General features: G+C 62.5%; 413 protein-coding genes, 3 tRNA genes, 10 pseudogenes, 1 riboswitch and 1 other annotated feature (2 of these 428 cut by a window edge). Of the genes and pseudogenes, 170 read left to right on the top strand and 256 right to left on the bottom strand.

Annotated features, from left to right (window positions below):
- Positions 1–325, top strand: partial view of a P-II family nitrogen regulator gene (locus K3725_RS03080; RefSeq protein WP_029204925.1) — the 3' portion only. It extends 14 nt beyond the left edge of the window; the window shows 325 of its 339 coding nt (coding positions 15–339); its start codon lies beyond the left edge, outside the window; its stop codon occupies positions 323–325.
- A 26-nt stretch (positions 326–351) separates the two neighbouring features.
- Positions 352–1,686: an ammonium transporter gene (locus K3725_RS03075; RefSeq protein ID WP_260017396.1), complete on the top strand. Its 1,335-nt coding sequence runs from the start codon at positions 352–354 to the stop codon at positions 1,684–1,686.
- Positions 1,687–1,762: 76 nt separating this feature from the next.
- Here K3725_RS03075 and K3725_RS03070 read toward each other — a convergent pair whose 3' ends face one another.
- Positions 1,763–2,947 carry an amino acid aminotransferase gene (locus tag K3725_RS03070; protein WP_260017395.1) on the bottom strand — a complete coding sequence of 395 codons (1,185 nt, stop codon included), beginning with the start codon at positions 2,945–2,947 and terminating at the stop codon, positions 1,763–1,765.
- Positions 2,948–2,950: 3 nt separating this feature from the next.
- Positions 2,951–3,805, bottom strand: a complete 855-nt coding sequence (gene sseA, locus K3725_RS03065; protein WP_260017394.1) for a 3-mercaptopyruvate sulfurtransferase — start codon at positions 3,803–3,805, stop codon at positions 2,951–2,953.
- Between the two features lie 281 nt (positions 3,806–4,086).
- Between sseA and K3725_RS03060 the strand changes: the two genes are divergently transcribed.
- Positions 4,087–5,187: a leucine-rich repeat domain-containing protein gene (locus K3725_RS03060; protein WP_260017393.1), complete on the top strand. Its 1,101-nt coding sequence runs from the start codon at positions 4,087–4,089 to the stop codon at positions 5,185–5,187.
- Positions 5,188–5,199: 12 nt separating this feature from the next.
- Here the strand turns inward: K3725_RS03060 and smpB are convergent, their stop codons facing one another.
- The 3 genes from smpB to K3725_RS03045 all read right to left on the bottom strand — a co-directional run bounded on the left by smpB (position 5,200) and on the right by K3725_RS03045 (position 7,220).
- Positions 5,200–5,682, bottom strand: coding sequence for an SsrA-binding protein SmpB (gene smpB / locus K3725_RS03055; protein ID WP_019297314.1), 483 nt, complete (start codon positions 5,680–5,682; stop codon positions 5,200–5,202).
- A 45-nt stretch (positions 5,683–5,727) separates the two neighbouring features.
- Positions 5,728–6,582: a DMT family transporter gene (locus K3725_RS03050; protein WP_260017392.1), complete on the bottom strand. Its 855-nt coding sequence runs from the start codon at positions 6,580–6,582 to the stop codon at positions 5,728–5,730.
- A 77-nt stretch (positions 6,583–6,659) separates the two neighbouring features.
- Entirely contained in the window at positions 6,660–7,220 is a 561-nt protein-coding gene (locus K3725_RS03045) for a helix-turn-helix domain-containing protein (protein WP_260017391.1), read from the bottom strand.
- A 104-nt stretch (positions 7,221–7,324) separates the two neighbouring features.
- On the opposite strand from K3725_RS03045, the gene K3725_RS03040 reads away from it, so the two are divergent.
- Both K3725_RS03040 and ilvD read left to right on the top strand, forming a co-directional pair.
- Positions 7,325–8,503 (top strand): benzoate/H(+) symporter BenE family transporter, encoded by a 1,179-nt coding sequence (locus K3725_RS03040; RefSeq protein WP_260017390.1) that lies wholly within the window; start codon positions 7,325–7,327, stop codon positions 8,501–8,503.
- A 133-nt stretch (positions 8,504–8,636) separates the two neighbouring features.
- Entirely contained in the window at positions 8,637–10,481 is a 1,845-nt protein-coding gene (gene ilvD / locus K3725_RS03035; protein WP_260017389.1) for a dihydroxy-acid dehydratase, read from the top strand.
- Positions 10,482–10,922: 441 nt separating this feature from the next.
- On the opposite strand, the gene K3725_RS03030 is transcribed toward ilvD, so the two are convergent.
- Complete coding sequence (locus K3725_RS03030; protein ID WP_260017388.1) at positions 10,923–11,741, bottom strand: sulfotransferase family protein; 819 nt, start codon at positions 11,739–11,741, stop codon at positions 10,923–10,925.
- A 142-nt stretch (positions 11,742–11,883) separates the two neighbouring features.
- On the opposite strand from K3725_RS03030, the gene K3725_RS03025 reads away from it, so the two are divergent.
- On the top strand, positions 11,884–13,461 hold the full coding sequence (locus tag K3725_RS03025) for a beta-1,6-N-acetylglucosaminyltransferase (protein WP_260017387.1): 1,578 nt from the start codon (positions 11,884–11,886) through the stop codon (positions 13,459–13,461).
- A 42-nt stretch (positions 13,462–13,503) separates the two neighbouring features.
- Here K3725_RS03025 and rpiB read toward each other — a convergent pair whose 3' ends face one another.
- The 3 genes from rpiB to K3725_RS03010 all read right to left on the bottom strand — a co-directional run bounded on the left by rpiB (position 13,504) and on the right by K3725_RS03010 (position 16,419).
- Positions 13,504–13,953 carry a ribose 5-phosphate isomerase B gene (rpiB, locus tag K3725_RS03020; RefSeq protein ID WP_039181207.1) on the bottom strand — a complete coding sequence of 150 codons (450 nt, stop codon included), beginning with the start codon at positions 13,951–13,953 and terminating at the stop codon, positions 13,504–13,506.
- Positions 13,954–14,093: 140 nt separating this feature from the next.
- On the bottom strand, positions 14,094–15,179 hold the full coding sequence (locus K3725_RS03015; RefSeq protein ID WP_260017386.1) for a hybrid-cluster NAD(P)-dependent oxidoreductase: 1,086 nt from the start codon (positions 15,177–15,179) through the stop codon (positions 14,094–14,096).
- 4 nt (positions 15,180–15,183) lie between these two features.
- Positions 15,184–16,419, bottom strand: a complete 1,236-nt coding sequence (locus K3725_RS03010) for an aromatic ring-hydroxylating dioxygenase subunit alpha (RefSeq protein ID WP_260017385.1) — start codon at positions 16,417–16,419, stop codon at positions 15,184–15,186.
- Positions 16,420–16,525: 106 nt separating this feature from the next.
- Positions 16,526–16,725, bottom strand: a riboswitch (cobalamin riboswitch).
- A gap of 271 nt (positions 16,726–16,996) precedes the next feature.
- Here K3725_RS03010 and K3725_RS03005 point away from each other — a divergent pair.
- Both K3725_RS03005 and K3725_RS03000 read left to right on the top strand, forming a co-directional pair.
- Positions 16,997–17,533, top strand: coding sequence for a dihydrofolate reductase family protein (locus tag K3725_RS03005; protein WP_260017384.1), 537 nt, complete (start codon positions 16,997–16,999; stop codon positions 17,531–17,533).
- 3 nt (positions 17,534–17,536) lie between these two features.
- Positions 17,537–18,088, top strand: a complete 552-nt coding sequence (locus K3725_RS03000) for a TetR/AcrR family transcriptional regulator (protein WP_260017383.1) — start codon at positions 17,537–17,539, stop codon at positions 18,086–18,088.
- A gap of 71 nt (positions 18,089–18,159) precedes the next feature.
- On the opposite strand, the gene K3725_RS02995 is transcribed toward K3725_RS03000, so the two are convergent.
- The 9 genes from K3725_RS02995 to K3725_RS02955 form a co-directional block, all read right to left on the bottom strand.
- Positions 18,160–18,804 carry a DUF1523 family protein gene (locus tag K3725_RS02995; protein ID WP_260017382.1) on the bottom strand — a complete coding sequence of 215 codons (645 nt, stop codon included), beginning with the start codon at positions 18,802–18,804 and terminating at the stop codon, positions 18,160–18,162.
- A gap of 11 nt (positions 18,805–18,815) precedes the next feature.
- The gene (locus tag K3725_RS02990) at positions 18,816–19,082 is read right to left on the bottom strand and encodes a hypothetical protein (RefSeq protein ID WP_260017381.1); all 267 of its coding nucleotides are present in this window, start codon (positions 19,080–19,082) and stop codon (positions 18,816–18,818) included.
- Between the two features lie 2 nt (positions 19,083–19,084).
- Positions 19,085–20,446 (bottom strand): DUF6638 family protein, encoded by a 1,362-nt coding sequence (locus tag K3725_RS02985; RefSeq protein WP_260017380.1) that lies wholly within the window; start codon positions 20,444–20,446, stop codon positions 19,085–19,087.
- A gap of 511 nt (positions 20,447–20,957) precedes the next feature.
- Positions 20,958–22,892 carry an ATP-binding protein gene (locus K3725_RS02980; protein WP_260017379.1) on the bottom strand — a complete coding sequence of 645 codons (1,935 nt, stop codon included), beginning with the start codon at positions 22,890–22,892 and terminating at the stop codon, positions 20,958–20,960.
- Between the two features lie 104 nt (positions 22,893–22,996).
- Positions 22,997–24,118 (bottom strand): hypothetical protein, encoded by a 1,122-nt coding sequence (locus tag K3725_RS02975; RefSeq protein ID WP_260017378.1) that lies wholly within the window; start codon positions 24,116–24,118, stop codon positions 22,997–22,999.
- Positions 24,119–24,534: 416 nt separating this feature from the next.
- Entirely contained in the window at positions 24,535–25,617 is a 1,083-nt protein-coding gene (locus K3725_RS02970; protein ID WP_260017377.1) for a hypothetical protein, read from the bottom strand.
- 173 nt (positions 25,618–25,790) lie between these two features.
- The gene (locus tag K3725_RS02965) at positions 25,791–26,414 is read right to left on the bottom strand and encodes a class I SAM-dependent methyltransferase (protein WP_260017376.1); all 624 of its coding nucleotides are present in this window, start codon (positions 26,412–26,414) and stop codon (positions 25,791–25,793) included.
- A 25-nt stretch (positions 26,415–26,439) separates the two neighbouring features.
- Positions 26,440–27,186 (bottom strand): CDP-diacylglycerol--serine O-phosphatidyltransferase, encoded by a 747-nt coding sequence (gene pssA / locus K3725_RS02960; RefSeq protein WP_260017375.1) that lies wholly within the window; start codon positions 27,184–27,186, stop codon positions 26,440–26,442.
- A 238-nt stretch (positions 27,187–27,424) separates the two neighbouring features.
- Positions 27,425–28,060 carry a Crp/Fnr family transcriptional regulator gene (locus tag K3725_RS02955; RefSeq protein ID WP_260017374.1) on the bottom strand — a complete coding sequence of 212 codons (636 nt, stop codon included), beginning with the start codon at positions 28,058–28,060 and terminating at the stop codon, positions 27,425–27,427.
- 80 nt (positions 28,061–28,140) lie between these two features.
- Between K3725_RS02955 and K3725_RS02950 the strand changes: the two genes are divergently transcribed.
- The gene (locus K3725_RS02950) at positions 28,141–28,635 is read left to right on the top strand and encodes a heme-binding protein (RefSeq protein ID WP_260017373.1); all 495 of its coding nucleotides are present in this window, start codon (positions 28,141–28,143) and stop codon (positions 28,633–28,635) included.
- 121 nt (positions 28,636–28,756) lie between these two features.
- On the opposite strand, the gene K3725_RS02945 is transcribed toward K3725_RS02950, so the two are convergent.
- On the bottom strand, positions 28,757–29,965 hold the full coding sequence (locus K3725_RS02945; RefSeq protein WP_260017372.1) for an aminopeptidase P family protein: 1,209 nt from the start codon (positions 29,963–29,965) through the stop codon (positions 28,757–28,759).
- A gap of 199 nt (positions 29,966–30,164) precedes the next feature.
- A complete protein-coding gene (locus K3725_RS02940; protein WP_260017371.1) occupies positions 30,165–30,950 on the bottom strand; it encodes an alpha/beta hydrolase in 786 nt (261 codons plus the stop codon).
- Between the two features lie 181 nt (positions 30,951–31,131).
- Between K3725_RS02940 and K3725_RS02935 the strand changes: the two genes are divergently transcribed.
- Positions 31,132–32,604 carry an NAD-dependent succinate-semialdehyde dehydrogenase gene (locus tag K3725_RS02935; RefSeq protein ID WP_260017370.1) on the top strand — a complete coding sequence of 491 codons (1,473 nt, stop codon included), beginning with the start codon at positions 31,132–31,134 and terminating at the stop codon, positions 32,602–32,604.
- Positions 32,605–32,634: 30 nt separating this feature from the next.
- On the opposite strand, the gene K3725_RS02930 is transcribed toward K3725_RS02935, so the two are convergent.
- The 7 genes from K3725_RS02930 to K3725_RS02900 all read right to left on the bottom strand — a co-directional run bounded on the left by K3725_RS02930 (position 32,635) and on the right by K3725_RS02900 (position 39,486).
- The gene (locus K3725_RS02930) at positions 32,635–33,033 is read right to left on the bottom strand and encodes a globin domain-containing protein (protein WP_260017369.1); all 399 of its coding nucleotides are present in this window, start codon (positions 33,031–33,033) and stop codon (positions 32,635–32,637) included.
- Between the two features lie 208 nt (positions 33,034–33,241).
- Positions 33,242–33,706, bottom strand: a complete 465-nt coding sequence (locus tag K3725_RS02925) for an Hsp20 family protein (RefSeq protein WP_065265735.1) — start codon at positions 33,704–33,706, stop codon at positions 33,242–33,244.
- Positions 33,707–33,840: 134 nt separating this feature from the next.
- Positions 33,841–34,656, bottom strand: coding sequence for a serine protease (locus K3725_RS02920; RefSeq protein WP_260017368.1), 816 nt, complete (start codon positions 34,654–34,656; stop codon positions 33,841–33,843).
- The gene (locus K3725_RS02915; RefSeq protein ID WP_260017367.1) at positions 34,653–35,411 is read right to left on the bottom strand and encodes a serine protease; all 759 of its coding nucleotides are present in this window, start codon (positions 35,409–35,411) and stop codon (positions 34,653–34,655) included. The genes K3725_RS02920 and K3725_RS02915 overlap by 4 nt, the downstream gene beginning before the upstream one ends.
- Positions 35,412–35,564: 153 nt before the next feature.
- On the bottom strand, positions 35,565–36,887 hold the full coding sequence (glcF, locus tag K3725_RS02910; protein WP_260017366.1) for a glycolate oxidase subunit GlcF: 1,323 nt from the start codon (positions 36,885–36,887) through the stop codon (positions 35,565–35,567).
- Positions 36,888–36,890: 3 nt separating this feature from the next.
- A complete protein-coding gene (locus K3725_RS02905) occupies positions 36,891–37,988 on the bottom strand; it encodes an FAD-binding protein (protein ID WP_260018558.1) in 1,098 nt (365 codons plus the stop codon).
- A 49-nt stretch (positions 37,989–38,037) separates the two neighbouring features.
- Positions 38,038–39,486 carry an FAD-linked oxidase C-terminal domain-containing protein gene (locus tag K3725_RS02900; RefSeq protein ID WP_260017365.1) on the bottom strand — a complete coding sequence of 483 codons (1,449 nt, stop codon included), beginning with the start codon at positions 39,484–39,486 and terminating at the stop codon, positions 38,038–38,040.
- An 80-nt stretch (positions 39,487–39,566) separates the two neighbouring features.
- Between K3725_RS02900 and K3725_RS02895 the strand changes: the two genes are divergently transcribed.
- Both K3725_RS02895 and K3725_RS02890 read left to right on the top strand, forming a co-directional pair.
- Positions 39,567–40,289: a DUF599 domain-containing protein gene (locus K3725_RS02895; RefSeq protein WP_260017364.1), complete on the top strand. Its 723-nt coding sequence runs from the start codon at positions 39,567–39,569 to the stop codon at positions 40,287–40,289.
- A 35-nt stretch (positions 40,290–40,324) separates the two neighbouring features.
- A complete protein-coding gene (locus K3725_RS02890; RefSeq protein ID WP_260018557.1) occupies positions 40,325–40,681 on the top strand; it encodes a hypothetical protein in 357 nt (118 codons plus the stop codon).
- Positions 40,682–40,733: 52 nt separating this feature from the next.
- On the opposite strand, the gene rlmH is transcribed toward K3725_RS02890, so the two are convergent.
- From rlmH to K3725_RS02875, 3 genes are all read right to left on the bottom strand, one after another.
- Positions 40,734–41,204 (bottom strand): 23S rRNA (pseudouridine(1915)-N(3))-methyltransferase RlmH, encoded by a 471-nt coding sequence (gene rlmH / locus K3725_RS02885; protein WP_260017363.1) that lies wholly within the window; start codon positions 41,202–41,204, stop codon positions 40,734–40,736.
- Between the two features lie 87 nt (positions 41,205–41,291).
- Positions 41,292–41,663, bottom strand: coding sequence for a ribosome silencing factor (rsfS, locus tag K3725_RS02880; RefSeq protein ID WP_260017362.1), 372 nt, complete (start codon positions 41,661–41,663; stop codon positions 41,292–41,294).
- Between the two features lie 166 nt (positions 41,664–41,829).
- Complete coding sequence (locus tag K3725_RS02875; RefSeq protein ID WP_260017361.1) at positions 41,830–43,206, bottom strand: mechanosensitive ion channel family protein; 1,377 nt, start codon at positions 43,204–43,206, stop codon at positions 41,830–41,832.
- A 224-nt stretch (positions 43,207–43,430) separates the two neighbouring features.
- Here K3725_RS02875 and K3725_RS02870 point away from each other — a divergent pair, with 224 nt between their 5' ends.
- The 7 genes from K3725_RS02870 (at position 43,431) to K3725_RS02840 (ending at position 49,336) form a co-directional block, all read left to right on the top strand.
- A complete protein-coding gene (locus tag K3725_RS02870) occupies positions 43,431–43,529 on the top strand; it encodes an isopropylmalate isomerase (protein ID WP_226429013.1) in 99 nt (32 codons plus the stop codon).
- Between the two features lie 53 nt (positions 43,530–43,582).
- Positions 43,583–44,986 carry a 3-isopropylmalate dehydratase large subunit gene (leuC, locus tag K3725_RS02865; protein ID WP_260017360.1) on the top strand — a complete coding sequence of 468 codons (1,404 nt, stop codon included), beginning with the start codon at positions 43,583–43,585 and terminating at the stop codon, positions 44,984–44,986.
- A gap of 12 nt (positions 44,987–44,998) precedes the next feature.
- On the top strand, positions 44,999–45,604 hold the full coding sequence (gene leuD, locus K3725_RS02860; RefSeq protein ID WP_260017359.1) for a 3-isopropylmalate dehydratase small subunit: 606 nt from the start codon (positions 44,999–45,001) through the stop codon (positions 45,602–45,604).
- Positions 45,605–45,979: 375 nt separating this feature from the next.
- Positions 45,980–46,816, top strand: a complete 837-nt coding sequence (locus K3725_RS02855) for a hypothetical protein (RefSeq protein WP_260017358.1) — start codon at positions 45,980–45,982, stop codon at positions 46,814–46,816.
- Positions 46,813–47,856 carry an endonuclease/exonuclease/phosphatase family protein gene (locus tag K3725_RS02850; RefSeq protein WP_260017357.1) on the top strand — a complete coding sequence of 348 codons (1,044 nt, stop codon included), beginning with the start codon at positions 46,813–46,815 and terminating at the stop codon, positions 47,854–47,856. Before K3725_RS02855 ends, K3725_RS02850 begins: the two co-directional genes overlap by 4 nt.
- Positions 47,857–47,981: 125 nt before the next feature.
- Entirely contained in the window at positions 47,982–49,085 is a 1,104-nt protein-coding gene (gene leuB / locus K3725_RS02845) for a 3-isopropylmalate dehydrogenase (RefSeq protein ID WP_260017356.1), read from the top strand.
- A 174-nt stretch (positions 49,086–49,259) separates the two neighbouring features.
- Positions 49,260–49,336 (top strand) — tRNA-Pro (locus K3725_RS02840).
- Positions 49,337–49,431: 95 nt separating this feature from the next.
- Here K3725_RS02840 and K3725_RS02835 read toward each other — a convergent pair.
- From K3725_RS02835 to K3725_RS02785, 11 genes are all read right to left on the bottom strand, one after another.
- Entirely contained in the window at positions 49,432–50,643 is a 1,212-nt protein-coding gene (locus tag K3725_RS02835) for a PAS domain-containing hybrid sensor histidine kinase/response regulator (RefSeq protein WP_260017355.1), read from the bottom strand.
- Positions 50,644–50,778: 135 nt separating this feature from the next.
- Positions 50,779–51,699 (bottom strand): LysR family transcriptional regulator, encoded by a 921-nt coding sequence (locus K3725_RS02830; protein ID WP_260017354.1) that lies wholly within the window; start codon positions 51,697–51,699, stop codon positions 50,779–50,781.
- Positions 51,700–51,713: 14 nt separating this feature from the next.
- The gene (locus K3725_RS02825) at positions 51,714–52,757 is read right to left on the bottom strand and encodes an ABC transporter ATP-binding protein (RefSeq protein ID WP_260017353.1); all 1,044 of its coding nucleotides are present in this window, start codon (positions 52,755–52,757) and stop codon (positions 51,714–51,716) included.
- Positions 52,754–53,749 (bottom strand): ABC transporter ATP-binding protein, encoded by a 996-nt coding sequence (locus tag K3725_RS02820; protein WP_260017352.1) that lies wholly within the window; start codon positions 53,747–53,749, stop codon positions 52,754–52,756. The genes K3725_RS02825 and K3725_RS02820 overlap by 4 nt, the downstream gene beginning before the upstream one ends.
- Positions 53,750–53,753: 4 nt before the next feature.
- A complete protein-coding gene (locus K3725_RS02815; RefSeq protein WP_260017351.1) occupies positions 53,754–54,704 on the bottom strand; it encodes an ABC transporter permease in 951 nt (316 codons plus the stop codon).
- Positions 54,701–55,681, bottom strand: a complete 981-nt coding sequence (locus K3725_RS02810) for an ABC transporter permease (protein ID WP_260017350.1) — start codon at positions 55,679–55,681, stop codon at positions 54,701–54,703. Before K3725_RS02810 ends, K3725_RS02815 begins: the two co-directional genes overlap by 4 nt.
- Before the next feature lie 145 nt (positions 55,682–55,826).
- Positions 55,827–57,389 (bottom strand): ABC transporter substrate-binding protein, encoded by a 1,563-nt coding sequence (locus tag K3725_RS02805; protein WP_260017349.1) that lies wholly within the window; start codon positions 57,387–57,389, stop codon positions 55,827–55,829.
- A gap of 384 nt (positions 57,390–57,773) precedes the next feature.
- On the bottom strand, positions 57,774–60,011 hold the full coding sequence (locus K3725_RS02800) for an adenylate/guanylate cyclase domain-containing protein (RefSeq protein WP_260017348.1): 2,238 nt from the start codon (positions 60,009–60,011) through the stop codon (positions 57,774–57,776).
- A gap of 54 nt (positions 60,012–60,065) precedes the next feature.
- Positions 60,066–60,722, bottom strand: coding sequence for a GntR family transcriptional regulator (locus K3725_RS02795; protein ID WP_260017347.1), 657 nt, complete (start codon positions 60,720–60,722; stop codon positions 60,066–60,068).
- Between the two features lie 54 nt (positions 60,723–60,776).
- Positions 60,777–62,639: an adenylate/guanylate cyclase domain-containing protein gene (locus tag K3725_RS02790; RefSeq protein ID WP_260017346.1), complete on the bottom strand. Its 1,863-nt coding sequence runs from the start codon at positions 62,637–62,639 to the stop codon at positions 60,777–60,779.
- Between the two features lie 83 nt (positions 62,640–62,722).
- A complete protein-coding gene (locus tag K3725_RS02785) occupies positions 62,723–63,409 on the bottom strand; it encodes a M48 family metallopeptidase (protein WP_260017345.1) in 687 nt (228 codons plus the stop codon).
- 100 nt (positions 63,410–63,509) lie between these two features.
- On the opposite strand from K3725_RS02785, the gene K3725_RS02780 reads away from it, so the two are divergent.
- The 3 genes from K3725_RS02780 to K3725_RS02770 all read left to right on the top strand — a co-directional run bounded on the left by K3725_RS02780 (position 63,510) and on the right by K3725_RS02770 (position 64,423).
- On the top strand, positions 63,510–63,836 hold the full coding sequence (locus K3725_RS02780) for a TIGR02300 family protein (RefSeq protein WP_065265710.1): 327 nt from the start codon (positions 63,510–63,512) through the stop codon (positions 63,834–63,836).
- Positions 63,837–64,020: 184 nt separating this feature from the next.
- Positions 64,021–64,096, top strand: a tRNA-Ala gene (locus K3725_RS02775).
- Positions 64,097–64,267: 171 nt separating this feature from the next.
- Positions 64,268–64,423 (top strand): ATP-binding protein, encoded by a 156-nt coding sequence (locus K3725_RS02770; protein WP_260017344.1) that lies wholly within the window; start codon positions 64,268–64,270, stop codon positions 64,421–64,423.
- 447 nt (positions 64,424–64,870) lie between these two features.
- Here K3725_RS02770 and K3725_RS02765 read toward each other — a convergent pair.
- A pseudogene (locus tag K3725_RS02765) lies at positions 64,871–66,159 on the bottom strand (IS110 family transposase).
- Positions 66,160–66,296: 137 nt separating this feature from the next.
- Here K3725_RS02765 and K3725_RS02760 point away from each other — a divergent pair.
- Positions 66,297–66,587: pseudogene (locus K3725_RS02760) on the top strand (transposase); the annotation flags it as partial.
- A 104-nt stretch (positions 66,588–66,691) separates the two neighbouring features.
- On the opposite strand, the gene K3725_RS02755 reads toward K3725_RS02760, so the two are convergent.
- The 3 genes from K3725_RS02755 to pcaQ form a co-directional block, all read right to left on the bottom strand.
- Entirely contained in the window at positions 66,692–69,346 is a 2,655-nt protein-coding gene (locus K3725_RS02755) for a methyl-accepting chemotaxis protein (protein ID WP_260017342.1), read from the bottom strand.
- 252 nt (positions 69,347–69,598) lie between these two features.
- Positions 69,599–71,257 carry a transcriptional regulator gene (locus tag K3725_RS02750; protein ID WP_260017341.1) on the bottom strand — a complete coding sequence of 553 codons (1,659 nt, stop codon included), beginning with the start codon at positions 71,255–71,257 and terminating at the stop codon, positions 69,599–69,601.
- Positions 71,258–71,556: 299 nt separating this feature from the next.
- On the bottom strand, positions 71,557–72,483 hold the full coding sequence (pcaQ, locus tag K3725_RS02745) for a pca operon transcription factor PcaQ (RefSeq protein WP_260017340.1): 927 nt from the start codon (positions 72,481–72,483) through the stop codon (positions 71,557–71,559).
- Between the two features lie 86 nt (positions 72,484–72,569).
- On the opposite strand from pcaQ, the gene pcaC reads away from it, so the two are divergent.
- The 4 genes from pcaC (at position 72,570) to K3725_RS02725 (ending at position 75,224) form a co-directional block, all read left to right on the top strand.
- Positions 72,570–72,965: a 4-carboxymuconolactone decarboxylase gene (pcaC, locus tag K3725_RS02740; RefSeq protein ID WP_260017339.1), complete on the top strand. Its 396-nt coding sequence runs from the start codon at positions 72,570–72,572 to the stop codon at positions 72,963–72,965.
- Entirely contained in the window at positions 72,962–73,699 is a 738-nt protein-coding gene (gene pcaH, locus K3725_RS02735; RefSeq protein ID WP_260017338.1) for a protocatechuate 3,4-dioxygenase subunit beta, read from the top strand. Before pcaC ends, pcaH begins: the two co-directional genes overlap by 4 nt.
- Positions 73,700–73,760: 61 nt before the next feature.
- Complete coding sequence (gene pcaG / locus K3725_RS02730) at positions 73,761–74,381, top strand: protocatechuate 3,4-dioxygenase subunit alpha (protein ID WP_260017337.1); 621 nt, start codon at positions 73,761–73,763, stop codon at positions 74,379–74,381.
- A gap of 12 nt (positions 74,382–74,393) precedes the next feature.
- On the top strand, positions 74,394–75,224 hold the full coding sequence (locus K3725_RS02725; protein WP_260017336.1) for a 3-keto-5-aminohexanoate cleavage protein: 831 nt from the start codon (positions 74,394–74,396) through the stop codon (positions 75,222–75,224).
- Positions 75,225–75,323: 99 nt separating this feature from the next.
- On the opposite strand, the gene cueR is transcribed toward K3725_RS02725, so the two are convergent.
- The gene (cueR, locus tag K3725_RS02720) at positions 75,324–75,713 is read right to left on the bottom strand and encodes a Cu(I)-responsive transcriptional regulator (protein ID WP_260017335.1); all 390 of its coding nucleotides are present in this window, start codon (positions 75,711–75,713) and stop codon (positions 75,324–75,326) included.
- A complete protein-coding gene (locus K3725_RS02715) occupies positions 75,710–78,217 on the bottom strand; it encodes a heavy metal translocating P-type ATPase (RefSeq protein ID WP_260017334.1) in 2,508 nt (835 codons plus the stop codon). Before K3725_RS02715 ends, cueR begins: the two co-directional genes overlap by 4 nt.
- A gap of 356 nt (positions 78,218–78,573) precedes the next feature.
- On the opposite strand from K3725_RS02715, the gene K3725_RS02710 reads away from it, so the two are divergent.
- Positions 78,574–79,686 (top strand): S-(hydroxymethyl)glutathione dehydrogenase/class III alcohol dehydrogenase, encoded by a 1,113-nt coding sequence (locus K3725_RS02710; protein ID WP_065266044.1) that lies wholly within the window; start codon positions 78,574–78,576, stop codon positions 79,684–79,686.
- Between the two features lie 80 nt (positions 79,687–79,766).
- Here K3725_RS02710 and K3725_RS02705 read toward each other — a convergent pair whose 3' ends face one another.
- Genes K3725_RS02705 through K3725_RS02695 form a run of 3 tightly spaced genes read right to left on the bottom strand, consistent with a single transcriptional unit; the run spans position 79,767 to position 84,558 of the window.
- Complete coding sequence (locus K3725_RS02705) at positions 79,767–81,281, bottom strand: SpoVR family protein (RefSeq protein WP_260017333.1); 1,515 nt, start codon at positions 81,279–81,281, stop codon at positions 79,767–79,769.
- Complete coding sequence (locus tag K3725_RS02700) at positions 81,268–82,605, bottom strand: YeaH/YhbH family protein (protein ID WP_260017332.1); 1,338 nt, start codon at positions 82,603–82,605, stop codon at positions 81,268–81,270. Before K3725_RS02700 ends, K3725_RS02705 begins: the two co-directional genes overlap by 14 nt.
- An 18-nt stretch (positions 82,606–82,623) precedes the next feature.
- A complete protein-coding gene (locus K3725_RS02695) occupies positions 82,624–84,558 on the bottom strand; it encodes a PrkA family serine protein kinase (protein WP_260017331.1) in 1,935 nt (644 codons plus the stop codon).
- A 732-nt stretch (positions 84,559–85,290) separates the two neighbouring features.
- Between K3725_RS02695 and K3725_RS02690 the strand changes: the two genes are divergently transcribed.
- The 4 genes from K3725_RS02690 (at position 85,291) to K3725_RS02675 (ending at position 92,725) form a co-directional block, all read left to right on the top strand.
- Positions 85,291–87,861 (top strand): Ig-like domain-containing protein, encoded by a 2,571-nt coding sequence (locus K3725_RS02690; RefSeq protein ID WP_260017330.1) that lies wholly within the window; start codon positions 85,291–85,293, stop codon positions 87,859–87,861.
- Between the two features lie 75 nt (positions 87,862–87,936).
- The gene (locus K3725_RS02685) at positions 87,937–89,217 is read left to right on the top strand and encodes a TolC family protein (RefSeq protein WP_260017329.1); all 1,281 of its coding nucleotides are present in this window, start codon (positions 87,937–87,939) and stop codon (positions 89,215–89,217) included.
- Complete coding sequence (locus K3725_RS02680) at positions 89,214–91,550, top strand: type I secretion system permease/ATPase (RefSeq protein ID WP_260017328.1); 2,337 nt, start codon at positions 89,214–89,216, stop codon at positions 91,548–91,550. The genes K3725_RS02685 and K3725_RS02680 overlap by 4 nt, the downstream gene beginning before the upstream one ends.
- Entirely contained in the window at positions 91,547–92,725 is a 1,179-nt protein-coding gene (locus K3725_RS02675; protein ID WP_260017327.1) for an HlyD family type I secretion periplasmic adaptor subunit, read from the top strand. The genes K3725_RS02680 and K3725_RS02675 overlap by 4 nt, the downstream gene beginning before the upstream one ends.
- A 45-nt stretch (positions 92,726–92,770) precedes the next feature.
- Here the strand turns inward: K3725_RS02675 and K3725_RS02670 are convergent, their stop codons facing one another.
- Positions 92,771–93,484, bottom strand: coding sequence for a serine protease (locus K3725_RS02670; protein WP_260017326.1), 714 nt, complete (start codon positions 93,482–93,484; stop codon positions 92,771–92,773).
- A gap of 544 nt (positions 93,485–94,028) precedes the next feature.
- Here K3725_RS02670 and K3725_RS02665 point away from each other — a divergent pair.
- The 4 genes from K3725_RS02665 to K3725_RS02650 all read left to right on the top strand — a co-directional run bounded on the left by K3725_RS02665 (position 94,029) and on the right by K3725_RS02650 (position 99,204).
- Positions 94,029–96,419, top strand: a complete 2,391-nt coding sequence (locus K3725_RS02665) for a methyl-accepting chemotaxis protein (protein WP_409201583.1) — start codon at positions 94,029–94,031, stop codon at positions 96,417–96,419.
- A 406-nt stretch (positions 96,420–96,825) separates the two neighbouring features.
- Positions 96,826–97,557, top strand: coding sequence for a response regulator (locus tag K3725_RS02660; RefSeq protein ID WP_260017324.1), 732 nt, complete (start codon positions 96,826–96,828; stop codon positions 97,555–97,557).
- 41 nt (positions 97,558–97,598) lie between these two features.
- Positions 97,599–98,141 (top strand): response regulator, encoded by a 543-nt coding sequence (locus K3725_RS02655; protein ID WP_311202214.1) that lies wholly within the window; start codon positions 97,599–97,601, stop codon positions 98,139–98,141.
- Positions 98,113–99,204 carry an ATP-binding protein gene (locus K3725_RS02650; protein ID WP_260017323.1) on the top strand — a complete coding sequence of 364 codons (1,092 nt, stop codon included), beginning with the start codon at positions 98,113–98,115 and terminating at the stop codon, positions 99,202–99,204. The genes K3725_RS02655 and K3725_RS02650 overlap by 29 nt, the downstream gene beginning before the upstream one ends.
- 193 nt (positions 99,205–99,397) lie before the next feature.
- Here the strand turns inward: K3725_RS02650 and K3725_RS02645 are convergent, their stop codons facing one another.
- Entirely contained in the window at positions 99,398–100,012 is a 615-nt protein-coding gene (locus tag K3725_RS02645) for a helix-turn-helix domain-containing protein (protein ID WP_260017322.1), read from the bottom strand.
- Between the two features lie 173 nt (positions 100,013–100,185).
- On the opposite strand from K3725_RS02645, the gene lpdA reads away from it, so the two are divergent.
- The 7 genes from lpdA (at position 100,186) to K3725_RS02610 (ending at position 109,501) form a co-directional block, all read left to right on the top strand.
- Positions 100,186–101,568 (top strand): dihydrolipoyl dehydrogenase, encoded by a 1,383-nt coding sequence (gene lpdA / locus K3725_RS02640; protein WP_260017321.1) that lies wholly within the window; start codon positions 100,186–100,188, stop codon positions 101,566–101,568.
- 16 nt (positions 101,569–101,584) lie between these two features.
- Entirely contained in the window at positions 101,585–102,529 is a 945-nt protein-coding gene (lipA, locus tag K3725_RS02635; RefSeq protein WP_260017320.1) for a lipoyl synthase, read from the top strand.
- A 25-nt stretch (positions 102,530–102,554) separates the two neighbouring features.
- A complete protein-coding gene (locus K3725_RS02630; protein ID WP_260017319.1) occupies positions 102,555–103,925 on the top strand; it encodes a sodium:alanine symporter family protein in 1,371 nt (456 codons plus the stop codon).
- 68 nt (positions 103,926–103,993) lie between these two features.
- Entirely contained in the window at positions 103,994–105,091 is a 1,098-nt protein-coding gene (gene gcvT / locus K3725_RS02625; RefSeq protein ID WP_260017318.1) for a glycine cleavage system aminomethyltransferase GcvT, read from the top strand.
- 21 nt (positions 105,092–105,112) lie between these two features.
- The gene (gcvH, locus tag K3725_RS02620) at positions 105,113–105,478 is read left to right on the top strand and encodes a glycine cleavage system protein GcvH (protein ID WP_260017317.1); all 366 of its coding nucleotides are present in this window, start codon (positions 105,113–105,115) and stop codon (positions 105,476–105,478) included.
- A 61-nt stretch (positions 105,479–105,539) separates the two neighbouring features.
- A complete protein-coding gene (gcvP, locus tag K3725_RS02615) occupies positions 105,540–108,392 on the top strand; it encodes an aminomethyl-transferring glycine dehydrogenase (RefSeq protein ID WP_260017316.1) in 2,853 nt (950 codons plus the stop codon).
- Between the two features lie 104 nt (positions 108,393–108,496).
- The gene (locus K3725_RS02610; RefSeq protein WP_260017315.1) at positions 108,497–109,501 is read left to right on the top strand and encodes a helix-turn-helix domain-containing protein; all 1,005 of its coding nucleotides are present in this window, start codon (positions 108,497–108,499) and stop codon (positions 109,499–109,501) included.
- 68 nt (positions 109,502–109,569) lie between these two features.
- Here K3725_RS02610 and K3725_RS02605 read toward each other — a convergent pair whose 3' ends face one another.
- The 4 genes from K3725_RS02605 to K3725_RS02590 all read right to left on the bottom strand — a co-directional run bounded on the left by K3725_RS02605 (position 109,570) and on the right by K3725_RS02590 (position 114,184).
- Positions 109,570–110,862: an ABC transporter permease gene (locus tag K3725_RS02605; protein WP_260017314.1), complete on the bottom strand. Its 1,293-nt coding sequence runs from the start codon at positions 110,860–110,862 to the stop codon at positions 109,570–109,572.
- Positions 110,859–111,779, bottom strand: coding sequence for an ABC transporter permease (locus K3725_RS02600; protein ID WP_260017313.1), 921 nt, complete (start codon positions 111,777–111,779; stop codon positions 110,859–110,861). Before K3725_RS02600 ends, K3725_RS02605 begins: the two co-directional genes overlap by 4 nt.
- A gap of 13 nt (positions 111,780–111,792) precedes the next feature.
- The gene (locus K3725_RS02595; protein WP_260017312.1) at positions 111,793–112,905 is read right to left on the bottom strand and encodes an ABC transporter ATP-binding protein; all 1,113 of its coding nucleotides are present in this window, start codon (positions 112,903–112,905) and stop codon (positions 111,793–111,795) included.
- Positions 112,906–113,059: 154 nt separating this feature from the next.
- A complete protein-coding gene (locus K3725_RS02590; protein ID WP_260017311.1) occupies positions 113,060–114,184 on the bottom strand; it encodes an extracellular solute-binding protein in 1,125 nt (374 codons plus the stop codon).
- Positions 114,185–114,688: 504 nt separating this feature from the next.
- On the opposite strand from K3725_RS02590, the gene K3725_RS02585 reads away from it, so the two are divergent.
- Complete coding sequence (locus K3725_RS02585; RefSeq protein WP_260017310.1) at positions 114,689–117,124, top strand: FAD-dependent oxidoreductase; 2,436 nt, start codon at positions 114,689–114,691, stop codon at positions 117,122–117,124.
- Between the two features lie 68 nt (positions 117,125–117,192).
- Here K3725_RS02585 and K3725_RS02580 read toward each other — a convergent pair whose 3' ends face one another.
- The 3 genes from K3725_RS02580 to K3725_RS02570 form a co-directional block, all read right to left on the bottom strand.
- The gene (locus K3725_RS02580; protein ID WP_260017309.1) at positions 117,193–118,458 is read right to left on the bottom strand and encodes an ABC transporter permease; all 1,266 of its coding nucleotides are present in this window, start codon (positions 118,456–118,458) and stop codon (positions 117,193–117,195) included.
- The gene (locus K3725_RS02575; protein ID WP_260017308.1) at positions 118,455–119,261 is read right to left on the bottom strand and encodes a taurine ABC transporter ATP-binding protein; all 807 of its coding nucleotides are present in this window, start codon (positions 119,259–119,261) and stop codon (positions 118,455–118,457) included. The genes K3725_RS02580 and K3725_RS02575 overlap by 4 nt, the downstream gene beginning before the upstream one ends.
- A 99-nt stretch (positions 119,262–119,360) precedes the next feature.
- Positions 119,361–120,356, bottom strand: coding sequence for an ABC transporter substrate-binding protein (locus K3725_RS02570; protein WP_260017307.1), 996 nt, complete (start codon positions 120,354–120,356; stop codon positions 119,361–119,363).
- Between the two features lie 207 nt (positions 120,357–120,563).
- Between K3725_RS02570 and K3725_RS02565 the strand changes: the two genes are divergently transcribed.
- Both K3725_RS02565 and hisD read left to right on the top strand, forming a co-directional pair.
- A complete protein-coding gene (locus tag K3725_RS02565; RefSeq protein WP_260017306.1) occupies positions 120,564–121,535 on the top strand; it encodes a LysR family transcriptional regulator in 972 nt (323 codons plus the stop codon).
- Between the two features lie 145 nt (positions 121,536–121,680).
- Complete coding sequence (gene hisD, locus K3725_RS02560; RefSeq protein ID WP_260017305.1) at positions 121,681–122,958, top strand: histidinol dehydrogenase; 1,278 nt, start codon at positions 121,681–121,683, stop codon at positions 122,956–122,958.
- A gap of 21 nt (positions 122,959–122,979) precedes the next feature.
- Here the strand turns inward: hisD and K3725_RS02555 are convergent, their stop codons facing one another.
- From K3725_RS02555 to K3725_RS02530, 6 genes are read right to left on the bottom strand one after another with little or no spacing between them, the layout of a single operon-like run.
- Positions 122,980–123,498, bottom strand: a complete 519-nt coding sequence (locus K3725_RS02555; protein ID WP_260017304.1) for a nitrous oxide reductase accessory protein NosL — start codon at positions 123,496–123,498, stop codon at positions 122,980–122,982.
- Complete coding sequence (locus K3725_RS02550) at positions 123,495–124,316, bottom strand: ABC transporter permease (protein WP_260017303.1); 822 nt, start codon at positions 124,314–124,316, stop codon at positions 123,495–123,497. Before K3725_RS02550 ends, K3725_RS02555 begins: the two co-directional genes overlap by 4 nt.
- A complete protein-coding gene (locus K3725_RS02545; protein WP_260017302.1) occupies positions 124,313–125,209 on the bottom strand; it encodes an ABC transporter ATP-binding protein in 897 nt (298 codons plus the stop codon). Before K3725_RS02545 ends, K3725_RS02550 begins: the two co-directional genes overlap by 4 nt.
- Complete coding sequence (locus tag K3725_RS02540) at positions 125,202–126,485, bottom strand: nitrous oxide reductase family maturation protein NosD (protein ID WP_409201582.1); 1,284 nt, start codon at positions 126,483–126,485, stop codon at positions 125,202–125,204. Before K3725_RS02540 ends, K3725_RS02545 begins: the two co-directional genes overlap by 8 nt.
- Before the next feature lie 2 nt (positions 126,486–126,487).
- Positions 126,488–128,395 (bottom strand): TAT-dependent nitrous-oxide reductase, encoded by a 1,908-nt coding sequence (nosZ, locus tag K3725_RS02535; RefSeq protein ID WP_260017301.1) that lies wholly within the window; start codon positions 128,393–128,395, stop codon positions 126,488–126,490.
- Positions 128,396–128,406: 11 nt separating this feature from the next.
- A complete protein-coding gene (locus K3725_RS02530; RefSeq protein WP_260017300.1) occupies positions 128,407–130,596 on the bottom strand; it encodes a NosR/NirI family protein in 2,190 nt (729 codons plus the stop codon).
- A 92-nt stretch (positions 130,597–130,688) separates the two neighbouring features.
- Between K3725_RS02530 and K3725_RS02525 the strand changes: the two genes are divergently transcribed.
- Positions 130,689–131,117: a hypothetical protein gene (locus K3725_RS02525; protein ID WP_260017299.1), complete on the top strand. Its 429-nt coding sequence runs from the start codon at positions 130,689–130,691 to the stop codon at positions 131,115–131,117.
- A gap of 72 nt (positions 131,118–131,189) precedes the next feature.
- Here K3725_RS02525 and K3725_RS02520 read toward each other — a convergent pair whose 3' ends face one another.
- The 4 genes from K3725_RS02520 to K3725_RS02505 are packed head-to-tail and all read right to left on the bottom strand — an operon-like array spanning position 131,190 to position 134,314.
- The gene (locus tag K3725_RS02520; RefSeq protein ID WP_260017298.1) at positions 131,190–131,951 is read right to left on the bottom strand and encodes an ABC transporter permease; all 762 of its coding nucleotides are present in this window, start codon (positions 131,949–131,951) and stop codon (positions 131,190–131,192) included.
- Entirely contained in the window at positions 131,948–132,694 is a 747-nt protein-coding gene (locus K3725_RS02515; RefSeq protein WP_260017297.1) for an ABC transporter permease, read from the bottom strand. The genes K3725_RS02520 and K3725_RS02515 overlap by 4 nt, the downstream gene beginning before the upstream one ends.
- Before the next feature lie 9 nt (positions 132,695–132,703).
- Complete coding sequence (locus tag K3725_RS02510) at positions 132,704–133,468, bottom strand: transporter substrate-binding domain-containing protein (protein ID WP_260017296.1); 765 nt, start codon at positions 133,466–133,468, stop codon at positions 132,704–132,706.
- A gap of 39 nt (positions 133,469–133,507) precedes the next feature.
- Complete coding sequence (locus K3725_RS02505; protein ID WP_260017295.1) at positions 133,508–134,314, bottom strand: ABC transporter ATP-binding protein; 807 nt, start codon at positions 134,312–134,314, stop codon at positions 133,508–133,510.
- 97 nt (positions 134,315–134,411) lie between these two features.
- Between K3725_RS02505 and K3725_RS02500 the strand changes: the two genes are divergently transcribed.
- The 4 genes from K3725_RS02500 to K3725_RS02485 are packed head-to-tail and all read left to right on the top strand — an operon-like array spanning position 134,412 to position 138,625.
- The gene (locus tag K3725_RS02500; RefSeq protein WP_260017294.1) at positions 134,412–135,053 is read left to right on the top strand and encodes a TetR/AcrR family transcriptional regulator; all 642 of its coding nucleotides are present in this window, start codon (positions 134,412–134,414) and stop codon (positions 135,051–135,053) included.
- Complete coding sequence (locus K3725_RS02495; protein WP_260017293.1) at positions 135,053–136,237, top strand: pyridoxal phosphate-dependent aminotransferase; 1,185 nt, start codon at positions 135,053–135,055, stop codon at positions 136,235–136,237. The genes K3725_RS02500 and K3725_RS02495 overlap by 1 nt, the downstream gene beginning before the upstream one ends.
- Entirely contained in the window at positions 136,234–137,838 is a 1,605-nt protein-coding gene (locus K3725_RS02490; protein ID WP_260017292.1) for a 5-guanidino-2-oxopentanoate decarboxylase, read from the top strand. The genes K3725_RS02495 and K3725_RS02490 overlap by 4 nt, the downstream gene beginning before the upstream one ends.
- Before the next feature lie 4 nt (positions 137,839–137,842).
- Entirely contained in the window at positions 137,843–138,625 is a 783-nt protein-coding gene (locus K3725_RS02485) for an arginine deiminase family protein (protein ID WP_260017291.1), read from the top strand.
- 232 nt (positions 138,626–138,857) lie between these two features.
- Here the strand turns inward: K3725_RS02485 and K3725_RS02480 are convergent, their stop codons facing one another.
- The 6 genes from K3725_RS02480 to K3725_RS02455 are packed head-to-tail and all read right to left on the bottom strand — an operon-like array spanning position 138,858 to position 145,126.
- On the bottom strand, positions 138,858–140,408 hold the full coding sequence (locus K3725_RS02480) for a cryptochrome/photolyase family protein (protein WP_260018554.1): 1,551 nt from the start codon (positions 140,406–140,408) through the stop codon (positions 138,858–138,860).
- 14 nt (positions 140,409–140,422) lie between these two features.
- Positions 140,423–140,971 carry a DUF3833 domain-containing protein gene (locus tag K3725_RS02475; protein ID WP_260017290.1) on the bottom strand — a complete coding sequence of 183 codons (549 nt, stop codon included), beginning with the start codon at positions 140,969–140,971 and terminating at the stop codon, positions 140,423–140,425.
- A complete protein-coding gene (locus K3725_RS02470; RefSeq protein WP_260018553.1) occupies positions 140,968–142,194 on the bottom strand; it encodes an MFS transporter in 1,227 nt (408 codons plus the stop codon). Before K3725_RS02470 ends, K3725_RS02475 begins: the two co-directional genes overlap by 4 nt.
- 2 nt (positions 142,195–142,196) lie before the next feature.
- Positions 142,197–142,688 (bottom strand): hypothetical protein, encoded by a 492-nt coding sequence (locus tag K3725_RS02465; protein ID WP_260017289.1) that lies wholly within the window; start codon positions 142,686–142,688, stop codon positions 142,197–142,199.
- The gene (locus tag K3725_RS02460) at positions 142,681–143,838 is read right to left on the bottom strand and encodes a cyclopropane-fatty-acyl-phospholipid synthase family protein (RefSeq protein WP_260017288.1); all 1,158 of its coding nucleotides are present in this window, start codon (positions 143,836–143,838) and stop codon (positions 142,681–142,683) included. The genes K3725_RS02465 and K3725_RS02460 overlap by 8 nt, the downstream gene beginning before the upstream one ends.
- On the bottom strand, positions 143,777–145,126 hold the full coding sequence (locus tag K3725_RS02455; protein WP_260017287.1) for an NAD(P)/FAD-dependent oxidoreductase: 1,350 nt from the start codon (positions 145,124–145,126) through the stop codon (positions 143,777–143,779). The genes K3725_RS02460 and K3725_RS02455 overlap by 62 nt, the downstream gene beginning before the upstream one ends.
- 122 nt (positions 145,127–145,248) lie before the next feature.
- Between K3725_RS02455 and K3725_RS02450 the strand changes: the two genes are divergently transcribed.
- Complete coding sequence (locus K3725_RS02450) at positions 145,249–146,019, top strand: DUF1365 domain-containing protein (protein ID WP_260017286.1); 771 nt, start codon at positions 145,249–145,251, stop codon at positions 146,017–146,019.
- The gene (locus K3725_RS02445) at positions 146,016–146,741 is read left to right on the top strand and encodes an SDR family oxidoreductase (RefSeq protein ID WP_260017285.1); all 726 of its coding nucleotides are present in this window, start codon (positions 146,016–146,018) and stop codon (positions 146,739–146,741) included. Before K3725_RS02450 ends, K3725_RS02445 begins: the two co-directional genes overlap by 4 nt.
- A gap of 35 nt (positions 146,742–146,776) precedes the next feature.
- Here the strand turns inward: K3725_RS02445 and K3725_RS02440 are convergent, their stop codons facing one another.
- Together K3725_RS02440 and K3725_RS02435 are read right to left on the bottom strand one after the other, a co-directional pair.
- Positions 146,777–147,412: a ChrR family anti-sigma-E factor gene (locus tag K3725_RS02440; RefSeq protein WP_260017284.1), complete on the bottom strand. Its 636-nt coding sequence runs from the start codon at positions 147,410–147,412 to the stop codon at positions 146,777–146,779.
- Positions 147,413–148,042 carry a sigma-70 family RNA polymerase sigma factor gene (locus K3725_RS02435; RefSeq protein WP_260018552.1) on the bottom strand — a complete coding sequence of 210 codons (630 nt, stop codon included), beginning with the start codon at positions 148,040–148,042 and terminating at the stop codon, positions 147,413–147,415.
- Between the two features lie 268 nt (positions 148,043–148,310).
- Here K3725_RS02435 and K3725_RS02430 point away from each other — a divergent pair, with 268 nt between their 5' ends.
- The 9 genes from K3725_RS02430 to K3725_RS02390 all read left to right on the top strand — a co-directional run bounded on the left by K3725_RS02430 (position 148,311) and on the right by K3725_RS02390 (position 159,827).
- Positions 148,311–149,090, top strand: coding sequence for an IclR family transcriptional regulator (locus K3725_RS02430; protein WP_260017283.1), 780 nt, complete (start codon positions 148,311–148,313; stop codon positions 149,088–149,090).
- Between the two features lie 152 nt (positions 149,091–149,242).
- Positions 149,243–151,705, top strand: coding sequence for an FAD-dependent oxidoreductase (locus K3725_RS02425; RefSeq protein WP_260017282.1), 2,463 nt, complete (start codon positions 149,243–149,245; stop codon positions 151,703–151,705).
- Positions 151,706–151,730: 25 nt separating this feature from the next.
- Positions 151,731–152,972 (top strand): Tm-1-like ATP-binding domain-containing protein, encoded by a 1,242-nt coding sequence (locus K3725_RS02420; protein ID WP_260017281.1) that lies wholly within the window; start codon positions 151,731–151,733, stop codon positions 152,970–152,972.
- Positions 152,973–153,005: 33 nt separating this feature from the next.
- Positions 153,006–153,935, top strand: a complete 930-nt coding sequence (locus K3725_RS02415; RefSeq protein WP_260017280.1) for a tripartite tricarboxylate transporter substrate-binding protein — start codon at positions 153,006–153,008, stop codon at positions 153,933–153,935.
- Between the two features lie 60 nt (positions 153,936–153,995).
- Complete coding sequence (locus K3725_RS02410) at positions 153,996–154,535, top strand: tripartite tricarboxylate transporter TctB family protein (RefSeq protein WP_260017279.1); 540 nt, start codon at positions 153,996–153,998, stop codon at positions 154,533–154,535.
- A 7-nt stretch (positions 154,536–154,542) separates the two neighbouring features.
- Positions 154,543–156,069 (top strand): tripartite tricarboxylate transporter permease, encoded by a 1,527-nt coding sequence (locus tag K3725_RS02405; protein WP_260017278.1) that lies wholly within the window; start codon positions 154,543–154,545, stop codon positions 156,067–156,069.
- Positions 156,070–156,073: 4 nt separating this feature from the next.
- Positions 156,074–157,561 carry an aldehyde dehydrogenase family protein gene (locus K3725_RS02400; protein WP_260017277.1) on the top strand — a complete coding sequence of 496 codons (1,488 nt, stop codon included), beginning with the start codon at positions 156,074–156,076 and terminating at the stop codon, positions 157,559–157,561.
- Positions 157,562–157,581: 20 nt separating this feature from the next.
- Positions 157,582–158,871: an aspartate aminotransferase family protein gene (locus K3725_RS02395; protein ID WP_260017276.1), complete on the top strand. Its 1,290-nt coding sequence runs from the start codon at positions 157,582–157,584 to the stop codon at positions 158,869–158,871.
- A complete protein-coding gene (locus tag K3725_RS02390) occupies positions 158,868–159,827 on the top strand; it encodes a phosphotransferase enzyme family protein (RefSeq protein ID WP_260017275.1) in 960 nt (319 codons plus the stop codon). The genes K3725_RS02395 and K3725_RS02390 overlap by 4 nt, the downstream gene beginning before the upstream one ends.
- 108 nt (positions 159,828–159,935) lie before the next feature.
- Here K3725_RS02390 and K3725_RS02385 read toward each other — a convergent pair whose 3' ends face one another.
- Positions 159,936–160,721, bottom strand: a complete 786-nt coding sequence (locus K3725_RS02385) for a DeoR/GlpR family DNA-binding transcription regulator (RefSeq protein ID WP_260017274.1) — start codon at positions 160,719–160,721, stop codon at positions 159,936–159,938.
- A 216-nt stretch (positions 160,722–160,937) separates the two neighbouring features.
- Here K3725_RS02385 and K3725_RS02380 point away from each other — a divergent pair, with 216 nt between their 5' ends.
- The 5 genes from K3725_RS02380 (at position 160,938) to K3725_RS02360 (ending at position 168,342) form a co-directional block, all read left to right on the top strand.
- On the top strand, positions 160,938–161,885 hold the full coding sequence (locus K3725_RS02380) for an ABC transporter substrate-binding protein (RefSeq protein WP_260017273.1): 948 nt from the start codon (positions 160,938–160,940) through the stop codon (positions 161,883–161,885).
- Between the two features lie 106 nt (positions 161,886–161,991).
- Positions 161,992–163,011: a glycine betaine/L-proline ABC transporter ATP-binding protein gene (locus K3725_RS02375; protein ID WP_260017272.1), complete on the top strand. Its 1,020-nt coding sequence runs from the start codon at positions 161,992–161,994 to the stop codon at positions 163,009–163,011.
- Positions 163,008–165,008, top strand: a complete 2,001-nt coding sequence (locus K3725_RS02370; protein WP_260017271.1) for a proline/glycine betaine ABC transporter permease — start codon at positions 163,008–163,010, stop codon at positions 165,006–165,008. The genes K3725_RS02375 and K3725_RS02370 overlap by 4 nt, the downstream gene beginning before the upstream one ends.
- Complete coding sequence (locus K3725_RS02365) at positions 165,005–165,886, top strand: phosphotransferase family protein (RefSeq protein WP_260017270.1); 882 nt, start codon at positions 165,005–165,007, stop codon at positions 165,884–165,886. Before K3725_RS02370 ends, K3725_RS02365 begins: the two co-directional genes overlap by 4 nt.
- An 8-nt stretch (positions 165,887–165,894) precedes the next feature.
- Positions 165,895–168,342: an FAD-dependent oxidoreductase gene (locus tag K3725_RS02360; RefSeq protein ID WP_260017269.1), complete on the top strand. Its 2,448-nt coding sequence runs from the start codon at positions 165,895–165,897 to the stop codon at positions 168,340–168,342.
- Positions 168,343–168,659: 317 nt separating this feature from the next.
- On the opposite strand, the gene K3725_RS02355 is transcribed toward K3725_RS02360, so the two are convergent.
- The 6 genes from K3725_RS02355 to K3725_RS02330 form a co-directional block, all read right to left on the bottom strand.
- Positions 168,660–168,953 (bottom strand): hypothetical protein, encoded by a 294-nt coding sequence (locus tag K3725_RS02355; protein ID WP_260017268.1) that lies wholly within the window; start codon positions 168,951–168,953, stop codon positions 168,660–168,662.
- 85 nt (positions 168,954–169,038) lie between these two features.
- A complete protein-coding gene (locus tag K3725_RS02350) occupies positions 169,039–170,466 on the bottom strand; it encodes an amidase (protein WP_260017267.1) in 1,428 nt (475 codons plus the stop codon).
- A gap of 10 nt (positions 170,467–170,476) precedes the next feature.
- Positions 170,477–172,186 carry an ABC transporter ATP-binding protein gene (locus K3725_RS02345; protein WP_260017266.1) on the bottom strand — a complete coding sequence of 570 codons (1,710 nt, stop codon included), beginning with the start codon at positions 172,184–172,186 and terminating at the stop codon, positions 170,477–170,479.
- 3 nt (positions 172,187–172,189) lie between these two features.
- A complete protein-coding gene (locus K3725_RS02340) occupies positions 172,190–173,065 on the bottom strand; it encodes an ABC transporter permease (RefSeq protein ID WP_260017265.1) in 876 nt (291 codons plus the stop codon).
- Positions 173,062–174,006, bottom strand: a complete 945-nt coding sequence (locus tag K3725_RS02335; RefSeq protein ID WP_260017264.1) for an ABC transporter permease — start codon at positions 174,004–174,006, stop codon at positions 173,062–173,064. The genes K3725_RS02340 and K3725_RS02335 overlap by 4 nt, the downstream gene beginning before the upstream one ends.
- Positions 174,007–174,070: 64 nt before the next feature.
- The gene (locus tag K3725_RS02330) at positions 174,071–175,606 is read right to left on the bottom strand and encodes an ABC transporter substrate-binding protein (RefSeq protein WP_260017263.1); all 1,536 of its coding nucleotides are present in this window, start codon (positions 175,604–175,606) and stop codon (positions 174,071–174,073) included.
- A gap of 123 nt (positions 175,607–175,729) precedes the next feature.
- Here K3725_RS02330 and K3725_RS02325 point away from each other — a divergent pair, with 123 nt between their 5' ends.
- A complete protein-coding gene (locus K3725_RS02325; RefSeq protein WP_260017262.1) occupies positions 175,730–176,548 on the top strand; it encodes a helix-turn-helix transcriptional regulator in 819 nt (272 codons plus the stop codon).
- 94 nt (positions 176,549–176,642) lie between these two features.
- On the opposite strand, the gene K3725_RS02320 is transcribed toward K3725_RS02325, so the two are convergent.
- The 3 genes from K3725_RS02320 to K3725_RS02310 form a co-directional block, all read right to left on the bottom strand.
- Positions 176,643–177,941 (bottom strand): dicarboxylate/amino acid:cation symporter, encoded by a 1,299-nt coding sequence (locus tag K3725_RS02320; protein WP_260017261.1) that lies wholly within the window; start codon positions 177,939–177,941, stop codon positions 176,643–176,645.
- A 156-nt stretch (positions 177,942–178,097) separates the two neighbouring features.
- Positions 178,098–179,489 (bottom strand): amino acid racemase, encoded by a 1,392-nt coding sequence (locus tag K3725_RS02315; protein WP_260017260.1) that lies wholly within the window; start codon positions 179,487–179,489, stop codon positions 178,098–178,100.
- A 41-nt stretch (positions 179,490–179,530) separates the two neighbouring features.
- The gene (locus K3725_RS02310; RefSeq protein ID WP_260017259.1) at positions 179,531–180,925 is read right to left on the bottom strand and encodes an aspartate ammonia-lyase; all 1,395 of its coding nucleotides are present in this window, start codon (positions 180,923–180,925) and stop codon (positions 179,531–179,533) included.
- 184 nt (positions 180,926–181,109) lie between these two features.
- Between K3725_RS02310 and K3725_RS02305 the strand changes: the two genes are divergently transcribed.
- Positions 181,110–182,003: a LysR family transcriptional regulator gene (locus K3725_RS02305; protein WP_260017258.1), complete on the top strand. Its 894-nt coding sequence runs from the start codon at positions 181,110–181,112 to the stop codon at positions 182,001–182,003.
- A 15-nt stretch (positions 182,004–182,018) separates the two neighbouring features.
- On the opposite strand, the gene K3725_RS02300 is transcribed toward K3725_RS02305, so the two are convergent.
- Positions 182,019–182,927, bottom strand: coding sequence for a LysR substrate-binding domain-containing protein (locus K3725_RS02300; RefSeq protein ID WP_260017257.1), 909 nt, complete (start codon positions 182,925–182,927; stop codon positions 182,019–182,021).
- Positions 182,928–183,206: 279 nt separating this feature from the next.
- Here K3725_RS02300 and K3725_RS02295 point away from each other — a divergent pair, with 279 nt between their 5' ends.
- The 4 genes from K3725_RS02295 to K3725_RS02280 are packed head-to-tail and all read left to right on the top strand — an operon-like array spanning position 183,207 to position 187,062.
- Positions 183,207–183,824, top strand: a complete 618-nt coding sequence (locus K3725_RS02295) for a paraquat-inducible protein A (protein WP_260017256.1) — start codon at positions 183,207–183,209, stop codon at positions 183,822–183,824.
- On the top strand, positions 183,791–184,435 hold the full coding sequence (locus K3725_RS02290; RefSeq protein WP_260017255.1) for a paraquat-inducible protein A: 645 nt from the start codon (positions 183,791–183,793) through the stop codon (positions 184,433–184,435). Before K3725_RS02295 ends, K3725_RS02290 begins: the two co-directional genes overlap by 34 nt.
- Positions 184,422–186,503 (top strand): MlaD family protein, encoded by a 2,082-nt coding sequence (locus K3725_RS02285; protein ID WP_260017254.1) that lies wholly within the window; start codon positions 184,422–184,424, stop codon positions 186,501–186,503. Before K3725_RS02290 ends, K3725_RS02285 begins: the two co-directional genes overlap by 14 nt.
- Position 186,504: 1 nt before the next feature.
- Positions 186,505–187,062 carry a membrane integrity-associated transporter subunit PqiC gene (locus K3725_RS02280; protein WP_260017253.1) on the top strand — a complete coding sequence of 186 codons (558 nt, stop codon included), beginning with the start codon at positions 186,505–186,507 and terminating at the stop codon, positions 187,060–187,062.
- Positions 187,063–187,093: 31 nt separating this feature from the next.
- Here K3725_RS02280 and K3725_RS02275 read toward each other — a convergent pair whose 3' ends face one another.
- The 7 genes from K3725_RS02275 to K3725_RS02245 all read right to left on the bottom strand — a co-directional run bounded on the left by K3725_RS02275 (position 187,094) and on the right by K3725_RS02245 (position 193,082).
- Positions 187,094–187,432, bottom strand: coding sequence for a RidA family protein (locus K3725_RS02275; RefSeq protein WP_260017252.1), 339 nt, complete (start codon positions 187,430–187,432; stop codon positions 187,094–187,096).
- Positions 187,433–187,441: 9 nt separating this feature from the next.
- On the bottom strand, positions 187,442–188,836 hold the full coding sequence (locus K3725_RS02270) for an NAD(P)/FAD-dependent oxidoreductase (RefSeq protein ID WP_260017251.1): 1,395 nt from the start codon (positions 188,834–188,836) through the stop codon (positions 187,442–187,444).
- Positions 188,823–189,134 carry a (2Fe-2S)-binding protein gene (locus K3725_RS02265; protein WP_260017250.1) on the bottom strand — a complete coding sequence of 104 codons (312 nt, stop codon included), beginning with the start codon at positions 189,132–189,134 and terminating at the stop codon, positions 188,823–188,825. The genes K3725_RS02270 and K3725_RS02265 overlap by 14 nt, the downstream gene beginning before the upstream one ends.
- Positions 189,109–190,209 carry an FAD-binding oxidoreductase gene (locus K3725_RS02260; RefSeq protein WP_260017249.1) on the bottom strand — a complete coding sequence of 367 codons (1,101 nt, stop codon included), beginning with the start codon at positions 190,207–190,209 and terminating at the stop codon, positions 189,109–189,111. The genes K3725_RS02265 and K3725_RS02260 overlap by 26 nt, the downstream gene beginning before the upstream one ends.
- Before the next feature lie 69 nt (positions 190,210–190,278).
- Positions 190,279–191,271 (bottom strand): TRAP transporter substrate-binding protein DctP, encoded by a 993-nt coding sequence (gene dctP, locus K3725_RS02255; RefSeq protein ID WP_260017248.1) that lies wholly within the window; start codon positions 191,269–191,271, stop codon positions 190,279–190,281.
- A gap of 45 nt (positions 191,272–191,316) precedes the next feature.
- A complete protein-coding gene (locus tag K3725_RS02250; protein WP_260017247.1) occupies positions 191,317–192,615 on the bottom strand; it encodes a TRAP transporter large permease in 1,299 nt (432 codons plus the stop codon).
- A complete protein-coding gene (locus K3725_RS02245) occupies positions 192,612–193,082 on the bottom strand; it encodes a TRAP transporter small permease (protein ID WP_260017246.1) in 471 nt (156 codons plus the stop codon). Before K3725_RS02245 ends, K3725_RS02250 begins: the two co-directional genes overlap by 4 nt.
- A gap of 112 nt (positions 193,083–193,194) precedes the next feature.
- On the opposite strand from K3725_RS02245, the gene K3725_RS02240 reads away from it, so the two are divergent.
- Positions 193,195–194,157 carry a LysR family transcriptional regulator gene (locus K3725_RS02240; RefSeq protein WP_260017245.1) on the top strand — a complete coding sequence of 321 codons (963 nt, stop codon included), beginning with the start codon at positions 193,195–193,197 and terminating at the stop codon, positions 194,155–194,157.
- An 81-nt stretch (positions 194,158–194,238) separates the two neighbouring features.
- Here the strand turns inward: K3725_RS02240 and K3725_RS02235 are convergent, their stop codons facing one another.
- From K3725_RS02235 to K3725_RS02225, 3 genes are read right to left on the bottom strand one after another with little or no spacing between them, the layout of a single operon-like run.
- Complete coding sequence (locus tag K3725_RS02235; protein ID WP_260017244.1) at positions 194,239–195,789, bottom strand: TRAP transporter large permease subunit; 1,551 nt, start codon at positions 195,787–195,789, stop codon at positions 194,239–194,241.
- A complete protein-coding gene (locus K3725_RS02230; RefSeq protein ID WP_260017243.1) occupies positions 195,789–196,283 on the bottom strand; it encodes a TRAP transporter small permease subunit in 495 nt (164 codons plus the stop codon). Before K3725_RS02230 ends, K3725_RS02235 begins: the two co-directional genes overlap by 1 nt.
- 60 nt (positions 196,284–196,343) lie before the next feature.
- Positions 196,344–197,429 carry a TRAP transporter substrate-binding protein gene (locus K3725_RS02225; protein ID WP_260017242.1) on the bottom strand — a complete coding sequence of 362 codons (1,086 nt, stop codon included), beginning with the start codon at positions 197,427–197,429 and terminating at the stop codon, positions 196,344–196,346.
- Positions 197,430–197,629: 200 nt separating this feature from the next.
- Here K3725_RS02225 and K3725_RS02220 point away from each other — a divergent pair, with 200 nt between their 5' ends.
- Both K3725_RS02220 and K3725_RS02215 read left to right on the top strand, forming a co-directional pair.
- Positions 197,630–198,331 carry a GntR family transcriptional regulator gene (locus K3725_RS02220; protein ID WP_260017241.1) on the top strand — a complete coding sequence of 234 codons (702 nt, stop codon included), beginning with the start codon at positions 197,630–197,632 and terminating at the stop codon, positions 198,329–198,331.
- Between the two features lie 127 nt (positions 198,332–198,458).
- The gene (locus K3725_RS02215) at positions 198,459–199,007 is read left to right on the top strand and encodes a PAS domain-containing protein (RefSeq protein WP_260017240.1); all 549 of its coding nucleotides are present in this window, start codon (positions 198,459–198,461) and stop codon (positions 199,005–199,007) included.
- Positions 199,008–199,041: 34 nt separating this feature from the next.
- Here K3725_RS02215 and K3725_RS02210 read toward each other — a convergent pair whose 3' ends face one another.
- Complete coding sequence (locus K3725_RS02210) at positions 199,042–200,460, bottom strand: PLP-dependent aminotransferase family protein (protein WP_260017239.1); 1,419 nt, start codon at positions 200,458–200,460, stop codon at positions 199,042–199,044.
- Between the two features lie 118 nt (positions 200,461–200,578).
- On the opposite strand from K3725_RS02210, the gene K3725_RS02205 reads away from it, so the two are divergent.
- Positions 200,579–201,439 carry a DMT family transporter gene (locus K3725_RS02205; RefSeq protein ID WP_260017238.1) on the top strand — a complete coding sequence of 287 codons (861 nt, stop codon included), beginning with the start codon at positions 200,579–200,581 and terminating at the stop codon, positions 201,437–201,439.
- A 23-nt stretch (positions 201,440–201,462) separates the two neighbouring features.
- On the opposite strand, the gene K3725_RS02200 is transcribed toward K3725_RS02205, so the two are convergent.
- From K3725_RS02200 to K3725_RS02165, 8 genes are all read right to left on the bottom strand, one after another.
- On the bottom strand, positions 201,463–202,383 hold the full coding sequence (locus K3725_RS02200) for a nucleoside hydrolase (protein ID WP_260017237.1): 921 nt from the start codon (positions 202,381–202,383) through the stop codon (positions 201,463–201,465).
- Between the two features lie 31 nt (positions 202,384–202,414).
- The gene (pth, locus tag K3725_RS02195) at positions 202,415–203,092 is read right to left on the bottom strand and encodes an aminoacyl-tRNA hydrolase (protein WP_260017236.1); all 678 of its coding nucleotides are present in this window, start codon (positions 203,090–203,092) and stop codon (positions 202,415–202,417) included.
- A gap of 78 nt (positions 203,093–203,170) precedes the next feature.
- Complete coding sequence (locus tag K3725_RS02190) at positions 203,171–204,412, bottom strand: FAD-binding oxidoreductase (RefSeq protein ID WP_260017235.1); 1,242 nt, start codon at positions 204,410–204,412, stop codon at positions 203,171–203,173.
- A 138-nt stretch (positions 204,413–204,550) separates the two neighbouring features.
- Positions 204,551–205,180, bottom strand: a complete 630-nt coding sequence (locus tag K3725_RS02185; protein ID WP_260017234.1) for a 50S ribosomal protein L25/general stress protein Ctc — start codon at positions 205,178–205,180, stop codon at positions 204,551–204,553.
- 146 nt (positions 205,181–205,326) lie between these two features.
- The gene (locus K3725_RS02180; RefSeq protein WP_260017233.1) at positions 205,327–207,072 is read right to left on the bottom strand and encodes a di-heme-cytochrome C peroxidase; all 1,746 of its coding nucleotides are present in this window, start codon (positions 207,070–207,072) and stop codon (positions 205,327–205,329) included.
- Between the two features lie 98 nt (positions 207,073–207,170).
- Positions 207,171–208,337, bottom strand: a complete 1,167-nt coding sequence (locus K3725_RS02175) for an alpha-hydroxy acid oxidase (protein ID WP_260017232.1) — start codon at positions 208,335–208,337, stop codon at positions 207,171–207,173.
- Positions 208,338–208,477: 140 nt separating this feature from the next.
- On the bottom strand, positions 208,478–209,269 hold the full coding sequence (trpA, locus tag K3725_RS02170) for a tryptophan synthase subunit alpha (protein ID WP_260017231.1): 792 nt from the start codon (positions 209,267–209,269) through the stop codon (positions 208,478–208,480).
- Positions 209,270–209,353: 84 nt separating this feature from the next.
- Positions 209,354–209,851, bottom strand: a complete 498-nt coding sequence (locus K3725_RS02165) for an acyloxyacyl hydrolase (protein WP_260017230.1) — start codon at positions 209,849–209,851, stop codon at positions 209,354–209,356.
- Positions 209,852–210,071: 220 nt separating this feature from the next.
- Between K3725_RS02165 and ychF the strand changes: the two genes are divergently transcribed.
- The 3 genes from ychF to K3725_RS02150 all read left to right on the top strand — a co-directional run bounded on the left by ychF (position 210,072) and on the right by K3725_RS02150 (position 212,072).
- Positions 210,072–211,169 carry a redox-regulated ATPase YchF gene (ychF, locus tag K3725_RS02160; RefSeq protein ID WP_260017229.1) on the top strand — a complete coding sequence of 366 codons (1,098 nt, stop codon included), beginning with the start codon at positions 210,072–210,074 and terminating at the stop codon, positions 211,167–211,169.
- Positions 211,170–211,319: 150 nt separating this feature from the next.
- The gene (locus K3725_RS02155; RefSeq protein WP_260017228.1) at positions 211,320–211,697 is read left to right on the top strand and encodes a DUF2237 family protein; all 378 of its coding nucleotides are present in this window, start codon (positions 211,320–211,322) and stop codon (positions 211,695–211,697) included.
- Positions 211,698–211,727: 30 nt separating this feature from the next.
- Complete coding sequence (locus K3725_RS02150) at positions 211,728–212,072, top strand: lysozyme inhibitor LprI family protein (protein WP_260017227.1); 345 nt, start codon at positions 211,728–211,730, stop codon at positions 212,070–212,072.
- A gap of 70 nt (positions 212,073–212,142) precedes the next feature.
- Here K3725_RS02150 and trpB read toward each other — a convergent pair whose 3' ends face one another.
- The 4 genes from trpB to ihfB form a co-directional block, all read right to left on the bottom strand.
- Positions 212,143–213,402 (bottom strand): tryptophan synthase subunit beta, encoded by a 1,260-nt coding sequence (gene trpB / locus K3725_RS02145; protein WP_260017226.1) that lies wholly within the window; start codon positions 213,400–213,402, stop codon positions 212,143–212,145.
- Between the two features lie 506 nt (positions 213,403–213,908).
- A complete protein-coding gene (locus K3725_RS02140; protein WP_260017225.1) occupies positions 213,909–214,562 on the bottom strand; it encodes a phosphoribosylanthranilate isomerase in 654 nt (217 codons plus the stop codon).
- Positions 214,563–214,569: 7 nt separating this feature from the next.
- Complete coding sequence (locus tag K3725_RS02135; RefSeq protein ID WP_260017224.1) at positions 214,570–214,920, bottom strand: lipopolysaccharide assembly protein LapA domain-containing protein; 351 nt, start codon at positions 214,918–214,920, stop codon at positions 214,570–214,572.
- Positions 214,920–215,204 carry an integration host factor subunit beta gene (ihfB, locus tag K3725_RS02130; protein ID WP_019298084.1) on the bottom strand — a complete coding sequence of 95 codons (285 nt, stop codon included), beginning with the start codon at positions 215,202–215,204 and terminating at the stop codon, positions 214,920–214,922. Before ihfB ends, K3725_RS02135 begins: the two co-directional genes overlap by 1 nt.
- 530 nt (positions 215,205–215,734) lie before the next feature.
- On the opposite strand from ihfB, the gene K3725_RS02125 reads away from it, so the two are divergent.
- Entirely contained in the window at positions 215,735–217,096 is a 1,362-nt protein-coding gene (locus K3725_RS02125) for an ammonium transporter (RefSeq protein WP_260017223.1), read from the top strand.
- A gap of 114 nt (positions 217,097–217,210) precedes the next feature.
- Positions 217,211–217,408, top strand: coding sequence for a hypothetical protein (locus tag K3725_RS02120; RefSeq protein ID WP_260017222.1), 198 nt, complete (start codon positions 217,211–217,213; stop codon positions 217,406–217,408).
- 24 nt (positions 217,409–217,432) lie between these two features.
- On the opposite strand, the gene K3725_RS02115 is transcribed toward K3725_RS02120, so the two are convergent.
- The 5 genes from K3725_RS02115 to K3725_RS02095 all read right to left on the bottom strand — a co-directional run bounded on the left by K3725_RS02115 (position 217,433) and on the right by K3725_RS02095 (position 222,716).
- Positions 217,433–218,329, bottom strand: coding sequence for a DMT family transporter (locus K3725_RS02115; protein WP_260017221.1), 897 nt, complete (start codon positions 218,327–218,329; stop codon positions 217,433–217,435).
- A gap of 76 nt (positions 218,330–218,405) precedes the next feature.
- A complete protein-coding gene (locus K3725_RS02110; protein ID WP_260017220.1) occupies positions 218,406–219,239 on the bottom strand; it encodes an AraC family transcriptional regulator in 834 nt (277 codons plus the stop codon).
- A gap of 146 nt (positions 219,240–219,385) precedes the next feature.
- Positions 219,386–221,065 carry a 30S ribosomal protein S1 gene (gene rpsA / locus K3725_RS02105; RefSeq protein WP_260017219.1) on the bottom strand — a complete coding sequence of 560 codons (1,680 nt, stop codon included), beginning with the start codon at positions 221,063–221,065 and terminating at the stop codon, positions 219,386–219,388.
- A 313-nt stretch (positions 221,066–221,378) separates the two neighbouring features.
- Positions 221,379–221,867 (bottom strand): hypothetical protein, encoded by a 489-nt coding sequence (locus K3725_RS02100; protein ID WP_260017218.1) that lies wholly within the window; start codon positions 221,865–221,867, stop codon positions 221,379–221,381.
- Positions 221,868–222,074: 207 nt separating this feature from the next.
- Positions 222,075–222,716, bottom strand: coding sequence for an NAD(P)H-dependent oxidoreductase (locus K3725_RS02095; RefSeq protein ID WP_260017217.1), 642 nt, complete (start codon positions 222,714–222,716; stop codon positions 222,075–222,077).
- Positions 222,717–222,830: 114 nt separating this feature from the next.
- Between K3725_RS02095 and K3725_RS02090 the strand changes: the two genes are divergently transcribed.
- Positions 222,831–223,208, top strand: coding sequence for a helix-turn-helix domain-containing protein (locus K3725_RS02090; protein ID WP_260017216.1), 378 nt, complete (start codon positions 222,831–222,833; stop codon positions 223,206–223,208).
- A gap of 17 nt (positions 223,209–223,225) precedes the next feature.
- On the opposite strand, the gene K3725_RS02085 is transcribed toward K3725_RS02090, so the two are convergent.
- From K3725_RS02085 to K3725_RS02075, 3 genes are all read right to left on the bottom strand, one after another.
- A complete protein-coding gene (locus K3725_RS02085) occupies positions 223,226–223,426 on the bottom strand; it encodes a DUF6525 family protein (protein ID WP_260017215.1) in 201 nt (66 codons plus the stop codon).
- A gap of 61 nt (positions 223,427–223,487) precedes the next feature.
- The gene (gene zigA, locus K3725_RS02080; protein WP_260017214.1) at positions 223,488–224,690 is read right to left on the bottom strand and encodes a zinc metallochaperone GTPase ZigA; all 1,203 of its coding nucleotides are present in this window, start codon (positions 224,688–224,690) and stop codon (positions 223,488–223,490) included.
- A gap of 205 nt (positions 224,691–224,895) precedes the next feature.
- Positions 224,896–225,741 (bottom strand): LysR family transcriptional regulator, encoded by an 846-nt coding sequence (locus K3725_RS02075; RefSeq protein WP_260017213.1) that lies wholly within the window; start codon positions 225,739–225,741, stop codon positions 224,896–224,898.
- A 126-nt stretch (positions 225,742–225,867) separates the two neighbouring features.
- Between K3725_RS02075 and K3725_RS02070 the strand changes: the two genes are divergently transcribed.
- Together K3725_RS02070 and K3725_RS02065 are read left to right on the top strand one after the other, a co-directional pair.
- Positions 225,868–227,334, top strand: a complete 1,467-nt coding sequence (locus tag K3725_RS02070; protein ID WP_260017212.1) for a sulfatase-like hydrolase/transferase — start codon at positions 225,868–225,870, stop codon at positions 227,332–227,334.
- Positions 227,335–227,387: 53 nt separating this feature from the next.
- Entirely contained in the window at positions 227,388–227,780 is a 393-nt protein-coding gene (locus K3725_RS02065) for a hypothetical protein (protein WP_260017211.1), read from the top strand.
- Between the two features lie 91 nt (positions 227,781–227,871).
- On the opposite strand, the gene K3725_RS02060 is transcribed toward K3725_RS02065, so the two are convergent.
- Positions 227,872–231,069 carry a 2Fe-2S iron-sulfur cluster-binding protein gene (locus K3725_RS02060; protein WP_260017210.1) on the bottom strand — a complete coding sequence of 1,066 codons (3,198 nt, stop codon included), beginning with the start codon at positions 231,067–231,069 and terminating at the stop codon, positions 227,872–227,874.
- A 16-nt stretch (positions 231,070–231,085) separates the two neighbouring features.
- Positions 231,086–231,538, bottom strand: a complete 453-nt coding sequence (locus K3725_RS02055; protein WP_260017209.1) for a MarR family winged helix-turn-helix transcriptional regulator — start codon at positions 231,536–231,538, stop codon at positions 231,086–231,088.
- Positions 231,539–231,712: 174 nt separating this feature from the next.
- On the opposite strand from K3725_RS02055, the gene K3725_RS02050 reads away from it, so the two are divergent.
- A complete protein-coding gene (locus K3725_RS02050; RefSeq protein WP_260017208.1) occupies positions 231,713–234,001 on the top strand; it encodes an arginine/lysine/ornithine decarboxylase in 2,289 nt (762 codons plus the stop codon).
- A gap of 72 nt (positions 234,002–234,073) precedes the next feature.
- On the opposite strand, the gene K3725_RS02045 is transcribed toward K3725_RS02050, so the two are convergent.
- Complete coding sequence (locus K3725_RS02045; RefSeq protein WP_260017207.1) at positions 234,074–236,458, bottom strand: transketolase; 2,385 nt, start codon at positions 236,456–236,458, stop codon at positions 234,074–234,076.
- A gap of 10 nt (positions 236,459–236,468) precedes the next feature.
- Positions 236,469–237,671 (bottom strand): methionine gamma-lyase, encoded by a 1,203-nt coding sequence (locus K3725_RS02040; RefSeq protein WP_260017206.1) that lies wholly within the window; start codon positions 237,669–237,671, stop codon positions 236,469–236,471.
- 115 nt (positions 237,672–237,786) lie between these two features.
- On the opposite strand from K3725_RS02040, the gene K3725_RS02035 reads away from it, so the two are divergent.
- Positions 237,787–238,245 carry an Lrp/AsnC family transcriptional regulator gene (locus K3725_RS02035; RefSeq protein ID WP_260017205.1) on the top strand — a complete coding sequence of 153 codons (459 nt, stop codon included), beginning with the start codon at positions 237,787–237,789 and terminating at the stop codon, positions 238,243–238,245.
- Positions 238,246–238,266: 21 nt separating this feature from the next.
- Here the strand turns inward: K3725_RS02035 and K3725_RS02030 are convergent, their stop codons facing one another.
- The 15 genes from K3725_RS02030 to K3725_RS01960 all read right to left on the bottom strand — a co-directional run bounded on the left by K3725_RS02030 (position 238,267) and on the right by K3725_RS01960 (position 253,944).
- On the bottom strand, positions 238,267–238,749 hold the full coding sequence (locus K3725_RS02030) for a prepilin peptidase (RefSeq protein WP_260017204.1): 483 nt from the start codon (positions 238,747–238,749) through the stop codon (positions 238,267–238,269).
- Positions 238,746–239,318: a helix-turn-helix transcriptional regulator gene (locus tag K3725_RS02025; protein WP_260017203.1), complete on the bottom strand. Its 573-nt coding sequence runs from the start codon at positions 239,316–239,318 to the stop codon at positions 238,746–238,748. Before K3725_RS02025 ends, K3725_RS02030 begins: the two co-directional genes overlap by 4 nt.
- Positions 239,319–239,836: 518 nt before the next feature.
- A complete protein-coding gene (locus K3725_RS02020; RefSeq protein WP_260017202.1) occupies positions 239,837–240,838 on the bottom strand; it encodes a type II secretion system F family protein in 1,002 nt (333 codons plus the stop codon).
- A 15-nt stretch (positions 240,839–240,853) separates the two neighbouring features.
- The gene (locus tag K3725_RS02015) at positions 240,854–241,846 is read right to left on the bottom strand and encodes a type II secretion system F family protein (protein WP_260017201.1); all 993 of its coding nucleotides are present in this window, start codon (positions 241,844–241,846) and stop codon (positions 240,854–240,856) included.
- Positions 241,846–243,237, bottom strand: coding sequence for a CpaF family protein (locus K3725_RS02010; RefSeq protein WP_260017200.1), 1,392 nt, complete (start codon positions 243,235–243,237; stop codon positions 241,846–241,848). Before K3725_RS02010 ends, K3725_RS02015 begins: the two co-directional genes overlap by 1 nt.
- 1 nt (position 243,238) lies before the next feature.
- The gene (locus K3725_RS02005) at positions 243,239–244,471 is read right to left on the bottom strand and encodes an AAA family ATPase (RefSeq protein WP_260017199.1); all 1,233 of its coding nucleotides are present in this window, start codon (positions 244,469–244,471) and stop codon (positions 243,239–243,241) included.
- Positions 244,472–244,494: 23 nt separating this feature from the next.
- Positions 244,495–245,139 (bottom strand): TadE/TadG family type IV pilus assembly protein, encoded by a 645-nt coding sequence (locus tag K3725_RS02000; RefSeq protein ID WP_260017198.1) that lies wholly within the window; start codon positions 245,137–245,139, stop codon positions 244,495–244,497.
- Positions 245,136–245,639: a TadE/TadG family type IV pilus assembly protein gene (locus K3725_RS01995; RefSeq protein WP_260017197.1), complete on the bottom strand. Its 504-nt coding sequence runs from the start codon at positions 245,637–245,639 to the stop codon at positions 245,136–245,138. The genes K3725_RS02000 and K3725_RS01995 overlap by 4 nt, the downstream gene beginning before the upstream one ends.
- 5 nt (positions 245,640–245,644) lie before the next feature.
- Positions 245,645–247,051 carry a Tad domain-containing protein gene (locus K3725_RS01990; protein WP_260017196.1) on the bottom strand — a complete coding sequence of 469 codons (1,407 nt, stop codon included), beginning with the start codon at positions 247,049–247,051 and terminating at the stop codon, positions 245,645–245,647.
- Between the two features lie 81 nt (positions 247,052–247,132).
- The gene (cpaB, locus tag K3725_RS01985; protein ID WP_260017195.1) at positions 247,133–247,948 is read right to left on the bottom strand and encodes a Flp pilus assembly protein CpaB; all 816 of its coding nucleotides are present in this window, start codon (positions 247,946–247,948) and stop codon (positions 247,133–247,135) included.
- A 205-nt stretch (positions 247,949–248,153) separates the two neighbouring features.
- The gene (locus K3725_RS01980) at positions 248,154–248,357 is read right to left on the bottom strand and encodes a Flp family type IVb pilin (protein ID WP_260017194.1); all 204 of its coding nucleotides are present in this window, start codon (positions 248,355–248,357) and stop codon (positions 248,154–248,156) included.
- 242 nt (positions 248,358–248,599) lie between these two features.
- Positions 248,600–249,946, bottom strand: a complete 1,347-nt coding sequence (locus K3725_RS01975) for an aspartate aminotransferase family protein (protein WP_260017193.1) — start codon at positions 249,944–249,946, stop codon at positions 248,600–248,602.
- A gap of 79 nt (positions 249,947–250,025) precedes the next feature.
- Positions 250,026–251,474 (bottom strand): phosphonoacetaldehyde dehydrogenase, encoded by a 1,449-nt coding sequence (gene phnY, locus K3725_RS01970; RefSeq protein ID WP_260017192.1) that lies wholly within the window; start codon positions 251,472–251,474, stop codon positions 250,026–250,028.
- A 17-nt stretch (positions 251,475–251,491) separates the two neighbouring features.
- Positions 251,492–252,736: a phosphonoacetate hydrolase gene (gene phnA, locus K3725_RS01965; RefSeq protein WP_260017191.1), complete on the bottom strand. Its 1,245-nt coding sequence runs from the start codon at positions 252,734–252,736 to the stop codon at positions 251,492–251,494.
- A 20-nt stretch (positions 252,737–252,756) separates the two neighbouring features.
- Positions 252,757–253,944 (bottom strand): 2-aminoethylphosphonate--pyruvate transaminase, encoded by a 1,188-nt coding sequence (locus tag K3725_RS01960; protein ID WP_260017190.1) that lies wholly within the window; start codon positions 253,942–253,944, stop codon positions 252,757–252,759.
- 117 nt (positions 253,945–254,061) lie between these two features.
- Between K3725_RS01960 and K3725_RS01955 the strand changes: the two genes are divergently transcribed.
- A complete protein-coding gene (locus K3725_RS01955; RefSeq protein ID WP_260017189.1) occupies positions 254,062–254,931 on the top strand; it encodes a LysR substrate-binding domain-containing protein in 870 nt (289 codons plus the stop codon).
- A gap of 188 nt (positions 254,932–255,119) precedes the next feature.
- A pseudogene (locus tag K3725_RS01950) lies at positions 255,120–255,320 on the top strand (transposase); the annotation flags it as partial.
- A gap of 174 nt (positions 255,321–255,494) precedes the next feature.
- Here the strand turns inward: K3725_RS01950 and K3725_RS01945 are convergent.
- Together K3725_RS01945 and K3725_RS01940 are read right to left on the bottom strand one after the other, a co-directional pair.
- Positions 255,495–256,468, bottom strand: a pseudogene (locus tag K3725_RS01945) (IS5 family transposase).
- 317 nt (positions 256,469–256,785) lie between these two features.
- The gene (locus tag K3725_RS01940) at positions 256,786–258,459 is read right to left on the bottom strand and encodes a methyl-accepting chemotaxis protein (protein ID WP_409201581.1); all 1,674 of its coding nucleotides are present in this window, start codon (positions 258,457–258,459) and stop codon (positions 256,786–256,788) included.
- Positions 258,460–258,634: 175 nt separating this feature from the next.
- On the opposite strand from K3725_RS01940, the gene K3725_RS01935 reads away from it, so the two are divergent.
- On the top strand, positions 258,635–259,567 hold the full coding sequence (locus K3725_RS01935) for an IS5 family transposase (RefSeq protein ID WP_260016682.1): 933 nt from the start codon (positions 258,635–258,637) through the stop codon (positions 259,565–259,567).
- Positions 259,568–260,039: 472 nt separating this feature from the next.
- Here K3725_RS01935 and K3725_RS01930 read toward each other — a convergent pair.
- The 4 genes from K3725_RS01930 to K3725_RS01915 form a co-directional block, all read right to left on the bottom strand.
- Positions 260,040–260,116, bottom strand: a tRNA-Arg gene (locus tag K3725_RS01930).
- A gap of 98 nt (positions 260,117–260,214) precedes the next feature.
- Positions 260,215–261,600: a HAMP domain-containing sensor histidine kinase gene (locus K3725_RS01925; protein WP_260017188.1), complete on the bottom strand. Its 1,386-nt coding sequence runs from the start codon at positions 261,598–261,600 to the stop codon at positions 260,215–260,217.
- 15 nt (positions 261,601–261,615) lie between these two features.
- Positions 261,616–263,034: an NAD(P)/FAD-dependent oxidoreductase gene (locus K3725_RS01920; RefSeq protein ID WP_260017187.1), complete on the bottom strand. Its 1,419-nt coding sequence runs from the start codon at positions 263,032–263,034 to the stop codon at positions 261,616–261,618.
- 2 nt (positions 263,035–263,036) lie between these two features.
- Entirely contained in the window at positions 263,037–263,798 is a 762-nt protein-coding gene (locus K3725_RS01915) for a TVP38/TMEM64 family protein (protein WP_260017186.1), read from the bottom strand.
- Between the two features lie 331 nt (positions 263,799–264,129).
- On the opposite strand from K3725_RS01915, the gene rpmH reads away from it, so the two are divergent.
- The 11 genes from rpmH (at position 264,130) to K3725_RS01860 (ending at position 273,360) form a co-directional block, all read left to right on the top strand.
- The gene (gene rpmH / locus K3725_RS01910; RefSeq protein WP_008554144.1) at positions 264,130–264,264 is read left to right on the top strand and encodes a 50S ribosomal protein L34; all 135 of its coding nucleotides are present in this window, start codon (positions 264,130–264,132) and stop codon (positions 264,262–264,264) included.
- A gap of 23 nt (positions 264,265–264,287) precedes the next feature.
- The gene (rnpA, locus tag K3725_RS01905; protein ID WP_260017185.1) at positions 264,288–264,713 is read left to right on the top strand and encodes a ribonuclease P protein component; all 426 of its coding nucleotides are present in this window, start codon (positions 264,288–264,290) and stop codon (positions 264,711–264,713) included.
- A 56-nt stretch (positions 264,714–264,769) separates the two neighbouring features.
- Entirely contained in the window at positions 264,770–265,015 is a 246-nt protein-coding gene (gene yidD, locus K3725_RS01900) for a membrane protein insertion efficiency factor YidD (protein WP_260018551.1), read from the top strand.
- Positions 265,016–265,356: 341 nt separating this feature from the next.
- Positions 265,357–265,590, top strand: a complete 234-nt coding sequence (locus K3725_RS01895) for a hypothetical protein (RefSeq protein WP_260017184.1) — start codon at positions 265,357–265,359, stop codon at positions 265,588–265,590.
- A gap of 92 nt (positions 265,591–265,682) precedes the next feature.
- Positions 265,683–266,570: a tRNA 2-thiocytidine(32) synthetase TtcA gene (gene ttcA / locus K3725_RS01890; protein ID WP_260017183.1), complete on the top strand. Its 888-nt coding sequence runs from the start codon at positions 265,683–265,685 to the stop codon at positions 266,568–266,570.
- A gap of 66 nt (positions 266,571–266,636) precedes the next feature.
- Positions 266,637–268,181 (top strand): bifunctional diguanylate cyclase/phosphodiesterase, encoded by a 1,545-nt coding sequence (locus K3725_RS01885; RefSeq protein ID WP_260017182.1) that lies wholly within the window; start codon positions 266,637–266,639, stop codon positions 268,179–268,181.
- 133 nt (positions 268,182–268,314) lie between these two features.
- The gene (yidC, locus tag K3725_RS01880) at positions 268,315–270,123 is read left to right on the top strand and encodes a membrane protein insertase YidC (protein ID WP_260017181.1); all 1,809 of its coding nucleotides are present in this window, start codon (positions 268,315–268,317) and stop codon (positions 270,121–270,123) included.
- The gene (locus tag K3725_RS01875; protein WP_260017180.1) at positions 270,120–270,872 is read left to right on the top strand and encodes an MOSC domain-containing protein; all 753 of its coding nucleotides are present in this window, start codon (positions 270,120–270,122) and stop codon (positions 270,870–270,872) included. Before yidC ends, K3725_RS01875 begins: the two co-directional genes overlap by 4 nt.
- On the top strand, positions 270,872–271,519 hold the full coding sequence (gene yihA / locus K3725_RS01870) for a ribosome biogenesis GTP-binding protein YihA/YsxC (RefSeq protein ID WP_260017179.1): 648 nt from the start codon (positions 270,872–270,874) through the stop codon (positions 271,517–271,519). The genes K3725_RS01875 and yihA overlap by 1 nt, the downstream gene beginning before the upstream one ends.
- 6 nt (positions 271,520–271,525) lie before the next feature.
- A complete protein-coding gene (locus K3725_RS01865; RefSeq protein WP_260017178.1) occupies positions 271,526–271,891 on the top strand; it encodes a DUF2946 family protein in 366 nt (121 codons plus the stop codon).
- A 71-nt stretch (positions 271,892–271,962) separates the two neighbouring features.
- Positions 271,963–273,360 (top strand): PepSY domain-containing protein, encoded by a 1,398-nt coding sequence (locus tag K3725_RS01860; RefSeq protein ID WP_260017177.1) that lies wholly within the window; start codon positions 271,963–271,965, stop codon positions 273,358–273,360.
- A gap of 143 nt (positions 273,361–273,503) precedes the next feature.
- Here the strand turns inward: K3725_RS01860 and K3725_RS01855 are convergent, their stop codons facing one another.
- Positions 273,504–274,232, bottom strand: coding sequence for an SDR family NAD(P)-dependent oxidoreductase (locus tag K3725_RS01855; protein WP_260017176.1), 729 nt, complete (start codon positions 274,230–274,232; stop codon positions 273,504–273,506).
- A gap of 134 nt (positions 274,233–274,366) precedes the next feature.
- Here K3725_RS01855 and argB point away from each other — a divergent pair, with 134 nt between their 5' ends.
- The gene (gene argB, locus K3725_RS01850; protein WP_260017175.1) at positions 274,367–275,227 is read left to right on the top strand and encodes an acetylglutamate kinase; all 861 of its coding nucleotides are present in this window, start codon (positions 274,367–274,369) and stop codon (positions 275,225–275,227) included.
- 102 nt (positions 275,228–275,329) lie between these two features.
- Here argB and K3725_RS01845 read toward each other — a convergent pair whose 3' ends face one another.
- The gene (locus tag K3725_RS01845) at positions 275,330–275,662 is read right to left on the bottom strand and encodes a GYD domain-containing protein (protein ID WP_260017174.1); all 333 of its coding nucleotides are present in this window, start codon (positions 275,660–275,662) and stop codon (positions 275,330–275,332) included.
- Positions 275,663–275,898: 236 nt separating this feature from the next.
- Between K3725_RS01845 and K3725_RS01840 the strand changes: the two genes are divergently transcribed.
- From K3725_RS01840 to K3725_RS01830, 3 genes are all read left to right on the top strand, one after another.
- A complete protein-coding gene (locus K3725_RS01840; protein WP_260017173.1) occupies positions 275,899–276,600 on the top strand; it encodes a ferredoxin in 702 nt (233 codons plus the stop codon).
- Positions 276,597–277,094, top strand: a complete 498-nt coding sequence (locus K3725_RS01835) for a histidine phosphatase family protein (RefSeq protein ID WP_260017172.1) — start codon at positions 276,597–276,599, stop codon at positions 277,092–277,094. The genes K3725_RS01840 and K3725_RS01835 overlap by 4 nt, the downstream gene beginning before the upstream one ends.
- A gap of 104 nt (positions 277,095–277,198) precedes the next feature.
- Entirely contained in the window at positions 277,199–277,651 is a 453-nt protein-coding gene (locus K3725_RS01830; protein WP_260017171.1) for a DUF411 domain-containing protein, read from the top strand.
- 82 nt (positions 277,652–277,733) lie between these two features.
- Here the strand turns inward: K3725_RS01830 and K3725_RS01825 are convergent, their stop codons facing one another.
- From K3725_RS01825 to rpsM, 17 genes are all read right to left on the bottom strand, one after another.
- Positions 277,734–278,525: an amino acid ABC transporter ATP-binding protein gene (locus tag K3725_RS01825; RefSeq protein WP_311202212.1), complete on the bottom strand. Its 792-nt coding sequence runs from the start codon at positions 278,523–278,525 to the stop codon at positions 277,734–277,736.
- 12 nt (positions 278,526–278,537) lie between these two features.
- Positions 278,538–279,836: an amino acid ABC transporter permease gene (locus K3725_RS01820; protein WP_260017170.1), complete on the bottom strand. Its 1,299-nt coding sequence runs from the start codon at positions 279,834–279,836 to the stop codon at positions 278,538–278,540.
- A 3-nt stretch (positions 279,837–279,839) separates the two neighbouring features.
- Positions 279,840–281,072 carry an amino acid ABC transporter permease gene (locus K3725_RS01815; RefSeq protein ID WP_260017169.1) on the bottom strand — a complete coding sequence of 411 codons (1,233 nt, stop codon included), beginning with the start codon at positions 281,070–281,072 and terminating at the stop codon, positions 279,840–279,842.
- Between the two features lie 126 nt (positions 281,073–281,198).
- Positions 281,199–282,215 (bottom strand): amino acid ABC transporter substrate-binding protein, encoded by a 1,017-nt coding sequence (locus K3725_RS01810; RefSeq protein WP_260017168.1) that lies wholly within the window; start codon positions 282,213–282,215, stop codon positions 281,199–281,201.
- A 231-nt stretch (positions 282,216–282,446) separates the two neighbouring features.
- On the bottom strand, positions 282,447–283,151 hold the full coding sequence (locus tag K3725_RS01805) for an ATP12 family chaperone protein (RefSeq protein WP_260017167.1): 705 nt from the start codon (positions 283,149–283,151) through the stop codon (positions 282,447–282,449).
- Between the two features lie 3 nt (positions 283,152–283,154).
- Positions 283,155–283,823 (bottom strand): HAD family hydrolase, encoded by a 669-nt coding sequence (locus tag K3725_RS01800; RefSeq protein ID WP_260017166.1) that lies wholly within the window; start codon positions 283,821–283,823, stop codon positions 283,155–283,157.
- Complete coding sequence (locus K3725_RS01795) at positions 283,820–284,866, bottom strand: RluA family pseudouridine synthase (protein WP_260017165.1); 1,047 nt, start codon at positions 284,864–284,866, stop codon at positions 283,820–283,822. The genes K3725_RS01800 and K3725_RS01795 overlap by 4 nt, the downstream gene beginning before the upstream one ends.
- Positions 284,863–285,243, bottom strand: a complete 381-nt coding sequence (gene crcB / locus K3725_RS01790; protein ID WP_260017164.1) for a fluoride efflux transporter CrcB — start codon at positions 285,241–285,243, stop codon at positions 284,863–284,865. The genes K3725_RS01795 and crcB overlap by 4 nt, the downstream gene beginning before the upstream one ends.
- Before the next feature lie 145 nt (positions 285,244–285,388).
- On the bottom strand, positions 285,389–286,711 hold the full coding sequence (locus K3725_RS01785; RefSeq protein WP_260017163.1) for a replication-associated recombination protein A: 1,323 nt from the start codon (positions 286,709–286,711) through the stop codon (positions 285,389–285,391).
- Positions 286,711–288,117: a trypsin-like peptidase domain-containing protein gene (locus K3725_RS01780; protein WP_260017162.1), complete on the bottom strand. Its 1,407-nt coding sequence runs from the start codon at positions 288,115–288,117 to the stop codon at positions 286,711–286,713. Before K3725_RS01780 ends, K3725_RS01785 begins: the two co-directional genes overlap by 1 nt.
- Before the next feature lie 90 nt (positions 288,118–288,207).
- Positions 288,208–288,621, bottom strand: a complete 414-nt coding sequence (locus K3725_RS01775) for a hypothetical protein (protein ID WP_260017161.1) — start codon at positions 288,619–288,621, stop codon at positions 288,208–288,210.
- Between the two features lie 115 nt (positions 288,622–288,736).
- Positions 288,737–289,816, bottom strand: coding sequence for a 3-deoxy-7-phosphoheptulonate synthase (locus K3725_RS01770; RefSeq protein ID WP_260017160.1), 1,080 nt, complete (start codon positions 289,814–289,816; stop codon positions 288,737–288,739).
- Between the two features lie 302 nt (positions 289,817–290,118).
- Complete coding sequence (locus K3725_RS01765) at positions 290,119–292,539, bottom strand: CHASE3 domain-containing protein (RefSeq protein WP_260017159.1); 2,421 nt, start codon at positions 292,537–292,539, stop codon at positions 290,119–290,121.
- A gap of 169 nt (positions 292,540–292,708) precedes the next feature.
- A complete protein-coding gene (gene rplQ, locus K3725_RS01760) occupies positions 292,709–293,137 on the bottom strand; it encodes a 50S ribosomal protein L17 (protein ID WP_019298015.1) in 429 nt (142 codons plus the stop codon).
- A gap of 136 nt (positions 293,138–293,273) precedes the next feature.
- Entirely contained in the window at positions 293,274–294,290 is a 1,017-nt protein-coding gene (locus tag K3725_RS01755; RefSeq protein ID WP_260017158.1) for a DNA-directed RNA polymerase subunit alpha, read from the bottom strand.
- A gap of 113 nt (positions 294,291–294,403) precedes the next feature.
- A complete protein-coding gene (gene rpsK, locus K3725_RS01750; RefSeq protein ID WP_260017156.1) occupies positions 294,404–294,793 on the bottom strand; it encodes a 30S ribosomal protein S11 in 390 nt (129 codons plus the stop codon).
- A gap of 14 nt (positions 294,794–294,807) precedes the next feature.
- Positions 294,808–295,176, bottom strand: a complete 369-nt coding sequence (gene rpsM / locus K3725_RS01745; RefSeq protein ID WP_019298012.1) for a 30S ribosomal protein S13 — start codon at positions 295,174–295,176, stop codon at positions 294,808–294,810.
- 195 nt (positions 295,177–295,371) lie between these two features.
- On the opposite strand from rpsM, the gene K3725_RS01740 reads away from it, so the two are divergent.
- Entirely contained in the window at positions 295,372–295,884 is a 513-nt protein-coding gene (locus tag K3725_RS01740; RefSeq protein WP_260017155.1) for a BLUF domain-containing protein, read from the top strand.
- A gap of 36 nt (positions 295,885–295,920) precedes the next feature.
- On the opposite strand, the gene K3725_RS01735 is transcribed toward K3725_RS01740, so the two are convergent.
- The 19 genes from K3725_RS01735 to K3725_RS01645 form a co-directional block, all read right to left on the bottom strand.
- Positions 295,921–296,568 (bottom strand): adenylate kinase, encoded by a 648-nt coding sequence (locus tag K3725_RS01735; protein ID WP_260017154.1) that lies wholly within the window; start codon positions 296,566–296,568, stop codon positions 295,921–295,923.
- A complete protein-coding gene (gene secY / locus K3725_RS01730) occupies positions 296,565–297,929 on the bottom strand; it encodes a preprotein translocase subunit SecY (RefSeq protein ID WP_260017153.1) in 1,365 nt (454 codons plus the stop codon). Before secY ends, K3725_RS01735 begins: the two co-directional genes overlap by 4 nt.
- Positions 297,930–298,040: 111 nt before the next feature.
- Positions 298,041–298,511, bottom strand: coding sequence for a 50S ribosomal protein L15 (gene rplO / locus K3725_RS01725; protein ID WP_019298008.1), 471 nt, complete (start codon positions 298,509–298,511; stop codon positions 298,041–298,043).
- Between the two features lie 582 nt (positions 298,512–299,093).
- Positions 299,094–299,309 carry a DUF1127 domain-containing protein gene (locus K3725_RS01720; protein WP_260017152.1) on the bottom strand — a complete coding sequence of 72 codons (216 nt, stop codon included), beginning with the start codon at positions 299,307–299,309 and terminating at the stop codon, positions 299,094–299,096.
- A gap of 264 nt (positions 299,310–299,573) precedes the next feature.
- On the bottom strand, positions 299,574–299,786 hold the full coding sequence (locus tag K3725_RS01715) for a DUF1127 domain-containing protein (RefSeq protein WP_019298005.1): 213 nt from the start codon (positions 299,784–299,786) through the stop codon (positions 299,574–299,576).
- A gap of 249 nt (positions 299,787–300,035) precedes the next feature.
- Positions 300,036–300,224 carry a 50S ribosomal protein L30 gene (rpmD, locus tag K3725_RS01710; RefSeq protein ID WP_019298002.1) on the bottom strand — a complete coding sequence of 63 codons (189 nt, stop codon included), beginning with the start codon at positions 300,222–300,224 and terminating at the stop codon, positions 300,036–300,038.
- Between the two features lie 13 nt (positions 300,225–300,237).
- Complete coding sequence (gene rpsE / locus K3725_RS01705; RefSeq protein WP_039174353.1) at positions 300,238–300,807, bottom strand: 30S ribosomal protein S5; 570 nt, start codon at positions 300,805–300,807, stop codon at positions 300,238–300,240.
- 118 nt (positions 300,808–300,925) lie between these two features.
- Complete coding sequence (gene rplR, locus K3725_RS01700) at positions 300,926–301,285, bottom strand: 50S ribosomal protein L18 (RefSeq protein WP_039183852.1); 360 nt, start codon at positions 301,283–301,285, stop codon at positions 300,926–300,928.
- 11 nt (positions 301,286–301,296) lie between these two features.
- Positions 301,297–301,830 carry a 50S ribosomal protein L6 gene (gene rplF, locus K3725_RS01695; protein ID WP_039183854.1) on the bottom strand — a complete coding sequence of 178 codons (534 nt, stop codon included), beginning with the start codon at positions 301,828–301,830 and terminating at the stop codon, positions 301,297–301,299.
- A gap of 12 nt (positions 301,831–301,842) precedes the next feature.
- Positions 301,843–302,235, bottom strand: coding sequence for a 30S ribosomal protein S8 (gene rpsH, locus K3725_RS01690; RefSeq protein ID WP_019297998.1), 393 nt, complete (start codon positions 302,233–302,235; stop codon positions 301,843–301,845).
- 13 nt (positions 302,236–302,248) lie between these two features.
- Positions 302,249–302,554, bottom strand: coding sequence for a 30S ribosomal protein S14 (gene rpsN / locus K3725_RS01685; protein ID WP_019297997.1), 306 nt, complete (start codon positions 302,552–302,554; stop codon positions 302,249–302,251).
- Positions 302,555–302,574: 20 nt separating this feature from the next.
- Positions 302,575–303,138 carry a 50S ribosomal protein L5 gene (gene rplE / locus K3725_RS01680; RefSeq protein WP_039152141.1) on the bottom strand — a complete coding sequence of 188 codons (564 nt, stop codon included), beginning with the start codon at positions 303,136–303,138 and terminating at the stop codon, positions 302,575–302,577.
- On the bottom strand, positions 303,138–303,443 hold the full coding sequence (gene rplX, locus K3725_RS01675) for a 50S ribosomal protein L24 (RefSeq protein ID WP_260017151.1): 306 nt from the start codon (positions 303,441–303,443) through the stop codon (positions 303,138–303,140). The genes rplE and rplX overlap by 1 nt, the downstream gene beginning before the upstream one ends.
- 2 nt (positions 303,444–303,445) lie before the next feature.
- Entirely contained in the window at positions 303,446–303,814 is a 369-nt protein-coding gene (gene rplN / locus K3725_RS01670) for a 50S ribosomal protein L14 (RefSeq protein WP_005621870.1), read from the bottom strand.
- Positions 303,815–303,913: 99 nt separating this feature from the next.
- Positions 303,914–304,144, bottom strand: a complete 231-nt coding sequence (gene rpsQ / locus K3725_RS01665) for a 30S ribosomal protein S17 (RefSeq protein WP_005621877.1) — start codon at positions 304,142–304,144, stop codon at positions 303,914–303,916.
- A gap of 11 nt (positions 304,145–304,155) precedes the next feature.
- Positions 304,156–304,356 carry a 50S ribosomal protein L29 gene (gene rpmC / locus K3725_RS01660; RefSeq protein ID WP_019297994.1) on the bottom strand — a complete coding sequence of 67 codons (201 nt, stop codon included), beginning with the start codon at positions 304,354–304,356 and terminating at the stop codon, positions 304,156–304,158.
- A 199-nt stretch (positions 304,357–304,555) separates the two neighbouring features.
- Positions 304,556–305,599: a succinylglutamate desuccinylase/aspartoacylase family protein gene (locus K3725_RS01655; RefSeq protein ID WP_260018549.1), complete on the bottom strand. Its 1,044-nt coding sequence runs from the start codon at positions 305,597–305,599 to the stop codon at positions 304,556–304,558.
- A 50-nt stretch (positions 305,600–305,649) separates the two neighbouring features.
- Positions 305,650–306,012 (bottom strand): hypothetical protein, encoded by a 363-nt coding sequence (locus K3725_RS01650; protein WP_260017150.1) that lies wholly within the window; start codon positions 306,010–306,012, stop codon positions 305,650–305,652.
- A 42-nt stretch (positions 306,013–306,054) separates the two neighbouring features.
- Entirely contained in the window at positions 306,055–306,675 is a 621-nt protein-coding gene (locus tag K3725_RS01645; RefSeq protein ID WP_260017149.1) for a 2OG-Fe(II) oxygenase family protein, read from the bottom strand.
- Between the two features lie 191 nt (positions 306,676–306,866).
- Between K3725_RS01645 and K3725_RS01640 the strand changes: the two genes are divergently transcribed.
- The 4 genes from K3725_RS01640 to K3725_RS01625 all read left to right on the top strand — a co-directional run bounded on the left by K3725_RS01640 (position 306,867) and on the right by K3725_RS01625 (position 309,667).
- A complete protein-coding gene (locus K3725_RS01640; RefSeq protein WP_260017148.1) occupies positions 306,867–307,484 on the top strand; it encodes a hypothetical protein in 618 nt (205 codons plus the stop codon).
- A gap of 196 nt (positions 307,485–307,680) precedes the next feature.
- Positions 307,681–308,454 (top strand): hypothetical protein, encoded by a 774-nt coding sequence (locus K3725_RS01635; protein WP_260017147.1) that lies wholly within the window; start codon positions 307,681–307,683, stop codon positions 308,452–308,454.
- A gap of 116 nt (positions 308,455–308,570) precedes the next feature.
- The gene (locus K3725_RS01630) at positions 308,571–308,870 is read left to right on the top strand and encodes a hypothetical protein (protein ID WP_260017146.1); all 300 of its coding nucleotides are present in this window, start codon (positions 308,571–308,573) and stop codon (positions 308,868–308,870) included.
- Complete coding sequence (locus K3725_RS01625) at positions 308,867–309,667, top strand: DUF2145 domain-containing protein (RefSeq protein ID WP_260017145.1); 801 nt, start codon at positions 308,867–308,869, stop codon at positions 309,665–309,667. Before K3725_RS01630 ends, K3725_RS01625 begins: the two co-directional genes overlap by 4 nt.
- A gap of 79 nt (positions 309,668–309,746) precedes the next feature.
- On the opposite strand, the gene rplP is transcribed toward K3725_RS01625, so the two are convergent.
- From rplP to K3725_RS01595, 6 genes are all read right to left on the bottom strand, one after another.
- On the bottom strand, positions 309,747–310,160 hold the full coding sequence (rplP, locus tag K3725_RS01620) for a 50S ribosomal protein L16 (RefSeq protein WP_019297988.1): 414 nt from the start codon (positions 310,158–310,160) through the stop codon (positions 309,747–309,749).
- Positions 310,161–310,172: 12 nt separating this feature from the next.
- Entirely contained in the window at positions 310,173–310,883 is a 711-nt protein-coding gene (gene rpsC / locus K3725_RS01615) for a 30S ribosomal protein S3 (protein WP_019297987.1), read from the bottom strand.
- Positions 310,883–311,263, bottom strand: a complete 381-nt coding sequence (gene rplV, locus K3725_RS01610) for a 50S ribosomal protein L22 (protein ID WP_008557868.1) — start codon at positions 311,261–311,263, stop codon at positions 310,883–310,885. Before rplV ends, rpsC begins: the two co-directional genes overlap by 1 nt.
- Positions 311,264–311,266: 3 nt before the next feature.
- Positions 311,267–311,545 (bottom strand): 30S ribosomal protein S19, encoded by a 279-nt coding sequence (gene rpsS / locus K3725_RS01605; RefSeq protein ID WP_008554066.1) that lies wholly within the window; start codon positions 311,543–311,545, stop codon positions 311,267–311,269.
- A 3-nt stretch (positions 311,546–311,548) separates the two neighbouring features.
- The gene (rplB, locus tag K3725_RS01600; RefSeq protein ID WP_024088538.1) at positions 311,549–312,391 is read right to left on the bottom strand and encodes a 50S ribosomal protein L2; all 843 of its coding nucleotides are present in this window, start codon (positions 312,389–312,391) and stop codon (positions 311,549–311,551) included.
- Between the two features lie 320 nt (positions 312,392–312,711).
- Positions 312,712–313,602 carry a LysR family transcriptional regulator gene (locus tag K3725_RS01595; protein WP_260017144.1) on the bottom strand — a complete coding sequence of 297 codons (891 nt, stop codon included), beginning with the start codon at positions 313,600–313,602 and terminating at the stop codon, positions 312,712–312,714.
- Positions 313,603–313,713: 111 nt separating this feature from the next.
- On the opposite strand from K3725_RS01595, the gene K3725_RS01590 reads away from it, so the two are divergent.
- Together K3725_RS01590 and K3725_RS01585 are read left to right on the top strand one after the other, a co-directional pair.
- A complete protein-coding gene (locus tag K3725_RS01590) occupies positions 313,714–315,264 on the top strand; it encodes a proton-conducting transporter membrane subunit (RefSeq protein ID WP_260017143.1) in 1,551 nt (516 codons plus the stop codon).
- Positions 315,265–315,278: 14 nt separating this feature from the next.
- The gene (locus tag K3725_RS01585; RefSeq protein WP_260017142.1) at positions 315,279–317,687 is read left to right on the top strand and encodes a YbcC family protein; all 2,409 of its coding nucleotides are present in this window, start codon (positions 315,279–315,281) and stop codon (positions 317,685–317,687) included.
- Between the two features lie 23 nt (positions 317,688–317,710).
- Here K3725_RS01585 and K3725_RS01580 read toward each other — a convergent pair.
- The 7 genes and pseudogenes from K3725_RS01580 to K3725_RS01550 form a co-directional block, all read right to left on the bottom strand.
- Positions 317,711–318,421 (bottom strand): annotated as a pseudogene (locus tag K3725_RS01580) (AMP-binding protein); the annotation flags it as partial.
- Between the two features lie 37 nt (positions 318,422–318,458).
- Positions 318,459–319,361 (bottom strand): IS5 family transposase, encoded by a 903-nt coding sequence (locus K3725_RS01575; protein WP_260018548.1) that lies wholly within the window; start codon positions 319,359–319,361, stop codon positions 318,459–318,461.
- A 219-nt stretch (positions 319,362–319,580) separates the two neighbouring features.
- On the bottom strand, positions 319,581–320,945 hold the full coding sequence (locus tag K3725_RS01570) for a TniQ family protein (RefSeq protein ID WP_260017141.1): 1,365 nt from the start codon (positions 320,943–320,945) through the stop codon (positions 319,581–319,583).
- An 89-nt stretch (positions 320,946–321,034) separates the two neighbouring features.
- On the bottom strand, positions 321,035–322,009 hold the full coding sequence (locus K3725_RS01565) for a TniB family NTP-binding protein (protein WP_260017140.1): 975 nt from the start codon (positions 322,007–322,009) through the stop codon (positions 321,035–321,037).
- 6 nt (positions 322,010–322,015) lie between these two features.
- Entirely contained in the window at positions 322,016–324,208 is a 2,193-nt protein-coding gene (locus tag K3725_RS01560) for a hypothetical protein (RefSeq protein ID WP_260017139.1), read from the bottom strand.
- Positions 324,208–324,876 carry a hypothetical protein gene (locus K3725_RS01555; protein WP_260017138.1) on the bottom strand — a complete coding sequence of 223 codons (669 nt, stop codon included), beginning with the start codon at positions 324,874–324,876 and terminating at the stop codon, positions 324,208–324,210. The genes K3725_RS01560 and K3725_RS01555 overlap by 1 nt, the downstream gene beginning before the upstream one ends.
- 654 nt (positions 324,877–325,530) lie before the next feature.
- The gene (locus K3725_RS01550) at positions 325,531–326,637 is read right to left on the bottom strand and encodes an AAA family ATPase (protein ID WP_260017137.1); all 1,107 of its coding nucleotides are present in this window, start codon (positions 326,635–326,637) and stop codon (positions 325,531–325,533) included.
- Between the two features lie 1,859 nt (positions 326,638–328,496).
- Between K3725_RS01550 and K3725_RS01545 the strand changes: the two genes are divergently transcribed.
- Complete coding sequence (locus tag K3725_RS01545) at positions 328,497–329,627, top strand: RNA ligase RtcB family protein (RefSeq protein ID WP_260017136.1); 1,131 nt, start codon at positions 328,497–328,499, stop codon at positions 329,625–329,627.
- Complete coding sequence (locus tag K3725_RS01540; RefSeq protein WP_260017135.1) at positions 329,624–330,259, top strand: peptide chain release factor-like protein; 636 nt, start codon at positions 329,624–329,626, stop codon at positions 330,257–330,259. Before K3725_RS01545 ends, K3725_RS01540 begins: the two co-directional genes overlap by 4 nt.
- Before the next feature lie 390 nt (positions 330,260–330,649).
- Here the strand turns inward: K3725_RS01540 and K3725_RS01535 are convergent, their stop codons facing one another.
- Positions 330,650–331,573: a LysR family transcriptional regulator gene (locus K3725_RS01535; RefSeq protein ID WP_260017134.1), complete on the bottom strand. Its 924-nt coding sequence runs from the start codon at positions 331,571–331,573 to the stop codon at positions 330,650–330,652.
- A gap of 88 nt (positions 331,574–331,661) precedes the next feature.
- On the opposite strand from K3725_RS01535, the gene K3725_RS01530 reads away from it, so the two are divergent.
- Positions 331,662–332,444 carry an aspartate/glutamate racemase family protein gene (locus K3725_RS01530; protein WP_260017133.1) on the top strand — a complete coding sequence of 261 codons (783 nt, stop codon included), beginning with the start codon at positions 331,662–331,664 and terminating at the stop codon, positions 332,442–332,444.
- A gap of 164 nt (positions 332,445–332,608) precedes the next feature.
- A complete protein-coding gene (locus tag K3725_RS01525) occupies positions 332,609–332,896 on the top strand; it encodes a hypothetical protein (protein ID WP_260017132.1) in 288 nt (95 codons plus the stop codon).
- 190 nt (positions 332,897–333,086) lie between these two features.
- On the opposite strand, the gene K3725_RS01520 is transcribed toward K3725_RS01525, so the two are convergent.
- The 6 genes from K3725_RS01520 to dctP (K3725_RS01495) all read right to left on the bottom strand — a co-directional run bounded on the left by K3725_RS01520 (position 333,087) and on the right by dctP (K3725_RS01495) (position 338,575).
- Complete coding sequence (locus K3725_RS01520; RefSeq protein WP_260017131.1) at positions 333,087–333,410, bottom strand: RidA family protein; 324 nt, start codon at positions 333,408–333,410, stop codon at positions 333,087–333,089.
- A gap of 70 nt (positions 333,411–333,480) precedes the next feature.
- Complete coding sequence (locus K3725_RS01515) at positions 333,481–334,824, bottom strand: FAD-binding oxidoreductase (RefSeq protein WP_260017130.1); 1,344 nt, start codon at positions 334,822–334,824, stop codon at positions 333,481–333,483.
- A gap of 20 nt (positions 334,825–334,844) precedes the next feature.
- A complete protein-coding gene (locus K3725_RS01510) occupies positions 334,845–335,663 on the bottom strand; it encodes a nitrilase-related carbon-nitrogen hydrolase (protein ID WP_260017129.1) in 819 nt (272 codons plus the stop codon).
- 20 nt (positions 335,664–335,683) lie between these two features.
- A complete protein-coding gene (locus tag K3725_RS01505; protein ID WP_260017128.1) occupies positions 335,684–336,988 on the bottom strand; it encodes a TRAP transporter large permease in 1,305 nt (434 codons plus the stop codon).
- A gap of 3 nt (positions 336,989–336,991) precedes the next feature.
- Positions 336,992–337,510 (bottom strand): TRAP transporter small permease, encoded by a 519-nt coding sequence (locus K3725_RS01500; RefSeq protein WP_260017127.1) that lies wholly within the window; start codon positions 337,508–337,510, stop codon positions 336,992–336,994.
- A gap of 72 nt (positions 337,511–337,582) precedes the next feature.
- Positions 337,583–338,575 carry a TRAP transporter substrate-binding protein DctP gene (gene dctP / locus K3725_RS01495; protein WP_260017126.1) on the bottom strand — a complete coding sequence of 331 codons (993 nt, stop codon included), beginning with the start codon at positions 338,573–338,575 and terminating at the stop codon, positions 337,583–337,585.
- A 137-nt stretch (positions 338,576–338,712) separates the two neighbouring features.
- Between dctP (K3725_RS01495) and K3725_RS01490 the strand changes: the two genes are divergently transcribed.
- The 3 genes from K3725_RS01490 to K3725_RS01480 all read left to right on the top strand — a co-directional run bounded on the left by K3725_RS01490 (position 338,713) and on the right by K3725_RS01480 (position 341,791).
- Positions 338,713–339,354 carry a TetR/AcrR family transcriptional regulator gene (locus K3725_RS01490; protein WP_260017125.1) on the top strand — a complete coding sequence of 214 codons (642 nt, stop codon included), beginning with the start codon at positions 338,713–338,715 and terminating at the stop codon, positions 339,352–339,354.
- Positions 339,355–340,040: 686 nt separating this feature from the next.
- Positions 340,041–341,300: an XRE family transcriptional regulator gene (locus K3725_RS01485; protein ID WP_260017124.1), complete on the top strand. Its 1,260-nt coding sequence runs from the start codon at positions 340,041–340,043 to the stop codon at positions 341,298–341,300.
- Entirely contained in the window at positions 341,300–341,791 is a 492-nt protein-coding gene (locus K3725_RS01480; RefSeq protein ID WP_260017123.1) for a DUF4411 family protein, read from the top strand. The genes K3725_RS01485 and K3725_RS01480 overlap by 1 nt, the downstream gene beginning before the upstream one ends.
- A 738-nt stretch (positions 341,792–342,529) precedes the next feature.
- Here the strand turns inward: K3725_RS01480 and K3725_RS01475 are convergent.
- Positions 342,530–343,075: a TetR/AcrR family transcriptional regulator gene (locus K3725_RS01475; RefSeq protein ID WP_260017122.1), complete on the bottom strand. Its 546-nt coding sequence runs from the start codon at positions 343,073–343,075 to the stop codon at positions 342,530–342,532.
- Positions 343,076–343,221: 146 nt separating this feature from the next.
- Here K3725_RS01475 and K3725_RS01470 point away from each other — a divergent pair, with 146 nt between their 5' ends.
- From K3725_RS01470 to K3725_RS01450, 5 genes are read left to right on the top strand one after another with little or no spacing between them, the layout of a single operon-like run.
- Complete coding sequence (locus tag K3725_RS01470; RefSeq protein WP_260017121.1) at positions 343,222–343,884, top strand: type 1 glutamine amidotransferase domain-containing protein; 663 nt, start codon at positions 343,222–343,224, stop codon at positions 343,882–343,884.
- Between the two features lie 57 nt (positions 343,885–343,941).
- A complete protein-coding gene (locus tag K3725_RS01465) occupies positions 343,942–344,922 on the top strand; it encodes an MBL fold metallo-hydrolase (protein ID WP_260017120.1) in 981 nt (326 codons plus the stop codon).
- A 14-nt stretch (positions 344,923–344,936) separates the two neighbouring features.
- A complete protein-coding gene (locus K3725_RS01460) occupies positions 344,937–345,614 on the top strand; it encodes a cupin domain-containing protein (RefSeq protein ID WP_260017119.1) in 678 nt (225 codons plus the stop codon).
- 4 nt (positions 345,615–345,618) lie between these two features.
- On the top strand, positions 345,619–346,293 hold the full coding sequence (locus K3725_RS01455) for an SDR family NAD(P)-dependent oxidoreductase (RefSeq protein WP_260006251.1): 675 nt from the start codon (positions 345,619–345,621) through the stop codon (positions 346,291–346,293).
- Positions 346,293–347,378 (top strand): FAD-dependent oxidoreductase, encoded by a 1,086-nt coding sequence (locus K3725_RS01450; RefSeq protein ID WP_260006253.1) that lies wholly within the window; start codon positions 346,293–346,295, stop codon positions 347,376–347,378. The genes K3725_RS01455 and K3725_RS01450 overlap by 1 nt, the downstream gene beginning before the upstream one ends.
- 708 nt (positions 347,379–348,086) lie before the next feature.
- Here K3725_RS01450 and K3725_RS01445 read toward each other — a convergent pair.
- Complete coding sequence (locus K3725_RS01445; RefSeq protein ID WP_260006255.1) at positions 348,087–348,911, bottom strand: type 1 glutamine amidotransferase domain-containing protein; 825 nt, start codon at positions 348,909–348,911, stop codon at positions 348,087–348,089.
- Positions 348,912–349,296: 385 nt separating this feature from the next.
- Here K3725_RS01445 and K3725_RS01440 point away from each other — a divergent pair, with 385 nt between their 5' ends.
- Positions 349,297–349,665: a group 1 truncated hemoglobin gene (locus K3725_RS01440; protein ID WP_260006256.1), complete on the top strand. Its 369-nt coding sequence runs from the start codon at positions 349,297–349,299 to the stop codon at positions 349,663–349,665.
- A 326-nt stretch (positions 349,666–349,991) separates the two neighbouring features.
- Here K3725_RS01440 and K3725_RS01430 read toward each other — a convergent pair.
- Positions 349,992–350,965, bottom strand: a pseudogene (locus tag K3725_RS01430) (IS5 family transposase).
- A gap of 156 nt (positions 350,966–351,121) precedes the next feature.
- Between K3725_RS01430 and K3725_RS01425 the strand changes: the two are divergent.
- Complete coding sequence (locus K3725_RS01425) at positions 351,122–351,337, top strand: hypothetical protein (RefSeq protein ID WP_260017118.1); 216 nt, start codon at positions 351,122–351,124, stop codon at positions 351,335–351,337.
- A gap of 525 nt (positions 351,338–351,862) precedes the next feature.
- On the opposite strand, the gene K3725_RS01420 is transcribed toward K3725_RS01425, so the two are convergent.
- Both K3725_RS01420 and K3725_RS01415 read right to left on the bottom strand, forming a co-directional pair.
- The gene (locus tag K3725_RS01420; RefSeq protein ID WP_260017117.1) at positions 351,863–352,174 is read right to left on the bottom strand and encodes an ETC complex I subunit; all 312 of its coding nucleotides are present in this window, start codon (positions 352,172–352,174) and stop codon (positions 351,863–351,865) included.
- An 85-nt stretch (positions 352,175–352,259) separates the two neighbouring features.
- A complete protein-coding gene (locus K3725_RS01415) occupies positions 352,260–352,946 on the bottom strand; it encodes a glutathione S-transferase family protein (RefSeq protein ID WP_260017116.1) in 687 nt (228 codons plus the stop codon).
- Between the two features lie 86 nt (positions 352,947–353,032).
- Between K3725_RS01415 and K3725_RS01410 the strand changes: the two genes are divergently transcribed.
- The 6 genes and pseudogenes from K3725_RS01410 to K3725_RS01385 form a co-directional block, all read left to right on the top strand.
- The gene (locus K3725_RS01410) at positions 353,033–353,482 is read left to right on the top strand and encodes a MarR family winged helix-turn-helix transcriptional regulator (RefSeq protein WP_260017115.1); all 450 of its coding nucleotides are present in this window, start codon (positions 353,033–353,035) and stop codon (positions 353,480–353,482) included.
- A gap of 87 nt (positions 353,483–353,569) precedes the next feature.
- Positions 353,570–355,768: an excinuclease ABC subunit UvrB gene (uvrB, locus tag K3725_RS01405; protein ID WP_260017114.1), complete on the top strand. Its 2,199-nt coding sequence runs from the start codon at positions 353,570–353,572 to the stop codon at positions 355,766–355,768.
- A 291-nt stretch (positions 355,769–356,059) separates the two neighbouring features.
- Positions 356,060–357,000, top strand: a pseudogene (locus K3725_RS01400) (IS481 family transposase).
- Positions 357,001–357,177: 177 nt separating this feature from the next.
- A complete protein-coding gene (locus tag K3725_RS01395) occupies positions 357,178–359,226 on the top strand; it encodes a type VI secretion system Vgr family protein (protein WP_260017113.1) in 2,049 nt (682 codons plus the stop codon).
- Between the two features lie 46 nt (positions 359,227–359,272).
- Positions 359,273–359,530 carry a PAAR domain-containing protein gene (locus K3725_RS01390; protein ID WP_260017112.1) on the top strand — a complete coding sequence of 86 codons (258 nt, stop codon included), beginning with the start codon at positions 359,273–359,275 and terminating at the stop codon, positions 359,528–359,530.
- Between the two features lie 215 nt (positions 359,531–359,745).
- Positions 359,746–360,023, top strand: a pseudogene (locus K3725_RS01385) (transposase); the annotation flags it as partial.
- 42 nt (positions 360,024–360,065) lie between these two features.
- Here the strand turns inward: K3725_RS01385 and K3725_RS01380 are convergent.
- From K3725_RS01380 to K3725_RS01360, 4 genes and pseudogenes are all read right to left on the bottom strand, one after another.
- Positions 360,066–361,441, bottom strand: a pseudogene (locus K3725_RS01380) (IS3 family transposase).
- Positions 360,953–361,107 (bottom strand) — a sequence feature (AL1L pseudoknot). (Overlaps the previous pseudogene by 155 nt.)
- 62 nt (positions 361,442–361,503) lie before the next feature.
- A pseudogene (locus tag K3725_RS01370) lies at positions 361,504–362,271 on the bottom strand (transposase); the annotation flags it as partial.
- Between the two features lie 72 nt (positions 362,272–362,343).
- Positions 362,344–362,643 (bottom strand): hypothetical protein, encoded by a 300-nt coding sequence (locus K3725_RS01365; RefSeq protein WP_260017111.1) that lies wholly within the window; start codon positions 362,641–362,643, stop codon positions 362,344–362,346.
- Positions 362,644–363,470: 827 nt separating this feature from the next.
- Positions 363,471–363,998 carry an EamA family transporter gene (locus tag K3725_RS01360; protein ID WP_260017110.1) on the bottom strand — a complete coding sequence of 176 codons (528 nt, stop codon included), beginning with the start codon at positions 363,996–363,998 and terminating at the stop codon, positions 363,471–363,473.
- 30 nt (positions 363,999–364,028) lie between these two features.
- Between K3725_RS01360 and K3725_RS01355 the strand changes: the two genes are divergently transcribed.
- Positions 364,029–364,961 (top strand): IS5 family transposase, encoded by a 933-nt coding sequence (locus tag K3725_RS01355; RefSeq protein ID WP_260016545.1) that lies wholly within the window; start codon positions 364,029–364,031, stop codon positions 364,959–364,961.
- 522 nt (positions 364,962–365,483) lie between these two features.
- Here the strand turns inward: K3725_RS01355 and K3725_RS01350 are convergent.
- The gene (locus tag K3725_RS01350; RefSeq protein ID WP_260017109.1) at positions 365,484–366,581 is read right to left on the bottom strand and encodes an AAA family ATPase; all 1,098 of its coding nucleotides are present in this window, start codon (positions 366,579–366,581) and stop codon (positions 365,484–365,486) included.
- A 323-nt stretch (positions 366,582–366,904) separates the two neighbouring features.
- Positions 366,905–369,202 (bottom strand): adenosylcobalamin-dependent ribonucleoside-diphosphate reductase, encoded by a 2,298-nt coding sequence (locus tag K3725_RS01345; RefSeq protein ID WP_260017108.1) that lies wholly within the window; start codon positions 369,200–369,202, stop codon positions 366,905–366,907.
- A gap of 194 nt (positions 369,203–369,396) precedes the next feature.
- Here K3725_RS01345 and K3725_RS01340 point away from each other — a divergent pair, with 194 nt between their 5' ends.
- Positions 369,397–369,828 (top strand): DUF1489 family protein, encoded by a 432-nt coding sequence (locus K3725_RS01340; RefSeq protein ID WP_260017107.1) that lies wholly within the window; start codon positions 369,397–369,399, stop codon positions 369,826–369,828.
- 225 nt (positions 369,829–370,053) lie between these two features.
- Here the strand turns inward: K3725_RS01340 and hisG are convergent, their stop codons facing one another.
- From hisG to hisS, 3 genes are read right to left on the bottom strand one after another with little or no spacing between them, the layout of a single operon-like run.
- Positions 370,054–370,752 (bottom strand): ATP phosphoribosyltransferase, encoded by a 699-nt coding sequence (hisG, locus tag K3725_RS01335; protein ID WP_260017106.1) that lies wholly within the window; start codon positions 370,750–370,752, stop codon positions 370,054–370,056.
- Complete coding sequence (locus K3725_RS01330; protein ID WP_260017105.1) at positions 370,749–371,837, bottom strand: ATP phosphoribosyltransferase regulatory subunit; 1,089 nt, start codon at positions 371,835–371,837, stop codon at positions 370,749–370,751. Before K3725_RS01330 ends, hisG begins: the two co-directional genes overlap by 4 nt.
- 2 nt (positions 371,838–371,839) lie before the next feature.
- Positions 371,840–373,327: a histidine--tRNA ligase gene (hisS, locus tag K3725_RS01325; RefSeq protein ID WP_260017104.1), complete on the bottom strand. Its 1,488-nt coding sequence runs from the start codon at positions 373,325–373,327 to the stop codon at positions 371,840–371,842.
- Between the two features lie 269 nt (positions 373,328–373,596).
- Between hisS and K3725_RS01320 the strand changes: the two genes are divergently transcribed.
- Together K3725_RS01320 and K3725_RS01315 are read left to right on the top strand one after the other, a co-directional pair.
- Complete coding sequence (locus K3725_RS01320) at positions 373,597–373,791, top strand: SlyX family protein (RefSeq protein WP_260017103.1); 195 nt, start codon at positions 373,597–373,599, stop codon at positions 373,789–373,791.
- Between the two features lie 97 nt (positions 373,792–373,888).
- Complete coding sequence (locus tag K3725_RS01315) at positions 373,889–374,512, top strand: hypothetical protein (RefSeq protein WP_260017102.1); 624 nt, start codon at positions 373,889–373,891, stop codon at positions 374,510–374,512.
- An 84-nt stretch (positions 374,513–374,596) separates the two neighbouring features.
- Here K3725_RS01315 and K3725_RS01310 read toward each other — a convergent pair whose 3' ends face one another.
- Together K3725_RS01310 and dnaE are read right to left on the bottom strand one after the other, a co-directional pair.
- Positions 374,597–375,175 (bottom strand): 2OG-Fe(II) oxygenase, encoded by a 579-nt coding sequence (locus K3725_RS01310; protein ID WP_260017101.1) that lies wholly within the window; start codon positions 375,173–375,175, stop codon positions 374,597–374,599.
- 167 nt (positions 375,176–375,342) lie between these two features.
- A complete protein-coding gene (dnaE, locus tag K3725_RS01305; RefSeq protein WP_260017100.1) occupies positions 375,343–378,855 on the bottom strand; it encodes a DNA polymerase III subunit alpha in 3,513 nt (1,170 codons plus the stop codon).
- 632 nt (positions 378,856–379,487) lie between these two features.
- Between dnaE and K3725_RS01300 the strand changes: the two genes are divergently transcribed.
- The 5 genes from K3725_RS01300 to K3725_RS01280 all read left to right on the top strand — a co-directional run bounded on the left by K3725_RS01300 (position 379,488) and on the right by K3725_RS01280 (position 384,732).
- On the top strand, positions 379,488–381,005 hold the full coding sequence (locus K3725_RS01300; protein WP_260017099.1) for an ABC transporter ATP-binding protein: 1,518 nt from the start codon (positions 379,488–379,490) through the stop codon (positions 381,003–381,005).
- 57 nt (positions 381,006–381,062) lie between these two features.
- Positions 381,063–382,145 (top strand): ABC transporter permease, encoded by a 1,083-nt coding sequence (locus K3725_RS01295; RefSeq protein WP_260017098.1) that lies wholly within the window; start codon positions 381,063–381,065, stop codon positions 382,143–382,145.
- A 1-nt stretch (position 382,146) separates the two neighbouring features.
- Positions 382,147–383,067: an ABC transporter permease gene (locus K3725_RS01290; RefSeq protein WP_260017097.1), complete on the top strand. Its 921-nt coding sequence runs from the start codon at positions 382,147–382,149 to the stop codon at positions 383,065–383,067.
- A 60-nt stretch (positions 383,068–383,127) separates the two neighbouring features.
- Entirely contained in the window at positions 383,128–384,201 is a 1,074-nt protein-coding gene (locus tag K3725_RS01285; protein ID WP_260017096.1) for a BMP family ABC transporter substrate-binding protein, read from the top strand.
- A gap of 174 nt (positions 384,202–384,375) precedes the next feature.
- Positions 384,376–384,732 carry a VOC family protein gene (locus K3725_RS01280; protein WP_260017095.1) on the top strand — a complete coding sequence of 119 codons (357 nt, stop codon included), beginning with the start codon at positions 384,376–384,378 and terminating at the stop codon, positions 384,730–384,732.
- 67 nt (positions 384,733–384,799) lie between these two features.
- On the opposite strand, the gene K3725_RS01275 is transcribed toward K3725_RS01280, so the two are convergent.
- Complete coding sequence (locus K3725_RS01275) at positions 384,800–386,035, bottom strand: HlyD family secretion protein (RefSeq protein ID WP_260017094.1); 1,236 nt, start codon at positions 386,033–386,035, stop codon at positions 384,800–384,802.
- A gap of 3 nt (positions 386,036–386,038) precedes the next feature.
- A complete protein-coding gene (locus tag K3725_RS01270) occupies positions 386,039–386,482 on the bottom strand; it encodes a hypothetical protein (protein WP_260017093.1) in 444 nt (147 codons plus the stop codon).
- Positions 386,483–386,619: 137 nt separating this feature from the next.
- Between K3725_RS01270 and K3725_RS01265 the strand changes: the two genes are divergently transcribed.
- From K3725_RS01265 to K3725_RS01255, 3 genes are read left to right on the top strand one after another with little or no spacing between them, the layout of a single operon-like run.
- The gene (locus tag K3725_RS01265; protein ID WP_260017092.1) at positions 386,620–387,576 is read left to right on the top strand and encodes an aldo/keto reductase; all 957 of its coding nucleotides are present in this window, start codon (positions 386,620–386,622) and stop codon (positions 387,574–387,576) included.
- A 4-nt stretch (positions 387,577–387,580) separates the two neighbouring features.
- Complete coding sequence (locus tag K3725_RS01260) at positions 387,581–388,651, top strand: FAD-binding oxidoreductase (protein WP_260017091.1); 1,071 nt, start codon at positions 387,581–387,583, stop codon at positions 388,649–388,651.
- The gene (locus tag K3725_RS01255; RefSeq protein ID WP_260017090.1) at positions 388,651–389,307 is read left to right on the top strand and encodes a class I SAM-dependent methyltransferase; all 657 of its coding nucleotides are present in this window, start codon (positions 388,651–388,653) and stop codon (positions 389,305–389,307) included. Before K3725_RS01260 ends, K3725_RS01255 begins: the two co-directional genes overlap by 1 nt.
- 70 nt (positions 389,308–389,377) lie before the next feature.
- Here the strand turns inward: K3725_RS01255 and K3725_RS01250 are convergent, their stop codons facing one another.
- Positions 389,378–390,229, bottom strand: coding sequence for a LysR family transcriptional regulator (locus K3725_RS01250; protein WP_260017089.1), 852 nt, complete (start codon positions 390,227–390,229; stop codon positions 389,378–389,380).
- Between the two features lie 100 nt (positions 390,230–390,329).
- Here K3725_RS01250 and K3725_RS01245 point away from each other — a divergent pair, with 100 nt between their 5' ends.
- Positions 390,330–390,932, top strand: coding sequence for an HD domain-containing protein (locus K3725_RS01245; RefSeq protein ID WP_260017088.1), 603 nt, complete (start codon positions 390,330–390,332; stop codon positions 390,930–390,932).
- A gap of 64 nt (positions 390,933–390,996) precedes the next feature.
- On the opposite strand, the gene K3725_RS01240 is transcribed toward K3725_RS01245, so the two are convergent.
- The 3 genes from K3725_RS01240 to K3725_RS01230 form a co-directional block, all read right to left on the bottom strand.
- Positions 390,997–391,377 (bottom strand): LytTR family DNA-binding domain-containing protein, encoded by a 381-nt coding sequence (locus K3725_RS01240; RefSeq protein ID WP_260017087.1) that lies wholly within the window; start codon positions 391,375–391,377, stop codon positions 390,997–390,999.
- Complete coding sequence (locus K3725_RS01235) at positions 391,350–391,694, bottom strand: hypothetical protein (RefSeq protein WP_260017086.1); 345 nt, start codon at positions 391,692–391,694, stop codon at positions 391,350–391,352. Before K3725_RS01235 ends, K3725_RS01240 begins: the two co-directional genes overlap by 28 nt.
- A gap of 710 nt (positions 391,695–392,404) precedes the next feature.
- The gene (locus K3725_RS01230) at positions 392,405–393,298 is read right to left on the bottom strand and encodes a LysR family transcriptional regulator (protein WP_260017085.1); all 894 of its coding nucleotides are present in this window, start codon (positions 393,296–393,298) and stop codon (positions 392,405–392,407) included.
- Between the two features lie 111 nt (positions 393,299–393,409).
- On the opposite strand from K3725_RS01230, the gene K3725_RS01225 reads away from it, so the two are divergent.
- Positions 393,410–394,033, top strand: a complete 624-nt coding sequence (locus K3725_RS01225) for an FMN-dependent NADH-azoreductase (RefSeq protein WP_260017084.1) — start codon at positions 393,410–393,412, stop codon at positions 394,031–394,033.
- A gap of 167 nt (positions 394,034–394,200) precedes the next feature.
- On the opposite strand, the gene K3725_RS01220 is transcribed toward K3725_RS01225, so the two are convergent.
- The 7 genes from K3725_RS01220 to tdm all read right to left on the bottom strand — a co-directional run bounded on the left by K3725_RS01220 (position 394,201) and on the right by tdm (position 403,770).
- On the bottom strand, positions 394,201–394,671 hold the full coding sequence (locus K3725_RS01220) for a hypothetical protein (protein ID WP_260017083.1): 471 nt from the start codon (positions 394,669–394,671) through the stop codon (positions 394,201–394,203).
- A 16-nt stretch (positions 394,672–394,687) separates the two neighbouring features.
- Positions 394,688–395,740, bottom strand: coding sequence for a DoxX family protein (locus K3725_RS01215; RefSeq protein ID WP_260017082.1), 1,053 nt, complete (start codon positions 395,738–395,740; stop codon positions 394,688–394,690).
- A gap of 249 nt (positions 395,741–395,989) precedes the next feature.
- Positions 395,990–398,497 (bottom strand): FAD-dependent oxidoreductase, encoded by a 2,508-nt coding sequence (locus tag K3725_RS01210; RefSeq protein ID WP_260017081.1) that lies wholly within the window; start codon positions 398,495–398,497, stop codon positions 395,990–395,992.
- A 216-nt stretch (positions 398,498–398,713) separates the two neighbouring features.
- A complete protein-coding gene (locus K3725_RS01205) occupies positions 398,714–399,055 on the bottom strand; it encodes a hypothetical protein (RefSeq protein WP_260017080.1) in 342 nt (113 codons plus the stop codon).
- Positions 399,056–399,177: 122 nt separating this feature from the next.
- On the bottom strand, positions 399,178–400,452 hold the full coding sequence (locus K3725_RS01200) for a hypothetical protein (protein WP_260017079.1): 1,275 nt from the start codon (positions 400,450–400,452) through the stop codon (positions 399,178–399,180).
- A gap of 501 nt (positions 400,453–400,953) precedes the next feature.
- Positions 400,954–401,370: a group II truncated hemoglobin gene (locus K3725_RS01195; RefSeq protein WP_260017078.1), complete on the bottom strand. Its 417-nt coding sequence runs from the start codon at positions 401,368–401,370 to the stop codon at positions 400,954–400,956.
- Between the two features lie 30 nt (positions 401,371–401,400).
- Entirely contained in the window at positions 401,401–403,770 is a 2,370-nt protein-coding gene (tdm, locus tag K3725_RS01190) for a trimethylamine-oxide aldolase Tdm (protein WP_260017077.1), read from the bottom strand.
- Positions 403,771–403,951: 181 nt separating this feature from the next.
- Here tdm and K3725_RS01185 point away from each other — a divergent pair, with 181 nt between their 5' ends.
- Positions 403,952–404,794, top strand: a complete 843-nt coding sequence (locus K3725_RS01185; RefSeq protein ID WP_260017076.1) for a DMT family transporter — start codon at positions 403,952–403,954, stop codon at positions 404,792–404,794.
- Between the two features lie 88 nt (positions 404,795–404,882).
- On the opposite strand, the gene folD is transcribed toward K3725_RS01185, so the two are convergent.
- The 9 genes from folD to K3725_RS01140 all read right to left on the bottom strand — a co-directional run bounded on the left by folD (position 404,883) and on the right by K3725_RS01140 (position 414,378).
- Positions 404,883–405,773 (bottom strand): bifunctional methylenetetrahydrofolate dehydrogenase/methenyltetrahydrofolate cyclohydrolase FolD, encoded by an 891-nt coding sequence (folD, locus tag K3725_RS01180; protein WP_260017075.1) that lies wholly within the window; start codon positions 405,771–405,773, stop codon positions 404,883–404,885.
- Between the two features lie 90 nt (positions 405,774–405,863).
- A complete protein-coding gene (locus K3725_RS01175) occupies positions 405,864–406,169 on the bottom strand; it encodes a chorismate mutase (protein ID WP_260017074.1) in 306 nt (101 codons plus the stop codon).
- Between the two features lie 163 nt (positions 406,170–406,332).
- A complete protein-coding gene (locus K3725_RS01170; RefSeq protein WP_260017073.1) occupies positions 406,333–408,009 on the bottom strand; it encodes a formate--tetrahydrofolate ligase in 1,677 nt (558 codons plus the stop codon).
- 295 nt (positions 408,010–408,304) lie between these two features.
- Positions 408,305–409,636, bottom strand: a complete 1,332-nt coding sequence (gene glnT / locus K3725_RS01165) for a type III glutamate--ammonia ligase (RefSeq protein ID WP_260017072.1) — start codon at positions 409,634–409,636, stop codon at positions 408,305–408,307.
- A 76-nt stretch (positions 409,637–409,712) separates the two neighbouring features.
- Positions 409,713–411,044, bottom strand: a complete 1,332-nt coding sequence (locus K3725_RS01160; protein ID WP_260017071.1) for an FMN-binding glutamate synthase family protein — start codon at positions 411,042–411,044, stop codon at positions 409,713–409,715.
- A gap of 18 nt (positions 411,045–411,062) precedes the next feature.
- Complete coding sequence (locus K3725_RS01155) at positions 411,063–411,746, bottom strand: GXGXG domain-containing protein (protein ID WP_019294522.1); 684 nt, start codon at positions 411,744–411,746, stop codon at positions 411,063–411,065.
- A gap of 1 nt (position 411,747) precedes the next feature.
- The gene (locus K3725_RS01150) at positions 411,748–412,644 is read right to left on the bottom strand and encodes a glutamine amidotransferase family protein (RefSeq protein ID WP_039185422.1); all 897 of its coding nucleotides are present in this window, start codon (positions 412,642–412,644) and stop codon (positions 411,748–411,750) included.
- Positions 412,645–412,777: 133 nt separating this feature from the next.
- Entirely contained in the window at positions 412,778–412,993 is a 216-nt protein-coding gene (locus K3725_RS01145; protein WP_019294524.1) for a hypothetical protein, read from the bottom strand.
- 11 nt (positions 412,994–413,004) lie between these two features.
- Entirely contained in the window at positions 413,005–414,378 is a 1,374-nt protein-coding gene (locus K3725_RS01140) for an ammonium transporter (RefSeq protein WP_029204636.1), read from the bottom strand.
- A gap of 550 nt (positions 414,379–414,928) precedes the next feature.
- Between K3725_RS01140 and K3725_RS01135 the strand changes: the two genes are divergently transcribed.
- The 4 genes from K3725_RS01135 to K3725_RS01120 all read left to right on the top strand — a co-directional run bounded on the left by K3725_RS01135 (position 414,929) and on the right by K3725_RS01120 (position 418,777).
- The gene (locus tag K3725_RS01135; RefSeq protein ID WP_260017070.1) at positions 414,929–416,074 is read left to right on the top strand and encodes an aminomethyltransferase family protein; all 1,146 of its coding nucleotides are present in this window, start codon (positions 414,929–414,931) and stop codon (positions 416,072–416,074) included.
- 71 nt (positions 416,075–416,145) lie between these two features.
- A complete protein-coding gene (locus tag K3725_RS01130) occupies positions 416,146–416,757 on the top strand; it encodes a dimethylamine monooxygenase subunit DmmA family protein (protein WP_260017069.1) in 612 nt (203 codons plus the stop codon).
- Positions 416,754–417,719 (top strand): PDR/VanB family oxidoreductase, encoded by a 966-nt coding sequence (locus K3725_RS01125; protein WP_260017068.1) that lies wholly within the window; start codon positions 416,754–416,756, stop codon positions 417,717–417,719. The genes K3725_RS01130 and K3725_RS01125 overlap by 4 nt, the downstream gene beginning before the upstream one ends.
- An 11-nt stretch (positions 417,720–417,730) precedes the next feature.
- Positions 417,731–418,777, top strand: coding sequence for a DUF3445 domain-containing protein (locus K3725_RS01120; protein WP_260017067.1), 1,047 nt, complete (start codon positions 417,731–417,733; stop codon positions 418,775–418,777).
- A 312-nt stretch (positions 418,778–419,089) separates the two neighbouring features.
- On the opposite strand, the gene K3725_RS01115 is transcribed toward K3725_RS01120, so the two are convergent.
- Positions 419,090–419,746, bottom strand: coding sequence for an XRE family transcriptional regulator (locus K3725_RS01115; RefSeq protein ID WP_260017066.1), 657 nt, complete (start codon positions 419,744–419,746; stop codon positions 419,090–419,092).
- Positions 419,747–420,319: 573 nt separating this feature from the next.
- On the opposite strand from K3725_RS01115, the gene K3725_RS01110 reads away from it, so the two are divergent.
- Entirely contained in the window at positions 420,320–421,048 is a 729-nt protein-coding gene (locus tag K3725_RS01110) for a FadR/GntR family transcriptional regulator (RefSeq protein ID WP_260017065.1), read from the top strand.
- A gap of 6 nt (positions 421,049–421,054) precedes the next feature.
- Here the strand turns inward: K3725_RS01110 and K3725_RS01105 are convergent, their stop codons facing one another.
- Positions 421,055–422,356 (bottom strand): ABC transporter substrate-binding protein, encoded by a 1,302-nt coding sequence (locus K3725_RS01105; protein ID WP_260017064.1) that lies wholly within the window; start codon positions 422,354–422,356, stop codon positions 421,055–421,057.
- 162 nt (positions 422,357–422,518) lie between these two features.
- On the opposite strand from K3725_RS01105, the gene K3725_RS01100 reads away from it, so the two are divergent.
- From K3725_RS01100 to K3725_RS01090, 3 genes are all read left to right on the top strand, one after another.
- A complete protein-coding gene (locus K3725_RS01100; RefSeq protein ID WP_260017063.1) occupies positions 422,519–423,865 on the top strand; it encodes an NAD(P)-binding domain-containing protein in 1,347 nt (448 codons plus the stop codon).
- A 93-nt stretch (positions 423,866–423,958) separates the two neighbouring features.
- The gene (locus K3725_RS01095; protein WP_260017062.1) at positions 423,959–424,963 is read left to right on the top strand and encodes a GlxA family transcriptional regulator; all 1,005 of its coding nucleotides are present in this window, start codon (positions 423,959–423,961) and stop codon (positions 424,961–424,963) included.
- Positions 424,964–425,061: 98 nt separating this feature from the next.
- Positions 425,062–425,592, top strand: a complete 531-nt coding sequence (locus K3725_RS01090) for a hypothetical protein (RefSeq protein ID WP_260017061.1) — start codon at positions 425,062–425,064, stop codon at positions 425,590–425,592.
- Positions 425,593–425,637: 45 nt separating this feature from the next.
- Here K3725_RS01090 and K3725_RS01085 read toward each other — a convergent pair whose 3' ends face one another.
- The 5 genes from K3725_RS01085 to hpaR all read right to left on the bottom strand — a co-directional run bounded on the left by K3725_RS01085 (position 425,638) and on the right by hpaR (position 431,511).
- Positions 425,638–426,219: a sarcosine oxidase subunit gamma gene (locus K3725_RS01085; protein WP_260017060.1), complete on the bottom strand. Its 582-nt coding sequence runs from the start codon at positions 426,217–426,219 to the stop codon at positions 425,638–425,640.
- Positions 426,212–429,238: a sarcosine oxidase subunit alpha family protein gene (locus K3725_RS01080; RefSeq protein WP_260017059.1), complete on the bottom strand. Its 3,027-nt coding sequence runs from the start codon at positions 429,236–429,238 to the stop codon at positions 426,212–426,214. Before K3725_RS01080 ends, K3725_RS01085 begins: the two co-directional genes overlap by 8 nt.
- Positions 429,235–429,522, bottom strand: coding sequence for a sarcosine oxidase subunit delta (locus tag K3725_RS01075; protein ID WP_260017058.1), 288 nt, complete (start codon positions 429,520–429,522; stop codon positions 429,235–429,237). The genes K3725_RS01080 and K3725_RS01075 overlap by 4 nt, the downstream gene beginning before the upstream one ends.
- A 13-nt stretch (positions 429,523–429,535) precedes the next feature.
- Positions 429,536–430,786: a sarcosine oxidase subunit beta family protein gene (locus K3725_RS01070; RefSeq protein WP_260018547.1), complete on the bottom strand. Its 1,251-nt coding sequence runs from the start codon at positions 430,784–430,786 to the stop codon at positions 429,536–429,538.
- A gap of 284 nt (positions 430,787–431,070) precedes the next feature.
- Entirely contained in the window at positions 431,071–431,511 is a 441-nt protein-coding gene (gene hpaR / locus K3725_RS01065) for a homoprotocatechuate degradation operon regulator HpaR (protein WP_260017057.1), read from the bottom strand.
- Positions 431,512–431,626: 115 nt separating this feature from the next.
- On the opposite strand from hpaR, the gene K3725_RS01060 reads away from it, so the two are divergent.
- From K3725_RS01060 to K3725_RS01030, 7 genes are read left to right on the top strand one after another with little or no spacing between them, the layout of a single operon-like run.
- Positions 431,627–432,019, top strand: coding sequence for a 5-carboxymethyl-2-hydroxymuconate Delta-isomerase (locus K3725_RS01060; protein ID WP_260017056.1), 393 nt, complete (start codon positions 431,627–431,629; stop codon positions 432,017–432,019).
- Positions 432,019–433,530 carry a 5-carboxymethyl-2-hydroxymuconate semialdehyde dehydrogenase gene (hpaE, locus tag K3725_RS01055; RefSeq protein WP_260017055.1) on the top strand — a complete coding sequence of 504 codons (1,512 nt, stop codon included), beginning with the start codon at positions 432,019–432,021 and terminating at the stop codon, positions 433,528–433,530. Before K3725_RS01060 ends, hpaE begins: the two co-directional genes overlap by 1 nt.
- Positions 433,531–433,575: 45 nt before the next feature.
- Positions 433,576–434,556 (top strand): 3,4-dihydroxyphenylacetate 2,3-dioxygenase, encoded by a 981-nt coding sequence (gene hpaD, locus K3725_RS01050; RefSeq protein ID WP_260017054.1) that lies wholly within the window; start codon positions 433,576–433,578, stop codon positions 434,554–434,556.
- 60 nt (positions 434,557–434,616) lie between these two features.
- Positions 434,617–436,029: a pyridoxal-dependent decarboxylase gene (locus K3725_RS01045; RefSeq protein WP_260017053.1), complete on the top strand. Its 1,413-nt coding sequence runs from the start codon at positions 434,617–434,619 to the stop codon at positions 436,027–436,029.
- The gene (locus tag K3725_RS01040; RefSeq protein ID WP_260017052.1) at positions 436,029–436,880 is read left to right on the top strand and encodes a fumarylacetoacetate hydrolase family protein; all 852 of its coding nucleotides are present in this window, start codon (positions 436,029–436,031) and stop codon (positions 436,878–436,880) included. The genes K3725_RS01045 and K3725_RS01040 overlap by 1 nt, the downstream gene beginning before the upstream one ends.
- Positions 436,877–437,677, top strand: a complete 801-nt coding sequence (gene hpaH, locus K3725_RS01035) for a 2-oxo-hept-4-ene-1,7-dioate hydratase (protein WP_260017051.1) — start codon at positions 436,877–436,879, stop codon at positions 437,675–437,677. Before K3725_RS01040 ends, hpaH begins: the two co-directional genes overlap by 4 nt.
- Before the next feature lie 15 nt (positions 437,678–437,692).
- On the top strand, positions 437,693–438,463 hold the full coding sequence (locus tag K3725_RS01030) for an HpcH/HpaI aldolase/citrate lyase family protein (RefSeq protein WP_260017050.1): 771 nt from the start codon (positions 437,693–437,695) through the stop codon (positions 438,461–438,463).
- Positions 438,464–438,659: 196 nt separating this feature from the next.
- Here K3725_RS01030 and K3725_RS01025 read toward each other — a convergent pair whose 3' ends face one another.
- The 3 genes from K3725_RS01025 to K3725_RS01015 all read right to left on the bottom strand — a co-directional run bounded on the left by K3725_RS01025 (position 438,660) and on the right by K3725_RS01015 (position 442,729).
- Entirely contained in the window at positions 438,660–440,297 is a 1,638-nt protein-coding gene (locus K3725_RS01025) for a DUF4139 domain-containing protein (protein WP_260017049.1), read from the bottom strand.
- 154 nt (positions 440,298–440,451) lie between these two features.
- Positions 440,452–441,474: an aspartate-semialdehyde dehydrogenase gene (locus K3725_RS01020; RefSeq protein ID WP_260017048.1), complete on the bottom strand. Its 1,023-nt coding sequence runs from the start codon at positions 441,472–441,474 to the stop codon at positions 440,452–440,454.
- An 82-nt stretch (positions 441,475–441,556) separates the two neighbouring features.
- Positions 441,557–442,729 carry an MFS transporter gene (locus K3725_RS01015; RefSeq protein WP_260017047.1) on the bottom strand — a complete coding sequence of 391 codons (1,173 nt, stop codon included), beginning with the start codon at positions 442,727–442,729 and terminating at the stop codon, positions 441,557–441,559.
- Between the two features lie 114 nt (positions 442,730–442,843).
- Between K3725_RS01015 and K3725_RS01010 the strand changes: the two genes are divergently transcribed.
- Positions 442,844–444,007, top strand: coding sequence for a DUF3095 domain-containing protein (locus K3725_RS01010; protein ID WP_260017046.1), 1,164 nt, complete (start codon positions 442,844–442,846; stop codon positions 444,005–444,007).
- 2 nt (positions 444,008–444,009) lie between these two features.
- Here K3725_RS01010 and K3725_RS01005 read toward each other — a convergent pair whose 3' ends face one another.
- A complete protein-coding gene (locus tag K3725_RS01005; RefSeq protein WP_260017045.1) occupies positions 444,010–444,660 on the bottom strand; it encodes a carbonic anhydrase in 651 nt (216 codons plus the stop codon).
- 176 nt (positions 444,661–444,836) lie between these two features.
- Here K3725_RS01005 and K3725_RS01000 point away from each other — a divergent pair, with 176 nt between their 5' ends.
- The 3 genes from K3725_RS01000 (at position 444,837) to K3725_RS00990 (ending at position 447,493) form a co-directional block, all read left to right on the top strand.
- Positions 444,837–445,196, top strand: coding sequence for a hypothetical protein (locus K3725_RS01000; RefSeq protein WP_260018546.1), 360 nt, complete (start codon positions 444,837–444,839; stop codon positions 445,194–445,196).
- An 85-nt stretch (positions 445,197–445,281) separates the two neighbouring features.
- Positions 445,282–446,664 carry a M17 family metallopeptidase gene (locus K3725_RS00995; RefSeq protein ID WP_260017044.1) on the top strand — a complete coding sequence of 461 codons (1,383 nt, stop codon included), beginning with the start codon at positions 445,282–445,284 and terminating at the stop codon, positions 446,662–446,664.
- Positions 446,665–446,668: 4 nt separating this feature from the next.
- The gene (locus tag K3725_RS00990) at positions 446,669–447,493 is read left to right on the top strand and encodes a C40 family peptidase (RefSeq protein ID WP_260017043.1); all 825 of its coding nucleotides are present in this window, start codon (positions 446,669–446,671) and stop codon (positions 447,491–447,493) included.
- A 97-nt stretch (positions 447,494–447,590) separates the two neighbouring features.
- Here the strand turns inward: K3725_RS00990 and K3725_RS00985 are convergent, their stop codons facing one another.
- From K3725_RS00985 to K3725_RS00975, 3 genes are all read right to left on the bottom strand, one after another.
- Entirely contained in the window at positions 447,591–447,935 is a 345-nt protein-coding gene (locus K3725_RS00985) for a DUF2794 domain-containing protein (RefSeq protein ID WP_039185371.1), read from the bottom strand.
- Positions 447,936–448,050: 115 nt separating this feature from the next.
- Complete coding sequence (locus tag K3725_RS00980; protein WP_260017042.1) at positions 448,051–448,740, bottom strand: helix-turn-helix transcriptional regulator; 690 nt, start codon at positions 448,738–448,740, stop codon at positions 448,051–448,053.
- Positions 448,741–448,827: 87 nt separating this feature from the next.
- On the bottom strand, positions 448,828–450,501 hold the full coding sequence (locus tag K3725_RS00975) for a DNA polymerase Y family protein (protein ID WP_260017041.1): 1,674 nt from the start codon (positions 450,499–450,501) through the stop codon (positions 448,828–448,830).
- A 125-nt stretch (positions 450,502–450,626) separates the two neighbouring features.
- On the opposite strand from K3725_RS00975, the gene K3725_RS00970 reads away from it, so the two are divergent.
- Complete coding sequence (locus K3725_RS00970; RefSeq protein WP_260017040.1) at positions 450,627–451,103, top strand: cytochrome c; 477 nt, start codon at positions 450,627–450,629, stop codon at positions 451,101–451,103.
- A 15-nt stretch (positions 451,104–451,118) separates the two neighbouring features.
- Here K3725_RS00970 and K3725_RS00965 read toward each other — a convergent pair whose 3' ends face one another.
- Complete coding sequence (locus tag K3725_RS00965; RefSeq protein WP_260017039.1) at positions 451,119–451,736, bottom strand: TetR/AcrR family transcriptional regulator; 618 nt, start codon at positions 451,734–451,736, stop codon at positions 451,119–451,121.
- 134 nt (positions 451,737–451,870) lie between these two features.
- Between K3725_RS00965 and mbfA the strand changes: the two genes are divergently transcribed.
- Positions 451,871–452,845 (top strand): iron exporter MbfA, encoded by a 975-nt coding sequence (gene mbfA / locus K3725_RS00960; RefSeq protein ID WP_260017038.1) that lies wholly within the window; start codon positions 451,871–451,873, stop codon positions 452,843–452,845.
- A gap of 388 nt (positions 452,846–453,233) precedes the next feature.
- The gene (locus tag K3725_RS00955; RefSeq protein ID WP_260017037.1) at positions 453,234–454,163 is read left to right on the top strand and encodes an AEC family transporter; all 930 of its coding nucleotides are present in this window, start codon (positions 453,234–453,236) and stop codon (positions 454,161–454,163) included.
- Here K3725_RS00955 and K3725_RS00950 read toward each other — a convergent pair.
- Positions 454,160–454,501: a cupin domain-containing protein gene (locus K3725_RS00950; protein WP_260017036.1), complete on the bottom strand. Its 342-nt coding sequence runs from the start codon at positions 454,499–454,501 to the stop codon at positions 454,160–454,162. The genes K3725_RS00955 and K3725_RS00950 overlap by 4 nt on opposite strands.
- Before the next feature lie 228 nt (positions 454,502–454,729).
- Here K3725_RS00950 and fghA point away from each other — a divergent pair, with 228 nt between their 5' ends.
- Positions 454,730–454,957, top strand: partial view of an S-formylglutathione hydrolase gene (fghA, locus tag K3725_RS00945; RefSeq protein ID WP_260017035.1) — the beginning only. Its footprint extends 606 nt past the window's final position; the window shows 228 of its 834 coding nt (coding positions 1–228); its start codon is at positions 454,730–454,732; its stop codon lies beyond the right edge, outside the window.

Below are 454,957 nucleotides of genomic sequence, written 5' to 3'. Positions count from 1 at the left end.
TGCCGCCATCAAGCCCTTCAAGCTGGACGAGGTCCGCGAGGCGCTGACCGGTCTTGGCGTGAGCGGGCTGATGGTCACCGAAATAAAGGGCTTTGGCGCCCAGGCGGGCCACACCGAGATTTACCGCGGCGCCGAGTACGAAGTGAACTTCGTGCCGAAGCTGAAACTGGAACTGGTGGTGCCCGCCGATCAGGCCGAACAGGCCGTCAGCGCGATATCCGAGACCGCCCGCACCGGCAAGATCGGCGACGGCAAGATCTTCGTTCTGGACGTGGAACAGGCCCTGCGGGTGCGCACCGGCGAAACCAATCTCGAGGCGCTGTAAGCGCGCCCGGCATGGAGGAAAGACCAATGAAGACCCTGAAACTCCCGCTTGCGGCCCTGGCGCTGAGCGCGCTGCCGGGCCTTGCGCTGGCCCAGGACGGTCCGGCCCCGGGCGTGAACCCCGCAACCGACACCGTGTTCATCCTGAACTCGCTGCTGTTCCTGATCGGCGGCTGCCTGGTGTTCTGGATGGCGGCAGGCTTTGCCATGCTCGAGGCCGGTCTGGTGCGCTCCAAGAATGTCACAATGCAGCTGACCAAGAACATGGCGCTGTTCTCGTTGGCTGCCGTGTTCTACTGGCTGATCGGCTACAACCTGATGTATCCGCTGGGCAACTGGGCCGTTGACGGTGTGCTGTCCGGCGTCTTTGGCCCCGGCGTGCTGGAGGCGGTGGGGATCACCGCGGAAGGCGCGGATGATTACTCCTATGCCGCCACCGGCTCGGACTTCTTCTTCCAGCTGATGTTCTGCGCCGCCACCGCCTCGATCGTGTCGGGCACCCTGGCGGAACGCATCAAACTGTGGCCGTTTCTGATCTTCACCATCGTGCTGACCGCAGTAATCTACCCGTTCCAGGCCAGCTGGAAATGGGGCGGCGGCTTCCTGGAGGAGATGGGCTTCCTGGACTTTGCAGGCTCGACCGTGGTGCATTCGGTGGGCGGCTGGGCCGCACTGACCGGCGCGCTGATCCTTGGCCCGCGTATCGGTAAGTATAAGGACGGCAAGACCATCCCGATGCCCGGCTCCAACCTGGCGCTGGCAACCCTCGGCACCTTCATCCTGTGGATGGGCTGGTTCGGCTTCAACGGCGGCTCGCAGCTGGCGATGGGCTCGATCGGTGACGTGGCGGACATCAGCCGCATTTTCTCCAACACCAATGCTGCCGCGGCAGGCGGCGCGGTGGCTGCGCTGATCCTGACCCAGCTTCTGTTCAAGAAACCGGACCTGACCATGATCCTGAACGGCGCGCTGGCCGGCCTGGTGGCCATCACTGCCGAGCCGCTGACCCCGGGCCTGGGCCTGGCCACCTTGATCGGTGCCATCGGCGGTGTGATCGTGGTGTTTGCGGTGCCGCTGCTGGACAAGCTGCAGATCGACGACGTGGTCGGCGCCATACCGGTGCATCTGCTCTGCGGCATCTGGGGCACAGTGGCCGTGGTCCTGTCGAACCCCGAAGCCAGCCTGCTGACCCAGCTGACCGGCATTGCCGTGGTCGGCGTGTTCACCGTCGCTGCCTCTGCCGTGGTCTGGATCATCCTGCGCGCCACCACAGGTATCCGGGTTGATGAAGAGGATGAGGTCAACGGGCTCGACATGGCGGAACTGGGCATGGAGGCCTACCCCGAGTTCTCGCCGAGCTGAGCCCGGGCAAACCTGAAACAGTAAACGCGGCCCTATAGCAGGGCCGCGTTTCTTTTTGGCTGTTATGCAGCAGGTCTCAGACGCCGGCGTCGACAATCGCCTTGGCCAGAACCGGAACGGTATTTGCGTTGAGACCGGCGATGTTCAGGCGGCTGTCGCCGACCATGTAAATGCCGTTGTCGACCCGCATCTTCTCGACCAGCTCCGGCGAGGTTCCGAGGAGCGAGAACATGCCGCGGTGCTGGGCGATGAAGCTGAACCGGTCGGAGCCGGTCAGCCGCTGCAGCTCATCCGCAAGGCTTTGGCGCAGGCCCAGCATGCCGAGCCGCACCTCTTCCAGCTCTGCTGCCCAGTCGGCGCGCAGGGCGTCGTCGTTCAGGATCATGGTCACCAGCCGGGCGCCGTGATCCGGCGGAAAAGAGTAATTCTGCCGGTTCAGGAAGGCCAGCGTGCCCTGGTTCAGCGCCTGTGCCGAGGCATCGTTGGACACCGCCATCAACAGGCCGGTGCGCTCGCGGTAGATGCCGAAGTTCTTGGAGCAGCTGGCCGCAATCAGCACCTCGGGGCAGTTGGAAGCCACCAGGCGCACGCCCAGCGCGTCTTCTTCCAGACCGTCGCCAAAGCCCTGGTAGGCAATGTCGATCATCGGAATCAGGCCGCGCTCGTTCAACAGCGCGATGACCTCATTCCACTGCACCTCGTTGAGGTTGGCACCGGTCGGGTTGTGGCAGCAGCCGTGCAGCAGCACCACGTCGCCCTTCTGCGCGCCCTTCAGGTCTTCCATCATCCCGTCGAAGTTCACGCCGCGGGTGTCGCGGTCGAAGTAACGGTAGACGACGGTCTCGATGCCGACATAGTTCAGGATCGACACATGGTTCGGCCAGGTCGGATCCGACACAAAGACACGTGCCTTGGGGTTGGCCATCTTGATCAGCTCGAACGCCTGGCGCACCGCACCGGTACCGCCTGGGGTTGCCGCGGCCGCGATGTTTTCACGCGCAACCGCATCACCCAGGATGAGCTTGATCATCGCATCCGAGTAAGCCGGATCACCGGCCAGCCCGACATAGGACTTGCTGGTCTGCTCTTCCCACAGCTTGTGCTCAGCAGCCTTGATCGCGCGCATCACCGGGGTGACGCCCTCGGCGTTCTTGTAGACGCCGACGCCAAGGTCGATCTTGTCCGCGCGCGGATCGTCGCGGTACATCTGCATCAGCGCCAGGATCTTGTCGGCGGGCTGGGGTTTCAGGGTCTCGAACATTGCTCAGTTCTCTCCGGTAGCAACGGGAAGGGTCGGGAAGGCACCCCACTCCGACCACGAGCCGTCATAAAGCGAATGATCGGTTTTTCCGATACGCTCCAATGCAAGGCTGAGGACGGCAGCGGTGACACCCGAACCGCAGGTGGTAATCACAGGTTTCTTCAGATCGGCGCCGGCGGCGGCAAATTCGGCACGCAGGCCTTCTGCATCCTTCATGGTGCCGTCCGCATTCAGCAGGCGGCCAAAGGGAACATTTTTCGACCCGGGGATGTGACCAGCCCGCAGGCCCTCGCGCGGCTCCGGAACGCCGCCACGGAACCGTTCGGCGGCGCGGGCATCGATGATTTCATGATCGCCCAGCTTGGCGGCGGCAGAAACCTGGGTCACATCGCGCACCAAATGGTTCTGCACCCGCACGGTCATGTGGCGGTCGCGGATCACCGGCGGCAGGTCCTCGACCGGCCGGCCTTCGGCCTGCCATTTCGGAAAACCGCCATCCAGCACTGCAATGTTTTGCTGCCCCATCAGACGGAACAGCCACCAAACGCGGGCCGCGGATTTCAGCCCCGCTGTATCATAAACCACCACCTGGTGGCCGTCTCCCACGCCCATCGCCCGCAGGCGGGACATGAATTTTTCAACCGGCGGCACCATATGCGGCAAGTCCGAACGGTGGTCCGAGATATCATCAATATCAAAGAAGCGCGCGCCAGGGATATGAGCTTCGTCATATTCCGCCTTGGGGTCGCGATTCTCTTGCGGCAGATACCAGGACGCGTCCAGAACCCGAAGATCGGGGTCCTTCAGATGGGCGGCAAGCCAGTCCGTGGAAACCAGCGTCTTCGGATCGTCCTGCATCAAAGCGTCTCCCTATCAGCATTTAGCGCCATGGGTACATCCCGTGGCTGGGCGGTGCAAGCTATCCTGTCCCCTCATCAGCCAATCCAGGCATCATGAACCTGTTTTACGGTGCAGCAACAAGTTGCCTGCATACTGGCCGCACATTGTGAAAAGGTAATCGAATGCCCCGTCTGCGCAATTTACTCGCATTTGTCTTGACGTCCGCTTGTTTTGCCGCCTCGTCCCCTGCGCAGGCCGGATGCATCGATTTTGGAAATACATGCATATTCGGCAATGACTTGAAGGCAAGCATCCGGATAGGCGCCGCAACCTCAGGCTTGCAGGAGCTGACACAGTTTCAGCATTTAACCGATCTGTCGCTGATCGCGGAACCGGGATTTGAAGACCTGCTGGACCTGTCGCCGCTGGCTCAACTTCCCAGCCTGGAGAAGCTGGCATTGGTTGGGCTTGCCGTATCCGGCCTGAAGCCACTGACCAGATTGCCGGAGCTGCGGCGGTTGAGCCTTGATTCTGTTCAGGCACCCGATTTCACGCCGCTGGCGCAGATGACCGGGCTTGAGCACCTGTCCGTCTGGGGTATCAGGGAGTTGACCGATCTTTCTTTTCTGCGCGGCTACACCCGCCTGCAAAGCCTCAATATTGCCGGCACCGGCGTCACCGATCTGACCCCATTGGAAGAGATTTCTACGCTGGAGAACCTGCTGGCATTCAACACCGGTGTATCCGACCTGTCACCGCTTGCAGCCGCGAACCTGCGCGTTCTCTGGATCTCCGGCTGCCCGGTCCAAAGCCTGGCGCCGCTGGCGGCCTCCAGCAGGCTGGAAATGCTGCGCGCGGATGGCACCCGCGTGCAAAGCCTCGAAGGGCTGCAGGATAAACCCGCCCTTCATACCGTAGTCCTGACAGGCAGCCGCGTTGCCGACCTGTCGCCCTTGGCAGGCGCCGGCAGGCTGGCGGAATTGGACCTGGCACATACGCAAGTCCAAGATCTTACGCCCCTGTCAAACCTGTCCGCCCTTCACGCAGTGGTATTGGACGGCACCCCTGTCAGCAGCCTTGAGCCGCTTGCAGGGCCAAGCCTTCGCGAGCTTTCAGCAATTGGCACTGCGGTGATCAGCCTGGCGCCTGTCCGGCAGATGCCAGGCCTGAAGGAACTTGGTATTTCCGGAACTGCCGTCCGGGACCTGCAACCGCTCGAAGACCTGAAGAACTTGTCAATCCTGCGGGCCATCGGCTTGCCTCAGGACACTCTTCTGCCGCTGCTCAGGACCGAAAACCTCAGGATCCTCTACGCCGGACCGGAAGGCGGACCGCACAGGCGGCTGCTGGGGCGCAAGCAGATTGCCAGATACGTCACCGGCGCTGATCAGCAAGACTGATAGAACTGATGCCTACCGCGCATCCTTAAGCAGCCGCTGCTTCTGGCGGCCCCAGTCGCGCTTGGCCTGGGTTTCACGCTTGTCGTGCAGCTTCTTGCCTTTGGCGATGCCCAGTTTGATCTTGGCGCGGCCCTTGTGGTTGAAGTAGATCACCAGCGGCACCAGGGTCATGCCCTTGCGCTGGGTCAGGTTCCACAGGTCCGACAATTCCTTGCGCGACACCAAGAGCTTGCGGCGGCGGCGTTCCTCATGCTTGAACACCTTGGCTTGCGCATAGGGCGGGATGTATGAGTTGACCAGCCACAGCTCGCCTTCCTCCACCGCGGCGTAGCTGTCCGCGATATTGGTGCCATTGCCGCGCAGCGCCTTGACCTCGGACCCCTCCAGCACGATGCCGCATTCGATATCGTCCTCGATCGCGTAATCGAAACGCGCCCGCCGGTTCTCGGCGATCACCTTGTAGTTCGGATCTGATGTCTGCTTCTTCTTGGCCATGGGCGGCAGATGTAAGGCCGCGCCGCGGCGGGCGCAAGATGGCGCTTACGCCTTGCGGCTGCGCAGCAGCGTGAAAACACCACTGCCGACGATCACCGCGCTGCCAATGAGGGTCAGCGTGTCGGGGCGCTCGCCGAATACCAGCACCCCCAGCACCATTGCAAAGACCAGCCTTGTGTAGCGGAACGGAGCAATGACAGAGATCTCCCCTGCCCGCATCGCGCCCGACAAAGCATTATAGGCAATGACCCCGATCACCGTGGCGGCGGCAATGTCCAGCCAGTTGCGCGGCGCAGGCCAGACCGCACCGCCGGTCCAGCCCAGTGCAATGATCCCGGCAACCACCAGCATGGCAAAGCCCAGAAACCCCAACTGGTTATTGCTCATATCCTTGGGCGCCGCGCGGGTGGCCAGATCGCGGCCCGCAAACCCCAGCGTGCCGGCAACGGCAAAAAGCGAGGCTGGTTCAAACCCGCTGAGGCCCGGCCGCAGGATCAGAAGAACCCCGGCAAAGCCCAGCCCGATTGCCAGCCAGCGCCGCCAGCCGACGGTCTCGCCAAAGAACACCACCGCGCCGGCCGCCACCACCAGCGGTGTTGCCTGCAAAATGGCCGAAGCCGAGGACAAAGGCGTCAGTGCAATCGCCAGGGTGAAGCACAGCCGCCCGACCACCTCCGCCAAGGAGCGCCACAGCATCGGGCGCGTGCCAAAGCCCGGGTGCCAGGGGGCGTGACCTTGCGCACGCGCCATCGCGGCAAAGACCGCCATGCCGCCAAGCCCGAACAGGATCAGGATCTGCCCCACCGGCAGCGCAAGGGCCGCGGATTTGATGAACATGTCCTCCAGCGCAAAGGCCGCCATGGCCAGCACCATCAGAAGGCTTCCGCGCAGCGTGTCCATTCCCGGCTCCAAATCCCGCAAACTCAATCACTTGCGCAAGTGGTAGGGGCGTAGCGGATCATGCACAAGAGCGGGGGTCACTCCCGCTGCGTCAGAACCGCCTGCCGGTAATGATGCATGTTGAGAAACGCCGCGCCGGTCTCAAGACTGCGGTAGCCATGCGGCTGGTCGGCAGCAAAGCGCAGCCCCTGCCCCGGCTCCAGCGCCACCCATTCGCCATCCCGCAGCACCTCCATGGACCCGTGCAGCACATAGACCTCCTCGGTCACGCCGGTGTCATGCGGCAGTGACTGGTGGCTTTGCCCCGGCCTCAACGTCACCTGAAAGGTCTCCGCCCCCAGCAGCGGATCAAAGGGAAAGACGATTTTCACCCCGATGCTGCCGGGAAACTGCACCGTTTCATAAACCCCGGTGGCGGCGCTCACAGGCCTCGCGGCCTCACCCAGCAGGGCCGTAAGCGGCAGGTGGAATCCTTTGGCGATCTTCCACAGAGTGGCAATTGTCGGGCTTGATTCGCCGCGCTCGATCTGCCCCAGCATCGCCTTGCTGACCCCGGTGGCCTCTGCGGCCTTGCTGAGGCTAAGCCCTGCTGCCGTGCGGATTTCCCGCAGGTTCAGGGTGATGCCGTCATCGCTCATTGTGTCTGCCCGTCAAAAAAGCCTTGTGCGCTATAACGCACGGATTGTATTGTGCGCTATAACGCACGCCACCCTACCCTGCCCAGCCGCCAAGGAAAAGCCGCATGCTCAAGGACTTGAAGCTTTCGCACATCGTTTCCGGCGCTGTTGCCGTTCTGGTCGGCTACACCGGTTCGGTCGCCATCATCTTTCAGGCGATCGAGGCCGTCGGCGCCACCCAGGCCCAGGCCAACAGCTGGATGCTGGTGCTGGGGCTCGGCATGGGCGTAACCTGCCTGATCCTGTCGCTGATCTACCGGATGCCCATCCTGACCGCCTGGTCGACGCCGGGCGCAGCGCTGCTGGCGGTCAGCCTCAATGGCGTGCCGCTGGCCGAGGCGGTGGGCGCCTTTCTTCTCTGCGCGGCTTTGCTCACTCTTACCGGAATAACAGGCTGGTTCGCGGCCCTCTCCCGCCTGATCCCGGACAGTCTGGCCAGCGCCATGCTGGCGGGCATCCTGTTCCAGTTCGGCCTCTCCGCCTTTACCTCGCTGCAGACCGACACCGCACTGGTGGCGGTCATGGGCCTCATCTTTCTGGCCGGGCGCAAGCTGTTCCCCCGCTACTGTATCCCCGCGGTACTGGCGGCGGGTGTCGCCTGGTGCGCAGGCACCGGCGCATTCGGCAGCCTGGAGGCGCTGGACCTGACGCTCGCCCGCCCTGAATTCGTGATGCCCGCCTTCTCGCTGCCGGTGCTGATCGGCATCGGCCTGCCGCTCTATTTCGTCACCATGTCCTCGCAGAACATGCCCGGCGTGGTGGCGCTGCGGGCCTGCGGCTACAATCCGCCGGTCTCTGCCAGCCTGACGGTTACTGGCCTCACCTCGCTGGTCCTCGCGCCCTTCGGCGGCTTCGCCTTCAACCTCGCCGCCATCACCGCCGCCATCTGCGCCGGCCCGGAGGCGGACGAGAACCCGGATACCCGATATCTGGCAGGCGTGATGACGGGCCTTGTCTACATCCTTGTGGGGCTGGGAGGCGCCACCGTGATCAGCCTGTTCCTGATCGCACCCAAGGCGCTGGTTGCCACCGTCGCAGGCCTGGCGCTGCTGGCAACCAGCGGCAACAGCCTCTCCGCCGCGCTGGCCCAGCCGCACGGGCGCGAGGCCGCGCTCATCACCTTCATGACCACGGTTTCCGGCATCAGTTTCTATGGAATCGGCGCACCGTTCTGGGCGCTGGTGCTGGGGCTTGCGGTGAATCACTGGCTGAAAAGCCCCGAACCGGCCCCCGCCCGCGCCTGAGAAACAGCCCCAGAGACATTTCGCCACTGAAATCCGGCGCAAACTGCGCCAAAATTACCGAACAGCCCCCCGGCCGGTTGCCTTTGTTGCGCAAATCGTGTCCCTGAGGGCAAAGACTAAGGGAACCAGCCTGATGCCAAAGTACCGATCCAGAACCTCCACCCATGGCCGCAACATGGCGGGCGCGCGCGGATTGTGGCGCGCAACCGGCATGAAGGACGATGATTTCGGCAAGCCGATCATCGCCATCGTCAACTCCTTCACCCAATTCGTGCCCGGCCACGTCCACCTCAAGGACCTGGGCCAGATGGTCGCCCGCGAGGTCGAGGCGGCCGGCGGCGTCGCCAAGGAGTTCAACACCATCGCGGTGGATGACGGCATCGCCATGGGCCATGACGGCATGCTCTACTCGCTGCCCTCGCGCGAGGTGATCGCCGACAGCGTCGAATACATGGTCAACGCCCATTGCGCCGACGCCATGGTCTGCATCTCCAACTGCGACAAGATCACGCCAGGCATGCTGATGGCCGCCATGCGCCTCAACATCCCGGCGATCTTCGTTTCCGGCGGTCCGATGGAGGCAGGCAAGATCGACATCGCCGATCTGGACATGAAAAAGATCGACCTGGTGGACGCCATGGTGGCCGCGGCGGATGACAAATTCACCGACGAGCAGGTGAAGCACATCGAGGAAAACGCCTGCCCGACCTGCGGCTCCTGCTCGGGCATGTTCACCGCCAACTCAATGAACTGCCTGGCAGAGGCCCTGGGCCTGGCGCTGCCGGGCAACGGCTCGACGCTCGCCACCCACGCCGACCGCAAGGGTCTGTTCCTGGAAGCAGGACGCAAGATCGTCGAGATCACCAAGCGCCACTACCAGGACGAGGAAAAAGGCCTGCTGCCGCGTGAGATCGCCACGTTTGAGGCCTTCGAAAACGCGATGAGCCTCGACATCGCCATGGGTGGCTCCACCAACACCGTGCTGCACCTGCTGGCCATCGCCAACGAGGGCGAGGTGGATTTCAACATGTCCCATATGGACCAGCTCAGCCGCAAAGTACCTTGCCTGTGCAAGGTCGCGCCGAACATTCACAACGTCCACATGGAAGACGTGCACCGGGCCGGCGGCATCTTCTCGATCCTCGGCGAACTCAGCCGTGCCGGTCTTTTGCACAATGACTGTCACACCGTGCACTCCTCATCCATGGGTGAAGCGATTGCCAAATGGGACATCAAGGTCGCCAACAACCCCGAGGCCGAGGAGCTGTTCAAAGCCGCCCCCGGCGGCGTCCGCACAACCCAGGCTTTCTCCCAGGCCAACCGCTACAAGGAACTGGACACCGACCGTGAAAACGGCGTGATCCGCGCCAAGGAGCACGCCTTCAGCCAGGACGGCGGCCTTGCGGTGCTGTTCGGCAACATCGCTCTGGACGGCTGCATCGTGAAGACCGCGGGCGTGGATGAAAACATCCTGAAGTTCACCGGTTCGGCCTATGTCTGCGAAAGCCAGGACGCGGCGGTGAACGACATCCTGACCGGCAAGGTCAAGGAAGGCGACGTAGTGGTGATCCGCTATGAGGGCCCGCGCGGCGGTCCGGGGATGCAGGAAATGCTCTACCCGACCTCCTACCTGAAGTCGAAGGGCCTGGGCAAAGCCTGCGCGCTGCTTACTGACGGGCGCTTCTCCGGCGGCACCTCCGGCCTGTCGATCGGCCATGTCTCGCCCGAGGCGGCCGAGGGCGGCACCATCGGCCTGGTGCGCCAGGGCGACACCATCGAGATCGACATCCCCAACCGCTCGATCCATCTGGCGGTCTCCGAAGAGGAGCTGGCGGCACGCCGCGAGGAGCAGGACGCCAAAGGCTGGAAACCCGCAGAGCCGCGCAAGCGCAAGGTTTCCAAGGCGCTGAAGGCCTATGCGCTGCTGGCCACCTCCGCCGCCAAGGGCGCCGTGCGTGCACTGCCCGACGAGGACTGAGGCAAGACAAAAGAAAGACAGACCAAACCCGCCGCCTCAAAGCGGCGGGTTTTCTTTTGCTTTCCGCGCCAGAGGCCGGATCGAGGGCCGCGCAAGGCGCGGCGGCGCAGCCGCTTGCCCTTGAGGCGGTCCAAGTCGCTTTCCGATGGACAAGGCGCGTTCAGGGCGAACCTGCCCCTGAACCGCTTCTCAGCAAATCTTCTTCAGCAAGATGCTCCCGCCCCTGCTGCGGCCCTCTGGCTGGCGCCAGACTGCCACGCGGCGTTGGGCTTGGCGCCGTGCTGACGCACGGCGCGCCTCCGGCGGGAGTATTTGGACAAAGGTGAAGCTGAAGGGCCGCTTGCCGAACCCGTCTGCGCCGCGCCAGCGGCGCCCGGCCCAAGGCTTGTGCCACCGCATCTTTGATGCGGCGGCAAGGCGCGGGAGATTTCCGCCGCCCCGTTACTCCCCCAGCTTGGCGTGCACCTCATCGAGGTCGATCTCCCCCACCGGCATCTTGTTGCCCGGGTTCTCGAAATCGTATTTGAACAGCTCGAAATCGCGCTTGTAGATCTCGTAGACCAGATGCATCGACAGGTCGTCGAAGTAGTCCTCCACAGGATGCGCACGCTTGGGGCCGTGGCCTTCGCTCTCGTTGAAACGCGGGATCGCGGCCAGGTCCACGGGATGCGGCGTCTCGATTGCGTCCAGCACCCCCTGCATCCCATCATTGAACGCCTCGGTCCAGAAGATCCGGTTGTAGCGCCCGCCGTTCTGGATGAAGGTCGACACATGCCCCGACATCGCCGACCAGTGGATATCCGGATCCATCGGGCGGCGCCAGCGGATGGTGTCGCGCGCAAACAGCAGAAACCGGCGGAAGCTGGCGATCTGGTCAAACTCCTGCTTGCCATCCTCGCCGCCGACCTCGATCCCGTATTCATAAGCCAGCTTGGGCACCAGGTTGCCGCGGTAGCGCTTGCCGTTGCGCTGAATGCCGCAAATCTTGTCGAAGAACGACGACAGGATGCGGGTGTAAGGATTGCGCACGCAGGTAAAAGCATAGGACTGCTGACCCTGCACATTACGGGTGATCGGATCCTGGCTGTGCTCCAGCGCCCATTTGTGCAGGCCGTCCTTGGCGTCATGGATGTCGCCGTCAAAGAACCGCCCGTGGTCCGAGTAGTAGAGGATCTGCCCGATGGTCGAGCAGGCGCATTTCGGCACCACGCGGTAGACCACACTTTCACTTTCCGTCATCCAGGTGCCGGGAAAACCCATTTGCCGCCCTCTTGTCCGTCTTTGCCTGTTCCCAGCAGTAATCGCATATGTTTACCGAAACGGGAACTATCTGGTTTATTCGTGTGCCGAGGCCGCTTATCAAGGTAAACAATCAGGCAGAACAAGGCAGTCCGTCCTCCCCATGGCAAAAATCGCATATATTCTGCTGTGCCATAAAGACCCTGACGCGATCATCCAGCAGGCTGAGCGGCTGACCGCAGCTGGCGACTGCATGGCGATTCACTTCGACGGGCGGGCGGCGCCCGAGGATTACCAGCGGATCCGGTCGGAGCTTGCGGACAACCCCAACGTCACCTTTGCCAGGAAGCGGATCAAATGCGGCTGGGGGGAATGGTCGCTGGTCGAAGCGACGCTGCACGCGCTGCGCAGCGCCGTGGAGGAGTTTCCGCGCGCCACCCATTTCTACATGCTGTCGGGCGATTGCATGGCGGTGAAAACGGCGGAATACGCGCACCAGTTTCTGGACGAGCACGACAAGGATTTCATCGAAAGCTTCGACTTCTTCGAAAGCGACTGGATCAAGACGGGCATGAAGGAGGACCGGCTGATCTACCGGCACTTCTTCAATGAGCGCAAGCACAAACAACTGTTCTACTGGAGCCACGGCCTGCAAAAACGCATGGGGCTGCAGAGGGAAATACCGGCCGATATTCAGGTGCAGATCGGCAGCCAGTGGTGGTGCCTGCGCCGCCGCACTGTCGAGTGGATCCTGGGGTTCATCCGCAAACGCCGCGACGTTGTGCGCTTCTTCCGGACCACCTGGATTCCGGATGAAACCTTCTTTCAGACCCTGGTGCGCCACCTCATCCCGGAGGCGGAGATCGAGGCCCGCACCCTGACCTTTCTGATGTTCACCGACTACGGGATGCCAGTGAACTTCTACAACGACCACTATGACCTTCTGCTCAGCCAGGACTTTCTGTTCGCCCGCAAGATCAGCTCTGACGCCAAGGAGCTGAAGTCACGGCTCGGACGGCTTTATGCAGCACAGGGGGTGGAGTTCCAGATCTCCAACGAGGGGCGCAGCCTCTACAAGTTCCTCGCCCAGCGCGGCCGTGACGGACGCCGCTTTGCGCCGCGGTTCTGGGAGACGGAAAGCACCCTTGGCCGGGAACGAGAACTGCTGATCGTGGTCTGCAAGAAATGGCATGTCGCCAAGCGGCTGCTGGAACAGATCCGCCAGGTCACCAATATTCCGGCGATCGAATACCTGTTCAACGAGGAGGACACCCCCCTGCCCGACCTCGGCGGGATTCAGGCGGCACTGATGAAACGCACCCGCCACCGCCGGGCGCTGATGCGGATGCTGTTCGAATATTACGAGTCCGACCAGCTGATCATCTGCCTGGATCCCGGGGCCATTGAGCTGATGAATGATTTTCATTCAGACCGGTCCTCGACGCGCTTCCTGCATATCGAATGCGACTTCAGCGACGATTATCTGATCGGTCATGCCCACCGCGTTGGCCTGGCGGGCGAACGCACGCCGCAGCAAACGCTGGAACGGCTGCTGCCGACAATCCGCAATGACATCCTGCATGAAAGCGACCGCATCCGCGATGCAGGCTTCAGCTATCTCTACAAGATCCGCGAAGGCAGCACTCCCGAGGCAAACGCGGGCGAACTCAGCAGTTTCCTGAACCTGACCGAAGAGAAGGCCCGGCAGATTGCCGGGACCGGCTACCTTTTTGCCGACTGACACGGGGCTCTTCCGCCCCGCATCAAAAGCTGAAGACGGTCCTTAGTCTTCCAGCGCCTTGATCATGTCGACGCGGGTGCCGTGGCGGCCGCCCTCGAACTCGGTGCCCAGGAAGGCATCGACGATCTCCAGCGCCAGCCCTTCGCCGACCACACGGGCGCCGATCGACAGCATGTTGGCGTCGTTGTGGGCGCGGATCATCTTGGCAGAAAACGTGTCGGAGCAGACACCGCAGCGGATGCCCTTCACCTTGTTGGCTGCCATCATGATGCCCTGGCCGGTGCCGCACAGGACAATGCCCAGCGCGCAGTCGCCCGAGGCGACCAGCTCTGCCGCGGCGGCGCCATGCTTGGGGTAATGGGTGCTTTCCGGGGTCTGCGGGCCGATGTCCTCGACCTCCCAGCCCTGGGCTTCGATATGGGCCGCAACGGCCTTGCGCAGCTCGATGGCGGCGTGGTCGCTGGAAAGGGCAATGCGTTTGCTGGCAGTCATGGTCTGATGGTCCTGTGTCGCAACGGGGGTATGAGGCTTGGCCCCGTGTTGACCAAGGGACGGGCGCGGCGTCAATCCCTTTATCGCCGCAGGCCCGGACCAGAAGGGAGCGGAGGGCCCGCGAAAGGCCCTCCTTCAGATCAGATGTCCACTTCGACCCGCCCGATCGGGTTGGAGCAGCAGGCCAGGATATACCCCGCCTCGATGTCCTCTTCCGAGATGCCGCCGTTGTGGACCATATGCACGTCGCCCGCGGTCTTCTTGACCTTGCAGGTGCCGCAGATGCCGAAGGTACAGCCTGACGGGATGTTGAGGCCCGAGGCCTTGGCGACTGCCAGCACCGTGTCGGTCTCGGTGCAGGCGGAAGTGACGCCCGACGCGGCAAAGCTGATCTCGGCGGCCGCGGTCTCCTCTGGAACCACATCGTCCAGCTCCGGCGCATCAGCCTCGGTCTCCACCGGCGCGCCAAAGCTTTCCTGGTTGTAATTCTCCATGTCAAAGCCCAGGCCGTTCAGCATGTCGCGCACCGCCTGCATGAACGGCTCCGGCCCGCAGCAGTAGACCTCGCGCTCCAGGTAGTCCCCCGCAATGATACCCAGCATGATCTGGTTCAGCTGCCCGCGGTAGCCGGTCCAGACCTGATAGGGGTCGTCCTCTTCCACCACGAAATGCAGCTTGATCCCCGGCACCCGCGCCGCCATGCCTTCCAGCTGGCGCCGCGCGATGATCTCGCTGGGCCGCTTGGCGCAGTTGATGAAGCAGACGTCAGGCGACTGGCCGCGGTCAAACAGATACTGCGTCATCGACAGGCTCGGCGTGATACCGGAGCCAGCGGAGATGAACAGGAACTTGCCGTTCGGGCGTTTCGGCAGGGTGAACACGCCCGCCGGGCCAGAGGCCTTGAGGAACATGCCCGGGCGCAGGTTGTCCAGCATCCAGCGGGTACCGATGCTGTCTCCCTGCGCCTTCACCGTCACCGAGATCGACAGCGGCCGCGACGGCGAGGAGCTGATGGTGTAGGTCCGCCAGACGGTTTCACCCGGCACCGGCAGCTCCAGCGTCAGGAACTGGCCCGGCTGATACTTGAACCACGCGCCGGAAGGCGCACGGAAGCTGAAGGTGGCGGTGTTCGGCGCTTCCGGCACGACTGAGACGCATTCCAGCATCTCGTCGTCCTTCCACGCCAGGGTTTCATCCAGCGTCTCGAAATTGGCCTGCAGTCCCATCTGCTTACTCCGCCGCGATCAGGTGGCGGCCGGTCAGCGCGCGGGTCAGGTGTTCAGCGTACCAGTTGGAGAACTGGATGACGCCGCTTTCCTGCACTTCCGAATAGGGGCCGGGTTCATAAGCAGGTGAGTTGATGCCGCGCTGGTTGTCCTCCACCACGATGCGGTCCTCGTCGTTGGTGGCAACCCAGACCTCGGTCAGCCGATTCAGGTCGTAGTCCTGGCCCTCGACCGCATCCTTGTGCACCAGCCATTTGGTGGTGACCTCAGTCTCGGTCGGGCTGATCGGGGTCACCCGGAACACGATGGAATGATCCGGCAGGAAGTGGTTCCAGGTGGTCGGGTAGTGGAATTTCAGCAGCGTGCCTGCATCAGCAAACGGCACCCGGCCCAGCTTCTTGGCGACAGCCGCCTTGCCGTCCATGGTATAGCTCTCGGCGCCTTCATTCAGCGGCATCCGCGCCACCCGGTACTGTCCGCGCGCGTCTATCTGGAACTGGGCCGGCACACCTGCCGCCTCGATCCGGTCGAAATGCTTTTGCAGGTGCGGCGGGGTCTCGCCGCCCTCGACACCAGTGACGGACGGATCTTCCGGGAAGGTCCGGCACAGCGACGGGTGGTTGCCGCCGCAGTGATAGCACTCGCGGTTGTTCTCCCAAACCAGCTTCCAGTTGCCATTCTCGATGATCGAGCTTTCATAGGCGACTTTGGCATTGCCCAGGTCATGCGGCTCCAGATAGGGGCGGGCCACTGCGGCAAAAGCATCGAAGTCCGGCGCCTCATCCGCCAGGCAGATATAGATCAGCCCGGCCAGATCGCGGCAATGCACCGGCTTCAGCCCGTGTTTGGAGGCGTCGAACTCCGGCCCCATGTCGCGCGCCCACAGCAGCGAGCCGTCCAGCTCATAGGTCCACTGGTGGTAGGGGCAGACCAGCTTGGGCGAATTTCCCTTCTTGGCCTTGCACACAACCGACCCGCGGTGGCGGCAGGCATTGTGGAACGCACGCACCTCACCATCGGTGCCGCGCACGATGATGACATTGTAGGACCCCACCTGATGGGTCACATAATTGCCGGCCTTCGGAATTTCGCAGGCCGGAATGGCAAACAGCCACTCGCGGTAGAAGATCTGGCGCATGTCCAGATCCAGCACCCCCGGATCAGTGTAAAACGCCTGCTCCAGGGAATAGTTTTTCTGACGGGCGACCAGTTTGGCCAGAATTTCGCTGTCGTGAAGCATCTGCTTCTCTCCTTTGCCGCATCCCCGCGGCAGGTTGGCTTGGCTGCGGGCATGGGGAGAGAGATTGCAGGCCACGCGCCTGCAACCGCCCCGCCGCCGCCCGCGGTTGACGTTTTCGGGGCAAGGCTGGTTTCCGGACTGTCCCGGGGCCTTTTGGCGGCGGGGCCTGGCACCTTCCCGAAGCTGCGGCTTCAGTGGTTTTTGCCATGCCTTGCCCGGGGTCACCGTTGCGGGGGCAGTGCCGGAGTTTCACCAGCTTCCCAATTCTCCGCCCCTAGGGGCGGCACCTTGCTGAGGCGCAAACTGCCCTAATCCCGCCCCCCAAGCGGAGACAAATCCGACCCGCCGAAACCGGAAAAAGACATGCATGATTGCCGTGCCCGGAGGGACAGGGATGTCCAGAATCTCAAACCGGCATCCGCCGGTTCGTTTGCGGCAGGCGCTTATCTTTCATGCGGTTAGGCGCTGCTAGGCACACCGAATCGATTCGCACGCAGTGAGTCTTGCGCCGGCCCCTTGGATGGTGAAATGCATTTAACTATATGCTATATAGTTAAATGATGCACAGGAGAATCCGATGACCACCGGCCATGTCTTCATCGCCACCAGCCTCGACGGTTTTGTGGCCCGCCAGGACCATTCGCTGGACTGGCTGTCCAAGCAGCCCGTTGCCGAGGATGACGATGGCGGTTTTGCCGCCTTCATGGACAGCGTAGACGGGCTGATTATGGGAACAGGATCATTCCGCACCGTGCTGGGGTTCGGCCAATGGCCCTACAGCAAGCCGGTTGTGGTCCTCAGCAACAGCCTGACAGAACAGGACATTCCCGAAGAGCTGAAGGATAAGGTGCGTCTCAGCACCACCGCGCCCGCAGACCTCATGCAGGAGCTGCAAGAGCAGGGCTGGACCCGCGCCTATATCGACGGCGGGCGGATGGTGCAGTCCTTCCTGCGCCAGGGGCTGATCGCAGATCTGACCATCACAACGGTCCCGGTCCTGATCGGCAGCGGCATCCCGCTTTTCGGCAGCCTGGACCGGGACATCGACCTCCAGGTAGCAAGCTCCCGCATCCTGCCCACCGGCATGGTCCAGACCACGTTCCGGGTGGCCTGACCAATGCCCCCGCGCATAGGCCGCCCGCCCAGGGGCAGCCGCACCCTCAGCAAGGATGATGTGCTGAAAAAGGCCCTGCAGCTGCTCGATGAGGGCGGCAGCAAGGCTCTCACCTTCAAGGCACTGGCAGCGGCGCTTGGCGTCACCCCGATGGCCGTCGCCCACCACGCCGGCACCAGGGACGAGATGATTGCCAGCCTCGTCGCCATTGCCTTTGAAGGTGCAGATGCGCCATCAGAAGCGTCAACGCCCAAACTGCGCCTGCGCGATCTGATGACCCGCTATTGCACTCAGGTGACCCGGCACCCGGAACTTGCGAAATACATCCTGGAGAACCCGTCTCTGATCGGTCCTGCCCTGACCGGGCTGACCCGGCTGATCGAGGCGGAAATCACCGCCGCAGGCGTAACCGGTGCAGAGGCCCGTACCCTTCTCTGCCTGCTGGTGGATTACACACACGGCTTCGCCTTTGCCGCCGCTGCGGCACCACGCGGAGCACTTTCACCTGACGACTTCTCCCCCGCGCTGGACTGGGTGCTGGACCGGATCGAATAAAGAAACGCGGGCCTTTTCAGGCCCGCGCATCCGCTTGCGTCTTGCAGAGCCGCCCAACGGGCGGCCCCTCCTCAATTCGATTTCCAGGTATCCAGCCAGCGGCGGAACCGGCCCTTGCGCTCGGCAATGGCATCGCCTGCCGCATAAAGACTGTCCTCGGCGCTTTCGATCATCGGGTCGATCCGCGCCTGCCGGAACCGGCGCCAGCGCACATAGATGGCCCACAGAAGCGCCGCCAGCAGCACCAGGAAAATGATGGAGAACCAGTTGGTTGGCTTGTCCTCCGGCCCCGCCACCGGCTTGATTGTCACCGCATTGGGGAAGATCGACAGGAACTCGTTGCGCCAGCCGTAATGCATCACCGCCACCCATTCCGGGTTCGCCTTGGTCGAGATGCTGTCATTGGCGTCCGTATAGAGGTTCGCGGTGTCGAACTTGAAATAGGGCGGCCAGTTCCAGCCGGTATCCTCGTTGCGGTAGACCATGTTGCGGCCGTTTGCGCGCACCGCCTGGATGAACTGCACATCCCGGTTGATCAGCTGCGCCGATTGGTCGTCAGGCTTGGACCAGAAAACCCGCGTCCAGTCGTTCAGCTCCTGCCGTTCCTCGTAGGTGTTGACGATCCGCACCACGTCATACTGCGGCAGCGTGTAATGCAGGAAGGCGCCGAACAGCACCCAGAAGGTAATCAGGAAAGCCCATTTGATGAAACGCATGGGGGTAGACCTCACATGAAGTTAATGACGTAGATCAGGAGCGCCAGCGCCCCCAGCGGGATGATATAGACCAACAGGATCAGCTTGCGCCGGAACGAAGTGTCGTACTGCTTCAGCCCCCGCTGGATGAAGGCCGCGCGGTCGCCGGTCAACCCCTTCTCTTTCCAGCGCCGCTTCAGCTTCAGCCGCCGCATCTCGCGCGAGTACAGCGACACCGCAGCGTAGACCACGGTCAAGACCACCAAGAGGACCAGGATCAGGCGGATGAAACCGAACATCTCTAACGCCCCCTCACCCGGTCCACAGCCCCCCAGGGGCCGACCCGGTCAACCACCGCTTTGCGCCGGTTCCGTGGCAGCTTGGGCATCCGCCCCTCCATATCCGGCTCATGCCCGAACAGCGCTTCGCGCGCGCCGGCCTTGTCCACCGCATACTCCCGCGCCAGGAACTCCGCTGCATAGGCCTTCTTGGTCTCTGGCCAGCTCCGGTACTGGCGGTAAAACTCTTCCTTGTGGCAGATGAACATCTGGCGGAAATCATGCGGGCACAGCTCCGCCAGCAGCATGTTGACCAGATCGCGGCAGGGCGTGTCCGACGCCCGCAAGGAATAGAAATAGGCCGGATGATCCGAGGTGATCTTCGGCCACTTGCCGCCCCCCTCGGCCCAGCGCACCAGCGCTGCCAGCCCCTCGAACTCCTCTGGCAGCTCATCCGCGTGGCGCGCCGCCAGCCGCCGCAGGTCCGACCGCGACAGGCCCGACAGGTCCCTGCCTCGCTCCGTCAGAACCGAAACCGCCAGGAACCCCATCTTCTGCCGCAGGATCGCCGCGCCATCGACGCCGCGCGCGCGGATCACCGGCTCTGCCAGCCCGTTCAGCTCCAGGAACTTGGCAATCGCATTGCGCTGGCTCAGGTCAAAGACGCGGTCCAAGGGCACGCCCTCCGGCTTTGCCCCGCTGGCAATCACCGCCGGGTGCTCCACGTCCTGAAACAGGTACAGTCCGCCGAAATGCGCGGTCCAGAAATTGCCCTGCTCAAAGACCTCATGCTCCAGATGCACCGGATTGCGGGTCACATCGCCGGTCTGCTCCGCCGTTGCGATCATCTCCCCGATCAGTTCATCGTCAAACCAGGCATCCTCCCCGGTTTTGAACCGCTCCACCAGCGCTGCCAGCTGGTCCGCATGGCGCAGCGTGCCGCGGGTGGTATCCGCCTCGATCCGCACCTGCCGGATGTCGAACAGGCGCGCGGGCGAGGACACCTCAAACACCGAATTCACCAGCTCGCCCGCCACCGCGTCGGTCGCGGTCAGTGCAAACAGCTGGCGTTCATTGACCTCGATAAACCGGCGCAGGATGTCCCGGCTGGTGGAGAATTTCACGTGAAGCAGCGGGCAGCGTTTCTGCTCGGTGCTGAGGAGAATGAATTGCCGGTTCACGCCCGCATGGTTCAGATAGTGATCATCCCCCAGCTCATCGCCGATTTCGGGCGAAAAGCCCGAAATATCGACGTGGAAATCTGTCAGAGCCGTGGTCTTGCCAGTCAGATGCTTCAGCGCGCGGTTATACCGCTCCACCAGCGCGGGCGAGGCCACATGGAAGAGATTGCCGAACATCAGGCCATGCTGGATGAGGCGTTTCATATGTTCCTCCTGTCCGCATCACGTAAGCGATGCACTCCCTTCCAGAGCAGTTGCGAATATCCCTCGCCCGGGGCGCTTGCGGCTCGGGCAGCGCCCGTCCGCGGGCGGACGGGCGCTGCCCTGCTGTTTTGCCACTCAGTCATCAGGTTTCCTCCTGCACCCGTGCACGGGTGAATGATCGTCTGCCCATGAACCAAGCCGCAGCAAAAACAAGCGCTGACAGTGGAACCAGCACAACGCCAGAGGCAGCCAGGCCAGCCACTGCGAATTGAGCAAACTCAAAGACACTAACTGGATCAGGGGACCAATCAGGTAAAATTACGGCTCCGGCCACTCCATAGGCGCCAAGGCAGATGATCACGGTCGGCAAGAGCGTCAGGCCTGCTGCCCGCCACCAAACTGTCTCCATATTCCCCACTCTGTCGCCGTTGATCCACGCGGCTGGAAGGGTAAAGAGAGCTGCCAAGAAGGTCACCCCAATTGCAATGTATAAAAGCGCGACCCCCACAGATCACTTCCCCTCCAGATACCGCCGCTTGGCCTCTTCCTGCCGTCCGAAATCGCGCACCAGGTTTTCAATCGCCACCTCATCCGACTTGTCGGCATAGCGGAACTCAGAGTCGGCGTAGCGGTTGATCTCCTGCACCACCATGTCGATGGTGATCGGCACCCGCAGCTCCGCAATCATCGAGGATTTGGTCTCGTAATCCTTGAACAGGAACAGCTCCGGGTTCTCCATCCATTCATCCGGCAGCTCAAAATCCATCGCCCGGACCTTGACCGCATCGGTGATGTTCTTGATGGCACGGCCGGTAAACCGTTCATCCGCGGCTTGGATCGCCTTCAGATAGGTCCCAAGCTTGGCCAGATCATCCAGCTCACCGATCTGGTCACGCACCCGGCCAAAAACCTCCATCAGTCCCGGCTCCTGCGGGCGGTTGTGCGCCTCGAACGACCGCGCCACGGCCTTCTTGATCTCCTGTGCTCCGTACAGGTCGTGCTCACCCAGCGGGATCGCATGGTTCTTGCCCATCAGCAGCGTCAGGATGTCGATGTAATCCTCCCGCGTCTGCGGCCCGTCCACCAGGAACCGCGCGCCGGCGCGCTGGCGCAGCGCGTCGTCCACATTCTCCGGGTAGTTGGAGAACATGCCAAAGGTGCAGTTGCCGCGCACCACGGTGTTGGCGCCGGCAAAGGCCTCCATGAACACCGCCGTCACCTCCTGCTGGCCCGCGCTGGACTGCCGGTCGCCGCGCTTGCCTGCGATCTGGTCGATGTCGTCGATGGTGCCAAAGCCGATGACATGCGGGTCAATCACATTCTGGATGAAGGACTTAGCGTTCTGGCCGGACTTGCCCTGATAGCTGTCGATATTGTCGATGCCGAAATTCTGGTAGCGGAAGGCATAACCCGCATTCTGGCAATAATCATGGATGAGGCCGGCCATCATCTGAATGAGCGTCGTCTTGCCCGTCCCGGGCTTGCCATCCCCCATGAAGGTGAAGATGAAGCCGCCCATCTCAGCAAACGGGTTCAAACGGCGGTCGAAATCATAGGCCATCAGCATCTTGGAGAGTCTTAAGGCCTGGTACTTGGCGATATGGTTGCCGACCACCTCATGCGGTTTCTTGAACGCCATGGTGAGCGTGGTGGACTTTGCCTTGGCCGCCGGTTCAAAGCCGCTGATGGTCAGGTCATCCGCCTCCACCCGCCAGGCGGCAGCAGTGAACGCCTCCAGCCGCGGCGCGTTCTGCGCGCGCAAGGCCGCCTTTTCCATCAGCTGCTCGGCATAGGCCGCCGTGGCCGCGATCAGATGCGCATCATCGGGGGCATGCAGCGCCAGCTTCTGGTCCAGCTCCCACAGCGCCCCGTGCAGGGCCAGCGGCGCGTTATCCGTCAGCAGCTCCTCCGCCTCGCCCACCTCGGCCTGCGCCTCGGACCCGTGCGGCGCCAGCAGATAGGCCGCGGCATTGGCAAACACATGCGCCGCAATCAGCGCCTCGGCGGCCAGCAGTTCGGTGAACTCCCCCTTGCGCGCCGCGTCCAAAGAACCGGCCAGATTGGCCCGCTTCAGATCCGCCAGGCCGGACACATCCGCATAAGCCTCCCCCATCGCCAGGGAGACCGCAAGCGCCCGGCGCAAGGCATGCTGCAAGGTCGCCTGAAGGGGCGAGGTCAGCGGATCATCCTCATCCGCCGCCTCGATGCGGGCAATCAGATGCACGCCCTCGGGGCGCGCGGTGGAGCGCGTCACCAGCCCCGGCGTGGTGGAGCGGAAACGCCGCCGCGTGCCAATCCCCGCCGAGCGCTCCGGCGCCTTGCCCTCCGCCTGCGGTTTGGCAATGCGCGGGGTGTGGTCAAACCCCTCCAGCATCGCCGCCGCAGCCGCGTAATGCTTGCGGATATCCTCTTCCCGCAGCTCCATCTGATTGCCTGAAATGCTCATCTCACCCTCTCAATCCGCAGCGCGCCGCCCAAAACCCGGTTCGCTTTCATCTTTCTAAAAATACTCCCGCCGGAGGCTCCGCAACCGGCAGCACGCGCAGCCGCTCAATACCGCAGCACCTGCCCCGCATCGCTCACCACGAATTTCTGCACATCGCCGAACCCCGGCGGATCCAGCTCTGCCAGCACCTGGAATGGGCGCTGCGGCAGGATGATGGCGCGTTGGGTCCGGGTTGCCCCGGTATCCGCGCCGCGGCCGCCAAAGGGGTCGAGCGCAAAGATCTCCCGCTCCACCGTGCCGAACCAGCCTGCGCGCTCCTCGCGCACGTCCTCGCTTTCCAGCTCCTCCAGCGTCCAGGCCAAGGCCCAGTCCTGGCCCGCGGGCGCCTCCGCCTCCTCCAGCACCCGGTGCAGCGGCCCGGACTGCTCGGTATAGGCAGAGGAATACATCGGCCCGACGTGGTAACGGCGCAGATGCTTGGGGTGGAGGTTGTCGAAATCCTCGTCAAACCCTTTGGCGATGGTCACCAGCTTCAGCCCCGCCAGCGCCTGCGCCATCAGATGCGCCTGCACCTCCGGCCAGCGGCGCTCATCCTTGGGCAAGGCCACCCTGCCGCTGTCCTCCAGTTCCATCAGGTAGATCACCGGCAGGTTCACCTGGCTGTCATAGGCGGCCCAGTGCAGCAGGAAGCGCCGCCGCCGCTCGCCGATGTTTTCCAGCCATTCGCAGACCGGATCGTTCTGGACCCAGAACAGCTGCCCCTTCAAGAGCTCCTGATAATAAAGCCGCTGCGACAGCGCGAACTGCAGTTTGGCAGGCACCGTGCGGTCCGAGATGATGGTGCGTACCATATCATCCTTCAGCTGCGCCTCGCTGGCCATATTGGCCAGATGCCGCTCCGCCTGCTGGGCGTCATTGGCCATAGTCATCAGCTCCGCCGCCACCGGAAAGCCGCTGTCGCGCTTGTCCATCGCCAGGCTGCCGAAGAAACGGCCCGTATCGCGCCCCGCCATCAGGTATTTCATCGACAGCGCGCGGAAGGTGAAGTTCAGCCGCATCAGATAGGCAGTCAGAACTTTCACATCGGACTTGCTGAGCCGCCCCTCCGCCTGCATCGCTGCCGCCACCCGGGTGAGATGCCGGATGATGGTCTCGAACTTCTTGAAATACCGGCGCGAGGCGAAGGTATCGCTGAGGCCTGCGTGGTCGTGTGCGGGGTCGGTCATGCCGGCCCCCTTTCCGGACGTGCCGCTTGCGGCGCGGACAGCGCCCGGCCGCCCCCGTCAAACCGCAGGTTTGCCTCCGGCAAAACGGTGGGCGCTACGCGCCCACCCGCGGCCGGGAGCCGTCCTCTGTTGGTCTTCAAATTCAGTGGCGACATATTGCTCCGGCTTTCCCAGTTATTTCTCGGCGCGGAAAACTCAGCCAGCCCCCTCAACGGGTTTCTCACTTTGAGCTTTCTTCAAACGCGATCGCAAATGAAGTGCCGTGCCGATCATGCTACCCGCCGCGGCAGAGAATAATATGGCTTTTGAAAGCTCGGTATAAACCGCAAGCAACAACACGCATAATCCGGCGCTGCAGAGATCTAACCACCAATCACGCCAGTTTTTGGGGTTTTGAAGTAATGGAATCCGCACCTTCACCCCCCATACAGGTTCTTGTCGTGCTTCTCGACAATCGCCGCAAACCGGCGGGCAAAGCGTTCATCCGCCTTGGCCTTCTTCTCCAGCACGTCGCGGGCGAACACCATGTTGTCCTCGTGGCTTTCCAGCATGTCGGCCATCTTCTGGTTGGTCGCGGTGCCGATCGCCGCCATTGCGGTCTGGGCTTCCTTGTCGGTCTGCACGCCGATCTCGTTGATCCGGTGCGCCACATCCTGCTGCTGCGCGGTCTTCAGCGATTTGGTCAGCGCATCATAGAGCACCACCCGCTGCTGGGTGTCCGTCTGCAGCTTGTTGATCAGCACCATCTGAGTCGCCGCCTGGTTCTGCAAACTGTCGACCCAGGTCTTGCCCTTTTCGATATAGCGCTCCAGCGTCTGGGATTTCGCAAGCTTCACCTGCTCCTCCTGGACCAGCGCGTTGTATTTGGCGTTGATCTCCGCCAGCTCTGTCTCCAGCTTGGTGCGCGCGGCAGCGTCCTGCTCGACAGCGATCTTGTTCTCCAGCTCGATGATCTGCGGGTCCAGCGCGGTGATTTCCGCCTTCACGCCTTCCAGCTCCTGCACCGTGAACTCGCGGTCGTCCAGGGTCGCAGACAGGTTCACCTGCACCTTCTCGCGCTGTTCTTCCAGGGTGGCCAGCTGGCCTTCCAGCAGCTTCACGATCACATCGGACTTGGCGATCAGATCCTGCAGCTTGTCGTCGATACTGGCGGTGCGCATCCGCTCCTGGCGCATCGAGTCCGACTTGCCCTTGGAGAAAAACCCGACAAAGCTCTCCCAGCCGGTTTTCGAGCGCATCTCATCGAAGTCCTTGGAGAACGCCGCAGTCACATCATCCAGCCCCATGATCAGCTCGGCGATGTTGGCGTTCATCACCTCGGTATGCGCGTGCACATCTTCCAGCGTGGCGTTTTCGATATCGACGCTGGCGTCCTCGCCCGCTTCGATCTTGCTGCGCGCGGCCTCGATGCGCGAGGTCAGCGCCTCGATCCTGGACTGCGACTCGCGCACCTTTTCCTGGCTGTCCGCCACCATTTTCTCAAATTGGGACACACTCATCGCATCCGTTCCTTCCCTGTCAAATATCTGATCCCGATATGGGTATGTAAAAAGAATTTACATCCCCCGGAGCGGTGCAATTCCGCCCGTTTCAAATGCACTGTTGCAGAGGTGCCGCATAAAGAAAAGCCCCGGGGAACACCCCCGGGGCTGCATCGCGGAAACAGGGTGTTTCACATCGTCTGCTGCTTGCCCAGCACCAGAAAAGTCATCATCCCGAAGGGCGGAATGCTTTCCTGCTGCTCGACCTGCAGCCGGTCCTCCTGCAGCACCGTTTTTAACTCGAAGTCCGAATGCCAGCCGATCACATTGGCCAGGGGCGCCGAGAGCTTCTCAAGCGAGGCCCGGACCCCCTTGCCGCTTTTGAAGTGGTTGGTGATCACCACCTTGCCGCCGGGCTTCAGCACCCGCGCGATCTCATGCATCACCTTGTCCGGGTCCGGCACCACCGACAGCACATGCATCGCCGCCACCGTGTCGAACGAGTTGTCCGGGAAATCCAGCTGCCGGGCATCCATCTGCCGCAGCGCCTCAACCTGGCTCAACCCCAGCTCCTGCACCTTGCCTTGGGCCTTCTTCAGCATGTCGTGGCTGAAATCGATCCCCGTCACCTGCAGATGCGGCGCGTAATGCTGCAGGGACAAGCCGGTGCCGACCCCAACCTCCAGCACCTTGCCCTCGCGGGAATTGATATAGCGGGTCGCCCTGCGGCGGCCGGTGCGCGTCACCGCGCCGAAAGTCTTGTCATACACCGGCGCCCAGCGCGCGTATGATTCTTCAACTGCCTTGATATCCAATTCGTCCCTCCCCGGACGTCATGGGCTAGCCCTTTGGCTTGGAAACCAGCCCCCAAATCACCATAGCAACGTAAGCAAGGCATAGCACAACCAGCACCGTCCATGCATAGGTCAGCAATGCCGCAGCCATGAAGGCAAAGCCCACAAGCAGGTACTTAACATTCTCTCGAGAAATTTTAACCGCTTTCGGCGACCAGGTCGGAATATGGCTGATCATTGCCAGCCCGACCAGCACCATGGTGAGACAGATCAGCAGCTCATGCAGCACCGGTTCGCGGCCGCCATAGGCAAAGGAAGCGAACATCGGCAGCAGCGCCAGCAGCGCCCCGGCGGGCGACGGGATGCCCTCGAAATAGCCCTTGCGCAGCTTTGGCGCGTCTTCCTCCGACTTGGCAGAAACATTGAACCGCGCCAGCCGCACCACGCAGCAGACCGAGAACACCAGCACCGAAATCCAGCCGATCCCGCGCATGTCCTGCAGCGCCCACAGGTAGATCACCATCGGGGTCGCCACACCGAAGTTCAGGAAATCAGCCAGCGAGTCCAGCTCCGCCCCCATCTTGCTGACGCTGCGCAGCGCCCGCGCCAGCCGCCCGTCCAGCCCGTCCAGCACCGCGGCCAGCAGGATCAGCATCACCGCCAGCTTGAAGTTGCCGGAGATGGCAAAGCGGATCGCCGACAGCCCGGCGCAGATGGCGCCGATGGTCATCAGGTTCGGCATCAGCTGGATCAGCGCAAATTCCGATTTCTTCTTTTCCGGGGCGTCATACATGGCGGTGGCTCTTTCTTCCTCGCGGGGCGCGCGCGGACATGCGGGCGTCCTCAGCAAGAGGGTAACAACGGGGCAGGCTATGCCGTGGCGCACATATGCCCCAAGACCCGCCCCGGCGCAACGGCCCTGCCAGAAGACCAATTGCTAGGCGTCCAGGCTGAAAGCTCCCTGCACGCTGGCGCCCGGCACCTGCCGGCCTCACCTCATGTCAGCGTTCGCCTGGCGCTCTGCCATCCGGCTAAGGTCCGGCCTTCTCCAGCAAATGGATGCTCCTGTATCCCAGCTGCACCTGGCCTTTAGCCTTTAAGGCATTCAAATGAAGACCCACTGCTTCCTTGGTCACACCTAAAATAGCAGCCAGTTCCTCCTGGCTGACTCGTAGCTTTCGTGTGTTCTGCCACTTGGAAATCTGCTGCAATGCGGTTTTCAATCTTTGTTCCAGAGAGAGAAAAACCGTGTTCTCAAAATTCTTATAAAAATGGTCGGCAAGCCCTGCCAGGACAGCTGCAATCGCCTGCCAAAGACGCGGGTCTGTTTGGCCTATTTCCTCGACGTCTTTCCAGTTCACCACCCGCAGCCTGGTTTCTGACCTTGCATAGGCCGCATTCGGCCTCAACCCGGGCCCGAGGCAGCCGATAAAACCGAACCAGTCACCCGCACCAAGATCGCGGACGATCAGCTCCTTGCCGCCCTCATGCGTTGCCCCGAATCGAATTGTACCGGACTCAATGAAGTACAACTCCTGCGCTGGATCTGCGATTTCGTGGATCAGCCCTCCTTTGGGTATGCAGCTTGCCTGTGCCTTGCCATGCACCGCCCGCCTGGTTTCGTGAGAGCAATGATCAAGCCAGTTCCGGAAGTTCACATTTTTCATCAGGAAAACAATCCAGATTGTCTTTTGTTTCCAGCCTTACACCTAGTGTGCACAGCATCAGCTACAAGGGAGACAAAGAGATGAAAATGGTAATCTTCGGCGCGGCTGCGGCCGGATTGCTCGCGGCCGCGGCTGCCTCGGCAGTCGAAATACCGAACCGCCCGGCTCTGACAACCGAAATTGCCGAAGCAATCGCCAAAGAAGCGCTTGCAGATTGCCGTGCACAAGAGGCGGCAGTATCGGTCTCTGTCGTGAATGACCAAGGCCGGCTGCTCTATTTCTTCCGGGGAGAAGGCACTGGTGCGAACACCATTCATACCAGCTTCAGGAAGGCCTATACGGCCGCGTCCCTGAAGGTATCAACATCTGTTCTCAATATGGCACCCCAGGCGGACGGATACAGCCAGCTGGGAAAAATGGAAGACGACATCCTGTTGCTAACCGGAGGCCTGCCGCTGTTCCACGAGGGCACGTTGATCGGCGCAATCGGACTTTCGGCTGCGCCAGACCCGAACATTGAAGAGGCCTGCGGTGAATCCGCAATCGCGAAGGTTCTGAACAGCAAGGACGGCTGACGGCCCGCTTCCAGACCTGCAACCAGTCTGGCTCAGCCCCGCAGGCGCCTGCCCGGTGCATAGGGGGTGTACAGGGGGATGCACGCATGGCACCCCCTGCTTTTTCGTTTTCAGCCCGCCTTCAGCCGACGACGTTGAATTCCGGCCCATAGGGGTACTTGGTGATGTTCTCGTTGCCGTCCTCGTGGATGATCAGGATGTCATGCTCGCGGTAGCCGCCGGCGCCCGGCTGGCCGTCAGCGATGGTCAGCATCGGCTCCATCGAGATCACCATGCCCGGCTCCAGCACCGTGTCGATGTCCTCACGCAGCTCCAGCCCCGCCTCGCGGCCATAGTAATGGGACAAGACGCCGAAGGAATGGCCATAGCCAAAAGTGCGGTACTGCAGCAGATCCTGCTCTTCAAAGAAGGCGTTGATCTTGTGGGTGATTTCCGCACAGCTTGCTCCCGGCTTCAGCAGCGAGATGCCCAGCTCATGGGCAGCAACATTGGCCTCCCAGATGCGCAGGCTCTCGGCATCCACTTCCTTCACAAACATGGTCCGTTCCAGAGCAGTGTAATACCCTGAAATCATGGGGAAAGTGTTCAGGGACAGGATGTCGCCGCGCTGCAGGGTGCGGCCGGTGACCGGGTTATGGGCGCCATCGGTATTGATGCCGGACTGGAACCACACCCAGGTGTCGCGGTACTCCGCATCCGGGAAGCGCTTGGCAATCTCCAGCTCCATCGCATCACGTCCGGCCATCGCCACATCGATCTCGCGCGCGCCTTCCTTGACCGCATCGCGGATTGCAAAGCCGCCGACGTCGGCCACAGCCGCACCGGCGCGGATCATGTCGAGTTCAGCCGCAGATTTGCCCATCCGCTGACGCATCGTCGGCTCGTAAAGATCGACCAGCTGCGACGGTTTCAGGAACCCTTCCAGCTTGACCTTCTGCAGCAGCGTCAGGTGGTCGCTCTCATAGCCAACCACCACGCCCTCGCCGCTTACCGACTTGATTGCACGCCAGAAATTGTCGCGCTGCCAGTCGGTATAGGTGATGTTGTCGCAGAATGAGCGGCGCCAGGGCTGGCCCGCATCGATACCGGCCGAGATGGTCACGGCTTCGCTCGCGGTCACCACAAGGCCGTAAGGGCGGCCAAAGGCGCAGTAGGTGAAGCCAGAGTAGTAGGAGATATTGTGCATCGAGGTGAAGACCGCGGCGCTCACCCCTTTGCCTGCCATGATCTTGCGCAGGCCGGCAATCCGCGCCTCGTATTCCGAGACGGCAAATTGCAGCGGCGCCTTCTCACCATTGTGAAAACGGTACATTTCAGGACGTGCAGTCATATCAGACCCTTCCTTCTTACAAGAAAGGTCCCGGCGTTCAGGACAGTTTTGGAATGTGGGGGCGGGCATGTATTCCATGCGGCGACGCCATCGCCTGGCCCTTGCGCCGGAAGATGCGGCGGATTTGGGATTCTGGCAAGAAGAATTTACAATCTGTGGTCCCGCATGGCGGGCGTTTCCGCCCGCCGCCGTGCCGCGCTCAATTCACGATCAGCGCCACCAGATCGCTTTCCGGGTCGGCCAGCGGGTCGATCACGTTGAAATGATGCTTGCCAAAGGCAATCACATGATCCGCGCCCCAGGCCTCCACCAGCCAGACCGCCTGATCCAGGAACGCCGGACGCTCCTCGCCGCCGACCCAGACCGTGACATCTGCCTCATAGCGGTCCTGCATCTCTACCGGGCTTTCGGCCACAGCTGCAGCCGAATCCATCTTGAACTTCTGGTTCATAGAGGTGCGCAGCAAGGGCAGCAGGTCCGACAGCGGCGAGATCGGGATCACCGTCTTGATCCGCTCTCCCACCTCCGCGGGCAACAGCGCCTTGTCCAGCATCCGCGCCACCAGGTGACCGCCAGCCGAATGGCCCGCCAGCGCGATCGGGCCCTCCACTTCCTCCGCAACCCGCGTCACCGCAGCCGCGATCTGCCGGGTGATATCGGCAATCCGCACCTCCGGGCACAGGTCATAAGACGGCATCGCCACCGCCCAGCCATGCGCCAGCGCCCCGCGCGCCAGATGCGACCACGAGCTTTTGTCGAAGGCCATCCAATAGCCGCCGTGGACAAACACAAACACCCCCTTGGCCGCGCCCTCCGGCAGGAACAGGTCAAAGGCCTGCCGCTGCCCCTCGCCATAGGGATTGTTCAGCCGGGCGCGCTCATGCAGGCTGTTGCGGAAATCCTCCGCCGAGGCCGCCCAGCGCGGCGGATACCTGTCTGCATTCCCGATATAGGCCCCGTTGGCATAGGCATCATCCAATTCCATGCCCAGTCTCCCCTGTTCTTATTGTTGGCCGCTACCAGACAGTCTGGCACAGCGCATGTCAAATTGCTTGGCTCAAAATCTTCGCCCATAATTTGATCAAATTCTGGACTCATTGATCCTTCTGGACATATCAAGGCACAACTGCTTTGCATTCCGCAACAGAACACCCGGGAGGCCCGCCATGCTTGACGCAACCACTGACTTGAAATCCCTGCTCAAAGACCCCAGCCTGCTGGAAACCCGCGCCTATATCGGCGGCCAGTTTGCCGATGGCGAAGGCACCTTTGACGTGACCAACCCGGCCCGCGGCGACGTGATCGCCCAAGTCGCCGACACCAGCCGCGCGCAGGTTGCGGGCGCCATTGCCCAGGCCGACGCCGCGCAAAAGGAGTGGGCCAAGTGGACCGGCAAGGAACGCGCCGCGGCAATGCGCAAGTGGTTCGACCTGATGATGGAAAACCAGGAGGACCTGGCGGTGATCCTGACCGCCGAAATGGGCAAGCCGCTGGCGGAATCCCGCGGCGAGATTGCCTATGGCGCGTCCTTCATCGAGTTCTTCGCGGAAGAGGCCAAGCGGATCTACGGCGAGACCATCCCCGGCCACCAGCGCGACAAGCGCATCACCGTGCTGAAACAGCCGATCGGCGTTGCCGCCTCGATCACGCCCTGGAACTTCCCCAACGCGATGATCACCCGCAAGGCCGGCCCGGCGCTGGCCGCCGGCTGCGCCTTTGTTGCCCGCCCTGCCGCGGAAACCCCGCTGTCGGCCATCGTGCTGGCCGTGCTGGCCGACCGGGCCGGCATTCCGGCGGGCGTGTTCAGCGTGGTGCCGTCCTCGCGCGCTTCCGACATCGGCAAGGAGTTCTGCGAGAATGACGCGGTGCGCAAGCTGACCTTCACCGGCTCCACCGAGGTCGGCCGCATCCTGCTGCGCCAGGCCGCGGACACCGTCATGAAATGCTCGATGGAACTGGGCGGCAACGCGCCCTTCATCGTGTTTGACGATGCCGATCTGGATGCCGCCGTCGAAGGCGCCATCATGTGCAAGTTCCGCAACAACGGCCAGACCTGTGTCTGTGCCAACCGGATCTATGTGCAGGCAGGCGTTTACGATGCCTTTGCGGAGAAGCTGAAAGCCGCCGTTGAAAAGATGAACGTCGGCGACGGCCTCAAGGACGGCATCCACTTCGGCCCGCTGATCAACATGGAAGCGGTCGAGAAGGTGCAGGAGCATATCGCCGATGCCACCTCGAAGGGCGGCGAAGTGATCCTGGGCGGCAACCCCTCGGAACTGGGCGGCAGCTTCTTCCAGCCGACCATCGTCAAGGGCGCAACCCAGGACATGGCTTTTGCCACCGACGAGACCTTCGGCCCCCTTGCCCCCCTCTTCAAGTTCGAGGATGAGGACGAGGTGATCGCCATGGCCAATGACACCATCTTCGGCCTGGCCTCCTATTTCTACGCCAAGGACCTCAGCCGCGTGTACAAGGTTGCCGAAGCGCTGGAATACGGGATCGTCGGGGTCAACACCGGTATCATCTCCACCGAGGTGGCCCCGTTCGGCGGAGTCAAGCAGTCCGGCCTGGGCCGCGAAGGCAGCCACCACGGCATCGAGGATTACCTGGAGATGAAATACATCTGCATGGCGGTCTGATCCGCCCCGCGGATCACGGCAGCCGGATGATCAGTGCCGGGTCATCGTCCCAGCCACCCGGCTGATGGCACTGGCCCAGGCGCGCTCTGTCTCCGGGTCCAGTTCCGCCCCCAGAACATCGCGCAAAGCGGCGATCAGCGCCCGCTTTGCCGCCTCTGTTTCGCGCGGGCCAACGCCCAAATGCGCATGCACTGCAACCAGCTGCGCGCCGATCTCGTCCAGCGTCCGCCGATCGTCCAGATTGCGCACACAGGACGCAATCATCGCGGTCAGCATCGCTTTCTGCTTCACAAAATTGCCGCGGAACAACCCCCGTGCTTCCGGCAGGCGGGTGAACAGATGCACATAGAACCGCTCCGCCAGATCGGCCTTGCGGGCAAATATGCCTGCGAAGCTTTGTTGAACATGCTGTATCTGCTGCGGTTCCATGCGGCTCACCCGGACCGCCCAGTGACAGCGCCGGCGGGCGGTCAAACACCGGCGCAAAACCCCTTTACCGCCCCAGTGTGCCGCCAATTCCCTAACATCCTGTTGCCGGCACAGCCCTGAATTGTCCCCGCGGGGACAACCCGGCAAAACAAAAAAGCCCCCTGGCAGAACCAGGGGGCATCGTGCGCACGAACCGTTGTCCAGAGGATCAGTTGACCGCTTTGGCCTCGATCTCCGGGCGGCTCGGGCGGGAGGAGGAGATTTCGATCCGGCGCGGTTTCAGCGCCTCCGGCACCTCGCGGTGCAGATCGATATGCAGCATGCCGTTTTCATGGCTGGCCCCGGTCACATGCACGTGGTCGGCCAGGGTGAAACGGCGTTCGAAGGCCCGGGTGGCGATACCGCGGTGCAGGAAGGTGCGGCCGTCGCCGTCTTCCGCTTTCTTGGCAGACACGACCAGCGCGTTTTCCTTCACTTCGACGTTCAGGTCCTCGTCAGAGAAACCGGCCACAGCGATTGAGATGCGGTAGCTGTCGGCGTCGGTCTTCTCGATGTTGTAGGGCGGGTAGCTGGACTGCGCCGCGTCGGCGCTCAGGGCGCGGTCCATCAGGCTGGCGATCTGGTCAAAGCCGATAGTGGCACGGTGCAGCGGTGCAAAGTCAAAAGTACGCATTTTCCATCCTCATTCATGAGCGATTTCAGAGTGCCTTCCCCGCGGGGACAGGCTGGTTTTGCGCCGGGCCCCAATCAGCGGCTGCCCGGACAATCCTGAGATAGGAAACGCAATTTACGGCTTCAAGAGGCCGGTCAGTCGCCAACGCTGACAAATTTTGCGCCGCCTGCGGAAGCACCGCCGCCGACCCGTATCCGCTTGATCCGACGGTCCGGCGAGGCCACCGGATTGCGGCGCAGCTGCGCCTTCAGCTCCGCCACCCGCTGCGGCAGTTTCATGCCAAAGGCCACTTGCTTGCCCCGGAAACGGCCGCCGCCGGACACCAGCGACAAAATCCGCCCGCGGCCGCCCACCTGCGAAAACACCGGCGCCCCGGAGGAGCCGAAGGTGACATTGCAGTCAATCATCAGCACGTCCCTGTGCTCCCCCATCAGGTTGCACTGGCGCTGACGCGACAGCGCTTCGTCCCGCCCCTGGCCATAGGAGGTCACGGAAATACCGCTGCCATAGTCCTCGCCCGAATGCAGCGCAAACGCATTTGCCTGACTGCTGAGAATGGGCTCTGCCAGACGGATCAGCGCCACGTCATGGCGGATGTTATCCATATTCAGGCGGCGGCGCGGATCATAGCCGAGGTGGGCCGCGATCTGCAGCGCCTGCCGCTCGGCAACCGCAACGCCGTCGCGCAGCCCGGCGCGGAACCTGATCTGCTCTGCCGGGCGCAGCTTATCGTCCTTGCCGTAAACACAATGCGCCGCCGTCAGCACCAGCTCCGGCGCAATCAGCGTGCCGGTGCAATAGCCCTGCCCGTTCAGCTCCAGCCGTCCGACGGCTTCCCAGCCGAACAGGTCATCCCGGTCGGTCAGGCGGCGCAGGCCGGTCCCCTGACCCAGCGCGGTCCCGGCATAGGCCAGCATGGCGGCACCCAGTATCAGCGCCCGCCAGCTCATTGCCTGACAAACTTCGCGCCAAAGGAACCGGCCCGCTCCCCGGCTTTCACCCGGCCGACGCCAGGCGGCAGCTGCCCGCCGGTGTTCACGCCGGTCAGCTGCGCCTGCAGCAGCGTCAGCTCCTCCGCCAGGGCCGACCCCAGCGACACCTGCTCACCGCTGACTTCCGCCTTGGCAGAGATCACCGACACAATCCGCGGGGTGCCGTTCTCAAAGGAAAACACCGGCGCCCCGGAAGAGCCGAAGTCCACGTCGCAGGACATCACCAGCACCCCCTGCTGGCGGGCCATCACTGCACAGACCTCCTGCAAGGACGGCGCCTCCGAGCGGTCATGGGCGTATGAGACCACACCGATCTTGGCGCCCTTGCGCGGGCGCTGTTCGGTCTCAAAAGGGGTCACGGTGGTATTGCGGATCGGGCGCTGCAGCTGCAGCAGGGCAATGTCATTGCGCACCCGGTCCGTCGACAGTTCACCGTCATAGACATAGGAGGGATGCTGCACCGCCCGGCGCACGGAGCGGTAGGCCGAGGCGCGCCCGTTGCGCCAGCCGGCCAGGAATTCGATCCTGGTGGGGTCGATCGGCGCCTTGGTGCGGCTGTCATAAAGGCAATGCGCGGCGGTCAGCACCAGATCGGGCGCAATCAGCGCGCCGGTGCAAAACCCCTCGCCGTTCACATCGAGCCGCCCGACGGCCTCCCACTTGCGGCCCGCATCCAGCGTGTCCATCCGCTGCAGCCGGCTGTCCTGCGCCATCGCTGCGGCTGGCAGCAACAATGCTGCAACCGCAAGAATCCACTGCCTCACATGCGTCTCCTCTTATCCACCGGCTGGGAGATTATTTGTCTGTTCAGGCAAAATTACGGCAAGCCTGCGGTGAATGCAGCCCGATTCTTTCTGCCGCCGGTCTCAGCGCAGCACCGGCACCTCCGGTGCCCGCTTGCCCGGTGCGGTCAGCGCAGGCGGCTGCGGGCCGCCGGTGGCCCAGTCCAGCAGCTCCACCGTATGCACGATGGGCAATCCGGTGCCCCCGCCGATCTGCATCATGCAGCCAATATTGCCCGCCGCAATCAGATCAGGCTGTTTCGCCTCCAGTGTCTTTACTTTGCGTGCCTTCAGCTGGGCGGAGATTTCCGGCTGCATCAGGTTGTAGGTGCCGGCAGAGCCGCAGCACAGATGGCTGTCGGCAGGCTCAACCACCTTGAAGCCCGCACGCTTCAGCAGCGTTTTGGGGTGGGTCTTGATCTGCTGGCCGTGCTGCAGCGAGCAGGCCGCGTGATAGGCCACCGTCAACCCCTTGTCCGCGCCTTCGGGCAGCTCCAGCTGCATCAGCAGTTCCGAGACATCCATCGCCATCCCCGCGATCCGCGCCGCATCTTCGGCCAGGGGATCGTTCCGGAACATATACCCGTAATCCTTGACAGTGGTGCCGCAGCCGGAGGTGTTGATGACAATTGCATCCAGCCCCTGCCCGTCCATCTCCGCCGCCCAGGCGCGGATATTTCTGGCCGCGGCGGCATGGCTCTCCTGTTCGCGCCCCATGTGGTGGGTCAGCGCCCCGCAGCAGCCCGCCCCCTTGGCGACCACAACTTCGCAGCCCAGCCGGGTCAGCAGACGGATGGTGGCGTCGTTGATATCGGTGTTCAGCGCTTTCTGGGCGCAGCCGGTCATCAAGGCCACCCGTTTCCTGCGCGGCACCTCCGGCGTAAAGCTTTGCGGATCATCATTGCGGCTGACTGGCGGAATGGTCCTCGGCGCCATCTCCAGCATTGCCCGCAGCCGCGCATCGGGGATCAGCCCTCTGAAGGGCCGCGCCGCTTTCGCCCCAAGGAGCGCCAGCCGGAACCGGGTTGGATAGGGCAGGATCCGCGCCAGGAGCCAGCGCAGCGCGCGGTCGCTCCAGGGACGGTCATAGTGTTTCTCGATATAAGCGCGGGCGTGGTCCACCAGATGCATGTAATGCACGCCCGATGGGCAAGTGGTCATGCACGCCAGGCACGACAGGCAGCGGTCGATGTGCTTGACGGTCTTTTCGTCCGGCACCCGCTCGTTTTCCAGCATGTCCTTGATCAGGTAGATCCGCCCGCGTGGTGAATCCAGCTCATCCCCCAGCACCTGATAGGTCGGGCATGTGGCGGTGCAAAAGCCGCAATGCACGCAGGAGCGCAGGATCTCGTTGGCCCGTTTGGTGCCGGGGTCCTGAAGCTGTTCTTCGGTGAATGTGGTCTGCATGTCTTATCCCATCAGCCCCGGATTAAGAATACCGCGCGGGTCGAATTGCCGCCGCAGCCCTTCGGAAACGGCCGCCAGGGGGCCGGGCTGCGGCTGAAACACGCCGAGCCGCGCCCGGGTTTCCTGCGCGGCGCGCACGAGCGTGGCATGGCCCGGGACATTGATCCGGTTTCGCAGCTCCGTCCCCGCGGGGACAAGCGCCCAGATCAGCCCGCCGCCCCAGTCGAACTGCAATGCGTCTGCCTCCAGATGCGGCACCAGCTCCACCGCATCGGACGGCTTCACCGAAATCCGCCAGACATCGCCGTCCCGTCCCTGGAAAGCCGCAACATCCCGGATGCCCCGCCACAAGTTGTCTGCATCCTCCTGCACCTCTGCCGTGGCCAAGGGCGACAGCAGCTTGACCAGTTCCGCGCTGCGGTAGGCGGCAGAGTCCCGGAACCCCTCCACCCGGATATGCGCCTGATAGGTCTCTGCATCATAGGCCGCACCGGTCACGTCATAAGGGGAGCCCAGCGCCGCGGACATTGCCCGCACCGCCCCTGGCAGATCGACCCCGGTCAGGGTCACGGTGGCGGCGGCTTCAGCCCGCGGCAGCACCTTCAGCGCAACTTCTGTCAGCACCCCAAGGGTGCCATGCGCGCCGCACATCAGCTTGACCAGGTCATAGCCGGTGACATTCTTCATCACCCGGCCGCCGTTCTTGACCACCTGGCCGGACCCGTCCACGAACCGCACCCCCAGAAGATGATCCCGCGCCGCGCCAGCCTGGATGCGCCTTGGACCCGAGACATTGGCCGCGATCACCCCGCCGATGGTTGGCGCGCCGCCACTCCCCAGCAGCCCGCGGTGGTCCATCGGCTCAAACGCCAACCGCTGGTTTTCCGCCGCCAGCAGCGCCTCCACCTCGGCTACCGGGGTGCCCGCCTTGACCACCAGTGTCAGCGCGCCGGGTTCATACAGCTCCACACCGGACAGACTGCGTGTACTCAGAACTTCACCTTCCACAGCCAGCCCGCGGGTGCCGCCGCCCTGGATACACAGCGGCCCGCTTGCGCCTGCAATGGCCTCGGCCAGCTCTGCCTCGCTCCCTGGTGTCATCATCTTCATCTTTCCGGAAATACTCTGGGGGTTTGGGGGCTAGCCCCCATCACTCGGCAGCCAGCGCCACCGCGCGGCGGCTTTCGGTTACGGACAGCGGGAACACCTTGGCCGGGTTCAGAAGCCACTTGGGGTCAAACACGTCCTTGACCTTCAGCTGCGCTTCCAGATCCGCCGCGCTGTACTGATGCAGCATCAGGTCGCGTTTCTCGATCCCGACCCCATGCTCGCCGGTCAGGCAGCCGCCTGCTTCAACGCAAAGCTTCAGGATCTCGGCGCCAAAGGCCTCGCAGGTTTCCAGGTCGCCCGGTTTATTGGCATCAAACAGGATCAAGGGGTGCATGTTGCCGTCGCCTGCGTGGAAGACATTGGCCACATCCAGCCCGAATTCCTTGCTCATCTCGCCAATCCGGCGCAGCACGAAGGGCAGAGAGGACACCGGGATCGTCCCGTCCAGGCACATGTAATCGTTGATCTGCCCCATGGCGCCAAAGGCCGACTTGCGGCCCAGCCAGATGCGGGCCGCCTCATCGGCATCCCCTGCCTCGCGCAGCTCCACCGGGTTGTGGGAGCGGGCGATCTCCGTGATCAGCCCCAGCTGATGCTCGATCTCGGCCGCGCTGCCTTCGACCTCGACAATCAGCAGCGCCTCGCACATCGGATAGCCCGCCTTGGCAAAGGCCTCGCAGGCCTCGATGCAGGGGCGGTCCATGAATTCTATCGCTACCGGCAGCACACCCGCCTTGATGATGCCGCTGACACAGGCGCCGGCCACTTCGTTGCTATCAAAACCGATCAGCACCGGGCGGGCGCCTTCCGGCTTGCGCAAGATGCGCAGAGTGGCCTCGGTCACCACCCCAAGCTGCCCCTCGCTGCCGCAGATCACACCCAAGAGGTCCAAGCCCCCAGCATCCAGATGCGCGCCGCCGATTTCCGCCACGGTGCCATCCATCATCACCAGGGTAACGCCCAGCAGGTTGTTGGTGGTGACACCGTATTTCAGGCAATGCGCCCCGCCGGAGTTCATCGCGATATTGCCGGCAATGGCGCAGGCCAGCTGCGAGGACGGGTCAGGCGCATAGAAGAAATCCTCGTCCTCCACCGCGCCCGAAACGCTCAGGTTTGTGCGCCCGGTCTGCACCCGGATGATGCGGTTTTCAAAATCGGTCTCCAGCACCTCGTTCATCCGCGCCACGCCCAGGATCACGCAATCCGCGGTCGGCAGCGCCCCGCCCGCCAGCGAGGTGCCCGCGCCGCGCGGCACCACCGGCACGCCTTCCTCGTGGCAGATCCGCAAAACGGCTGAGACCTCCTGCGTGCTCCGCGGCAGCACCGCCAGCAGCGGCGGGCATCTGTAGGCGGTCAGCGCATCGCATTCATAGGCGCGGGTCTCCGCCTCGTCCTGGATCACCGCATCCGCGGGCAGCACGGCCAGCAGGCGCTCGGCAAGCCGCGCCTTGCGGGCCAGAATGGCGGGGTTCGGGGATGGCATCTCCATCGGGCTCTCCTCTTTGGTAAGATAATATTACCAATTTACCCGCTCTGGCAAGTCCCGGATCGCCGCGGTAGGGTCAGGCCATGATCTGGACCGCCCGCTTAGCACAGTTTTCCTATTTCGACCTCGCCGCTGTGGCCCTGCTGACCGCAGGCTGGCTGTGGATCGGCTGGCGGATCGAGAACCCGCCTTCAGGGCGGCCTTCGGTGTCCTTGCTGATGGAGGACTTCCGGCGCGACTGGATGAAGCGGATGGTGGAGCGCGACCCGCGGATCTTTGATGCCCAGCTGGCAGGCAACCTGCGCCAGGCCACCGCCTTCTTTGCCTCTGCCACGATGATCGCCATCGGCGGCGGGCTGGCGCTGATCGGCAATACGGACCAGCTGGCGGGCGTCGCAGAGGACCTGATCCAGGACAGCGCCCCCGCCTTTGTCTGGGAAGTGAAAATCCTGGTGGTTCTGCTTCTGCTGTCCAATGCCTTCCTGAAATTTGTCTGGGCACACCGGCTGTTCGGCTATTGCGCGGTGCTGATGGCAGCAGTGCCGAATGATCCCGCCCACGATCTCGCCTACCCCCGCGCTGCGCAGGCGGCGGAAATCAGCATCACCGCCGCGCGCAGCTTCAACCGCGGCATGCGGTCGACCTATTTTGCGCTGGCCGCCGTGGCCTGGCTGGCGGGCGCCCTGCCTTTGGGCGCGGCGGCACTGATCACCATTGCCGTGCTGTACCGGCGCGAGTTTGCGTCCAACTCCCGCCGGATCCTGCAGCGCATCCCGGCTGAGAGCAAAGGGGACACGGTTTCGTGACCGCACAGCAGCCGCTGCAAAGCTATGGTGCAGGCATGAAACACCTGCTTCTAAGCTGCGCACTCAGCGCCGCCGCCTTGCCCGCCCTTGCGGATGAACCGGTGATCGGGAACGCAACCGCCCGCCAGTCCGGCGGCAGCTGGAGCTTCAGCGTCACCCTGTCCCACCCTGATACCGGATGGGAGCATTACGCCGACGGCTGGCGGGTGCTGGATATGGACGGGAATGAATTGGGCTTGCGGGTGCTGGCCCATCCGCACGAGCAGGAACAGCCCTTCACCCGGTCGCTCAGCGGCGTGCAAATCCCGGAGGGCGTTACCCAAGTGCAGATCCAGGCCCGCTGCCTGGTGGACGGCTGGGGCCAGGACAGCTACGTCCTCACCCTGCCCTGACCTTCTTCTTTGAAAAAATACTCCCGCCGGAGGCATGCGCCATAAGGCGCATTCAGACCCGGTGGTACGGGCTGCCCGCCAGGATGGTTGCGGCGCGGTAAATCTGCTCCGCCAGCATCACCCGCACCAGCATATGCGGCCAGACCATCCTGCCGAAGGAAATGGAGAAATCGGCCTCGGCCCGCAAGGAAGGGTCGATCCCGTCCGCGCCGCCGATGATCAGCGCCAGGTCCTGACGGCCGCTGTCACGCCAGCCGGCCAGCTTGTCCGCAAAATCCGGCGAGGAGATCACCTTGCCGCGCTCATCCAGGGTGCAGATCACCGCGCCCTTGGGCAGCGCCTTGCGCAGCAAAACGGCCTCCGCCGCCATGCCTGCATTTTTTTTGTCCTCGATCTCCACCACCCGCGCAGGCCCCAGGCCCAGCGCCCTGCCGGTCCGGTCGAACCGGCTGAGGTAGTCGTCGATGAGGGATTTTTCCGGGCCTGAGCGCAGACGCCCGGCCGCACAGATATGCAGACGCATGTCAGTCCTGACTTTAGCGGGCCTGAGGCACTCCGGCCCGCACCCCTGCGCGGGCCTGCATCAAATCAGCCTTGGATCAGCCTTGGATCAGCCTTCAGCAGCCGGAGCTGCCGCGGTGCCTGCGGGCATCCACATCTTCTCGAGCTGATAGAACTCGCGCACTTCCGGGCGGAAGATATGAACGATCACATCACCGGAGTCGATCAGCACCCAGTCGCCGGCATCCTTGCCTTCGATCTTGCAGGTGATCCGGTACTCCTGCTTGAGCCGGTCCGTCAGCTTTTCCGCCATTGCAGCGACCTGACGGGTGGAGCGGCCGGACGCCAGCACCATGTAGTCGCCGATCGAAGTCTTGCCGCGCAGGTCGATCTGCACAACATCTTCGGCTTTGTCATCGCTGAGTGAGGAGAGAATCCGCTCCAGCAGCTGTTCGCTGGTGGGCTGGGACTGGGCGGCCATCACGGCTGCCCCATTAACAGCGGCATCTGCCGCTTGAGGTACGGGTGACAGGACATAGTCCTCCTTGCAACGCGCCGCCTAGCCCCGGCGCCGGGCCTGTTAATAATGTAGCAACCGGGTGGTAAATTTTCAATGAAACCTGCCCCGGCGATGCAAGCCCTGTGCTTTATCCGTCATCGCCGCCGGGTGCAACCCTCACCGGCAGCGGGTCGTTCAGCATGCGCACCTCGCGCTGCGGGAACGGGATAGAGATACCCTGTTCCTGGAAGGCATCCCACAGCGCCAGATAGACATTGCCGCGGATGTTGGTCAGGCCGCCGGTGGGATCGTCGATCCAGAACCGCAGCACGTAATCGACGCTGCTGTCGCCAAAGCCGGTGATGTGGCAGACCGGCTTCTTGCTGCCGTACTGCAGCACCCGTTTGACACTGGACGCGGCCTCAATCGCGATTTTGCGGACCAAATGCGGGTCATCGCAATAACCGGTCCCGAAGGTCAGGTCCAACCGGACGTATTTGTCGGAGTGGGACCAGTTCACCACCTGGGTTGTGATCAGGTCCTCGTTCGGGATCAGATATTCCCGCCCGTCACGGGTCACCACGGAGACATAGCGCGCACCCAGCGCATTGATCCAGCCGAAGGTGTCGCCAAGACTGATCACGTCGCCCGGCTTGATCGACTTGTCCAAGAGGATGATCAGCCCCGACACCAGGTTCGACACCACCTTCTGCAGGCCAAAGCCCAGACCCACGCCGATGGCGCCGGACAGCACCGCCAGGCCGGTCAGGTCGATGCCGATGGCCTTGAGCCCGATGAAGAAGGCACCGCCGAACAGCAGGATCTGTGCCAGCTTGGCCGCCAGCACCTGCATCGACGGGGAGATGTCCGAATTGGCGCGGATACGGTTCGCCGCCACCGAGGAAATGACCCGTGCCAGGGTCAGCATAACACCCAGGATCACCACCGCCTGCACCACCAGGAACAACGAGATCCTGAGGTCGCCGAAACTGATTGCCACCCCGTCCAGCAAATGCACCGCATCTTCGGTGATGCCGAGAATGCGCAGTGTGATCCAGATCCAGGCGCCGTATTTCACCAGGTTGCGCAGCAGCGGATTGCCCACCAGCCGGGTGGCAAAGGCGACGATCAGCCAGGCCAGCGACAGGTTGGCAACCAGCTCCAGCAGCCGCGACCGGCTGGGCCATGTGGCTTCCTGCATGATCAGCACAACCATCCAGATCAGCAGCACAAACAGAATGCCGCGGATCCGCTTGTGCAGTACCAGCCCCGCCCGCATGCGCCAGCGCGGCCAGCCTTCCCGCGCCCGCAGCCAGTTATGGAAGGCGTTCTTCAGCGGCCGCGCGATCAGGGTGGCAAGCACAAAGACCGCCAGCACGATCCCCGCCTGATAAGCGTTCCAGGGCCTCAGCAGCAGCTCGACGCCCTCCGCCGCCAGCGCCCACAATTGCTGGCCAAGCTCCAGCGCTTCGGCGGTGCTTTCGGCAATCGCGTCCCTGGGTGGTGTCTGCTCTTCCGGCTCCATCGCGCGCCCCCTTTTTTCTGCCAGTGTGCCGCCGCGATGCCCCCGGATCAAGGCAAGAGCCGTCCTGCCCGGCTCTCCAACCGGCTGAAAACGGCGCCGGCCGGTGCACAGGGGGTGCACAGGCGGTGCACGCCTTGTGCCACGCGGCCCGAAAGGGGAACGCTTTCTTCCCCGCTCTTAGAACGAATCTTGATTGCCGGCCCGCCGGGATGTATCTGACAGCCATGACCCTCGTATTGGCGCAAAAGATCGAACTGCAAGACCGCGCACGGCTGCGCGAACGGTTCTTTGGCGCCGCCCGCACGGTCCTGGCGCGCCTATAAGGCCGTTGCCCAGCCCAAAGCCAGCATACCCAATACATCACGGGAGAGGACCCATGTCCCCCAAGACACTCTATGACAAGATCTGGGATGCGCATGTTGCGCATGAAGCAGAGGACGGCACCAGCCTGCTCTACATCGACCGCCACCTGGTCCACGAAGTGACCAGCCCGCAGGCGTTCGAAGGCCTGCGCATGGCCGGCCGCAAGGTGCACGCACCCGAAAAGACCATCGCGGTGCCGGACCACAACGTGCCGACCACGCTCGACCGCGCCAAAGGCATCGAGAACGAGGAAAGCCGCATCCAGGTCGAGGCGCTCGACAAGAACGCCAAGGAATTCGGCGTGCACTACTATCCGGTGGATGACGTCCGCCAGGGCATCGTGCACATCGTCGGCCCGGAACAGGGCTGGACCCTGCCCGGCATGACCGTGGTCTGCGGCGACAGCCACACCGCCACCCACGGCGCCTTTGGCGCGCTGGCGCATGGCATCGGCACATCTGAGGTGGAGCACGTGCTGGCCACCCAGACGCTGATCCAGAAGAAGTCCAAGAACATGAAGGTGGAGATCACCGGCAAGCTGAAGCCGGGCGTCACCGCCAAGGACATCACGCTGGCCGTCATCGGCGAAACCGGCACCGCCGGCGGCACCGGCTATGTCATCGAGTATTGCGGCGAAGCGATCCGTGATCTGTCGATGGAAGGCCGCATGACCGTCTGCAACATGGCGATCGAAGGCGGCGCCCGCGCCGGCCTGATCGCGCCGGACGAAACCACCTTTGAATACGTCAAAGGCCGCCCGCACGCGCCGAAGGGCGCCCAGTGGGAAGCCGCGCTGAACTGGTGGAAGACGCTCTACACCGACGAAGGCGCGCATTTCGACAAGGTCGTCACCCTGAAGGGCGAGGAGATTGAGCCGGTCGTGACCTGGGGCACCAGCCCCGAGGACGTGCTGCCGATCACCGGAGTGGTGCCGTCGCCTGAGGACTTCACCGGTGGCAAGGTTGAAGCTGCGCGCCGCTCGATTGAGTACATGGGGCTCACCCCCGGCCAGAAGCTGACCGATATCGAGATCGACACCGTGTTCATCGGCTCCTGCACCAATGGCCGCATCGAAGACCTGCGCGCCGTGGCCGAGGTCGTGAAAGGCAAGAAGATCAAGGACGGCATGCGCGCCATGATCGTTCCGGGCTCCGGCCTGGTCCGCGCTCAGGCCGAGGAAGAAGGCCTGGCCGAGATCTTTGAAGCCGCCGGTTTCGAGTGGCGCCTTGCGGGCTGCTCCATGTGCCTGGCGATGAACCCCGACCAGCTGGCCCCGGAAGAGCGTTGCGCCGCAACCTCCAACCGGAACTTCGAAGGCCGCCAGGGCTACAAGGGCCGTACCCACCTGGTGTCCCCTGCCATGGCTGCCGCCGCTGCCCTGACCGGCAAGCTGACCGACGTGCGCGAGCTGATGTAAGGAGCCAGAAGCATGGAAAAGTTTACCAAGATCCAAGGCATCGCGGCCCCCATGCCGCTGGTCAACATCGACACCGACATGATCATCCCCAAGGTGTTCCTGAAGTCGATCCAGCGCACCGGGTTCGGCAAGAACCTGTTCGACGAGATGCGCTATAACCGCGACGGCACCGAGATCGAGGATTTCGTGCTGAACAAGCCGCAGTACCGCAGCGCCGAGATCCTGATCGCGGGCGACAACTTCGGCTGCGGCTCCTCGCGCGAGCACGCGCCCTGGGCGATTGCCGATTTCGGCATCAAGTGCATCGTGTCGACCTCCTTTGCCGACATCTTCTTCAACAACAGCTTCAAGAACGGCATCCTGCCGATCGTGCTGCCGCAGGAGCAGGTCGATGTGCTGATGAAGGACGCGGAGAAGGGTGCCAACGCCCGCATGACCGTGGACCTGGAAGCGCAGGAAATCACCACTTCCGACGGTGAAGTGATCAGCTTCGAAGTGGATGCTTTCAAGAAGCACTGCCTGCTGAACGGTCTGGATGACATTGGCCTGACCATGGAAAAGGCCGACTCGATCAAATCGTTCGAGGAAAGAGCCGCGCAGGAGCGCCCCTGGGTCTGATCCCCGGCTGATTGCTGAAAAACCGAAAACCGCCCCGGTTTGGGGCGGTTTTCTTTTTTTTGCGCGCCAGATTCGCGCCGCATTTCCGCCGCAATCTCCTGATGCCATCCTGCTTGTGGGCTGGATGGACAGACACACAGCATCTGGTGGCAAGACCGCCAACTCCCTCAAATAGAACTGAAAGCCTGATGCAAACCCGCACCAGTGCGGCAGGGAAAGTGCCCCTGCATCTGCCAGCCCCTCTTGAGCGGAAAGCCGCCAGCCGGGCACAATGGGGCAAAAATGAGGCAGAGCGCCCCGGACCACTTCGCGGGGGGCTTCAAATCCGGACGCAAGAGGCCAAACGCCCGCGCTGGTTTGAAGGGAATGAAAGACGTGTTTGCACGTATCACAGGCGCGGCGTTCCGCGGCATACTGGTGGCCATGCTGTTTGCGATGCCGACGCTGATTCTGCCGGCGTCGGCCACCCAGTCGCCGGAAATCATCCTGTTCATCGCCCTCTTGGGCTGCGCACTGGCGTTCAGTGAATACGCCTCTCATTTCCCGAGCTTTGTTGAGTTCCGCAACGCCCCGCCCATCAACCGGATGCGGTTTGCCGCGGCTGCCGCGACTGTTGGCGCGCTGAGCCTGCTGTCAGCACACCCGGTGGCGCCAACAGGGCTGACCGCTTTGGTGCAGCAGCTGGGCAGCTGGCTGGGCGGCCGTCTCGACTTTGCCTATTCACCGGTGCAGATGACGGTTCTGATGATGCCGCCGCAGGTGCCGGAACCGGTTGTGCTGATGGTGCGTGACGCGGCCGGGCTGGCCAGTGCAATCGCGGCAGCCGCCATCGCCCTCTTTGCGCTGGTTATCCGCGTCGGCCACTGGCCGGTCGGCAACGGCGCCTTCAATGTCTGGGTCAACCTGCCCCTGTTCGATCCCACCACTGGCGGTGATGTGGTGCAGCGCCTGCAACGGGACGGCCGCGTCAATATTGCCGGCGGCGCGCTTTTGCCCTTTGCATTGCCCGCCGCGGTCAAGCTTGGCTCCGGCCTTGTGGACCCGGGCATCCTGGCATCACCGCATATGATGATCTGGGTGATCAGCGCCTGGGCGCTGGTGCCCGCCTCGATGATCATGCGGGGTATGGCAATGCTGCGCATCGCGGGGCTGATTGCCCTGAAACGGCGCGCGGCCAGCCTCGGCGCGGATGAGGCCTTGCAAACCGCATGAGGCAACTGGCGGCGGGTCTTCTCCTGATCCTTGCTGCCGGAACGGGCTGGGCAGAGACGCTGCGGATCGCCACGTTTAACACAGAATTATCGCGGAACGGGCCGGGCCTGCTGCTGCGCGGCATCACCGGCGGCAGCGATCCGCAGGCCGCCGCGGTGGTGGAGGTAATCACCACCGCGCAGCCGGATGTGCTGGCGCTGCAGGGGATCGACTGGGACTACCAAGGCCGGGCGCTGGCGGCTCTCGCCGCGCGGCTGGCGGACGAGGGGCTGAATTACCCCTACCGGGTTGCGCTGCAACCCAATTCCGGCCTGCCGCCGCCTGCCCCGCTGGACATGGACGGAAATGGTAAAACCGGCCAACCACGCGACAATCAAGGGTACGGGCGGTTCCGCGGCCAGGGCGGCATCGCGCTGCTGTCCCGGCTGCCGGTAGAGCATGGCGGCATCCGGGACTTCTCTTCTCTGCTGTGGAAGGACCTGCCGGGCGCCCTGCTGCCGCAGCATACCGATGGCAGCCCCTTTCCTTCGGCCGCCGCGCAAGCGGTGCAACGCCTGTCCGCTACGGGCCACTGGCTGGTGCCGCTGCGGCTGCCGGATGGCTCCCGCTTCAATGTGATGACCTTCCACGCCGCACCGCCGCTGTTTGACGGGCCGGAAGACCGCAATGGGAAACGCAACCACGATGAAATCCGGCTGTGGCAGCTGCTGCTGGACGGCGCGCTTGGTCCCGCGCCCGCAGCTCCCTTTGTGATTGCCGGCGACGCCAATCTCGACCCGGAACACGGTGAGGGACGCAAGGGCGCCATCCGCGGCCTTCTGGCCGACCCGCGCCTGCAGGATACCCGTCCCCAGAGCCCCCAAGGCGGCACCGCCACTGTGGAGTGGCAGAGCGCCGGCCGTATGCGGGTGGACTATTTGCTGCCTTCTGCCGGGCTGACCGTGACTGCCAGCGGCGTGGTGTGGCCGGACGGTCCGGATGCCCCCGCAGCAACCGCCAGCCGCCATCGGCTGGTCTGGGTGGATTTACTGCTGGACTGACCCGCCTGCCACAACTTCCTTGCGCAGGCAAATCCCCATCTTTCCCCTTTATTTCCAAGGGCCGTTATTGACCCTGCCCCGCTGTCCCGCTACGCCCTTGCCAGCTGTTTTTTTGGAGGATCCCCATGCCCAACCCATCGATTCTGATTCTGCCCGGCGACGGCATCGGCCCCGAGGTCATGGCCGAGGTGCGCAAGATCATCTCCTGGTTCGGCGGCAAGCGCGGCCTGCAGTTCGATGTGAGCGAGGATCTGGTCGGCGGCGCGGCCTATGACAAGCATGGCAAGCCGCTGGCGGATGAGACCATGGCCAAGGCGCAGGAAGTCGACGCGGTTCTTCTGGGTGCCGTTGGCGGCCCGGCCTATGACGACCTGGACTTCTCGGTGAAACCCGAACGCGGCCTCTTGCGCCTGCGCAAGGAGATGGACCTCTACTCCAACCTGCGCCCGGCGCAGTGCTTTGACGCGCTGGCGGATTTCTCTTCGCTGAAGAAGGACATCGTCGCGGGCCTCGACATCATGATCGTGCGCGAGCTGACCTCCGGTGTCTATTTCGGCGAGCCGCGCGGCATCTTCGAAGAGGGCAACGAGCGCGTCGGCATCAACACCCAGCGCTACACCGAGAGCGAGATCGAGCGTGCCGCCCGTTCCGCGTTTGAGCTGGCGATGCGCCGGGGCAAGAAGGTCTGCTCGATGGAGAAGGCCAACGTGATGGAGAGCGGCATCCTGTGGCGCGAGGTTGTGACCCGCGTTGCCGCCGATTACCCCGAGGTCGAGCTGTCGCACATGTATGCCGACAACGGCGCCATGCAGCTGGTGCGCGCGCCCAAGCAGTTCGACGTGATCCTGACCGACAACCTGTTCGGCGACATCCTGTCCGACTGCGCGGCGATGCTGACCGGCTCGCTTGGCATGCTGCCCTCCGCCTCGCTTGGCGCACCGATGGAAAACGGCCGCCCCAAGGCGCTGTATGAACCCGTGCACGGCTCTGCACCGGACATTGCGGGCCAGGGCAAGGCCAACCCGATCGCCTGCATCCTGAGCTTTGCCATGGCGCTGCGCTACAGCTTCGATCAGGGCGCCGAGGCCGACCGGCTGGAAGCCGCTGTCGAGAAAGTCCTGGCCGACGGCGTGCGCACCGCGGACCTGCTGGCAAGCGAAGGCGTGGAGCCTGTCTCCACCAGCCAAATGGGCGACGCCGTGATTGCTGCCCTGGACGCAAGCCTCTGATTTTCAGCCGCTAATCGGAAACGAACACAAGCCCCGCCCGGCCTCCGGCGCGGGGCTTTTCCGTGGCAGTTCCGCCCCGGCCGACTGTGCAGAAAAGATTTTCCGGATTCCGCATCTTTCTGTGAAATCGCCCTTGTCAAACCCTGCGCCCTGAGCTATTTCGCCCTCCACGGTCGGAGTGTAGCTCAGCCTGGTAGAGCACTGTCTTCGGGAGGCAGGGGTCGGAGGTTCGAATCCTCTCACTCCGACCAATAAAACAAGGCGCCCTAGGGCGCCTTTTTTATTGCCTGAACCGGAGTAGCAACCGGCAGCCCGGCCGCTCAGCCCGGGATGCTGGGCGCAGCAATTACCCCGCTGCAGGAGCGCTGTCACCCTCAGGAAGCTGCAGACGGACGCCCAGACTGAACCCTTCAGGCGGATGGTCCAGAATGCTGATCCTGCCCCCCATCAATGCCGCCAATTCGTGGCAGATCGACAGGCCCAATCCCGCCCCGCCCTTGTGCAAGGATACGGCGTTGTCGAGCTGGGTGAACCGTTGGAAAACCCTGTCGCGGTCCTGTTCTTCAATGCCCGGCCCGGTGTCCAGAACGGTGATGCTGACGGGGTATGCAGCCGCAGCGTCATGTTCCAGCGTGATGCACACACTGCCATCAGCCTCGCGCGCGGATGTGAATTTCATCGCATTGTCGATCAGGTTGTTGACCACCTGTGTCACTTTCGGGAGATCAATCACGATCTGCTCCGGTAGATCATCCGCTGCGGTAACCCAAGTGCGCATCGGCTTGCCATACCGAATGGCACTGCCCTCCAGCGCCTCGCGCCACGACACGGCCAAAGCAGCGGTTTCTTCTGCCCTGGGGGTATACTCCGCGGCATCGGAATCAATCCGCGCGGCCTCCAGAACATTGACCAGCTGGGTCATCAGCATCTCCGCGGCCCGGTAACCGACATCCGCCCGTTCCCGCGTCTTGTCCGAAGCGGTTTCGTCGCTCTTGATGAGGTCAAGCAAACCAAGGATCACATTCAGAGGCGTACGGATTTCGTGGCTCATCGTGGCCAGAAAGGCGGTTCGAGCCTCCACAGCAGAGTTGGCCCGAGTCACTTCCGCCGCCAAACCGGTTATAGCTGCGGCCAGTTCGGCCTCCCGCGTTTTCAGCTCCGTCAGGTCGTTGTGGGCGCCCAGCATCCTCACTGGTTCGCCTTCTTCATTCCGGATTGCCAAGCCGCGGCAGCGCACCGTGACCATATGGCCGTCTGCATGGCGGTAGCGGACGATCTGATCATAGGGGTGCGCAGGATCTTCCAGGTGCTTTTGGAAATTTTCCAGCGCCAGAGCCAGGTCGTCCGGATGAATCAGGTCCTGCCATTCGGATGCAAAGTGCCCCTTGGCTTCAGGATCGACACCGAATAAGCGCCAAAGTTCAGGGCTCATCCATTCATGTTCGGGGTGTTCCAAGTCCCAGTACCAAATACCGTCCAGCGAGCCGATCTGAAGAAAGTCAAATATGGCGTCGTCGCTTTTGACCAGATCGTACAGCTCGCGTTTGAGGTAATGCATTTCCGCCTGTCCTTCCGGTCATGAAGCATTGCCGCGCCGTGACGCGCCCGCCCCTAAGCAATGGCAGATATGCGGGTTGCACACCAGTTCAATCAGCGGGCGACTGCTCGCCGGCCCATCTGCCTTTCACGTCCTTCAGGCCGCCTTCATCGCCGAACGCTTGAGCTGTTTCCAGAGCACATCCAGCGTCTGCTTGGTGCTGCGCGGGTCACGGTAGAGGCGGATCTCGAGATCGGTGCCCAGCCGTTCATCCACCATGGCGAACCGGCCGGATGCGATCTCCTCGCGGCACAGGCTGAGCGGCAGCCAGCCCATGCCGAAGCCTTCCTGGATCATCGCCTTGACGCTGTTGGCCAGCGCGTTCTGGTTGACCACAAATACCTTTTGATCCGGCAGCAATTGGGTCAGGGCAAATTCCTGCACCGAGCGCAGAGCAGAGACAGCGCCATAGGACAGCAAAGGCACCGCGTCCTTGCTGCCGGGTTTGAAAACAAACTCCGCCGCGCCGTCCGGGGTTGTGCGCGACACCGGCACATAACGGTCGGTGGACAGCGTCAGATACTCGAAATTGGCGACCTCCAAAGGCCCCAGAAAATCCATCGACGGGTGCCAGTAGGTCAGGATCACATCGCAGTAGCCCTGCTGCAGCGCGCTGACGAACTGATCAGCGGCCCAGGACGTGGAATTAAGGTCGGTGTCAACGCCGCCCTCGCTGGCCAAGGGCGCAATCAGCGTCTTGTAGTGAGTCATGTAAAGCGATTGCGAGGCTGCGAAGCGGATCACGTTTTCGCTGGCTGCGTCGATGGTCTGGCAGCGCTCGATGGTTTCCTCGTAGGTGCGCAGCATGATGCGGGATTGCGACAGAAACACCTCCCCGGCCGGGGTCAGGGTCAGCGGCAGCGTCTCGCGGTTGATGAGCCGCACGCCGATCTCATTCTCCAGCGCACGGATCCGGCGCGAGAAGGCCGGCTGGCTGACATTACGCTCTTCGGCCGCGCGCGAGAAGTTCTTGCACGCGACCAAAGCCTCGAAGTCCTTGAGCCAGATGATGTCCAACTGGGCGTCCTGTCTTAACCGGCAGCCACCGCGTCCAGCCTGTCTTCTTCGACGGCATGGCACGCAACCATGCTGCCGTCGGGCTGGTGAATGGCCTTGGGCTTTTCACTTTTGCATCGTGCGTCCGCAAAGGCGCAGCGGCTTTGGAACGGGCAGCCTGTCGGCAGGTTGATCGGCGTCGGAATCTCACCCTTGAGGCGGATGTGGTTCGGCCGGTCGTCCTTCAGCTGCGGCACCGCGGACAGCAAGGCCCGAGTATAGGGGTGTTTGGGGCTGGAGAACAATGTCCGGGTATCGGCAACCTCGCAAACCGACCCAAGGTAAAGGACCGCAACGCGGGTGCCGAAATGTTCCACCACGCTCAGATCGTGAGTGATGAACAGATAGGTGAGGCCGCGGCTTTCCTTGGCTTCCAGCATCAGGTTCAGCACCTGCGCCTGGATCGACACGTCCAGCGCACTGATCGGCTCATCGGCGATGATAAACTCCGGGTCCACCGTCAGGGCGCGGGCAATGGCGATCCGCTGGCGCTGGCCGCCGGAGAATTCGTGCGGATAGCGTTTGGCCCAGCTGGGGTCGACGCCGACCGACAGCATCACCTCGGTCACCTTGTCGCGCACCTCCGCCGCCGAGGCATTCGGGTAATGATGGCGCACCGGTTCCTCCAGCGCCTGCCGGATTGTCATGCGCGGGTTCAGCGAGGCATAGGGGTTCTGGAAGATCATCTGGATCTTCTTGCGCAACGGCTGCATTGCGGCGCGCGACAGGTTGTCGATGCGCTGGCCGCCATAGTGGATCTCACCTGCGGATGGGGTCAGCAGGCCCGCCACCAGCCGCGCTACGGTGGACTTACCGCAGCCCGATTCACCCACCACACACAGCGCCTCGCCCTTGCGGGCCTCCAGCGAGATGTTGTTCACCGCATGGACAGAGCGGCTCTCGCGCACGATCTTGCCTTGCTTGAACTTTAAGGTTTCCAGAAGGCCCTGATCGAGATCGAACCGTTTTTCCAGGTTCTTTATCTCCAAGAGCGGGCGGTCTGTATTCACGTTACTCATGCCCGTGCCTCCTGACGGTCTTCATCGCTGTTCAGGCGCTGCACCTCGTGGCAAGCCACCTCCACGCCGCCGTAATGCACCGCTTCCGGCACCCGGCTGCGGCAGAGGTCGGTGGCGTATTTGCAGCGCGGGTTGAAGGCGCAGCCTGCGGGAATGCTGGCCAGGCCAGGCATGTTGCCCGGGATCTGCTTCAGCCGCTGGCCTGGCAGTGTCTGCTGCGGCAGCGCGTTGATCAGACCCTGGGTATAAGGGTGCTGCGGGTCGTTGATGATCTCGCGGGTGCGCCCGCTCTCGATGATCCGGCCGGCATACATCACCAGCGTGCGCTCGGTCATCTGGCTGACCACGCCCAGGTCGTGGGTGATCAGGATCAGCCCCACTTGGTTGGATTGGCACAGCTCCAGCATCAGCTCCATGATGTCGGCCTGAATGGTCACGTCCAGCGCGGTGGTCGGTTCATCCGCGATGATCAGCTGCGGATCAAGCAGCAGCGCAATTGCAATAATGATCCGCTGCCGCATGCCGCCGGACAATTCGTGCGGATATTGCTCCAACCGTTCCTCCGGCGACGGGATGTAGACCTCACGCAGCTTAACGATGGCGATCTGGCGCGCTTCCTCATGGCTCAGCTTGCGGTGCGCCATCAGGGTTTCGATCATCTGCTGACCAATGGTCAGCACCGGGTTCAGCGTCACCATCGGATCCTGAAAGATCATCGCCATCCGGTTGCCGCGCAGATTGCGCAGGCGCTTGTCGTTCATCTGAACGACGTCCTCGCCTTCGAACAGGATCTTGCCGGTGTCGATATAGCCCGGGCGGCTGAGCAGGTTCATCAGCGAGAACCCGGTGATCGACTTGCCGGCGCCGCTTTCGCCGACGATGCCCAGGCGTTCGCCCTTGGCCAGGTCAAAAGAGATGCCGTTGAGGGCAGTAACCGTCTGGTCGCGCATGGCGAATTTGACGGTGAGGTCGCGAACGGAAAGAAGGCTCATCGCGTTACCCCTTGTAGAGTTTCGGGTTCAGGACGTCGCGCATCCAGTCGCCCAGCAGGTTAATGACAAGAACCAGCACCACCAGCACCACGCCGGGAATGGCGGTGATCCACCAGCTGCCGGAGAAGATGTAGTCGAAGCCAGAGGAGATCAGCGAACCCAGCGACGGCTGGCTCGGCGGCATGCCGAGGCCCAGGAAGCTGAGCGAGGCCTCGGAAATAATCGCATTGGCAACCTGCACGGTGGAGATCACAAAGATCGGCGACAGCGAGTTCGGCAGGATGTGCCGCACCATGATCCGCATCGGGCCAAAGCCCAGGACGCGGGCGCTATCGACATATTCCTTTTTCTTCTCGGCCAGCACGGTGGCACGCACGGTGCGGGCGTATTGCGGCCATTCCGCCACCCCGATCACCGCAATCAGAAAGATCACGGCGTACTGATTGAAGGTGTCAGAACCGAACATCGCCTGCGTGACCGCCAGGAAGATGATCGCCACCATCAGAGTGGAGAACGACAGCTGGATGTCTGCAAGCCGCATCAGGAGGCTGTCGAGACGGCCGCCGACATAGCCCGCGATCAGGCCGATGGAGATGCCCAGGAAGGCCTGCAGCGCCACGGCGCAGATGCCGATCAGCAGCGACAGGCGGGTGCCGTAGAGGATAGTGGACCACAGGTCGCGGCCCTGATCGTCAGTGCCCAGCACAAATTCGGGCAGCGCCCCGTCGACCCAGGCAGGCGGGTATTCCGAATTCATGATGTCGATCTGTGCCGGATCATACGGGTCATAGGGCGCGATCAGCGGCGCGAGGAACGACGCGAGTGCGATCAGAAGGAACACGATCATGCTCACCACCGCCACCGGATTGCGGCGGAAGCTGTAGCCCATGTTGGAGTTCCACACTTTGGACCAGCGCGAGGGTTCGGATTTCGGGTTCAGCGTTTCGGTGCTCATGCGCCCATCCTCGCAATATTCACGGTCGGGTTCACCAGCCCGTAGATCAGGTCGACGATGGTGTTGGTGACCACGAAGATGAAGCCGACAACAATCAGGTAAGCCACGATCAGCGGGGTATCGACGCGGTTCACAGCCTCAAGGAACATGAAGCCCATACCCGGCCACTGGAACACTGTCTCGGTCAGGATGGTGTAGGCGACCATGGTGCCGATCTGCACACCGCCCACGGTGATCACCGGCAACAGCGTGTTCTTCAGCGCGTGCACAAAGTAGATGCGCCACGGGTTGATGCCCTTGGCCTTGGCATATTTGACGTATTCGGACTGCAGCACTTCCATCATTTCTGCCCGGATCAGGCGAACGAACAGCGGCAGCATGATGGAGGCCAGAGCAATCGAGGGCAGGATGATGTGCAGCCAGCCATCGGCAGTGGCAAAGTTGGTCTCCCAATAGCCCCAGACATGCACGGTGTCGCCGCGCCCGTAGGACGGGAGCCAGCCGTATTCCACCGAGAACACGAAGATCATCAGAATGGCAGTCAGGAACACCGGGATCGAGATGCCGACAATCGACAGGCCCATGATGACGCGGCTCAGGATGCTGTCGGGCTTGATCGCGGTATAGACGCCCAGCGGGACCGAGAAGCCGACAATGATCAGGGTCGCCCCGAACACCAGCTCGAGCGTTGCGGGCAGCTTTTTCAGGATCACGTCCAGCGCCGGCTCCTTGAAGAAATATGAGGTGCCCAGATCGCCCTGCAGAGCATTGCCTGCAAAACGCAAGTACTGCGTCACGAAGCTGTCATTCAGCCCCATTTCGTCGCGCAGTTGCTGGCGCACTTCTTCGGAAACCGACTGCCCGACCAGCTCGCGCAGCGGATCGCCCAGGTTGCCCTGGATGGCAAAGGCAATCAGCGAGATGACAAACATCACCGCCACCGCCTGAATCACTCGCTTGGCGAGATAGGCAAACATTGTCCTGACCTTTGTAGAGTTTGGTTACAGCGCAGGCCGCAGTGTCCGATGGAAGCGCGGGTCCTGCAAGCGCAGCCTTGACAGCCGCTTGTTGTTTAAAAGGTCCGGGCCGGCCGGGGGAGACCGGCCCGGAAGTATTCAGTGATCAGCTGCCGGTTTCGACAACCAGGTCACCGAAGTAGGGGAAGTTCAGCGCGTTCACGATGTCCGCAGAGTTCATGCCGGACTTGGAACCCCATGCCAGGTTCTGCCAATGCAGCGGGATAAAGGCCGCTTCATTATACAGGATGCCTTCCAGCTTCTGCAGCATTTCCGCACGTTTGGCAGGATCGGTTTCCGCGTTCGCTGCATTCATCAGCGCGTCGGCTTCCTCGTTGCAGTAGTTGCCCGAGTTGTACTGGCCGTTGCCGTTCTCCGGGTTCGGGCAGGCAGTCAGGAACTGGTGGAAGTTGGCAGAATCCTCAGTGTCCGAATGCCAGCCGATCATCATCATGTCCGCTGCGCGCTCGTCAAAGGTCGGCCAGTACTGCGCCTTGGGCATGGTCTGCAGGTCAACTTTGATGTTGATCTGTGCCAGCATCGAAGCCACCGCCTGAGCGATCTTGTCGTCGTTCACATAGCGGTTGTTCGGCGCCATCATGGTGATCGAGAAGCCGTCGGCATAGCCTGCCTCAGCCATCAGCGCCTTGGCTTTTTCCAGGTCGAAGCGCGGGGCCAAGCCTTCGTTGTAGCCCAGGTAGCCGGCCGGGCTGGCCTGTGCGCCAACGGTGCCGAAGCCGCGCATGATGCGGTCAACGATGCCTGCGTTGTTGACTGCATAGTCGATCGCCTGGCGGACACGTGCGTCCTTGAAGGCTTCGACCCGGTTCTGGTTCATCTGGAAAGTGATGATACGGGTGCCGGGCATGGTGATCAGGTCAACGCCCTCGGCCTCTTCGACACGCTTCAGGTCGGTCGGGGGAACTGGCGCGATGAAGTCCACGTCGCCGGACAGAAGGGCCGCCACGCGGGTCGGGTCTTCCTTGATCGGGGTCAGAACGATCTTGTCGACGTTGCCATTGCTGGCGGTATCCCAGTAGCCGTCAAAGCGGTCGAACACGACGCGCACGCCCTGCTCGCGCTCGGTGACGATGAAGGGTCCGGTGCCGGAAACGTTGCGCGAAGCAAAGCTGTCGCCATGCTTGACGATCTCCGACTTGTCTTTGCCGTCATCTGTGGTGCCGGTGTAGAACGCGCTGTCCATCGGGAAGATGTAGGTCGCGGTGTGCAGGACCAGCGGATAAGGCTCCGAGGTCTTGAGGTCGAAGGTCATGTCGTCGATGACTTCGACATCGGTGAACTGCGCGAAGATCGCCTTGAAATCGTCGCTTTCCTTCAAGCGGTCAAAGGTCCAGTCGACGTCATTGGCCGTCAGCGCGTTGCCGCTGTGGAAGGTCACGCCGCTGCGCAGCTTGAAGCGCATGGTGGTCGCGTCGATCTGTTCCCAGCTTTCGGCAAGGCGCGGTTCGAACTGCAGGTCCTTGGTCCAGCGCACCAGCGGATCAAAGACCATGTGCGACAGCTGCAGCGTGCCGCCGGACAGCTGTTCATGCGGATCCAGCGAGACCGGGTCGGCGTCGTAGGCAACCCGCACGGTGGTTTCGGCATAGGCAACCGGTGCCATCGCCACCACCGCAGCAGCCGCCAGGCTTCTGACAAATTTCGTCATTAGGCATACTCCCCTGTGATTATGCCGCAAACGCTATCCTGCGCTGCACAAACTGTGAAATGCCGATATCGCATAGGGTATGCAGGATGCACATCGGTGCTATGCACCCTTGGAATACCCCTTTTAGATTAAGCTCTTAACCGAGCCTGGCTTCATGCAGCAGCCGAGAGTGCCTGCGCTTTCCTGCACCAGCGAGAGCAGTGCAATCGGCCACCTGCCGCTATGCACACTTGTCTTCCAAGGGGCTTCTTCGGTGCCATTCCGAAGCGAAAATTGACAAATGCCTCCCTGTGAAATGGAGGATTCGCGCCTGTGTTCCGGCAAAACACATGAACCAGCAACGGTCACAAACGGTGAAGGTTCAGGCGGCGAAAAAACCCTCTGTCAGAGATCCTTTGCAGCCAAGCTGCTGCGGATCCGCTCCGCGGCAAGGGCCGCGCGTTTGCCGGCGAGGCCCATCCCCGCCAGTGCATCCAGCGCCGCAAGCGCTGGTGCCGCGGCAGTGCCGATGTTTCCCAGGGTGTTGGCGGCCTCTTTGCGAACAAAGGCGGAAGGACTTTGCAAAAGCATGGTCAGCTCAGGCACCGCTGGAGCGGCTGCAGGTCCGAACAGGCTCAGCGACCGGGCTGCCTGCCGCTGGCTGCTGGCATCCGCCAGCGACAGTTCCGCCCTGAGGCTGGCCACTGTTGTGCCAGGCGGCAGCGCCGCCAGCCGCAGCCCGTCCTTCAGCCGCCGGTTCAGGTGCCGACTGGCGCCTGTCCAGCGGAGAATAAAGAAATAGTCCTGCACCGCGGCCGGCAGTGAGGCGGAGCTGTTGCTGCCGTGCCAGCGCTCAACCATGGCACGCGCAGCCCGCAGTTCCCCCTGCATCGCCAGCGCCGAGGCCGCAACAGGCATCAGTTCCCGCGCTTGGGGATTGCGGTCCACCTCAGCCTGCAACACTGCGGCTGCCTGTGCGTAGTCCCCCATCGCAAACAAGGCCGCCGCCTCGAACAGCGCATAGTAACTCGGATGCCTGGGATCGAGCCGCATGGCAGCACGGACAAAAGCCAGACCTTCCTGCGGCTCGCCTGCGGCGATCAGTGCCCAGCCCATTGTCAAATGCGCCTCTGGGTCGCTGGGCTGCAGAGCAATTGCCTTTGCCGCTTCCTGCCGCGCCTCGCTGGTGCCGCGGCTGCCGCCGTAAACCCCCTCCCAGTCCGGCAGGTTCAGCAGCACCATCGCCCGAATCACATGCGTAAGCGGCGTGCCGTGCCTGACAGCTTCGCGCAGGTATTTGTAGAACTCGCCGATATGCGTCTGGCCGGTGGCCGGACTGTAGCCCTCCCAATGGTGCAATATATGCGGGCGCAGATGCGCCATCGCCAGAAGGGCCCAGGCCCGGCCATAGTCCGGATCCAGCGACACCGCCTGTTTGAAATGCGGGATTGCAGCCAGATTATCCGCCTCATTGAACCGCGCAAAAAGCGCCCAGCCCTGCTGAAACGCCTCGCGCGCCGCTATGGTCGCGGTATCCACTTGTTCGATCCCAGTGCGCTCTTCGTCATCCAGCGGCAGATCCAGCGCCTTGGCGATATCCAGCGCAATGCGGTTCTGAACCGAGAAGATGTTCTCCAGCGGTCCATCGAAACGTTCCGCCCAGACCAGCTGGCCGCTGGATGTGTCGGTCAGCCGGATATTGGCCCGGAAGGCAGCCCCGGTGCGGCGCAGGCTGCCGTCGACCACATAGCGCACGCCCAGTTCCTCAGCGAATTGCGCGGTGCTGATCTGCCGCTCCTGGTAAGCAAAAGAGCTGTTGCCGGAGATCACGAACAGGCCGGAGATCCGCGACAGGTCGGTGATCAGATCCTCGGAAAATCCGTCTGCTAGCATCGCGTTGCCGGTTTCGCCAGTGGCATCGGCCAGCGGCAGCACCGCGACAGAAGGAAGATCCGGCAGCGGAAAGGCCATGCGCGCCACGACAGCCTGATCCGGATTCGGCTGGCTGGGGGCCATCCACAAGAGCGTGCCCGCCGCTGCCGCGGCCAAAATGCCCGCCCCCACGGCCAGCCGGGCGCGCGGAGCCTTGGCGCGCGCTGTCTTCTGTGGCGTCTGTCCGCTTGCCCGAACCCGGTAGGCCTCCACCGGTTCCGGGATATTCTTGACCCTTTGCGGGCCCATTGGAATGAAGTCCGCGGCTATGCTCTTGCGGGCGTAGCCGGCGACGGCCTCCGAGGCAGTGATGCCGCCCGGCTCTGCCAGCGCCTCCAGCCGGGCGGCCACGTTGACGCCATCACCCAGAATGTCTGCGCCGTTGGAGATCACATCTCCCACATTAAGGCCGATGCGCAGCAGGATGGCATCATCCTCAGGAACCCCCGCATTTCTTTCCCGCAGCCGGTCCTGAATGCTGAGGGCCGCGCGCAGCGCATCAACGGCGCTGCGGAATTCGATCAGGAAACTGTCGCCTGCAGTATTGGCGATGCGGCCGCCATACTGTTCTGTAAGCGGCTCTATCACCTCGCTGCGGATGGCGCGCAGTGCGGCTACCGTGCCCTCTTCGTCCGCGGCGGTCAGCCGGGAATAGCCCGCCACATCAGCGGCCAGGATCGCAGCCAGGCGGCGATTTGAAGGGCTTTTCATAGAGTTGGAGTGTACCAGTTCGGCCAGCGCCTGGGAACCGGTTTCGCAACCGCCCTAGCCTGCCAGCAGCCGTAGGCCCTGGGTCACGTCCGAGCGCACTGCCAGCCGCAGGCCGGGCTCGTCGCCCGCCTTCAGTGCGGCGATGATCAGGCGGTGGTTCTGCGGCGGATCGGTGCGGCGCAGCCGCCCGTAAAGCGCCCGCATGGTAGGACCGAGCTGCAGCCAGACAGTTTCCGCCATGGCCAGCATGGCCGGCGCCTGGGCACGCAGATAGAGGGTGCGGTGGAATTCCAGGTTGGTGCGGATATAGCCAACGGCATCGCGTTTGGAGACCATCTCTGCCACGTTGGAATTTATTGTCTGCAGCCGGTCGATCAGCGCCATGTGCGCGCGCGGCAGAGCACGGCTGGCCAGCTCCACCTCCAGGAGCGCACGCAATGCGGCCAGCTCCTCAATCCGCTCGTTTGTCAGCTCCGGCGTCGTCACCCGGCCCGACGAAGACAGAAACAGCGCACCTTCGGCGGCCAGCCTCCGCACTGCCTCGCGCGCTGGAGTCATCGAGACCCCGAACTCGCCGCCGATCCCGCGCAGGGTCAAGGCAACTCCCGGGGTTATCTCACCGTGCATAATGCGCGTCCGGAGTGTCCGGTAGACGCGATCATGAGCCGGGGCGGAAGCGGGTTCCTGGGCGGGGCGGGCAGTCTGGTTCATCCGGCCATGTGATCACAAAATCTGGCGCGGTCAACCGGGCAATTGCGCGCAACTTCAGGGGCGGCCCGTCAGCCCCGCCAGGCTGAGACCGGTGCGCAGAGCCCGCTGAGGTGCCGCGGCGGAATAGGGAAAGGCCGCCGCAGCCTGATCCACCGTCAGCGGTGCGCCCTTGAGACGGCCGCAGGCAGCAGCGGCCTCTTCAAAATTGCCAAGCGCAGCCAGGCTGGCGCACTGCAGTACCAAGGCCAGCTGCGCCGCCGGTTCAATCCTCAGCGCCTCCGCCGCCGCGGCCGCGGCTTCGGTTTCCCGGCCGGCGGCGAGATGGAGAGCGGCTTCGACGGTCAGAACCATCGGCTGAGGCAGCGGTTCGAGGCGGCGGACATTGTCCAGCACTTTCCGGGCGCTGCTGTCCTGCCCGACGAGATGCAAAAGCCACGCCCGCAAAAGCTGTCCCGGCGCATCGTTCGGAAAACCCTCCGCCAGGATCCCGGCTGTTTGCAGCGCTTCGCCGTTACGGCCAGAAAACTGTGCTGCCAGCGCCCTCAGCTGCAGCACCGTAGCCTCCGGCGGCAGCCCCTGAACCAGCTTTGCGGCCTCTGACGCGCGCTCCGGCAGACCCGCTGCCTGGCCAGTGAGCATGTCCAAATGCCAATGCGCCGCCAACGCCTGCGCTTCCGGCCAGTCCGGTTCCATCTGCTGCGCCCGTTGCAGCGCCTGCCGCGCGCCGTTGCGGTCCCCCTGCTGCATCAAGCTGCGGGCGGTGAACAATTGCAGCATAGCGCCATCAGCAATATCAGCGCGGCCGCTGTGCGGCAGGGGCTTGCCGAAGTAGCCGATGATGCTGGCCGCAATTTCCGGCGCAAGGGCGGCCACAGAGCTTTGCGGCTGAGGCGGCAGAATACTGAGCGGTTCCGCCCCTGCCTTACCACCACCGCTGCTGCTTTTTGCCTGAAGAATTTTCAGACCGGCTCCCTCCTGCAAGGTTCCGGGAAAATGACCTGCCACGACGAAATCGGCGCCCAGAAGCTGCGCCGCCTCCCCCGGCAGCAAACCTTCAGCGGCCCGGGCGCTGGAGGGCGCAATGATGCGGACGGCGCTGGCGGCGGCAAGGCTGCGGATCACGTCCTGCGCCAGCATCCGCGCTGTTTCCGGCTGAAGCGCGTCCGACGTGAATGGAAGGACAGCGATCACAGGACTGCCTTCAAAAGCGGACGCCGCAGGAGACCCGGGCACAGGTGCCGCGGCAGTGTTCAGACGGTCGGCCGAGTGCCAGCCCCAGAGGCCGGCCACGGCGGTGACGGCACCGATACAGCCGGCCGCAAGCAATACCGCGGGCCGGACTCCCCTGCGCGCTACAATGCCCCGCGGTTCCGGTGGCGGCGCGCTGCGGCGCAAGGACGGCAGCGACGTAAGCTCCTCTCCCAGGAAATAAACCTGCACCGGATCGGGGATGTTCTTTACCTCATGCCGGCCGAAATCTTCGAAGTCATAGGGGATGCGGTTGCGGACCTGGTCATAAGCAGAAGCTGAAAGCGCTACTCCGCCCGGCTGGGCCAGGCTTTCCAGCCGCGCGGCGATGTTCACCTCGTCGCCGAAAACGTCGCCCTGCGCAATCAGCACTTCACCCAGATTGATGCCGATGCGCAGCTGAAGGCGGCGGGTGCGGGCCGCATCCGCCTGGATTTGCGCTGCAGCCTCCACTGCTGAGATAACGCTGGGAAACAGTGCCAGGACCCCGTCGCCCATTAGCTTGATAATTCGGCCGCCGTGGCGGCGGATCGCAGGCGCGATCAAAGTCTGCTGCTGGGCCAACACCTGGTTCAGGGTTCCGGCCTCATCCTCGGCCATCATCCGGCTGAAGCCGGAGACATCCAGCATGAAGATGGCGGCAAGGCGTCTGTGCGGCTTGTCTGACACGGGTACGGGCCTCTGGACCGGGAACTGGCAACTGCAACTGACGCCAGCTTAGCCCGCACGCCCGTCGGCTCAAAGTCCTGATTTCATTCGCCGAAACGGTAGCGGTGCAGGCGCGCCCCGTTTTCGCGCAGCCAGGTTCGCTGGTCCTGCCAGCGGCCATGAATACGCTCAACCGTGTCCCAGAAAGCCTGCGAGTGGTTCATCTCCTGCAGATGCGCCACCTCGTGGGCAGCGACATAGCGCAGCACAGCGGGCGGCGCCAGGATCAGCCGCCAGGAATACATCAGCCCGCCGTCCGCAGTGCAGGAGCCCCAGCGGGAGCGGGTGTCGCGCAGGGTGAGGCGGCTGTATTTTTTGCCCAGCCGGGCCGCATAAAAATCCGATGCTTCGGCCAGCCGGTTGCGCGCAAGTTCCTTCAGATAGCGCTGCAAGGGCTGCCCGGGATTGGGGCCCGGCACCGCAACACAGCCTGCCTCCAGGCGGATCCGCCGCCCTGGCGCAGGCTCAATCACCCGGTCCTGGCCGTCAATGGGCAGCACCGCGCCAAAGACTGCATCCACGGCATCGGGGTGCTTCTCCAGATTGGCGCGGATCCAGTCAGCCTTTTCCTCGGCAAAGGCCAGGGCGGTGCGTTCCGGCAGCCCCTTGGGCAGTGTCAGCGTCACCCGCCCGTCCAGCGAAGAGATCCGCAGGCTGATCCGCCGCGCCCGCGCTGAGCGGCGCAGGGTCAGCGGCACGGGCGGGGTCCCAGACAAATGATATTCGGCCATGCACGCGCCCTTTCCAGGCTTTGGCTTTGACAGTGCCCCCCTCATATGGCAAGGCACCGGAATCGTCGATACGACTCACCAGTAAATCAAGGGGATCCACATGCCCAAGGAAGAATGGGGTGTAAAGCGCGTCTGCCCCACCACTGGCAAGCGCTTTTATGACCTGAACAAGGACCCGATCGTCAGCCCCTACACGGGCGAGGTCGTCGAGCTGGATACCGGCAAGACCCGGATGATCGAAGCCGATGCCGAAGACGCGGCCACCCTGAAGGCCAAAGAGAACATGGATGCGGATGACGTGGTCCTGGACGATGACGACGACGTCGATGTCGATCTGGGCGATGATGTCCTGGACGATGACGATGATGATGACAACGTCTCTCTGGACGACATCGCAGACATGTCCTCGCCTGACGACGATTCGTAAGGCGTTTCAAGCGGTTCGGGGGTGTTTTGAGCGGCTCCCGGACCGGCCGTCCTGAAGGCCGGCAAAAAATTTTGGACCCGGCGCATTTTCCGCTTGCAGCCCGCGCCGCCGTCCCGTAAACGACGCTCACACCGCAAGACGGACCGCACTGGAAACGGAACGGACACTGAAAGCGGACAGGTTTGGGGCCTTAGCTCAGCTGGGAGAGCGCCTGCATGGCATGCAGGAGGTCAGCGGTTCGATCCCGCTAGGCTCCACCAAATCTTCAATGAAAAGCACCAGATAGTTCTGCCTTTCTCGTCAGAGGATTTGCCTCTGCCGCGCAGACCGGTGCTGTTCTCCCTACGAAAATCCATGCTGCTTTGATCCGCGCCTTTTCGGCGTGCTGATCGCTTCGCAGCCCTCCCCTCTGTCAAAACCGAGGATGGCCCATGAGCGACCATTTCTTCGTCGTGACGGGCGGCCACGGTGCGGGCAAGACCAGCCTCATCACCGAGCTTGTACTGCGAAGAGGGTCTGTCGATCCGGACCCGCAGCCCGAAGCGGCGCCGGGCCTGCCGGTATCGATCCGGCCGATCCGAGGCTGACGGCATGAATGAGATCTGGGCAATCCCTGCCCGGCAGGCGATGCCGTGCATCGCCGGGAGGGGACTTCATGTCGGACCGGCCGTTCGACGAAAAACCGCTTCGTATTGCGACCATTGCCGACTGCTTTACGAGAGAGGCTCTCGCGACTGCTGCGAGGACGAACTTCCGAGCCTGCCAGGTCAGTGATGAATTGGATCGGTTAGCCCGGATCCGAGGCAAGCCACGAAGCATTCGAGCCGACAACGTCCTATGTCGGGAATTTCCGGCTGCTTAGGTCAGCAGGTCATGGAGCATCCGGAGCCCCGGACGCCCTGACAGGTTTGCCCAGACGGGCTCTGCCGTCAAGAAATGATCTCTTCCATAGCAAACACAGGGTACGCGCTCCGGCGGCCCTCACCGTCCTTAATACGAGATCCCAAATCCCAAGCAGAAAGCCCGAACATTATCTACGAGGTCAGCGAACTGCCTCCACGGCCATTACAGAGAGAGGTCCTTCCGCCTGGGCTCACCCCTCGAAGAAGGGGCGATAAGGTTCACCGTGTTTGACCACGGCGTGAACGGTGCGCGCCATCTTGGCAGCAATCGCGGTATAGGCCTTGCGGCGCAGGTGAGCATTGTGCCGGTCCTTCGAAATGTAACGCTCGAACTTGTCGCGGAAGCTGTTTGTCTTCTTCAACGCGGCCGTCTGGCCCGCCATCCAGAGCGTGCGCCGGAGCCGGGCATTGCCATATTTGGAGATCTTGCTTTGTCCGCGGAACATCCCGGATTGCACGGTGGCGAGATCCATGCCGCAGAACTTAAGGAACTGGCGGTGATGCCGGAAGCGGCGCAGATCACCCGCCTCAGCCAGGATGGTCATTGCGTTGATCGGTCCGATGCCGGGGATGGTCGTCAGCAGCTGATAGTCAGGCAGGCCGGACAGGAGTTCGACGGATCTGGCCTCAATCTCATTGCGCTGTCGGATCAGGCTGCGGCCTTCGGCGAGAACGAGGCGGAACATACGCACGGCGTCGGAATCCGGGCCGACAGGAAGCCCGACTGAACCCGCAGCAGTCGTGTAAATGTCTGAAAGCAGGCGTTCTTTGGCAACCTTGCGGCCGACGACTTGCCAGGCATCGGCGATGAATGCCTGCCGGCTCATGGCCGAGATCATGTGAGGGGAGGGGTACTTCTCGAGAAACGCCAGGAACCAATCCGTCCGGGAGCTTCTGTGAAACCGCTCGGCTTCGGGAAAATACAGAGGCAGGTAATGGGTCAGGATGCGATGCCAGAGTTCGGTCTTCGACCGCGAAACGATCTCATGGGTCTTTGACAGTTCCTGAATGTCAGCGGTTCCGGTGGCCAGCGGATCATGGAAGAACTGCACGGCCCCGATCTCCAGCATGTGAAGGATGACCTGGGCGTCCTTCGGATCGTTCTTGTCCCAGCTGTTATGCAGGGCCTCGCGTGTCCGGGCCAAACCCACGGAGGACACGAGCTTCAGTTCGAACCCCGCTTGGCCGAGATAATGCGCCAGTGCCCGGTGATAGTTGCCGGTTGCTTCGAACCCAATACGAACCGGCAGGCCGTAACCGGAAAGAGCCGCCACCAAACGTTGAAAATCGCCCAGGGTGTTGGTGATGGTCATGCGGCGGCGGCGTTTCTTGCCGGGAACGCCAATCAGCACTTCATGGCGGTGTTTGGAAATGTCGATGGCGACCAATAAGGTCGAGACAATAAAATCAAAAGCGGTCATAGCCGGTCTCCTCAGCGGTGTGGTCTACGCAAAACCACTGTTGAGACCTGAGACCCGGTTATGGCCACCCGCTGCGCGGTTTGAGGGCTGCGCGCGTGGCCATAACCTCTCAGCGGCCAATCTTCCCGACGTGCTATGGGCCTGAGTTCGCCGGCCGGTTACTTGACCAGCGGGCCTACCTGAACAAGGTCGAGTTGGACTTCTCGAGGCCCGGAAAACCGAAAGATAACGCATACATCGAAGCGTTCAACAGCCGCCTTAGACAGGAATGCTTGAACGCCTCATGGTTCCTGTCGATAGACGACGCCCGAAAGCGGATCAGCGAATGGAGAGCCGATTACAATGAAGCCAGGCCGCATTCCTCGCTGGGGAACTTGACGCCGAGCGAATTTGCGGCCCAACTGAACGAAACCCGAAAGGTCGCATGAAGCCCGGGCCAAAAATGGGGTGAGCTCCAGACCCACGATGCACTAACAATTAAACCGGACCACCCGATGGGGGCACGCCACTGGCGGCTGGCCTTGTGTTCGGGTCAGGCCTGCAACCGCCAATCGTCTTCTTCGGGCCGCACTGCGTCATCCCATGCCCGCTCAGACGCGGCAGCATTTGTGCGGAATGCACCCAGCGCGCCCGCCATGGCCTGAGCCTCCTTGGACAGCCCGTGGCTGGAGGAAGTCACCTCCTCGAACAGGCCCGCATTGCGGGTGGTGGCGTCGTCCAGATTCGCCATGGCCGAGTTGATTTCCTGCAGGCTGCCGGATTGCTCAGAGGATGCCTGGGAAATGGTCTTCATCAGGTCGGCGGCACTGGCGACGGATTCGGAGATTTCACCAATGGCTGCCCGAGTCTGCTCGACAAGGTCGGCCCCCAGTTCAACATTCTGACCTGCCTCGTCTACAAGTGCGGCTATCTCGGTTGCTGCTTCCTTGGAACGATGCGCCAAGGTGCGAACTTCGGACGCCACCACCGCAAAGCCCTTACCAACGGTTCCCGCCCGGGCGGCTTCAACCCCGGCATTCAATGCCAAAAGGTTGGTTTGCTGTGCGATTGCCTCAATCATGCCGATGATACGCGAGATTTTCTCGGAGCTTTCCTTGATCGCTTCCATGGCGCCATATGTGCGCTTCACGACATCGATGCTATCGGTTGCGTTGCGGCGTGCAGCTTCGACCGAGGCAGAAGCTTCACCTGACGCCTGAGCAGTGCCGGTAATCGAAACCGAAAGCTGGTTCACCGCAGCTGCGGTGCCTGCCAGGGTCTGTGCCGTGCGCTCAGAACGCTCAGACAGATCACGAGAGGCAGCAGAGATTTCACTGCTGACGCCGGCAATGGACTGACCATTGGCACTGAGACCGCGCACAGAGATTTCGAGTTTTTCAAGCGCAGCATTGAAATCGTCGCGCAGCTTGGCATACCCCTCCCCCATCTCCTCCCGGATCCGGAAGGTCAAATCGCCCTGCGACAGCCGTTCGAGCCCATCACCGATGGCAGTCACCGCGGCGGTCTGCTCTGCCAGCCGGGCATTGCGCTCCTCATTTGCGGCGGCTTCAACCTCAGCCTTCTCCACCAGACCATCGCGGAACACTGCAAGGGCCGTCGCAATTCGGCGGATTTCATCACTGGAGCGCTCGTAACCCTTTACCGGGCGCAGATTGCCCGCGGCCAGACGTTCGGTTGTGCCGCTGATGTCGGCCAGCGGGCGCAGAATCAGGAGCCTGGTGAGGAGCAGGGCCACCACAAACACACCAGCTGAAACCGCTGCCAGAATTTGAAGCTGCCGCTGCGCCCCTTTCACATCGGCCGCCAGCCCAGTTGCAATTGAGGCGATTTCCAACTGGCTTCCGTTGCCAAGTGCTGTTGCACGGCGGGCAAATTGCAGAACCGCCTCCACCGTGGCTTCAGACGCTCTGGCAGCTTCGGTTGCCGCCTCAAGCGAAGCGACCTTGAATGCCGGCAGACCCTGAACGGGATCGGCCAGCGCGACCATCCCCTCCAGCTCTTTCGCAAAAACCCCTTCGCCAAACCCGGTGTAACCCTGCAGGGCGGTTGCCGCGTCCTGCAAAGGTGCTGCTGCAGCATTGGCAGCCTCGATACTCTGCGCCGCCGCCATATCCAGCGCAGCGACCTGGAAAGCACTGGTCCAGCCATTGATTTCAAGGAGCCGCAAGAGCACATCAACCTGATTGTCCAGCAGGCCCTGAATGGCGGTCCTGTTGTCGGCACTGGCCTGCGTGGCAGCCACCGACAAAGTGAACACCATACGCTCCATCGCTTGTGTCAGCGGGCGGACACTGGCGTTGCGGGCGCTCAGCACCTGCTTGCGGCTTTCTTTCAGCTCTTTGCGGCTGGCCGTAAGGGTATATCGGAACAGTTCAACGCCCTCGCTCACCTTCTTGGCGCGGAATGCGTCCAGTCCCAGTTCCTCAAGTCGGCCAAGCACCGGCTCCAGACGTTTCAGAGCGTCCGTGGCCATTTTCTTGAGCGCGCGCTTGGTCGGCACATCGCGCACATGCCCCAAGGCCAGCGCCGCACCGGACAGAATACTGATATCGGCGCGCGCTTCCAGCAGCGTCTGCAGGCTGCCAAACTGCTGATCCACCAGGTTATTCAGAACCTCGTCCACTTGTATGATAGTCTCTTCACCGCCGTCCATCAGGCTGTCACGCGCCTCTGCCGCCACCTGCACGAGCCTTTCCTGAACAGCCTGGCTGAGGGTTTGCAAGTCGGCGGTCTGAGTGTCGATCCACGCCTGGTTCCGGAAGGCTGCCTGGCGGGAGGCTATCAGATTGCTCAACCGGTCCGATGCTTCAGCCGCTTCAGGGGCAAATTGCGCCCGCTCCGCGGACGGAAGCTCCGAGACACTTCCTTCAAGCGCGGACACCGCCGCAGCCGCGGCCTCCTCCGCCTTGGACAGCTCCTCAACCGAACCCGCCTGCAGCACGCCAATCATTGCGTTCTTGGTCTGGCTCGCGGCATCAACCATATGGCTGCTAAGTTCCAGTTGCGGCACCTTCTCGCCTGTCAGAACCTCCATCTGGCGGCCTGTCTGGGCAAAAACCAATGTGACAAGGATGCCTCCGGCCGCAGCAGTCCCGCCCATCGCCATCAGGATTAGCGTGATCTTGGCACCAATGCTTGAAAACGGCCGAAATCCGCGTTTCGCCAAGAGGTCTTTCTTAGAACTCATCCTATCACCCAAGTCTTCTGCCCGTATTCCGCGCCCCGGGCATTTTTGCGGCAAGGCCCCCCTTGGCAGGCAGGAGAGCCGCGTCTCCCTTACAGAAGCGCCGCAAGACGTAAAAAAAGGATGAGAGTGCTGCAGAAACTGCCTCAGATTTTAGTGATCTCCTTGCCCGTAAAAGAAGCCCCCACGCGATGCATGGGGGCGAAGTGGCATCCAGTTCCAGAGAACATTGCTAGCAAACAGCTTGTAGAGGGCTTAGTCCGGCACTCCGGCCTGCCGCAGCGCATAGACCCACTCCCGGCCGGCTGGACTCATCGCAGCCGGATTGTCCCGCTGGAACTGCGACAGGCAGAATTCCGGAGCGGCCTCCAGCAGTTTCTGGACGGTGTTTCGCGCCTCTTGGCCCTGTCCCGACAACTGCAGCGCAATCGCCTTGGAGCGCAGCGGCACGGGAAAAGCTCCCTTGGCCTGCAGCGAACGGTCCGCCAGCTCAATCGCTCGGCCATACCTGCGCGCTGACAAATTTGCCAGGGCCGACAATGCGTCAAAATAATAGCATTGCGGCCCTAACGGCGTCAGCCTCCGGGCAGCATCGGTCATCTGCACGGCCTCATCAGCCATATCCTGATAAGCCATTGTAGCCCCCTTAAGGAGCAGCGCCAGAGCCTCGTTTGGATTGTCGCGCAGGGCCAGATCATAGGCATCCAGAGCCTGATCGAACCTGAAAGTGAGATGACTGCAGATCAGCCCTTTCAGCGTATGAGCCAAGGAAAAACCCGGTGCCGCTTCGATCGCAGCTTCAGCCAGCTGGCTCGCCAAACGGCTGTCCTCCAGGCGATCCTGCGACAAGCCCCGTTCAACCCTCATTACATGCCAGAACCCCATCCAGGTCAGCGGCAACGCGTGGCCGGGTTCACGCTCCTGCAAGTGCGACAGGATGCTGTACGCCTGCTGAAACTTCTGCACATCCATTTCCTGCATCAAGGAAATCGATGCCATCAGCAAAGTGTGGCTTTCCAGTTCCTGCAGCGGCTTGAAGTCCGCCAGCCGCACAGCCTCTCCAGCAGCAGTTTGACCGATCTGCAAGGTGGCATTGCGCAGAACCGAACTGCGGCCTTGCATCAGATTGTCCAGCGAGCCTTCGAAACTGCGTGACCAAATCACCTTTTCCCGCAAGGCATCGTGCAGATCTATCTCGGCGTGAAACCGGCCGCCGCCGCAAGTGACAGCCCCCGACACCAAATAGTCGGCGCCCGCCACAGATGAAACTTCAGCCGGACGCACGGTTTCAGGATCAAACTGGCGCGACGCCAGATACGACGTAACTGAAAACGCCCAGCTGCGCGACAGACAGCGTGAAAGCTCTTCTGACACAAGCGAACCCAGCGGCGCAGAAGACTCGCCCGGAAACCGGTGTGCAAAAGGCAGCACCGCAATTGACGGCAAAAGCCCGTCCAGGATAATCCGCCCCGGCGGCGCTCCTGTCCGCGCAGAAGGCCCTGCTGGCCTGCGGGCCAGATCCGCCCGCGCCTCTTGCAGCCAAGCATTGAACGCGGCCTCATGCGGCAACTCGAAGCCTTCCATGAATTCCGCGCCGCCTGTGCAATTGTCCAGCTCCAGACGCGTCAGATCTAAGACGACCCTCTCACGGTTGGCATATAGCAGCTTGGCCGCTTCCGGCCCCAAGTGCCGCCGCAGCGTGGACAGGGCGGTGCGCAGGCTGGCCTTGGCCTGTTCCGGCTGCGCGAGGCACCACAATGTCTTTTCGAGAAAAGCCCGCGTCCGGATCCCGCCCTCGGCGGTGGACAGTAAGGCCACAAGAGCTTGGTGTTTGGCGCCGAGCTGCACGCCCGCACCATCCGCATGGAACACTCCAAATGCTCCGAACCGGCGGATCTTCAGAAGGACAGTCATTCGCACCCCCACTCAACGCATGATACATTCATTGTTAAAGTACCGTTATGGTGCACACCTTTAGGTTGTTTTGCAATTGCTGATTGTTCTCAAGAGGTAATTTCGCCAGGCCGCATCTGAGCGCAATACCTTTTGTTCAAAATTTTTCATTTATTATCAATGTGATATAAAAACCACCCTCTCAAATCCGATTCCAGGAGAGGAAACTGCCTGACCGCCTTCCCAGATCAATTTTGCTGCGGAAAACACTCAAAAGGTGTATTCCTGGATCATGATGGCCGCTGCGGCACCGCCTTAAATCAGGCCAGCCCCAGCTTTGCACACATGCTGCGCAAGGCCCCGCTGAACCGGGCAGCAGCCGGCGACAACTGGTGCTCCAGCCGGACACAAATACCAACCGGCCCTAGGGTGCCACCAGTGTCCATCGGCAATGCTGCCATCGTGCCAGCAGCAAGATCCGGCCGCACAACGCCCTGACTGATGATCCAGATCGCCTGATGCTCCAGCACAAAGCGCCGGCCCAAGGCAGATGAAACCGTTTCTACCGGATAGCGCGGCAGCGCCAGTCCCTGCTCCAGAAACATCCGCTCCACAAGCGGACGGATGACAGAGCCCTCCGATGGCATCAGCACAGGGTAATCCTCGAAGGCGGAAAGCGGCAGGCGGCCGGCCCCAGCCAGCGGGTGATCCTGTGCTGCAACTGCAACCACACGCTCGCGGTAAAGCGGGTCAAACCCGATCCCGGCCATTGTTTCAGGAGCTGGCATCCGGCCCACCACCAAATCCAGAGTCCCCCGGCGCAGCTGGTCGATCAAGTACTGGTTATCGCCCGACAGCACCAAGAAACGCCCCGGAGCGCCGCTGCCGCGCAGCTCTGCCAGCGTGTCCGGCACCAGATCCGCCGCCACCGTCGGCAGGGCGCCAACAGCAACCAGCGGCCCCTCCGCCTCGTCCAGCCCTTGCAAGAGGGCCACCCCGTCTCGGGCCAGTGCAAGACTGCGGCCTGCATGATCACGGAACAGTTCGCCATAACTGCTGAGCCGGATGCCGCGGCCGTGTTTCTCCACCAAAGGCTTGCCGCAGACCGCCTCCAGTTCCCGCAGTGCCCGGGTGACTGCGGGCTGGGTCATGCCCAAAGCCTCGGCTGCCTGGGTGACACTCATCTTGCGGGCGACTTCGACGAAGACCTCCAGATGGCGCAGTTTCAAGGATGACGATAAACGCATATCATTCCGGTTATTTTTTTATGCCCAATCAAAGATTATACAGCTCACTTGCGGTATGCGATACTCCCCGGCAAAGGGAGGCTGGAATGACGCAAAACCGTTTCGATCGCGGTATGCAGGTGCGGCGCAGGGTGCTGGGCGACGCCCATGTGGACCGGGCGGAGGCCGCAAAGACCGCGCTGGACCAGCCGTTCCAGGAGCTGATCACCGAAGCCGCCTGGGGCACGGTCTGGGCCTCGGACCGGATCAGCCTGCGGGAACGCTCGATGCTGACGCTGGCGCTGCTGGCGGCCACCGGCAATTTTGACGAGATCCCGATGCATATCCGCGCCACCGCCCGCACCGGCGCCAGCCGGGAGGACGTGCTGGAGGCCTTTCAGCATGTAGCGATCTATGCCGGGGTCCCGCGGGCCAACCGCGCGCTGAAACTGGCCAAAGAGACCTATGCCGAAATGGACAGCGAGGGAGGGGAAACTCCATGACCAAGCCACTGCCGCCCGGGGAGTTCTACCAGAGGGACCGCCGCTGGCACCCCCCAGCCCTGTCGCAGGATTACAAGACCTCGGTCACCCGCTCGCCGCAGTTTCCGCTGATCAGCCTGGAGAACACTGCCAGCGAGATCACCGGGCCGGTGTTCGGCCACAACGACATCAATGCCAGCGACAATGACCTGCTGTCGAATTTCGCCCAGCCCGGCCAGAGCCCGATCGGCGAGCGCATCATCGTGCATGGCCGGGTGCTGGATGAAAACGCGCGGCCGGTGCCGAATACGCTGGTGGAGATCTGGCAGGCCAATGCCTCCGGCCGGTACCGGCACAAGAAGGACACTTACCTGGGGGCGCTGGACCCGAATTTCGGCGGCTGCGGCCGGACGCTGACGGATGAGAACGGCTGCTACCACTTCCGCACCGTGAAGCCCGGCGCCTATCCCTGGCGCAACTGGGTGAACGACTGGCGGCCCGCGCATATCCATGTCTCGGTCTTCGGCAGCGGATTTGCCCAGCGGCTGATCACCCAGCTCTATTTCGAGGGCGATCCGCTGATTGCGCGCTGCCCGATCGTGAACACCATCCCGGACCCGGAGGCAGTGGAGATGCTGGTGGCCCGTCTCGACATGAACGCCACCATTCCGCTGGACACCATCGCCTACCGCTTTGACATCGTGCTGCGCGGGCGGCGGTCCACCATGTTCGAGAACCGTTTGGAGGGGAATTGAAGCATTTCCAGGAAAAGTGGGAACCGGTTTTCCGGTTGGGCAATGCGGCAAGGAGAATGCTATGCGCCAGAAGCTGGAGTACCTGAAGGAAACCCCGTCGCAGACCGCTGGACCTTACGTCCATATCGGCCTGGCCCCCGGCGCCGCAGGGTTTGAGATCTACGATCAGGAACTTGGCTGGGACATTGCCGGGCCCAAAGCCAGGGGCGAGCGCATCCGGGTGGAGGGCGTGGTGACCGACGGCACCGGCTCTCCGGTCAAGGACGTGCTGCTGGAGGCCTGGCAGGCCAATGCAGACGGCATCTATGCCCATCCGGAGCACACAGGCGAGGTGGAGGACGGATTTCGCGGCTGGGGCCGGGTGATCACCGATTTCGAGACCGGCGAATGGGGATTTGACACCGTGAAGCCCGGGCCGGTGATGGGCCGTGGCGGCCAGATAATGGCGCCGCACATCAACCTGTGGATCGTGGCGCGCGGCATCAACGTGGGGCTGAACACGCGGATCTACTTTGAGGATGAGGCTGCGTCCAACGCTGCCGACCCGGTGCTGAATGTGATAGAGTGGGAGCGCCGCCGCGCCACCCTGATCGCCAGGCGCAGTGAGCGCGATAGCAAGGCCGTCTACCGTTTTGACATCCGCCTGCAAGGCGAGGATGAAACCGTGTTTTTCGATATCTGAGGGGGGAATTCCATGAGCAAACCCTGCATCATCTGCGTCGCCATCACCGGCTCGGTCCCGACCAAGGAAAACAACCCTGCGGTGCCGGTCACCGTCGAAGAACAGATCGAAAGCACGCATGAGGCGTTTGAGGCCGGCGCGTCGATTGCCCATTGCCACGTGCGCAATGACGACCAGACGCCGACCTCAGACCCGGAGAAATTCGCCCGCTTGATGGAGGGTTTGCAGAAGCATTGCCCCGGCATGATCATCCAGCTCTCGACCGGCGGCCGTTCCGGCGCGGGCCGCGAACGCGGCGGCATGCTGCCCCTGCGCCCCGACATGGCGTCTCTGTCGGTGGGCTCCAACAACTTCCCCACCAGGGTCTATGAAAACTCCCCCGATCTGGTGGACTGGCTGGCCTCGGAAATGCGCGCTCATGAAGTGAAGCCGGAGATCGAGGCCTTTGACCTGTCGCATATCCACCAGGCGGTGAAAATGAACCGTGAAGGCCGAATTCCTGGCACGCTCTACGTGCAATTCGTGATGGGGGTGAAAAACGCGATGCCGGTCGACAAGGACGTGTTCGACTACTACGTCAAGACCATGCAGCGGCTGGCGCCCGAGGCCCAGTGGTGCGGCGCCGGCGTCGGGCCGGGGCAGATCCTGGTCAACGAATGGTCTATCGCCGCGGGCGGCCATACCCGCACCGGGCTGGAGGACAACATGCGGCTGGACCGCGCAACCCTGGCGCCCTCCAACGCCGCGCTGGTGCAGCGCGCGGCCAGCCTCTGCGAGAAATACGAACGCCCCGTCGCCAGCTGGCAGCAGGCCCGCGAGATCCTGGAGCTGCGCCCTGGCTGAGACTGACCGCTTCGGGCCGCAAGACCCGAAGCCGAACCCAAGGCCGCTAGGCGGCCCGTCAGGGCAGCCGCGGGCGCGGGAGGCCCTGCCCTCCGCGGATCACCGCTCGCCGGACAGGTCCTTGAGGATCGGGCAGTCAGGGCGGCTGTCGCCTGCGCAGCCTTTGACCAATTCGCCCAGCGTGTCGCGCATCGCTTGCAAATCCGCGATCTTCTCGTCGATCTTGGCCAAATGTTCCAGCGCCAGTTGTTTCACATCGGCACTCGCGCGGCTTTCGTCCTCATAAAGTGCCATCAGGGTGCGGCAGTCCTCAATGGTGAAGCCCAGCGCCCGGGCGCGGCCCAGAAACGCCAGCTTGTGCAGGTCGGTCTCGGCAAAGCAGCGGTAGCCGTTGGCGCTGCGGTGCGGTTTGATCAGGCCGATGTCCTCGTAATAGCGGATCGTCTTGGCCGGAAGCCCTGAGCGGCTGGATACGTCCCCGATATTCATGCGCGTGCCTCCTGCTTGGTTTCCGCCTTGGGTGCCGGTGCGGCCTGATCCTCATCTATGTCCGGTTTCAGCCCGCGCAAGCGCAGCGCGTTTGACAGCACAAAGACGCTCGACAACGCCATGGCGCCTGCCGCCAGCGCAGGCGACAACAGCGGCCCGCCAAAGGGGTAGAGCACGCCCGCCGCCACCGGGATCAGCAGCACGTTATAGCCAAACGCCCAGCCCAGGTTCTGGCGGATGTTGCGCATGGTGGCGCGGCTGACCGTCAGCGCGTTGACCACCCCGCGCAAATCGCCGGAGACCAGTACCACATCGGCGGCCTCGATCGCCACGTCGGTACCGGTGCCGATGGCGATACCCGCATCCGCCGCCGCCAGCGCCGGGGCGTCATTGATGCCATCGCCGACAAACGCCAGGGTGCCGTGTTCCGCCTGCAGTTCCTGCAGCGCCTTGACCTTATCCGCGGGCAGGCATTCGGCCTTCACCGCGTCAATGCCCAGCCGCCTGGCAATCGCCTGTGCCGTCGCAGCCGCATCGCCGGTGATCATGGCCACCTTCAGCCCCTGCTCGTGAAACGCCTTGATCGCCGACGGGGTGCCCGGCTTGATCGGGTCCGCCACCGCAATCACTGCCGCAAGCCGGCCGTCGACTGCAGCATAGAGCGGGGTATCGCCACGCTCCGCCAGCCGCGCGCCTTCCGCCTCCAGCGCGCCAAGGGCAATGCCTTCGCGCGCCATCAGACGGGCAGCACCGGCCAGCACCACGCGGCCTTCGACCTCTGCCCTCAGGCCGTAGCCCGGGATCGCCTCAAAGGCTTCAGCCTTGGGCAGCCCCTTGCCTGCCGCTGCCGTGATGGCCCGTGCAATCGGGTGTTCGGACTGCGCCTCGGCGGCGCCGGCAAGGCGCAGCACCTCTTCGCGGGTGAAGCCATCGGCGCAGATCAATTCGGTCAGCGCCGGGCGCCCCTCGGTCAATGTGCCGGTCTTGTCGAGCGCCACCACCTTGACCTCCTGCAGCCGTTGCAACGCATCGCCCTTGCGGAACAGCACCCCCATCTGGGCGGCACGGCCAATACCCACCATGATCGAGGTCGGCGTTGCCAGCCCCATTGCGCAGGGGCAGGCGATGATCAGCACCGAGACGCCGGCCACGAGGGCCAGCGGCAGCGATGGCGCCGGGCCGAACAGCGACCAGGCCAGCACCGTCAGTGCCGCAACCGCAATAACCGCGGGTACGAACCACAGGGTGATCCGGTCGACCAGCCCCTGCACCGGCAGCTTGGCGCCCTGCGCCTGCTCCACCATGCGGATGATCTGCGCCAGCACGGTGTCGCGCCCCACACGGGTTGCGCGGAATTCCAGCGCGGCGTTGCCGTTGATGGTGCCCGCCGTCACCTCATCGCCGCGGGACTTGGCGACCGGCACCGGCTCGCCTGAAATCATGCTTTCGTCAACATAGGAGCTGCCTGAGGTGATCTCACCGTCCACCGCGATCCGCTCGCCCGGACGGACCCGGACCAGGTCGCCGGTGCCGATCTCCTCCACCGGGGTTTCGATCGCCTCACCGCCGGAGACCACCATCGCGGTCTTAGGCTGCAAACCCGCCAGCTTGCGGATCGCCGCGCCGGTGCGGCCTTTGGCCCGGGCCTCCAGGAAGCGGCCCGTGAGGATCAGCACCACGATGACCGCTGCGGCCTCATAATAGACATTGGCCGTGCCTGCAGGCAGCAGCCAAGGAGCGAAGGTGGAAATCACCGAGAAGCCAAAGGCCGCGGCAGTGCCCAGTGCCACAAGCGCGTTCATGTCGGGTGCGCCCCGGAACAGCGCCGGGAAGCCTTTGGCATAGAACTGCCGGCCCGGCCCCGCCAGCACCGCGGCGGTCAGGGCAAACTGCAGCAAGTAGCTGTTCTGCATGCCGATATTCGCCGCCACCCAGTGGTGCAGTGCCGGAACCATGTGGCCGCCCATCTCGATCAGGAACACCGGCAGGGTCAGCAGTGCGGCGATCAGAACTTGACGGCCCAGTGCGGAAATCTCATCCGCCTTGCGCTGGCTGGCCTGTTCCGCCTCATCCTCCGCCGCGCCGCTGAGACGGGCCGGATAGCCGGCCTCCGTCACCGTGCGCGCCAGATCCGCAGCGCGGGCGGCACCGGTCAGATAGCGGATCTGCGCAGTCTCGTTTGCCAGATTGACGCTGGCCGACAGCACCCCCGGCAGCGCCAGCAGCGCCTTTTCCACCCGGCCCACGCAGGAAGCGCAGCTCATGCCGCTGATCACCAGTGCAGCCTGCGATTCCGCGGCCGGATAGCCGGCAGCGGCCAGGGCGCCGGTCAGGTCGGTCAGCGCCACATCCCGGGCGGCCTCCACCTGACCGGCGGCGTTGGCCAGATTGACTGAGGCCGACTGGACGCCCTCCACTGCCGCCAGCGCGCGTTCTGCCCGGCCTGCGCAGCCTGCACAGCTGAGGCCGGTTATTTGCAAGGAAATTTGGGTCGTGTCTGACATCGGAATTCCGCCGGAATCTGTTCCTTTGACAGTGGATATGAGGGTTCCAGCGAGGGGAAGGTCAAGGGGTGGCGCTGAGATTCCCTCCCAAAACTGGAAGCCTGCAGGCAAGCTGCTGGAAACCGTGGGTTTTTCATTGTGCCGGGATGGCGCGGACCGCGGCTCAGCTGTCGCTTTCGGGGCAAAGCCCGGGGTGCCTCCCCTGCTAGGGTGCCGAGGCAATGCTTGCGCGTGCCGGTGTGCAAATGTAACGCTGGGTCATTCCGGCCGCGGCGCAGCCGCTGGCACCGCATTCACCCCGGACCCGCCAGGCGGCGGCCCGGTCCCGCAGATAAGAACGAAGGACCAGTCACATGATCAAGACCCGCGCTGCCGTTGCGGTTGCCCCCGGCAAACCGCTGGAAATCATGGAAGTGAACCTCGAAGGCCCGAAGGCGGGCGAGGTTCTGGTGGAAATCAAGGCAACCGGCCTGTGCCACACCGACGAATTCACCCGCTCCGGCGACGACCCGGAAGGCATCTTCCCGGCGATCCTGGGGCATGAGGGTGCAGGCGTCGTGATCGAGGTCGGCGAAGGCGTGACCAGCCTGAAGCCGGGCGACCACGTCATCCCGCTTTACACGCCTGAATGCCGCGAGTGCGAGTACTGCCTCAACCCCAAGACCAACCTGTGCCAGGCGATCCGTTCGACCCAGGGCCAGGGCCTGCTGCCGGACGGCAGCACCCGTTTCTCGATGCTGGATGGCACCCCGATCCATCACTACATGGGCTGCTCGACCTTTGCGAACCACACCGTGGTGCCGGAAATCGCATTGGCGAAAATTCGTGAGGACGCGCCGTTCGACAAGGTCTGCTACATCGGCTGCGGCGTCACCACCGGCATCGGTGCGGTGATCAACACTGCCAAGGTGGAAATCGGCTCCCGCGCAGTGGTCTTCGGCCTCGGCGGCATCGGCCTCAACGTGATCCAGGGCCTGCGGCTGGCCGGTGCCGACCAGATCGTCGGCGTCGACCTGAACCCCGGCAAAGTGGAGATGGCGAAACACTTCGGCATGACCGATTTCGTCAACCCGGCCGAGGTCGAGGGTGACCTGGTGGCGCATCTGGTTGAACTCACCGGCGGTGGCGCGGACTATACTTTTGACGCCACCGGCAATGTGAACGTCATGCGCACCGCGCTGGAATGCGCCCACAAGGGCTGGGGTGAATCGATCATCATCGGCGTGGCGCCTGCAGGCGCGGAGATTTCGACCCGCCCGTTCCAGCTGGTTACAGGCCGCTCCTGGCGCGGCACCGCCTTTGGCGGCGCCTCCGGCCGCACCGACGTGCCGAAAATCGTCGACTGGTACATGGACGGCAAGATCGAGATCGATCCGATGATCACCCACAAGCTGACACTGGATCAGATCAACGAAGGCTTCGAGCTGATGCACGAAGGTAAGTCGATCCGCGCTGTGGTCGAATTCTGATCCCGGGATTCATGTGAAACAGAGGAAGCGCAGGTCCTGGAGCCTGCGCTTCTTTTCGCGCATAAGTTGTCAGCTGACAATCAGCTTTCAGTGGTCGCCTCCACCGCGTCCAGCCGGACGTCATAGCCCCAGAGCCGGCGCAAGTGCTTCAGCACCTCTTCCTGGTCGTCATCGTCCAGATGGATGCCATCGCGCACGGTGTGGGTCAGCTTCAGCTCCCGGTCGCCGCGCAGGTCGGCATCTGTGACCTGGATATCCGGCTCCAGATAGGCGAGGTCGTACTGTTTCGCCAGATCGCGGCGGATCGCCTTGTAACCGGCCCGGTTGTGGATCTGGCTCACTACCAGATTGGGCAACTCCGCGTCATTGGTCAGGGTGAACAGCTTGAACTTGCGGATCAGGTGCGGCGACAGGAACTGCTGGATGAAGCTTTCGTCGCGGTAGTTCGCCCAGGCATCCCGCAGCACCCCGCGCCAGTCCGGATTGCCGGCGAAATCCGGGAACCACTCCCGGTCCTCATCGGTCGGATTCTGGCAGATGCGGCGGATATCCTGCATCATCGCAAAGCCCAGCGCATAGGGGTTTATGCCCGAATAACGCGGATCGTCGTATTCCGGCTGCATCACCACATTGGTGTGGCTGTGCAGCATTTCCATGTAGGCGCCCTGGGTGATCTGCCCCTGCTCATACAGCTTGTTGATGATGTAATAGTGCACGAAGGTGGCGCAGCCCTCGTTCATCACCTTGGTCTGTTTCTGCGGGTACAGATACTGCGCCAGCATCCGCACGATACGCAGGATCTCGCATTGCCAGGGGTCCAGCACAGGACTGTGCTTCTCCAGGAAATAAAGGATGTTCTCCTGCGGCAGGTTCATCAGCTTGCGGCGCGCGCTGTAGTCGGCGTCTTCGACAAGATCCAGCTTGTTCCTGCCCATGGTGGAATCTGTCCAGATATCCAGCACGCTCTGGCCGCTCTCGTAGCCTTCGCGCACTTTTTGCATCGCCACCAGTTCCTCATTGGTAGGCTTGGGCGGACGGCCATAGCGGAAGACCCCCTGGGACTGCATCGCATGGGCGGCATCCAGCACCTCTTCCACAGCCAGCGGGCCATAGCGCTCCTCGCAGGCCGCGATGTAGTTTTTGGCAAAGGCCAGGTAGTCATGGATGCCCGCAGCATCAGTCCATTGCTGGAACAAGTAGTTGTTCTTGAAGAAATGATTGTGCCCAAAGGCCGCATGCGCCATCACCAGCGTCTGCATCGCCATGGTGTTTTCTTCCATGTTGTAGCTGATGCAGGGGTTGGAGTTGATGACAATCTCATAGGCCAGCCCCTGGCGGCCGGTCCGGTAGAGCGCCTCGTCGCGGGCGAAATGCTTGCCGAAGGACCAGTGCTGATACATCAGCGGTAGACCGACGCAAGAATAAGCGTCCAGCATCTGCTCGGCAGAGATGATCTCAATCTGGTTGGGATAGACGTCCAGCCCAAGGTCGTGAAGCGCGATCTCTTCAATCGCGTCGCGCGCCTTCTCCATCAGTTCGAAGGTCCATTCCGGCCCGTCAAACAGCGGCTCGCGCGCCGTTTCAGCTGCCTGCATGCTGCATCCCTTTCACCTTGGGGAGGAAGAATTCCCGGAAAATCGGATAGATATGGCCCGGCTGCGAGACCCGCTGCATCTCGAAATGCTGCGCCTGCGCCTTCACTTCACGGTAGTTCTGCCACAGGTCTTCGCCTGCTTCGGGATTGTTCAGCAGCATCTCCGCCGCTTCATCGACGATCTCCACATAGGCGTAGAACTGGCTGACCGGCAGCAGATCTTTCAGCAGCAGGTTCTTGCAGCGCACCGAGTCATTGCCGAAGTTTTCGCCGTCTGACGCCTGCGCGCCGTAGATGTTCCACTCGTCCGGCGGGTAGCGCTCCTCGATGATCTCTTTCATCTTTTCCAGCGCCGTCGAGACGATGGTGCCACCGGTTTCGCGGGCATAGAAGAAGGTTTCCTCATCCACTTCCTGCGCGTGGTGGGTATGGCGCACGAACACCAGCTCGGTATGCTCATAGCAGCGTTCCAGGAACAGGTGCAGCAAGAGGAAGAAGCGCTTGGCCAGATCCTTCTCGCGCTCCTGCATGGATCCGGATACATCCATCAGGCAGAACACCACAGCGCGGGAATTGCGGATCTTTTCCGGCACGAAGGTGTCGTAGCGCAAGTCCAGCGGGTCGATGTAGCCGACCACCTTGCGCTTGCGGATGATGCCCTCCAGCTTCTTGCGCAGCGTCTCCAGGAATTCCTCCTGCGCCGGGGTGCGTTCCTCCAGCGCCTCCAGTTCTGCGATCTGCTCCTCCAGCTCGCGCTGGGATTTGGTGGTGGGGCGCTGCAAGGCGATGCGGCGGCCCAATGAGTTGCGCATGGTGCGCACGAGGTTGAGGTTATTGGGGGTGCCCGCAGTGGTCAAACCGGCCCGGCGGGTGCCGATGGTTTCGGTTTCCACTGTGGCCTTTTCCACCAGATCCGGCAGTTCCAGCCCCTCGAAAAGAATTTCCAGGTATTCCTCCTGGGTCAGGGTGAAGGAAAACTCGTCCTCGCCATCCCCGTCTTCCGATGCCTGGCGGCCGCCCTGCCCGGCGCCGCCCTGCGGCCGCTTGATGGTGTCGCCGACAACAAAATCCTTGTTGCCGGGCAGCACATGGCGGCGCATGCCGCCCTTTGAAGAATGGAAGAACCGCGGCTCCTTCAACCCCCGAGTGGGGATGGTGACCTTTTCGCCTTCGTCCGGAACACCGCTGCCGCTTTGGATCGACTTCCCCCGGACCGACTGGTCGACGCGCTCCTTAATATTCTCCCGGGCCCGCCGCAGGAACCGCTGGCGGTTCCCGAGGCTCTTGCCCTTTGGATTGGCGCGCCTGTCGATGAAATGATGCATGTTGCACAGCGCTCCTCTTTAGCCCGCCTTGTTGACCCGCATGTACCATTCGACCAGACGCCGCACCTGGCGGTCGGTATAGCCGTGGCCGCGCATCCGCTCGACGAACTCCTGGTGCTTGCCCTCGGTCTTGCTGTCTTTCTTGGACCCGAAAGAGATCACCGGCAGCAGTTCCTCAACCTGGCTGAACATGTGCTTCTCAATCACATCGCGCAGCTTCTCATAGGAGTTCCAAGCCGGGTTTTTGCCGGTATTTGCACGATGGCGCAGAGCAAACTTGACCACCTCGTTGCGGAAGTCCTTGGGATTGGCGATGCCGACCGGCTTCTCGATCTTCGAAAGCTCCGCATCCAGTACTTCGCGGTTGTAAAGCTGGCCGGTATCCGGATCCTTGTAATCCTGCTCCTCGATCCAAGCGTCGGCATAGGAGATATAGCGGTCAAAGACGTTCTGGCCGTATTCGGTATAACTTTCGAGGTACGCCTTCTGGATTTCGTTGCCGATGAACTCCTCATAGCGCGGCGCCAGCTCGGTCTTGATGAACTCCAGATACTTCTGCTCGGTCTCCTGCGGGAACTGCTCGCGTTTGATCATCTGCTCCAGCACATACATCAGATGCACCGGATCCGCCGCGACCTCGTTGGTGTCGAAGTTGAAGGTGGTGGACAGCACCTTGAAGGCAAAGCGGGTGGAGATGCCGTTCATGCCCTCATCAACGCCGGCACGGTCCTGGTATTCCTGCACCGTCTTGGCTTTGGGGTCAGTGTCCTTCAGGCTTTCACCGTCGTAAACGCGCATCTTGGAGTAGAGGTTGGAATTTTCATGCGGCTTCAGTCGGGTCAGCACCGAGAAGCGGCTGAGGATCTTCAGCGTCTCCGGTGCGCAGGGTGCGCTTCGCAGCTCGCTGTTTTCAATCAGCTTTTCGTAGATCGAGGTTTCGTCCGACACCCGCAGGCAATAGGGCACCTTGACGATCGACACCCGGTCGATGAAGGCCTCGTTGTTCTTGTTGTTCTTGAAGCTCTGCCATTCACTCTCGTTAGAATGAGCCAGGATCAGGCCATTGAAAGGGATCGCGCCAAAGCTTTCGGTTCCCATGTAGTTGCCTTCCTGGGTCGCCGTGAGCAGCGGGTGCAGCATTTTGATCGGTGCCTTGAACATCTCGACAAATTCCAGAATGCCCTGGGTCGCCCGGTTCAGACCGCCGGAGAAACTATAGGCGTCGGGATTGTCCTGGCTGAAATGTTCCAGCTGGCGAATGTCGACCTTGCCCACAAGCGTCGAGATATCCTGGTTGTTCTCATCGCCCGGCTCCACCTTGGCCACGCAGATCCGGCGCAGCCGCGACGGATACAGGCGGACAACCGTGAACTTGTTGATATCACCGTCGAATTCATCCAGACGCTGCACAGCCCAAGGCGACATCAGACCCGGCAGGCGATGCTGCGCGATGCCGTACTCCTCCTCCAGCACCTTGCCCATGCGGACCGGATCAAACAGGCCCAGCGGGCTTTCGAAGATCGGCGATATCTGATCACCGGCCTTGAGCACGTAGATCGGCTGATCCTCGACCAGGCGCTTGAGACGTTCCGCCAGCGAGGACTTACCGCCGCCAACCGGGCCGAGCAGATAGAGGATCTGCTTGCGCTCCTCCAGGCCTTGCGCGGCGTGGCGGAAGTAACCGACGATCCGTTCGATGGTGTCTTCCATGCCAAAGAAGTCGTGGAAGGCGCTGTAGCGCTTGATTGTCCGGTTCTGAAAGATCGGCCCGAGCCGCGCGTCCTTAGACGTGTCCACCAGCTCCTCTTCGCCAATTGCCTTCAGCATTCTCTCGGCGACGTTCGCGTACAGGCTGGGATCATCCCGGCAGGCGTTCAAATACTCCTGCAGCGGCATCTCCTGCTCGCGCGCTTCGCCGTACTGCTCTGCAAAAAGTTCGGCAATGTCTTTCATCTTGGATCAAGCCTCCTGGTTAACTCGCGCCGTTCCTCCTGGCGTTTCAGATCGCGCACGGACAGACAGTGCCCAGCACGTGGGCATGGATGTCCGCGTTAGTGTTGAGTTCTGATTTCTGCTCGGCGCCGCTTCTGGCGGTGTTACGTCCGGCTGGCCGCTCTTGGCGGCGGCCTGCGCCCGGAAACCAGGGCTATCGGCGTCGTCTTACTTACTCTCGAGCTTACACCAATTACGAACTTCTTACTATCTGAAAGTGGTGTACTTTTAATTAATTGCCAGAAAGTTTTGCGGGAAATTATCTTCACATCACAGCGATCACCGTTGGCACACAACTTTTTTGCAGCGCGGCATTTTGCAGATTTCTGCACCAATCTCTCTTCCCGGAATATGCTTTATTGAGAAGGCAGCCCGGCCCGCGCGGCCCACTCCTTGAACTGTTTTGACTGGCCATCCACGCCTCGCTACAGCACGGTTTCCGCACTCGGAAACGGCCGGTGAGGCATCACACAAGCGTGAAAAACCTTAGAAAATCTGCGGCAGCCAGGACACGGTCGGTGATCAAATCTCCTCAGATGCACAGCACATCTACTGGACAGACCTGAAAAAATTGTCACATTGTGGCCTCAAAATAGCCGCAAAAGACGGCAGCTGGGCAAAAATACAGGCAACGAAACCACACGCTGACGGCCGCATTCCGGGCCGCGGCGCTTATAGATGGGCGGTAAGTTTATGAGCACGGTCGCATATATCACCCGCGACATGGCGGGCACTACGCAGCATGGAAATTTTTCCGAAGGGATGCCGGCAAGCCTTGATGCGTCTCATTCCAAGGACATCTCGCTGAACCTCAGGCCCGCCGATGTTGAGAGTTACTCGCGTCAGGGAAACAACCTTCATATCATGCTGGCAAACGGCCAGGAGCTGGTGCTGGAGAACTACTATGCCTTCGGCGCGGCGGGCGGCAAAAACCTGTTCCTTAGCCAGGAAGGCGAATTCATAGAGGTCGTGCTGGAGGACAAATCCGGCGGCATGCTGTTTGCCACCTACGAGCCGCTCGATCTGGCCGGCAAGTGGAGCGCCTATGACGACATGGTCTTTCTGGACGTTGACCGGATTGAGCCAGTGGTTGCACCGCTGGCTGCTCCGCTGTTCGGTGGTCTTGGCGCGGCCGGCGCTGCAGCGGGTGTTGTTGGTGCCGCGGCCCTCGCCGGCGGTGGTGGTGACGGCGGCGGTGGAGGCGGCGGCGGTGGAGGCGGCGGTGGAGGCGGCGGCGGCTCCAACGGCAACACCTTTGTCACCATCGACAGCGGCCAGGCTGGCGGCGATGATACAATCAGCGGTGCCGAGGCTGCATCCGGGGTGACCTTGACAGGCACCGCCGAAGCCGGTTCAACCGTGCAAGTGACCTTCCAGGGCGTTACCCGCACGGTGACCGCCACCGATGATGGGATCTGGAGTGCAGACTTCGCTGCTTCCGAGATCACCGGCGGCGAGTACGATGCGCCGATCAGCGTCACATCGACAAACGCCTCCGGCGACACCGCGTCGGCCAGTTCGACCATCCGCATCGATACAGAAACCACCGTTGCAATTGACGATGGCCAGGCCGGCGGCGATGACATGATCAATGGCGCAGAGGCCGCGAACGGGGTGACCCTGACAGGCACCGCAGAAGCAGGCGCGACCGTTGACGTCACCTTCCAGGGGGTGACACGCACGGTGACAGCCGCGAACGATGGCACCTGGAGCGCCGATTTCGCAGCATCTGAGATTCTGTCGGGTGAATACGACGCTGACGTGACTGCCACGGCAACCGATGCGTACGGCAACACCGAAACGGTCACCGGAACAGTCCGGGTGGACACCATCACATCAGTGGCAATAGATGCGAACCAGGCCGGCGGTGACGACATTGTGAACAATGCAGAGGCCGCCGCCGGGGTGACCCTGACCGGAACTGCCGAAGCAGGCGCCACGGTCAGCGTGACAGTCGAAGGCGTGACCCGCACAACCACCGCGGACTCCAGCGGCAACTGGGCTGCAGAGTTCGAAGCTGGCTCCCTGCCCTCTGGTGAATATGACACCACGGTCAGCGTCACCTCCACCGATGCAGCAGGCAACACAGCAACGGCCACTGCTGATCTGCGCGTGGACACTCTGGTTGATCCGCTCACCGTGGACACAGCCAGCGTCGAAGGCGACGGCATCGTCAACGAAGACGAGCACAGTGACGGCGTGACCCTGACAGGCACTGTGGAGCCTGGCTCCACGGTGGTTGTGCAACTGGGCAGCGCAACCGAAACCGCAACCGTGGACAGCAGCGGCAACTGGACTGTCGACTTCTCTGCCTCTGACATCCCTGAAGGCAGCTATGAAGCAGATGTCACCGTCACAGCAACGGACGCTGTCGGCAATACCGCTCAAATCACCGACACGCTGACCATCGACACGGAAGTGGTGCCGTTTGAGGCAGACAGCATCACCAGCGATGACATCGTCAACATCGCCGAACGCGCTGCAGGGCTGACCCTGACCGGTACCGTCGAGCCCGGCTCTTCGGTCGACGTCACCATCGAAGGCCTGACCCGCAGTGCAAGCGTGGATTCCAGTGGCAACTGGAGTGTGGCATTCGACGCAGACGATCTGCCCGAGGGAACCTACAGCAGCAGCGCGACGATCACTGCAACTGACCCGGCAGGCAACACCGCAACCCTGACCGAGACCTTTGAGGTCGATACGGACTACGATGCGCCGAATGTCGGAAATATCATCGACACGGGCGCCGGCGTCACCGGCTTCTTCAGCGATGACTATGAGGACAGTGATACCTCGCATGAGCTGACGAGCGGCGGGGCCGTTGAGGACGTAACAGGAACCTCTACCGATCTTGGCGGCGGCAGCACCCTTTTCAGCTTTGATGAGACGGTGCCGGACGGGTCGAACCTGGTGGTGAACCGCGTTGATGATGCAGGCAACAGTTCTGGCACCATGGTGGTGTTTGAAGACGGTGCAGATGCCACCGTCCTGGATCATGCGGGCCTGTCGCAGTTCAACATCGACGAGCTGAACCTGGTGCATGCGGACAACGTCGATCTGACACTGACTGAAGCCGACATCAACGCGCTTTCCGGCAACTCCGAAACGCTGACTGTGCATGGCGGCTCGGATGACACGCTGACCATCACAGGTGCAACCGCCGATGGCAGCCAGACCATCGACGGCGAAACCTACGACGTCTACACGCTGGGCACCGACGGTACCACGATCCTGGTCGATGAAGACGTCAACACCGTGATCTGATCTCCTGGTCCGGGGGCAAGGTCTGCCGCCGGACCCAAGACATTAAAAGCCTTGAACAAAAGGGCGAAGAGCAGGATGCAACCGGGACGCTTTCTTTGCGCCATCGCAGCGATGTGCAGCCTATCGGCTTGCGCACCGGTGTCCTTTGGCGACGTGCAAGACAGCGGGCCGCGCAACAATTTCGCACAAACCGGCGAAACCTCCTCCGAAGTGATCAGCGCCCTGATGGAGCGCCGCTCGCTGCTGGCGGAGAACAGCGCCTATGGGCAAGTGGCCGCGGCAGCGATCGCCGCCTCCTCGCGCGCATCCGAGGCAGAGCTGATCAGCGCCAAGCTGCGGGCCGAGGCCGCCTCCAAAAACTGGTTTCCGACGCTGGGGCCTTCGGTCAGCCTGACCGACCTGGGTGATCTCGTGGCCGGGCTGCTGATCGAACAGGTGCTGTTTGACAACGGCCGCCGCAAGGCAGAGCGCGAATTTGCCGCCGCCGATGTGGAGGTCGCCGCAGTCAGCCTGTCGCAGGACATGAACGGCCGGGTGGAAACCGCCGTCGGGCTGTATGCCGCAGCCCTGCGCGGCGATGAGAAGGCCGCCTACGGAGACCGCGCCCTGCGCCGGATGCAGGAATTCCGCCGCATTGTGCAGGGACGCGTCGATGGCGGAGTTTCCGACCGCGCCGACCTGAACGTGGTGGACAGCAAAATCAGCGGTATCCGCACAGCCACTGCCACCGCCCGGGACGCAGCGACCACTGCCCGCGCGGAATTGCAGGCAATGACGGGGCAAAGTTTCGACCAAAATCCCTCACATCTTTCAATCGGCACACCGCCCGAACAGGGCCAGTTCCTGTCGGTGCTCAAGGCGGGCGCCGAGGCGGAGCGTACCATTGCTCAGGCCAAATCAGGCCGCGCCGGGCTGTTGCCGCAGATTTCCGCGGCTGGAAATGTAACCACAGATGGCTCCGGCGCTGGCATTACCCTGGGCACCGGGCAGCCGCTGGGGCTGGGCACCCCTGCCGCGATTCAGGCTCTGGAGGCCTCGAAAGAAGCCGCCAGGCGTCAGGTGGGCGAGGCTGAGGAAACCGCCAGGCGCGCCTACAGCCGCCAGGTGCAGCAAATCGCCTCCTACCAGCGGCAGGAAGGAGAAACCGCCGTGCTTGTGCGCCGAAGCCGCGAAACCTATGAGCTGTTCCAGAAGCAGTTCGAGGCCGGTCAGCGTCCGGTGATGGAAGTGATCCAGGTCTACGAAGAGCTGGTACGGCGCGAGCAGGCCTATATCGACGCAAAATACGAGGTGGTGCTGATCCAGCTGGAACTGGCACGGGACCTGGGGCTTCTGGCTGATGGGGACAAGATTTGACCGACACCACGCAAAAGCCTCTCCGCCCTCAGCCCGCGCCGGGGCAAAAACCGGTTCTGCGGGCCGTTCCTGCTGCCGCGTCCAAGACTGCCGCGCTAGATGGGATAAAGCCCGCCAATGCCCCGGCCCCTGCCGCGGCCCCGGGTCCAAACACGCAGATCAAACCAAAGACAGACAACCGCCCCAAGCCGCAGGATACGCAGCCCGAGGTTGGCTCCCTTCTGGAAGGGGCGGCCGCACGCATCCAGCACCGGGCCAGCCTGATCGCCACCCTAGCCGCCCTGAAGGGCAGCGACGTGCCCGTCAGCGATGTCGCCGCCTTCCTGTGGCAGGAGACGCCCGGCGATCTGTCGCTGCACACGCTGGCAAAGGCAGTGCAATCCGCCGGCCTGCAACCCAAGGTGCTGGAAAAGCAAAGCCTTGCCCCCGCGCTATGGCCCGCTCTGGCAATCATGTCCGGCGGCCAATGCGTGCTGGTTCTGGGTCAGGCCGACGATGCGCTTACCATCTATGACACGTCTTGCCCGGACAACCGGACCGAGGTGCCGCTGGCAGAGTTCAGCCCCTATTTCACCGGCACTGTGCTGTCGGCTCGCCCATCGCTCAAACAGATGGCCGCCAAGCACACTCCACAGATCGACCCGGGCCATTGGTTTTGGAGCGAGTTCCCCAAATACCGCCGCCAGGTAGGTGAGATTATGCTGGGCTCGCTGGTGGCAAACATTTTGGCGGTGTCCGTCGCGCTGTTTTCCCTTCAAGTCTATGACCGGGTGGTGCCGCATCAGTCGCACGCCACGTTGTGGGTGCTGGCCGTCGGTGCCTTTTTGGCAATTGCCTTGGAAGCGATGCTGAAACTGGCGCGCGCGCGCCTGACGGATGCCGCAGGCCGCCAGATTGAGCTGTCGGTGCAGCACAATTTGATGCGCCGTCTGATCGGCATGAGGTCCGACAAAAAGCCGCTGCCGCCCTCCGGCCTGTTTGCCGCGATGCGCGATTTCGGCTCGGTGCGGGAGTTCTTCACGTCCTCGACCATCTCGACCCTTGCGGACATTCCCTTCATTGCAGTCTTCCTGCTGCTGGTCGCCTCTATCGCCGGGCCTGTGGTCTGGGTGATCATTGCCGGCGGCATCCTGATGCTGCTGCCTGCCTATTTCATGCAGAAGAGGATGATCGCCTACACCCGCCAGACTCAGGGCGCCAACGCCAAGGCCGGGCGGCTGCTGCACGAGGTGGTCACGGAACTGGACACCGTGAAGACCCAACGCGGCGAGGAGCGGGTGCTGCGGCTGTGGGATGAGTTGAACACGCTGTCGTCGCATTCCGCAACCGAACAGCGCAAGCTGTCCAGCGCACTGACCTACTGGTCGCAAGGGGTGCAGCAGGCGACCTATATCACCGCGGTGGTGCTCGGCACGCTGTTGGTCTTTGCCGGTGAATTCACCGTCGGCACCATCATCGCAACCGGCATCCTGACCAGCCGCACGCTGGCGCCTTTGACCCAGTTTGCCGCGACCCTGGCGCGCTGGAGCAACGTCAAGGCGGCGCTGGAAGGGCTGGACGCCATCGCCCAAGCGCCGCAGGAGAAAGAGCAAGAACGCACCTACCTGCGCCGTCAGAAGATCGAGGGCCGGTTCGAGCTGCGCGAAATCCTGTTCCGGTATGAGGATGACGCGGCCCCGACGCTGGACGTGCAGGCTGTGGCGGTCACGCCCGGCCAGCGGGTCGCAGTGCTCGGCGTCAACGGCTCCGGCAAGTCCACGCTGCTCAAGCTCCTGTCCGGCCTCTATGCCCCCGACCGGGGCCGCATCCTGCTGGATGGCACCGACATGGCGCAAATCGATCCGCGTGACCTGCGCACCAGCATCGGCTACCTCAGTCAGGATGTGCGGCTTTTTGCAGGCTCTCTGCGCGATAACCTGAACCTCAACCAACTGGAACGCGACGACGACCGGCTGATGGAAGCCCTGGAGTTTGCAGGCCTCGGCGCCCATGTGCGCAACCACCACAAGGGGCTGGATCTGGAGATCAGCGACGGAGGCCATGGCCTCTCGATCGGGCAGCGCCAGTCGATCGGCTGGGCCCGGCTGTGGCTGCAAAACCCTTCGGTCGTGCTGCTGGACGAACCCACCGCGGCGCTGGACCAGACTCTGGAACGCACCCTGGTCAGCCGCCTGGAAAGCTGGTTGGAAGGCCGCACTGCGGTAATCGCCACCCACAGGATGCCGATCCTGTCGCTGACCAACCGCACGCTGATCCTGCAGTCGGGCCGGATGGTCGTGGACGGCCCGCGTGATCAGGTTCTGGCGCATCTGGCCGCAGGAGAAGGCAAATGACCATGGCGCTGCGCGACCCCTATGGCGATGCTGAAACCCCGCGAAGCGCCAGCCGCATCATCTATCTGGCGCTGGCCGCGGTACTGACCTTCCTGATCTGGGCGGCTTTTGCCTCCATTGACGAAATCGTGCGCGGCGAGGGCCAGGTGGTTTCCTCCTCCCGGGCGCAGATCGTGCAAAACCTTGAGGGCGGCATCCTGGCCGAACTGCACGTGCGCCAAGGCGATATCGTGACTGCGGGCCAGGTGCTGGCCAAGCTGCAGGACACCAAATTCCGCACTGCCGCTGATGAGTTGCAGAACCAGATCGACGCGCTGGAGATCCGGCGCCACCGGCTGGAGGCGCAGACGAAAGGCGCCTTTGAGTTCGCCGTGCCGGACATGCTGGCACAGCGCTCGCCCGGCATCCTCGCCTCTGAGCGGGGCCTGCTGACGGCGCGGCAGACCGACTTTGCCAGCCGCCGCGACAGCGCCCGGCAGATCATGGACCAGTTAAACGCCGAACTGACCAACATGGAGCGGCTTTACAAGCAAAAGATCGTGGCGCTGATAGAGGTGAACAAGGCCCGCAACGCGGCCACCGATGCCCGCGCCAAATACAATGAAATCGGCACCCAGGCCGAACTGGAGCAGGCCGAGGAATACGCTCAGACCCTGCGCGATCTTACCACCCTGCGGCAGGAGCAGCGGCTGGCCGTCGATCAGCTGAACCGCACCATCATCACCTCCCCGATGGCGGGGATCGTGAACAGCCTGGCGGTCACAACCATCGGCGGCGTGATCCGCCCCGGCGAGGAGATCCTGGAGATCATCCCGCTGGGCGAGGAACTGTTCGTCGAGGCCCGCGTGAAACCCGAGGACATTGCAAGCGTGCAGCCCGGCCAGGACGCCACCATCAAGCTGTCGGCCTATGACTACACCATCTACGGCTCGCTGCGCGGCAAGGTGGATTTCGTTTCAGCCGATACGTTCGAGGACGAGCGCAATCCGCGCGCTGACCCCTATTACCGGGTGACGGTGCGGGTTGACAAATCCGGGTTTACCGAGCGCCAGCAATCAATCGAAATCCGCCCCGGCATGCGGGCCACGGCAGAGCTGCAGACGGGGGCCAAGACGGTGCTGCAGTACCTGCTGAAACCGCTCTACAAGTCCCGTGAGGCACTGCGCGAGCCATAGCCGCCACGAGTCTGCTCTGGCCGGGAGCAGACTTAGAGCAGGCCCTCAGCCGGCCCGGCGGATCAAATCGCTGAGCGTGGAATCCAAGGCGGTGCCGATCGACACCGGTCTCCGGCCCATGGCTGCCTTGGCGGAAATCACCGAGACCAGCCGCGGCGCCTGGCCCGGGCGCAGTTCAAGCACCGGCGACCCGGAGGCCCCGAAATCCACCAGGCATGACATCACGAGTGTCCGGCTTTTACGCGCCAGAACACTGCAGGATCGTTTCAGACTAGGCCGGGTTGCGTGATGTTGCGTGTAAGACATCACATCCAGGACATCACCGCGTTCCGCACCGGAATGCATGGCCAGCGGCTCGATCTGGCGACTGCTGATCGGGCGGTCCAGCCGCAATACTGCCAGATCATTCCCGATCTGATGCGTCCCTGACGGACGGTACCGGTACTGCGGGTGCACAACCGCCTTCACCACCTGTCGCAAGGCAACAGCGCGGCGCCCTGACAACCCGGCCTCGAACCAGATGCTTTGCGGATCGACCCGCGCACCAGTCCGTGGATCAAACAGGCAGTGCGCTGCAGTCAGCACCAGATTAGGTGCCACCAGCGCACCGGTGCACATGCTCTTGTTGGCGATGTTCAGCCGGCCAACGGCTTCCAGCCCCTGTGTCGATTCGGCGCGTGCCTGCGGCTCATCCGCAGCCGCGCCTAGGGGCATGCCCAGGGACAGGCATGCCGCAATTGCAGCAATAGTCAGTCTCATAACCCACTCCAGGTTCCCACAAGGGCATCGTCATTCAAGCGTGCGGCTGGAATGAGACCCAAAGTTGCCGGGCTGAGACCAAAAGGTGGACAGAATGCGGCAGCGTTAACAATTCCCTAACCCCCCGGTTATTGATGCTTAACCATGGCAAAAAAGCCTGCCGCTTGGCTAGGGAAAGTAAACAAAGCGTAAATATTTTTTCCAAACCAAGAACAACAAAAGAGAATCCTGTGGCTCATCCATGGCGAAATCCGGCCGGCAACGCATCTGGCTGTCGCAAGGCGAAGTCCCCGGACCAGCAAAAGGTTAACGAATCCGCCCCTTCTTAGCAGACGTCTGCCCGTGGCCATTAACCAGTCCCGCGTTTGCCGACACGCCCAATAGGTTAACACCGGAATAGTCAGTGACTGCCTAAGCAGGCCAGAGCCTCCCAGAAAAAACCAATCATTGTGAAAATTTTTTGCGCCATTTCCTGCAGCGTTAACGGATCGAAAATCAATCTGACGTTGTATCAGGCCTAATCTAAATCCCCTGCCCCGGCTCTATGCCGGCGGATGCCTGCCGGAGGTGTTACGAGAAAATGTTGCAGACTTTTAAACTTTCCCACAAGCTCCCCCTGCTGGTCGTGGGTACAGCGGTGACGGTCACCGTTGTTCTGATTAGCTTCAGTACCAGTTACTTCCAGCGCAGTGTTGTCCAAAATGCAGAGGTTGTCCTGCAATCATTGGTGCGCGACCGGGAGACTGCGCTGAACAACTACCTGGAATCGATTGAAGCGGCGATTCTCACAGTTTCCGCCGTTCCCTCAACGGCCAAGGCAATGAAAGACATGGGCGTGACCTGGGGCAGCCGGAGCGGCGGCGGCCAGGAAGAGGTCGGCAACCTGTCAATGTTTGCCTCGGCGTCATCACCCTACGATATACACTTTGAGCGGAACCACCCCGCATTCGCCGGAATTATGGAACGGCTTGGCTATTACGACATCTTCCTGATCAATCCAGAAGGTGACGTAATTTTTTCGGTCACGAAGGAAGCCGACTACGCCACCAACCTGAAGTCCGGCCCTTACAATGAAACTGGTCTCGCCAAGGCGTTCCAGCTTGCTGCGGAAGGTGAGAAAGAGAATGTCTATTTCTCTGATATCGCACCTTATGCACCGAGCGCGAACGCACCCGGTGCGTTTGCCGCGACACGTATACAAGACAGCGGCGGACGTTTCATTGGCGTGTTTGCGGTTCAGGTCGCTATTGATGAGATATCCGAAATTGTAACGGAATTCGGCGGCGAGTTGGAAACTCTGGATGTTTACCTTGCCGGACAAGATTTCAAAGCCAGAACCGCTTCCCGCCAGGACGGAGGCCACGGCATTCTGGGAGATCTGGGGCAACGCCCCCATCTCCTGGAGGCCTTTACGGCCTCTTCTGTAACAGCCGGTACCGGTGACGCGGCGGCAGGCGGCAGATTTTACCCATCAACCGCACTGGCCGACGGCAGCACCGGTGCGGCGGTTTCGACACCGGTTACATTCCGCAACCTCCGATGGGCACTGATTGCAGAACTTGACCGAGATGAAATCCTCGCGCCCGCGGCCGCCCAGCAGAAAATCATGATCCTGATCTCTCTGATCTGCGCCGCGCTGGTGTCCATCTTCGGCTGGCTTTTCGCGCGCTCTGTGACGCGTCCGATTGACCGGATCTGCGCCGACATGGAGGCCGTGTCCTCCGGCGATCTCGATACTGAGGTCGCGGCGGCCAGCCGCGGCGACGAGATCGGCAAGATCGGCAAGACTCTGGTTTCCATGCAGGACGACCTCAAGCTGGCCCGCGCCGCCGAAGAGGAACGCGCCGAAATGCAGCGCCTGCAGCAGCAGGTGGTCGAAAAACTGAGCAGCGGCCTGGTGCAGCTCGCCGACGGCGATTTCTCGCAGCCGATCACCTCTGCCTTCCCGGAGGAATACGAGCAGCTGCGGCAGAACTTCAACAGCACCGTCAGCAACCTCAGCACCACCGTGCAGCAGGTGATCGAAGCCTCCGGCAGCATCCGCAACGGCGCCGCCGAGATCAGCCAGGCTTCCGACGACCTGTCGCACCGCACCGAAAGCCAGGCGGCAACGCTGGAGCAGACCGCGGCGGCGCTGGATGAGCTGACGGCCTCGGTGAAATCCGCCGCCGACGGCGCCCGCAGCGTCGAGGCCACCATGGCCGAGGCCCGCACCGAGGCGGAGAACAACCGCGAAGTGGTGCAGAGCGCGGTCTCGGCAATGACCGAGATCGAGCAGTCCTCGAACCACATCAGCCAGATCATCAGCGTGATCGACGACATCGCCTTCCAGACCAATCTGCTGGCGCTCAATGCCGGCGTCGAGGCGGCGCGGGCGGGCGAGGCCGGCAAGGGCTTTGCAGTGGTCGCCAGCGAGGTGCGCGCCCTGGCGCAGCGCTCCTCGGATGCGGCGATGGAGATCAAGACGCTGATCTCCGACAGCTCCAAACAGGTGGAGCGCGGCGTCGATCTGGTCGGCAAGGCCGGCGAGGCGCTGCAGAGCATCGTCGAGCAGGTGACCCATATCTCGCAGCTGGTCTCCGGCATTGCCGAAGGCGCGGCGGAGCAATCCACCGGCCTCAACGAGATCAACACCGGCGTCACCCAGCTGGACCAGGTCACGCAGCAGAACGCGGCGATGGTCGAGGAGGCCACTGCGGCCGGCCACATGCTGAACACCGATGCCGGCAAGCTGGCCGAGCTGGTGGCGCATTTCCGGGTCTCCGGCGGTGCGGCCCCCGCCCGCCCGGCACCCGCGGCGGCCCCGGCTGCCAAGCCTGCCAAGCCCGCCCCTTCGGCGCATGGCGAGGACGACTGGCAGATCGAAGCCAGCCCGGCTCCTGCAGCGGCGGCCAGCAGCGGCAACGCCGCCCGCGACCTCTGGCAGGACTTCTGAGAACTCACCGGAGGCGCCGCAAAAAACCGCGGCGCCCCCGGGACCGCAGGAGTGCACCGGCGAACCGATAGCCCCTAACCCTGCCCATTCTGCTGATTGCCATCCAGACTACAGCCTTTGGGCAAACACATATGCGCCGATTGGCAGACGCTGCGACATGTCGAAACTTGTCTGTAAATTTGAAGCGTCCTGATCGCGGCAAGCTCCTATGAAAACTACAGAAAACGCCGCATCGCCCATTGAATGAGCGTAAAATCCTCCAGCCTCTGCAGATCGCTTAGTTTTCCTTAATCAACTACCGCCAAATAATACCCTAGAATGTTATTGAGTGTGTTATGCTCAACTTAAGAGTGTTTGCTGAATGGATCTTTGCTCCAAGGGCCACAGCAGTTAAAAGGGGTACAAAATGAGTGACAATGGTTTTCCAGAGGTGACAGCACCACCTTTTATGCAACCCGTGATCCTCAACATTCTTTCAGTAGATGATGACGAGATTGACAGGCTGCGCCTGAAGAAACTGTGCCGAAAGGCCGGAATGGAGGCCGAATTTTTTGAAGCCGCGAGCCTGGACGAAATGCGGCGGCAACTGGACCAGGAGCAATATGACCTCGTATTCTTGGACCATAACCTGGGCATGGACACCGGCCTTGATGCCCTGAAGCTTTTGCTGACCCACGAAGATCAGGTGCAGGCTGTGCCGATTATGCTGACAAGCGTCACCAGCTACCAGACCGCCGTGGAAGCCATGCGGCGGGGGTGTGCTGACTACATCGTCAAAGAAGAGTTGTCGGTAGACGCTCTGATCAAGTCAATTGCCTCAGCCATTGAGCGGCGGGCGCTTTATGGCCAGTTGTCCAGTGCGAGAGCTTCGGAAAAAGAGCTGAGGCGCATCTTCCAGCGCTTCATAGTCGGCTGCGGTCCGGACCTCCGGCTGCTGCTCAGCCGGACACTTGCTGGTGTCAGGGTTGTGAAATCTCAAGCCCGTCAGGACGACAGTTTTTCACCCTCTGTTCTTGCGGATGTGACAATGCTTGAGCGCAGCTGCAAAGATCTGGTGGCTTTCATGGATGATCTGGACAGCGTTATTGACGACACCCGCGAAGTGACCGCGCGTGTGTCGCCTAATCTGCTGCAATAGCAAACTGCTGAAAGGCGAATACTGATCCGGGAAACCTCAGTTTGTCCCTGGTTCACACTTTGAAAACCCCTGGCCAGAGGAGTGACGGCAGGTTGCAGTTGTCCCCTACTCCCAACCGACCGGCCCTGAGCATCATCCTAGTCGAAGATGATGATGCCGATGCGAAAGCCCTGCACAGGGCCTTCGAAAAGGCGAAGATCGCCAATCCGATCACGCGGTTTGCAGACGGCGTTGAAGCTTTGACTTTCCTGCGCGGTGAAATGAACCAAGTGCCGCCGCCCCATTTCGTGGTGCTGAGTGATATCAAGATGCCACGAAAGAATGGAATTGAACTGCTGCGGGAGATCCGGGCCGACCCTTTGCTCCATAACATCCTTTTCCTCGTGCTGACGACCTCGGATGACGAGCGAGACATCTCCGAAGCTTATGCCAAAAACGTCGCAGGCTACATTCTGAAATCCAGAGCTGGCGACATGTTTGCTGATCTCATGGCTGCGCTCGACAATTACTGGCGCATTGTCGAACTACCCGAAATTCACATTAGAAAGGTAGCTGATGACAGTTCTCAATATCCTGCTCATTGACGATGACGCCGGAGACCGGAAGCTGCTGCGCCGGCTTCTGACGAAGACACATCCCGGTGCCAGAATCACAGAAACCGAAAGCGGCGAAGCTGCGCTTGAACACGCCGGGCATCCAGCCGACGTGATTTTCCTGGACTATCTGCTTCCCGATGGAACCGGGCTGGACCTCATCGCACGGCTGAACGAAGCCTGGCCGCGAGCGGTGCTGTTTATGACCACGGGTCACGGTGACGAGGAGATCGCCAAGAGTGTTATCCTGGCAGGAGCCAGCGACTATATTCCCAAATCCGCTCTCAGCGCGGAAGCGCTCAATCGGATGATCGCAAACGGGCTGAAGGTCGCTGATATGCGTTGGCGGATCCAAGAGCAGCAAAGCGAGTTGCGGTTGTTTTCGGATGTTCTGGTCCATGACATGCGCGCGCCTCTGCGGGCCATCAAGTTTCTGAGCGAACAGATCCAGGAGGAATACGAGAGCGGCGACCTTGACGAGGTTGCCAGACAATTTGACCTAATGAAAAAATCTGTAAACAAAACGTCCGAATTGATTGAACGGCTGGCCAGCCATATCAACCCTCACAGCGAAGGGCGGGCGGAGCGCGTCACGGTTGAAAGCCTGTTTGACAGCCTGCGGGCAGTCTTGGCTCAGGACCTTGCAGTATCGGGTGCCAGGCTGAACTGGCAGTCCGGCGGATTGAGCGTTCTGTGCTTTCCGCCAGATATCGTGCAGCTCCTGCAGAACTTGGTCAGCAATGCCATAAAATACAGCGGGGGGAAGACATCTGAAATTTCCATAGTTGCAGAACCAGTCGAGCCCGGTCTGATGATCTCTGTATCTGACAATGGAATTGGCGTGCCGCCGGAATATCAGGAAAAGATCTTTGAACCCTTCAAACGGTTGCAGCGCGGCAGCGAGCAGCCCGGCACTGGTCTCGGTCTGGCGACCTGCGCCAAAATTGCCAAGCGGCACAAAGGCCTGATTTGGTGCGATCCTCAGGCAACTTCCGGTACAACAATCCGCTTTACCGTCTGCCTGGACGCAATGGACGCCCGGGAAATCGCTTGACCGCCGCTGCTGCTTTGCGCTGTATCTGACGTTTCCTTTGCCTGGAAACACATCAGGGGAGACTTGGCCCCGACCGACATAAGCGTGTTCTAGGGACGCAAAAGCGCCCCGTGCTCCCCGCTTTTTTTAGGGCGTCTCTCTCGTGAAGCACAGGCTGAGATACCAGCTGCGCGCCGCCAAACGTCTTGGCCTGTCATCCCTCCAAAGACACCCAAAGAACTCTGGCATCTTCTTCGCTGACCGAGACGCAGCCATGGCCCATACCACTGTCGTAATAAACGGAATCTCCGGCCCTCATCCGCAACGGCCGGTAGTGCTCAGTATAAAGGATCAGCTCTCCGCTCAAAACGAACATGAACTCCTCCCCCTGATGGCGGACCCAGTTATCGAACTCGGTCACATCGCGCGCCTTGATGGTGCTGATATAGGGTACCATACGCTTGCTGGTCAGCTCACTGCACAGGAGCTCGTGATCATAGGTCGAGGTTTCCTTGTGCTCGCCCTCTCCGGTCCGTGTAAAGTCCCGGCGCCCGGTGACACCGCTTTGGCTGGACTGCACAAACAGCTGCGGCGTTTCCAGTTCCAGCGTCTGCATCAGGCGGCGGATGATCTCGAAACTAGGGCGGGTCTGGTTGTTCTCGATTTTGGACAAAGTGGACCTGCCGATGGCCGCCGCCTTGGCGGCTTCCTCCAGCGTCAACCCCTTTTCCTTGCGGGCTTCGCGAATCATTTTTCCCAGGATTTCACCATCCGGGGCCTCCACGGCCTCGGGGCCCAGGCCTGTTTCTTCTGAGGGAATTGGTTCCATTTCTGCAAATTCTCCTGATCCGCAAACACTTTAGCTTTGATGTATTTTCCGGTCAAAATTTCCGTGATCGCACTTTCTGTTTGCAATAGGGAAAAAGTTTCCTATAGGAGACGCGACGTCGTATACGACTGAATACGTGCCGGTCCTGGACCGCTTTTCGGAGGAGAAACCACATGAGCGCATATGATCTGATCGTGATCGGAGCAGGCCCGGGCGGTTATGTCGCAGCAATCCGCGCCGCGCAGCTGGGTTTGAAAGTGGCCTGCGTCGAAGGCCGCGGCTCTCTGGGCGGCACTTGCCTGAATGTTGGCTGCATTCCCTCCAAGGCGCTGCTGACCTCCTCGGGCAAATATGCCGAACTGTCTCACCTTGCCGCGCATGGCATTGCGGTTGAAGGCGCCAGCCTGGATCTGAGGGCGCTGATGGCCCGTAAAGACAAGATTGTCGGCGACCTGACAAAGGGCATCGCTTTCCTGTTCAAGAAGAACGGCGTCGACCACATCGAAGGCTGGGCCAGCATTCCAGCCAGCGGTCAGGTGCAGGTCGGCGACGACACGTACATTGCAAAGAATATCCTCATCGCCACCGGCTCGGAACCCGCCACCCTCCCTGGCGTGGAGATCGACGAGGTGGACGTGCTGAGCAGCACCGGTGCGCTGGCTCTCGAAGCCGCGCCAGAGCATCTGGTGGTGATCGGCGCCGGCGTGATCGGGCTTGAACTCGGTCAGGTTTGGTCACGCCTCGGTTCCAAAGTGACGGTTGTCGAATACCTCGACCGCATCCTGCCCGGCATTGACGGCGAAATCGCCAAACTGTCCCAGCGCGCATTGAGCAAGCACGGTCTGAAGTTCCAGCTGGGCCGCGCATTGAAGACCATTGAGAAAGGCGAAACAGGCCTGACCCTGACGCTGGACCGTGTCGGCAAGGACAAAGAAGAGCAGATTGAGGCCGACAAGGTACTGGTTGCCATCGGCCGCCGCCCGGTCACAAAGGGCCTAGGCCTGGAAAACCTCGGCGTCTCCCTCAACGCCCGAGGTTTCATCGAAGTCGACGAAACCTTCCAAACCTCCATCCCCGGCATCTATGCGATCGGCGACTGCGTGCCGGGCCCGATGCTGGCGCACAAGGCCGAGGAAGACGGCGTTGCCTGTGTCGAGATGCTGGCCGGCGAACACGGCCATGTGGATTACAACACCGTCCCGGGCGTGGTTTACACCGACCCGGAGGTAGCCTCCGTCGGCCAGACCGAGGAAGCGCTGAAAGAGGCGGGCATCGAGTACATCTCCGGTAAGTTTGCCTTCATGGCCAACTCCCGCGCCCGCTCGACCGGTGAAACTGACGGTGCCGTGAAGGTTCTGGCAACGCCGGAGGGCAAGATCCTCGGTGCCCATATCTGCGGCGCGCATGGCGGCGATTTGATCGCTGAACTGGTGCTGGCAATGACCAAAGGCGCCACCGTTGAAGAGGTCTCCCGCACCTGCCACGCGCATCCGGCGATGGGCGAGGCGGTGAAAGAAGCCTGCCTCGACGCGCTTGGCCGCGCCATTCACGCCTGATCCGGAGCTTCGCCAGATGACGATCCAGCTGCGCCCCCGCCACCCGGAAAAGGCCCACAGGGCCGACAGCGCCATCCCGCGCAAACCGAAGTGGATCCGCAAAAAGAAGATCGACAGCCCGGAGTATTATGAAACCCGCAAGCTGATGCGGGAACATGATCTGGCCACCGTCTGCGAAGAGGCTGCCTGCCCCAACATCGGCGAGTGCTGGTCCAAACGCCACGCCACCATGATGATCATGGGCGAGATCTGCACCCGCGGCTGCTCCTTCTGCAACGTGACCACCGGCAAGCCGGACACTTTGGATGCGTTCGAGCCGGGCCGGGTTGCGGCGGCGGTCAAGAAGCTGGGCTTGCGCCATGTGGTGATCACCTCCGTTGACCGGGACGATCTGGAAGACGGCGGCGCAGAGCACATCGCCCAGACCATCCGTGCCACCCGCCATCAGAACCCGGGCACCACTATCGAGGTGCTGACCCCGGATTTCCTGGGCAAGGGCGAGGCGGCGCAGATAGTGTTCGAGGCGGCGCCGGATGTGTTCAACCACAACCTGGAAACCGTGCCGCGGCTGTATCCCCGCGTGCGCCCCGGCGCGCGTTACTACACCTCGCTACGTCTCTTGGATGACGCCAAGCGCGCCAATCCGCAGCTGTTCACCAAATCCGGCATCATGGTCGGCCTCGGCGAAACACTGGACGACGTGCGCCAGGTGATGGACGACCTGCGTGCGGCCCAGGTCGATTTCCTGACCGTCGGCCAGTACCTGCAGCCCACCCCAAAACACCACCCGATTGATCGTTTCTGGTCGCCGGATGACTTTGCGCAACTGGAACAGATCGCGCGTTCCAAGGGCTTTTTGCATGTGTCAGCGACACCGCTGACCCGCTCTTCGTTCCACGCGGATGAAGATTTTGCCGCCCTGAAAGAGGCCCGTCAGATGGCCTTGGAAAAGGGTAAATAACCTTAACGCAAGCGGGAGGAGACCCATGGAAGCGTTAAATTCAATCGTAGGAGCCGTAAACGGCGTGGTTTGGGGACCGATGATGCTGGTCCTCATTCTCGGCGTCGGCTTTTTCCTTCAGGTCGGCCTGAAGTTCATGCCGATCCGGAAACTGGGCATGGGCTTCGGCCTGATGTTCAAGGGCCGTGAAGCGACCGGCGAAGGTCAGATCACCCCGTTCAACGCGCTGATGACTGCGCTGTCGGCCACCATTGGCACCGGCAACATTGCAGGCGTCGCCACCGCCGTTTTCCTCGGCGGCCCCGGCGCGCTGTTCTGGATGTGGATGACCGCACTGGTCGGCATGGCCACCAAATATTCCGAGGCCGTCTGCGCCGTGAAATTCCGCGAGCGTGACGAAGAAGGCAATTATGTCGGCGGCCCGATGTACTACATTAAGAACGGCCTCGGCGCGAAATGGGCCTGGCTGGGCGTTGCCTTTGCCGTGTTCGGCTCCATCGCGGCCTTCGGTATCGGAAACGGTGTGCAGGCAAACGGCGTTGCACAAGTCCTGGAAACCAACTTCGGGCTTAACACGTCCGTCACCGGCATCGTGCTGATGGTGCTGACCGGCGCTGTGATCCTCGGCGGCATCACCCGCATCGGCGCGGTGGCAGGCAAGCTGGTTCCGTTCATGGCCGTTAGCTACATCGTCGCCGGCCTGATCGTGCTTGTCATCAACGCAGACGCCATCGGCACCGCGTTCAGCCTGGTGTTCACCCATGCCTTCACCCCCTCCGCAGCCGAAGGCGGCTTTGCCGGTGCGGCAGTTTGGGCAGCGATCCGCTTTGGTGTGGCCCGCGGTGTGTTCTCCAACGAAGCGGGCCTGGGTTCCGCTCCGATCGCGCACGCTGCAGCTGAGACCAAAGGTCCGGTCAACCAGGGCCTGATCGCAATGCTGGGCACCTTCATCGACACCATCATCGTCTGCTCGATCACCGGTCTGGCAATCATCGCCTCCGGCGCCTGGACTTCGGGTGAATCCGGTGCGGCGCTGACCTCGCTGGCATTCGAGACCTCGCTGCCGGGCATCGGCGGCTACCTGATCGCCATCGCGCTGTCGATCTTTGCCTTCACCACCATCCTGGGTTGGTCCTATTATGGCGAGAAGTGCATGGAGTTCCTGTTCGGTGTTAAGGTCATGCTGCCCTACCGCATCCTGTGGATCATCGCGATCTACTTCGGCGCCACCGCCGACCTGGGCTTCATCTGGCTGCTGGCTGACACGCTGAACGCGATGATGGCCATCCCGAACCTGATCGCCCTGGCCCTGCTGAGCCCGATCGTCTTCAAAGTGACGAAAGAGTTCTTTGCCACCGGCGGGAAATCGGAAGAAACCGGCCAGGCTGCTGAATAAGCTCTCCGGGAGGGCGCACCCTGCGCCCTCCTCCACCCCGAAACCATACAATTCAAAGGCTGCACAGGATGACCGACGCACCCAAACGCACCCCGCTTTATGACCTGCACGTCGAGCTTGGCGGCAAGATGGTCGATTTCGCCGGCTGGGAAATGCCGGTCCAGTATCCCATGGGCATCATGGGCGAGCACAAGCAGTGCCGCGAAAAGGCCGCGCTGTTCGATGTCTCCCACATGGGCCAGGTGATCCTGCGCGGCGACAACGTGGGCGAGAAGCTGGAAACGCTCTGCCCGCAGGCCTATGCCGGTCTGAAAGAAGGCAAGGCGCGCTACGGCTTCTTCACCAACGAAGATGGCGGCATCATGGACGACCTGATCGTCTCCAACGCCGGCGACCACTACTTTGTCGTGGTGAACGCCGCCCTGCGCCACCAGGACATTCCGCACATGCAGGCCAACCTGGACGGCGTAGAAGTGACTGAGATCTTCGACCGCGCGCTGGTTGCCGTACAAGGCCCCAAAGCCGAGGACGTTGTGGGCGAGCTGTGCCCCGCCGCTCGTGAGCTGAAGTTCATGGAAACCGCCATTGCCGAGATCGGCGGCGTCGAATGCCGCATCTCGCGCCTGGGCTACACCGGCGAGGACGGCTACGAAATCTCGATCCCGGAAGCAGACGCGATCCGCGTGTCCAAACTGTTCCTGGCCCATGATGACTGCGAACCCGCAGGCCTGGGCGCCCGCGACAGCCTGCGGCTGGAAGCCGGCCTCTGCCTCTATGGCAACGACATCGACCAGTCGACCTCGCCGATCGAAGCGTCTCTGTCCTGGGCAATCCAGAAGCGCCGCAAGGAAGAGGGCGGCTTCCCCGGGGCGGCCCGCATCCAGAAAGAACTGACTGAGGGCGCCGCCAAGAAACTGGTCGGCATTAAGCCCGAGGGCCGCGCTCCCGCCCGCCAGGGCGTGGAAATCCATAGCGAAAGCGGCGATACTCTGGGCGCCATCACCTCTGGCAGCTTCGGACCCACTGTCGGCGGCCCGGTTGCCATGGGCTACGTTGCGGCAGATCAAAGCGCCGCAGGCACCAAGGTGAACCTCATCATCCGCGGCAAGGCGCAGCCGGCAGAAATCGTCGCCCTGCCCTTCGTTACTCAGAACTACAAACGCTAAGACATCATCAGGAGAGTCAACATGGCCACCTATTACTCAGAAGAGCATGAATGGATCACCGTCGAAGGTGACGTGGCAACCCTGGGCATCACCCAGCACGCCGCCGACCAGCTGGGCGAAGTTGTCTTCGTCGAGCAGCGTGAAGCGGGTGACGAGTTCGAAAAAGGCGGCGAGATCGGCGTCATCGAGTCGGTGAAGGCCGCCTCCGAGATCTATGCCCCGCTGGACGGCGAAGTGATCGAGGTGAACGAAGCCCTGGCCGACAACCCCGGCGCCCTGAACGAAAGCCCGGAAGGCGACGCTTGGATTTACAAGATCAAGCTGTCGGACGCGTCCCAGCTGGAAGATCTGATGGATCTGGACGGCTACAAAGCCCTGATCGGCTAAGCTCCCCTTCCCCGCCGGAACGTCCGGCGGGGTCCATTGCCCCTCACAAGGACCCATAGACATGGCCTTCAAACTTACCGATTACGAAGCCTATGACTTCGCCAACCGGCGCCATATCGGCCCGTCTCCGACCGAGATGCGGGATATGCTGCAGGTGATCGGCTTCAAAACCCTGGACGAGCTGATCGACGCCACCGTGCCGCCCGCCATCCGCCAGAAAGAGGCGCTGGACTGGGGTCCGGCAATGACCGAGCGCGACGCCCTCTTCCACATGAAGCAGGTGGCCTCCAAGAACAAGGTGCTGACCTCGCTGATCGGCCAGGGTTACTACGGCACCACCACCCCGGCGCCGATCCTGCGCAACATCCTGGAAAACCCGGCCTGGTACACTGCCTACACTCCCTACCAGCCGGAAATCTCCCAGGGCCGCCTCGAGGCGCTGCTGAACTTCCAGACCATGGTCAGCGACCTGACCGGCCTGGACATTGCCAACGCGTCGCTGCTGGACGAAGCCACCGCTGCTGCCGAAGCCATGGCAATGGCGCACCGCGGTTCGCGCTCCAAGGCAAACAACGCGGCCTTCTTCGTCGACAAGAACTGCCACCCGCAGACCGTCGCCGTGATCCAGACCCGCGCCGAGCCCTTGGGCATCGACGTTGTGGTTGCCGATCCGGACGAGCTGGACCCGGGCGCGGTCTTTGGCGCGATCTTCCAGTATCCCGGCACCTACGGCCATGTGCGTGATTTCACCAAGGAAATCGAAGCCATCCATGAGCACAAGGGCATCGCCGTTGTGGCCGCCGACATCCTGGCGCTGGCCCTGCTGAAATCGCCCGGCGAAATGGGCGCTGATATTGCCATCGGCTCCACCCAGCGTTTTGGTGTTCCGATGGGCTATGGCGGTCCGCACGCTGCCTATATGGCGACCACCGACAAGCTGAAGCGCGCCATGCCCGGCCGCATCATCGGCGTCTCCGTCGACGCCCGCGGCAACAAGGCCTACCGCCTGGCGCTGCAGACCCGAGAGCAGCACATCCGCCGCGAAAAGGCCAACTCCAACGTCTGTACCGCTCAGGCGCTGCTGGCTGTGATCGCGTCGATGTACGCGGTCTACCACGGCCCCGACGGTATCAAGGCAATTGCCCAGTCGGTGCACCGCAAGACCTCGCGTCTGGCCGCAGGTCTCGAGGAGCACGGCTTCAAGGTGCAGCCGGAAGTCTTCTTCGACACCATTACCGTTGAGGTCGGCCCGCTGCAAAAGACTGTCATGGAAGCAGCGGTTGCCCGCGGCGTGAACCTGCGCAAGATCGGCGACAGCCACATCGGCATCTCGCTGGACGAGCAGACCCGCCCGGAAACCATCGAAGCGGTCTGGGGTGCCTTCGGCATCGAGAAGAAAGACGACAGCGTCAAGAACCGCGCCTACCGCCTGCCCGACTATGCGCTGCGTGAAAGCGAATATCTGACCCACCCGATCTTCCACAAGAACCGGGCCGAGGCAGAGATCACCCGCTACATGCGCCGCCTGGCCGACCGCGACCTGGCGCTGGACCGTGCAATGATCCCGCTGGGGTCCTGCACCATGAAGCTGAACGCGACCATCGAAATGATCCCTGTCACCTGGCCGGAATTTGGCAACCTGCACCCCTTCTGCCCGGAAGACCAGGCGCAGGGCTACCATCAGATGATCGCCGATCTGAACGACAAGCTCTGCCAGATCACTGGCTATGACGCGATTTCCCAGCAGCCGAACTCCGGTGCGCAGGGCGAATACGCAGGTCTCCTGACCATCCGCAACTACCACGCGGCAAACGGTCAGGGCCACCGCAACGTCTGCCTGATCCCGACCTCCGCGCATGGCACCAACCCGGCCACCGCACAGATGGTTGGATACAAGGTGGTTCCGGTGCGCGCGGATGAAAAAGGCAACATTGATGTCGCCGACTTCCGCGCCAAGGCGGAAGAGCACTCCGCTAACCTGGCGGCCTGCATGATCACTTACCCGTCGACCCACGGCGTGTTCGAGGAAACCGTGCAGGAAGTCTGCCAGATCACCCATGATCACGGCGGCCAGGTCTATATCGACGGCGCCAACATGAACGCCATGGTTGGCCTGGCCCAGCCGGGCAAGATCGGCGGCGACGTTTCGCACCTGAACCTGCACAAGACCTTCTGCATTCCGCATGGCGGCGGCGGCCCCGGCATGGGTCCGATCGGCGTCAAGGCGCATCTGGCAGAGCACCTGCCAGGCCACCCGGAATACGGCACCGCCGTGGGTCCGGTTTCGGCGGCTCCGTTTGGTTCGCCCTCGATCCTGCCAGTCAGCTGGGCCTACTGCCTGCTGATGGGCGGCGCAGGCCTGACCCAGGCGACCAAGGTTGCGATCCTGAATGCCAACTACATCGCCGCCCGTCTCAAGGATGCCTACAAAATCCTCTACACCTCGGAAACGGGCCGTGTGGCACATGAATGCATCCTGGACACCCGCCCGCTGGACGAAGAAGGCCACGTCACCGTGGACGACATCGCCAAACGCCTGGTCGACTCGGGGTTCCATGCCCCGACCATGTCCTGGCCGGTGGCCGGCACGCTGATGGTGGAGCCGACCGAGTCCGAACCCAAGGACGAGCTGGACCGCTTCTGCGATGCCATGCTGTCGATCCGGCAGGAGGCGCAGGACATCATCGACGGCAAGATCGATCCCCAGAACAACCCGCTCAAGCACGCGCCGCACACGGTGCGCGACCTGGTCGGCGAATGGGACCGTCCCTACAGCCGCGAGCAGGCCTGCTTCCCGCCGGGCAACTTGGGTGTCGACAAGTACTGGCCGGTGGTGAACCGGGTGGACAACGCCTATGGCGACCGCCATCTGGTCTGCACCTGCCCGCCGATGTCTGACTACGAAGAAGAGTAAGCCCAGGATTTCCGGGCTTGCCGCCCCGCCGGTGCATCCGGCGGGGCACCCCGCAGCCTTTTCGCACTGCTGCGTTCCCGCATGACCGCTCAGAGGAGAGAATGATGTCCCGTCTCGAACCGCTGACCGTGCCAGCTTCCCGGCAAACCGCTGACAGCGCGGCACTGGCCCGCTTTCACGATGTCGAAATCATTCTGCCGCAGCCGGACTCGCCCGCTGCGGCCCAGATGATCTGCGAAGTTTTCCGCGCCGCCAACGATCTGTTCCCCGACAGCGGCTACCGAACCGCCGTGCGCAATCTGGCGTCGCAGATGCGCACTGTGCCGGACGGCTGGAAGCCGCAGACCGTCATTTTCCTCGGCGGCATCTCCAACCGCTGGCCACTGAACTCCGGCGAAAAAGCCAGCTTGCAGCGGATCTGCCGCCAGGCACAGCGATGCCTGTTTGCCGGCAGCGCCATTTTCCTCCTGCCGGAAACCGGCCTCAATGCCGCAGTCGAGACCGCGGTCCATGCAAACTTTGCTGCCGCTGCGGAAGAGGAGCAGATGATCTGCGCCCCCGCTGGCACCCTGACCACCACATCGGGCCGTATCAGCACCGCTGTCAGCAGCTTTGCCGCGCTGCGCCTGCTGGCCGCCTTCCTGCGCGCAGACCGCGGTGCCTTCATCGCGGATGCGGTCTGCGATTACCTGGGCCTCGCCTTCGGCCCCGCCTCGGAACAATCCAAGGTCTCCTTGCAGCTGCGCCAGACCGCTGGCGGCGATGCGCTGGTGGTCAAGATCCTTGACCTCATGCAGCAGAACCTGGAAGAGCCGCTGCTGATCCGCGACATCGCCCAGCAGGCCGGGGTTTCTCCGCGCAAACTGGAGCGCCGCTTCCAGCAGAAAGCGCAAACCAGCCCGCTGGCGGCCTACCGCAAGCTGCGCATTGAAAAGGCGCGCCAGCTCTTGCTGCACACCACGCTGCCGCTTGCCGAGATCGTCGCTGCTACCGGCTTCGGCTCACGCAGCAGCCTGACTGAGTGGTTCAAGCGCGAGTACAAGACCAGCCCGCAGGCCTTCCGTAAACAGTATTATGCGGACCGCCATCCGGCTGGCTCCCTGGCCTGACCACATAGCCCCCTATCGAAAAAGGCGGCCCCGTCGGGCCGCCTTTGCCGTTTATTCGGATGAAACGGTCAGTTGCCGGAACCGCTGTCCTCACCGTCGCCTGACAAAGCGCCCGGATCGAAGACATTACCGAAGCCAGAGTTGTTTCCTTGCGGCTCCTGCTCTGCTTCAGGCTCTGCCTCGTCTTCGCCCGACAAGCTGCCCGGGGCAAACACACCACCGAAGCCGGAGTTATTGCCGGAGCCAGTGGATGGTGTGGACTGGGACGGGGCAGCTTCGCCTTGCTCTTCCTGCTGCTGGCGGCGCAGTTCGCGCTGGCGGCGCAGCTCTTGGATACGTTCTTCGGTCTCCAGGCGTTTCTGCTCCTGCACGTTCGCAATGCACTGCGCCGGGCTGTAGACCGTTGCCGTGCCGACCACCGCCACCGTTGCACAGGCCACAACCACCAGCGCCACCGCCGCCGCATTGGAGCTGAGGAAACCCGGCAGCCGCAGCTTGCCGCTTTCCAGCTCTTCCACGGTTGCCTTCTTGCGCGCTTCGGCCACCAGCTGCTTACGGCGGATGCTGGCCTCGTTGAAGAGCGCCGCAAACACTGTCAGCACCACGATGATGAAGGCCAGCGCCGAGATCGCGGGCGTGATGCCGTAACGCACCTTCTGCGCCAACTCGATGGTCAGCGTCGGGTATTCGCCGAAGGTGAAGGTGGTGGTGTTGTAGTTCTCGAAGCTTGCGAGGAAGGCAAGCACCGCAGCCGATGCAATGGCCGGCCGCATGAACGGCAGCAAAACCTTGCGGAAGGCCTGGGCATGGGTGGCCCCCAGATCCAGTGCCGCCTCTGTCAGCGCGATGTCATAGCGCTGCAGACGCGCCACCAGCACCAGCATGCAGTAGCTGGCGATAAAGGTGGACTGGCCGATGATGGTCAGGAACAAGCCGTTCGACAGGAAACTGTCGGCGCCAAGCCCCAGCATCCGGTTGATCCGGTCCCAGAACACCAGGGTCGAGATACCAAGCACCACACCCGGAATCAGGATCGGTGCAATGATGACGGTGTAGTAGGTCGCCCTCAGCTTAGGCCAGATTTGGGTGAGCATCAGCGCCCCCGCCAGACCCATCGCAACAGACAGCACAACCGTGCCTGCGCCCACCAGGATTGAGTTCCAGATACCGTTCAGAATCCGTTCGTCCTGGAACAGGGCCGAGAACCATTCAAACGTCAGGCACTCCCAGGGGGTCATCCGCGGGAACGAAGGTGAGTTGAAGGCAGTTGCCGACATGATCACCAGCGGCCCCAGCAGATAGGCAAAGAAGATCGCCAGGTAGACCCAAAGGCTCAGTCGCATAAAGGTAAAGTTCTTCATTTGCCGATATCCCCCATGTTCACCTTGAACAAGCGCATGACCGCCAGAACAAGCAGGATACAGGTGACCAGCAGAACCACCGCATACGCGGCACCCTGCGGCCAGTCGGAGTTGTCATTGAACTGCTGGTATATGAGCTGCGTGAACCACAGGGACGATGGCCCGCCCAGGATCTGCGGTGCTGCCAGTGCACCGGCCGACAGCATGAACACCATGGTACAGCCCGAAGATATCCCCGGCTTGGCATAGGGAATGACAACCCTTCGGTGGATCATCGGCCAGCTTGCGCCCATGTCGCGCGCGGCCTCTATCTGGTTGCGGTCGAGGCTCTCTATCACGTTGTAGATCGGGAAGATCATCAACAGGATGTAGGCATAACCCAGGCCCGCATACAGCGCGATGTCATTGCGAATGAAGTCGAAGGGCGTGTCAAAAATTCCGCTGCCCACCAGCAGGCTGTTCAGCACCCCGGTCTCACCAAAGATGATGCGCAGCGCAAAGGCGCGCAGGATCTCGTTGATCCAGTAAGGGATGATCAGCATCAGCGCAAAGATGCGGATGTGATTGCCCTTGGTCTGGGCCAGGTAGTAGGCGATCGGATAGCACAGGATCAGGTTGAAGATGGTGACGCAGACCGCCGCCACCAGGGTGCGGAAGAAAACCTTGAGGTCGACCGCGTTGTAGTCCTGGCTGCCGCCTTCGGGGCCGTAGATCAGGTATTTGTAGTTCTCCAGCGTATAGACGTCCCTGGGCCCGCCGATCTCCGGCGGCGGCAGGTTGGGACGGAACGAGAAGTCGAGCATCGACAGCTGCGGCAGGATGATAAGGCCGATGGTCCAGAACAGGACCAGGCCCAGCATCAGACTGCCCATGCCGACGCCGTTGCGTTTGAAAAACTCCCTCAGGAAGCTTGGCATGGCTAAAGCCTCCTTATTCCGCGGCCAGTTCACCGGCAGGAACACAGACGGCGTTTTTCGTCTCATATTCCAGGGTGATGTTCTGGCCGGTGTGGTCATCGAACGACTGGCCCAGGTTGGGGATCGAGACCTTCAGCTCCTTGCCGCCGTCGCCCTGCATGAAGATGTTGAAGGCATTGCCCTCGAACTCCTCATGGTTGACCTTTGCAGTCACAAAGTGGTCGCCCGTGGCTCCTTTGGGCGCCAGCGCAAAGGCTTCGGGGCGGATGAACATCATGGCGGCGTCGCCTTCCTTCATCTTGCCTTGATTGGCAGTGGAAATCCGCGCCACCAGGTCGCCTGAGCGGTTGGTGGAAATCAGTGCCTCATTGCCCATGATGCGCTTGACCTTACCGCGGAAGACGTTGTTTTCGCCCACGAATGACGCGCAGAAGGCGGTCGAGGGATCGTTGTAGATGGTCTTTCCATCGGCGATCTGGTCTATCACCCCCGCCTTCATCACCGCTATATTGTCGGACATGGTCAGCGCCTCGCCCTGGTCGTGCGTGATGTAGATGAAGGTGATGCCAACCCGCTGCTGAATTTCCCGAAGTTCGGTGCGCATGTGCTGGCGCAGTTTCAGGTCCAGCGCCGACAACGGCTCATCCAGCAGGAGCACATCAGGTTCCGCGCAAAGGGCGCGCGCAATCGCGACCCGCTGGCGCTGGCCGCCCGACAGTTCGCTGGGCAGCTTGTCGCCCTGCCCAGGCAGCGCGATCATGTCCAGGAGCTCATCCGCGCGTTTGCGGCGTTCCTTGGCGGAGGCGCCCCTGATTTCCATCGAAAACGTGATGTTTTCCCAGATCTTCATCAGCGGGAACAGCGCCAGGTTCTGGAAGATCAGCGCGGTCGGGCGCTTGTTCGGCCCGATCCCCTTCATGTCGTTTCCGCCAATCAGCACGCGCCCGTCGCTTGGCTCCAGAAAGCCCGAGACGGCGCGCAGGATCGTCGTCTTGCCGCAGCCCGAAGGCCCCAGGAAGGAAAAGAAATCCCCCCCATTGATGTTCACATTGGCATCACGCACGGCGACAAAGTCACCGAAGCGGATCCAAAGATTCTCGAGATCAACGCCGACCCCAGCACTCATTTGGCTTCTCCCCAGGGTGCAGATCCCTATTCCGGTGGCACGCCACCGGCCCCGCTAGGCCTGCTTCCTGTTTCTATTCTTTTGTGATTGCGCCGCGCGGCACATGGCTGACCCCCGGAAAAGCTCCGGGGGCCAAGTGTTTCGGGCGCGGTTGTTACGCGCTCTTGAACTTGTTGACGAACTCGGTGCGAACGTCGGCGTACCAGGGTGCCTCTGCGGGCCAGGGGTTCAGGTTGGCCAGAGAGTTGCCCGGATAGGCCTCAGCGAAGTTCTTTTTGTAAACATCACCGGAATGTCCGTCGGCACCCAGCACCGGCGAGTTGTAGCCGTGGCTGTCAATCGCCTTGCCGGCCGGCTCCTGCTCGTAGGCATAGGAGATGAAGGCATAGACCTGCTCTTCGTTCTGCGCGCCAACCGGCATCGAGATGCCGTCGACCCAGGCCATCGCGCCTTCGACCGGCGCTTGGTAGTGCACCGGCTCGCCAGCGGATTTCAGCGCCAGCGGCGGGCCGTCCCAGGTCTGGCCGACCACCACGCCTTCGTTCAGCAGGCCGTTTTTCTGGGTGTCGGCGTCATTCCAGATCAGCTTGATCCGGCTCTTGCGTGCAACGCACCAGTCGGTGACCTGGCCCCAAACCTTCCGCATTGTTTCTTCGTCGTCATAGGCCGCCCAGATCGAGCCGGGCTCCATCTCGCCCGAGGCTTCCATATAGAGGCCAGCACCCAGCATCATCGAATGCGCCCGGCCCATGGTTTTTCCGGCGTTCTCTTCCGACCAGACGTCGCCGTAAGACGGTGCGTCGCCTTCCGGCAGCCAGAGATCAGTGCGGTAGGCGATGCCTTCGGTGCCCCAGATATGCGGCAGCCAGTGCACGCCGCCGCCGCCAAAGTTCCAGGCGTCGGTGCCGATCTTGGCCATCGCCGGGTTTACAGCGTCAATGTTGACCTTGCTCATGTCAAACGGCTTCAGCAGTTCCAGCGGCCCCCACTGCAGCGAGCGGTTGTTGGTCGGCGAAACGATGTCGAAACCCTGGCCCTTGGTGGCCTTCATCTTGTTGATGATTTCTTCGTTCGACCCGATGCCGGTATAATTAACCTTGATGCCAGTCTTGGCTTCAAAGCCGGAAATAAACTCCGGCGGCAGGTAGTCCGACCACATCAGGATGTTGATCTCGCCCGAAGACGCCAGCGCGCTTTTCGAATAAAGCGGTGCCGCGAGGGCTGCAGCGCCAGCGCTTTTCAGAACGCTTCGCCGCGTCAGCTTACCAGTGTTTGTCATTTATCCAATTCTCCCTTTGGACTGCTAATTGTTGTTCTTGTTGTTTCAACGGTGAAACCTTGCGAAGGCTTGCCCGCCTCCAACAGTGACAGTTTTCAAAAACGATAAGACCAGATTTCCCATCAACTTGCGCAACATGGTGCCAGTTTCGGCACAGTTTGAGAACATCCACGACATAAACGCGATGAGAAACTATCTCTGTAGTAGCACTCTGCGCGCCGCGGAGCGGGCCGTCAACGCTCCTGCGCCGTCAGCCAGCAGAAAGCTGTATCCCTCAGGCAGGTAAAAACATCGTGACACGACCGGGGGATAGCAGACGGCCCCGCGCCATTGGCTGATCAGAGAGCCGCGGCTTCCTGACCGCCCCTCCCGCCGCACGTTCCTGCGGCGACTTCCAAAACCGCTCAATTCCGTTTTCGATTTTCTGCGAAGTGCGTCTAGCTGTCTTGCCGCAGCTGCCTTGCTGCGGCCTACATTGGAAGTATCAGCCCGGAGGTCCATTTCATGAAGTCGCGCACTATGGTTGTGGTTATCGGCGGCGGAATTGCCGGCTGCTCCACCCTCTATCACCTCACGCAGGAAGGCTGGAGCGACGTTGTTTTGATTGAGCGTAACGAGCTTACCAGCGGCACCACCTGGCACTCGGCTGCGCAGGTCACAAATTTCGGCACAAATCAGACCATGGTGGGACTGAAAAGCCATTCTATCGCGCTCTACAAGAAACTGGCAGAAAACCCCGAATACCCTATCAACTACCATCACGGTGACGGCGGCATCCGTCTGGCAAACACGCCTGAGCAGATGCAGGGCTACCGCCACTTCGCCTCCATGGCGCGCGGCATGGATGTGCATTTCGAGGTAATCGATGCCTCGGAATGCGCCCGCCGCCACCCGCTGATTTCAACAGACAACCTGACCGGCGGATTGTGGGATCCCCTGGACGGCGACATCGACCCGGCACAGCTGTGCCAGGCACTGGCCTATCACGCGCGCAGGGCCGGAGCCGAGGTTTACCGCAACACACCGGTCACGGCCCTCACCCAGCACAAAGACGACACTTGGACCGTGCACACGGAACACGGCGATATCGACTGTGATATCGTGGTGAACGCCTGCGGCTACCGGGTAAACGAGGTTGGCGCTATGATGGGGGTGCACCACCCGGTCGCCTCGATGGAGCATCAGTATTTCCTGACCGAAGACATCCCCGGCATCATAGAGGCCGACCAACGGATGCCGCTGATCCGCTGCCCGATCTCAGACTATTACTGCCGTCAGGAGAAGAACGGCTTGCTGATCGGCTTCTACGAACAGGATTGCAAGACCTGGGGCATGGACGGGATCGACCCGAATTTCGTCAACGCCCTGTGCCCCGACGACCTGGAACGGGTGATGGACGTGCTGGAGGGCGCGTTCGAGCGGATGCCCGCGCTGCGCCACGCCGGAATCCGCGCCATCGTGAACGGCCCGATCACCTATACTATCGACGGCGCTCCGCTTATTGGCCCGATCCCGGGAAAGCGCAACGCCTTCTGCGCCATCGGCTTGCGCGCGGGCCTGGGCGAAGGCGGCGGCCATGGCTGGCTCTTGGCGCAGATGATTGTGCATGGCGAGGCCTGTTATGACACTTGGAGCCTCGACCCGCGCCGTTTCACGGGCCACGCAAACGTGGAGCTGACCGCCCTGAAGGCCATCGAGGACTACCAGAACGAATTCCGCTTCCATTTCCCGCACGAGCACCGCCCGGCAGGCCGCCTGGCCAAGACCACGCCGCTCACGCCAGTGATGGCCGCCGAGGGCGCTGAATTCACAGTAGTGAACGGCTGGGAGCGGGTGGACTACATCAAGCCCGCGCCGGATTTTCACCCTTCGCTCACCTTCAGTTTCGACGAGGCCTTCAACGTGGTCGCGGCGGAAGTGAAGAACGTTCAGAACAACGCGGGCCTCTGTGAGGTTAACGGTTTCAACCGGATCGAGATTACCGGCGCAGACCGCCACAGCTTCCTCGGCCGGATGTTCTGCGGCGCGGTCATCAAACGTGCGGGCCGGGTTGGCCTTGGTTACCTTCTGAATCATCACGGCATGCTCAAGGGCGAGGCTACGGTGGCCAACTTACCCGCATCCGACCGCGGGCCGGAGCGGGTCTGGTACGGCTCTGCCGCGGCCAGCGAATTCCACGACATGGACTGGCTTGCCCAGCACATCCGGCCTGGAGAAGACGTGCAGCTCCGCTCTCTTACCAATGATCAGACCATTCTGGTTCTGGCCGGCCCGCGGGCGCGGGACGTGCTCTCGGCCTGTGCCCGGGGAGATTGGTCCCGGGACGCATTTCCTTGGTTGTCAGTGCGTGAATGCTTCATCGGCTTTACCCCCGCGACGGTGATGGGCGTCAGCTTCTCTGGCGAACTGGCCTATGAAATTCATATCCCAAACGCCTCGCTCTACGCTGCCTACCTGGCACTGCGGAAAGCCGGGGAAGAACACGGCCTCAAGCTTTTCGGTGCCCGTGCTGTGGATTCGATGCGGATGGAAAAGGGCTTTCTGCACTGGAAGGCCGATCTGATCACCGAGTACGACCCGTTCGAGACCGGTCTGGACCGGTTTGTGAAGCTGGAAAAGGGTGATTTTACCGGCCGCGAGGCTCTGCTGAAACGCCAATCTGAAGGTCCGCGCAAGAAGCTGGTCACATTACAAGTCGATGCCACGCATGCCCCTGTCCACGGTGGTGCCTCCTTGATGCGAGGCAGCAAGGTCGTTGGCACCGTGACCTCCGGCAGTTGGGGGCACCGGGTGGGTATCAACCTTGCTTATGCCTTTGTCGCGCCGGACCTGGCTGCCGAAGGCTGCACCATGCAGCTCGACCTTTGCGGAGATCTGTTCCCGGCTAAGGTGATCGCACCGTCGCCTTACGATCCAAGCTTTGACCGTATCCGCGGCTGATCCTTTCCTGAACAGCAAAACGCCCGGGGAAGTCCCCGGGCGTTTTTTCCTTTGCGGCTGCTCTCAGGTCAGCTACGGCCTTTCCAGGGCACCAGCCAATTCTCTGCCTTGCGCATCAGAATATCGATGCCGTAGCCGATGATGCCGATCAGCACGATGCCCATGATCACGATGTCAGTCAGCTGGAACTTGGAGGCAGCGATGATCATCATGCCGGCGCCCTTTTGCGCCGCAACCAGTTCCGCGGCCACAACAGTGCCCCAGCAAACCCCCATCGCCACCCGCGCGCCGGTGAAGATTTCCGGCAGCGAGTTCGGCACGATCACATGGCGCATGATCTGCCATTTGGAGGCGCCCAGCGAATAAGCCGCGTGAATTTTCGAGATGTTCACGCCGGACACTCCGGCCCGCGCCGCAATGGTCATGATCCAGAGTGCTGCCAGGAACAGCAGCACGATCTTGCCCGTCTCCCAGATGCCGAACCAGATGATCACCAGCGGGATCAGCGCAAGCGGAGGCACCGGCCGCATGAACTCGACAATCGGGTCGAACCAGCCGCGGAACCAGCCGGACAGGCCCATGGCATACCCCAGCGGAATGCCCACCATGGCGCCAGTCACAAAGCCCGCCACAACCCTGAGCAGCGACCAGCCCAGGTGCTGCCACAGCGAGAAGTTCTGATAGCCCTCATTGGCAATCTCAAAGAACCGCGACACCACGGTTTCCGGGGCCGGCAGCCAGATCGGGTTCATCTGCATGCCGCTGTCCGGGGTAAAGCTGATTGCGCCCTTTCCAGTCAGCGTCACGGAGCCGTCTCCGGTGTCAACCGCGCCGCCAATCGCAATCGGCTCGCCGTTGATCGCCACGATCTTTGCGCCGTCCCGGCGCTTGGCTTCGTCGTTCTTGTCAAACAGCAGCGTGGTCGAACGCCCCGCTTGCGCCGCCAGCGCGTCATTCGCGGCAAAGCCGCCGCCGCCCTCGACCTCGAACTTCTGGACGTCCTCGCCAAACCCGAAGACCCGCACGGTGACATCCGCATCGTCCGTGGCGCCATCTGCGTTTTCCAAAGTGTAAGTGAACACCGTTTCACCAGTGAACGGCCCAGGCACGTGGATCGGGAACAGCTTGGAGCCGGTAAACGCCGCCCAGATAACGAAAATCACCAAAACCGATATGATCGACGCCGCCCGGTCCGGCGTGACCGCGCTTTCGTCGCCAAAGGTCACGGTCTTGAGGCTGGTGAAATCCTGCCGCGACTGCATTCCTTTGCGGATGACCTGCACCAGAAAGAAGGCACCAGCAAACAGCGCAATGTAAAACAGAAGTACGCTCATGCCACTTGCTCCGTCCGGCCCATGATCTCCTCTTCCATTTCCCAGATCATCGAGAGGATCTCATCGCGGGTCTCGGCAAAGCCTTCGGATTTCTTGACGTCGCGCAGGTCTGCATTCACGCCGCGCTCAGCAAAGGGCAGCTGGTATTCGCGGTGAATGCGGCCCGGGCGCGGCGCCATCACGATCAGACGCTCGCCGAGCAGCAGCGCTTCCTCCACCGAGTGGGTGATCAGGATTATGGTCTTGCCGGTCTCCTTCCACAGCTTCAGCACCAGGCCTTGCATTTTCTCCCGTGTCAGCGCGTCAAGCGCGCCCAGCGGCTCGTCCATCAGGATCACGTCCGGCTCATTCGCCAGGCAGCGGGCCAGCGCCACACGCTGCTGCATGCCGCCAGACAGCTCATAAACCGCCTTTTCCTTGAAGTCCTGCAGCCCGACGATTTCCAGCAAGTGGTCCGAGATTTTTTCCCGCTCCGCCTTTCCCATACCCTTCATCCGGGGGCCGAATTCCACGTTGTCGCGCACGTTCATCCATTCGAACAGAGCGCCTTTCTGAAAGACCATGCCGCGTTCGGCGTCTGGTCCGGTCACTACGTGGCCATTCAGTTCAATCGCACCTTCGGTGGGAGCCAGGAAGCCAGCAAGAATGTTCAGCAACGTGGTCTTGCCGCAGCCCGATGGCCCCAGTACCGACAGCAGTTCTCCCGCTTGCAAGTTCAATGAAACGTCTTTCAGCGCCTGAACCGAACTGCCGTTGGGCAGGTCAAAACGCATGGAAACACTCTTGATGTCCAGTCCCGACATCGCTTCCCCTTCCTGTTAGCGCCAGTTTGCAGCCGGTCTGCAAATGCCGATGGGGCGGCCCGGGATCCGGGCCGTCCGCCTTAGTCAAAATATGCCGGCTCAGTTCAGCGCGGCTTCCAGCGGTCCGCTGTCCACGGCACCGTCATAGGAATCCAGCGCTGCTTCGATGCTACCCGCATTCACGAACACATCCGCCACGCCCTTCATGAAGTTCTGCGCGCCGCCGCCCAGCCACTTTTCGGAAAGCTGATCCTCAGCCGAGGGGAAGCTGAAGGTTGCGATGGTGGCCTCAGCGTCTGCCAAGTCCATGCCCGCGTCCTTGGCAATCACCGGCAGCATCTCGTTCTTGCTGTCACCCGCATTCCACATTGCATTGGCATCTGCGGTCACTTTCAGGAATTTGCTGAGAAGCGCACCCTCATCCGCAATGAAACCTGCCGGCGCGCTGGTCACGTCAAATACCAGAATACCCAGTTCTTCCTTCTCGGCGCCGGTCAGCAGAACATTACCATGCTCCACCATCCGCCGCAGCGCACCGCCCCAGCCGCAAACCATGTCCAGGTTGCCCTGGGCAAAAGCCGCTGCGCCATCGGCTGGCGCCATGTCGACGATCTCCATCGAGCCAATATCAACACCGAAGTGCGCCATCTGCGACAGGAAGCCGTAATGCGCGGCAGTTCCAATCGGCACACCCACCTTCTTGCCGTTCAGTTCGCCCGCATTTGTTTTGTCGATCTCCAGAGCCTCAGCCACCACGCAATTGTCGTTGTCGGAGTAACTTACAGCCACATCCACGGTTTGGATGTCCTGACCGGCCGAGGTCGCAACCACAAACGGCGGCACACCCTGGCTGACGGCAATATGCACGTCACCTGAGGCCATGGCAGCAGACATCGCGGTACCGGTATCAAAAGAGACCCAGTTGATCTTGACGCCCATCTCTTCTTCATACGTGCCATTGGCCTTTGCGAACTGGAACGGCATCGGCCACTCCAGGAAATAGGCTACGGTGATCTCGTCCAGTGCCGAAGCCTGTGTTGCAGCCATCGCGGCAGCTGCCGCACAGGCTGTTGAAAGCAGATACTTTTTGATCATATTAATCGTTCTCCCAGTTGTCACACCTGGCTCGGTCTATGCGGGCCTTGAGGCGTTGATTTTTGCACGGCAAACCTTATCCGGGAAGAGAATTCACAGTAGAATAAAATTACTCATGCATGGAAAGTAAAACTCAGTTTCGATTTTCTCGCATGTATTGGCGCAATTCTCTGGATAGCATATGCAAATCCTCAGGGAGGACCGCACATGCAAAAAACGCTCAGTCTGCGCTGGCTGGAAGTATTCCAGCTAATCTCGAAATCCGGATCAATACAGAAAGTCGCCGCCGAAACCGGTCTTTCGATCAGTACAGTGTCCAACCACCTGCGCAGCCTTGAAAGCGCGCTTGGCGTCGATCTGGTGGACCATACCCGGCGCCCCATGGGCCTGACACCGGCGGGTGTCGTTTTTGCGCGCTATGTCTACGACGGGTTAATGACTCTCAGGCGCGGAGAGGCAGAAATGCGTTCCGGAAGCTGGCAACATGCAACAGATTTACGCATGGCCTTGCTGGATGATTTCGACAATGAAGTCGGCCCGGAACTGTTCCAGTTCCTGTCTACCGCGCTGCCACGCTGCAGTTTCCGGCATTACACCCGCCCCAGCCACGAAATCATTGAAAAGCTGCAGGCGCAGAAACTGGATGCAGGCGTCGCCACCCGCCCGTCCGGACTGCTCCCCGACCTGATCGAATACCCCCTGATGCGTGACCCTTTCATTCTGGTTGTGCCGGCGGAATACACTGGCAGCATCGAGGATCTGACCAAAACAGACGCTCCTTTGCCTTTCCTGCGCTATTCCCGTGACCACACTATCGGCAAACAGATCGAGACCCAGTTGACCCGTCTAAAGATCGCTCTGCCCAACCGGTTTGAACTGGAATGCAACCAGTCGATCATTGGTCTGGTGTCCGAGGGCAGCGGCTGGACTGTCACCACTGCCGCCAGCTACCATCGCGCCCAGCGTTTTCACGAAAAGGTCAAGTTGGTGCGCTTCCCCGGAAAAAGCTTTGCCCGCACGGTCTCGCTCTTCACCACCAGCGTCTACCCTGCCGCTACGTCGCAACTGATCCACGAGGCACTGCAGAAATCCCTGAGGCTGCATTTTACAGATCCCATCACACAACGTTTCCCATGGCTCGGAGAGGAATTCCGGACTCTGCCTTCTGGCGCTGACTGACCGCTTGGGCAATTAGAAACAAACATCCGTGTTTTTCGAAACCCAAGGGTCATGGCTTGACCGTTTAGCCAGTCAGCCGCTGTTTTAGGCGCAATCCGCGCCGTGCGCTTTCAGCACGTCCTGCGGCACTATGAGGAACATGGACATGGCAATCACCTACCTGAAACAGGCCAAGGCGCGACCTGCCGCTGAAAACGGAGATATCCGCGACACCGTCGCGGTGATGCTTGCACGCATCCAGCGCGAAGGCGAGGATGCAGTGCGGCTTTATGCGGAGAAACTGGACCGCTGGACCGGCCCGATCATTGTAACGGATGCCCAGCGCCGTGCCGCCTGCAACCGGGTTTCGCAACAAACCAAGGAAGACATCCGGTTCGCGCACGCCAACATCCGCCGCTTTGCCGAAGCGCAGAAGGCCACCATGCGCGAATGCGAGGTAGAAGTGATCCCCGGCCTGATCGCGGGCCAGAAACAGATCCCGGTTTCCAGCGCCGGCTGCTATGTGCCCGGCGGCCGCTACAGCCATATCGCCAGCGCGCTGATGACGATTACCACCGCCAAGGTGGCTGGCGTGCCCCATATCACCGCCGTCTCGCCGCCGCGCCCTGGCACCGGCATACCCGATGCGATCATCTATGCGATGGACCTCAGCGGCGCCGACCTGATCCTGAACCTGGGCGGGGTGCAAGGCATTGCCGCCATGGCGCAGGGCCTGTTCGGGTCGCAGCCCGCCGACATCCTGGTCGGCCCTGGCAACACCTACGTGGCAGAGGCTAAGCGGATGCTGTTCGGCCCGGTCGGCATCGACATGTTTGCCGGCCCAACCGATTCACTTGTAATCGCCGATCACACAGCTGACATTGAAACGGTCGCTTGGGACCTGGTCAGCCAAGCAGAACACGGCGCTGATAGCCCGGTCTGGCTGGTCACCACCAGCGAGCCGCTGGCCAAGGGCGTCATGGATCGCGCACAGGCGCTGATTGATCAGTTGCCCGAGCCCAATCTCTCTGCCGCTCATCGCGCCTGGCACGAACGCGCCGAGGTCGTCCTATGCGGCAGCCGGGAGGAAGCCGCGCAGGTTGCCGACCGCTACGCGCCGGAACATCTGCAGGTGCAGGCAGAGGATCTGGACTGGTGGCTGGAGCGACTCACGGCCTATGGTTCGCTGTTTCTGGGCAAGGAAACTACGGTGTCCTTCGGCGACAAGACCTCAGGCCCCAACCACGTGCTGCCGACCAGCGGCGCAGCGCGCTATACGGGCGGGCTGTCGGTGCACAAGTTCACCAAGACCGTCACCTGGCAGCGCTGCAATGCCGCCGCCTCGCATGAACTGGCTCAGCGCACCGCCCGGATCAGCCGGATGGAGGGGATGGAGGGCCATGCGATCGCTGCCGAAATGCGGCTGCAGCCCGAGGCCGTTTAGGGCCTTTAAGAGACGCTGTCCTCAGGACGGCGTCTCCAGCTTCTGGTCCAGATCAACCGGACCCAGCACCGCATCGTCAGGGATGCTCTCTAACCCGGCGACCGCGCCGCCATAACGCTTGGCAAACAGCGCGGCTTCTTCGGGCGAGGCAAAGGGCACAACCTCCGGCGCCCCCATACCGCCCGCGACGTTGGAGCCAACCACGAAATGCGCATCCTTGGCATCAATCCAGTTGTTGCTGCCGGGGTGTTCCCAGCTGGGCGCGGCGCCCATGTCGCTTACATAGATGGCGGTGATCTCCGCATCCCGCTCAGGGCTTTTCACATAGGCCGCCAGATCGCGCACCTGGGCAAAGAACAAGGGGGCGGGAAAGCCGTCCAGGTGGATCTGCCCCTTCGGCCCGCCGTGTTCAGAGACATTCATCTGGCAGAAATAGCTGAGCGCGGCTGCAGTCAGTTCCACCGGCGCCGGCGGCGCCTTGGCTTCTTCCTCCTGGCAGGCGGACAGGATCAGCACGGCGGCAACGATCAGGCGTTTCATGGCTCTACCCTCCGGAAAGCGGCACAGGCCAGCAGGAATCCCAGCACGGGCCACAAAAGCAGCGACAGCGGTGCAGCCCAGCCCGGCAAGGCGCTTGCCGCACCAGCCATCCCGCTGGACAAGGCCACGCTTTCCGAGGCCGCCACATTCCACAAACGGAACGCATCCGCCGGATTGACGACCATCACCCAGGGAAAAATCTTCTGGGTAAAGACCCCGCCGCTGTCCATCACCACGGCGCCCAGCAGGCCCAGATCATAGAGAACCACAAACACCAGCCACACGCCCGCCGACAGGCCCGCAGCAGCCGTGGCCCCACTGCTGAGCGCAGACAGCGCATAACCCAGCACCAGGAAAACCGCGCCTAACAAGATCGAGGTCAGCACCAGCCGCCCCAGTGCCACCAGGCTTTCTGCCCCGGCACCGCCGAACCAGGCGGCAACGGCCCCCGCCGCGCCAAAGCCGATGCACATAGCAACCGCCAGGGCGGTCAGATGCGCCATCAGCTTGCCCAAGAGGATCTCTGCCCGCCCCGCGGGATAGGCCAGCAGCAGGGCAAGGCTGCCCCGGTCGCGGTCCCCCGCCACAGCATCAAACCCCATCATCAGTGCCAAGAGCGGCGCCAGATAAACAGACAGAGTTGTCATCGAGGCCACCGAGACCGTCAGCATGTCCACCCCCAGTGTTCCGGTCGGTGCCGAGCCGGCAAAGGACAGCGCCAGGGCGAAGGCCAGCATGATCAGCGTCGCCATGAACAGCCAGCGGTTGCGGCGCAGGATCAGCATCTCGGCACGGGCAATGGCAAAGGCGCGTCTCATTTGCGGTTCTCCCCGGAATAATGGCGGTAAAGGTCTTCCAGCCGCGGCGGCACCATGTCGATGTCAGCCACGGCGTCCCCCATGGCAGCGATCCTGCGCAGCTCCGCCATCTTGTCCTGGGGACGGCACAGGATTTCGACCGAAGCGCCGTTGATCCGCCGCCCGCCGGTTTGGGTTGCAATCCGGTCGGCTTCTGCACCGCTGGCCTGCACCCGCAGCCTGACCGGCAGCCCGGCCTCAGCCGACAGGCCCGCCAGCGTGTCATCCGCGACCTTCACACCCTTGCGCAGGATGGCGATGCGGTCGGTTCGCGCCTCCACCTCGGTCAGCGCGTGGGAGGCGATCAGTACCGCCGCGCCCTGTTCTGCCAGCTCATTGATGATGGCATAGAGGTCCTGGCGCGAGATCGGGTCCAGCCCGCTGGTCGGCTCATCCAGCAGCGCCAGCTTCGGGCGGCCCAGCAGCACCTGCGCCAGCCCCAGCCGCTGCCGCATCCCCTTGGAATAGGCGCCAATGCGGCGGTGCATGGCCTCGCCCAGGCCGACCCGTTCCAGCAGGCCCTTGATGTCAGCGCGCTCGCCAGCCAGGCGGGCAAACAGGGACAGCTGCTCATGCCCGGTCAATGCCGGGTGAAAGCTGACGGCTTCCGGCAGAAAAGCCGTGGCGGCCCGTGCCGCGGCACAACCGGGCGCGGAACCGCAGATGCGGATGCTGCCACCCTCATGCCGGATCAGGCCCAGCACCGCCTTGATCATCGTCGATTTGCCTGCGCCATTATGGCCCAACAGCGCCAGCCGCTCACCCGGCGCGATGTCCAGGTCGATGCCATGCAGCACCTGCGTCTTGCCGCGGAACTTGTCCAGCGCGCGGATTTGCAGCGGAGCGTTATCCATCCTGTTCAACCTTTCTGGCGGCTTCTGGCCGCACGGGGACCATCAGCGGGTGGCTATCGATCACCCCGCCGGGCAGCAGCGCCGGAAATGCAGACTGCGACCAGCGCACCAGTTGCACCGCAGGCGATCCCATCAAGAGTTTCGCCGCAGGCTGAGTCCACAGAACATGGTCCATGCTGTCATTCGGACGGTAGGGGGCATCAGCGATTCCATCCCCGTCCACATCAAACCCTGCGAAGTCGGACCAGTGATTGCCCTGGCCGTCCTCGCTCCATTCCACCCATTTGGTGGAAACAAATTTCACCTGATGCCGGTTGCCGACAAAAGCGTTCCCAACCATCCGGTTGCCGTCGCTGCCCGCGGTGAAGTGGATGCCGATTCCGCAGCCCTCGAACCAGTTGCCGGAGAAATCATTCTTGTGTGCGTTATATAGGAAGGTGCATTTGTCCCTGGCGCCCTTCACATAGTTGCCGCGCACCTCGCCCTGGTTGGCATAGTTCAGCATCATCCCATGATCACGGTCGTTCAGCGACACATTTCCGGTCACCTTGACCCGTTTCGAGAACATCACCGCATAACCCAGGTGATTGCCGATCGAGACGTTGCCCGATACCTCGGAATTGTCGGCATACATGTAATGCACGGCAAACCGCAGGTCGCGGAAAGTGTTGTTGGTGAAGGCGTTCTTCTTGGAACTGTTCACAAAGATCCCGTCGCGGCCAAATCGGATGTCATTGCCGTCCACCACAGCACCCGGCGCGTTCCAGACATAGACCCCGTTGCCGCGGGCGTTCATGTGCCGGTCGAGACGCCCCTCGATCCGGTTGCCCTGCACCAGGCTGTCCCGGGCGCCGTGAATGTCGACGCCGTACAGGTTGCCCAGCAGCACATTGTTCAGGACCTGCGGCGCCTTTGCCGTCTTGGTCAGCTTGATGCCGCTGTCGATCTCCTGATGCGAGGAGCCGGAGCCAACAACGGTCAGGTTCTGAACGGTCACGCCCGGCCCGGTCACGGTGATCACCGACCCCTTGCCCTGCCCGTCCAGCGTGGCCTGGCCCTGCCCGTCAAGCGTTACCGGCCGGTCCAGCACCAGGGTTTCGGCGTATTCGCCGGGGGCGAGGCGGAGGGTGTCGCCATCCGCCGCCTGCGCCAGTGTATCAGCGATGGCCCCTGCCCGGTTGGTAACATCCCAATCCGCCGCCCAGGCCGGTGCCATAAGCGCGGGCGCCAGACCGGCAAGGGCCGCAACCAGGGATTTGGGCAGGAGCCGTTTCATCTTCAGGCGCTCCGCGGCTCGACCAGCATCCGGCCGCGCATTTCCATGTGCAGCGCATGGCAGAACCACTGGCAGTAGTACCAGTGCACACCCGGGCGCTCCGCCTTGAAGGTGACAGAGGCGGTGGCCAGCGGCCCGACCTCCATGGCGATACCGAAGTTCGACAGGCAGAACCCGTGGGTCAGGTCGTCAATGTCGTCCAGGTTGGTGACAAAGACGGTGACCTCGTCGCCCTGCTTGACGGTGAACTTCTCAAGGCTGAAGTTCGGCGCCTGGCTCGACATGTAGACCCGCACCTTGTCGCCGTCGCGGATGATGGTGTCCTGATAGTCATCCAGATCGACGCCATCCGCCTCGGCCTGCTTGCGCGCGTCTTCCCACATCGGGTCGTTGCGCTGCCAGGTGCTGGCCGGGTTCACCTTGGAGCGGTGAACGATGATCGAGTCATGCGGTTCCGCAAAGGTCGGGCCATCGTGCACCACCTTCATCTTGTCGCCGGAAATGTCGATCAGCTGCTCGTTCTCGGGCTTCAGGGGGCCCACGTTCAGGAACCGGTCCTTGGAGAACTTGTTCATCGAGATCAGCCACTTGCCGTCCGCCTCAGCGGTTTCACCCATGGAGGTGGAGTTGTGGCCCGGCTGATACTGCACATCGACCTTGTCCATGATCGGGTCCACATCGGCGCCCGCATAGGCCTCGATCGCCTTGGCGATGTCCCATTTCACCACCTGGCTGTCCAAGAACAGGGTGGTGTAGGCATAGCCGCGGTTGTCGAATGCGGTGTGAAGCGGGCCAAGGCCCAGTTGCGGTTCCGCCACAATGGCAGAGCGCGGATCGGCGTTGTCGCTGAACAGCGCGTTGACTTTCTCGACATCGATGACGGAAACTGTTGGCGACAGCTTGCCGTTGATCATGATGTGCTTCTTGTCGGGCGCGGCGTTCACGCCATGCGGCGAGTTGGGGATCGGGATATAGCGGGTGAAGTTCTTGCCGGATTCCTTGCGCCCGTCCACAACCTTGGCCCCGTTCAGCTCCTGATAGTCGCCTGCCGCAATCGCTTCCTCAATCGCTTTGATATTGAAGACAACCACGTGGTCCAGCTCGCTCTCGGTCATTTCGGCCAGGTTCATGCCCATTTCCGAGTTGTAGGAGGTCGAGAACGCATATTTGCCCTGATAGTCGCAGTCGGTGTTGTCCAGGTTGCCCGAGACGATGACCTGCCAAGCGACTTCCATGCTGTCGCCGTCGATGGCAGAGAAGATGTTCACATATTGCGACGGATCATCCAGGATCTGGCCGTCGTTGATCAGCGGCGCTTCGTGCTCGCCGTTGGCAAAGACATAGCCGGTGCGCGGGAATTTCTGCGGGCGCAGGCCGTGGATGTCTTTGGCGTTGGGGATCTCAATGATCTTGTCGCATTTCATCACGTCGCAGCGCACCCGGGCAACGCGGGTGTTGGCCTTGTCGTTCATGAACAGATAGCGGCCGTCATAGGTGCCGTCGGTGAACGACATATGCGGGTGGTGCAGGTCGCCGTTGTCATAGGTGATCTTGCCGTTGGCGGCCAGGAAATCCTTGGTCTCCGGCAGCAAGCCCTCGGTCAGGATTTTCAGGGACTCATTGGTCTGGCCCCAGCCGGTGGCAGAGCAGCGGTTGAACACCGGCACCCGCATCAGTTCGCGCATGGACGGAACGCCCATAATGCGCAGTTCGCCGGTCTGGCCTGACGACCAGAAGCCGTAGTATTCATCCAGCTCGCCCGGCTCCAGGCCGAATCCGGCCGCCTGCGCAGGTTTTGCGCCCAGCAGCGCGGAGCCGGCACCGGTCGCCGCCAGAACGGCGCCGGAGGCCGTGGCCCCCAGAAGGCCGCGGCGGGTGACGGGCAGTTTGTTTTTCATCTCTTCAGACATGATGTCCTCCTTCAGGAAACTTTGATCCTGTTCGCGTTGGGGTGATTGGCAGGCGGCCGACCCAGAGCAACGTCCGGTGCGGGGCTGCCGGTCTTGGCCCGGCGTTTCAGCTGTTTGATGACAACCGGGCATTTGGCTTCGGATTGATACAGAACCTGGCAATGCAGGCAGTTCACGCATTCATTCGGGTTGATCTCACCCGTCGGGTGAATCGCCTGAACCGGGCACTCGTTGGCACAGGTCTGACAGGGGTGGCCGCACTCATGATAGCGCTTCAGCCAGTCGAACATCCGCACCCGCGCCGGGATTGCCAGCGCCGCGCCCAGCGGGCACATGTAGCGGCAGTAGAACCGTTCGATGAACAGCCCGGCCAGCAAGAGCGCCACGGCAAAGACCACAAACGGCCAGTCGCGCACGAATTTCAGGATGATCGCGGTCTTGAACGGCTCCACCTCGGCATAGGTTTCGGCCAACGGGATCGACACCATCGATACAGCGAACAAACCGAGGAAGATCATGTATTTTGCAGACCACAGGCGCTCATGCAGGCCCCACGGCAGAGTGATCTGCGGCACCTTGAAGGCGCGGGCGATCTTGTTGGTCAGTTCCTGCAGTGCGCCGAACGGGCACAGCCAGCCGCAATAGGCGCCGCGGCCCCAGAACAGCAGCGCAGCAGCAACGGCGAACCACTGGATGAAGACCAGCGGGTCCAGCAGGAAGGCATCCCAGGAGAAGCCGCTGCGCAAAGATCCCGCCAGCGCCATCAGGTTAACAACGCTCAGCTGCGCGTTGGCGTACCAGCCCAGGAACACCAGGGTGACGGTCAGGTATCCAATGCGGAACCAATAGAATGTGCGCGCATTCACCGTCGCCTGAAACTGGAAGAAGAACACACCCGTCAGCACCAGCAGCATCACGCCCAGCACTGAGATTTCGACGGTACGGTCCTTCCAGATCCGCTGCCACAGCGCGGCCTTGGCAGCCGCCTCTCCAGTGTCATCCTCTACCAACTTGGGTGCGGGTGCGGCAGGCAGCAGATACTGCTCTGGCAGATTGTAGCCCAGATCAAAGGTCAGGAACGTCCGCTCCAGCGCGCCGACAGCGCGCTGCACCAGCAGTTGCAGACGGAACGGTTCAGCCGGATCAAACTCAGCATCCGCCGGGATCTTGAACAGGTCCAGCTCATTGAAACTCGGGCTGTCCGGGGTGGCCAGCGCCCCCAGCCGTTTGTGCTGCTTGTCGAAGAACCGCACAGAGGCATCGCCCTGGATCAGCTGGATGCGGTCGAAAATGCCGCCTCGCACATAGCCGGACCCCTTAAAGCTATAGCTGCCGCGCCCCAGCACCAGAATGGCGTGTTCGCCTTCCTTCAGCCAATTCCGCAGATTCTTATACTCCGCCTCACCCAGCAGCGAACTGCCGATGGAGGGCACGGAAACCAGCGCCATTTGCATGTCGATGAAGGTTTCATCCGGCGCGCCGCGTTCACGTCTCCGGATTGCGCGCTGGTCGCCTGTGGCTGCAAAGGCCGCATTGATCTGGCCCACATCAAGCGTCAACCGCCGCACAGACCCGTCGCCCGCCAGCGTGGTCCAATCCGCGGCTTCCCCGCGGGCCATGTCAACCTCGCGTTTCGGCCCGTCCGCCTGCACCGGTGACAGACCGCCCAACCCCAGCGCGCGGGCAACCTTGATACCCGCCCGCACCAGGCTGTCGTCAATCACCATGATCGTGACCGTCGCACCGGAGATGATGTCGAGGTCATGAGCATCGCCACCCGCCGCCGCCTCGGCCTTCAGGTCGAGACCCGCATAGCTCTCAGTCAGCTTGACCATTTTCGAGTTCGGAATACCGATCAGCACAATCGGCTCAGAATGTTTGACCAGCTTCACGCCCGTCAGAACCGCATCGGTATCAATTGCCGCAACCACATGGATCGGCTTGCCGCTGTAACCGGTGGTGCCCACGAAATCGGAGGTCAGGAAAGCATAGGCAATGGTCTTGCCAGCCTTCAGCACCGGTGCCACTGGCACATCGGCGCGCACTGGGCCAAACGCCTCGGCATCGGGCACCAGGTCGCTAGGTGTCAATTCTGTCAGGAAGCTGTCGAGGCTGTCTGCCTCAGCCGCCGCAGCAAATAGGGCGGCGAATGTCATCGCAAGGGCTGTCAGCCAGCCCCGGAAGACGCGTGTCAGGACCATGGCGCCTCTCCTTTCCTTTGAGTGGCTGCCACGAGCGCGCTGGGTGCGCGTTCGGATTGTTCTTTCGCCGCCAGCGGAGGTCCGCGGCCGTCATGCCAGTACTGAGCCGGGTTCGGCTGCACGGCAGTGCCCGCAGGCAGCAGCACGGCACAGTCCGCCGCCCGGCTGATGCCAGACTGTATAACGCTGGCAGGCGCAGCCCCGGTTTCAGCGGCACACAGCGCGCAGGCGCTGCACTTGGGGCAATCCTGCTGCTCTTCGCTGTCTCCGGCGGCGGCCTGGATTTCCACTACGCCGGCCTCACCGCAGATTTCGACCCTCTCCCCGCCAGAAACCGCCTGTGCAGCACCGGGAAAGGCAACCTGAAAAACCAGCATGAAGACCGCACACATTCCCGCCAGGCGACGGAACAATCCGGCGCGGCATGCGGTAGATATGAAACGGGTGTGCGGCATCTGTTACAAGAATCTCTTGCTGCATTCGCCGCTGACACTAGAGCGAACTTCAGTGCCGTTATTTGATGTATGTCAGATAAATCAGAAATTCCGGACCAATATCGCCTGCTCCGAAGAGCAAGCTAAATGCCCGTGTTTTCAGCCTTTCTCAAACCGCCGGAAGGCCAGGGCAATCCCCCCGGCGATGGCCATGTAAACCAGCGCCAGCAGCAAAAGCGGCTCATAGACGATAAAGGTATCTGCCCGCACGCGCGAGGAAACCGCATAGATTTCCATCACCGTGATTGTCGCCACCAGCGGTGTCGCCTTCAGCTGCAGGATGGTTTCTCCGCCCAAAGTCGGCAGCACGTTGCGCACTGCCTGCGGCAGCCAGATCCGGCGAAACATGGTAAAGCGCGGCATGCCAAAGGATTTCGCGGCCTCCAGCTGCCCCTTGGCGACACCGGAAAACGCGCCGCGCATGACCTCGCCCTCATAGCCCGCATAAGACAGGGTCAGCGCCAGCACCGCATAGGGCCAGGCCTGGCGCAAATACGGCCACAGCTCGGAAGAGCGGATCCAGGGGAACTGCGGAAATAGCGAGCCTAGCCCGTAATACAAGAGCCAGATCTGCAAGAGCAGCGGCGTGCCGCGGATAATGGTGCAGAACGTGCGCGCCGGGATCGACAGGTACCAGGGCCCCACCGCCTGCGCCAATCCCAGAGGCACTGCCAGCAGAAAGCCGAGGAAGGTCGAAACCGCAAGGATCCAAACCGTGGCCCACAGCCCCTCTAGCGCCAGCGGCGCGTATTTTGGGATCCAGTCCCAGCGTAGCGCGACTGCACACCAGATCGCGATCCCCGCGAACACCAGCATCATCACGATGCGGTGCGGCTGCATCAGTTCCTTCAAACCGGTCATCGCGCGCCCCCCTTCAGCGAGGGCTGGCCGCGCCTCGCCCATTTCTCAACCCGGGCAAAGACCGCGCCGGAGCACAGCGTCACCATCAGGTACAGGAACCCAGCCGCCAGGAAGAAGGTGAAATACGCCCGCGTGCTGCTCGCCGCCTGCCGGGTTTCCAGCGTCAGCTCATTGAAGCCGACCACCGCCAGCAGCGCGGTGTCCTTGGTGGCGATCAGCCACAGGTTTGCCAGCCCCGGCACCGCAAAGCTCATCATCGCCGGGATCGTCACCCGCCGCATGATCATGAAGGCAGGCATGCCATAGGACTTCGCCGCCTCGATCTGCCCCACAGGCACTGCCTTGATGGCGCCGCGCAGCACTTCGGTGGCATAGGCCCCCTGCACCACGCCCAGCACCCAGATGCCGGCCGCAACGCCGTTGATCTCGACCCGGCCGCCACCCATTGCCTCGGAAATCTTGTTGATGATATCGCTGCCCACGTAATAGAGGATCAGGATCAGCACCAGTTCAGGCACCGCCCGGATCACCGTGGTATAGATGGCGAGAAGATCACGCGTGACCTTCCCGCCATAAAGTTTGCCATAGGCCCCGAACAGCCCGATCATCAGCCCCAGCCCAAAAGCGCCAACGGCGATCTGCAGGGAGTTGGCAAGCCCGCGCAACAGGTTGCCTCCCCAGCCTGACAGCGACAGCAGCTCTGCGCTGGCGCCGAGGCCCAGTAGTTCGAACAGTCCGGTCACGGCAGCACCTTAGTAGATGCTGGTGGTGAAGTATTTGGCGGTGATCATCTCGTGGGTGCCGTCGGCCAGGATCGCCGCGATGCCCTTGTTCAGTGCCTCGCGCAGCGCGTCGTCGCCCTTGCGCACGCCAGCGCCGACACCGCGGCCCAGGATCGCCGGGTCATCCGCCACCGCGCCTTTGATCTCGCAGCAACTGCCGGTGTCGGACCCGACGAAATCCGCCATCGCTATGCTGTCTGCCTGGGTCGCATCGATGCGGCCGGCGAACAGATCCTGGTTGGCCTCATCCTGGGTTTGGTAAACCTTCAGCTCGGCATCCTTGAAGTATTCCTGCGCATAGGCCTGGTGAATGGTCGAGGCCTGGATGCCGACAATCTTGCCCGCCAGCGATTCCGGCGTCGGCGCGATGTCCATCGACTTGTCCGCAACGATCACTGCCGGGGTGTTGTAGTAGGGATCGGAGAAATCGATGGTCTTCATCCGTTCCTCGGTGATCGACATGGAAGCCATGATGGCGTCGATCTGCTGGCCGGTCAGCGACGGGATGATGCCGTCCCAGGCGACCGGCGTGATCACGCAGTCCAGTTCAGCCGCGGCGCAGACCGCGCCGATCACCTCGACCTCCCAGCCGACCCAATTGCCGGAGCTGTCGAGCGAGGCAAACGGCGGATAGGGTTCGGCAGCGATGCCGATTTTCACCTGTTCGGCAGCAGCCGCACCAGCGGACAGAGCGGCAACCGCGGTTGCCGCGGCAAGCAATGCTTTCAGTTTCATCTTAATCTCCCTGTTGGTTTTTATTTTGGTGGTAGTGGATCAGGCGACCGAGCTCAGAAATTGCTTCAGACGGTCTGATTGCGGATTGCCAAAGACCTCGGCAGGCGGCCCCTGCTCTTCGATGCGGCCCTGGTACAGATAGACAACGTGGTTCGCGACTTCGCGGGCGAATTTCATCTCATGGGTGACCAGCAGCATGGTGCGCCCCTCGGCAGCCAGGTCGCGGATCACCGTCAGCACCTCGCCCACCAGTTCCGGGTCCAGCGCCGAAGTCGGTTCGTCAAACAGCATCGCTGACGGGTCCACCGCCAGCGCCCGCGCAATCGCCGCCCGCTGCTGCTGCCCGCCGGACAGATAGGCAGGATAGGTGTCCTCCTTGCCGCCCAGCCCCACCCGGTTCAGCAGTTCGTGCGCCCGCGCGATGGCCTCGGCCTTGGGCACCTTCAGCACATGCACCGGCACCTCGATCACGTTTTCCAGCAGCGTTCGATGGGTCCACAGGTTGAACTGCTGGAACACCATCGCCAGCTTGGTTCGGATTCGTTCGATCTGCTTCTGATTGGCCGGGCTGCCGTCTCCGCGCATCGCCACTTCCTGGCCGCCGATCACAATCTTGCCGGAACTTGGCGTCTCAAGGAAGTTGATGCAGCGCAGCATGGTGGACTTGCCGGACCCGGAGCCGCCGATGATCGCTACAACATCCCCCTGATGCGCGGTCAGATCCACGCCCTTCAGCACTTCCAGATTGCCGAAGGACTTGTGCAGATCCTCGACCCGGATTGCCTCCCGGCGCGTGTCTGTCTCCGGTGAGGATGCGGCGGCTGCGGCGGCTGCGGCTGTGTCCATCTTTGCGTCTTCCCGAATTTTCCGATTGCAGTAAGCCGCGACTCACGCAATTATGCAAGTGTATAATTTCTCCGCCAGCACAAAAACAGGAGCTGAGGTGACCGACGAGCGCCGCAAATTCAAACGCGAATCCGCCGAGGCCCGGAAGGAAGCACTGATTCTCGCCACGCTGGAACTGGTGGCGGAGAACGGCGTACGCGGTGCCACGGTGCGAGGCATTGCCCAGCGTGCCGACGTCACCCAGGGTCTGATCCGGCATTACTTCAGCTCCAAGGAAGAGCTGATCATCGCAGCCTATGAACACCACATGAACCAGATGACGGACCTGACCTTTGCACCCGGTGCAGCGGCAGGCAGCGCCCGGGCGCGTCTCAGGGCTTTTGTCGACGGCTCGCTGACCCCGCCGGTTGTCGATCCGCGCTCCATCGCGCTGTGGGCCAGCTTTCTGAACAAGGTGCAGAACGATCCGCAGATGAAGGAAACCCACGAACGCACCTATGCCTACTTCCGCGACCGGCTGGAGGGCCTGATTGCCGCCGCGCTGGAAGAGGCCGGCCGCCCGGCCCCGGCACCCCGGCTGCGCCAGCTGGCGATTGCCTGCAACGCGGTGATCGACGGTTTGTGGCTGGAGGGCGGTGCCCTGCCGGATGCGTTTGCGGACGGCGAACTGGTTGAAATCGGACGGCAATCGGTTGTCGCCATCACTGGATTGGATTTGGAGCAGGAGGCTGAAACCTGATGAGGCTGACAGCAATCACCGAACGGCTGGCCGGGCTTGGCGGCGGCAAATGGGAAGTGCACGCAAGGGCACGGCAACTGGCTGCAGCCGGCGCCGACCTGGTGGAGATGACCATCGGCGAACCAGACGTGCCAACCCCGCCGGAACTGGTCGAAGCGGCCACGCAATCCATGCATGCGGGCCGCACCGGATATTCCGACGGCCGCGGCGAGGCGCATCTGCGCGCTGCTCTGGCCGAGGCCTATACCACCAGCCGCGGGCGGGAGTTCGGGCCGGAAAACATCCTTTGCTTTCCCGGCACCCAGACCGCGCTTTATGCAGTTCTTCTAGGTGTTGCCGAACCCGGCACCGAGGTGCTGGTCGGCGACCCGATGTATGCCACCTACGAGGGTGTGATCCGCGCCTCCGGCGCGGACATGATACCAGTGCCGCTGCGGCCCGAGGCCGGTTTCCGGATGCAGGCCAGCGACATCGCCGCCCGCATCACCCCGCGCAGCCGCGCCATCCTGCTGACAACCCCGCACAACCCGACCGGCGCCATCCTGACACCGCAGGACCTGCGGGAAATCGGCGAGCTGGCGGTGAAACACGATCTCTGGATCATCTCCGACGAAGTTTATGAGCACCTGGTCTTTGAGGGCGCGGAATTTGTCTCGCCTCTCTCCGACCCGGCACTGGCGGAGCGGGTGATCGCAGTCTCCTCGATTTCCAAGTCGCACGCCGCGCCTGGCTTCCGCAGCGGCTGGTGCACCGGGCCTGCCAAGTTCTGTGCAGCCCTGCTGCCGGTCTCGGAAACCATGCTTTTCGGCAACCAGCCCTTTATCGCCGACATGACCGAAAAGGCTGTGCGCGAGGGATCTTCCGTCGCCGCCGGGATGGCCGCCCGCTTTGCCGCCCGCGCCGCCCTGCTGGAACAACGCCTGCAGGCTGAGACCCGGCTGCGCGTCCACCGGCCCGAAGCTGGAATGTTTGCGTTGATCAACGTCTCGGCCACCGGGATGGACGGCGACGCCTATGCCTGGGACCTGCTGGACAGCGGCGTGGCGGTAATGCCAGGTTCCGCCTTCGGCGACGGCCTTCGCAACTGGGTGCGGGTCGCCCTCACCATTGATGACAACAGTTTTGCCACCGCGCTCGACCGGATCGCCGCCCACGCAAACCGCAATGCAAGAGGCGCCGCATGACCACGAAAACCGTTGGCGAAGCCCTGGTTGCCGGGCTGAAGGCACGCGGCGTCACCTGCGTGTTCGGCATCCCTGGCGTGCACACCGTGGAGCTCTATCGCGGCCTGGCCGCCTCTGGCATCCGTCATGTCACTCCCCGCCACGAACAGGGCGCGGGCTTCATGGCCGACGGTTATGCACGGGTCTCCGGCCAGCCGGGCGTGGCTTTTGTCATCACTGGCCCTGGCCTGACGAACACGCTTACTCCGATGGCCCAGGCCCGCGCGGATTCGGTGCCAATGCTGGTCGTGTCCGGCGTTAATGCCAGTGCAACCCTGGGCAAGGGACTCGGCCACCTGCACGAATTGCCCGACCAGCACGCGCTGGCCAAGACCGTGGCGCTGGCCTCTGAACACGTTGCCCGGCCCGATGAGTTGGAGGCCTCGCTGGACCGCGCCTTTGCCCCCTTTGCTGCTGGCCGCTCTGGCCCCACCCACATCCAGATTCCGCTGAACGTGGCAGGCACGGCATCGCAGGAAGGCCTCCCTGCCCCGGCTTCCACTCAGCCGCCGCTCGACAGCGGCCAAGTTGCAAAGGCAGCGGCCTGCCTGTCACGGGCTACCAAAGTTGTCATTCTCGCTGGCGGGGGGGCCAAGTGCGCAGGCGCAGGCTTGCAGGCTTTGGCCGAACGCCTCGATGCGCCTGTGGTGCAAACCGTCAACGCCCGCGGGCTGATGCACAGCCATCCGCTGACCGTTCCCGCAAGCCCCAGCCTGCAAGCGGTCCGGGAGCTGATCCAAGACGCCGATTGCGTGCTGGCGCTGGGAACCGAACTGGGGCCGACCGACTACGACATGTATGCTACCGGCAGCATGGCTGACATGGCCGGACTGATCCGGGTCGACATCTGCGCCGAACAGCTGGCCCGGCACGAGACAGACCTCGCCATCCACGCCCGCGCCGGTGAGGCTGCGGCTGCGCTGCTAGAAGCCCTGCCCGCGGCACCCAAGCAAAGCCAGGGCGCCCAGCGCGCGAACCAAACCCGAGCCGCCGCGTATGAGGAGATCGGCCCGGACTACCGCCAGCAGGTCGAGGTGCTGAACGCCATACGAGACGCGGTGCCGAACGCCCTGATGATCGGCGATTCCACCCAGCCAATCTATGCCGGCAATCTATACTATGACCACGACCGCGCCGGCGGCTGGTTCAATGCCGCTACCGGCTATGGCGCACTCGGCTATGGCATCCCTGCTGCGATCGGCGCCGCGACTGCCGATCCTTCGGCCCATGTTATCTGCATTGCCGGCGACGGCGGCGCCCAATTCTCGCTGCCGGAGATCATGGCCGCCGTGGACGAAAACCTGCCCATCACCTTCGTGCTCTGGAACAATCGCGGCTACGGTGAAATCGCAACCTCGATGGAGGCCGCGGACGTCCCGGTGGTCGGCTGCGACCCCACACCGCCGGAGTTCGCCCCCGCCGCCGCCTCGTTCGGCATCCCTTACACCCGCGTGCCGATGGAACCACAGGTAATTGCTGCCGCGCTCCGGGAAACCAGCAAACGGGGCACCCCATCCATCCTCGAAATTGACGTAACCGGCCCCTCGCAGGGCCAGGAGTAATCCAATGCAAAACCCAACCTTCGAGTTCACCCGAGCCATCACCCGCCGCCCCGCCTCCACCATCGCTCAAGGCCTGCGCGCCGAGGATATCGGCAATCCCAGCCTCGGCAGCATGCTGGCTGCCCACGCGGCCTATGTCGCTGCTCTGCGCAGCACCGGCGCCAAGGTGATTGAACTGGATCCGCTGGAGGCTTTCCCCGATGCCCAGTTCGTCGAGGACACTGCCCTTTGCTTGCCGCAAGGGGCGATCCTGATGCGCCCTGGCGCGCCGTCGCGGCTGGGTGAAGTTGCGGAAATGGCCCCCACCCTGCGCGCCTGCTACGAGAACGTCCGCGAAATCGCCGGCCCCGGCCATATCGAGGGCGGAGACATTCTGGTGACGGGAAAAGAGATCCTGGTCGGCCGCTCCGACCGAACGGACGCCGAAGGCGTGGCCGAACTGGCAGAAATTGCCACCGAATGGGGCCATTCGCTGCGCGAAGTTTTCACCCCCGAGGGCGTCCTTCACTTCAAAACCGACTGCTCACTTATGGATGCCGAAACGATCCTCTCAACAGAACGCCTCGACGCCTCCGGCTGTTTCGAAGGCTATCGCGTGCTGCATGTGGCGGAGGGCGAGGAAGCCGCTGCCAATGCCATCCGCTTCAACAATCTGGTGCTGATGGCCGCAGGCTTCCCGCGCACGGCAGAGATGCTGGACAAGGCCGGCTATGAGATCGTGGAGATCGACAACACAGACTGCGCCAAACTGGACGGTGGCATGTCCTGCCTGTCGCTGCGGTTCTGATCGCAGACCTTTCGGCCGCGGCCCTTGCCTGACGATCTCGATTACTGATGGCAAGGGCCCCTGTGCCATTCGGCAAGCTGCTCTATTCAGCTGAAAGCACTCGCAATTGCCATAGGCCGGTAGCCTTGTGATAAAGACTTGGGAGCGGCACTGCTCTTAAGCGCAGGTCTGGCAATTGCCGCGCGGTTGCTTTAACGCCGCCTGAACAAAAAACTGTCAAGAAGAACCAGGCTTAGAAACACCGTTCCAGCACCTGCCGGGCCGTTTCCAAATAGGCGTTTTGCCGTTCGGTGCTCATCCTGCCCCAAGTCCGGTAAGCCTGGCGCAGGCGGGGATTCTCGCGCAACTTATAAGCGTTACGCACCAGGAAATCCCAGTACAACGAATTGAAGGGGCAAGCGCCTTTGCCAGTCTTGCGTTTCACATCATAGCTGCAGCCTGCGCAATGATCCGACATCTTGTTTATGTAGTTACCGCTGGCGGCATAGGGTTTCGACCCCAGTAGACCGCCATCGGCAAACTGGCTCATGCCGATCACGTTCGGCGCCTCGACCCACTCATAAGCGTCAGCGTAGACTGCGAGGTACCATTCATGCACTGCGCGAGGGTCTACACCCGCTAGCATGGCAAAGTTTCCCGTCACCATCAGGCGCTGGATGTGATGCGCATAAGCCTCTTCCCGGGTCTGAGTAATGGCAGCCGAAAGGCAGGCCATTCCCGTCTCGCCAGTCCAGTAAAACTCTGGCAGCGGGCGGGTGGCTCCAAAGAAATTCTTTTCGGTGTATCCAGGCATATTGAGCCAGTAGATCCCGCGCACGTATTCGCGCCAGCCAATGATCTGGCGGATGAAACCCTCGGCCGCATTCAGCGGGGCCTCACCTTCGTAGTACGCCCGCTCCACCCGGCGGCAGACCTCCATCGCGTCCAGCAGGCCCGCATTGATGTAATGCGACAGAACGGAATGGTAGAGGAACCGCTCCCCGTGCAGCATCGCGTCCTGGTAATCGCCAAAACCGGGAAGAGCCTTTTCCGCAAAATCTTCCAAGGCCTGCAACGCGCCCTCCCGCGTGACCGCAAACCAGAACGGCCGCAAAGTGCCGAAATGGCCGCTGAATCTTGCTTCCACCAAGTCCAGGACTTCCTCGGTAATGGCATCAGGGCGGGTTTCCAGCGGGTGCGGCAGGGACACGCCTCCCTTGGCGGGCTTACGGTTGTCCTGGTCGAAGTTCCACTTGCCGCCTTCCGGCTGATCCCCATTCATAAGCAGCCCGGTTTCGCGGCGCATTTCCCTGTAGAAGTACTCCATGCGCAATTGCTTGCGCCCTTCCGCCCAACTTTGGAACCGTTCATGGGAGCACAGAAACCGGCTGTCCTGCCGCATATCCAGGACAGTACCGGTTGCTTCACCCCATTCAGAAAGCGCAGACTTCAGCCTGTATTCTCCAGGTTCGGTGACAACCACACCAGCAAATTTGAAAACGGCACGTGACCGATCAATCTCCCCGGTTAATTTGCCGGCGTTTTCGGGGTCATCCAGTTTAATGTAGCGGACTTTCCAGCCGTCCTCCTCAAGCTCTCGCGCGAAATGGCGCATCGCTGAAAACAGAAACGCTATCTTCTTCTTGTGATGCCTGACATAGCCAGCCTCTTCCGGCACTTCGGCCATCAGGATAACATCATGGTCACGGTCGGCCCCTTGAAGCGATGCGATATTCTTGCAGAGCTGATCACCCAAAATGAGGATCAGGTTGCATACCTCTGCCGGTGTTTCTCGGGAAGACATCACAGCCAGGCAGTTCAGTCCGCAGGCCGCATGGTCGCGACCAGCTCCGCCGCCTTGAGGCCAAACTTGCGCATTTCCGACTTGTTGATGATCACCCCATTGGCGGTGAGATAAAGCCAATCGGTCGCCTGCAGCGTGTGTCCGCCAGAGTTTTCGGGCAGTATGATGTTGTAGGTCAGTTGCACAGTTGAACCGGACACAACCCCCTGTGCAACACCGTCCAGGTCATCCGCAGTCGCTGTGAAGGTATTCCCGGCGCCCAGTTTGAGGTGCCATTTGCGGCTTTGGGTGGCACCATTCGAAAAGGTGAATTCTTCAGTGAGCGTGCCCGTATCACCCTCCCACTTTCCAACCATCCGGGCGGTAAAGCTGCTGGTCATCTTGCCTGCCGGGCCAAATATCACGCCCTCCGACAGAATCTCACCAGACAAGTGTTCAGTCAGAACGAATTGCGGGCCTGTATCCGCATAGTCCTGCGGCGACTGAAAGCGAAAGCTGAAGAAATAGGTCTTGGCGATCATCGCAAGAAGAACGATCACGAGGCAGATGGTGAGGAGTTTCATGGCGTTGCTCTTTCTGATGGCAGGGTAAGGGCAAAGGCGAAGGCTGTGGCTTTCAGGACGCAGGGCAGCACCGCGTAGGAGAGGCTGAGAGCGTAGAGTGCTTGCTGGCTGTTTTCCCTGCCTGGCTGATACCCTTGCTGCTCAAGCAACGGCAACGCCAGCGCGGCGGCCAGTGCCAAAGCCAGTTTGCCGGCAAAAGACCAGATCCCGAAAGCAGCCGAGGCATTGAGACCCGCACGGGTCAGCGCAATGCTGAACATAGCGGGCAGCAGCACCATATCGGCGCCAAGAGCGGCACCCGAAGCCGCACAGATCACCGCAAAACCGGTGAGGCTGCCCGGGCTGAGGACCGCCGCTCCGGCAAAGCCGGCTATGGCCAGGGGCATCGCCAGCAGCAGGGTCTGTTTTGGACCGATGCGCTGACTGAGCCGCGCCCAAACCGGCACGCTGAGGCCGGCGCTGACAAAGAACAGCACAAGCAACGGACCGGCACGGCCAGGAAGCTGCAGCCGGTCCTCGACAAAAAACAAAAATAGGGTGGAGGTGAGCGCAACCGGCAAGCTGTTGAGGACCGCCAGCGCCAGCAGCCGAAGCGCGCCCGCCTGTGCCAGTGCAGTCAGCGACAGCGGCTGGCCGGTGAGCGCCGGACGTTGCCACAGGCGCAAGGTGGCTGCTGCAGTGAACAGTGCGAGGCCGCCGAGGAGAAACCCAAAGGCGCCATAGCCCTGGCCTGCAGCGCCAAGCGCAACCAGAAGGGCCGGACCAATGGCGGCCAGGATCACGCCGCCAAGCATGCCCGCCTCGCGAACGGCGGCCAGTCTCAGCAGCGCGCCCGGGACGGGCCGGTCTGCCAGAGTGGCGCTGCGGCCATAGAGCAGGATCATACCCAAGCTGTAGGCCGAAAACAGCAGAAGCAGGACCAGAACCAGCTTGGGCGCTGCAAGAGGGCCTGCGGACAAGTTGAACAGCAGCGGAAACCCGACCGCCAGCCCGCCCGCAGCTGCCAGCGCAAAAATCGGCTGTGCCTGCGGCCAGCGGTCGATGGCCCAGCCGATCAGCGGATCCTGAACCAGGTCAAACAGGCGGATCGCCAGCAGGATGCCGCCTAGCGCAGCCAATCCGATACCCAGATTTACTGACGCAAACTGCGGCAAATGGATATAGAGCGGGATTCCCGCAGAGGCGAGCATCATCGCATAAAGGCTGACGCGCGGGTAAAGCATCATCAGCCCAAAAGCGCACGGGTAAACCGGGCTGACCGGGTGTTTTCGCCGACAAAGATCGACATGAAGCCGCGCTTGATACCCGGCTGAATAAGGGTGCAAGCAGTGCGGCCATTGCGCAGGAACCGGACCCTGTCCGGACCATGGCTGACGGCCAAATAGCGGTCGCCGGGGGCAACGTCCTGGAAGCAGGTCTCAAACCGGCCACGGCTCGGAGCACTGTGCCCAAGACGCTGCATCTCCGCCAGAGTGGCTTCGACCAGATCGTCCTGGCTCAGACGCCGCTGATAGGTGAGTTCGATCCCGAAGTCCTGCGCCCAGTCCAGTGGCCCCGCATCCTGTGTGAACAGCCGGGCCTGGTAAACCGGCAAGCCGAATAACCGGAAAGTGGCCGAACCGCGCTGTTCCGCCCCTGGCAGCAGTGACTGCACCGGAGAGCTAAGACCTGCAGCGGGCACAGTCAGCAGCCACAGGGTCAGGAGCATCTTACGCATGAGCCAGCTCCACCTGCACAACATCGGTGTGACCAATTGCAAAGGAGGCAGCGCAAATTTCCAGGTAGTACTGCCAGTTGCGGAAGAACGACTCTCCATAACCCAGCTCTGCAACCCGGCGCTTTTGAGCTGCCAGGCGCTGCGCCCATATCCGGCAGGTTTTGGCATAATCCTGGCCAAAAGCGAATTTGTCCGTGACCTGCAACCCAGCCGACTTTGCCTGCTGAGCAATCACTTCGCCGGACAGCAGCATGCCGCCGGGAAAGACATACTGGCGGATATAGTCGGAGGACGTGCGGTAGGTTGAGAAGTAATCGTCGCGCACTGTGATCGCCTGCAGCAGCACCCGGCCGCCTTCGGCCAAACTTTGTTTGAGCTTGGCAAAATAGTCCGGCCAATAACGCTCTCCAACCGCTTCGATCATTTCGATGGAGACGATGTTTTCGAACTTGCCATCAATGTCACGGTAATCGCACAGCTGAATATCAGCGCGTCCGTCCAGGCGGCTTTCGGCATAGCTGTGCTGGTTGCGCGAAATGGTGACGCCAGTGACATCGCGGCCCTCAGTACTGGCCTGCTCGGCAAAACCGCCCCAGCCGCAGCCTATTTCCAGCACCCGTTCGCCATCCCCCAGCCGCGACAGGATGCGGGCATTTTTGCGCGTCTGCGCCTGGGCCAGATCGTCGCCCTCTGCACCGAAAATGCCGGAAGAATACGTCATCCCATCATCAAGCCATAACTGGTAAAACTCATTTCCGACGTCATAGTGCGCACGGATGTTCTTACGGGCGCCGCGCTTGGAATTGGCCCGCAAGAGGGTGTCGACGATACGGTACTTGGCGCGGTTCACAGTGCTTGCCTGATCGTAGCTGCCCAGGTGGTCCCGGTTGCGCATCGCCAGCTGCATCAGCCCCTCAATGTTCGGTGTATCCCACAAGCCTTGCACATAGGCCTCGCCCAGACCGACCTGACCGTGTGCCGCCATCGCGGAAACTGCGGCCCAATCGTTTATCTGCATTTCGGCCTCAGGTCCGGTTTCGCCGAAGTCATAGCGCGCGCCGTCCGGAGTGCGCAGTGTCAGCTGTCCCTCACGCAGTTGCGCGCAGGTTTTCAGAAATTCCGACTGCAGCGCTTTGTCTGTCAATGCCATGGTCTGTTCCTTTGGCCTTCTGAAGGGTGAGGGGGTTCATCCTGCGGACAATCCGCATGGCGCTGGCGATACCGTCTTCGTGGAAACCGTGACGGTTGTAGGCGCCGGCAAACCAGGTGCCATTCTGGCCCTGTATCGCCTGAATCTGATGCTGGGCACGCAGGGCTGCCTTATCGAAAACAGGGTGTGAAAACTCCACTTGATCGTACACCTTGTCCGCAGGGATGGGGCGGGTGGGGTTCAGCGTCACAAACAGAGGATCGCAGTCAGGAATGTTTTGCAGCCGGTTCATCCAGTAGGTCACACCGACGCGGCCCTCCTGACTGCGGTAGGCCCAGCTGGACCAGCAGTCGCGCCGTTTCGGCATCTGCGCTTCATCGCAGTGCAAAACAGCCGTGTTCGGCTGATAACGGATTGCCCCCAGCGCCAACGTCTCTTGGGGCCGGGCATCCCCACCCAGAATGGCCAGCGCCTGATCGGAATGGCAGGCAAGGATGAGATCGTCGAAGCGGTGCGAAGTTTCACCCTGGACTTGAACCCAAACACCATCCGCCTGCCGGACAACACTTTGAACCGGGCTGGACGTGCGGATCGCGCAGCCGCGGGCTAGAAGCGCTGCCTCCAGGCGCCGGACATATTCGATACTGCCACCCTTGACTGTCCACCATTGGTGCTTGCCAGTGCCTGCGAGCAGTGCGTGATTGCGGAAGAAGCGGACCAGGGATTTGGCGGGAAAGGCGTCAACGTCGCCGACAGGAGTGGACCAGATCGCACCGCACATCGGCATCAGGTAGTGATATCGGAACCAGCTGCCCAAGCCCAGTTCCTCCACCAGCTCGCCGATGGTCTTTTCGTCATCGGTGGCGGCCGCCTCGGCCTGTTTGCCGAACCGCAGGATATCCGCGATCATCCCGTGGAATTGCGGACGCAACAGGTTTCGTTTCTGGGCGGTCAGCGAGCGCAGGCTGTTCAGCCCGTATTCCAGACGCCCGTCGTCGATGCTGGCGCAGAAGCTCATGTCGCTCTTGATGACCGGTACATCCAGTTCGCGGAACAATCGGGTTAGATACGGATAGGTGGCATAATTGAATACGATAAAGCCCGTATCGACAGGCTGATCCCCGTTCCGCCCGGCCAGGACTGAGCGTGCGTGGCCGCCCAGCCGTGGGGCGGCTTCAAACAGGGTCACGTCGTGGTAAGCAGACAGGTAGTAAGCTGCGGCAAGCCCCGAAATCCCACCGCCGGCAATGGCAATCCTGCGGCGGCGTCCCTGCGTCTGATCCAGCATCTGTCTGTTTTCCTTGCTGTTGTTCTGACCGGATACGCCACAGGCAAGAAACCGGATCACTCTGTTCGCGAAAAAACTGCAAGACGGGTGATCCGGGACGGCAAAGCAGGCGTATCCGTTTCATGATTGAGCACGTGGCAGCCCAGACTTTTCACGCCCGCAAGGGAAGTTTGAAAAACGCCTTCCGCTATGGCGTCGACTTTATTCTGACAGACCTGAGTCTAGGAGCGCCGCCGCTTTTATCGCGCAACCGTTTCAACCTGTTTTCGATCCATGACCGCCGCCACGGCGGACCGCGCGGCAACGGGCGCGGTATTGCGTGGTTCCGCGAGGAGTTGAAGCGGCGCGGTTTCCCTCTTGAGGGCGCTCAGCTGCTGCTGCTGACCCAGCCGAGTTTTTTGTGCTTCCATTTCAACCCGGTCAGTTTCTGGATCGCGGTGAGGGACGGCAGCCCGCGGGCCTTTGTTGCTGAGGTGAACAACACCTTCGGCCACCGGCACTGCTACTTCGCCGCCCACCCGGATTTCCGGCCGATCCGGCGCAGCGAAGTGATTGAGGCCGAGAAGCTGATGCATGTCTCGCCGTTTCAACAGGTGGCAGGCCGCTACAGCTTCAATTTCGGCATGACAGAGGAAGCCTTCAACATCCGGATTTCCTATACCAATGGCGAAGAAGGGGTTCTGGCGACGCTGAATGGCCTGCGCAAGCCCGTCACTACTGGCGGACTTCTAAGCGCCGCCTTGCGCCGGCCGCTTGGCGCGGCCCGCGTAGTCGTGCTGATCTACTGGCAGGCACTGCGGCTTTGGGTCAAACGCGCACCCTTCCTGAAGAAACCAAATCCGCCGGAACCCCTGATTTCCGACAGTGCAACATTCTCGGAGAAAGAGGCGTGACGCTGTTTGCAGCTAAGACCTACTGGCTGATCGGGGCGAGTCACGGGCTGGGCCGTGAGACTGCACGCCTGCTGGACCATGAAGGGGCCCGGCTGATCTTGTCGGCCCGTTCCAAAGATGCGCTGCAGGAACTGGCACAAGAACTGCGCCATGCGATTGCACTGCCTGTGGATGTGACAGATTTAAACGCGGTTGCAGAGGCCGCCCGCACCGCCGGGCCGCTGGATGGCGTGATCTACAATGCGGGCGCCTATGAACCGATGCGGACCCAGGACTGGGACAGCAGCACCGTGCTGAAGATGAGCGATGTGAATTTCACAGGCGCGCTGCGGGTTCTTGGGGAAGTGGTGCCCGGCTTTGTCAGACAAAAGCGCGGAGATATCACACTTGTCGGTTCTCTGGCCGGCTACCGGGGGCTGCCTGCATCAATCGGCTACGGCGCCAGCAAGGCGGCACTGATCAGCCTTGCGGAAACCATGCGCCATGACCTGAAGGGCAGTGGCGTCACAGTCCGTCTGGTCAATCCCGGCTTCATAAGAACCCGCCTGACGGACAAGAACAGCTTCCGGATGCCCCAGTTGCTTGAGCCGCATGAAGCTGCCCGCCATGTGGTTGCGGCGATGCGGTCGCGCCGCTTCCGCACCGATTTCCCGCGCCCCTTTTCCTATGCGATCAAGGCGCTTCATCTGCTTCCCGACTGGATTCTCTACCGCAGGAAATGAGGGGCGTGCCGGACCTGACCCCTATCAATCTCGTCTCAAATCCGGAAAAGCGGCTGCAGCAAGCGCGGCATGAAAGCTCTGAACCTCAGCGGAGCGTCGGTAGCAGCCAGGCAAATGCAAGGAACGCCCGCATCTGCAACCGGAGTATGTTCCAGGTTCTCGTCACCAATCTCGACATCACCGACACCAAATTGCCCGGTCTCATCACTGAAGCTCCCCTGAAGGACCAGTGTCAGCTCCAGACCATTGTGGCTGTGATCAGGCACCGCCTGACCGGCCGGGATGAACAGCAGGCGGGCAGACCCTTCATTGTCTTCAAAAAGAATGTCCTGCTTCACGCCCATTCCGAGTGTCTTCCAGCGCGGCGGCCGCCCCTTCAGGCTCTGTATGACAGGGCCCGGGAAGATCCCCTTAGCCTCGAAGACCGGTTCCGGAACAACAGGCGCATCAAGTGCGGCCAGTACCTTCGACTTCAGGCCTGTATCAACAGCCACGCCCTCCCCTGCCTCAAGCAGCGCTCCGCCAGCGACCCGATGCGCGCCGAGCGCCGCCTGGCAGCCGCGGCAATAGGACAAGTGGGAAGCAACCACCATGGAGAAGGCGTGCGGAAGGTTGCCGGAGACATAGGCCGCAATCATCGCGTCGGGGATGTGGTGAGTGATTGCAGGCATTCAACGCAATCCTTTTAGTTCCTTGCGCAACCGCCCGAGTCCCAGGCGAATGCGCGATTTTACGGTTCCAAGCGGCAGGCCGGTCTGACTGCTGATCTCCTGATGCGTCAGCTCACCCATATAGGCCTTTACGATCATCTCTTTCTGATCGGGATGCAGCTGCGCAATGGCATGCTTCAACTGCTCCGCTTCCTGCTCCAAAGCCAGTATTTGACTCGCATCTGGCTCGGTGCAGGTGTCTTCTCCCAGTTCATCCGGCACGGGCCGGCTTTCCTTGCGGACAATGTCGATATGGCGATTGCGGGCGATCTGATAAATCCAAGCCGAGGCCTGCGCCCTGTGCGGATCAAACAGCGCGGCTTTCCGCCAAATGGTAAGCATGACGTCCTGCACTATTTCTTCCGCCAGCGCGGGCCTCGCACCGCACCGGATGACAAATCCCTTCAGCCGCGGCGCCAGATAATCAAACATGTCTTCGAATGCCCCCCTGTCACGCTGATCGCGCACGGCAAGGAGCCAAAGGGTAAGTTGCGAAAACGACTGATCTTTGGGCACAGCGTCATTGTCCTCAGGGATTGCCCGAAGCACAATTGTTTCTCCCGGCGGCCTATCCAAATTCAGTGTCACCATAGTCTGGTTACGAACCGATGTTGAAGCCGGATCACCGCACAGGAATATTTTTTGGGGCTTTTGCTGTGAACCCAAGCCTTAATCAGCAGCAGATAACAGGTTGCAAAATGCCCTACTTCGAGGCGCCTTGCAGGATGCAATTGATAAGGTGCTTTAAGCGCACCTAGAGTGCGGAAATTTCGGTATCCGCCTCTGCCATGTGGTACTTTAGCGCCCAAAGCTTGGCTCCAGCCAAACATGCTGAACCGAATTGCACGATGGAGGTCCAATGAAAACCGTGGACAAGGCGATGTTTCTGCTGCGCCAGTTTTCGCTGGAGAACCTTGAAATCGGTTTGAACGACTTGGCCCGCGCCACAGATCAAGACAAAGCCGTGACGCGCAGGTTGCTTCTTTCACTGATCAAGCACGGTTTCATCGAACAGAACCCGGAAACCCGAAAATACCGCTTGGGCCACGCCTTCCTGTCTCTGGCGCGGCTGCGCGAGGCCACGGTACCGATGGTAAAGGCAACCCAAGTAGTGACACAGTGGCTGTCCGCACAAGCAAATGAAACCGTGCATGTCGGCATTCCAGGAGCAGTGGGCTTGGGGACCGCTTCGTTCACCCTGCCTGCACGCGGCAATGTGATAAATCTTCAGCCTGCGGAAACCTACCCTTACCACTCTTCCTCTTCCGGACTGGCGTTTCTGGCATTCTGTTCTGACGACACCCGGGAGCGGTTGCTGGATCTGAAACGGGAGAAACTGACACGCTTCACTGTGACCGATGAAGCTGAGCTGAGAGATGTGCTCCGTGAAACCCGGAACCGCGGCTATTCGTGCGCCCGCAACACCGTTGAGATCGGGGTCGCCAGCGTGGCGATGCCGTTTTTCACCGATGGCAAGGACCCGGCAGGCACCATAGCGATTGCGGTTCCTGACCTGAACCTGGATGCCGCCCGTCAAGCGGAACTGGCAGCTTTGCTGGGAGCCGCTATCCGGCAGCTGGAGACCGCTTTGACCGGAGCACCGTCGCCGCACAGCCCGGCCTCACGATCGGTGCAATAAACGCACCTTTGGTGCGAAATATTTCTGTGAATCGAATCTTTCTGCCACAAGATCTGCATCAGAACGGCTGAAATCTGCTCTCCTTGGCGCCTCTTGGCTCCCGGTCGGAAACCTGCGGATCGCCTGCACCAGCGGGCTGAAGGAACGAATTGATGGATCAAAATCTCCCGGGGAAAGCCCCTGTGGTTATCATCGGTGGCGGCATCATCGGTGTCTCGACGCTGTACCACTTGGCGAAGCGTGGAGTACCTGCTGTTCTGGTCGAAAGGCGCAAAATCGCCAGTGGCACCACTTGGCACGCGGCAGGGATCGTCGGCCAGCTGCGCGACAGCACCGCCCAAACCGAATTGGGCAAATATACTGCCCGCCTGTTCCGTGAGCTGGAGGAAGAAACTGGCCAAGCCACCGGCTACAAACCCAATGGCACCATCAATCTGGCAATTGGCGATGTGCGGCACGAGCAGCTGTTGCGCAGCCATGACCACGCTGTCCGCATGGGAATCGAAAGTTTTCTGCTGTCCCGCGGAGAATTGCAGGAGAAATGGCCCTGGATCGAAACCGAAGACGTTAAATCTGCCTTCTTCGTGCCGTCCAATGGCCAAGTAAACCCGCTGGACGTGACCGTCGCCATGGTCAAGGGCGCCAAAGCTCTGGGCGCACAGCCGTTCGAAGACACTAAGGTAACCCAGCTAATCATCCGCAACGGTAAAATTGCCGGAGTGGAAACAGATAAGGGCGCAATCTCGACCGGTAAGGTTCTGCTGGCAGGCGGCATGTGGAGCCATCAGTTTGCAAAGGCGCATGGTGTCACCGTTCCTCTGCACGCAACCGAGCATTTCTATATCGTGACGGAACCATTGGAAGGTCTGCCGAAGGATCAGCCGGTCCTGAACATTGCCGAAGAACGCACCTACTGGAAGGAAGACACCGGCAAGCTGCTGATCGGCTCCTTCGAGAAACACGGCAAGCCTTATGGCGCTGACGGCATTCCTGAAGACTTCGAGTTCGACGAACTGCCCTTTGACATGGAGCATGTGGAGCCGAACTTGGAGAAGATGTTCGAACGGATGCCTGCCTTGGGCGAAATGGGCATTCAGACCTTCTTTAACGGCCCTGAAAGCTTCACGCCCGACGGCCGCCCCTACCTCGGCCCCACCAGCGAGATTACGGGCCTGTTTATCGCTGCCGGGATGAACTCCAACGGCATTCTGAACTCCGGCGGAGTTGGCTTGACGATGGCCGAATGGATGTCTGACGGCGAGCCTTCGCGCGGGATGGGACCGATGCTGGCGCGCCGGGCGCATCCGTTCCAGCGCAACACCAGGTACAACCACGATCGCAGCGCGGAATCAGTGGGCTTTCACTACGGCGTCTCCTGGGCCGGCCGCCAGATCCACAGCGCCCGCGGTGTGCGGCGGGTGCCGCTGCATGACCGCCTCAAGGCGGCAGGCGCCGCCTTTGCCGAACGGATCGGCTGGGAAGTGCCGATGTATTACGATCCGGGCCAGCAGGGCTGGAATGAGGAGCCGAACCTGTGGTGGAAGGACTGGTCGCCGCATGTCGAGACCGAATGCTTGGCAGCACGGGACACGGCAGTGCTGATCGACCAATCGATGTATGCCAAGATTCAGGTTCAAGGCCCGGATGCTGTGCGCGCCCTGAACCGCGTCTGCGGCGCCGAGATAAACGTGGCAACCGGCTCCTCGGTCTACACCCAGTTCCTGAACTCTCGCGGAGGGATCGAAGCGGATGTCACCATCATCCGCACGGCTCCGGAGTGTTTCATGGTGATCACTGGCCACCCCAGCCAGATCCGGGATCAGGCCTGGATCCGCGACCACGCCGACCCGGAATGGCGGTTCGAGATCTTCGACGCCACCTCAGCCCATGGCCTGATATCCATTCACGGCCCAAAGTCGCGGGAGATCCTGTCAGCAATCTCGGGTGATGACCTCTCGAACGAAGCCTTCCCCTTTGGTGCGGCGCAGGAGATCGACATGGGATATTCCCGCGGATGGGCTATCCGGCGGTCGTTCCTGGGCGAGCTGGGCTATGAGCTGCTGATGCCTTCCGAATTTGCGGCCGGTGTCTACGAGGCGCTGTTGGAAGCAGGGGAACCGCTGGACCTGCGCCACATGGGAATGTTTGCGATGAACGCCTGCCGCCTGGAGAAAGGCTTCCGCCATTTCGGCCACGACATCGGCGAAGACGACACCCCCTTTGAAACCGGTCTCGGTTTTGCAGTGGCGCTTGGCAAGGAGGACGGCTTCCTAGGCAAAGCCAGGCTGGCCGCGCAGAAAAAAGGCGGCCCGGCGACTCAGAACAGGACCGTTTCCTGCATCGCCGAAGGTGTCGGTGCCAAGGAGGGGCCCTATCTCATCCACAACGAACCTGTGTGGAAAGATGGCGGAATAGTGGGTCATGTGACCTCGGGCGACTGGGGGTTCCGGCTGCAGGCGATGGTCGGGCTCGCCAGCCTCCACCGCCAAGACGGGGTCAGCAAGGACTGGATCGATGAGGGCGGCTTTGAGGTGCAGATTGCAGGCAAAATGTACCCGCTGAATGTTCAACTCTCGCCCTACTACGACCCCAAGGGCAAAATCATGCGGGGCTGAAGCCACCAGCGGGAGGAAGGGCGCAATGGCTGACAAAACAATACTGGTCATAGGGACATACGACACCAAGAACGCTGAGCTGGAGTTTCTAGCGCAAAAAATATGCGCCTTGGGCGGCAGCGTACTGACACTGGATGTCAGCGTGCTGGGCAACCGGGAGCAGCCGGCGGATTTCTCCAAGCATGACGTGGCAAAGGCCGGCGGCAGTTCGATTGAGACCGCGATTGAAAGCGGAAGCGAGCATGTGGCGATGAACATCATGTCGGCCGGCGCCTGTACCCTTGCGCAGAAGTTGCACCGTGACGGCGGCATCGACGGTGTGATCATCCTGGGCGGCACCATGGGCACCGATCTGGCCCTGGACGTCTGCCAGGCGCTGCCGGTGGGTTTGCCGAAATATGTTGTCTCCACTGTTTCCTTCTCGGCGTTGATCCCGGCAGAACGGCTGTCTCCTGATATCCAGATGATCCTCTGGGCAGGCGGCCTGTATGGGCTGAACAGCATTTGCCGCTCCTCGCTGGCTCAGGCGGCGGGGGCGGTGCTGGGCGCGGCCAAGGCCGCTGAACCTGCGGTCAGCGGGCGGCCGGTGATCGGCGTCACATCGCTGGGCACCTCCTGCCTCAAATACATCAAGACCCTGAAACCGGAATTGGAGCAGCGCGGCTACGAGGTAGCTGTTTTTCATGCCATGGGCATGGGCGGCATGGCTTTTGAGCAGATTGCGGCGCAGAACGGCTTTGTCTGTGTTATGGATTTCGCAGGCTGCGAACTGGGCAACCTGTTGGCTGGCTCAGTGGTCAATGCCGGGCGCGACCGGCACCTGTCGGCCGGCCGTGCAGGTATCCCGCAAATCGTCGCGCCCGGCTGCATGGACCTGATCGACTTTGCCGGCTGGCAGGAAATCCCGGCGCAGTTCCAGGGGCGCCCGATCCACACCCACAACAAACTGGTCAAGAACACCTACTACAACGCCGAAGAACGCCGCGGCATCGCCCGCGAACTGAACCGGCGGATAGGCGAGAGCAAAGCCCCCACGCATCTGATCATTCCAAAAGGCGGGATCGAGGAGTGGGACCGCCCCGGCGGCGATTGCCACGATCCTGAAGGACTGGAGGCCTTCACCACTGAGCTAAGCGCAACCGTTGCCCCCTCTGTCCAAGCAACAGAGCTGGAGGCGCACATCAACGACCCCGCCTTCACCCGAACAGCACTGGAAATCCTGGACCGCTGGGTAGCGGAAGGAGCTGTCCCGAGAGGCAAGGCGTGACCAACAGATAAGGTATTCAAAAGGGAGGAAACTATGAAACTCAAACTTGCAGCTGCCGCCGCCGTGCTCAGCGCCACTGCCGCGATGGCGGAATACCCGGAGAAGCCGGTCTCCTTCGTGGTGCCCTGGCCGCCGGGAGACCTCGAGGATGTGCTGACCCGAATGATCGCCGACAAGTTCCAGGAGATGTACGGCGTCCCGGCAGCGGTGGTGAACAAGCCAGGCGGCGGCGGCGGACCGTTCCCCGGCGCCGTTGAAGTGGCCAGCGCACCAGCAGATGGCTACACCGTTGGGTCTTTCGTGATCGGGGTGCCGGTGGTTGGCCCCGAAATCGGCATCCCGGAACTGGCCCCCAATCCATTTGATCCAGTCGGCATCTTCCTGACCTATCCGTTTGTGGTCGCAACCCTGGCGGAAAAACCCTATGACACTTGGGAAGAGCTTTCGGCCTATGGCGCGGAAAATGACGTGTCGCTGGGTCACTACGGCACCTTCCTGGCCCCCACCAAGGTGACCTTTGCCGCCGCCATCAAATCCGGCTTCGATTTCACCAGCGAAGCCGCTTACGATTTGCTTGACTGCAATGTGCTGGCCTCGGGCGACGTGGACGTTGTCAACGGCACCTTGCAAACCCTTCTGCCCTGCATGGACAACATCAAGATCCTGGCCAGCATCGGCTCCGAGCGCACCGCGCTCACCCCGGATGTGCCGACCATGGCCGAGGTGGTTCCGGGCTTGGAACTGTCGCTGTGGAACGGGTTGTTTGTGCACAAGGACACCCCGGAAGATGCACGCGGCAAGATCGCCGCCGCCGCCCAGGCCACGCTGGAAACCGAGGCGGCGCAAAACCTGATGAAGGAAACCGGCGTGCTGCTCTATTGGAAGGATGCAGAGAGTTCTTCCCAGCAGATCGAGAAAGACATCACTGATCTGGCCGAAATCAACGCGCTGGTGGGCGACTAATGCAGCCTGGGGCGCTGCAATGCGCCCCGGCATCCGCCGCGGCAGGAGGAGGACGCAGCGATGACACGCATCAAATATTTTCAGGAACTTTTTCAGCGCTACCGGCGGCCCGGCGATCTGGTTTTTGCCGTGATGTTCCTGCTGTTCGCGCTGTTCCTGCTGAGCCAGCTGGGTGAACAGACGAAATGGGTGAAGCGCACTAAGTGGTTCGGCCAGCCGTCCTTGTGGCCCAGCGTTGCGGTCTGGGGCATGGTGGTCTTTGGCGCATTCCACCTTCTGGGTTCAATGGTCTCCCCCCGGATTTCCGGCCGCTTGAAGGAGGTTGTTTTCTGGCTCAGATCGCTAGAGTATGTGCTCTATTTCCTGGCCTATGTCGCGATTGTTCCGCTGTTCGGCTACCTGCCGTCAACCATCCTGTTTGCCCTGTTCCTGACTCTTCGTGCAGGTTTCCGCCGCCCTCTGCACCTTGCGCTTGCCACGCTGTTTGCCACCTGTGTTGCGCTGATCTTCCGGGGATTTTTACAAGTCAAAATTCCTGCAGGCGAAATTTACCAGCATCTGCCCGAAGCGCTGCGCGCCTTTGCTATGACCTACCTTTGAGGACGCTATGGACACTCTGCTCTCCGGTCTGCAAATCCTCGCTCAATGGGACGTCGTTGCCGCACTGGTCATAGGCTCCATCGGCGGTGTCATCATCGGTGCCCTGCCGGGTGTCGGGCCTGCGGTTGCCATTGCTATCCTGCTGCCCGCCACCTTTGCCTTTGAGCCCATTGTCGGGCTGACTCTGCTCTTGGGAATCTATGGAAGCTCGATGTATGGCGGCGCAATCCCGGCCATCCTGATCAATACCCCCGGCACGCCAGTCAATGCGCTGACAACATATGACGGCTATCCGATGACCAAGCGCAAAGAGGGCCATCGGGCACTTTCTCTGGCGTATACGGCGTCTTTCTTCGGCGGCATTTTCTCTGTCATCTGCCTGATCCTGCTGGCGCCGCTGCTGGCGCTGGTCGCACCGCATTTCGGCAGCCGCGAGATCTTTCTGGCTGCCTTCATGGGCATTCTGCTGGTGGTGGTGGCGCACCGCGGCCAGACATTTGCCGCTGGAATGCTGGCCTGTTTCGGCATTTTCCTGAACACAGTCGGGCTGGAGCCGGTCAAATACACCAAGCGCTTTACCTTCGATCAATCCTGGCTGTCGTCGGGGTTCGACCTGATCGTCGTGGTGCTGGGCCTCTTTGCCCTCAGCCAGGCCTTTCTGCTTCTGATCGAAAAAGACCATGCCCCGGAGGAAGCCCATGTGCAGGGCAGTATGCTGGCGGGCATGAAAGAGCTGCTGGGGATCAAGCGCATCGCAACCGTCTCGTCCTCCCTTGGCGTGCTGATGGGCATGATCCCCGGCGTCGGTGAATTCACTGCACAGTTCCTGTCCTACACCTACGCTCAGAAAACCTCGAAAACTCCGGACGCCTTCGGCAACGGCTCTCCCGAAGGCCTTGTCGCATCTGAGGCAGCAAACAACGCTGTCCCAGGTGCGGCAATGATCCCGCTGCTGGCCTTGGGCATCCCCGGCGAGGCGCTAACCGCGATGATGCTGTCGGTGTTCTATGTGCATAACGTCATTCCGGGGCCGCAGCTGTTCGAGACCCAGCTGGATTTTGTGATGGCGATCTACATGGCCCTGATCCTGCTTAACGTGATTGTGCTTGTCTTCCTGCTGTTCTCGACCAACCTCTTGCTGAAGATCATCCAGATCCCGACCCGTTTCCTGGGCATGATGATCCTGATCCTGTCCTTCATCGGCGTCTATTCGCTGCGCAACTCGATCACAGACTGCGCGATTGCCGCCGGTTTCGGGGTGTTCGGGCTGATCCTCAAACGGCTGAACCTGCCGATTGTGCCGATCATCCTGGGCATGGTCCTGGGCGGCATCATGGAGGTCAAGCTCCGGGCCGCAATGGCGGCGGTAAAAACCCCTCTCGATTTCATCAGCCGCCCCATCGCCGCGATCATCTTTGTGATGATCATCGGAATCCTGGTGCTGCACATCCGCACTCTGATCCGTGAACAGAAGGCCAAGCAAAAGCCGGAGCCGCTCGGGCCGGACTACGAACATTCCAGCCAGCAGGGGTAACAGCATGCTGAACCAGAACGATATCAACGCCCTCCGCCAGCTGGAGGTGCCGGTGCAGGGACATTTCATTGATGGCAAGCAGCAGGCCTCCCTGAGGGGCGGCACGCTTGAGGTGACTTCACCCATCGACGGCCGGCGGTTGACGGAGCTGGCAGAAGGAACATCTGCCGACATGGAACGTGCCATCGCTTCCGCACGGGCTTCCTTTGAGGCCGGGCACTGGGCTCGCATGGCCCCTGCCGCCCGCAAAAAGGTGCTGATGCGGCTCGGCGACCTGATCGAGGAGCGGGCGCTGGAACTGGCAGTTCTAGGGGTGCGCGACAACGGCACCGAAATCAGCATGGCAATCAAAGCCGAAGCGCTGTCAGCCGCTGCCACCTTCCGCTACTACGGCGAGGCAATCGACAAGGTCTACGGTCAGGTTGCGCCAACGGCAGATGACGTGCTGGCCTTGGTGCATCATGCGCCGGTCGGGGTGGTCGGTGCCATCGTGCCCTGGAATTTCCCGCTGATGATCGGCTCCTGGAAAATCGCCCCGGCGCTGGCGGCGGGCAATTCGATTGTCCTGAAGCCGGCCGAAAGCGCCTCGCTCAGCCTCTTGAAAATCGCCGAACTGGCGATTGAGGCCGGTGTTCCGCCGGGGGTGTTCAACGTGGTGACCGGCAAGGGCAGCGTCGTTGGCGAGACCCTGGCGCTCAGCATGGATGTGGACATCATAGTCTTCACCGGCTCCGGTGCCACCGGGCGGCGGCTGCTGGAGTATTCGGCCCGCTCCAACCTCAAGCGCTGCTATCTGGAACTGGGCGGCAAATCCCCCAACATCATCTTCAACGATGCGCCGGATCTCGCTGAGGCGGCCAAAGTTTCCGCCGCAGCCATCTTCCGCAACTCCGGCCAGGTCTGCGTCGCGGGCTCCCGGCTTCTGGTGCAGGAAGACATTGCCGAGGATTTCATTGCCGAAATGAGCCGCCATGCAGAGGCCCTCCGGGTCGGCGACCCGCTCGACCTGAACAGCCAAATCGGCGCGGTCCATTCGCTGGCGGAGCTGGAGGCCAATCTGGAATTTGCCGCCCGCGCCGAGGCCGAGGGCGCCGAGCTGCGCAGCGGCGGCAAACGCATCCTTCAGGAAACCGGCGGCTTCTACATGCAGCCGACCATCATGACGGGCGTGAAGCCGCAGGACAATCTGTTCCAGAACGAGGTGTTCGGCCCGGTGCTGGCCGTCACCACCTTTAAGAATGAAGAAGATGCCATCCGCCTGGCCAACGCAACCACCTACGGGCTGTCTGCCGGGGTCTGGACCGCAAACCTTAGCCGGGCGCACCGGATGGTGGCAGGCATCCGCGCCGGCATCGTGCATGTGAACACTTACGGCGGTTCCGACCTGACCGTGCCCCTGGGCGGCGTTAAGCAGTCCGGCAATGGCCATGACAAATCCCTGCACGCCCTGGAGAAGTACTCCGACCTGAAGTCCGCTTGGATACAACTTTAAAACAGGAAACCGCCATGCCCATGCCCGCCAGGTCCCAGAACCTCATCAACCGGCGCGCCCGGCTCCTTGGGCCGAATGTCTCCACCTTCTATGAAGAACCGCTGCATATCGTGAAGGGAGAAGGCGTTTGGCTGTGGGACGCGGACGGGCGAAAGTATCTGGACTGCTACAACAACGTGCCGCATGTCGGCCACTGCAACCCGCGTGTGGTCGAGGCGATCTGCCGGCAGGCAGCCACGCTCAACACCCACACACGCTATCTGCACGACGGCATTCTGGATTATGCGGAGAAGCTGACTGCGACCATGGATGCCTCACTCGACACGGCCATTCTGACCTGCACCGGATCAGAGGCCAATGACATCGCCCTGCGCATGGCGGAAGCAATGACCGGCAAGCGTGGCATCGTGGCCACCGACGCGACCTATCACGGCAACACCGCGCTGGTCAGCCAGCTCAGCTGCTCCAATCCTCCAACCGTCGGCTTCGGGCTGGAACAGTTTTTCCGCTTTGCCGAAGCCCCTGACAGCTACCGCAACCCGGACCCTGACGGCACCAGATTTGCCGCCGCCGTAGCGGAGCAGATCGCCGCGCATGAAGAGGCCGGCACCGGCTTCGCCGCGCTGGTTGTCTGCCCGTTCTTCCTGAACGAGGGCTTCCCGAACCACCCCGACGGCTGGCTGAAGCCCGCGGCAGAGGTGGTGCGCAAGGCCGGCGGCCTTCTGGTCTGCGACGAGGTGCAGTCCGGCTTTGGCCGCACCGGAACCCATATGTGGGCGCATCAGAAGATGGGCGTAGTGCCGGATGTGCTGACGCTGGGCAAACCGATGGCCAACGGCCACCCGGTCGGCGGCGTTGTCACCCGCAGCGAGATCCTTAACACCTTCCGCTCCGGCTACCGCTACTTCAACACCTTCGGTGGCAACCCGGTGTCCTGTGCCGCCGCCATGGCGGTGCTGGAGGAGATCGAGGACAAGAACCTGCTGGCCCATGCCGAGGCGGTCGGCGCCCATGCCCGCGCCCGGCTGAAGGCGCTGCAGGAGAAATACGAGGTCATCGGCGACGTGCGCGGCTCCGGCATGGTGTTTGGCGCCGAAATGGTGCTCGACCGGTCCACCAAGGAACCGGCCGCTGCCTTCACCGACCGGGTGATCAACGCCATGCGCCACCGCGGCATCATCCATTCCAAGCTGGGCCGCCACAGGAACACCCTGAAAATCCGCCCGCCAATGCCGTTCTCCAAGGAAAATGCGGACCTGTTGTTCAACACTCTGGACGAGGTTCTGGCCGAAACGCCGGTGCAGCCATGACTACTGCAGCCGTGACGGCATCCCTCTCCCTCTGGGGGATGCAGGGTGCGCAAACCCGCCTGATTGCCACCCGCGAAAACCAGGTTTATCGGGTCGATCATGCCGGGCGCGCCTATGCCCTGCGTCTGCACCGCCCCGGCTACCGCACCGATGCAGAGCTGTGGTCGGAGCTTCAGTGGATGAATGCAGCAGCGGAGGGCGGCTTGCATGTGCCCGCCCCCATTCCCTCGGCCTCCGGCGCGTTTCTGCATGTCGCGGACGGGATCCAGGTGGATGTGCTGACCTGGCTCTCCGGCGCCCCGATCGGCCAGACAGGCGCAGATCTGGACACAGCTGACCGTAACGCATTGTTCTACGGCATAGGCCGCGAAATGGCCCGGCTGCACGCGGTTTCCGACCGCTGGACACTTCCCGAGGGTTTCAGCCGCTGGTCCTGGGACCGCGAAGGCCTTCTTGGCGAAGACCCGCTCTGGGGCCGGTTCTGGGAAAATCCCAGCATGACCAAAGAGGACCGCGCGCTGTTCCTTGCCTTGCGCAGCGAAGCGAATGCGGAACTGCAACGGCTGGAGGGCAATCTGGATTATGGCCTTATCCATGCCGATCTTGTGCGCGAGAACGTGATGGCGGAAGGGGACAAGCTGCAGCTGATCGATTTTGACGACAGCGGTTTCGGCTTCCGGCTGTTCGACCTGGCCACCACTCTGCTCAAGAACATGCGGGAGACCGATTATCCTGCGCTGCGCGATGCTCTGATTGCCGGCTACATGTCGGTGCGGGTGATCGACTTGGGCGCGCTCGACCTGTTCATCCTGCTGCGGTCGGCAACCTATGCCGGCTGGATTATCAACCGGATGGATGAACCCGGATCCAAGGTCCGCAACCAGCGGTTCATCGGAACGGCCCGCGTGCTGGCACGACAGTACCTGGCTAGGAAAGGGATGCGCTGCTCAGTGTGAGTTCAGAGAGCAGATCACCAACCTAAAGCCAATGTGCACGTCCTTAGATTACAGCTGTTATGCGTGGGAAAATACTTTGCTGGTTGCCGCCAGTTTTGCCGGACCGCCTTACCCGCCTTCGCTTTTGACAACGACGGTTTCGATCTCATGCTTATCCAGCATGGCCCTGATGCCATCCGGCGGGGGGCTGTCGGTGAAGAAGACGTCGATTGCCGACATCTTGTCGAGAGAGACCGGAGCGCGCTTGTTGAACTTGCCGCTGTCCGCCACAACAATGCAAACCTGCGCGTTCTCAGCTGCGATGCGCGCAATGTTCGCTTCCTCAAGATCGTGCAGCATGAAGCCCAGTTCGCTGCTCACCGCGCCAACCGAGAACACCGCCAGTTGAACATTGAGGCGCCGCACGAGGTCCAGCGCCTCTGCGCCGAAGGCGCCGCCGTCATGAGCACGCAGTTCGCCTCCCGCCAAAAAAACCCGGTTATTGTTACGCATAGCCAGCGTCTGAGCAACAAAAACAGAGTTCGTTACCACAAACAGGTTGCTGTGATTTCTGAGTGCCAGCGCGACATAGGCCGTTGTCGATCCGATATCCAGAAACACTGAGTCTCCGTCGCTGATCGTCTCCGCCACTGCCTGGGCCAGTACAGTTTTCACATCCGCATGTGCACTAAGGCGGTTTTCAAATGGCGGTTCGATGACGTCTTCGTTCAGATGCACACCACCATGCACCTTGCGTACTATTCTGCGTTCCTCAAGAGTTTTTACATTGCGCCGGATGGTTTCGTTGGAGACGCTCAGCTGCTCCGCCAGCGCGCTCACGCGGCAGGACCCTCCTGCGCGATGAAGCTCGCGCAGTATCTCTTCTTCTCGCTGGTTGGTGGTTTTCTGGTTCATTTACTAGCAGTGGATTGTTCTTGCCGTGGCCTAAGCCCTATTTAAAAAAGCCACAAAATGCAACACGAAGTCTTGTATTCAAGCGTCGAAATAGACAAACCAAGCGACTTCTTGTTGTTTTCTGTGGTTTTTATTGACGAAAAGCCAAGAAAACTGCACGCTCTCCTTACGCGACGCCAAGAATCGCACACAACACCACACAACAGGGAAATCCACATGCGACAGAACCTAAAAGTTTTGGGAGCCGCGGCGCTGACGGCCACCGTTACCGCATCCTCTGCTTGGTCGGCAGACTCCGCTGATCCAATCAGACTGACGCTGCACGACTGGTCCGGCCAGCTGATCAACACCAAGATCATGGGCAGCATCCTGCAGGAGGCAGGGTACAACGTCGAATACGTCCAAGCGGATTACATCGCGCAATTTGCTGGGCTGAAGACCGGGGACCTGCACCTGGCCATGGAGATATGGGAAACCACCGGGCGCGAAGCACTGGATGAAGCCACCGCCACCGGCAAGGTGATCAACGCAGGCGAAACCGGCCTGATGGCGATCGAGGAATGGTGGTACCCAGCCTATATGAAGGACCGCTGCCCAGGCCTTCCCGACTGGCAGGCCCTGAAGGACTGCTCCGAAGAATTTGCGACCGCCGAAACCTCTCCCTACGGCCGGTATGTCGGCGGTCCGGTGACCTGGGGCGGTTTTGACGAAGAGCGGGTCGAGGCGCTGGAGCTTGAGTTTGAAGTGGTTCACGCCGGCACTGATGCGGCGCTGTTTGCCGAGCTGGAATCGGCCTACCAGCGGCAGGACCCGATCATGCTGTGGGTCTATGTGCCCCACTGGGCGCCGGCCAAATACGACGGCGAGTTCGTCGAGTTCCCGGCCTATTCGGCGGAATGCTACTCCGATCCGTCGGTTGGGGTGAACCCGGACAAGGCCTATGACTGCGGAAAACCACGCGGCCCAATCTGGAAAGCCGCCTGGGCCGGCCTGCCCGAGAAATGGCCGGGTGCCTACGAGATCATCCAGGGCTACAACCTCAGCAACGAGGAAATGAGCGCGATGGTCGGTAAGGCGGATCTGGAAGGTGTGGATATCGACACCGTCGTCTCTGACTGGATGGCTACGAACAAGGACCGCTGGTCCGGCTGGATCAGCAACTGATCTCACTCTTCCGGGGCTGCCCTTATGCTCTAAGGCGGCTCCGGATTTTCTTCTGTCCCGTCAATTTTCCTCGGCTGCCCCTGCGGGCCGGGCCCGGAGCTGCGTGATGACACCCAAAACTAAATTATCCTGCCGCAATGTCTGGAAACTTTACGGCGCCAACGCGCGAGAGTTCCTCAGCAGCAACCCGGCACCCAGCGGCGAGGACATCCGCCGGGCAGGCATCATCGGCGCGGTGCGCGATGCCCGCATCGACATTGCGGAAGGCGAGATCTTTATCATCATGGGGCTGTCCGGCTCCGGCAAGTCCACCCTGGTGCGCTGCCTGTCCCGGCTGATCGAACCGACTGGCGGCGAAGTGCTGTTTGACGGCGTTGATCTGCTGACTGCCAGCGAACAGGAACTGATCGAAATCCGCCGCCACAAGATGGGCATGGTGTTTCAGCACTTCGCCCTGCTGCCGCATCTGACCGTTCTGCAGAATGTCATGTTCCCGCTGACGGTCCAGGCTGCCGCCAGGACCAAAGCCGAAGCCAAGGCCCGGGAAGTCGTGGAACTTGTGGGGCTGAAAGGCCGCGAGGATTATTACCCGCGCGAGCTGTCGGGCGGCCAGCAGCAGCGCGTCGGTATCGCCCGCTCGCTGGTTACGGAACCGGACCTGTGGTTCCTGGACGAGCCTTTCTCGGCACTTGATCCGCTGATCCGCCGCGAAATGCAGGACGAATTCCTGCGCCTGCAGGCGCGATTGCACAAAACCATCGTTTTCATCACTCACGACTTCGAGGAGGCCGTGCGTCTCGCAGACCGCATTGCGATCATGAAGGATGGCGAAATCATTCAGGTCGCCACCCCGGAGGAACTGGTGCTGAACCCGGCCACGGACTACGTCGCCGAATTCACCCGCCACATCCCACGCTCGAAGGTGCTGACGGTTGGCGGCATCATGGCCCCCGGCAGCGGCGAGGGGGAGCCGGTTCCCGCGACAGCCCGCGTGTCGGAGGTCGCGGAGCAGATTATCGCCGCGGATGCGCCGCGTCCGGTATGCGACGCGGCCGGCCGGATCGTCGGCAGCATTGGCCGGGTGGCGGTCGCCAGGGTGCTGTTCGGCAAGGAAACGGCGGCATGAGGGTGCGCCCGACCTGCCAGAGCACCGCAGCCTGGGGGCTGGTGCTGGCCACCATTCTGCTGGGATGGTTCGGGCGCGACCTGGCCAAGGCGCTGGATGCGCGCTGGCTGGTCAAGGTTCCGCCTTCCTGGGATATCCCGTTCGACACATACATCTCTGCTGCCATGGCCTGGCTGATGGAGGAGGCAGCCATCGGCCCGGTTTCCTTCACCGATGCGACCCGCACCATCGCCTGGCTGATTGAACAGCCCTATGAACTGGCACTGAACCTTCTGGCGCAAGGGTTTCTGTTTGGCTCCGGCCCTGAGCCGCAGGTTCTGCTGCCTGCCGCCAGCTGGATTGCCGTCACCGGCGCGGTGATCGCGCTGGGGCATTACTGCCGCAGCTGGGGGCTGGCCGCACTTGTCGGCGCCTGTTTCGCCTATCTTGCGGTTTTCGGCCAATGGGACAGCGCCATGGTTACGCTGGCCTCGGTGCTCATCGCGGTGCCGATCGGCGCAGGAGGCGGGCTGCTAACGGGCATCTGGGCCTACCGCCACCCGCTGGGCGAGCGCATCCTCTCTCCCCTTCTGGACCTGATGCAAACCATTCCTATCTTCGCCTATCTGGTGCCGATCCTGTTCATGTTCGGCTTTGGCCCGGTTTCGGCGCTGGTCGCCACCATCATCTATGCCACCCCGCCAATGATCCGCATCACCATTCTGGCGCTCAAGGCGGTCGACCCGGAAATCCTCGACTTCGGGCGGATGGCAGGCACCACGCAGCGGCAACTGATGTGGCGGGTGCTGGTGCCCTCGGCCAGCCAAAGCCTGATGGTCGGCGTCAACCAGGTGATCATGCTGACGCTCAACATGGTGATCATCGCCTCGATGATCGGCGCGGGCGGGCTTGGGTTCGACGTGCTGGCGGCGCTGCGCCGGCTCGATATCGGCGCAGGTTTCGAGGCGGGCATCGCCATCGTGGTGCTGGCCATTGCGGTGGACCGGCTGAGCCAGGCCTTCGCAGAGCGCATGGGCCAGGTCCGCCACACCGCTCCCGGTTCCTGGACCGCCCGGAACAAGCGCACGGTGCTGGTACTCTGCCTGCTGGCAGTCACCTGGGTGCTGGGCCGCTTCTCGCCCCTGCTGCTGGACTACCCGCAAAGCCAGACCATCACCACCGGCGCGTTCTGGAACGACGCCGTCAAATACCTGAACGTGAACTATTTCGATGTGTTCGAGTCGGTGAAGGTGTTCTTCCTCCACTGGTTTCTGTTGCCGATCAAGAAAACCCTTCTGGGCATTCCCTGGCCCTGGGCCATTGCTATGCTGACGCTGCTGGGCTGGCGTGCGGGCGGCTGGAAGCTGGCCGCCATGTGCGGTGCGATGTCTGCCCTGATTGCCGTCAGCGGCTTGTGGGCCAAGGCGATGGTCACCGTCTACCTCTGCGGCGCTTCGGTGATCCTCGCCACGCTGATCGGGGTGCCCTTGGGCGTTCTGGCAGCGCTGAACCGCCGCGCGGGCATCGCCATCAACCTGCTGATCGACACCCTGCAGACCCTGCCCAGCTTCGTCTACCTGATCCCGGTTGTGATGCTGTTCCGGGTTGGCGACTTCACCGCGATGATCGCCATTGTCCTTTATGCGCTGGCTCCGGCCGTCCGTTATGCAGCGCACGGGATGCGCAGCGTCAGCGTTGAGCTGATCGAGGCAGGCCTGGTATCCGGCTGCACCAAATGGCAGCTCTTGCGCCTGGTGCGGCTGCCGATGGCGCTGCCGGAGATCCTGCTGGGCATCAACCAGACCATCATGCTCGCGCTCTCGATGCTGGTGATCACCGCGCTGGTCGGCACCCGGGACCTGGGTCAGGAGGTCTATATTGCCCTGACCAAAGCCGACACCGGTCGCGGCCTGGTCGCCGGGCTTGCCATCGCCTTTATCGCCATCATCGCCGACAGGCTGGTCAATGCCGGCGCCCGCGGTGCCCGCATCCGCTTTGGACTGGAGAGCAGAACATGAGCCAATCCGACCTGCTTCACAAAATCCGCGCACTGCCCATCTGGCAGGGGGATATCACCGTTGACCCGTTGAAAGGCGGCATCACCAACGAGAATTACCTGGTTGAGGACAGCGCCGGAAAATACGTGGTGCGGGCGGGCGACGACATCCCGCTGCATCAGGTGCTGCGCTTCAACGAACTGGCCGCCAGCCGCGCCGCCCATGAGGCGGGCCTGTCGCCTGCGGTGCTGCATGCCGAAGGCGGACTGACGGTGCTGGAGTTCATCGAAAGCCGTACCCTGACCGAGGCGGACGTGCGCGATCCGGCAATGCTGCCGCGGGTACTGGAAGTGGTGAAATCCTGCCACCGCGATGTGCCCGGGCATCTGCGCGGCCCGGCGCTGGTGTTCTGGGTGTTTCATGTGATCCGGGATTATGCGGCCACCCTGCGGGACAAGGACAGCCTGTATGCGGCGCTGGCCTTGGAACTGGCGGGCATCGGCAACAGCCTGGAGAAGGCGGCAGGCCCTTTCGACATCGTGTTCGGGCACAACGACCTCTTGTGCGGCAATTTCCTGGACGATGGCCGCAGGCTCTGGCTGATCGACTTCGATTATGCCGGCTTCAACTCGCCGCTGTTCGACCTCGGCGGGCTCGCTTCCAACAACGGGCTGTCGCAGAAGCAGGAGCACTGGCTGCTGGAAACCTACTTCGAGGCTCCTGTTAGTGACGGATTGCTGCACCGCTACGGCGCCATGAAATGCGCGTCGCTCCTGCGCGAGACCATGTGGAGCATGGTCTCCGAGATCACTTCCGAAATCGACTTTGACTACGCGGCTTACACCGCCACCAACCTCGCGCGCTTCCGCGCGGCGCTTGACGACTTTCAAAACACCTGAGGACTGACATGACTGAACTTCCTTCAACTGCCAAGGCAGTCATCATCGGCGGCGGCATCATCGGCTGCTCCACCGCTTACCACCTGGCCAAGCTGGGCTGGACCGACACCGTTCTGCTGGAGCGGAAGAAGCTGACCTCGGGCACCACCTTCCACGCCGCCGGGCTGGTCGGGCAGCTGCGCTCGAACGCCAATATCACCCAGCTGCTGGGCTATTCGGTCGATCTCTACAACAAGATCGAAGCGGAAACCGGCCTGGGCACCGGCTGGAAGATGAACGGCGGCCTGCGGCTGGCCTGCAACGAGGAACGCTGGACAGAGGTTAAGCGCCAGGCCACCACCGCGCATTCCTTCGGTCTGGAGATGGAGCTGCTGACCCCGAAAGAGGCGCAGGATCTGTGGCCGCTGATGGATATCTCCGACGTCATCGGCGCCGCATTCATGCCGACCGACGGCCAGGCCAACCCCTCCGACATCACCCAGGCGCTGGCCAAGGGCGCGCGGATGGCTGGCGCCAGGATCTTTGAGGACACCAAGGTCACCGATATCGAGATCGAGGGCGGCAGGATCCGCGCCGTGATCACCGAACATGGCCGCATCGAATGCGAGAAGGTGATCTGCTGCGCCGGCCAGTGGACCCGCACCTTTGCCAAGCGGTTCGGGGTCAACGTGCCACTGGTGCCGATGGAGCACCAATATATGGTGACGGAACCGTTCGAGGGCGTGCCCTCGAACCTGCCGACCCTGCGCGACCCGGACCGGCTGACCTACTACAAGGAAGAGGTCGGCGGGCTGGTGATGGGCGGATACGAGCCGAACCCGATCCCCTGGGCCAAGGACGGCATCCCGCAGGGTTTCCACTACACCCTGCTCGACAGCAATTTCGACCATTTCGAGCAGTTGATGGAGCTGGCGCTTGGCCGTGTGCCCGCCTTGGAGCATGCCGGTATCAAGACCCTGACCAACGGGCCGGAGAGTTTCACACCCGATGGCAACTTCATCATCGGCGAAGCGCCGGAACTGCGGAACTTCTACGTCGGCGCTGGCTTCAACGCCTTCGGCATTGCCGCAGGCGGTGGCGCCGGCATGGCGCTGGCGGAATGGGTGAAGAACGGCGAACCGCCTTTTGATCTCTGGTCTGCTGACATCCGCCGCTTCGGCCGGCCGCATTTCGACACCGACTGGGTCCGCACCCGCACGGTTGAGGCTTACGGCAAGCATTACACCATGGCCTGGCCGCATGAGGAGCACGACAGCGGCCGCCCCTGCCGCAAGTCGCCGCTTTACGACACGCTGAAAAGCCAGGGCGCCTGCTTCGGCGAGAAACTCGGCTGGGAACGCCCGAACTGGTTTGCCGATGCCGCCCGGGGCGAGACGCCCAAAGACGTCTACAGCTTCGGCCGCCAGAACTGGTTCGACGCAGTGGGCCGCGAGCACAAGGCCGCGCGCGAGGCGGCGGTTCTTTTCGATCAGACCTCCTTCGCCAAATTCGCGCTGAAAGGCCCCGATGCGCTGGCCGCGATGGACTGGATTTGCGCAAATGACGTGAACAAGCCGGTCGGCTCGCTGGTCTATACCCAGATGCTGAACGACAAAGGCGGCATTGAGTGTGACCTGACCGTAGGCCGCGTCGCGCATGACGAGTTCTACATCGTCACCGGCACCGGCTATGCCACCCATGACTTCGACTGGATCCGCCGCAACATTCCCGACGGCATGAATTGCCAGCTGTTCGACATCACCTCCTCCAACGCGGTGTTGTCTCTGATGGGGCCGAAGGCGCGCGACATCCTCTCCGCAGTCACCCGTGACGATGTCTCCAACGACGGCTTCAAGTTCGGCACCATCCGCACCATCGGCATTGCCGGCTGCCCGGTACAGGCGCTGCGCGTGACCTATGTGGGTGAGCTGGGCTGGGAACTGCACCTGCCAGTGGAATACGCGCAAACGGTCTACTCTGCCCTGATGCAGGCCGGACAGCCGCATGGGCTGATCAACGCGGGCTACCGTGCAATCGAGAGCCTTCGCTTGGAAAAAGGATACCGCGCCTGGGGCTCGGATATCGGCCCCGACCACACCCCGTTCGAAGCCGGGCTTGGCTGGGCAGTGAAGCTCAGGAAGGATATCCCCTTCAAGGGCCGCGCTGCCGCCGAAGCGCAGAAGGCAGAAGGCGTCAAGAAGATGCTCGCCTGTTTCACCACTGATCCCGGCGTTGTGCTCTTGGGCCGGGAAACGATTTACCGCAACGGCAAACGCGTCGGCTGGCTGACATCGGGAGGCTATGGCCACACCGTCGGGCAGTCCATCGGCTACGGCTACATCCGCAATCCCGAAGGCGTGGATGCCGATTATGTCCTGAACGGGGACTACGAGCTGGAGGTCGCCACCGAACGCGTCCCCTGCAAGGTGCGGCTCAGCCCGCTCTACGACCCGTCGATGAGCCGGGTAAAGGCCTGAACCAGCGCTCCTCCGTCATCAGAGAATATGATGATGCACTACTTGAGACAGAGCAGCTTTGGCGTTCATGCGCCTGTCCGGGGGGCCGCACGGCCCGCCGGCGGCAGCAACCAGCATTTCAGGGCAACCCTGCAGATCCTCCGGCGCATGGTTTTTCAGATGGCCGCAGTCGGCGGCAGCGCACTGACGCTGGCAAAGGCCGGCGTCTTTGAAAGCAGCAGCTGTGCGGTTTACTGGCAAAACCGGTAACAGTTCAGCTGACTGATGAGCCCCTGACCCCGATGGGTAAGGTCTGCGCGGTCAATGTTGGTGACTGGTCATCCAGCGGCAAGACCGGGGCGGTGGATCTCACCCTGCACGTCGTGGCCGAAGTCTGTGGCAAACCGACAGTTGCTCGACTGGCACAGACCTTCATCATTACCCTGCTGAGTGACTCCCGCAGCCCCCAGAAGGGTGAAGTGCTTCATGCCGCCTGTCGGGTTCAGGCCTGGAAAACAAGGCGTTTGCCCTGCTCCAGGACGGCCTGAAAACTTTCTTCCGATGGCTGAAATTCCGCACATCCTTGAGCCATCACATGACAAGAAACTTCCATCCAGAATGGCAAAATCCATGATCGCTCCGTCCTTACTCGCAATGCTGCCAGCACCAAAGGAAGCAATGCCCGCCTCTCCCGTCAACGTTGTTACCCGCGCCTGACTAGAGATTCGGACGCCGCGCTGGAGTGTCCAGCCAGGGCATTTTCTGCTGCAGCACCGAGGCCACGTGAAACGCCCTGGGATCGTCAAAGGCCCGGACCACGATCTGTACCCCGACCGGCCGCCCGTTGGCTCCGATCCCGGCGGGCACCGCCAGCGTTGGCAGCCGGGACAGCATGTTGAAGACGGCCAGCGTGTTCAGGTCGTATTCGCTGTCGAAATCCCGGTCTCCGATGGTGATCCGGTCCCAGGGCTTTTGCTGCGCCAGCATCTCGTAGCTGGCAAAGGCCGGGCAGATGAAGGCGTAGTAATCGTTCTCCATCATCGGACCGAACCGGCTGTAAATATCCGCAGCGGTGTCAAAAGCCGTCAGGAAGTCCTCCGCTGTGGTCTTGGCCGCGCAGTCCGCAAAATACTTGGTGTAGTCGCAGACGAGGTCAGGATGCGCCACGGCTTCGCGCATCAAAGCCGCCCCCATAAGATGGTTGAGGTAATTCTTGCAGCCCTCGCGCACATCATGCCCCCAGCCGAGTTTGACCTCCTCCACGACGGCGCCGGCATCCGACAGCGCGTCCAACACCTTGAAGGTCTGATCGGCCACGTCCTTGGTCACCACCTCATTGCTGATATCCAGGCTGTAGCCGATGCGCTTGCCCTGCAAGCTGCCGTATTCGAAGGGGATCGTCATCCTTTCGCGCACAGTGGCAATGTCCTGCGGATGATAGCCCGAGATCACATTCTGCATCAGCGCGCAGTCCGCAACCGTGCGGGCCATGGCGCCGACGTGGCAATAAGGGTCCAGGTTGAACGGGGCCGCATCCGGCACCCGGCCATAGGGCGGCTTGAAGCCGACCACGCCGCAAACTGCTGCCGGGCCGCGGATCGAGCCGCCAATATCCGATCCTGTTGCCAGCGTCGTGGTGCCCGCCGCGAGCGCCGCCCCGGCCCCGCCGGATGAGCCGGATGGCGTAAAGTCCGGGTTCCAGGGATTGCGGGTTACGCCGTGCAGGCGGGTGTCAGTGGTCCAGGCGCTGCAGAACTCCGGCGTGGCAGAGCGGGCATGGAAAATCGCGCCTGCATCCTTCAGCCGCTGCGCAACCGGGTGGGTCTCCTGCGCAATATGATCCTTGTAGATCAGCGATCCTTGGGTGTTGCGCTGGCCTTTGACGTCCATCTCGTCCTTGATGGCGACCGTGATGCCCTCCAGCGGGCGGGCATCGCCGGGGCGGTTCACATAGACCTCTTCCGCCGCGCGGGCGGCGTCCATGGCCTGCTCATAATAGGTATCGGTGAACGCGTTGATCACCGGCTCGACCGCTTCAGCCCGGGCGAACTGAGCTTTCAGAACGTCGACCGGGGACAGCTCACCGGACTTGAACAGAGCGATCTGCTCAGTTGCCGGCAGATAGCACAGATCAAGATCGGACATGGCAAGGGTCTCATTCAACGGCATGAAGTTTTCTCTCTTGGTTGCGTGACTTTTGGTCCGGCAGGGCATGATGGGACGCCGCAATCAGCCTGCGGGTGTATTCGTGCCTGCCCCGGGAAAAGAGCTGGGCAGTAGCGCCCGTCTCGACCAGTTCGCCCTTGAGCATGACGATCATGCGGTCGGCGGCATGGCGGACAACGCTCATGTTGTGGGTGATCAGCAGGATCGACAGGCCCATCTGCTCCTGCAGGGTGTTGAACAGGTTCACCACCTCGCCCTGGACTGAAACGTCCAGCCCGGCGGTCGGCTCATCCGCGACCACCAGCGAGGGCGACAGCGCCAGCGCCCGGGCCACGCCGGCGCGGCGCGCCTGGCCGCCCGACAGCTCATGCGGATACCTGTCTGCATAGGCTTCGCCCAGCCCCGCCTGAGTCAGCAGTTCAATGGCCCGTGCCCGCGTTGCCTCAGCGCGGCGGCCATGCACGATCAGCGGCTCAACAACCTGGTCGGCGATGGTCACCCGTGGCGAAAGCGAGCCTGCGGGGTCCTGGAACATCATCGCAACCTGCTCGCGCGCCCTGCTCCAGCCCGCGGCATCTGCGCCGGTCAGTTCAACACCGTTGAGGGCGATCCTGCCACAGTCCGGGCGGACCAGCCCCATGATGGAGCGCGCAACCGTGGTCTTGCCCGAGCCGCTCTCTCCAATCAGCGCCAGGGTTTCGCCGCTGCGGATGTCAAAACTCACATTGCGGACCGCCGGGATCTTCTCGCGCCAGCCGCCCAAGGCAGGCGGCAGCAGGCCGCTCCGCGTGAATGTGACCGACAGGTCCTGGACTTGCAGAACCGGTGCCGCTTCCGCCCTGATCCGGTCTGTCGGGCCTTGCACGATCTGCACGGGACGCTCCAGCGCCTCGCTCATCGTGGGCAGCCGCCGGGTCGGGGTTTCGATCTGCGCCGGATCGCAGCGCAGCAGGGCCTTTGTGTAATCATCCTGCGGTTCGGCAAACACCTCCCGCACCGGCCCGGACTCGCGGAGTTCGCCGGATTTCATCACCAGAACCTCGTCGCAGAGCGTCGCAACCACCCCCAGGTGGTGGGTCACAAAGATGATGGCGCAGCCGGTCTCCTGCTGCAGGCGCTTCAGCAGCTCGAGGATTTCCACCTCCAGCGTCGGGTCCAGCGCGGTCGTCGGCTCATCCGCCAGCACCAGGTCTGGCCCCAGCATCAGCGCCATGGCGATGGAGACCCGCTGGCGCTGGCCGCCCGACAGTTCATGCGGGTACATGTTCATCCGTGCTGCCGGGTCCGGCAGGCAGACCCAGTCCAACGCATCAATGGCACGCTGCCATTTTTCACGCTTGGACCAAGGCTCGCGGTACAAAAGATCGCTCATCTGCTGGCCAATGGTCAGCCCAGGCGCCAGCGATGTCATCGGGTCCTGCGAGATATAGGATATCCGGCTGCCGCGCAGCGCCCGCATCCGGGCAGGCGGCTGGCGCAGCAGATCCGCACCGTTAAACCAGACCTCGCCTGAATTCAGCGTGGCCGCATCCGGCAGCAGCCGGGTCAGCGCCCACAGCAGCGTGGATTTGCCAGAACCGCTTTCGCCGACGATGCCCAGGGTGCGGCCCTTTCGAAGTGAAAAGGACACCCATTTCACTGCCTGGATGGGGCCAAAGCGGACGGCAAGCTCGCAGACTTCCAGAAGTGTATCCGCCATGGCTCAGCCCTTCCCGACAAGTTTCGGATCAAAAGCATCGCGCAAAGCTTCGCCCAGAAAGGTGAACCCAAGCGTCGCCAGCACCAGCGGGATGCCTCCTGCCACAACCAGCCACGGCGTGTGGCCGACAAAGTCGAAGCCGTCCTGCAGCATCAGCCCCCAGCTGGAGGCTGGCGGTTTAACACCGACACCCAAAAAGCTGAGGCCTGCCTCGGCTGCGATGAACGCGGGGATGTCCATCGAGGCGACGATCAGCACCGGACCGATCACATTGGGCAGGATGTGGCGCGCCACGATACGCACCCGTCCGGCCCCCATCGCCCGCAGCGCCTCAACATATTCTGCATTGGCCTGCGCCAGGACCGAAGCCCGCATGATCCGCCCGTAGTAAGGCACCGAAGTTGCCACCAGCAGGCCGACCAGCACCACCATGCCGCCGCCGAAAATCGGAACGATGGCCAGCGCCAGAATGATCACCGGATAGGCGCGTACCGTGTCGAACCCCAGGGTCAGCAGATAATCCAGCCAGCGCGGCCCCATCGCTGCTGCCATGCCCAGGATGCCGCCGATGATCACCGACAGCGCGGTGGAAACCAGCGCCACGCTGAGCGCGATCCGCCCGCCGTAAAGCGCGCGCGACAGCACATCCCGGCCCAGCTGGTCGGTGCCCAGCCAATGGGCGGCACTTGGTCCCTGCAGTTTCGACGGAATGTCCATGGCGTTTGGCCCGTAGGGTGCAATCCAGGGAGCCAGCACTGCGGACAGAATCAATAGCACTGCCAGGCCCAGCCCAAGCAACCCCATCGGATCGCCCATCAGTTTATGGAAACCGCCCAACCGCGACGGCGGCACCAGACCTTGTGCGTCCGTTGCAGTCATTCCTGGCTCTCCTTGAAGCGGGGATCGATGATGGCGTTGAGGATGTCTGCGGCGGTGGTTGCGGCGATCAGCAGCGCGCTGGAGGCCAGCACAGCGCCCAATGTCACCGGATAATTGCGCAGGATCACCGCGTCATACATCAGCTTGCCGATGCCCGGCCGGGCAAAGACGATCTCGGCAAAGACCGCGCTGCCCAGCATGTAGCCGGCGCCCACCCCCAGCACGGTAACGGTCGGCGCCACCGCCACCCGCAACGCATAGCGGGAGATGATGCGCGGCTCGGTCAGCCCGAAAGAACGGGCATTGCGGATGTAATTTGCCGACAGCACTTCGATCATCGAAGCGCGCACCAGCCTGGCCAGATAGCCGACCCAGCCGATGCCGACCGCCACTGCTGGCATGATCAGGTGATGCAACGTGGACCAGAGGCCCCCTTCACCGGCGCCGATCGCAGGCAGCCAGCCCAGGTGCGCCGAGAACAGCAGCATGCCGTAGATTGCGATGATCACTGAGGGCACCGCGATGACGCTGACCGACAGCACCCCGATCAGCCGGTCGAAGACACTGTTGCGATGCACCGCCGCCAGACAGCCCAGCGGGATGCCGAGGCCAGCCGCCAGCAGCATCGCTGCTGCCACAAGATGAACTGTATGCGGAAGATGCGCCATCAACACATCCCTGACCGGCAGGCGGCTGCGCAAATCAGTGCCCAGATCACCCTGCACAACCGCGCCGAGATACTTCACGATCTGCACCGGCATCGGCTGATCCAGCCCCAGGCGCTCGGCAAATTCCGCCTTGATCGCCGGGGTTGCCCGCGGCCCCAGCATGGCGCTGGCCGGATCTCCGGGGGCAAGCTGCACCAGCACATAAAGCGTCGAGACAGCCAGGATCAGCACAGTCACCCCAAGACAGATGCGGCGGAAGATATAGCCAAGCATATTGGAGGTCCCTTGAGAGAAAGATCCGGGAGGAGCAGAGCGCCGCCGCCCGGCAGGAGGGAGGTCAGCTGCCAGCCTTCTTGAACCCGGCGAAGACCGGGCGGCCGTCCGGCAGGGTCGCCGGGACAACCTTGTCGTTCCACAGTATGGTCAAGGGCTCATTGGTCAGAAACAGGAAGTTGCCGGAGTCCACCATGAGCGCCTGCATTTGCGCGTAGAGTTTGCCGCGCTCCGTGTCATCCGTGCTCGTGCGCGCCTTCTGTACCAGGGCGTCGTATTCCGGGTTGCTCAGGCCTTCCCAGTTCCAGACCCCCACCTGGTCCGAGGTGAAATACTGCATCATGTAAAGGCCATCCGGATTGCCAGTCCAGGATTTCACATGCAGCTGCAGATCAGCGGCCCGGGATTCGTCAACGCTCCAGAACGTGCCCTCGTCCTGTCCGTTCAGATCTACCACCAGGCCGATCTCGGCAAGGTTTGCCTGAACGATCTGGGCAATGGTTGCCCGGTTGGCCGTGTTGACGAAGTCAAGCCGCAAGACGGTGCCTTCGGCCCCCGCTTCGGCGATCAATGCACGCGCGCCTTCAACATCCCGCTGCATCGGCGCGGCGTCGCGATACCCCAGAAGCCCGGGCGCCACCATGCCTGCGGCATGATCCGCCCGCCCGTTGGAGATTGCGGCAAGAATGGTAGGCACATCCACGGCTTTCTGAATGGCCTGGCGCACCCGGATGTCCGACAGTCCGTCGTAAGTCTCCGAAATGCCCATCCACAGCGGATCCAGCGAGGCACGCAGTTCGGAATTGGCTGACGTTTTGGACCAGCTGTCGTATTCCAGAGCCGAAGCCGCGTAGGTGTAATCTATCTCACCGGCATCAAAGGCCACCTTGGCGGCGTTGTCATCGGCAATGGCAATGATCGCAACCTCATCGAAATCCGCCGCGGCGCCGCTCCAGTCCGGGTCTCTCTCCAGCATGAAAGCCTGACCCGGCTCATGCGACTTGAATCTGTAGGCACCTGCAGTTGCAACCGGCGTCGCCTCGAAATACCCGTCCGAAGCCTCCGCTGCCGCCTTTGAGATGATCGCCCCCGAGGTGTAGGACAACGTCGCGCTCCAGAATGACGGTGACGGCGCGCTCAGATGGATGATACCGGTGTATTTCCCGGTAACTTCAACATCTTCCAGCAGGGAAAACTCTGCGGAAACACCCGATTCCAGCTCCGGGTCCAGATGCCGTTCAAAAGAATACTCAACATCCTCGGCAGTCAGTTCTCCGTATCCCCCAGACCACATGATGCCGGGCTTCAGTTCAAACGCGATGTGCTGCGGGTCCGACAGATCAACGGACTTCGCCGCATCCAGCTCCGCCCGCCATTCATCTCCGGGAACATATTTGGCCAGCCGCGGGTAAAGGTTGTCGATCAGCAGCTGTTCCGAGCTGGACCCCCAGTACGCCGGATCCAGATAGCCTGGGTCCGCCGCAACCGCGATGCGCAAGGTTTCGGCGCTGGCAGCACCCGTTGCAGCGGCCCAAAGCGCGGCTGCGGCAACGGCACAGGCTGAGGCGCGCTTGGCCCGGTCTCTAGCAATCTGGGTCATGTTCCTCTCCATCTGTTGGCTTCTTTTCGGTCAGTGTAGAGGGCTGCCAGCCGGTAAATCACGCGCTGATAGGCGGCGAATTTTATGCTGGACGCAGCAAGAGAGCTTAAACTAGCATAAACCATGCCCGAAACCCGCCTCTCCGCCAATCTTCGGCTGCTGTGCAGCTATGGCCGGTCTGTCTCGGATGTATGCCGTCGAATCGGTATCAACCGGCAACAGTTCAACAAATACCTAACCGGCCAGACCGTACCGTCGCTGGCCACCCTGCGCCGGATCTGCGACTTCTTTGGCGTGGATGAGGCCGAGATCCTGCAGGAGCATTCCGCCTTCGCCAAACTGGTCCGCTTGCGTCCGCCGGTTCTGGCCCGGTCCGAAGATCCCCTATCTGCGCAGTTGGAGAAGGTCGTTCGCCGCGACCGCTGCAATGCTGCCCTGCTGGAGCGCCACGCGGGATACTATCACATCTACATGAGTCCGGATCCGTCCAAGGGTTATCTGCTCAAAAGCGCCGGGCGCATTTATGGCAGCGGGCAGGAATGGTTTTCCAAGGAACTGGAGCGCTATGAGGATGATGAATTTGCGGTTCCATCGACACTGAAGCACGCAGGCCTCGTTTTCGAAGCCCACAAACGGATCTTCATAACCAGCCGGGAGCAGGGCCAGGGCAACGGCATGTGGACCACTGCCCTGATTGCCTCGGACTACGAAGAGCCGTCGTTTCTGCCCGGGCTGATCCAAGGCATCGAACCGGAAGGCGGGCACATGCTGTATGGCACCCGCGTGGTCTGGGAGTATCTGGGAAAATCACCGGATCTGCGGAAGGTACTGCAGCGGTGCGGCGCCTACCAGAGCAGCAGTCCCGAAGTGCCCGAGTTCGTGCGCAATTCCATTTTTGCAGCGGGCAGCGCTTCTTCAACCATATTGAGTGCCGGCTTCTAGCGCCGGACCCGTAAAGCCCGCCGCGAAGCAAGGGCTTCTTGGCAAGAATACCGGCCGCACCTGCCGGTGCGGCCGCAGTGACGTGCGTGGCTGACTACGCCCGGGAGACGCCGGGGGTTTTCAGCACATGGGGAGTGTCATACGCCTCCAGATCAATTTGATCTTCAGACTTCGCAATGAGCACTGTGCAGGCTGCGTCGCCCGTGACATTGAGCGAGGTGCGCGCCATGTCGAGAATGCGGTCAATGCCTGCAATGATGGCAACACCTTCAAGCGGCAGGCCGACGGAGGTCAGAACCAGCGACAGCATGACCAGCCCGGCCCCGGGAACACCGGCGGTTCCGATGGAGGCAAGCGTCGATGTCAGAATGATCGTGGCGTATTCCGGCATGCCCAGTTCAATTCCAAAGGCCTGCGCCACAAAAAGAGCAGCAACACCCTGGTACATGGCGGTTCCGTCCATGTTGATCGTCGCGCCAAGCGGCAGCGTGAAGCTTGCAACTGACCTGTTCACACCAAGATTCTGCTGGACAGCAGTCATTGTGACAGGAAGTGTTCCCGAGGAGGATGTGCTGGTGAAAGCCACGATCTGCGGCTCAATGATGCCTTGGAAGAAGCGAACCGGGTTCAGGCGCGCAAATACCGAAACGAGACCGCCATAAACGATCAGCGCATGCAGGACACAGCCGATATAGAGTGCAGCGATGACGGTGCCCAGAGGCAGCAGAAGATCAAGCCCGTAGGTTCCGGCAACCCAGGCCATCAGTGCGAACACGCCATAGGGCGCGAAACTGATCACAATCTCCGTCAGCTTGAGAACAACTGAGTTAAGGGCTTCAAAGAATTCCCGCACTGGCTTGCCTGCTTCGCCAACCAAGTTGATCGCCAGGCCGAACATGATTGCGAAAAAGATGATCTGCAGAACGTTTCCGTCTGCGGCGGCGGCAACCGGGTTCTTCGGAACGATCCCGATGAGCTGCTGAATAAAGGGCGGCGACGTCTTGGGCTCCATTGCGGCGGCGGCGCTCAGGTCGATGCCCGCGCCCGGTTGCATCAGCAATCCCAAAGCCAGGCCGATCGTGATCGCGAATGCGGTGGTGCCCAGATAGAAAACGATCGACTTCAGCCCAATTCGACCCATGCGCGCCATGTCGCTGACGGATGTCATGCCGCAGACGAGCGACACGAAGATCAGCGGGACAATCAGCATTTTTATGAGCGACAGGAACAAGGTCCCGATGTTCTTGATCATGCCGGCAATTGCCTGGTTGCCGGTTGCGTTCAGCAGAACGCCTGTAATCACGCCGAGAACAAGTGCGATCACAATTTGCTTCCACAAAAGCATGTTTCTCCAGGGTGCCAAAAACCCTGTTTTTTGACTGGTATTCGCCATAAGGACCTCCCTTTCCAAGGCAGCCGACCGGATCGGGCTGCCGGCAGTCGCAGCATGGTACCAGTTCGATGGCAGGCAACGTCACGCAAACATGGAAAGGGCATTGCAAGTTTTGCAACGCCCTTTCAGCTTCCAGGAAGAAACCGGATCAGGACCCTAGGCCTTTGCCAGTTGCACGCATTTACGGGCCAGCACATCGGTTGGGTCAACGGCCAGCGCCCCTAGATCGCCGGTGCCCGCGGTTACAAGCAGAGGGAGTTCCGTGCAGCCGAGAATGACCGCCTCGGCGCCGCGCGCAACCAGATGGGAAAACGCCCGGGTTATCTGCTCCTTGCAGAGACCCTCGGTGTGCCCCGCCTTTACGCCGCCCGGGCCGTAGATGGATTCCATGACCAGGTTTTGATGCTGTTCATCGGGAACGATATAACTAAGGCCAGCCTCCTCGAGAGCCTGCTGATACAGGCCGCTTCGTATTGTTCCATCTGTGCCAAGTATGCCGACTCTGCGTGTCGCAGGCGCGTTTTCCTTAATGTGGTCAGTGGCAGCCGACAAAATGCTGATGATCGGAACGTCAAGATGGCGCTGGATACGATCGACATAGGCGTGAGCGGTGTTGCAGGGGATAACCAGAATATCGGCCCCGCCGCGTTCCAGCTTCTTGCAGGTGGAATAGAGGGCGACCGTCGGATCGGCACCTGATCCCACCAGGTTTTCCGTCCGGTCAGGAATCTGCGGGTTTTGTTCGACCAGCACCTTGATGTGATCCTGATCGCAGGCGGCCTCTGTCCCCTTGACCAGCTTAGCCAGGAAATCCACCGTTGCGGCAGGCCCGACGCCGCCAACCACACCGACCTTGAACCGGCGGCGGCGGCCTGGTTGCGTCTCCTCCAGCGCGTGTTCCGCATAAACCGCCGCGGTGTCGATGGCTGTCATTCCCTTTGGCAGGTCTAGCTGATCAAGCAGCAGAGGCAATTCGGAAAGCCCGGGCACAAAAACCGCCGCCCCCTGCTCCGATAGACTGGCAAGGGCTGCGTTGATGGGCTGCAGCACCTCATCCCTGCGGTTGCCTGTTTTGAAACCGTTGCCGCCATAGACCGCTTCCATCACTGCGCGTTCCAAATCCGCGGCAGGATAGACAACGTGCACATCCTCGCCGAACAGGTTCTCGAACAGGCCGTTCTCCCTGACAAAAGGCGTTGCGATGACGCCAATCTTCTCCGGTTGGGGTTTCAGCTTCGCAACAGCAGCCGTGATCGCGCCGGTCATGCTGATCAGCTTCAGCTCAAGCTCATCTTCCAGTTCATGCAGGAAACTATGCGTGACAAAACAAGGCAGAAGAGCCGCATCGCATCCATCCCTCTGCATGCGGGACAGCGTATCAAATACATAGAGCTTCCGGTGTGTGGGGATGTAGGCCGGCTCCTTGGGGGAGACAGGTTCACGCAGTGGCTTCTGATGGAAAATCAGCTCCCGGTGATCCTCTTCCGACCTGACAGGAGTCATCTGCACAATTCTGTTCAGCAGGTCGGCCCCGGCGAGGGCGCCCAAGCCTCCGACAATTCCCAGGCGGAGAGACTGGTTTCTGTTCATCAGGCGTTCTCCGGTATCCTGCCCTGAAGATGTTTCAGAGCTGTCTCGGCCAATTCTTCCGGCAATGCCGGCAGTGCAGCGGACTGCAGACTCAGACCGTTTTCCTGCGCATATTTCGCAAGTTTGGTCGCGGCTTCATAGCCGATTACGGGGGCGAGCGCAGTTACGTGCACAAGACTATTGCTCAGCAGAAACTGGCACCTGTCCTCATCTGCGATGATGCCGTCCACGCACCGGGTTCGCAGCACGTTCATTGCACTGGTCAGTGACCCCATTGTTTCCAGCACCTTGTGGATGATGACAGGTTCCATCGCGTTGAGCTGAAACTGGCCTGCCTCGGCGGCCATCGTGACAGTCAGATCATTGCCAATCGCCTGATAGCAAACTTGATTGACCACTTCCGGAATGACCGGATTGATTTTTCCAGGCATGATCGAAGACCCTGCCTGGACCGCCGGCAAAATGATTTCGCCAATCCCTGCCCGCGGCCCGGAAGACATGAGGCGCAAATCGTTGCAAATCTTGGACAGCTTGATGCCAACCCGCTTGAGCGTGCTGGAAAACATCACAAAGGCGCCGAGATCAGAGGAGGCCTCTATGAGGTCCGCGGCCAGTTGAAGCGGTTCGCCCGTGATGTCCCGCAGGTGCGCAACAGCTGCTTCACCGAAGTGCGCAGGTGCATTGATGCCGGTACCAATTGCCGTGCCTCCCAGGTTCACTTCTGTCAGAAGTCGGGACAGGTCGCATAGCCGGTCAGCGTCCTCATTTATCGTCGTGGCATAACCCCGGAACTCGGCGCCAAGCGGCATCGGCACAGCATCCTGAAGCTGCGTGCGCCCGACCTTCATAATTTTCTGAAACTCCGCTGCCTTGTTGCCGAATGAATTGGTCAGCCCGTGCATTGCCTCAATCAGGGGCGTGATCCGCGAGAGGACAGCCAGCCGGATTGCTGTGGGATAGACATCGTTTGTGGATTGCGAGCGGTTCACGTCATCATTCGGGTGAAGCCGCCCGTAGGCGCCAAAATCCGCACCCAGCTTCTTCAGCCCGAGATTCGCGATGACCTCGTTGGCATTCATATTGGTCGATGTGCCTGCGCCGCCTTGCATGACATCGACAACAAACTGATTGTGGTGGCGGCCGGCAATGATCTCATCGCAGATGCCGGCAATGGCCGCCGCTTTCCCGGCGGGCAAAGCACCTAGATCCCGGTTCGCCAGCGCACAGGCCTTTTTGACGGAGGCCAGACCGGTGATCAATTCCGGATAGTGGCTGATTGAAACCCCTGTTATCGGGAAGTTCTCCAGCGCCCGCTGGGTCTGACTGCCCCACGCGGCGGCCAGCGGGATCTTCACCGGGCCAAGACTGTCGGACTCTGTTCGGTAGTTGCTCATCATCTGGGACCTTTTCTGCGGTCTCGCGCCGGCATCAGAACACGCGGAGCCGGGAGACCGTTATCGTGCAGGCCGGAACTTACTGCTGCCCACCCCATGCAACCATGACAACCAGCGCAAGGATGTTGCAAACTTTGCAACCCGCTCCTACCGTTCAGAGATCCCATTCAGATGGAGAAGACAGGTGGAGATCGACTGGCTGGAAGACTTCCTGGCCCTTTCGGCCGCGGGTGTGTTTGCCCGCGCCGCGGATGCGCGCAACATAAGCCAGTCTGCCTTTACGCGGCGGATTAAAAACCTGGAAAACTGGACAGGGACACCCTTGTTTGACAGGAGCGTGCACCCTGTCGAGCTCACCGTGGCAGGCAAGGCTTTCAAGCAAACCGCTATCGACACAGTTGCGGCGCTGAAGCAATCTAAAAGCGATATACGCGGCCTGTCCCGCCAGGAAGCATCAGTGCTGGACTTCGTCGCGCTTCACACCCTGGCCATTTCCTTCTTTCCGGCGTGGCTCATGCGCATGTCCAGTCATCTTGGCCCCATCAAATCCAGGCTGGTTGCGGAAAACTTTTCAGGCTGCGCGGAGGCGATACTGTGCGGAAGCGCAGACTTCATGCTGTGCTACCACCACCCCGCTGTCCCCACGATTTCTGATGAAAACCGGTACCCGTCCTCGACGATTGCCAAAGACCGGATCATAGCTGTCAGCGGTGCCGGTGCTGACGGGCGCACCAAGTTCATCTTGGAGGGCGATGACACGGTGCCGCTTTTGTCTTATTCACCTGACACCTTTCTGGGCCGGGTGTCCCAGGTTTGCCTGAAACGGGGAAACTTAAGCGGCAAAGTGGATCCTATCTATGAGAATTCGGTGGCTGAAGCACTCAAGTCCGCCTGTCTGGCCGGCCTGGGAGTTGCCTTCCTGCCCGAAGGGGCTGCGGCGCGGGAGCTGAAAGACGGCACACTGCACAAAATCAGCAGTCCGGAATTCGAACTCGACATTGACATAAAGCTTTACCGGTCAATCGAACGTTCCAGAGCTGAACTGGAGCGCTTCTGGATGCTGGCTCAAAACCCCTGAGGCCTGCGGCAGCGTTTACCGCGCTGATGAGGCGGCGCTTTCTGCCAGTGTCCAAAACCGCTCCACGGACGGGCGGCTTCTTTCAATCGAGCGGTACAGCTTGATGGACATCCGGCGTTCAGATACGTCGTCGCTGATGCGCACAAGCTTGCCCTGATCAAGCAGTGGCAGGATTGTCATCCGGGGCAGCCAGGCCACTCCCAATCCTTCCGCACAGGCCGCTTTCTGCGCTTCAGCCACCGAGTTTTCGCTGCGGATCTCCAGTTTTTCCGCCAGTTCTGCCCGCTTGATGGAGATCTCGCTCATCCGCCCCAGAAAGCTCTCCGGGGAATAGGCCAGGAACGGCAGTTTACCGTCCTGATCGAAGCGGTAGAGCGCGTTGCCAAACGCGTCGGTGCCGGACACGGCCACAAGCCTGTCGTCCGCGATCCTGATTGACGGGTAGCGGTCATCTTTGGACATTGTGGCAATGGACGGATGATCATAACAGAGCATGAAATCTGTTGTTCCGGCCATCAGCGTTTCGACACAGTCCGAGAAATTCTCAACCGCAAACTTAGTGTTGATCGGGCCAATGGCAGCGGAGATGCTCTTTATCCACGCTGGTACAAAGGAAATTGCGAGTGTGTGCAGAGCGGAAATACTGATCACATCCCCCTCGCGCCGCACGAGCTGCTTCAGATCCTGCCGGGCGAGGCGAAGCGCATTCATGGTCTCATAGGCTGTTGGCCGGAAAGCCTCTCCGGCTGCCGTCAGAACCACCGGGTGCACGCTTCTGTCAAACAGGACCGCTCCCGCCCAGTGCTCCAGATTCTTAATCCTGCGCGTGAAGGCAGACTGGCTGATGTTTCTGGCGCTGGCGGCCTTGGCAAAGATTCCTGCCGACGCAAGGGCGAGGAAATCCTCCAGCCAATCTGTTTCCATACCTGCTCTCCTTAGGGCGCGATTGATTGTAACGGGGAACGGCGGCTGAAGGTGTTGCAAACCTTGCAATCCCCTTGCAAGTTATCTCTGGCAGCCTGACACACAGGACCTGCGGGCCTGGAGCACCGCAAACGGAAAGGCCGCCGCTGTTCAAGCTCTGCGCGGCCGCGAAACATGCCAAGCCCGGATTGATATGGCCCTCATTTTGGTGATCATGAGGTCCAGCTGCCGTTTGAACACGCAGCAACTGGCCAGACAGCGGAAACAGACAGCAGAGACATGCATACAGATCAGCTCATTGCCTGCCCGACCTGCGACGTGCTGAACCGCGACGAGGATGTGAAGCCACATTCGGTTGCCCGCTGCGCCCGCTGCGGCACGGTGCTGGCAGCGCCCAAGTCGGGCGCCATGACACGGATCGCGATGCTGTCGCTGACCGCGCTGATCCTGCTCGCCGCAGCGGCCGGTTTCCCGTTTCTGGAGCTGAGAGCACAGGGCCTGTCGCATCAGGCCTCGGTCCTGGACGCCGTGCTGGCCTTTTCCAGCGGGCCGATGGCGCCTCTGTCGCTGGCGACCGGCCTGCTGATCGTGCTGCTGCCCGCGGCACGCTATAGCGCGCTGATCTATACTCTGGCGCCGATGGCCCTGGGATGGCACCCCGCGCCGCATGCCGCAACGGCCTACCGCTGGGCTGAGCGGCTGAAACCCTGGGCAATGGCTGAGATCTTCATCATCGGCGTGGCGGTGGCGCTGGTCAAAGTCTCCGGCCTGGCCCGCGTCGGGCTGGGGCCCGCCTTCTGGGCATTTGCCGCGCTCCTGGTGGTCACCATTCTGACCGACAACGCAATTTGCAGGCTGACCGTATGGAAAACCCTGAAAACCCGCAGCGCTTCCTGACTGCCGCAGCCGCCGGGCTGGCCGGCTGCCGCGCCTGCGGAACCGCCAACCCGGGCGGTGCCCGGGCTTGCACGTGCTGCGGCAGCCCGCTGGCGCCTGCCGCCCCCGCCAGCCTGCAGCGTGTCTGGGCCTGGCTGGCAGCGGGGCTGGTCGCCTATGTGCCCGCCAATGTCTACCCGATGCTGCGCACAACCACCTTCGGCCGCAGCTCAGAAAACACCCTGATCGGCGGCATCGCCGAACTGTTCAGCCACGGCTCCTACGGTGTGGCCCTGATCGTTTTCTTCGCCAGCATCGTGATCCCCGTGGCCAAGTTCCTGGCCATCGCCTATTTGGCGGTGTCCGTCCGCAAACCGGCAGCCCTTGGCGGTCATGGCCGGCTGGTGCTTTATGAAGTGGTCGAATTTATCGGGCGGTGGTCGATGATTGATGTCTTTGTGGTGGCAATCCTGACCGCCCTCGTCCAGCTTGATTTCGCCGCTGCCATCGCCCCCGGCATGGCAGCGGTCAGTTTTGCCTTGTCGGTTGCCTTTACCATGCTGGCTGCCCAGAGTTTTGATCCGCGCCTGATCTGGAACGCGGAAAGCGAGAATTTGAATGACCACGCCTGATCCCGCCCCGATGAACATCACGGCCCGGCGCCCTTCGCCCTGGCGCAATCTTTCACTGGTCTGGCTGGTGCCGCTGGCGGCGCTGGCGGTTTCCCTCGGGGTGGCCTGGAAAGCCTATTCCGAGCGCGGTGTGCTGATCACCATCAGCTTTGAAAACGCCTCTGGCATCGCTGCAAATGAAACAACGGTGCGCTACCGCGATGTGGTGATCGGCCGGGTGGAAAAAGTCGGCTTTGCCGGCGATCTGAGCAAGGTGTCCGTCCAGGCCCGCATCGACAAGGAGATCGCCCCTTATCTGGACGCGGATGCCGCCTTCTGGGTGGTGCGTCCGGAAGTATCGGCACGCGGCATATCCGGGCTTAGCACGGTGCTGTCCGGCGTCTACATCGAAGGCAGCTGGGATCAGGACGCGGGTCTTGCACAAACCATTTTTAAAGGCGCCGACCGGCCGCCGCTGGCGCAGCCGGGCCGTGGCGGCCGGCGTATTACCCTGCGCACCGATGACGGCCGGATGATTTCCGAGGGCGCACCGGTGCTGTTCCGCGGCATTGAGGTCGGGCGTTTGGAAACTCCGCGCCTGACCGTCAGCGGCGACAGCATTGTCGTCGATGCCTTCATCGAAGCGCCCCACGACCGGCGCATCAACTCCGCCACCCGGTTCTGGGACAGCTCTGGTTTCTCGGTCTCGATCGGCCCCAGCGGGCTGTCGCTTGACGTGGACAGCATCGCCTCCCTGGTGGCCGGAGGCATCGAGTTCGATTCCGTCTTTGACGGCGGCCAGGCTGTTGGCCCCGGCACCGTCTTCGACATCCACGCGGACGAGGCCGCGGCCCGCCGTACCGCGTTTGCCCGCACCCTGTCTGGCGGGGTTGCCGTCGCCGTCGCCTTTGACGAGTCGGTGGCGGGCCTGGCCAGCGGCGCGGCGGTTCAACTGCGCGGGGTCAAGGTGGGCGAGGTCAGCAGCCTCAACGCCGCCATTCAAAGCGGCGGCGAAGCCGAGGTGCGGCTGATCGCCAAGCTGCTGCTGGAGCCTGCACTGATGGGACTGCCGCGCGGCGCGGGCGAGGCAGAGGCGCTTGATTTCCTTGACCAGGCGGTGGCGGGCGGCCTGCGGGCGCGGCTGGCGTCTGCCAGCCTGTTCAGTTCGGAGCTGATCATCGAACTGGTGACGCTGGAGGATGCAGAGCCTGCGGTGTTTGCCCGCACCGCCGAACCGTTCCCGCAACTGCCCAGCGCCCCCTCCGATCTGCCCGACTTCACCGCAACCGCCGAAGGCATGCTGGAGCGCATCAACGCGTTGCCGGTCGAGGAGCTGATGGCACAGGTCATCGCAACGCTCGCCAGCATCGAGAACCTGGCCTCCGCCGACAGCACCCGCCAGACCCCGGCGGCGGCCGTCGCCTTGCTGGAAGACGCCCGCGCCCTGGTGACCGACCCCGGCACCCGCGCCCTGCCCGGGGAATTGCACGGCGCGGTCGCTGACCTGCGCGCAATGCTGACGGAGCTGCAGCAGGGCAAGGCCGCGGCCAAACTGACCGCCGCTCTGGACCAGGGCAGCCAGGCCGCCGCCAGCCTTGCCGCCGCATCGGATGAGCTGCCGGCCTTGGTTGCCGACTTCCGGGCGCTGGCGGCCAAGGCGAATTCGCTGGAGGCCGAGGAGCTGATCCGCTCCGCCAGCCAGCTGATGGAAAGCGCCGACGCGGTGATCGGCACCGAGGGCGCCCGCGCCCTGCCCCCGGCCCTGACCGCCGCGCTGGCGGAGATGCAGGCCACACTGGAAGACATGCGCCAGGGCGGGCTGGTCGAGAATGCCAATGCAACCATGTCCTCTGCTCGCGGCGCGGCTGACGCTGTAGCTGCCGCTGCAGAAGGCCTGCCAGCGTTGTCCGCCCGGCTGGAACGCCTCGTGGCCCAGTCAGAGGCGCTGATCGCCTCCTATGGCTCCCGCTCCAGCTTCAACTCCGAAACCCTGGACGCACTGCGCGAGATCAGAACCGCCGCCCGTGCGGTGTCCCAGCTGGCGCGCAAGATCGAACGCGACCCGAATTCCCTGCTGTTTGGAAGATAAGATGATTAAAGCCCTGAAATTTCTGCTCCCCATAACCCTGCTGGCGGCCTGCGCCGGGGGCAATGATCCGCGTTATCTGATTGCCTCTGCGCCGGGTGAAACTGTCGCCAATCTGCGCTCCCGCTCGATTGAGGTGCGGCTGGTGTCGCTGCCCGCCTACGCCGCGGCCTCGGACATCGTTGCGGAGGGCGAAGGCGGCGCGCTTTATGCACTGGGTGGCGCGCAATGGGCAGATGATCCGGCCCGCGGCATGACCGCCGCCCTGGCCCGCGGATTGAACGAGCGCACCGGCGCTGCCGCAGCCATCGAACCCTGGCCGCTGAACAACGGCCCGGACGCGCGCCTGGATGTGCGGGTGGATCAGGTCTATGCCCGCGCCGATGGCCAGTTTGAGCTGTCCGGCCAGTTCGCGGTCTCCTCGCCCGAAGGCACGATGCGGGAATTCGTGAAGCGGTTTGACATCACCACGCCCGTCAACGGCACTGGCCCGGCTGCCACCGCCGATGCCCTGTCGGTAGCGCTGGCAGAGCTGGCCCGCCAGGTTTCACAGTCCCTGTAGACGGCCTGGTTGAAACCTTCCGGCGGACCTGTCAGCAGGCCGCCGTCACGATGATTTCCACTTTCAGCTCCGGCCGCGCCAGCTTGGCCTCGCCGCAGGCGCGGGCCGGGGCGTGGCCTTCGGGCACCCAGGCATCCCAGACCGCGTTCATTCCGGCAAAGTCCTCCATGTCGGCGAGCCACACAATCGCCTGCAGGATCTGCTTCGGCGAGGACCCGGCCTTTTCCAGCAGCGCCTCGACGCGGGACAGGCAGTCGCGGGTCTGCGCGGCCACATCGGCGCCGTCGCCGACCTGTCCGCACAGATAGGCGACGCCGTTGTGCTTCACGATCTTGCTCATGCGGGTGCCGGTGTCGATCCGTTCGATCATTATTTTCTCCTATTCAGCGGCATTGGCGGATGGGTCTTCCATCGCGGCCAGTTCACCCAGTGTCACGGGTTTAATCGGCGGCCGGATCCGGTAGTAGCCGGTTTCATCCGGCGTCTGCCCGTTGGCCTCCGCCAGCAGCGCGGTCACGGTCAGCCCGCAATAGCGGCCCTGGCACGGCCCCATGCCTGCGCGGCCAAAGGCCTTGGCCTGGTTCGGCCCCAGGCAGCCAAGCTTGGCATAGCTGCGGATGTCCCCCGCAGTGACCTCCTCGCAGCGGCAGACGATGGTGCTGTCCGCAGGCCGCAATGCGTCTGCATAGGGCGGATAGGCCGCATCCAGAAACGGCCGCACAGAGGCTTCCCGGCTGCGGCGGCTGAACAGCGGTGCGGCCAGACGGTCGCACTCCTGCAATGTGATCCGGCCCAGCTCCTCTGCCGCTTTCAACGCGGCGATCCGCCCGGCAAATTCTGCCGCGATGGCGCCGCTGATACCGGCACCGTCCCCGGCAATCAGGACACCGTCCCTGCCGGTCTCACCCCATTTTCCAGTCTCAGGCACAAAACACTGCTGCGCTTCGGACCAGGCATGCGGCACCCCGATGGAGCGGGCAGCCTGGGTGTTCGGCACCACCCCGTGATGCAGCAGGACGGTATCGCACGCGATTCTGTGCGCCTGCCCCTTGCTGCGGAAGGACACGGCTTCCGCCCGGGTGCTGCCCGTTACCGCGATGTTCGCCGCACCGGTATAGCGCGGCACACCGGCGCGCTTGATTTCCGCCAGCATTTTCATCCCCTTGGCCAGATAGCGCCAGCCGCGCAGCGCACCCGGCAGGTGGCGGGCGGATGCCATGAGGCCGGCCGCGGCCTGGGTCTCCACAAGCGCCAGCGGCGGCGTGCCGGCACGCACCATCTGCGCTGCGATCAAGTAAAGCAGCGGCCCGCTGCCGGTTAGCACGGCGCGGCGCGGCAAGACGCCGGATTGCTTCAGGAGAATCTGCGCGGCGCCTGCGGTCATCACACCCGGCAGGGTCCAGCCAGGGACCGGCATCGGACGCTCCAGCGCGCCGGTGGCCAGGATTATCCGTTCCGCGTCCACCTGCCCGGCCCGGCCATGCCGGGTGAAGGAAATGCGGAAACCGTCCTCGATGGCCCAGACAACAGCGCCGGAAAGATGGGTGACCGCCGAATGACGCAAGCCTTTTGTCAGGGTTGCCCCATGCAGATACTCCTGCCCAAGAATGGCACCGCGCGGGCCGCCTGCGCGGTCCACGTCGCGGTAGATCTGCCCGCCGGGTCGGTTCTGTTCATCCAGAAGGGCGACGCTCAGGCCCAATTGCGCGGCCTCGGATGCGGCGGCCATGCCTGCCGGACCGGCGCCGATGATTGCCAGGTCAAACCGTTGCATTGCCAGCCTCCGCTTCATGCGGGCGGGCAATCCGCATGCCCTCTTCCACTTCCAGCATACAGGCCTGCTGCACCCGGCCGCCGGTTTCCACCAGGCAGTCGAAACAGGCGCCCATCATGCAGAACGGTGCCCGCGGCGCACCTGAGACGGGGGTGTGGCGGAACACCTGCACGCCAGCGGCCAGCAGCGCGGCGGCCAGGTTGGCGCCTGCGGGCAGGTCCAGCGGCTCGCCGTCAAACCAGACCCGCACGCGGGGGCCCTCGCCTGCCAGCTCAAGAAACGGGGAAACGCTCTTCACTGAACACCTCCAGATCCGGGGCGGCCGCAGTGCCTTCCAGCCAGTCGGGCAGGAACAGCGCATGGGCCGCGGCCAGGGTGATGCCGCTGTGGCAGGTGACGAGGTAAGCGCCCGGCAGTTCCGGACTTTCCTGATAGATCGGCAGCCCGTCAGGCGACAGGATGCGCAGGGCGCCCCAGCTGCGCACCAGCTGCACGCGCGCCAGAGCCGGATAGGCCGCGATGGCCTCGGCGGCCAAGCCTGACAGGCCCGGCTGCGTCACCCCGTCATTCAGCCCGACCTCCTCGTTGGTGGCGCCGATCTGAATGCCGCCCTCGTCCACCTGGCGGGCAATCAGCGAGGGACGGTTGATCAGCTTTGGCATCTTCTCAGTGATCAGCACCTGGCCGCGCTGCGGCCGCACCGGCGCCTTGAAGCCCAGCTTAGGGCCAAGCTCCATCGCGCCAAGGCCTGCCGAGAGCACAACCTTGCCCGCCGTAACCACGGTGCCGTCGCTGCACTGGACCTTGAAGGCATCGGGCTTGGATACCCCGGTGACGGTTTTGCCGTTCAGAACCGTGCCGCCCAGCCGCCGCACGTCCTCTGCCAGTGATACCAGCAGCCGCAGCGGGTTTGCGTGGCCATCCTGATGATGCAGGATCGCGCCCGCCACCTTGGGGCCGATATGCGGCTCCTCGCGGCTCAGCGCATTGCGGCCCAGAACCTCATACGGGTAGTTGCCGCCCAGCTTGTCCTTCAGCGCATCGTACTGCGCCACAGTGGCGTAAAGCGTCTCCTCGGAGAAATGCAGATCGTAGCCGCCGTTCTGCTGCAGCACGACGGAGCGGCCGGTACCGTCTTCCAGCTCGGCGGCAAACCCGCCCCAGGCTGCGGCGGACTGCTGGCTCCAGCTGGCGTAGCGCGGCTGCTTCATGCCCTTGGACTGCACCCAGACCAGGCCGAAGTTGCCGCGGCTGGCCCGAAGGGCGCCGTCATCGCCGTCCAGCACCGTGACGCGCTTGCCGCGCCTCAGCAGCCCCCAGGCCACCGACAGGCCGACAACGCCGCCGCCGATCACTGCATAGTCTGCTTCCATCCTGCCGCCTCTCCGGGGTTGGCTGCGGTTGCGGGGCGGCGCAAAGCCGCCCCTGTCCTTGATACGGGATTACTTGCCGATCTGGTCAAGAATGCCCTGGCCCCAGTCGGCGCCAACGTCTTCCAGAACCACCGGCCAGACATCCGCGCGCACCTTGGCGGCCATCGCGGCCAGTTCGCCGGCGCTCAGATCCACCACCTTGGCCCCCAGTTCATCCGCCAGCCGCTGCTCCCATTTGCCCTGATCCTCTTCGGCGACGGTCCAGCGCTGCGCCTCGAACTCCGCCGCGGCGGCTTTCAGCGCCTCCTGATCTTCGGCGTCCAGCTCAGACAGCGAGCCGTTGGAGATGATCATGTACCAGACCTCAAAGTGGGTATTGGCCGGCACATAAGCCTTGGTCACATCGCGGAAGGACGCGTAATAGCCTTCGGCGCCGGAACCGATTACGCCGTCAACCACGCCGGTCTGGATCGCAGTGAACGCCTCGGAGAAGGGGATCGGCGACGGGATGTAACCCAGCGCCTCGCCGGTCAGCTGGAAGCTCTTGATGCCGGGCACCCGCACCTTGATGCCATTGGATTGCGACGGGTCGCCGGGGCTGACCGCGTCGGTGTTCAGCGCAATGCCGCCGAAATAAACCGGATAGGCCGCCAGCATGGTGATGTCCTGCTTGGCGTAAAGCTCTCCCATCACGCCGCGCACCGCGCCGCCGGGGCCGTAGATCTTGCGGGCCTCATCCCAATTGTTGGCCAGATAGGGGAAGGAGCTGATCTGCATCCGGCGGTCTGCGGCGGCAGCGGCCGGCTGGGTCGCCATGTCGATGGCGCCGACGCTGATGCGCTCCTGCACGGTGGTGTAATCCCCCAGCGCCGAGGCCGGGAAGATGTTGATCGAGACATCGCCGCCGGTGGCCTCGTCCACCTGGGCTGCAAAGGCGCGCAGCTCCTTGTCGATGGTGGTGTCCTGCGGGCGCACGTGGCTCATCTTCAGGTCCGCGGCCTGGGCGAGGCCCGCCAGCGACATCAGGGCAGCAGCAGCGGTGCCGGTCAGAAAGTGTTTCATGGGTAGTCTCCTCCGTAGGGTGTCAGGTGTATGTCAGGGATGGGGTCAGTAGCCGAAGAACCGCGGCAGAAAGAGCGACAGGTCGGGCCACAGCGAGGTCAGGAAGACCACCGGCACATAGCCTGTCAGGATCAGGATCATTGCGGGCGGGATCACCTTGGTGACCTTCACGTTGCCGATCCGCGCCCCAAGGTAGAGGATCGAGGCATAGGGCGGTGTGACGCCGCCCATCGCGGTGTTGACGCCCATGATCGCGGCGAACTGCACCGGGCTGACGCCGATCGCCTGCATCAGCGGCAGCAAGAGCGGCGCAATCAGGATGATGGCGGTGACGTCGTTCACGACCATGCCGACCAGGAACAGCAGGATGTTGATGAAGATCAGCAGCAGCACCTTGTTCTCGGTAACTTCGAAGATCGCGCTGACCATCTTTTGCGGGATCGCCTCATAGACGAACATCTGGCTCAGGATCATCGAGAACAGGATCATCACCATGATCGCACCCACGGCCGTCGCGGCCTCCTTGCCAGCCTCCAGGAAGCTGTCCCATTTCAGGCCCTTGTAGATGAAGAACCCAACCGGCAGCGCATAGATCACCGACAGCGCGGCGGCTTCAGTCGGGGTCATGATGCCGCCGTAAATACCGCCCAGGATGATCACCGGCATCAGCAGCGCCGGGGTGGCGTTAAAGCCCTTCTTGGCCACATCGCCTGCCAGCTGGGAGAAGGTGGGCGCATCATCCAGCACCAGGTTGAACTTGCGGCTCATCCACAGGTTCATGGCTGAGAAGTTGAACATAATCAGCAGGCCCGGCCCCAGGGTCGCCAGGAAACAGGCAAGGATCGAGGTATCGGTCACCCAGCCATAGACGATCATGGTCACCGACGGCGGGATCAGCAGGCCCAGAATCGACGAGTTGGCAATCAGCGCCGTTGCATATTCCCGCGGGTAGCCGCGCTTTTCCATCTCGGGGATCAGCAGCGGGCCGATGGCGGCGATGCCGGTCAGGCCGGAACCGGAGATCGCGCCGATAATGGCGCAGCTGACCGCGGCCACTACGCCCAGTCCGCCGCGGACATGGCCGATGAAGGCGTTGACGAAGTTCAAAAGCGAGGCGGCGATGCCGCTGGCCGACATGATGGTGCCAGCCAGCACGAACAGAGGAATGGCCAGCAGCACCGGGTTGCCCAGCTGCTGGGACCCCCACAGCATCATGCCCTTCATGGTCACATCACCCAGGAAATACATGATCATCAGGGCGGCCCCGAAACAGTAGGGCAGCGGCACGCCAAGGGTCAGGGTCAGCACCAGGACGGCGATGGCAAGAAGGGCGATCTCGATCATTTTGCGGCTCCGGCGCGCAGGGCATTGATGTGGCGCAGCAGGTGCACTGCGGTGTAGAGCATCATCAGCGCCAGACCGGCTGCCAGTGCCACTTCGGAATAGAATGTCGGCAGGTAGAGCGTCGGGCTCTCCTTCCAGACCCGCCAGGCGTACTGGGTGTATTCCCAGGCCCAGCTCAGCAGCCACAGGCCGACGGTCAGGCTGATGACTTCACCGATGATTGCCAGCACGGTGTGGCCGCGCTCTGTCTTGATGGCGATCTCCAGCACGTTGGCGCGGATGTGGGTGTCCTCGCGCGAGGCGTTCACAGCGCCGAGGATGTAGAGCCAGATGGTCGGGTAGAGCATGGTCTCCTCCAGCCCCATCACCGGGATCTGCAGCAGATAGCGGGTGACCACCTGCACGAACTGTCCCAGGGCCACCAGGCAGATCAGCCCGGTCAGCAGATACTTCGAAAATGTGTCCATCTATCCTCCTTCCGGCGTCCCCGCACCGGGTTTGGTGGATTTGGCTGGACAAGGGGCATAAGATCAATTTCAAAATATCTGTGACTCCATAAACTGTCTTGATACCCCAGCCATGAACTTCTCGATCCGCCAGATCTTCACCTTCCGCGAGGTCATGCGCAGCGGCTCCATCTCTCAGGCCGCGCGCACCGTCGGGCGCACCCAGCCCGCCGTCAGCACGATGATCTCCACGCTGGAGGGCGAGCTGGGCTTCAGCCTGTTCGTACGTGAGCAGGGCAAGCTGATCCCGACGCCGGAGGCCCGGTTCTTTCTCGAGGAGTGCGAGACCGTTCTGGAGCGCATCGAACGGGTCGAGCGCACGGTCAGCAAGATCCGCAGCCACGAGGCCGGCAAGCTGCGTGTCGCCTGCCATCCGGCGGCAGCCGGGCTGTTCATGCCGCGGATTCTAACGGATTTTCTGCAAGGCAAGGATGAGCTTGAGGCGGCACTGATCATGCGGTCTTCCGACGTGATCGAGGACCTGATCGCGTCGCAGCAGTTCGACATCGGCTTTGCCGAGACCCCGGCCCCGCGCCCCTCAGTCCGGCAGATGGATTTCGATCTGGAATGCGTCTGCGTCGTCCCTGCCAGCGACCCGCTTGCCGCTGCCGCGGAAATCACCCCGCAGGACCTGGACGGCAAACCGATGGCGGTGCTGTTCGATCAGCACCCGCTGACAGTGCGGACAGAGGCCGCCTTTCACCGGAGCGGCTGCCGGTTCCGCAAGCGGCTGGAGCTGCGCACCTGGGCACCTGGCCTGCAATTTGTTGCGGCAGGCATCTGCTACATGATCTGCGACATGATCACTGCCTACAGCTGCCTGCAGCAGCGGCAGACCACGAAGGATCTGGTGTTTCGCAGGTTCCGCCCGCGAATCGGAACCGGCGTATCGATCCTGACGCCGGGCTACGCCACCCAGTCGCTGACCTCCAAGGCATTCGCAGAGCAGCTGTGCAACGCCATCGAAAACATGCAGGCGGAAATGGAAACCTGCCTTGGCCACCAGGGGCAGGCCTTCCCCGCGCCTCCGCAGTAATGCGTACCGCGGCAGCGCGAATGCGGACGACGCGCAGGTTATTCTCCGCACAGCCCTCCTATCTGCAATCCGTTTCCCTTGTCAGAAAATTGCGGCCGGCAGCCAGGTGGCAAGACCGGGGAACAGCCAGACCAGCAGAACGCCCGCCGCCTGCAACCCGATGAACGGCACCACCCCCTGGTAAATCTGGCGGGTGGTGACTTCCTTGGGCGCGGCGCCGCGCAGGTAAAACAGCGAAAAGCCAAAGGGCGGCGTCAGGAAACTGGTCTGCAGGTTGATCGCAATCAGGATGCCCAGCCAGACCGGATCATGGCCCATCAGGATCAGGGCCGGCGTCACCAGCGGCAGCACGATGACAGAGATTTCGACAAAATCGAGGAAGAAGCCCAGCACAAAGATGAACAGCATGCAGAACAGCAGCGCACCGGTCGGGCCGCCGGGCATGCTGCCCAGGAAATGCGCCACCCGCTCCTCGCCGCCCAGCCCGATGAAAACCAGGGAGAACATGCCAGCCGCCAGAATGGTTGCAAAGATCATCGCCGTCATCGTAGCGGTTGAGGTCACGGCGTCATGCAGGATGCGTTTCTGCAGCCCGCTGCGCAGGGCCGCCAGGATGGCAATACCCCCTGCGCCCGCCAGCAGCGCATAGAAAACGCCCGCTGCCAGATCGCCGGCGCCCAGGTCGCTGCGCTGCAGCCGCACCGGATGCACACCGGACAGGATCCCCAGCAGGATCAGGGCCGCCGCACCGAACAGGATCAGCGGCGCCGGGCCGCCTGCCCTTGCGCCCGCCATCAGCAGGGCGCCGATGCCGCCCACCGATGCCGCTTCCGTCGGGGTGGCAACACCGCCCAGGATGGCGCCGAGCACGGCAAAGATCAGCAGGACCGGCGGCACCACCGCGCGCACGATTTCGGCACGTGCCGGGCGGACCGCCCCGGCCGGCGCCGACGGCATGTCCTGCGGCCGCAGCAGGCCGCGGATCAGGATGTAGAGAAGATAGAGCAGCACCAGCACCAGCCCCGGAACCAGCGCCGCGGCAAAAAACTGGCCCACCGACAGCGCCTCGACTGAGAACTTGCCCTGTTCGTACTGGGCCTGCTGGTAGGCGTTCGACATCACATCCGCCAGGATGATCAAAAGCGTTGAAGGCGGGATGATCTGCCCCAGCGTGCCGGCCGTGCACACAATGCCTGACGCCACCCGCGGATCATAGCCTGCGCGCAGCATGGCTGGCAGGGCGATCATCCCCATCGCCACCACGGTCGCGCCGACAATCCCGGTCGAGGCCGCCAGCAGCGCCCCAACCAGTACCACCGAAATACCCAAGCCCCCCTTCAGCTGGCCGAACAGCCGCCCCATGGTGTCCAAGAGCTCTTCCGCGATGCGGCTTTTCTCCAGGATTGCCCCCATCAGCACGAATAGCGGAATGGCGATCAGCACCTCGTTGCTCAGCAGGCCGAATGCCCGCTGGCCCAGCGCCCCCAGCAGCGAGATGTCCATTACCCCCAGCACCCAACCGAGATAGGCAAAGATCACCGCCACACCGGCAATGGAGAAAGCGACCGGAAACCCCATGAGGATCGCCGCCATCAATGCGGCGAACATGATCAGGTCAAGATAGGCGGTCATCAGGCGTCACCTTCGGAAAGCAGGCGGATCAGCAGCGCCAGAGATTGCAGCATCACCAGCACGCAGAAGGCCGGGATCAGCGATTTCAGCAGGAATACGGCCTCAATGCCGCCAACTGCCAGCGGGCCTTCGAGGATGGACCAGGAATTGCGCACCGACGGCCAGGACCAGTAGAGCAGCGCCGCCATCGAGGGCAGCAGCAAAAACAGGTGGCCGAAGATATCGATGCGGCGCTGCGCCCTGCGGCTGAGGCCGGCATAAAACACATCGACCCGCACATGCTTGTCGACCAGCAGAGTGTAGCCCGCGGCCAGCATGAACAGGGTGGCATGCATATAGAGAACGCTCTCCTGCGCGGCGATCGAGTTCACCCCGAACACATAGCGCCCGACCACGATAGCGAACTGCGCCAGCACCATGACCAGCGCCAGCCAGCGCACCACATGCGCCAGCCCCCGGTTCACACCGTCCAGCGCATCTGCAACCCGTTGCATCCTGCTCTCCCCATCAAAAACCGGCGCCCGCTGCTGCAGGCGCCGGCTGTCTTGCCGCTATCAGTAACCCATCACCGAGGCACGGGCATTCATCTGGCCATTGTCGGCATAGCTCATGTAGCCGCCCACGCTGTCACGGTAGGCCAGGAAGCTTTCGGTGATGCGGCGCACCAGCTCATCCTCGTCCTCCTGCAGTTCGGCAATCACTTCCTTGGCGGCAGCGCCCATTGCGGCGATCACGTCCTCAGGGAACATCTTCACCTGCACACCGTCCTCGTCGACCATCTTCTTGAGGGCCAGCGCGTGTTTGGTGGTGTATTCGGTCCAGACCGGATTGTAGAGGCTCTCGCAGGCCAGCGACACGACCTGTTTCAGATCATCGGGCAGCCCGGCAAAGGCATTGGCATTGACGCCGCATTCCTCAGCCGAGGACGGCTCGCCCACACCGGGCCAGTAATAGTTCTTGGCCACCTGGTAATAGCCCAGCGCACTGTCGGTCCAGGGGCCGATGAACTCACCCGCGTCCAGCGCGCCGGTCTGCAGGCCCTGGAACATCGCCGGGCCGCTGGTGGCCTCTGCCGCCATGCCCAGTTTCGAGGCCATTTCCGACGCCAGGCCGGTGGTGCGGAACTTCAGCCCTTTCAGGTCTTCGGCAGAGTTGATCTCGGTCTTGAACCAGCCGCCCCACTGCGGGCCGGAGTTGCCGCACAGGAACGGCTTGATGCCGAAACGGCCGTACATCTCGTCATACAATGCCTGGCCGCCGCCGTGGTACAGCCAGCCGAACTGCTCATCCGCGCGCAGGCCGAACGGCTGCGAGCCGAACAGCAGAATGCCCTTGGACTTGGAGCCCCAGTATGCCGGAACAGCATGGTACAACTCAGCCGTGCCTTCGGACACCGCGTCGAACACCCCGCGGCCCGGCACCAGTTCACCCGCGGCAAACAGCTTCACCTCGATCCGGCCGCCCGAAAGAGTGGTGATCCGGTCGGCCAGCATCTGCGCCGCCACACCCGGTCCCGGCAGGTTCTTGGGCCAGGCCGTGACCATCTTCCACTGCATCTTGCCCTGAGCGATGGCCGGGCTGGCCAGCGTGGCCGCAGCCGCGCCCATTGCGCCTGCTTTCAAGAATGCGCGTCTTTCCATGTCTCCAGTCCTCCGTCTGTCGGTGCATCTGCTGCGGGCCGCGCACGGCAGCGCAGATATCGGTTTTTTGTACGCGCTTTACATTAATATGTAGCTACATATTAATGTCAATCACGGTTGCGCGGGTTCAATTCGCCTTTCCGCGCAGAATGCAATATGGAGCGGCGCAGCGCATTTTCCCGTTTGGCCTGGGGAGGACGATGACGGACAAGCAGCGGCATTCCTGGGTGAGCATCCGGGACAGCATCCGGGAGATGATCCTGAACTCCACCTACGGGCCGGGGGACAAGCTGCCGCGGGACGAGGAATTCGCCGCCCGCTTCGGCTGTGCACGCTCCACCGTTCACCGGGCAATGCGCGACCTGGCCCAAAGCGGCCTGGTGGAACGGCGCCGCAAGGGCGGCACCATGGTGCGGCGCGACCCGGTGACGCGGGCAACGCTCAACATTCCGATCACCCGGCTTGAAGTCGAGCAGAAAGGCAGCACCTACGGCTACCAGCTGATCCGGCAATCCGTGCAGCCGTCCAGCCCGGCCATCATGGCCAACTTCGCCCTGCCCGAAGCCCGCCCGATGCTGCGCGTCGAGGCCCTGCACCTGGCCGACAGCCGCCCCTATATTTTCGAGGACCGCTGGATCTGCCTGGAAACCGTGCCGGAGATCACCTCGGTGGACCTGACCCGGGAAAGCGCCAACGAATGGCTGGTCCGCAACCGCCCCTACAGCCGCTGCGACCTGCGCCTCTATGCCCGCCCCGGCACCGACAGCGACAGCGGGATACTTCAAAGCAAGCCCGGGGATGCGCTGTTTGTAATGGAGCGCACCACTTGGATCGGCGAGGCCCCGATCACCAGCCTCAGCGCGGTTGCCCATCCGGGCTACCAGCTGTTCACCCAGGGCTGACGGTCCGCGCCGCCGCGGCCTGGCAGTGCCAAGCGGCCTGCCGCAGACCAGAGGGCGTGAACGAAGCTTACCTTCGGGAACGCTCCTTTTTGTTGCGACTCTCCTCTGCTGGTATCAGAATGCCGCCATGCCCGCATTCTTCAACGATCACAGCGGCTTTGACGCCCTCCTCAGCATTTTCGGACGCAGCAGCGTTGCGCTGACGCTTGCGGATTCCACCCAGCCGGACAGCCCGCTTACCGGGGTCAACAGCGCGTTCTGCACGCTGACCGGCTATGGCGCGGATGAGGTTCTGGGGCGCAACTGCCGCTTTCTTCAGCCCCAAGGCGGTGCCGGCCCCGTACGCGAGCGGATGCGCGAATTCCTGACGGACCCCGCCGCCGGGCAGGCGCGTTTCCTGCTGGTGAACCACCGCAAGGACGGCAGCAGGTTTCTGAATCTGGTCTTTTTGGCCAAGCTGATGCGCAGCGGCCAGCAGGTGGCTGTGCTCGGATCCCAATTCGAGGTAAGGGGGCGCAGCAGCACTCCGGCCGAACTCTACGACCGCGCCCTGACAGAGGACTTGAGGCGGATCGAGGAGGCCAGCAGAGTGCATGACCTTGTTTTCCTCGAAAACTACGAAACCCGCGCCTCGGCCCAAGCACTGATCGCGCAGTCCAAGCTCGACTACGGCTAACAGGGCCAGCGCCGGCCGCACTGCAGGCAGGCTATCAGCCAGCGCCTTTCCAGCCAGCGGCAGCACCGCCCTCGGTTTCGAGCAGCCGCGCCAGGGTCTGCCAGCAGGCGCTGTCCTGCATCTGACTCACGTTGAACCGCATGAACGGCGCCTTGCCTTGCGACACGCTGAACACATTGCCGGGCGCCAGAACCATCCCCTCCTGCAGGGCGGCACGCGCAAGCACCGCCGCATCCATCCCGCCCGGCAGCTCGCTCCACAGGTAGAAACCGCCGCGCGGCTGCACCCAGGGTCGGATCCCAAGCTCCGCCAGCCGCACCTGCGCCTCAGCCCGGCAGCGGCTCAGCCGGTGGCGCAGGGCCTCCAGATGCTTGCGGCAGCTGCCATCCGTCAGCACTGTGTGCAGCAGTTCCGCCACCATCGGGCTGGGGCCGCTGAAATTCACCGCAACCTGCAGGTCGGTCAGCGCCTCGATCCAGCTGCCGCGGGCGGCAATGTAGCCGCAGCGCAACGAGGCCGAGAGGGTTTTTGAAAAACTCCCGGTCCGCACCACCCGCTCCAGCCCATCCAGTGTGGCCAGCCGCGGGGATAGCTCCGGCTCGAAATCCGCAAAAATGTCATCCTCGACAATGATCAGGTCATGCTGCGCGGCCAGCGCCAGCACCCGGTGCGCCACTGGCGCAGTGATCGTGGCCCCGGTCGGATTGTGCAGCGCGGAATTGGTCAGGTAGAGCCGCGGATGATGTTCCCCCAGCGCTGCCTCGAAACACTCCAGGTCCGGGCCGTCCGGCGTGTAAGGCACCCCAAAAATGCGGATCTGATGCGCCCGCAGCAGCGCCTGGAAATTGAAGTAGCAGGGATCATCAACCAGCACGGTGTCGCCCGGGCGCAGCAGCATCCGGCAGACCAGATCCAGTGCCTGCGAACCAGAACCGGTCAGCAGCACTTGATCCGGCGGGCAGGCCAGTCCCTGGTCGAACAGCTGGCGGCTGATATGGCGCCGCAGCCCGGCGGCGCCCTTGGAACTGCCATAGTCCGTCAGCACTGCTTCCGGTGCCGCTGCCAGCGTCCGCATCGCACGGCGCAGGGAGGCCACAGGCATCCAATCCTCCGGCAGCCAGCCGCAGCCTGGCTTGGGCGCATCCGGGCCCGCATCCAGCGACTGCCGCGCCACCCACAATGGATCCACCTCGCGCGCCAGCTGCGGCCCGGTCTCAGACACCGCGAAGGGCTGCGGCTTGGCTGCAACATAGAACCCCGCCCCGCGCCGCGCGTGGATCACCCCTTCGGCGGCCAGAACGTCATAGGCCTCCGCCACGGTGGAAGGCGACACGCCCAGCTTGGCCGCGCAGCCCCGGACCGACGGCAGCTTGTCGCCCGCAACCAGCGCCCGCGACGTGATGCGCCGCCGGATGTCATTGATGACCAGCGCACGTCGGGAGGGCTGTGCCATGGGACACCTCACTGTATTGCTCCAACCTCCAGTACAGTTTTACAAAACTGTATGGCCCTGTATCTGTCTATGACACGCCTGCAGTCTTAGAAAGCCCAAAAGACAAGGGAGTCAGACCATGCAGGCATCGTTTTCAGGCTGGGGCAGCGGGCTGCTGGGTGTCGTGATCTTCAGCGGATCACTGCCTGCAACCCGTGTTGCCGTGGGGATGCTGGACCCGGTGTTCCTGACCTCAGTCCGGGCTGTCATAGCCGCAATGGCCGGTGCCACGCTGCTCCTGCTGCTGCGCCAGCCGGTGCCGCGCCGTCAGGACCTGCTGCCGCTGGCAGTGGTCGCGGGCGGGGTGGTGATCGGCTTTCCGCTGCTGACCGCGATGGCGCTGCAGCATATCACAGCCGCGCATTCGACCGTCTTCATCGGCCTGCTGCCGCTGGCGACCGCCATCTTCGGCGTACTGCGCGGCGGCGAGCGGCCCGGCCCGCTGTTCTGGCTGTTTTCCATCCTCGGCAGCTTTGCGGTGGCGGGGTTTGCCCTGTCGCAGAGCGCGGATGTGTCGCTGGCCGGCGATGCGCTGATGCTGGCGGCCATTACCTTATGCGGTCTGGGATATGCCGAGGGCGCACAGCTGTCGCGGCGGCTGGGCGGCTGGCAGGTGATTTCCTGGGCGCTGGCGCTGGCGCTGCCGGTGATGGCGCTGACTGCGCTGGCCGCCCGGCCTGAAACCCTGGCGGGCCTCAGCCTGCCCGTCTGGATCAGCCTGGGCTATGTCTCGATGTTCTCGATGCTGATCGGGTTTGTGTTCTGGTACCGCGGCCTGGCGCTTGGCGGCACCGCAGGCGTGGGGCAGCTGCAGCTCTTGCAGCCGTTCCTGGGCCTGATCCTGGCAGGCTGGCTGCTGTCAGAGCCGGTGGCCCCCGCCATGCTGGGCGCCACCGCGTTTGTGGTGCTCTGCGTCGCCGGGGCCAAACGGTATGCGTGACAGCCCGCAGGCCGCCAGGCTGGTTACGGCAGCAGCGCCAGGCGCTTGAGGAACAGCGTCTTCACCGCATCTGCCTCAACCGTCATGCAGACCTTGACCGGCTCCCGCCCGCTGTCAGGCGCGGCCAGGGTGGCACCGGAGGTTTCGCCCTCGCAGGACACCTCAAGCGCCACATCACGCATCCCGAACAGTTCCGGGTTGGTGCAGGCGATCACCGCCGCCGGGTCATGCAGCGAACAGCCGTTCTTGCCCGCGACCTCCAGGTAGAATTTCAGGTAGAAATAGGACATCTCCTGCAGCATGCCGCCCAGTTCCGGCGACTTGGCGGCGATCGCCTCAAAGTCGTGCGCAAGGCACAGAATGCGGTGGGTGACGTCCAGCCCGACAAACACCACCTTGGACCCGCCCTGGCACACCACGTCCGCGGCATGCGGGTCATGGTAGATGTTGGCCTCTGCGTGGGGCGTGATATTGCCGCCCTCCTCCAGCGAGCCGCCCATCACCACGATGGATTTCACGTTCCTGATGAACTCCGCGTCCCGCTGCATCGCCAGCGCGATGTTGGTCAGCGGGCCGATCGGGCAGACCACCAGCTCACCCTTGTGCTCCCGTGCCATGCGGCAAAGGAAATCCGCTGCGTCCTCCTCCAGCGCTTGGCCCTTGGGTTCTGCCGCCGGAATGTCGCCAAAGCCCTCGTCGCCGTGCACATGCGCCGAAGGCTTGAACGGCGGCAGCACCAGGGGAGTGGTGGCACCAGCCGCCACCGGCACGTCCAGTTCCGCGGCCTCCAAGAGGCGCAGCGCATTGCGGGTGGCCGTTGCGGTGGTCACATTGCCGAAGATCGTGGTCAGGCCCAGGAGGTCAATGTCCGGGGCCGCGGCGGCATAGAAGATCGCCATGGCATCGTCGATGCCCGGATCGGTGTCGATAATCAGTTTCACCATCTGCCTGTCTCTTTCTGTTCTCAGCCTAGGCTTACTTGAACTTGTCCATCAGTTTTTCCAGCGGCGAGCGGGTATCCGGCGCCACCTCCTCCTTGGCGGGCTGCTTCGCCTCCGCCTTGGGCTTGGTGGTGGAGCTGCGCGGCGGCGCCACCCGCAGGGCCACCGCGTTCATGAACTTGCCGCCATCACCCCTGGCCAGTTCAGCCGCGCCATCCGAAATCCCGCGCATCAGGTCGTCCAGCCAGCCCTCATCTGCCTTGGGGAAGTCGCGCAGCACATAGCCCGCCACCGCGTCCTTGTGGCCCGGATGCCCGATCCCCAGCCGCACCCGCGCATAATCGGCCCCGATGTGCGAATGGATCGACCGCAGCCCGTTGTGGCCGGCATGGCCGCCGCCCTGCTTCATGCGTGCCTTGCCTGGCGCCAAGTCCAGTTCGTCATGCAGCACCACCACATCAGCCGGCGTCAGCTTGTAGAACCGCATCGCCTCCCCCACCGACTGGCCGGACAGGTTCATGAAGGTCTGCGGCTTCAGCAGCAGCACCTTCTCGCCGCCAAGAGTCCCCTCGCAAATCAGCGCCTGAAACTTGGACTTCCAAGGAGAAAACCCGTGATCGCCGGCAATCTGGTCCAGCGCCATGAAGCCGATGTTATGGCGGTTGCGCTCATATTTCGGGCCGGGATTGCCAAGGCCGACAAAGAGTTTCATGGGGGTCCTGCCCGATCTGCGTTTCAAGGAAACCGAGTGATGCCCTATTTGGGCCGCGGAATCCAGAGCCGCGCGGCGTCAGGCAAAGCTGCGGTCCGCCGCAAAAGGCGCCAGGTCCACGTTGGGCTGGCGGCCTTCCGCCAGATCGGTGATCAGCCGCCCGGTAATGCCGCCCAGGGTCAGCCCGATATGCTGGTGGCCAAAGGCATAAAGCACCCGGTCCGACTGCGCGCTGCGCCCAATGACCGGCAGAGAATCCGGCATTGTCGGACGGTAGCCCAGCCATTCGCTGCTCGGCGCGGGCAGCGGCCCCAGCATCTCAGCCCCCTTGCGGGCGATATAGGCCAGCCGGCGCCTGTTCACGGGCGCATCCAGCGCCGCGATCTCCACCGTGCCCGTGAGGCGCAGGCCTTGCGCATGGGGCACCGCATAAAACCCGGCCTCACCCCAGCCCACCGGCCGCGTCACCCGGTGCGCCTCGCCTTCGTACATCACGTGATAGCCGCGCTCTGTGCCCAAGGGCAGTTTCCGCGTGCCAGCCCCTTCGATCTGCTTGGAAAACGCGCCGCTGGCAATCACCGCATGGCCCGCGGTGAGGCTCTGGCCGCCGGCCTGCAGCTCCACGCCAGTGTCCGAGGCGCTGACCGCCTCTGCCCTGGCGCGCAGGGTCGTGCCGCCCAGATCCGTGAAGGCCTTGTGCATCCGGGTGATGAACTCCAGCGGATCGCGCAAACTGCGGGCGGCGTGAAAATGCACGGCGCGTTTGACCGGCAGATGCAGCCCCGGCTCCATCTCCAGCGCTTCCTCCGGGTCCACCTCGCGCCACGGAATGCCCAGGGCGCGGCGGCGCTCCAGACCACCGCTGGCAGCCTTGGCCGCGCTCTCCGTTGACCAGACCGACAGCTGGCCGCGCTCCACCACCAGATCCGCTGCGCCCGCGGCCTCGATCAGCGGGTTGATCCCGGCATCGGCGTGCGACAGGAGATCCGCCAGATGACCCGAAATCCGCTTTGACGGGCCGGGGCGGCAGTTAGCAAGAAAAGACAGCATCCAGCCCGGATTGCGCAGCGCATGGGCATAGGACAGCGACAACGGGCTGTCCTTGGAAAACATCAGGCTGGGCAGCGAGGTCAGCACCGAGGGATCATTCACCGGCAGGCACGCATAGGTCGCCAGCGTGCAGGCATTGCCATAGCTGGTGCCTGATCCCGGATCCTCCGGGTCGATCAGCAATACCTTGTGGCCGCGCATTTGCGCCCACAGCGCGCAGCTCATCCCCACAATGCCCGCGCCCGCAACGGCGATATCGTAGTCCGCCATGCCCGTCTCCTCCCGTCCTCAGAGGGAAATGGGACAGCGGCACAGGCAAAAGTCAATCACCTGCGGACAGTCGGCGCACAAAAGAAAACGGGCCCCCGGATGGGAGCCCGTGAAACCGTTGCCCAAGGGGCGCGGGTCTTATTCTTCGGCAGCGGCTTCTTCGCCTTCGCCTTCTTCTTCGTCATCGGAAGAAGCCAGGCCGGCCGGTGCTGCGATGTTCGCAATCACGAAGTCGCGGTCGATGGTCGGCTTGGCGCCTGCGGGCAGATCCACGGACGAGATGGTGACCACGTCGCCGATGTTCAGGCCTTCCAGGTCCACAACGATCTTCTCCGGGATGTCGCCGGCGGTCACGCTCAGTTCGACTTCCGGACGCACGACGGTCAGCATGCCGCCTTTCTTGATGCCGGGAGCCTTGTCCTCGTTGATGAACTCAACGTGGATGAACAGGTTGATCTTCGAGGTGCGGCGCAGGCGCATCAGGTCGAGGTGGGTCGGCAGGTCCTTGACCACATCGCGCTGAACGTCGCGGCAGATCACGCGCACGTCTTCGTGGCCTTCCACTTTCAGGTTCCACAGGGTGGACTTGAACTGGCCGGCTTTCAGCTTTTTCAGCAGCTCGTTGAACGGAACCTGGATTGCCAGCGGCTCTGCGTCGCCACCGTAAACCACACCCGGAACCATGCCTGCGCGGCGCGCAGCGCGAGCGGCGCCCTTGCCTGTCCCCGCACGTTCCTGGACTACGAGATCAGGAATCTCTTTTGCCATCTTAATTCTCCAATATGACTGCCGGGGTGCCTCCAAGGCTGTCACCCCGCGTGAAGCCGTGCCTATAGCCGCGTTCAGCCAGTTTGGAAAGGGGTTTCATGCCGCCGCAGCCCTTGCGAACAGGGCTGCGGCGGCATTTTCCGGGATCAGATCGACTTCAGGTACTCCAGCAGCGCCTTTTTATCCGCCTCGGAGAGGCTGGTGCCGTAATCGTGGCCGCAGCGGCTGTTGCCCGAATCAAGCTGATCGCAGCCGGTGGTCTCGATCACTTGATCAAAGGCGCTCTGCTCTGCCGCCATGCCCACCGCCTCGATATCATAGTTCGGACCGGGCGTGAACGACGCCGGACGGTCTGCTGGCGCTGTCAGCAGCGCTGTCAGCGTGGGCACGCTGCCATTGTGCAGATAGGGCGCGGCGGCCCAGATACCGTCCAGCACCCGCGCCTCATATTTACAGCTCTCTGCGCCGGTCATGGACTTGAGCAGCCCTGCCCTATCCCCGGTGGGAAACGCCTTGCGCAGATCCGAGAACCGCTCCAGCACCTCGCGATCATCCTCGGCTGAGGGGGTATCCCCCGCAGCTTTGGCCAGCGCCATGAAATCCTTGTCCGCGCCTGACAGCCCATGCTGCACAATCGCACCGACTACGGAAACCGCCAGCACATCAAAGGCTGATGCTTCGGCCCCCAGGGTGGTGCCCGTCAGCGGGATGGAGGCACCGTCCAGCACCCCGGTTTTCACGCTGCGCGCCAGAACTCCGCATTCACGGGTGTCAGTACCCACATCCAGGACAGGCGTCGCATAGGTGGTGTGGAAGATCGAACGGAACTTCCCTTTCTTCTTGCCGTGGCATTCAACACAGCCGCCGTCCGACGTGTCCCGGTTAAAGACCGTCTCCCCCTGCGCCGCCAGTGTATGGTCAAGCTCCCAGGGCCATTGCGGCGCACCGATATCCCAGATCCATTTCTCCAGCTCGCTCAGCCCCTCCCAATTGGCTGAATTCACCGAGATGAAGTCCCGGTTGAACAGCCCGCCGGTCTTCGGCTGCGGATGGAACTCGCCAAAAACCCCATACACTTCACCCAGGTTCCGGGACAGCCCCAGCAGATCATTGCCATTGGCCGCAAACCCCGGCCATTGGGTGAAGTCCTGCCGCGCCGCGTTCCAAAGGAACGGATAGCGTGCCGGCGCATCCGCCACCGCTATATTGTCCGGGATCAGGTAGTCATCCGCCGCTTCGCCGATGTCGAGGCCGGCCAGACGGTTGAAGATCATCGAAATCGCATCCAGCCGGGCCGGCGCCCAGGCCGGATCCGGCAGCGACCGGTCGATCAGGGTGTGGAACCGCTTGCTCCAGACCTCGACCTCAGCCCGCAGCGCCGCTTCGGCAGCCGGGTCCGCACCGGAACCCAGCACCTGATCTGCAAAGGCGTCAAACGCATCATCCGTTGCCAGCACCGCCAGAACCGCATCGTCCAGATCCTTGAGGAAGCTCTGGAAGTCGACAATGCCGGGGCCGCCGTCGATGCGGTAGGCGGTGCCGCTCACCTCAATCTGGCGGGTGTGGCAAGCGGCGCAGCTCATGCCCACGGCCATATCCGTACCGGTTCCATTGGTCGTGAAACCGGCCGGCAGGTCGGCCTGCTGCCGCCCCGCCATCGGCAAATAACCATAACGCGCCAGCGCATCATGCAGAAACGCCTCGCCGCCCGGCAGGGTCAGCGCCCGCATCCAGGCAATCGGCATGATCCGCGCACCCTGATCCTGGGTGTAGAACTGCTGGCGCAGGCTGGGTGTCCAGTCGCTGCCCTGATTGACATAAACCGTCTGCGCCGCCGCCGGCGCCGCCATCGCTGCCGCACCAATTGCGCAGGTTGCTAAAAACGTCCGCATCAAAACCTCCCGATGCCAAATCAAACAACTCAAGGTTGCTCGCATACGGGAGGCTTGGACAGCAAAAACTCCGCTTGATTGTCGTTATTGCGCTGATTTCACGTTTGCCAGCGGCCGCCGAAATCCTCCGGGATCAGCAGGTTATGGCGTCCCAGCGCCTCGACCGAGCGTTCGCCGCACAGCGCCATGGTGGTATCCAGTTCTTTCCGGATCACTTCCAGCGCCGCAGTCACGCCCTTTTGCCCCATGGCGCCCAGGCCATAGACAAAGGCGCGCCCGATCATGGTCCCCTTGGCCCCCAGCGCCAGCGCCTTCAGCACGTCCTGGCCGGAGCGGATGCCGCTGTCCAGATGCACCTCAACATCGCTGCCCACAGCGTCCATGATCTCCGGCAGCATCCGGATGGAACTCAGCGCGCCGTCCAGCTGCCGCCCGCCGTGGTTCGACACCACGATGGCATCGGCACCCAGCTTGGCGGCCATGCGGGCATCCTCGGCATCCAGGATCCCCTTCAGGATCACCTTGCCGCCCCACATCTCCATCAGTTTTTCGACCTTGCCCCAATCGAGCGCCGGGTCGAACTGCTCTGCCGTCCAGGCGCCCAGCTGCGAGGTGTCGGAGACGCCGTGCACATGACCCACGATGTTGCCAAAGTTGCGCCGCTTGGCGCCCAGCATCTGCAGGCCCCAGGTCCACTTGGTCATCAGGTTGGCGATAGTGGCGGGCGTCAACTTCGGCGGGGCGGACAACCCGTTCTTCAGATCCTTGTGGCGCTGGCCGAGGATCTGCAGATCCAGCGTGATCACCAGCGCCGCGCACTTGGCATCCTTGGCGCGCTGGATCAGGCGGCGGATATAGTCCTCGTCCTTCATCGTATAAAGCTGGAACCAGAACGGCTGGGAGGTCGCCTCCGCCACTTCCTCGATCGAGTTGATCGACATGGTGGAAAGCGTGAACGGCACGCCGAATTCCTCCGCCGCGCGGGCCGCCTTGATTTCGCCATCGGCGTGCTGCATCCCCGTCAGCCCCACCGGCGCCAGTGCCACCGGCATCGCCACGTCCTGGCCGATCATCTGGCTGGCTGTCGTGCGTCCGGTCATGTCCACAGCCACCCGCTGGCGCAGGCGGATCTGCTCAAAGTCCGAGGTATTCTCGCGGAAGGTCTGCTCTGTCCAGCTGCCGCTCTCGGCATAATCAAAGAACATCCGCGGCACACGGCGTTCATAGATGCGCTTCAGGTCGTTGATATTGGTAATCACCGGCACCGGACTCTCTCCCGCTATCATTTGGTAAATTTTCTTTACCAATTCAGCCCAGCAAAAGCAACGCCCCGTTTGCCGCACCCCTGGAAACGCAAAAACCGCGCCCGAAGGCGCGGCTTTCCAAATCTCATAACGAAAGAGCGTCAGCCCTTGTGAGCACCGTCCGCCAGCGACTTCACAAAGGCCAGCACCTCTGCCGGGGACTTGCCTGCGCCGATCTGGCTGACGATGGCACTGCCCACGACCGCGCCGTCCGAAATTGACGCGATGTTCTGCGCCTTCTCCGGCGTGTTGATGCCAAAGCCCACGATGACGGGCAGATCGGTCGCGGCCTTGATGCGGGCGACCTCAGGACCCACGTCGCCGGCCTCGGCCTCAGCCGCGCCGGTGATGCCGGTGATCGAAACATAATAGACAAAGCCCGACGTGTTCTGCAGCACCTTGGGCAGGCGCTTGCCGTCGGTTGTCGGCGTCGCCAGGCGGATGAAGTTCAGCCCGGCCTTCTGCGCCGGGATGCACAGCTCATCGTCTTCCTCGGGCGGCAGGTCCACCACGATCAGCCCGTCGATGCCGGCCGCCTTGGCATCCTCCAGGAACTTGTCCACGCCGCGGTTGTAGATCGGGTTGTAGTAGCCCATCAGCACGATCGGGGTGGTGTCGTCGCCCTTGCGGAAATCGGCGGCCAGCTGCAGCGTCTTTTCCAGGGTCATGCCGCCGTCGAGCGCCCGCTGGCCCGCCAGCTGGATGGTCGGCCCGTCGGCCATCGGATCGGTGAACGGCAGGCCCAGCTCGATGATGTCGACACCTGCGCCCGGCAGCCCCTTCACCACCTCCAGCGAGGTGTCGTAGTCAGGGTCGCCCGCCATCACATAGGTGACAAAGGCTTTCTTGCCGGCGGCGTTCAGTTCAGCGAATTTGGCATCGATACGGGTCATGGGCGGGCCTTTTGAAATCTGTCCGCCCCGGTGTGCCGAATGTTGCGCGGGAAATCAATCCCGCGCGAGGTCCGGCGGCCCGGCTCAGCTGCCCAGCGGAATATGCCAGCGCAGGGTCAGCGAGTTCACGCCCGGGTTTTCGTCCGCGGTGGAGGCGTTGGACTTGTGGCTGATGGCCAGCGACACAGCCTTGCCGTTCTGGAACCGCTTGCCCACCGCCAGCAGGCTGCGGATTTCGAAGGCGGACCCCAGATCGTTTTCCGGCGAGCTTTCGTGATAGGCGCCGGGCATGACGCTGGTTTCGATGAACCAGTTGTTGTTCAGGTCGATCAGGCCGCTGATGCCAATACCGGCAAAAACATCGCCTGTCTCCACCACCTGCAGAGTGCCGCCGAAACGTGCCGACAGCCGCCCCTTTTCGTAAAACGGCGTGTGCAGGTACTCCGCAGCAAACAGGGCGCCGTTTTCCGCGGTTTCCCGGTGGTAATCGGAATACCCCAGCCCCAGTGTCACTTCCTGCGCTGCTGCAGGTGCCGCCATGGCTGCCGAAACCGCAGCCGCCAGCAGAGTTGTCTTTTTCATTTCCAGCCCCTCGGAAAATAATGACTTTTGGCCAAGCTTTTTCAAGAGTGTTCTAAAACTCCCTAAACATTTGCCAAGGGGCTTATGGAAAATCAGTGTGCATACTGTCTGTGAAGCGGCACACAGTTCGCGACTGTGGCACTTCTGCCAGACAGACTTGGCTTGCGCGGGCGTGCAATGCTGCCTAGAAGCAGCTCCCAAATGGCATCAGGAGGCCGCAATGGGCTTTAAAATGGGAATCGTCGGCCTGCCCAACGTGGGTAAATCGACGCTGTTCAACGCGCTGACCAAAACCGCCTCGGCGCAGGCGGCCAACTTTCCGTTCTGCACCATCGAGCCCAACGTGGGTGAGGTCGGCGTGCCGGACGCACGGCTGGACAAGCTGGCAGCGATTGCCGGCTCCAAGCAGATCATCCCGACCCGGATGACCTTTGTCGACATCGCGGGCCTGGTGAAAGGCGCGTCCAAGGGCGAAGGCCTGGGCAACCAGTTCCTGGCCAACATCCGTGAAACGGATGCGATTGCCCATGTGCTGCGCTGCTTTGAAGACGGCGACGTGACCCATGTGGACGGCCGCGTCGATCCGGTCACGGACGCCGAGGTGATCGAGACCGAGCTGATGCTGGCGGATCTCGAAAGCATCGAGAAGCGCCGCGCCAACCTGGTGCGCAAGCTGAAGGGCAACGACAAGGAGGCCCAGCAGCAGGACCGCCTGCTGGCCGCCGCCCAAGCGGTGCTGGAAGACAGCAAGCCCGCCCGCCTGGTCGAGATCGACGCCGAGGACGCCAAAGCCTGGAAGATGCTGCAGCTGCTGACCACCAAGCCGGTCCTGTACGTGTGCAACGTGGGCGAGTCGGAATCGGTCGAGGGCAACGCCCATTCCGCCAAGGTCGCGGAAATGGCCGCGGCGCAGGGCAACAGCCATGTGATCATTTCTGCCCAGATCGAGGAAGAGATCAGCCAGCTGGAAGCCGATGAGGCCCAGATGTTCCTGGAGGAGATGGGGCTGGAGGAAGCCGGCCTCGACCGGCTGATCCGCGCGGGCTACGAACTGCTGCACTTGGAAACCTACTTTACCGTCGGCCCCAAGGAAGCGCGCGCCTGGACCATCCGCACCGGCACCGCCGCGCCACAGGCGGCAGGCGTCATCCACGGCGACTTTGAGAAGGGCTTCATCCGGGCCGAAACCATCGCCTATGACGATTTTATCGCCTGCAATGGCGAACAGGGCGCCAAGGAAGCCGGCAAGATGCGGGCCGAAGGCAAGAGCTATGTCGTCAAGGACGGCGACGTGCTGCATTTCCTGTTCAACACCTGATCCGTTTTTCAGGTGAGTTTTCAGCCGTCCGCCAGCCCCGCTGGCGGGCGGTTTTGTGTTTGACAGCCCTGCCACTGCTGCCGGAAATACCGGGACGCAGGGTGCAATCGCACTACACTTACCGGGGCACGCAGCTAGGACAGGTCTTCGATGGACAAAGACGACAGCATCAATGTTCTGGGCGGCCCGCTTGCGCTTTGCTCAAACGGCCCGGTGACCGGCTTTTTCCGCGACGGTCATTGCAACACCTGCGCTGATGACCAGGGCAGCCACACCGTCTGCGTGGTCACAACGGCGGAGTTCCTGGCATTTTCCAAATATGTCGGCAACGACCTGTCCACCCCTCGGCCCGAGTTCAGCTTTCCGGGCCTGCAGCCCGGCGACCGCTGGTGCCTGTGTGCGGCCCGCTTCCTGCAGGCCGCAGATGAAGGCTGCGCGCCAAAGGTCCATCTGGAAGCCACCCACATTCGGGCGCTGGACATCGTGCCGCTGAGCGTGCTGCAAAGCTACGCCGCCGACCCGGCCTGAGCCGCGCCCCAGTCAGAAGGAGAACCGGCAATGATGCGGATACTTGCCCTGCTGGCGGCACTCAGCCCTGTTGCCGCAGCCGCGCAATCCCGTTGCAGCGGGCAGACCCAGATCGATGCTAATTTCTGCGCCCAGGAGAAGTGGCAGTTTGCAGACGACGAGCTGAACCGCCTATGGAAGCAGAAAAAAGCGCTGGCGGATACCCGCGGCACAGGCGCGGCCCTGCTGGCAGAACAGCGCACCTGGCTGAAGCAGCGCGACGCTGCGTGCAGGCCTGAACTGGCCGCGGGCGGCAGTGCTGCGCCGATGTTCTACTGGGCCTGCATGGAGGAAGAGACTCTGGCGCGCAATCAGGTGCTGCGGTCGCTGCGCTGATCCGGAGAAAAAAGGCCCCGGAAATCCCGGAGCCTCATTCAGACAACACAGAGGAGACGCGGCACTGGCCTTATTCCTCGAAGGTGCGGCCTTCCTCGGTGTCGGACATGTCAAAGCCCAGATGCTTGGCGACGGTGAACACGTCCTTGTCGCCGCGGCCGCACATGTTCATCACGATGATGTGGTCCTTGGGCAGATCCGGCGCGATCTTCATCACATGGGCCAGCGCGTGGCTGGGTTCCAGCGCCGGGATGATGCCCTCGGTGCGGCAGCTGACCTGGAACGCCTCCAGTGCCTCCTTGTCGGTGATCGAGACATACTGGGCGCGGCCCGTGTCGTGCAGCCAGGAATGCTCCGGCCCGATGCCCGGGTAGTCCAGCCCCGCGGAGATCGAGAAGCCCTCCTGGATCTGGCCGTCCTCATCCTGCAGCAGGTAGGTGCGGTTGCCGTGCAGCACGCCGGGACGGCCGCCGGTCAGCGACGCGCAATGCTGCATCCGGTCGTCAACGCCCTTGCCGCCGGCCTCAACCCCGATGATGTTCACCGAAGCCTCGTCCAGGAACGGGTAGAACAGGCCGATGGCGTTGGAGCCGCCGCCGATCGCGGCAATCACGGTGTCCGGCAGTCGGCCTTCGCCTTCCTGCTCGGCCAGCTGCCAGCGGACTTCCTTGCCAATGACCGACTGAAAGTCACGCACCATTGCCGGATAGGGGTGCGGGCCGGCCGCGGTGCCGATGCAGTAGAAAGTGTCGCGCACGTTGGTCACCCAGTCGCGCAGCGCGTCGTTCATCGCGTCCTTCAATGTGCCGCGTCCGGAAGTGACCGGGATCACCTCAGCCCCCAGGAGGCGCATGCGGAACACGTTCGGCGCCTGCCGCTTCACGTCATGGGCACCCATGTAGACGATGCATTTGAGCCCGAACTTGGCGCAGACGGTAGCGGTTGCGACGCCGTGCTGGCCCGCACCAGTTTCAGCGATGATGCGGGTCTTGCCCATGCGGCGCGCCAGCAGGATCTGGCCCAGCACGTTGTTCACCTTATGCGCGCCGGTGTGGTTCAGTTCGTCGCGCTTCATATAGATCTTGGCGCCGCCCAGCTCCGCGGTCAGGCGTTCGGCGAAGTACAGCGGGCTGGGACGGCCAACGTAGTGTTTCCACAGGCTTTCCATCTCGGCCCAGAAGGAGGGATCGTCCTTGGCTTTGTTGTATTCTTCCTCAAGGCTCAGGATCAGCGGCATCAGGGTTTCGGAGACGAAACGCCCGCCAAAGATGCCAAAGCGGCCCTGTTCGTCCGGACCGTTCATGAAGCTGTTGAAAAGATCGTCGGCCATGGTTCTTCCCTCACTTTCGCAGCGCCCGCCATGACTATAGCGCAGCAGCGCCTTGGTAAAGGGAGATTGCGCAACCAGATGTGCCCGGCCAAGGCCCCTGCCCTGCCGGTGATCTGCCGCTGTTTGCGATGTGCTGCCTGTCCAAAAGGCGGGAAGGATAAGGATGGCGGCGTCGCCAAGGGGCGGAGGCGGGACGGGAGGGTTGCTCCCGCACGCGAAACGTCGTCTGTGCGTGCCCCTGCCAAAGGGCCCTGTTCCAATGTGCCGGGAGTGTCAGGCCCGGCAGTGACCGCGATCAGGAAGGATCATGGCACAATGGGCTTAAAATGCCGTGACGGGGGCGTACGCCGGGAGTGCAACACCCTGGGCGCCGCGTGTGCCGCTGATGCCGCGCACAGAGTATTTTTGGAAAGATGAAGGCGCAGGCCCGGTGTTTTCATCTTTCCCCAAAATACTTAAATCCCGCTCTTGGCGGCATATCCAGAAACCCGCGGCGGCGGGGGCCGTCAGCCGCGGGCGGCGTGGGCGGCCGTGGTGAAGGCCTCAATCAGAGCCGCATCCTTCTCTCCTGGTGCGCTTTCGACGCCAGAGGAGACATCGACCTGGCGCGCGCCGGTCATGCGGATGGCCTCTGCGACGTTTTCCGGCGTCAGCCCGCCGGCCAGCATCCAGGGTTTCTGCCAGTATTTGCGTGCCGCCAGCAGCCGCCAGTCGAAGGCAAGGCCGTTGCCGCCGGGCAGCTCTGCCTCCTTGGGCGGCTTGGCGTCGATCAGCAGCTGGTCGGCCACCTGTTCATAGAGCGCAATCTGGGGAATGTCGGAGGCATCGGCAATGCCAACCGCCTTCATCACCGGCAGCCCGTAGCGGGCGCGCACCTCTGCCACCCGCTCCGGGGATTCCTTCCCGTGAAGCTGCAGCATGTCGAGCGGCACAGCGCCGGTGATGGCGTCCAGGTCATCATCAGAGGCATTCACCGTCAGTGCCACCTTGCACAGGCCGATTGGCGCCTCGATCGCCAGCGCGGCGGCCTGAGCGATGGAGACATTGCGCGGCGACTTCGGGAAGAACACAAATCCCGCATAGGCCGCCCCTGCCGCGGCAACAGCTGACACATCCTGCGGCGTGCTGAGCCCGCAGATCTTGACCCGGATGTCCGTCATTGCCAGGTCAGCTTGCGTCTTCGAGAAGCGCCAGGACCTCGTCCTTGCCTTCGTTCTTCTGCTTCTTGAGCCGGGTCACTTCACGGTTCAGCTTGCGCGCCTCGCGGGCCTTCTGGGCCGCTTCGCTGCGGTGCTTGTGCTCGCGCAGCCATTCCCACAGGAAGCCGATCACCAGCCCGGCGCCAACCCCGCCCAGCACCACCACAAACAGCGGCAGCGCGATGCTGTAGTTGAAGCCGGCCAGTTCGGCAAAAGCCGCAGGCATCAGTTTCAGCTCAACCACCGTGCTGTTGGCCAGACAGACGGACACCAGCACAATGGCCAGCGCCCCAAGAACCGCGTAGCGAATGTAACGCATCAGGCTTTCCCGTTCAGGCGGTCCCTCAAGAGTTTACCCGTCTTGAAGAACGGCACATGTTTCTCTTCGACTTCGACCGTCTCGCCGGTGCGGGGATTGCGGCCTGTGCGCGCGTCCCGCTTCTTGACCGAAAAGGCACCGAAGCCGCGCAGTTCGACCCTGTCGCCGCGGGCCATGGCATCGGTCACTTCCTCGAACACCGTGTTCACGATCCTCTCCACATCCCGCTGATACAGGTGCGGGTTTTCGTCTGCAATCTTCTGAATCAACTCAGAGCGGATCATGTTCTTTTTCCTCCCAGGGTGCCGGTATGTTTTGGCTATTATTCTGAGAGTATAGGAAAATTCCGAGCGCGGGGGAACAAAATGCCGCAGGTTTGACGGGCAAATCGGCGGCTCTTTACCACCTTTTGAGGCCGCAAGGCCCCAATCGCGGGCATCAAAGCGCCGCCGCAGCGCGGCATCGGCACTGCCGCGGGGGGCAAGCCCGGTTTGATTCGGGGCGCCGCAAGCCTGTGCCGGTTACACGCCGAAGCCGGCCCTCTCCCTGCTGAGCCGCGCGGGATGCGGCATCTGCCGGCCTTGCATGCCGCATATGAAACTATATTTCCGGCGGGTAAAATTTTTCATTGTAAAGCGCCCGGCATCGCCCATGCTTTCCTGACCAGGCGTGTCAGCGGAACTGACCGGATCTGGTCCAATCTAACCGGCGCATCCGCCCTTTGGCGGCAACGGGCGCCGGCCTGTCAAAGCCGGTGGCAAACAACCGGCAGGACAGCAAACCAACTTGGAGAGAACTGGAAATGCCATTGGACATGAGCACGATACATGTACAGCAAGTCACCCTGAATTCGCTGGTGCAGAACATTCTTTATGCATCGGGCATCGTCGGGGCCATCCTGGTCGTTGTCGGCCTGCTGCTGATCGACGCGGGCACCGCGCGGCGCAGGAACCTGTTCAACTCGACCATCGAGAAAACGCTGGGGTTCTTCCTCGGCTTTGCCACCTATTATGTCATCGGTTTCGGCCTGTGGGCCGGGCAGTACTACATCATGGAAGGCTCGACCATGATGGATTCCATCAACGACTGGTGGCTGGGCGGCGCCATGACCAATGCACTGGCGCATCACACTGACCCGGCAACCTTCCCGGGGCTGAACACCTTCCAGATCTTCATCTTCTTCCTGGCGGTGTTTGCCGGCATCATCAACATCCTGCTGCACTTCGCCGTGTCGGAGCGGATGAAGGCGCCGGCCTATTTCATCACCTGCATCGTGGCCGCGGTGGTCTCCTCGGCGCTCAGCTGGGCGACCTGGGGCTCCGTGGGGCCGCTGACCAATGCCGGTTTCCACGACTTCTTCGGCGTCGGCTTTGTCTATCTGTTCCCGGCCGGCATGGCGCTGGTGTTCACCCCCAAACTGGGCGCGCGCCCCGGCATGATGGCGCCGCATCCGCGGATCTCGGCCTATCTGGCGCCAAGCATCGGGCTGTGCGCACCGGGCCTGCTGCTAATCTTTGCAGGCCTGCCGATGGTGATCCTGTCCTGCCTGTTCTTCTTTGATCCCGAAGCGCTGGCCGTGAGCGTCACCATGGCCGACACCAGCGTCGGCATTGCTCTCAACAACTATGCCATGGTCTGGGCCGGCGGCGCCATCACCGGGCTGCTGATCGCCTATGCCACCGGCAAATACGCCTATACCCTGCTGGGCCCGCTGGCGGGCTATGTTGCAGGCGCATCCGGCTTTGATGTCTACCTGCCCTGGCAGGCCTTCATCGTCGGCCTGGCGGCGCCTTTAGCGGCCTATGCCGTCTATGAGTTCACGCTGAAGCGCGGCATCGACGAGCACAAGCTGTTCCCGCTGTTCCTGGGCTGCGGCACCCTGGGCATGGTGCTGCTGGGCCTGTTCAAGGCGGGCACGCCGCGCGGCGGCTATTTCGGCATCGAAGAAGGCGCCTATGCGTTCCAGCACGGCGAGATTTCGCTGGTGATGCAGCTGGCGGGCACTGCCGTCTGCATCGGCACCGGGGTGGTCACGGCACTGATCCTGTCCTTCCTGCTGGAACGCACCGTGGGCCTGCGGGTCTCCGAGGACGACCAGATCGACGGGCTGGACGGCAAGAACTGGGACCTGGAACCGGATGTTGTCACCCACGCAGACAGCGCCCAGCACGCCTGATCCTGCCTGCGCTGCAAGAGGCCCCGGTTGCTGCCGGGGCCTTTTTTGTGCCGTTCAGGCCCGTGCCGCCAAGAATCGGCTATAGTCAACGGCATCAACACGGAGGAGACGACTATGCTGTATCCGCTTGCCTCGCTTGAGGCGGACAAACTGGACGCGATCAAGAGCCTCGAAAAAGATATCGGCAGCCCGGTTGTGGCGCTGGCAGGTATTGAGGCAACCACCGCCGCCCTGCCTGACGAGAAGCTGAAGAAGCTGCAGGAACTGGAAGAGGAACTGGGCGTCGTGCTGGTGGCGGTGCGGCCGAACTGACAGCCGCAAGCGGAGGCGCCGGCGTCAGCGCCGCCTCTCTGCCGCCAGCCCAACAAAGGTGCCGCCGACGATCAGCCCGGCTCCGATCAGGGCGCTTGCAGAGGCGGGTTCCGAAAGCAGCATCCAGGCCAGCGCAAAGCCGAACAGCGGCTCTGTTCCCATCAAAAAGCTGACCCGCGTGGGACTGGTGCGGCGGACGGCTGCGTTCTGGACATAGAAGGCACCGATCGTGCAGAACAGCGACAGGAAGGCAACGGCGGCCCAGCCTTCAATTCCGGCGCCTGCCAGCAGCCCGGCAGGACCGGATTGGAACAGCATCAGCGCCAGCACCAGACCGGCAACCGTAAAGGCCTGCACGGCTGTCAGCGCGGCCGAGGACAGCCGGCTGCCTTCCATCAGGCGCTTGGTTGACACCACCATCACCGCCCGCAGGCCCGCGGCGCAGAGCACCAGCGCATCACCGGCCCCGAACGCCCCGGCGCCGCCCGACAGCACCATGACACCCGCCACCGCCACAGCAGCCCCTGCAATAACCCCGGCAGGCGGCAGGCGGCGCTGCAGGCCGAACTCCAGAAACGGCGTGAAGATGGTGCAGAGCGAGATGATCAGCGCGGTGTTCGTGGCCGTGGTCAGCGACACACCCCAGGTCTCTGCAAGAAAGATGGCGCAGAGGATACTTCCGAGAAGCGCTCCGGACAGAATATCCCTCCGGCAGGCCGCGCGCAGGTCGCGGCAGGCCACCAGTCCCATCACCAGCGCAGTCAGCGCAAAGCGGAAGAAGATCAGGAGCAGCACCGGCATATGCTCCAGCGCGCCCTTGGCAACCGGATAGCTTGCGCCCCAGACCAGCGCCACACCCAGCACCGCCAGATCGGCCCATAGAGCAGTGCGCCTTGCAACGAAGTTTTCGGAAACGGCCATTTCTGCCCCCTTCGGTTTTCCATCAGAGGCCGAATAGGCTGCCGGTGCCCGGGCGTTATAGAACGAAAACGCGGTGTCAGGCTTTGGCGTAAGCAGCGGGGGTGATGCCGGTGATGGCGCGGAAGTGGCGGCCCATGTGGCTCTGGTCTGCAAACCCCGCCTGGGCCGCAGCCTCCGCCGGAGAGAGGCCCGCGCGCAGCAGCTCTTTCACATGCTGAACCTTGCGCTGCAGATGCCAGGCATGGGGCGGCAGGCCGGTGGCGCGCCGGAAGGCGTCAATCGTCTGCCGCCGCCGCAGCCCGGTGATACGGCAGAGGTCCTCCAGCGGCACGTTCTCCTCGACGCGGCTGTGCAGATATTCGATGGCGTCGGCAATGCGCCCGCCGCCGCTGGGCAGCGGCTGGGAGACCTCCGGCGCAAGTTCGCGTAGCAGCCCGCCCAGCATCTGAACCAGCGCCACGTCACGCGACAGAGTCTGATCAGATGTGTGCAGAACCTCATGCAGAACGGCAAAGCGCCGTGCAAGTCCAGGCCGGGCATGGAAGGCGGCGCCGAAGTCCAGCGTTCCGGCTGGCGCGCGGCCTGTGACGTCTTCAAGCAGCGCCCGCATCCCGGCCTCAGGGATATAGATCATCCGCTGCCGCCAGCCAGCCTCGCTCCCCGCGCCGCCATGGTGGACATCGCCGGGCCGCATGGTGACCACCGAGCCCTGCGGCACCTGATTCATTTCACCGCGGCACCAGACAGCATGGACACCGCCACCGATCACGCCAAAAAGGTATTCGTCATGGGCGTGGGGTTTGAAGGTCTGTTTCAGATAGCGCGCAGCAAGGGTCTCTATGCCATAAAGATCCGGCCGCGACCGCAGGGTCGCCACCTCAGTTTTTCGTTTGGAACCTTCGTGTTGCAAGACGTGACCCCAGCATCGCCGACCGGAGGATGCTTAGCGCTGGGGCGGCTCTGGGTCAAACAGGGTGTAGCCATCGTGCCATAAACAAAAAGCCCCGCAGATACCTGCGGGGCTTTCTGTTTTGTCAGCCGTGAGGCCAGGGACTATTAGTCGCCCGACTTCAGTGCGGCGCCCAGGATGTCGCCCAGCGATGCGCCGGAGTCCGAGGAGCCATACTGTTCCACTGCTTCTTTCTCTTCCGCGATCTCGCGCGCCTTGATGGACAGGCCCAGGCGGCGGGTCTTGGAGTCGACGTTGGTGACGCGCACGTCGACCTTGTCGCCAACCGAGAAACGCTCGGGGCGCTGGTCGGCACGGTCGCGGGACAGGTCGGAGCGGCGGATGAAGGACTTCATGCCTTCGTATTCCACTTCGATGCCGCCGTCTTCGATTGCGGTCACTTCGACGGTCACGATCGAGCCGCGCTTCACGCCGCCCACGGCTTCGGCGAACTTGTCACCGCCCAGGGCTTTGATCGACAGCGAGATACGCTCTTTCTCGACGTCCACTTCGGAGACAACGGCCTGAACCACGTCGCCTTTGCGGTAGTTCTGGATCGCGTCTTCGCCGCGCTCGTCCCAGGACAGGTCGGACAGGTGAACCATGCCGTCGATGTCGCCGTCGAGGCCGATGAACAGACCGAATTCGGTGATGTTCTTGACTTCGCCTTCGACCTGGGTGCCTTCCGGGTGGGTCTCAGCAAAGACTTCCCACGGGTTGCGCATGGTCTGCTTGAGGCCCAGGGACACGCGGCGCTTGGCACCGTCGATTTCCAGAACCATGACGTCGACTTCCTGGGAAGTGGAGACGATTTTGCCCGGGTGGACGTTTTTCTTGGTCCAGGACATTTCGGACACGTGGACCAGACCTTCGACGCCCGGCTCCAGCTCAACAAATGCACCGTAATCGGTGATGTTGGTGACGCGGCCCTTGTGCACGGAAGACAGCGGGTACTTGGCGCCAACCAGATCCCACGGGTCTTCCTGCAGCTGTTTCATGCCCAGGGAGATGCGGTGGGTCTCTTTGTTGATCTTGATGACCTGAACCTTGACGGTTTCGCCGATCGACAGGATCTCGGAGGGGTGGTTCACACGGCGCCATGCCATGTCGGTGACGTGCAGCAGGCCGTCAACGCCGCCCAGGTCAACAAACGCACCGTATTCGGTGATGTTCTTGACGACACCGTCCACTGCCTGGCCTTCGGACAGGTTGCCGATAACCTCGGCGCGCTGCTCGGCGCGGGACTCTTCAAGGATCGCGCGGCGGGAGACAACGATGTTGCCGCGGCGGCGGTCCATCTTCAGGATCTGGAACGGCTGCTTCAGACCCATCAGCGGGCCGGCGTCGCGCACGGGGCGCACGTCAACCTGCGAGCCGGGCAGGAAGGCAACAGCGCCGCCCAGGTCGACGGTGAAGCCGCCTTTGACGCGGCCGAAGATCGCGCCTTCGACGCGCTGATCGTCTGCGTAGGCTTTTTCGAGGCGGTCCCAGGCTTCTTCGCGGCGGGCCATCTCGCGGGAGATGACAGCTTCGCCACGGGCGTTTTCAGCGGCGCGCAGGAACACTTCCACTTCGTCGCCGACTGCGATTTCAGCCGCTTCGCCGGGGTTTGCGAATTCTTTCAGATCAACGCGGCCTTCCATTTTGTAGCCGACGTCGATGATGGCCTGGCCGGCTTCGATTGCCAGCACTTTGCCTTTGACAACCGAACCTTCGTCCGGGGTGTCCATTTCGAAGCTTTCGTTCAGGAGGGCTTCGAATTCCTCCATCGATGCGTTTTGAGCCATGAGGTCTCAGGTTTCCTTTACTAGTGTTTCTGGCCGGGCGGTTGTCTCCGCCGGTCTTGGTTAAGCCAGTCCAGAACGTGGCCCGGAGCACATCTGATCAAACAAACACAAAGGGCCGAGGTAGTCCCCAGCCCTGCTCAGATATGCCGCCCGGGCGTTCACCGCCCATGTTCTGACAGCGCGCGATATAGGCGGATTCCCGGGTGCGCGCAAGGGAAAAGCCCTGCATGGCAAGGTGCAAGGGGATTTGCGGCAGACAGCGGAGCAATCTGAGGCGCGGCCTGCCGCGCTGCCGCAACGTGCCCCGCCCGGGTCAGTGCGCTTTGTGGCTGTACTCCTGTTCCAGCAGCACGACACCCACCAGCACATAGTCAACCGACACCCCCTCCCCCCGCAGCGGCAGGTAGATTTCGGACGAGCTGCGGTATTCCGGCAGCGGTCCGACATAGGGCAGTGCAGCGAGCAATGGCCGGGAGGTGGAGGCGACTTCGTGAAAACAGCTCCAGATCATGGAACCGGGTCCAAAGCCGGGATGTTCCGAGAGCCGGGTGCCAACGTATTTGTTTCCCAGCGTGTTGATGATCTTGTTGCGGACGTACAGCGCTTTGAAATCGGCGGCTGCGCCGGTTTGTGTCCGCTCAATTTCAAAGACTGACAGAACGTTCGGAGCCGGGCGGGCATTTGGCAGTTCAAATTGAGTGAGCCGCGGGAATTCCCCGTCTTCCGCGGCGTTCCGCCAGTGGTAAAACACTTGCTTCAGTTCCGGCTGCAGTTCGCCTGCAGAGAAATCAGAAGTAAACACGCCTTGGCTGCCCCCGGCACAATCACACCACTCTTCGGCCCTATGGAAGCGGCAAGAGCCGTGCCTGAAAAAGTAACACACAGCTGTTAATGTAGCCTGAAATCAGCACATTAAAGGATTCAATTCGATTTGATTTCCATATGCGCCTGCAAAGGGGGGCAGGCAGGCGGCCGGAAATGCCGCCTGCTGCTGTCATACGGAGAATGCTCAGGCGATTTCTGTCACGATGGTTTCACGGGACTTGCGCACTTTTTTCATCGGCAGCAGCCAATCACCGTCTTCCTGCCGGTAGCCAAGCGGAAGCAAGAGGACAGAGCGCAGGCCCTTGTCCCTGAGGCCCAGAATTTCGTCGATCTTCTCCGGCGTGAACCCCTCCATCGGGGTGCTGTCGACCTCCAGCTCAGCCGCGGCAGCCAGGGCAAAGCCCAGCGCGATATAGGCCTGACGGGCGGCGTGGTCGTGGTTGGTGCTTTCTTCGCGCGGCAGGTAGGTGGCCTTCAGATTGTCGTAATACTGGTTCAGCATCGGGATCTCACCGCGCTCTTCGGTCATCTGGCGGGTGACGGCGTCGATCCGGTCCTCGGAGTAGTTGTCCCAGGCGGCAAAGACGATCAGGTGCGAGCCGTCGGTGATCTGCGCCTGGTCCCAGGCGTGCGGGCGGATCTGCGCGCGGATCTCCGGGTTGGTGATGACAAACACCTCGAACGGCTGGGTGCCGGAGGACGTCGGCGCCATCCGGATCGCCTCGATGATCTGGTCGACCTTCTCCTGCGGGACCGCCTTGGCAGTGTCCATTTTCTTGGTGGCGTAGCGCCAGTTCAGCTTCTCGATCAGGGTGCTCTTGCTCATGTGTCCGGTCCTTTCAGGAAGGGTGGTATAAATTTGTAACCAGCTATATAAGCGGCACCGGAGAGGGCACAAGAAGGCACATTCCTGAGCCCCGGTAACACGGAAGGTACCACCATGGCGGATGGGCAATGCCCGGAGTGCGGGCGCATCAACGAGGTGCTGTCACGGGTTGGCGACCGCTGGAGCGTGCTGATCGTGATCTCATTGGCGCAATACGGCGTGCTGCGGTTCAATGAGCTGAAACGGCATCTGGGGATTTCCCAGCGGATGCTGAGCCTGACTTTGCGTGAGCTGGAGCGCGATGGGCTGGTGAGCCGGACCTATCACCCGACAATCCCGCCCAAGGTGGAATATGCGCTGACGCCCTTGGGCGAGTCGTTCCGCGAACCGGTCAGGGCGCTGGGGCTTTGGGCGCTGGAGCATCTGCCGGTGATCGACGCCGCCCGGGCGGAGTTTGACGCCGCGGCGGAGGCGGAGAAGAAGACCGCCTGAGACGGCGGTCTTTGTGTCTAGTTCCGGAATGCCCAGACGCGGGCGTCCCGTTTCAGCATTGCCTGTTCAGCGGCGTCCATCCGTGCGGCCGCGGCCATGGGATCGCGGCTGCCGCCCGCCTTGGTCCAGAGCCTGAGCGCCGACGCCGGGCTCCAGGGCAAGCAAGCGGACGCCAGCCACTGCCGCAAGGCCGGCGGCAAGGCATCGTAGGCCTGCATTGGATCCCCTGCCCTGCGCCGCCGTTTCAGGCGGGAGTTCAGATTGCGGCGCACCCGGCGGTCAGCCATTGCGGCGCCAGCTTGGGAAGGGGTCGTCCAGCATGTCCCAGGCCGGGTTGAAGCCTTTCGCCGTTTCCGGCATCAGGCAGGCGTCCAGCCGTGCGGTGATTGCCGCCCTGTCGAGGCCTGCACCGATGAACACCAGTTCCTGCCGCCGGTCACCCCAGGTTTCGTCCCAGTTCTGCAGAAATTCCCGCCGGGCCTCAGGATGGGAGGGCCAGCGTTCCGCTGGAACCGCAGCCCACCACAGGCCCAGCGGCCGGACCGAGGAGATTGCCCCGGCCAGCGAGAATTCAGCGGCCCATTCGGGCCGGCTGGCCATCCAGAAATGGCCCTTGGCCCGGATCACCCCTGGCAGGTCGCCATTCAGAACAGCGTGGACCTTGGCAGGATCAAAGGGGCGCCTGGCCCGAAAGACAAAGGAGCTGATGCCGTATTCCTCTGTTTCCGGCACATGATGCTCAAAGCCATAGAGCTCCTTGGCCCACAAGGGATGCTCATGCGCCTTGTCAAAATCGAACCGGCCGGTGTCGAAAATACGGTCCCCGTCAACTTCGGAAAAATCGGCGTGGATCACCTCGGCATCGGGGTTCAGCGCCTTGATGACCGCCATTGCCGCGGCGGTCTGGTCGGCGCCTGCATCCGACACTTTGTTCAGGATGATGACATCGGCGAATTCGATCTGATCGGTCAAAAGGTTGACCAGGGTGCGGTCGTCCTCCGCGCCCAAGCTTTCACCGCGGTCGCTCAGGAAGTCATGGCTGGCGAAATCCCGCAGCAGATTCACCGCATCAACCACCGTGACCATGGTGTCCAGCCGGGCCACGTCCGAAAGGCTGGCGCCCTGCTCGTCCCGGAAATCAAAGGTCGCAGCGACCGGCAGCGGTTCCGCAATGCCCGTGCTTTCGATCAGCAGGTAGTCAAAGCGCCCTTCCGCCGCGAGGCGGCGCACCTCTTGCAGCAGGTCATCGCGCAGTGTGCAGCAGATGCAGCCGTTGGTCATTTCCACCAGTTTCTCGTCCTGGCGCGACAGCTCCGTCCCGCCGCGCACCAGGTCCGCGTCGATGTTCACCTCGCTCATGTCGTTGACGATCACCGCCACCCGGCGGCCCGCCCGATTGTTCAGAACATGGTTCAAGAGCGTGGTCTTGCCCGCTCCGAGGAAGCCCGAGAGCACAGTTACCGGCAGCCTGTTATCCATCATGTGTAAATCCATATGTTATATCATAACAATCATGTTGCAGATAGCAGCCCGCCTGCCGGGCCGCAAGGCTGAATCCATCCGCCCCGCCCTAAGCGAAGGCACCTGCCGCTGGCCGCGGAGCTTTGAGTGCTTTTGGAAAGATGAAAAGAAACAGCCCTTGGATGTTCGCGCAAGCCTTCACTGAACACTCTGCGCCAGGATGCACTTACCCAAATCCGGCGGGCAGTTCAGCTGTGATCCACTCGCAAAAGGCCTCTGCCGCAGCGCCCGGACGGTCCTTCAAACGCAGCCAATAGGCCCGCTTGGGCGCCGTCACATCTGCATCAGCGGCGAGAAGCCGTCCGGTCTGCAGCTCCGGGCGGACAAGAAAGGAAGGGCACAGGGTCCAGCCAAGACCATCTGCGGCCAGGCTGACAGCAGCGTGCACGCTGTCGACTTCAATGGATTGGCGGGTCGCGCGACCCGTGAAACGCGGTGACTTCAGCCATTCCGCAAACAGGCTTTCCTGGCCGCTGATGCGGATTACGGGAAGCGGCCCTTCTTCGGCGCAGCCCGGTGCACGAACCGCGGTAAGGCTGCATTTCACGAGTGCCCTGGCAGGCGCCGGCTGGACCGGGCCGCCAAGGTAGATCTCCGCATCCGGGTCGTAGCCGTGCCGTTCCGGCCGCCAGAGGGCAGTGCGGGTTTCCACATGAATACCAGGATGACGGGCATGGAACCCCGGCAGATTAGGGATCAGCCAGCGCAGGGCAAAACTGGCGTTGCAAAGGATCCGCAGGCGGCTGCTCTGCGGCTGACGGTAGCGTTTCAGCGCGTTGGAGATCTGCTCCAGCCCCGGAAAGACGTCGCTGTAAAGCTGCGCACCAGAGGCAGTGAGCGACATCCCGCGCGGCTCGCGGGTGAACAGCTGCAGTTTCAGGTGGGTTTCCAGCGCTTGCATCTGCTGGCTGAGCGCGGCCTGCGTCAGCCCGACCTCCTGCGCGGCCAGTGTCATGTTGCCGAGCCGGGCCACGGCTTCGAAGTTGTGCAGCCACTTCAGAGGTGTCACCATGCCAGTCCATAAATTTTCTTATGACCTCATTGCAGATTTATCTATTGGATTGCCGCGCGGATTTCCAGAACACTGCGGCCTGCCCGCCTGGCCATTGCGGCTGCGGCGGCTGGATGGGAGGTCCCGATGAGCAAGCAGCCGAATTTCCTGGTCATCATTTCCGACGAGCACCGCAAGGATGCGATGGGCTGTGCCGGGCATCCGATTGTGAAAACGCCAAACCTGGATGCGCTGGCGGCGCGCGGCACAATATTCACCGCGGCCTATACGCCATCGCCCATGTGCGTGCCGGCCCGGGCTGCGCTGGCCACCGGCGATTGGGTGCACAGGACCGGCCACTGGGACAGTGCCACGCCCTACAGCGGCAGCCCGCGCAGCTGGATGCACGCCCTGCGCGGCGCAGGCCGCGAGGTGGTGTCGATCGGCAAGCTGCATTTCCGTTCCAAGGAAGATGACAACGGGTTTTCCGAGGAAGTCCTGCCAATGCATGTGGTAGGCGGCGTGGGCTGGGCGATCGGCCTGTTGCGGGAAAACCCGCCGCCTTACGGCTCCGCCGCCGAACTGGCCGGCGATGTCGGCACCGGGTCCAGCACCTACACCGATTACGATCTCGCCATCACCGAGGCAGCAGAGGCCTGGCTGTTGGATCCCAAGAGGAACTTGCAACCTTGGGCGGCGTTCGTGTCCCTGGTCAGCCCGCATTACCCGCTGACCTGCCCGGAGGAATGGTACAGCCTGTACGACCCGGCTGAGGTGGACCTGCCGGTGGGCTATGGCGGGGGGCTGCCGGATCATGAGGAACTGCGCAATATCGCGGAGTTTTTCAACTACGATGACTACTTCGGCGAACAGAAGATGCGCGAGGCCAAGACGGCCTATTACGGGCTCACCTCCTTCATGGATGACTGCGCGGGCCGGGTTATCAAGGCGCTGGAGGACAGCGGCCAGCTGGAGAACACCGTGATCCTTTACGTCTCGGATCATGGCGACATGATGGGCGATCAGGGTTTCTGGACCAAGCAGGTGATGTACGAGCAATCGGCCGGGGTTCCGATGATCGCCGCCGGGCCGGGAATTCCGGCAGGGCATCAGGTGGCAACCTGCACCAGCCTGACCGACATCGCCGCCACCGCACGCGAGGTCTGCAGCCTGGCTGAGGCCGAAGATCTGCCAGGCGTCTCGCTGCGCAGGATTGCCAATGCGCCCTATGACGAAAGCCGAACCGGCTTTAGCGAATACCATGACGGCGGATCGAAAACCGGCGCCTTCATGGTGCGCTGGGGCAAGTGGAAACACGTCTATTACGCCGGGATGCAGCCGCAGCTGTTTGATCTGGAGGCAGACCCGCATGAGCAGGTGAACCGGGCGATGGACGCGGTGAATGATCCGGAGATCAAGGCGGCGCTGGCTGAGGGCGAGCGGCGGCTGCAGATGATCTGCGATCCGGAGGACGTGAACCTCCGCGCCTTTGCCAGTCAGCGCCGCAGGATCGCGGAACTGGGCGGCGAGGAGGCCTGCCGCACGGCCTACGTGTTCAACCACACGCCGACGCCGGACGAGCAGGAGAGGATGCGCGAAGGCCCGGCTCTGTAGCGCTTGCCGTGCGGACGGCCCTTGCCTAGGGTCGCAGACGGGAGGGCCGTGCCATGACATTGGAAGAGGCAATCGCAACCCAGCCGGTATGGGTACAGATCTGGGTCAACATCCTGTTTCTGGGCGCCTTTGTGCTGCCGCTGGCGCTGCTGTTCTGGAAGCCCGGCCGCCTGGCGGGGCTGGTCACTGTGGCCGCTAGCGTGCTGGCGGGAGTTGGAGTCTACTGGCTGTATGGAAAGCTGGGATATGTGCGGCTGCTGGGGCTGCCCCATGTGATCCTGTGGACGCCTCTGGTCTTCTGGCTGTGGCGGCAGCGGATGCGGGTGGATATGCCCGTTTGGCCGCAGCGGATCATCCTGCTGGTCTGCGCGGTGATCGCGGTGTCGCTGATGTTTGATTATGCGGACGTCGCCCGCTATCTGCTGGGAGAGCGGCAGGTGTTCTGACCCGCCGCCGCCCCGCGCGCAAAAGTTTTCAGCAAAACTTTTGGCAATTTTCTTTCACAAGAAAATTGGGCCGCGCCGTCCAGCACGCGGGCTAGAGATCAATCTCCAGCACGCCGTCCGGTGCCTTCGCGCGGGACTGGCAAAGAATAATGGCACCCTCGCGCTGCTTGTTCGACAGCACAAAATCGCGGTGCTCCGCCTCGCCGGCAACAAGCCCGCATTTGCAGACTCCGCAAATCCCGTCGGAACATTTCACATCCACGTGGATGCCGTTTTCGGCGAGTGCCTCGGTTGCGGTCTTGTCCGCTGGAACCAGGATCTCGCGGCCCGATTTTGCCAGCTTCAGGGTGAAGGGATGGTTTTCGTATTCAGGCTGTTCGGGAACCGAGAAGTATTCCATGTGGCGGGCCTCTTCCGGGAAGCCATTGGCTTCTGCCGCCTCCAGTACGGCCTGCATGTAGGCTTCCGGCCCGCAAGTGTAGACATGGCTTCCAGGGCGGTACTTCAGAACCTCCCCAAGGTCCGCCCGGGTGCCTTGATCGGAGAAATGCAGATGCACTTTATCAATCCAAGGCACCTCAGAAAGGTCCCTAACGAACCCTGCACTTGACTTTTTCGAACATGAGTAGCGGAATTCGAAGTCCCGGCCCAAAGCGTGCAGGCGGTGGGCCATTGCAATCATCGGCGTCACCCCGATACCGCCGCCCATCAGGTAGGATTTGGCGGCATCCTCCACCAGCGGGAAGTGGTTGATCGGCTTGGAGATGAACACCATCCGCCCTTCTTCAAAGATCCGGTGCATCAGCCTGGAACCGCCGCGGCCAGCATTCTCGCGCAGCACCGCAATCTGGTATTTCCTGCGATCAGCGGGATCGCCCGACAGCGAGTATTGGCGGAAAAATTCCGGCGCGACGACCACGTCGATATGTGCACCGGCTGCTGCCGGCGGCAGCAGAGAACCGTCCGGCAGGGAGAACTCATACTTGGTGACAGCCTCCGTCATGTGCTCAACCATCGACAGGCGCACCCGCATCACCGGGGCGTCGCCCTGGCCGGCAGTATAGACATGTTCCGGCGGCAGGCCTGCCGCACGCCGGCGCTTGTGCTCCGCCGCTGGGATCATGGCCTGATAGGCGGCGATACCGGCCTCGCGGTCCATCGGCGCGGGCCAGGCATAAGGAGGCGGTGCCAGTGGCGCCGGATAGACCGCCAGGGTCTGATCCTCGAACTTCAGGTCCAGACCCTTGGAGAGCTTGCGCGCGTTGACAGGGTGCTTTGACGGCAGATACGCGCCGTCGTCCTCCATCTCCAGGTCCCACCACCATTTCTTGACCGCGTTCACCTCACCGTTGCCCAGCGCGTCGTCGAGCTTGGCCAGGAGCGGCGCACTGCCGGGCACATTCATCGCCGCCCAGCGGAACGGCGCTTCGGCAAACAGGCCCTCCAGGTTCCAGGGGCAGGTCTTCATGCAGCGGCCGCACATGGCACCGCCGGGCACAGTGACGCGGTAAGTGGTGCATTTCTGGCTGTCGGACTTCCAGATCTCGTAGCCGTTGAACATCAGCTTCGGCCCGGCGGTGATGGCGCCGGAGGGGCATTCACGGGCGCATTTGTTGCAGGCCTCGCAGAAGCGCTGCAGGCCGAAATCCACCGGTTTGTCGTGGGTCATCGGCAGGTTGGTGGTCACGGCACCGGATTTCAGGCGGGGGCCGAGGAAGGGGTTCAGGATCACCTCGCCGATGCGGGAAACTTCGCCAAGGCCGGAGAGCAGCAGCAGCGGCGGCTGCAACACCTCGCCGTCCATCACCGAATGCACCCGGGCGGTATAGCCGAGGTTGCGGATCTGCTGCGCGATCACCCCGCCCAGGAGCGAAAACCGCAAGTAGGCACGCATCGACTGGGCGCAGGCGATCCAGTCGTCGCCGGAGGCGCCCTCCATCGTCTCATGGCCCTGGTCGATGATGATGCTGATGGCGTTTTCGTGGTAGGGCGCCAGGGGTTCGCCCGCCGCGTCATGGGAGTAGTAGGCCCAGTCCGGGCAGCGTGAGATACCCACCGCGTCGCAGCCGAGGAAATAGGCTGCGGCCTTGATACTGGCAGCATTGCGGGCGGCATCGGCGGCGCTGTGGTCAACTTGCGGCGCGGGTTCGCCGTCCTGCAGCAGCACGAAGGCCGCAAGCGAGGATCGGAAGGCAAAGGCGGAGGAGGACTTGCGGACATAATTGCCGTTCTTCGCCGCCTCTTGCGGGCCTTTGCCAAGGTCGCCGAACAGGGCGCGGGCAAACATGTCGGCGCGTTTCGGGACGCGCGCGACGTTCACCTCGTCGATGTAGGTGGTTGGATCGTCCACCCGTTTCAGGGTCTCGAACGGGTGCGGGCCGTCCATAAAGCGGCGCTTGGCGTATGGGTCGCGGGCGACGGCGCTTTTGGCGTGGGTGCCAAGGCCCAGCCGGTACGCAAGGCCCGGTGCCTGGCCCGGCACCAGCGGCAGATCGGCGGCCAGCTCCAGCGTGGTGGTGACGGCGGCGATGCCGAAGCGGGTGCCGAGGAAGGGGTTTGTCAGCACGCCGTCCTCAGAAGTGGCGAGCCCGGCCTGCACCGCCAGCTGGCCCAGATGCACATCACTGGCGGCTCCGGTATGGGCGCGCGCCTCCCACCCCAGGAGGCGGATGTAATTGGCGAGCGTCACTACGGTTTCCGCCGCCCGCAAACAGGCGCGCTGGTCCTGCGCATCCGCCAACCAGTCAGTGCCATCTTCCCCGGCCCCGGGGTCGCGGGGGAATTCATAGACATAGACCAGCGCATGCGTGTGGTGGCGGCAGTCTGCGGGCGGGGCTTGCATCGCCTCGCGCAAGTTTGCCATCACCACGTCGATGCCGGAGGCGAAGGTCTTGGTCTGTTTCGTGCGCAGGGTTTCCGCCAGCGCCGCCACATCCGGGTTCACCAGCGGCGCGTCCAGCCAGGCGCCGGAAGGCACCGCGCAGGCACCGGCCAGAGAGGCGTCGCAGAAATAGCCGAAGGCCTTCATGTGATCCGTGCGCTGCTGCGGGTCCGCAGGAATTTCTGCGCCTTCCGTTTTCACCAGCCCTTCGCGGGTGGCGTCCAGCATCGCCTGATAGTCGCGCATAGCGTTGACGATGGAGAGCGGCGCATCGGGGCGGCGGAAGCTGACCTGCGTCATCGGCGGCTGCGCTTCGGGTCTGTCAGGGGCCGCCTGCCGTGCCAAGGATTCCATCGGGTACGGCCCCAGGTGCACAGGCCGATTGCGGTAGGAAAACAGTTTGCCCATGGTTGCCCCCGGAGATTTACAGTTTGGCGACGATGCGCGGCTCGTCCTGCAGCAGCTTGACGGCGGACTGGCGGAGCGCGGCCAGTTCTGCGCCGCTCAGCTTGGCCTCAAAGTACGCCGCGTTCTCCTGCGCGATGGGCAGCACCGCCTGCAGCGCCGCCTGGCCCGCGGCGGTCAGCGCCACACGGATTGAGCGCCCGTCGCCCTCTCCGCTGCGGCGGGTGATCAGCCCGCCGGCCTCCATCTGACGCAAGGCGCGGGAAGTGGCGGTGCGGTCGATGCCGATGAAATCCGCAATCTCCGATGGGGTCGCCAGTCCCTCTTCACCCGCTGCCAGCAGCACGCACCAGGTGACGCGGGTCAGCCCGTATTCGGCGATGCGCAGTTCGAAGCGGCGTTCGATCACACGCGCCAGCATGGTGATCTGGTAACCGAGGGAGTGATGCAGATGGAAGCGTGTCTGTGTCATGATAATTGACAATGTCAACTATCTGCCCGTCAAAAGCCAGCGAATTCTGCACATGCCCTCTTGGCGGACTCTACGGATCGGCGTAACGCGAATTGCGCCCTGCCGCGGGCGTTGCATCATTGCGGGCAGCCTGTATCCTCAAAAACAGGGCTGGATACCCGCCAGGAGAACAGCATGAAATTCCGCTTTCCCATTGTCATTATTGACGAAGACTTCCGCTCCGAGAATTCCTCAGGCTCCGGCATCCGCGCCTTGGCACAGGCCATCGAGGATGAAGGTTTTGAGGTGCAGGGCGTGACCGGCTATGGCGACCTGTCGCAGTATGCGCAGCAGCAGTCCCGCGCCAGTGCCTTTGTGCTGTCCATCGACGACGAGGAATTCACCCCCGGCCCCGATCTGGATCCCGCGGTAGTCGCCCTGCGCACGTTTATCGAGGAAGTGCGCTGGAAGAACGCCGACGTGCCGATCTACATCTACGGCGAGACCAAGACCAGCCGCCACCTGCCCAATGACATCCTGCGCGAGCTGCACGGCTTTATCCACATGTTCGAGGACACGCCGGAGTTTGTCGCGCGCCACATCATCCGCGAGGCGAAGAGTTACCTGGAAAGCATCCAGCCGCCGTTCTTCAGGAAGCTCTTGGATTATGCCGAGGACGGCTCCTATTCGTGGCACTGCCCGGGGCATTCCGGCGGCGTGGCCTTCCTGAAAAGCCCGGTCGGGCAGATGTACCACCAGTTCTACGGCGAAAACATGCTGCGCGCGGATGTCTGCAACGCGGTGGAGGAGCTGGGGCAGCTGCTGGACCACAACGGCGCGATTGGGGCCTCGGAACGCAATGCAGCGCGGATCTTCAACGCCGATCACTGCTATTTCGTGACCAATGGCACCTCGACCTCCAACAAGATGGTCTGGCATCACACGGTGGCACCGGGTGACGTTGTGGTGGTGGACCGAAACTGCCACAAGTCGATCCTGCATTCGATCATCATGACCGGTGCCATCCCGGTGTTCCTGAAGCCGACCCGCAACCACTGGGGCATCATCGGCCCGATCCCGCATTCGGAATTCGAAATAGACAGTATCAAGGCCAAGATCCGCGCCAACCCGCTGCTGGAAGATGTGGATGCCGAGTCGGTGAGGCCGCGGATCCTGACCCTGACTCAGTCGACATATGACGGGGTTCTCTACAACACCGAGGTGATCAAGGGGCAGCTGGACGGTTACGCCGAGAACCTGCATTTCGACGAAGCCTGGCTGCCGCATGCGGCCTTCCACCATTTCTACGGCAGCTATCACGCGATGGGCCGCAAGCGGGCGCGCACCAAACACTCGGTGACCTATGCCACCCAGTCGATTCACAAGCTGCTGGCGGGCATCAGCCAGGCCAGCCATGTGCTGGTGCAGGACAGCGAGGAGACCAAGCTGGACCGGCATCTGTTCAACGAAGCCTACCTGATGCACACCTCCACCAGCCCGCAATATTCGATCATCGCCAGCTGTGATGTGGCGGCGGCGATGATGGAGCCGCCGGGCGGCACCGCGCTGGTCGAGGAAAGCATCATGGAGGCGCTGGATTTCCGCCGCGCAATGCGCAAGGTCGATGAGGAATACGGCGCCGATGACTGGTGGTTCCAGGTCTGGGGGCCGGAGGAGCTGGCCGGGGAAGGCATCGGCAGCACCCGGGACTGGGTTCTGAAGAAGACCGATGCCGACGGTGTGGAGGCGGGCGGCGAGGACAGCTGGCACGGCTTTGGCGACATGGCACCGGGCTTCAACATGCTGGACCCGATCAAGGCCACCATCATCACCCCGGGCCTCAATCTGGACGGCCGGTTCGAGGACTGGGGCATCCCGGCTTCGATCGTGACCAAATACCTGGCCGAGCACGGCGTGGTGGTGGAAAAGACCGGGCTCTATTCCTTCTTCATCATGTTCACCATCGGCATCACCAAGGGCCGCTGGAACTCGCTGCTGAGCGCGCTGCAGCAGTTCAAGGACGACTTTGCCCGCAACCTGGCCGTGCCGCGGGCGATGCCGGAATTCTGCGCCAGCCAGCCGCGGTATGAGCAGATGGGCCTGCGCGACCTGTGCGCGCATGTGCATGCGCTTTACGCCAAGAACAACGTGGCGCGGCTGTCGACCGAGATGTACCTGAGCGACCTGACCCCGGCGATGAAGCCAAGCGAAGCCTTCAGCCATATCGCGCGGCGCACCACCCAGCGGGTGCCGATCGACGATCTGGAGGGGCGCATCACCACCAGCCTGGTGACCCCCTACCCGCCCGGCATTCCGCTGCTGATCCCGGGCGAGGTGTTCAACAAGAAGATCGTCGAATACCTGAAGTTCAACCGCGCCTTCGGGCGGGAATGCCCGGGGTTCGAGACCGACATTCACGGTCTGGTGCAAGAAACCGGCCCCGACGGGCTGACCCACTACTTCGCCGACTGCGTGGCGGAATAATGCAAAAGGCGGCCGTGTTTCCGCGCGGCCGCCCCAGCACTTCAATCTGATCCCGCAAGCTCAGACGGGCATTTACCCGGCCGGCACCGCGTTGCTGACCCGTTTGCCGGCAGTCAGCCCGTTCACCTTGGCCACGATGGCCGCGGCATCCAGCCCGTGGTGGCGGTAGAGATCGCCGATGGTGCCGGTCTGGCCGAAATGCTCCACCCCCAGCGGGATGGTCTGGTGGCCGGCAACCCCGCCCAGCCAGGCAAGCGTCGCGGGGTGGCCGTCGATCACGGTGATCACCTTGCAATGCGGCGGCAGGCCGCCCATCAGCGTCTCGATATGCGATTGCGCGGAGGCGTTGCCACGCGAGCGCGCGCGCTGCGCCGCGGTCCAGCCCGCATTCAGCCGGTCAGCAGAAGTCACTGCCAGCACGCCCACGTCGCGGCGGCTTTCACCGATGATGCCTGCGGCCTTGATCGCCTCCGGTGCGACCGCGCCCTGGTAGGCGATGACAACATCGCAGTTCGGCCCCGGTTTGCGCAGCCAGTAGCCACCGTCGATGGCCCCCTGGCGGAAGTCCTCATCGGCGCGCTTGCCGGGCTGCTCCATCGGGCTGGTGGTGAGGCGCAGATAGACCGAGCCGCCGGTCTCGTCGCGCAGCCAGGTGCGCTCATCCGGGTCGCCCTCGCCGTCGCGCTGCAGGTAGTCAAAGGCCCATTCCATGATCACTGCCAGCTCATCTGCAAAGGCAGGCTCAAACGCCGCCAGCCCGTCCTGGCTCATGCCGATCAGCGGCGTGCCAATGGACTGATGCGCGCCGCCTTCAGGCGCCAGCGTGACGCCGGAGGGTGTGCCCACAATCATGAAACGCGCGTCCTGGTAGCAGGCATAGTTCAGCGCATCGAGACCGCGGCAAACAAAGGGGTCGTAAACAGTTCCAATGGGGATCACCCGTTTGCCGAACAGCGAATGCGACAGCCCGGCGGCGCCCAGCAGCAGGAACAGATTCATCTCGGCGATGCCCAGTTCCAGATGCTGCCCCTCTGGGGCGAAGTTCCATTTCGCGGTGGAAGGGATGCGGTGCTCAATAAAGGCATCCTTTTGCACCTCGCGTGCAAACAGCTTGCGCCGGTTGACCCAAGGCCCCAGCCCGGTGGTGCCGGTCACATCGGGAGAGGTGGTCATAATCCGAGACGCCAGTTCGCTGTCGCCCTTGGACAGATCATCGAGGATCTTGCCAAAGGCCATTTGGGTGGAGATTTCGCGGGAGGTATCAATCGCAATCGGCGGCACCGGCAGCGGCGCGTCGAAATGACGGCGCGGGCCTTCGGCAAAAAACGGCACCTGGCGCAGAAAGCCCTGCAGCGCGGCGGAGTCGGAAACGGTGGCGAAGGGCTCCCACTCCTCGCCATCCGCGACCCCCATATGGGCCTGCCACTCCGCCATCTGCGCCTTGGTCATGAGGCCGCCGTGGTTGTCCTTGTGGCCGGCAATCGGAGTACCCCAGCCCTTGACCGTATAGGCCAGGAAACAGACCGGGCGGTCGTGGTCGATGGAGGCGAACACATCCGCCATCGTCTCCACGCAGTTGCCGCCGAGGTTTTCCATCAGCTGGGCCAGTTCTTCATCGCTGCGCTTCTCAATCAGCGCGCTGACGTCGCCCTGGTCGCCCAGGTCATCCATCAGGTGCTGCCGCCAGACCGCGCCGCCCATATAGGTGAGCGCGGAATACTGCTGGTTCGGGCAGGCGTCGATCCAGGCGCGCAGGGCTTCACCGCCCGGCTCCTTGAATGCCGCGCGCTGCAGGGCGCCGTATTTCACCCGCACCACGTCCCAGCCGAAGGCGTCAAAGATCTTCTCGATCCGCTCAAACAGGCCCTCGCGGACGATGCCGTCCAAAGACTGGCGGTTGTAGTCGATGATCCACCAGGTGTTGCGCAGATCGTTCTTCCAGCCTTCCTGCAGCACCTCGTAGATGTTGCCTTCGTCCAGCTCGGCATCACCTGCCAGCGCCACCATGCGCCCGGTGCGGGCGTCCTGTCCCCAGTCCTTGGCGGTGATGAAATCCTGCACCATCGAAGCCAGCGCGGTGATCCCGACGCCAAGGCCGACAGAGCCGGTTGAGAAATCCACGTCATCGATATCCTTGGTGCGGCTGGGGTAGCTTTGCACCCCGCCGTAGCCGCGGAAGTTCTCCATTTTCTCGCGCGTCTGGTTACCCATCAGATACTGCATCGCGTGGAAGACGGGCGAGGCATGCGGTTTCACTGCCACCCGGTCGCCCGGCTTCAGCGCCGAGAAGTAAAGCGCCGTCATGATCGACACCATCGACGCCGAGGACGCCTGGTGCCCCCCGATCTTGATCCCGTCCGCCTTGGGGCGGATGTGGTTCGCGTTGTGAATCATCCAATGCGACAGCCACAACAGCCGCTGCTCGATGGTCTTGAGGTGGGTCAGATCGGGGCGCATGGCTTTCTCCTTACTCGGCGGCGTGCTGCATGGGAGCGGGCAAGGCCTGCTCCAGGTCGGCGAGGATATCCTCGACCTCTTCCAGGCCCACGGACAGGCGGATCAGCCCGTCGCTGATGCCGTGCTCGGCGCGTTCCTCCGGGGTGTAGGTCGAATGGGTCATCGAGGCCGGATGCTGGATCAGGGTTTCCGCATCGCCCAGCGAGACTGCCCGCTGGATCATCTGCAAACCGTTCATGAAGGCGATGCCGCCCTGCAGGCCGCCCTCGACCTCAAAGGCGATCATGGCACCGGGCTGCGCCATCTGGCGCTTGGCGACATCGGTCTGGGCAAAGCTCTCGTGCCCCGGGAAGGAAACCGATTTCACTGCCGGATGGGCGGCCAGATAGTCGGCCACGGTCACAGCAGAGGCGCAGTGACGGTCCATACGCAGCGCCAGGGTCTTGAGGCCGCGCAGGATCAGCATGGCATTGAAGGGCGCCATCACCGCGCCGGTCATGTCCTTCATGCCGACCAGGCGGATTTCACCGATCTGCTCGGCGGTGCCGGCGACAAGGCCCGCCACCACATCGCCGTGGCCGCCCAGATATTTGGTGGCCGAGTGCAGCACGATATCGGCACCCAGTTCGATCGGGCGGGTCAGATAGGGGGTGGCATAGGTGTTGTCGACCACCACCTGCGCGCCTGCGGCATGGGCAATTTCTGAGGCCGCTGCGATGTCCACCAGCCGCATGTTCGGGTTGGCCGGGGTCTCGAAATACACAACGCGGGTCTTGTCCGAAACTGCCGCGCGCAGGTTCTCCATGTCGGTCATGTCGACATGGGTGATGGTAACGCCCCATTTCGCCAGCCCGTGGCGCATGAAGGCAAAGGTGCAGCCGTAAAGCGTCTTGTCCACAATGACCTCGTCACCGGGTGATAGCAGCGTCCACAGAACCGCAGTGATGGCCCCCATGCCGCTGCTGAGAGCCAGCCCCGCCTCGGCGCCTTCCAGCGTGGCGATCCGCTGCTCCAGAAGGTCGCAGGTCGGATTGGAGATCCGGCTGTAGATATGGCCCTGCCGCTCGCCTGCGAACATCTCGCCGCCGGCCTCGGCGGTCTCAAATGTGAAGGTGGAGGTCAGGTGCAGCGGCGGCGTCAGCGCGCCTTCGTTGTCCTGCGGATTATAGGCGTGGTGGATGGCACGAGTGGCAAAGCCGCCGGAGGTTTTCATGGGATGCTCCTGTCTGTTGTTACAGGCATCATCCGCCTATTTTACCGGCAACGGATTGCGAATTATTTCTATATAGGTAACTATTTTGGCAGATTCTGCCAATCAGGAGTGCGAAATGGACAGTAAGGACCGCCAGATCATCCGCGCCCTGCAACGGGACGGGCGAATGACCAACCAGGACCTGGCAGAGGCAGTAAGCCTCTCCCCCTCCCCCTGCCTGCGCCGCGTGCGCAACCTAGAGGCCCAGGGGGTGATCCAGGGCTACAGCGCGGTGGTTGATGCCAAATCCTACGGGCTGCCGATCACCGTCTTTGTCCGTATCAAGCTGGAGCGGCACGGCGAAGTGGATGTGAAGAATTTCGAGCGCAAGATGCAGTTGATCGACGAAGTTCTGGAATGCCACGTGCTGACCGGCGCGATGGATTATCAGCTGCGGGTGCTGGTGCCGGATCTGGAGGCCTATGAGGAGTTTATCCGAAACCGTATCCACCCGGTTGGCGGCATTGCCTCGATCGACACCAGTTTTGTCTATGGAACAGTCAAGCGGACGGCAGTTTTTCCGCCTGCCCGCTGAGGTTTCTGCATCAGTGCGGGATCACGCCTTGGCAGCCAGAACAATCAGCAAGAGCATCAAAGCCAGGGAAATGGCTGCCCCCATCGGCATCTTCCCCGGCGTCTGAAGCGAAGCCCAATGCCGCCAGGCGGCAGCGGCCTCAATCCGGCCCAGCACAGTCAGTGCAAGAGGCACAGTGAGCATTGCGGCGCTAAAGCTCCAGCCGAAGGCCGCCAGCGCGGAGGACGGCACAAACAGCATGGCCAGCGCCATCATCTTGACGTCGCCCCCTGCCAGCACCCGCCCGCAGAACAGCGCAAAGCACAGGGCAAAAACAATGCTGGCTGCCAGCAGGCGCAGCCCGGTTTCCGCCAACGGCAGCAGCGGCGCGGTCAGCAGAAAGACCGCAGCCAATCCCAGCATCAGCCGGTTGGATATCCGAAGGTGCCGCAGGTCCCCCGTTGCGGCCAGGATCAGAACCGGCGTGGCCGCAGCCAGCGGCAGGAGATCGGCTCCCGCCGTCATGCCGCCGAAATGCGCCGCGGCACCTGCCCCGAGAAGCTGTCGACAGAGACCAGCCGGTAAACAAGTTCGCTCATGTTGCCGGTCTGCGTCTTGGCATAGATGTTTCGCAAATGTGTGCGCAGCGTCGATTTCGAGATTCCAAGATCCGTTTGCACCCGCTTGGCCGTCTGACCTTTGCTCAAGAGCACGCAGACGCGGTACTCGGCGCGGCTCAGCTGGGCCGGGTTCTCCATGCTCAGCAGATGCGCCTGGACACCGGATCCGCGGGCCGCGCGCCGCTCTGTCAGGCAGGCCTCGGCGTAGAGCCCGGGCGACCGGTTGGTCCAAGTCCTCACCAAGGTGCCGGAGATGATGTTCAGCAGCGCCTGCTGCACCGCACCGGGCCGGGAGGAGAAATGAACCTCCAGGAAATCGGTGTGCTGCTTGCCGGACGACAGCGGGATCACCGCCAGTTCCACCATATTGCGGGACGTGTGGAACCGGTCCAGAACCGGATCCGCCGCTTCGTCGCTCATGGATTTGTACCAGATCGCACCAGGTTTGGCCTTGTCCAGATAGCTGCCCAGCACCGAGCGGGCAAAAGAGCGCTCCAGTGGCGGTCCGTTTCCGCTGCCCGCAGCCCTGTCAAAGAAAACCGATCCGGAAGCCCGGCCCTGGCCGGTTGATACCCTGCAAATTGCAGCTGCTTCCCCTTTAATGGCCGCCGCCAGTCCGCTCAACGCGTCCCTGAAAGGCGCACAGCCGTGCAAACACTCACACCAGCGCGCAATTGGCGCAATCATTCCGGCCTCAGCAGCCCGAATGGTGTGGGTGTCAAAATGCGCATTGGTCCCCATAACGCGCGTCCCCCCACAGCAATGTTAACTTTTAACATAGCGCTTTTAGTAACTTAGCAAGCGCCCGTACCTATCAACCCCCTATTGCGTCCCCTCATGCTGGCCGGCCCATTCAATTGCGTCAAGAATTTGACGAAAATTGCGTCCAGCCGCGCAAATTTGCAATCCTAGGGCGATTTTTTCAGTCTTTTGGACTTAAGGGCCCGAACCAATCGCAACCATTTCCGGCAATTGTCCAAATTGGTTTCGAATCAGTTCGCAATGAAACGGATGTAGCGGATTACCACCGGGCCGATGGTAATCATGATCAGCGCAGGCAGCATCAGGGAGGCCAGAACCGCCGACATCTTGACCGGCAGTTTGCTGGCCATTTCCTGCGCGCGCATTTCCCGCTGATTGCGCAGGTCCTCGGAATACGTCGCAAGCGCCGCCGCCATGCTGGTGCCGAACTGCATTGACTGCAGGGCCACATTGGCAAACGACCGGACCGTCTCGACGCCGGTTCGGCTGGCCATATCGAGCAGCGCATCCTGCCGCGCCCGGCCGGCCTGGATCTGCCGCTGGACGCTGAGCAGCTCAAAGGCCAGATCCGGCGAAACCTGCGCCAGTTCGTTGCCGACCCGGGTCATGGCGGCGTCGAAGCCCAGTCCGGAATCCACCGAGATGCGCATCAGGTCCAGCGCGTTGGGGAAAGCCTCCTCGATCCGGCGGCGGCGAGCAGCGGCGCGGGCGTTCAGCACATAGACCGGGCCAAAGAAACCCGCCCCCACCAGCCCGCTTAGCGCTTGGAACACCTGCATGTTGGTCCAGCCCGCCACCTGCGCGGTCACTGGATTGGCCGGCAATAAACCCGGTGTCTTGGCGGCGGCGATGACCAGCAGCAGCACCCCCGGCAGTGCCAGCCCGAGCAAGACCCGGATCAGCGTGAACGCGCGCAGCGCCCCGGCCTGCGAGAACCCTGCCTGGGACAGCTTGTTCTCCAGTTCCGACCGTTCCGTCAGGCTGGCAGGCACAAAGGCCTTCATCAGCCCGCCAGGCTGGTCAGCAGGCGCCTTCAGCAGCGCCAAGTCCCGGGACTGCCGGCGGCGGGTCTCCCCCAGCGACGAGAGCCGCGCCGCAGCGGGCGATTTCCGGGCCATGCCGGCAGCAGCACCAAAGTAGATCAATAGTACAGCTGCGGCCACCGCGGCGGCGGCCAGCGCACCAGGCGCCAGCCCGGTTCCAGTCAATACCCCTGTGACATATTCCTCCATGGCAGGCCTCCCCGGTCAGATCCTGAAATTGACAAGTTTGCGCAGCATCAGCGCGTTCAGAACGGTCAGCAGGACGATTCCGGCCATCATCGGCCGGAACAGCGGATCCTCTGCCACGCCCGCGTAGTAGTCCGGCGTCAGCACCGAGACGGTGGCAAAGATCACCAGCGGCAGGGCCGACAGCATCCAGGCAGTCAACCGCCCCTCGGAGGCCAGAGCATGCACCTTGCGGCGCAGGACAATGCGGCTGCGGATGACCCGCGCGAGGGTTTCCAGCATCACCGACAGATCGCTGCCGGTGCCGTGCTGGATACTGATGCTGGCGGCCAGGTATTGCGCGTCTTCAAGCCCGGTCCGGTCGGCAAATTCCTGCACCGCATCCGGCAGGTCGTCACCATAGGTCACCTGATCAAAGATGATGCCCAGCTCGGTGCCTGCCGGGTCCGGCATCTCGCGGGCGGCGATACCGATCGAGTTGTTCAGCGGGTGACCCACCTTGAGGCCGCGTGCCAGCATTTCCAGCGCGTCCGGCAGCTGGTGCATCAGCTTGTCCATCTTCTTGCGCTGCAGGTTGAGCAGCAGCGCAAACGGCACGCCAAAGCCGGCAAGCCCCCCGATCGCAAGCCCCTGTGGCAACCCCGCATATCCCGCTGCGGCAACCGAAACCAGGACGGTTAGCGCAGTGCAGCCGAGCCAGAACAGGCCTGGGCTCAGCGGCACATCCGCCTGGCGCAGGATCTGCGGCAGATCCCCCGCCACCGGAATGCGCCGCCATCCGGTCCGCTGCTGCGGCGGCTTGAGGATGGCAAGACGATCAGTGCCGCTGCGCCCCTGTGCAATCATCCGCATCCGGCGGCTGCGGGAGGCTGCCGACCGGCCCTTGCGGCCCAGCATTTGCCGCAGCCCGGACATCAGCAGCAAAACCCCGACTGCAATGCCGCAATAGACCGCGTAGCCCCCCAGCTGGCCATTCCAGCTGTGCACGCCGTTCAAGATTTCCTTCAGCATCAGGCGCCCTCCGGCTGGAACAGGCTGCCGTCAATGCCCACGCCCGCCGCCTCCAGCAGAGCGGCGCATTGCGGCCGGATGCCAGTTGGGATGAATTCACCCGCGATGCCGCCATCCGCCGTCTTGCCCATCCGGCGGAAAACAAAGATGTCCTGCATCGTGATCACTTCCCCTTCCAGGCCAGTGAGTTCGGAGATGCTGATTACCTTGCGCTGCCCGTCGGACAGGCGGGCCAGCTGCACGATGATCTGCAGGCCGGAGGCAATCTGCGCCCGGATTGCCGCCAGCGGCAGCTCCATCCCCATCATCGAGACCATCTGCTCAATCCGGCCCAGCGCATCGCGGGCGGAATTGGCGTGCACCGTGGTCATCGAACCGTCGTGGCCGGTGTTCATCGCCTGCAGCATGTCGAAGGTCTCGGCGCCGCGCACCTCGCCGACGATGATCCGGTCGGGCCGCATCCGCAGCGCGTTGCGCACCAGATCGCGCTGGCTGACGGCGCCGCCGCCGGAAGGATTGGGCGGACGGGTTTCCAGCCGCACCACATGGGCCTGCTGCAGCTGCAGCTCTGCCGCATCCTCGATGGTGACGATCCGCGAGCGCGGGTCGATACCGGCGGATATCGCATTCAGCATGGTGGTCTTGCCAGAGCCGGTGCCGCCGGAGATCAGGATATTGACCCGTGCCTCGACAAGCGCCTGCAGAAAGGCCGCAGCGCGCCCGTTCAGCGCGTTGCCCGCCACCAGTTTCTCCATCGTCAGCGGATCGCGGGCGAACTTGCGGATCGACAGCGACGGACCGTCGATGGCACAGGGCCGGATGATGGCATTGACCCGGCTGCCGTCCTCCAGCCGCGCATCCACCCAAGGATTGCTCTCATCCACCCGGCGCCCAACGCGCGAGACCACCTTGTCAATGATCCGCAGCAGATGCTTTTCGTCCCGGAACCGCACGCCGGTCTGCTCCAGCACGCCGCCGCGTTCGACAAAGACCGTCTGATGGCCGTTGACCAGAATGTCGTTGATGCCGGGATCAGCCAGTAATGGCTCCAGCGGGCCAAGCCCCAGAACCTCGTCGATCAGCTCATCCACCAGGCGGCGGAATTCATCGGCGCGCAGCGGGTTGTTCTCCTCTGCCAGCACATCGCTCACCAGCGCCGCCACCTCGCGGCGCAGTTCCTCCGGCTCGACCTTGTCGATCACTGCCAGATTCAGCCGGTCTATCACCGCCTCATGCATCCGGCTTTTAAGCTCCAGAAAGGCGGTCAGCTTGCGGGTTTCCTCGCTGGTGTCCGGCTCTGCTGCAGGCGGCTGCGCGCCCGCCTCCGGCCACAGCCGCACCACCGTGTCCGGGGCAGCATCTTCTGTTCGTTTGCCAAAATTCCTGAACATCTCAAACCGCCTTTCCCTGCTGAGGCTGCGCCGCGCTGGTGCGGGCTTTTCTTGTTTCAATCAGGTCGCATGACAGCCGCCGGATCGCCTTGGCCAGGCTGGAGCGGCCGGCGGCAGATGACAGCGGCACGCCGCGGTCCGCCGCGGCAGCAGCGGCCGATGGATCGTCGGGCAGCCAGTACTTGAACGGCTTTTGCAGCAGCTTGGAGGCTTCCTTGTGGTGGCTTGCAGCGAACAGCGGCTTGCGTTCGCGGCTGATCACGATGTCGGTCTGCAAGCTCATGCTGGCCTCGGCATAGAAATCCAGCAGCCGCCGCGCCTGGCTGATCGCAGGCACCGAGCTGCCGGTCACCATCAGCAGCCGCTCGCTGGCTTCCAGAACCGGCGTCAGCCATTCCGCCAGCGCCCGCGGCAGGCCGATCACCACGAAGTCGAACTGCTGGCGCATGTGCGCGACAAGCGCCTGCACCTGTTCCGGTTTCAGCGCATGCAGCGGGGCAATCTCCGCCGGGGCTGCCAGCACCCACAGTCCGGGGGCGGCCTCGCTCATGGATTGTCCGGCAAAGACATCGTCGGGAACGAACCCCTCGCTTGCCAGTTCGTAAAGACAGCGGTTCGGCGGCAAGTCGAGGAAGCTGCCGACAGCGCCGAATTGCAGATCCAGATCCAGGAGAGCGACCTTGAACTCCGCCTCCCGCCGCCGCAAGCCGCGGCGCCGGGTCAGGCAGTCCGCCAGGTTCACAGCCAGCGTCGTCGCCCCCGCACCGCCGCAGGACTGGCTGACTGCAACCACCATGCCTTCGCGGCTGCCGCGGGCAGTGCCGCCGGGGGCCGGTTGCGCCTCCTCTGCCTTCAGGCATTTGCGGATCGCCGCCGACATCTCGTCGACGGAAGCGGTTTCCGGCAGCACATCCAGCACCCCGGCCTCTGTCAGCAGCCGCAGATCAGCAAAGGGCATGCGGGTATCGGCCAGGGCCAGGATCCGCGCATCGCCGCCGGTGTGGCTCAGCATCTCCCTGACCGCCACAGCGTCGGCGGCCGCATCTGCCCCGGCGCGGAAAATGATCAGATCGTTGTCCTTGGCCAGCTGCAGCGCGGTGCCGTTTATGTCGGTGAGCGCGGATGCGTATTTCTGCACTCCGGTCCCGGGCTGAAACTGCGCCACGCTGGCAACCAGCGCACAGACAGCCGGATCCTTTGAGATGACCGCAATGGATTGTGTTTCAGCCTGCATCGGCCTCTCCTTTCTCTGTCGCTTCAGCCGCTCTGGCCCAGTGCCAGGTCCTCACCCGGCAAAGAGACGCTCATCGGCGGGAACGGCACCGCAGCACCCAGGCCGGATCCCCCCGCCGCACCGGCCAGCGCCGCCAGCCGCCCCAGCGGCGACACGAACTGAAATGTCTGGTTTTGCAGCTCCACCGTGACCACGGGCACGTAAGGCCCGCCCAGAAAGCCGAGGCTGCCGTCGTAGCTGTAGCTGAACGAAAGCGCGGCGATGGTGGCATCCGGCGGCATCGCGCCGCGAACCAGGCCCCAGATTTCATTTGCCGTGGCATTGGCCGCACTGCCCGCGCAGGTCACCGTGCCCGCATCCAGGCAGATGTCCGTCCCGGCCCGGCAGGAGGTGCCGAACTCCGGCGGCGTGCCGGTGGCCGATGGGTCGCGCCGGTGAAATTCCGGCACCCCGGCGCAGGCCGGCGGCCGCACCGCGGCCACGCGGGCGGCCACATTCATCGCCCGTTCCGCCACCACATAGTGAAATGCCATGCGGCCGAAATCGATGATGCCCATGAACAACAGCAGAAACAGCGGGATGGCAACGCCCAGCTCCACCAGCGCGGCGCCCTCCTGATCCCGGCGGAACCGGCGCAGCGCTGCATATTCTTTCGTCAGTGCCTTCATGTTCCGAATACCCGGCTCTGGTCGGTGATGACCGTATTGATGGTGGCACGGCTGCCGCCGTTCAGTTCAAAGACACCCGCAAAAGGAAAGGTCATAGTCAGGCTGGCCCGCACCGTCACAACCGGCGCAGGCGAAATCCGGTAATTGCCCGCCTGGCAGGTCAGGCCGGGGGTGACTGAGGTCACCGCAAGGCTGGCCGGAAACAGCGCATCACCCGAAATGCTTTCGCGCACGATCGCCAGCAGTTGCGGCTGGTGCGCGTCCACAGTGCCGCCGGAGGAGCAGATGTTCTGCGGCGCCACCCGCGCCAGGTAACGGGCTGCATCGCGCACGCCGGAGATTGCAGCCTGGTAGGACCACATCATCCGCCCGCCCTCGATGATCACCGCAAAAACCAGCAGCATCACCGGCAGCATCAGTGCAAACTCCACCAGCACCGCGCCCTCTTCCCTCTTGCGAAAGGCGGTCCAGCCGCCGGAGAAATGTGTTTTGCCAGCCATCCCGATCACCTGTAGAGCTGCACGACATCGCGGAAGATACCGGCGTCACCAGTGCCCCCGGCCCCGCCGCCCGCGCTGCCCACAACCTCGCCCCAGATATCCAGGGTTGGCGGCGAGGCGCCGTCGTCACCCACCGGCTCGGTCAGGAAGATCTTCACGAATTCCTGCACCGGCACATCGGAGGTCGAGCCGTTGATCGGGTTTGCAGCGCAGTCGATTCCCGCGGCGATCACCACCCGGCGCTGCGGGCTGGCGCTTTGGTTGGGTGAGCACACCGGGCGGCCGGTCTCAGCCAGACCCGACAGGATGCCGCCAGCGCCTCCGGGACCGCCAGCGGCATCAATCTCTTCCAGATAATACTCATAGCGGGTGGTGGCCCCGGGGTGCGGGTCGACGCCGCCATAGTTGGTGCCGACATAGCCGGCCCGCCCGGCGGTCCACTTGCCGTCACCAAAGCGCGCGCAGCCACCGGCAGCAAAACAATCATCGCGCGGCAGGCCCACGGTGTCCGGCGACGGGTCTTCGTTGCTGCCGATGCAGCTGCCGCCGCCATGGGGCACAATGCCCTTGATGACATTGGGCGCCGGCGGGTAGTCGGCGTCATTGCGCTTGCCGTTCATGATCGCCTTGTAGATATCGAAGCGCACGTTGAAGATGGCATCGCGGATGCCCACTTTCTGCCCCGGCTCGATATCGACACCGCGCTGGCTGAAGCACTGGGTGATGCTGCCTTCGGCCCCCAGCAGGCAGGCATCCAGCTGCGCCCCGTTGAGCCCCGCGCATGGCCCTTCGTCATCGACCAGCACCTTGGCCGGATCAAGAAAGCCGAAGTCCCCAGGGCCCCAGGCGGAACCGCTGCCGCCGGAACGCAGCAGGATCATGTCGCCGATGCTGGCGTCCGCCGAGAAGCCCGGCGGGACGCAGAACATCAGCGGGGTAATGTCGCAGGCATATTGGGTGAAGCCCGCCACGGATGAGGCCCGCGCCAATTCATTCGGGCGGGACCGGCCGGTCAGCGCGGCAAATACCGCGCCGTAGGTGGCGGGCACCGTGCTGGGCGCTGCGACGGCGCGGACAAAGGCCGCCTCTGCCGGGTCTGCGGTGACAGCGGTCAGGGCCGCGGCGTCATCATCGGGCAGTTCGGAATAGAAAGTGAGCGTGTAATCGGTATCCCCGCTCAGCACGCTGCCGCCGGTGCCGAAGGTCTTGCGGTCGCTGATCAGATTGGCGGCAGCAGCCCGGGCGCGGGTGATGGCATCATTCTTGCCGTCCAGCTCGCCTGCAGCGGCCAGCGCCACATTGTCGGTGTAGGCTTGCAGTTCGCTGCGTGTGATGCCCGTGCGGCCCAGGTCGAACGACATCGCCGCAATCCCCAGCAGCACCACAAAGGTCAGCCCCCAGATGACCAGCATCGTGCCGCGCTCATCCTGTGCAAACTTTCTTATGCGGTTGTTCTGGCGCATGGTCCGGCAGGCCTCTCAGTGCGGTTTCAATCAGCGGATTTCAGTTTCAGACACTTCGGTGCCGCGGCGGATCAGAACGGTCCTGCGCGCAGGCTCTGCCGCCGGTTCCGGCAGCTGCACCTGCACATTCCGAAGCACGTCATTCAGGCTGATCGACTCCAGCGGAACCTCCTCGGCAGCCGCTTCCTGATTGCGCAAGGTCAGGCTCAGCGTGCCCGCGCGCTGCGCAAGAGCAAGGCGCTGGCCTCCGTCCGGAGTGACCTCAACCGTGACCGTGCGGGCGACGCCCGGCTGGTCAGTTTCCTGGTTGGCATCCTGGTCCACACCGATCACCCGGACGTTCTGCAGGATGGTCACCGTTTTCAGCCCGGCACCGCGGCCCTGGGTCAGCAGCACATCAACGCTGTCGCCCGGGGTCACGAAACCGCCCACTGCGGTTTCTGCGCTGACCTTGAGGGCCATCGCACGGTGATCCGGGCTGAGCGTCTGCACGATCGTCACCTTTTCCCCGAAGTTCGAGACCTTGGACGCCCGGATCAGCTCTCCCTGTGCAATCGCGCGGCGGGCGCGGCGCGGCGGTTTTCCGGTATCCGGAAGCAAGGCGTCAAAACTGGTAAACGTGCCAGCGGGCCGGGCCTCGGCCGGCCAGGAAATGGTGGTCAGCGATTGCGCGGTCAATGCCGTCCCGAAAGCGATATCCTGAGAGGCGACCACAACTTCGACCAGCGCCGGCCCTTCAGGGCCGCCGGTCACGGCCTGCCCGTCGATGTAATCCTTAGCCACATAGGCAGAGCCGCCCGCCAGGGCCAGTCCGGAAATCATGCTGAGAAGTGATGAAATATTCATGCCAGGTTTCCTTTCGTCGCTGGCTGGCGCAGCAGAAGGGCGGTCCCGGCTGTTCGTCGGAAAATGTGGCCGCAGGCTTCTGCTTCCTGCCGTGCTTGCCGCAGGTAAACGCCAGCGGCAGTTTTCTGGCGGATGCGGAGCATTCCCCCCGAAGCCCCGAATCCGCCAGGCTCCCCGATCGGGATCGGGAAGACAACGCAACAAGTTAGCAAGTCGACGCGGATCCGTCCGAGTTCGGCATGCAGGCCCCTGCCGCATCCATCGAGTCCCCGACGTCACCCGCCAGGTTGTCCAAGGCAGCAGTGCCCAGAGCCACTGCCAGCGCGATGGCAATGCCGTACTCCACCAGTGTCACCCCGCGCTCATCGCCGCGCAGTTTGGACAGCATCGTTTTCAGATATGCAGTCATTTCAGTCTCCCATCAGATAGACGCCGGCAGGCCGGCGGTTCATGTGGCTGCGGCACCAAGTGGCACCGGCCTGCATTGACTCTACCGGAGGCTGGAAGAGCGGCGCATCAGCCCGGAAGGCCAGAAACACACGTCAGGGATGTATTAATTCCCGCAACCGCTGCAGCCGGAGCAAGTTGCCAGGCTGAGCAAAATAGCCCCGGCAGTGGCCGGGGCTTCTTACTGGTCCGCACAATGGGGCGTCAGTCTGCCGCCTTCACCGCGGCAATCACGATATCCAGCGCCCGGTCCAGATCCGCGCGGGAGATGGTCAGCGGCGGCGACAGGGTCAGCACGCTGCCCTGGCTGATCTTGTAGCTGAGGCCGCCTTCAAGGCAGGCGTAGTAGATCTGTTCTGCTTTGGCGATGCCGGGCGCCATGGTCTGCCGGTCCTCGACGATCTCCACCCCGAACATCAGCCCGCGGCCGCGGATATCACCGACAACGGACACCTGGCCCAGTGCGTCGCGCAGACGCTCCAGTGCGTGGCGGCCCAGTTCGGCGGCGCGCTCCACAAGCCCCTCCTCCTCGAGGATCTGCAGCGTGGTCAGGGCCGCTCGGGCCGTGACCGGGTTCTTCTCGTGGGTGTAATGGCCGATGGCAAAATCGCCGCAGACATCCAGATCGCGCCGCGCCACGCAGGCGGCGATGGGAAGGATGCCGCCGCCCAGCGCTTTGCCCAGTGTCACGATATCCGGCACGATTCCGTCATGCTGGAAAGAAAACATCTGCCCGGTCTTGCCCAGCCCGGTGGGGATTTCGTCCAGGATCAGCAGCACCCCGTGACGGTCGCAGATCTCGCGCACCGATTTCCAGAACCCCGGCGGCGGCACGTTCGGCACCGCGCGCATCGCCTCTGCGATGAAGGCGCAATAGTCGCCGTCGCGTCCCAGCACATAGTCGATCATCCGCGCGCAGGCCTCTGCACTGGCCGCCAGCGACTTGTGGCCATAGGCGCAGTTGGACGGGCTGAACGGTGCCACATGCTCCGTCCCCGGCAGCAAGGGTCCGGCGATGTGGCTGCGGAAGGTGGCCTCCCCCCCGACCGAGGCGGCGCCGAAACCCGCGCCATGGAACGCATCCCAGAAACTGAGGGTCTTGAAGCGCCCGGTGGCGGCGCGGGCGATCTTCAGCGCCACCTCATTGGCGTCGGAACCTCCGGTGGTGAACAGGGTCTTGCCCAGATCGCCGGGGGTGATTGCCGCCAGTTTCTCTGCCAGTTCCACCGCAGGTTCATTGGTGAAGCGGCGCGGCGCAAACGGCAGGTCATCCAGCTGCTTCTTGATGGCTGCAACCAGCTTGGGGTGGCCATACCCCAGGTGATGCACCGAGTTGCCATGGAAATCCATGTAGCGGCGGCCATCCATGTCCTCGATCCAGATGCCGTCGGCCTTGGCAATGGTGCTGACGCAGGGGCTGGACAGGCTCTGGTGCAGGAAGGCGTTTGCGTCCCGTTCCAGCAGCGGCGCGGAATTCGGCCCGATGGATGTTTTCAGCCAGGCCTTTCGGGCTTCGGACGTGTTGGATTCACCTTCCGTATGGACGAGCATGTGCCGCCTCCGTGCAGGGGGTCAAAAGGGAAAGATGAAAAGGCCGGGGCCAGGTGGAGCCAGCCCCGGCGGGCCGGCCTTATTCCGGCCAGGGGAGTGAATAGGTCTTCACGTTGGTGAAGAATTTCATCGCCTCGATCACACCTTCCTTGACCCCGTTGCCGCTGTCCTTGATCCCGCCGAAGGGGGACATCTCGATGCGGTAGCCGGGCTGCTCCCAAATATTGCAGGTGCCCACGTCCAGCCCGTTGATATAGGCAATCGCCCGGTTCAGATCGTTGGTGCAGACGCCGGAGGACAGCCCGAACTCGGTGGAGTTGGAGATCCGCATCACTTCGGCGTCGTCATCCGGCACACGGACAATCGGGATCACCGGGCCAAAGGTCTCTTCCATCACCAGTTCGCTGTTGTGCGGCACTTTGTCGACCACGATCGGCGGCAGCAGCGCGCCCTGGCGGGGCGGATGGTAGAGGATCTCGGCGCCTTCCTCCGCGGCCTGCAGCACCCGGTTTTCGAACAGCTCCGCAGCCTTGTCGTGGATGACACAGCCCAGCTCGGTTTCCGGGTCCTGCGGATCGCCGAACCTGATCTTCTGCGCCTTCGCCAGAACCAGCGGCACAAAGCGGTCAGCGACGCTTTCCTGCACCAGGATGCGTTTGATCGCGGTGCAGCGCTGGCCGGAGTTGCCGGTGGCGCCGGCCACGGCAATGGTGGCCGCCTTTTCCAGATCGGCGTCAGACAGATCATTCAGCACGATCAGCGGGTCGTTGCCGCCCAGCTCCAGCGCCTGCCGCTTGTAGACGCCTTTCTCGGCAATCATCTTGCCCACCGGCACACCGCCGGTGAAGGTGATGATGTCGATGTTTTCATTGGTGATCATCTCATCGCCAATGTCCTTAGGCCAGCCGGTGACCACCTGGAACATCTCCGGCGGCAGCCCCGCTTCGTACAGGATATCGGCCAGCGCAATGCAGGTCAGCGGCGTCAGTTCCGTCGGCTTGCAGACCATGCAGTTGTTGGTGGCAATCGCAGGTGCGATCTTGTGGCTGACCATGTTCAGCGGGTGGTTAAACGGGGTGATCGCCGAGATCGCCTTCACCGGCTCTCGCTTGGTAAAGATCTTGCGCGCCTTGCCGTTGTGCGTCAGGTCGCAAGAGAAGATCTCGCCATCGTCCTTCAGCGCCTCGGCGGCGGCAAACTGATAGACGTCCTGGGCGCGCTTGGTTTCATAGATCGCGTGCTGGTGGCAGATGCCCAGCTCCAGCGTCAGCCATTTGGCCAGCCACTCGCGCTTTTCCCCGATCAGCTCCCCTGCCCGCTGCAGGATCTGGCTGCGTTCATAACGGGTCAGCTTGGGCGTGTAGTTCGCGGCAATCTCAAACGCCTTGCGGGCGTGTTCAGCCTGGCCAGCCGGTACATGGCCCACGACCTCGTTGGTGTAGGGGTAGAGAACCGGCACGGTTTCCTCGGTAAAGACCACCTCGCCGCCGATGCGCATGCCCTCGTTGCGGATTTCGATATTGCTCATGGCCTGATCCTTCATGTTCACAGCGCCGCCGCCTGCGCGGCATAGAAAAACGCATCAAAGTTGCGCAGCACCGGGCGCTCCGGCAGCGGCAGGACGCGGTTGCAGATGAAGGGTACCTCCTGTTCGGTCAGCCCGCCATGGCTGCGCAGCGGCTCATTAAGCGCCGCCAGATCATGACGGTGCTCAGACGTGCCGATGCAGATGTTTTCGCCCGAGACCAGGATGATATCGCCGATCCGGTCAGCAGGCAGCTCGAACCGGGCCACCGCCTCCTCGCGGGTCAGAACATCGGTGATCGCGTCATAGCCTGCCAGCCGCTGCATGATCTCCGCCCGGTCCGCGCCTTCAGGCAGATAACAGGTGGCAAAGGAGCCAAGCGCGCCGTGGTGCACCACATAGGGGTCGGTGATCGGCAGGATCACCCGCGCCTGGCCCTCGCCCAGCCAGTCATCCATCAGGTCCTGCACGTAGATCACGCTGGGGGAGCCATCGGCGTGGTGCTTGGGCTTCATGCCGTGGTCGGCGGTCACCACGATGGCGGCGCCCAGCGCGTCCAGCTCTGTCAGGTACTTGTCGAACATCTCGTAGAAGGCCTTGGCCTCCGCCTGATCGGGGCTGTACTTGTGCTGCACATAGTCGGTGGTGGTCAGATACATCACATCCGGCGCCCATTCCTTCAGCAGCTTCACCCCGGCGGCAAAAACAAACTCACTCAGCTCTGCCGAGTAAACCTCCGGCTGCGCCATGCCCAGCCATTCGCTGGCTTTCTCCTGCCCGTGCTCGGCGGCGGTGGAGGTATCGGACTTTTCTGCAGAGAAGCACTTGGCGCGATCCTCATCAAACACCAGGCCTGCACCCAGCAGCGCCCGCAGCTTGTCCTTGGCGGTGACCACCGCCACCCGCGCGCCCGCATCATAAAACGCCTTGAATACCGTCGGTGCACGCAGAAAGCGCACGTCGTTCATCATAACCTCTTCGCCGGTGTCCGGGTCGATCAGGTAGTTGCCGCAGATCCCGTGCACGACCGGCGGGCGGCCCGTCGCAATCGACAGGTTGTTGGGGTTGGTGAATGACGGCACCACTGAATGCGCCAGCCGGTCAGTGCCTTCCGCGCGCATCCGCTTGAGCGTGGGCATCAGACCGTCGGCAATTGCTTTGTCCAGATATTCCGGCTCGCAGCCGTCCAGGCAAATGGCAATTGCGCAGGTCTTGGGCACGTCATAGGCGCGGCCGTTTGCAACGACGGGGGATTGAATGGTCATATCTTAAAGTCCTCTATCTCTCAGGCGGCCAGTTTGGCGCGTTCTTCCAGCGCCGCGGCGGGCGGGGCCGCGCTGGCGACGCCCATTTCGGCAAGCGTTTCCTTGGCGGCAGTCACGACCTGCCGCATCACATGTTCATCCATCTGCCCGATGCAGCCGACGCGGAAACTGTCCACAACGGTCAGCTTGCCCGGGTAGATGATAAAGCCCTTCTCCTTCATCAGATCGTAGAAGCGGTCGAAGACAAAGTTCCTGTCCGCAGGGCAAAAGAATGTGACAATGATGGGCGACAGCCAGCGGTTCTGCAGCAGGGTCTCGAACCCCAGCTCGCGCATGCCAGCAACCATCACATCGCGGTTGCGGGTGTAGCGGCCGCCGCGCCCCGCGACGCCGCCTTCAGCCTCATGCGCCTTGAGCGCTTCCAGGAAGGCCGCAACCACATGGGTCGGCGGGGTGAACCGCCATTGGCCGGTCTTTTCCATATGCGCCCATTGCGCATGCACATCCAGGGAAAGCGAATGGCTGTTGCCCTTGGCCGCCTCAAGCTCCTCTCTGCGGGCGATGACAAAGCCGAAGCCCGGCACCCCTTCGATGCATTTGTTGGCAGAAGACACCATCGCCTCATAGCGGATCTGCGACGGCTGCAGTTCAATCGCGCCAAAGGCCGACATCGAGTCGACCAGCAGTTTGCGGCCCGCGGCGTAAACTGCTTCGGAAATCTCCTCCACCGGGTTCAGGATACCCGAAGACGTCTCACAGTGAATGGCCACCACATGGGTGATCGACGGATCATCCGCCAGGATCTGCGCCACCTCCTCCCCGCGCGGCGGAAGGTAGTCTCCCTTGTCCAGCAACTGATAGTCGCGGCCCAGGTATTGCAGCGTCTGCGCCGAGCGCAGCCCGTAGGCGCCATTGGCCAGCACCAGCGCCTTGCCATCCCGCGGCACAAAAGACGCCAGCATCGCCTCAACCGCAAAGCTGCCGGAGCCCTGCATCGGCACGCAGTCAAAAGCGCCGGCACCCTCACCCAGCAATGCCAGCAGGCGGCTGCGCATGTCGCGGGTCATGGCGCGGAAGTCGTCGTCCCAGCTGCCCCAGTCGCGCAGCATGGCTTGTTTCACCTCATAGGATGTGGTCAGCGGCCCAGGGGTCAGAAGGTACGGTTCACCCAGAAACGGCGGGTCTATCTGCGGTGCGGAAGCGGTCATTGCCTGTCTCCAAAGCATGGTTCGAGAGCATGATTGCGCCAGCACAATTCATATGTAAAATTGCAAAAAACAATTCAATGATAGGTCTTACCTATATAAGTTCACGGGAAACCCCTTATGCGTCACTCACAACTCAAGGCCTTTCACCACGTGGCCCTTCTGGGCGGCTTTTCCCGCGCCGCAGAGGCACTGCACCTGACCCAGCCGGCGGTTTCGGAACAGGTGCGCAAGCTGGAGCAGGACCACGACGTGCTGCTGTTCCGGCGCGAGAAGAAACGGGTGTTCCTGACAGCCGCGGGGGAGGACCTGCTTCACATGACCAAGCAGTACTTCGAGGTGGAAAGCCGGATCGGCGACTACCTGTCGGCAACCCGTGCCGCAGTTGAGGGGGAGTTGCGCATCATTGCGGACTCTGCCCAGCACATGACCGGCTTCCTGGGGCCCTTCCAGAAGCGTTACCCGAATGTGGTTATTTCGCTGCGCGCCGGGAACACGGGCGAAATCATCGATGAACTGCGTGACTACAATGCCGAAATCGGGGTGGCCGGCAGCCTGTCCCCGGGCAAGGACATGAGTGTTCTGAACCTCGGCGCCACCGGCATCGTTGCCTTTGCCGCGCGAGGCCTGCTGATGGCCTCGCAAGCGGACCTGTCGTTCCAGGAGCTGGCACAGCTTCCGCTGGTGTTCCGCGAGGAGGGCTCAAAGACCCGAGAGAAAGTCGAGACCGCCGCGCGTGAACAGGGCATCCGGCTGAAGCCCGCAATTGTCGCCGAAGGGCGCGAGGCCGTGCGTGAGCTTGTGGCCTCCGGCGCGGGTATCGGTTTTGTCTCCGAGGCGGAATTCGGCCATGACGACCGTCTGGTCAAATACAGCCTGCGCGATGCCGAACTCACGATGAGCGAAAGCATCATCTACCTCACCCAGCGCCGTGACGTCCGCGTGATCCGCGCCTTCATGGACTTTGCCAAAGGCATTCAGGCGCAATGAAGGGCTGAAAGAATATTGCGCAATAAGATTAGCCGCCACAGGTCCGGACCCGGCTCGGCAGGGACAAAAGCAAGCACTGGTTAAACTTTTCCATTCAGCTGGTTCTGAACCTGGTCCTGCCCCCTGAAACTGGTCCGGAGTGAATGCGAATTATTGGGAACATTTCTGGCAAGAGAGGGAGTGTACCGATGCCGAAGAAACGATTGAGCGACGAACAGATTGCCTTTGCTTTGAGGCAAGCGGAAGCCGGGACGGCGGTTGGAGAGATTTGCCGCAAGATGAGGGTCGCGGAAGCGACGTTCTATCGCGGGAAGAAGGTCTATGCGGGGATGGGTGTGTCGGAGATCCGGCGGCTGAAACAGCTCGAAGACGAGAACAGCAAGCTGAAGTGAGGCTCCCCCACAGAGGTGGCTCGAGAAATCTGAACAGTTGAGCTAGGTGGATTTTCCGCTCCTGATCCGGCAGCGTGCCGGGACGAAGGAGCAACGATGGCAAGACGACCCAGACGGGGCGTTGTTGCACAAATCGGGTTCTGACCGCAGTTCCCCTTTCCCCGGGCGGACTTATCCTACGGAAACTGTGACAGGTATCCCAAGCGCCGTGTAGCCGTTCAGTACGGCGATACGAACCTGCAGCTCGGCGACTTGGCGTTCGAAGTCTTTTGCCATCAGGGATTGGCCGAGCAGCTTGATGCAGTTCATTTTTGACTCAACCCGGCTCTTGCGGTGATATCCGCTCCACCGTCGCCAGATGGCGCGGCCGAGATACTTCGAGGCGCGCAGGGCTTCGTTTCGTGACACTGCGCCCGGGCTCGTTGGCTTCCAGGGCTTGGCGTTCTTGCGGGGCGGGATGACAGCGGCGGCACCACGGGTGGCAATCGCCTCGTGGCATTTGCGCGTGTCGCAGGCCCCGTCGGCGGTCACGGAACCGATCTCTTCGTCTGCCGGGATTTGGTCAAGGAGATCAGGCAGAATGGGCGCATCACCGATGTTGCTTCCGGTGACTTCGACGGCCCGAACTTCCAGTGTTTCCTCATCGATGCCGATGTGTATCTTGCGCCAGATGCGCCGCTTGGGGCCACCGTGCTTGCGGGCGTTCCACTCGCCTTCACCCTCGGCCTTGATACCGGTGCTGTCCGCTGCCCGGCAGTGCATCACGCAGTGATGTCACGAGAGGGGATCAGCAGATTCTGCGGGCCCTTGCTGCCTCGATAGGGGATGCTCACGTTCAGAGTTCGTTGGCGGCGGCACAGGGTGCTGAAGTCCGGCACCACCCAGTCCAGGCCGACAAGCTTCAGCAGGCTTTGCACGAACCCAGTCGTTTGTCGCAAGGGCAGGCCAAAGAGCACCTTCAAAGTCAGACAGGTCTGGATCGCCGCATCGCTGAAGATCGGTTGTCTGCCACGCGTGCCGGTCGGCGGCGGCGTCCAGATCATTTCTGGATCAAACCAGATTGTCAGCGAGCCGCGCCGCTTCAACGCGTCATTGTAAGCCGACCAGTTCGTGGTCTTGTATTTAGTAGGGGCCCAACTGCTCATGCCTACCAGCTATCATGCTGGATTCACGCAGTGAATCCCTCACCCGATTTGTGCAACAACGCCCCTCAGAAGGTAACGATCCCTTTTGCGGGAGCAGGACTTGTGCTCGGGGATCGGCCATTCACGCCTGGCGCGGCGAAAGCTAACGAAGAGCCCAACCTGTGAATTCGAATTTCGCGCTGCATGCACACGCAAGATCAGAAATGCTACAAGCGCTCAGATTTCAGCGCCGCAGAGCAGCGGAAGGAGCGGTCCTTCATGCTTGCGCTCCAGAAGAGCAGAAATGTCAGATCAAGTCCCGTGTCCTACAGGTTAATCTAGATTTCCCAGTGCTTACTAGCATGTACTGAGGAGTGTGTCTCAACCGCTTCCGTCACTGCCGGGGCCACGGGCTCAGCACCATTGCCATCGACCTTGAACCGGCCCACCAGTTTTGCCAATTTGATGGCGTTGGCATTCAGCATATAGCCTGCGGCCGTGGCTTCTTCCACCATCGCGGCATTCTTTTGGGTCACCTGATCGAGCTGGGTCACGCCGGTGTTGATCTCGTGCAGGCCGGTAGATTGCTCCTCTGCGCCTTCAGCGATTTCGGTGACCAGCTTCGAGATATGGCTGACACGGGTGGAAATTGACTGCAGAGCCTCGCCTGCCCGACCTACCAGATCGACACCCTGATCTACTTGGCGGGAGCTGTCGGAAATCAGCGTCTTGATCTCCATTGCTGCATCCGAGGAACGCTGCGCCAGTGCCCGCACCTCTGAGGCTACCACCGCGAAGCCGCGGCCGGCCTCACCAGCACGGGATGCCTCTACACCAGCGTTGAGTGCCAGAAGGTTAGTCTGGAAGGAAATATCGTCGATCACCTCAATGATCTGGTCGATTTTGCTGGAACTTTCCGCGATTACTCCCATTGCGGCGACTGCGTTCCGCACCACTTCGCCGCTGCTTTCAGCCTCTTGGCGGGCCTCTCGGACGGTATCTTCTACACGGCGCGCACCCTCGGCCGCGGATTTCACGCTGGCTGTAAGCTCATCAATCGCCGCCGCTGTCTGCTCCAGGGTAGCAGCCTGGCTTTCGGTACGGTGCGACAGATCATCCGAGGCTTGGCTGATTTCTGCCGCCCCGTTACGGATACTCGAAGAAGCCTCGATCACTTGCTGCACTGTGGCGTTCAGGTTGTCGATCGAGCCGTTAAAATCGTCGCGCAGATTTTCATATTCCGCCGGGAAAGCCTCGGTGATGCGTATGGTTAGATCGCCATTTGCCATACGTGATAGGCGCTCGCTTAGCTGCTGCACCACATATGCCAATTCGGCGTCTTTGCTTAGGGCCTTCTGCTGTTCGACCTCCTGCATACGAACCAATTCGGCGCGAAACGTCTCCAGCGCCCGGGCCATATCTCCAACTTCGTCGCCGCGCTTCTGGCCGCGGATTTCCACTGTGTTGTTGCCTTCAGCCAGGCCACGCATGGATACTACAATCCGTTGAATGCCCGAAGCGATGCCGGATCCTGTCACCAGCGCCATTGCAGCACCGATTATTATCGCAGCAACAATGGCGGCAGGGATCATTTTGCGCGTCTGAGCTGCTATCTCTTCGTTGGCAGCTTGGTTGGCAGCCATCGCCGCAGAAACTTCATTTCGAAGTTCCGCCATAGTGGATTGGAAACTATCAAAAAAGGCCTTGCCGCGCCCCTCTGCCACAAAATCCGCCATGTCATCCATAGTGGCCGCGTCACCAATTTCTCGACGCAAGTCCAGCATTGGCGCCGCAACCTCACCGCGCCATTTTTCAATTACTTCGGAAATGCCATTCAACTGATCCAAAACTAGAATGTCTTCCTGCATCGCGGTCCGGAAAGCATCCATACCAGCATCGAACCGCTGGGTTCCCTGCACAAAGGGCGTGAGGAAAGACTCTTCTCCCGCCAAAAGAAACCCGCGCATGCCAGTCTCCATGTCTACAGCTGCGGCGAGTAGGTTTTTTGCCATGCCAAGTACAAGATAGTTTCTCTCAACATCTTGGAATGGCTCTTGGAGTAAACCTGGATCTGACAAGCCCGCGGTGATCCGTGATGTTAGAGAGTCACGATTATCTACCAGCGGCTCTGTTGCGCAAATCGGGTGAGGGATTCATCTCATGAATCCAGCGTGATAGCTGGAGGGCATGAGCAGACCAACACCCCCGACCTACAAGATCAAGAACTGGCGGGCCTATAACGAAGCGCTGAAGCGTCGTGGCTCTCTGACGATCTGGTTCGATCCCGAGATGACGTGGGAGGCCCGGCCGACCGGCAAGAGAGGCCGACAGCCCATCTATAGCGACGCCGCGATCAAGACCTGCCTGACGATGAAGGTGCTGTTCCGTATGGCGCTCAGGCAGACGACCGGCTTCGTGGAAAGTCTCCTGCGATTGAGTGGATTGGACTGGTCGGTACCGGATTTTAGCACGCTTTCACGCCGCCAGAAGTCTCTCGCCGTGAACATCCCGTATCGTGGTTCTGAGGGGCCGCTACACCTGCTGATCGACAGCACTGGGATAAAGGTAGAGGGCGAAGGCGAGTGGAATGCGCGCAAGCACGGTGGCTCGAAACGCCGCGTGTGGCGCAAGGTTCACCTCGGTATCGACGAAAAGACACTGGAAATCCGGGCAGTCGAGTTCACCAGTAGCAACATTGGTGATGCGCCCATGCTGCCGGAACTGCTTAATCAGATCCCGCCCGAGCAGGAGATCGGCAGTGTCACGGCAGATGGCGCCTACGATACGCGCAAGTGCCACGATGCCATCGCCAACCGAGGTGCCAATGCCGTCGCCCCGCCCCGCAAGAACGCCAAGCCCTGGAAACCCGACACCGCAGGCGCGATTGCGCGCAACGAAGCGCTGCGGGCGTCGAAATACCTTGGCCGAGCGCTTTGGCGGAAATGGAGTGGATACCACCGCCGAAGTCGTGCCGAAACCAAGATGCACTGCATGAAACTGCTGGGACAAAGACTGATGGCACGGGATCCTGGACGTCAGGTTGCCGAGCTTCAGCTCCGTGTTGCGGTCATGAACGGATTCACCGCGCTTGGCATACCCGTCACAGAGGCAGTGGGATAAGTCCGTCTGGGGAAAGGGGAACCTTGGCCCTCAACCGATTTGCGCAACAGAGTCGATCGCGGAGAGACCGCGATCGCTTGCACAGAAGTCAGCCGCGCCTCCGCTCCGCTCTAGCGCGCCTGGCATTTTCCGTTTGATTGGTCCGCCTGCCATCCGGCCGGCAATCTGAACACGGGTTCTGATGCCGCTGCGCGTCAGCCTCCACGGAGAAATCCGGTTCCTCCCGCGCCAGGCGCGGGCCCCTCCCAATTTCACCGCTCCGGCCCCGTGTGTCAGATCACCGTCCGGCCGCAGTCCGGGCTGCGCCCACCCTGCTTTGCCCTCCGGAAGACACGAGGTCTTCCGAAGTGAAAATCAGGGAAGGCTTCGCCACTGGCGGAACAGGAGGCGCGAGCTGGAATGTTGGAGACACGAAAAAGGAAAGGTTCTGTCGCAAATGGCAAAACTATGTGTCGCCCGACAATTCAGGAAGTGGCGGACCGAGGAGGATTCGAACCCCCGACCCCTTGATTCGTAGTCAAGTACTCTATCCAGCTGAGCTATCGGTCCACTGCGGCGGGGTTTACTCATAGCATCGAACGGGCGCAACCCCAAAAACAAAAATAGTTCCGGCCGCGGCCATTTTCCAGCTGTGCTTTCCGAAGGTGTCAGAGCGTGCCGTCACCCTTAGGCAGGCAGATCTCGAACACGGTGCCCTCGGCACCGGTCTTGTTCAGCCTGACGCTGCCGCCGTGGCCGCGGGCCAGTTCGCCTGCAATCGCCAGCCCCAGGCCCGTGCCCCCCTTGCGGGCGCCGCCCTGGAACGGGGTGAACAGGTTGTCCTGCGCCCTCTTGGGCAGGCCCGGTCCGGTATCCGAAACGGTGATGTACCAGGCGTCCGCCTCCTCGCGGGCTTCAACCGTGACCTGTCCCGGCCTGCCGGTGGCGGCTATCGCCTGGCGGGCATTGCGCACCAGGTTCATCACGATGCGGAACAGCTGCTCCGGATCGGCACGCAGCATCATCGGCTTGGGCACGGCGTTGAGGATTTCCACCCTGTCGCTGTCCGCCGCCAGCAGTTCGCTTTCGGCGATGTCGGCGGTGATCTCATGCAGGCAGACCACGCCGAAGGTGGGCGATGGCTCCTCCGCCTTGCCAAAGGCCAATGTGCCTTCGCACAGCGACACCGCCCGGGTGATCGAGTTGACCAGCTTCGGTGCCAGGCGGCGCACCAGGGGATCCTCGCTCATCTCGATACGGTCCGTGAACAGCTGCGCCGAAGTCAGGATGTTGCGCAAATCGTGGCTCACCTTGGCCACCGCGCCGCCCAGCTGGGCCAGCCGCTCGCGCTGTTTCAGGGCATGTGTCAGCTCGGTCTGCAGCTGCATCAGCGCCTCTTCCGCCTCGCGCAGCTCCACCACGCTGGAACTGGGATGGATGATGCCGCGCGCATCCTCCGGCGCCGCCGCATAGCGCTGCATATAGCCGACCACGCCCTTGATCGGCTTGACCAGCACGATCCGCACCGCCCCGAACAGCAGCACCGCGGTAAAGACGGAGATCACAGCAGACAGGATCAGAATGCGCACGCCGTAGTCGATCATCGCCGCGCGCAAGGGGGCGGTTTCCATAGTCACTTCGATCAGGAGGCCCGCCTCGCGCACCGGCGCGCCAATCACCCGGATGATCTCATTCTCCGGGCGGAGCAGCCGCATCATTGCATCGCGGATCAGGGTCAGGGCGCCGGCCATACGCAAATCATAGGTGGCAGTGATTTCCTGCGGGATCGGCGACGCCAGCATCAGCTGGCGGATCTCGTCGCGGCGCAGCACCACGTTATAGACGCCCGCGTTTTCCAGGAGCTCCGCTTCCAGCTCGGTCTCCAGCATGTCGTCCGCCAAGAGCGCCAGCGAGGCGATCTGCGCCCGTTCCAGCCGGTCGGCCAGGTAATCCTCGCGGAACCGCGCAATCGACGGCACAAAGATCAGCACCTCGGCCAGCATCACGAAGACCGTGGTCAGGATCAGGAATCTGCCCGAGAGCGTGTTGAGCATGAAGCGGCCTTCAGTTCATGAAATCCAGCGCTGAACAAAGCGCACGGCGCGTTTAACAAATTTACTCTCAAACAGCCGCGGGGAGAAATAGGCCCCTGCCGCCCGTTTGTTAATCTCGCTCATGCTGGGATAAGGTGCAACCATTGCCGCCACTTGGCTCATTTTCAGGCCGTTGGCGATGGCCATCGACCACAAGGCGATGTGCTCCCCGGCCTGGTGGCCTGCGATGGTGACGCCCACGGGGCGGCCCTTGACCACCATCACCTTGATGAAGCCCCTGGTCTTGCGTTCTGCTATGGCGCGGTCGTTGTGGTTGTAGCCGAACCGCGCCACCTCCAGCTTGACGCCAAAGCGGTCACGCGCCTGCATTTCGGTGAGCCCGACCTGCGCCAGCTCCGGGTCGGTATAGGTGGCCCAGGGGATATGGCTGGTCATCGCCTTGGACGGCAGGCCGAACAGGGCAGAGCGGATGATGACGCTGGCATGGTAGCCCGCCGCATGGGTGAACTGCATTCCCCCCGCCACATCACCGATGGCATAGACACGCCTGTTGGTGGTCAGCAGGCTCTCATCCACCTTGATGCCATTGCCTTGCGTCTCAATCCCGGCAGCAGCAAGGTTCAGCCGCTCCATGTTGGCCTTGCGCCCTACCGCCATCAGCAGGTGACTGCCCTTGAAGGTGCTGCCGTCCCTGGTCTCGACCCCGATCGCCCCAGCCCGGCCGGTGATGCGGGAGACCATGGCGCCCTCGGCGATCTCCACGCCCTCGGCACGCAACGCATCCAGCACCAGCGCGGCGGCTTCCGGGTCCTCTTTGCCCAGCGCCCGCTGGCCTTCGATCACCGTGACCTTGCAGCCCAGCCTGACATGCGCCTGCGCCATTTCCATGCCAATCGGGCCGCCGCCGATGATCAGCAGATGCTCCGGCTTCCCGCGCAGGTCGAACAGCGTCTCGTTCGTCTCATAGGGAACCTTGCCCAACCCCGGAATAGGCGGCACCAGCGGCGCTGAGCCTGTGGCGATCACCACCCGCCGCGCGGTGATGCGAAAGTCTCCGGCTGCAACTTCGGTCTTTGAAACGAAATGCCCGAACTCGCGTATTACCCGCACGCCGAAACCTTCGAACCGCTCCTGGCTGTCCACCGGGGCGATGGTTTCGATGACCTGATGCACATGATCCTTGGCCGCCGCGTAATCTGCCTGCGGCACCTGATCCGCCACGCCAAAATCCGCAGTATGCGCCTGGCCATGGGCCGCCTTGGCGCTTGCCAGCAGCGCCTTGGAGGGCACACAGCCGTAGTTCAGGCAGTCGCCGCCCATCTTGTGGCCTTCCAGCAGCACCACGTCCGCCCCCATCTGACTGGCGCCCGCGGCCACCGACAGACCGCCGGAGCCGGCCCCGATAACCAGAAGATCGCATGTGATACGGGTCATGTTCAGCGCCCCTTCTTCTTGCCGCGGATGGATTTCACGATGATCGGCATCGCTGCCAGCACACACAGCCCCAGGATCGGCCCGATCACATGCGGCTCCCACAGCAGGCTCAGGTCCGGATCCTCACCCCGGTCAAAGACAGACCCGACGCCCACGCCGATCCAGGTAAAGACGATGGCGCCGGGAATGATACCCGCCGCAGTGGTCCACAGGAAGTTGCGGAACTTCACCCCGACCAGCGCCGGCAGCAGATTCGCCACGAAAAACGGCACCGCCGGCACCAGCCGCAGCAGCAGCAGCACCTCGACCTCATTTTCCCGAAGTGCCTGTTTCAGCATCTGCACCCGGCCCTCTGCCGCTTCGATCTTGGCGGTCAGAACCGCCCCCAGCCCTATGCGCGCAGCCAGAAAGATGCCCGCCGCGCCGATGGTGGCAGAGACCACATTGAAAGCGGTGCCGGCCGCCAGCCCGAACAGGAAACCGCCGGTAACCGACGCCACCGCTGCACCCGGCAGCGAGAACACCACGATCACGATGTAGATCCCCATGAACAGCGCCACCAGCCCAAGATAGTTCTGATCCCGGAACGCTATCAGCGCCTCGCGGTTGTCGCGCAGCGTGTCAAAGGTCAGGTAATCCTTCAGCACCACCGCTCCGGCCAGCGCCACCGCCACCACCGCAATCAGCGGCAGATGCCGCGCCAGCCCCGGCTTGGCGCCGTCCTGTTTCTTGGGTCGGGATTCTGTCTCCGGTGTCTCTGTCATGCCGCTCATCTGATCCGTTTCACTTGCGCTCTTGCTGTTGCTACGTCTTAAATGGCTGTTCCGCGAGAGTGGTTCCCCCTGCCTCACAGGCGCTTGATCACAACTCCGGATTCCGTGAGCTTTATGGCAGAATCACCGCCCCTGTGTTACCGCCACCCTGTCCGGACAGGCCGCTGCGGGGCAGTTTTTGGCAGAAATGTTGCACTTTGCCCGGAAAAGGCGGCTTGCAGGGTTTGACTTACCCGCCATTCCCTCCTAAAGACCGGGCTTCGAGATAGACCCCGGGCGGGCGATTCCGCGCACCCGATGACAAAATGTGGAGACCGGAGCGATGAAACGCACCTATCAGCCTTCGAACCTGGTTCGCAAACGCCGCCACGGCTTCCGTGCGCGCATGGCCACCAAGGCAGGCCGCAAGATCCTGAACGCACGCCGCGCCCGCGGCCGCAAAGAACTGAGCGCATAAGCTCAGTTCCCGTTCTGACGGACATGACACCGCCGGAGGCCCCCAAGGACGGCAACGCTGCCCGCGGGGACACGCCTCCGGCGGTGTCCGTTTGTCCGCCTGACACCCAGAAAATCGAGGTCATGGCCAAGCGCCGTGATTTTCTCGCCTGCGCCCGCCCGCCTGCCCGCAAGCAGGGCACCAAGGCGATGATGGTGCAGGGCCGGAACCGCCGCGATGACGGCGGCATCCGCATGGGCTTCACCTGCTCCAAGAAAGTCGGCAACGCTGTCGCCCGCAACCGCGCCAAACGCAGATTGCGCGAGGCGGCACGGATGATTCTGCCCGCCCATGGCCGCCCCGGCTGGGATTACGTGCTGATCGGCCGCGCTGTGGAAACCGCCCAGCGCCCGTTCGAGGAACTGAAGCGCGACCTGATCTACGCGCTCAAGAAGATCCACGGCCAGTGACCGTTCCGGCCTTTGGCCGCATTGCCACCGGGCCGCCCTGCCCCTATCTATCCGCCATGACCCCGCTGGCCCGTCTCTTTGCCCTGCCTGTGCGCGCCTACCGGCTGCTGTTCAGCCCGTGGGTCGGCTTCAACTGCCGCTACCAACCCACCTGCTCCGCCTACGCTTTGGAAGCGCTGGAGAAACACGGCGCTTTCAAGGGCGCCTGGCTGACCGCCCGGCGGATCGGACGCTGCCACCCCTTTGGCGGCGACGGCTATGATCCCGTGCCGGACCGGAAGGACTGCCCCCCCGGCAATTGATCCAGCCTTTCGGCATTTCAGTCACAGTAGGGAAAACCGGAATAAGAGCCCGTGCCTGCGCGTGCTATCCGATCTCCGCGATCAACCCAAAGCTGCAGGAGGCGCGAATGAACACTCTGTTTCAGACCTTGCGATCTCCCGCAGAAAATACGGCTATTGCCGCTTCCTGGCCAGGCTTGCGCCGGCCCGCCGGCCTGCGCTGATCTGCGCCCGGACTGATCGTCACTTCCCAAACCTGCGGCACCCACGGCTCTGACCGCGCGTATTAATGCGCGCCCTGCCTTGCCGCGCCCTTTCACCTTCACGCAACAGGAACCGGCTGGCCGCAGCCGGGAAAACCCATGACACGCACAGATTTCCGTTCCCCCGTTCACGACCATCAGGCCGTTCTGGCTCAGATCCTCGCCGACCTCGGCCTGCGCCGGACGCTGATTGCACTCCTGCGCCAAATGTTCGCCGCACAAAGCCCTCCACGCAGGCCGGACCGCACGCCGCCGCTCAGCAACCATATGCGCCGGGACATCGGTCTGCCGCCGTTGCCAGAAGAACTGCCCTCGTCCCGCGGCTACCTTTAAGCAGGGCCGCAGACCGCAGCAGAGACCGGTCACTCCGGCCTCTGCTGCCTTTTTTCCTTGGCAAAACCCGCATCCTCGGCTAGGGCGCGGCCATGCTTGATGATGATCTGGACGAAATCCACCCGCTGTTTGCCGGCGCTCCCTCGACCACTGAGTTCAAGAAGCTCAGGAAACGCATCGTGCGCTACGCGCGCGAGGCGATCGAGCAGTACGGCATGGTGGAGCGCCGCGAAGACGGCAGCACGCCCAAGTGGCTGGTCTGCCTGTCGGGCGGCAAGGACAGCTATACCCTGCTGGCGGTGCTTTATGAGCTGAAGTGGCGCGGCCTGCTGCCGGTGGACTTGCTCGCATGCAACCTGGACCAGGGCCAGCCCGGCTTCCCGGCGACAGTGCTGCCGGAGTTCCTCGAAAAAATGGGCGTGCCGCACCGGATCGAATACCAGGACACCTACAGTATTGTCGTCGACAAGGTGCCGCAGGGGCGCACCTACTGCGCGCTGTGCTCGCGTCTGCGCCGCGGCAACCTCTACCGCATCGCGCGGGAGGAAGGCTGCTCCGCCGTGGTTCTGGGCCACCACCGCGACGACATTCTGGAAACCTTCTTCATGAACCTGTTTCACGGCGGCCGCCTGGCGACCATGCCGCCAAAACTGGTCAACGAGGAGGGCGATCTGTTCGTGTTCCGCCCCCTTGCCCATGTGGCAGAGGCCGACTGCGAAAAATTTGCCCGCGCCATGAACTATCCGATCATTCCCTGCGACCTCTGCGGCAGCCAGGACGGGCTGCAGCGCCAGCAGGTGAAACAGATCCTGGACCAGTGGGAATCAAACTCCCCGGGCCGCCGTCAGGTGATGTTCAGGGCGCTGATGAATGCGCGCCCTTCGCATCTTCTGGACCCGAAACTGTTCGATTTCGCGGGACTTGAGCTGAAGATTGCCGATTCTGGGGACGAAAATCCGGAAATTCCCCAGCTGCGTTAACTCCCGGGTTATATCAGCATCTTAGTCTCAGGACCGAACGAACGGCTGCAGACGAAAGGTCTGGGAATGACACATACGGGTTCAGGCTTCCTGGCACGCCTCCGGCACATCCTCGCCCCCGCAGTTTCCGGGCCGGCGATGCTCGCCTTTCTGCCAGCCCTGACCCTGGCCACCTTTTGGATTGGCGGCGAAACGGCGCTGCTGGCCGTTGCCCTGGGCCTGCCGGTCCTGATGGCCGCCGCCGGCAGCTTCAGCAGGCTGGGCGGCAGCTCTCAGCCGCGCGACCCGGTCACCGGCATGATGCTGCGCGGCGGGTTCGAGCAGGAGGCCGCCCGGATTCACGCCGAATGCAGCGAAGGCGGGCTGCGGTCTGCCATTTTCATTGTGGAACTGGACGACCATCGCGAACTGACGGACCGCCACGGGCAGGAGGCCGGCGACCGTTTCATGCAGCATTGCGGTGCGCAAATCGTTTCGGCGCTGCGTCAGGACGACATCGTCGCCCGGATCAGCGACAGCCGTTTTGCAGTCTGCCTGGCGCCAACCCTGCAACTGGATCTGGAACTGTGCATTCAGCTGGCCGGCCGCATGCAGGCCGCCACCGAAGAACCCCTGCCGCTGGACGGCACCACCATTTACATGACGTCCTCGATGGGTTTCTGCCAGCACAGCCGCATCCCCGGCAGCGAAAGCGCCGAGTGGATCAGCGCCGCGGCCGCCGCCCTGTCTGAGGCGCAGGGCAACGGGCCTGGCGGCATCCGGGCCTATTCCACCGACATGCCGGGCCGCACCGGCAGCCGCTCCACCCTGCGCGAGGAAGCCGCGGCAGCACTGGAAAGCGGCCAGATCCAGGCCTGGTTCCAGCCGCAGATCTGCACCGACACCGGCCGGGTCTCCGGGTTTGAGGCGCTGGCACGCTGGCAGCACCCGGTGCAGGGGCTGATCCCGCCCTCCACCTTCCTGCCCGCACTGGAAGAGGCCGGTCTGATGGAACGGCTGAGCCAGGTGATGCTCTATAACGCGCTGGTCGCCATCAAGGCCTGGGATGACGCCGGGGTGACGGTGCCGTGCGTCGGGGTCAACTTCGCCACCCAGGAGCTGCGCAACCCCGGACTGGCGGGCCGCATCAAATGGGAGCTGGAACGCTTCGGCCTGCCCGCGGAGCGCCTTTGCGTGGAAATCCTGGAAACCGTGATGACCGACCAGCCCGATGATGTGGTCACCCGCAACATCCTTGCCCTCAGCGAACTGGGCTGTCCGATTGACCTTGATGATTTCGGCACCGGCCATGCCTCGATCTCCGCCGTGCGCCGTTTCAACATCTCCCGCATCAAGATCGACCGCACCTTCGTGATGAAGGCGGATCAGGACCCTGAGCAGCAAAAACTGATCTCTGCCATACTGACCATGGCCGAGCGGCTGGAGCTGGAAACCCTGGCTGAAGGGGTCGAAACCGCCGGCGAGCATGCGCTGCTGGCACAGCTTGGCTGCGGCCACGTGCAGGGCTTCGGCATCGGCCGCCCGATGCCCTTTGACCAGACCCTGGACTGGATCACCGCGCATGAGGCCAAGCTGCAGGATGCGCCGGTGATCGGCCGCCAGACACCCTGAACGCTCAATTCCTTTGATTTTCTGCCGCACCGGGACCGCTTGACGCCCCGCTGCGCCGCGATTCTGCTTGACCTTTGCGGCCCACCTCTGTTGAACCCCTCGTGTCCTTCCCTACACGAGGTGGCAGTCCCCAATGGACGATCAGAACAAAAATCTTATTCTCGCAACCGTACTCAGCTTTCTGGTGATCCTCGGGTGGTACACCTTCTTCCCGCCGCCGGAACCGGAACAGGTGCCGCAAACCGCGGTCACTGAAACCGCGCCTGCCGGCGACACCGCCGCCGCGCCCAGCGCAGCGGGCGCCGATGCGGTGGCAGACACCGCCGCCGAACAGGCCGCCGCGCCGGATGCGCCGCGCGTTGCCATCGACACGCCCCGCGTCACCGGCAGCATCTCGCTGCAGGGCGGCCGGATCGACGATCTGTCGCTGAAGGACTACCGCGAGACGCTGGACGAAGGCTCTCCGATCGTCAAACTGCTGAAACCGGTGGGCGAGACCGGCGCCTATTACGCGCTCTACGGCTGGGCACCGGGCGCAGGCCTCACGCTGAGCGACGTGCCGGGCGCCAACACCATCTGGTCCGCATCTGAGGGCGCCACCCTGTCCCCCGGCAACCCCGTCACCCTGACCTGGGACAACGGCAAGGGCCTGACCTTCTCGCGCACCATCGCGGTGGATGAGGACTACATGTTCTCGGTCACCCAGTCGGTTGCCAACGCCTCCGGCAGCACCGTGTCGCTGGCGCCCTACGGCACCCTGGCCCGCCACGGCCAGCCCGAGGGGCTGAAGAACTTCTTCATCCTGCACGAGGGCCTGGTCGGCATGACCGACGGCGAGCTGGCCGAGACAGACTATGACGACATGGCCGATTTCGAGCCCGATCCGCGCGACGGTTCCAAGTCCAGCGTCAAGCAGGTCGACGCAAACGGCTGGATCGGCTTTACCGACCACTACTGGATGTCCACTCTGGTGCCTGCACCGGGCCAGAGCTTCCGCTCGATCGCCAAGTTCGATGAGCGCCGCGACATCTATCAGACCGACATCGTGCTGCCGACCGTGACCGTGGCAGAGGGCCAGTCCACTGAAGTCACCACCCAGCTGTTTGCCGGCGCCAAGGAATGGGAAGCCATCCGCGGCTATGAGAAAGCGGGCATCGAGGGCTTCCTGGACGTGATCGACTGGGGCTGGTTCTTCTTCCTGACCAAGCCGATGTTCTGGCTCTTGCACAATCTGAACGTCCTGATCGGCAACATGGGCTGGGCGATCATCGGCCTGACCGTGGTGATCAAGATCCTGGTGTTCCCGCTGGCCTATAAATCCTACGCCTCCATGGCGAAGATGAAAGAGCTTCAGCCGGAAATGGAGAAGCTCAAGGAGCGCGCCGGCGACGACCGCCAGAAGATGCAGAAGGAGATGATGGAGCTGTATAAGAAGGAGAAGGTGAACCCCGCCGCGGGCTGTCTGCCGATCCTGATCCAGATCCCGATCTTCTTCTCGCTCTACAAGGTGATCTTCGTCACCCTGGAACTGCGCCACGCCCCGTTCTTTGGCCCGTTCCAGGACCTCAGCGCGCCGGATCCGACCTCGATCATGAACCTCTTTGGCCTGCTGCCCTTTGCCTCCCCGGCACCTGAGAGCATCCTGGCCCTGGTCTTCATCGGCATCCTGCCGATCCTGCTCGGCATCTCGATGTGGCTGCAGCAAAAGCTGAATCCGGCACCCACCGACCCGACCCAGCAGATGATCTTTGCCTGGATGCCCTGGGTGTTCATGTTCATGCTCGGCGGCTTCGCCTCCGGCCTGGTGGTTTACTGGATCGCCAACAACACGATCACCTTCACCCAGCAGTACCTGATCATGCGCAGCCATGGCTACAAGCCGGACGTGTTCGGCAACATCAAGTCGAGCTTCAAGAAGAAGCCGAAGGCTGAAAAGGAATGACCGCAAAGGTCACAGACATCTGGCGCCACCCGCTCAAATCCCATGGGCGGGAGGCACTGGAAAGCGTCACCATGACCGCCGGGCAGACCATGCCCGGCGACCGTGTTTGGGCGGTTGCGCATGAGGCCTCCAAGGCGGACGGTTCCGAATGGGTGCCCTGCGCCAATTTCACCCGCGGCTCCAAGGCGCCGGGGCTGATGGCCATCAACGCCCGGCTGGACGATGCCAGCGGCCAGCTGACGCTGACCCACCCTGCCCGGCCTGATCTGACATTCGACCCGGAAAACCCGGACGACCTGCAGCGCTTCCTGGAGTGGGAAAAGCCGCTGCTGCCTGAAAACCGCGCCGGGTCTTCCCATATCGTCAGGGTGCCGGGCCGCGGCATGACCGACACACCGTTCCCTTCGGTGTCACTCGCCAACTTGTCTTCCCACCGCGCGGTGGAGCAGGCGATCGGCAACAAACTGTCGCCCCTGCGCTGGCGCAGCAACATCTGGTTCGACCCGGGCGAGGCCTGGGCCGAAAACGACTGGCTCGGCCGCGAGGTGCAGATCGGCGCAGCCGTCTTTGCGGTGCGCGAGCGGGTGGTGCGCTGCCTGGCGACCACCGCCAACCCCGAAACCGGCGAACGCGACGCCGATACGCTTAAGACCCTCAAGGACAATTGGGGCCACCAGGATTTCTCGGTCTATGCCGAGGTGGTGCGCGGCGGCGAAATCCGCCTGGGCGACGCGGTAAAGGTGCTGTGATGCAGATGCAATTTAACCTGGCCGAAGCGCCGGATGAGATCTCCGCCGAGAAGGGCCGCAAGCTGTTTGCGGGCGAGACCGAGTTCCTCAAGGGCGTGGTGGCGATGAACGGCCTGCCGGACGCCGACCGGGTGGAGGTCTGCTTTGCCGGCCGCTCCAACGTCGGCAAGTCGAGCCTGATCAACGCGCTGACCGGCACCAAGGGCATCGCCCGCGCCTCCAACACGCCGGGCCGGACGCAGGAGATCAACTTCTTCACCCAAGGCCCAGAGCTGTATCTGGTCGACCTGCCCGGCTATGGCTATGCCAACGCCCCGCTGAAGGTAGTGGAGCAATGGCAGAAGCTGCTGAAACGCTATCTGTCCGGCCGCCAGAACCTGCGCCGCGCCTTTGTGCTGATCGACAGCCGCCACGGCGTGAAAGCGGTGGATGACGAGATCATGAAGCTCTTGGACAGCTCCGCCGTTACCTTCCAATGCGTGATGACCAAGGCCGACAAGGTCAAGGAAAAGGACCGCGCCAAGGTGCTGGAACAGGTCAAAGGCGCGCTGGCCAAACACCCTGCCGCCTATCCTGAGATCGTGCTGACCTCCTCGGAGAAGGGCGACGGCATCGCCACCCTGCGCTCCATCATCGCGGGGCTCTGAACACCCGTGCTGCGCCGCCTGCCCTCCCTGCTGGTTGTGATCGCCCTGGCCGTGGCCGGGCTGATCCCGTCCGGCTGGATGCCGGCCTCGGCGCAGGACGGCAAGGTGCTCCTGGTGATCTGCACCGGCCACGGTCCGGTGGAAACCTGGGTCGATCTGGACAGCGGCGAACCCCATGCGCCCGCTGATCAGATGGAGGACCGCAGCTGTCCGTTTGCCGCGCTTGGCGCGGTGGCTCTGCTGCCGGACAGCCTGATCGGCCTGAATCTGGACACGCCTCTCAGCGGCCGCTGGTCGCGCGAGGCTTTCACCCATCACACCGCCGGTTTCCACTGGCGCTATGACGCCCGCGGCCCGCCCGCACTCTCCTGACTTTCTGAACACACCTGACATTCCCGCCGGCGCCCCGCGCGTCCGGCCCCGTTCCGATATGGAGAGACCCAATGGCAACCAGCCAACCGCAATCCGCGGACCCATCGCGTCCGCTGTCCCAAAAATTCTACGCCGCCGTCTGGCGCTGGCATTTCTATGCCGGCCTCTTTGTGATCCCCTTCCTGATCATGCTGGCCGTCACCGGGCTGATGATGATGTTCATCACTCAATTCGACGGCCGCGACGGAGAAAAGATAACCGTCGCCCAAGGCACCGCTGAGCTGAGTATCCCCGCCCAGGAGGCCGCTGTTCTGGCCGCCCAGCCCGGCACCATCGCCGAATGGATCGGCCCAAAGGCCCCCGATCTGGCCGCCGTGTTCCGGGTGAAGACAGATGACGGCCAGCGCCTGGTTGCCCTGAACCAGTACACCGGCGAGGTGATCGAGGTCTGGGACCGCCGCGCCGGCTGGTATGACCTGGCCGACAACATCCACTCCACCCTGCTGATCGGCGACACCGGCGACCGGCTGATCGAGATCGCCGCCGGTTTGGGCCTCGTGCTGGTGCTGACCGGGCTGTACCTGTGGTGGCCCCGCGGCAACGCCGCCAGCGCCTTTGTCCCCAACCTCCGCGCCCGTGGCCGCGCCTTGTGGAAGAACCTGCACGCCGTGACCGGCTTCTGGATGTCGGCGCTCTTGGTGATTTTCCTGATCTCCGGTTTGTCGTGGACCGGCATCTGGGGCGGACAGATGATGCAGGCCTGGAGCACCTTCCCGGCAGCAAAATGGGACAACGTGCCCCTGTCGGACGACATCCACGCCAGCATGAACCATGGGCATACCAACGATGTGCCCTGGGCGCTGGAGCAAACCCCGATGCCCGCCTCCGGCTCTGACGCAGGCATCGCCGGCGTCGCCGAAGGCGCGCCCGTGGATGCCGCCAGCCTGATCGCCTTGGGCCGCGCCTTGGGGATGGAGGGCCGCTTCCGCCTCGCCTATCCGGGCGGTGAGACCGGCGTCTGGACCCTCAACCGCGACAGCATGAGCGGCGACGGCGACAGCCCCTTCATCGACCGCACCGTGCATGTGGACCAGTACAGCGGCAAAATTCTGGCGGATGTGGAATACGAGGACTACTCCTGGGCGGGCAAGGCGATGGCCGTCAGCATCCCCTTCCACATGGGGCTGATGGGCACCTGGAGCTTCGTGCTGAACGTGGTGTTCTGCATCGCGGTGATCTTTGTCTGCGTCTCCGGCCTGGTGATGTGGTTGAAGCGCCGCCCTGCCGGTGCCGCCCGCCTGGCCGCACCGCCGGAACCGGCAGAGATGCCGTTCTGGAAAGGTGCTGCGCTGATCGCCGTTCTGGTCTCGCTGGCCTTCCCGCTGACCGGCCTGACGCTGCTGGCGGTGCTGGCGTTTGACGTGCTGCTGCTCGGCAACCTGCCGGTGCTGAAGCGTGCGGTGAGCTGACCGCGCCAGAGCGCAACATCAATGATGGGCAGCGCCCGACCCTGGGTGGGTGCGAAAGCGCCCTCCCGTCGTGCTGCAAGCACGCCTCTGGCGTGACGGGAGGGTCGGGCGCTGCCCGGCGCGCTTCGCGCTTGTCCCGGGCTTTAAACGTGCTGTGCGCCGTTCACCTCGATCTCGGTGCCGGAGATATAAGAGCTTTCCTTGGAGCACAGGAAGTAGATCGCCGCCGCCACCTCCTCCGGCTGGCCCAGCCGCTGCATCGGCAGTTTCTCGACGATCTTTTCGGTGCCGGGCGACAGGATCGAGGTCTCCACCTCTCCCGGCGCAATTGCGTTGACCCGCACGCCCATCGGCCCGAAATCATGCGCCATTTCCCGTGTCAGCGCCGCCAGTGCCGCCTTCGACGTGGCATAGGCCGCGCCGGCAAAGGGATGCACCCGGCTGCCCGCGATCGAGGTCACGTTGACCACCGAGCCCTTGGCCGCTGCCAGCTCGTCCTTCAGGCCGCGGGCCAGAACCACCGAGGCAAAGAAATTCACGTGAAACACCTTGCCCCAGTCCATCAGGTCGGTGTTGAGCGTGCTGAGCCGCTCTCCCTCCGGGCCCTTGGGCGAAATGCCCGCGTTGTTGACCAGCGCATCCAGCTGCCCGTCCAGCATCTCCTGGATCCGGCCCACCGCATTGATCGTGTCCGACGGGTCCGACAGGTCCAGCTGCACATGGTTCTCCTGGCCGCCGCCCCAGGGGCATTCGGCAGGGAACGGCTGGCGCGAGCAGGTGATGACCCGCCAGCCCTCGGCGTTGAAACGGCGCACTGTGGCGTGGCCGATGCCGCGGCTGGCACCGGTGAGCAGCAGGGTTTTCTGGCGCATGGCGCAGCTCCGTGTAAGGTGGTATCCGGGCTGCAGCCTAGCACCCGCACGGGCCGCTGCAACGGCGCATTTGCGCAGCCGCTTGGCAGCGCGCCCCGAAACGCGTAACACACCCCGTTAGAGGGACCCCAGCGATGAAGAAACAGAATATGAACCGCGATTGGATTGCCACAGCCGAAACCCTGTCAAGCGCGCTGCCGTATTTCCAGCGCTTTGCCGGGGCGATTGTCGTCATCAAGCTGGGCGGCCACGCCATGGGCAGCGACGAGGCGATGGAGACCTTTGCCCGCGACATCGTTCTGATGCGTCAGGTGGGCGTAAACCCGGTGATCGTGCATGGCGGCGGACCGATGATCAACGCCATGCTGGAAAAGCTGCAGATCAAGTCCGAATTCGTGAACGGCAAGCGGGTGACCGATGCCGCCACTATGGAAGTGGTGGAGATGGTGCTGTCCGGCGTCGTCAACAAGCGCATCGTGCAGGCGATCAACAGCCAGGGCGGCCGCGCCGTCGGCCTGTCGGGCAAGGACGCCAGCCTGATGGTCTGCGACCAGGCCGACCCTGACCTGGGCTTTGTCGGCGCGCCGGCGGAAATGGACCCCAAGGTGCTGCACGGGCTGTTCGAGAAGAACATGATCCCGGTCATTGCCCCCATTGGCGCGGGCCGGAATGGCGAGACCTACAACATCAACGGCGACACTGCCGCGGGCGCCATCGCCAAGGCGCTGCAGGCCGACCGCCTGCTGCTGCTGACCGATGTGGCCGGCGTCAAGAACGCCGAAGGCGAAGTGGTGACCGAGCTGAAGGCAGCGGATGTCGAGGAGATGACCGCCAGCGGCGTCATCGCCGGCGGCATGATCCCCAAGACCGAAACCGCGCTGGATGCGGTCCGCGGCGGCGTGCGCGCCTGCATCATCGTTGACGGGCGGGTGCAGAACGCGGTGCTCTTGGAGCTTTACACCGACCACGGCGCAGGTTCGATGATCCGCGCCTGACCGCGCACCACGCGGAACTCAAGAGGGGCGCTGCCCCTCTTGGCCTTCCGGGGCCAATCCGCCCCGGGATATCTTCAGCCAGGTGAACAGGGGATGCCTGGATCAGCCCCCCGGTGCCTTGTACGCCCCCGCAATGGCCCCTGCCTTCTTTTGGATTTCCGTGAATTCATCCGTGGTGAAGGCGCGCACGGTCCTGAGGTTGCTGACCGCACCGCTGGCACCGGTTGCCAAGAGGCCCGCCAGCAGGCTGGACACATCATCAATCGTGACCTTGATCGCAAAATCATGGTCCCCGGTGGTCAGATAGAAGGTCTCCAGCTTTCCGCCCGCCGCCTCGACAAGAGCACGGGCGGCAGCCTCGCGGTCACTGGGGTTTTCGATCATCGCCTTCATCGCAGAAGACGTGTAGTTGCCGGTCACGATAAATCTTGGCATTCTGTCACTCCCTGGGGCGGAAGATACAGGCCGTTTTCAGGCACGATGCCGGATGATCCGGCCTGCATGCCCCGGCGGGATGATACCACGGATCACGTTTCCAGCATATGAGGAAGACATGGGAGCTGAGAGCTGGCAGGAAGACGCCGGCAGGCCAGAGCGGGACGCTTTTGGCCTCCGCTGCCCAGCATGCGGCTGTTAGGCTGCCTCCAAGCCACCTGCCAGGGACGCCGCCGATGAGCCAGACCGCAAAGCCTGACGCCCAATACAGCCATGCTCCGTCTTATGCCCGCGCAGAAACCGCGGCCTCAGCAACGGGCCTGTCCATCCAAGGCGCGCTGCGCCCGGCCCGCCAGCCGGTCCAGGCGCTGAACAGCGGAACGCTGCTGCTTCTGGGCACCGGCAGCGCCTTCTGGCCGCTGTTCCAAACCAGCCCGGAGTATCTTGATGGCAAAGCGGATCCGGTCGACCGCTGGTCCGGACGGGTGGTGGACGCATTGGCAGAGGATCTGGGCGGCACCGCCTATTACCCCTTTGGCGGGCCGCCCTACACGCCCTTCATCAACTGGGCACTGGGGACCGGCCGGTTTTTCACATCGCCGTCACAGATGCTGGTGCATGATAGCGCCGGCATGATGATATCTTTGCGGGGGGCCATTCATTTCGAACAGGAATTTGACATCCCCCCTGCACCTTTGGCACAGTCCCCCTGCGACAGCTGCCCCTCGCGTCCCTGCCTTGCCGCCTGCCCCGTCAGTGCCTTGGCTGACGGAGGCCCCTACGATCTGGCGGCCTGCCACGCGCATCTCGACACCAGCGCAGGCGCCGGCTGCATGTCCGGCGGCTGCCTTGCCCGGCGGGCCTGCCCGCTGAGCCGCAGCGCCGGCCGCGACCCAGAACAAACCGCACATCACATGAGGCACTTTCACCCGCAATGACCTGCACCCTGATCCTGACCCGCCACGCCAAATCCGCCTGGGACACCAATGTCCCCAGCGACCATGCCCGCCCTCTGAACAAGCGCGGCCGCCGCTCGGCGCCCGCCATTGCCGCCTGGATGCGCGAATGCGGCTATCTGCCGGATCAGGTAATCTCCTCCTCGTCGCAGCGCACCCGCGAGACCTGCGAACTGATGGGCCTTGGCGTGCCTGCCACGTTCACCGAGCGGCTGTATCACGCCAACTCCGACATGATCTTCAAGGTACTGAGCGAGGCCGAGCAGAAGCGGGTCATGGTGATCGGCCACAACCCCGGCATTGCCGCCTTTGCCCACACCATCGTCTCCAGCCCGCCCGACCATGCGCGGTTTGACGACTATCCCACCGGCGCGACGCTGGTGGCGGAGTTCGATATCGGCAGCTGGCGGGAACTGAGCTGGAGCAGCGGCAAGGTGATCGACTTTGCGGTGCCGCGGGAGCTCTTGGGCGAATAATCCCTGCGACACGCTGGCGCATCCCGCGCGGGAGGGCTCTGGCAAAGGCGCGGCAGCGCGCCTAGTTTTCAGGCAGACATTCACTTGCCGGACTGGAGCTTGTCATGCACCGCCGTTCCCTGCTGCTGGCCGCAGCCGCACTGCCCTTTGCCGCCCTGCCCGGTTTCGCCGCGGCGGCAGAAACCATCCGCATCATGAAGTCGCCCAGCTGCGGCTGCTGCACAGCCTGGGCCGACCGGCTTGCTGCCGCCGGGTTCCAGACCGAGGTGCGCAATGTGGCGGACGAAGACCTGTGGGCAATGAAGGAGAGGCTGGGGGTCAGCGGTGATCTGTCCGCCTGCCACACCGCGATGGCCGGGCCTTACGTGATCGAGGGGCATGTGCCGGCCGAAGACATCCAGCGGCTGCTGGCCGAACAGCCCAAGGCGCTGGGACTGAGCGTGCCGGGCATGCCGATCGGCTCGCCAGGCATGGAAATGGGGGACGAACGCGAGGCGTTTGACACCCTGCTGATCCTGGCGGACGGCACAACTGAGGTTTTTACCAGCCATTCCTGAGCCAAACCGGCCTGATCTGGGTTTCTGAAACAAAAAAGGCCGAGCGCATCGCCCGGCCTTTCTGTTTTCTGATGCGGTTGCCTCAGTGGCCCAGGATCTGGCTGAGGAACAGCTTGGTACGGTCGCTCTGCGGGTTGTTGAAGAACTCTTCCGGCTCGTTCTGCTCCACGATCTGGCCCGCATCCATGAAGATCACCCGGTTCGCCACCTGACGGGCAAAGCCCATTTCGTGGGTCACACACAGCATGGTCATGCCTTCCTCGGCCAGTTCGATCATGGTGTCCAAGACCTCCTTGATCATCTCCGGATCGAGCGCCGATGTCGGTTCATCGAACAGCATGATGCGCGGCATCATGCACAAGCTGCGCGCAATCGCCACACGCTGCTGCTGGCCGCCCGACAGCATGCCCGGGTACTTGTGGGCCTGCTCCGGGATCTTCACCTTCTCCAGGAAGTGCATCGCCCGCTCTTCGGCTTCCTTCTTGGGGGTCTTGCGGACCCAGATCGGCGCCAGGGTGCAGTTTTCCAGGATGGTCAGATGCGGGAACAGGTTGAAGTGCTGGAATACCATCCCGACTTCGGACCGGATCTTGTCGATGTTCTTGAGGTCGTTCGACAGCTCGGTGCCGTCCACCACGATCTTGCCCTGCTGATGCTCTTCCAGCGCGTTGAGGCAGCGGATCAGGGTGGATTTGCCGGAGCCCGACGGGCCCGCGATCACGATCCGCTCGCCCTGGTTGACGGTCAGATTGATGTCGCGCAGCACGTGGAAGGACCCGTACCACTTGTTCATGTTGGTGATTTCAATGGCAACCTCGTCGCTCACCTGCATTTTGGAGCGGTCGATGGCGCGGTCGGACATAAGTTCAGACATATGTTGAACTCCTTAACGGTGGTCGGTGGCGAGACGGCGCTCGAGCCACTGTGAGTATTGTGAAATGCCGTAGCAGACGACGAAGAACAGAAGCGCAGCAAAGCCCAGAAGCTCCCAATAGACCCCGTTCCACTCGGTGGAGGCGAGGATCGGGCCGCGGATCATGCCCACCAGGTCGAACATCGAGATGACCGAAACCAGGGTGGTGTCCTTGAACAGGCCGACGGCCACGTTCACGATGCCCGGGATAGAGATCTTCAGCGCCTGCGGCAGGATGATCAGCCGCATCGCCTGGGGGTAATCCAGGCCAAGGCTGTCAGCCGCTTCGTACTGTCCCTTCGGCAGGGCTGCCAGGCCGCCGCGGATCACCTCGGCGATATAGGCTGCCGAGAACATGGTGATCATGATCACCACGCGCAGGAACAGGTCGACGGTGCTTTCCGGCGGGAAGAAGTAGGCCAGCATCACCGATGCCACGAACAGCAGGGTGATCAGCGGCACGCCGCGCACGAACTCGATGAAGACGACGCACATCCACTTGATCAGCGGCATGTCCGACTGGCGGCCCAGCGCCAGCGCGATGCCCAGGGGCAGCGACAGCGACACACAGGTCACGCCCAGCATCAGGTTCAGCATGAAGCCGCCCAGATCGCGCGAAGGCACGGCCTGCAGCATGGCGTTGTCTGACGCCCCTTCCGGGATCAGAATTCCGCCGATGATCCACACCGCAAAGGCTGCGGCAATCGCCCCGAAGAAGCCGACCGCAAAGCTGCTCTTGCCATAGGTCTGGAACACGAATGCGCCTGCAGCAAAGCCCACCAGCGCCACGATGGGTGCCAGGATGGTGCCGCCCCAAATCAGCCAGAAGGCCAGGAACGGGTAGACCGCGGTAAAGGCCAAGAGCTTGCGCGGCAGGTCAAAGAACAGAACCGGCGCAATGGCAAACAGCAAGAGCACCAGGGCCAGGTTCGGGCGCCAGTACTGGTCCGACGGGTATTTGAAACCATACAGAAGCTGGTTCCAGCGTTCGGTCAGAACCGAGAAGCAGGCACCGGTCTTGCCCTGCAGCACTTCTCGGCATTCCGCCAGCGAGCTGGTGGTCCACACGCCGTTCAGCAGCCACGGCAGGGTCTTGCTGAGCAGAATGTAGATGACCAGCAGCGATGCAATGGTCAGGGCAGAGTTCACCGCATTGGAAAACAGGTTTTCCCGCAGCCATTTGACCGCGCCGGTTTCCCCGGCTGGCGGCGGTGACGGCGGGATTTCGGTATCGCGGACAAAGGCGATGGAGTGTGCGTGGGTATCGCTCATGTCTCAGCGCTCCTTCAGCTTAACAGATGCGTTGTAGACGTTCATCACCATCGAGATGGTCAGCGAAGCGGTCAGGTAGAACAGCATCAGAAGCAGAACGCATTCAATGGCGCGGCCGGTCTGGTTCAGGGTGATCCCGCCCAGAGTTGCGGTGATATCCGCATAGCCCACGGCAATCGCCAGCGAGGAGTTCTTGGTGATGTTGAGGAAGTTGGAGATCAGCGGCGGGATGATCACCCGCAGCGCCTGCGGCAGAACCACCAGGTTCATCACCCGGCGCGGACGCAAACCCAGCGCGGATGCGGCCTCGGTCTGGCCCTTGGACACAGCCTGGATGCCGGCACGGACGTTTTCCGCGATGAAGGCGCCGGTGTAGATCGACAGCGCGAACCACAGCGCGATCAGCGGACCGCCGACCTTGATGCCACCGCTGAAGTTGAAGCCCTTCAGCTCAGGATATTCCCAGGTCAGCCCCATGATCAGCATCAGCGCCAGGAACGGCACCAGCCACGCGGCGAGGATCAGCGCCGTGGTCTTGGGCCGCACACCGGTGGATTCCTGCTTGGTGTTGGCCCAGACGTTGATCTGATGCGCCGCCAGCCAGGAGCCTGCAAACCCGGCCAGCACCAGCAGCCAGTTCATGGAGGTGCTGGCAAAGATACCGTTTTCGAACCAGGGCATCGGGACATAGATGCCGCGGTTGGTGAAAGCAAATGAGTCAAACACCATGCTCGCCGTTGCGTTGTCGCCACGGAATTCCCGCGGCCCCGGCAGCACGGCTGTCATGATGGTGAAGATGATGATGATCCAGATCAGCACCGGAATGTTGCGGAAGATCTCGACGTAGACCGCCATCAGCTTGGAGACGAGCCAGTTGTTGGACAGCCGCAGAACACCCGCGACCACGCCGAACACGGTGGCGGTGATACAGGCCAGGACGGCCACCAGCAGCGTGTTCAGCAGCCCGACCAGGGCGGCCTTGGCGTGGCTCGACTGGCTGTCATACTCAACCAGGCGCTGGTTGATGTCATAGCCGGCCGGATCGCCGAGGAAGGTATAGGAAATGTTGAGCCCGGCAGCGCGAAGGTTCTGGATCAGGTTGTTTCCAAGATACCAGATGCACAGGGCAAGGACGATAGCCGCGATCACCTGGAACGTCAGTGAACGGTAGCGGGTATCGTTGATAAGCATAGACAGCCGAAAACCTTCGTTCGGCGGGTCAGTCAACGTTGACATGTATTGTGATCCCCTGACTCCGGCGTCCTGATCCTGGCGGGGTTGTCCCCGCTCCGCAGCTTGCCAGAGCTTTTTCATGATAGGAAAAGGGCGCAGAAAATTCCTGCGCCCTATCCGATGGTGTGTTTAGCGGAGCGGCGGAGCGTACAGCAGGCCGCCTTCGGTCCACTGTGCGTTCAGGCCGCGAGCCAGGCCGACCGGAGTGTCTTCACCGATGTTCTTGGCAAAGATCTCGCCGTAGTTGCCCTGCGACGCGATTGCGTTCTTGGCCCAGTCAGCAGACAGGCCCAGCATTTCGCCAAGGGTGCCTTCGGTACCCAGCAGGCGGTTGATTTCCGGGTTCTCGGTGCCGGCCGACATTTCGCTCAGGTTGGCCGAAGTCACGCCCAGCTCTTCTGCCGCGATCAGCGCGTTCAGGGTCCAGCGGGCCACATCGCCCCACTCGTTGTCGCCATGGCGGACCAGCGGGCCCAGCGGCTCTTTGGAGATGATTTCCGGCAGGATCACGTGGCTCGACGGGTCGTCGAAGGTGGCACGGGTTGCGGCCAGGCCGGAGGCGTCGGTGGTGTAGACGTCACAGGCGCCTGCCAGATACTGCTGCTGCGCTTCGGCGTTGGTTTCGATCGGAACCGGCTCGTAGCTGATGTTGTTGGAGCGGAAGAAGTCCGCCAGGTTCAACTCGGTGGTGGTACCGGTCTGGATGCAGACGGTGGCGCCGTCCAGTTCCTTGGCCGAGGACACGCCCAGCTCTTTCGGGACCATGAAGCCCTGGCCGTCATAGTAGTTAACGCCCACGAATTCGAACTTCAGGTCAACATCGCGGCTGAAGGTCCAGGTGGTGTTGCGGGCCAGCAGGTCGATTTCGCCAGACGCCAGCGCGGTAAAGCGGGTCTTGCCGGTGGTCGGCACGAATTCGACAGCGTTGGAATCGCCCAGCACGGCTGCAGCCACAGCACGGCACACGGCAACGTCAAAGCCTTCCCATTCACCGTTCGCATTCGGGGCCGCAAAACCGACCAGGCCGGTGGTGACGCCGCAGTTCAGCTTGCCGCGGGCCTTCACGTCGTCCAGCGTGCCGGCAGATGCTGCGCCAGCCGCAAGACCGGCAAAGGTCATTGCGCCCAAAATAACGGATTTTTTCATATTTACCTCTTCCTGATAGCCCGCCATTCGGCGGTTCTTATTTTCCGGCGATCCCCCGCCGGATATGAGACTGAAGAAGGGTCCTCCCCTAATTCGTGGCTGAGTTTGGGCGCATTCATCAGCAAACGTCAAGGGCGGTATCAGGAATTTCGATGTACGAATTCCGCACGAACGGGGTCCGCGCGGAATATTATTTCCGGTTCGGCTGTGGATAAGTAATTTCTTATCCGGTCAGGAAAAATCGAAGAATCGCTTGGCGTGCAGGAATTCCTGCCGTTTCACCTCGGCTGCAGCCTGGGCTTCCTCGTCCTCGCCCCACTGCTCTTCCTGCCAGCGTTCATCCAGGCGCGACAGCTGCCAGATCTCATCGGCACTGCGCCAGCCCGAAGCGGCCGCAAACCCAAGGATCAAAGAGCCTGAGATGCCTACCAGGTCGTGAAATGCCGCCAGCTGGAAGGCGGTCATCGCACGGGTTTCCTCTGCCAGAACCGCCAGGGCCGCAGCCTCCTGCGGCTGGTGCAGAACCCCGGTCCGGGGCTGCAGGCGCACTCCCAGCTCCGTCTCTGCCCAGTCCAGAACCGGGTCCCATTCGGCAGCCTGCCGGGCCGCAAGTTCAACCGGAGTGTCCGCCCGGTAGCACAAGAGGTCGCTGTCGCCGTATTCGGCCAGCATGGCGGCGACTTCGCTGTGCTGATGTGTCACCTTGTCAATTGCCGCGTTGGCAGAGCGGGTGCAGGGCATGGTTTTCGGATCAACTGATTCGGTCTGGGCCTCCCATTCCGCTGCAATTGCCTCGCACATGTCCCGCGTCGGCACCGTCAGCGGCGCCTTCGCCGGAGTCTTGACCCGGCGCCCGTCCAGCTCCACCGCGAAACCGTCTGCGGTCTCTGCCACGGTGACCTCTTTCCAGAACCGTTTCTGTGCCCAGCCGCTCATACCCTAGCCCTTCCAGATTTCTGCCAGCAGCGGGCGCAGCTCCGCGAAATCGCGGATCAGGTAATCGGCGCCCAATGTCTCTGCCGGGTGATAGCCCCAGGGCACGGCGATGGTGGTGACCCCCGCTGCGCGCCCCATTTCAATGTCAAACCGCGTATCGCCGATCATCACAGTGCTTGCCTGCTCAACCCCGGTCTCAGCCATCGCCGTCAGCACCATCGACGGATGCGGTTTCGACGGGTGGTGGTCGGCCACCTGCCGGGTCACAAAGCAAGTCAGCTCATGCGCCGCGATCAGCGCATCCACGCCGCGCTGGGATTTGCCGGTGGCGACCCCCAGCAGGTATTCCGGCACCTCGTTCAGCTGTGCCAGCATCTCCCGCGTGCCGGGATAGAGCGGCGAATGCGCAGCGCCCGCCGCCTCGCGTGCCAGCATGTAGGAAGACTTGTAGCCCTCCACCAGCGCCTCCAGCGTTGCCGCATCCTGCTCCGGTGCCAGCTCCGCCATGGCCAGGGGCAGCGACAGGCCGACGATGGACAGGATCCTCTCACGCGGCGGCGTTTCCAGCCCAACCCCTTGAAAAGCCTCGGCCATCGCGCCGGTGATCGCCCCCTGGCTGTCCACCAGGGTGCCATCGACGTCAAACAGGATCAGCCGCAGGTCAGCGCTCACTTCAGATCCTCAAACGGGTCGTCCGCTGCCAGGTCCTCACTCCAGCCAAGGGTGTCCCAGCTTTCCTTCATGTGATCCGGCAGCGGCGCAACAACGGCGATTTCCTTGCGGGTGACGGGGTGCTCAAACACCATCCGGCGCGCGTGCAGGTGCAGCTTCTTGGAGATCACCCCGCCGATCGAGGCGCCCCAGCCGTCACCCAGGTTCTCCTGCCCTGAACCGCCGTATTTGCCGTCGCCGGCAATAGGGTGGCCCATGCCGGACATATGCGCCCGCAGCTGGTGAGTGCGGCCCGTAATTGGCTCCATCGCCACCCAGGCGGCGCGGCTCGCGACGCGGTAGAGCGTGGCATAAAGCGTATGCGCGCGCTTGGCCCCGGGCGTGTCGTCGATGTCGTGCGGATGCACGTTGATCATCTTCTCGCCTTCGCCGGACTTGCCATGCCCCGGCGCCTTAACCAAGCCATTCTTGATCTCGCCCAGGTACGGCGTCGGCACGCCCGCCACCAAAGCCCAGTAGATCTTGCGCGTGTTCTTGTGGCGGAAGGCGGCGGTCAGCGCCTGTGCCGCCTTGCGGTTGCGCGCCAGCACCAAGACGCCGGAGGTGTCCTTGTCGATCCGGTGCACCAGCTTGGGCTTATCCTCCAGCCCGAATTTCAGCGCCTCGGCCAAACCATCCACATGCTTGGTGGTGCCAGAGCCGCCTTGCACCGCAAGGCCCGCAGGCTTGTTCAGCACGATCACATCGTCGTCGCGGTAGATCACGCAGGACTGGATCATCCTGGCATCCGCATCCGAGATCTTCATCTCGCGCGGCGCGGCAGGTTTCAGGTCGCTGTCCGCCAGCGGCGGCACCCGCACCACCTGGCCGGCGTCCACCCGGGTACTGGCCTTCACCCGGGCGCCATCCAGCCGCAGCTCGCCCTTGCGGCACATCTTCTCGATGCGGCCCTGGTTCACATGCGGAAACAGCCGCCGCAGCCAGCGGTCAATGCGCTGGCCGCTGTCGTCTTCGCTGACGGTAATCATCTGAACGCCGCTCATGCGAACACTCCTCTTGCGGCCATCAGGCCCAGAAACAATCCGCCGACCGACAGGCCCACGGACAAAGCTACATAAAGCGCCGCCTGCCCGAAGGCACCGCGCTCGATCAGGTTGGCGGTCTCCAGCGAGAACGCCGAAAACGTGGTGAACCCGCCCAGCAGCCCGGTCATCACCAGCGGACTGAGGTGGGTCAGCCCGCGCATTGCGGCGGCCACCACGAACACCCCCATCAGGAAGGAGCCGATCACGTTGACGGTGATCACCGCCACCGGGAAATCGTGATGTCCCAGGACCCGGATGATGCCCAGCCCGGCCAGGTAGCGGCACACCGCCCCGATTGCGCCGCCAAGGGCCACCATGGAAACCGAAGAAATCATCCCCGTCCTGTCGCCGGCACAGGCAGGGATGTCAAGTTTTGCCCGTATTGCACGGCGCGCAGGGCTGACGCGGGTACAGGTTCTTCCCTTTCATCTTTCCCCAAATACTCCCGCCGGAGGCAGCGGCTTTGCCGGCAAAGCCGCTTCACTTGTTCCGCTTTGCCCTAAGGTTCGCAAAGTAATCCGTGCGCCGCTTCAACTCGCGCTCGAACCCGCGCTCCACCGGCTGATAGAGCACCGGCCGCTTCACCCCGTCGGGGAAGTAATTCTGGCCGGAAAAACCATCCTCGGCGTCGTGGTCATAGGCATAGCCGTCGCCATAGCCCTGCTCCGCCATCAGCTTGGTCGGCGCGTTCAGGATATGCTTGGGCGGCGGCGCGCTGCCGGTCTGCTTGGCCAGCCGCCGCGCCGCTTTGATACCGACATAGACCGCGTTGGATTTCGGCGCCAGCGCCAGATAGACGGCGGCATTGGCCAGCGCCAGCTCGCCCTCCGGGCTGCCGAGCCGCTCGTAAGTCTGCCAGGCGTTCAGGCAAACCGTATTGGCCTGCGGGTCGGCCATGCCGATGTCCTCGGTCGACATCATCGTCAGGCGCCGGGCCAGGAAGCGCGGGTCTTCGCCGCCCTCCAGCATCCGCGCCAGCCAGTAGAGTGCTGCATCCGGGTCGGAGCCGCGGATCGATTTGTGCAGCGCGGAAATCAGGTTGTAATGCTCGTCGCCGGACTTGTCGAATTTGGCCGCCCGGCGCATCAGCCGGCTGGACAGCGCCTCCCGCCCCAGGGGCGCCTCCACCTTCCAGGCGGCAACCTGTTCAATGAGGTTCAAAAGCGCCCGCCCGTCACCGTCGGCCATCTCATGCAGCGCATCGCGGGCATCCCCGCTCAGCGGCAGGGCGCGGCCCAGCTCCCTCTCGGCGCGCTGGGTCAGGCGTTCCAGGTCCGCCAGCGACAGACGCTCCAGCACCAGCACCTGCGAACGGCTCAGCACAGCGGCGTTCAGCTCAAACGAGGGGTTCTCCGTTGTCGCCCCCACCAGAAGGATGGTGCCATCCTCCATATGCGGCAGGAAACCGTCCTGCTGGGCCTTGTTGAAGCGGTGGATCTCATCCACGAACAGCAGCGTCCCTTGCCCGTTCTCGCGGCGGATCCTGGCGGCCTCGAACACTTTGCGCAGCTCCGGCACGCCGGTGAAGATCGCCGATATCTGCACGAAATGCAGGTCGGTCTCCTGCGCCAGCAGCCGCGCGATGGTGGTCTTGCCCACCCCCGGCGGCCCCCAGAAAATCAGCGACGACAAAGACCCCGAGGCCAGCATCACGCCCAGCGGCGCCTCAGGACCCAGCACCTGTTCCTGGCCGATCACATCCACCAGCGACTGCGGCCGCAGCCGGTCGGCCAGCGGCCGGTTCCTGCTGGCCTGCTGTGCGCCGCCATCCGCGGGCTCCGGGCTGCCGAACAGGTCCGCCATCAGGTGCGGAACCGCAGGGTGACGCGCTGGCCGCGGCGGTTCAGATCCAGCTGAATCCAGCGGCCGCTGTTTGCGAGGATGGCATAAACGTCCTCGGTGCCGGTGACGGGCTGGCCGTTCACCGCCAAGAGCGCGTCGCCGGGCTGCACCCCGCCGCGGCCCGCATAAGGGCCGGGATCGGTGACCACCACGCCCTCCGCCGACAGCGGCAGGCCAAGCCGGGCAATCACCTGCGGATTGATCTGCGCCACGGTCAGGCCGGGCAGCGCGGTCCGCTCATCCAGCTGCACCGGGTTGGCGGGCGGCTGGTCCGGCGCGGTGATCATCGGCACCGCAACCGCCTCGCGCTCGTCCCCGCGCAGGCGGGTGATCTCAGCGGTGCCGCCCAGGCCGGAGACCGACATGCGGAACACCATTTCGGACGGGGAATTCACCACCTCGCCATCCACATGTGTGATCACATCGCCCACCTTGAACCCTGCCTTGGCAAAGGGGCTTTCCCGGTGCAGGTCGGAGACCACCATGCCCTCCGGCACCTCCATACCCAGCGAAGCAGCCAGATCAGCATCCACCGGCTGCCCGGCCATGCCAGCCCAGGGGCGCTGGAATTCCTCGGCGCCGTCCCTGGCCTGTTCGACGAATTGTTTGACCAGGTTGGCAGGGATCGCAAAGCCGATGCCGTTGGAGCCGCCGGAGCGGGACAGGATGCGCGTGTTGATGCCAATCAGATCGCCATTGACGTCGATCAGCGCGCCGCCGGAGTTGCCCGGGTTGATCGGCGCATCGGTCTGAATGTAGTAGCCAAAGCCATCCCCCGCCCCCATGCCGGTGCGCGCAAGCCCTGAGATGATGCCGCTGCTGACGGTCTGGCCAACCCCGAACGGGTTGCCGATTGCCAGCGCCAGCTCGCCCACCTGCACCTCATCGCTGTTGCGCAGATCCAGATGCGGCAGGTCCGCGGCCTCATCCAGCTGCAGGATCGCCAGGTCGCTGGCCTTGTCGCCCAGGATCACCCGCGCATTGTATTCGCGCCGGTCATTGGTCACCACGCGGATTTCGGTGGCGCTGCCGACAACGTGGTAGTTGGAGACCACGATACCATCCGCTGACAGGATCACCCCCGACCCCAGCGAGTTTTCCACCCGCGGCTGCGGCTTGGCGAAACCGCGGAAGAAATCATCGAAGAACGGATCGTTCATGAACGGCGAGCGGCGGCGCTGCTGCACCTGGCGCACCACCTTGGCATAGATGTTCACCACCGCCGGAGACGCTTCCCTGACCAGCGGCGCAAACCCCAGCGCGATCTCTGCCTGGCTCTGCGGCACCCTGGTTTCGGCGGCGGCCGGAAGGGCCAGCGCAGGCAGGGCAAGACACAGGGCAAGGGCGGTCAGGGCTGGGCGGTTCATGGGGGCTCCCGTTTGTTGCTGCGTGAAGGATATGCGGAGAGCGCACCCGGATTGCAAGGCATCAGCGGCCTGCGGGCAAAGGCACGCCTCTCAGCCCCGGCGCCTGAGGAACTTCAGCCCGGACCAGTCGGCATCGACCGCGCAGACCTTGACGTCCACCCAGCCCAGCGGCAGCACCGCAGCGCGCAGGCTGTCCTCGGTGATGCCGCTGTGCAGCCTGGAGCTTTTCTTGGCCCAGGACAGCCACAGCATGCCGCCCGGGCGCAGCACGGCGATGGCCTGGGCCGCGGCCTGCTGTTCTGATCCGGCAGCGGTCAGGAAAACATGCGCGGCGTCATAGGCGGCCGCTGCGCCCTGGCGGTCGAAATCCACGCCCCCGGCCCCCGCCATCAGTGCAGTGTAGTTCTCCGGTGCACCACTCACGGCGACACGGAAGCCGGGCTTGAAGCCCAGCTTCTGCAACAGTGGTTTGCCGGAATAGCCGGCGGGGTTTGCGGTGCTCATGGTGCCATGATCCGCAAAACCCGGCGTCTGGCAAGAGGCCGCTCTGCATTCATCTTTCCCCAAATACTCCCTGCCGGAGGCACGCGCCGCAAGGCGCGTCCCCTGCTGGCGGGCCTCAGGCCTCCGCGAGTTCCGCCTGCGGGGCCGCCATGCGGCGTTTGGCAACCGCTGCCGCCAGATGCTCCAGCTCGGCCACGGTGTCCTCCCAGCCCAGGCAGCCATCGGTGATGGACTGGCCGTAGGTCAGCTCCCCCTGGCCCAGGTCCTGGCGGCCCGCCACCAGTTGGCTTTCCACCATTACGCCGGTGATGCGGCTGTCGCCGCCGGCGATCTGCGCCGCCACGTCGCGCAGCACCGCGGGCTGCCGCATCGGATCCTTGCCGCTGTTGGCGTGGCTGGCGTCGATCATCACATGGCCGCGGATGCCGTCCTTTTCCGCCAGCTTGCAGGCCGCATCGACGGAAGCCGCGTCAAAGTTGGTACCGCCGCCGCCACGCAGGATCAGGTGGCAGTCCGGGTTGCCGCTGGTGGCCGCAATTGCCGCGCGGCCCGATTTGGCCAGCGCCATGAAATGATGCGGATGCGCGGCAGAGCGCACCGCATCCACCGCGATCTGCACATTGCCGCGGGTGCCGTTCTTGAAGCCCACCGGGCAGCTGAGGCCGGAGGCCATCTCGCGGTGGATCTGGCTTTCGGTGGTGCGGGCGCCAATGGCGGCCCAGGCCACCAGGTCGGAGATGTACTGCGGCACCGCCGTATCCAGGAACTCTGTCCCGACCGGCAGGCCGAGCGCGTTGATGTCCAGGCACAGGCGGCGCGCCAGCCCCAGGCCCTCGTTGATGCGGAAGGAGCCGTCGAGGCCGGGATCGTTGATCAGCCCTTTCCAGCCCGAGATGGTGCGGGGTTTCTCGAAGTAGACCCGCATCACGATTTCCAGCTCTCCGGCCAGCCGCGCGCGCAGCGGCGCCAGCCGTTCGGCGTAGTCCATCGCCGCCTTGGGATCATGGATCGAACAGGGGCCGACCACGGCAATCACGCGGCCGTCGCGGCCGTGCAGCACATCCTGAATGGCGGTGCGGCTGGCCAGCACGGTATCGGTGGCCGCCGCCGTCGAGGGCATCTGCGACGCGAGGTCTTCGGGGGAGATCAGTTCCTGCATGCCGGTGATGCGGAGGTTCTCTGTTTGGGGTGTCATGTGTCAGCTTCCTTGGCGGGAGGCCCTTGGCGCTGCGGCGGATACGAAAAAACCGCCAGCGGGCTGCGGGCGGTTGGTGGTATCCTGATGCGTTCCGGTCTGTCTAACCCGGGAATGCGCTGACCCCTCCGTCCGCCATGTGGCGCGGATAAAAGAAATACCAGAATGCGGCATAGGTACGGGTCATGGGCCGGACGCTAGCGGAGATTCGCGGGGCTGTCACCCCTGAAAATCCCGCACCCCCAAAAGCGCAAGGGCCCTCCCCGGCGGGAGGGACCTTGGCAATTTCCTGCGCGCAGACCTCAGAAGTCCTGCCACATGTCGCGGGCGGCATTACCGTCATTGGCGGCGGCTGCAACCGGGGCCGGGCCAGGCTCGGCCGCCCAGTCCTCAGTGCCCCAGTCATCATCACCATGGGCTGTGGGCTGCGCTGCTGGCGCGGCCGGGGCCGCAAGCGCAGCGCTGCTGCCGTCCACCTGGAACCGCGTCACCAGGTCGGCAAGCTTCATCGCGTCGCTGTTCAGCATGTGGCCGGCCGCAGTGGCCTCCTCGACCATCGCGGCGTTCTGCTGGGTCACCTGATCCAGCTGGGTGACGCCGGTGTTGATCTCATGCAGGCCGGTGGACTGTTCCTCTGCGCCTTCGGCGATTTCGGAGACCAGCTGCGAGATATGGCTGACGCGGCCCACGATGGACTGCAGCGCCGCCCCTGCCCGGCCGACCAGATCAACCCCCTGATCCACCTGCCGGGAGCTGTCGGAGATCAGCGCCTTGATCTCCATCGCCGCATCGGAAGAGCGCTGCGCCAGCGCCCGCACCTCGGAGGCGACCACCGCAAAGCCGCGGCCCGCCTCGCCTGCGCGGGCGGCTTCCACCCCGGCATTCAGCGCCAGAAGGTTGGTCTGGAAGGAGATGTCATCGATCACCCCGATGATCTGACTGATCTTCTTTGAGCTGTCCTCGATCCCGCCCATGGCGGTAACCGCCTCCTGCACCACCTCGCCGCTGGTTTCGGCCTCCTGGCGGGCCTCACGCACGGTGTTTTCCACGTTGCGGGCGCCCTCGGCTGCGGATTTCACCGATGCTGTCAGCTCATCAATCGCGGCCGCGGTCTGTTCCAGCGTTGCCGCCTGGCTTTCGGTGCGGTGCGACAGGTCGTCAGAGGCCTGGCTGATCTCGGCGGCACCGCTACGGATGCTCGTGGTGGCCTCTATCACCTGCTGGACGGTGGCGTTCAGATTGTCGATCGAGCCGTTGAAATCGGCGCGCAGCTGCTCGTATTCCTCGGGGAATTGCTCAGCGATGCGGATGGTCAGATCGCCATGTGCCAGCCGCGACAGACGCTCGCTCAGCTCGCGCACCACGCCCGCCAGCTCGGCGTCCTTGCTCTCTGCCTTCTGTGCTTCCGCCTCCTGCATCCGCACCAGTTCGTCGCGGAATTTCTCCAGCGCGCGGGCCATGTCGCCGACCTCATCGCCCCGGTTCTGGCCCTGGATCTCCACCGCGTTGTTGCCCTCTGCCAGGCCGCGCATCGACATCACGACGCGGCGGATGCCCGACGCGATGCCGGAGGCGATCACCAGCGCCAGGATGCCGCCGATCAGGATGGCGCCGCCGATAGCCGCAGGAATCATGGTGCGGGTCCGGGCGCCCAGTTCCTCGTTGGCGGCGCGGCGTTCAGCCATGGCTGCGGTGCCGGCGGCCTGCAGGGTTTCCATGGTGGCGCGGAAGCTGTCGAAGTACTCCTTGCCGCGGCCCTCGGCCACCAGATCGGCCATGTTGTCCATGGTGGCGGCACTGCCGATCACCCGGCGCAGCTGCAGCATCGGCACCACCACCTCATTGCGCCATTCGTCAATGATCCCCGCCACCTTGTTCAGGCGGTTTGACTGCATCAGGTTGTCTGCCAGCGCCAGACGGAGGTCGGCCATGACTTCGTTGAAGCGGCCGTTGCCCTCCATGTAGGGATCCAGAAACTCCCGGTCTCCTGCCAGAAGGAAGCCGCGCATGCCCGTCTCCATGTCCACCGCGGCGGCTTGCAGGTCCTTGGCGCGGCTGATCACCTTGTGGGTCTGCTCCACCGCCTGCAGCGACGTGTTCAGGTAGTCCGGATCCGCAATGCCTGCATTGACCAGCGACATGAAGGTGTTGCGGCGGTTGTTGAGCTCGACTTCCTCCTCCTCGATGACGTTCGTCATCTCGGTGCGGAACTGCTCGAAATAGACCCGGCCCTTGGATTTCTTCACCTCGGCGGCCATGTCGTTCATGGTCATGGCATCGCCGATTTCCTGGCGCAGCGCGATGGCGCCTGCGGCCACGTTTTCCTGCCAGCCGGTCAGGGTCTGCTCTGCCTCATCCAGAGTGGCCAGCATCGCGGCATCGCCCGCCGCCAGATTGCGCAGGCTGGCGAGGGTTTCTGCGACCTGGCTCTTGCCCTCCTCAAAGGGGACCAGGTACTCCTCACGGCCCGCCAGGAGATAGCCGCGCAGGCCCGCCTCCATCTGCGAGGCGGCCTCCGCCAGGGTCTGCGAGCCTGTCAGGATCTCCTGGGTGTGATCCACCGCCTTGGCCGACTGGTCCATCCGGCCCAGGTTGAAGACGGCAAGCACCCCCACCCCAAGCACCAAGAGCAGCGGCAGCACCGCGACGGAAACGATTTTCACCTTGGTGCTGAGGTTTGCCAGTGAGAACCGCCTGGCCGCGGATGTCTTCTTCTTTGCCATCACATCTGTCCCGGAAATTTCGGATGACAACGTTAAGGCAGAAGAAAATTACGATTCCCTTTCACATGGAAAGTGAATCTGATGCGCCGCGAACTGCCGTGGCGTAAGAAAAACCCCCGCTCCGGGCGGAGCGGGGGCCAGACAGTGAACCCGGAAGGTTCAGCGCGTCTTATTCGTCTGCTTCAGCAGCTGCTTCTTCTGCTTCCAGGCGGGCCTTGTCAGCAGCGCCTTTGGCGGAAACGTCGCGGTCGACGAACTCGATGATGGCCATCGGAGCCATGTCGCCGTAACGGAAGCCGGCCTTCAGAACACGGACATAGCCGCCCTGACGGTCCTTGTAGCGCGGGCCCAGAACCTCGAACAGTTTCGCGACGTCCTTGTCCTCTTTCAGCTTGGAAGCGGCCTGACGGCGGGCGTGCAGGTCGCCGCGCTTTGCCAGGGTGATCAGTTTTTCAATGATCGGGCGCAGTTCTTTTGCTTTGGGCAGGGTGGTCTTGATCTGCTCGTGCTCGATCAGCGAGCCGGCCATGTTGGAGAACAGGGCCTTGCGGTGCTCATGAGTACGGTTCAGGCGGCGGTAACCACGTGCGTGACGCATTGTTTCAATCCTTATCTTGCGTTTTGCTTTGTCAGGCGGCTGATGCGTGTCAGCCGCTCACCTTGGGGCGGATGCCCGTGTCGTCCCCGGCAGTTCCGGGCATTGAAGAGGAGGGCCGGAGCCCTCCTCAAAACCTTTAGAAGCTGTCTTCGAACTTCTTGGCCAGATCTTCGATGTTGTCCGGCGGCCAGTCCTCGACGTCCATGCCGAGGTGCAGGCCCATGCCCGACAGAACCTCTTTGATCTCGTTCAGCGACTTGCGGCCGAAGTTCGGGGTGCGCAGCATCTCGGCTTCGGTCTTCTGGATCAGGTCGCCGATGTAGACGATGTTGTCGTTCTTCAGGCAGTTTGCCGAACGGACAGACAGTTCCAGCTCGTCCACTTTCTTCAGCAGAAGCGGGTTGAACTCCAGGCCGTCGTCCTCGTCCTGGCGGCCAGCCGATTCCGGCTCGTCGAAGTTGACGAAGATGCCCAGCTGGTCCTGCAGGATGCGGGCGGCATAAGCCACGGCATCGTCAGGGGAGATGGAGCCGTCGGTTTCCACCTTCATGGTCAGCTTGTCATAGTCCAGAACCTGGCCCTCACGGGTCGGCTGAACGTCATAGGAGACCTTCTTGACCGGCGAGTAGATCGCGTCGATCGGGATCAGGCCGATCGGTGCGTCTTCCGGCTTGTTCTTGTCTGCCGAGACATAGCCTTTGCCGGTGTTCACGGTCAGTTCCATGAACAGGTCGGCGCCGTCGTCCAGGTGGCAGATCACGTGGTCGCGGTTCAAGACCTCGATGCCTGCGGTTTCAGCAATGTCGCCAGCGGTGACAACAGCCGGGCCCTTGGCATTGATCGACAGGCGCTTGGGGCCTTCGACTTCCATGCGCAGGGACACGCCCTTGAGGTTCAGGATGATGTCGGTGACGTCTTCACGGACACCGGCCACGGACGAAAACTCGTGCAGGACGTTGTCGATCTGCACGCTGGTGATGGCCGCGCCTTGCAGCGAGCTCATCAGGACGCGGCGCAGCGCGTTGCCCAGGGTCAGGCCGAAACCGCGTTCCAGCGGTTCTGCGACGACAGTTGCCTGGCGTGCAGGATCGTTGCCCGGCTTCACTTCCAGCTGTGCCGGCTTGATCAGCTCTGCCCAGTTCTTATGGATCATGCGTTCCCTCCATTCCTGTCCCTGCCCCATGTCCGGAAGGCCAAGGACGCCCGAGGTTTAAATGACGCACTGGGGCCCTGCGAATCAAGCGGGGCCCCAGCAAAAAATTCTAATTAGACGCGGCGGCGCTTCGGCGGGCGGCAGCCGTTGTGCGCGATCGGGGTCACATCACGGATCGAGGTGATGTTGAAACCGACAGCAGCCAGTGCGCGCAGAGCCGATTCACGGCCAGAGCCGGGGCCCTGAACTTCGACTTCCAGCGACTTCACACCGTGTTCCTGGGCTTTCTTGCCCGCGTCCTCAGCAGCCATCTGAGCCGCGTAAGGAGTGGATTTCCGGGAGCCTTTGAAGCCCATGGTGCCGGCGGACGACCAGGAGATCGCGTTGCCCTGCACATCGGAGATCAGGATTTTGGTGTTGTTGAACGAAGAGTTCACGTGAGCAACGCCGGTGGCGATGTTCTTGCGCTCTTTACGCTTAATGCGGGTTTTATCGCGTGCCATTGATCAAGCCCCCCTTACTTCTTCTTGCCGGCGATCGGCTTCGCCGGGCCCTTGCGGGTGCGGGCGTTGGTGTGGGTACGCTGACCGCGGACCGGCAGGTTGCGGCGGTGGCGCAGGCCACGGTAGCAGCCCAGGTCCATCAGGCGCTTGATGTTCATGGTCACTTCACGGCGCAGGTCGCCTTCGACGGTGTAGTTGGCGTCGATGTGCTCGCGCACGGCCAGGACTTCAGCGTCGGACAGTTCGTTCACACGACGGGTTGCGTCGATGCCAACAGCCTCACAGATGGCTTTCGCCGAGGTGTTGCCGATACCGGTGATATAGGTGAGGGCGATGGGAACCCGCTTTGCAGTCGGGATGTTAACGCCGGCAATACGTGCCACGTGTCACTTTCCTTTTCGTTGCGGTTCCGTAACGCCGGAACCTTTTTTCACAACACTTGACCGTGGCAGTGTGGCCAGAGGGTCCAGCATTTCGAGGTGGTAAGGCAGACAGACGAATCCATCCGCCGGGAATCATTCCCAGAAGGGATGGGGTTGCCTATGTGGATTTTAAGGTGGCGTCAACCGCTAAGCGGTATGCTGCTGCACAAGCAAAGGCACCGGGTTGCGCCGGAAACGGAATCACCAGCCGGTTCCGCCACCCGTATCGTGCAATTTCAGAAAAAGCGGAGTCCGGCCATGTTGTCGAGACTACTTTACAAGTCCAAAGCAGCGCACCCGCCCTACTGTGACGTCAAAATCCTTGAAGAAGCCAGGGCGCTCAATTTCCTGGTGGACGTGACCGGCTTTCTGATCCGGAGCGGGAGCAGCTATCTGCAGGTGATCGAGGGCCCGCAGGCCGAGATCAGAGCGCTTGGCGACCGTATCAAGACCGACCCCCGCCACCATGACTATTGCGAAGTGCTGCACGATTCCGCTGACGGGCGTTTGTTTGAAACCTGGTCAATGGGGTACATGGACATTTCCGGCCAGGATAACTGGATCAATGAACATATCCCTGAGCTGTCCCCCGACAGCGGTGAGGCGCTGAAGTCGCAGTTCGTTCAGGCCTATGCCCTGGCTGCGCAGACACACGAAAGGCGGCCCTAAGGCCGCCCGTTCAGAAACCCGCTTCCGCAGGGCAGCTTATTCGCCCATGATCCAGGCCATGTTCTTGCGCACTTCCCCGATCGACGCGAGGCCGTCGATGCGCTGGAGATTGCCCTTGGCGTAGTAGTAGCCGATCAGCGGCGAGGTCTTCTTGTAGTATTCCATCAGGCGGGTCTTGAGGCTGTCCTCATTATCGTCTGCCCGGCGCGTCACGTCACTGCTGCCGCAGTTGGCGCATTTTCCGTCTTCCGGCCAGGGCTTGGTCTGGTCGTGATAGACCTCGCCGCAGCCGCCGCAGGTGGAGCGGCCGGTGATGCGGGCAACCAGCGCCTCGTCGTCGACCTGCATCTCGATCACGGCATCGAGCTTCAGGTGCATCTCCCGCAGCAGGCGCTCCAGCGCGTCGGCCTGGGCCAGGGTGCGCGGAAAGCCGTCGAAAATGAAACCGCCATGGGAAGTGTCCTGCAGCTTCTCGCGGATCAGGCCGATCACGATCTGGTCGGTGACCAGCTTGCCCTCGGCCATGATGGCGGCGACCTTCTTGCCCATTTCGGTGCCGGAGGTCTGGGCCTCGCGCAGCATGTCGCCGGTGCTGAGCTGCACCATGCGGCGGCTTTCCACAAGGTAACGCGCTTGCGTACCTTTGCCCGCCCCAGGCGGGCCAAGGAGAATAATGTTGGTCATCGGCGAGAGGGTCCCCGTTTTGTCCGTTTCTTGTTGCGCCCGCGCAGCTGGCTCTTCTCGATAAGGCCCTCATACTGATGCGCGAGGAGGTGGCTTTGCACCTGCTGGATTGTGTCCATGGTGACGGATACCACAATCAGAACGGACGTGCCGCCAAAATATACAGGGATGGCGAATTGGCCGCGGAGGACCTCCGGCAGGAGGCAGACCAGGGCCAGGTAGCCGGAGCCCAGAACCAGGATGCGGTTGACCACATACTCGATGTATTCGGCGGTCTTCTTGCCGGGGCGGATGCCGGGGACAAAGCCGTTCTGGTTCTTCAGGTTGTTCGCCACGTCATCCGGTTTGAAGGAGACGTTGAAGGTGTAGAAATAGGCAAAGAACACGATCATCGCGACAAAGAACAGCAGATACAGCGGCTGGCCGGGGCCGAAGTTCGCCAAGAGCCAGGACATCACCGGACCGGTCGCCGCGCCTGAGGAGAACGCCGAGATGGTGGTCGGCAGCAGCAGCAGCGAGGAGGCGAAGATCGCCGGGATCACGCCCGCCGGGTTCACCTTGACCGGCAGATGCGAGGAGCCGCCGTCATAGACCTTCATGCCGACCTGGCGGCGCGGGTACTGGATGTGGATCTTGCGCAGCGCGCGTTCCATGAACACCACGAACATGATCACCGCAACAACCATCAGGATCACACCGATGATCACCGCCGGGCTGATCGCGCCGGAGCGGCCGGAGGCAAAGAACTGGGCAATCGCTGCCGGAACCTCGGCGATGATGCCGACAAAGATGATCAGCGAGATGCCGTTGCCGATGCCGCGCTGGGTGATCTGCTCGCCCAGCCACATCAGGAACATGGTGCCGCCGACCAGGGTGATCATGCAGGCCATGCGGAAATACATGCCGGGATCGGTGGCCAGATCGCCCTGCTCCAGCGACACGGCGAGGCCGTAGGCCTGCGCGGTCGCCAGCGCCACGGTGCCATAGCGGGTGTACTGGTTGATCTTCTTGCGGCCTTGCTCGCCCTCTTTCTTGAGCTGCTCAAGCGAAGGCACCATCGAGGTCAGAAGCTGAACGATAATGGAGGCGGAGATATAAGGCATGATGCCGAGGGCAAAGATCCCCATGCGGCCAAGCGCGCCGCCGGTGAACATCGACACCATGCCGCCGATGCCCTGGCCTGCCTGCTCCATGAACTGGCGCAGGGCGGCTGCGTCGATGCCGGGAACCGGAATAAAGGTGCCCAGGCGGTAGACGATCAAAAGGCCGATGGTGAACAGGATGCGGTTGCGCAGATCCGTAGCTTTGCCAAGGGCAGCCCAGCTGGTGTTTGCCGCCATTTGTTCTGCTGCTGATACCATGAAAAGGTCTCTTCTTTAGCGAAACGCCGCCCGGAACCGTTTTCCGGCTCGGGCGGCGTTCTAGGAAAACTCGGAGACTATGTAAGCGGCATTGGCGCCGCTCACAAGCCGTTACTCTGCGGCGGCGGGGGCTGCCACAGTCAAAGTGCCGCCAGCTTTTGCCACGGCGTCAACAGCAGCAGCGGATGCGCCGGTGACTGCGATGGTTGCTTTGGCGGTGATTTCGCCTTTGGCCAGGATGCGGACGCCGTCCAGTTTGCGGCGGACCAGGCCGGAAGCAACCAGCGAATCCTCGGTGATGGAGGCCGCGTCCAGCTTGCCTGCGTCGATGAACTTCTGGATCAGGCCCAGGTTCACAACGGCGTATGCCTTGCGGTTCGGCTTGTTGAAGCCGCGCTTGGGCAGACGCTGGTACAAGGGCATCTGGCCGCCTTCGTAGCCATTGATCGAGACGCCCGAACGGGATTTCTGGCCTTTGATGCCGCGGCCGCCCATTTTGCCTTTGCCGGAACCCGGGCCACGGGCCACACGGGTGCGTTTCTTGGCGGCGCCTGCATTGTCGCGCAGTTCGTGAAGTTTCATGTCGCTTCTCCTTGCCGGATGTGGCCCCCGAAGCGTGATGGGCCAAACGCGGCGTTTCTTGATTGGTGATTCCGTGGCGCAGAACGCCACCGGGGGCGTATAGACGGGTTGAGGGATAGGATCAAGCCCCGCGGGGCAGACCGGGCAATGGGACAGCAGCAGGGACCGCCAGGGCCCCTGCCCCGCCGGTTGCTTGTCCTGCCGTCTGTCTCTCTGTTTCCGTTCCGTCGCTGGCCGTCCGTTAAAGGGTGGCGGCGCCGCCGGGGTGGAGATGGGATGGGGTTGTCCCCATGCGAAAACGCGATTTGCGCGCTCCGGGTGCCAGACCGGAGCCCAATTCCAGGTGCCGGGGGTGTCAGGCCCGGCGGGTGATCATGACCGGGGATGATATTGCCGTAGACGGGTTAAAACCCCGTAGGCGGTGCGTACGGTGGGTGCGCAACGGGCTGGCGCCCCCGGTTTTGCAGACCACGGAAGGCAGACCCGGACCTGAAAAACAAAAACGCCCCCGCCGGGATGGCAGGGGCGCATTTGGGCCAGGCATTCGGAGAGGGAGGAGGATCCGTCAGCCGGCCAGGGAGATCACTTGCCGTAGACGTGCTCGCGGGCGGCGCCGGGGATGGCACAGCGGCTGAGGCCGATGTCGGCCAGGTCGCGGGCCGAGAGCGCGCGAAGGGCGTGGACGGTCTGGCGGTATTCGCGGCGCAGCTGCCAGTTCTGGTAGAGGCCGGCGGCCACGCTCAGGAAACGGGTGAAGAGACCGGCAGACGCCGGTGCGGAAAGAGTTGTAAAGGCCATTGTTCTTGTTCCTTGCTGCGCTGCCGGAGCGTGCCTCCGGCGCGTCGCTTGATCTGTTCGTCTGAAGTGAAAGGGAGATAAGGATGGCCCCGAACCAGCGCAACGCCTGCTTCGGTCTGGCGGCTATGCGGCACATGCATAGCACAAATGCGTGAGATGACTTGAAAGCCCTCAATAGAAAACGCCCCCGCCCGGACAGGGCAGAGGCGCTTTGGCCCGGGCATGAAGAGGAGGAGGAGAGGAGCGCCCGGGAAAAGGGAATTCTTAGCCGTAGACGTGCTGATGCGCGATGTCGGCGATGTCGCTGCGGCGGACGCCGATGTCCGAGAGTTCGTGGTCTGACAGCGCGTCCAGCTCATTGTAGGTGCGCTGGAATTCGCGGGCTTTGGTCCAGGAGTCGACCAGGCCTTCGACGGTTGCGCGGATGCGTGCGGTCAGGCTGTGGCCGGTGTGTGCAGCGGAGATAACATGTGCCATCTTTCAGGTCCTTCGTGTCTGATGCCGGGCCTATTCCCGGCGGTCTTTGTTCAGTCTTTCGATGTGACACTGAGATAGGACCGGGGAATGAGTCGAACAACTGACGCAACCGGCAAGCCGCTATGCACGCGCCGCAAGGGGCTTGCAGCCCGATAGCCGGCCCGTCCGGCCTGCGAGGCTGCGCTCCTAACGCGAAAAACGCCCCCGGCGGACCGGAGGCGTTTTCCAAAGTCAGTGTCGAAAAGAGGCTTAGCCGCGCTCTTCGATGATCTGAACCAGGTGCGGGATCGAGTTGACCATGCCGCGGACCGAAGGAGTATCCTCCAGCTCGCGGGTCTTGTGCATCTTGTTCAGGCCCAGGCCAACCAGGGTTGCGCGCTGTTTGGCGGGGCGGCGGATCGGCGAGCCGATCTGCTTGACGACGATGGTTTTTGCCATGTCTCTCTACTCCTTACGCTTCAGCTTCGGCAGCTGCCGGTGCGTCGTCCCGCTTGGGCAGGATGTCGGCGACCTTTTTGCCACGGCGCTGAGCCACCGAACGCGGGCTCTGCTCTTTCTGCAGGCCGTTCAGGGTGGCGCGGATCATGTTGTAGGGGTTCTGCGAACCGATCGACTTGGAGACCACGTCCTTGATGCCCAGCATCTCGAACACGGCACGCATCGGGCCGCCCGCGATGATACCGGTACCTTCCGGTGCGGTCCGCATCACAACTTTGCCTGCGCCGTGACGGCCGGCCATGTCGTGGTGCAGAGTGCGGCCCTCTTTCAGCGGCACGCGGATCATCTGGCGCTTCGCCTGCTCGGTCGCCTTGCGGATCGCCTCGGGCACTTCTTTCGCCTTGCCCTTGCCAAAGCCGACGCGGCCTTTCTGGTCGCCAACGACAACCAGGGCTGCGAAGCCAAAGCGCTTACCGCCTTTTACGGTTTTCGACACGCGGTTGATCGCGACCAGGCGATCTGCAAATTCCGGTGCCTCTTCACGCTCGCGGCGGGGGCCGCGGCGGTTTTCACGTTCTGCCATCAGGCATTCCTTTCAGTGCGGCGCTCAGGCGCCTGTTTATCCGATCCTTGGTGAGAACCGGCCCAGAGGCCGGTCTCCCGGATCATCGGGGCAGCCCCAAGAGGCTGCCCGCATGGGATTAGATCTTCAGGCCGCCTTCACGCGCAGCGTCGGCCAGAGCCTTCACCTTGCCGTGGAACAGGAAGCCGCCGCGGTCGAAGTAAGCTTCGCTCACGCCAGCCGCTTTCGCGCGCTCTGCGATTGCTGCGCCAACTTTGGCCGCTGCTTCGATGTTGTTCTTGCCAACAACACCGAGATCTTTTTCCAGGGTCGACGCCGCTGCCAGAGTCACGCCGCGCAGGTCGTCGATCAGCTGAACAGAGATGTTCTTGTTCGAACGGTGCACGGACAGACGCGGACGGCCTGCGTTCACTTTGCGAAGCTTGTTCCGGACGCGCAGCCGGCGCTTCAGAAACAGGGTACGTTTGCTGTTTGCCATTTTGCTGGTCCTTACTTCTTCTTGCCTTCCTTGCGGAAGATGAATTCGCCCTTGTAGCGGATGCCCTTGCCTTTGTACGGCTCGGGACGGCGCCAGTCGCGGATTTTCGCCGCCACTTCGCCCACCTGCTGCTGGTCGATACCTTCCACAACGATTTCGGTCTGCTTCGGTGCGGTGATGGTGATGCCATCGGGTGCAACGAAGTCGACGTCGTGGCTGTAGCCCAGGTTCAGTTTCAGGGTGTTGCCCTGCATCTGAGCCCGGTAACCCACACCCTGGATCTCCAGCTCTTTCTTGAAGCCCTGGGTCACGCCGGTCACGAGGTTGGCCACCTGAGTGCGGGACATGCCCCACTGCTGACGGGCACGCTTGGACTTGCCGCGCGGCTCGATGGTGACAACGTTGTCGTTCACGGTCAGGGTGACGTCGTCGGTTGCGGTGAAGCTGCGGGCGCCTTTCGGGCCTTTCACTTCGATGGTCTGGCCGGACACAGAGGCGGAAACGCCGCTGGGCAGTTCGACCGGTTTCTTACCAATACGGGACATTGCGAGGCCTCCTTAGAAGACGGTGCAAAGCACTTCGCCGCCAACGTTGGCTGCGCGTGCGTTTGCGTCCGACATCACACCCTTGGGGGTGGAGACAATCGACACGCCCAGGCCCTGGCGGACCGACGGGATGTCATTGACGCCCATGTAAACGCGGCGGCCGGGCTTGGAGACCCGCTTGAGCTCGCGAATGACAGGTTCGCCGTCGAAGTACTTGAGGCTGATTTCGATGGCCGGGTGGCCATTTTCACCAGTCATCTTCTCATAACCGCGGATGTAGCCCTCGTCTGCCAGCACATCCAGCACCCATGCCCGCAGCTTGGAAGCCGGGGTCATGACGGTGGATTTGCCGCGCATCTGAGAGTTACGGATACGGGTGAGCATATCGCCGATAGGATCGTTCATATCAGTCTCTCCCTTACCAGCTCGATTTCACCAGGCCGGGGATCTGACCAGCAGAACCCAGCTCGCGCAGCGCAATACGGCTGACCTTCAGCTTACGGTAGTAAGCGTGCGGACGGCCGGTGAGCTGGCAACGGTTGTGAAGACGGGTTGCCGACGAGTTGCGCGGCAGTTTCGCCAGTTTCAGACGCGCCTTGAAGCGCTCTTCCATCGGGCGAGATTCGTCGTTTGCGATTTCTTTCAGCTCGGCACGCTTTGCGGCGTATTTTGCCACCAGGCGCTCGCGCTTCTTCTCGCGTTCGATCATGCTTTTCTTAGCCATGGTCTCTATCCTTCCCGCGCTTAGCTGTTGAAGGGCATGTTGAAAGCTTTCAACAGCGCCTTTGCTTCCGCGTCGGTTTTCGCGGTGGTGGCGATCACGATGTCCATGCCCCAGGCTTCATCGATCTTGTCGAAGTCGATTTCCGGGAACACGATGTGCTCTTTCAGGCCCATGGCATAGTTGCCGCGGCCGTCGAAGGAGGTGCCCGAAACACCGCGGAAGTCGCGGATACGGGGCATCGCGATGGTGATCAGACGGTCGAGGAATTCGTACATCCGGTCACCGCGCAGGGTCACCTTGGCGCCCATCGGCATGCCTTCGCGAACGCGGAAGCCGGCGATGGAGTTCTTTGCCACGGTGGTCAGAGCCTTCTGGCCCGCAATCGCGGTCAGGTCGGCCTGGGCGGATTTGGCTTTCTTGCTGTCTTTGACAGCAGCACGGCCGCAGCCGATGTTCAGAACGATTTTCTCCAGCTTGGGGAGCATCATGTCGTTCTTGTAGCCGAACTCTTCTTTCAGGGCGCCACGGATGGTGTCCTTGTAAAGAGTTTTCAGGCGCGGGGTGTAGGTTGCAGCGTCAAGCATCAGACAGTCTCCCCGGTGGTCTTGGCGAAGCGCACCTTCTTGCCGTCTTCCTCGCGGAAGCCGACGCGGGTTGCTTTGCCGTTGCTGTCCAGCAGTGCCAGGTTCGACAGGTCGATCGGCAGTGCCTTGGGCAGACGGCCGCCCTGGCTGTTTTGGGTCTGGCGGGTGTGGCGGATGGCCATGTTCACGCCTTCGACGATGGCTTTGCCGGCTTTCGGGTCAACGGAAGCAATGGTGCCTTCCTTGCCCTTATCGCGGCCTGCCAGCACGACGACCTTGTCGCCTTTACGGAGTTTCGCAGCCATGATTACAGCACCTCCGGAGCCAGCGAGATGATCTTCATGAAGTTTTTCGCGCGCAGTTCACGAACAACCGGGCCAAAGATACGGGTACCGACCGGCTCGTTGTTGTTGTTCAGGATGACAGCTGCGTTCCGGTCAAAACGGATCGCGGTGCCGTCTTCGCGGCGGACTTCTTTGGCGGTGCGCACGACAACGGCCTTACGGACGTCGCCTTTTTTCACGCGGCCGCGCGGGATGGCTTCTTTAACCGAGACGACAATGATGTCGCCAACGGAAGCGTATTTACGCTTGGAGCCACCCAGAACCTTGATGCACTGAACTCGGCGGGCGCCGGAGTTGTCAGCAACATCCAGATTTGTTTGCATCTGGATCATGTGGTTTCTCCCGACCTATGGGGCAGCGATGCGTGCTGGTATCCCCCAGGGTTTCGACTGACTGTTAAGTCTAGCCGCCAGGAGTCTCGGATGAGACTCTTAGGCTTCCAGAACTTCCCAGCGTTTCGTTTTCGATTTCGGCGCGCATTCGATGATGCGTACGGAATCGCCGACCTTGAAAGCGTTCTTTTCATCGTGAGCCCGGTACTTCTTGGACTTACGGATGGTTTTCTTCAGAACCGGGTGCGTGAAGCGGCGTTCAACCGAGACGGTGACGGTCTGGGCGTTTGCGTCGCTGGTCACAACGCCTTGCAGGATACGTTTGGGCATTGTGTCGCTCCTTATTCGGCCGCTGCTGCGGCTTTTTCGTTCAGGATGGTCTTGACGCGGGCAGCATTGCGGCGGGCCGCTTTGATGCCGGAGGTCGATTCCAACTGACCGGTTGCCTGCTGAAAGCGCAGGTTGAAGCTCTCTTTTTTCAGGGATGCGAGCATATCGCGGAGTTCATCCACGGTCTTCTCGCGCAGATCATTGGCGTTCATCGCCTTTGTTCCTTGTCCAAAGCACCAGAAGGCCCCGAAGGTCACCTTGTTACCTGGTGGGTTATGTCAACCGCCCGGAACGGGCAGCAAAAAAGAATCACCTGCCCCTGATCCATGCCGGACCGGGCGCAAGCGATGGGTCCCTATAGAGGAGACGCGGGGGAGGGGCAAGGGAAAGATTGGCGGGCCGCCGGAGCGGTCAGATGATCTCATCCTCATCAAACATCGCCGCCCCGTCCAGCTGCGCGCTCAAGCTTTCGATGCGGCCCTCGGCCTCTTCCGGCGCGGACACCTTGGCGATGTGGAACAGGGCGTCGCCCTCGTTGACGATGGGCATGTTGGCGCGGCCGATGATCAGGCCGGGCTGGCTGGCGGTCAGCTCCATCTCCTCCTCGCCGAAAGGGTCGGCGACGATGCCCAGCACGTCGCCCTCCTCCACCATCTCGCCGGTGGTCTTGTAGGCGCGCAACAGGCCGCCCGCAGGCGCACGCTCCCAGCTGCTGTCGCTGGCCTTGACCGGCACCGCCTCGGCCAGCGGCACGCCGTCGTCGGGGATCATGCCGAGCGCGTGCATCACCCGCAGGATGCCGGCAACGCCGACGCGGGCGGATTGCTCATCGAACCGCAGCCCCTCCCCCGCCTCATAAAGCAGGATATCGACGCCCGCCTTCTGTGCCTCCTTGCGCAAGCTGCCGTCGCGCAGGGAGGAGCGGATTACCACCGGCGCGCCGAAGGCATCGGCATACGCCAGCGTCTCCGGCGACTTGGGCGACACTCGGATCTGCGGCATGTTGGTGCGGTGGATGGCGGCGGAATGCAGGTCGATGCCCAGATCGCAGCGCGCCACCACCTCGGTCATAAACAGATGCGCCAGGCGGCTGGCGAGCGACCCGCCCTCGCTGCCCGGGAAGGAGCGGTTCAGGTCGCGCCTGTCCGGCAGGTAGCGGGAGTGGTTGAGGAAGCCGAACGTGTTGACGATCGGCACCACAATGAGCGTGCCCTTGAGCCGCGAGAACTGGCGGCTGCGCAGCAGGCGGCGGGCGATTTCCACCCCGATCACCTCATCGCCGTGGATGGCGGCGGAGACGAACAGCGCAGGCCCCTCCTCCGCGCCGTGGATCACATGGGCGGACATGGTGACCGGCGTGTGGTCCGACAGCACGCTGACCGGCAGGTCCACCGTGCGGCGGGTGCCGGGCGGAATGTGGAAGCCGCCGATTTCAAAAGGGGAACGCCGCGCCATCCATACCTCCCGCAGTGCCATTCCGGGAAGCTAGGCGAGTCCCGGAGTTTTTACAATTCCCGCACCCTGTTGAGGATGGTTTCGAACTGCCAGCCGTCCGGGAGCCGGGGAAGCCAGAGGCGGGTCTCTGCCGCATGGATCATCATGGCGCCGCGGAAGGTCCTGAGACGCTGGATGTCCTTGATGGCGACCTCACTGCAAGCGCCCTGCTTTTCCACCACCAGCACACGCCGGGTGGTGATCACATAGGTGGCTGAGCGAAATGTGCGGTGCACGAACAGCCAGACCACCAAGGCAAGCGGCGCGCAAAGGACGATGACCAGAAGTTCGGTCAGCGTGGGCGCAATGCGCGCATGGACAGCATGAACAATCTGCTCGCCCTCCCGGAGCACGACCGGCGCGTGGTCATACATTGGCAATGCCCGGTTTGCATGTGAATCGCAGGGGAGCGCAAATCACTCCCACTTGTAATTGAAGCTCACCGAAATCCGCTCGTCCTCGGCCATGTTCATCGGCACCTCGTGGCGCAGCCAGCTTTCCCACAACAGCACGTCACCCACGTCCGGCTTCATGTAGATGAAGGGCTGCAGCTCGCGCCGGGCGTCTTTGGTACGGGTGGGCGCCGCCATCATCCGGGCGGAGCGCGGGTCCTCCAGCTTGAGCGCCGAGGCGCCGTCTGGCATCGACACATAGGTGGTGCCGGAAATCACCGAATGCGGGTGCAGATGGCTGGAATGGGTGCCGCCCTCGGGCAGGATGTTGATCCAGAGATCCTCCAGCTTCAGTTCGCGCCCGTCCAGGTCGAACTCCAGGTCCTTGGCAAAGGCAGCGACGTGCTGGTCCAGCGATTTCACCAGATCGGCAAAGATCGGGAACCGCCAGGGCAGATCGGTCAGCGAGGCATAGGAGGTATAACCGGGGTAGCCGTTCTCCTCGCACCAGTCCTGGCCGGCATCGTCGTCGCCGGCGATCACGAAGCAGGAGTTTTCCAGTTCCTGCGCGTCAACCGATGGTCCGTATTCGGACAGCTGCGCGCGATAAAGACGGGTCACGAAGAGCGATTCAATCTGAGCCATGGCGCCGTCTTAGCGCAGCTCTGCACGGGAACCAATGCAGCAATTGCAGGCCCGCTTGCGGCAATAGCTGCTGCGCCCTAACCTCCGGCCATATTGGCAAAAGGCAATTTGACTTGGAAACAGCTCCGTTCTCTTACCCTGGTCAGGACGAAACGCCCTACAGGCAATGGTTCGCAAGGGATTTCCAGTCCGTGTTCGTTGCCCTCAATCCGTTTCTCAGGCTGCCGGGCCACCCTCCGTGGAAGAACGGCGACTGGATACCGGAAAGCGTGCTGAAGACTGCCAAGACGCAAGGGCCATCCTGCGGCGTCTCCTGGCAGGAAATCGCAGACATGTGCGGCTTTGCCTCCATCCGGCAGGTCAACCGCGCGCTCCGTTTGACAGGGTCCAAGCGCCTGCCGCCTGAATTCGCCTGCCCGGAAGAGACAGAGCATATGCTCAGGGCTTGCGCGGCCCGCAGCATCTATCCGCCGGACGAAGGCCGTGCCTCGCCGCTGCTGGAGCTGTCGATGGGCGCGTTCGTCCAAGCGCTTGGGCATCAGGAGGTTGTTGCCGCAGGGCATTGGGGAGTATCGCAGTCCAGGCTTCCGGCACATGATCTGCTGGACAAATCGCAAGAGTGCGACTGGGTGGAGCTTTGGCCTGCAGACTTGTCCTTTTACTGCACGATTTACACTGACTATCACTACTACCTGATCTGCCAGACCAGCAGCAGCCTGCAAAAGGCACGGCCAGAGGCATATTTTGAGGGGTTTTATGCCGAGGAGGACACCTGTGATTTCTGGGGTATTGGACGCCTGTCAGGTTAGCCCCTAAGGGATACTGCAGCCGATGACCGCAGGGACGCGGCGCTGCCGGCGGAAGTGGCATTTACCACCCGCCATTGCCACCCCCGGACCGGCATCGGCGCCGTGGCGCGGGACACATTGCCCCTGCTGGCTTACCGCAATTTAACCACCCCTGTGCAAGATCCATCGGGAACCGCAGAAGCGAAGGCATTGGATCATGCACATCATTTACGAAGACGACACTTTGCGGCTGGAAACCCTGAAGCCAGGGCCCGTTCCGGCAGGGGGCACCGTGCTGTTGTCTTTTCCCGGCATAGGACAGGCGGTGGAGCTGATCGACGTGCAGCAGCCCGAATTTGCCGGCTCCGGACGCAATTGCAGCAATGTCATCTTTTGCTACGACAAGACCCGGTCCTGGGGGAACCGTCTGGATTGGGACGCGCTGACCAGAACCGTTCTGGAGGCGGCAGGGGGCTGCACCCTGTTTTCGATCGGCAACAGCATGGGCGGCTACCTGGCCATCGTTGCAAGCGCCTTCTTGCCAATTGAGCGGTCAATTGCCTTTGTGCCGCAGTTCAGCGTCGATCCGGAGGCCGCGCCCGGCGACAGGCGGTGGCGGGTGTACTCCAAGAGCATCAAGAGCTTTCCGATGAAGCCCGCGGGCCACTACTTCGTGCCGGAGACGGAGTATTTCATCTTCTCCAGCGGCACGGGCATGGACGGCCAGCACGCCCAGCTGTTTCCCAAAGGCGGCAATATTCACCACTGGCTCTTCCCCGGCGCCGTCCATTCGCTGGCGGCGGACCTCAAGGAGCGGGGCGATCTGGACAGCTGCATCCAAGCCAGCCTTGCCGGGGACACAAATCTCAGCTTCTCGCAGCCCAGCGAAAAGCTGAGCCCTGCGGCAGCTCCCGGCCATCTGGTTCCGCATGCGGCCAGACTGCCCCTGCCCGCCCTTGGCAGCGGCTCCGGCCTGACGGGCGCCGTCTAGCCGGATCGGGCCGGCGGTGAAGCCGACGGTTTTTTGAACGGCGTTCAAAAAATATTTGACAGAGCCACCCAGGGTGCGCAACATACTGAACATCGTTCATGAACGGAGTTCAGAATATGCCTATTTCCAAGAAACTGCTGGCGGCCGTGGCGGTTTGCGCAGCATCCCAAGCCGCAGCAGGCCCCAGCACCCAGCATTCGGCACAAAGCCTTCAGCATTCCGGATACAGTGCCGCCGCCAGCAGCGAAGCTGCGGCTGCTACCGCTGTGGCGATTGTTGCCATTCCCGTTCTGGCGGTGGGCGCCGGGCTTGTGGTGTCCGCAGGCGCGCTGGCCTCCCCCCATCCTCACAGCCATGCCCACAGCCACCCTGCCCTGGGGCAAGCCCCGCAGCCGGTACAAGGGGGCAACCGATGATCCGCCGGATATTCATTGCGATGGCTGCTGCGGCAGCCCTCCATGCCGCCCCTGCTGCGGCTGGCAGCAGCGAAACCGGCAAGACGCATTTGCCCATTTCTGATACCGCCGCCTTCTCAAATCAGGTGCAACTGGATCTGGCGGCCCGCGGCGCCGGTATCGCAATTGTCGCCCGGACCGGGCGGCCGCCGCACACGCTGCCGGAGGGGGTGAACTACACGCATACCGCCCTGTGGGTGTACTCAACGATCAAAGCTCCGGATGGCAGCAGCGCTAAAGGCTACCGGGTGTACAATCTCTATCAGGACCAGAATGACCTGACCCGAAGTTCTCTGGTGCAAGAGGCGCCCGCAGACTTCTTCAGAAGCGCCCACACGCTGGATACGGGCATCATCATCCCCGCCCCGCACCTGCAGCGCAAATTGCTGAAGGCCATCGCCAGCCCGGTCTATCCCGCACTGCACAATCCCAATTACTCGGTGCTGTCCAACCCCAACACAACGCAGTTCCAGAACTGCAACGAGCTGACCCTGGACCTGCTGATCTCAAGCATCTACGGCACGACGGACAAAGCCCGGATCAAAGCCCGGGTCGCCGCCGAATTTCACCCCCAGCCGATCCGCATCAGCGGGCTGAAGCGGCTTCTGGCCCCTGCCGCCTCTGCTGCGCTGACAACATCCGATCATGGCAAGGGTGTTGCAACCGTGACCTTTGGCTCTCTGGCACGCTATTTGCGGGCCAGGAACCTCGCCTCAGAGATCTACCAGCTCACGCCTGACAGGGCGGTGGGGCTATAAACTGCCCCAGCCGAAAAACAAGAAAGCCCCCCGCTGATTGCTCAGCGGGGGGCTTTTTATTCTCTATGACCGGCAGAGTTTACCAGTCTTCGCGGACCACGACGCGGGTCTTGACCGGCAGCTTCATCGCGGCCAGGCGCAGGGCCTCGCGTGCGATTTCATCGCTGACGCCGTCGATCTCGAACATCACGCGGCCAGGCTTAACCTTGGCTGCCCAGTAGTCCACGGAGCCTTTACCTTTACCCATACGGACTTCGGTCGGCTTCGAGGTCACCGGAGTGTCCGGGAAGATACGGATCCAGACACGGCCCTGACGCTTCATGTGGCGGGTCATGGCACGGCGGGCAGCTTCGATCTGGCGTGCAGTCACACGCTCAGGCTGGGTCGCCTTCAGGCCATAGGTGCCGAAGTTCAGGTCGGAACCGCCTTTTGCCAGGCCGTGGATCCGGCCCTTGTGCATTTTGCGGAATTTAGTGCGCTTTGGCTGAAGCATCTCAAATCCTCCTTAGCGACGGCCGCCACCAGCACCACGGGGTGCAGGGCCGTCTTGGATTTCTTGTGCTTTACGGTCACGCGCCGAAGGATCGTGCTCCATGATCTCGCCTTTGAAGATCCAGACCTTGATCCCGATGATCCCGTAGGGGGTCATCGCTTCGGAGTGTGCGTAATCGATGTCGGCACGCAGGGTGTGCAGCGGCACGCGGCCTTCACGGTACCATTCGGTACGCGCGATTTCCGCACCGCCCAGACGACCGGCGACGTTCACCCGGATACCCAGGGCGCCCATGCGCATGGCGTTCTGCACGGCCCGTTTCATGGCACGGCGGAAGGACACACGGCGCTCCAGCTGCTGGGCGATGGACTCGCCGACCAGCTGAGCGTCCAGTTCCGGCTTGCGCACTTCAACGATGTTGAGGTGCAGCTCGGAGTCGGTCATCTTGGCAATCTTCTTGCGCAGGACTTCGATGTCCGCGCCTTTCTTGCCGATGATGACGCCCGGACGGGCGGTGTGAATGGTCACGCGGCATTTCTTGTGCGGGCGCTCGATGATGACGCGCGCAATGCCAGCCTGCTTGCATTCTTCCTTGATGAACTCGCGGATTTTCAGGTCCTCGAGCAGCAGATCACCGTAGTCTTTGGTGTCGGCGTACCAGCGGCTGTCCCAGGTGCGGTTCACCTGCAGGCGCATGCCGATCGGATTGACTTTCTGACCCATTAGGCTTGCTCCTCAACTTGACGCACCTTGATGGTGATCTCCGCGAACGGCTTCAGGATTTTGCCGAACCGGCCACGGGCACGCGGACGGCCGCGCTTCATGGTCAGGTTCTTGCCAACCCATGCCTCGGCGACGATCAGTTCATCGACGTCCAGGTTGTGGTTGTTTTCAGCATTCGCGATGGCGGACTGAAGGCATTTCTTCACGTCCTGCGCGATCCGCTTGTTGGAGAAAGTCAGGTCGGTCAGGGCCTTCTCAACTTTCTTGCCGCGGATCATCTGAGCCACCAGGTTCAGTTTCTGCGGGGAGGTACGGAGCATGCGCAGTTTTGCCATTGCTTCGTTGTCTGCCACGCGGCGGGGGTTCTTTTCCTTGCCCATGACTTACTTCCGCTTCGCTTTTTTGTCTGCGGCGTGGCCATAATAGGTGCGGGTCGGAGAGTATTCACCGAACTTCTGACCGATCATGTCTTCCGAGACGTTGACGGGGATATGCTTCTGGCCGTTGTACACACCAAAGGTCAGGCCGACGAACTGCGGCAGGATGGTGGAACGGCGCGACCAGATCTTGATCACTTCATTGCGGCCCGATTCACGCGCTGCTTCGGCCTTCTTCAGGACGTAAGCATCAACGAAGGGGCCCTTCCATACGGAACGTGCCATGGATTAGCGGCCTTTCTTCTTGGCGTGGCGCGAGCGGACGATGAGCTTCTGCGACGCCTTGTTTTTGTTGCGGGTCCGTTTGCCCTTGGTCGGTTTACCCCAGGGGGTCACCGGGTGGCGGCCACCGGAGGTCCGGCCTTCACCACCGCCGTGGGGGTGGTCGATCGGGTTCATGACGACACCACGCACGGAAGGACGCTTGCCCTTGTGGCGCATACGGCCGGCTTTACCGAAGTTCTGGTTCGAGTTGTCCGGGTTCGACACGGCACCGACGGTGGCCATGCATTCCTGACGGACCAGGCGCAGTTCGCCCGAGGACAGGCGGATCTGAGCGTAACCGCCGTCACGGCCAACGAACTGAGCGTAAGTACCGGCTGCACGGGCGATCTGGCCGCCTTTGCCGGGCTTCATTTCGATGTTGTGAACGATGGTACCGATCGGCATGCCCGAGAACGGCATTGCGTTGCCCGGCTTGATGTCGGCCTTCGCGGAAGCGATGACCTTGTCGCCAACTGCCAGACGCTGCGGCGCCAGGATGTAGGCTTGTTCGCCGTCTTCGTATTTGATCAGCGCGATGAATGCGGTCCGGTTCGGGTCGTATTCGATCCGCTCAACGGTGGCCGCTACATCAAATTTGTTCCGTTTGAAGTCAACGATCCGGTAGAGGCGCTTTGCGCCGCCGCCACGGCGGCGTGCAGTGATCCGTCCGGTGTTGTTCCGGCCGCCCGATTTGGTCAGACCCTCAGTGAGAGACTTGACCGGACGCCCTTTCCAAAGCTCCGAACGGTCGATCAGAACCAGCCCACGCTGGCCCGGCGTCGTCGGTTTATACGACTTGAGTGCCATGCTTTCTGTCTTCCGTTTAGCGTGCCAGGCCTTAGGTTCTTGTCTTTGGCCCAGCTATGTTGAAGGCCCCCGTAGGTGCCTGAGTTATAGGGCCCCGAAGGTCCCCGAGTTCGAGTGTCCTGACAAACATAACGACCCCGGAAACGAATCCGGGGTCTTCAGGATGGATGGCGTTTAGCAGAGTCGCCGGGAGGTGGCAATGACAGACTTCCGGCTTTTCAGCGATTGCCGTCAGGCCGCTGGATAACTGTCCCGCCCCTCACTCTGGACCATCCGGCTGGCAGGTGCCACCCTGGCAGTATCAGCTCTGCCCGCGTGTCTCAGGACAGGAACGCCGACGCGGCATGCCGTTCGAGCAGGTCCTGAACCAAAGGGTTCGGGAACCGGCGGCGGAGCGTCACCGCATAGAATGTTTCCTGGATCCGGGGATGCTCGCTGGCTTCCCTTAGCCTGCCGGAGTTCAATTCATCCGTCACGACAATGGGAGCAACAAGGGCCAGCCCGATATCCTCCCGTGCCAGAAGCCGCATCATGGCCATGTCATCCACCTCAGCAGCGATCTGCGGGCGGACCGACAACCGGCTGGCCAGAGCATCAAAAGCCGTGCGCACGCTGCTGCCGGCAGTTGGCAGGATGAAGGGCTGCTCCAGAAGAAGCTCCCGCAGCGGACGGTCCGGGTCCAGCCGCGCGGGGCTGCCGACAATGCTGACGTCCTGCTCACCGATCTTATGCGTCTCATAGGGGGTCAGGCTGTCGTCCGGCGGCGGCTGGTTCATCAGCACCAAATCAACGTTGAGCGTCCCCAGGCCTTCGAGCAACTCCGCAGGGCTGCCAGAGCGCAGGACAACTTCAACGTCGCTGCGCGAAAGGATTGGCCTCAGAAACCCGATCTGAAAGTTACGGGACAGAGTCGCGAGCGCCCCCACACGCAGGGCCTTCCGGCTTTGGACCGTCCCCGACAGGGTGGCAACAAGCTCCTGCCCGGTTGAAAATATCGCATCTGCGTGGCCCAGCGCGATACGCCCGGCCTCAGTCAGATGCAGCTGCCGCCCGCGGCGCTCGAACAGGTCGTGCCCCAGGCGCTCTTCCAATTGCTTGATCTGAACCGACAGCGCCGACTGCGACAGGTTCAGCCGTTGCGCGGTGCGGGTCAGGTTGCCGTCATGCGCAACCGCCCAAAAGTACCGGAGGTGATGATAGTTCAAAGGCATTCGTTTCATTTAATGGAACGAAAATGATCAAACAATGAATTTTTATCACAGAAAGCTCTGTCTTATGCATTTCCAGATGTCTCTGACCGAGAAAACTGAAGGGTTCCGATCATGACCTATCTTCTTCTGCCCCTCCTCAGCCCGCTGATCCTGCTGGCGGCGGCATTCTTTGCGTTCCGCCATCCGGGCAAACGCCCCGGACGGGTGCCCGAACTGGCCGAGGCCGCTGCCTTTGCCGCCTTTGCCATCGCGGCGGCAGCTGCCGCGCTGCTGATTTTGAACGGTTCCGGAACTTCGGCATTGATCGGGCTTTTCGGGGCCGGGTTTTCGGTGCGGCTGGACGCGGTGAGCGCGGTCATGCTGGTTCTGGTCAGCTTCATCGGCTGGATCGTCCTGCGCTTTTCCAAGACCTACCTGGACGGTGAAGACCGGCAGGGCGCCTTCACGGGCTGGGTGAGCACGGCACTGGCCTCCGTCTTGCTGCTGGTGATGTCCGGCAACCTTGTTCAGCTTATTGCGGCCTGGACATTGACCAGTCTGGCGCTGAACCAGCTGCTGCTGTTTTACCCCGAACGCGCAACAGCCCGGCGGGCTGCCCGCAAGAAGGCCGTGGTTGCGCGGCTGAGCGAGGGCGCCCTGGCCGGCGCGGTTGTTCTGCTGATCGCTGCAACCGGAACGACGGATATCGAAACGATCCTGTCCACGGCCGGAGCCGGCTGGTTGACGGCCGCGGCTGCCCTGCTGATCGCCGCGGCGGCGGTTCTGGCCTCGGCGCAGTTCCCGCTGCACGGCTGGCTGACCGAAGTGATGGAAGCGCCCACACCGGTCTCCGCTCTGCTGCACGCAGGTGTGATCAACGCAGGCGGGTTCCTGCTGATCCGCTTTGCCGACGTGATGCTGCTGGCACCGGGTGTGATGGCGCTTCTGGTCATGCTCGGCGGGTTCACGGCGCTGTTCGGCGGACTGGTGATGCTGGCCCAGCCGGCGGTCAAGACGTCGCTGGCCTGGTCAACCATCGCACAGATGGCCTTCATGATCATGCAATGCGGCCTGGCGCTGTTCCCGCTTGCCCTGCTGCACATCGTGGCGCACTCGCTCTACAAGGCGCATGCCTTCCTCAGCTCGGGCGAGGCGGTGCGCAACGTCGCCGCGATCCGCCGCCCCGGCCCGGTAGCAGTGCCAAGCGCGCGCAACGTGCTGCAGGCCTTTGCCATTGCAATCGTGATCTACTGCAGCGTGGGCACGGTTCTGGGATTTGACGGCAAGTCGGTCCAGGCCATTGCCCTGGGTGTGATCCTGATCTTCGGTGTCGCCTACCTGCTGGCGCAGGGCTTTGCCGATGCGGCGCCGCGGGCTCTGATGCAGCGGACCGCGGCCTATGCCCTGGCAGCCTCGGTCAGCTACTTTGCCCTGCAAGTCATCGCCCAGCATCTGACCGCGGGCAGCCTGCCGCCGGCCCCAAGCCCCGGCCCGCTGGAATGGGCGCTCATCCTCCTCGCCCTCGCCAGCTTTGGCCTGGTGGCCGTGGCGCAGGCAACCTTCCCGCTGTGGGCATCTCACCCAGCGGCTGCCGGACTGCGCGTCCATCTGACAAACGGCCTCTATGCCAATGCGATCTTCGACAAGCTGCTGGACGGTTGGTCCAAGCGCGCTGCTGCCTGAAAGGAAACCCGCTCATGTTTGCGAAACTCGAGTCCTACCCCGCCGCCCTGCTGGAACTTGTTGCCGAAGCCAACACTGCCGCCAAGGCGATCCCGCCGCTCTTCCCGCTCTCTGCCAATGTTGCGGTGAACCCGTTCCTCGGTCAGACTGGCGAGCCCCTGGCAGTCACCGCTGCGCGTCTTGAGCGCGCAGGGGGTGCCCGGATTACACCGTCGCGCGCGCATTGGGCCCAGAAACTGGAGGCAGGCAGCATCACCGAAGCCGACCTGCAAGATGCTCTGGCTGCGGCCGAAAGCCGGTTCAATGCGCCGGACCTGCAAGACATAAAAGCCGCCCTGGCCACTGAGGCGGCCGCCCCCCAAGCCCTTCCCACCGTGGCAGAACTGGCGGCAGACGTTTCGGGCATCGACTGGCCGGGACTGATCGAGGACCGCATCAGCGTATGGGCCGCGAGCCATTTCGACCAGGGGCAGGCCCTGTGGCAGCAGGACGGCAACGGCGGCGCTTTCAGTGCCTGGCGGGACTTTGCCGCGCGTGACCTGACGCCGGAAATCCACGGCCTGACGGGTTTCTGCGCCTTTGTGGCGGACACCAACCGGTCGCATTGGCGGGCCATTGGCCGGGCGTCGGAAACCCTTGGCGTGACCTCCAGCGCCGCAGCAACTGCATTCCACCGCTGGCTGATGACGCTGGGCGGCTGGGCCCAGTACAGCCGCTATCTCCTGTGGCAAGCGGAACTGGAGGGCAAGCAGGACAGCACGGTGACAGAGCTTCTGGCCATCCGGATGGTCTTCGATGAAGCCCTGTTCGAACTTTACAAAAGCCAGATCCTGGCACGCTGGACGGAGGTTATCGCGGCCCATCAGGCCCCGGTCACCCCGTCTGCGGACCTGGTCATCGACGCTGTTCTGCAGGACGCCGCAGAACGGGCCGGGCAACGCGCCCTGGAGGCCAAGCTGCTGCAGGGCAAACCGCTGCAAACCGAAGGGCGCCCGGAGCTGCAGGCAGCCTTCTGCATCGACGTGCGTTCCGAAGTGTTCCGCCGCGCGCTGGAGGCGCAAAACAGCAGCATTCAAACGATTGGTTTTGCCGGCTTCTTCGGCCTGGCCAGCGCCCATAAGGCCGCAGGCTCGGATGTGACCGAAAGGCGCAACCCGGTGCTGCTGCGGCCCGGCCTGGCCTCCAGTGCAAGCGAACCCGGGCAAGCCGATCTCAACCGCCGTTACGCGGCGCGGGCCAAGCGCGCCTGGGGCCGGTTCAAGCTCGCCGCCGTCTCGTCCTTTGCCTTTGTAGAGGCCGCCGGCCCGATTTATGTCGGCAAACTGGTCCGCGAAGCACTGGGCCTGAACCGCCAGCCAGCCGCAGATCCTGCGCCCGTGATGGACCCGGCAATCGATCTGGAAACCCGCGTGGGCATGGCCAAGTCGGTGCTGACAGCCATGTCGCTGACGAAAAACTTCGCACGGATCGTGCTGCTGGCAGGCCACGGCGCCCGGGTGGCCAACAACCCGCACGAAAGCGCGCTGCACTGCGGTGCCTGCGGCGGTTACGCTGGAGATGTGAATGCCCGCCTGCTGGCCGGCCTCTTGAACGACCCAAGCGTGCAGGCAGGCCTGCGGGACAAGGGGATCAGCATCCCCTCCGATACGGTCTTCGTGCCGGCGCTTCACCATACCACGACCGACGATCTGATCCTGTTTGAACAGGACCTGCCGGTTGGGAAGCCGAAGCAAGACCTGAAGCAGCTGAAAACATGGCTCGCCGCCGCCGGGAGCCTGGCACGTGCCGAGCGCGCAGCGCGCCTGCCGCGTGCGGACTGCGCCGCTGCGATTGCCCTACGGGCACGGGATTGGGCTGAGACACGCCCTGAATGGGGCCTGGCAGGATGCCGCGCCTTTGTCGCGGCGCCGCGCCACCGGACCGGCGGCGCGGACCTGTCCGGCCAGGCCTTCCTGCACAACTACGACTGGCAGCGGGACGAAGGGTTCGGCGTGCTAGAGCTGATCATGACGGCCCCGGTGGTCGTCGCAAGCTGGATCAGCCTTCAGTATTACGGTTCCACCGTGGCGCCATCCCTGTTCGGCGGCGGCAACAAGCTGCTTCACAACGTGGTCGGCGGGATCGGCGTTCTCGAGGGCAACACCGGCGCGCCGCGTCCGGGGCTGCCGTGGCAATCCGTTCACGACGGCACCGGTCTGCAGCACGACCCGCTGCGCCTGACCGTGATCATCGAAGCCCCGCGCGAGGCGATGTCGGAGATCCTGAAACGCCACCCTGGAGTGCGTGAGCTGTTTGACAACGGCTGGCTGCACCTGATCGCAATGGACGGCGAAGGCAAGCTGGCCTGGCGCTACCGCCCCGGCCTCAAGTGGGCAGGCTTCAACGAGCGCTCCGGAGCTCCTCACGCGATGGCTGCGGAGTAACCCTCTGCCCCGGAATTCGAAAGTATGGTGATTCTGATCCTCCATGGGAAGCACCAGCCGTTGCAGTGGAACATCGGCAGGGTCCAAAGATAGACCGCGTGCTTCTGCATCGAGGTGGTCAGCGCATTGCCCTGCGCCAGCAGATAGGCGCCCCGGTGGTGCGAGACCACGCCCTTGGGGTCGCCGGTGGTGCCGGAGGTGTAGTTGATCGAGATCGCATCCCATTCGTCCTCCGGCATCAGCCAGGCGAAATCCGGGTTGCCGCGGGTCAGAAACACCTCGTAGTCAGCGGCCTCTGCATCTGCCGACACACCGTCATACTCTGGGTCATCATACTGGATCAGAACCGGCGAGACCGTGGCAAGCCCCAGCGCCTCCTGCAGCAGCGGCATGAATTCGCTGTCGACGATCACCAGCTTCGACATCGCGTGGTCGAGCTGGAACGCAATGACCGCTGCATCCAGCCTTGTGTTGATCGAGTGCAGCACCGCGCCGCACATCGGCACGCCGTAATGGCACTCAAGCATTGCCGGCGTGTTGGGCAGCAGCGCCGACACGGTGTCGCCGCGGGTGATGCCGTTCTTGGCCAGGGCAGAGGCCAGCCGCCGCGAGCGCGCATAAAACTCTGCATAGCTGCGCCGCAAGGACCCATGCACGATCGCCGTGCGGTCCGGAAAGACGCTGGCGGCGCGTTCCAGGAAGGTTAGCGGCGGCAGCGACTCTGTTGCGCAAATCGGTTGAGGGCCAAGGTTCCCCTTTCCCCAGACGGACTTATCCCACTGCCTCTGTGACGGGTATGCCAAGCGCGGTGAATCCGTTCATGACCGCAACACGGAGCTGAAGCTCGGCAACCTGACGTCCAGGATCCCGTGCCATCAGTCTTTGTCCCAGCAGTTTCATGCAGTGCATCTTGGTTTCGGCACGACTTCGGCGGTGGTATCCACTCCATTTCCGCCAAAGCGCTCGGCCAAGGTATTTCGACGCCCGCAGCGCTTCGTTGCGCGCAATCGCGCCTGCGGTGTCGGGTTTCCAGGGCTTGGCGTTCTTGCGGGGCGGGACGACGGCATTGGCACCTCGGTTGGCGATGGCATCGTGGCACTTGCGCGTATCGTAGGCGCCATCTGCCGTGACACTGCCGATCTCCTGCTCGGGCGGGATCTGATTAAGCAGTTCCGGCAGCATGGGCGCATCACCAATGTTGCTACTGGTGAACTCGACTGCCCGGATTTCCAGTGTCTTTTCGTCGATACCGAGGTGAACCTTGCGCCACACGCGGCGTTTCGAGCCACCGTGCTTGCGCGCATTCCACTCGCCTTCGCCCTCTACCTTTATCCCAGTGCTGTCGATCAGCAGGTGTAGCGGCCCCTCAGAACCACGATACGGGATGTTCACGGCGAGAGACTTCTGGCGGCGTGAAAGCGTGCTAAAATCCGGTACCGACCAGTCCAATCCACTCAATCGCAGGAGACTTTCCACGAAGCCGGTCGTCTGCCTGAGCGCCATACGGAACAGCACCTTCATCGTCAGGCAGGTCTTGATCGCGGCGTCGCTATAGATGGGCTGTCGGCCTCTCTTGCCGGTCGGCCGGGCCTCCCACGTCATCTCGGGATCGAACCAGATCGTCAGAGAGCCACGACGCTTCAGCGCTTCGTTATAGGCCCGCCAGTTCTTGATCTTGTAGGTCGGGGGTGTTGGTTGTAAATCTTGATCAAGTTCCCACCGGCTCTAAATTTACTGATTAAAAATCAAATGCTTATGCGATCACCCATTCTCCGTCCGGCACGAGTTCCCACCAGAATTGGCACGAGTTACCACCGAAACCACTGCGTCCGCCAAAAGAAAAGGGCCCGCAAAGCGGACCCTCGAAACGGCAAATCCTGATTTCGCTATTTGCTATTCGGCACCGACAGCATCTGTCAGAGATACCAGAACTTGCGACAATCCTGGTGGCGTGTCCCGGCGCCAAGCTGGGATTTCACCTGACAGTATGCCGTAGACCAAGTTGAGCGTTGTCCCAGCACCGCGCTGGCATGCATATGCGATTGTTTGCAGTTCCTTTCCGGTTTCCGATGCCACCGGCAGCGCGTTGAGCGTTTCGAGGAATGTGTCGAGATGGCGCCGCGAGAAAGCAACATTCCGCACAGCGCCAGGTTTATCGCGAGGAACCAAAGGGCGAATGATCCCGCCAGCGTAGAGAGTTTGGAACTGGTTCTTGGATGCGCCAATATAGGCCGGGACGTCCTTCATCTCGATGGCAGTCTGGAAATCTGCAATCAATCCGGTGATCTCCTGGGCATCGAACCGCAACAGACCACATTCGGCATGGGTCGCCCCCGCAGGTATCTTCCCCAATTTTTGCAACATCCGGGACATGCGAACACGGGGAATACTGGTTTCCTCGCTCAGGCTATGGACAGAGTGGTACCGGCGTTCCCTGATTTCGTATCCAAGCACCGTGTCACCTCGGCTGAGTGCGTCATGCTTGATAATGTGGTTGCGCAACAGATCCCGTACCGGGCCGGGGTCAATTGCGTTGCAGCGGCGGTCCAGCCAATCGAACAGGGGGCCATACTTTGCGAGCGGCCCGGCTTGAACCGCAGTCGCCGGAGATCTGCGGCGGATAGTGTCGAGAGCCTCGGTCACGGCACCTGCGCCTTCCCGGTAAATAGCAAAGCCAATGTCGGCAGCCGCTTCCTGATCATTTGCGCGGAGCTTGTGAGGGCGCACCTTGTGACCATGCTCCAACACCGCGCCCATCATCATGGAGGTCTCAAGAACCTGTTGGACTGTTTGACCGGTCAGCCACTTTGGTTCTTCCCGTGGTCCGTGCAAGCGGTTGTCCAGCCAGGCCAGATACTCAGGCTGGTCCCCGTCACAGGGTGTGACTGCACCTGCTCCCGGCGCGACCAGGCCATCCCGCAGATCGAACCCTTTCTGGGTAATCCGACGGAGCGATGTGTTATGATGGACGCATCGGTGGGCCGGTGCAAAACACCAGATCAGCTGTTGCCGCCATGCGTATGGGCTGCCGTCCTCGGCAAGGCAGACAGGACAGTACTTGTCTGCTTGCCGCACAACGAAGGTTTTCGACATTTTCGCACCACGAAATTCGACGTGATTTTTCTTCCCTGTCAGAGCAGCAGATTTCAGGATTTCGGCGTCACTGCCGGTGGCGCTGGCAAACGCTTCGACGGCTTCGTGGCGGCCCATCAGGAAATTCTCGACTGGGATGCGGAGATCATTCAACAGCCGTCTCATGCCCTTTCCTGTGTGAACCGCAGAAAGGCGAGCCGCATAAGACAGCAGGGTTTCCCGCAGATCGAAAGGGATGTAGGGCCTTAAGGTGCTCATCGGACCCACCCCATGCTTTCCAGGTTCTCGCGAATGGTGGACCAATCACCACTGGCAAATGGAGCAGCCTCCCGTCCGAGATGAATCTTTTCGAAACAGAGGGCTGCATCGCTCAGATCAACGGCCCTCCTGTTCATGATCATGGCACGGCGCAGGGTCTGTTTGGCGAGGCGAATGCTCCGGCCGGCATCGCCATTTTCTGCAAACAGAACGCGCTCCGCAAAGCACATTTCCGCTGGCAGATCGAGCCCGAGATGCTGGGCACATTTTGCGACGCAAAGGCCGAAACGATGTGCCTCGCCAGACCCTTCCTGAATGCGCCGCAGGCGCATTTTGATAAACCGCCGGTCTGTTTCTGGGTCTGACAAGACTCCCTCGTACAGCTTCTGAACACCGGAGAGAATGACCGCCACGGAGCTGTCGCCCTGCAACAGGTTCTTCATCGTCTGAACCGCACCTTCAGTATCCCTGCCGCTGCCCTTCCGAAGAAGATGATGAGCTTCATCGATCACGAGAAGGCTCACCCCGCACACAGACATGCGGTGGCGCGCCACCTCCCAAGCTTCGTCGCCGTGAATGTTCGACTTCATCTTTGTATAGCCGGTTCGTTCTGCGATCGTGATGGCAAGGCTCTTAATAGTCGCGGCAGGCTTCACTGTTTCGAACAGCGTATTCCCTTCGGATGTCTCAGAAATCACTGAGAACGCTGGATTGGTGCGCAGCATGCGCCGCAAAAGCGACGACTTGCCCGAACCGGAATCCCCTATCAGCATCAGCCCAGCGGTCTCACCATTCAACGGGTCGCGAACTGGTGTGGCAGTCAGCGCCCCGGCCCCATCGATGGTAAAGATATCTGTCAGGCAGTCGGTCAGTGCCTCGTCGCGATCGAGCCGAAAATACCTGTCAGCAAGCCAAGTCTGCAGGTTGGAAACATCGGGAGCGGCAGTGCATGTGGGTTGGGTACTATTCATCTTGGATTACTCCATCAGGTCGTCGTCGGGGTTTTCGGAAGTTTGGGGGGTCGTGGCCGCGGCGCCGTTGTCCGCGTTTAATGTGTGCGGTGCCTTAGCGGGCTGAACCTTTCCAGCGAACAGATCCTCTGCTGGGCCAGCCAAATGACGGCGCTCGGCTGTATCCGTGAACTGGGAAAAATACGTTTCCGCATTCGCCAGATCCTGTGCCTCCCGAGGGCGGGCGTAGAGTTTGTTCAGGCACTTCAGCCGGTTGGAACGCTTGTCCAGTTCGTGGATCAAGCGCAAGCGCGCCTCTTCGGCTTCTGGATTGATCTCGTTGCACTCTACAAGCCATTCACGCAGATCATCATCTGTCTTGCCGATCCATTCTTCGTCGGCTGCCGTGACAGTTGTCCAATCGCCGTTGTCGTAGCGCACTTCGATGGCTCCGACATCGCCGTGCCAATAGCAAACCTCGGCGGTCTCAGGCCCTTTGTCGGCGAACTGCTTTATTACAAAGTCTGTCTGATAGTTCAGGCACATTACCCGAATGCCATGGCGCCCGGACTTCCGTGTCAGCCGGGTGCCAAAAGCAAGACGCATCTCACGGTTTGATAACGTTTTTGGACGGACATCGGCGGTGGCCCGCTCCCAGGCCTGCAGCGGAGTAATGCCAAGCCCGGAATGCCGATCATTGTGATAGGCATCAACTGTCCAGCGAACCAGCCAACAGAGGAACTCCTCCACCGTCAGGGTTGCTCTTGCAGCAGGGTCGTTGCTGCCCCGCTCCACAGGGTTGGAGAAGTTCCGGCCTGAAAACCGCGCCAGGAGCTTGCGATGGATAGTTCGGAACACACGCTCGATAAATGGCTTCAACCAAGGTTTACCAGCAGGTGCCCCAAGGTTGGTAATCCCAAGCGATGCCAAGATGTGGTACGCTTCATCTGAAATGTACTTACCAGCCCGATCGAGTATGAGCTCCTCCACCTTGCCGTGCTGATACCAATCGTGCTCGCAGCCGAGTTCGTCCGAGATACGGGACTTGTCGGTGTAAATCATTTCGAGGGTCTGGCGCAGCGGATCCGCGATCCCCTCTGGAACGATCTGCAAAGCCAACAAGCAGCGAGTGTGAACGTCGATGGCCGCCGAGATGACAACTCGCCGGCGGCCTCCATCAAGTCCAAGCGCCTTTTTTTCGTCAGGTGTCAGATATTCAAAAAGACCTGTGATCTTCATCAATAGGGTCAGGTCGATCGTGTATTCGTCGATTTCGACCCTTTCCAGTGCGCGGGACGTTTCGACTCCAACCCCCAATGCATGCAAGTCTTTGTATGCATCATCAATTCCGTGAGAACGCCCGGCGTGGGCAGCATACCCCATTCGCCTCGCCTGTTTCTGGACGTAAGCGTAGCCCGGCAAGGGCAGCGTAGGTTGCGGAGGGGTTTGTGAAAAACGGCGGGCGTTTTCCGCCTGAATGGCCGCACGCACGCTATCCTTCAGCGCTGAGAAATCCAGCCGCTCCCTGTCGACCAGGGCGTCAATGAGGTCAGCAACGAAATCGTCAAGTTCGCTCGGATAAGGCGTGTTGCCGCCGCAATTGCGGTATTTGTCAAACAGGCCATCTTCGCCCTTCGATTTCCACGTCCGATACCAGTTGTAAAACGACTGACCACCATTGCTGCCGCCGCGCAACTTGAGCTTGAACTGGTGCTCTGGCCGCTGAAGAGAGCCATAAACTGCACGCTTTCCGTTTCGCGCCTTAGGCTCTCCCAGTTCAGCAACGAGCTTTGCGTGAATGCTCCGTGCTCGAGACGTAATCAGCTCGGCAAAGCGCTCAAACTCGGCCCGGCGCCCCTGGAACATGTCCTCGGCTATCAATTCTTCCGCGGCCAGGGCATGAGCCTTCTTGACCAGCATACGTGAGGTCTCGTCGCGGGTTCGCCAATGCCGACGGATTGTTTGCTTGTCGAGTACTATCACTTTGGGGCGCTGGATTACGACCAACTGCCCATAGTTGTTTTCGTTTGCGACCCGCTCGTGCGTGAGCATGCCAGGCTTTCGCTCATGCACCTCGCCGGTATCGGGATCCACCCATTCCTCCCAAAGGACGAGATAACCCTCCTCACGCTGTTCAATGACTTCAGCGTGCCGGGGACCGATGCGGAACCGGCAACGCGGTTCCAGCAGGTATCGGTATTTTTTGAATGGGGCCGCCATCAGTGGATCGCTTTCCCTGAGATCACTGTTGCCGCGCCAATACGTTCATTTGAGGCGACCTTTGGCAGACCTTTGTGTATGGCGCGAACAACACTGTAGAAGCCAGCTGGGCCGATACCGCTTTCCGCCAGAAACTGGCGGATCATTGTTGGCGTCCTGAGCGATTTCAGAGCTTCAGCCACAGCTTCGTCCATGACTGGTTCCGGAAACCGCGCGGAATGAAAAAGCTTGGCGTTGTGAAATTCTATCGGGTCGATGTTTTGCTCGGTCACAACACACAATTCGTCGGCCACCGCAGGGATTGCGGCATCGGCGACGGCCAGCATTTCAGCGCGAAACTCATACCTTTCTGCAAACTTTTTGGGCTTCACAGCCAATGCAATGCGCTTGCCACTCTTTAAAGTCAGGCGGAAATCGAGCCAGTGCGGAGCAGTCGCGCCAGAGAGCTTGCGGACCAGCACAGGAGCCAGCTGTTCCTCTAGATCGAGAAAACCAGGGCGATAGATGCAGCACAGCGAAGTTTGATATTCCAGATAGCTGCCGAAGCCGAAGGCTTGCTGGCGGCCGTCTGCTGCCGTGAAGGTCGTTTGGCCAACCCAATGATAGGGAGAGCGTTTGACGATTTTGCGGTGCCCGCGGCTGGGGCGATAGTTGTCATCGTAGTTCATTTCAGATCACTCTTGGGCACACCGTCTCCGTCTCCTGAAAGCTGGTGCTTTCAGGAGCTTGTAAGGTGTCAGTTGTCTTCAGGTTCGGCGGGGTGTGGCCCGCCCTGGCGCTAGAGCACTAAGGTGTTCGTAGCCGTTCGGCGGTCATCGCGCCGCTGCCAGCACAGCTTCGTGTTCCCTTTCTCATGCTGCCATTTGCATGCAGCGCGCCGGTTTTCTTGCTGTCGCCCAATGCGGGCTTTGAATTTGAGCATGACTTCTCCGTTTCCAGGAAACTCAGTTCCTGAATTGACAAACATGCCGGGCAAACCGCTTGCACTTTCGTTTGAAGTGAATAGGCTTATGCCATGGAAACAGTCGGGATTCCCGGCTCACTCAGGCCCCATCCTCCGGATTGGGGCCTTCTTCTTTTCAAGTATTAATAGCTGGTCTGGGACACTCCTTTTTGCCGTTTGAGTGTATATTGGCTCGACTCCGGGAAAATCTTGAGTCGAAACAGCCACTTACCTGCCACTTGTCCACAACTTTGGAATCGCGCGGACGTCGCGACCGTTCACGGCGCCGGGCAAACTCCTCACAGAACATTGATTCCAAAGAGAAACCTTCCGGGAAACGGCAACAATCCGGCACCTTGAGATTCGCCGCAAAACTAGGTCAGTTCCGGGCAGACCTCTGCTCCAACCGCTCGCCGCGCTCTAGCATCCGGATAATTGCACGTAGATCTAAGCGGTGCTCCTTAGTGAAAGCCCAGGCTATCGTGTCGCAGATTGCCTCTGCGGTTTCGTCGCTGAGGCCGCGTTCGCTTGCCTCTCTCATCGCAAAGCCGCACAGATCCTTTGCAGAAATTGGCTGCAATCTGATGGGTGGACATCGGCTCAGTATGGGGTCAGGCAACTGCCGCCAGTCATTTGAAGTCAAAATCCAGCCTATCCAACTCATGTCGCATTCCACCTGAAAATACGGGCAGGACCAGCGCCGGGCTGATTGCAGTTCAAAAAGCGGCAGCAGGGCATTTAGCAGATTGAAGGTGTGTCCGCCCTGTGACGTCGGTTTCCCCGCCTTTTCCACCTCATCAATTATGACAAGCGGGTTCCCCACGCCATGTTCAAGGAACAGGTTTATAAGCCGCCCTGGCGCCGAATTACTCCAGCCTCGCTGACTTCCAACCAGTCCGAAACTGGCAGACTCGACCGTGGCGTCCAGAAACAGATTTGGCACGCCCATCAAGCTGGCTAAACGCCGTGCCCAAGCACTTTTACCTATTCCTGGCGGCCCATCGAGTAAAAGCGGTCGGATCCTAAGCCCCTGAGTATCGGAGCGCACCGCACTAAGCATTGAGTGCCACACTTGCTCGGTCGCAATCGCAAGCCAGGGGAACTCCGCATGAAGGCGCGCCGCAATTTCATCAGCATGGTTTTCAGATTTTATTTGGACTAGCTGAACACCATCCCTGCGCGCTTCAAGTCGCTTACGGTCTTCGAGTTTTAACCGGGAAATTGGAAGGCTTGCCCGATACCGTTCGCTGATCAAACCGGCTCGGCGAGCAACGCGCCGCCTTGCCTGATGCAAATAGAACTGCGATTTAGTCTGACCCGGGGAGGCATCGTCTTCCGGTATTGCTTGGCTTGTCTCGCCTGTCTGTTTGGCCTTGCGTTCTTGCAAACGCTGCAGGTGCTTGGAAAGGCGCTTTTCAATCCGGGGCGCAGCCATTTCTGGATCCGGGAACTTGCTGTGAATGAACCTTATTTTGGACATGGTCATTTCTCGTCAGGGCAAAGCAGGCGCAGCCTGCGGTATGAGGTTCGGCAGGGGTTGATGGTCTCAAAGAGGGCAGTATTCATCCGGAGAGGCCAGGATCGATCCAAAATCCGAGCGCAAATCTCAGCGCCGCAGAGCCTGCATCCTCATTTTGACGCACGAAGCCAGGGGCATCCGCCTGCGCATGGCGAGCTGGGTGAATCTGGGGTGAACCAGGAAGCACCGGGCTTCCTTTCTGAAAACAACAAGACATAGATTTTCTCACAGTTGAGTGGCCCGCTGCCCAGAACTGGGCAGCGGTGATCGCTCTTCGCGGACACAAGGCACAATTCCGTCTGCGTGCCGCTGAAGGGAAGCTCCGAGCGAAACGTGCCGACTGACTTGGTCAGCGCATGCTCCATCGCACTCGGGCGCAAAAACGTCCGAGCTGGATGGAGCTATTTTGGGGAGACAGTCGCCGTCCTTGAAATCCGAGGCCGGATTTGCTATCGAACCAGTGCTAGTTGGTGGACTTCAATCTGCCTTATGAACACGTCCGTTCCTTTGCCAAGGTTCGGGCGTTTTCATTTTGAGGGGTCATTTCTGCATCGGCGTTTTTCCTAGATTAGTTGGGTTCTAAAAGGCCGGCAGCCGAGCGGAAGCCCCTCTTCCGGCATTCGGTGAGGATAGCAATCTGGCCCCTATCCGGGAAGAATTTTTGTTGTTTTTATTCAACGTGATACAACGTAGATCAAAGTTCTGTTTTCACTCCCGTCCACTTGATGAGCACCTTACAATTTGTGCCTGCGCCAGGCTGCGGCACAAGTTTCAGCAATCCTTCCAGCCAGACAGAAATCCGAAAAAGAAAAGGCCGCTACGTGTTTTCGCAAATGGTCTGGCCTCAAGGATAGGGAATGATCTGTCTCACGCGTTCCGGCTCATTGGTCTTCGCGAAATTCAGAGGCTGAATACGGCAGTCCGCAGCCACTGATTCGGTGAAGTTCGTTATGAGCAGGAACGGTGAACTGAACAGTACCCTGCGCCCGATCCGGGAGGATCAGCCGATATCGAACGGCGCCGCAGATGCGAAATTGGGGTTCACGTTCTTGGGGAGTGAAAATGATACACAAGCGTAGGGCAAGGAAGGTTTTTCAATTGTCATGAAATCTACCGGCGCATTCGGTTCGGGTGATTTCAGTTTCTTGGGTTTTCCTAGAGTTAGGTAGCCACACTTATAGCGAGATATGACCCCAATCCATTTATCCCAGGGCTGCGCAGATATCCCAAGGTGGAATACCTTACTCCTTGGAAAGATACCTTGGAGTACTTGAAGATTACGCTAGCCGATAGGAACCTTGCTTGGGGAGCTCATCAAGGCCAGCAGCCCTCAACTCTGGCTGTGTAAGCAGGCTGGACATACAAGGGTACTGACGGGCCGCCGCGATCACCGCAGAAAACGCAAGCAATGCAGCCGCCACCCACATATGCCGGTCGCAGTACCCAGCTAAGCCGCGACGCAGCTTCACCAATACGGCCATTCAAGTGAGGTGCAGCATCAACTGCATGTCATGGCGGTTCCGAAGAGACCTAGTAAGTGGCAAACAGCCATCTGCCGTCACATCTTGGGTAAGCCTCCCTGTCGCGTGATTGCATCACCGTCCCAGATTTTGAGATCAAGGACTTCCGGGAGCGGCATCTGTGGCTTATCCATTCCCAACTTTTCACCCGCAACAGACAGGAGGGTAAGCCATGACCGTAACCATCAACATTTCCCTTCCGCAGGATCTGACGCGGTTCTGATCCCCAATTCGGGGTTTCCCAACATCGTGCCGATCCATCCGCGACCCACTCGGGCCGCTTCTATTGCTATGGAAAAATGAACGATGGGCAATCCCATTTCCGGGGAACAGAGCGCCGCGCGCGCCCGCATCTCCAAATTCTACAATCGTGCGGCCTGGATCGACGGGCGTGCAGAAGAGCTACTTGAACAGGTGGCTGGCTGGCCGGGCATGACGGCCGTCGCCGGATTTCCGGATCTGCATCCAGGCCGCTTCGGCCCCGTTGGTGCAGCTTTTCTGGCCGACCGGATCTGGCCCCAGCTTGTCGGGCCGGATATCGGCTGCGGTATGGCTTTGTTTCGCCTCGATCTGCCTCGGCGCCGGCTCAAACTCGACAAGGCCGCCCGGCGGCTGGCTGTACTGGAAGACGGGGCTGATCTTCATCAGGCGCTTGCAGCACTGGATGCAGCTGGCCTGACGGGACTGATCGGTCCAGAGGCACTCGGCACCATCGGCGGCGGCAACCATTTCTGCGAAGTGCAGGTGGTCGGCGAAGTCATGGATCACACCCGTACTGACCTGCAAAAAGATGATCTGTGCCTGCTGGTGCATTCCGGTTCGCGCGGGCGCGGCGCCGGGATTTTTCAAGGGCTGGATGACAGCTGGAAACAGGGCTTCGCCGCGGAAAGCGATGCGGCGGCGCGCTATCTCGCCCTTCATGATGCGGCAACCCGCTGGGCGCGCGTGAATCGGGCGCTGATTGCTTCCTCTGCGTCTGAAGCGCTTGGCAGTGAGGCCCGGCTGATCTGCGACACGGTGCATAATCACGTCGTGCCGCATTCAGATAGCTGGCTGCATCGCAAAGGGGCGGCTTGCCCGGAGGGGGGCCTCGTTCCGCTCGCAGGGTCGCGCGAAGCGCCGAGCTATCTCCTGGAGGTGCCGAATACCGTACCCGAGGCGCTTGGCTCCGTCTCTCATGGGGCAGGCAGGAAGTATGACCGGTCCTCCATGCATGGGCGGATCCGCAAGACCCGCTCTGATCTGGCAGCCCTGACCCGCACCCGTTTCGGCGGGCGTGTCATTTGCGGGGACCGCGATCTTTTGCTGGAAGAAGCCGGCCAGGCCTACAAAGACCCGGAACAGGTACTGCAGAACCTTGCAGGCTTTGGGATCGCAAACGCGGTGGCGCGTCTTCTGCCGCTTGTCACCTTCAAGACGACGAGAGGTGCGGCATGAGCGGCAGGGAAGCCCTTCTCTTGTCCAGCGGCAATGGTCCGGGTGAATGCCGTCAGGCTGTGGGCCATCTGTTGTCCTGGCTGGGGGCAAAGGCCACGCAATACGGTGTCGAACTCGATGTCGCGACAAGGGACGCCACGCACGGCCCCGCCTCAGCGGTGGTGATCCTGAGCGGCGCTCGGGCTACAGAATTGGCGTGTGCTGTCGAAGGTACCGTCCTTTGGCGGTGCCAGAGCGAGCTGCGCCCTAGGCACAAACGAAAGAACTGGTTTGTGCAGATTTTCCGCACACCTGCGGCCACTGATGCAGTGCGGATTGATCCGGCCTCCGTTGAAATGCAGGCCATTCGCGCGGGAGGCCCTGGCGGCCAGCACCAGAACAAGACGTCGAGCGCGATCAGGGCGCGCTGGACCAGCGACGATGGGCAAGTCTACGCTGTCGTCGTGCGCGACAACCGCTCGCAACATCAGAACCGCCGTCTGGCGATGGAACGGCTGGCCGCCCTGGCCGCAGCCGAGAAGGCAGAAGCCGATGCTACCCGCAAGGGCGAAACCTGGGCGCTCCACGGACAACTTCAACGCGGTGAGCCGCGCTGGATCTTTGAAGGGAGGCAATTCAAAGTGGTGAAATGACAGGAGGGGCAGCGTTTTGCTGCCCCTCCATCTGCTGAATGCACAACTCTTCCAGCCCATTTCCAGCCTTGGTAAAAGCACCCTGATGCTGCGGTTGCAGCCCGCGATCCGGCCATTCGCTGCGAGCGCAAATTCAAGAGCAACTCGAACTCACACTTCGCGGACTTTGCCGCCGTTGCCTTTCCGGGTGTTTGCCGGTGCAGCACTTGTTCGCAGGCGCGGCACGCTCATCGCTGCGTTGCGGCTGATGTCGCCAGACCAGTCAATCAAAGCTACCGCGATTCCCAATTCTCTAACCGATTTTCGCTGCAACCAGGGTCAATAATCAAGGAACCGGATACAGCCGCCTTTCGCTTGCGCGGTGAGCCTCTGCCCGAAGGAGAAAGAAGGCTATGCTGACAGACCTGCCTGCTGAACGCGCAGCATCTTTACGAGCGCCTTCTCGAAATCCGTAGGATGATGCGTTTCACTGGTCACGATGCCAAGTTTGCGGGTCAGACGGCGGTCTTTCAGAGGAATAGTTATCAGACCAGGAAGCTTGCAGGCTTTGGCGGCATCCTCCGGAACCAAGGCCACACCCAGGTTTTGGCAAACCATCTGGAAACCGGTCAGCAATTGCCTGACTTCCGCAATAGTTTCAGGTTCTATGCCCGTTCTTTCCGTGATGACTGACAGCCAATCATGCGAGGTTGTGCCTGAAGGAAAGCGGATAATTGGCTGTGAGAGCAAGGACGCCTCGTCAATTTCTGTTGCCCCGGCCAAGGCGTTTTCTTCGGAAACGACGACGCAGGCAAAATCCTGATGCAGCACTTCGAAGCGCAATCCAGGTGACGGCACAAAGACGCTTGTGATCGCAAAATCAATGTCCCCATTCCGGACGAGGTGAAAACTTTCTTCGTTGTCGATCTCCGAAATGTCGAGGATGTGTTTGCTGAAGCTCTCCCGGATTGACCGGAAAGCCGGCGCCAAGGAAAGGGCGGCATAGGAGGCAGGGCTGGCGATCCTCAAGATCTGTTCAGTTCCTCGGCCAAGCGAAGCCAGCTGATCCAGTATCGCACCATTGCTTGACAAGAAACGGCGAAACGCCGGGAGCAGTGCGGCTCCGCCTGCCGACAAACGCAGCCCCTCCTTGTCCCGTACCATCAAGCTGATCTGCAATTGCTCTTCCAGTTGTTTTACATGCTGTGAGACCGCCGGCTGGGTCAGCCCCAGCATCTTGGCGGCTTCTGAGAACGAGCGGTGTTCCGCTACCGCAAGCAGGCTGCGGACGCGGCGCACCGAAAGCTCCTCACGCCGTGATCTGTCGATAAGCATTCTGCACCCTGTATAATGAAACGTAATTTTCCTCAACTTTCATAAGGGAGTATCAAGTCGCAATCTTCAAGACTGCCAGGAGAAAACAATGCAAGCGCACGACCCGGCAATTCAGCTGATACGCGCCCGAAAAGGTCACCGCTGTTATGGTATGGGGCTCGGGATCATCATTCTGGATGATATTTATCCGGGGTTTCCCGGTGACGTTCGAAACGCCAGCGCGCATCGGTTCCCGATCCAGTATGAAATTGCGGAAGGGGTCGACATTAAACAGCTGGTGCGAGGCGAACAGAAGCAGGTTCTGCTGGAACCGGTTCTTGCAGCCGCGCGCAAGCTGGAGCGAATGGGATGCCGTGCAATAGCGGCGGAATGCGGCTACTTCGCCTGGTTTCAGAAGGAAATTGCCGGAGCGGTGAATGTACCGGTTTTTGCATCCAGCTTGCTGCAGGTTCCAATGGCCCAGATCATAGTGGGGACGAAGCAGACTGTCGGCATACTTGTTGCGGAGGGCGATCAGCTTCAGGAACGGCACCTGACTTCGGTGGGGGTGCAGCCGGGGTCGAACTACGTCGTCCTCGGCGCAAAGGATGATGGCAAATGCCCGCAGTTCGACAGCCTGTGGACCAAGGACATCCGGCCGGACGTGCCTGCCGCGGACTATTCCAAGGCAGAGCGGGATATCGTGGCGGTTGCCCAGGATTTTGCCGCTGCGCATCCATCTATGGGCGCAATGGTGCTTGAATGCACCGGCTTTCAACCCTTCGCCCGTGCCATTCAGCGTGAGATCGGGATGCCGGTATTCAGCTGGTCGACATTGCTGGACTATGCTTATTCCGCGGCGGTTCACCGGGATTTTTACGGGCACGTCTGATGTGCTGCCGGTGGTTGAGCTATTTGGTCAGACAGCGGCGCTCCTGAGGCAACTGGCCCGGCCCTGGCTGCCGCGCCGCTATACCTAAGGCTGCTCCCCTCAGGAAAGCGAAACGCCAGCCGGGGAACCGGCGCACCGGCTAGAGACCCGTATGGAGGCCATTCATGCACTTTAAGAGCGAAGTAATCGACATCACTTCCGAAAGCAGGCCAAGCCAGGTGCTGGCTTCCAAAATCAAGAATGGGCCACCCGGCCTCCAGGTGGTCTATGCACGGGACTGGATGCTTTCGGACGCGCTTCTGGGTGCGGCCGCTTGGGCCTTATACGAACAGGGTAAGGTCGATTTGGTGCAGCGGCGCCTTTCAAGCGGCAGAAAGGCAAAGTTTGAGTATATCGCTATCAAGCGCAAAGAACCCGACCTGATGCTCGCGATGGAAAATCCGGATGTTTGAAAGAGGGCTGCCCGAAAAGGGCAGCCCGTTCCCAGCGGCATGGGGTTCCCTGCGGTTGCAGCATTCGGGCCTTGCGGCAGATGCATCAACCTGGGCGGCGCTTCGAAGAGCTGTGGAACGTAAAGGTTCTTGAATGTTCAAACAGTTGCCGTCTTGCGCTTCCGGCCGGGACAGGAAAACCTGGAACGTCTCACTTCACCGGCAAGTAAGCGGTAGCAATCATTTCGACCTTCACGCCTGCGCTTGCCAGAGATGCGCCGCCGGTGGCGCGGGCCGGCGGGCTGGCAGGGTTCACCCAGTCATCCCAGGCCGTGTTCATTCCGGCAAATTCCGCCATATCCCTGAGCCAGACCTGAATCGTGACAAGATCGGATTTGCTGCCGCCCAGCTCAGCCAGGATGGCGTCGATCTTGCCAAGCGTCTCAGCGGTCTGGGCGGTAATATCCGAATCGCGCCGGTCAGGGATCTGCCCGGCCAGGTAAACCATATCGCCGGCGCGAACGGCTTGGCTCATGCGCGGTCCGGGTTTGTGCCGTTTGAGTGTCATGCAGGTTGTCCTTTAGTTGTCTGTGATTTTGAGGCGGTCAGATTTCGGAGCGGCTTTCCCATTCCACCAGTTTCATGCGGCCGTTGACGCCAACGGAACGGAACGGGTCCGGCGGCAGGACCGAAGGCCGTCCGCTGACAGCGATGACGTCCTCCAGCTCCTGGGATTTATGTCCCACCGCGAGATCAACCAGCAGCCGGCCCGAGCTGGCGCCGCGGGTCATCCCGACACCGTTGTAGCAATTGGCCGAGTACACCCCGGGCGCCATTTCCCCGAAGAAAGTCGCGTGATTGCGGGACAGGCTGACGACACCTCCCCAGGTCGAGGTGATTGGCACATCACTGAGCGCAGGAAACCGCCTGTCCAGCCCTTCCCGGTGTGCCTCCGCCACTTTGGCGAGGTCGCGGCCGGAGGCCCGGTAGTCAGGCGCATAACCATAATGGTTACGGATCAGAAGCCGTCCGTCCGCCGTCATCCGCAATGTCGTGCCTCCGGCATCCGCAGGAGTAAGCCCCCAATTCATCCGGCCGCTGTAGCGCTTGCGCTCTGCAAGCGTCAGCGCCCGGGTAATGCTGGCATAGGTGATAGTGGGCAGGATGCGGTTCTTCATGTACCCGAATTCCGCGGTGTAGGGATCTGTTGCCAGGATTACCCGATTGGCTGAAACCGGGCAGGTTTCGCCGCCGGAAAGCCGCAGCTGGGCGTCAAACCCATCGCCTTTTTCGCGGAACTCCACTACTGCCGCGTCATCGCGCAGGGTGACATTTTCCGGCAGCGCCAGTGCAAGGCCGCGCACCAGCAGAAACGGATCGACCAGAACTGTGCCGGGTGTGAACACCGCCCCTGCGTAGTAATCCGTGCCCATGATCGCGGCGCAAGCCTGGCGGTCCAGCACCTCGTAGTGCTCTCCAATTTTGTCGAGTGCATCGCAGAACTTGCGCATCATACCTGTGCCGCGTTTCTTGACGGCGCCCTGCAGTTTGCCCTCGGGCGACCAGTCGCAGGCAATGTTCAGCCGTTCGGTCTGCTCCTGCAGCACGCTGATGGCACTGCGGTTCAGCTTCATAATCTTGTGCAGGCGCGCGGCATCAGGATGGTCAAGATCAAATTTGTGCGGCAGATCCAGCAGGAACCCGGAATTCCGCCCCGACGCCCCCCAGCCGACCGGACGGGCGTCCACCAGCAGAACCCGGTCCTGCGGGGCCAACTCGCCCAAACGGTGCGCTGCGGAAAGGCCGGTGATCCCGGCTCCGACAACCAGCCAGTCATAGCGGCCCTCGACGGCGGCCTCCTCGCTGACCGGTACGATTTCATCTGCCGGGCGCCAGCCGGTGGGCCGGTCAAGCGGTGGGATCTTGGGGGTGCAGGTGCGGTTTGGCATGGTCTTTCCAGACGTCGAAGTCAGGTTGCAGAAATTATTTGGACAGCCCGTCCCAGGCTGGTCTCCAGCTGCGGCAGGTCCTTTAGAAACGCGATGTCAGAACGGGTCCGGGCCATCCCATCAGTTGCCACAGTTGCTGTGTACAGCTCCTGGCCAGGGCCGGGGACAGCAAGACGGCGCCCGTCCGGGCCGCAGACCATGCTGCCTCCGGCAAACACCGGGTTGCAGCCCTCGGCCGCGAAATCGCAATAGGCAACAAAAATCCCGTTCTCATAGGCGCGGGCCGGGATCACACAGTCGGATACCACCCGCCAGTCGGCCCGCAGGGCAGTCGGCACGATCAGCAACTCGACCCCTGCCAGTGCTGCATGGCGCGGCAGTTCGGGGAATTCGACATCATAGCAAATGACCACGGCGCAACGGATGCCTTGGAAATCGAACACCCTCGGCCCGTTGCCGCAGGCAAAACAGCCGCGTTCGAAGTCATTCGGCATCATAGTTTTGCGGTAATTGTGCAAGAGCTTGCCATCACAGCCGAAGACGATGGCGCTATTGTACAACTCTGTGCCGTCGCGCTCCGGATAGCCCAGTACCAGCCCGACGCAATGCCGTGCTGCAAGCTGGGCAGCCGCAACCAGAAGCGGCGAATTTTGTTGCTGGGCCATGCCCCGCGCCGCCTCTGGGCTGCCGTAGCCGCACAGGAAGAGTTCTGGCGTCACCAACAGCTGCGCGCCCATACGCGCGGCTTCTGCTAACGAGGTATCGAGATCGGCCAGTGCCTGTGCGGCAGTGCGCAGGGCAGGCTGCGCCTGGTAAAGCGCAAGGGTTAGTTGTGTCATTGGAATTTACAGCCACGGGATTAGTGCAGGCCAAGCAGGCGGGGCACAAACAGGGACAATTCAGGCAGGAAGGTCACCATCATCATCACCGGTAACGCGACGAAGAAGATGATCTGCAATGCAGGTGCAACGGCTTTGTGGATCGAAACCTTGCCGATGCGACACGCCATATAGAGGATCGGAGCAACCGGCGGGCTATTCGCACCGATGACAACGGAGCAGGCCACAATTGAGGCATAGTGAACCGGATCCACACCTTGCGCTACCATCAGCGGCATCATTAGCGGGGCGATCACCACAGTCACCGACAGGTCGTCCATGATCATACCTACGAAGATCAGGAAGGCATTGACCAGGAGAAGGATCAGAATTTTGTTCTCGGTCACCCTAGTGACGGCTTCGGTCAGCTCCTGAGGCACACTTTCTGCCACCATGATGCGGCCGATCATGAAGGAAAACAGCAGGATCAGGATGATGGTTCCGGTGGTTTCCCCCGCCTCGACCAGGCTTTGCTGGAAGCGCTTCAGGGTTAGGTCGCGATAGATGAAAAACCCGATCAGGATGGCCATGAACAGGGCCACGGCGGCCGCCTCGGTCGGGGTGAAGACCCCGCCATAGATGCCGCCCAGGATAACGACGGGCATCATGAGGGCCGGTGTTGCTTGCCAGACAGCGCGCAGCGGGCTGTGCGGCGACTTCTGTGCCGCAATGGCGGCCATCCGTTGCGGCGTATCCACCAGCATCCGCGCGGTGCTGATCTTGTTGAAAACCATCAGCCCCAGCATCAGCAGCAGGCCAGGCACAATGGTCGCAGCAAACAGGGCCGTGATCGACTGGCGCGTCACCACACCGAAAAGGATCAGAGTGATCGACGGTGGGATCAGAATTCCCAGAAGCGAGGACACCCCAAGCAGAGCGCTGGTATAGCCGCGCGAATAGCCGCGTTCGGCCAGCGGATCGCCCATGATCGTCCCGATTGACGCCACAGCGGCGGTTGCGGTGCCCGAGATCGCGCCGAACACTCCGGAAGAGGCAATCAGGGCACCGCCGAGACCACCCTTACGCCCGCGCAAAGCCAGCGTCATGAAGCTGATCAGCCGCGCCGCAACACCACCGCTCTGCATCAGGTAGCCGGCCAGCACGAACAGCGGCAAAGCCAGGAGAATAACGGAGTCCAGCGAGCGGAACCCCTGCAACAGCAGGGTTGTGGTGCTGACGTCGTAAGCCCACACCAAAAACATCAGAACGCCTGCAAAAGACCAGGCAACCGGAACCCCAAAGATCATCAGGGCCATCAGCAGAAGAATTCCCAAGAGCGCTTCCATGTCTCAATCTTTCTTTGCAACGGGGCTGTCGCCGCGGGACACGGCAAGGAAGGCGGTGGCAAGATCCCGCAGCGCGTAGACCGCACAGAGGATCGAGGCCAGGACCACCGCAGACTGCGGGATGAGTAGCGGCAGACTGAGCGCCGGCGTCGTCTGCGGCCGCTTCATCGACCAGGCCACCATGTCGGCGGCCAAGCTGACAAAGAACAAGCTGAGCACGACCATGACCAGTGAAACCGCCAGATTGTGCCAGTGGCGCGCCCTGGGGCTGGTCAATGACAGCGACAGGAAATCCACCACCAGGTGCTCCTTGTTGCGCGCCGCCACCACGGCGCCGCACATGTACAGCCAGATCGCCGACATCGTCGCCAGCTCCAGTACGCCGACCACCGACCAGCCAAGCACAAAGCGGGCCAGAACGAGAAACAGGATCAAAAGGGTTATGGCGAGGTTTGCGATGATGATGATGGCGTTCAGCAGCCGCATCAGCTCGCGGTCCAGCGCCTTGGCAAAGGCAAGCATGGCATTCCGCTCCCGTTATTTTTTGTCTGAGAACAGGCCGCCGCGGCTGCACGCGCCGCGGCGGCACAGGCGTCAGTTCACTTCGGCCCGGATCAGATCCATGATGTCCTTGCCGACATCAGGCTCCATCTGCGGCCAAACCTCTTCGCGCACCTTGGCGGCGATCGGGGCGAGCTGCTCATCGGTCAGCTCGAAGTACTCCATGCCGGATTCGACGGCCAGCTGCACATAGCGGTCGTCATCTTCCTTGGCGGCGGTGAACCGGGCTTCCATCGTGGCGATGGCGGCTTCCTCGATCAGCTTCTTGTGCTCATCCGAAAGGCCCTCATAGGTCTCCAGATTAACCAGAAGATTGCCGGTGACGAATGTGTGCTTGGTGCGCACATAGTAATCCAGCACATCGCGGAAGTATTCGTAGTCCCAGTAGATCACATTGCCTGCATCGCCGTCGACCACGCCGGTCTGGATCGAAGTGTAGACTTCGCCCCAATCGATTGCCGCTGTCTGATAGCCCATGGATTCAAGGATTTGCGGAAAGGGGAACAGCGGCGGGGTGCGCACCTTCACTCCCTGTGCGCCTGCAAGATCAGTCGCATAGGAGCCGCGCGTCGCAACCCCGCTAAACCCCTCCGGCCAAGCGCCGAAATACTTCAGGCCGATGTCGTTGAACACGGTGTTCAGAACGCCATTGGCCCAGCCGCCAGGCTTGTAGGCCTCCAGCGCCTCCTCCCAGGAGGTGACCATATAGGGTGTGTTCAGGATGCCGATCCGCTTGTCGTAAGAGGTGGACGGCCAGGAAATCATCGCATCCACATCGCCGGCCACAAACAGGTCGAACACCTCAAGCTGGCCGCCCAGCTCATTCTGGTAGAATACCTTGACGCCGATTTCGCCGTCCGATCCCTCCTCGACCGCCTTGGCCCATTCGGCAAGCGCCATGCCCGACGGCGAGTTGCGGTCGCCCGAGTCGGTCGCAAACTTCAGCTCAATTTCCGCTGCCGCGCCGGTCGCCGCCAGAATGGCCCCTGCGGCAACTGCCGAAAACACCTTCTTCAACATCTCCATTCTCCTCCTTGGATATGTCCCGTCACGGCAAGCATAACGCCTGTTATGTGACTTGCATAACGTGCGTTATGTCCCATACTGAAGTCAATGGATTTTTTTTGTCCGGGCAGCGGCTCCGGGCCCCGGCAGGAGCGGACATGGCAGGCAGCAGCGCAAAGAAAACCCGCAATCTCGACCGCTCAAACTGGATCGCGGCAGCGCGTAAGGCGCTGGTGGAAAACGGGATTACCGGCATCAGCCTGCGCCGTCTGGCAGAAGAGCTGAATGCAACCACCGGCGCGTTTTACTGGCAGTTTTCCAATCTTGAGGAGCTGCTGGAAGACGTGCGCCAGGATTGGGCAGTGCGCAATACCGCCCCGTTCACGGAGGCCATAGAATCAGCCGGAGCGGACGGCTGGCAGCAGTATCTGGCCTATGTGCGGGTGCTGGTTTTCGAGGAGGAGTTCGATCCGCTCTATGACAATGCCATCCGGGAATGGGCTCACAGTTCGCCCCGCACTGCCGAGGTTCTGCGCGAAATCGAAGCCTTCCGGATTGAGCAGCTGCAATCGGTTTTCCACGCGCTTGGCTTCACCGGCCGGGCCGCATTGATCCGCGCGCGGGTCACCTATTTCTCGCAGACCGGCTATAACGCTATGCAAATCACCGAAACCTTCGAAGAACGCCTGGAAAACATCCCCTATTACGCCGAGGTGCTGACAGACCGCACCACGCTGCTGGAACTGACAACCTCAAGCGAAGTGCGGCAGGAATTATCTGGCAACAGCGGGCGATCATGAGCGGCAACTTCTTCTGAAATAGGTTGAGAACCGCCTGCAGTCACCACCCGAGACAAAGCGAATGGGGCTATGTCCCATCCCCTGTGAATTCATGGTAGCAAAATTGCTGCTCGTTGTATGAATGGCCGCGTTTTCTTCTGCTATGCGGTACGAAAATCTACGCCTTTGCAGCGGAATCTGTGCTGCGAGCACGCGCAGCGAAAAAATCCAAGGTACGGGTTGGGCTCAGAGCCGACTTGCGACGATGCGGCAGCAGGCTTGCAGCGAAACCTCACCAGAACCCTCCCGACAGATGGCACAAGCCAGCCCAAAGCGGCCGTGGATAAGTGGTGCCGAACCGAAGATGCTGCTGGTGCGAAATTCCATGGTCATTTTCCCGGAAGCGGACCCTTGGCAGGGCCAAGCTGCCTCACGGGATGCTGCGGGGTTGCACCGGGGGCAGGGGAGCGCAATAGCGACCTTTGCAAAGTCAGTTGCTATGGCCTTCATGCAGGACACCTCCGGCCCACTGCAGACATTCGTGTCTCCACTACACCTCGCAGTGCGGTTTCACCGAGTCGGCCCGAAAATGTGCCCAACAATGCTAAGCAGTCCTCACCGTGATATCTAAGCACTAGGCGTCGCCAGCAAAGTGTCCTACATCTCAGGTAACCAAAGAACAAATGTCCATACGGCGAAGCACATTTATGACCATTAAAGTCAATCCAGATGTCCTGATATGGGCACGTGAGACTGCTGGTTTCACATTGGAAGATGCTGCGCGCAAGCTTTTCGCTGATGGAGTTCGTGCGACGGCTGACGAGAAGCTGGAAGCGCTGGAGAATGGCGACAGAGAACCGTCCCGCACGCAACTGAATAGCTTTGCCAAGCTGTACAAAAGGCCCTTGCTGGCTTTTTACATGGAACAGCCGCCGCGCACCGGACGCAGAGGACAGGACTTTCGTCAAAGCCCGGACAGCCGCACCAAGCGCGAAAATGCTATGTTGGATGCACTGTTGCGTGATGTGAAGGCTCGGCAAGAAGCCGTAAAGGACATCCTCATAGATGACGAGGATTTTTGGGAGCACAAATTTGTAGGTTCCGTGAATCTCAAAACGAGTGTTGAGACCACGGTGAAATCCATTTCCAACGAGCTTGGGTTTGACTACACGGATGTTAGCTTACGCCGCGGTGACCCGGACAAGCTGTTTAAACGTCTGCGTAAGCAAGTGGAAGACATCGGCGTTTTTGTATTGCTGTTGTCTGATCTTGGTTCGCACCACTCCACAATTCCGTCCAGTGTGTTCCGCGGCTTTGCAATTGCTGATGATGTCGCCCCGTTCATTGTGATTAACGCAAAAGAGGCTAAGCCCTCCCGTTCCTTTACGCTGATGCACGAACTTGCCCATATTTGGCTTGGAACCACAGGAGTAAGCGGTCAGGCCTCTGCTGACACACCGATAAACCAAACCGCCAAGATTGAACGGTTCTGCAATGACGTGGCTGGAGAGTTTCTTTTGCCATCGGCACACTTCCGCAAAGGTATGCCCGAGTTTCACCCTGACGATAGCAAGAGTGCGGAGCCCGTGGTTGATAGTATTGCTTATAAGTGGTCTGTCAGTGGTCCGATGGTCGCCTATCAACTCTATAGGACAGGTGACCTAACTGGCGATGCCTATGGTCGTCTCCGTGGGGTTTACGCGGCACGTTGGCAGGCTGCACTCAAAAGCCAAAAAGAAAAGATGAAAGATAGCGACGGGCCAAACCCGCACATTGTGAAGTCTCACAATCTGGGCAACGCATTATTGGAGGTCGTCTATCGTTCCGTTCGCGGCAATGCGCTTACCTACACGAAGGCTGCAAACCTTTTGGGGGCGAAACCATCTGCGGTAGAACCTCTGTTGAGAAGGTATGAGGCGAAACGAAAAAAGGGTGATCTGTTCTCCAATGCGAGCGGAGCGCATTGATGTATTTAATTGATGCCAACGTGTTGATAACGGCCAAGAACACCTACTACCCTTTAGAACACATCCCGCAGTTTTGGGAATGGCTCATTGCTCAAGGTGAAGCCAATAGGATCAAGATGCCGCGCGAGATTTATGACGAAGTGTCTGGTGGGACCGATGACTTGGCTGACTGGATCAAGAGCGAAGAGGCAAAAGAAGCGCTACTTTTAGATGAGGACGCAGACCCCGCGTTGGTTCAGCGAGCGCTACGTTACGGGTATCAAAGCAATGACGCTAAGTTCACAGATAGTGAACTGATCAAGGTAGGTCGAGACGCGTTCCTTGTTGCTTATGGCCTTGTGAGCAGCAACAGGACAGTTGTGACAAAAGAAGTCACGAAACGAACAAAGCGTCTTGGCGCGACACGACTACCAGATGCATGTGACGACTGCGCCGTGTCTTGGTGTGATGACTTCACGATGTACCGCACTTTGGACTTCAACTTGCGCTGAAAAACATGCCTGGTCAGTAGAAATGATCGAACAACTGATTTGGCGCGTTCTGCTGGCACGCTGCGAAGGCCCGGTTTCCGCCCGACCTGCATGCGAACCCGTCGCGGCTAAGCGACAGGCCGGAGGTCCGGTTCGGGCTGACTGGCGTCGTCTGGCAGAAGCGTCCTGGTGAAGTTTCGCTGCAAACCTGTCGCCGCATCGCCGCAAGTCGGCAGTGAGCCCACAGCCGACAAGCAGATTTTTCGCTTCGCTCGCTCGCAGCAACAAAATCGCCGCGACTGCATCATTTCCCGCTCCGTCGCGCGGCGTGAAAACCAGCCGTTCAAGCATATTGCAGCAATATCTGTCGCCCGAAATCACTGGTCGCGGGGTCATCTGTCTTTTGTTACTTCAGCGCCCATTCACGCAGAGTGCCTTTGCATCTGCAGCGGTGAATTCGCAACGAAACCGCGGAGTCACGGAAGCTCCTATTCAGGAAAGCGCGTTTTGACAGCCCCCTAAGCTATACTGCGCTGCCTCTGCGACCAGTTGCGGTGGGGTAAACTCTGAGTGGTTGAAACTCAAGCACTGCCCGTTTTGCTCGACTCCAGAACACAATCTGGCAGAGCTAGGGCGATACAAACGGCCTGAGCCAAACGCTGACCAAAGAGCCGGGTGCGCACACTCGAACTCAATTTTCAGGATACCTAAGTATGTGAATAACGCTTTACGCGGGCTGGCCGCTCCAAGCTCTGAGCCTCATTCTATGGCAATGCTACGAATGGCCGTTTTGGCGACTTGTTCGAACACGGAACGGTCGTTTGACGACGATGCGACGATCATGCCCCCTTCGAGGGCGGCAACAATGAGGCTTGCAACATCTTCCGCATCCCTGACCTTGTGCTTGGAGAACAGGGCGGTGAGCCAGGCCCTGTTCATCTCGAAGAAGGCCTTGGTTCGCTGATTGACATTTTCTGGTAGACCGATGGCTTCCGCCCCCATGATAGCGCAGAGGCAAATCGATTCATTCAGCACAAGTGCATTTGAATAGAGCCCGACAAAGCTGTCTATGGCAGTTTGCAGATTGTCCGGATCAATCTTGTCCAAATCTTCCTTGAACCGTTCAGCATAGCGGGCGACGAGCGCCTCTCCAAGATCATGCTTGGCGGGGAAGTGGTAGTGAACGCTGGCGCTTTTGATTCCCACATCGTTGGCCAGATCGCGGAAACTCATCTCCGAGAAGCCAGCGCTTCGCACCCTTTTTTCAGCAGCGATAAGAATTTTTTCTTTCATTGTCAGTGGCATGACGGCCTCCAGTCTATCAATCGATAGATATCAGTTGACAGGCGGGAAATCAATTCCTAGCTTTTGACTACCTACTGATAGATAGACAGAAAAAAGGAACTCTCCCAATGGCTACCGGAAACAAACAAAAGCGCGTCCTGCTCGTCATGTCCTCCGTTGACGAAATGGGGATCTCGGGCAAGCAGACCGGCACCTGGTTCGAAGAGGTTGCAACCCCGTATTATATCCTGACGGAAGCAGGCTATGAGGTTGTCTTTGCTTCGCCTGAAGGCGGCAATGCACCCATTGACCTCTTGTCCATGAAGGCCCCGTTCACCACCGAAAACACCGACCGTTTCTTCAGCGATCCGGTTGCGATGTTCGCGGTTCAGAACACCCGCAAGCTGCGCGAGATTGACTATTCAACCTTTGATGCGCTCTTCGTGCCGGGCGGCTACGGCCTGATCTGGGATCTGGCTTCGGACAGCTACACCATCAAGATGATCCGCGACTTCTACGAAACCGACCGGCCTGTTGCCATGGTCTGCCACGCGCCGGCCATCCTGCGGGACATCAAGAAATCCGACGGCTCCTACCTGGTTGATGGCGTCAGCCTGACCGGCTTCAAGAACGACGAGGACAGCGAGATCGAGCTTCTTCATCACCTGCTGTTCTCGCTGGAAGACGAACTGAAGCGCCGTGGCGCCAACTACATCAGCAAAGCCAATTGGGAAGCCAATGTGGTCGAGGATGGCGCCCTGATGACCGGCCAGAGCCCGGCGTCTGCACCCCCGCTCGCGGAAGCGCTCAAGCAGCGCCTGTCTGCCTGACGCCGGCTGCCGGGGCGGACACTTGTCCGCCCCGGCACCTCGAAACGGAGAAGACCCATGCCCATCAAGCTTCAACCCATCGATAGTGTCGAGATCCTGGTGCTGATCGATAACCAGACCGACAGCCTGTCCAGTGTGCCCGAGGGGTTCACCCATGAATGGGTCAATCTGCACAATGCCGGGATGGAGAAGATTTCGGGCGCCGGTCAATGCTGTGCCAATCACGGTCTGGCGCTGATCATCACGGCCAAACGCGGCGATACGGAGCATACATTGCTCTTTGACGCCGGCCCCGTTGATTTTGCCGTCGGGTTCAATGCATCGCGCCTGGGCAAGTCCTTTGCCTCCATCGAGGCCATCGCGCTGTCGCATGGGCACTGGGACCATGCGGGCGGCATTCCTGCGGCCATCGACCTGATCCGCAAGGATGGCCAGACCGGTGATCTGCCGGTTTATCTGCATCCCGGCATGTTCCGCAAACGCGCTTTTCCGCTCTCGTCTGGAGAGCTGATCGAAATCCGCGAAATCGCCACGCCCGAAGAACTGGCTGCGCAGGGGGCAACACCCGTTGTCACCGATCAGCCGCTCAGCGTGCTGGACGAAATGTTCTATGTCTCGGGAGAAATTCCCCGCATCACGGATTACGAGGCCGGGTTTCCGGGCCATGTCCGCCGCACCGAGGACGGCACGGGGTGGGAAGACGACCCGCTGCTCATGGACGAGCGCTATGTCGCGGTAAACATCGCAGGCAAGGGGCTGGTTGTGTTTTCGGCCTGTTCGCATGCGGGCATCGTCAATGTCCTTCATGCCGCCCGAAGAGACTTCCCCGGCGTGCCAATCCACGGCCTGACCGGCGGCTTCCACCTTGCCGGCGGCAACGAAAAGATCATCGGCCAGACCGTCGCCGACTTTGCGCAATTCGACATCGACCTGATCATGCCAGGCCACTGTACCGGATGGCGCGCGACTAACGCGCTGGAACGCCAATACGGCGAGCGTGTCGTGCCAATTGCCGTCGGCATGAAGATCAATCTCTGAGAAAGGAACAAGACATGGAAATCAATGCAAACTTTGATGAACGTGCGGTTGTCCATTCGGAAAATGAACCCTGGATTGCCTCACCGATGAAAGGCGTCGACCGCCGGATGCTGGATCGGATCGGCGATGAGGTTGCACGGGCAACAACAATTGTCCGCTATGCGCCGGGCAGCGCCTTTTCGGCCCATACCCATACCGGGGGCGAGGAGTTTCTGGTGCTCGACGGCGTCTTTCAGGACGAACACGGGGATTTTCCCGTTGGCACCTACGTGCGCAATCCGCCGACCACGTCGCACACACCTAGCGCGGCGGACGGCGCAACCATCCTTGTCAAGCTTTGGCAGTTCGACCCCGAAGACCGCACCCAGCTGACGATCGACACAACAGCTGAGGAACCGCGCCCTGTCGCGGAGGGCCTGTCCGAAATCCCGCTTTTCGAGGATTCCCGTGAACGGGTCCGGATCGAGCTGTGGAGCCCAGAGGCAGAAGTCAACGTGACCGGGCACAAGGGTTTTGAAGCACTGGTGATCGAAGGCAGCTTCACCGAAGGCGGCGAACTGTTCGGGATAAACAGCTGGCTGCGTTTGCCGCCGGGAATGGCGCTGAATGCCAAGGCCGGGTCCGAGGGCGCGCGCCTGTGGGTCAAATCCGGCCATCTGGCGGAACCGCCGATCATCCCTGCAAAAGGATAGGACTATGGCCAAACCTCTTGCAATCGTCGCTGGTGCCGGTCCCGGGCTTGGACAGGCACTGGTTTCCTCCTTTGGCCGGAACGGGTATTCGGCCTTTGGCCTGAACCGCACGGTGCCGCAAGGCGCAGGATCCACACTTGCTGTTGATCTGACCGATCCGCGCCGAAGCAGGTCCAAGCTAAGGGACATGATCTGCACCCATGGCGCGCCCAAGCTTGTGGTTCACAACACGGCAAAACTTGTCATTTCGCCATTCGAGGACACGAGCAATGACGAATTCGAGGCAACCTGGCGCGCGATGGTCTTATCCGCTGTCAATCTGGCGCGCAGTGTATTGCCTGCAATGGCCGGGACCGGCGGCGGAACGTTCATCGTCTCCGGTGCCACTGCGAGCCTGCGCGGCGGCAGGAACTTTGCAGCCTTCGCTTCAGCCAAGGCGGCCTTGCGGGCGTTGACCCAGTCTCTGGCCCGGGAATATGGGCCCAAGGGCGTCCATGTCGTGCATGTGATCCTGGACGGGATCGTCGATACAGAGGCCAGCCGGGATCTGCACAGCATGGATCCGTCACGGATGATGCAACCGGAAGACATCGCAGAGACCTATCTCGCGCTCGCCCGCCAGCCAAAATCCACCTGGACCCACGAACTGGATCTCAGACCCATGGGGGAGGCATTCTGATGCAAACGGACATTCTCATCGTGGGCGGCGGCCTGTCCGGCCTCGCCCTCGCAGACCACCTGACGCGCAAGGGCGCAGATTTCCTTCTGGTCGAGGCGCAGGACCGCCTCGGCGGGCGCATCCTGACCAAAGAGCTGTCGGGTGGAAAATTCGACCTTGGCCCGGCCTGGTTCTGGCCCGGCCAGCCGCGTATGGCGGCCCTGGCGCGGCGTTTCGATATCCCGGTCTTCCCGCAGTATTCAACCGGCGATCAGATGTATCAGGACCGGTCCGGCGCGGTCCAGCGGGCGCGCGGCTTTGCGTCCATGGAAGGGTCCTACCGGCTTGCCGGCGGCATGGGGGCCTTAATCAGTGCGCTGGCCGGATCACTGGATGCAGGGCGTATCCTGACGCAAGCCAGGCTTGAAACCGTTCAGCATTCCCCTGGCAGCATCACGGCGCATCTTGATCAGAATGGCGCATCTTTGACCGTGAAAGCCAAGAAAATCATGCTGGCCATCCCGCCCCGGGTCATTGCGGATACCGTCAGCTTTGAGCCGGCGCTTGATGAAGCTCAAAGCCGGTCCTTGAAGAATGTCCCGACTTGGATGGCCGGCCAGGCCAAGATCCTCGCCGTCTATGATCAGCCTCATTGGCGCAATGCCGGTCTCTCGGGCGATGCGATGAGCCACCGTGGTCCCATGGCCGAAATCCACGATGCCTCCGCGATGGAAGGCGGGCCTTATGCGCTGTTCGGTTTTGTCGGCGTCTCTGCGGAGGCGCGCGCAGCGCAGCGGGATGACATGATGGACCAGGCCCTGGCCCAGCTCACAGCGATGTTTGGCCCCAAAATGGCGCACCCCCTTGATCTGGTTCTGCAGGACTGGGCGGCGGTCCCGGAAATCGCGCGAGCTCAGGACCGCGTGCCATCAGGATACCATCCCAGCTACGGCTTGCCTTCAAGTCTCAGAAGCCTAGCGGCGCACGGCATGCATTTCTGTTCAACCGAGACCGCACGCGGGTTCGGCGGGTTCCTTGAAGGCGCACTGGAAGCTGCAGAACAAACTGCAAAAACTGCAGTGCTATCGATGGAAGCTGATGGCTGACCTCTTGGGCATGCTCATCTTGGCTTTTCAGCATCTGCAGCTTCGCCCCAGGGGCCGGAAGTATTAATGGTGCTTGCGGTAGAGGCGCCTGCTGCTCTTGAAATGCCGCGGATCCTGGCTCTTCGTCGCTCCAGAGACGCTCAACCGGCTTGCGCCTTGTCTCTGGTGCGGCTGGCTTTTGCAGTAAGGAGCTCTGCCAGCGGTCCACGGCAGCAAAACGATCCTGCGGCAGCCAAGTCTGCTGAGGCTACCGGCAAGACAGTTAACAACAGGCCGCAGGCCGTCTGATATCGCAAAAAACGGAGCGTAAGCCCGGCGGCCTGACAGGTCCGGTGATCCGCTGCCCCCGCCCGAATACCGGTTCACTGCAATCTACTGTTCCCGTCCCACGGCAACAGTTCTGGCCCCAGTTTTGGGTTCAAGGAATAGCCAGGAACAAGTTTTCTCCATCGCTGCCGCGCAGCAAAACGCGAGGACTCCTGCCATCGCCCCAAAAAATCGGCCACACATCCCAACTGGAAATGTAACGCCGTTTGGTCTCCTCAATCCGATTGGGGCAACCTGCAGCTTAGTGGCTTTGAAGGATGAGAAACATCAGGCATGTGACCCAGGGGTGGGTGCAAGGTCAGCATTACAGTTAGGTTCCGCCTGTGTTCCCACATCGGAGAGCCGAGGCAATATTTCCGCTGCGGCTCTCTCAATGGATAATCAGGAAGTTGCCATGTGGTCGCGCAGAGCTTCAGCCAGCGGCGGAGCCGAGGCGGGGCTTTGGCCGGTCATCAGCATGCCATCAACAACGACATTTGCTTCCCAGTTTGCCTTGCTGATGTAATTTGCACCACGGCCCTTTAGTTCGTCCTCAAGTGAGAACAGCAGGTGATGCAGCAGCTCGATCTCTGTGTCTTCGGCGTTTTTGAAACCCGTCAAGCTGACACCGTCGACCAAATACTTGCCGTCTGACGTTTTGACGTCCCGGAGCAAAGCCGGCGCGTGGCAAACCATCGCAACAGGCCGGTTGGTCTCGTAGAAGTCCCGGATCATCTTGACGACATAGGAATCCGAGGCCAGATCCCAAAGAAGACCGTAACCGCCGGGGAAAAACACCGCGTCGAAAGTGTCATAGTTGATTTCACGCAGCTTTATGGTGTTTCGCGCCGCAAACATAGCAACCGGGTCCTTGAGGAAGCGCCCGGTGTGCTCGGTGGTAAAAGGCTCCTTCATGCTGAGCAGGTCAATCGGGGCTTCACCGCCTTTAGGCGACGCGAAAACAACCTCGTAACCAGCTTCGGTCAGGATGTAGTAGGGGGCGGCAAGCTCGGTGAACCAGGTTCCTGTCTGTTTGCCGCTTATCCCCATTTGATCGACCGATGACATCACGAGCAGAACACGCTTTTGCTTGTTACCTGTTATGACCTCGCGGCCCTGTCTGGAATTTGCGCTGTCCGATGCCAGCGCAAATGAATTCATCAAGACAAGGCCTGCCGCGGCAGTTGCGGAACCCAGGAAGGTCCGGCGTGTAGTAGAGAGTTTCATAGCTTAAGCTCCAAAGTGAATACTATCTATCGTTAGGTAGATTAATATGTAGGCTGCTTGGAAGATGTCAATGCGCCCGGCTGCCAGAAAGTACCCTGTTCCGACGTCGAACCAGCTTCAGATCAAGGCCGGCATCGGATAGGCAGCTGATCTTCCCGATTCTGCCGGAGAGGCGGCTGCAGGTATTCGAACGCAGCGCAGGATTGCTCTACTATGCCATGGTTCTTCCCCTACTTTTCAAAGTCCCGGGCGCTGTATACCTATCGATTGATAGATAGACGTTGACAAGCCGGGGGTCTTTGCGGCTATCATGCAACCTATCGATAGATAGTCACGGGCGAAACCCTCAGCTGGCAATCGAAACTAAACGAATATGGAGACCAAGATGAGCGACGGAACACTCTACACGCGCCTCGGTGGCTATGATGCGATACGTGCGGTTGTCGACAACCTGCTTCCTCGGCTGCAAGCTGACGAGTTACTCGGGCGCTTCTGGCAAAATCGTGGTGCAGATGGAATTGCACGGGAAAAACAGTTGCTGGTTGATTTTCTGGCGAATGTTTCCGGCGGGCCAATGTACTATACTGGCCGCGGCATGGTTCGCGCACACAAAGGAATGGGAATTTCCGAGGCTGACTGGACTGTCTTTGTTGGACATCTGAAGGCGACCTTGAAAGCATTCAATCTGCCTGAGAAGGAATTCAACGACGTCGTCGGCTTTATCGAAAGCCTCAAAGAAGAAATTCTTGTTTGAAGGCTATCCGATACGGTCGGTATCCTGAACTCTGTACGCAAGGTGTGTCGCCTATAGGGTCTAGGTCGGCCTTGTTGCGCAAATCTGTTGAGGGTCGGCCTTGCCCTTTCCCGGAACGGACTTACTCTACGGGCCGCGTAACTGGTAGGCCAAGTGCCGTGTATCCGTTCAGCACGGCGATACGCACCTGGGCTCAGCGATCTGGCGCTCGAAGTCTCGAGCCATGAGGGATCGATTGCAAAACGACTAATAGTGAGTTGATGCTCCGAAACGACTCTGTTGCGCAAATCGGGTGATGGCCGAGGTTCCCCTTTCCCCGGACGGACTTATCCCACAGCGTCCGTGACAGGTTTGCCGAGCGCGGTGTATCCGTTCAGGACGGCGATGCGGACCTGGAGTTCCGCGACCTGACGGTCAAAGTCCCGCGCCATAAGGCGCTGCCCCAGCAACTTCACACAGTGCATCTTCGTCTCGACGCGGCTTCGGCGGTGGTATCCGCTCCATCGTCGCCAGAGCGCGCGGCCCAGGTATTTCGCCGCGCGCAGGGCCTCGTTTCGCGCCACGGCTCCGGCGGTGATGGCCTTCCATGGCTTTGCGTTCTTGCGTGGCGGGATGACGGCGTGGGCGCCACGGTCAGCAATGGCGTCGTGGCATTTTCCTGTATCGTAGGCGCCGTCAGCCGTGACACTGCCGATCTGCTGGTCCGCCGGGATCTGGTTGAGCAGGTCGGGTAAAACCGGTGCATCGCCAATGTGGCTCCCGGTGACCTCGACTGCGCGAACCTCCAGTGTTTCCTCGTCGATCCCAAGATGGATCTTGCGCCAGACGCGCCGTTTGGGTCCACCATGCTTGCGGGCGTGCCACTCGCCTTCGCCCTCGACCTTGATACCTGTGCTGTCCGCTGCCCGGCAGTGCATCACGCAGTGATGTCACGAGAGGGGATCAGCAGGTGCAGCGGCCCCTTGGAGCCGCGATACGGAATGTTCACAGCCAGGGTCTTCTGGCGCCGGGACAGGGTGCTGAAGTCGGGCACCGTCCAGTCGAGGCCAACCAGCCGCAGCAGGCTCTCTACGAAGCCGGTCGTCTGCCGGAGCGCCATGCCGAACAACACCTTCATGGAAAGGCAGGTCTGGATGGCGGCATCGCTGCAGGTCTGCTGCCGGCCACGTCTGCCAGTCGGCGCGGCCTCCCAGCTCATATCGGGGTCGAACCAGATCGTCAGCGAGCCCCGGCGCTTGAGCGCTTCATTGTAGGCTGGCCAGTTCCTGGTCTTGTAGGACGGGGGTGTAGGTCTGCTCATACATCTCAGCTACCACGCTGGATTCATGAGATGAATCCTACACGGGATTTGCGCAACAGAGCCAGTCTTTGCCGAAACCGATTTGGAGAGGGTATTTTCTTACAGCATTTCATATGTCGAGTATTCGCATCCCTCCAGCCAGATCACCCAACAGGCATGACCGCCTTGTCCCGCGTCTGGATTGTCGGCGAGGGCTGCGGCGAACGTGCGGTCTCGGTTCGGGTCAAATCGACACCCGCGAACGACCGCTTCGACGACATGCGCTGCATCGCAACCATGGGCGCGCTGCGTGCGCGAATGGATGCTGCGTCAGCAATGGCCAAAATTCCAATGTCGGGTTTGTCCGCCTCCCGTTCGTTCGATGATGGTTAGCGGCTGCACGTGCGGCGAAGGTCTGTTCCTGCCATCGCTCATGCAGCATGGGATCGCCGCCCGACTGCCAGCCCCCGAGACTTTGCAAAGCCCGCTTCCTGCGCTTTGCTGACCCTGTTCCAGCTGGCGGTATAAGAACAAGTGCTTGCGCCCTGCTGAAGGTCCGCTTGCGCTGGAAGGCTTGAAAAAGCTCGCACATGCAGCGATCGGCGCCAAGCATGTCAACTTAACGGCAAGTTTGGACTGACTGCCGTCTTGGAGCAGGCTGATGTGAAACTCTATCTTTTCACTGTTGCAGAAAGCGGCGGCTGCCCCCATCGCCGTGCATGAAGCTACCTGGCCCCCGAATATGCAGGCACAGCAAAACGAAAGAGCCTGTGCTCTGTTTCCGCAATGCATTCGGCCTCGGCCTCAATGCCCCAACCCAGATATAGAAAAGGCGCCCGCCGGGCGCCCTATATGTAGATCCTGGTGAGAACTCGTGCCGAAACGGTGGGAACTCGATCAAGATTTACACACACAAACTCAGTGGGTCCAGGGACCGCGGCGGCTGGTGGCGAAGTTTTCGCCGTAACCGCCTGCGCGGATGTTGGCCTTGCGCACCTTGGGTTCGACAACCACCGCATCGATGCCGTGATCTTCGGCATATTCAACCGCGGCCTCCTTGCTGTCGAACCGCAACTTCACCTGCGCCTGGGTGTCGGAGGAGGAGGTCCAGCCCATCAGCGGATCCACTTCCCGGGCCGAGGCCGGCGCAAACTCCAGCACCCATTTCCGCGTCTTGGCCATGCCGGATGTCATGGCGTTGCGTGCCGGCCGGTAAATCCGCGCTTGCATGGGCTGTCTCCCGCTCCTGAGTCTCAAATCCAGCGCTTTTATGCGCCGGATGCGGGCCTGCGGCAAGGTGGCATTTTGAACAGGGTTATCCGGGGTTTGCAGCGCCGCCACAGGCTGTGCGCGCTAATGCTCCCAGATATGATTGCCGCGCGGCCAGGAAATCCATCAGCCTCTCCGGGTAACCCTCCGGAGGTGCCTGCCGCACCGACGGCCGGGCCGCAACTGCCGCGCGCCAGTCCGCCAACCGGCCCTGCGCGGGCATCAGCCCAAAATCCCCGATGGCATCAAAGGTGTCGAAATACCGGAAGATGGTGCCCCAGACCCCGTCCACCATGTGAAACCCAGTTCCCGCAAAGAACACCCCTGCCACCTCCGGCGCGATCCGCTCCAGCCGTTCGCGCAGGGTGTCCGCGGCGGCGTCGAACGCCGTCTCGTCCGGCGCATTGTACAGCTTGCCGATGGCCGCCAGCGTGTCCGAGCCGAATTCAATCCAGGCCCGGTGCCGCGCCCGCTCCAGCGGGTCCTCGGGATGCAACGAGCCAGGCGTGGTCTCATCCAGGTATTCCGCAATCACCTGGCTTTCAAACAGCACCCGCCCGCCGGTCTCCAGCAGCGGCACCCGGCCCGTCGGCGACAACGCCCGGAACCAGCCCGGTTTGTCCGCAAGGTCGATATAGGTGCGCCGGTGCGGAATGGATTTCTCGCTCAGCACAATCACCGCCCGTTGCACATAGGGGCACAGGTGGTGGCTGATCAGATGCAGGTCGCTCATGGGTTCCTCCATTTAGATGCAATTGCATGTATATTACATGAGCAGCCGCTCTTGAATGTCAATGCACTTGCATTTAAATTTCCGCCATGACCCAACCCGATCCCTTTGCCGTCTGGCTGCCGCTCGCCCGCGCCCATAAATCCATTCTGGCTTTGGTGGAGGCTGCGCTGAAGCAGGCAGACCTGCCCGGCCTCGACTGGTACGACCTGCTGTGGGAGCTGGAATGCGCAGGCGATGCGGGCTTGCGCCCTTACGAGCTGCAGGAAAAACTGCTGTTGCCGCAATACGGCGTCTCCCGGCTGGCGGACCGGCTGGCCAGGGCCGGATACCTCACCCGGCAGGACTGCAGCGGTGACGGCCGCGGACAGGTGCTGCTGATCACTCCCGAGGGCGCCAGGACCCGCGCGCAGATATGGACGGTTTACTCGGACACCATGCAGCAAGCCGTCACCCCGCATTTCAGCCGGGGTGAGGCGCGGCGGCTGTCAGAACTGCTGGGAAAGCTCCTGCGCCCCGCGTCTGCCGGCAAAATCTGACACCATATTCCGGATTGCACCCCCCGCCCCCTTGCACCGGAACAAAAACAGACCAAAATCGGCCCCAGCCGCCAACGGAGTCGCCTGATGCCCTATGCCCATTCCGACAAGACCATGCCGATGATGACCCAGCGCGCGCCGCAGCAGCGGCCCAAGCTGGAGGGCGGCAAGCAGTTTGTCATGAACACCACCTTTGATCCGGCCGGCGATCAGCCCACCGCGATCAGGGAACTGTCCCAGGGCGTCTTGGACGGCGAGCGCAACCAGGTCCTTCTGGGCGCCACCGGCACCGGCAAGACCTTCACCATGGCCAAGGTGATCGAGGAAACCCAGCGCCCGGCGATCATCCTCGCCCCCAACAAGACGCTGGCGGCGCAATTATACGGCGAATTCAAGGGCTTCTTCCCGGAGAACTCGGTCGAATACTTCGTCTCCTTCTACGACTATTACCAGCCGGAGGCCTATGTGCCGCGCTCCGACACCTATATCGAGAAGGAATCCCAGATCAACGAGCAGATCGACCGGATGCGCCACTCCGCCACCCGCGCCCTGCTCGAACGCGACGACGTCATCATCATCGCGTCTGTTAGCTGCATCTACGGCATCGGCTCGGTCGAGACCTACTCCGCCATGACCCAGGATCTGAAGGCGGGCGAAATGTACGACCAGCGCCAGATCATGGCCGACCTCGTCGCCCAGCAATACAAACGTAACGACCAGGCCTTCCAGCGCGGCTCCTTCCGGGTCCGCGGCGACACGCTGGAAATCTTCCCCGCCCACCTCGAAGACCGCGCCTGGAAACTCTCCTTCTTCGGCGAGGAGCTGGAGGCGATCACCGAGTTCGACCCGCTGACCGGCGAGAAAACCGGCACCTTCGACCAGATCCGCGTCTATGCGAACTCCCACTACGTGACGCCCAAGCCGACCCTCAACCAGGCGATCATCTCCATCAAACAGGAGCTGAAGATGCGGCTGGCCCAGCTGGAGGGCGAAGGCAAGCTGCTGGAAGCGCAGCGGCTGGAACAGCGCTGCAATTTCGACCTCGAAATGCTGGAGGCGACCGGCCACTGCAACGGCATCGAGAACTATTCCCGCTACCTCACGGGCCGCGCCCCGGGCGAGCCGCCCCCGACCCTCTTTGAATTCATCCCCGACAACGCCATCGTGTTCGCGGACGAAAGCCACGTCTCCGTCCCGCAGATCGGCGGCATGTACAAGGGCGACCACCGGCGCAAGTTCACCCTCGCCGAACACGGCTTCCGCCTGCCCTCCTGCATGGACAACAGACCCCTTAAGTTCGAGGAATGGGACGCCATGCGCCCGCAGTCGGTCTTTGTCTCCGCCACCCCCGCGGGCTGGGAGCTGGACCAGTCCGGCGGCGTCTTCACCGAGCAGGTGATCCGCCCCACCGGCCTTTTGGACCCGCAGGTCGAAATCCGCCCCGTCGGCATGCAGGTGGACGACCTGCTGGACGAAATCCGCAAAGTCACCGCCAACGGCTTCCGCACCCTGGTCACAACCCTCACCAAACGCATGGCCGAGGACCTGACCGAATACCTGCACGAACAGGGCATCAAGGTCCGCTACATGCACTCCGACATCGACACGCTGGAACGCATCGAGATCCTGCGCGACCTGCGCCTCGGCGCCTTTGACGTGCTCATCGGCATCAACCTCCTGCGCGAGGGACTCGACATCCCCGAATGCGGCCTGGTCGCCATTCTGGACGCCGACAAGGAAGGCTTCCTGCGCTCCGAGACCTCGCTGATCCAGACCATCGGCCGCGCCGCCCGCAACGCCGACGGCCGCGTCATCATGTATGCCGACAAGATCACCGGCTCGATGGAGCGCGCCCTGGGCGAGACCAACCGCCGCCGCGAAAAGCAGATCGCCTACAACCTCGAGCACGGCATCACGCCGGAAACGGTCAAGAAAAACGTCGAGGATGTTCTGGCCGGCCTTTACGAGGGCGATGTGGACATGAACCGCGTCACCGCCCAGATCGACAAGCCGATGCACGGCGCCAACCTGGAGGCGCATCTGAACGGCCTGCGCGACCAGATGCGCAAGGCCGCAGAGAACCTGGAGTTCGAAGAAGCCGCCCGCCTGCGCGACGAGGTCAAAAGGTTGGAGGCGGTGGACCTCGCGATCTCCGACGACCCGCTGGCCCGGCAATCGGCGGTGGAGGCAGCGTCGGAAGCGGCGGTCAAGTCGCGGGGGCGGTCAACGGCTGGGAAGGCCGGGACAAGGGCATACCGGGGCAAGTCGCAGAAGAAGTTTTCGTAGGGCGGGTAGCCTGCCCGCCTCGTCCGCTACTCCAAGAAGTCAGAGAATGCGTCACTAATAACGCGGTCGACTTGCCGAATTTCAGCCAAGGTGCTCCGACAAGGACAACTGGCCCTAAAATCAGTCGAAATACGCGAGGGATTGCTCTGCAGCTTGAAGGCGCAGCCCTTAGGTGTTTGATCCCATGGTTTGATGGTGCGATCTGTTCTTTGGAATGGAAGGAAACACTATTGGACAAGTTCGTCACGGGAGCGCCACGCACTGTCACCCGGCAGGCGATTTGCATGGCAAATCTGCCGAGAGGGCACGCACGCTGTCAGAGCAGCAATACAGCGATCGCAAGCTTCGATCGCGGCGCTGAGCAAGGAACTCGGGGGCAACCCGAAGACTGTTGCCAAATGGCGAAAGCGCGAGACCGTTGAGGATCGCAAAACAGGGCCGAAAGAGCCTCGCTCAACCCTTCTTAGTCAAGCCGAGGAGGCCATGATCGTCGCATTCCGGCGGCATACGCTACTGCCGTTGGATGATTGCCTCTATGCGCTCCAGCCCTCGATCCCGCATCTGACGCGGTCAGCGCTGCACCACTGCCTTCAGCGGCATGGCATCTCGCGCTTGCCGGATGTCGAGGGCGACAAGCCTAAGCGGCAGAAGTTCAAGCGCTACCCCATCGGCTTTTTCATTTCGATATTGCCGAGGTGCAGACTGCGGAGGGCAAGCTGTATCTTTTCGTCGGCATTGACCGGACCAGCAAGCTTGCAGTCACCCACCTCGTCGACAAGGCAGATCGCAAGACCGCCTGGGAGTTTCTCGAACATTTGCTCAAGGCGGTCCCTTATCGCATCCATACGATCCTGACTGATAATGGTATTCGGTTCGCCGAACAGCCCCGAAACCCGAGCAGAGTATACTCCCGGCAGATGCGCTTCGAAATGATCTGTGAGGCCAACGGGATCGAGCATCGCCTGACCAAACCGAACCATCCGTGGACCAATGGCCAAGTCGAGTGGATGAACCGCACGATCAAAGAGGCGACAGTGAAGCGATACCACTACGACAGCCACGACCAGTTACGAACACATCTCGGCGACTTCATGTCCGCCTACAACTTTGCCCGCAGACTCAAAACTCTCAGCGGCCTCACGCCCTACGAATACATCTGCAAAATCTGGACTTCAGAGCCAGATCGATTCAGCATCGATCCGATCCATCAGATGCCGGGACTGAACACCTAGTATCGATCCATAATTGAGATCTGCGCCCATCTGGCGCGCGGCTAGGGAGGGGTGAGGGCACAGCTTTTCCGCCGTGCGTCGACCACCCCGGAATTCCCCCTTGCTGCGGGCTGCGTGTCTCTTGACCCTTGCGCGGAAACCCGTAGTGTCCGGCACAACTTTTAAGGGTTTTATTTGATGAACGCATTTGTGCAGGACGCCCGGCTGGGGCGGCTGACAACCGTTTTGGGGCCGGAAGCGCTGGTGCTGATGCGCTTTGACGGGACCGAGGCGCTGAATGGGCTGTTTGACTATTCGGTCGAGGCGCTGGCCACGCGGGATGATCTCGATTTCGATGCGCTCCTGGGCACCCATGCCACGGTCACGATCGCAGGCGCCGAAGGCCCGGCGCTGTTTGACGGCATCATCACCGAGGCCCGCTGGAAAGGCCCGGGCGAAAACGGCTGGCGCTATGATCTGCGGCTCAGGCCCTGGTTCTGGCTCGCGGGTAAACGGCGCAACCAGCGGATCTTTCATAACAAAACCGTGGTAGAGATCCTGCAGGAGCTGCTGGCGGACTACGGCCATCTGGGCAACCCGCATCTGGAGATTGCCCTGAGCAACGACTATCCGGAGCTGGAGTACACGGTGCAATACCGCGAAAGCGACCTGGATTTCGCCCGCCGCCTGATGGAGCGTTTCGGGATCTCCTTCCACATACGCCACCAGGAGGCCAGCCACACGCTGGTGCTGACGGATGATGTGCTGAACCACGCCGAAATCCCGGCCCGCCCCTATTACGGCGCGGCGCAGAACCAGGGTGCCCAAGGCGAGCATTTCTGGGCCTGGGGGCCCGAGCGGCGGCTGACGACGGGGGCAACCCGGCTCACCGATTACAACTTCAAGACTCCGATGGCAGCGATGGAAAGCGACCGCATCGGCGATGCGCAATATGCCGAAGGCCAGCTGGAAGCCTATGATTATCCCGGCGGTTACCTGGACCTGGGGCGGGGCAAGACGGTGGCGCAGCTGCGCTGCGAAGAGGAGCGCGGCCATGACGCCCGCCAGTTCGCCAGCGGCGACATCACCGGCTTGCGGCCGGGCGGCGTGGTGCCGCTGGCGGGCGGCGATGCGGTGCCGGGGGATGGCGCCAAACACCTCTGCCTCTGGGCGCGCTATTCCTTTGTCAGCCAAAGCTACGGCTCCAACCGCGAGGGTGTGTCCGCCACCCGCCCCTTAACCGCCGATTACCGGCTGATGCCGCTGACCGCGCCGATGGTGCCGCCGCGGGTGACGCCCCTGCCGGTGGTGCAGGGGCCGCAGACCGCGGTGGTTGTCGGCGACGGCGAGATCGACTGCGACGAGCACGGCCGCATTCTGGTGCATTTCCACTGGGACCTGGAGAAGGCGTATTCGATGCGCTGCCGGGTCAGCCAGAACTGGGCCAGCCAGGGCTGGGGCGGCATGGTCATCCCGCGCATTGGCATGGAAGTGGTGGTCGAGTTCCTGGAAGGCGACCCCGACAAGCCGCTGGTCACCGGCTGCGTCTACAACGGCCGCAACAAGCCGCCCTACCCGCTGCCGCAGCACAAGACCAAATCCGTGTTCAAGACGGATACCCACAAGGGCAGCGGCTTCAACGAGCTGACCTTCGAGGACGAGCGGGATCAGGAAAAGATCTATATGCACGGCCAGAAGGACCAGGAGATTGTCATCGAGAATGACCGCTCCAAGACCATCGGCCGCGATGAGAACAATGCCATCGGGCGTGACCGGACCCAAAGCGTCGGCCAGGACGAAACCCTGTCGGTGGGCCGCGACCAGCGCGAAACCGTGGGCCAGGACGTACTCTACAAGGTCGGCCGCAACCAGCAGGAGGAATACGGCAAGGACCATGTGCATGTGGTGGGCAATATCCACAAGCAGGACATCTATGCCGACCATCTGGTGCAGATCGGCCGCAACCACGAGGAAACGGTGTTCGGGAAATCCACCCTCAACGTGACCGAAGCGATCACCAACAACACCCGCAGCCATACGCTGATGGCTTTTGAGACGTTCACCATCAAGGGCCCGGGCGGCAAGATCACCATCGATGCGGGCGGGATCACGCTGGAGGCTGCCAGCATCAATCTGAAAGGCGCGGTCAGCATGGGCGGCAGCGGCGGCGCCCAGGTGCCCACGCTGCAGAACGCCGCCCGCGACGGCCTGCCGCTGGTCGAAGAATGCGTTCAGCAGAAGGATTGACCTGAATGGTGCGCCTGACCCTCGCAGTGCCGCAGGAGACGGTTCCATGCAACCGGTAGCCCGGATCGGCGACACCCACGCCTGCCCCAGATGCCGCAGCTGCCGGATCGTCAGCGGCGGCAGCGCCACCGTTGACGGCCGCCCGGTCGCGCGCGTGGGCGACAAGACCAGCTGCGGCGCGGTGATCGTGGCCGGGTCGTCCATGTCAAAAGACGGCGGCCGCCCCATCGCCTATACCGGCTCCCCAACCTCCGTCGGCGGCACCATCACCACAGGATCGCCAAACCACAAGGTCATGCCGTGAGGGGCCCCGCTCTCTGCACCGTATCCAGCACCTTGATGAACCCGCTTGGAAGCTTGCAATGACCGGATGTAATTCTCGCCATGCTGGCAACATTTGCAGAATGGAGGCGCGGAAGAAAAACGGGAGCTGGTTCGTGCCTGCAATTGATGCTCATTGCAGAAGACCCGGTTCCGACCGCTGCGGCTTAGGGTCAGGAGCCATTGATTTCCGGTGGATGGCGTGATGCGCCCAAAGATTACGGCCCGCACAAGACCTTGTACAATCGTTGGAAGCGGTGGAGCGAAAAAGGCATCTTTGCCCGGATGATGACCGGTCTGGCTGCTGAACACGGTGAGGAAAAGACCGTGATGATCGACGCAACTTACCTGAAAGCACACCGCACGGCCTCCAGTCTTGGGGTTGAAAAGGGGGGCGCGGGCGCCTGATCGGGCGCACTAAGGGCGGCATGAACACTAAGCTGCACGCAATCTGTGACAGCCAAGGGCGTCCACTGAACTGAACCGCACCGGGTTTGCCGGAGGCTGATTTCAGTTAGTTACGCGGCAATATCCTCAGTTTCCAGAGCGGCGTAGAAATTGGCCTCTGCTTCTGCCGGCGGAATGTTCCCGATAGGCTCAAGCAGACGGCGGTTGTTGAACCAATCCACCCATTCGAGCGTTGCGTATTCCACCGCCTCGCAGTTGCGCCAAGGGCCCCGGCGGTGGATGACCTCGGCTTTGAACAAGCCGTTGATCGTCTCGGCCAGGGCGTTCTGCGCATTCAAATGATCCCCCGGATCATTTGATCCTCTGCGCGGAGCTGCTTGAACTCATAGCTGTCCCCGACGCTGCCGACAGAGGGCTCGATACCAGCTTCTCCCAACCGCTCTGAGTATTTGATCGATAGGTATTGGCTGCCGCGATCTGAGTGGTGAACAAGCCCCATCGCCTTCGTCGGCCGCCGCTCATGAACAGCCTGCTCCAGCGCATCGAGAACGAACCCGGCATGCGCCGAGGTGCTGACACGCCAGCCGACGATCTTGCGGGCATAGGCATCAATAACGAAGGCGACATAGGCAAACCCTTTCCAGGTGGCGACATAGGTGAAATCGCTGACCCAGAGCATATTTGGAGCAGGCACACGGAATTGCCGGTTCACTTTATCCAGCGGGCATGGGGCCTTCTTGTCGGGCACCGTGGTTTTGTGCGGCTTGCCCCGGATGATACCTTGAATGCCCATGCTCTTCATCAGCCGGGCGACCGTGCAGCGGGCGACATCGAAACCTTCCCGTTGCAATTGCCGCCAGACCTTCCGCACGCCATAGACCTGCCAGTTCTCTTCGAAAACACGCAGGATCTCGGGCCGCAATGCCGCGTCACGCCGGGCACGGTCTGACAACCGGGCCGGATCAGCCCGCTTCGCCAGGTGCTCGTAATACGTGGAAGGGGCAATCGGCAGGACAGTGCAGATCGGCTCGACCCCATGCTCACTGCGATGCATGTCCCCTCTCATCGATACTGCGTATCGACTGCCGGGCAGCGGATAAAGGACACCATCACTTCGACCGGCGGTCGAGCTCCGCCATCGCAAAATACGCCGATGCCTTGCGGAGGATCTCGTTCGCCTGGCGCAGCTCGCGGTTCTCCCGCTCAAGCGCCTTCGTTTGGGCCTTCAAATGATCCCCCGGATCATGTGATCGCTGCGCGAACGACCCGCACTGTCGGCGACATCGGTGGGAACACCCGCCCGCTTGCCGCTGTCGACTTCTGCCTTCTTCACCCACTCATTCAACGTATGCGCCGAACAGCCAATCTTCGCGGATATTGACATGATCGCCTGCCAGCGGGAACTGTGCTGGCCCTGGTTGTCCAGCACCAGACGCACCGCACGCTCGCGGACCTCAGGGGAATACTTGTTTGTTGTCTTGCTCATTGTGGCTTCATCCTACTCAGGAGTTGAAGCCTCCGGCAAACCCGGTGCGGTTCACTTACCCTCCGGGCGTTGAAGCTTTCACAGTATCCGTTCTCCCAGGGTGAGCCGGGTTCGATGTAAGCCGTCTTTGCACCGACGGCTTTGATCCAGTCCTGCACGGCCTGCGCAACGAACTCCGGGCCATAGCACGTCGGGAAGATTGGCCGCTGAGAGGTTATGGCCGCGCGCGCAGCCCTCAAACCGCGCAGCGGGTGGCCATAACCGGGTCTCAGGTCTCAACAGTGGTTTTGCGTAGACCACACCGCTGAGGAGACCGGCTATGACCTGCCAACCTGAATCTCGCAGCAGCACGGCAACGCGCCGGTAGCCGTAGCTGCCGTATTGCCTGGCCAGCTCGGTCATGTCGGCAACCAGCCGTTCCTCGTCTTCCCGGCCCCTTGGACGATGCCGCTGCGTCGAGCGATGCTGCCCGAGCACGCGGCAGATCCGACGCTCTGATACCTTCATCTCGCTATGGATCAGCTCGATGCAGGCTCGGCGACGAGCGGGGCTCAGAAGTTTCCCCGTGCGGCTTCCTTCAGGATGAGCTTGTCCAGCGTCAGGTCCGACACGGCCTTTCTCAGCCGCTCGTTCTCTTTCTGGAGACGCTTGAGTTCCTTCAGTTGGTCGGTTCCCATCCCGCCATACTGCTTGCGCCAGCGGTAGTAGGTTTGCTCCGTGATGCGAACCTCCCGGACCGCATCAACACGTGCCATACCTTGCCCGACAAGCACGTCAACCTGCCGCAGCTTCTGAACTATTTCCTCTGGCTTGTGCCGCTTGTTCGCCATTCTCTGTCCTCCGTTTCCTAAACATAACGGTGGACCAGTTCAGATGGGGCATTCCAACAGTCGGCAATATCGTCAATATTTTTTCAGAAATATTTTTTCCAAAACTGTGGAGCGGAAAGCCAGCACTCCCACGCTGGCTGAAAGCGGCAGACGCTTGAACCTCCCGGCTTGCTCCTGTGGTTTATGAAGTGGCTGATTTGCACCCTGTCTTGGAACATTTTTTAGCGCTGCTAAACCAAGCGTGTTCAAAGCGCTTTGAGAGATGCCCGGGCCGAGGCAGAAGGCCTCCTGCACGCCTTGCCGGCCCTTGGCTTTGGCAGAACACAATGAAGGTGGGAATGTCTTCGCACGAAATCCGTCATCGATCCCCATGAACCAACTGGCGTATTCATATCGTGTCACAACCAGCTGACCCTACCCCACGCAGCTCAAATCTAAAATCACTCATAAGTTGTGCAAACACATCAAAAGTGCCGCGCTGGATGCGCAGGTATACCGGGGTAGGATACTTTGGAGTAATTACGATTTTCTAGGCGGCGAGGACGGCAGAGCTGGCCCCGTTTTTGATCAATTGAATAAGGTCCCGTGCTCATTTGGCCGCACTCATGGCGGTCACTGTCGACCCGAATTACCATCAAGCTGGATTACCTGGATGGCAAAAGCTGAACTTCATACAGCTGGGATCAAGCGACAGATAGCGGGACAAAACCGACCTTGGATTTTGACACTTCGCTGACGCAGCATCCCTTCGCGGTTGCGGCAGGCCTACCGCCGCAACGCAGCAAATTTCACCGAACCGGACGCTCGCGGGCGTCAGGGTGGCGTGAACCGAAACCGTAAATTCGCCGCAGCTCCATCGGACAACTCAGACGCGGGACAAAGTGAATTTTCGCTGCAAACTGCCTCGATGACGGGAAACTGCACTTTTGTCTACAGCAACCCACTAGAAGAGCAGGAAACGGATGTTCGCTGCATTGAGCAGTAACGGCAGCTTCGACTAACCGCGCTGCAGCGTTGTTAGCTTTCAGCAAACCGCAGAAATCCGAGCGACAGTCAGTGGGTAATCTCAGATAAGCACAACTGCGGTGCCCACAGAAATCAGAACGAAAACGCAAAAGCCCCAAAAAAGCAGCATTTTCGATCTGCGTGAGACGAGCGGCTTGTTCAGAGGCAACAGCGGACGTCGTTCCATTTTCCTTTTACCTTGTTTCAGCATTAGCCACGCACTTCGTCGGGCCTTTTGATCCGGAGTGAACGACGATACCACCCAAAGTGATAAAGGCTATCGCGGCGAAGACTTCCCAGCCTGGTTGGCCTAAGCCAAGTACAAGCATGAGTATGGTGGAGAATACCGGAGCTGAGTATCCCAGGACACCAAGCAGAGCAGCGTGACCTTGGCGCATTCCCAGATCCCAGAGAAAGAACGCACCTCCGGCAGGGCCCAAACCCAGCGCGGCGATGACCCAAACATCTGAGGCGGTCAGCGCCGGCAGGTTCGCACCCTTTGTCATCCACCAAAGCCCGCAAATCAGAGACGACGCAAAGCAGATTGTCGTCATAGCAGAGATAGCGTCTGACTGATCATGGCGGCGCAGGTTTGAGAACAGCGCCCAGAGAATTGCTCCAACAAAGGCAAGACCGTAGCCGAGTATCTCAGATAGCTGGAGTGCAAATCCATCTTTGCCGATCAGGATGGCGTTGTTGCACAAATCGTTTGAGGGATTCACTGTATGAATCCAGCCTGATAGCTGGGTGGTATGAGCAGTTGGGCGTCCACGAAGTACAAGACCACGAACTGGTCGGCTTACAATGAAGCATTGCGGCAGCGTGGATCGCTGACGATCTGGTTTGATCCAGGCATGGAGTGGAAGCCTCCGCCGACCGGGAAGCGTGGGAGGCATCCGAGTTTCAGCGATGCGGCGATCCAGACGTGCCTGACAATGAAGGTGCTGTTCGGAATGCCGTTGAGGCAGACCACGGGGTTCGTGCAGAGCCTGCTGCAGCTGGTCGGGCTTGATTGGACAGTGCCGGACTTCAGCACGCTCTGTCGTCGCCAGCGAACATTGAACGTAGCCATCCCCTATCGTGGCGGCGCGGGCCCGTTGAACCTGCTGATCGACAGCACCGGCATCAAGTCCGAGGGGGAAGGCGAATGGAATGCCCGCAAGCATGGTGGCCCCAAACGCCGCATCTGGCGTAAGATACATATCGGGATCGACGAGGAAACATTGGAGGTTCGAGCGGTCGAGGTCACCGGCAGCAACATCGGTGATGCTCCCATCCTGCCAGATCTCCTGGAACAGATCTCTGCGGACGAAGTGATCGGTTCAGTGACAGCTGATGGCGCTTACGACACCCGAAACTGTCACGAGGCAATCGCTGCCCGCGGCGCTGCCGCAGTCATCCCGCCCCGAAAGAACGCCAAGCCGTGGAAGCCAACGAGCCCCGGCGCCGCAGCCCGCAACGAAGCTTTGCGCGCCTCGAAATACTTGGGTCGCGCCCTCTGGCGGCGATGGAGCGGATACCACCGCCGAAGCCGCGTCGAGGCAAAAATGAACTGTATCAAGCTGCTTGGCCAATCCCTCATGGCGCGCGATTTCGAGCGTCAGGTTGCGGAACTGCAGGTCCGTATTGCCGTGCTCAACGGTTACACCGCACTAGGCACCCCTATCACAGTGACCGCAGAATAAGTCCGTCCGGGGAAAGGGGAACTCCGCTCAGACACAGATTTGCGCAACAACGCCCCACAGAGTGCAGGAAGCGCTGAGTTCGTGCAACTTAAAACGCTTTAAACCCAACGAGTTGCCGACATTTTTGTGAAGCCGCAACGCGCCTGACTGAGCGCCCTTTCTTCAACAGAAAAACGGCGCATGCCACGGTGTCGGTCTCTTTGGCCACGACAGCGCGGTCGCGATGTAGCTTTGGCGGCGCGGAACACATACTCAGCCGACTTCGTTGGCACGACTTTGCAAAGGACGCGATTTGCAGCAAAGCTGCCGTTCCTCGCTGTCTATGCTGCGTGAGCGGCGAACGGCGGCTCCGTCCCGCGTCCAGACCTCGTTTGGTCTTCCGGCTTTGCGCTAGCAGCGAATGGCGGCAATGCGGGCTGCGACCGCAGCATCATAATCGGTTGGCCAAAGGCAACAATGGGCCGGTTTGGTTAGCTATACCGCCAGCCAGCCCCTATTTTGCAATGTCCGGAAACGACATCCTCAATGACGGGTCCAAGCCGCCTCCATCACTTCACCCCGGGTTAGCATCCGGATGACATGCCGAAGGTTCAGCTCCGCACCGCTTCCGGCAATTTCCAACGCTTCGGCCACAGCCTCGACAGAGTCTTGCGTCAATCCACGCCGGCAGCCCTCACGGCGAGCAAAAGCGGCTAGTTCGGATACTGAAACTGGCGGAAGGCGGATGACCTCCAGGCGGCTCAGCAGAGGGGCTGGTAGAGTGACCAAGGTGTTGGAGGTCAGCACCCAGCTGATCCAGGACATGTCGAAACCCACCTGGTAAAAGGGGCACTGCCACAAAGTTGCAGAAGATGGCTCCAGGAGGGACAGCAGCCCCTCGGTCAGGCCGAAGCTGTTTCCTTTGGTGGAAGTTGCAACCCCGGCCTTTTCCACTTCGTCAACAACAACCACTGGGTTCGCAATCAGGTGCTTCAGGATCGTCATCAAAGGGCGCCCCGGCTGCGCGTTGGACCAGCCGCGCTGAGAGCCCACGATACCGAACGACGCTTGCTCCGCCGTCGCCTCCACACCACAGCGGGGCACGCCAAGTGCGTTGCTCAGCTGACGGGCCCACATGCTCTTTCCAATCCCCGGAGGACCGTCCAGCAGCACCGGAGGCAGGCGGAAGCCTGCATCCCCATTGCGGACTGAGCGCCGCATGGACTTCCAAAGAAGATCGGTCGCAGGCGCCATCCAGGGCATATCGGCGTGGATCCCGGCAGCGATTTCATCCGCCTGATGCTCTGTCCGGATCCGGATCAGCTCCACACCGTTGCGCAGAACCTCCAAGGCTCTCCGGTCGTCGAGCTTGAGGTGGGAGAGACCTGCGGCCGCAGCCCGCCGTTCCGCCAGCCGGTTTACCCGGCGGTCCACGCGGTCCTGACCTTCGCGCCCGAGACCAACCTGCATCAATTCGGTTTCCCAGCGAAGGCGGTCATCACGATCCTCAGGGTCCGGAGGCTCAATGCCTCGCTCGAGGGCGCGGCGCGTTTTCAGGAACCGTTCCAGGCGCTGCCGTATTGCACGCCGGTCTTTGTCGGCATTGTGGAACTCTGCTTCGATGAACTTGATCTTGGACATAGCTGGCCCTTTCCCGGCGCGCCGCGCCGTCTGGCCCCCGATTGCACACGGTGCGTTCGGGGAAATGATGGAAAGAACCTGGCCAGGTTTGAGCTTCAGTCCTGCTCAATACGGCCATTTCAGTCAACAGGTGGCGCTGATCTGCGGAGGGGAAACGGATCCCTTCAACATGCAGAAGGCAGAGATCACATAAGTCATTGTTTTAAAACAAAACCACCGGCCGAAGATCGGCCGATGGCAATTAACCTCGTGTCGGAATGGCAGAAAACCCCCATCAATGGCAGTTATTTCGTGGGTCCGACAACAAACAGCTGCTGATCACATCACCCGCACTTCGAGTGGCCGCAGCTTCGGCAGGTCATGCAGCCTTCGACCATCTGCATGTCGAACTGGCCGCAGCTGGGGCAGGCCTTGCCGCGCGGGGCGTTCAAATTCACCACTTGCGCCTGCGGGTCGGACTTCAGACCCATGCCCTCGCCTTCCAGAAAGCCGGTCTTGACCATGTGGGTCTCGATCACGCCGCCGATCGCGGCCAGGATCGATGGGATGTACTTGCCCTGAACCCAGGCGCCGCCGCGCGGATCGAACACCGCTTTCAGCTCCTCGACCACAAAAGACACGTCCCCGCCGCGGCGGAACACGGCCGAGATCATCCGCGTAAGCGCCAGCGTCCAGGCATAATGCTCCATGTTCTTGGAGTTGATGAAGACCTCGAACGGGCGGCGGTGGCCGTTGATGATGATGTCGTTGATGGTGAGGTAGATCGCGTGCTCGCTGTCCGGCCATTTCAGCTTGTAGGTATGGCCCTCCAGGGACTGCGGGCGGTCCAGCGGTTCGGACATATAGACCACCTCCGCGCCGTTCTCGCCCATGTCGCTCTCATGCGGCGCCTTGGCGGTCTCGCCCGGTGCTGTGTCTGCGCTCTCGCTGACCGACAGGACCGATCCGGTCACGTCGTTCGGACGGTAAGTGGTGCAGCCTTTGCAGCCCTGATCCCAGGCCTGCATGTAGACGTCCTTGAACTCATCAAAGGAAATATCTTCCGGGCAGTTGATGGTCTTGGAAATCGACGAGTCGATCCACTTCTGCGCTGCCGCCTGCATCTTGACATGGGCTGCGGGGCTCAGCGTCTGGGCATTGACGAAGTAATCGGGCAATGCCGCGTCGGCGCCGAACTTCTCGCGGTACATCTGCACCGCATAGTCGACCACTTCCTCCTCGGTGCGCGAGCCGTCTTTCTGCAGCACCTTGCGGGTATAGGCATAGGCAAACACCGGCTCGATCCCCGAAGAGACGTTGCCTGCATACAGAGAAATAGTGCCCGTCGGCGCGATGGACGTCAGCAGCGCGTTGCGGATGCCATGCTCGCGGATCGCGTCGCGCACGTCCTCATCCATGTTCAGCATGTTGCCGGAGTTCAGGTACTTCTCGGCGTCGAACAGCGGGAAGGCGCCTTTTTCCTTGGCAAGGTCAACCGACGCCAGATAGGCGGCGCGGGCGATCGCGTGCAGCCATTCATCGGTCTGACGCGCCGCCTCGTCAGAGCCGTATTCCAGGCCAAGCATCAGCAGCGCATCGGCCAGGCCGGTCACACCCAGGCCGATCCGGCGCTTGTTCCTGGCTTCCTGCGCCTGCGCCTCCAGCGGAAACTTGGAGACGTCGACCACGTTGTCCATCATCCGGACTGCGGTGGCGACCAGTTCCTGCATTGCAGCCTGGTCCAGCTGTGCGTCACTCTCGAACGGGTTGGCCACCAGCCGCGCCATGTTGATCGAGCCCAGCAGGCAGGCGCCATAGGGCGGCAGCGGCTGCTCGCCGCAAGGGTTGGTGGCGCAAATAGTCTCGATGTAGTTGAGGTTGTTGGCCTTGTTGATGCGGTCGATGAAGATCACGCCCGGCTCGGCATAGTCATAGGTCGCCTGCATGATCTTGTTCCACAGGCCGCGCGCCTCGACGGTGTGATAGACCTTGCCGTCGAATTGCAGTTCCCAGGAGCCGTCGGATTTCACCGCATCCATGAAGTCATCGGTGACCAGCACCGACATGTTGAACATGCGCAGGCGGGCCGAGTCGGATTTGGCAGTGATGAAGGCTTCGATATCCGGGTGGTCGCAGCGCATGGTCGCCATCATCGCACCGCGGCGGCTACCTGCCGACATGATCGTGCGGCACATCGCATCCCACACGTCCATGAACGACAGCGGGCCGGAGGCATCCGCCGCCACGCCCTTCACATCGGCGCCGCGCGGCCGGATGGTAGAGAAATCATAACCGATGCCGCCGCCCTGCTGCATGGTCAGCGCTGCCTCTTTCAGCATGTCGAAGATGCCCGACATGCTGTCCGGCACAGTGCCCATCACAAAGCAGTTGAACAGCGTGACCTGGCGCGCGGTGCCGGCACCTGCGGTGATGCGGCCCGCGGGCAGGTACTTGAAGTCCTCCAGCGCGCCATAGAACTTCTCTTCCCAAATGTCCGGTTTCTTTTCCGCCCGCGCCAGGTCACGCGCGATGCGCCGCCAGGTGTCCTCGACGGTCACGTCGATCGGCGCGCCATCGGCCTGCTTGAAACGGTATTTCATATCCCAGATCTGCTCGGCGATGGGGGCGGCAAAGCGGCTCATGTGTCGGTCCTTCGGCTCGTTCGGGCTTCATGAAAACGGCTCCGCTGCGGCTGCTTTTTCAGGGCACCGTGGCGAATCCATTTTTTGTTAAGGCTTACTTGCAGCAAATGCGTGGAGAAACACAATACCTTGAAGTCAGCGTTCCGTAAACTACTATATACTGTCAAAGCTCTGGACGACTCTGTGGGGAACCTGTGGATAAGCACGTGAATCTTGTGAAGCTTTCGGTCGGCACCGAAAGCGTCGGCAGCCTGATGGCCTGGCAGAAGATGCGGCGTGCGGAACTGCCGGAGGGCCTGCCGCGCCACGTGACCCGCATGTGGCCCAAGCGAGAGACGGAGCTTATGAACGGCGGGTCCATCTATTGGGTGATCAAGGGGCTGATCCAGTGCCGCCAGCGCATTCTGCGCCTGGATGAAATCACCGGCGAGGACGGCATCCGCCGCTGCGCCATTATCCTGCATCCGGAGCTGCACCGCACCCACACAGCACCGAAACGCCCGTTCCAGGGCTGGCGCTATCTGAAACCCGAAGAGTCGCCTGCCGATCTGCCTGCAGGCAAAAGCCAGGAAGAACCACTGCCGCCTGAACTGTCACAAGCACTGGCGGAAATCGGAGTTATCTGAGGCCGTCCGCTCCCCCCGCGGCAGCCTCTCCAGCGCCGGGCGTCAGCCCGGCGCACGGCCCAACCGGGGCGGAAGTATCTCTTGATGCTTCCAGCTCCGGGCGGGAGCGCCCCAGCGGGCAGCATACATCCGGAACAGAGAAAAGCGCTCCCGCCCCCTTTGCAGGCATCAAAGATGCCTTGAAGGCGTTGGGCAAGGCCCGTGCGGCCGCGCGGGCGGCCGCGCTTACTTGCGGTGTTCCAGCAGGTCCAGCAGCGTGTTCAGTGCCGCCTTTTCATCCCTGCCGTACTTTGCCACCCGGCTGCGCCACAGGGTGGCCTGCGACTTCAGCACCAGACCGTCCCCCAGCAGCTTCAGGTGGTTGGCCCGCAGCGTCTCGCCGGTGGAGGTGATATCGGCCACCATCTCGGCGGTCTCATTCTTCACCGTGCCCTCGGTCGCGCCCTGACTGTCAACGAGCTGGTAATCCGCCACCCCGGCATCGGTCAGGAACTCCCGCACCAGCCGGTGGTATTTGGTGGCAATCCGCAGCCGGTGCCCGTGCACAGCGCGAAAGGCCGACGCCGCCGCATCCAGGTCATCCAGCGTGTCCACGTCGATCCAGAATTGCGGCACCGCCAGCACCAGGTCGGCGTGGCCGAACCCCAGCTCTGCCAATTCCTCCACCTGCTGCTCGAAGCGCGGCAGCTTTTCCTGCACCAGATCGGTGCCGGTGACGCCCAGGTGGATCCGCCCCGCAGCCAGCTCGCGCGGAATTTCCCCTGCCGACAGCAGCACCAGCTCCATGTTCGACACGCCCTCGACCGCACCCGCATATTCCCGGTCCGAACCGGTGCGCGACAGCGTCACACCGCGCTTGGCGAACCAGTCAAAGGTCTTTTCCATCAGCCGCCCCTTGGACGGCACCCCCAGCTTCAGAGTCATTTGCGCGCCTCCTCAAGCTGCAGCATCAGGTCTGGGCGCAGCACGCCGCCCACGGCCGGGATCTCCTCACCCTCGCCCAGCTGACGGGTCAGCGCGTCATAGCGGCCGCCGCTGGCAACCGGGGGCAGGTCCGGGCGCGCCTCGGCATAAAAACCAAAGACAAAGCCGTCGTAATACTCCATTGAGGTGCGCCCGTAGGAGGCCTCGAAATCGAGGTTGTCCACATCGACGCCGCGCGCCTTCATCGCCGCTGTGCGCGCATCCAGCCGGTCCAGCGCGGGATTGATCTGCGGCAGGTCCACCGCGATGTCGCGCATCTGCTCAGTGGCAAAGGGCACGGTTTCACGCACCGCCATCAACGCTTCCAGCGCCATCAGTTCGTTTTCCGCAATCGGCGGATGCTTGGCATCCTCACGCAGCGCCTCCACCCGCGCCTGCACCTCTGCCGCGCGGCGTTTGCCCAGTTCCACCGCAGATCCGGTCAGATCGCCCTCGGTCGACAACAGCTTCCTGCGGCTCTCCGGCACCGGGCTGCGACCCGCAAACCGGTCCAGCAGGGAACGGAAGCGGCGCGGCCGCCAGATGTGGCGGATCAGCGCCGTCTTGCGTTTTTCCGTGGTGTTCAGCCCTTCGACCGCCGCCATTAGAATGCCGATGTCGCCGGTTGCCGCCCGCAAGGGCAGCCCGCGCACCTGCAGCGCAAAGAGCGAAAAGACTTCCGCGTCCGCCGCAGCCGCATCATCTCGCTCGAACACCTCATAGCCGACCTGCAGATACTCGTTCGGCCGGTCCGGGTCCATCTCCTGACGCCGGAACACCTCGCCCGAATAGGTATAGCGCGCAGGCTCGGCGCCGTGGCGCATATGCGCTTCCACCACCGGCACGGTGAAATCCGGGCGCAGCATCTGTTCGCCGCGCAAGGCATCCGAGGTCACATAGGCACGCGCCCGGATGTCCTCGCCGTACAGATCCAGCAACGTGCCGGCGGGCTGCAGCAATGGCGTATCCACCACCTGTCCGCCCGCGGCCTCAAACCGGACCCGCAACTGGGCGGCGCGGGCCTGAATGTCAGAACGAAGCGTCATGATCAGCCCTGCCCGTCCAGGATTTCACGCACCTTGGCGACCAGTTCGCTGCGGGGCACTTCGAACTGGCTGGGGCGTTCCTTCCACTCTTCCAGCGTCGCGCTTTCAGCAATTTTCGCGCCCAGGATCAGGTCCTTGATCTGCACCACGCCGTTGGCCTTCTCGTCACCGCCTTCAATCACCGCGACAGGAGAGTTCCGCTTGTCCGCGTATTTCAACTGGTTGCCGAAGTTCTTGGGATTGCCCAGATAAACCTCGGCCCGGATGCCCGCGTTACGCAGCTCCGCCACCATCGCCTGGTAGTCCGCCATCCGGTCCCGGTCCATCACGGTCACAACCACCGGGCCGGTGGCCTCAGCCGACAGCCGCCCCTTGGCGTGCAGTGCCGCCAGCAGCCGGTCCACGCCCACCGAGACGCCCACCGCAGGCACTTCCTGCCCGGTAAAGCGCTTGACCAGCCCGTCATAACGGCCGCCGCCCGAGACCGAACCGAACTGCCGCTTGCGGCCTTTCTCATCGAGGATCTCAAAGGTCAGCTCTGCCTCGAACACCGGGCCGGTGTAATAGCCCAGCCCGCGCACCACCGAGGGGTCGATCTCGATCCGGTCCTTGCCATAGCCGCCCGCAGCCAGCAGTTCGCCGATCTGCTCCAGCTCAGCGATGCCGTCCTGGCCCACCTTGCTGTCGCCCACGGCGGCACGCAGGTTGGCGATGGTGCCAGCGGCATCCGCCGCCTTGGAGGTCAGGAACGCCAGCACCGGCGCCGCCTGATCGTCCGACAGGCCAACCCCATCGATGAAGGCACCGGAGGCATCCAGCCGCCCCTTGGTCAGCAGTTCGCGCACGCCGGCCTCGCCTACCTTGTCGAACTTGTCGATGGTGCGCAGCACGTCGTCGCGCTTGGCATCGCCGTCGCCCAGGCCCATCGCCTCCAGCACGCCGTTCAGCACCTTGCGGTTATTGACCCGCACCAGATAATCGCCGCGCGGAATGCCGACGGTCTCCAGCGTGTCGGACAGCATCGCGCAAATCTCCGCATCCGCCGCCATCGAGGCGGTGCCGACGGTGTCCGCATCACACTGATAGAACTGGCGGAACCGGCCCGGCCCCGGCTTCTCGTTGCGCCAGACCGGCCCCATCGCATAGCGGCGGTAGGGGGTCGGCAGGTCGTTGCGGTGCTGGGCATAGACCCGCGCCAGCGGCGCCGTCAGATCATAACGCAGCGCCATCCAGTCGCCGTTGCCGTCGTCCTCGGTCTCCTGCCAGGCGAACACGCCCTCGTTCGGGCGGTCCACGTCGGGCAGAAACTTGCCCAGCGCCTCAACGGTTTCCACCGCCGAGCTTTCCAGCGCCTCGAACCCGTAATGATGATACACACCCGCGATGGCCCGCAGCATCTCGCTGCGCTGGGTCACCTCCGCACCGAAATAGTCACGGAACCCCTTCGGCGTCTGCGCCTTGGGGCGGGGCTGCTTCTTCACTTTGGCCATCTGCGGCCTCCTCACGGGTAGCGGTTTCACTCGCCTGGCGGTCTAGCGGAAGCAGGCCGCAACAGCAAGAAGGAGCCGCGGGAGGCAAGGCCGCAGGAAGCATTTCCGACGGTTCACCCGGCCGCTAGGCCGGGCCGCGCCTGCCTGCCCCCCCGGCAGGCGCGTTCGCGCCAGCCCAGGCAGTCCCGGCCCTCGTTCTGATGCAGAGGCCATGGACCTAGACCGCCAACACGCCTATCTAAGCACATCCGCAATCAAAGGCTTGACCCATGCAGCATCTGGAAGAGCAAATCGCCCATCTGACCCGCAGCGTGGAGGAGATGAGCGACGTGATCGCCCGTCAGCAGCAAGAGATTGACCTGCTAACCCGGCGCGTCGCCATGCTGATGCAGCGCGAAGCCACCCGGGAGCAGGACGGCGGCGGCGGCGTGGTCTTCGCCGACGAACGCCCGCCGCACTACTGACCCCGGCTCTACAAACCACGGTTTTCCTTGATCCAAACAGCCGCCCGCGCAGGCTGTCACTCAGGTATTTTGTGACAAGTGATTGGGGGGCAGCGCCATGGCACCATCCAACGACCCGGTGGAATTCGTCGAAAAAGGCATCGATAGGCTCCACACCCGCGTGCTGTTTTACCTCAAGAAGGTCTGGAAACGCGTCCGCACCCTGCTGATGCCGCTGCGCAAGTTCATGAAGAGAATGCTCTCGGCGGCCAAGTCCATCGCCAAAACCGCCGGCAAGAAGGCGGTCGCGCAAGTCACCTCCGCCGGGCAGACGGTGCTCAGCCTGCTGGACCGGGTGGAGCAGATGCTGAAAACCATGATCAAGCTGGGCCAGCGCATCCTCGACACCATCCGCAAGACCACCGACCGCTCCCGCCTGGTCAAAGTGCTGAAAACCGTGGTCCGCAAATACGTCGAAATGTTCCGCCAGGTCTGGGGCTGGGTGCGTGAGCTTTGGGAGCAGATCGGCGTGCTCGACACCGCGCTGATGATCCTCAACCGCTTTGCCTCGGTGCTGCAGATCGTCTTTGGCTGGATCAAGGAGCTGACCACGATCCTGGGCGGCGTGAAGAAGGTGAAGGGGATGCTGAAAAAAGTGGTGAAAACCCTGCGGCTGGAAATGAAAGAGGCCATCCGCCTGCTGAAAGACGTCGCCAAGCTGCCGGTGCCGAAGGACGCGTGACGCTTGCAAAGGGCCTGCGGCAGCTCGCCTGTACAGGCTGACGCAGACCCTGGGCGCTCCGCGACGCTGTTCCAGGCCGTGGGCTTACCCAGCGGCGTCAAACATCACATCCGTCCGCAAAGCGTACTTTACGCCAGACAGCACTGGATCGCCCCTGTGGGACAACGGATGATGAAAGAACAGAGCCTTGCCGGTTGCAGGCCGAATGGTGAAATCTGCAAAGCGGAAAGGTGAGAACACATCCGCAAAACTTGTGCCCCCTCCCTCGAAACCTTCATTGAGGTACACCATCATAGTGAAACGGCTGACACCGCCTTCAGCACTGCGGTACTCGCCGTCCTGATGCCAATCAAAAAAATGACCGGGATGGTAACGGTACAACCGAAACCGCTCGTTCAACCCTACAGCGACCGCACCATTGAATGAGGCGGAAAAGGAAGGTTTAACTTTCCACCAAAAGGAACTGGCAAGCGCTGGGTCATCAAAGACCACCCGGTCATTGTTCCGGATATCCGGAATGGCCTCGACACCACGTTCAGTGTTGATCATCGCTTCTTCGAACCCAAGTTCATGAGCCCGAGCGATCATCTGCTTGCAGAAATCAGCAGATACGAATTCAGCCGCTTCAAAAACGCGGTCACACAATACTTCTGGAATGCTCACAGTTCTTACTCCGGAATGACACTACGAAATCTCGTCAAAGTCAGACCGGAAGCATCAATGGTGCCGACCCCGCAATAGAACGTGGTGGCAATAAGGTTTATGCAATAACTCTTCCATGCTGCCACCGCTATCCGCGCTCAGTCCTTCTGTCAATCTTCGCAAAAAGCCTAAATCTCCTCCACATCCATCACCCCATCGAGGGACTTCAGGGCGCCCTTGATCTGAGGGTTGATCGGGAAGGGCTGGCCCAGGTCCATCTCCACATCGCCGGGCAGGCCAGGGTCCTGCAGGTACATATAGACCTCGCCGCGGGACGCATTGCGGGCCGCCGCCTTGGCGTCCTCCAGCACCTGCGCCACGGTGCCGACCGCCGCCGCATCGCTCAGGTAGACTCGCAGGGAACTGCGCCCGGCGTCGGCAATGGCGCTGTCCACCGGACCGACGGAACGCACCAGCAGCTTCAGCTGGTCGCTCTCCATTGTTGCCTCGGCGGTGATCACCACCTTGGCGCCGGTTTCCAGGAACTCGCGGCTCTTCTCCAGCACCTCGGAGAACAGCGTCACCTCATAGGCGCCTGACGGGTCCGACAGCTGGGCAAAGGCAAAGCGGTTGCCGCGGGCGGATTTACGTTCCTGCCGGCCTGCAACGACGCCACCCATCTTGGCCATGAACGGCCCGCGCTCGGCCTTGGCTGTCACTTCGTCCAGCGTCATCACCTTCTTGCGCTTCAGCGCGGGCATGTAGTCGTCCAGCGGGTGGCCCGAGAGGTAAAAGCCGATCGCCTTGAATTCCTCAGACAAACGCTCGGCCGGCAGCCAGTCCGGCACCGACGGCAGCCGCGGCTCCGGCAGGTCCTCGCCCGCTTCGCCAAACAGCGACACCTGGCTGGAATTCCGCTGGTCATGCACCGCGGCGGAGTAATCCACCAGCGCGCCCAGGCTCTCAAACACCCGGCGGCGGTTGCTGTCCAGCTGGTCAAAGGCCCCTGCCCGCGCCAGCATCTCCAAGGGCCGCTTGCCGACCTTCTTGAGGTTCACCCGGCGGGCAAAGTCGAAGACATTGACAAAGGGCTTCTCGTACTCGCCCTCTTTGCGCGCTTCAGCCACCAGCCGCATTACATCCAGACCGACGTTCTTCAGCGCGCCCAGCGCATAGACCAGCTCCCCGTTCACCACGTTGAAGGTCGCCAGCGAGCGGTTGATGCAGGGCGGCACATATTTCAGCCCCAGCCCCTTCTTCACTTCCTCAAAGTAGATCGCCAGCTTGTCAGTCAGATGGATATCGCAGTTCATGACGCCGGCCATGAACTCCACCGGGTGGTTCGCCTTCAGCCAGCCGGTCTGATACGACACCACCGCATAGGCCGCAGCGTGCGATTTGTTGAAGCCGTAGTTGGCGAATTTCTCCAACAGGTCGAAAACCTCGCTGGCCTTCTTCTTTTCGACCCCGTTCTCCGCCGCGCCCTTCTCAAACTTCGGACGCTCGGCGTCCATCGCCTCCTTGATCTTCTTACCCATCGCCCGGCGCAAAAGGTCGGCGCCGCCCAGCGTATAGTTCGCCATCACCTGGGCGATCTGCATCACCTGCTCCTGATAGACGATGATGCCCTGGGTTTCCTCCAGGATGTGGTCGATCAGCGGATGGACCGAGGTGATCTCGCGCTGGCCGTTCTTCACCTCGCAATAGACCGGGATGTTTTCCATCGGGCCGGGACGGTACAGCGCCACCAGCGCCACGATGTCCTCGATACAGGTGGGTTTCATGCGCTTCAGCGCATCCATCATGCCGGTGGATTCCACCTGGAACACCGCCACCGTCTTGGCACGGGAATACAGATCGTATGTGACCTTGTCGTCCAGCGGAATGGCGTTGATCTGGTTCTCCGCCCCCTCCGGCGGCTCATAAAGCTGGGTGCCATCGGCGGCGATATGCAGGTCGCGGCCCGACTGAAAAACCAGGTCCATCGCGTTCTGAATGACGGTCAGGGTCTTGAGGCCCAGGAAGTCGAACTTGACCAGCCCCGCCTGCTCCACCCATTTCATGTTGAACTGGGTTGCCGGCATGTCGGAACGCGGATCGCGGTAGAGCGGCACCAGCGCATCCAGCGGCCTATCCCCGATCACCACACCCGCCGCGTGGGTGCCGGCAGAGCGCAACAGCCCCTCCACCTGCTGGCCATAGGTCAGCAGCCGGTCCACCACCGGCTCATTGCGGGCTTCCTCGCTCAGCCGCGGCTCTTCCTTCAGCGCGTCGGCGATGGACATCGGCTTCACGCCTTCGACCGGGATCAGCTTGGAGAGCCGGTCCACTTGGCCATAGGGCATCTGCAGCACCCGCCCCATGTCGCGCACCGCCGCCTTGGACAGAAGCGCGCCAAAGGTGATGATCTGCCCTACCTTGTCGCGGCCATATTTCTCCTGCACGTATTTGATCACCTCTTCCCGGCGGTCCATGCAGAAGTCGATGTCGAAGTCGGGCATCGACACCCGTTCCGGGTTCAGGAAGCGTTCGAACAGCAAGCTGTAGCGCAACGGGTCAAGGTCGGTAATCGTCAGCGCATAGGCCACCAGCGAACCCGCACCGGAGCCCCGCCCCGGCCCCACCGGAATGTCGTGGTCCTTGGCCCATTGGATAAAGTCGGCAACGATCAGGAAGTAGCCCGGGAAGCCCATCCCCTCGATGATGCCCAGCTCGAAATCGAGCCGTTCCTGGTATTCCTCGACGCTCACCGCATGCGGGATCACCGCCAGCCGCTGCTGCAACCCCTCGTTGGCGATGCGGCGCAGTTCGGCGACCTCGTCATCGGCAAACTTCGGCAGGATCGGGTCCCGCCGGTAGGCCATGAAGGCGCAGCGCCTGGCGATCTCCACCGTGTTTTCAATCGCCTCGGGCAGGTCGGCAAACAGCGCAACCATCTCCTCCTGGCTCTTGAAGTAATGCTGCGCGGTCAGCCGCCGGCGCGGCTCCACCTGATCGACATAGGCGCCCTCGGCGATACAGATCATCGCGTCATGCGCCTCGAACATCTCCGTGTTGGGGAAGTAGACGTCATTGGTGGCGACCAGCGGCAAGTCCATGGCATAGGCCATCTCCACATGGCCGCGCTCGGTCTGCTTCTCCGCCTCCGGCTGGCCGTGTTCGCCCGGATGGCGCTGCAGCTCCACATACAGGCGGTTCGGGAAGATGCCCTTCAGCCGCTGCATCAGCGCCTCCGCTGCCGGGCGCTGGCCCATTTGCAGCAGCCGCCCCACCGGCCCGTCCGGCCCGCCGCTGAGGCAGATCACGTCGCCCGCGTTCTCTTCCAGCTCCTCCAGCGTCACATGCGGAAGCTCGCCCCCCTGCCGCAGATACAGGCAGGAGTTCAGCTTCATCAGATGCTCATAGCCCGCCTCGCTCTGCGCCAGCAGCACCAGCGGCGCGGGCGGTTTGGGCCGCTCCCCCGGCGCCGGTTCGGTGAACCGCAGATCCACCTGGCAGCCGATGATCGGCTGCACCCCGGCGCCGCTTGCCGACACCGAAAACTCCAGTGCCGAGAACAGGTTGTTGGTGTCCGTCACCGCAATCGCGGGCATCTCGTGCTTCTTGCACAGGTCCGGCAGCTTTTTCAGCCGCACGGCGCCTTCCAGCAGCGAGTATTCGGTATGGGTGCGCAGGTGAATGAATCGGGGAGAGCTTGTCATGGCGCCACGCTATCTTATTGACACGCAGAGGTGAAAGAGCGATCTGTGCGATGAACACCCGCCAAAACCAGTGCGGTGGGCAGTGCATTTTATCCATTTTGTTGAAACTCTTTCGCATCCAGCGCGTAAAGCCTCCGCAAATCTGCAGATAAAACGCATAAATATTAACGGCCTACCCGTATGTGTCGCAATTTTCTTGCTCCGCAAGATACTGCAGCGCAGCACCGGTTTTCCTTGCTTTGGCGACGGACCGCTCCCTAGGCTGCTGGCAGCAAGCAATAAACAGCCCGCCTCCCTTCTGCGCCGCATCGAGGGGACGGTATTCCGGGTCAACAGGGTAAAGCGGCGGTATCGGGAAGATGCGCAACTCGCAATGCAATGTGGGTCAGCTTGACCTGTGCTCAGGGCCGATGCTGCCTGGCGCGCGCACCTCTGGTGCCGTTCCATCATGGCACCCCCGCTGCCATACCTCTGAAATCGCTGGGCATTTGCCCGAAAACTATTCCCATGGCGGGAAACCGGCAGTATCCCTTGGCGGCACTGCATCCGGCCACCCGCAATGAAACGGAAACCGGGATGCCCGCCGCGGCGGCTGACAGGGGGATCAGAACAATGAAAGAGGACCGGCGCACGTGACTGTACCACTGTTGAGCCTTCAGGGCCTGACCAAGGCCTACCCCGGAGTGGTGGCAAATGACACTGTCTCCTTTGACATCGGCGAAGGCGAAGTCCACGCCCTGCTGGGCGAAAACGGCGCCGGCAAGTCGACTCTGGTCAAGATGATCTACGGGCTGGTCAAACCCGACAGCGGCAAGATGCTGCTGCGCGGCCAGCCCTATGAGCCCGCAGAGCCGCGCCAGGCGCGCGCCGACGGCATCGCCATGGTGTTCCAGCACTTCTCGCTGTTCGACGCGCTCAACGTGGCCGAAAACATCGCCCTGGGCATGGAAAACCCGCCCGAGATGCGCGACCTCGCTGCCCGCATCCGCGAGGTGTCGGAAACCTACGGCCTGCCGCTCGATCCCTACCGCACTGTCGGCGACCTGTCGGCAGGGGAGCGACAGCGGGTTGAGATCATCCGCTGCCTGCTGCAGGACCCCAAGCTCCTGATCATGGATGAGCCGACCTCGGTGCTGACGCCGCAGGAAGTGGAGATCCTGTTCAAGACCCTGCAGAAGCTGCAGTCAGAGGGCACCTCGATCCTCTATATTTCCCACAAGCTGGAAGAAATCCGCACCCTCTGCGACCACGCCTCCATCCTGCGGCTGGGCAAGAATGTGGGCGAATGCATTCCCTCTGAAACCTCTGCCCGCGACATGGCGGAAATGATGGTCGGCAGCACCCTGCAGACCCCCGAACGCGGCAGCCGCGAGTTCGGCGCCGTGGCAATGGACATCTCCGGCCTGTCGGTGCCTGCCCCCTCCGCCTTTGGCACTGCGCTCAAGAACGTGCATCTGACCGTGCGCAAGGGTGAGATCCTCGGCATCGGCGGTGTTGCCGGCAACGGCCAGGATGAACTGCTGGGCGTGCTGTCCGGCGAAACCCTGACCGAACCCGACGCGGTGAAGCTGCACGGTCAGCCGATCGGCAAGCTGGGCCCCACCGCCCGGCGCAAGCTTGGTGTGCTGGCCGCGCCGGAGGAACGCCTCGGCCACGCCGCCGCCCCGGACATGAGCCTGACCGAAAACGCCATGCTCACCGGATCTGTGCGCGAGAGGCTGGAAAAGAACGGCTTCCTCGACTGGGGCAAGACCAAGGACTTTGCCGAGCGCATCATCAAGGCATTTGACGTGCGCACGCCCGGTCCCGGTAATGCAGCGCGTTCATTGTCCGGCGGCAACCTGCAGAAATTCGTGATCGGGCGCGAGGTGCTGCAGGACCCGGATGTGCTGGTGGTGAACCAGCCGACCTGGGGCGTCGATGCCGCCGCCGCCGCCGCCATCCGCCAGTCGCTGCTGGACCTCGCCGCCAAGGGCGCGGCGGTGATCTGCATCAGCCAGGATCTGGATGAGCTGATGGAAATCTCCGACAGCTTTGCCGCCCTGAACGAAGGCCGCCTCAGCGCCCCGCGCGAAGCGGCAGGACTGACGGTGGACGAGATCGGCCTGATGATGGGCGGCGCCCACGGCATGGAGGTGGCGCATGTATGAGAATTCGGGACGCCTCCGGCGGGAGTATTTTTGGAAAGATGAAAAGGGAGCCGCTTCATGATCCGGCTTGAGAAACGGCCGCAGCCGTCACGCGCCTGGTCGATGGCAACGCCGCTGGTGGCAGTGCTGGCGACGATGCTTTTTGGCGGGCTGCTGTTTGCCGCGCTTGGCAAACCGCCGGTCGAGGCGATCCGCACCATCTTCTGGGAGCCGCTGTTCGGCGAGTTCTCCTTCTACTACCGCCCGCAGCTGCTGGTGAAAGGCGCGCCGCTGGTGCTGATTGCCATCGGCCTGTCGCTAGGCTTTAGGGCAGGCATCTGGAACATCGGCGCCGAGGGCCAGTACATCATGGGCGCCATCTTCGGCGCCGGGGCGGGCCTTGCTTTCTACCCCTCCGAGTCGTTCCTCATCTTCCCGTTCATGGTAATCGCCGGCGCCTTCGGCGGCTGGATCTGGGCGATGATCCCGGCAGTGCTGAAAACCCGCTTTGGCACCAATGAAATCCTGGTCTCGCTGATGCTGGTCTATGTGGCCGAGCAGTTACTCGCATCTGTCTCGCTGGGCCTCTTGAAGAACCCGGAGGGCTTCGGCTTCCCCGGCTCCCGCAACCTGCAATCCTGGGACAGCGCCCATAACGCCGAGCTGATCGCAGGCTCCGGCATGCACTGGGGCGTGGTTGCGGCGCTGATTGCGGTGATCTTTGCCTATGTTCTGCTGAACCGCCACATGACCGGCTACCACATCCGCCTCAGTGGAGAAGCGCCGCGCGCGGCCAAGTTTGCCGGCGTGAATCCCACCCGCCTTGTGCTGTTCTGCCTTGGCACCTCCGGCGCGCTGGCGGGCCTTGCCGGGCTGTTTGAGGTCTCCGGGCCGTCGGGCCAGATCTCTATCGACTTCAACGTGGGCTATGGCTTCACCGCCATCATCGTCGCCTTCCTGGGCCGCCTGCAACCCGTCGGCATCCTGCTGGCAGGCGGGCTGATGGCGCTGACCTATATTGGCGGCGATATCGCGCAGTCGAACCTGCAGCTGCCGGCCGCGGCCATCCAGGTCTTCCAGGGGATGCTGCTGTTCTTCCTGCTGGCGTTTGACCTCTTGACCAATTTCCGCATCGCAATCGGCAAGCCGGAGGTGGCGTAACATGGATCTTTCTGCAATCAACCCGGTCCTGCTCATCGCCTCGCTGATGGTGGCTGCAACCCCGCTCCTGCTGGCCGCGATCGGCGAACTGGTGGTCGAAAAGGCCGGCGTTCTGAACCTCGGCGTCGAGGGGATGATGATCACCGGCGCCATCGCAGGCTTTGCCACCGCGGTGGAAAGCGGCTCGCCGTTCCTCGGCTTCATTGCGGCCGCCATCGCAGGCGCGGCGCTGTCGATCCTCTTTGCCATCCTCACCCAGTTTGCCCAGGCAAACCAAGTCGCCTCCGGCCTGTCGCTGACACTCTTTGGGTTGGGGCTGTCGGCGCTGATGGGGCAGTCCTATGTCGGCATCAAGCCGCCGCAGATGGGCGATATCCATATCCCCGTGCTCAGCGACTTGCCGGTGGTGGGCCCGATCCTGTTCGGCCATGACATCATCCTCTACTTCGGTATCGCGCTCACCGCCGCGGTCTGGTGGGTGCTGAAATACTCCCGCCTCGGCCTGGTGCTGCGCGCGGTGGGGGAAAACCACGACGCCGCCCATGCGCTCGGCTACAAGGTGCTGAAGATCCGCTTGCTGGCGATCATGTTCGGCGGCGCCTGTGCGGGCCTTGGCGGGGCCTACATCAGCCTCATCCGCGTGCCGCAATGGACCGAAGGCATGACCGCCGGCATCGGCTGGATTGCATTGGCGCTGGTGGTGTTTGCCAGCTGGAAGCCCTGGCGCGCACTGCTGGGTGCCTATCTCTTTGGCGGCGTCACCGTTGTGCAGCTCAATCTGCAGGCAGCGGGCGTTGCCATTCCGGTCGAGTATCTGGCAATGTCGCCCTATCTGATTACAATCATTGTGCTTGTTATCCTTTCGGCGGACAAAAGCAGCGCACCTGCCTCGCTTGGCCGCAACTTCCATGCCTCCCGCTAGGCGGGGGGCTTTTCACTGCCCCATCTGCCGGGGCCAAAAGATCAAACTGGGGAGAACCTGATGAAACTGACCAATCTTCTGACCAGCGCCGCCGTGGCGCTTGGCCTGGCCGCAGGCGCGGCGATGGCCGATACCACCAAGGTAGGCTTTGTCTATGTCGGCCCCGTCGGCGACGGCGGCTGGACCTACGAGCACGACCAGGGCCGCAAAGCGGTTGAGGCCGAGTTCGGCGACCAAGTCGAAACCGTCTATGTCGAAAACGTCGCCGAAGGCCCCGACGCCGAGCGGGTGATGACCCAGATGGCGCTGGAAGGCGCCGACCTGATCTTCACCACCTCCTTTGGCTACATGGACCCGACCATCAACGTCGCCAAGAAATTCCCGAACGTGAAGTTCGAACACGCCACCGGCTACAAGCGCGCCGAGAACGTCTCGACCTATTCCGCCCGTTTCTATGAGGGCCGCGCGGTGCAGGGCACCATCGCGGGCCACATGACCGAGAGCAACATCATCGGTTACATCGGCTCTTACCCGATCCCGGAAGTGATCCGCGGCATCAACTCTGCCTACATTCACGCCAAGAAGGTGAACCCCGACGTCCAGTTCAAGATCGTCTGGGCCTTCACCTGGTTCGACCCGGCAAAAGAGGCTGACGCCGCCAAGGTGCTGATTGAACAGGGCGCCGACGTGATCCTGCAGCACACAGACTCCACCGCGCCGCAGGCTGCCGCACAGGCCGCAGGCAATGTGATCACCTTCGGCCAGGCCTCCGACATGGCGGAGTATGCGCCGAAACCGCGTGTTTCCTCCATCATCGATGATTGGGCGCCCTACTACATCGCCCGCACCCGCGCCGTGATGGACGGCACCTGGGAGAGCGCAGACACCTGGGACGGCATCGGTGCCGGCATGGTTGGCATCGGCGAAATCTCGGATGCGGTTCCGGCGGACGTCAAGGCCGCCGCACTGGCAATCAAGGACGCACAGGCTGACGGCTCCTACCACGCCTTCACCGGCCCGATTAACAAACAGGACGGCTCCGCCTGGCTGGCAGAGGGTGAGGTCGCCGATGACGGCACCCTGGCCGGCATGAACTTCTATGTCGAAGGCATCGAAGGCGACATCCCGCAGTAAGCGGCCCCTCCTATGACGCCCAAAGGCCCGCCACTTGGCGGGCCTTTTCATTTCCGGCACGCTCCCGGTTTCGCAAAGCCTGCTGACATACCTTGTCACAGTCCTGGTGTACTCCCCCTCCACCAGCCCGCGCAGATCTGCCCGCGGCGCGCTCAAACACTTTGGAGAACACTCTTGAAACTCAATTACTTCGTTGTCGGCACCAACAACATGGATGCTGCCGTCAAATTCTATGACGCGCTTTTTGAAAACCAGGGATTTACCCAGGTCCGGCCCAGTGACCGGATGACCTACTGGCTGAAGGACGACTTCGCCTTTGCCGCCGCCCTCCCCTTTGACGGCGCACCGGCCACAAATGGCAACGGCACCATGGCGGGCTTCAGCCTCGGCTCCGCAGATGAGGCCGCCCGGCTGCACCAGAAGGCAATCGAACTGGGCGGCACCTGCGAAGGCGCACCGGGACAGCGCGGGCCGCGGTTCTCGGCCTATGTGCGGGACCTGGACGGCAACAAGCTGTGTTTCGCCGACTGAGCAAGCCACAATGGCAAAAGGCGGACCCAAAGGCCCGCCTTTCCTATCCTTTTCGGCAAACCCCGCCTCAGTGGCCGGACAGTACAAGCGTCTGCACCGGCATCAGCAAAAGCCGCAGCCGCAGCCCCGCCGCATGGACCACCCCGATGGTGTCCACCACATGCAGGAACGCCCACTCGGCGGTGCCGATGCTGTCGTCATGCTCCAGCCGCTCATGGTTGCTGGTATAGACATTGGCCAGGCAGTTGCTGCCCGGCGGCAGCGCCTCGGCAGTGCCCTCGTAAAGCGGTTCCATGAACACGGTGATGGTGCCGGGCTTGCGCATGTTGCCCAGGTCGCGCAGTTCATCCGTGGGGCGGATCTGGCCGGTGGCGATCACATCCTGCACCTCGGTCACCACCATCGGGATCACCGTGAAGGGTTTGGTCATGCAGCCGATTTCACCGATCATGCCGGGCTTGATCACCTGCGCCGCCATCTGGTTGAACCCCGCCTGGAAACGGTTCCTGCCAGAGGCCAGCGGCACCAGAATGCCCGCCGGGCGCAAGACCGGGCTGACATAGTCGCCAACCTGCAGGGCGAACTGCTCCACACGGCCGTCGACACCGGCACTGATCAGCGTCTTGTCCAGCTCCGCCTGCGCCAGCTGCAGCTGCGCCTCGGCACTGGCCATCTGGGCCGGGATCAGCACCTCGATCTGCTGTTCCACTGCCGCCTTCTGCGCTTGCGCCGCCTCAACCGAGGCCGCACGCTGGTCCACCAGATTTTCCAGCCGCTCGATCTCAGCCGGACGCACCGCGCTGGAGCCCTGATCCCGCAGCGTCTGGTTCCGTTCCAGATCATCCCGCGCCTGGGCCAGCGCCGCCTGCGCCTGGGCAATGCCTGCATCCGCCTGGGCCAGATCGGTATCGGCCAGCTTGCGCGAGGCCTCCACCTGGGCAATCGCCGCCCGTGCGGATTCCAGCGCTGCCTTCTGCGACAGCCCTTCCAGCCGCAGGATCGGATCACCCGCCTTCACCTCCTGATTGTTGACGACATAGACCTCGGCCACCCGCCCGCCGACCTGCGGCAGGATGGTGACTGTGCGGAAATAGGATGCGACCGTATTGGTCGCCGGATGGAAGTAGAACAGCGTGGTCAGCACCATCAGGGTCAGCATCACACAGGCCGTCAGGCCCCAGCGAAGCTCATACCAGACGGAGAACAGCGTCAGTTCCCGGCCGACCCGCTTGCCCTGAACGAAGCGGCGGAACAGGAAGTCGGGCAGGATGGTGACCAGCGCGCACAGCAGTGTCTCAATCATCGCTCAGTGCCCCTCTGCCACGGGTTCCGCCTGCACAGGCGCAGGCGTGTCCGGCTCTTCCGGCTGTGAGGGTCTGACGTCCCGGGCCGCCGGCGCCTCAGGCTCCCGCCCCAGGCCGCGCACTGCATCTGCAATTGACCGCAGCGGCGCCGCCAGATCCGGGATCTGGAAGCCCGCCATCAGGATCGCGGCAACCCAGAACACGTTGTTATGGGTGAACAGCGCCAGCAGGGCCAGAATGCCGACCAGCTGGAATTGCGGGTGATTGCTCTTGTGCGCCATCTTCTCCGGCAGCGCGTGCAGAGTGAAGTAGGCGACCCCGATCAGCAGGATCAGCACAATGGTGAACACCGCCATGAAGGTGAAAAGGAAATCGCTTCCGTCCGCCGCAGTGACATAAGAAGGGATATGCCCCGCAGCCATCGGATGTGCATTGGGCGTCGTCATTGTCCGTCCCCCGTTTCAATTTATTTTCTTGAACTGCAGCCAATAGTTGCACTGCCCGGCGCGTTGACCAAGCATTTTGTCTGGCCGGCGCCGGAATTGCCCTTTGCCTGCCCGGCCTTGCGTGCCACTCTCCCGCCATGACACAGACCGCGCCCCTCACCAGCCCTGATGGCACCCCAGCCAGCCGCTTTGCCTTCGGCTGCATGCAGTTCGGCGGCCGCGCCACTGAGGCGCAGTCGGCTGAGATGTACGCCGCCTGCCGCGCCGCCGGCATCACACATTTCGACACCGCCTGGGTCTATACCGATGGCAACTCGGAACAGATCCTCGGCCGCCTCATCAAGGCAGAGCGGGATCAGCTGATGATTGCCACCAAAGCAGGCTATGAGGGCGGCGCCGGGGCCGCCAACCTGCGCGCCCAGCTGGATCAAAGCCGCCGCCGGCTGGATCTGGACATGGTCGATGTCTTCTACCTGCACCGCTTCGACCCGCACACCGACCTGCGCGAAACCATGGACTGCTTTGCCGCCCTCAAGGACGAAGGCGTGATCCGCTATGCGGCGCTGTCGAACTTCGCCGCCTGGCAGGTGATGAAAGCGCAAATGGCGGGCCTCGACTCCGGTGTTTCCGTCGACATCCTGCAGCCGATGTATTCACTGGTGAAACGCCAGGCTGAGGTGGAGATCCTGCCGATGTGCGCGGATCAGGGCATAACCGCGGTGCCCTACTCGCCCCTCGGCGGCGGCCTGCTGACCGGCAAATACACCGCCGGCGGCACCGGCCGCATCACCGAGGACGCAGGCTACAGCATCCGCTACAGCCCCGCGGCCATGCACCAGACCGCCGCCGCCCTGGCTGAGCTTGCCGCCCAGCGCAGCACCCATCCCGCAACCCTCGCCGTGGCCTGGGCCGCGGCCCACGCATCCGCGCCGGTGCCGATCATCTCTGCCCGCAACGCCCAGCAGCTTCAGCCCTCGCTGGCAGCGCTGGACTGCGCGATGGATGCAGACCTCTACAGCGCGATCGAAGCGCTCAGCCCTCGGCCCGCCCCCGCCACCGACCGGCTGGAAGAACAAGAAGACCACAAGGACTAGACCCATGCAGGATTTCATCGTCATCGGCGGCGGCATGGCCGGCACCAGCGCCGCCGCCCGGCTGGCCAGCCTCGGCAGCGTCACCCTGCTCGAGATGGAGGATGCGCTTGGCTATCACTCCTCCGGCCGTTCCGCCGCACTGTTCGAGGAAAACTACGGCCACGGCCCCACGGTGGAACTGAACCGCGCCAGCGCCGCACACCTGCGCGAAAACGGGTATCTGTCGCCGCGCGGGCTGATGCTGGTCGGGGCCAAGGACGACGGCGACCTCTTTGCCCGCGACGTGGATGAACTGGGCATGGCCACGCTGGAGCTGGACGAGGCCCGTGCCATGGTGCCGATCCTCAACCCTGAAACGGTCGGGTACACTGCCATCAGTGGCGCGGCTGAGGATATCGACACCGACCGGATGCTGCAGGACTTTGCCAAAGCCTTGCGCGCCGCGGGCGGCCGGATCGTGACCAGGGCGCCGGTGACCGCAATCAGCCGCATCAGCGGCGGCTGGCAGGTCACCGCGGGCGGCACCGTTTATGAGGCACGCACTCTGGTCAACGCGGCCGGCGCCTGGGCCGATCAGATCGCTGCTTTGTCCGGGGTCGCCATCATCGGCCTACAGCCCAAGCGCCGGTCGATGGCGCGGCTGCCTGCCCCAGGCGGCCACGATGTCAGCGGCTGGCCAATGCTGATTGGTGCGGGCGAGACCTGGTACGCCAAACCCGATGCCGGCAAGCTCCTGGTCTCCCCCGCCGATGCCGACCCGGTGGAGCCGCATGACGCCTATGCCGACGACATGGTGCTGGCCGAGGGACTGGCGCGCTATGAGGAAATGGTGACGGAGCCGGTGACACGGGTCGAAAGCAATTTTGCCGGGCTGCGCAGCTTTGTCGCTGACGGAACCCTGGTACTGGGGCCGGACCCGGACCAGCCGGATTTCATCTGGTGCGCCGGTCAGGGCGGCTACGGCATCATGACCGCCCCCGCCGCCTCGCAATTGATGGCCGATCTGGTGGCAGGCCGTGCGCCGGTGCTGGATGCCGCCACCGTCGCCGCGCTGTCGCCCGCGCGGCTGCGCTGATGCCGGTGCGCTCCGTTCCCGGCGCGGCCTCTGTCGCGGAACCGCAAGGCGGCAAGCTGTTTGCCCCCTCCGCTGCACGCAATGCCGCCGCAATCTGCGATCTGCTTGCGCAAGTGGCCCCGCCGCAGGGCCGCGCCCTGGAGCTTGCCAGCGGCACCGGCCAGCACGCGGTTGCCTATGCCGCCCGCCTGCCCGGCTTGATCTGGCAGCCAACAGAAGTGGACGCCATCCGCCGCACCAGCATCCGGGCCTATGCCGATGAGGCAGGCCTGCCCAATATCGCACCGCCAAACGAGCTGGACGCCACCGCCGCCGACTGGGGCACGGAGCATGCGGGCCAGGACCTGATTGTGCTGGTGAATCTCCTGCACCTGATCAGCGAGGGCGAGGCCCGCACGCTGATCCGCGAAGCCGCTGCTGCCCTCGCCCCTAGCGGGCGCTTCGTGATCTATGGCCCCTTCATGCGCGGCGGCAACCTCATCAGCGAAGGCGACCGCGCCTTCCACACCGCCATCACCGCCCATGATCCGGAGACCGGCTACAAGGATGACACTGAGGTCATCCGCTGGCTGCAGGCAGCCGGACTGGAGCTGGTTCAGGCGGTAGAGATGCCCGCCAGCAACCTGGCGCTGGTGGCGCAAAAACCCGCAAGCTGAATTCCGGCACGGAATTCAGCCCGGAAAACATGTGTTTTCCGAGGAAAATTCCGTGCCGGAATTTTTCTCCCTAGCCGCCGCCCCGCACCTCCTGCAGCCCCCGGATGACTTGCCGAATATGCTCCCGCGCCGGATTGTCGGGTAAGTACAGCGCGCGGCAGCCGAGGCTGATCTCCGGCGCGCCCTCGACTGCGTGCAGCGCCCCTGCGGCCAGCGCCTCTGCCGCCATATAGGCCGGGAAATAGCCCATGCCGCCGCGTTTCTGCAGATAGCGAAGCCCCATCAGCGCATTACCCAGCACGATATGCTGGCGGCTGCGGGCAGGCAGCATCTCTTGCAGCTGCGCGTCATATTCCGCACCGAATTCCAAGTTGATGAACAAAGGCAGCGCATCCCGCCCCAGCCGCAGGGGCTGGTCCGCCAGCAACAGCAGCCGCTCGGGCGGCAGTTCCTCAACCGTCAGCCGGGTGCCCGCGGGGACCTCGTTCACGATCGCCACGTCCAGCAGGCGGCGCGCCACCGCTTCGCCCATGTTCATCGCGTGGTCATAGTTCAGCGTGAAGGGCACCGTGCCCTGCACCTCCTCCAGCCAGACCGCCACATCCACCAGCAAGGGATCCCAGACCGACAGCTGCGCCCCCAGCCGCAGCGGCACCTGGCCCGCCAGGCTTGCCTTCAGATCACCCGCGACAAACTCCCAGGTCCGCATCATCTGCTCGGCATAGGGCAGGAACTGCCGACCTGCCGCGCTCAGCCGTGTGCCGCCGGGACCGCGGTCGAACAGCGGAGTGCCCAGCGCCTCTTCCAGCGCCTTGATCCGGGCGCTGACAGCGGTCTGCGTCACATTCAACGCCCGCGCGGCACCGTGAAAGCTGCCCGCGGCCTCGATGGCCAGAAAGGTCTTGAACGCGCTGATCTGCATGGTGATCACTATTTCCTTTCACTTTGAGCAAATCAATTCGTTTTCCTGCTCAGCCAGGAGCCGCTACCCTGCCAGCAGATCAACCAAAGGACCCGCGCCAATGCTGGACAAAAGCCACAAGCCAACCTGGACCAGTTTCGAAGAAGCCACCGCCGCCGACTGGGCCGCTGTGGAGAAATACGAAGAGGAATACAACGCCGCCCTGCCGGACCGTATCCTCGATGCGATCCGCTCGCTAGACGAGGACTGGACGCCCTACCCAGTGAACCGTTACCAGCACAGCCTGCAGGCCGCGACCCGCGCCTATGAGGACGGGGCGGATGACGAGATCATCGTGGCCGCCCTGGTGCATGACACCGGCGACATCCTGTCCCCCTACAACCACGGTGAGCTGTCGGCGGCGATGATGAAGCCCTATGTCAGCGAGAAGACCTACTGGATTCTCAAGCATCACTGCGTGTTCCAGGGCTTCTACTACAATCACCACTTTGGCGGCGACCGCAACGCCCGGGACAAATACCGCGACAGCCCCTATTGGGAGGACTGCCGGTACTTCTGCGAGAAATACGACCAATGCGCCTTTGATCCGGACTATCCGACGAAGCCCTTGGCGTTCTTCGAACCGATCCTGCGCCGCGTGCTGTCGCGCGGCTGGGGCCATATGGAACTGGCGGAGACCGCTGAGGAGGCCCCGGCGGACTAAGCCCATTCTGATCAGGACAGCCCTCCGCCCGGCGTGGTCCGGGCGGAGGGCTGTCAGCGGCCCTTCAATCTGCCCCAGCCTGCCAGGCCTGCAAGACATCCCGCACATGCGCTCGGCGCCCGCGGGCGACCGGCACTTCCGTGCCATCTGCCAGCAGCGGCACGTCGCTCTGACCGCCGCGTTTCAGTCCTGCAACTTCGTCACGGGCCACCCACCAGGACCGGTGCGGCTGCAGGCCCGCGTCCAGCGGCACCTGGGCCAGCAGGTCAGCCAGCCGGCCACGCAGGGTCAGCTCTCCTGCACCGGCTGATATCCGCAAATAGTGCTCCTCTGATTTCACATAGCCCAGCTGGTCCAGGGCGAATTTCTGCCCGCCCACGACAACAGCAATCCCGCTGTATCCATCGGCAGAGCCGTTCAGCGGCTGAACCGGCTGCTGCGGCACAACCGGCGCGGGCGGCAGTTCGGGCGGCTGTCCACTGCCTGGCTGCTTGCGCCGGTACAGATACAGCCCCAGCGCCGCGCCGGCCAGCCCAGCAGCACCGCCGCATAGACCAAGACAAACGCCGCCACGCAAACCATCCAGATAAGGATATTCGCCTGCAACGGCATCCCGGCTTCGCGGTATCCATGCGTGTCGAACGCGACCAGCAGCAAGACCACCGCTGCTGCGTATTTCAGAAACACTCCGCTGCGTAAAACCATCATCATTTCATGCACCGTGAACTGCGGCGGTTCACCGAACATGTCAAAAAGCTGCATTTTGCGGCTTTGGAGATTGTCCTTGATCGTCCCCAAACCTATCAGCCCCCCGTTATCAGGTTACCTGTTGATGAGTGGCCGGAGACGGCTTCTTTCCTTGTATTGCCGCACAAAGGAAGCTGTCTCCGCGCTCACCCGTTCACCTTCGTCTATTCCCTTCCCCGTCAATGGCAGATCCAGAATGCGCCAGTTTGTCCCTGCAGATTTCGGCAAGGAGGCCTATTTCGCAGCCGGCGCTGACCCGGCTGCGCGCGACACCGCCGAAGCGGCCCCGGCAGCAGCCATGCGCTGAATCGGCATTGCACTGGACAGCTACCCGCCGCTGGGAACGCCCCGGAACTGAACCGCCTGCCTGCGTCGCGGCTGAGCCCTGCCGCCACCCGAAAGGCAGCAGCCCTGCCGCGGCAAAGCTCTGCTTCTGATGTCTGAGGCCATTCCTGTCCATTCCTTGATCTTAGCCAGAGGCATTCCGGAATGTGAATTGGTAAATGCATGTTTTTGAAGGGAAAATCGAACATTTATCCCTCTGGCGGATTTCCTGAATTATGGTAATATCCGCCCCAGTTACCAGCCGAGAAGCATCATTGCTCTTGTCCGCGCAACAATTGCGGAGCACAACAGCGCACCCGGATGCAGCGGTTCCCACTTTAGAACCAGTGCGCTTCACAGCACCCCCGGGTGCTGGCCGCCCCCGCCGCATGCAGTCCCGTTCACCGCCCCGGCAGCCGCGCGGCAAGGAAATCCACGAAAGCGCGCGTTTTCGGCTCCAGCTGGCGCCGCTCGGCATAGACCGCACTGACGGGCGTGCCTGCCGGCAGTGAGGAAAACCCGCTGAGCACGGCAACAAGATCACCGCGTTCGAGCTCCTTACGGGCCGTCCAATCCGGCAGCAAGGCGATCCCGCATCCGGACAGGGCCAGCGACTTCAGAAACTCCAGCCCGTTCGCTTGCACCGGCCCGCTGACAGGCACCTCGCAAGGACCGTCCGGTGTGGCAAACCGCCAAAGCGTCTGACCGGCAGAGGTGCGGAAAGACAGGCACTGGTGCCCCGGCAAGTCCAGTGGATGCTCCGGCCGTCCGTGAGCCGCAATATAGGCCGGGCTGGCGCAGAGCTGCGACCGGCTGACGAACAGCTTGCGGGCGACCAGGCTGGAATCCTTCAGCTGCCCCATGCGGACCGCAAGGTCAATCCGGCCATCCACCAAGTCGCTGAGAGCAGAGGAAAACAGCAGCCGCACCGTCACCTCCGGGTACGCTCGCAGAAACGCAGGCAAAAGCGGTGAAATCAGCGCCACGGCCAGATCCGGCTCTGCGGTCACTGTCAGCACACCGGCAGGCGCGCCGGTCATGCGGGCAATGCCGCTGCGGGCCGCCTCCAGTTCTTCGGCGGCCCGCAGCGCATGGCGGTAATACAGCTCGCCCGCCTCTGTCAGGCTCTGCTTGCGGGTGGTGCGCTGGAACAGCCGGGCGCCCAGCACCTGCTCGAGCTGCTGAATCTGGCGCGCCACTGATGACGGCGCGACCCCAAGCACACGCGCGGCGGCGGAGAAACTGCCCTCCTCCACCACACAGACAAACATATTGATGCTTCCAGAGTCGCTCATTTGTGCATTTTGTGCACAAATCCTTTGCAATTCAATGCGTTTTTGCGCGGCCGTGGCGCCCTCATATTGCTTCTGTCGAAACCACCCATTCCCTCAGACAGGAGACCCGGAATGACCAAACTGCTGTTTATCAAAGCCTCGCCCCGCGGCGGCGAGTCGAAATCCGCTGCGCTCGCCAATGCCTATCTGGCCAGGCTTCAGGACCGGACACCAGACCTTGAAGTGGATGTGCTGGACCTGTCGGCTGCCCCCCTGCCGGACTTCGACGGCAACAAGGTTGCCGCCAAGATGAGCGTGATCACCGGCCAGGACCACGATGCCGCCCAGCGCACCGCCTGGGACGAAATCACCAGCATGGCCCAGCGCTTCATCAGCGCCGACATCTACCTGATCGCCACACCGATGTGGAACGGCAGCATCCCCTATAAATTCAAGCAGTACATCGATCTGATTCATCAACCCGGCCTGCTGTGGGGGCTGGATCCCGAAACCGGGTATTTTGGCCTGCTGGAAGGCAAGCGGGCCGTGCTGGCCTTGACCAGCGGCGCCTACGGGCCGGGTATGCCATCGCCTGCCTTCGGGGTGGATCACCAGTCGGCCTATCTGAAGTTCTGGCTGAATCAGGCCGGAGTGGAGGACATCGCGGAACTCCGCTTCCAGCCGACGCTGCTCACGGCCGACCCGGAGGCCGGTTTCCAGGCCGCCGCCGCCGAAGCGGAAAAGCTGGCCTCCTGAGGGTTGCGCCGCGCGCTGTCGCGCGGCTGGGGCCACATGGAGCTGGCTGAAACCGCTGAGGGTTGATTGCGCAAAAGACCGCGGCGGCGGGGATGCCGCGAATTGGCGAATACCAGATCCGCGTGTCTGTCTGACCGGCGGGAAGAGGCCGGTCAGACAGAAAGCCGTCAGATCATATTCTTTGGCGGCCCAGGCACAGTCACTTTGACACGCGCGGCTATCAGGCCATAGGGACCAATCAGCGCCCGGTGATCCTGCGCCCGCAGCATAACGGAGAATTCATGCTGCCCCGGCTCAAGCCTGCCTAGCGAAAACACCGGCGTAAAGGCGGTCCCCACCTTTTCTCCGCCCTGGTACACATGGGCGTGGCCGGTATGCGTTCCACTGGCCTGCACCAGGCAAACATCGCTGAAGGTGAAATGGATGGCATCAATGTGCAGCAGCCATTCGCCGCCTGCCGCCTGTTCTGTTCTAAGCTGTAGGCCAGGCAGCGGTTCATGCTGCCCGACTTCGAGAAAGACTGCGCGCGGCACCTGTTCAGAGACCCCGGTTTCCGCCACGCAATAGTTCACCAGCCCGATGACAAGCGCCGCAGCGGACCCAATGAACAATGCGGTTTTGAGACTGCTCTCGGCCACCGGTCTTCACGGCCTCTTATACGCTGGCATCAGCGCTGCGGCGCCAGCTCACACTCAGAACGACCGGCGTGCCGCCGCGCAGCAGGAACATGAACATCAGCCCGTACAGGTTGCCGTGCAGCGCCGGGGATTCCCCAAGGATAATCACAAAGAACGTGAAAGCGCCCAGCAGGAAAAGAGCAATCGGCCGCACCAGCCTGCCAAAGATCAACAGCACCCCGGCAAGCACTTCGACATACATCATGATCAGCGCCACAACCGGAAGGGGGATACCGAAGAAACCGAACCAGGAATGTTCCAGAATCGCGACAAGCAGGTTCGGCTGCATGAACTTGACGGTGATTGCCAAGCTGACAAAGGTAAGGCCCGCAAGCAGCTGAGCCATGCCCCAGTGCATTTCGCAATGGGTCTTCATGCCGGGCAATGTAATCTTGGCGGGCAAAAGCGCGTCAATGCTGTACTTCCCGCCGCCGCAGCACATCAGCAGCAAACTAGGGGCAATGAAATGCCCGGCGTAGTGTAGAATGAAGACTTTCCCGAACACAGCGCATCCCACAAGAGAAAGCACAATAACCGCCCCGGCGGCCAGCTGGGTTGCCGCCCCCGCCAGCAGCAGCGCTGCCGTTGCAAGCGACACAATAGCAAGCCAGCCCCAGCCCGGCTGGGTGCTTAGGACCATGTCCGGTACAAACAGGGTCGGCTGGGTCCAAAGGGCCGTTCCATGCCGCGGCAGCCCGCCAAGAGCGCTGAGTCCCAGCGTCGCTGCAAGCCCAAGGCGCAGAACCGCCGGGCCGATGTCCCGGGTGTGCAAAGTGATACTTCGCAGTAGTCCCTGGCCGAGGTTCTGGAATTTTTCCTCTGCCAGAACCGCCGCGAACAAGACAATGCCCGCAATGATAGAGGCCGCCTGTAAAAGTTCGAAATTCTGAAAAAGCGGCGGCAAAGATGCATGCGCCAGTGTCTCCAGCTCCGCAGGAGTCAACAGCCATGCTTCATGTCCGGATGCCTGGCCCCCACAGAGCATTGCGAATGCTGCAATTGGCATGCAACCACGGTTTTTCACGATCATTCCCCCATATCATTACGGCCAGCACCGCAACCATATTCACGTCATGAAACGCACGCATAAAGTGTTCGTATAACGACTTCTACAGTTTTTTGGGTATACTTCGGCACACACCTTTCGGCCGCCCAGACCGTGTTCCGAGGCGGCGAACAGCCACTTGCCCCCTGCCTCCACAGTACCGGCAACACCCGCGGTGCAACAAAAAAAGCCCCGGCACATTGGCCGGGGCTTTCTCATCTCTTCCGTCAGGGCTTAGCCGTTCTGGCGGATGGTCTCGTTCTTCGGATCGTAGGGGCTGTCGCAGGTGACGACCGCATCCCACAGCTTGTCCTGGATCTTGACCTGCAGCTTGGTGCCTTCCACCGCGTACTCGGGCTTCACATAGCCCATGCCGATGGATTTCTCGAAGGCCACCGAGTAGCCACCGGAGGTCAGGCGGCCCACACGGGTGCCATCTTCGGCATAGAGCGCCTCACGGCCCCAGGGATCGGCATCGGCAGGGCCATCGATCAGCAGGGTGCAGCACTTCACGCGGACGCCGGTCTCAACCAGCTTGTCCTTGCCGTGGAAGTCCTTCTCCAGGTCGACAAAGCGCGGCAGGTCGGCTTCCAGCGGGGTCGCGTCGCGGCCCAGTTCGTTGCCGAAGGCGCGGTAGGATTTCTCCTGCCGCAGCCAGTTCTGGGCGCGGGCACCGACCAGCTTCATGCCGTGCTTCTCGCCCGCCTTCTCCAGCAGGTCGAACAGGTAGTTCTGCATCTCGATCGGATGATGCAGTTCCCAGCCCAGCTCACCGGTGTAGGCCACGCGGATCGCATTGACCGGGCACATGCCCAGTTCGATCTGCTTGGCCGACAGCCAGGGGAAGCGCTTGTTGGAGAGCGCGGTTTCCGGATCTGCGTCGACGATCACCTCTTTCAGCACATCGCGGGACTTGGGGCCTGCGATGGCGAAAACGCCCCACTGGGTGGTCACGTCCTGGATCTCGATATAGCCGAACTCCTCCATCTTGTCCTCGGCCGCCTTGCGCAGGAAGTCGGCGTCATACTCGGACCAGGCACCGGCGGAGACCAAGTAGTAGTTGTTCTCGCCGTTGCGCACGATGGTGTATTCGGTCCGGGTGGTGCCGAATGCGGTCAGCGCGTAGGTCAGGTTGATGCGGCCGATCTTCGGCAGCTTGTTGCAGGTGAACCAGTCCAGGAACTGGGTCGCACCGGGCCCTTTGACGACATGTTTGGTGAACGCGGTCGCGTCGACCAGGCCAACACCTTCACGCACGGCTTTCGCCTCTTCCACGGCATACTGCCACCAGCCGCCGCGGCGGAAGGAGCGGGCGTCGTGGTCGAAGTTTGCCGGCGCATCGACGGGGCCGTAGTAGTTCGGGCGTTCCCAGCCGTTAACCCAGCCGAACTGTGCGCCGCGGGCCTTCTGGCGCTCGTAGGCCGGTGCGGTGCGCAGCGGACGGCAGGCTTCGCGCTCTTCGTCCGGGTGGTGCAGGATGTAGACGTGCTCATAGCACTCTTCGTTCTTGCGGGCCGCGAACTCGGTGGTCATCCAGTTGGAGGAATAGCGCTTCGGGTCGAGCGACGCCATGTCGATCTCGGCCTCGCCGTCCACCATCATCTGCGCCAGGTAGTAGCCGGTGCCGCCAGCGGCGGTGATGCCGAAGGAGAAGCCTTCCGCCAGCCACATGTTGCGCAGGCCCGGGGCCGGGCCGACCAGCGGGTTGCCGTCGGGGGTGTAGCAGATCGGGCCGTTGAAATCGTCTTTCAGGCCGCTCTCGGCGCAGGACGGAACGCGCTCTGCCATCGCCATGTACTGCTCGGCGATCCGGTCCAGATCCAGCGGGAACAAGTCAGCGCGGAAGCTGTCCGGCACGCCGTGCTCGAACTGCGCGGGGGCGCCGCGCTCGTAGATGCCCAGGATCCAGCCGCCGCGCTCTTCGCGGGCATAGGATTCATTGTCGGCGTCGCGCACTACGGGGTGCTCGGGGTTGCCCGCTTCACGCCATTTGACCAGCTCCGGGTCCTTGTCCATGACGATGAAGGTGTGCTCGACCGGGATTGCCGGCATCTTGATGCCCAGCATCTTGGCGGTGCGCTGCGCGTGGTTGCCCGACGCGGTCACGACGTGCTCTGCGGTGATCACCACCTGCTCGTCGGAAGGAACCAGGTTGCCGCCCTTCTCGACCATCTTGGTGCAGGTGACTTCCCAGTGGGTGCCGTTCCAGTGGAAGGCATCGGCCTGCATCTTGCGGACGATATCGACACCGCGCTGACGGGCGCCCTTTGCCATCGCCTGGGTCACGTCGGCCGGGTTAATATAGCCGTCTTCGGTGTGGTAGATCGCGCCTTTCAGGTCGCCGGTCTCGATCAGCGGCCAGCGCTCCTTGATCTGATCCGGGGTCAGCCACTCATAGTCCACGTCGCAGGTCTCTGCGGTGGAGGCGTAGAGCATGTACTCGTCCATGCGCTCCTGGGTCTGCGCCATGCGCAGGTTGCCCACCACGGCGAAACCTGCGTTCAGGCCGGTTTCCTCTTCCAGGGTCTTGTAGAAATCGACCGAGTATTTGTGGATGTGGGTGGTCGCATAGGACATGTTGAACAGCGGCAGCAGGCCGGCTGCGTGCCAGGTGGAGCCGGAGGTCAGCTCGTCACGCTCGATCAGCATGACGTCTTCCCAGCCGGCTTTGGCCAGGTGATAGGCAATCGAGGTGCCGACGGCGCCGCCGCCAACAACAAGTGCTTTGACTTGGGTTTTCATTCTCCCGCTCTCCAGCTTAATGAGATTCTTGGCGACGGTTATGCCCGCGCATTGAAATCCGCGCAAAATCAGGCCGACGCAAAAACATCCAAAACCGACCTTGCGCGCCACAGCATACCGGATTCTGCGGGCCGCAGTGCCGGAAATGGCGTTTTTCTGCACAAGCAAAAGGGGGCCGCGGCCCCCTGTCGTCTGTTTCGTGAAGTGCCGGCTTGCTCAGCAGTCGGCCACGTTGCCGCGGCGGATGCAAACGGACTGCGCCTCTCCGGCGTCCCCGGCGGTGTCTGCCTGGGCCACCTGTGCGCCGCCGCCAAGCAGGCTCTTGCCGTAGCTGGAGGCTGTCTGCCAGAGTGATTGGCTGTCCTGCGGCGCGTCCAGAGCCGCGCTGTCCCGGGCCGCGCGGGAGCGGGCAACCCGGTCCTGCACGATGGTGCCATAGTCGGTGGCGCTGAGATCGCCCCAGTTCAGCCCTGCGTCACGGGTCTGGATGTAATAGTCGTAGCCGACCACCCCCTGGATGCTGAACACCAGAATGCCTATCGCTTTCTTCAGTGCCATCTCTGCCCTCCGGGTCCGCACCTGCCGTGCTGTTAACAACACCCGCAAACCTGGCGCAGAAATGCGGCGGCAATCCGGCATTTCGGGGAAAAGCCGGTGCAATTGCACTGGTCTCGTCAGGATCAGTCGCAGGTCCGTGTGGTGCCGCGGCGGATACAGCTGCTGCCGTCGCCGCTGTCCCCTGCCAATCCCCTGCTGACCTTGACCTGCGGCACGCCGCCGTCCTGCGGCGCCGCGCCGTCCGCCTCACCGGACCCGCCCGTGAACACGCCGAGCAGCGTGCCGGCCAGCCCTGAAATCTTGCCTGCACCGGCCCCGCTGCTCTGGCTGTCTTCTGCGGCGTCCTGCACCGCGGCATGATCTTCCGCCTTGATCGCGAGGCCGCCGCGCACCGCACCGGCCTCTGCCATCAGCCGGATCAGGCGCTCACGGTAGGCGGCCTCCAGCACCACAGCGGGGTCGGGCACATCACCGCTGGTGACATCGATCACGGCTGAGGTGCCGGTCACAGCGCCGGCCAGCAGCTTGCCGTGATCAATATTTTCCATCTTCAGCCGCGCCGCCTTGGCCTCAATACCCTCCAACTCGCTGCGCAGCCGGGCGATGTCCTCTGCCAGTTGCTCTTCGGCGGCCAAGGGCACCGTCACATCATTGCCGACAGTGGGAACGGGCTGCGCCAGCAGACTGTTCAGCCCATCATAGTCGATGGCCGACAGCAGCTGCCGGATGGTCTCATCCGAAGCATCCGCATGGACCAGGATCGTGGCACGCTCGCCAAAGCCCACGACCCCATTGAACTTGCGCATCTTGCTGCTGCTGCGATCGTAAATGCCCTGATCGCGGCCAAAGGCGACGCCGCCGATGACCGCATAAGGCTCCTCAGGCAGCCCCATGCCGCGCATCGAGGAAACAACCATTCCCCCCAGGGTGTTCGGGTTCTCCTGGCCGCGCAGATAGACACTGAGCACAACCGCTTCGCCGTCCTTGCTGTAGCCCCAGCTGTGCGGGTCCATCTTGGCGGCCCGTTTCCGCTCGCGGGCGCCATCCAGCGCCTGATCCAGTTCCGACAGCGCATCCTCTCCGGGCTCCGCGCTCTCCGCCCCGGCCGCCAGCACTCCCGGCCGCTCAAGCAGGCTGAACCGCTCCATTCCTGCAGGCGCCTCGGGCAGATACGCCTTGCCGCCCTGCTGCCAGCGGCGGCGGCGCTCCTGCTCCTGCTCAGCCAGACGGCGTTCCGCCTTGCTGCTGAGATAGCGGCTTTCAATAGTTCCGGCATAAGCAGAAAGGCTCAGACCGCCAAGGTCCAGCCCCGCCCGGCGGGTTTGCTGTTCATAGTCGACGCCCAGAAATACCAGCCCGCACACGGCTGCAAAGCCTGCCAGATGCTTGATGCTCATAATGTCCCCGTGGAAATGCCTCAAATCTTTCGATCCGGCTAACGGGAGTTTGGGGCGGGAATGCGGCAGCAGCACGAAAAGAAGCAGGTTCACGCCCGCACAGATTGAATCTGCCGGGACGGGTCTGGTTTTGCTGTTTCTGTCTGGCCTGTCCTTCTGAGCTGCATCGTTTGCATCTGCCAGCAGTTAGGATTGGCGGCGCCGCCAAGGGGCGGAGGCGGGACGGGAGTTGCCTCCCGCACGCGAAACGTCGTCTGTGCGTGCCCGTGCCAAAGGGCCCTGTTCCATAGTGCCGGGGGTGTCAGGCCCGGCGGTGACCGCGATCAATTGGAACTATGCCGCAGGCCGCTTAAGATCACGTGAGGCCACCGTACGCAGGCGGCGCAACACCTTGGGGCCGGCCGCTGCGCAGCAACTGAACCGCGGCGGAAGGCTCAGGCACGTCTCATCATAGCTGCGCGGCCTCTTTGGATGATGCCCCAGCCGCCGCAAGCGCCGCGCTCAGGCTGTGGCGCGCTTTTCGCCCCATTCAACCAGATCATTCACCAGCATCAGGGCCACCCGGCGGAACACCTGGCGCAGCCGCTCCACATGCGGACCATCCAGCGTCAGATCCGCCAGTGCCTGGTCCATGCACTTCAGCCAGTTCTCGGCGTCTTCTTCGGTGATCGGCACATGGGCATGCATCAGCTTTACATCCATGTGGCCGTGCTTTTCCTCATAGTAGCGGCGCCCGCCCATGAAACCGGACAGAAAATTGAACTGCTCGATCCGGGCATGGTCCATGCCATGCCCCCGCTTGTGCAGCTTGACGATCTGCGCGCCGGTCTCCGTTTCCTCGACAATGTCATAGAAGCGCTCGACCAGCGCCCGCAGCACCTCTTCGCCGCCGATCTGCTCTATCAGCTTCTGAACCATTTAACCTCCCTGCCCCGCCAACGGGCGGCCTCAGGACTGAGGCCGGGTCTTCTTGGGGTCATAATGCGCAAAGGGTACGATTTTGGCGGGCAGGCGTTTTTGATGCCCGTCAAGTTTGCCGATTTCCACCTCGGTTCCGGCCTCCGAACAGGACACATCCACCCGCGCCAGCGCGATGTTCTTGCCCAGAAGCGGCGAACGCATGGAGGAAGTCACCTCGCCGATCTGCGCGCGGCCGATGTGGACACAATCACCATGGCCGACGTCGATGGCCGAGTCGATATCCAGCCCGACCAGCTTGCGCGCAGGCGTGGTCTTGCGCCGGATCAGCGCATCGCGGCCAATGAAGTCATCCTCTTTCGACTTCAGCGGCACGGTGAAGCCAATACCCGCCTCAAACGGGTCGGTCTGGTCGGAGAAGTCATAGCCGGCAAAGATCAGCCCGGCCTCGATCCGCACCATGTCCAGCGCCTCCAGCCCCATCGGGCGGATGCCATGGGCCTTTCCGGCTCCCCAGACCGCATCAAAGACCTCGCTCGCGTGTTTCGGATGGCAGAAAATCTCATATCCGAGCTCGCCGGTGTAGCCGGTCCGCGAGACCACCACCGGCACGCCCTGGTCATCGCCGATGCGTGCGGGGGTGAAGCGGAACCAGCCCAGTTCCTCCAGCGTCGGGTTATGCGGCATGGTCCAGATGATTTTCTTCAGCAGATCGCGGCTTTCAGGGCCTTGCACGGCAATATTGTGCTGCATGTCGGTCGAGGAGCGGATCAGCACGTTCAGGCCCAGCTTCTCCGCCTGCTCGCGGATCCATTCCCCGCCATAGTCAGAGCCGCCGATCCAGCGGAAGTTGTCCTTGCCCAGGCGGAACACGGTGCCGTCGTCAATCATTCCGCCATGCGGGTAGCACATCGCGGTATAGACCACCTGCCCCACCGCCAGCTTCTTGATATTGCGGGTAAAGATATACTGGCACAGCGCCTCGGCATCCGGCCCGGTGATCTCGAACTTGCGCAGGGCGGACAGGTCCAGCACCACGCATTTCTCGCGGCAGGCCCAGTATTCCTCCAGCGGTCCGGATTCAGCATAGCAATTGGCCAGCCAATAGCCGTTATACTCGATGAAATTGCGGGTCATCTTGCTGAGGCGGTCGTGGAAACCGGTTTCCTTGGTCATCTTGGGCTCCGATTCAGGGGTCGCGCGGAACGCGATCGCGCGCTTGAAACTCTCTTGGCCGCTGTAGGTGCGGACGTGAATGTCGGTGGGGTTCCAGCCATTGGCAGCGCTGGTGTCATCCGGGCAGGCCGAGCTGACACAGACCAGATCGGTCAGCGCCCGCAGCAGCACATAATCGCCGGGCCGGGTCCAGGGCTCGTCGGCATACATCACGCCATGATCGTCCAGCCCGGTGTTGAAGAAGAAGTTGATCGCCATCCAGCCCGCCCGCGGGGTCACCCCGTGCTGGGCCAGCGTCGCATTGAAATTGTCCGAACAGTTCACATGGCCGGGATAGCCGATGTCGTCATAGTATTTCGCGGCGCAGGCCAGGGCAAAGGCATCATGCCGGCCCACGGTGTCCTGCACCACCTCGACCAGCGGCAGCATGTCCTGATCATAGTATTTCGCGTGCAGCCCCGGCATCGGATAGGCATGGCCCATCAGCGTGCGCGTGGTGGTCACGTCCAGCGCATGTTCAATCCCCTTGTCCAGCTTGCGGGCGGCAAAACACTGGAAGTCGGTGCACTGGCGACCGTCCACATCAATGATCTGGATATAATCGCCCGCCTTCACGAAATAGCTTTCGGCAGTGGCGCTATGCACCCGAACCTCATTGACCGGCTCCGCCAGCGGATCGGGCAGTTCGAACCGCGCCACCTGCTTGATCACCGCGCGCTTGACCATCACGGTCAATGAGGTCGCCGTGTCCTGCTTCTCGAAGTCCATGATCCCGCCGGGCGCTGCGATGATCACCACCCCGTCGCGCTGCACGGCGAAGCTCTCTTCGGTCTTGGCTGGTGTCGCGCTGTCAAAGACCCGCACCGCGCCGCCCTGCGCAAGGTCGATGCCGCGCGCCTCCATCCCCATGCGCAGGCCGCGCAGGGACTGATCCGAGGACGTCAGCAGCGCCTTCAGCCCGCCGGCATCGCAGTTTGCTGCTGCACCGATGATGCCGGCGTCGATGCGCCCCTTGTCCTCAGCCGCGATGATCTCGCAGGGCTGGCCGCCCTCGTCATTGATCACTGTCACCCGGTCGCCGGTCTCCACCCGGATCAGGATCGCGCCGCAGCCTTCAACCGCATAGCGTTCGGTTCCCTTGGGCAATGAGAACACCGACGGCTGATACAGTCCGGACGGCTTGGGCGGCCCTTTGACAACCTCAGGGAAGCTCATGTCATTCATCGCGCATCTCCCGCTGGACTCCGGCCAATTCTTGCACAGCCGGAATATTTATTTATTGAAAAGAATATTCCGATCCGGCACTCTGATCAACAAACATGTTGATTTTCTGCGGAAAAATGGCGATTGCCCGGGATGCGGCATTTTCCTGGGGGTGAATGCCGCAAACAAAAGGATATCCGCCATGCATTCGCTGGTACTGGGACTGATCGCAGCGCTCGCCTGGGGCATACATGACCTCTGCGTGCGGGTTGTCTCCAGGAAAACCGGCATTCTGCCCGCCATGCTGACGGTGTTTGCAACGGGTGCGATTCTGATGGCTGCGGCAGGCCTTGCCCTGGCGGACTGGCCGGCGATGACCCTGCCAGCAGCCAAGCTCGCCGTGTTCTCCGGCGCCATCTACGCTCTTGCGTCCTACGCGCTGTACCGCGCCTTTGCGCTGGGGCCGGTCCGGCTGGCGGCGCCGCTGATCGGCGCCTATCCGGTGCTGTCGCTGGGCTTGGCGATGCTGCAGGGTCAGCCGGTCGGGCCCGGTCACTGGCTGGCGGTTGCCGCCGTGGTTGGCGGCGTGGGCTGCATCGCGGTGTTCTCAGCAGACGCCGACGGCGGCGCGTTCAACCCGCGGACCGCAGGATGGGGCCTGATGGCGGCAATCGGCTTTGCGCTGACCTTTGCAACCGGCCAGGCCGCAGCCCAAGCCGGCGCGGAGCTGCCGGTGCTGATCCTGACCCGCGCGGCTGCAATCCTGCTGGCAGCGGCCCTCGCGGTCCTGTTGCGCGCGCTGCAGCTGCCGCCCCGCCAGGTCCTGCCGCTGCTCTGCGTGATGGGCGCGCTGGATGCCGCGGCGCTTGGCCTGGTGATCTATTCCGGCACGCTTCCCCGGCCCGAGTTCGCCTCCGTCAGCGCCTCGCTTTTCGGCCTTGTCACCGTGGTCCTGGCCTGGCTGGTTCTGCGCGAAAGCATGACCCGCGCCCAATGGATCAGCGTCGCCGTCACCTTCGGCGGCATCGCCTACCTCGGCTTCTGACGCCCCCACCTTCTTCTTCGAACAAAAAAACACCCGCCGGAGTGGTTCCGGCGGGTGTTTTTTCATTCAACGCTCAATGGTCTGCGCGTCAGGCGGTGAGGCCTTCTGGTTCCGGGAGGTTGTTTGCGCGGCAGCAGGCGGTGACGGTGTTGGCCAGCAGGCACGCAATCGTCATCGGGCCGACGCCGCCGGGAACAGGCGTGATGGCGCCGGCGCGTTCCGCGGCGGAGGCGAAGTCGACGTCGCCCACCAGCACGTTCTTGCCATCGCGCTCGATCCGGTTGATGCCCACGTCGATCACCGTGGCGCCGTCCTTGATCCAGTCGCCCGGCACCATTTCCGGGCGGCCCACCGCGGCAACCACGATGTCGGCGCGGCGCACCACCTCCGGAAGGTCCTTGGTGCGCGAATGCGCGATGGTCACGGTGCAGCTGTCGCCCAGCAAGAGCTGCGCCATCGGCTTGCCGACGATGTTGGAGCGGCCAATGACAACCGCGTCCATGCCCGACAGGCTGCCGTGGTGCTCGCGCAGCATCATCAGGCAGCCCAAGGGCGTGCAGGGCACCATCGATTTCTGGCCGGTGCCCAAGAGGCCCACGTTGGAGATGTGGAAGCCATCGACGTCCTTCTCCGGCGCGATCGAGTTGATGATCAGATCCTCGTCCAGGTGTTTCGGCAGCGGCAGCTGCACCAGGATGCCATGCACCGACGGATCATTGTTCAGCTGCTCAACCACCGCCAGCAGATCTCCTTCCGAGGTGTCCGCGTCCAGCTTGTGCTCATAGGAGTTCATGCCGGCCTCGACGGTCTGCTTGCCCTTAGAGCGCACATAGACCTGGGAGGCCGGGTCCTCGCCGACCAGCACCACCGCCAGGCCGGGGGTGATGCCGTTTTCTTCCTTCAGCCGCGCCACATGTTCGGCCACCTGGCCGCGCACCTTGGCCGCAAAGGCCTTGCCGTCAATCAGAGTTGCTGCCATTTGCTCTCTTCCTTTCCTGCGCAGGCATTCGGCCCGCCTATTCACTTCAGTTGGTCGCGATGCCCGAGCCGCAGGTGGCCCTGCTCAGCATCACTCCTCCCGGATCACCCGCGCCTCGCGGGCAATCGACCAGTCCACCAGCTGCCGCCACAGGCTTTCGATCAGATCGGGGTCCAGCCCCTCCCTTTGCGCGGCGGCGCGGGCATTCATGACCACTTCCTCAACCCGCTCCGGGATCCGCGCCGGCCAGCCGTTGAGCTGCTTGAGCTGGATCGCCCGGTCGATATAGCCCGCCCGGGCGGCCAGGCGTTGCACCAGCTCAATATCGAGCCTGTCAATTTCCGCGCGCAGCGCCTCCATCGAGGAACAGTCCTGCGGCGGTGTCTCTGTGCTCATGCGTCAGAACCTCGGCGTTCATTGCTTTGGGCCATGTGAGGTTCTGACCATTTTTTGTGGTCGCGCAATTGTTTCCGAAAACCGGTTCCCACTTTTCGGATTGCGCTTGAAACTCCAGCGGCCCGGGGATGCCCCCGGGCCGCTGAATGTCGCATATCCTGTCTTAGAACAAGCCTTCGATCTGGCCGTCCGCATTCAGGCGGATGGTTTCCGCCGCCGGGGTGCGCGGCAGGCCCGGCATGGTCATGATCTCGCCGCAGACCGCCACGATGAAGCCCGCACCGGCCGACAGGCGCACTTCGCGCACCGGCACCGAATGGCCCACCGGCGCACCGCGCAAGCTCGGGTCGGTCGAGAAGGAGTACTGGGTCTTGGCCATGCAGACCGGCAGGTTGCCGTAGCCCGCGGCTTCCCATTCCTTCAGCTGGGTGCGGATCTTGTTGTCCGCCAGCACCTCGTCGGCGCGGTAGATGCGCTTGGCGATGGTCTCGATCTTCTCGAACAGCGGCATGTCGTCCGGGTAGATCGGCGAGAAGTTGGCGGAACCGGCGTCGACGATCTCGACAACCTTCTCGGCCAGCGGCGCGGAACCCTCGGAGCCCAGCTCCCAGTGGCGCGACAGCACCGCCTCGACGCCGTGGGTGGCGCAATAGGCCTTGACCGCGTCCACTTCGGCATCGGTGTCGGTGACGAAGTGGTTGATCGCAACCACAACCGGCACGCCGAAGGATTTGACGTTCTCGATGTGGCGGCCGAGGTTGGCGCAGCCGGAGTTCACCGCAGCAACGTTTTCCGCGCCGAGGTCCGCCTTGGCAACGCCGCCGTTCATCTTCATCGCGCGCACGGTGGCCACCAGCACCACCGCCGACGGCGCGATGCCTGCCTTACGGCACTTGATGTTCATGAACTTCTCGGCGCCGAGGTCAGCGCCGAAGCCTGCCTCGGTCACCACATAGTCAGCGACTTTCAGCGCGGTCTTGGTGGCAATGACCGAGTTGCAGCCGTGGGCGATGTTGGCAAACGGGCCGCCGTGGACAAACGCCGGGTTGTTTTCCAGGGTCTGCACCAGGTTCGGCTGCATCGCGTCTTTCAGCAGAACGGTCATCGCGCCTTCGGCCTTGATGTCGCGGCAGTAGACCGGGGTCTTGTCGCGGCGGTAGGCCACGATGATGTCGCCCAGGCGCTTTTCCAGGTCCTTGAGGTCGTTCGCGAGGCAGAGGATCGCCATCACTTCCGACGCCACGGTGATGTCAAAGCCGGCTTCGCGCGGGAAGCCGTTGGAGACGCCGCCCAGAGACGCGGTGATCTGGCGCAGGGCGCGGTCGTTCATGTCGACCACCCGGCGCCAGGCGACGCGGCGGGTGTCGATGTCGCACTCATTGCCCCAGTAGATGTGGTTGTCGATCATGGCCGACAGCAGCGAGTGGGCGCTGGTGATGGCGTGGAAGTCGCCGGTGAAATGGAGGTTCATCTCCTCCATCGGCACTACTTGCGCATAACCGCCGCCTGCCGCGCCGCCCTTCATGCCGAAGTTCGGGCCGAGGCTCGCTTCGCGGATGCAGATCATCGCGTTCTTGCCGATCCGGTTCAGGCCGTCGCCCAGGCCCACGGTGGTGGTGGTCTTGCCTTCGCCCGCAGGCGTCGGGTTGATCGCGGTCACCAGGATCAGCTTGCCGTCTTCCTTCGACTGCACAGAGTTGATGAACGCTTGGCTCACCTTCGCCTTGTCATGGCCGTAGGGCAGCAGGTCATCGCTGGAAATCCCGATCTTCGCGCCAATCTCCTGGATCGGCTTCTTCTGCGCCTCACGCGCAATCTCGATGTCACTCTTGTAGCTCATGGCCATCTCCCTGCTGCCATCCGTTCCGGTTCACGCCCCGCGGCACATGTTGAGTGCGAAGCAAGATATATTCCTATTACTCAATTTATTTTCCTAACCGTCAACACCCTCCTGCCCGGTTTTCCGTGTAAAAGCGGGCATTTTCCCCATTTTCGCCGCCGATAGGAAACAGGCGGTTTTTCACCCGGGGTGAAAACGGCGCATATGCGGCAGAGGCTGCCGCAAACAAAAAGGGCCCGGGCATGACCCGGGCCGCGCAAGGTTCAACCCGAAGGCCGAACAGGGGAATCAGTGCCTAGATATCCAGCGTGTTGTCCTTCTCCCAGCGGGAGAAATGGTTGACGAAGGAGTTCCACTCCTGCTGCTTCATCTTCAGATAGGCGGCAGAGAATTCCTCGCCCATCATCGCCTTCAGCCCGTCATCCTTATCGTAGAAGCGCAACGCATCCAGCATGTTGAGCGGCAGCTTCGGCGCATCGGTGATGGTGTGGCCTTCGGCGTACATGTCGATGTCATGGCGCGGGCCGGGGTCGGCCTTGGAGCGGATACCGGAAAGCCCCGCCGCAATGATCACCGCCTGCAGCAGATAGGGGTTTACCGCCCCGTCCGGCAGGCGCAGCTCGAACCGGCCGGGGCCGGGAACGCGCACCATGTGGGTGCGGTTGTTGCCGGTCCAGGTCACGGTGTTCGGCGCCCAGGTCGCACCCGACATGGTGCGCGGCGCATTGATGCGCTTGTAGGAGTTCACCGTCGGGTTGGTGATCGCCGCCAGCGCCGAGGCGTGCTTCATGATGCCGCCCAGGAACCAGCCGCCCTGCTCCGACAGGCCCAGTTCGGCAATCTGGCCGGTGCCTTTATCCCCGGCAAAGACGTTGGTGCGGGAATCCTTGCCCGGCGCGTCCCAGACCGAAATATGGGCGTGGCAGCCGTTGCCGGTGAGACCCTCGACAGGCTTGGGCATGAAGGTCGCCCGGTAGCCGTGCTTTTCCGCCACCGACTTGGTCATGAACTTGAAGAAGCTGTGCTTGTCGGCGGTCGACAGCGCGTCGTCGAACTCCCAGTTCATCTCGAACTGGCCGTTGGCGTCCTCGTGGTCGTTCTGGTACGGGCCCCAGCCCAGCTCCAGCATGTAGTCGCAGATCTCGCGCACCACGTCATAGCGGCGCATCACCGCCTGCTGGTCATAGCAGGGCTTCTCCGCCGTATCGAAGGGGTCGGAAATCTGCTCCCCGTCCGGCGACAGCAGGAAGAACTCGGCCTCGATGCCGGTCTTCACATGCAGGCCCTCGTCCGCGGCCTCCTTGATCAGGCGGCGCAGCACGTTGCGCGGCGCCTGGGCCACGTCTTCGCCCTCCATCACGCAATCCGCCGCCACCCAGGCGACCTCCGGTTTCCACGGCAGCTGGATCACCGAGGACGGATCCGGCACCGCCAGCATGTCCGGGTGCGCGGGCGTCAGGTCAAGCCAGGTGGCAAAACCGGCAAAGCCGGCCCCGTCTTCCTGCATATCCGCAATCGCCTCTGCCGGCACCAGTTTGGCGCGCTGCCCACCGAACAAGTCGGTGAAGGAGATCATGAAGTATTTGACGCCTTTTTCTTTTGCGAAAGCAGCCAGATCTGTTGTCATGGTCTTACTTCCTTTCCCTGTTGAACGTATTTCGAACATGGGGCGCGAACCGTTGCCGGCCGCGCCCCGCCAATCATCAGAACCCTGCTTTGCCCGGGTACCAGTCAGTCCCTGCCAGCGGCACCCGCGCCATCGCGGCGGCCTCCATGGTCAGGGCGCACAGATCCTCAGGCTCGAGGTTGTGCAGGTGGTTGTGGCCGCAGGCCCGGGCGATGGTCTGGGCTTCCAGCGTCATCACCTTGAGGTAGTTGCGCAGGCGGCGGCCCGCATCGACCGGGTCCAAGCGCTTCATCAGCTCAGGATCCTGGGTGGTGATGCCTGCCGGGTCCTTGCCCTCATGCCAGTCGTCATAGGCGCCGGTGGTGGTGCCCAGCTTCTGGTACTCGCTTTCCCATTTCGGGTCGTTGTCGCCCAGCGCAATCAATGCCGCAGTGCCGATGGCTACGGCATCCGCACCCAGCGCCATCGCCTTGGCCACATCAGCCCCGGTGCGGATGCCGCCGGAGACCACCAGCTGCACCTCACGGTGCACGCCCAGATCCTGCAGAGCCTGCACGGCAGGGCGGATACAGGCGAGCGTCGGCAGGCCGACATGTTCGATGAACACGTCCTGGGTGGCAGCTGTGCCGCCCTGCATGCCGTCCAGCACCACCACATCGGCGCCGGCCTTCACCGCCAGCGCGGTGTCGTAATAGGGGCGGGTGCCGCCGACCTTCACATAGATCGGCACCTGCCAATCGGTGATCTCACGCAGCTCCAGAATCTTGATTTCCAAGTCATCCGGGCCGGTCCAGTCCGGGTGGCGGCAGGCAGAGCGCTGGTCGATGCCTTTCGGCAGGGTGCGCATATCCGCAACCCGGTCGGAGATCTTCTGGCCCAGCAGCATGCCGCCGCCGCCGGGCTTGGCGCCCTGGCCGACCACGACCTCGATCGCGTCCGCTTTGCGCAGATCGTCCGGGTTCATGCCGTAGCGGGACGGCAGATACTGATAGACCAGTTTGGTGGAATGGCCGCGCTCTTCCGGGGTCATGCCGCCGTCGCCGGTGGTGGTCGAGGTGCCCGCAGCCGAGGCGCCGCGGCCCAGGGCCTCCTTGGCCGGACCCGACAGCGCGCCAAAGCTCATGCCGGCGATGGTGATCGGGATATCCAGCTCAATCGGCTTCTTGGCGAAACGGGTGCCCAGCGTCACCTTGGTCTCGCATTTCTCGCGGTACCCCTCCAGCGGGTAGCGCGAGATCGAGGCGCCAAGGAACAGCAGGTCATCGAAATGCGGCACCTTGCGCTTGGCGCCACCGCCGCGGATGTCATAGATCCCGGTGGCCGCCGCGCGGCGGATTTCCGCGTTGATGGGGTTGGAAAAAGTCGCCGACTGGATCGGGACCGTACGGGGGATGTTCGTGTTATCCATGTCTTTTGATCCCTGTCCTTAGTACGCTTGCGCGTTGTCGACGTCGAAGTTGTAGAGCTTGCGGGCGGAGCCGTAGCGCTTGAACTCTTCCGGCTTGGCGTCGGCGCCGGCGCGGGCCAGCAGATCCTTCAGGATCTCGATGTGCTCGGGGCGCATTTCCTTCTCGATGCAGTCGGCACCCAGGCTCTTGACCGAGCCGCGCACAAAGAAGCGTGCCTCATAGCAGCTGTCGCCCAGCGCATCGCCGGCATCACCCAGCACCACCAGGTTGCCGGCCTGCCCCATGAAAGCGCACATATGGCCGATGTTGCCGTGCACGACGATGTCGATGCCCTTCATCGAGATGCCGCAGCGCGACGAGGCATTGCCCTTGATCACCAGGAGGCCGCCATGGCCGGTGGCCCCGGCATACTGGCTGGCGTCGCCCTCGACGATCACGGTGCCGGACATCATGTTTTCCGCCACACCCGGCCCGACCGAACCCTCGACCCGGACTGTCGCCTGCTGGTTCATGCCCGCGCAGTAATAGCCGGTGGAGCCCTTGACGGTCACCTCAACGGGTGAGTTCAGGCCAACGGCAATCGCATGGCTGCCTTTGGGATTGACGATTTCCCAGGCGGTCTTGTTGGAGCTGCCGTTCAGTTCCTGCAGGGCGGAGTTCAGACCGCGCAGGCCATTTGCTTCAAGATCATATGTCTGCATCTTAGTGGTTCCAGAAGTAAACGGTTGCGGGTTCGGGCTCCCAGACGCGGGCGTCTTCGATGCCCGGCAGGTTCACCAGCGCGCGGTATTCGGAACCGAAGGCCACATACTGGTCGGTCTCTGCCATTACGGCCGGCTTGCAGGCGATCGGGTCGCGGACCACGCCAAAGCCGTCCTTGGTGCCGACGACAAAGTTGAAGAAACCGTCCAGGTCCTCCAGCGTGCCCTCCAGCGCTTCGCCCAGGGTGGCGCCGTGCTGCATCTTCCAGGTCAGGTAGGCCGCGCCCACTTCGGTGTCGTTCTGGCTTTCGATCCGCACCCCGTCGCGCTGCAGCTTGCGGCGCAGGGAGTTGTGGTTCGACAGCGAGCCGTTGTGCACCAGGCACTGGTCAGACCCGGTGGAAAACGGGTGTGCGCCCTCGGTGGTTACGGCGGACTCGGTGGCCATACGGGTGTGGCCGATGCCGTGGGTGCCGCTCATGCCGCGCACGTTGAAACGCTCGGCAACCTTCTCGGGCAGACCCACTTCCTTGTAGATCTCGATGGTGTCGCCCGCGCTCATGACACGCATGCCGGGGCGCAGTTCCGCCAGCGCAGCGCGGGCCTCTTCGCCCTTGCCCGCGGGCACATCCAGCACCGCGTGGGTATCGATCACCCGGATCGACACATCGGTGCTCAGCGCCTCGGCCAGGGCCCCGTCCAGCCCGTCAAAGGCCGCGTCCGGCGCATCCGACTGAACGGTCAGCTTGGTGCGCCCGTCCGCTTCGGATCCGTAGATTGCAATGCCCGCACTGTCGGGACCGCGATCCGTCATGGTGATGAGCATATCGGTGAGCATATCGCCCAGTTTTGGCTCTAGTGTTTTGTCTTTCAGAAAAAGACCGACAATCCCGCACATGGGTGTGCCTCCTGCTTTTCATCTCGAATCAACGCTAGCAGTTTGCGCTCACTCATTCAACTCTTATGAAACTTATTTTCCCCAGAAGGAAACAAGGGCGCGCCGGTCCGGCGCGCCCCTGCGGGTTTTCACATCAGTATTTTTCAAGCAGAGCGCTTATTTTCTCCTTGTCACCCATTTCCTTAGCCTTATCGAGGTGGGCGCCTTCGCGGACAAACTGGATCCTGTGCCAGCCGATCCAGAAGATCACTCCCAGGACCACCATCAGGCCCTCTGATCCCTGGAACGGGTAGACCGCCCCAACCTCCGCCAGGTCCACGGCCCAGCTGTCATATCCGATCGTAGACATTTCAATTCTCCTTATTCAGCTGGCACAGTGCCGCCATTCAGCGCCGCCTTGTCGGCGGCGATGATTTCGGCCTTGGCATCTTCGTAGGCATGGTGTTCGGCGTAATCGAGACCTTGCAGCTCGACCTCCAGCGGGATCCGCAGCACGCCAGCGGCGGCCTGCATCTTGGAGATCACAAAGGCAGGCAGGAAGCCGAGCACGAAGAACATGATCACCGCGCCGATGGTTTGGCCAACCGGGTTGACGGTGGCATAGCCCTCATACGGAGAGCTCGGTGCGCCCCACAGCAGGAAGCCTGCGATGATCAGGCCCACGATGCCGGAATAGCCGTGCACCGCAACCGCACCCACTGCATCGTCGATTTTGAAGGTACGCTCGACCCAGTAGTGCAGCTTGTAGACGATCACGACACCAACCGCGCCGACCAGCATCGCCTGGATCGGGTGGTACAGGTCGTTGCCCGCAGAGGCGGTGATGATGCCCGCCAGACCGCCAGAGAAGGTCCAGAACGCATCACCCTTGGACACCACATAGGCCGCCATCAGGCCGCCGGACAGCGACATCAGGAAGTTGAAGGTGATCGCAGACAGCGAGGTTGGTGCCAGATAGATATTGGTCGCCGTCCAGGTCTCGCCGGTCAGCAGGCCGCCAATGCCCTCAGGCGAAATCGCCGGGATGTTGCAGGCCGCGTAGAACCCCCAGAAACCCGAGTAGATCAGGAAGATCCCGATGGTCAGCATCCATGGGTTATGCGGCGGGATGTCCCGCGGGGTGCCGTCGGCGGCGAACTTGCCCAGCCGCGGGCCCAGCACCATGATGACACCCAGTGCGTAACCGCCTGCAATCGCATGGATCACGCCGGACGCATAAGCATCGTGATAGCCCAGGTATTTGACCATCCAGCCCTCGGCATGCCAGCCCCAGGCCGCGTCGATGATCCAGAACACCGAACCGATCATGACCGCATGCACCCACAGCGCGGAGGAGCGGATCCGCTCAATGACCGCACCGGACACGATCGAGGCCGCAGTCCAGGAGAACAGCAGGAACGCAGCCCAGAACACACCGGTGATCCGGTCCGACAAGTTGGTGCCCATGTTTTCCGACCACGGCAGGTTCGCGGCCCCTGCGTCATGATTCAGCCCGCCGAAGAACGGGAAGTTCGGGAAGGACCAGTAGATCCACCAGCCGAAAAAGAAGAATGTCACCGTGACCAGCGGAATGATCATGATGTTTTTCATAAGTGTGTGCATGTGGTTGCGGTGACGGCTGGCGCCGACCTCGTACATGCAGAACCCCACGTGAATGAGGAACATGAAGACGACGGTCACCCAGTAATAGAACTCGGTGAACACCGTCGTTAACGCGTTCAGATTTCCATCCAATGTTTTGCCCTCCTGTTGGCAGCATCCCGGACATTTTTGCCTCTTGGGAAAATTATTTTCCTATATTATTGGGTCTCCGGAGGGCGAGCTGTCAATAATCATGTGAAAAATTGTTACCTTTAGGGAAATTACAGCAGCCCGGAAACGGCACTTTCCGCGCCCGATGCGACCTCTAAGCCTTGGACTTTCAACGGCTAAACACTTGCCGCGGCGCAACAGTTTCACCCAGGAGGCCTCGGAAGGAAGAGCCGCCCGGCACAAGGGCACATTGCTAATTTGCGACGGAATCACGCGAATCTCCGGCGCGCAGGCACAGCGATTCTCACTCTCAGCGGACCATCACAGGCCTGCCGCAACCCCAAGCCGAAGACCAAAAAGACCCTTTCAGGCCAATTCATGCCGCAAACACGTTCAAAAACCGCCTTTTAAGAGAAAACTTTTTCCTGATAGGAATAATCGTTGACATGAAGCCCCCTCCCTTGGCTAACTGGACCGGACCAAAGGAACCAAATCAAGAGTTTTGGTCCGCACCAATAGGGAGACGCAAACAATGGCCATCATCTGGCGGACTTCAGCACTGGCCCAGCGCCACAAGGAAATCGGCGGCGAGCTGGAAGATTGGAACGGCATGGGAACCGCCTGGTTCTATGACCACACCCCCGAGCGCGCCAAGGCCGACTATGAGGCGGTCCGCACCAAGGCAGGCCTCATGGACGTGTCCGGCCTCAAGAAAGTCCACGTCGTGGGCGAGCACGCCGCCCAGGTCATCGACCGGGTCACCACCCGCAACGTCGAAAAGATCATGCCGGGCCGCTCCACCTATGCCTCGATCCTGAATGAACAGGGCAAATTCGTGGACGACTGCATCATCTACCGCCTGTCGGTGAACAGCTGGATGGTGGTCCACGGCACCGGCACCGGCATGGAGCAGCTCAGCACCGTCGCCGCCGGCAAGAATTGCTCGGTTGTGTTCGACGACAACCTGCACGACATGTCGCTGCAAGGCCCCGTCGCCGTGGACTTTCTGGCCGAGTATGTGCCCGGCATCCGCGACCTGGCCTATTTCGGTATCATCCAGACCAAGCTTTTCGGCTGCCCGGTGATGATCTCGCGCACCGGATATACCGGTGAGCGCGGCTATGAGATCTTCTGCCAGGCCAAGGACGCGGTGCACCTCTGGGACAGCATTCTGGACAAGGGCAAGGGCCTGGGCATTGTTCCCGTGCAGTTCTCCACCCTCGACCTGCTGCGCACCGAAAGCTACCTGCTGTTCTACCCGGGCGACAACTCCGAGACCTACCCGTTCGACGATGAGCCCTGCGGCGACACCCTGTGGGAACTGGGCCTCGAGTTCACCGTCTCCCCCGGCAAGACCGGCTTCATCGGCGCCGAGAACCACTATGCCGCCGAAGGCAAGGAGCGCTTCAAGATCTATGGCGTCATGCTGGAGGGCAAGACCCCCGCGGACGAAGGCGCGGACCTCTTGCAGAACGGCGAGAAGGTCGGCGTGGTCACCTACGGCATGTACTCCGAGGTGAACAACCACAACGTGGGCATTGCCCGGATGCCGGTCGCCTGCGCCAAGCCAGGCACCAAGCTGACCGTCCGCAACGGCGACGGCACCGAGATCGCCGCCACCGCCGAAGAGATGCCCTTCTACGACAAGGACAAATCGATCCGCACCGCAAAGGGCTGATCCGGATCCCGGGCGCTCCCGTTCGGGGGCGCCCGCTTTCGTTCACCCGGACTGCAGGAAAAGCGACCCACATGTCTAAGACCGAATTCCCCCCTTCCATCACCAGCCGCCCGGTTTACGGCGAGCTTGAGGCCCGCTCCGGCAGTGGCCATCTGATGATTGCCGACGCCGAAGGCGCCGAAGCAATCCTCGATCTGGCCAAATCCACCGACGCGGCATTTTGGGCCAAGGCCCATATCATCTACATCCCCAAGAAGACCGGCACGAAATTCAGCAGCCAGCTGGAGGAACTGGGTGCGGGCCAGTATTACGCCGGGCCGTCCTATGAAGCCGCGCAGAGCCGCATCCGCCGCGCCCTGCAGGATTGCCACATGGGCACGCAGGTGTATCTCTCGGGCACCGAAAGCCTGATGGGGCAAGCCATGGCCGAGGCCACAGCCGCCGGCATTCCGCATACCGCAATCCAGACCGAACACCGCGGCTCCACCGCGCGCCGCATGCAATGCGTGCACTGCAAGGGCATCACCGAGGACGTCACCACCGATCCGTTTGAGTGCAGCCACTGCGGCCTCAGCCTGTTCGTGCGCGATCACTACTCGCGCCGCCTCGCCGCCTTCCAGGGGGTGCGGGTCGACGCTGAGGATCCGGGCAACATCCCCGAGAAAGTGGAGCTGTTCAAATGAGTGCTGGCACCGCAAAACTGAATGTCACCGTGGCCGAGGTCAAACCGATCAACGACCTGGTCACCCGTTTCAAATTCGTCCGCACCGGCGGCGGCGACCTGCCCACCTTCTCGGGCGGGGCGCATACCGTGGTCGAGATGCAGGACGGCGGTATCACCCGCCTGAACGCCTATTCGCTGATGTCCAACCCGGCCGACCGCGGCGCCTACACTATCTCGGTGCGGCGAGACGATCAGGGCCGGGGCGGTTCCAGGTTCATGCATTCCCAGGTGAAAGAAGGCATGGAGATGGTCATCTCCAATCCGGTGAACCTGTTCTCGCTGGATTTGCGCGCCAAAAAGCACCTGATGCTCGCCGGCGGCATCGGCATCACTCCCTTCATGGCGCAGATGCATCAGCTGTCGATGATGGACGGCAACTTCGAGCTGCACTATTCGGTCCGCACTGCTTCGCTCGGCACCTACGCCAAGGAGCTGTCGGAGCGTTACCCGGGCAAGGTGCACATCTATCACGACGACCAGAAAGAGGCGATCGACCTCAAGACCCTGCTCGCCAACCAGCCGCTGGGCACGCACGTCTATGTCTGCGGCCCCAAGGGCATGATCAATTGGGTGCACAGCACTGCCGGGGAAATGGGCTGGCCGCGCGAAGCCGTGCATTCCGAGGAATTCCTGGCGCCTGCCTCCGGCAAGCCTTTCGAGGTGAAATGCGCGGTCTCCAACAAGATCGTTCAGGTCGGCGAGCATCAATCGCTGCTGGAAGCCCTGGAAGCGGCGGGCATCGACGCCCCATACCTCTGCCGCGGCGGCGCCTGCGGCCAGTGCGAGACCAATGTCATCGGCTATGACGGCAAGTTCCTGCACTACGACCACTGGCTGACCGACGAGCAAAAGGCCGGCGGCAAACACATCATGCCCTGCGTGTCGCGCTTTGAAGGCAAGACACTGGTTCTGGACCGCTGAGGGAGAGAAAGATGACCATTCAATTCAACGACGAAACCTTCTACGGCGACTTCACCTTCAAGAACTCGGACTGGGCAATCAAACGCTTCCCCTTCCCGTTCCACGAAGACAGCTACATGTATTCGGTGAACATGGAGCCGCATAAATCCTACCGGCCCGGCTCGGTGTTTGAACGCACCTTCGACGTGGACGAGCACTATGTCTCGGAAATGAAGGACCGCGCCCGGGTGCTGGCAAACGACCCGCTGCGCTGCCAGTCACTGCCGCATATGACGCTGGCGGGCTGGGATCTGGTCGAACTGATCATGGAGGCCAAGGCAGCCGAATACCCGGACCTGTTCGAACTGCACAAGGACGGCAACCGCTGGCGCTGGATCAACAAACCGCTGGGCATCGACGACACTTTCACCTTCCTCGATGAAAGCACATTGCCCTATGGGCCGATGGAATATATCACCCGCCAGACTCAGGGCGACTTTGCGGTGCTCGACCAGCGCGACGACAACCTGTGGATGGATGCCGGCATGGTCACCACCCAGGCCGACTGGTCGCTGGATTTCGATATCGGCATGAACTTCTTCGAATGGCACGCACCGGTCCCGAAAGCGCATGAGATGGGCATTTTCGTCCGTGCCCTGAAGTTCCTCCTGAACATCCAGCAGGGCCAGCCCGCCCGGCGGCTGAACTGGACCATGACGGTCAACCCGCTGCTCGACACCAGCCCTGAGAACTACCACAAATGGGGCGTGATGAAGCAGGGGCTGACGATGGAGAACATCGGCGAGAAGCAGCACCTGCGGGTCGAGCTGCAGACCTTCTTCCGCCTGCCGCGCTCCAACGCGCTGGTGTTCCCGATCCGGTGCTACCTGATCAGTTTCAACGATCTGGTAAAGGTGCCGAAATGGGCGCGCCGCCTGCACCGGGTGATCCGCGACCTGCCGGAGGAACTGGCGACCTACAAGGGCTTCATCGACAACCGCCCGCTGATGGTGGAATGGCTCTCCCAGTTTGACGACGGCACGCCGACCTCCGACGGCATCTGGCCCGACGACGACTGATCCCGAGCGGACGTGCGGGCCGTCCCTACCCCTGTCACCCAGGCCCGTGTCACTGACTGCCGCAGCCCCTGGCTCCGGCAGTTTCTTTTTGCCTGAAAACGGGCACCAAGCCCTCCCGCCCGCGCATCCGGCCGCAGGCTGCGCCTGCACCCGGCGCAGCGTTGGGCCGGGCAGCGCGCCTTGCGCGCTGCGGGCGGCAGGCGGCAAGGCAGCTGCAGGACGCAGCCGCGCCGCGCATCGCGCGGCGCCTGGCCCAACGGAGAGGGGCATCTTATGATGCCGCGGTACCGGCGGGAGCACCGCCGCCGCGCGTCAGCTTGATTGCGGGTAGGAAATAACCGACAGATAGCGCGCCGGCAGTTTGACCAGCTCCTCCGGCCCGTGCGGCGCATCCGCGTCGAAAAACAGCGTATCCCCCGGCTTCAGCGGAAACACCTTGTCGCCGTGACGGTAGTCCACCTCGCCCTCCAGCATATAGAGCATCTCCACCCCGTCATGCTGGAAAGTCGGGAACACATCCGACTCTTCGGTCAGGGTGATCATGTAAGGCTCCACCATCACACCGGAAGCATTGGCGCCCAGATGCCCCAGCAGCTGGTACTGATGCCCGGCCCGCGTGCCCGCGCGCTCGGTCTCCGCACCTTCACCGGATTTGGTGTGCACCGCCTCGCGGCTCTCCTCGAAGCGGCGGAAGAACGACGTGATCGGCACGCTCAGCGCATTGGCGAGCAGCTGCAAAGTGGTCAGCGACGGCGAGGTGTTGCCATTCTCGATCTTCGACAGCATGCCGATCGACAGCCCGGTCAGATTGGCCAGATCCGCAACCGTGATCCCCTGCTGCCGCCGGAACGACCGCACCTCGCGGCCAATCGCCACTTCCAGAACTTTTTCTGCACCATCGCGGACCCGGTGCGGGTCTTGGGAAAGGTTATGAGCCACTGCGTCACTATCGTCTTTGAGTTTAGCCACTGTGTTATCTTCCTTATGGATGGCGTCTGACAAGCGCGCAGCAGCCGATATGTAAAAACTTTCCCGGGCGCAAGGAATGCTGCGAATATTATTTTACTGCCATTACTCATTTTCCCCAACCCCCAACCGCCACAGGAAAGAAAATTGTTGCCTCCGCGCTTCCCCGCGCGCTGGCGTGCGGCACAGCATTGCCCGCGCCGCCTTGCTGCGCCACTCAGGCTGGCGGACACACACTGCTCCCGCCAGGCAGGCCACGCGCCGTGCAACACCTGCCGCCCAGGAACCAAAAAGGCACCAATTCTGCGGTTTGCCGTCGCAATGCGCCGCCGCAAGAACCCAAAACAGCATAAAAACAGCGGTCTAGGGCAGTTTTGACACCCCCTAGAAAACACCGCCGAACTGGACCAATTCGCCTGAGCGTCCTTGCTGAGCGGCACCGGAACCGCTAATCTGAGCCCCAATCACCGCCGTGAAAAACACCTGCAGCACCGCCACCCGCTCCGGCATGTGCAGCGTGTGCACAGCACTCAGGAGCAGGGTTTCCCGCTCATACAGCCCGGAACACGACACATCATGAGCTCAGCGGAAGACACCACCTCGCAGATCCTGACCACCCACTCCGTCGGCGCCACCGTGCAGGTGGTGATCGACACGCTCTTTGCCCGGATCAAATCCGGGACTTACCCGGTGGATACACGGCTGCCCTCCGAACGCACGCTGGCATCCGAACTGGGGGTGGCCCGCAACACCGTGCGGGAGGCCCTGGATGTCCTGGCCGCCCAGAATGTCATACACCGCCGCGCCGGTTCCGGCAGTTTTGTGAAATTCCGTTCCGACCCCAAGCCCGAAGCGGCCTCCTACAGCTCGCTGGCGAACGAAGTCTCGCCGCTCGACCACCTGGTGGTGCGCGGCATTCTGGAACCGGAGATGGTGCGGCTGGCCGTGATCAACATGACCCCGCGCCAGATCGAGGAACTGGACCAGATCCTGTCGCGGGTGGAGGCCGTGCGCACCGATCCCGGCGACTTCATTGATGCGGAGGAGGACCTCTACCGCAAGATCGCCGAGGGCACCGGCAATCCTCTGCTGCACTCCTGCTATGAGCTGACGATAGAGGCCTGCCGCCTGTCTTACCGCACCGCGCTGCGCCGCCGCCACCTGACGCCGCAGCGGATCCAGGACTACCAGAAGCGCTATAACACGCTGTTCAATGCCATCGCCTCACGCGATGTGGAATCGGCGGTGGAGTTCATCAAGCTGCACCTGATCGACGAGCAGAAGCTGCTGCTGCAGGAGGTCTGAGCCGCCTCAGACCTCCACCGCGCGCGAGCTGACCTCGCTGCCCGGCGCATCACTCTCCAGACGCTGGTGCCACAGCTGCCCCAGCCCCTCCATCTCTGCTTTCAACAAGGCGGAATGCTGCGCCAGCCAGGCGGGGATCGACTTGAACTCCGCAATACGCGCCTTGCCGTCCTGGATTGTCACCACTGGCCAATCGCCAACCAAGGCGTTGGAAATACCGAATATTTCCTCACCCCACCATTCCGCGTGGCCAAAGGCATGGGTGACATGACCCAGCTGCTTCATCGCTGCCAGCACCGACGGCGGCGCGACCGATCCCGCCTTCTCCACCGCGCTGTGCCAGATATCCAGGATCGCCACATACTCCCAGCTCACCGCTGACCAGCTGCCGGGAAAACGCCGGTTGTACTCCTCGTAGAACTCATGCGGGCGGTTGAAGAAAAACGCCTTCTCCCGCAGCATCGGATCGTCGAAATCCGGGAACTGGAACACCACACCTTCCATGAAGTCCGGCGACGTCCGCGCCACCAAACGGTCATAGCCATCCATGGTGCAGCTGATGATCTGCCCCTTGAACCCCTTGGCATGGGCATATTCCGTCATCGCATGCACCATCGGCGCGTAGGATGAGCACCAGCACAGGATATCGGCGCCGCTCTCCAGCATCGGATCCACCACCGGCGCCGGATCACTGGCACCCGGGTCATACTGCACTTCCCGCAGGATCTGCTTGCCCTCGGCCTTGAACGCCGCCCGGTAGACCGCCTGCGCCGGCAGCCCCAGCAGATCGGCCTGGCTGCACAGCGCAACCGTCTTCAGCTCCGGCCGGTTCTCCGCCAGCCAGGCCACACCGGTCACATTCTGGATCGGATGCGCCTCGCTTGGCGCAATCAGATAGGGCGTGTCGGGTGACAGATCGCTGGGCAGCAGCGTGGAGGTCAGCACCTTGTTGCGCATCAGGAAGTCGCGCACCGGCGCAAAGGTATCGCCGCCCAGCATCAGCATCAGCCTGACGTTGTGGTTCTGGACCAGTTCAACCGCGCCTTCCAGCGCGCGTTCGGGATCGTAGCCGCAATCGTAGGAGTGGATCCGGATCGGATAACGGCGGCCGCCGATCAGCACTCCGCCAGCCTTGTTCAGACCATCCTCCCAGATCCGGCAGCCGTTCAGTCCGGGCAGCCCCCAGCTCTCCACCGGCCCCGAAAGCGGGCCGAGGAATCCAATGTTCACTGATTCTGCCATCCCCACGGACAGTCGCGGCAGCGCCGCGCGGGCGGTCAGCTGGTGCACAAAACTGGTCATCGTCATGTGTGAAATCCTACCAATAAAACAATGTGTTTCCAGTCCAATTGCACCCCAAAACATTCCGCATGTGAAAAAATGTTGACTTATTGGTGCAAGTTTGGACCTAATTGGACCAGACCAAATGATCCAAATTACAATATTGGTCCGAACCAACGGGAGAACCAGATGACCAAGAAACGTATTGCCATTATCGGCGCCGGCCCCTCGGGCCTGGCCCAGCTGCGCGCCTTCCAATCCGCAGCCAACAAGGGCGAGGAGATCCCGGAAATCGTCTGCTTTGAGAAGCAGGACGACTGGGGCGGCCTGTGGAACTACACCTGGCGCACCGGCCTGGACGAGAACGGCGAGCCGGTGCACTGCTCGATGTACCGCTACCTGTGGTCCAACGGCCCCAAGGAGGGTCTGGAATTTGCCGACTATTCGTTTGAGGAGCATTTCGGCAAGCAGATCGCCTCCTACCCGCCGCGCGCCGTGCTGTTCGATTACATCGAAGGCCGGGTGAAGAAGGCGGATGTGCGCAAGTGGGTCCGTTTCAGCTCCCCGATCCGCTGGGTCGAATACAACGAGGACAAGGGCAACTTCACCGTCACCGTGCATGACCACACCAAGGACAGCACCTACAAGGAAGAATTCGACCACGTGATCTGCGCCTCGGGCCATTTCTCGACCCCGAATGTGCCGTTTTACCCCGGCTTCGACACCTTCAACGGCCGCGTTCTGCACGCCCATGACTTCCGCGATGCCCGCGAATTTGCCGGCAAGGACATCCTGATCCTCGGCGCCTCCTACTCCGCCGAAGACATCGGCTCCCAGTGCTGGAAATACGGCGCCAAGTCGATCACGACCTCCTACCGGAATGAGCCGATGGGCTTTAAATGGCCGGACAACTGGGACGAGGTTCCGGCCCTGGAAAGCGTCGAGGGCAACACCGCCACCTTCGTTAACGGCACCCAAAAAGAGGTCGACGCGATCATCCTTTGCACCGGCTACAAACACTTCTTTAACTTCCTGCCGGACGATCTGCGCCTGAAGACCGCCAACCGCCTCGCCACCGCCGACCTCTACAAGGGCGTCGTATATGCCCATAACCCCAAGATGTTCTACCTGGGCATGCAGGACCAGTGGTTCACCTTCAACATGTTCGACGCCCAGGCCTGGTGGGTCCGCGACGCGATCATGGGCAAGATCGAAATCCCCTCGGACAAGGCAGCGCTGCTGGCCGACGTGAAGGAGCGCGAAGCGCGCGAGGAAGCCTCGCCCGACGTCAAATACGCGATCAAGTACCAGGGCGACTACGTGCTGGAACTGATCGAGGAGACTGACTACCCGACCTTCGACGTGGCTGGCGCCTGCCAGGCCTTCTATGAATGGAAGGGGCACAAGGCCCAGGATATCATGGCCTTCCGCAACAACTCCTATAAATCAGTGATCACCGGCACCATGGCCCCCGTCCACCACACCCCGTGGAAGGACGCCCTGGACGACTCGCTGGACGCATATCTGCAAAACTAGGCAGATACGCCTGCGCCGTTTTTCCCTTCCTGTACGGCGCAGGCACCCCTTCGCCGCTGTGCGAATCTTTCTTCGCAAGCTATAATTCACCTCATGCAGCGCGATAACACCATGACACTCGGCTTTTTGATTTTTCCCGGCTTTCCAATGGCCTGCCTGACCTCGGCCATCGAACCCCTGCGCGCGGCAAATGAAATTGCCGGCTCTGAAACCTTCCGATGGAAACTGGTGTCCGAAACCGGCGACAGCGTGAACGCCTCCGCCAATGTGGCGTTCCAGCCCGACTGCGCCCTGGACGAGGCCGACGGCGTCGATACGCTGTTCCTCCTGTCCAGCCCGCAAGGCAAATTCGAGGATCCCAAGGCCTCCAACGGCAAGCTGCGCCATCTGGCCCGCCACGGCACCACCATGGGCGCGGTTTCCGGCGGGGTGTTTCCGCTGGCCCGCTCCGGCCTGCTCGACGGGCACAGCTGCTCAGTGCACTGGTGCTACAAGGCAGCCTTCACCGCTGAATTCCCGTCCCTCGCCACTGTCGACGACGTGATCGTGCTGGACCGCCGCCGGTTCACTGCCAGCGGCGCCGCGGCGATGTTCGACCTGTCGCTGAAACTGATCGAGCGCGCCATGGGCGACGCCGTGATGACAGAGGTCGCCTGCTGGTTCCAGCACCCGATGGTCCGGGCTGAGGGCGTGCGTCAGAAAATCCCCGCCTTCAAGACCGACAGCACTGCCGACAGCCTGCCGCCGCCGGTTGCCAAGGCGGTTGAACTGTTTGCCGACAATCTGGAACACCCGGTCTCGATCCGCGATGCCGCCAACGAAATCGGCGTCTCACCGCGCCAGCTGGAACGCAGCTTCAAGGCCGCCACCGGCCAAAGCCCGGCGATCTATTACCGCACATTGCGGATGAACGCCGCCCGCCAGCTGGTGATGTATTCGCGCGACTCGATCACCTCGATCGCCAATGCCGTGGGTTATGCCACGTCCTCCACCCTGTCGCAGCACTACCGCGACAGCTTCGGCGTCACCCCGCAGGAGGAACGCCGCAAGGTGAACCTGTTCCGGGTCCAGGACAACCGGCCGATCCCCTCCGCCTGACGCATTCCGGGCAGTTGTGGCGCAATTCCCCGTACCGCGGCCACTGTCCGCTGCTAAACTCTCCTTATTGGTGTAACCCGATTTGAGAGGACACGGCGATGCTGACTGCAATTGCCACGCATTTCATAAGCCGCGCGGAACGGCGGATTGGTGTAAGCTTGGACTATGTCCGGCAAATCGCGCGGACAGATTTCTCCCTGCTGTCGCGCTACAACAGGATTTTTGGTTTTCTGGACCCTAACCGCCATGTGCCGGCAAGTGCCTACCACACCGCCCGCCTGCGCGGGGCGCTGGCCGCGGATTGCGGAACCTGCGTAGAGGCGGAAATCAATCTGGCGCGTGCCGGCGGCCTGGATGAGCAACTGATCAGCGCCATTCTCCGGGCAGATTTCCAGATCCTGCCGCCGGAACTGATCCCGGTTGTCCGCTTAGCGGATGCGGTCACTTCCCGGCGCGAGGATGACGCCGACGCCCGCAGCGCAGTAACCGGCACTTACGGCGATGCCGGACTGATTGAGCTGTCCTTTGCCATGAACGGCGCTGCACTGCTGCCAGGGATCAAGCGCGCCATGGGCCATGCAACAGCCTGCGACCTGTCGGTGATGCGGCGCCTTTCGGCCAGCCACTAGGAAAACGCCGCGCGGAACAGGCGCGGCGTTTCTTTTTTGCCCGGATCAGATCACCGATTGCGCCGCCACCACCAGCGCGTGATGCAGCGAGCTGGCAGAGGACCGCGGGCCAATGATCGAATAGCCCTGCCCGGGGGTCTGGCACAGCAGGAACACACCCAGATGCTCCATCGAGGTCCGGGTAGCCTCGCCCGCCTTGCCCGCACGGACATTGGCGTTGCACAGCCGTTCCAGCACATCAAAGCAGCGCGGGCCCTCCATGTCGAAGCGGCACCAGCCGTCGGTCTGCTCCACAACAGAACCCGCCTCGCCCACGGCCTGCTTCAGATCCGCCGCCATCAGTTCGTGGCTGTCATGCGGGGCAGAGACCATCCACAGGTCCGGCCCCATCCACCAAGCAGCGAACACACCGCGCTCAGTCCAGCCTGCAGGTTCCGGCAACGCCCCGCCCAAATAGGACGCAGCCGCAGATTTCACCGCATCTTCGCTGCCTTGGCGTGCAGATAGCGAAGCCAGCGCCCGGTCGGTGACCTCCCGGATCTGGAGACCGGTGAAGACATCCACCCGCGGCTCATGCCCGCCCAGCGGAGAGATGGCTTTGAGCCCATGATTATCAAACTTACCCACGGAGACGCTCCCCTTCCGGATCCACAAAATGCGCGCTGACAACTTCGACCTGGGTTTCGCGGCCTTCCAGCGGGTTGACCGCGCGGATCACCTCACCCTTGCGGCTGTCGCCGCGCTTCAGGAAACCGATCCCGATCGAACAGCCCAGCACCGGCGAATAGGCGGCAGAAGTGATATAGCCCTGATCGGTGGCCGCGCTGATCTCGCCATCGGCGTTCATCAGATGCGCCCCGGCCTGCACCGGATCGGCGGCATTCACCGGCTTGAAGCCCACCAGCTTCAGCGCATCCTCCTGGTTCATCCCCTCGCGCTCGCTCAGGGTATTGCCGATGCAGTCCTTCTTTTTGCTGACCATCCGGCCCATGCCCAGGTTCAGCGCCGAGGTGGTGCCGTTCAGCTCATTGCCGGCGGCATGGCCCTTCTCGATCCGCATGACGCCCAGCGCCTCGGTGCCGTAAGGCACGGCGCCGAACTCCTCGCCCGCCTCCATCAGCTTGCGGATCATCGCATCGCCGTACCGCGTCGGCACCGCAATCTCATAGGCCAGCTCGCCCGAGAAGGAGATCCGGAACAGCCGCGCCCGGCAGCCGCCCGCCACGGTGACTTCACCGCAGCCCATGAAGGGGAACGCCTCGTTCGAGATGTCGAACTCGGGGTCCACGACCTTTTGCAGCAGCTTGCGGGCATTCGGACCCGCCACCGCGAACTGTGCCCAGGCCTCGGTGGTCGAGATCAGCTGCACATCCATGTCAGGGAACAGGCACTGGCGCGCAAATTCCATGTTGCGGTAGACCAGAACTGCGTTGGCGGTGGTGGTGGTCACCACGAAATGATCCTCGGCAAAGCGTGCGGCGGTGCCGTCGTCATAGGCAATGCCATCCTCGCGCAGCATCAGGCCATAGCGGACCTTGCCCACCGGCAGCTTGGCAAAGGCATTGGCATACATCTTGTTCAGGAACTCGGCTGCGTCCTTGCCCTGCACGTCAATCTTGCCCAGCGTGGTCACATCGCAGATACCAACAGAGTTGCGGGTCTGCAGCACCTCGCGGTCAACCGACTGGCGCCAATGGGTTTCGCCCGCCTGGGGGAACCACTGGGCGCGCAGCCATTGGCCGACCTCGACAAACACCGCGCCCTGCTCCTCAGCCCATTTGTGGCTGGGCGTCTTGCGGGTGGGGCGGAATTCCTCACCCACAGAGCGGCCTGCCATCACGCCAAAGGACACCGGCGTGTAGGGCGGGCGGAACATGGTGGTGCCGACCTCGGGGATCTGCTTGCCCGCCAGTTCGGCCATGATCGCCAGGCCGCCCATGTTGGAGGTCTTGCCCTGATCGGTCGCCATGCCCAGGGTGGTGTAGCGCTTCAGGTGCTCGACAGAGCGGAAGTTCTCCTGATGCGCCAGTTTCACGTCCTTGACGGTGACGTCGTTCTGCTGGTCCAGCCAGGCGCGGCCCTTGCCTTCCTTCACGTACCAGAAGGGGGTCACGTTGACGGGCGCATCTTCAGCTTCGGGCAGATCGGCGACTTTTGCCTCGATCCCCAGTTGCGACAGCGCGGCCACGGCGCCCTCGGCACCGGCCCGCAATGCGGCAGCGGTGGAGAAATCGCCATTGGCAGCACCCGCCACCGACATGTGCTGCGGCAGCTCGCCTGCCGGCACAAAGGCCGCAATATCCTCACGCCAAGCCGGGCGGCCGCGCTGATGGCAGGTCAGATGCACGTTCGGGTTCCAGCCGCCGGACACTGCCAGCGCGCCGCAGGGCACGTCGCGGGTGGTGCCGTTTGCCAGGCGCACCCGCGCCCACTCCAGACCCAGCCGGCCCTTGGTATCGATCACCTGGGCACCGGCAAACAGCTCTGCGCCCTCGATCTTGGGCGCATCGGCACGGGTATCGATCACGGCTGTGACCTTCACCCCCTTGGCGATCAGGTCCGCTGCGGTGCGGTGGCCGTCGTCATTGTTGGTAAAGACCGCAACCGTCTGATCCGGCGTCACTGCCCAGCGGTTGGCATAGGCCCGCACCGCACCGGCCAGCATCACGCCGGGACGGTCGTTGTTCTCAAAGGCGATGGGGCGTTCTGTTGCACCCGCCGCCAGCATCGCCCGCTTGGAATAGATCCGCCACAGGATCTGCCGCGGCTTGCCCGCCTCCGGCGCCAGCACGTGGTCCGAAACCCGCTCCACCGCGCCATAGATCCCATGATCAAAGGCGCCGATGATGGTGGTGCGCGGCATCACCCGCACATTCGGCATCGCCGCCAGTTCGGCCTGCGCCTGTTCAACCCAGGCCGCGCCGGTCAGATCGCCGATACCAAAAGTTTCCGCATTCAGACGCCCGCCCAGCAGGAAGTCTTCGTCGGCGATGATCACCTGCGCCCCGGCCCGGCCAGCCGTCAGTGCCGCCATCAGGCCGGTGGGACCGGCCCCGATAACCAGCAGGTCACAATGCAGGAAACCCTTGTCATAGGCATCCGGATCCGCTTCGAAACTGATGCTGCCCAGACCCGCCGCCTTGCGGATGATCGGCTCGTACAGCTTCTCCCAGAACGCCGCAGGCCACATGAAGGTCTTGTAGTAGAAACCGGCCGTCAGAAAATTCGAGAACCGGTCGTTGATCGCCATGAAGTCATGCTGCAGCGACGGCCAGCGGTTCTGCGAGTTCGCCTCCAGCCCGTCATAGAGCTCCGCCACGGTGGCGCGTGTGTTCGGCTCCTGCCGCCCGCCGCTGCGCAGCTCGACCAATGCGTTCGGCTCTTCGGACCCAGAGGTCAGCACGCCCCGCGGGCGGTGGTATTTGAACGACCGGCCCATCAGCCGCACACCGTTTGCCAGCAGGGCCGAGGCCAGCGTGTCGCCCTCAAACCCTTTGAAGCGCTTGCCGTCAAAGGTGAAATTCAGCGGCTTGCCGCCCTTGATCAGCCCGCCGTCCAAGCGGTTGACCTGAACACCCTTGCGGGCGCCAGTGCTGCCGTCGGCCTGGAAGGCAACCGAACCGGCATTTACCATTACATCGCTCATTTGCTGCGTCCCCTTGCCCGGGCCACATCACGGGCCAGTTCGACATTCAGGATTTCATGGGTCACGGTGTTGCGGGTCACCACCAGCCAGGACCGGTCGCCCTGCTCATGGAACCACAGCTCGCGGTGCGCGCCCGCCGGGTTGTCGCGCAGATACAGGTAGTCGTGGAACTGATCCGCCGCGTCTGCCGCCTGCCAGTCCGGCCGGTCGATCAGGCTGGCGTCCCCCAGATAGGTGAACTCCTGGCTATCCCGCGGTCCGAGGATCGGATGGTTGATAATCATCTGCTTTCCTTCCTCAGTGCAGGTTCGGCTGGGCGCCCTGGCCCTTTTCGTCGATCATGCAGCCACGGCGGAACCGGTCGAGCCGGTAGGCCGTGGCCACCTTGTGCGGGGTATCGGTCGCCAGCAGATGCGCATAGCACCAGCCCGAGGCCGGGGTCGCCTTGAACCCGCCGTAGCACCAGCCGCCGTTGAAATAGAGCCCGTCGATATGGGTCTTGTCGATGAAGGGGGAGCCATCCATCGACATGTCCATGATGCCGCCCCAGCTGCGCAGCATCCGTACCCGGCCCAGTGCCGGGATCAGCGCCATGCCGCCTTCCATCACATCCTCGACCACCGGCAGGTTGCCGCGCTGCGCATAGGAATTGTACATGTCCAGGTCACCGCCAAAGACCAGGCCGCCCTTGTCCGACTGGCTGCAATAGAAGTGGCCCGCACCAAAGGTGATGACCCCGTCCAGCACAGGCTTCAGACCCTCGGACACGAATGCCTGCAGCACATGGCTTTCAATCGGCAGGCGCATGCCCGCCTTCTCCATCACCCGGCTCGACGACCCGGCAACACAGCTCGCCACTTTATTGGCGCCGATGAAGCCTTTGCTGGTCTCCACACCCAGGCATTTGCCGTTCTCGATCCGGAAGCCGGTGACTTCGCAGTTCTGGATGATGTCCACGCCGCGCAGGTCCGCGCCGCGGGCATAGCCCCAGGCCACCGCGTCATGGCGCACGGTGCCGCCGCGGCGGTGCAGCAGCCCGCCCTTGATCGGGAAACGCGCATCGTTGAAGTTCAGGAACGGGTACATCGCCCGCACGCCGTCGGTGTCCAGCAGTTCCGCGTCCGACCCGTTCAGGATCATCGCATTGCCCCGGCGCCGCGCCGCATCGCGCTGCGCGTCCGTGTGCACCAGGTTCAGAATGCCGCGCTGGCTGACCATGGCGTTGTAGTTGAAGTCTTGCTCCAGCCCTTCCCACAGCTTCAGCGACAGCTCGTAAAACGGCTCATTGCCGTCCAGCAGATAGTTGGAGCGGATGATGGTTGTGTTGCGGCCCACGTTGCCGCCGCCGATCCAGCCTTTCTCGATCACCGCGACATTGGTGATGCCGTGGTTCTTGGCCAGGTAATAGGCTGTTGCCAGCCCGTGCCCGCCGCCGCCGATGATCACCACATCGTAGCTTTTCTTGGGTTCCGGATCGCGCCAGGTCGGGCGCCATCCCTTGTGGCCCGTCAGGGCCTCCTTGATCACTTTCAGGCCGGAGTACCGCATGATGTCCTCATCAACTGTCTCCGGCAGAATCGTTGAGAAATGCGTCATTTCACAGGGGGATTTCGGACATCAGCCGCGCCATTTGCGTCACAGGCGGGAAATCACCTGTACAGACGCAGCACCAAAGCCTACGGAGAGCCGAGCGTGAATATGTTATAAGTAATTGATTTAATGAACTTAATATCTAAATAACATGTGATGTCATCAGAATGGGCAGCCAGGCCCATTTGCGTCACGCACCCGGCCATCCGCGCCAAATGCGGCAAAACCGACTCACTCCAGCCTCACTCAGGCAGCTCGATCTGGTCCAGTTCGTTCAGCAGATCCAACAGCGCCTCATAGCGCTCCACCCCCATCTTCCGGCGGGTCTGCTCCATCAGCTCCAGGCTGGCCTCCAGGTTGTCGGTGATGATCTTCTCCCCTGCAGGCGTAATCCGCACCACCTGGCGGCGGCGGTCTTCGGTGTCGCGCTCCCGGCTGATCAGCTGCTTTTCCTCCAGCTTCTGCAGGATGCGCGTCAGGCTCGGCAGCAGCAAACAGGCCTTGTCCGCGATCTGGGTCGGGTCAATCGGCCCGCTCTCCTGCACCACCCGCAGGACTCGCCATTGCTGCTCGGTCAGGCCCGCGCCGCTCAGCAGGGCGCGGATCGGACCCATCACGCGCTCCCGCGCCCGCAGAAGGGCAATGGGCAGTGAACGGTCGGTGGAGGGCATCATCCTGGACATGCGTGATTATCACCCCGCTTCCGGCTAAACGCAATTGCCGCTTGGGTTTCTTCTGCTTGACTCAACGCCGTGCATTTTGCTAAACATGTTAAGTAATTCAGGAGAGGTAACGCAGATGCCGCATATCACGCTGGACTACTCAGCCAATATGGAAGCGCGCACCGACATCGCCGCGCTGTGCCGCCACCTGCGGCAGGCCGCAGCAGAGACCGGCACCTTTCCTCTGGCGGGCATCCGGGTGCGCGCCTTTGCGGCCAATCACGCCTCCATTGCTGATGGCGATCCGCAGCACGGCTATATCGACATCTCCATCCGGCTGCGCGCAGGCCGCAACCTCGATACCCGAAAACGCGCTGCTCAGGCCGTGTTCGACGCGGCGCAAGCCTTCCTTGAACCGGCCCTGCAGCAGCACTCTATCGCGCTGTCTCTGGAGATGCGCGACATCGACCCGGAGCTTTCCCCGAAATGCGGCACCATCCGCGACCACATGCAAAAGGCGGAGCAGTGATGAGCGATCTGACCTCCAACATCGAAACGCTGAACAGCCACCTGGCCCGCTTCCGCGAGGGTGGCATCCTGAACCTGATCGGCGGCGAAAGCCGCCCCGCCGCCTCCGGCGCCACGTTCGAAACATCCTCACCCGTAGACGAAAGCGTGATCTGCCCAGTTGCCAAGGGTGAAGCAGCAGACATTGACGCCGCTGCCGCAGCTGCCAAGGCCGCCTTCCCCGCCTGGCGCGACATGCCCGCCTTGGAGCGCAAGAAGATCCTCAACCGCATCGCCGACCTGATCGTCGAACGCGCCGAGGAAATCGCGCTGTGCGAATGCTGGGACACCGGCCAGGCCCTGCGCTTCATGTCCAAGGCCGCCCTGCGCGGCGCCGAAAACTTCCGCTTCTTCGCGGACAAGGCCACCGCTGCCCGCGACGGCCAGCAGCTGCAATCGCCAACACTGATGAACGTGACCACCCGGGTGCCGATCGGCCCTGTTGGCGTCATCACGCCCTGGAACACGCCCTTCATGCTGTCCACCTGGAAGATCGCGCCTGCACTGGCGGCCGGCTGCACCGTGGTCCACAAACCGGCTGAATTCTCCCCCCTCACCGCCCGCATACTGGCCGAGATCGCCCATGAGGCCGGCCTTCCACCGGGCGTCTGGAACCTGGTCAACGGCTTTGGCGAGGACGCGGGCAAGGCACTCACCGAACACCCCGATATCAAGGCCATCGCCTTTGTCGGCGAGAGCAAAACCGGCTCAATGATCATGAAACAGGGCGCCGATACCCTGAAACGGGTGCATTTCGAACTGGGCGGCAAGAACCCGGTCGTGGTCTTCGACGACGCCGACCTCGACCGCGCGCTGGATGCCGCGATCTTCATGATTTACTCGCTCAATGGCGAACGCTGCACCTCCTCCTCGCGCCTCTTGGTGCAGGAGAACATCGCAGAGGATTTCGAAGCCAAGCTGATCGAACGCGTGAACAATATCCGCGTCGGTCACCCGCTGGACCCGGCCACCGAAGTCGGCCCGCTGATCCACAAGGTGCATTTCGACAAGGTCACCTCCTACTTTGAAACCGCCAGACAGGACGGTGCCACAATCGCCGCCGGTGGCAGCCGCGTTGGCGATCAGGGCTGGTTTGTCCGCCCGACCCTGTTCACAAATGCCACCAACAGCATGACCATCGCGCAGGAGGAAATCTTTGGCCCGGTCCTCACCGCAATCCGCTTCAAGGACGAGGACGAGGCTCTGACACTGGCCAATGACACGCAGTATGGCCTCACCGGCTATGTCTGGACCAACGACCTCACCCGCGCCCTGCGCTTCACAAATGCGCTGGAGGCCGGGATGATCTGGGTGAACTCGGAAAACGTCCGCCACCTGCCCACCCCCTTTGGCGGGGTCAAGGCCAGCGGCATCGGCCGCGACGGCGGCGACTGGTCATTCGAGTTCTACATGGAACAGAAACACATCGGCTTTGCCCTGGGCCATCACAAGATCCCGCGCCTCGGCGCCTGATCCCTGACCGTTTAGTGGAAACGCGCGCCTATCGGAGGAATGACCATGCCCGTACCGGCACACAACCTGTACCCCCCCTTCAACATTGTGCGGCTGTCCCATGTGGAATACGCCGTGACCGACCTCGCCGCCTCCCGCGCCTTTTATGTGGAGACCCTCGGCCTGCAGGTGACGCATGAAGACAGCGAACGCATTTACCTTCGCGCGATGGAGGAACGCGGCCACCACTGCATCGTTCTGGTGCAGGCGGATGCGGCCTCCGTCGGGGTGCTGGGTTTCAAACTCTATGACGCGCCGGACCTGGACAAGGCCGCCGAGTTTTTCGCCTCCAAAGATCTGCCGGTGGAGTGGGTAGACCGCCCCCATATGGGCAAAACCTTACGCACCCGCGACCCCTGGGGCATCCCGCTGGAGTTCTATGTGAAGATGGACCGGCTGGAGCCGATTCACCAGAAATACAGGCTCTATAACGGGGTAAAACCGCTCCGCATCGACCATTTCAACATGTTTTCAGCGGATGTGGATGCCTCGGTGGCCTTCTATGGCGAGATGGGCTTTCGCGTGACGGAGTACACCGAGGATGACGAGAGCGGCAAGATCTGGGCCGCCTGGATGCACCGCAAGGGCGGCGTGCATGACGTGGCCTTCACCAATGGCCTCGGCCCGCGCCTGCACCACACTGCCTTCTGGGTGCCGAACCCGCTCAATATCATCGACCTCCTCGATCTGATGTCGACCACCGGCTATGTCGATAACATCGAGCGCGGCCCCGGCCGCCACGGTATCTCCAACGCCTTCTTCCTCTATGTGCGCGACCCGGACGGCCACCGGATCGAGATCTATTGCTCCGATTACCAGACCGTCGACCCGGACCTGGAGCCGATCAAATGGTCGCTCACCGACCCGCAGCGCCAGACCCTTTGGGGTGCGCCTGCGCCGCGCAGCTGGTTTGAGGAAGGCTCGGTGTTTGAAGGCGCCACCCCGAAACCCAGCGCCTTGAACGCGCAGCCGATTATTGCACCCTGATGAAAAGGATCGCGCCCGGCCCCTAGCCGGGCACACTCCCAAAAGAACAAGGTAAGAAGAATGAAATGGGATGACTTCTCCGAATGGGGCCGCCGGGTCGCGGACTGGACGCAGGACTATCACCTGACCGTCGGCGACCGCCCGGTGCGCGCCAGGAGCAAACCCGGCGAAGTTCTGAACGCCCTGCCCCAAACCCCGCCTGAGGCCGGCGAGGGGATGGAGGCGATCTTCCGCGATTTCGAAGACATTGTGATGCCCGGCATCACCCATTGGCAGCACCCGCGCTTCTTTGCCTATTTCACCTCCAACGCCGCCGCGCCCTCGGTGCTGGCGGAATTCCTCGCCTCCGCCATCGCACCGCAGTGCATGCTGTGGCAGACCTCACCCGCGGCGACGGAGATGGAGACGCGGATGATGGACTGGCTGCGCCAGGCGCTGGACCTGCCCGGCCAGTTCCAGGGGGTCATCCAGGACTCGGCCTCCTCCGCCACCCTCGCCGCAGTGCTGACCATGCGGGAAAAGGCGCTGAATTGGCAGGGCAACAGCCAAGGCCTGTTCGGACAGAAAGCGCTGCGCATCTACTGTTCTTCTGAGGTCCACACCTCCATTGACCGCGCCATCTGGGTCGCGGGCATCGGCCAGCAGAACCTGATCCGGGTGCCCATCAAGGGCGATTGGCGCGGCATGGACCCGGACGCGCTGGAGGCGGCGATCCAGGCCGACCTCGCCGCAGGCCACCAGCCCGCGGGCGTTATCCTGTGCGTCGGCGGCACCGGCGTCGGCGCCACCGACCCGGTGGATCAGGTGCTGGGCGTCGCCGAAAAATACGGCCTCTACACTCATGTGGACGCCGCTTGGGCCGGCTCCGCGATGATCTGCCCTGAATACCGCCACTACTGGCCCGGCGTCGAACGCGCCGACAGCATCGTCTTCAACCCGCACAAATGGCTCGGCGTGCAGTTCGACTGCTCTGCACATTTCCTGAAGAACCCGGATGATCTGGTGCAGACCCTGGCGATCAGCCCGGAATACCTCAAGACCCACGGCCATGACGGCATCATCAACTATTCCGAATGGTCGGTGCCGCTGGGCCGCCGTTTCCGGGCGCTGAAAATCTGGTTCCTGATCCGTACCTACGGGCTTGAGGGCCTGCGCCAGCGGCTGCGCAATCACATCAACTGGTCAAACCAGCTGCACGACAAACTGAAGTTAGAGCCTGATTTCGAGATCACCAGCGCACCGATGTGGTCGCTCTGGTCGTTCCGCTATGCGCCTGAGGGCGCCGCGGATCTGGACGATTTGAATCTGCGGCTGGTCAATGCCATCAACGGCGACGGCCGCATCTACCTGACCCAGACCCGCCTCGACGGCCAGCTGGTGATCCGCTTCCAAGCGGGCCAGTTCGAAACAACTGAGGCAGACGTGATGATGGCCTTCGATGTCATCACCGGAATCGCGAGGAGCCTGACCTGATGCGCTTTGCCACCTGCACTGCCAATGGCGAGACCTTCTATGGCGCAGTCACAGACGCCGGCATGATCGCCCTGTCGCCACAGTTCCCGGACTGGCCCACATTGCGCGAGGTGATCGCGGCAGACGGCCTGCCCGCATTGGCAAAGGCCGCGGAGGGCATGCCTGTGACCCACACGGATTTCAGCTATGAGATCCCGATCCCCAACCCGGAAAAGATCATCTGTGTCGGCGTCAACTTCCCGGACCGCAACGCGGAATACAAGGACGGCTCCGCCCAGCCCAGGCATATGTCCCTGTTCCCCCGCTTCCCGCGCTCCTTCACCGGTGCCGGGCGCCCGCTGATCCGCCCGCCGGAAAACCACACGCTGGATTACGAGGGCGAGGTCGCCGTGGTGATCGGCAAACCGGGCCGCCGGATCAAGCCGGAGGATGCCTACGACCATATTGCGGCTCTAACACTGGCAAATGAGGGCACCATCCGCGACTGGGTGCGCCACGCCAAATTCAACGTCACCCAAGGCAAGAACTGGGACAATTCCGGCGCGATCGGCCCCTGGCTGGTGCCCTTCACCGATCCCGCCCAGCTGGATGAGGCCCGCCTCGTTACCCGCGTGAACGGAGAGATCCGCCAGAATGACACTCTCAACCGAATGATCTTCCCGGTCCGCGACGAGATCGCCTATATCTCCACCTTCACCACCCTGCAGCCCGGCGACGTGATCATCACCGGCACGCCCACCGGCGCAGGCGCCCGGTTCGACCCGCCGAAATACCTGAAACCCGGTGACGTGGTCGAGGTTGAGGTCGAAGGCATCGGCACCCTGCGCAACACGGTAGAGGACGAGGCATGACTCCCGAACAGCACCGGGACGCCGCTGACCGGCTGTTCAAAGCCGAGCAGACCGGCCAGCAATGCGGCCTGCTTTCCTTGGCCTACCCCGGCATGACGCTGGATGATGCCTATGCGGTGCAGCAGGCTCTAATCAGGCAAAAACTGGCCTCCGGCCGCAAGAAAATCGGCTGGAAGATCGGCCTCACCAGCCGCGCCATGCAGCAGGCGCTGAACATCACCACCCCCGACAGCGGCGTGCTCTTGGACGACATGGTGTTTGAGAACGGCAGCACCGCCCCCGCCGGGCGCTTCATCCAGCCGCGGGTGGAGGCCGAGATCGCTTTTATCATGAAATCCCCCCTCGCCGGCGCCGCGTGCACCCGCGCGGATGTGCTGGCCGCTACGGACTATGTAACGCCCTCGCTGGAGATCCTCGACACCCGCATCCTGCGTGCAGACCCGGCAACCGGCCAGGCCCGCACCATCACCGACACCATCAGCGATAACGCCGCCAATGCAGGCGTCGTGCTGGGCGCGGAACGCCACGCCGTGGACGCCCATGACCTGCGCTGGGTTGGTGCCATCGCCGCCCGCAACGGCACAGTCGAGGAAACCGGCCTCGGCGCGGGTGTCCTGAACGATCCCGTCACCTCGGTCCTGTGGCTGGCCCGGCGGATGGCCGAATATGGACAACAGATCGAGGCCGGGGATATCGTGCTCTCAGGCTCTTTCATCCGCCCCATCGAATGCCCGCCGGGCACGGAGATCGCCGCAGATTTCGGCCCCTTCGGTTCCGTATCCATCAATTTCGCCTGACAGGAGGCCCCGCCCATGCCCGCGCCCAAGAATAGCTTCAAACAGGCTCTAACACAGGGCAAACGCCAGATCGGCTGCTGGATGAGCTTTGCCGACGGCCAGATTGCCGAGATCATGGGCTCCTGCGGTTTCGACTGGCTGGTGATCGACGGCGAACACGCGCCCAACGACATCCGCTCGATCCGTGACCAGCTGATCGCGCTGGCGGCCTCGCCCAGCCACCCGGTGGTGCGGGTGCCAGCGGGGGAAACCTGGATGATCAAGCAGGTGCTGGATGCCGGCGCCCAGACAGTGCTGGTGCCGATTGTCGAAAGCGCCGAACAGGCCCGCGAGCTGGTCCGCGCCTGCCACTACCCGCCCAAGGGCCTGCGCGGCGTCGGCGCCACGGCGGCACGCGCCACCATGTTCGGCTCTGTCAGCGAATACATCCAGACCGCCGATCAGGAGATCTGCCTGCTGGTGCAGGTGGAAAACCGCGCCGGCATGGCCGCGCTGGACGACATTCTGCAGGTCGAGGGCATCGACGGCGTCTTCATCGGCCCGGCAGATCTGTCCACCGACATGGGCCATCAGGGCGACTCCGCCCACCCGGAAGTGCGCGCAGCCATTGCTGATGCCATCACCCGCATCAAGGCGGCAGGGATCGCCCCCGGCATCCTTGGCACCACGGATGAGGCCACCCAGGCCTATGCGGATATGGGCGCGCAGTTTCTGGCGGTCGGCATCGACGTCATGGTGCTGGCCCGCAATGCCCGCGACCTGGCCGCCAGGTGGAAGGCTGAATAGCCGGCCTTTCCACTCGCGAAGGAAGCCCTCCCGCGCCTGCCCGCTGTCCTGGCAAAGCCAGAACAACGGCAGCAGCCTTGGGCATGGCACCGCGCATGGCGCGGTGCCATGCCCAACGGGAGGAAGGTATTTTCAATACCTGACGACGGGCGGGAACTCCCCCTGCCGCCAGTACCGCACCCGGTTTCAACCAGCGTCAGCGCAGCGCCATACCTTCGGGCCAGCTGAGCGTGGTGTCCAGCTGAATGGTCTTACTCCCGCCAGCATCCAGCTCCAGGTCCCAGGCCAGAATGCCGCGCTGCTTCTCCACGTTTTCCTCCGCGGGCTGGGGCTTTGCACTCCACTCGATTTCCAGATCGTCCTGCTGCGAATAAGGCACCTGGTCCAGAACCCGCACATTCCAGTCCTGCGCTGTCAGGTTCTCCACCGTGATCTCCACCTTCTGCACTTGCGCGTTGCTGCGCGAGATAAGCCCCTGCTCCCCTTCGCTCTGCCCCAGCACATCGCGGCGCAGCTGCAGCCCTTCGATAGGGCCGAAACCGGCGTCCAGCTCCGCCCCCGGCGCCAGCCCGGCGAAAGGCTCCACCGTCACCAGCTTGCCATCAACAAACCGCGGCACCTCGTGCGAGGCCAGAAGCTGCTCGCCAAAGCTGTTGGTGAACGTCGCCACACGGTAGGCAGTCTCATCCCGCGACGGCACCGCCACCGCCTGCACCTCTGCCTCCGCCGTCAGGCTGTCCATCTCCAACCGCAGCAGATCGGCGCCGGAGGCAATCGAGACCGGCAGCCCGAAGCGGTAGGTCGCAGCCGCACCGCCCAGATCCGCACCCCAGCCGCCCTGAGCTTCTTCAATGATCACAGGCGGCTCGAGCACCGGCTCCGCCAGTGCGGACAGTTCCGCCACATCCTGGCTGTAGGATTTCAGCGCCCGCGGCGGCTGCGGCTCCTCGATCCGGCGCAGCCAGGGGTGCAGCGCAGAAGGGCTGCCCTGCTCACCGGGCACCGCCGTCGACAGGGTCAGCGCCACATCCTGCCAGTTCTCGCCAGTGTCCTGCACCAGCGTCACCGCCCGCTTCAGGATCACCTGCTGCTCCGTCACGGTATTCAGGTGCATCTCATAAGACGGCTGCCAGCCGATATTGCCTGCGCCCGCGGTGTAGTAGCTCACCTTGATGGCACCCTCGCCCGCCTGCTCCGCCTCGATGTCCACCGCGATGTACAGCCGGTCGTCATCCTCCAGCGTGAGTGCCGCCAGCGCTGCCTGCGCCGCTGCCAGCTCCTCCTCCAGGTCCGCCAGCTGCAGTTCGATCCGGCGCGCCTCAGCCTCTGCCGCCACCGCCGACTGGCTGGCGCCCGCGGCTTCGGCGGAGATCATCCGGGAAATTTCGCTCAGCGCAGCCGCATCCGCCTGAGCCAGCCCTTCGTTTGCACCCAGCTGCTGCAGGAACGTGATTGAGGCCTCCGCCGCCCGCACCCCGGACCGCGCCCGCGCGGCCTCGTCCCGGACCGCGGCAATCCGCGCCTCAACCTCGCGCACGCGGGCTTCGGCGGCTTCCACCTCGGGGTCATCCGCATCGCGCGGCGGCACGTAATTCTCGCGCAGCAGGGTGGCCACCCGGCGGGCGCCGGCGATCTCCACCTGCAGGGTCTCCAGCGCAGCCGTTCTTGGCACGTTCTGCAGGATCAGCCGGTGGCGCCCCTCCGGCAGTGTCAGCGCCGCGCTGCGGGTGACTTCCGCCAGACCGGGGTACAGCGTCACTTCCGACACCGTGCTGCTGACAGGGATGGTGTCCGCAGCCGCCGCTGCGGCAATTGAAGAAAAAGCAAAAGCCATCAAGGAAAATCGCATTGGCATCTCTCGAACAAATATCCGCGGCGCAAATCTGCCCGCCTGGCGCCAAGCCTAGCCCCGGCCCTGGCCGGACGCCACGCAAAAGAAAAGGGCCGCTCCTTGCGAAGCGGCCCCCTGCTCAAAGCAGCGAAAAACCTCAGCCCTTTTTCAGGACCTCACGGCCCAGCAGTTCGGCGATCTGCACAGCGTTCAACGCCGCGCCCTTGCGCAGGTTGTCGCTGACGCACCACAGGTTCAGGCCGTTCTCGATGGTCGAATCCTGGCGGATGCGGCTGATGAAGGTGGCAAAATCGCCCGCGCATTCCACCGGCGAGACGTAGCCGCCCGGCTCACGCTTGTCGATCACCATGATGCCCGGTGCCTCGCGCAGGATGTCACGGGCCTCGTCCTCGTCCAGGAACTCTTCGAACTCGATGTTCACGGCCTCGGAATGGCCGACGAAAACCGGCACGCGGACGCAGGTGGCAGTGACCTTGATCTTCGGGTCAACGATCTTCTTGGTTTCCACGACCATCTTCCATTCTTCCTTGGTCGAACCGTCTTCCATGAAGACGTCGATCTGCGGAATCACGTTGAAGGCGATCTGCTTCTGGAACTTGTTCGGCGGCACATCGGTGGTGGGGTTGTAGACCGCCTTGGTCTGCTCCCACAGCTCATCCATGCCGTCCTTGCCCGCACCGGACACCGACTGGTAGGTGGAGACCACGACGCGCTTGATCTTGGCACGGTTATGCAGCGGCTTCAGCGCCACCACCATCTGCGCGGTGGAGCAGTTGGGGTTGGCGATGATGTTCTTGTTCTTGTAGCCGTGGATCGCTTCCGGGTTGCACTCCGGCACGATCAGCGGGATCTCCGGGTCATAACGGTAGAGCGAGGAGTTATCGATCACCACACAGCCCGCGGCCGCAGCCTTGGGGGCATAGACTTTGGTCGCCTCGGATCCGACGGCAAACAGCGCCATGTCCCAGCCGGTGAAATCGAAGGTGTCCAGGTCCTTGGTAGTGAGTGTCTTATCGCCAAAGCTGACTTCAGTGCCGAGAGACCGGCGGCTTGCCAGTGCAGCGATCTCATCCACAGGAAACTGGCGCTCGGCCAGGATGTTCAGCATTTCGCGGCCCACGTTGCCAGTGGCGCCAACGACGACGATGCGGTAACCCATTTGTCTGTTTCTCCAGTATTGCCCGGCCCCATGGCCGGCGCGGGAGTGATAATGGTTCCGCGGCCAAGTTTAAAGTCCCTGATCAGTCCATGCTGTCGCGGCTGAACAGATAAATTGCGCAGCCGAGCCCCAGAAGCACCAAAAAGAAGCTGAAAATGCCGGTGTAGGGCAAGGAAAGGTCCGCACCGGCCATTTCCGCGTGAATGCGGCCGGTGGCAAACTGCATGATTCCCACCCCGCCGATGCCAAAGAGGTTGAGCAGCGTCACCCCCCGCCCGGCCAGATGCGGCGGCACAAAGGCACGGCCATGCGCCATGATCACCGGGAAGGACGCGCCGAAGAAGCCAACGGCTGCCATCATCGCCACCGGCATCCAGACAGGGCCGCCTGTGGCCAGGATCAGCCCGCCCAGGGCCGCGCAGCCCAGCAGGTTGCCGCCCAGGATCAGCCATTTGCGGGTGCCCAGCACCCGGTCCAGCGGCCCGTAGGCAAAGGTGCCCGCGATCATCGCCGCCCCCATCACCAGCGTCGCCAGCCCGACGGCCTGGGTGCTGAGCCCGTAAACATCGCTTAAGTAAGGCCCGATCCACAGCCCCCTGAGCGCGCCGGACGGCGCATAGGCCACCAGCATCAACGGAAAGATTGCCCACATTACCGGCATCTTCAGCAGGTCCAGCACCGATCCCTTGTGTTCCCCTTCCGGCTTGTCCGGATCGCTCACGGTCAGGAAAATCCCCGCCGCCACCGCAACCGACACCGCCGCCAGCCCGGCCAGCGTGCCGCGCCAGCCGAGCAGATCCACCGCCAGCGCCGTCGGGTAGGACGCCACCAGATTGCCCGCGGACCCCACCCCCAGCATCACCGCCGCCAGCGTTGCAAAGCGCGCGGGCGAATACTGGCGGGCAAAGATGTAGTAGGACGCCATCAGCACCGGCGAGCAGCCGATCCCGATCAGGAACATCGCCGCGCCCACATGCCAGGGAACCGTGGCCGCCGCAAACAGCGCTGCACCGCCGCCGCCGCCCAACAGCAGCAGCAGCGACGCCGTCCTGCGGGGACCCACATGGTCCAGCGCCCAGCCCACCGGCAGCTGCATGGCGGCAAACGACAGGAACCACAGGCTGGAGGCAAAGGCCAGATCATCCGGCGCCGCGCCGATATCCTGACCCAGCACCCCGGACAATACCGCCAGAAAGGCGCGGAAGAACTGGCTCAGCACATAGGCCAGGCACAATAAGATCAATCCCGCCTGCATGTTCTGCCCCCTGCATTTTTGTTACTGACGCACAGCTTGCATGTTTGGCGCCGCCGCACAATTTGTTTAGAAGGAGACGGCAGGCCGCGGGAGCGCGTCAGGGGGCTGAAAGACATGACACCGGATTCGTTCTATGCCAGCCTTCCCAAGGTCCGCGATTTCAATGCTCTCTCCGACCCGTCGGTCTTTGCGCCGCTGCCCGGCGGCTGGCTGCTCTGCTGCACTGATATCGTGAATTCCACCGGCCTGGTGAAGGCGGGCCGCTACAAGACCGTGAACATGGTCGGCGCCGCGGTGATCGCCGCAATGCGCAACGCGCTGGAAGGCGAGGCCTTTCCCTATGTTTTCGGCGGCGACGGCGCCTCCTTTGCGGTGCCGCCCAGCCACCAGGCCACGGCGCAGCGCGTGCTCGGCGCCTTGCGCAGCTGGACCGAAGATGAATACGGCATCTCCCTGCGCGCTGCGGTTCTGCCGGTCTCTGCAATCCGGGACGAGGGGCTGGAGGTGCAGGTTGCCCGCTACGCGGTGTCGGACCACGCCGATTTCGCCATGTTCAACGGCGGCGGCCTGGCCTGGGCGGAGGCGCAGATGAAGGCCGGCGCCTTTGCGGTGGCCCCTGACCCGCAGGCAGATCCGCCCGACCTCGCAGGCCTCTCCTGCCGCTGGAGCAACACCCCCGCCCGCCACGGCGTCATCCTGTCGGTGGTCGCACAGCCCGCCCCCGGCGCCAGCCCGCAGGATTTTTCCCGCCTTGCCGCCGAGGTGCTGGATCTGGCCGCCGAGCTGGAGGACAACGGCCACCCGGTTCCCGAAACCGGCCCCAAACTGCAGTTCCCGCCCGCCGGGCTGACGCTTGAGGCCAAGGCCTCGCACGGGCGGCTGCCGGTCCTCCTGCGGCAGTTGCACCTGTTCTTTCACAGCGCTCTGGCCGGGCTGATCTTTGTGACCCGGCGCCCGGTGGGCGGCTTCGATCCCGTGCACTACCTGTCAATGCTGCGGGCGCATTCCGATTTCCGCAAATTCGACGACGGGCTGAAGATGACGCTGGACTGCACGCCCGGGATCAGCCGCCGCATCCGCGAGCATCTGCAGCAGGCGGCGGACGCGGGCCTTGTCCGCTTCGGCCTGCACGAACAGGACGCCGCCATGGTCACCTGCATCGTGCCCTCGCCGGTAGAGGACGGCCACATCCACTTCGTTGACGGCGCCGCAGGGGGCTATACGCAAGCAGCCGCCAATCTGGCGGCTGCATTCGGGTCCGGCAGGATAACGGCCTGACTTCAGACCGGGGCGAAAGTGCCCGCCTTGGGGTCATAGCATTCCAGCCCGCCCTCGCCGATGTCGGTCCACAGCCCGTGCAGGCTCAGCTCGCCCGCTTTCACCGCCGATTCGATGAACGGGAAGGTCATCAGGTTCTCCAGCGAGGCGACAACCGCCTGACGCTCGAACTGGCGTGCCTGTTCAACCGGATCCTGGATGCCCTCAACCCCTTCGAACTTGGGCTTCAGGATGTCCATCCAGCGCCCGACAAAGCTGGTCTTCTCCTCCAGCTGCGGCGCATTGCCCTTGCACATGTCGATGCAGCCCTGCACGCCGCCGCACTGCGAATGGCCCAGCACGATCAGATGCGAGACCTTCAGCGCGGTGACCGCATATTCCACCGCCGCCGAGGTGCCGTGGTGGTCGCCATCGGGCGCAAAGGGCGGCACCAGGTTGGCGATATTGCGGTGAATGAAGAACTCGCCCTGGTCGGCGCCGAAGATCGACGTCACATGCACCCGGCTGTCGCAGCAGGAAATCACCATCGCCCGCGGCCGCTGGCCTTCGGTTGCCAGACGGCGGTACCAGCCCTGGTTTTCCTCGTAAGAAGTGGCCTTCCAGCCGTGATAACGGGTCACCAGATAGCTCGGGAGAGGCTTGGCAAATTCCATTGTCGAATCCTCGGTTCGTTTCGCGTTGCCGGCCGTATTAGCCTGCATTGTCTCAAAATTCGAGGGATTTGATCCGCCCGCGGAAACCTTTTGAAAACTTATGGCTTCCAAATTGGCAGACGTGCCGTGGGGGTACAAAGAATTGGGTGAATGTGGTGGCCAATATACTGACAGTGATGCACTCCGAGACCGTGCGCTTGGATCCTGACAAACTTTCCGAACTCTACGAACAGCTCGGCGAAGCCGGTGCTGAGGACGTCGTGTGCCGCGCGATTGAGGAAATGGCGGTCCGCCTGACGCATTGCGAGCGTCTGTGGCGGCAGAACGATATGATGAACCTGCGCAAGAGCGCCCGGTCGCTGATTGCCATGGCCGAACAGATCGGCATGACCGCGCTGGCAAACATTGCCAAGGACGTGACCGTCGCAATTGATTCCGAGGACGCGCCGGCCGTGGCCGCCATCCTGTTCCGGCTGATGCGGGTGGGTGAACGCTCGCTGACGGCGGTTTGGGACCAGCAGGACATGACGATCTGACATTTGTGCAGCCCGCAGGGCTTGCAGGCCGCGCCGCGGCGGCTACTCTGGCGCATCAGAAGTGATTGCAACCGGAGTTTTTTCCATGCCGCCAGTCTTTGCCGCACCCGGCCCGGACGCCTGCCCTGTGCACGTGATTGCAAGCGATGAATTGAACAGCTGGCTGCCGGGCCAGCCGCCGCGCGTTCAGGCCTGGGTATCGGCGCAGGGTTTCACCGGCGCCTGCGGCCAGGCGCTGACGGTGCCGGATGCCGAAGGCCGGATTGAAATGGCCCTGGCAGGCTACGGCAGCGCCGCCCAGCGCGCGCGCCGCCGCTTCGTGCTGGCCGAGGCGGCGCAGAAATTGCCCGCGGGCACCTACCGCATCGCCTCCGGCCTGCCCGCGGAAGATGCCGCCAGCGAGGCCCTTGGCTGGCTGCTCACCGCCTACCGCTTCAACCGTTACAAGGTTGCCAAGGGTGAAACCGCTGCCCTGCAGGCGCCCGAGGCCGTGGATGCCGCTGCCGTTCAATCGCTGGCCGCCGCCGAATGCCTGACCCGCGACCTGATCAACACCCCCGCCTCCGACATGGGCCCGGCAGAGCTTCAGGCCGCAGCCGAGGCCCTGGCGCAGGAGTTCGGTGCCGAGGCCTCCGTTGTTCTGGGCGAGGACCTGCTGGAACAGAACTTCCCGCTGATCCACACCGTCGGCCGCGCGTCGGTCCGCGCGCCGCGGCTCATCGACCTGCGCTGGGGCAGCACCGGCCCCAAGCTGACCCTTGTGGGCAAGGGCGTCTGTTTCGACACCGGCGGGCTGAACCTCAAGCCCGGAAACAGCATGGCGCTGATGAAAAAGGACATGGGCGGCGCGGCCAACGTGCTGGGCCTGGCCCGCATGATCATGGATGCCGGGCTGAACTTGCAGCTGCGGGTGCTGATCCCGGCGGTGGAAAACTCGGTCTCCGGCGCCGCCTTCCGCCCCGGCGACGTGCTGATGTCGCGCAAAGGGCTGACGGTGGAGAACAACAACACCGACGCCGAGGGCCGCCTGGTGCTGGCCGACGCCCTGGCCTTGGCGGCAGAAGACGCGCCGGACCTGCTGGTCTCCATGGCCACTCTGACCGGCGCGGCCCGCGTTGCCGTCGGCCCGGATCTGTCGCCTTTTTATACCGGTCACGACGGCGATGCCGCAGCGCTTGCCGTCAGTGCGGCCCGCACCGCTGACCCGGTCTGGCGGATGCCCTTCCATGAACCTTACGAGAGCATGATCGAACCGGGTATTGCCGATCTGGACAACGCCCCCTCCGGCGGGTTCGCAGGCTCGATCACCGCCGCCCTGTTCCTGCGCCGCTTTGCCGGGGACACCCGCTACATGCATTTCGACATCTACGGCTGGACCCCGGGCGACGCGCCGGGCCGCCCCAAGGGCGGCGCCCTGCAGGGCGCCCGCGCGCTGTTTGCCGCGCTGCCGGACATGCTGGAGCTCTGATCCCATGGCTGACCGCCGCCGCACGCCGGCAAATGACCGGATCGCTGCTGCCCATCTGCAGGACGCGCCCGAAGGGCTGATGCGGGTGGACGGCACCGCTGCCCGCATCGGCGTCCCCGTCGCGGACCTCCTGCGCGCGCCGGACGGCGCCCGCGACCGCCAGCTGGTCTATGGCGAGCCGGTCACGGTCTACGAGGACCAGGGCGGCTGGGCCTTTGTGCAGGCGGCCAAGGATTCCTACGTGGGCTATGTCCCCAGCGCCGCGCTGGCCGTACCCTTCGAGGCCACGCATTGGATCAGCGCCCCGGCCACCCACGCCTATTCCGCGGATGATTTCAAATCACCGGAAACCCATGCGCTCAGCCATGGCAGCCGGGTGCAGGTTCTTGGCGGTGAGGGCCGGTTCGCGGAGACCAATCTCGGCTTCATTCCGGCCTGCCACCTGTCCCCCTTGGGCGCCCACGCGGAGGACCCGGCAGCAGTCGCGGAACTATTCCTCGGCACGCCCTACCTCTGGGGCGGCAACAGCCGCTTTGGCATCGACTGCTCCGGTCTGGTGCAGGCCGCGCTGCTGGCCTGCGGCACAGCTTGCCCCGGCGACAGCGATATGCAGGAGGCGGAACTGGGCGAGCCCGCCCCCGCCGCAGACTACCGGCGCGGTGACCTTTTATTCTGGAAGGGCCATGTTGCGATGGTGCGGGACGCCGAAACCCTGATCCACGCCAACGCCCACGATATGGCCGTTGCCATTGAACCCATCGCCGCGGCAATCGAACGGATCAAGGCCCAGGGCGACGGCCCGGTCACCGCACACAAACGGCTGGCGTAGGCACCGGCGCCTGCCACGGTCCGCAAAAAAATCTTACAAAGATTTTTGGCCGGAATTTTTTGAAAATTCCGGTCCCGCTCCGCCGCAAGCCTTGCGGCTACTCCACGGAGCGGATCAGCTTGCGCTCCAGCACCCTCAGCACGGTCTTCAGATCCGCCCCGCGCTTCAGGATATGCCCGTCCATGCCGACCACCGAATACTGCCCCTGCCGCTGCCGCAGCTTGGGGCGCTTTTCAATCCGGTAGAGCGGATGCTCTGCCGTGCGCCGGAAAACGGAGAAGACTGCCAGATCACGCAAGGAGGAAATCCCGTAATCGCGCCACTCTCCCGCTGCGACCATGCGGCCGTACAATGTCATAATGACCGACAGTTCCCGGCGGTCAAAGGCGACTTGCTGAGGTATGGGAGATCCGGGAAAAGGCTGCACCTGATCAAAGCTCATAAGATAAAGGTTGCCCCATTCCTGCGGCAAATCAAGGTTTATCGCCTTCGAATTTTCGTATGGTGCAGGATGCGCACAGGTTCAAATACCCCGTTTTGCCCGGCTTTCTCCCCGCTCAGGCCGCCGCCAGCGCGCCGCACTGCACCCCCAGGATCTGCTCCAGCGCCATCCGTCCGGGCGCGGTCAGCAGCAGCCCGCGCTTGTGCCGGTGCCGCTTGACCCAGCCGCTGTCCAAGGCGTGCTCCAGAATCTGCCGCCCCATAGGGCCGGCCACATGCAGCTTGCGTTCTGTCCAGTCCAGGCAGGGCCGCGCAAAGGGCTGGCGGCCTGTTTTGTCCGGCAGAACCACCCCCAGTTTCAGCCATTCCGCGGCGGGCACTGCGCGAAAGGCGCCCTGCTCCTCTACCAGCATGCCGCGGTCCAGAAAGGCGCGGGTCATCGCCACCGCCAGCGGGCCTGCCAGATGGTCGTAGCAGCTGCGCAGCTGCGCCAGCCCGCCCGCCTTGCGCTGCTGGGCGCGATGCAGGCTGTCCGCTGGCGCAATTGCCGCCAGCTGCTCCAGCGCATGGGCCACCTCTGCGCCTGCCAGCCGGTGATAGACACAGCGCCCGCGCTTTTCCGCCACCACCAGCCCTGCGTCCTGCAGCAGCCGCAAATGCGCCGAGGCGGTCTGCGGCGTCACCCCCGCAGCCGCCGCCAGCTCCTTGTTGGTATAGGCGCGCCCTTCCATCAGCTCGCACAGCATCTGCGTGCGGCTGGCGTCGCTGATGGCCTGGCCCAGAATATCGAAACGCGGTGTGATCATGCCCCTACCCTATGCGGTTTGCGCCGGGACACCCAAGCAAAACCCTTCGCCGCGCACCGAACTGTCCCTCCGTTTCCGCCGGCCCAGTCACGCAAACGACCCATGGCAGAACCAGCCCGGCGACAGCGCGCCACCATGGGCAAAGAACAGCCACAGCCGCGCCCCGCAGCCCGTCACCACCACCCAGTAATCGCGCACCCCGCTGCGCCACTCGGGGTCTTCCAGCCACCACTCGGGCGCAATCCGCTCCGGCCCCTCCGCCTCTGCCAGCGCCCAGTCCCGGCCCCGCCAGCGGAACAACTCCGGCACCTGCGGCACATCCGGCGCATGGACCAGCTCGGGCCGCCACAGCCGCAGCGGCCGCGGACGCGGCGGCTGCGGCCAGTCCCCGGCGGCAGGCTCCGACCAGGCCGCCGCCTGCACGGTGAAGGTTTTCTCCGGGATATGGCTCTCCGCCGGGTGACAGCGGGTGATGGCCTCCATCCCCAGCCGCGCGCCCAGCCGGCCGATCAGATCCTCCAGCGCCGTGCCGTCCTCCTGCCGCGCCCGCGCCGCGGCACTTGCCTGCAGATGGCCCGCCGGGGTGCGGGCGTGAATGGCTTCGGCCTGCAGAACCTCCAGCCGCAGCATGTCGATGCCGTAGCCCGCGTCGATCTGCTCCAGCTTCATCTCCAAGAGCGGCCGGATGCGGGCGGGATCGCGGCTGGCACGGGCCAGGCCCAGGGTCACGGCCTCCATTTCCTGATCACAGCGGTGCGCCTCCAGCCGCAAAACCCGCGCCCCCTTGCCGCGCGCCTCCAGCCGGGCGCACAGCCGCGGCAGCATCCGGTCGATGCCTGCCAGCAGATCCTCCATCAGCCCGATCGGCTCCGGCAGGGTCAGCCGCACCGCAAAATGATCCGGGCTGCGCGCGGGCGAGACCGGCTCCGGCGCGCTGCCCATCGCCTGGTCCAGCCGCAAGACCAGCCCCTGGCCGAAGCGGCGCGCCAGGCTGGCCCGCGGCTGGCCCAGCAGGTCGCCGATCCGCCGCAGCCCCAGCCGGTTCAGCTGCGCCACCGTGGCGCCGTCCAGCCGCAACGCCGCCACCGGCAGCGGTGCCAGCGCGCCATAGGCCTGGCCGGCTTCAGCAATCCTTCCCAGCTGCGGCGCCGCCGCCTGCAGCTGCGGCGCCGCCCCGCCCCGGGTCCAATGACGCCGCTTGACGCTCTGGCGCCTCTGCGCCCGCGCCCGGGTCGCGCGCGCCTCCTGGTCGATGGCGTCACCCGACCGCTCCGGCGCCGCCTCCTCGCCGGCATAGCGCGCCAGCGCCCAGGCCGCGCCCAGGGTGTCCGCCAGCCCCATCCGCACACTGAGGCCCATCTCCGCGCAGTCCTGCCCCGCTGTCTCCATCAGCGCCGCCTCGCTGCCGAACAGATGCGCGCAGCCGGTGAGGTCGATGGTCAACCCGTCCTCCCCGGCCTCCGCCACCCAGGGGCTGAACTTGCCCGCCCAGCGCCTGAGTGCAGCCAGAAACGCCGCCTCCGCCGCGCGGTTGCGCGGCCGCACCACCAGGCCCGCGCACATCGCATGGGCATCGCGCAAGGGCTGGCCGGCCTGCAGCCCCTCTGCCGAGGCGGCAAGATTTAACGCGGAAATAACCTGGGTGTTGGACACTTCCTCGGCAACGGCCAGCGGCCCGGCAATGCCGCCGCGCTCCGCCCGCAGAATGCGTTCGGCGCCAAGGCGCGGAAACCACAGCGACAGGATGCGGCGATGGGGCATGGGCAGATCACGCGGCAGGGGCCGGCAGACGGCAGGTGCAGACGGCAGGTTACAGGAGTTTCAGTGCAGATGTTCTTATTTTGTTCCAATCCTTCGATTCGGTCAATCCGGCCCGGCACCGCACCATGACCCTGCGCCTATGGAAACCGCTCGCCTGCCTTGCGCTCCTCGCGGCCCTTGCCGCCGGGCCTTCTGCCCCGGTCACTGCCGGTGACGGTGTCAGCAAGCATGTGACCCGCCGCATCACCCTGATGACCACGCAAAAGGCCGCCATGGATGTGCTCACTGCCATGATGGCCGGGCGCGCCGTCTTCGATCAGGGCAAGGCGCGTGCCGCCCGGCGGCAGCTGATCAAATCCACCAGCGGCATCCGCAAGCAGTTCCGCAAACACCGGATGGACCCGCGCAGCCACGCCCGACCACAGATTTGGACATCCTGGGATGATTTCGAAGCCCGGGCCAAATCAGCCGAAATTGCGGCCAGAGCCCTCAGCACCCGCTCCCTGCCCGCCCTGCGCCGCACTCTGCCCGGGCTGATGCAGGGCTGCCTCAGCTGCCACGAGACCTACCGCAGGACCCCCAACAGCTTTACCACGCATTGACCGGGACAGACCGGATCAAGCCCCGAACCGCGCCATGAAAGTGTCAATCGCGCCGCTGATCACCCGCTCGCGCTCAGCCTCGGTGAACGCGGTGTCGATCTTGAACAGAAAGCGCAGGAACACATCGGCCTTGCACAGCTCGATGAACTGCGCGGCGGCCAGGTCAGCGTCTTCGATCTTCAGCTCCCCCCGCGCGGCCGCAGCCTCGATATAATCGCGAATCTCGCCGTGCAGCACCATCGGCCCGCTTTCATAGAACATCGGCCCCAGCTCCGGGAACCGGTCGGCCTCCGCCACGAAAATGCGGAACAGCTGCAGGCTGAAACCGCCCAGCAGCACCCCGTGCACCCGCTCCGCCGCCGCCCGCAGCACATCCCGCGGCCCGCAGCTGCCGGGCGCCAGATCCAGCGAGGCATCCGCCTGCTGCACGCAGGCAGAGCGCACCACCTCCATGAACAAGACCCGCTTGTCGGGGAAATAGCTGTAGAGCGTCGCCTTGGAGACCCCCGCCGCCTTGGCGATCTTATCGACGCTGGCGCCCTCGAACCCGTCCGCCAAGAACACCTCGCGCGCGCCGTCCAGGACCTGATCGAATTTGCGGCCGGTGCGCAGGACGCTGGCTTGCTGGTTCATGCGGGCTCCGTTGGCTGCGTAGGGTACCCCTAATGTAGCCTGCGCCGCTCCAATGCAACAGCAGAACCCGCATCATCTTGCGCTCCCTCGCGGAACCGTTATATTTAGAACTATTCTAAATTGAGGGGCGGCAGATGCGTTTTTTCACTCAGCGCAAGCATTTTGCGGAGCTATCGGAACAGGAAGTCCTCGCCCTTGCGATCTCCTCCGAGGAGGACGATGCGCGCATCTACCGCGGCTATGGCGAACGGCTGCGCGCCGAATACCCGGCCTCTGCCGCGATGTTCGACGGCATGGCGGCAGAGGAGGACGGGCACCGCGCCCAGCTCATTGCCCTGCACGAGGCGCGGTTCGGCCCGGCGATCCCGCTGATCCGGCGTGAGCATGTGGCAGGCTACTATGCCCGCCGCCCCATCTGGCTGATGGAGAACCTGAGCCTCGACCGCATCCGCGACGAGGCCCGCGCGATGGAACGCGACGCCGAGCGTTTCTACACTTCCGCCGCCGCCCGCACCCAGGATGCCGCCACCCGTAAATTGCTGGGTGATCTGGCCGCTGCCGAGGCTGGCCACCAGGCCCGCGCCGGTGAGCTGCAGGAGGCGCACCTGGACTCCGGCACCCGCGCAGACGAGGACCGCGCCGCCCACCGCCAGTTCGTGCTGACCTGGGTGCAGCCGGGGCTGGCCGGGCTGATGGACGGCTCGGTCTCCACCCTGGCGCCGATCTTTGCCACCGCCTTTGCCACCCAGGACACCTGGACCACCTTCCTGGTCGGCATGGCGGCCTCGGTCGGGGCGGGCATCTCGATGGGCTTCACCGAAGCCGCCTCCGACGACGGCCAGCTGTCCGGCCGCGGCTCACCTCTGAAACGCGGCCTCGCCTCCGGCATCATGACCACCGTGGGCGGCCTTGGCCACGCCCTGCCCTATCTGATCCCGGAATTCTGGACCGCCACCACGCTGGCGCTGCTGATCGTGTTTGTGGAGCTCTGGGCGATCGCCTGGATCCAGAACAAATTCATGGAAACCCCTTTCTGGCGCGCCACCATGCAGGTGGTGCTGGGCGGCGCGCTGGTGCTGGGTGCCGGCATGCTGATCGGCAGCGGCTGACCTAAACAGCGCAAGCCCTCCCGCCCGCGCCGGAGCAGCCAAAGGCTGCCCCTCCCCGGTTGGGCCCTGCAGCGCTGACGCGCTGCGGGTTGCTCCGCTTGGCCAAGGCAGGGTCAAGGGCGGCACAGCCGCCGCGCGCCAGCGCGGTTTACCCTTGAGGATGCCTTGAACGATATCACAATCGGCCAAGCGCTCTTAGGGCACACCTGCCCATAGAACGCGTCTCAGCAGTGACCCCTCCCAGCCCTGTGCGCAGCACAGGGCCGCGCCCAACTGTGAAGGGCAGTCTCTGGACTGCCCATGAGCAGGCGGGAGAACACCCCTGCCCGTTCATAACCTGCCCCAAAAACAGCCTTTGCCAATTGGTCAGCTCTTGTTACCAATCCCCATGGCTGAGATCTTCTTCCGCACCCTGCCCTTCTTCGCAATCATCGGCCTTGGCTACTGGGCCGGGCGCAGCCGCTTCTTCACCGAGGACGCCACCGCCTATCTCACCCGTTTTGTGTTCTACTTCCCGCTGTCGGCGATGATCTTCGGCTTTGCCGCCAACCTCACCTTTGCCGAGGTCTTCGACCCCACTCTGATCCTTGGCTATCTGGCGGGCACCCTCGCGGTCTATTTGCTGGTGACAGCCGTCGCCATGGCCCGCGGCCTGGACGTGCCCACCGCAGCGGTTGAGGCGCAATGCGCGGCAATCGGCAATGTGGGTTTTCTGGGCCTGCCGATGATGGCGATCCTGTTCGGCCCGGCCTCGGTGGCGCCGATGATGGTGGTGCTGAGCGTTGATCTGGTGGTGTTCTCCTCGCTGATCGTGATCCTGATCAACGCGGGCCGCGGCCAGGGGCTTGGTCCGGCGACCCTGAAACTGGTCGGTCTGGGCCTCATGAAAAACCCGATGATCCTGTCCATTGTCGCGGGCCTTGCCTGGTCGGCCTCCGCCCTGCCGATCCCGGGCCCGGCAAACGATTTCCTCACCATCCTCGGCGGCGCCGCAACGCCCGGCGCGCTGTTTGCCATTGGCGCCTCGCTCGCCTCGAAATCGGCGGAACGGGTGCAGGTCGCAGGCTGGCTCAGCTTTGCCAAGCTGGTGCTGCACCCGGCCTGTGTCGCCCTCGCGGTGCTGTGGCTGATCCCGGCGGCGCCGTTCTCAGCCGCCGTTGCCATCGCTGCTGCATCGCTGCCGGTGGCGGGCAATGTCTATATGCTGGCGCAGCACTATGGCGTGGCCCCGCACCGGGCCTCAGCCGCCATCTTCATCTCCACCATTCTGTCGATCGTCACCGTGCCGGCGGTGATCGCCTGGGTCTCCGGCCCTTAAAGCCGGATCACGTAATCCTTGCGGGTGGTTTCGATCACCTCCCAGGTGCCGCTGAAACCCGGCCGCAGGATAAAGCTGTCGCCCGCCGCCAGCGGGTATTCAGTGCCGTCGTCGCTGGTGATCACCGAGCGCCCCTGCAGGATCCGGCAGTATTCCCACTCGTCATAGGAAATCCGCCACTTGCCCGGTGTCGACTGCCAGATGCCGCAGTACAGCCCGTCGCGTTCCTCGGCGTTCCAGGTGGTGAAGACCGGATCGCCTGCCAGCACCTTCTCCGCTGCCGGGCGCTCCACCTCCGCCTCCGCGGCCTCCGGTGTCAGTCTCAGAAAATCGCTCATGGCGCTGTGCCTCCCTCTTGCCTTGGCGGCGGACTGTCCCGGTTTTCGCACCGGCTGTCCAGCACTCCCTTGCGCAAATGCGGCATCCTCCTGGCGGCCAAAGCCCCGGTTATTTGCGAATTCGCAATCCTTGTGCCGCAAAAACCGGCATTGCTGCCGCCCATCCGCTGGACCCTGAGGCCTTCAGCAGGTAGCGGTAGGGCTAACAGATTTTGAGGAGCCTCACCCATGGAAACCGTTTCCGAGAACCGCGCCTTTGGCGGCACCCAGGGCGTCTACAAACACGCCAGCAGCGCCACCGGCGGCGACATGACCTTTGGCCTGTTCCTGCCAGAGGAAGCCAAGGACGGCCCGGTGCCGGTGCTGTGGTATCTGTCGGGCCTCACCTGCACCCATGAAAACGCGATGACCAAGGCGGGCGCCCAGGCCTGGTGCGCCGAGCAGGGCATCGCCATC

This window comes from Leisingera sp. S132 (genome assembly GCF_025144465.1).
In the GTDB taxonomy this organism is placed as follows: domain Bacteria; phylum Pseudomonadota; class Alphaproteobacteria; order Rhodobacterales; family Rhodobacteraceae; genus Leisingera.
Note: the sequence above shows the minus strand (reverse complement) of the source record. Positions and strands in the feature narration are given on the sequence as shown.

What these genes read in the sequence shown, in the direction of transcription:
- K3725_RS03075 (WP_260017396.1), top strand. Translation starts at nt 352, where the DNA reads ATGAAGACCCTGAAACTCCCGCTTGCGGCCCTGGCGCTGAGCGCGCTG.
- K3725_RS03070 (WP_260017395.1), bottom strand. Translation starts at nt 2,947, where the DNA reads ATGTTCGAGACCCTGAAACCCCAGCCCGCCGACAAGATCCTGGCGCTG.
- sseA (WP_260017394.1), bottom strand. Translation starts at nt 3,805, where the DNA reads ATGCAGGACGATCCGAAGACGCTGGTTTCCACGGACTGGCTTGCCGCC.
- smpB (WP_019297314.1), bottom strand. Translation starts at nt 5,682, where the DNA reads ATGGCCAAGAAGAAGCAGACATCAGATCCGAACTACAAGGTGATCGCC.
- K3725_RS03050 (WP_260017392.1), bottom strand. Translation starts at nt 6,582, where the DNA reads ATGGACACGCTGCGCGGAAGCCTTCTGATGGTGCTGGCCATGGCGGCC.
- K3725_RS03045 (WP_260017391.1), bottom strand. Translation starts at nt 7,220, where the DNA reads ATGAGCGATGACGGCATCACCCTGAACCTGCGGGAAATCCGCACGGCA.
- K3725_RS03040 (WP_260017390.1), top strand. Translation starts at nt 7,325, where the DNA reads ATGCTCAAGGACTTGAAGCTTTCGCACATCGTTTCCGGCGCTGTTGCC.
- ilvD (WP_260017389.1), top strand. Translation starts at nt 8,637, where the DNA reads ATGCCAAAGTACCGATCCAGAACCTCCACCCATGGCCGCAACATGGCG.
- K3725_RS03030 (WP_260017388.1), bottom strand. Translation starts at nt 11,741, where the DNA reads ATGGGTTTTCCCGGCACCTGGATGACGGAAAGTGAAAGTGTGGTCTAC.
- K3725_RS03025 (WP_260017387.1), top strand. Translation starts at nt 11,884, where the DNA reads ATGGCAAAAATCGCATATATTCTGCTGTGCCATAAAGACCCTGACGCG.
- rpiB (WP_039181207.1), bottom strand. Translation starts at nt 13,953, where the DNA reads ATGACTGCCAGCAAACGCATTGCCCTTTCCAGCGACCACGCCGCCATC.
- K3725_RS03015 (WP_260017386.1), bottom strand. Translation starts at nt 15,179, where the DNA reads ATGGGACTGCAGGCCAATTTCGAGACGCTGGATGAAACCCTGGCGTGG.
- K3725_RS03010 (WP_260017385.1), bottom strand. Translation starts at nt 16,419, where the DNA reads ATGCTTCACGACAGCGAAATTCTGGCCAAACTGGTCGCCCGTCAGAAA.
- K3725_RS03005 (WP_260017384.1), top strand. Translation starts at nt 16,997, where the DNA reads ATGACCACCGGCCATGTCTTCATCGCCACCAGCCTCGACGGTTTTGTG.
- K3725_RS03000 (WP_260017383.1), top strand. Translation starts at nt 17,537, where the DNA reads ATGCCCCCGCGCATAGGCCGCCCGCCCAGGGGCAGCCGCACCCTCAGC.
- K3725_RS02995 (WP_260017382.1), bottom strand. Translation starts at nt 18,804, where the DNA reads ATGCGTTTCATCAAATGGGCTTTCCTGATTACCTTCTGGGTGCTGTTC.
- K3725_RS02990 (WP_260017381.1), bottom strand. Translation starts at nt 19,082, where the DNA reads ATGTTCGGTTTCATCCGCCTGATCCTGGTCCTCTTGGTGGTCTTGACC.
- K3725_RS02985 (WP_260017380.1), bottom strand. Translation starts at nt 20,446, where the DNA reads ATGAAACGCCTCATCCAGCATGGCCTGATGTTCGGCAATCTCTTCCAT.
- K3725_RS02980 (WP_260017379.1), bottom strand. Translation starts at nt 22,892, where the DNA reads ATGAGCATTTCAGGCAATCAGATGGAGCTGCGGGAAGAGGATATCCGC.
- K3725_RS02975 (WP_260017378.1), bottom strand. Translation starts at nt 24,118, where the DNA reads ATGACCGACCCCGCACACGACCACGCAGGCCTCAGCGATACCTTCGCC.
- K3725_RS02970 (WP_260017377.1), bottom strand. Translation starts at nt 25,617, where the DNA reads ATGAGTGTGTCCCAATTTGAGAAAATGGTGGCGGACAGCCAGGAAAAG.
- pssA (WP_260017375.1), bottom strand. Translation starts at nt 27,186, where the DNA reads ATGTATGACGCCCCGGAAAAGAAGAAATCGGAATTTGCGCTGATCCAG.
- K3725_RS02955 (WP_260017374.1), bottom strand. Translation starts at nt 28,060, where the DNA reads ATGAAAAATGTGAACTTCCGGAACTGGCTTGATCATTGCTCTCACGAA.
- K3725_RS02950 (WP_260017373.1), top strand. Translation starts at nt 28,141, where the DNA reads ATGAAAATGGTAATCTTCGGCGCGGCTGCGGCCGGATTGCTCGCGGCC.
- K3725_RS02945 (WP_260017372.1), bottom strand. Translation starts at nt 29,965, where the DNA reads ATGACTGCACGTCCTGAAATGTACCGTTTTCACAATGGTGAGAAGGCG.
- K3725_RS02940 (WP_260017371.1), bottom strand. Translation starts at nt 30,950, where the DNA reads ATGGAATTGGATGATGCCTATGCCAACGGGGCCTATATCGGGAATGCA.
- K3725_RS02935 (WP_260017370.1), top strand. Translation starts at nt 31,132, where the DNA reads ATGCTTGACGCAACCACTGACTTGAAATCCCTGCTCAAAGACCCCAGC.
- K3725_RS02930 (WP_260017369.1), bottom strand. Translation starts at nt 33,033, where the DNA reads ATGGAACCGCAGCAGATACAGCATGTTCAACAAAGCTTCGCAGGCATA.
- K3725_RS02925 (WP_065265735.1), bottom strand. Translation starts at nt 33,706, where the DNA reads ATGCGTACTTTTGACTTTGCACCGCTGCACCGTGCCACTATCGGCTTT.
- K3725_RS02920 (WP_260017368.1), bottom strand. Translation starts at nt 34,656, where the DNA reads ATGAGCTGGCGGGCGCTGATACTGGGTGCCGCCATGCTGGCCTATGCC.
- K3725_RS02915 (WP_260017367.1), bottom strand. Translation starts at nt 35,411, where the DNA reads ATGGCGCAGGACAGCCGGCTGCAGCGGATGGACACGCTGGATGCGGGC.
- glcF (WP_260017366.1), bottom strand. Translation starts at nt 36,887, where the DNA reads ATGCAGACCACATTCACCGAAGAACAGCTTCAGGACCCCGGCACCAAA.
- K3725_RS02905 (WP_260018558.1), bottom strand. Translation starts at nt 37,988, where the DNA reads ATGACACCAGGGAGCGAGGCAGAGCTGGCCGAGGCCATTGCAGGCGCA.
- K3725_RS02900 (WP_260017365.1), bottom strand. Translation starts at nt 39,486, where the DNA reads ATGGAGATGCCATCCCCGAACCCCGCCATTCTGGCCCGCAAGGCGCGG.
- K3725_RS02895 (WP_260017364.1), top strand. Translation starts at nt 39,567, where the DNA reads ATGATCTGGACCGCCCGCTTAGCACAGTTTTCCTATTTCGACCTCGCC.
- K3725_RS02890 (WP_260018557.1), top strand. Translation starts at nt 40,325, where the DNA reads ATGAAACACCTGCTTCTAAGCTGCGCACTCAGCGCCGCCGCCTTGCCC.
- rlmH (WP_260017363.1), bottom strand. Translation starts at nt 41,204, where the DNA reads ATGCGTCTGCATATCTGTGCGGCCGGGCGTCTGCGCTCAGGCCCGGAA.
- rsfS (WP_260017362.1), bottom strand. Translation starts at nt 41,663, where the DNA reads ATGGCCGCCCAGTCCCAGCCCACCAGCGAACAGCTGCTGGAGCGGATT.
- K3725_RS02875 (WP_260017361.1), bottom strand. Translation starts at nt 43,206, where the DNA reads ATGGAGCCGGAAGAGCAGACACCACCCAGGGACGCGATTGCCGAAAGC.
- K3725_RS02870 (WP_226429013.1), top strand. Translation starts at nt 43,431, where the DNA reads ATGACCCTCGTATTGGCGCAAAAGATCGAACTGCAAGACCGCGCACGG.
- leuC (WP_260017360.1), top strand. Translation starts at nt 43,583, where the DNA reads ATGTCCCCCAAGACACTCTATGACAAGATCTGGGATGCGCATGTTGCG.
- leuD (WP_260017359.1), top strand. Translation starts at nt 44,999, where the DNA reads ATGGAAAAGTTTACCAAGATCCAAGGCATCGCGGCCCCCATGCCGCTG.
- K3725_RS02850 (WP_260017357.1), top strand. Translation starts at nt 46,813, where the DNA reads ATGAGGCAACTGGCGGCGGGTCTTCTCCTGATCCTTGCTGCCGGAACG.
- leuB (WP_260017356.1), top strand. Translation starts at nt 47,982, where the DNA reads ATGCCCAACCCATCGATTCTGATTCTGCCCGGCGACGGCATCGGCCCC.
- K3725_RS02835 (WP_260017355.1), bottom strand. Translation starts at nt 50,643, where the DNA reads ATGCATTACCTCAAACGCGAGCTGTACGATCTGGTCAAAAGCGACGAC.
- K3725_RS02825 (WP_260017353.1), bottom strand. Translation starts at nt 52,757, where the DNA reads ATGAGTAACGTGAATACAGACCGCCCGCTCTTGGAGATAAAGAACCTG.
- K3725_RS02820 (WP_260017352.1), bottom strand. Translation starts at nt 53,749, where the DNA reads ATGAGCCTTCTTTCCGTTCGCGACCTCACCGTCAAATTCGCCATGCGC.
- K3725_RS02815 (WP_260017351.1), bottom strand. Translation starts at nt 54,704, where the DNA reads ATGAGCACCGAAACGCTGAACCCGAAATCCGAACCCTCGCGCTGGTCC.
- K3725_RS02810 (WP_260017350.1), bottom strand. Translation starts at nt 55,681, where the DNA reads ATGTTTGCCTATCTCGCCAAGCGAGTGATTCAGGCGGTGGCGGTGATG.
- K3725_RS02805 (WP_260017349.1), bottom strand. Translation starts at nt 57,389, where the DNA reads ATGACGAAATTTGTCAGAAGCCTGGCGGCTGCTGCGGTGGTGGCGATG.
- K3725_RS02800 (WP_260017348.1), bottom strand. Translation starts at nt 60,011, where the DNA reads ATGAAAAGCCCTTCAAATCGCCGCCTGGCTGCGATCCTGGCCGCTGAT.
- K3725_RS02795 (WP_260017347.1), bottom strand. Translation starts at nt 60,722, where the DNA reads ATGAACCAGACTGCCCGCCCCGCCCAGGAACCCGCTTCCGCCCCGGCT.
- K3725_RS02785 (WP_260017345.1), bottom strand. Translation starts at nt 63,409, where the DNA reads ATGGCCGAATATCATTTGTCTGGGACCCCGCCCGTGCCGCTGACCCTG.
- K3725_RS02780 (WP_065265710.1), top strand. Translation starts at nt 63,510, where the DNA reads ATGCCCAAGGAAGAATGGGGTGTAAAGCGCGTCTGCCCCACCACTGGC.
- K3725_RS02770 (WP_260017344.1), top strand. Translation starts at nt 64,268, where the DNA reads ATGAGCGACCATTTCTTCGTCGTGACGGGCGGCCACGGTGCGGGCAAG.
- K3725_RS02755 (WP_260017342.1), bottom strand. Translation starts at nt 69,346, where the DNA reads ATGAGTTCTAAGAAAGACCTCTTGGCGAAACGCGGATTTCGGCCGTTT.
- K3725_RS02750 (WP_260017341.1), bottom strand. Translation starts at nt 71,257, where the DNA reads ATGACTGTCCTTCTGAAGATCCGCCGGTTCGGAGCATTTGGAGTGTTC.
- pcaQ (WP_260017340.1), bottom strand. Translation starts at nt 72,483, where the DNA reads ATGCGTTTATCGTCATCCTTGAAACTGCGCCATCTGGAGGTCTTCGTC.
- pcaC (WP_260017339.1), top strand. Translation starts at nt 72,570, where the DNA reads ATGACGCAAAACCGTTTCGATCGCGGTATGCAGGTGCGGCGCAGGGTG.
- pcaH (WP_260017338.1), top strand. Translation starts at nt 72,962, where the DNA reads ATGACCAAGCCACTGCCGCCCGGGGAGTTCTACCAGAGGGACCGCCGC.
- pcaG (WP_260017337.1), top strand. Translation starts at nt 73,761, where the DNA reads ATGCGCCAGAAGCTGGAGTACCTGAAGGAAACCCCGTCGCAGACCGCT.
- K3725_RS02725 (WP_260017336.1), top strand. Translation starts at nt 74,394, where the DNA reads ATGAGCAAACCCTGCATCATCTGCGTCGCCATCACCGGCTCGGTCCCG.
- cueR (WP_260017335.1), bottom strand. Translation starts at nt 75,713, where the DNA reads ATGAATATCGGGGACGTATCCAGCCGCTCAGGGCTTCCGGCCAAGACG.
- K3725_RS02715 (WP_260017334.1), bottom strand. Translation starts at nt 78,217, where the DNA reads ATGTCAGACACGACCCAAATTTCCTTGCAAATAACCGGCCTCAGCTGT.
- K3725_RS02705 (WP_260017333.1), bottom strand. Translation starts at nt 81,281, where the DNA reads ATGCAGGCAGCTGAAACGGCGCGCGAGCCGCTGTTTGACGGGCCGGAA.
- K3725_RS02700 (WP_260017332.1), bottom strand. Translation starts at nt 82,605, where the DNA reads ATGCATCATTTCATCGACAGGCGCGCCAATCCAAAGGGCAAGAGCCTC.
- K3725_RS02695 (WP_260017331.1), bottom strand. Translation starts at nt 84,558, where the DNA reads ATGAAAGACATTGCCGAACTTTTTGCAGAGCAGTACGGCGAAGCGCGC.
- K3725_RS02690 (WP_260017330.1), top strand. Translation starts at nt 85,291, where the DNA reads ATGAGCACGGTCGCATATATCACCCGCGACATGGCGGGCACTACGCAG.
- K3725_RS02685 (WP_260017329.1), top strand. Translation starts at nt 87,937, where the DNA reads ATGCAACCGGGACGCTTTCTTTGCGCCATCGCAGCGATGTGCAGCCTA.
- K3725_RS02675 (WP_260017327.1), top strand. Translation starts at nt 91,547, where the DNA reads ATGACCATGGCGCTGCGCGACCCCTATGGCGATGCTGAAACCCCGCGA.
- K3725_RS02670 (WP_260017326.1), bottom strand. Translation starts at nt 93,484, where the DNA reads ATGAGACTGACTATTGCTGCAATTGCGGCATGCCTGTCCCTGGGCATG.
- K3725_RS02665 (WP_409201583.1), top strand. Translation starts at nt 94,029, where the DNA reads ATGCCGGCGGATGCCTGCCGGAGGTGTTACGAGAAAATGTTGCAGACT.
- K3725_RS02660 (WP_260017324.1), top strand. Translation starts at nt 96,826, where the DNA reads ATGAGTGACAATGGTTTTCCAGAGGTGACAGCACCACCTTTTATGCAA.
- K3725_RS02650 (WP_260017323.1), top strand. Translation starts at nt 98,113, where the DNA reads ATGACAGTTCTCAATATCCTGCTCATTGACGATGACGCCGGAGACCGG.
- K3725_RS02645 (WP_260017322.1), bottom strand. Translation starts at nt 100,012, where the DNA reads ATGGAACCAATTCCCTCAGAAGAAACAGGCCTGGGCCCCGAGGCCGTG.
- lpdA (WP_260017321.1), top strand. Translation starts at nt 100,186, where the DNA reads ATGAGCGCATATGATCTGATCGTGATCGGAGCAGGCCCGGGCGGTTAT.
- lipA (WP_260017320.1), top strand. Translation starts at nt 101,585, where the DNA reads ATGACGATCCAGCTGCGCCCCCGCCACCCGGAAAAGGCCCACAGGGCC.
- K3725_RS02630 (WP_260017319.1), top strand. Translation starts at nt 102,555, where the DNA reads ATGGAAGCGTTAAATTCAATCGTAGGAGCCGTAAACGGCGTGGTTTGG.
- gcvT (WP_260017318.1), top strand. Translation starts at nt 103,994, where the DNA reads ATGACCGACGCACCCAAACGCACCCCGCTTTATGACCTGCACGTCGAG.
- gcvH (WP_260017317.1), top strand. Translation starts at nt 105,113, where the DNA reads ATGGCCACCTATTACTCAGAAGAGCATGAATGGATCACCGTCGAAGGT.
- gcvP (WP_260017316.1), top strand. Translation starts at nt 105,540, where the DNA reads ATGGCCTTCAAACTTACCGATTACGAAGCCTATGACTTCGCCAACCGG.
- K3725_RS02610 (WP_260017315.1), top strand. Translation starts at nt 108,497, where the DNA reads ATGTCCCGTCTCGAACCGCTGACCGTGCCAGCTTCCCGGCAAACCGCT.
- K3725_RS02605 (WP_260017314.1), bottom strand. Translation starts at nt 110,862, where the DNA reads ATGAAGAACTTTACCTTTATGCGACTGAGCCTTTGGGTCTACCTGGCG.
- K3725_RS02600 (WP_260017313.1), bottom strand. Translation starts at nt 111,779, where the DNA reads ATGCCAAGCTTCCTGAGGGAGTTTTTCAAACGCAACGGCGTCGGCATG.
- K3725_RS02595 (WP_260017312.1), bottom strand. Translation starts at nt 112,905, where the DNA reads ATGAGTGCTGGGGTCGGCGTTGATCTCGAGAATCTTTGGATCCGCTTC.
- K3725_RS02590 (WP_260017311.1), bottom strand. Translation starts at nt 114,184, where the DNA reads ATGACAAACACTGGTAAGCTGACGCGGCGAAGCGTTCTGAAAAGCGCT.
- K3725_RS02585 (WP_260017310.1), top strand. Translation starts at nt 114,689, where the DNA reads ATGAAGTCGCGCACTATGGTTGTGGTTATCGGCGGCGGAATTGCCGGC.
- K3725_RS02580 (WP_260017309.1), bottom strand. Translation starts at nt 118,458, where the DNA reads ATGAGCGTACTTCTGTTTTACATTGCGCTGTTTGCTGGTGCCTTCTTT.
- K3725_RS02575 (WP_260017308.1), bottom strand. Translation starts at nt 119,261, where the DNA reads ATGTCGGGACTGGACATCAAGAGTGTTTCCATGCGTTTTGACCTGCCC.
- K3725_RS02570 (WP_260017307.1), bottom strand. Translation starts at nt 120,356, where the DNA reads ATGATCAAAAAGTATCTGCTTTCAACAGCCTGTGCGGCAGCTGCCGCG.
- K3725_RS02565 (WP_260017306.1), top strand. Translation starts at nt 120,564, where the DNA reads ATGCAAAAAACGCTCAGTCTGCGCTGGCTGGAAGTATTCCAGCTAATC.
- hisD (WP_260017305.1), top strand. Translation starts at nt 121,681, where the DNA reads ATGGCAATCACCTACCTGAAACAGGCCAAGGCGCGACCTGCCGCTGAA.
- K3725_RS02555 (WP_260017304.1), bottom strand. Translation starts at nt 123,498, where the DNA reads ATGAAACGCCTGATCGTTGCCGCCGTGCTGATCCTGTCCGCCTGCCAG.
- K3725_RS02550 (WP_260017303.1), bottom strand. Translation starts at nt 124,316, where the DNA reads ATGAGACGCGCCTTTGCCATTGCCCGTGCCGAGATGCTGATCCTGCGC.
- K3725_RS02545 (WP_260017302.1), bottom strand. Translation starts at nt 125,209, where the DNA reads ATGGATAACGCTCCGCTGCAAATCCGCGCGCTGGACAAGTTCCGCGGC.
- K3725_RS02540 (WP_409201582.1), bottom strand. Translation starts at nt 126,485, where the DNA reads ATGAAACGGCTCCTGCCCAAATCCCTGGTTGCGGCCCTTGCCGGTCTG.
- nosZ (WP_260017301.1), bottom strand. Translation starts at nt 128,395, where the DNA reads ATGTCTGAAGAGATGAAAAACAAACTGCCCGTCACCCGCCGCGGCCTT.
- K3725_RS02530 (WP_260017300.1), bottom strand. Translation starts at nt 130,596, where the DNA reads ATGGTCCTGACACGCGTCTTCCGGGGCTGGCTGACAGCCCTTGCGATG.
- K3725_RS02525 (WP_260017299.1), top strand. Translation starts at nt 130,689, where the DNA reads ATGCCAGTACTGAGCCGGGTTCGGCTGCACGGCAGTGCCCGCAGGCAG.
- K3725_RS02520 (WP_260017298.1), bottom strand. Translation starts at nt 131,951, where the DNA reads ATGACCGGTTTGAAGGAACTGATGCAGCCGCACCGCATCGTGATGATG.
- K3725_RS02510 (WP_260017296.1), bottom strand. Translation starts at nt 133,468, where the DNA reads ATGAAACTGAAAGCATTGCTTGCCGCGGCAACCGCGGTTGCCGCTCTG.
- K3725_RS02505 (WP_260017295.1), bottom strand. Translation starts at nt 134,314, where the DNA reads ATGGACACAGCCGCAGCCGCCGCAGCCGCCGCATCCTCACCGGAGACA.
- K3725_RS02495 (WP_260017293.1), top strand. Translation starts at nt 135,053, where the DNA reads ATGAGGCTGACAGCAATCACCGAACGGCTGGCCGGGCTTGGCGGCGGC.
- K3725_RS02490 (WP_260017292.1), top strand. Translation starts at nt 136,234, where the DNA reads ATGACCACGAAAACCGTTGGCGAAGCCCTGGTTGCCGGGCTGAAGGCA.
- K3725_RS02485 (WP_260017291.1), top strand. Translation starts at nt 137,843, where the DNA reads ATGCAAAACCCAACCTTCGAGTTCACCCGAGCCATCACCCGCCGCCCC.
- K3725_RS02480 (WP_260018554.1), bottom strand. Translation starts at nt 140,408, where the DNA reads ATGTCTTCCCGAGAAACACCGGCAGAGGTATGCAACCTGATCCTCATT.
- K3725_RS02475 (WP_260017290.1), bottom strand. Translation starts at nt 140,971, where the DNA reads ATGAAACTCCTCACCATCTGCCTCGTGATCGTTCTTCTTGCGATGATC.
- K3725_RS02470 (WP_260018553.1), bottom strand. Translation starts at nt 142,194, where the DNA reads ATGCTTTACCCGCGCGTCAGCCTTTATGCGATGATGCTCGCCTCTGCG.
- K3725_RS02465 (WP_260017289.1), bottom strand. Translation starts at nt 142,688, where the DNA reads ATGCGTAAGATGCTCCTGACCCTGTGGCTGCTGACTGTGCCCGCTGCA.
- K3725_RS02460 (WP_260017288.1), bottom strand. Translation starts at nt 143,838, where the DNA reads ATGGCATTGACAGACAAAGCGCTGCAGTCGGAATTTCTGAAAACCTGC.
- K3725_RS02455 (WP_260017287.1), bottom strand. Translation starts at nt 145,126, where the DNA reads ATGCTGGATCAGACGCAGGGACGCCGCCGCAGGATTGCCATTGCCGGC.
- K3725_RS02450 (WP_260017286.1), top strand. Translation starts at nt 145,249, where the DNA reads ATGATTGAGCACGTGGCAGCCCAGACTTTTCACGCCCGCAAGGGAAGT.
- K3725_RS02440 (WP_260017284.1), bottom strand. Translation starts at nt 147,412, where the DNA reads ATGCCTGCAATCACTCACCACATCCCCGACGCGATGATTGCGGCCTAT.
- K3725_RS02435 (WP_260018552.1), bottom strand. Translation starts at nt 148,042, where the DNA reads ATGGTGACACTGAATTTGGATAGGCCGCCGGGAGAAACAATTGTGCTT.
- K3725_RS02430 (WP_260017283.1), top strand. Translation starts at nt 148,311, where the DNA reads ATGAAAACCGTGGACAAGGCGATGTTTCTGCTGCGCCAGTTTTCGCTG.
- K3725_RS02425 (WP_260017282.1), top strand. Translation starts at nt 149,243, where the DNA reads ATGGATCAAAATCTCCCGGGGAAAGCCCCTGTGGTTATCATCGGTGGC.
- K3725_RS02420 (WP_260017281.1), top strand. Translation starts at nt 151,731, where the DNA reads ATGGCTGACAAAACAATACTGGTCATAGGGACATACGACACCAAGAAC.
- K3725_RS02415 (WP_260017280.1), top strand. Translation starts at nt 153,006, where the DNA reads ATGAAACTCAAACTTGCAGCTGCCGCCGCCGTGCTCAGCGCCACTGCC.
- K3725_RS02410 (WP_260017279.1), top strand. Translation starts at nt 153,996, where the DNA reads ATGACACGCATCAAATATTTTCAGGAACTTTTTCAGCGCTACCGGCGG.
- K3725_RS02405 (WP_260017278.1), top strand. Translation starts at nt 154,543, where the DNA reads ATGGACACTCTGCTCTCCGGTCTGCAAATCCTCGCTCAATGGGACGTC.
- K3725_RS02400 (WP_260017277.1), top strand. Translation starts at nt 156,074, where the DNA reads ATGCTGAACCAGAACGATATCAACGCCCTCCGCCAGCTGGAGGTGCCG.
- K3725_RS02395 (WP_260017276.1), top strand. Translation starts at nt 157,582, where the DNA reads ATGCCCGCCAGGTCCCAGAACCTCATCAACCGGCGCGCCCGGCTCCTT.
- K3725_RS02390 (WP_260017275.1), top strand. Translation starts at nt 158,868, where the DNA reads ATGACTACTGCAGCCGTGACGGCATCCCTCTCCCTCTGGGGGATGCAG.
- K3725_RS02385 (WP_260017274.1), bottom strand. Translation starts at nt 160,721, where the DNA reads ATGAACCAGAAAACCACCAACCAGCGAGAAGAAGAGATACTGCGCGAG.
- K3725_RS02380 (WP_260017273.1), top strand. Translation starts at nt 160,938, where the DNA reads ATGCGACAGAACCTAAAAGTTTTGGGAGCCGCGGCGCTGACGGCCACC.
- K3725_RS02375 (WP_260017272.1), top strand. Translation starts at nt 161,992, where the DNA reads ATGACACCCAAAACTAAATTATCCTGCCGCAATGTCTGGAAACTTTAC.
- K3725_RS02370 (WP_260017271.1), top strand. Translation starts at nt 163,008, where the DNA reads ATGAGGGTGCGCCCGACCTGCCAGAGCACCGCAGCCTGGGGGCTGGTG.
- K3725_RS02365 (WP_260017270.1), top strand. Translation starts at nt 165,005, where the DNA reads ATGAGCCAATCCGACCTGCTTCACAAAATCCGCGCACTGCCCATCTGG.
- K3725_RS02360 (WP_260017269.1), top strand. Translation starts at nt 165,895, where the DNA reads ATGACTGAACTTCCTTCAACTGCCAAGGCAGTCATCATCGGCGGCGGC.
- K3725_RS02355 (WP_260017268.1), bottom strand. Translation starts at nt 168,953, where the DNA reads ATGGATTTTGCCATTCTGGATGGAAGTTTCTTGTCATGTGATGGCTCA.
- K3725_RS02350 (WP_260017267.1), bottom strand. Translation starts at nt 170,466, where the DNA reads ATGTCCGATCTTGATCTGTGCTATCTGCCGGCAACTGAGCAGATCGCT.
- K3725_RS02345 (WP_260017266.1), bottom strand. Translation starts at nt 172,186, where the DNA reads ATGGCGGATACACTTCTGGAAGTCTGCGAGCTTGCCGTCCGCTTTGGC.
- K3725_RS02340 (WP_260017265.1), bottom strand. Translation starts at nt 173,065, where the DNA reads ATGACTGCAACGGACGCACAAGGTCTGGTGCCGCCGTCGCGGTTGGGC.
- K3725_RS02335 (WP_260017264.1), bottom strand. Translation starts at nt 174,006, where the DNA reads ATGCTTGGCTATATCTTCCGCCGCATCTGTCTTGGGGTGACTGTGCTG.
- K3725_RS02330 (WP_260017263.1), bottom strand. Translation starts at nt 175,606, where the DNA reads ATGACCCAGATTGCTAGAGACCGGGCCAAGCGCGCCTCAGCCTGTGCC.
- K3725_RS02325 (WP_260017262.1), top strand. Translation starts at nt 175,730, where the DNA reads ATGCCCGAAACCCGCCTCTCCGCCAATCTTCGGCTGCTGTGCAGCTAT.
- K3725_RS02320 (WP_260017261.1), bottom strand. Translation starts at nt 177,941, where the DNA reads ATGGCGAATACCAGTCAAAAAACAGGGTTTTTGGCACCCTGGAGAAAC.
- K3725_RS02310 (WP_260017259.1), bottom strand. Translation starts at nt 180,925, where the DNA reads ATGAGCAACTACCGAACAGAGTCCGACAGTCTTGGCCCGGTGAAGATC.
- K3725_RS02300 (WP_260017257.1), bottom strand. Translation starts at nt 182,927, where the DNA reads ATGGAAACAGATTGGCTGGAGGATTTCCTCGCCCTTGCGTCGGCAGGA.
- K3725_RS02295 (WP_260017256.1), top strand. Translation starts at nt 183,207, where the DNA reads ATGCATACAGATCAGCTCATTGCCTGCCCGACCTGCGACGTGCTGAAC.
- K3725_RS02290 (WP_260017255.1), top strand. Translation starts at nt 183,791, where the DNA reads ATGGAAAACCCTGAAAACCCGCAGCGCTTCCTGACTGCCGCAGCCGCC.
- K3725_RS02285 (WP_260017254.1), top strand. Translation starts at nt 184,422, where the DNA reads ATGACCACGCCTGATCCCGCCCCGATGAACATCACGGCCCGGCGCCCT.
- K3725_RS02280 (WP_260017253.1), top strand. Translation starts at nt 186,505, where the DNA reads ATGATTAAAGCCCTGAAATTTCTGCTCCCCATAACCCTGCTGGCGGCC.
- K3725_RS02275 (WP_260017252.1), bottom strand. Translation starts at nt 187,432, where the DNA reads ATGATCGAACGGATCGACACCGGCACCCGCATGAGCAAGATCGTGAAG.
- K3725_RS02270 (WP_260017251.1), bottom strand. Translation starts at nt 188,836, where the DNA reads ATGCAACGGTTTGACCTGGCAATCATCGGCGCCGGTCCGGCAGGCATG.
- K3725_RS02260 (WP_260017249.1), bottom strand. Translation starts at nt 190,209, where the DNA reads ATGGAAGCAGACTATGCAGTGATCGGCGGCGGCGTTGTCGGCCTGTCG.
- dctP (WP_260017248.1), bottom strand. Translation starts at nt 191,271, where the DNA reads ATGAAACACTTTCTGACCGGCACCGCTGCTGCTGCCCTGATGTCGCTG.
- K3725_RS02250 (WP_260017247.1), bottom strand. Translation starts at nt 192,615, where the DNA reads ATGATCGAGATCGCCCTTCTTGCCATCGCCGTCCTGGTGCTGACCCTG.
- K3725_RS02245 (WP_260017246.1), bottom strand. Translation starts at nt 193,082, where the DNA reads ATGGACACATTTTCGAAGTATCTGCTGACCGGGCTGATCTGCCTGGTG.
- K3725_RS02240 (WP_260017245.1), top strand. Translation starts at nt 193,195, where the DNA reads ATGAACTTCTCGATCCGCCAGATCTTCACCTTCCGCGAGGTCATGCGC.
- K3725_RS02235 (WP_260017244.1), bottom strand. Translation starts at nt 195,789, where the DNA reads ATGACCGCCTATCTTGACCTGATCATGTTCGCCGCATTGATGGCGGCG.
- K3725_RS02230 (WP_260017243.1), bottom strand. Translation starts at nt 196,283, where the DNA reads ATGCAACGGGTTGCAGATGCGCTGGACGGTGTGAACCGGGGGCTGGCG.
- K3725_RS02225 (WP_260017242.1), bottom strand. Translation starts at nt 197,429, where the DNA reads ATGGAAAGACGCGCATTCTTGAAAGCAGGCGCAATGGGCGCGGCTGCG.
- K3725_RS02220 (WP_260017241.1), top strand. Translation starts at nt 197,630, where the DNA reads ATGACGGACAAGCAGCGGCATTCCTGGGTGAGCATCCGGGACAGCATC.
- K3725_RS02215 (WP_260017240.1), top strand. Translation starts at nt 198,459, where the DNA reads ATGCCCGCATTCTTCAACGATCACAGCGGCTTTGACGCCCTCCTCAGC.
- K3725_RS02210 (WP_260017239.1), bottom strand. Translation starts at nt 200,460, where the DNA reads ATGGCACAGCCCTCCCGACGTGCGCTGGTCATCAATGACATCCGGCGG.
- K3725_RS02205 (WP_260017238.1), top strand. Translation starts at nt 200,579, where the DNA reads ATGCAGGCATCGTTTTCAGGCTGGGGCAGCGGGCTGCTGGGTGTCGTG.
- K3725_RS02200 (WP_260017237.1), bottom strand. Translation starts at nt 202,383, where the DNA reads ATGGTGAAACTGATTATCGACACCGATCCGGGCATCGACGATGCCATG.
- pth (WP_260017236.1), bottom strand. Translation starts at nt 203,092, where the DNA reads ATGAAACTCTTTGTCGGCCTTGGCAATCCCGGCCCGAAATATGAGCGC.
- K3725_RS02190 (WP_260017235.1), bottom strand. Translation starts at nt 204,412, where the DNA reads ATGGCGGACTACGATATCGCCGTTGCGGGCGCGGGCATTGTGGGGATG.
- K3725_RS02185 (WP_260017234.1), bottom strand. Translation starts at nt 205,180, where the DNA reads ATGGCAAAAGAGATTCCTGATCTCGTAGTCCAGGAACGTGCGGGGACA.
- K3725_RS02180 (WP_260017233.1), bottom strand. Translation starts at nt 207,072, where the DNA reads ATGCGGACGTTTTTAGCAACCTGCGCAATTGGTGCGGCAGCGATGGCG.
- trpA (WP_260017231.1), bottom strand. Translation starts at nt 209,269, where the DNA reads ATGACCCGTATCGATGCCAAATTCGCTGAACTGAACGCCGCCGGCAAG.
- K3725_RS02165 (WP_260017230.1), bottom strand. Translation starts at nt 209,851, where the DNA reads ATGAAAAAGACAACTCTGCTGGCGGCTGCGGTTTCGGCAGCCATGGCG.
- ychF (WP_260017229.1), top strand. Translation starts at nt 210,072, where the DNA reads ATGGGCTTTAAAATGGGAATCGTCGGCCTGCCCAACGTGGGTAAATCG.
- K3725_RS02155 (WP_260017228.1), top strand. Translation starts at nt 211,320, where the DNA reads ATGGACAAAGACGACAGCATCAATGTTCTGGGCGGCCCGCTTGCGCTT.
- K3725_RS02150 (WP_260017227.1), top strand. Translation starts at nt 211,728, where the DNA reads ATGATGCGGATACTTGCCCTGCTGGCGGCACTCAGCCCTGTTGCCGCA.
- trpB (WP_260017226.1), bottom strand. Translation starts at nt 213,402, where the DNA reads ATGGCCGACGATCTTTTCAACAGCTTCATGAACGGTCCGGACGAACAG.
- K3725_RS02140 (WP_260017225.1), bottom strand. Translation starts at nt 214,562, where the DNA reads ATGACGGACATCCGGGTCAAGATCTGCGGGCTCAGCACGCCGCAGGAT.
- K3725_RS02135 (WP_260017224.1), bottom strand. Translation starts at nt 214,920, where the DNA reads ATGCGTTACATTCGCTACGCGGTTCTTGGGGCGCTGGCCATTGTGCTG.
- ihfB (WP_019298084.1), bottom strand. Translation starts at nt 215,204, where the DNA reads ATGATCCGCTCTGAGTTGATTCAGAAGATTGCAGACGAAAACCCGCAC.
- K3725_RS02125 (WP_260017223.1), top strand. Translation starts at nt 215,735, where the DNA reads ATGAGCACGATACATGTACAGCAAGTCACCCTGAATTCGCTGGTGCAG.
- K3725_RS02120 (WP_260017222.1), top strand. Translation starts at nt 217,211, where the DNA reads ATGCTGTATCCGCTTGCCTCGCTTGAGGCGGACAAACTGGACGCGATC.
- K3725_RS02115 (WP_260017221.1), bottom strand. Translation starts at nt 218,329, where the DNA reads ATGGCCGTTTCCGAAAACTTCGTTGCAAGGCGCACTGCTCTATGGGCC.
- rpsA (WP_260017219.1), bottom strand. Translation starts at nt 221,065, where the DNA reads ATGGCTCAAAACGCATCGATGGAGGAATTCGAAGCCCTCCTGAACGAA.
- K3725_RS02095 (WP_260017217.1), bottom strand. Translation starts at nt 222,716, where the DNA reads ATGAGCAAGAGCACCCTGATCGAGAAGCTGAACTGGCGCTACGCCACC.
- K3725_RS02090 (WP_260017216.1), top strand. Translation starts at nt 222,831, where the DNA reads ATGGCGGATGGGCAATGCCCGGAGTGCGGGCGCATCAACGAGGTGCTG.
- K3725_RS02085 (WP_260017215.1), bottom strand. Translation starts at nt 223,426, where the DNA reads ATGCAGGCCTACGATGCCTTGCCGCCGGCCTTGCGGCAGTGGCTGGCG.
- zigA (WP_260017214.1), bottom strand. Translation starts at nt 224,690, where the DNA reads ATGATGGATAACAGGCTGCCGGTAACTGTGCTCTCGGGCTTCCTCGGA.
- K3725_RS02075 (WP_260017213.1), bottom strand. Translation starts at nt 225,741, where the DNA reads ATGGTGACACCTCTGAAGTGGCTGCACAACTTCGAAGCCGTGGCCCGG.
- K3725_RS02070 (WP_260017212.1), top strand. Translation starts at nt 225,868, where the DNA reads ATGAGCAAGCAGCCGAATTTCCTGGTCATCATTTCCGACGAGCACCGC.
- K3725_RS02065 (WP_260017211.1), top strand. Translation starts at nt 227,388, where the DNA reads ATGACATTGGAAGAGGCAATCGCAACCCAGCCGGTATGGGTACAGATC.
- K3725_RS02060 (WP_260017210.1), bottom strand. Translation starts at nt 231,069, where the DNA reads ATGGGCAAACTGTTTTCCTACCGCAATCGGCCTGTGCACCTGGGGCCG.
- K3725_RS02055 (WP_260017209.1), bottom strand. Translation starts at nt 231,538, where the DNA reads ATGACACAGACACGCTTCCATCTGCATCACTCCCTCGGTTACCAGATC.
- K3725_RS02050 (WP_260017208.1), top strand. Translation starts at nt 231,713, where the DNA reads ATGAAATTCCGCTTTCCCATTGTCATTATTGACGAAGACTTCCGCTCC.
- K3725_RS02045 (WP_260017207.1), bottom strand. Translation starts at nt 236,458, where the DNA reads ATGCGCCCCGATCTGACCCACCTCAAGACCATCGAGCAGCGGCTGTTG.
- K3725_RS02040 (WP_260017206.1), bottom strand. Translation starts at nt 237,671, where the DNA reads ATGAAAACCTCCGGCGGCTTTGCCACTCGTGCCATCCACCACGCCTAT.
- K3725_RS02035 (WP_260017205.1), top strand. Translation starts at nt 237,787, where the DNA reads ATGGACAGTAAGGACCGCCAGATCATCCGCGCCCTGCAACGGGACGGG.
- K3725_RS02030 (WP_260017204.1), bottom strand. Translation starts at nt 238,749, where the DNA reads ATGACGGCGGGAGCCGATCTCCTGCCGCTGGCTGCGGCCACGCCGGTT.
- K3725_RS02020 (WP_260017202.1), bottom strand. Translation starts at nt 240,838, where the DNA reads ATGGAGGAATATGTCACAGGGGTATTGACTGGAACCGGGCTGGCGCCT.
- K3725_RS02015 (WP_260017201.1), bottom strand. Translation starts at nt 241,846, where the DNA reads ATGCTGAAGGAAATCTTGAACGGCGTGCACAGCTGGAATGGCCAGCTG.
- K3725_RS02010 (WP_260017200.1), bottom strand. Translation starts at nt 243,237, where the DNA reads ATGTTCAGGAATTTTGGCAAACGAACAGAAGATGCTGCCCCGGACACG.
- K3725_RS02005 (WP_260017199.1), bottom strand. Translation starts at nt 244,471, where the DNA reads ATGCAGGCTGAAACACAATCCATTGCGGTCATCTCAAAGGATCCGGCT.
- K3725_RS02000 (WP_260017198.1), bottom strand. Translation starts at nt 245,139, where the DNA reads ATGAAGGCACTGACGAAAGAATATGCAGCGCTGCGCCGGTTCCGCCGG.
- K3725_RS01995 (WP_260017197.1), bottom strand. Translation starts at nt 245,639, where the DNA reads ATGGCTGGCAAAACACATTTCTCCGGCGGCTGGACCGCCTTTCGCAAG.
- K3725_RS01990 (WP_260017196.1), bottom strand. Translation starts at nt 247,051, where the DNA reads ATGCTGGTCATCTGGGGGCTGACCTTTGTGGTGCTGCTGGGGATTGCG.
- cpaB (WP_260017195.1), bottom strand. Translation starts at nt 247,948, where the DNA reads ATGAATATTTCATCACTTCTCAGCATGATTTCCGGACTGGCCCTGGCG.
- K3725_RS01980 (WP_260017194.1), bottom strand. Translation starts at nt 248,357, where the DNA reads ATGACTGCATATCTGAAAACGATGCTGTCCAAACTGCGCGGCGATGAG.
- K3725_RS01975 (WP_260017193.1), bottom strand. Translation starts at nt 249,946, where the DNA reads ATGCTCGTCCATACGGAAGGTGAATCCAACACGTCCGAAGCCCGAAAG.
- phnY (WP_260017192.1), bottom strand. Translation starts at nt 251,474, where the DNA reads ATGAGCAATATCGAAATCCGCAACGAGGGCATGCGCATCGGCGGCGAG.
- phnA (WP_260017191.1), bottom strand. Translation starts at nt 252,736, where the DNA reads ATGACCATTCAATCCCCCGTCGTTGCAAACGGCCGCGCCTATGACGTG.
- K3725_RS01960 (WP_260017190.1), bottom strand. Translation starts at nt 253,944, where the DNA reads ATGACCGCTTCCGCACCGCAGATAGACCCGCCGTTTCTGGGTGAACCG.
- K3725_RS01955 (WP_260017189.1), top strand. Translation starts at nt 254,062, where the DNA reads ATGCGTCACTCACAACTCAAGGCCTTTCACCACGTGGCCCTTCTGGGC.
- K3725_RS01940 (WP_409201581.1), bottom strand. Translation starts at nt 258,459, where the DNA reads ATGGCAAAAAACCTACTCGCCGCAGCTGTAGACATGGAGACTGGCATG.
- K3725_RS01935 (WP_260016682.1), top strand. Translation starts at nt 258,635, where the DNA reads ATGAGCAGACCAACACCCCCGACCTACAAGATCAAGAACTGGCGGGCC.
- K3725_RS01925 (WP_260017188.1), bottom strand. Translation starts at nt 261,600, where the DNA reads ATGCTCAACACGCTCTCGGGCAGATTCCTGATCCTGACCACGGTCTTC.
- K3725_RS01920 (WP_260017187.1), bottom strand. Translation starts at nt 263,034, where the DNA reads ATGACCCGTATCACATGCGATCTTCTGGTTATCGGGGCCGGCTCCGGC.
- K3725_RS01915 (WP_260017186.1), bottom strand. Translation starts at nt 263,798, where the DNA reads ATGACAGAGACACCGGAGACAGAATCCCGACCCAAGAAACAGGACGGC.
- rpmH (WP_008554144.1), top strand. Translation starts at nt 264,130, where the DNA reads ATGAAACGCACCTATCAGCCTTCGAACCTGGTTCGCAAACGCCGCCAC.
- rnpA (WP_260017185.1), top strand. Translation starts at nt 264,288, where the DNA reads ATGACACCGCCGGAGGCCCCCAAGGACGGCAACGCTGCCCGCGGGGAC.
- yidD (WP_260018551.1), top strand. Translation starts at nt 264,770, where the DNA reads ATGACCCCGCTGGCCCGTCTCTTTGCCCTGCCTGTGCGCGCCTACCGG.
- K3725_RS01895 (WP_260017184.1), top strand. Translation starts at nt 265,357, where the DNA reads ATGACACGCACAGATTTCCGTTCCCCCGTTCACGACCATCAGGCCGTT.
- ttcA (WP_260017183.1), top strand. Translation starts at nt 265,683, where the DNA reads ATGCTTGATGATGATCTGGACGAAATCCACCCGCTGTTTGCCGGCGCT.
- K3725_RS01885 (WP_260017182.1), top strand. Translation starts at nt 266,637, where the DNA reads ATGACACATACGGGTTCAGGCTTCCTGGCACGCCTCCGGCACATCCTC.
- yidC (WP_260017181.1), top strand. Translation starts at nt 268,315, where the DNA reads ATGGACGATCAGAACAAAAATCTTATTCTCGCAACCGTACTCAGCTTT.
- K3725_RS01875 (WP_260017180.1), top strand. Translation starts at nt 270,120, where the DNA reads ATGACCGCAAAGGTCACAGACATCTGGCGCCACCCGCTCAAATCCCAT.
- yihA (WP_260017179.1), top strand. Translation starts at nt 270,872, where the DNA reads ATGCAGATGCAATTTAACCTGGCCGAAGCGCCGGATGAGATCTCCGCC.
- K3725_RS01860 (WP_260017177.1), top strand. Translation starts at nt 271,963, where the DNA reads ATGGCAACCAGCCAACCGCAATCCGCGGACCCATCGCGTCCGCTGTCC.
- K3725_RS01855 (WP_260017176.1), bottom strand. Translation starts at nt 274,232, where the DNA reads ATGCGCCAGAAAACCCTGCTGCTCACCGGTGCCAGCCGCGGCATCGGC.
- argB (WP_260017175.1), top strand. Translation starts at nt 274,367, where the DNA reads ATGAAGAAACAGAATATGAACCGCGATTGGATTGCCACAGCCGAAACC.
- K3725_RS01845 (WP_260017174.1), bottom strand. Translation starts at nt 275,662, where the DNA reads ATGCCAAGATTTATCGTGACCGGCAACTACACGTCTTCTGCGATGAAG.
- K3725_RS01840 (WP_260017173.1), top strand. Translation starts at nt 275,899, where the DNA reads ATGAGCCAGACCGCAAAGCCTGACGCCCAATACAGCCATGCTCCGTCT.
- K3725_RS01835 (WP_260017172.1), top strand. Translation starts at nt 276,597, where the DNA reads ATGACCTGCACCCTGATCCTGACCCGCCACGCCAAATCCGCCTGGGAC.
- K3725_RS01830 (WP_260017171.1), top strand. Translation starts at nt 277,199, where the DNA reads ATGCACCGCCGTTCCCTGCTGCTGGCCGCAGCCGCACTGCCCTTTGCC.
- K3725_RS01825 (WP_311202212.1), bottom strand. Translation starts at nt 278,525, where the DNA reads ATGTCTGAACTTATGTCCGACCGCGCCATCGACCGCTCCAAAATGCAG.
- K3725_RS01820 (WP_260017170.1), bottom strand. Translation starts at nt 279,836, where the DNA reads ATGAGCGATACCCACGCACACTCCATCGCCTTTGTCCGCGATACCGAA.
- K3725_RS01815 (WP_260017169.1), bottom strand. Translation starts at nt 281,072, where the DNA reads ATGTCAACGTTGACTGACCCGCCGAACGAAGGTTTTCGGCTGTCTATG.
- K3725_RS01810 (WP_260017168.1), bottom strand. Translation starts at nt 282,215, where the DNA reads ATGAAAAAATCCGTTATTTTGGGCGCAATGACCTTTGCCGGTCTTGCG.
- K3725_RS01805 (WP_260017167.1), bottom strand. Translation starts at nt 283,151, where the DNA reads ATGAGCGGCTGGGCACAGAAACGGTTCTGGAAAGAGGTCACCGTGGCA.
- K3725_RS01795 (WP_260017165.1), bottom strand. Translation starts at nt 284,866, where the DNA reads ATGAGCGGCGTTCAGATGATTACCGTCAGCGAAGACGACAGCGGCCAG.
- crcB (WP_260017164.1), bottom strand. Translation starts at nt 285,243, where the DNA reads ATGATTTCTTCGGTTTCCATGGTGGCCCTTGGCGGCGCAATCGGGGCG.
- K3725_RS01785 (WP_260017163.1), bottom strand. Translation starts at nt 286,711, where the DNA reads ATGGCGGACCTGTTCGGCAGCCCGGAGCCCGCGGATGGCGGCGCACAG.
- K3725_RS01780 (WP_260017162.1), bottom strand. Translation starts at nt 288,117, where the DNA reads ATGAACCGCCCAGCCCTGACCGCCCTTGCCCTGTGTCTTGCCCTGCCT.
- K3725_RS01775 (WP_260017161.1), bottom strand. Translation starts at nt 288,621, where the DNA reads ATGAGCACCGCAAACCCCGCCGGCTATTCCGGCAAACCACTGTTGCAG.
- K3725_RS01770 (WP_260017160.1), bottom strand. Translation starts at nt 289,816, where the DNA reads ATGACACCCCAAACAGAGAACCTCCGCATCACCGGCATGCAGGAACTG.
- K3725_RS01765 (WP_260017159.1), bottom strand. Translation starts at nt 292,539, where the DNA reads ATGGCAAAGAAGAAGACATCCGCGGCCAGGCGGTTCTCACTGGCAAAC.
- rplQ (WP_019298015.1), bottom strand. Translation starts at nt 293,137, where the DNA reads ATGCGTCACGCACGTGGTTACCGCCGCCTGAACCGTACTCATGAGCAC.
- K3725_RS01755 (WP_260017158.1), bottom strand. Translation starts at nt 294,290, where the DNA reads ATGATCCATAAGAACTGGGCAGAGCTGATCAAGCCGGCACAGCTGGAA.
- rpsK (WP_260017156.1), bottom strand. Translation starts at nt 294,793, where the DNA reads ATGGCACGCGATAAAACCCGCATTAAGCGTAAAGAGCGCAAGAACATC.
- K3725_RS01740 (WP_260017155.1), top strand. Translation starts at nt 295,372, where the DNA reads ATGCTGCTGCACAAGCAAAGGCACCGGGTTGCGCCGGAAACGGAATCA.
- K3725_RS01735 (WP_260017154.1), bottom strand. Translation starts at nt 296,568, where the DNA reads ATGACCAACATTATTCTCCTTGGCCCGCCTGGGGCGGGCAAAGGTACG.
- secY (WP_260017153.1), bottom strand. Translation starts at nt 297,929, where the DNA reads ATGGTATCAGCAGCAGAACAAATGGCGGCAAACACCAGCTGGGCTGCC.
- rplO (WP_019298008.1), bottom strand. Translation starts at nt 298,511, where the DNA reads ATGAAACTTCACGAACTGCGCGACAATGCAGGCGCCGCCAAGAAACGC.
- K3725_RS01720 (WP_260017152.1), bottom strand. Translation starts at nt 299,309, where the DNA reads ATGGCCTTTACAACTCTTTCCGCACCGGCGTCTGCCGGTCTCTTCACC.
- K3725_RS01715 (WP_019298005.1), bottom strand. Translation starts at nt 299,786, where the DNA reads ATGGCACATGTTATCTCCGCTGCACACACCGGCCACAGCCTGACCGCA.
- rpmD (WP_019298002.1), bottom strand. Translation starts at nt 300,224, where the DNA reads ATGGCAAAAACCATCGTCGTCAAGCAGATCGGCTCGCCGATCCGCCGC.
- rpsE (WP_039174353.1), bottom strand. Translation starts at nt 300,807, where the DNA reads ATGGCAGAACGTGAAAACCGCCGCGGCCCCCGCCGCGAGCGTGAAGAG.
- rplR (WP_039183852.1), bottom strand. Translation starts at nt 301,285, where the DNA reads ATGGCAAACAGCAAACGTACCCTGTTTCTGAAGCGCCGGCTGCGCGTC.
- rplF (WP_039183854.1), bottom strand. Translation starts at nt 301,830, where the DNA reads ATGTCCCGTATTGGTAAGAAACCGGTCGAACTGCCCAGCGGCGTTTCC.
- rpsH (WP_019297998.1), bottom strand. Translation starts at nt 302,235, where the DNA reads ATGAACGATCCTATCGGCGATATGCTCACCCGTATCCGTAACTCTCAG.
- rpsN (WP_019297997.1), bottom strand. Translation starts at nt 302,554, where the DNA reads ATGGCTAAGAAAAGCATGATCGAACGCGAGAAGAAGCGCGAGCGCCTG.
- rplE (WP_039152141.1), bottom strand. Translation starts at nt 303,138, where the DNA reads ATGCTTGACGCTGCAACCTACACCCCGCGCCTGAAAACTCTTTACAAG.
- rplX (WP_260017151.1), bottom strand. Translation starts at nt 303,443, where the DNA reads ATGGCTGCGAAACTCCGTAAAGGCGACAAGGTCGTCGTGCTGGCAGGC.
- rplN (WP_005621870.1), bottom strand. Translation starts at nt 303,814, where the DNA reads ATGATCCAGATGCAAACAAATCTGGATGTTGCTGACAACTCCGGCGCC.
- rpsQ (WP_005621877.1), bottom strand. Translation starts at nt 304,144, where the DNA reads ATGCCCAAACGTATCCTGCAAGGCGTTGTGACCAGCGACGCAAACGCC.
- rpmC (WP_019297994.1), bottom strand. Translation starts at nt 304,356, where the DNA reads ATGAACGCCAATGATCTGCGCGAGAAGACCGTGGATGAACTCCGCGAT.
- K3725_RS01655 (WP_260018549.1), bottom strand. Translation starts at nt 305,599, where the DNA reads ATGGCGCGGCGTTCCCCTTTTGAAATCGGCGGCTTCCACATTCCGCCC.
- K3725_RS01650 (WP_260017150.1), bottom strand. Translation starts at nt 306,012, where the DNA reads ATGTATGACCACGCGCCGGTCGTGCTCCGGGAGGGCGAGCAGATTGTT.
- K3725_RS01645 (WP_260017149.1), bottom strand. Translation starts at nt 306,675, where the DNA reads ATGGCTCAGATTGAATCGCTCTTCGTGACCCGTCTTTATCGCGCGCAG.
- K3725_RS01635 (WP_260017147.1), top strand. Translation starts at nt 307,681, where the DNA reads ATGCACATCATTTACGAAGACGACACTTTGCGGCTGGAAACCCTGAAG.
- K3725_RS01630 (WP_260017146.1), top strand. Translation starts at nt 308,571, where the DNA reads ATGCCTATTTCCAAGAAACTGCTGGCGGCCGTGGCGGTTTGCGCAGCA.
- K3725_RS01625 (WP_260017145.1), top strand. Translation starts at nt 308,867, where the DNA reads ATGATCCGCCGGATATTCATTGCGATGGCTGCTGCGGCAGCCCTCCAT.
- rplP (WP_019297988.1), bottom strand. Translation starts at nt 310,160, where the DNA reads ATGCTTCAGCCAAAGCGCACTAAATTCCGCAAAATGCACAAGGGCCGG.
- rpsC (WP_019297987.1), bottom strand. Translation starts at nt 310,883, where the DNA reads ATGGGTCAGAAAGTCAATCCGATCGGCATGCGCCTGCAGGTGAACCGC.
- rplV (WP_008557868.1), bottom strand. Translation starts at nt 311,263, where the DNA reads ATGGGCAAGGAAAAGAACCCCCGCCGCGTGGCAGACAACGAAGCAATG.
- rpsS (WP_008554066.1), bottom strand. Translation starts at nt 311,545, where the DNA reads ATGGCACGTTCCGTATGGAAGGGCCCCTTCGTTGATGCTTACGTCCTG.
- rplB (WP_024088538.1), bottom strand. Translation starts at nt 312,391, where the DNA reads ATGGCACTCAAGTCGTATAAACCGACGACGCCGGGCCAGCGTGGGCTG.
- K3725_RS01595 (WP_260017144.1), bottom strand. Translation starts at nt 313,602, where the DNA reads ATGCCTTTGAACTATCATCACCTCCGGTACTTTTGGGCGGTTGCGCAT.
- K3725_RS01590 (WP_260017143.1), top strand. Translation starts at nt 313,714, where the DNA reads ATGACCTATCTTCTTCTGCCCCTCCTCAGCCCGCTGATCCTGCTGGCG.
- K3725_RS01585 (WP_260017142.1), top strand. Translation starts at nt 315,279, where the DNA reads ATGTTTGCGAAACTCGAGTCCTACCCCGCCGCCCTGCTGGAACTTGTT.
- K3725_RS01570 (WP_260017141.1), bottom strand. Translation starts at nt 320,945, where the DNA reads ATGAGACGGCTGTTGAATGATCTCCGCATCCCAGTCGAGAATTTCCTG.
- K3725_RS01565 (WP_260017140.1), bottom strand. Translation starts at nt 322,009, where the DNA reads ATGAATAGTACCCAACCCACATGCACTGCCGCTCCCGATGTTTCCAAC.
- K3725_RS01560 (WP_260017139.1), bottom strand. Translation starts at nt 324,208, where the DNA reads ATGGCGGCCCCATTCAAAAAATACCGATACCTGCTGGAACCGCGTTGC.
- K3725_RS01555 (WP_260017138.1), bottom strand. Translation starts at nt 324,876, where the DNA reads ATGAACTACGATGACAACTATCGCCCCAGCCGCGGGCACCGCAAAATC.
- K3725_RS01550 (WP_260017137.1), bottom strand. Translation starts at nt 326,637, where the DNA reads ATGACCATGTCCAAAATAAGGTTCATTCACAGCAAGTTCCCGGATCCA.
- K3725_RS01545 (WP_260017136.1), top strand. Translation starts at nt 328,497, where the DNA reads ATGGGCAATCCCATTTCCGGGGAACAGAGCGCCGCGCGCGCCCGCATC.
- K3725_RS01540 (WP_260017135.1), top strand. Translation starts at nt 329,624, where the DNA reads ATGAGCGGCAGGGAAGCCCTTCTCTTGTCCAGCGGCAATGGTCCGGGT.
- K3725_RS01535 (WP_260017134.1), bottom strand. Translation starts at nt 331,573, where the DNA reads ATGCTTATCGACAGATCACGGCGTGAGGAGCTTTCGGTGCGCCGCGTC.
- K3725_RS01530 (WP_260017133.1), top strand. Translation starts at nt 331,662, where the DNA reads ATGCAAGCGCACGACCCGGCAATTCAGCTGATACGCGCCCGAAAAGGT.
- K3725_RS01525 (WP_260017132.1), top strand. Translation starts at nt 332,609, where the DNA reads ATGCACTTTAAGAGCGAAGTAATCGACATCACTTCCGAAAGCAGGCCA.
- K3725_RS01520 (WP_260017131.1), bottom strand. Translation starts at nt 333,410, where the DNA reads ATGAGCCAAGCCGTTCGCGCCGGCGATATGGTTTACCTGGCCGGGCAG.
- K3725_RS01515 (WP_260017130.1), bottom strand. Translation starts at nt 334,824, where the DNA reads ATGCCAAACCGCACCTGCACCCCCAAGATCCCACCGCTTGACCGGCCC.
- K3725_RS01510 (WP_260017129.1), bottom strand. Translation starts at nt 335,663, where the DNA reads ATGACACAACTAACCCTTGCGCTTTACCAGGCGCAGCCTGCCCTGCGC.
- K3725_RS01505 (WP_260017128.1), bottom strand. Translation starts at nt 336,988, where the DNA reads ATGGAAGCGCTCTTGGGAATTCTTCTGCTGATGGCCCTGATGATCTTT.
- K3725_RS01500 (WP_260017127.1), bottom strand. Translation starts at nt 337,510, where the DNA reads ATGCTTGCCTTTGCCAAGGCGCTGGACCGCGAGCTGATGCGGCTGCTG.
- dctP (WP_260017126.1), bottom strand. Translation starts at nt 338,575, where the DNA reads ATGGAGATGTTGAAGAAGGTGTTTTCGGCAGTTGCCGCAGGGGCCATT.
- K3725_RS01490 (WP_260017125.1), top strand. Translation starts at nt 338,713, where the DNA reads ATGGCAGGCAGCAGCGCAAAGAAAACCCGCAATCTCGACCGCTCAAAC.
- K3725_RS01485 (WP_260017124.1), top strand. Translation starts at nt 340,041, where the DNA reads ATGACCATTAAAGTCAATCCAGATGTCCTGATATGGGCACGTGAGACT.
- K3725_RS01480 (WP_260017123.1), top strand. Translation starts at nt 341,300, where the DNA reads ATGTATTTAATTGATGCCAACGTGTTGATAACGGCCAAGAACACCTAC.
- K3725_RS01475 (WP_260017122.1), bottom strand. Translation starts at nt 343,075, where the DNA reads ATGCCACTGACAATGAAAGAAAAAATTCTTATCGCTGCTGAAAAAAGG.
- K3725_RS01470 (WP_260017121.1), top strand. Translation starts at nt 343,222, where the DNA reads ATGTCCTCCGTTGACGAAATGGGGATCTCGGGCAAGCAGACCGGCACC.
- K3725_RS01465 (WP_260017120.1), top strand. Translation starts at nt 343,942, where the DNA reads ATGCCCATCAAGCTTCAACCCATCGATAGTGTCGAGATCCTGGTGCTG.
- K3725_RS01460 (WP_260017119.1), top strand. Translation starts at nt 344,937, where the DNA reads ATGGAAATCAATGCAAACTTTGATGAACGTGCGGTTGTCCATTCGGAA.
- K3725_RS01455 (WP_260006251.1), top strand. Translation starts at nt 345,619, where the DNA reads ATGGCCAAACCTCTTGCAATCGTCGCTGGTGCCGGTCCCGGGCTTGGA.
- K3725_RS01450 (WP_260006253.1), top strand. Translation starts at nt 346,293, where the DNA reads ATGCAAACGGACATTCTCATCGTGGGCGGCGGCCTGTCCGGCCTCGCC.
- K3725_RS01445 (WP_260006255.1), bottom strand. Translation starts at nt 348,911, where the DNA reads ATGAAACTCTCTACTACACGCCGGACCTTCCTGGGTTCCGCAACTGCC.
- K3725_RS01440 (WP_260006256.1), top strand. Translation starts at nt 349,297, where the DNA reads ATGAGCGACGGAACACTCTACACGCGCCTCGGTGGCTATGATGCGATA.
- K3725_RS01425 (WP_260017118.1), top strand. Translation starts at nt 351,122, where the DNA reads ATGACCGCCTTGTCCCGCGTCTGGATTGTCGGCGAGGGCTGCGGCGAA.
- K3725_RS01420 (WP_260017117.1), bottom strand. Translation starts at nt 352,174, where the DNA reads ATGCAAGCGCGGATTTACCGGCCGGCACGCAACGCCATGACATCCGGC.
- K3725_RS01415 (WP_260017116.1), bottom strand. Translation starts at nt 352,946, where the DNA reads ATGAGCGACCTGCATCTGATCAGCCACCACCTGTGCCCCTATGTGCAA.
- K3725_RS01410 (WP_260017115.1), top strand. Translation starts at nt 353,033, where the DNA reads ATGACCCAACCCGATCCCTTTGCCGTCTGGCTGCCGCTCGCCCGCGCC.
- uvrB (WP_260017114.1), top strand. Translation starts at nt 353,570, where the DNA reads ATGCCCTATGCCCATTCCGACAAGACCATGCCGATGATGACCCAGCGC.
- K3725_RS01395 (WP_260017113.1), top strand. Translation starts at nt 357,178, where the DNA reads ATGAACGCATTTGTGCAGGACGCCCGGCTGGGGCGGCTGACAACCGTT.
- K3725_RS01390 (WP_260017112.1), top strand. Translation starts at nt 359,273, where the DNA reads ATGCAACCGGTAGCCCGGATCGGCGACACCCACGCCTGCCCCAGATGC.
- K3725_RS01365 (WP_260017111.1), bottom strand. Translation starts at nt 362,643, where the DNA reads ATGGGGATCGATGACGGATTTCGTGCGAAGACATTCCCACCTTCATTG.
- K3725_RS01355 (WP_260016545.1), top strand. Translation starts at nt 364,029, where the DNA reads ATGAGCAGTTGGGCGTCCACGAAGTACAAGACCACGAACTGGTCGGCT.
- K3725_RS01350 (WP_260017109.1), bottom strand. Translation starts at nt 366,581, where the DNA reads ATGTCCAAGATCAAGTTCATCGAAGCAGAGTTCCACAATGCCGACAAA.
- K3725_RS01345 (WP_260017108.1), bottom strand. Translation starts at nt 369,202, where the DNA reads ATGAGCCGCTTTGCCGCCCCCATCGCCGAGCAGATCTGGGATATGAAA.
- hisG (WP_260017106.1), bottom strand. Translation starts at nt 370,752, where the DNA reads ATGACTCTGAAGCTGGGGGTGCCGTCCAAGGGGCGGCTGATGGAAAAG.
- K3725_RS01330 (WP_260017105.1), bottom strand. Translation starts at nt 371,837, where the DNA reads ATGACGCTTCGTTCTGACATTCAGGCCCGCGCCGCCCAGTTGCGGGTC.
- hisS (WP_260017104.1), bottom strand. Translation starts at nt 373,327, where the DNA reads ATGGCCAAAGTGAAGAAGCAGCCCCGCCCCAAGGCGCAGACGCCGAAG.
- K3725_RS01320 (WP_260017103.1), top strand. Translation starts at nt 373,597, where the DNA reads ATGCAGCATCTGGAAGAGCAAATCGCCCATCTGACCCGCAGCGTGGAG.
- K3725_RS01315 (WP_260017102.1), top strand. Translation starts at nt 373,889, where the DNA reads ATGGCACCATCCAACGACCCGGTGGAATTCGTCGAAAAAGGCATCGAT.
- dnaE (WP_260017100.1), bottom strand. Translation starts at nt 378,855, where the DNA reads ATGACAAGCTCTCCCCGATTCATTCACCTGCGCACCCATACCGAATAC.
- K3725_RS01295 (WP_260017098.1), top strand. Translation starts at nt 381,063, where the DNA reads ATGATCCGGCTTGAGAAACGGCCGCAGCCGTCACGCGCCTGGTCGATG.
- K3725_RS01290 (WP_260017097.1), top strand. Translation starts at nt 382,147, where the DNA reads ATGGATCTTTCTGCAATCAACCCGGTCCTGCTCATCGCCTCGCTGATG.
- K3725_RS01285 (WP_260017096.1), top strand. Translation starts at nt 383,128, where the DNA reads ATGAAACTGACCAATCTTCTGACCAGCGCCGCCGTGGCGCTTGGCCTG.
- K3725_RS01275 (WP_260017094.1), bottom strand. Translation starts at nt 386,035, where the DNA reads ATGATTGAGACACTGCTGTGCGCGCTGGTCACCATCCTGCCCGACTTC.
- K3725_RS01270 (WP_260017093.1), bottom strand. Translation starts at nt 386,482, where the DNA reads ATGACGACGCCCAATGCACATCCGATGGCTGCGGGGCATATCCCTTCT.
- K3725_RS01265 (WP_260017092.1), top strand. Translation starts at nt 386,620, where the DNA reads ATGACACAGACCGCGCCCCTCACCAGCCCTGATGGCACCCCAGCCAGC.
- K3725_RS01260 (WP_260017091.1), top strand. Translation starts at nt 387,581, where the DNA reads ATGCAGGATTTCATCGTCATCGGCGGCGGCATGGCCGGCACCAGCGCC.
- K3725_RS01255 (WP_260017090.1), top strand. Translation starts at nt 388,651, where the DNA reads ATGCCGGTGCGCTCCGTTCCCGGCGCGGCCTCTGTCGCGGAACCGCAA.
- K3725_RS01250 (WP_260017089.1), bottom strand. Translation starts at nt 390,229, where the DNA reads ATGCAGATCAGCGCGTTCAAGACCTTTCTGGCCATCGAGGCCGCGGGC.
- K3725_RS01245 (WP_260017088.1), top strand. Translation starts at nt 390,330, where the DNA reads ATGCTGGACAAAAGCCACAAGCCAACCTGGACCAGTTTCGAAGAAGCC.
- K3725_RS01235 (WP_260017086.1), bottom strand. Translation starts at nt 391,694, where the DNA reads ATGCAGCTTTTTGACATGTTCGGTGAACCGCCGCAGTTCACGGTGCAT.
- K3725_RS01230 (WP_260017085.1), bottom strand. Translation starts at nt 393,298, where the DNA reads ATGAGCGACTCTGGAAGCATCAATATGTTTGTCTGTGTGGTGGAGGAG.
- K3725_RS01225 (WP_260017084.1), top strand. Translation starts at nt 393,410, where the DNA reads ATGACCAAACTGCTGTTTATCAAAGCCTCGCCCCGCGGCGGCGAGTCG.
- K3725_RS01215 (WP_260017082.1), bottom strand. Translation starts at nt 395,740, where the DNA reads ATGATCGTGAAAAACCGTGGTTGCATGCCAATTGCAGCATTCGCAATG.
- K3725_RS01210 (WP_260017081.1), bottom strand. Translation starts at nt 398,497, where the DNA reads ATGAAAACCCAAGTCAAAGCACTTGTTGTTGGCGGCGGCGCCGTCGGC.
- K3725_RS01205 (WP_260017080.1), bottom strand. Translation starts at nt 399,055, where the DNA reads ATGGCACTGAAGAAAGCGATAGGCATTCTGGTGTTCAGCATCCAGGGG.
- K3725_RS01200 (WP_260017079.1), bottom strand. Translation starts at nt 400,452, where the DNA reads ATGAGCATCAAGCATCTGGCAGGCTTTGCAGCCGTGTGCGGGCTGGTA.
- K3725_RS01195 (WP_260017078.1), bottom strand. Translation starts at nt 401,370, where the DNA reads ATGGTTCAGAAGCTGATAGAGCAGATCGGCGGCGAAGAGGTGCTGCGG.
- tdm (WP_260017077.1), bottom strand. Translation starts at nt 403,770, where the DNA reads ATGAATGACATGAGCTTCCCTGAGGTTGTCAAAGGGCCGCCCAAGCCG.
- K3725_RS01185 (WP_260017076.1), top strand. Translation starts at nt 403,952, where the DNA reads ATGCATTCGCTGGTACTGGGACTGATCGCAGCGCTCGCCTGGGGCATA.
- folD (WP_260017075.1), bottom strand. Translation starts at nt 405,773, where the DNA reads ATGGCAGCAACTCTGATTGACGGCAAGGCCTTTGCGGCCAAGGTGCGC.
- K3725_RS01175 (WP_260017074.1), bottom strand. Translation starts at nt 406,169, where the DNA reads ATGAGCACAGAGACACCGCCGCAGGACTGTTCCTCGATGGAGGCGCTG.
- K3725_RS01170 (WP_260017073.1), bottom strand. Translation starts at nt 408,009, where the DNA reads ATGAGCTACAAGAGTGACATCGAGATTGCGCGTGAGGCGCAGAAGAAG.
- glnT (WP_260017072.1), bottom strand. Translation starts at nt 409,636, where the DNA reads ATGACAACAGATCTGGCTGCTTTCGCAAAAGAAAAAGGCGTCAAATAC.
- K3725_RS01160 (WP_260017071.1), bottom strand. Translation starts at nt 411,044, where the DNA reads ATGGATAACACGAACATCCCCCGTACGGTCCCGATCCAGTCGGCGACT.
- K3725_RS01155 (WP_019294522.1), bottom strand. Translation starts at nt 411,746, where the DNA reads ATGCAGACATATGATCTTGAAGCAAATGGCCTGCGCGGTCTGAACTCC.
- K3725_RS01150 (WP_039185422.1), bottom strand. Translation starts at nt 412,644, where the DNA reads ATGTGCGGGATTGTCGGTCTTTTTCTGAAAGACAAAACACTAGAGCCA.
- K3725_RS01145 (WP_019294524.1), bottom strand. Translation starts at nt 412,993, where the DNA reads ATGTCTACGATCGGATATGACAGCTGGGCCGTGGACCTGGCGGAGGTT.
- K3725_RS01135 (WP_260017070.1), top strand. Translation starts at nt 414,929, where the DNA reads ATGGCCATCATCTGGCGGACTTCAGCACTGGCCCAGCGCCACAAGGAA.
- K3725_RS01130 (WP_260017069.1), top strand. Translation starts at nt 416,146, where the DNA reads ATGTCTAAGACCGAATTCCCCCCTTCCATCACCAGCCGCCCGGTTTAC.
- K3725_RS01125 (WP_260017068.1), top strand. Translation starts at nt 416,754, where the DNA reads ATGAGTGCTGGCACCGCAAAACTGAATGTCACCGTGGCCGAGGTCAAA.
- K3725_RS01120 (WP_260017067.1), top strand. Translation starts at nt 417,731, where the DNA reads ATGACCATTCAATTCAACGACGAAACCTTCTACGGCGACTTCACCTTC.
- K3725_RS01110 (WP_260017065.1), top strand. Translation starts at nt 420,320, where the DNA reads ATGAGCTCAGCGGAAGACACCACCTCGCAGATCCTGACCACCCACTCC.
- K3725_RS01105 (WP_260017064.1), bottom strand. Translation starts at nt 422,356, where the DNA reads ATGACGATGACCAGTTTTGTGCACCAGCTGACCGCCCGCGCGGCGCTG.
- K3725_RS01100 (WP_260017063.1), top strand. Translation starts at nt 422,519, where the DNA reads ATGACCAAGAAACGTATTGCCATTATCGGCGCCGGCCCCTCGGGCCTG.
- K3725_RS01095 (WP_260017062.1), top strand. Translation starts at nt 423,959, where the DNA reads ATGCAGCGCGATAACACCATGACACTCGGCTTTTTGATTTTTCCCGGC.
- K3725_RS01090 (WP_260017061.1), top strand. Translation starts at nt 425,062, where the DNA reads ATGCTGACTGCAATTGCCACGCATTTCATAAGCCGCGCGGAACGGCGG.
- K3725_RS01080 (WP_260017059.1), bottom strand. Translation starts at nt 429,238, where the DNA reads ATGAGCGATGTAATGGTAAATGCCGGTTCGGTTGCCTTCCAGGCCGAC.
- K3725_RS01075 (WP_260017058.1), bottom strand. Translation starts at nt 429,522, where the DNA reads ATGATTATCAACCATCCGATCCTCGGACCGCGGGATAGCCAGGAGTTC.
- K3725_RS01070 (WP_260018547.1), bottom strand. Translation starts at nt 430,786, where the DNA reads ATGCGGTACTCCGGCCTGAAAGTGATCAAGGAGGCCCTGACGGGCCAC.
- hpaR (WP_260017057.1), bottom strand. Translation starts at nt 431,511, where the DNA reads ATGTCCAGGATGATGCCCTCCACCGACCGTTCACTGCCCATTGCCCTT.
- K3725_RS01060 (WP_260017056.1), top strand. Translation starts at nt 431,627, where the DNA reads ATGCCGCATATCACGCTGGACTACTCAGCCAATATGGAAGCGCGCACC.
- hpaE (WP_260017055.1), top strand. Translation starts at nt 432,019, where the DNA reads ATGAGCGATCTGACCTCCAACATCGAAACGCTGAACAGCCACCTGGCC.
- hpaD (WP_260017054.1), top strand. Translation starts at nt 433,576, where the DNA reads ATGCCCGTACCGGCACACAACCTGTACCCCCCCTTCAACATTGTGCGG.
- K3725_RS01045 (WP_260017053.1), top strand. Translation starts at nt 434,617, where the DNA reads ATGAAATGGGATGACTTCTCCGAATGGGGCCGCCGGGTCGCGGACTGG.
- K3725_RS01040 (WP_260017052.1), top strand. Translation starts at nt 436,029, where the DNA reads ATGCGCTTTGCCACCTGCACTGCCAATGGCGAGACCTTCTATGGCGCA.
- hpaH (WP_260017051.1), top strand. Translation starts at nt 436,877, where the DNA reads ATGACTCCCGAACAGCACCGGGACGCCGCTGACCGGCTGTTCAAAGCC.
- K3725_RS01030 (WP_260017050.1), top strand. Translation starts at nt 437,693, where the DNA reads ATGCCCGCGCCCAAGAATAGCTTCAAACAGGCTCTAACACAGGGCAAA.
- K3725_RS01025 (WP_260017049.1), bottom strand. Translation starts at nt 440,297, where the DNA reads ATGGCTTTTGCTTTTTCTTCAATTGCCGCAGCGGCGGCTGCGGACACC.
- K3725_RS01020 (WP_260017048.1), bottom strand. Translation starts at nt 441,474, where the DNA reads ATGGGTTACCGCATCGTCGTCGTTGGCGCCACTGGCAACGTGGGCCGC.
- K3725_RS01015 (WP_260017047.1), bottom strand. Translation starts at nt 442,729, where the DNA reads ATGCAGGCGGGATTGATCTTATTGTGCCTGGCCTATGTGCTGAGCCAG.
- K3725_RS01010 (WP_260017046.1), top strand. Translation starts at nt 442,844, where the DNA reads ATGACACCGGATTCGTTCTATGCCAGCCTTCCCAAGGTCCGCGATTTC.
- K3725_RS01005 (WP_260017045.1), bottom strand. Translation starts at nt 444,660, where the DNA reads ATGGAATTTGCCAAGCCTCTCCCGAGCTATCTGGTGACCCGTTATCAC.
- K3725_RS01000 (WP_260018546.1), top strand. Translation starts at nt 444,837, where the DNA reads ATGCACTCCGAGACCGTGCGCTTGGATCCTGACAAACTTTCCGAACTC.
- K3725_RS00995 (WP_260017044.1), top strand. Translation starts at nt 445,282, where the DNA reads ATGCCGCCAGTCTTTGCCGCACCCGGCCCGGACGCCTGCCCTGTGCAC.
- K3725_RS00990 (WP_260017043.1), top strand. Translation starts at nt 446,669, where the DNA reads ATGGCTGACCGCCGCCGCACGCCGGCAAATGACCGGATCGCTGCTGCC.
- K3725_RS00985 (WP_039185371.1), bottom strand. Translation starts at nt 447,935, where the DNA reads ATGAGCTTTGATCAGGTGCAGCCTTTTCCCGGATCTCCCATACCTCAG.
- K3725_RS00980 (WP_260017042.1), bottom strand. Translation starts at nt 448,740, where the DNA reads ATGATCACACCGCGTTTCGATATTCTGGGCCAGGCCATCAGCGACGCC.
- K3725_RS00975 (WP_260017041.1), bottom strand. Translation starts at nt 450,501, where the DNA reads ATGCCCCATCGCCGCATCCTGTCGCTGTGGTTTCCGCGCCTTGGCGCC.
- K3725_RS00970 (WP_260017040.1), top strand. Translation starts at nt 450,627, where the DNA reads ATGACCCTGCGCCTATGGAAACCGCTCGCCTGCCTTGCGCTCCTCGCG.
- K3725_RS00965 (WP_260017039.1), bottom strand. Translation starts at nt 451,736, where the DNA reads ATGAACCAGCAAGCCAGCGTCCTGCGCACCGGCCGCAAATTCGATCAG.
- mbfA (WP_260017038.1), top strand. Translation starts at nt 451,871, where the DNA reads ATGCGTTTTTTCACTCAGCGCAAGCATTTTGCGGAGCTATCGGAACAG.
- K3725_RS00955 (WP_260017037.1), top strand. Translation starts at nt 453,234, where the DNA reads ATGGCTGAGATCTTCTTCCGCACCCTGCCCTTCTTCGCAATCATCGGC.
- K3725_RS00950 (WP_260017036.1), bottom strand. Translation starts at nt 454,501, where the DNA reads ATGAGCGATTTTCTGAGACTGACACCGGAGGCCGCGGAGGCGGAGGTG.